This is a genomic window from Flavobacterium sp. (assembly GCF_965277525.1).
GTDB lineage: Bacteria > Bacteroidota > Bacteroidia > Flavobacteriales > Flavobacteriaceae > Flavobacterium.
In genome coordinates, this window is sequence record NZ_CBDIDC010000002.1 from 57,672 (window position 1) to 519,044 (window position 461,373).

Below are 461,373 nucleotides of genomic sequence, written 5' to 3' on the forward strand. Positions count from 1 at the left end.
GCAGCGATAACTTTCATCCCTAAACCAAGAGCCATTTTTGCTGTAGCTTGTCCGATACGGCCAATACCAACAATTCCTAAAGTCTTTCCTCTTAATTCAGTTCCGTTTGCATACGCTTTTTTCAAACCGTCAAAGTTTGAATCTCCTTCAAGAGGCATATTTCTGTTAGAATCATGTAAAAAACGAACACCGGAAAATAAGTGTCCAAATACCAACTCAGCAACAGATTCTGATGATGAAGCAGGCGTGTTAATTACGTGAATTCCTTTGCTTTTTGCATAATCAACATCGATATTATCCATACCAACACCACCACGGCCAATAATTTTTAATCCAGGGCAGGCATCAATAATATCTTTACGAACTTTAGTTGCACTACGCACTAAAACCACGTCTACATTATTTTCGTTTACAAAATTAGCAACTTGTTCCTGAGCTACTTTTGTAGTGATAACTTCAAATCCACCTTTTTCTAAGGCAAGAATTCCACTTTTAGAAATTCCGTCATTCGCTAATACTTTCATTTTAGTTTATGTGTTTATTTGTTTTATCGCTTAATCGTATAGATTAGTCGATAAACATATATTATATTTTTTCTTTTTTTGATTTAAGAGCTAACCCCGCTATCCGTTACAAACGAAGTTCACTGAACTCCGATAAAAATAAATATTTTAGTGAAGTAATCTTTTATTTTTTTAAAGAAAAAAAATAAAAGGATTTCCACTTCTATCGGGGCTGGGAATCCAGTATTCAATTGATATTTTTGTGTAAACAGATAATCGCTTAAACAATTAACCAAATTAACGATTAACCGATAGAACCAATTAAACTTTAGACTCCAAAGCTTTCATTACATCAACTAAAACCTGAACACTTTCGATAGGCATAGCATTGTAAATAGAAGCTCTGTAACCACCAACAGAACGGTGTCCCGGCAATCCTGAAATTCCTGCTTCTTTCCATAAAGCATCAAAAGTTGCCGTATGATCGGCGTTGTTTAGCAAGAAAGTCACATTCATTTTAGAACGATCTTCAACCGCTGCAGCACCTTTGAATAAAGGGTTTCTGTCGATTTCAGTATAAAGTAGATCCGCTTTTGCGTCGTTTAATTTTTCAACAGCAGCAACTCCTCCTTTTTCTTTGATCCATTGTAAAGTCAATAGCGAAACATATACTGCAAAAACAGGTGGAGTATTGTACATACTTTCTGCTTTAATATGTTTAGCATAATCTAACATACTTGGTATAGTTCTTCCGCTTTTCTCCAGGATATCTTCTTTTACCACTACCAAAGTAGTTCCTGCAGGGCCCATATTTTTTTGAGCTCCGGCGTAGATTAAATCAAATTTAGAGAAATCTAAATCGCGTGAAAAAATATCAGAACTCATATCGCAAACAACTGGAATGTTAGTTGCAGGGAATTCTTTCATTTGAGTTCCAAAAATAGTATTGTTACTAGTGCAGTGAAAATAATCTGCATCACTTGGTATGGTGTATCCTTTTGGGATATGGTTGTAATTTTCTTCTTTTGAAGAAGCTACAACAATAGTTTCTCCAAAATTCTTAGCTTCTTTTATAGCAGCAGTTGCCCATGTTCCGGAATCTAAATAAGCAGCTTTACCGCCTTCTTTCAATAAATTATATGGAGCCATTAAGAATGCTGTACTTGCACCACCTTGTAAAAATAGGGCTTGATATCCTTTTCCTGTAAGACCTAATAACTCTAAAGCAAGGGAACGAGCTTCATCCATAACTGCAACGAAATCTTTGCTTCGGTGCGAGATTTCAAGAATAGAAAGTCCTGAATCATTAAAATTTAGTATAGCTTTTGATGCTTTTTCAAAAACTTCTTGAGGTAAGATACTTGGTCCTGCGCTGTAGTTGTGTTTTTTCATGGTTGTTGTTAATAGTCGAAATTTTAAAGACGCAAATTTCGGCAATAGGAGCTGAAAAAGCGATAAATTATTCGAAATAATTAAACATATTTTTACTTTGTTGTTAACAAAAACGTTATAGTATCTACGTTATCTGCATAATCCCACAATTGAGGATTTTGGGTTTGCCCAAACGGAATACTGTTTTTGATTAAATCATTGCTAACGATGCACTGAATTTGTTCAGCATCAGCTTCAAGACGCGTTTGTAAATCTTCGATATTTTCATAAAATTCATAAAAAACACTCGAAATAGGAGAGGCGTAGCTCGCATCTTCTTTTATAGTCAAAAATCCGTTATCCAGTAATTTAAAATTACTCATTAAAAAAACCGCTTTATTATAATCGTAATTATTAGCGTATTTCTCATAATGAATAACATCCTGATACTTAAAGATAGCCTCAAAAAAAGCAACAAAAGAATACTCTTTCGGCACAAAAAGCTTTGATACATTGCGGCATCCTAAGCCAAAATACCTGAAAATATCTTCGCCTAAAGCTTCTAATTCCTGATGTGTCTCTTTTCCGTTTAGAACCGCAACCGAATTTCTGTTTTTTCGAATGATTGAAGGTTTATCTTTAAAGTAATATTCAAAATACCGGGCGGTATTATTGCTTCCGGTGGCAATTACGGCATCAAAGTTTTCCAATTTGCCTTCTACAAAAGTGATTTTGTTTTTTAAACTTTCATCAGCATAGATTAAATACTTAGCCAGAAATGGCAATAAGTGCTGATCGTTTGAAGATGTTTTTATTATTGCTTTATTTCCTGTAATTAAAACCGATAAGAAATCGTGAAAACCAACTAATGGGATATTTCCGGCCAGAATTAAAGCTACGTTTTTCTCGGTTTTGTCATCCGGGAAAGAATAGTTAGAAAGCCATTTGTCAATGTTTTCTTCGGTTAGGGCGTCTGCCCAGGATTTTATTGCAAAATACACTTGTTCAGGAGTATACCAACCATTGTGTGATTGCGAAAGTTGTATTAATTTTATAAAATCATCAAAAAACAAATCATTGCCTAAAACTGACTGGTTTTGCGTATTATCTGTTTCAGAAAACTGATTTAAGAATTTGCCTAATTCAACAAAAACACTTTTTTTTGTTTCTAATGTCATATTGTTTGCTTATGAATTGTTTTGATTGTAATTTTGCACAAAAATAAGCTATATTATGTTATAAGGCAAAGTAGAATAAAATCTTTGAGATTTTAAACTCAAACCCTGTAACTTTTAACATGTAACTACGAACAAAATGGCAATAATTATAACTGATGAATGTATAAACTGTGGGGCTTGTGAACCAGAGTGCCCAAATACAGCAATTTACGAAGGAGCTGATGATTGGAGATATAAAGATGGAACCAGACTTTCTGGAAAAATAATTTTACCGGATGGAACTGAGGTTGATGCAGATGATGCTCAAACGCCAATTTCTGATGAAGTATATTATATTGTTCCGGGAAAATGTACTGAATGTAAAGGTTTTCATGATGAGCCTCAATGTGCTGCCGTATGTCCTGTTGATTGTTGTGTGCCAGACGACAACCACGTAGAAGATGAGGAAACCTTGTTAAACAGACAAGCGTTTTTACATGGTGATGAATAACACTATATGTATTTATACTTGTATATGAGTAAAAAAAACCTGAGCATTTGCTCAGGTTTTTTTTATAAAAGTAACTTTTTTTGTATTGTCTAGGTTTTTAATGATTTATTTGTAGTTTTATAGTGGTTAATTTTGTATTAACAATTATATATGAAGAGATTACTATTTTTACCTATTATATTTTTAAGTGCTGGTGTTTTTGCTCAAAATACAGAATATTCTATCATTGTAAAAGATATAGAGACACAATTGCCTATAGAAAACGCTATGGTGGTTATCTTAAAAACCAAGCAGGTTTTATTAAGCAATGAGGAGGGTAAGGTAACTTTTATATTAAATGGAGCGTCGAATGTTCAGGTATCTGAAATGAATTATGATAACCTCAACCTGCGTTGGACCACTTTGAAAGAAAATGGATTTGTCGTTTATCTAAAGGATAAGGACAATAAGTTAGATGAAATTGTTTTGTCTAAGGATAATCCGCAAAAAATCCTTCAAAAAGTAGTGGCAAATTCGATACAAAAATTAACGATGCCGTATCGTTTAAAAGTCTACGTTAGAGAGTTCTTTATGCTGGATAACAAATATTCGTATTATAATGACGGGCTTGTGAATTTTCAGTTTTCGGGACGTCAGAAAAATGTAATGACAACATTGTTAGTAGAGCAAAATCGATCTTACGGATTGTTAGAAGCAGATGTAAGTACTGATTTAAGAGGTTATAATCTGAATAATATTATGGAGAATTATTCAAATTTAAATTATTTTGAACGTGTTTTAGATTCAAAGGCAAAAAAAGAATATGATTTTCTTATAAAAGGACATCCTAATAATAAGGACTATTATGTGATGAAAATTACTCCTTTGGATAAATCTAAAAAAGACAATGATACTTTTGAAGTGATCTACGATCCGGAAAAAAAGATAATTATCGAATTTACCTGTGTTTTAACTCCCGGAAATACGGATAAAACCGAAGAAAAACCTGTGGTAGGTTCTAAGAAAATTACCAGATCTTTTATAAAAGTAAATTACAGAATAGATGGAGCTGACTATTATTTATTGAGTTCTAATGAAGAAATAGCTTATAATCTTACCTTAAAAGATCAGGTCAAGAATATTCAGGTCCGAAATCATTTTATCACGACGGCTTTCAATAAGCAAAAGTTTACCTATAGCGAAAGAGATGTTTTTAAAGAGAAAACGCTTTTTAATAAACAAAATAAAATTCTGACCAAATACTGGGACATTTCCGGATTTACAGCCACTGACGAAGAAAAAGCAATAATTAGCGGATTAGAATTTAAGCTTTAACTTTAAAATAAAACATAAAAAATCCTGAGTATTACACTCAGGATTTTTTATGTTTTATTTGATTCTAAACGAATTTAGTACCACGCTGTTTGAAAGCGGAAATCTTATGTTCAATTAATCATTAAAAATTAAATCCAACTCTTGCGTAATAATAAGCTCCGCTGAAACCCATTTGTACTGCGTCCCAATAGCCACCTGCTTCAGTATTGCCTTGCTCATCTTGCTTAGTTGGGTAAACATTGAATAAGTTATTGCTTCCAACACTTAGTTTTAGATTTTTAGTTATTTTGTATCCCAGCGTCAGATCAGTGATTAATCTTGGATTGTAAACATCATCTTCATCAGCATAATCGACTAAAACTACTTTGCTGAAACGGGTGAAAGCCAGACCGGCATCAAATTTATTTTTAGAATAGTTGAAGTTGAGTCCAAATTTATTATTTGGAGCAGAGGCGAGCAAAAATGCCTTTTCACGTTTTCCAAAGAAAGTATCCGCATCTAAAGCGCCATTTTTGACATTGTCAATCTTCATGTCATTGATATTGCCTACCAAAGTTATTCCCAGATGCCCAAAATCAAATGTTTTCTTCCAGGCAAAAACCAAATCTAAACCATGTGTGCTGGTATCTACACCATTAGCAAAAAACTGAGCTTCAGAAACACCAAGATTTAAAGCGCTTGCATCAAAATATCCGGTAAGGACAATACGATCTTTTACTTTAATATAATAGCCATCAACAGTTGCAGTGAAATCCCCAAAATTTGCTGTAAACCCCAAAGAAGCATTTACAGCTTTTTCTTCGTTTAATTTTTGAATTCCAAAAGCTCTTGTTACCGGGCTGTCATTAGGTGCTAACAAAACTTCTGTTGCGCCACTGGCATTAAAATTTGTAAAACGTAAATTGTAATAGATTTGAGCTAAAGACGGCGCGCGGAAACCGGTGCTTATTGAGCCTCTCATATTTATTTTATCTGTAAGTTTAAGTCTTGAAGCCAGTTTACCGTTTACAGTACTTCCAAAATCACTGTAATTTTCAAAACGAACCGCTCCGCTTACCATTAAAGCTTCTGTGATATCCAATTCGGCGTCGGTATATAGCGAAAAGTTAGTGCGACTCTTGTTCACTACGTTGGCCGGACTATATCCGGGGAAGCCCTGAGAACTTCCGGGTCTCGGAATCGTTGGCGAAGAAGTAGGGTCTGAAGGATCGTAATCAGGATTTGGAATCGTTGGAGGACTTTGAGTAGCAGGGTCTGTAATGGGTTTGCCGTTTGTGTCATACGTGGTATAAGAACCTTCTTCACCGGCAAAAATCTCGAATTTTTCTACTCTGAATTCTGTTCCAAAGGCAATATTTAAGCCTTTTAGAATTTCACCATAGTTTTTAGAAACATCAAAATTAGTAGTGTTTTGAAGTAAGCTATGCCCGCCGGCATCAAATTGTGTTGGGGATTTGTCTTCAAGAGAAGCATTTAATGTTCCTTTTATTTTGTAGTGAAATTTATTTTTTCCAAAAGTATTGCTTAGATCCATTTTCCAGCCACCGGAGGTTTCAGTTCTAATTCCTGCAGCGATCGAATTGTCATTGATTTTAGAAGTAATTCTTGGGGTATATCCACCAGGGTAAATAGATTCTACGACTCTTTCACCATCATTTCTGGTAAAAGCATAAGCATCGGTATCTCTAAAGTTGCTTCCGCCAAAGGCATAAAATTCTGTTTTATCAGCAATGGGAATGGCAAGATTTCCAAAGAAATTTAAACCTTTTATTTGGGCATCACCAAAACCTTTTCTAAAATCATAAGCAGGTCTGAGGGTTTTATCTTTATTGATAAACTCACCTGTAAAATTAGCGTACCCGCCTTTTGTTCCAAGGGCAATTCCGTAATTGGCAGCGACTTTTACTGATTGACCGTCTAAAGATTTGTCTTTTCCATAAGAGTTTCCATATCCTTTTTGATCTAATCTAAAACCTTTGGTATTGGGTGTTCCGGGTAAAAAATCTCCTTTCGCATCTGTGTTAAAAGCGCCGTAAGTTACAGCTCCGGTCAATTCATTTACATTGTCATTGGTTACAATATTAATAACCCCTGCAATGGCATCAGAACCATATTGGGCGGCGGCACCATCTCTTAAAATTTCGATTCTTTTAATAGACGCAGCCGGAATAGCATTCAAATCAGTTCCGGTATTTCCGCGTCCGCGCGTTCCGAATAAATTAATAAGTGACGATTGGTGCCTTCTTTTGCCATTGATCAAAACCAAAGTCTGATCAGGTCCTAAGCCTCTAAGTGATGCAGGATCTACGTGGTCAGCGCCGTCAGAACCAGATTGTTTGTTAGCATTAAAGGAAGGAGCTACATATTGTAGCAACTCATTAATTTCCAGCTTTCCACTTTGCGTGGTAACGTCTTTCACATTAATTACGTCAATAGGGACAGCTGAATTTACGACAGTTCTTTTTGAATTTCTGGAACCTACCACAACGACATCGTTTAAAATCTGACCACCGTTTTCGTCCAGAATAACTTCTATTTTGTCGCCTGTAGCCTTTTTTTCGATTGAAGAATATCCAATATAACTAAAGATTACTATTGCCCCATCTTGGACTTTTATGCGGTAACTACCTTCAAAATCAGTAGATGCGCCATTTGTAGTTCCTTTTTCCAGAACATTCACTCCGGGTAGAGGTGCGCCTGATTTGTCTCTGACAACTCCTGAAATTTCTTTTTGGGCAAAAAGAAACAGTGTATTTAATAGAAATAAAAATAATGCAATCTTTTTCATTTTTCTGTGAGTTTGGTTTGTTATTTTGTTTTGATCGTTGATAAAATTAATGTTTTTTAACAAAAGCTTAATGAAAAGTTTTATTATTTTACAGAATTTACTTTAAAAAACATTAATCGTCATTTTTACTTCACTTACCAGCTATTAAATCTTATATTTGCAAAATTTTAAAGCCAAAAAATATCATTTTGGCAGAAACAAAAAATCAATACATAAATTATATATCATTAAGTAACGATCTATATATTAAGGTAAAAGCATTAATGATAAAGACCTGATAGAATCAGGATCTAATAAAAAATAAACAGAAACAACAGATGAAAGCAGGAATTGTAGGATTACCAAATGTTGGAAAATCAACATTATTTAATTGTTTATCTAATGCAAAAGCGCAAAGTGCAAACTTTCCGTTTTGTACAATCGAACCTAATATTGGTGTTGTAAACGTTCCGGATCCAAGAATCAACAAATTAGAAGAGTTGGTGAAACCAGAGCGCGTGCAAATGGCAACCGTTGATATTGTTGATATTGCAGGTTTGGTAAAAGGAGCAAGTAAAGGGGAAGGTCTGGGAAACCAATTTTTAGGAAACATTAGAGAATGTAATGCTATTATTCACGTTTTGCGTTGTTTTGATAACGATAATATCGTTCACGTTGACGGAAATGTAAACCCAATTCGTGACAAAGAAACGATAGATATCGAGCTACAGTTAAAAGACTTAGAAACTGTTGAAAAACGTCTGGAAAAAGTAAATCGTGCCGCTAAAACCGGAAATAAGGAAGCACAAACTGAAAAAGCACTTTTAGACAGAATAAGAGAGTCACTATTGCAGGCGAAATCAGCTCGTACTATTATCCCTCAGGGGAATGATGAAGAAGTTTTAATGGAATCTTTTCAGTTGATTACTGCAAAACCAGTTTTATATGTTTGTAATGTCGATGAGAACTCAGCAGTAAACGGAAACAAATATGTAGATCAGGTTCGTGAATTGGTAAAAGACGAAGATGCCGAAGTGATTATTCTTTCAGTAGGAGCAGAGGCAGATATTACAGAGTTGGAAAGCTACGAAGAGCGTCAGGTTTTTCTTGAAGATATGGGATTAACTGAGCCTGGAGCATCTGTTTTAATTCGTGCAGCTTACAAATTGTTAAAACAACAAACGTATTTTACAGCAGGAGTAAAAGAAGTTCGTGCCTGGACCATCAACATTGGTTCTACAGCGCCACAAGCAGCCGGAGTGATTCACACTGATTTCGAAAAAGGATTCATTCGTGCAGAAGTAATTTCATACGAAGATTACGTTCAATACGGATCTGAAGCAAAAGCAAAAGAAGCAGGAAAATTCAAAGTTGAAGGAAAAGAATATATTGTAAAAGATGGAGATGTAATGCATTTCCGTTTTAACGTGTAATTTTTCTGGAGATAATAGAATAAAAGAATAAAGAATAAAGAATAAAGAATAAAGAATAAAGAATAAAGAATAAAGAGAATAGATTAAACTGCTGGAGAGATTCAGCAGTTTTTTTATGTTTAAAAACTATTACTGTCTGGCTAAGGGGAGTCGAAGTTCTTCAATGTATGGCAAGTCTTTGGCGTCGTTCAGGATGATAATAGTTTTCAAAAATAAATCTGTGTTATCTGCGAAATCTGCGCGAAAAATAAAAAAAATAAAGTATAAAAAAATCCGTCCTAATCTGCGTCTTCGCTTTAGCGACTCCGTGTCATCCGCGTGCCATTTTTAGAACTTAGTTTTTTTTAATCATGAACATGGAAAAAATATAAAATTCCTCTAAAATACAAGAATTCAAAATTTTCAATAAATCCTTAAATTTGAGAGAATATCTAAAAAACCGAATATCGTGAAAGTAAAAAATATATTCTCCAAGTCATGGTTTCTGCTTAAGAATACCTTTTTAGAATTTAATGACGATAATGCTATTAAATTGAGTGCTGCATTATCTTATTATACCATTTTTGCATTACCACCTTTGTTAATTATCATTATTACCGTATGCGGATTTTTCTTTGGTGAAGATGCTGTTACAGGTCAGCTTTACGGGCAAATCAATGGTTTGGTTGGTAATGGTGCCGCAATTCAGATTCAGGAAGCGATAAAAAACGTACAGTTATCCGGTGAGAATGTTTTTGCTACTATATTTGGAATTGCAATGTTATTAATTGGGGCATCCGGGGTTTTTGCAGAAATACAGAGTTCTATAAATTTTATTTGGGGCTTACGGGCAAAACCCGATAAAGGAATTAAGAAATTCATTCAAAATCGATTGATGTCATTTTCAATGATTGCTTCGGTTGGTTTTCTAATGCTGGTAAGTCTTTTTATAAGTACTACATTGGATTTAATGAGTGCACGTTTAAAAGTATATTTTCCTGAAAGTACAGTGTATTTATTTTATATCGTGAATATCGTCATCGTACTCGCAAGTATTACACTTCTTTTTGCAATTATTTTCAGAACATTGCCTGATGGGAAAATAAGATGGAAAGATGCTTTTATAGGTTCAGGAGTTACCGCTGTACTTTTTATGATAGGTAAATTTGCTATTGGTTTTTATTTAGGAAGCTCAACAGTTGCCTCAGTATACGGTGCGGCAGGTTCTGTAATAATTATTCTGGTTTGGGTGTATTATTCGGCAATTATTCTTTATTTTGGAGCAGAATTTACCAAAGTGTATGCAAAGTCTTACGGAGGTAAAATTTACCCGAATGAATACTCGGTAGAAATTCAAAAAGAGATTTTTGAAATCGAAAAACCGGTATAAAAAGAACAATTTATGAAAATTATAGCCTTTGGAGGAAGTAACAGTCAGCATTCTATCAACAAACATTTTGCAACTTACGCTGCAAGTTTATTTGAAAATGCCGAAGTTGAAGTTTTAGATTTGAATGATTTTGCTATGCCCTTATTTAGCGTTGATCTTGAAAAAGAAATTGGTCAGCATGAAATTGCAAAAGCATTTCTGGCAAAAATTGAAACAGCAGATCTTCTTGTTGTTTCTTTGGCAGAGAACAACGGTAATTATTCGGCTGCTTTTAAAAATCTTTTTGATTGGAGTTCCCGAATTGTCAAAGATGTTTTTCAGCAAAAAACAATGTTATTACTGGCAACTTCACCGGGGCCAAGAGGAGGAGCATCAGTGTTGGAAATAGCAAATAATGCTTTACCAAGATATGGTGCACAAATTAAAGCTACTTTTTCGTTACCCACTTTTAATGCTAATTTTGATTTAGAACAAAATAAAATATCAAACGCGGAGTTAGATAAAGAATTAAAAGACATTATTAAGTCTAGTTTTTAATCGATGAGCATAAAAAAGATTACCCTTATATTTCTTTTCCTGAATTTTATCTTTTTGCATTCTTCTTACTCACAAAAGTATAGTGATGTGGATAAAATAGTGGCAAAATACCCTGAACATTTTAGTACTACCGAAGATTTGGCAGAAAAAATTCAAAAAGATTTTACTTCAGAACAGGATAAAGCAAGAGCTATTTTCAGCTGGATTGCCTTTAACATAAAATACGATTATGCTTCTTATTTAAACCCGCAACGAGCACAAGGTTTTAGTTATTCTACGGAGGCTGAAAAACAAAGAAAGATTAAGCAGCTGAATGATAAGTTAATTCAGAAGACCTTTAATTCTGAAAAGGCAGTCTGTGAAGGTTTTACTGCTTTGTATCAGCATTTAGCCGGATTGGTGGGATTAAAATCTGAAATAATTCGTGGAGATTCAAAAATACGATTGGCCGATATAGGTAGAAAAACGACTTCTTCAAATCATGCGTGGAATATTGTTTTGATAAATAAAAAATGGATATTGGTTGATGTTACCTGGGGTCAGGGATATTATGACAGTAGTAAAGGAAGAATGGTCAATGATTTTGCACCTATTTATTTTGATACAGATCCTGATTATTTTTTTGCAAAGCATTTTCCTGATTCAGGTTCTTATTTAGGAAATAAATTGAATAAAGAAGAATTTCTGAACGGACCTTTAATTTATAATAAAACAATTGAAGGCGATTATAAAATTAAATCACCGGACTCTGGAATAATTGAAGCGAAATATGGTGATAAAATAAGGATTGAAATCAAAAATGTTTCGAAGACTGATGTTCTTTTTTATTTAAATAAAAGAAATCAACCTGTTCAAATTAAGAATTTTAAAGAAAAACGTGGCAGTTTAGAGTTTCAAATAGCTTATGATAAAACTATAGGCGATTATATTACTATTTATCTGGATACGTTTAGTATCGTTTCTTTTAAAATAATTCGAAAATAAGCAGGATTGAGATGTTTGTTTAAAGAATTTTCTTCTTCTGTTGAATTGCCGTATCTTAGCAATACAGAGATGAATTTAATGATAACAGTCTATTGAACTGTTAAAATGCAATAAAGGCCATGGAAACAACTTTCCTGAAATCAATTTTTGATAATGATTTCTATAAATTTACAATGCAACATGCTGTAATAAAACTTTTTCCGAAGGCAAAAGTGCGTTACGGTTTTATAAACAGGGGCAAACATATTTTTCCTCCCGGATTTGCTGATGTACTTCGACGTGCCGTTGATGCCATGGCTGATTTACGATTGACAAAAAGCGAAAAGCATTATCTGGCTAAGTTTTGTCCGTATCTGGATCCTACCTATTTAGATTTTTTACAAGGCTATACTTTTGATCCTTCAGAAGTTCAGATCACTCAGGATGGTTCAGACATAAAAGTTACGATTGAAGGCTTTTGGTACCGTACTATTTTATGGGAAGTTCCTTTGATGGCTTTAATTTCGGAGCTTTTTTATAAATCAAATCATCTTATTCGCCTGAATGATGATGCTATAAAAAAATTGACAAAAGACAAAATTGATAATTATAATACATTAGGCGTTTCAATTTTAGAGTTTGGTACAAGACGCCGTCATTCTTATGATGTACATGTTTTAATTAACGAAACGCTACAGGCTTTTGGTTCACAAAGTTTTATAGGGACCAGTAATGTACACTTTGCAATGGTCAATAATATCCGGCCTTTAGGCACACACGCACACGAATGGTTTATGTTTCATGCGGCTCAATATGGTTTTAAAATGGCGAATTTGATTAGTCTTGAACACTGGACGCAAGTGTACGGAGGAGATCTCGGAATTGCCTTAACAGATACCTACACTACAGATGTTTTTTTCGGGCAATTTGACAAAAAATACTCCAAACTTTTTGATGGAGTTCGTCATGATAGTGGCGATCCGATAGAATTTGCACAAAAAGTAATTTTGCATTACACCAAAATGGGAATTGATCCAAAATCGAAAGTGATTGTTTTTTCGGATTCGTTACATTATGATAAAGTAAAAAGCATTACTGATTTTTGTAAAGATAAAATCAAAATGTCATTTGGTATCGGAACCAATTTTACTAATGATGTAGGTTTGCCCCCAATGAATATGGTTATAAAACTGACAGAAGTCAAATTGGATAACACGCATTGGCAGGGCGTTGTGAAACTTTCTGATGAAAAGAACAAAAATACCGGAACGCCCGAAATGATTGCTTTGGCGAAACAAGTACTGGGAATTAAATAGTGTTTTTTTGCTGAAAAGCTGATTTTTTATATTTTTACTGCCCGTATTATTTTAAAATCAATTTAAATAGAATTCAAAGCTGTTATTAATCATAACAAAAAAAGAATACGCTTTCATTTTTTGACTATAAATGGTACATTAGCAAAAAATCCAATTCACTTTATGCTAGAGCAAAATCAATATACCGAAGATAATATTCGATCACTCGATTGGAAAGAACATATCCGTATGCGTCCCGGAATGTATATCGGAAAATTGGGAGATGGATCTTCTCCGGATGATGGTATTTATATTCTTCTAAAAGAGGTTTTAGACAACTGTATCGATGAGTTCGTTATGGGCTCAGGAAAAACTATTGAAGTGACTATCAGGGACAAAACGGTTTCGGTTCGTGATTATGGCCGTGGAATTCCGTTAGGAAAAGTAGTCGATGTAGTTTCGAAAATGAATACCGGAGGAAAGTACGATTCTAAAGCTTTCCAGAAATCAGTAGGTTTAAATGGTGTCGGAACAAAAGCAGTAAATGCTTTGTCCAATTATTTCCGTGTAGAATCAGTTCGTGATGATAAACAAAAAGGAGCTGAGTTTTCTGCAGGAAATTTAGTTTTAGAAGAAGATATTATAGATACAACCAAGCGAAAAGGAACAAAAGTAACCTTTACGCCGGATGAAACGATCTTTAAAAATTACAAATTCCGTATGGAATATGTCATTAAAATGGTGAAGAACTATTGTTACTTAAACAATGGTTTGACAATTATTTTCAATGGCGAAAAATACATTTCTGAAAATGGTCTTAGAGATTTATTAGAAGAAACAATTAGTGCAGAAGATCTTGAATATCCAATTATTCACCTGAAAGATCACGATATTGAGATTGCTTTAACACACAGTAAAACACAATATAGCGAAGAATATCACTCTTTTGTCAACGGACAAAATACAACACAGGGAGGAACGCATTTAGCGGCTTACAGAGAAGCAATAGTAAAAACCATTCGTGAGTTTTACAATAAAAACTTTGAAGCATCTGATGTTCGTAAATCAATTGTGAGTGCGATTAGCATCAAGGTGATGGAACCTGTCTTTGAGTCTCAGACCAAAACCAAATTAGGTTCGACAGATATGGGGTCTGATGACGGAACTCCGCCAGTATCAGTTCGTACTTTTGTAAACGATTTTGTGAAGAACAAATTAGACAATTATTTACATAAAAACCCTCCAACTGCAGAAGCTTTATTGCGTAAAATTTTGCAGGCTGAAAGAGAACGTAAAGAGTTATCCGGAATTAGAAAACTGGCTACAGATCGTGCGAAGAAAGCCAATCTTCACAATAAAAAACTAAGAGACTGCCGTGCGCATCTTCCGGATACTAAAAACCCGAGAAACCTAGAAAGTACGCTTTTCATTACCGAGGGAGATTCGGCTTCCGGATCTATTACAAAGTCACGTGACGTAAATACGCAGGCGGTTTTTAGTTTACGTGGTAAGCCTTTGAACTCCTACGGAATGACTAAGAAAATTGTATATGAAAACGAAGAATTCAATTTATTGCAAGCGGCGCTGGATATCGAAGACGGACTGGAAAAATTGCGTTACAACAACATCGTAATCGCCACCGATGCCGATGTCGATGGTATGCACATTCGTTTGTTGTTAATTACATTTTTCTTGCAGTTTTTCCCGGAATTAATAAAAGAAGGACATTTGTACATTTTGCAAACACCACTTTTCAGGGTTCGAAACAAGAAAGAAACCATCTATTGTTATTCAGACGAAGAAAGAAAAGATGCGATCGAAAAATTAAAACCAAAACCGGAAATCACCCGATTTAAAGGTTTGGGAGAGATTTCGCCAGATGAGTTCAAAAACTTCATTGGAGAAACCATTCGCCTTGACCCAATTATGATGGACAAAAACACCTCGATTGAGCAATTATTGTCTTTCTATATGGGAAAAAATACTCCGGACAGACAAGAATTTATCATCAAGAATTTGAAGGTGGAGTTGGATGCGGTTGAGGCTGAGGTTTAGAAGTTAAATAAAAATATAGTGTCAGACGGTCTTCAAAATAAAATCATTTTTCAGCAAGTTGCCGAGTTATTGCAAAATGCCCGACAACAGGTTTTACGTACCGTAAATTCAACAATGACAATTACTTATTTTGAAATAGGAAGAATCATTATTGAAGAAGAACAAAATGGAAAAGATAGGGCTGAGTATGGAAAACAACTATTAAAAGATCTTTCAAAGCAATTGACGAAAGAATTTGGGAGAGGCTTTTCTATTGATAATTTAGAAAATATGAGGAAGCTCTTTTTGACTTTCTCAAAATCCGAGACACTGTCTCGGATTTTGCAAATTCAAAAAAACCAGTCAGTGACTGAGGAATTCAATAAAGTAGATTATCAAACATTGGCTTCTTTTTTTAAATTGACTTTTAGCCATTATATTTTTTTAATGCGAATTGAAGATGAAAAAGAAAGGCGGTTTTACAAAATTGAATCTGAAAAACACAATTGGAGTGTACGGGAATTAAAACGTCAATATGATACTGCGCTTTATACAAGATTAGCTTTAAGCAGAGATAAAGAAGGAATTTTAAAACTCTCTGAAAAAGGTCAGATTATCGAAAAACCGAAAGATCTTATTAAAGATCCTTATATTCTTGAATTTTTAGGATTGCCAGAATTGCACCAATATTCTGAATCTCAATTAGAACAAGAAATCATTAATAAATTAGAGCATTTTTTACTAGAATTAGGTCATGGTTTTACTTTTGTAGCGAGACAGGAAAGAATTAGCTTTGATGATAAACATTTTAGGATTGATCTGGTTTTTTATAATAGAATTTTAAGATGTTTTGTGCTTATTGATTTAAAAATAGGCGAATTAAAACATCAGGATTTAGGTCAGATGCAAATGTATGTCAATTACTATGACAGAGAAATGCGACTGGAAGATGAAAATAAAACTATCGGAATTGTACTTTGCCAAAATAAAAGTGAATCTGTAGTAAAATATACTTTACCAGAAAATAATGAGCAAATTTTTGCTAGTAAATATAAGACCGTTTTACCAAGCGTTGAAGTTTTAAAACAACTCATCGAAAACAACTAATAAAATTATAATTTCGAATATAATTAAATGAAAGACGAAGAAGACGATAACATAATTCCAAACGACGACGAGAATAATGCTGAAGAAAACCATCTTGATGAAAATCAGGAAGGAGACGATGGTGAAGTTGTCAGCGTAGACGCTAAGAATTTTGAAGGACAGCATTTTTACGAAAATCAGGAAGAAGAAGGAGAAGACGTTATTACCAAAGTAACGGGCATGTACAAAGACTGGTTTCTGGATTATGCTTCATACGTAATTCTGGAACGTGCAGTTCCGGCAATTGAAGACGGTTTTAAACCGGTTCAGCGTCGTATCATGCACTCTTTGAAAGAACTGGATGATGGTCGTTATAATAAAGTTGCCAATGTTGTAGGTCACACCATGCAGTATCACCCACACGGAGATGCGAGTATTGGTGATGCCATGGTACAAATTGGTCAGAAAGATTTATTGATTGACTGCCAGGGAAACTGGGGAAATATCTTAACAGGCGATGGAGCGGCAGCTTCCCGTTATATCGAGGCACGTTTATCTAAATTTGCTTTGGAGGTTTTGTATTCGCCAAAAATTACCGATTGGGGCGTTTCATACGATGGTCGTCGTGCAGAACCCAACAATCTTCCGGTAAAGTTTCCGTTGCTTTTGGCACAAGGAGCAGAAGGAATTGCGGTTGGTCTTTCGACTAAAGTTCTGCCTCATAACTTCAATGAATTAATTGATGCTTCGATCAAAATTTTAAAAGGAAAAGCGTTTACATTATATCCTGATTTCATGACACAGGGTATTGCCGATGTGTCCAATTATCATGACGGACTTCGTGGCGGACGTGTACGTGTGCGTGCAAAAATTGCACAACTAGACAAGAATACATTGGTGATTACACAAATTCCGTTTTCGACCAATACCACGACTTTGATTGATAGTATCTTGAAAGCCAATGATAAGGGTAAAATCAAAATCAAAAAAATCGAAGACAATACAGCGGCTGATGTTGAGATTTTGATTCATCTTTTCCCTGGTGTTTCTCCGGACAAAACTATTGATGCTTTGTTTGCTTTTACCGCTTGTGAAACGTCTGTAGCGCCATTAGGATGTGTTATTGAAGATAATAAACCGTTGTTTATCGGGGTTTCTGAAATGTTGAAAATTTCGACCCACAGAACCGTTGATTTATTGCGTCAGGAACTAGAAATTCAATTAGAGGAATTAAAAAATAAATGGCATTTTTCTACTTTAGAAAAAATCTTCATTCGTGAAGAAATGTACATTGATTTCAAATTGTATTCAGATAGAGAGTCACTTTATAAATACTTGTATGATCGATTTGAGCCTTTCAAAAAATCATTCGTTAGGGAAATTGTTGATGAAGATTTACAAAGACTGACTCAGATTCCGATGATTCGTATTACTCGTTTTGACTCTGATAAAGCAGATGATTTTATCTCTAAGTTAGAAGACGAGATGAAAGAGGTAGAGCATCATTTAGCAAATCTGACTGATTTTGCCATTGCTTACTTTACGAAATTAAAAGAGAAATACGGAAAAGGTCGCGAACGTCAGACAGAACTTCGTGTTTTTGATAATGTTGAGGCTACAAAAGTAGTTTTACGTAACACAAAACTGTACGTAAATCGAGAAGAAGGTTTTGTTGGTACCAGCTTGAAAAAAGACGAATATCTTACGGATTGTTCTGATATTGATGATGTAATTGTGTTTTTACGTGACGGAAAAATGCTCGTAACAAAAGTAGATGCCAAAACGTTTGTGGGTAAAGATATTATACATGTCGCTATTTTCGATAAGAGCGATAAACGTACGATTTACAATATGATGTATCGTGACGGAAAATCAGGTCCATCATATATTAAACGTTTCAACGTTTCTGGTGTAACACGTGATAAGCCTTATGATTTAACCAATGAAACGAATGGTTCTCAGGTTGTTTATTTTTCACATAATCCAAATGGAGAAGCTGAGGTAATTACGATTTTATTACGCCAGGTAGGAACAATCAAAAAATTGAAATTTGATATTGATTTTGCCAAATTAGCGATTAAAGGTCGTGCTTCAAAAGGAAATTTGGTTACCAAATATCCAATCAAGAAAATCGAATTAAAAGAGAAAGGAATTTCGACTTTGCTACCAAGAAAAGTTTGGTTTGATGATACAGTAAAACGCCTAAATGTGGATGCAAGAGGAGAATTATTAGGTGAGTTTAAACCAAGTGATAAAATCTTAATCATCAACCAAAGTGGTAAATTGAAAGTAATTATTCCGGAATTATCCACTCATTTTGAGGAAGATATGATTGTCCTGGAGAAATTTAATCCTAAAAAACCAATCTCTGCGATTTATTATGATGGAGAAAAAGAGCGTTATTATCTGAAACGTTTCCTTGTAGAAAATGAAGGAAAAGAAGAAAGTTTTATTACGGACCATCCAAATTCACAATTAGAAATTGTATCAACAGATTATCGTCCGGTGGCACAATTGATTTTTGCAAAAGTAAAAGGAGTCCAAAAAGAAGATTTACATATCGATGTCGAAGACTTTATCGCTGTAAAAGGCTTTAAAGCATTAGGAAACCAATTGACAACTGATAAATTAAAACAAGTTAATTTACTAGACCCGTTACCTTATGAGGAACCCGTTGAAGAAGTTCCTGAAAAACCGGAAATAGACGAAGATGACCCGGTTGAAACAGAATTAGACGACGACGGCCAGATAGGTTTGGTTTTAGATTAATATAAAAATGAAAAACGCTAAGATTGATTTCTTAGCGTTTTTTTATAATAGGTTGTTTTAATTCTATTTCTCCAAAACATTTACCATTTCTTCTTTAATCCATTTTACTTCATCATTTTCAATAATAACAGTCATGGTATCACCGTCTTTTACTTCTCCTGAGATTATTTTTTTAGCCAAAGGTCGTCGCAAATGACTTCTGATAATACTTTTTATAGGTCTTGCTCCGTATTTGGCATTATAGCCATTTTCAGCAAGATAAAGTTTCGCTTCCATCGGAATTTCGACTTTGATATTAATATTCTTTAGTAAATCCATAAACTCTTTTTTAAGATGGATTTCGAATATTTTTAAGGCATTTTCTTTACTGATAGGAGCAAAAGGTACTATTTCAGTTAAACGACCTAGAAATTCAGGCCTAAAGTAATTCCCCATAATCTCCATTAAAGAAGTTGAAGTTGGAATTTTACCGCTATTGAATGTTTTAACAATATGATCTGCACCAATATTCGAAGTAAATAAGATAATCGCATTCGAGAAATCACCTTCTTTTCCTAATCGGTCGTGCAATTTTCCTTCATCCATAATTTGAAGAAAAACATCATATACAGAGCTATGGGCTTTTTCGATTTCATCAAATAAAACAATAGAGTAGGGCTTTTGCCTAATTTTATTCACCAATAATCCACCTTCTTCGTAACCAACATATCCCGGAGGTGCACCATAGAATGGGGCTATTTATGTGAGAGCTTCATGAAACATTTAAAAAACAGATCATCGAATGTATTTCCGTACCGACTTTTTATAGAAGATTAATTTGTGCTAAAAGCCTGATTTAAAATCAGGCTTTTATTTAAACAACGAATTAAGATTAACGTGTTTCTTTTCTTTTAGTTTCTTTACAATTTTCAAAAAGGCTATTGCAGTGATGTACGCATCACCCAAAGCAGTATGGCGGTCTTTTTTAGAAATATCAAATTTGTCGGCAAGATCATCTAAGGTGTAATGATCTTTTCGCTCAAACAAATGCGATTGTATTAAAGTCTTTTTATATAGATGAGCCGTGTCTAAAGTTTTATTGGTTAATAGAGGTAAGCCATTTCTTTCTAATGCCCTATTGATCATCGTAACATCAAAAACAGTATGATGTGCGATAATAATCGAATCGCCCAAAAAAGCTAAAAATTGTTCTAAAGCTTCTTGCTCACTTGGGCGTTGAATAACGAAAGCTTTTAAAATACCGTGAATCTGAGCCGTCGATTTGTCGTAATGATCCTGTTCAATATAAATTTCAAAACTGTCCTGAATTGATATAATACCATTTTGAAGAACAAGGGCACCAATGCATAATATCCGGTCGTTATCGTAATCAAAACCGGTTGTTTCGGTATCCAGAACTACGAAACGGGTTGCTTCAATAGTGATATTTTCATCAAAGAAATTGTCTTCTTTTTTCCAAAAATTCAATAAACTCATAGTTACACCAGATTTGAAATATTAAAACGTACCGAAATGAGTTCCTGAAGCTCTTTGATGGTTTTAAAAGTTCTTTTTAACTTGATTTTTTCCATTTTAGATAAAGATTCCAATGCAATAAACTGACCGGAATCATGATGTAAAAGCCCTTGTTTGGTTCTGAATTTCAATAAGGCTTTAAAAGAGTAAGAACATGACAAATACAATTCCATATTGTTAGGTTCCAGCTCAGCCAGTTTTTCAAAACGTTCTGCCGTATTACTTATGCCTTTTACAGAATGCGATAATATCAAAACACGTGCAGCATCTGTTAATGGCATTAAAGCGCGTCTTTTAATATCAAAATGATCTTTATTTGCTCCGTCCTGTTCGACCAAAAATTGCCTGAAAAAGCCTGTTGGAGATGGACTTTGCAGAGCACCGCTAACCAAATGAACATAAAAAACAGGGTTTGCTTTCACATTTTCAAAAATAAAATCAGAAAGTTCATTTGTGATTCCGGCGTCGCCATAGGTTAAACTATAATCGAAGAAAATAAAGGATAATAAAACCTCATTTTTACCCGGATTCGTGATCCAGTGATGTACCTGATTTTTCCATTCGCCAAGACTCATGCACCATTTTGGGTTCGACGCCATCATTTCGGCGGGACAATAATCGTAGCCAATTTCAAAAAGACCTTTATTAACAAGAGCAGCAAATTTTAAGAAATATACTTTTGTTTCGTCTTTAAAAACTTCGGACACATTTTCATAAACAATAGCATTATCCTGATCCGTATGCAGCATTTGCTCGCCTCTTCCCTGGCTTCCAAGTGCAAGCCATGCAAATTTTACCGGAGGCGGACTGCTCATTTTTTCTAAACAAATTTCAATAACACGAGTTGTGCAGGCTTCATTTAATTCTGTTATAATTTTTGAAATCAAAGTCATTGGAATATTTTGATCCAGATAACCCTGAAGCAGTTCCATAATACTGTTTCGGATCGGTTTTATTTCCTTTGTTTTTTTTGCCCTTTTTAAAGCTTTTATTAAAACAGCGGGATTGTTTCCTAACGCCACCATTACATCGTGTTTTGATAAAATGCCGACAGCTTTAGTATTTGTAGTTCCGTCTTTTGTGAGACACAGATGACTAATGTTGCTTTTCATCATTGCCATTTGTGCTTCTGTAACCGTCATTTTTTTAGGATAGGTAATTACAGGTTGTGTCATGATGCTTTCTGCCGTTGTCATGATCGAATAATCTCCTGTAACAATTTTATTGCGAAGATCTTTGTCTGTTAAAATACCAATTGGAAGCATTTCATCAACAATTAATATTGCCCCGACTTTTTTCTCATTCATAATTTTGGCAATATCCCGAGCGGTTGTTGAGGGGCTACAGGTCACAATTTTTTTTGAATATTTAATAGGAGCCAGGTCAAAAGAATGTTTGCTGGATTGAAGATTTCCATGCAATAAATCATCGCCATATAATTTATCTTTATGAATATCTGAATATGGATTTCGGGTATTAGAGGCATAACTTTCGATCAAAAAATTACCAACAGTTCTATTCTCCAGTGCATAAGGTTTAAAAACAGCAATCGGAATTGCATATAAAATTGTTTCTTCGTAGGCTACAGCTTCCATAATATAATTTTCCTGAGCCAGAAGCGGACGCAATCCAAAAATATCGCCTTCATCACACATATCCAAAACAGTATTTTTTGGACTTTTTTTAAGCGCAACAGCACCTTTATGTACCACATAAAAAGAATCATGAGTTTTCTCGTTTTCAGCAAAGATTACTGAATCTTTATCCTTGTAAACGATAGAAATTTGTTCTGATAGTTTTTCTAAATCCTTCTGGTGCAAAAAGCTAAAAGGAGGGAAGTTCTTTAAAAAATCAGCAACTCTTTGCGAAATAGTATTTTTCATGCGTAAGATTTAGGTTCTAATGTAAGACTTAAAATAGAAATGTAAAAGAAACACCTTTAAACTTTTTTGATTTTGCCACAAAGTCACAAAGGCACAAAATTTTGTTTATTCTTTGTGTTTTTGTGAGAGTTTTGCGAGTGAGATACTATAAAAAAAAGTCCCAAAAATAGGAACTTTTAGATTTAAGATTGTTTCTTTCGAATCCGCATGTTGATAAACTCAACAGCCAAAGAAAACGAAATGGCAAAATACAAATATCCTTTGGGCACCGCACCAATGTGTTCGCCGGCAAGTGCAGCATTCGATAAATGCATACTTTCTGTAATCAACATGAAGCCAATGAGGATTAAAAACGAAAGCCCCAATATTTGGATTGAAGGGTTTTTATTGACGAAATTTCCAACCGGAACGGCAAATAACATCATCACCAAAACTGAAATAATCACAGCTGTAATCATAATTGTCAAAGCACCATGAACCCCATTTGTCATACCAACCGCGGTTAAGATAGAATCGACAGAGAAGATCAGATCAATCAATAAAATCTGTACGATAACATTCGAAAATGATTTTTTAGCGGCTGTACCAATGCTCTTTTCTTCATCGCCTTTATGATCAACTTTTTCGCTGATTTCCTTGGTGCTTTTATAAATTAAAAATAAACCTCCAAAAAACAAAATCAAAGCCTGACCTGTAAAATCGCCCTCGAACCAACCCCAGTGAATGCTAAATATAGTGGCTTTCATGGCAATCAGATACGAAATCCCCATCAATAAAGCGATACGCATAAACATGGCTAAAAACAGACCAATTCGGGTTGCTTTTTTGCGATCTTCTTCAGGTAATTTACCTGTTACAATCGATATAAATATAATATTATCAATTCCTAAAACAATTTCAAGAAAAGTCAGTGTTAATAAGGCAATCCATGCATCGGGATTTAAAAATACTTCCATTCTAAAAAGAGTTTAATTGTCTTTATTATTTAAATGATTTACTCCACTTTTACAACTGTTCCGCGTTGTTTCTGATCAGAACCCACCATTCCAAATTCAAATGTATACGAATCTTTCGACGTGGTTAAAATCTTCATACTAATGGCTTTTTCTTCGGCCATATTCTTGGGATGTTTTTTTTGTAAAATATATTCACAGTCACTAACCCAACGCACAGTTGAGGTATCTGTTTTTCCGTCAAAGGTTTCAATTTCGATACCATCTTTACGTTCAAAAATTGTTGTTTTTTTTACGCCATTTACATCAAACTCAAATTTGAATTTTCCGTTTTTAAAATTTTTACAATTGTGTTCAGCGTCGTAACAAGATACTAATGCAAGTAACGGAAGAAAGAATATAATTTTTTTCATTTTAAATATTTTGTTTTTTTTAGGACCCAATCCTGCTTTTTGTTACAATCTTTTTATCCGCTATGGCAAAATAAAAAGGATTCTCTCCCGAGACTTCGAGACAATCAGGGATAGTATTTATAGTTCTCATGAACCAGTTGTATTATATTGATGTTCTAAATTTTTTGGATGTAAAACTCTTTTAATTTTTTAGATTCTTTTACTTCTGCTCTAATTTCTTCTTTAGATTCGCCTTTTGATGCTTTTGGCCAGATATGAAATCCACCATATGTCATATCTTTAATTTTTTGTAAAAAGGCTTGTCCATATTCTTCAAATCCACTTATATCTTCAGGATTATCCCAAACGCCCCAAATACCATTTTCGTCAACATCTCCCTGATAGTTTATGATATGAGTCGCATATTTTTTTATCATTTTAATTTTAAAATGCTCCAAATTATAAGTTCCGTTCCACCTAAAAGAGTTTACATCATCAATTCCAGAGCCGGAAACAATAGAATTTTTAAAAATCAGTTCAATAGACATTTTATGTTGTGCTGGAGAATTAGAATAACAATAAAATCCTTCCCATTCGCCACTTGGCAAAAAATGATGTGTTTCGTTGTTTTTTTGTCTCATATTTATAGTTCCAAATAAAAAGAATGTTATAGACTTTGACTTCGCTCAGTCTTGCAATATTGTTATTTCAATCTCTTTAACTCGTCATCGGTAAAGTTCCTGATTTCTTTTTCTTTGGCAAACTTTTCGGCATTGTAATTTCCGGATTTATTTCTGGGGATCGATAAACTATTCCATTCGCTATTTTTTAGTTGTTTGGCATAAAAAACAATCTGACCCACATGATACGGATAATGCGCCAGTTGGCGGTTTATAGCTTCAATAACGGTGTGCCCTTCATTACGAATATAGATAATGTCTGAAAGTTGTTCGGGGTTTAAACTGTTTAAGGTATTTAAAAAACAATCCCAGCCTTTATTCCAAACCTGTAAGACCTCCTCTTTAGAATATAAATTATTTTCAAATTCAGCATCGCGGTTTCGCCATTCTTTTTCACCATCAGAAGTCAGGAAATCTGTCCATCTCGAAAGCATATTACCGGAAATATGATTGATAATAGTAGCAATACTATTGGTATCTTCGTTTATGGCAACAAAAAGCTGATGAGGTTCTAATTGATCCATCGCTTTTTCGCCCAAAGTTTTATAATATAAAAACTGCTTTTTAACGCTTTCTAAATAGGACTCGGTTGCTTTCATAATTAGAATTGAATTATTGTTCTTTTGCCACGAATTCACGAATTATAATTAATTGCTTTTATAATAAAAAAAATTAGCGAGTTCGTAGCTTTCTAAAACGTATTGTTAGACAATTTTGATATCGTATTTATCTAAAAGCCCCACAATTCCATCATTCGAAAATTGCGCTTTTTTCATCGGGTTAAATTCGGGATCGATTTTGTAATTGTAAGCCGTTTTAAAATTTACTGCAGCCAATTGTGTATCATTAAAAATGGCTCCTTCTAAATTACAATTATCAAAAACCGAACTCGTTAAGTTAGTTCCTATAAAAGTAACTTCCCTAACAGAGCAATTAATGAATTTGGTTTTAGGCATTTTTTTATTTGAAAAGACGGCATAATCTAAAGTGCTTTCTTCAAAATAAACCTGAAATAAAAAATCGTCACATTCATTAAAAGCGATTCCTAAAAGTTTGCAGTTTTTAAAAGAAACGTTTTTTAAGCTTGTTCCTGATAAACTCGTCATCGACAAATTGCAATCGATAAATTCGCAATCTAAAAATGTATTATAGGCAAAATTGCTATTAGAAAAGTCACAGTTTTTAAAGACACAATCTTCAAACTCACGATTGTTTATTTTTTTATCAATATAAGCGACTTTCTCGAACGTTTTTTGAATGTGAATTATACCTTCCATGAATGTTTTTTTTGTTTCTGAGTATTGTGACGCACGCGAAGAATGTAAATGATCTCTTCCTGTTATTTGATATGATAGAGCATAATTATACACGGCATAAACTCTAAAAGAGCCATCATTATTGGTCTTTTGTTTATCTAGTTTATATATTTCGGGTTGTGTTTTATTTCTGTACTGTCAAAAATAGTGTTCACTACTTTGTCTGCAATTGTAATCGATTTACTTTCAAAGAAAATTTAAAAATGAATGTCTTCTAATTGGTCTAAAGCATTTTTAGATCAAATTATTTTCTTCCCCATTTTTTTGCAATTTCTTTTGCTTGATCTTCGGTATAAAAATCACCTTTTTTAATACTTTCTAAGGCATTTTCGATATCCAAATTATAAGCCGCATCTGAGTCAACTGTAGAATTATTAATGGATTGCAAAAGATGTTTTAATTTTTCTACAAAAGAAGGATCTTTTACTTTGTCGATTTCTTGATGAATCCAGTTTATTTCTACTTGTATATCCATGATAGTGAATTTTAGTAAAGATACAAATTAGTCATTAAAGATACCCCTCATAATAATTTTCAATCCGTAAAAAATCGGGAACATTGCGCTTAAACAAGCCACAATTCCAATTCCTAAAACCAAATAATGCCAGTTGGTATGCTGATTCATAAAAGCATTATAAATTAACGAAGGACCAATAAATAATAACGGCAATGAACCTGACATATATTTAATTCCTTTCCCTAGTAATTCTTTATTTGTTGCCATAGTTTTTTTGTTTCAGGTTTCAAACTTTTCGGTTAAATATTCAGGCAGTTTCCCATCTCACATTTCACAAAAAACTTTTTACTTTATATAATTATCAACAGCATTTCTAACGCTGCCATATTTTTTTAATAGTTCAGCACCTTCTTCATAAGAAACCGGAATTTCGTCCATGATCATTTTTACGCCACGGTCTACCAATTTAATATTACTTAGTTGCATATCGACCATTTTGTTTCCTCTTACTTTTCCAATCTGAATCATAGCGGCAGTCGAAATCATGTTGAGGACTAATTTTTGAGCTGTTCCTGCTTTCATTCTGGAACTTCCTGTAATAAATTCAGGACCTACCACTACTTCAACAGGAAATTGGGCGGTTAGTGCCAACGGACTTCCGGCATTGTTGGTAATACAACCCGTAACAATATTGTTTTGATTGCAGGTTTCTAAACCACCAATAACATAAGGAGTAGTTCCGGAAGCTGCGATACCAATAACGACATCATTTTCCCCAATATTATGGTTTTGCAAATCGATCCAAGCTTGTGTAGCGTTGTCTTCTGCATTTTCTACGGCACGACGAATAGCAGTGTCTCCACCGGCAATAATTCCGTTTACCAAATCAAAAGGAACACCAAAAGTAGGAGGGCATTCTGAGGCATCAACAACACCTAATCGGCCGGATGTTCCGGCTCCGATATAAAAAAGGCGGCCACCTAATTTTAGTTTAGCAACTACTTGTGCTACTAAAGCTTCAATTTGCGGAATTGCTTTTGCGACTGCATCCGGAACAGTTTGATCTTCCTGATTGATGTTGGTAAGCAATTCCTGTAGAGACATTATTTCTAAATGTTCGTATTTTGAAGATTGTTCTGTAGTTTTGGTAAATGCCATTTTTTCGTGTTAATTAAACCGGCTCAAAATTAATCTTTTTTATTGCAATCCCGAAATTTAGAACGTAAAGTAGCAAAGATTAAAAAACTTTTTTTCTTTTAATTGTTACATAACGATCGCTTGCTGGAATCCCCATAAGAGGTTTTTTAACCTGTTAGCTATTTTTGAATGAGAGTAAGTCTTTTTTTGCGTGAGGGATAGGATAGGAGTAAGCTACCAAAGTATTGCGGATAGCCCGACCGTATTTGCGAAAGGCGCACATAAGCAGTTTGTTTGATAGCACCTTTTGTAAATGTGGTCACGCCCAAATTATAACAAAAACGCCAATAAAATCCCCAGAACGATCATAGAAACTTTGGCAATATTAAATTTATGTCCTTCGCTGCTTTCGAAAATAATAGTTGATGAAATGTGAAATAAAATACCAATTACGATCGCGGTAATTTCAGTATAATATTCGTTTAAAAAAGGTAAATATTCAGATGCAATTGTACCAAGAGGTGTCATAATGGCAAAAGTAAGCATGAAAGCGAAAATGGCTTTTTTGTTCAGGTTGGCATTAATGAAAAATGTAGTTAGAATAACGGCAATTGGCAAATGATGAATGGCTATGCCAAGTGCTAAATCATGGTGATGGCTTACCGGAAAACCTTCTAAAAAAGCATGAATACAAAGGCTTATAAAAAGCAGCCACGGAATCTGGCTCATTTGTGCATGTCCGTGAACGTGCCCGTGTTCAGCTCCTTTAGAGAAAAACTCTAATATGATCTGGAATAAAATTCCGACCATGATAAACACACCAATATTATGATTATGGGTTTCGTAAACTTCCGGAAGCAAATGCATTACCGTTAATGACAATAAAAATGAACCGCTAAAAGCAAGCAATAATTTCAGATTGGTTTTGCTTTTTGGTTTTAAAAACAAAGCCACAATATAACCTAAAAGTACAGAAAATAAGGGTAATAGATAATTCATTTTTTATTGTTTAATCGTTGATTTGTTTAATCGGTTAATTGTTTTGTTTGTTTATTCGGTTAAACAATTAAACGATTCACCAATTTTACTTAAAAATCATGATTAATCGTTCACTTTCGGTTTTGTGAAATTTTTTGAGTTTATAGTCTCCAAAAATATCTAACAGAAAAATTCCGGCTTCTTCCATTAATTCTTCAAAGTCTTTTAATGTTAAAGCTTTTACTTTTTCGGTAAAATGATAGTGATGTCCTTTGTCTTCAAAATCTATTTCTTTAAAAATATGCCCGTCCTCAACATATCTTTTGATTTTAAAGTCGATATCGTCAACTGTTTTTACTTCTTCAGGAACCAGAGTTTCGATTACATTTGCCACGTTCATAAAATCAATTACTGCAAAACCATATTCAGACAAACTTTCTTTGATGGCTTTTAGTGTTGTTAGATTATCCTCGTCGTTTTCGAAGTAGCCAAAGCTTGTAAACAAATTAAAAATAGCATCAAACTTTTCATCAAAAGGTTCACGCATATCGTGTACTTTAAAATGCAGGGTTTCGTTGCTGTTTTTGCTGGCTTCGGCAATGCTGTTCTCAGACAAGTCAGCACCTAATACATTAAATCCTAATTGATTCAGGTAAATAGAGTGGCGTCCTTTTCCGCATGCTAAATCGAGGACTTTTGCTTTTTCAGGCAGGTTAAGATAATGCGTCAGATTATCCATAAAAATTTGCGCCTCGCGATAGTTTCTATCTTTATAAAGAATGTGGTAATAAGGAGTATCAAACCATGAAGTAAACCAATTTTCGGTGTTACGTTCCTGATTTGGTGTTGATGAGTTTGGAGCTTCAGACATTTATTCTATTTCAATTAATTCAAAGTACCGCAAATTTAGTGTATTTTTGCCGAAAAATAACTATTTCGTGACGATACCTGAATAATCAGATGTGGGTTTGCGATCGGAGTTTTTTTTAATACAAAAATAAAGATGGAAGAAAATTTTAGAATGATAGCCAAATGTTTTTTTGGTTTTGAAGAAATATTAGAAAAAGAATTGCGTGATCTTGGTGCTCAGGATGTTGAAAAAGGAGTGCGAATGGTAAGTTTTAAAGGTGATAAGGGTTTTATGTACAAAGCCAATTTATCACTGCGTACTGCGCTTAAAGTCTTAAAACCAATTTATTCTTTTAGAGCGAATAATGAGCAGGCATTATACAAAGGGATTTCTGGTGTAAACTGGTCTAAACTGTTAAATGCCAATCAGACTTTTGTGATTGATGCCACAGTGCATTCGACTTATTTTAATCACTCTGAGTTTGTTTCTCAAAAATGTAAGGATGCTATTGTAGATCAGTTTAGAGAAAGAACTGGTCAGCGACCAAGTATTGATAAAGCTTTTCCTGATTTGCGAATTAATGTGCATATCGATAAAGATCAGGTTTCGGTTGCTTTAGATACTTCAGGGAATTCATTGCACCAGCGTGGCTACAGAACGGCTACGAATATTGCGCCAATCAATGAGGTTTTGGCAGCAGGAATTCTGTTATTATCAGGCTGGGAAGGTCAAAGTCATTTTCTGGACCCTATGTGCGGTTCAGGAACTTTTTTGGCTGAAGCTGCTATGATCGCTTGTAATATTCCGGCGAATATTAACCGTAAGGAATTTGCTTTTGAAAAATGGAAAGACTGGGATAATGATTTGTTTGAGCAAATTGTAAACAGTCTGATGAAAAAAACAAAAGAATTTCATTATACAATTAAAGGTTTTGATAAAGCACCAAGTGCTGTAAACAAAGCTAAGGACAATATCAAAAATGCCAATTTAGAAGATTATATTACCATTCAGGAAGAAAACTTTTTTGATACTGAAAAAGAGGTTGAAGGTAAGCTGCATATGGTTTTTAATCCGCCTTATGATGAGCGTTTAGACATTCATATGGAAGAATTCTACAAGAACATTGGTGATACTCTAAAGAAAAGCTATCCGGGAACAAATGCCTGGTTTATTACTGCAAATCTTGAAGCACTAAAATTTGTGGGATTAAAACCTTCCAGAAAAATCAAACTCTTCAATGCAAGTCTTGAAGCACGTTTGGTAAAATACGAAATGTACGAAGGAAGTAAGAGAACGAAGTTTCAAGTCTAAGCTTCTAAGGTTCTGAGATATTAAGTTTCTAAGTTTTTAACTTGGCTATTCAGGATTTTAGTAATTTAAACAAAAAATAATTAAGGTTTCTTGAGAACTAAATTGCAAGATTTTAGCCTGGCAACTTAGAGTCTCAGAACTTTAGTAACTCAAAAAGAAATGACAAAATTACAAGTAAGAGCTTTTTTATACCAATTAGGGTGTTTCGCAATTTTATTTATTGCAGGAAGATATGTAGTAGCGATGTATACTGGATTAACAGGACTTTGGATTCCGATGACTGCTTTTATTGCGGCCACTTTGATTTCGCCTAAATTTCAGGCGGTAAAAACCAAAGATGGTGAAAAGCTTTTCATGAAATGGATTTTCATAAAAGGAATTAGAGAAATTGGATAATTAATTTTGATTTTATATGAAGAAAATTGGACTTATAGGCGGGATTAGCTGGGTTTCTACCGGTGATTATTACAAACTTATAAATCAGGGGATAAATGACAGATTGGGAGGATTGAACTTCTCTGAATGTTTGATTTATTCTTTTAATTATGCTGATATAAAAAAGAATAACGAGACTAACGATTGGGAGTCTACTTTTAAGATGCTTTTAAAAGCTTCTCAATTTTTAAAGCAAGGAGGGGCAGAAGCAATTGTTTTGTGTGCCAATACCATGCATTTTATTGCCGATCGACTTGAGGCAGCAATAGGTTTGCCTGTAATTCATATTGCAACGGCAACAGCGATTGAAATTCAGAAACAAGAACTGAAAAGAGTAGGTTTATTGGGAACGAAGTTTACAATGGAACTGGATTTCTTTAAAAATAAACTTAGTGAAAAAGGCATTGAAGTTCTGATTCCTAAAAATGATGCGGACAGGGATTTTCTTCATGCTACCATTTTCGAAGAATTAGGAAAAGGAATTGTAACTGACGCAACTAAAAAGCGTTATCTGGAAATTGCCGGTCAATTAATAAAAGAAGGAGCAGAGGGAATTATTTTGGGTTGTACTGAAATTCCATTAGTAATAAAACCAGAAGATCTTGCTGTGCCGGTTTTTGATACTGCTTTATTACATTCAGAAGCAGCGGTAGATTTTCAGTTGTCTTAAAAAACAGAATATAACAGAAAAGCCATGAACTTAATTATTTAAATTCATGGCTTTTGTTATTTTTGATATTCTTTAACCTTTACTGATTTATTGTTTTTGATTTGGTATTCCGTATAAAGTGTTTTGTCGTTATCTTCAAAACTCTGCACTTTCCGAATCAGATAAAAATTAGAATTGAACCATTTGTAATAATAGTCAGATTCATTTCCGCTTCCGTCAGCTTCATACTTAACAAACTCCTTGTTTTTTTGATCAAATAATAAGTATTCTAATGCTTCAAGTTTCATATTTCTAATGAATTGTTTCTTTGTTTTGTCATAAACAAAATAAAGAAAGCTTCCGTCATACTTAATTCGATCCGGAAAGTAAATAGGGATTTTAATGTCTAAAAGTCCATCAAAATTGATGTCTTCTAATTCAACTTCTCCATCTTTTCCGTAAATAACGGTATTGAAGCCAGAAAGAGTTTGTGCTTTTTCTTTTTTAGAATTATAAATATCCAGTTTGCTAATCAGAAAGTTGTCTGCTAATTCACCATTCGTATTTTCGGCTTTGCCTTTGTACGGGTTTAATTTGTAGCTGTAACTTTTGGGATTAAATTCAGAGAGATTTTCTAAACAAGTCAGCTTCACCTCTAATTGTTTGTCCTTTTTTTCGTTTTGCCAAACACCACTTACTTCGTAATTACTATTTAAATGTAATGAAAACGATCCTGTTTTTTTAGGAACATTTCCATTTTTGCCAGGAATATAAGTAGTTTCAGTCAGCGTTATTTCTTTGTTTTTAAAAATACCTTCTGTAGAAATAGCCCTGTCTTTTCCATTTTTTAGATAGTAATAACTTCCGGAAACAGAATCTTTTCCCTGATGAAATTCAATTGTCATTTCTATTGGGTACTTGTCTATTTTTCCGGAGAAATGTAGAAAAGTTTTGACAATTGTTTTTTGCGCAAAAGTGATTTGGCTAAAAATAAAAAGAACAATTATTTTTTTCATTTTAGCGAAAATTACTTCTTAGGAGTTTCTTTTTTTACAATTTCAGGAATTATTGTTTTTTTCTTATAAAGAGGAATGAAATAAGATACTGTATAGTTGAATCCTACTCCAAAACTTCCGTCATAAGTTCTGTTGAAGCCGGGGATGTATAAATTATCAAAACCGGAAGGCTTTGTGTTGGATACCAACATTTTTAGCTGGACCCCAAAACCTACAAACACATTATTAAAAACTTTAGCTTTTAAGCCCATAGCTACTTCCAGCCATCCTGCTGTAAGACCATTGTATTTTTGACCATCAATGATTGGAGGCTGTTCTCCCCAATACGGATTTGCATTATAAATTTTATAACTGTTTAATTGTTGGCTAAACGTACTAAAACCACCTCTTAAACCTATTGTAATTAAGTTTTCCATGTCAAGCCAGTTTTGATACAGATTGTAATCAAAACCTGCTTTTACATAAGTTCCGGTAGCTGTTGAGTTTAATCTGGTGTCATCTGTAGTTTTGTCTTCAAAACCAAGTTCAGCAGCCAGATAGTATTTTTTCGTTAAACGAAAATCACCTACAATTTCGATTCCTTTATAGTCTTTGTCATAAAAACCGCGGGTTAATTTGTACAAATCAACTCCTACGCGAAGACCGTAGCGATCGGTTTTGATGCTGTCTTTTTTTACTTCCTGAACGACAGGTTTTGCAGCTCCGGTTTTTGTTTTTTCCTGAGTGCTCCCTTTTGTTATTGTTTTAGTCGACGTTTCCTGGGCTTGCCCCAAAAACATTGAAAACAATAGGCAAAAACTAAAATAATACTTTAATATGTGTTTCATTTTCAGATTCGACGTTAGATTGTAGAACGATAACTCTCTGCATCCAAAGTCCATCATTGTTTGGATCTGTTTGCTCGAAAGGGGTTGATATTGGAGTAGTAGTCGATAGTGGATTCAATACAAAGGTAGTTTTGAAACCACAAGCCCTTGATACATAAACATTCTGACGCGTATAATTGAATTTTATTACATCTGTGTTGATTGCAGCAGGATTTGGATTGTTTGCATCAAAGATAAAACTATAGGTTACGGTATCTTCATCTGTTTTTAAAGGAACAGAAATAGTACTAGCACTAGTAAGATACTTTGTAATGCTGTCGCCACTTTTATTAAAAACAATTCCCTGAGGCTGATCTTTACCTATTACTTTTACATTAGTCACATTTTTAAGGGTGCTTGGCGCTGTAATGTCGTAAAAAGAAATCACTAATCGGGGAGTAGTGGGGGTATTTGCATCACAAATATCATCTTTCTCGCAGCTGGATAAGCCAAAACTAAAGACTAATAAAAGAGAGATTATTTTTTTCATTTAAAATTTTTTGTTATCGAAGTTCTAAAAGTACAACATTTTCGACATGATGCGTTTGTGGAAACATATCAACCGGTCTTACGCGCGTTACTTTGTATTTTTCATCCATTAAAGCTAAATCACGTGCTTGTGTAGCAGAATTACAACTTACATATACTACCTTTTTAGGAGCAATTTTCAGGATTTGATCAATAACTGCAGCGTGCATACCATCTCGTGGCGGATCTGTAATAATGACATCCGGTTTTCCGTGTTGTGCGATGAAGCTTTCGTTGAATACGACTTTCATATCACCTACAAAAAACTCACAATTCGTTATATTATTGCGTTCTGCGTTGGCTTTAGCATCTAAAATAGCTTCGGGAACACTTTCTACACCAATTACTTTTTTTGCTTTTTTAGAAACAAATTGCGCAATAGTTCCGGTTCCTGTATATAAATCATAAACGGTTTCGTCTCCTGAAAGGCCAGCGAAATCACGTGTTATTTTGTATAATTCATAAGCCTGGTCAGAGTTGGTTTGATAAAATGATTTAGCGTTGATGCTAAATTTTAAACCTTCCATTTCTTCCAGAATATAATCCCTGCCTTTATAAAGCTTAATGTTCTGATCGTAAATAGTATCGTTTTGTTTTGCGTTGATCACATACTGCAATGAAGTAATTTGTGGGAACTTTTCGTAAAGATGATCTAAAAGAAGCTCACGATTTTTTTTGTCATTTTCATAAAATTGAATCAAAACCATGATTTCCCCAGTCGAAGCTGTACGAATCATAAAAGTTCTTAATAAACCGGATTGCTCTCTGGGATTAAAGAAAGCTAAGTTATGTTCGTTAGCAAAATCTCTGATTTCATTTCTAATTGCATTAGAAGGGTCTTCCTGCAGGTAGCATTTTTGAATATCAAGAATTTTGTCCCACATTTTTGGGATATGAAAACCTAATGCATTTCTATTTCCTAAATCTTCAGTACTTTCAATTTCTTTCTCTGTTAACCAACGACTGTTAGAAAACGAAAATTCCATTTTATTTCTGTAGAAAAACTGTTTTTCTGAACCCAAAATAGTTTCAAATTCAGGTAGTTCAACTTTTCCAATACGTTGCAAATGATTTTTTACTTCGTTTTGTTTGTAATACAGCTGTTGGCTGTATTTCATATTTTGCCATTTACATCCTCCGCAAACTCCAAAATGATCGCAAATTGGTTCTATGCGATGTTCTGATAATTCATGAAATTTTACGGCTTTACCTTCATAATAGGCCTTTCTTTTTTTGAAAGTTTGTACGTCAACTACATCACCCGGAACCACGTTCGGGATAAAGATTACTTTTCCGTCAGGAGCTTTTGCTACTGATACTCCTTTTGCTCCGGCATCCAGAACCTGAATTTGATGAAAGACAACTTTGTCTGTATTTTTTCTTCCCATAGCGCAAAAATAAGTGTTTGTAAACTTTTACAAATTTAATTTTCAAAATATTTTACCAAATTGTTTAATTTATTACTTTAGTTAAGTTTAAAAGTTAACTTTGTTTTTAACAATTAGCCCAAATCCACCATTTTTAATCTAGATTATTGTTGTTTTTTATGAAGTTGTATCATAATCTTTCACAAATTAGCTTTTTGAAAAAAAGTTATGCCTTCAAATTTTTATTTGTAGCTTTTATTGGAATACATATTCCGTTGATCGGAATTTTGTTTTTTGTTCTTTATTATAATCATAGTATTTCGCCTACTTCAATATTAGTTTTTTCCCTGATTATGACTTTGTTGGCTACTGCAATAACACTCATAGTTTTAAATCAATTGATCAAACCAATTTCGATAGCGTCAAAAGCATTGGATAACTACAGGAATAACAGGCGACTTTCTGTTTTACCAACTGAATATATTGATGAAGCGGGTTTGTTAATGTGTAATATTCAGGAATCTATTTATGAGGCTGAAAGTTTTATAAATGAAAAACAGGATTTGATTTATATGCTTTCACATGATTTAAAAAATTTCGCTGGAAATCCTCAAGGACTGGCCAATTTGATTATTAATGAGAATCCCTCAGACTCTGTCCGTCAATTGGCAGAATTGATTCGTGAATCGACTAATCTGCAATTTCGATACATCGAAAACTTTATTAAATTATTACAAGAGCAAGACCGTGTTGTAAAAGGAAATCAGGAAATAAGAACGATTTTGTTTCCGGGTATTTTGCCTTTTATAAATGAGCAGGTCGAACAGCGCCTGATAGATAAAAATATAAAATTAAATTTGAGTCTGGAAATTGAGGAAGCTAAGCTTAGAATGGATGAAGGTTTGTTAATTCAGGTCATTGTCAATTTGATTAGTAATGCAATTAAATTCTCTTATTTTGACAGCGAAATTAAGGTTAGAATTTATAGTGACAATTCAAAATTAATAATAACAGTTGCAGATAAAGGAATTGGGTTTGATAAAAATCAGATTGATGAATTGTTTAAGAAATTTACTAAAATGAGCCGACTTGGAACCGCAAATGAATCTTCGACAGGTATTGGATTGTATTTGTGCAAAAAAATCATAGAAAAGAATAAAGGGACTTTACGCGCAACCAGTGAAGGAAAAAATAAAGGGGCAGAATTTAGAATTGAGTTTGACTCCTGAATAAAAAATCCGTCTTGATTAAAACTAAAATCAAAACGGATTCTTAAATAGTTTATTTGTTTTTCTAAAAGTTGGCTATGCTATAAGCCAGTTCAGGTTTTCCATTATTGCATTGCACTCCAACAGGAGCGATTGAACCTTCACAAGGAAAGGTTGTATTCCATTTTTTATCAAATTTTTCCTGAGCATCAAGATACTTCTGAACTTTATCAAGAAATTGAATGGTATTAATTTTTTTTGAATAAACAATAAAATTAATGTTTCCGCTACACTTGCTGTTGCTCACTTTCGTAAAACTCCATTCTTCACTATTGGTACAAGATTGCGAAGTAGATAATGAAAGTTTAACGATTTCATTATACATATGGTCTAATTTCTTAGATTCATTTTCCTTCGGATTATCATCGTTGGAGTTGGAACATGATGCAAATATCAGGTAAATTGCAAATAATATAAAACCCGGTTTTTTCATGGTTAGTGATTTTAAGGTTAGTTTTATTATTAGATGACCTGATTCGTAATTGGTTGCGTTAAAAACAGAATAGGAGTTTAGAAATTGTTATTCTAAACTAAAAAGCTACCAAAGATGATGAACATAAGGTTTGATGTATTCTTCGTAAATGGCATTCATTGCTGAAATTTTCTCCGGAGTTAATTCAGGTAAATCATAAACAGATAAATTAGAGAGTACATGATTTGCTGTAGAAGCTCCCGGAATAATGCAGCTTATTTCTTTAAAACTCAAGATCCATTGCAAGGCAATAGGAGCAAGGTTTGTCGTTTCAGGAAATAATGCTTTTAGTTTTTCAACAGCTTTTAATCCTAAGTTGTAATCGATTCCTGAAAAAGTTTCTCCTTTGTCGAAAGCATCTCCATTACGATTGAAATTACGATGATCCTGAGCGTCAAAAGTAGTGTTTGCATCAAATTTACCGGTCAAAAGTCCGCTGGCTAAAGGAACCCTCGCGATGATTCCGATATCTTTTTTCTGGGCTTCAGAGAAAAATAATTGAGAAGGGCGTTGACGAAATAAATTAAAAATAATCTGAACTGTGGTTACATTAGAATATTCAATAGCTTTTAAAGCTTCTTCGACTTTTTCGACACTTACGCCCAGATTCAGGATTTTTCCCTGATCTTTTAAGCGATCAAAAAGTTCAAAAATTTCAGGTCGGTAAAAAACTTCAGTAGGTGGACAGTGCAACTGAATTAAATCAATAGTTTCCAATCCCATTCTTTTCAAGCTGTTTTCCACAAATTTCTGAAGTACTTTTGGCTGATAGCCTTCACTAACATGTGGGTTAATATGCCGGCCGCATTTTGTAGCCACATAAATTCGTTCTGATCTGGAACGAACAACTCTTCCAACAGCAGTTTCGCTTAATCCGTTTTCGTAGACATCAGCAGTATCAATAAAATTTACACCATTGTCAATTGCAGTATTCAAAAGTTCATCTGCGGTTTTATTGTCAAAAGCAGATCCCCATTTTCCGCCAACCTGCCAGGTGCCAAGTGAGATTTCAGAGATGTTAAAATTCGTTTTTCCTAGTTTTCTGTAGTTCATTTTTTCTAAGGTTCAAGGGTTCAGAGTTGCAAAGGTTCAAAGGTTTTTTGTAGGGACGTACGGTAGGTCTTTTTATATTCGCAGATTTTTTAAAGAAGAGAAGATTCAGAGGTAGAAAGACGCAAAGAGTTTAGGATTAGCTTATAAAAACTTTGTCCCGATGAACCTTTGCGCCTTTGAACCTTTCTTCTCAATCAAATAAATCAGATGATAAATATCGATCGCCGCGATCACAGATAATGGCAACAATTACTCCTGATTCTAATTTTTCGGCAATTTTTAAGGCAACGGCAACAGAACCTCCGCTACTCATTCCTGCAAAAACACCTTCTTCGAGTGCCAAACGTTTGGTCATCTCTCTTGCTTCTTCTTCGCTAACGTCGACAACAGTATCGACTTTTGAAGCATCAAAAATTTTAGGCAAATATTCCTTAGGCCATTTGCGGATTCCCGGAATTTGAGATCCGTCACTTGGTTGCGCACCAATGATCTGAATTGCCGGATTTTTTTCTTTTAAATAAGTCGAAGTTCCAATGATAGTTCCTGTTGTTCCCATTGCCGAAACAAAATGAGTTACGGTTCCGTCAGTGTCATTCCAGATTTCAGGACCAGTGGTTTTATAATGTGCTTTCCAGTTGTCATCGTTTGTAAACTGATTTAGCATGACATAACCGCCTTCTGCCACTTTTTTGTCGGCATAGTCCCTTGAGCCAATAATTCCTTCGCTAGCAGGTGTTAAAATGACTGTAGCGCCATAAGCACGCATTGTTTGAGTTCTTTCTTTTGTAGAATCTTCCGGCAACACCAATTCGATCTCTATTTGAAACAATTGTGCAATCATGGCCAGCGCAATTCCGGTATTACCACTTGTCGCTTCAATCAGCTTGTCCCCTTTTTTGATATCACCTCGCTCCAGGGCAGCGGCAATCATGTTATAGGCCGCTCTGTCTTTTACGCTTCCGCCCGGATTATTGCCTTCTAACTTCAGTAAAAGTTTTACATTTTTATTTTTAACCAGATTGACAGTTTCCATCAAAGGAGTATTTCCAATTAGGTTTAGCAATTTCTGTGCATTCATTTTATTTTTTTTCTTTTATTTTGACTTCAGTTGTGGTGGTGTTCGTTACAATAGAATCTGCAGGAATTGATTTGGTTACCCAGGCATTTCCTCCAACAATGCTGTTTTTTCCAATAATGGTTTCGCCTCCCAAAATGGTAGCATTCGCATAAATGCAAACATTAGCTTCTACAGTTGGATGTCTTTTGGCATTTTTCATTTCTTTGCTCACACTTAAAGCGCCCAATGTAACACCCTGATAAATTTTTACATGTTTTTTAATCACGGTCGTTTCGCCAATAACAATTCCGGTGGCGTGATCAATAAAAAACGGAGAATCAATATTAGCACCGGCATGAATATCTGTTCCGGTAATTCGGTGTGCATATTCACTCATTAATCTTGAGAATAATAATAAATCCAGTTGATACAATTCATGGCTTAAGCGATAAATTGCAATTGCATAAAAACCGGGATAGCCCAGGTAAACTTCATCGATACTATTGGATGCCGGATCGTTTTCTAAAATATATTCAGCATCCTGATTTAGTTTTTCCAGAACACCTGGTAATTTTTCCAGAAACCGATCCCAAATCGATTCGCATGAGTTTTCAGGTTTTTTGCAGGCTAAAACAGCAATTTCCTTAAAGCATATTTCAAGTTCATCAATACTTGTATCTAAATCTGCATTCGAATCAAAAAGAGTATAAAAAAGCTTTTCGGTAAAATCTTCAGTTTTGGTTTTGATTCCGTAATTTATATTGGAATGGCTTTTTAAAGCTTTTATATTCTGTATGATAGTGTCTTTTGTCACAATTGTAAAATTGAGTGGATGATTTTAAAACGTTAAAAGTAATGCGTTTTTTGTAAATAAGGTTACGAATCAGGTAAAGAAATTTTGCTTTGAGAATTGTATTTGTGATAAATAAAAGAAATATGAAGGCACATTTTTTATAGCATTCTAAAGAAGTTAAATGCGTAAATTAGCCCGTAAAAATTATATAAATGAAAAATAATTCGACTTTTAAAAGTGCTGTTTCTAATCTTTCTTTTCCTGAAAGTGAGAAAATATTAGGAAAATCTATTCATGATCCAATTTTAGGGCTTATCATTGAAGATTATCCCTCTTTTAATGATGAAGATTGTATTGCGGTTAAAGAATTGAATTTGTACCGCCAAAAATATATTTCGAGATATTTATCGACAGAAATAGGAACGCTTTCTGATCTTGAACAAAGTGTTATTAATTCTCTGAAAGAAGATAAATCAATCGTGAGTATTGTTGAAGATGAAGGGGAGATCAGAAGTTTTGGTCAAAAAATAGCAGATAAGGTGGCAGACTTTGGCGGAAGCTGGACTTTTATTATTTCTTTTTTACTTTTTATTGTGGTCTGGATTAGTGCCAATGTGTATATTTTGGTGAATAAAGGTTTTGATCCGTATCCGTTTATTTTGCTGAATTTGATTTTATCCTGTATTGCTGCATTGCAGGCTCCGGTAATTATGATGAGCCAAAATCGTCAGGAAGAAAAAGATAGAAATCGTGCTAAAAAAGATTACATGATTAACCTGAAATCAGAATTAGAAATCAGAATGATTCACGATAAAATTGATCACTTGATTATGCACCAACAACAAGAATTAATCGAAATTCAAAAAGTACAAATAGAGATGATGAATGATATTTTGAATCAGATAAAAAAATAATTTCAGAAGGGCTTTTAGTTCAAAAAGAAATCAAATTTGAAGTGCATCAACGATATTTTTCAAATGAAAAAAAAGATGTTTTTCCGGATATAAAGCCAAAGGTGTTTTTGATTTTTGAATCGGACTGATGAACATGAGATAAGAAAAGTTAAAAAGTGACAGAGTAGAATTGAGGTGAAAGTAACTCTTGAAACTGGAGGAAAATCAGCCTAAAAAAAAGTAAGAATAAAACATGCTATAAAGAAGGGATGAAACATTGGTGTTTGAACGATGTTTCGCCTGGCATTTTGGGGCTGTTTTATTGTAGATTTAGAAGGAATGTTTTTGACGATTTTGTAAAAAAAATGTCAGGGGTAGTTTTAGGAGTAACGAATTCCTGTTTGAAAGTTTCATACTTTTGAACTCTTAATACTTAAAAATATGAAAGTTTTTAAAATTTTAATAATGATTCTTGCGATTTCGGTTGCATTATACGAGCAGGTTTCAGCAGAAAAAAACATCTATATTGTGATAATCGCAATCGCAGTTTTCATGTACGGAATGATGCAGTTGAGCGCAAAAACACCTAGTAAAAATCAAGATAAAGAAGAGCAGGATGTTGACTAAAGGAGATAAGGTTTCCGTCTTGGACGAAGCCATAAACGGAACAGTAGTTTCTGTGAAAAACAACGAGGTTTTGATCGAAACTGAAGATGGATTCATGATGACATTTTTTGTCAATGAATTAATTAAAAATCAGGAAACCAGTAATTTAATGAATTCAATTAAAAGGATTGATTTAGATGAAGTTTCAAAAGAGAAAACAGAGCCAAAACCAAGAAGTTTTGTCAAAGAAAAGAAGGATAAACGTGAAATTTCGGTTCCTGAATTTGATTTGCATATCGAAAAACTGGTTCCTAATAAACGCGGAATGTCAAATTATGATATCCTGACTTTACAAACCGAAACAGCAAAAAGACATATTGAATTTGCGATTCGAAATCGCATTCCAAAAATTGTTTTTATACATGGTGTTGGCGAAGGAATTCTAAAAGCCGAACTTGATTTTTTATTAGGTCGTTACGACGGAATAGATTTTCAGGACGCCAATTATCAAAAATATGGCTTAGGTGCCACGGAAGTTTATTTTAGACAAAACAATAAATAAAGTATTTTTCTGCGTCTGAACGTATTGAATTTACAGCATAAAAAAACGTCTGTTTTTCATCGTAATTTCCTATTGAAATTAGTTCGAAAAAACAGACGTTTTTTGTAAGAAAAAAAACAAGTATTTTTTTGGGTGTTAAATGAGTTTTTAAACTACGGTGCAGTGGTTATTACAGTTCCTATGACGAAAGTAGTTCCCAGTTTAAAAGTACTATTCCCTTTTTGAAGTTTAGCATTTTTAAGAACAACTGTATGTCTGAATGTCTTACCTCCACCTTCGTTCGTGGTTGTAACTTCTATTATACCGCTTACATTTGCAACTCCGTCCTGACCAAACCAGTTATCGATTACAGCCGGTGTCGCAGGTGTTTTTTCTGTACAAAAATAAACAGATGTATCAAGAGGTAATGCTCCGCTATATGCTCTGTAATAAACTTTATTCGTGGTAGAATTTAAGTTGATTAAACTGGTTCTTGGTGTACTGGTTGGAGTGATTTCATTTTTAATTAAGTTATCAGCTATATTCTCAATAGCAAGAGAAGATGTAGTATTTTCATTGTAAATTTTCTTCGTATCAGCGCAATATTTTGCGTTGGTATCAGTAAAAACTACTACGACAGGAGTAACGGTGGTCTGGAAATTTCCAAAGTCAAATTCAGGTTCAACCTGAAGTCCTGCAGGTTTCATAAAGGAGATATTGTTAAAAATAATATTATGGGTATAACCTGTAATTTTACTACTTCCGGTAGTTTCATCTGTTACCTCAATTTGCGCTGTGTTTATTACGATTTTCCCACCCTTAGCCTGCCATTCTTCTGTTACAGTTGGTGAGGTTGGCGGTATTGTACCGCAAATATTTGCTGTGGCAACGGTACCATTATAAGCTCTGTAAACAACACGGTAACTTGTGTTGTCGATATCATAAGTTACAGGGGCTCCGGCTAGTGTAACATCATTGATGATTTTGTTGTCAGGTAACTGAATAAGTAATGATTCCTGACTTTTAAGTCTGTATATTAAACTATTGGTTAGCGGGTTACAGGTTTGAGATGTAATGGAAGGATCATCAAAATCAATAGTGTCAACTGTTAAATCACCATCATCGCAACCGTTTAATAATAGTGCGAATAATAGAAGGCTTGCATATTTTTTCATCGTAATTTTATTTGACGTCAAAAATAGTGAAAAATTTGGCAAATGATATTTAAGATTAGACAATTGATATTTCATAACTTTGCAATAATGAAAAAAGTATACCTTGATAACGCCTCTACAACTGCTATGCGTCCTGAAGTTATTCAGGAAATGACCAAAGTAATGGCAGAAGATTTTGGTAATCCGTCTTCTACGCACAGTTTTGGAAGAAACGGAAAGACTATTTTGGAACTTTCCAGAAAAAGCATTGCCAAACATTTAAACTGCTCTGCACAAGAAATTATTTTTACTTCAGGAGGAACTGAGGCAGATAACTGGATCCTGCGTTCTGCGATTGAAGATCTTAAAATAGAACGTATCATTACCACTAAAATTGAGCATCACGCTGTTTTGCATACCGTTTTGGTGCTGGAATCTGAGTATAATATTCAGGTTGATTACGTCAATATAAATCCTGACGGAAGTATTGACTTAACGCATTTGTCTAATTTACTGGCTCAGGATAAAAAGACCTTAGTGAGTTTGATGCATGTAAACAATGAAACAGGTACTATTTTAGATTTAGACAGAGTTGGTGTTATCTGTAAACAATATAGTGTTTTATTTCACTCAGACACAGTTCAGTCTGTTGGTAAAACGGAAATTGATTTGCAACAAACTGCTGTCGACTTTATTGTGGCCAGTGCTCATAAATTTCATGGACCAAAAGGGGTTGGTTTTGCTTTTATTCGAAAAAACTCAGGTTTGCAACCTTTGATTTTTGGAGGAGAACAAGAAAAAGGACTTCGTGCCGGAACTGAAGCCGTACACCAAATTGCCGGTATGGCTAAAGCTTTGTCTCTTTCTTATGAGAATTTAGATCATGAAAGAGCTTATATAGCTGAACTGAAAACGTATCTGATTGAACAACTTGAGCGTCATTTTCCAGGTTTTCGCATCAATGGAAAAGCAGAAGACTTTTATAATATTATCAATATTATTTTACCTTTTTCAGCAGATAAAACATCAATGCTTTTGTTTAGTTTAGATATGAAAGGAATTGCCGTTTCAAGAGGAAGTGCATGCCAATCCGGAAGTATAAAACCCTCACATGTTTTAAAAGAAATGCTTTCAGAAACAGATTTAAAATTACCAAACCTGAGAATTTCGTTCAGTCATTATAATACTAAAGAAGATATAGATTGGCTAATTGAAAGCTTGAAAAGTATTTAAAACAAGGTGTAAAGGTCTATACTTGCAAAAACTTCAATGTTTTTTGCTAAATATTCTTCGACTTCGTTTAGAAAGACAATCGTATTTATTGTCAGGCTGAGGCGAAGTCGAAGCTGTTTTAATTACTTACGAATCACTCTCACCTGTGCGTCCTTTGTCAATTTTATGATTGTTGAAGGCTTTCCGGCAACTTTATCCTGATTTAGTTTTACTACATAATCAACCCCTTTGATGATTTCAGGATTAATATCTTTAAAAGCAATAGGAGTGGGTTGTCCTGAAATATTTGCCGATGTGGATACTAAAGGTTTTTTCATTCGCTCTAATAATTTAAAGCAAAAAGGTTCTTTTACTATACGAATTCCCAGGGAGTTATCTGCTGCAATAATATTGGGTGCCACATTTCTTGGCTCATCCAAAATCAAAGTAGTTGGTTTTTCAGATAAGTCTAAAATTTGCCAGGCTACTTCAGGGATGTTTTTAAATACATTATACATCATTTTCTCGCCATTCATCAATACAATCATGCTTTGCGTTTCAGCACGCTGCTTGAGTTTGTATATTTTGGCAACAGCTTCAGGATTTGTCGCATCACAACCAATACCCCAAACAGTGTCTGTAGGGTAGAGTATGATTCCGCCGTCTTTGATCACTTCGTATGCTTTTAAAATTTCTTCGTTCATTCTATAAATTATATACTTGTTTTTGTATGCTTGCTTAAGCTGCAAAGGTATAAATAAAAAGAAGATGAATTATTTGTCCGGCATGATCAAATTATCAGCTGCTACAGCTTTTTTGTTTGGTTTCTCTTAGCCATTGACATCAAGGGTAATTCGATATACTTAAAAGTGAGCTGGCAAATAAGTAGCAGAGGAAAAATAGAAGCTATAATAACAAGCCAAAACTCTGTATTCGTTAACATTTTTGCTCTTTCAAATCCAATTATAAAGTAGAAGACAATGAATAGCAATATACCGTGTAACAGATACAAACTATAAGTTATTTGCCCAAATTTACGGGAAAATGTACTGGATAGAATTCCAAAAAAGTTGTTGCCTGATGCAATGATCAAAAATACAATTGATGCTATTACGATCTGAACCGGTTTTCTGCCACCGTTGAAAAAATATACTGAAAGAGCCAGTAATACTATGGCCAAAATGGTGTATTTCCTCTGTTTCAAAATCCCTTCAAACTTTTTTGTATTGATTAAAAAGGCAACAATAATACCTCCCACAAATGGCATAAAATGACGTAAAGATGATTTGTTTATGACCATAATTATTGCTGCAATGGCTGTAAAGCTAAGTACAGCTTTTAAATTTACTTTTATTTTAAACCATAAGGCTATAAGTGGTAATAAAAAGTAAAAGGTCCATTCGTAAGGTAATGTCCAGGTGATTCCGGAATTCAGTATAAACGTATCTTCTAATCCGTTTAGGTTTGAATTTTTTTTGCTTACGTTAAAAAACAACCAGGAAAGTATACTTTTTAAATTTTCGATAAACGGAACTCTAATTGTAAATTGGGTTAAACAGGCAACTAGAAAAAAGATGATAATGACCGATAAAAAATACATTGGAAAAAGCCTGAAAAACCTTGATTTAAGGTAATCCGACCAATCAACTACTCCAGTTTTATTATGGATTAATTTAGTAGTAAATAAAAAGGCTGTAATTATAAAAAAAAAGACAACAGTTGTTTCTCCAAACTGATTAAACAAATTAGATTTAGGGTCTTCCCAGTTTTCAGTTTTCAAGTATACCTGCCAGATATAGCTATGGTGCAAAAAAACAAAAAAAGCTAAGTAACCTCTTAGTCCGTCAATTTCAGGATATCTAATTTCACTTATTTCAGTTTTTACAAGTCTGTTTACAAGTAAAACAGATAGGATTAGTACAATTAATACAGGAAACAGAAAGGCGTAAATGGTGAAATTCATTTTATATGTGGTTGAATAGTAGTGTCTACGTTGTTTTTAGAGTAGTTTAGTGATGTTTGAATTTTTTGCAAACATACTGAATGATACATTATAATTGAACGAATAAGATTGTAAAAATGCTTTTTTTATAATCAATAACTTATTCTTAAAATCTTCCGGTGTTATCCATCATTGGGTTGAAATAATTTACATTACCTGAAATAAAAAAAGGAATTCAATTCAATGATAATTAGTTGTAAAAATAAATGTTTTGGGAAAAATTATTTTTTGAAAATTACATTATCAACCCAACCATTTAAAGTGTATTTATTTAAAATTGCATCAGGTATTTTTTCGTAGTCATTTTTGAAAAAATCTACCGGTATAACAGGATTTTTTTCGTCTATGATAAGAATGTTGTTCGGATTGTAAAAATCATAATTTTTAATATCAGCGTTTGTAGTTATAAGTTTTTTTTCTAAACCCAAACTTTCAAAAACTCTAAAAGTTAAACCAATCTGACCAATTCTGTTGATGTCTAATAATACTTTTGAACGGTTTATATAATCATTGACTTCTGATAAAGGCATATGTTTATTGATATAAGTAATAGTATCATCCGTTTGTTTGTGTTTTTTATCATAAATAATAAATTTGAAATTTATTTCTTTAGATTTTAATTCACTGGCAATTCGCTCTAATATGGGTAATCTTTTGTCAATTGAGCTGATGTTGAAAACATCATAGTCAAAAGTCTTTTCAGTATTTACAGATGCATTTTTATTGTAGATCCAGTTAGGGGCAAATTTTAGATCGAATTTAGAACAATCCTCTTTTTCGAACGAATAGACTTCATCAAAACAATGTAAAACCCTTTTGATTTTAGGACAGCGATACGTGTTGTCATTAAAGAAACCTATTGATTTTTTAGTATATTTCTTAAATTCAAGAATACTTTCAGGATCTATAAAGTCACCTTTTATAGTCAGGATAACATCCTGAACTTCGTTGTTTTTTTGTAATTGCTTTATGATTTCTTTTCCATAATGCAAGTGCTTTAAGTTTGTTTTAAAGAATGCTTTTAAAATAAAATTATAAGCTTTATGTACTACAGATGGATATTTGTATTTAAAAACATTAAAATCGATATGCTTTACCGTATGACCTTGTTTTTCGAGAGTTGAAGCAATGTGGGTATTGAGTCCCCAATTATCGAGACTTACTAAGGTGATATTCATATCGTATTTTGTTAAAAAGTTGTGGCGAAATTAATAAATAAATGGCAATTATATTTGCTTTCATTATCTTATACCAAGACACAGACAGAAATAATAAATTTGTACCTCCCATTGTCAATGAGTACGGTTTTGAATTATCCAATTTATACCGTATAATTTTTATTATTACGAGTAAATGACATCATTTAATTTTTTTTTCTTTTTAGATTAAACCTTTTTTCTTTTTTGACATCTAAAGCTAAAACTTACAGGTTTAGATTTACTTTATTTTTTAAATTAAAATAAAGTAATAAGCTTCTCTTTCATTTAAAAGACATGCTTTTTTTCAAATCATTTGTATGTTTTGATCTGTTAAAATTAATAAAACCCAATTACGGTAAATTAGTGTGTTTATTACAATTCAATTTTTATGAAAAGATAATATTAATTTGAAGTGTTATATTCTATGCGTATTTTTGTCGTTTATAAAAAAAACATAAATGAATTTTAAAGTAAATCCCATTTTTATCAAAAGCAGTCCGTCTATTCTGAATATTATCAAATCGTTTAACCATTCAGGTGTTCTTTTTGGTAACGGACAACGTAATATTATAAAGTTATTTGATCTTGATGGTAAAACAATTAATATTAAATCATTTAAAATTCCTAATTTAATCAATAAGATTGCCTATAATTATTTGAGAAAATCAAAAGCAAGACGATCTTTTGAATATGCTACAATTTTACTGGAAAAAGGTATTGGTACACCACAGCCGATAGCGTATCTTGAAAATTTTAACTGGTTGGGTTTACGAGACAGTTATTATGTTAGCGAACATTTAGTTACTGAATTAACGTATAGAGAATTAGTAGAAATTCCGGACTATCCGGATCACGAAAATATCTTAAGACAATTTACCAGATTTAGTTTTGAACTTCATGAAAAAGGAATTGAGTTTTTAGATCATTCGCCTGGAAATACGCTGATTAAAAAGAAAGCTGACGGGAATTATGAATTCTTTTTAGTTGATTTGAATCGAATGGAATTTCATAAGACGATGACTTTTGAAACACGAATGAAAAATTTGTGTCGTCTAACTCCTTTAAAAGAAATGGTAGCAATAATGAGCAATGAATATGCTAAATTATATAAAGAATCGGAGCAAAAAACGTTTGATACTTTGTGGAAATTTACGGCTGACTTTCAAGAACAATTTTTTAGAAAGAGACGTTTAAAAAAGAAACTTAAATTCTGGAAAAAGTAATTTTATTATTTGATAAATTTAGTTATATAAAAAAGGACAAAAAACAGTTGTGAAATGTTTTTTGTCCTTTTTTATTTGCTTTTCAGTGGCTGGTAATCTGAACGCCTTTTTTTAATTTTTATATTCCTGAAAATAAGTCTCTAATTTCTCAAGCATTAGAGACAAAGGATATTCAGCATAATATTCAAAAGTATGTTCTTTAATATATTGCTCTGTATGTTGTTCGTATATTTCAGGTTTTAAGTCTTTTAAGTGAATAGAAGCGTTTTTTGCTTCATTTTCAAATAATTGCCATGTTTCCTTTCTGACTGAAGGAGTAAATATTGAGAAAGTAGGAATGTCAAGTGCTTTTGCCATATTTACAGCTCCGCCTTCGTTGCCTATCAGCATTTCGCATTGTGACAGCAAAGCTAAAAAGGGTCTTAGCTCCGTACAATATAAATCAAATGCAATATGTTTTTTGGTTTCTTCACTACAATAATTATATACCTCGAGAGCTTGTTCTTTTTGATCTGGAATATAATTAAAGATTATCGTAGCGTTAGTTTTGGCTACCGTGAAATCGATAATTTTTGCCATTCCCTCTAACGGATAGGTTTTGTAAACTTCACTGCCAAGAATTCCAAACATAATCAATGGTTTTTCAGGATCTATGTTATGGCTTTTTAAGAGTTGCTTTGCTTCGTTAATTTCAGACTCTTTTAAAAATATTTTAGGTTTTACATCCGTAATTTTTTCTGAAATAAAAGGCTTAAGAAGCAGTAATCTATTTTCGATTGCCAGTCCGTGTTTTGATGCTATAGCGTCAAAACGTTCGTAAGTATAATTGTAGAATATTTTGCTGTACCATTTATAATAGGAAACTTTATATTTAGCACCTGAAAATACGGTAATTAAGTTGGTTTCTAATTTTGAGTATACATCAATAACAGCATCGTATTTTTTTCTGCGAATTTGAAAAATAAATTTAAATAAAGAAGGAATAGATTTTCTGATCTTATTTGATAGCGGAACTATGTTGTCGATATTTGGATTCTCCTGCAGTACGTCAACAGAATTTGGATAGCACATGTAGTCTATCACGGCGTCAGGAAACTTGGTTTTTAGGTTATTACAGATTATTGTACTGGTTAATACGTCTCCAATTCTTTTTTGCTGAATGACTAGTATTCTCATTTATTTTAAGTTCAATTTTAAGTACAAAACTACAAACTATTTTATGAAGAGCGGGATTTTAATGAGATTAAACTAAATAAAAACATTATTTTTGTAGTCAATACATAAAATTTTGCAATGGATATAAGTGGCCTGGTTATTACTTACAACGAAGAAAAAAATATAGGGGAATGCATCGATGCTTTACTGAAAATTTGTAACGAAGTAATTATAGTAGATTCCTTTAGCAGGGATCGTACAGTTGAAATTGCTAAAGAAAAAGGAGCAATAGTTCTTCAGCAGGATTTTTTAGGAGATGGTCCACAACGTACACATGGTATACCGTATTGTAAAAATGACTGGATTTTGAATCTTGATGCCGATGAATTTCTGGATAAAGATGCAGAGCAATTTATTGTCAACAAAAAATACCTGGAAGGAAACTATGATGCTTTTAGTTTTAGAGTAAAAAACTTTTTAGCGGATAAACTAATTGATTTTTCAGGATGGTACCCGGATCATAAAGTTCGTTTTTTTAATAAGCAAACAGCTCACCCTTCAGAGGCAATAGTACATCAGAAAATAGTAGCACAAAATGAGAAAAGAGTACCTGTACATATTTTGCATTATGGGTGGGATTCTTTAGATCAGATTATAGCTAAAAAAAATCAATATTCCGGTTGGCATGCACAACAATTATTTGATCAGAAAAGAAGAGTAAATCCTTTTAAGCCCATTCTAAACGGAACAGTTTCTTTTGTTCGTTGTTATTTCTTTAAAAAAGGCATTTTTAATGGTTTAGACGGATTGTCAATTGCAATGATTCAGGGGTTCTTTTCTTATATGAAATATGCTAAGCTTTTGAAACTTCAAAAAAAGAAATAAATAAGAAAGGCAGTATAGAAACTATTCTGCCTTTCTTATTTTATAATTATAAATATCGCGGTTTAAAATAATTGACTTCACTTGCTTTATTGGTGCTGATTTAAGAAAAAGCTGAGTTTATCTTTGAATAATTCAGGATTGAATTCATTATATAAAGAAGCTATAATTGCTTTTATTTCTTTAGTTGCAAGTCCATTTATTGATTCAGGTCTGTAATCACTTAAATGTACTGAGATGTTTTGTAAGCCATCTTCAAAAGTAGCCCAGTCATTTTTATCAACATGTGGAGAGAAAATTGTAAATGAAGGTTTGCCCAGTGCTTTTGCCATATTTACCGCACCTCCGTCATTTCCGATAATAAAATCACACTGATCCATTATAGCAATAAATGATCTTACGTCATTGCCAAGTAAATCAAATGATACTTTTTCCTGAGTATTTTTTGAGCATAAATCAAGTATCTTTTTTGCCTCTCCAATTTGACTCGGAAAATAATTAAAAAGAATATGAATGTCTCTTTTATCGGCTACATGGTCAATAACTTTTGCCATATATTCAGAAGGATAGGTTTTTGATTTTTCGCTTCCTAAAAGACTTATCATTGCAATTTTCCTGTCTTTGTTTATCTTGTGTTGAGTAAAAAGAGCTATAGCTTCCTGATTTTCTTTTTGACTTACAAATAATTTTGGATGAGGGTCTATTGTTTTATCATCAAGTTTTAGCGGATTTAATAATAAAAGTCGATTGTCTATCGCTTGTCCGTATTTTGTGGCCCCCTCTTTTTGTAATCGCTTTATGTTGTAGTTATAAAGTAAAGTGGAGTACCATTTATGGTAGGATATTTTATTTTTCGAACCTGAAAAAAGCGTAATTAGATTGGTTTCTAATTTTCCGTAAATGTCAATTAAGACATCGTATTTCTGAGATCTGATTTCAAAGAAAAATTTAAATAAGGATAAATATGATTTGCGGGTTTTTTCCGGAAGTATAATGATAGTGTTAATATTGGGATTGCCTATTAAAACATCTTTACAATGAGCATAACACATAAAATCTATAACGGAATCCGGATATTGTTTTTTAAGAGAATTACACAAAATGCTGCTCACGAGAACATCACCAATTCTTTTTTGCTGTATAACTAATATTTTCATTTACAAGTGGATTTTGAGGACGTGATAATGGGGTTCTTAATTTTAGTTTTATAGAAAAATATCCGAAAAAAAAAATCACTCCATATTGCGGTATAACAACCATAGTATAAAATACCGTTTTAAAACAGAAAAAGAACTTATATAAGCTAAAATAAATCCTTCCCGACCATTTAGAAGCCCTAATTTCAGGAAATACTGATTGATAAAAAGAAAAAACGGTTTCATGAAAAAATGATAAATATTTGGTTTTTTATTATTTTGAAATAAAACCAAAGCTTCTTCTTTTCTAATTAAGTTGAGCCTGCTATTAAAGTCTTCAAAATTTTTATATGAAAAAGAATTAATCTTGTTTTTGAAAAGTGTGAGTTTTTTAGGAGGGTAACGATTAAAATCTTCTGAATAGGAGAATCGTGTTTTATCAAAGAGTATCAGTTTCTTTTTATTTAAAAATACACCATATTTTATGGTTTTGCCAAAGAAAAATAAAGTTTGTCCGGCAAAATAAGATGCAGCAGTTTTGGGCTTAAAAATTTCTTTTTTTAATTCATTTATAAGTTCTTCACAAAGATAGTCTGTAGTATTAAGTACAATCACCCAATTGTTTCTGGTAGACTCAATTGTAGATTGTATGATATCAGTCCTTCTGGTGTCATTTTGATAAATTACGGTTGTGCCTAATTCTTCTGCAATCAAAACACTTTTATCAGTGCTGTTATTATCGATTAAAATGATCTCATCTGCAAATGATAAATTATCGATATTTTTTTTTATATAGATCTCATCATTAAAGCAAAGTGAGATAATGCTTATGTTTTTGATTGACACGATTTCTGATTTTTTCATCAAAAATAATCTTAAAATAAATAACTTTGTTGAAAATTAATTAAAATGTCCAAATTACCAATTTTAATGTATCATAACGTATGTCAATCTGAATCAGGTAGTAATAAATTGACAATTTCGGTACATAATTTAGAAAGACAATTTCAATATCTCACAGATAACAACTATACGACATTTCATTTTTCTGAATTGGAAAAAATGAAAACGATTCCTGAAAAAAGTATTATTCTGACATTTGACGATGTTACTGAAAATCAGTTGGTATATGCTTTGCCTTTGTTGGAAAAATTCAAACTAAAAGCCAGTTTTTTTATTCCTTTTAAATACATAGGAAAAACGGATCTATGGAATGAAAGTACAGGAGAATCTGCGCAAAAAATTATGACTATTGAGCAGTTAAAACAATTGCCAGCCAATATAATTGAACTGGGTTATCATTCTTATGAGCACAATAAATATCAAATGTTAAGCCCTGCGCAAATACAAAATGATTTTTTGAAATGCGAAGAAGAAATTAAAAATCACAATCTTAATGTATATCCGGCTCTTGCTTATCCTTACGGAAATTACCCTAAAGAAAGTACTGAAAAAGCAAATTTCAAGATATTGCTTAGTGAAAACAAGATGAAATTTGGATTAAAGATTGGTAATCGTCCTAATTCATTTCCGTTTAAGGATAACTATGAAATTAAGCGTATAGATATCAAAGGCCTGGATAATTTAATCGTGTTTCGATTGAAAATAAAATTTGGTAAATTAAAATTATTCTAATTTCTTTTCTAGTAATATTATCTTGGCATATCTGGAAAAAACACCATAAGCATCGATTGCAGCCGCAGCTAGTCCCGGAACTCCGTCAAGATAAACTCTTTTGATAAAATAAGTATGAAAAAAACGGTAAAAAGGTTTGAACATCAATAAGAAAAGTGTTGCTTTTTTTCCTTTTTCAAATGACATTTGTGCCTGAAACCACGCATATTTATCTTTTTTACTTATAAAATGAATTAAGTTTTTATAAGTATAATGTATCATGTGATTTTTTAATACAGGAGGTTTCGATTTCAGGACTAATTTTTCATGTACCTCATTTTCAAAACGAATATTATCATTTTTTATCAAACGCGTTACTTTATCAGTATAATGAAATAAGAAACGATCCATAAAAAAGTGCGGAAACCAAATCCTGAAAGCATCACAATTATTCAGATTGATACAGTCCAGAATCTCATGCTTAAGTTTGTCAGAAACCCTTTCGTCAGCATCAAGAAACAGTACCCATTCTCCAGTTGCAGATTCAATGGCATAATTTCTTTGATTGCTGTAATTGTCAAATTTTCTAAAAATAAGTGTTGCTCCCAGATTGGAGACAATTTCAGCAGTAGCATCAGTACTATGTGAATCTAAAACAATTATTTCGTCAGCAAACTCAACAGAGCGAATGGCGTCAGCGATGTAGAATTCTTCATTGTAAGTTAATATAATTACAGATAATTTTTTACCTTCTTTAAACATGCGTAGTAGTTTAGAATTCTATTTTTTCTCTTTTTTTCTCTTTCTTTTTTGGATTAAATATTTGGCTTGTAAAAACGTTGCAATAGTATAAATTTTTTTCCTGATTTTGAACAAAAAAAATCCATTCTTCCTAATAATAAGGAAGAATGGATTTTTTAATTTTTTTTATGTAAGATTATATCACATTACACTGCCACATCGTATTCACGAAGTGCATTATTTAATGAAGTTTTAAGATCTGTAGAAGGTTTACGGGTACCAATAATTAAAGCACATGGCACCTGAAATTCACCGGCAGCGAATTTTTTAGTATAACTTCCGGGAATTACAACTGAACGTGCAGGAACAAAACCTTTCATTTCAACAGGTTCGTCACCAGTTACATCAATAATTTTTGTTGAAGCAGTCAAACAAACGTTAGCACCAAGAACAGCTTCCTTACCCACATGAACTCCTTCTACAACGATACAACGAGAACCAATAAAAGCACCATCTTCAATGATTACCGGAGCAGCTTGTAAAGGCTCTAAAACCCCGCCAATACCAACTCCACCACTTAAGTGAACATTTTTACCAATTTGCGCACAGCTCCCTACAGTTGCCCATGTATCCACCATCGTTCCTTCGTCTACATAAGCACCAATATTTACATAACTTGGCATTAAAATAACACCACTTGAAATATAAGCTCCGTAACGCGCTACAGCATTTGGTACTACACGAATTCCTTTTTCAGCATAACCTCTTTTCAGCAACATTTTATCGTGATATTCAAAAATACCAGATTCCCATGTTTCCATTTTTTGAATTGGGAAATACATTACAACAGCTTTCTTAACCCATTCGTTTACTTGCCACTTGTCACCAACTGGTTCAGCACAACGTAATTTTCCTGTATCAACCAATTCGATTACTTCTCTAATGGCATCAGTTGTAGTAGTTTCTTGTAATAAAGCTCTGTTTTCCCAAGCTTGTTCAATTATAGTTTGTAAAGAATTCATAAGTTTTAATTTTTGGCAAAGATAGCGTATTTGTGCAAATGCAAAAAGGTAAAAATCTTTTGAAAATGTTACAGATTTAACTTTTTGTTTTTAATTTGATAAATAAAAATCTTTGTAATATCGCTTAAAAGCTCTTTTAAAAGTTTTTTTGATCTAAGAATATGACAAAAATCAGGTTTTGACTTTTTTCTTCTAATTAATTTCGCACCACAAATTTCTCGAAACAAAAGGAGAAATGAAAAATACTATTCCAAAAACAAATTATACAAGCAGCAAGACATGAATCAGGAAAATCAACTTCAGGGCCAAAGAACTATTATTGATAAAGAAGTCTCATGGGACAAAACTCAGGTTATTATGAGTAAAACAAATGCATTTGGTATTATTGAATATGCCAATGAAATTTTTGTTGATGTTTCAGGATACGAAGATTATGAATTAATGGGACAGCCCCATAATATTATCCGCCATCCCGATATGCCGAGAGTAATTTTTAAAGTGCTTTGGGAAAATCTTAAAAATGGAAAAAACTTTCATGCTATTGTGAAAAATTTAGCGAAGTCAGGAAGATACTACTGGGTGATTACTGATTTTGAAATTTCAAGAGACGAAAATGGCGTTATTGTAAATTATTTTGGAAGAAGACAAGCTGTACCGCAAGAAGTTATTGCAATGCATATTGAACCGTTGTATAAAAAACTATTACAAATTGAAGCAGCAAGCGGAATGGAATACAGTGAAAAATACCTGATTGGATTCTTAGAGGAAAAAAAGAGAAGTTATGTTGAATATATTAAGGAATTGATATATGAGCATGAAAAAGCCCAATCGAAGTTTGCTCAGTATGAAGAACAGGATAATGATGAAGAGGAAGAAAGAGGTTTTTTTAGAAGATTATTTAATAGATAAAGAATTTTTTTAAAGTTTTGAATATTTGGACAGAGTCCGTTTTGAGTTTTCAAAACGGATTTTTTGTGTTAGATGACCAGTTTGTTATTGATAATTCTTTCGTTAAAAGATTGTATATACGCTTTTAGAAATCTTTCGTATTTTTTGACTCTTGATTGGTCTTGTTGCATTAGATTGTTTTTTTGTAAGATGTCTTTTTTCCAATTGTATAAGCCATTAGTATGATTATTTGCGAATACTAAATAATAATCGTCCTGAATATAATGATACGTTCCCTGAAGATAGAATACAACAAAGTTTTCCGGTGCTTTGTAGCTTTTTCCAAAACTAACCATTTCAGTTTTTATATTTAAATAATCTAAGATACTTGGCATAATATCAATTTGCTGAAAGTTTTTTTTATTAACACCAATAAATCCGGAATTTGAAGGATCGAAGAAAAAAATAGGAATTCTAAATTTTCCAATATTTGTTTTATCAATGTCTTTGTCTCCTCCGGACGAAGTATGATCAGCAGAAATTACAAAAAGGGTATTATTGTACCAATCTTGTTTTTTGGCGGTTTTAAAAAATTCTTTTAGAGCAAAATCAGTATAAGCGATACTCTCCTGGATAGTAGTACTGCCTTTTGGGAATTTTCCATTGTATCTTTCGGGTATTGTATAAGGATTATGTGAAGAGATTGTAAATAATGAACTAAAAAATGGCTGTTTGAATGAGTTTAATCTGGTTGCATAAAACTGCAAAAACTCTTCATCAAAAATCCCCCATGTTCCATCAAAAGCTGCTTTACCAGTATATTGATCTTTTCCAAAATAGTGATCAAAACCCGCCACTTTTGCATATTGATCAAAGTTTTGACTGCCATTAAAAGCGCCATGAAAGAAAGAAGTATTATATCCTTCTTTTTTAAATATTTTAGGCAGTCCATTTATCTTGTTTAAAGAGTAACCAGAGCAAATAAAAGAATTGTTCATTAAACTGGGAATACTTGAAAGAATAGAAGGAACCGCATCAATAGATATTTTTCCGTTTGCAAATCCATTTTTAAAATAATAGGATTTAGTAATTAATGAATCTAAAAAAGGAGTTTGTCCTCGTCGGATATTTTCATCACCAAAACTTTCTAAAATCAAAATGACAACGTTTTTTTTAATTGCAGGTTTGTCTGATTGTAATGAAATAACCGGGGTGTAAATGGACTTTAGTTCTTTTGAAGTATAATAATTAACGTTATCAATATCTTCTTTTTTTGCTATCGTTTTTAGAATAGTAAATGGTGTATTCAAAACTAAAGCGGCATTGCTCAAAGCTCCATACTTTATTCCATCAACAATTTTTATGGTTTTTTTTTGAAAGCCACCGCGTCCCAGAATTAATAATGTGCTTACAGAGAGGGTCAGAAAGGTGAATTTTATAAAATAATCACTTTTGGTTAAATGTTTTGGTATGGTGTTTTTTTTCAGATCAGGTAGTAATTTCCAGAATAGAACACTGATAATTAGAAATAGTATTGCAACATACCAAAACTCTTTTAAAAATGAAGGAATTAGCCCAAGTACTTCATGTTCCATTCCTTTAGCTGTAATCATTTTATAGGTACTTCTTCTGCTGGTAAATCGATAATAGATAACATCAATAAAATTGGTTGCAATGAAGATCAGATTGATACAATAAAAACTTATTTTTAATACTAGTTGATAACGGTTGCTGTATTTGAAATTGCCGGGGATGAGATGAGCAATAATAAATGCAATGTTCAAATAACTAATAGCCGAAAAATCAAACAAAAGCCCTCCCAGAAAATTTTGAAAGGTGAAAGGATCAAATAAGTTTGGATTTAGAAAATAAAATAAAAGCCTGCTAAATTGATAAATTAGAACAATTAAAAGAAATCTTTTTAAGAATAAAGTAACACATTTTTTATAATTATTCATCTGAAATTTAAAGTTGTATTAGGCTTTAAATGATCTGGAGGAATTAATTTAAAACTGTAATAAAATTCTCAGGTAAAGAAACTTGTATTTTTTCTGAAAAGAAGACGAGAAAAAATATTATTATGATAAAATAAGACATATTTCTAGATTCTGATTTCAGACTAAAAAAGAATAAATAAGCCATATTCTTTTCTTTGAATATTGAGAAATTAAAATAGTTATCTGTGTATTGTAAATGAAAGCATTATGGAAGGAATCAGGTTAGAATTTCAGCCGGAGATAAAAGAAGGGTACTAAAATTATTAAGTACATTCTCTTCAGATGAATTGAGGATTATTCAGAAAGATTCTGTTTTTACATTTATAAAATACGGAGGTTCTCTTTTAGTTTTATAGCTTTTCCTTTCTATCTTTGACAAAAAAGACAAAATGCCAAGAATTCTCTCTATAGATTACGGACAAAAACGTACCGGAATTGCTGTTACTGATGAAATGCAAATTATAGCGTCAGGTTTAACAACAGTTCCAACCAATACTTTAATCGATTTTTTGAAGGACTATTTTTCAAAAGAAAAAGTAGAGGCGGTTTTAATTGGTGAACCCAAACAAATGAATGGACAACCTTCTGAAAGTGCCTCTCTGGTAAAAGGATTTGTTACTCATTTCTCCAATATTTTTCCCGATATGAAAGTAGTGCGCGTAGATGAACGCTTTACTTCAAAAATGGCCTTTCAAACGATGATCGATAGCGGGTTGAGTAAAAAACAACGTCAGAATAAAGGATTAATTGACGAAATTTCGGCTACCATCATGCTTCAGGATTATCTTTCTTCAAAACGTTTTTAATTTTTTCTTCTTCAAGCTCATAGTCTTTAATTTTTAGTAAAAACATAACTTTTATCATGTAAAATTAGTTTTTTTTTGCAATTATAAAAAGTACCTTTGCACTTTAAAAACAATACTGTTATGCCTGACGAAACAATACGTTCCAATAGTGAAGTAGTACTCATTGGAGCTGGAATTATGAGTGCCACTCTTGGAGTAATTTTGAAAGAATTACAACCTGACATAAAAATTGAAATTTACGAAAGATTAGACGTTGCTGCTGCCGAAAGCTCCGATGCCTGGAATAATGCAGGAACTGGACACTCTGCTTTTTGTGAGCTAAATTACACTCCTGAAAAGGCTGACGGAAGTATTGATCCTAAAAAAGCAATAAGTATAGCCGAGTCTTTTGAGCTCTCCCGCCAATTTTGGTCTTACTTAGTACAACAGAATAAAGTACCATCTCCTGATAATTTTATTAAAAGCGTTCCTCACATGAGTTTTGTTTGGGGAGAAAAAAACGTAGAATACCTTAAAAAGAGATTCGAAGCTTTGCAAAGCAATCCAATTTTTTCTCAAATGGAATTTAGTTCTGATTTTGAAAAATTAAAAGAATGGATGCCACTTGTAATGGAAGGCAGATATGCTAACGAAAAATTAGCTGCAACCCATATGGAAATTGGTACCGATGTAAATTTTGGAGCTTTGACCAGAAGCATGTTTAATTATTTAGAAAAACTGGATGGTGTTTCTTTATACTTTAATCATGAGGTAAAAAAACTAAAACAGCGTGAGGATAAATCATGGCGAATAAAAATTACTGATTTAACAACCGGTAAAATAAGAAAAGCATACACTAAATTTGTATTTATTGGAGCTGGTGGCGGATCGTTACCATTATTAGAAAAAGCGAACGTTCCGGAAGGAAATGGTTATGGTGGTTTCCCGGTAAGCGGACAATGGCTAAAATGTACAAATCCGGAAGTGATTGCCAAACATCAGGCAAAAGTATACGGAAAAGCAAGTGTTGGAGCCCCTCCAATGTCTGTTCCGCATATTGATACCCGTGTAATTGATGGTGAAAAAGCATTACTTTTTGGTCCTTTTGCAGGATTTTCAACCCGTTTCTTAAAAAATGGTTCTTACTTAGATTTACCTTTATCTATAAAAGCAAATAATCTAATTCCGATGCTATCAGCGGGATTTCATAATATTCCATTAACAAAATATCTGATTGAGCAGGTTCGTCAATCTCCAAAAGACAGAATGACGGCTTTACGTGAATATTTGCCAACAGCACGTTCTAAAGATTGGAAACTGGAGAAAGCAGGTCAACGTGTTCAGGTGATTAAAAAAGATGAAAAAGAAGGCGGAGTTTTAGAATTTGGTACAGAAGTAATCAATACTCATGACGGAAGTTTAGCGGTTTTATTAGGAGCTTCTCCGGGAGCATCAACTGCAGTTGCAATTATGGTTGATTTAATTGGAAGATGTTTTACAGATCAAATTAAAACACCGGAATGGGAAGCAAAAATGAAAAACATGATTCCTTCGTACGGACAAACTTTAAATGACAAACCAGAGCTTTTAGCAGAACTTAGAAAACATACTTCTGAAGTTTTAAAACTAAATAATTAAGCTCATTTCTCTATCATATAACACAAATCCAGATGAATTAATCTGGATTTGTTGCTTTAAATTCTTCTGTAATTTTCAAAATCTTTTCGGCCAGATTACTCATCCAGATCAATTGCTCAATGACCATTTGAGCTTCTTGCATTTTAGCCTGACGTGTTTCTTTGTCCAGTTCATCATCTTTAGCTAAACGAGTAAAGTTAACACGTTTGAGTTCTTCAAATTGCAACGTCACATCTTCTTTGTCAAAGAAAGTATCTGTTATAATAACTTCATTTCTTAAAATAGAAATAGAGTGATCTAAATTAGAAAGTATCGTTTTGATGATATAATTAAATGATTCTGATGCTGACGTTGTCTGATGTGATTGAATATATGTGGATAACGATGCCAAAGCTGATAATAACGAGTGATTTAAAACCACCAGTTTATTGACTAACGGCAATGTTTTTTGCTTAGATTTCGGTTCCTGCATCATACGCTGAAAAGAGGTCATTAAATTACCAATTTCAACAAAAGCATTTTTTCTGGCCAATCGGTATGAAGTAGGAATCTCTCCTTTTTTGTTATAAAAATCAGCAATTTCTCTTAGATAATTTCTATTAGCCCGAATCGAATTTTCAATATGAATAGGGGTATTAATAAATTCCCACGCCGGCCATAAAAACTGGTTGGCCAAAAATGCTAAAGCAGCTCCGGCCAATGTGTCTAAAACGCGAAACTGAATAACTTCAACAACATTTGGAGTTAGAATTCCATAAATAAATACAACATACATCGTAACGAAAGTAGCACTTATTTTATAGTTGATCTGAGTAAATGAGATTCCAAGAAGCATACAAACTATAGAGAGTATACTAAGTGCAAAATGGTTCTGAATGATTGAAACAATTCCAAAAGCCAATAATCCGCCCAAAATAGTTCCAAAAATTCTGTTATAAGAACGTTCCTTCGTTAAACCATAACCAGGACGCATGATTACGACGATAGTTAATAAAATCCAGTAAACATTTTCAAAAGGTAAAAGTTGTCCAATAATAAAACCAATCATAATAGTAATGGTCAATCGTACTGAGTGTCTGAAAATAGAAGACGAAAAACTTAGATTTTCGATTAAAGTACGCAACGGATAATACTGAGGTGTTAGGAATTTTTCTAATTCCTTATCTTTATCTTTTAATTTAAAAGATTGCATGGCAAGAGAAAATGCACGTTGAATGATTTTGATTTTTCCAACTTGATTCTTAGCATATTTAAGCATGTTCATCAACATCAGAACGCCTTCTGCAGCTTCTTCCTTGCCTAAACTTTTTTCGTAGTCAAAGATGGCAAATTCAAGAGCGTCAAGTTCATTTTTCAAATCATTCTTATCAACGTATACACTAATATGATGCACATTTTTAGAAAGCTTTTTTAGCGTAGAAGCCAGTTTATAAGCTACATTTTGGTACGTTCTTAATACATCCGGGTGCCTGGCAAATTTTTCATGAAGTTTACTATGATCAAAGGAAGTATACAAAGCAAGTTCCTGAATTTCTACTAATGTGATAAAGACAAGCAGCATTTTTCGGTTTTGACTTGTAGTTGCGGATGCGTTTTGATTGCCAATAAGCATTCTCCTTAAATCTTCATGAATCAGGTTTAAATCTACCTGAACGCTTAATTGTTTTTCGATAATGGCCTCTCTATCCGCTTCAGGGCTCCATAAATCACCTCTTAATTTTAAATATTTTGCAGTCAGTTTAATGCCTTCTGCAATTTGCAGCTCGATATATTTATACGGCTGAACAAAATGAAAAACAAGTGAAACAATTAAATATAAAAGCCCTCCGATAAAAATAAATCCGGAATATTCGAAAGCTTCCCAGCCTTCATGCAAATGACCAAATGATAAGGAAATAGATAATAAAGCAGAGAACGAAACCAAGGTAGCACGTTGTCCGTAAACTGAAATCATTGAGCATAAAAAAAGTAAAAAAACTAAGAAAGGATAAAATAAATAGGGATATGGATAAGCAAGATTAACTAATAAATTGACACCGGCAACAATAAAAGAAGCCACAATAAGTCCTTTTATTTTATGACTTAAAGAACTGGGAACATCACTGGGATAGGTGTAAAATGCTCCCAGGGCAATTGTAAAACCTATTTCAAAATGTCCCAGGAAATTCAAAATTAAAACAGGAACAACAGAAGCAATAGTTACTTTAGAGGCGTTTAAAAAAGAAGTACTGTTAGTAAATTTAGAGATGCGATCAAACATATAATAGGGTTTACAAACAAAAGTACGAATTGTACGAAGTAATTTGGCATAATTATGGATGAGATTTTACGAAGCTGGCAAAAAATGCGATATAATATATCTTTAGAATTATTCATTGACTATTTTTTACTATTTTTGCCAGCTGAATTATGAGAACAAAATTCAGGTGTTTTCAGTAGATAATACATTAAATTAATACAAATGATTTTACCAATTGTAGGATACGGTGATCCTGTTTTAAGAAAAGTGGGTGAGGCAATTACGCCGGAATATCCAAACTTAAAAGAAACAATAGCAAATATGTACGAGACGATGTACAATGCTTACGGAGTAGGACTTGCTGCGCCGCAAGTTGGTATGCCGATTCGTTTATTTATTATTGATACGACTCCTTTTAGTGATGATGATGATTTACCGTCAGACGAGCAAAAAGACTTAAAAGGTTTCAAGAAAACTTTTATCAATGCTAAGATTGTTAAAGAAGAAGGCGAGGAGTGGAGTTTTAACGAAGGTTGCCTGAGTATTCCGGACGTTCGTGAAGATGTTTATAGAAAACCAACCGTTACGATAGAATATTGCGAAGAAGATTTTGTAATGAAAACAGAGGTTTTTGATGGTTTGATCGCAAGAGTTATTCAGCATGAATATGACCATATTGAAGGCGTTTTGTTTACAGATAAAATATCATCTTTGAAAAAACGTCTGATTCAAAAGAAATTAAAAAATATTACCGAAGGCAAAACATTTCAGGAATACAGAATGAAATTTGCTGCGGCTAAAAAAGGGAGATAATTGATCTGAGAAATTAGAATCAATAAAAATATAATAAATCAAATTCTTAATACTAATTTTAATAAACATGAATTTAGAGAAAATTTTAGCCATTTCTGGGAAACCAGGTTTATATGTATTGAAAGTGCAAACTCGTACAGGTTTTGTGGCAGAGTCATTAACAGACGGAAAAAAAATTACTGTTAACTTAAAAAGTAATGTAAGTTTATTGTCAGAAATATCAATTTACACTTACGAAGGAGAAAAACCATTGACTGAGGTAATGCAGCGTATTGCTGTTAAAGAAGACAAAGGTCAGGCTATTTCTCATAAAGAAGATAATGCTAAATTATCAGCTTATTTTAAAGAAATTTTACCTGAATACGACGAAGAAAGAGTATACCCTTCTGATATTAAAAAAGTATTAAACTGGTACAATACACTTCAGGCAAAAGGCTTGGTAACAGATTTAGCTCCGGCTCCTGCTGAAACTACAGAAGAAACTCCGGTTGTTGAAGAAAAACCAAAGAAAGCTCCGGCTGCTAAAAAAGAAAAAGCTAAAAAAGAAGAATAGTAGTTATTTTACTTTCAAATATATTAATCCTGTTAAGATGTTTTCTTAGCAGGATTTTTTACTTTTACAACACTACTCGATTACAATTAAAAAAGATCAAAAATGAGCAAGGAACTTCAACTTAAAGCTTTCGAAAGATTATTAATTATCATGGATGAACTTCGTGAACAATGCCCTTGGGATAAAAAGCAAACTTTGCAAACCCTCAGGCACCTGACCATTGAAGAGACTTACGAATTGGGAGATGCTATTTTAGATAATGATTTGAATGAAGTAAAAAAAGAACTGGGTGATTTGTTATTGCATATTGTTTTTTATGCAAAAATAGGCTCGGAAACAAATAATTTTGACATCGCTGATGTCTGCAACGAAATTTGTGAAAAACTAATTCATCGTCATCCTCATATCTATAGTGATACAGTAGTGAAGGATGAGGAAGAAGTAAAACAAAATTGGGAAAAGCTAAAACTTAAAGAAGGTAAAAAGTCAGTTTTAGAGGGCGTACCAAGAAGTTTACCAGCCTTGGTAAAAGCAAGCCGAATTCAGGATAAAGTAAAAGGCGTTGGTTTTGACTGGGAAGAACGGCACCAGGTTTGGGATAAAGTTCAGGAAGAGTTAGAAGAATTACAAGTAGAAGTCAAATCAGGTGATCAGGATAAAATTGAAGCTGAATTTGGTGATGTCTTATTTTCGATGATAAATTATGCCCGATTTCTAAATGTAAATCCGGAAGATGCTTTAGAACGTACCAATAAAAAATTCATTAAGCGTTTTCAATATCTTGAAGGCAAAGCCGGCGAATTAGGAAAACCATTGATGGATATGACCTTAGCCGAAATGGATGTATTCTGGAACGAAGCTAAAAAATTATAATTTATTCGCCCATTTTTTTCAAAGCTTTAATGTTTTTAAGCACAATTTTTTTACCTGCTAATTCAATTAATTCCAGTTTATTAAAGTCAGATAATAATCTTATGCAACTTTCTGTAGCCGTACCAATTATCCCGGCTAATTCTTCTCTTGTAAGTTGAACTTTCAGGGTTTTATCGTCATTTTCGCCAAAAGCGTGGTGTAATTGCAATAAGGTTTCGGCTAAACGTTGCTTCACCGTTTTTTGAACCAAAGCGATTTTATTGTTTTCAGATTCTTTTAGATCTTCACAAACAGATTGCATCAAATTCATTGAGAACTGATTGTTGTTGTTGAAGAAATGTAAAATTTCTGTTTTAGGAATAAAACAAACCTCCATATCCGCGACAGCTTTTGCAGATAAGTTTGCAGGTTCATTACTAATCATTGAACGTTGTCCTAAAAGTTCCCCTGATTGTACCAGTTTTACAATCTGGTCTTTACCGTTTGCACTTAATTTAGAAAGTTTTCCAACACCATCTTTTATACAAAAAACGCCATTAGTTACTTCACCTTCTTCAAAAATGGATTCCCCCTTTTTAATTTTATAGGTAGTCTTACTATTAGCCAATTGTACAACCTCATCCTTATTAAGTGCTTTAAGGGAAGAAAGTTGTCGAACGATGCATTGATCACATTTACTCATGGCAAAAATTATTTATTTGCAAAATTAACCAATATTCGCATTGAAAGGTGCTATTATTCCTGAAAATACGCAGAAAAAAGCTATTATTTCAATTTGCCGATTTATTTCGCTAAATTTAGGATTCGGTTTTTATTATTACATGATAAATATCATTTTTATAATCTCTCGTTTTTTTAACATTTGTTGTATCAAAAAAAAACAAATTTTATGAGTGAGCAGAGTTGTTTTCATTGTGGGTTAACCATTGTTAAAAATGAAGAAATCAATTTTGATGAAAAAAAGTTTTGTTGTAAAGGATGTAAAACCGTTTACGAAATTTTTAGTCTTCATGATTTGACCTGCTATTATGATTTTGAAAAATCTCCGGGAGCTACTCCACAAGACATTCAGGGTAAATATGACTTTTTAGACAACGAGGTTATTTTGTCAAAAGTTTTAGCGTTTCAAGAAGGAAATACGGCTATTGTATCCTTAAATATTCCTCATATTCATTGTAGTTCTTGTATTTGGATTCTTGAAAATCTAAATAGAATACAGCCCGGTATAAGTATTTCCCAGGTTAATTTTCCTGAGAAAAGTGTTCGCATTACCTTCAGTTCAGATCTTGTTTCCTTGAAGACTATTGTTTACATGTTAAGTTCAATTGGCTATGAACCTTATATTAGTTTAGAAAACTATGAAACAGGCAAGGCAAATGTAGATCGAACACTAACTTATAAATTAGGTGTAGCATTCTTTTGTTTTGGAAATATCATGCTATTGTCTTTTCCTGAATATTTCGAGATCAAAGAATTTTGGCTGGATAATTACAAACCTTTTTTTAGAATTTTAATTTTCCTTTTAGCATTACCCAGTTTTTTATACTCCGCGAGCGATTATTATGTTTCAGCTTATAAGAGTATAAAATCTAAGATGTTAAACATTGATATTCCCATTGCCTTAGGGATAATTGTGATGTTTTTCCGCAGTACTTTTGACATTGTAATGAATTACGGATCAGGTTTTTTTGACAGCTTAACAGGTCTAGTATTCTTTATGTTACTTGGAAAAATGTTCCAGATTAAAACCTATAGTTTCTTAAGCTTCGAAAGAGATTTCAAGTCGTATTTTCCCATTGCAGTTACCAGAATTAATTTGGATTTATCAGAAGAAAGTGTCCCTATTTATGATGTTCAAAAGGGCAATAGGTTATTGATCAGAAATCAGGAGTTAATTCCTGTAGACGGTATTTTGATTAGTGAAAAGGCTGAAATCGATTATAGCTTTGTCACCGGCGAAGCTGTTCCGATTACTAAAAAATCCGGAGATAAAGTTTTTGCGGGCGGCAAACAAATAGGAAAAGTAATTGAGATGGAAGTACTACATTCCGTTTCACAAAGTTATCTGACGCAATTATGGAGTAATGAAATTTTTCAGAAAAAGGTATTTCAAAAACATAAAACAATTACAGATGCGATAAGTCGTTATTTTACTCCTATATTATTACTAATTGCTTTTGCAGGTTTTGGCTACTGGATATTTATTGATGCAAATATTGCTTTTAATGTTTTTACCGCAGTTTTAATTGTAGCGTGTCCTTGTGCGCTGGCCCTGACAGCACCATTTACTTTTGGAAATATTTTAAGAATTATGGGCAAGCAAAAAATGTATCTTAAAAATGCATTGGTAATTGAACAATTAGCTAAAGTAAATACAATAGTTTTTGATAAGACCGGAACAATAACTACCAATAAAAAATCAAATATTTCGTATGAAGGAAATATTCTTTCTGAGGAAGATTATACTCTTATCAAAAATGTCCTTCGGGCTTCCAATCACCCATTGAGTCGTATGTTGTATGATTTTATGTCTGAAACGAAGAAAATTAAAATTGAGGATTTTCAGGAAATAACAGGAAAAGGAATTTTAGCATCTGCTCAAAATAAAACGATCAGGATTGGTTCTGCTGAATTCGTTGGAAGTCCAGGTTTAGATTCATCTGAAATTGAAAAGACTGCGCTTCATATTAAAATTGATGCCATGTATTATGGAAAGTTTACTTTTCAGAATCAATACCGTGAAGGCTTAGAAAAGTTGTTTGTTAATTTGAGTAAAAGCTATCAAATAAAGGTTCTTTCCGGCGATAACGACGGAGAAAGAGCAAGTCTTCAATCTATTTTGCCGTTGGGAACAGAACTGATTTTTAATCAAAAACCAGAACAAAAACTTGATTTTATTAAAAAACTGCAAGATCAGGGACAGAATGTAATGATGGTTGGCGATGGGCTCAATGATGCCGGGGCTCTTGCTCAAAGTAATGTTGGAATTTCCGTCTCTGAAAATGTCAATGTTTTTTCCCCGGCTTGTGATGCTATTTTAGATGCTTCAGAGTTCTCAAGGCTTGATTATTTCTTAAAGTTATCACAAAAATCGATTACAATAATCAAAATGAGTTTCGTTTTATCACTCCTTTACAATGTCATAGGCCTCTCTTTTGCTGTTACAGGCAATTTACTTCCTTTAGTGGCGGCCATCATTATGCCTTTAAGTACGATCACAATCGTTAGTTTTGTTACTTTTATGTCTAACTATTTCATTAATAGTAATTTAAAGTAATTATAAATAAAACAAGATAATTTTTTTATAAATTTAACATAAGTCTTCTCATATGATAATTATCATATTTTAACAGCCAGTAACCTAGTAATTTTGTTAACATAAATTTAAGGGTATGAGTGTCATTTATCTGTTAATTTCAGTAAGTATTTTCGTCGCAATTTGTTTCTTCATTGCTTTTATTGTCGCTGTCAAATCGGGACAATATGATGATGATTATACACCCTCAGTCAGAATGCTTTTTGACGATGAGACTAAAATTACTCCCCAAAACAATAAATCAAAAACAGAAGAAAAACAAGTATAATTATGGAAATGGAACAGTTTTATTACGACAACAAAATTGTAAAAAAATTCATTTACGCCACTATTCTCTTTGGAGTAGTTGGTATGTTAGTAGGGCTAACTTTAGCAGTTATGTACCTTTTTCCCAACATGACAGATGGTATTTCGTGGCTTAGCTATGGCCGATTAAGGCCTTTGCATACCAATGCTGTTATTTTTGCATTCGTTGGAAACGCTTTTTTTGCAGGGATGTATTATTCCCTTCAGCGATTGCTAAAAGCCAGAATGTTTAGTGATTTTTTAAGTAACGTGCATTTTTGGGGCTGGCAGCTTATTATTGTTGCAGCTGCAATTACATTGCCGTTAGGCTATACTTCTTCAAAAGAATATGCTGAATTAGAGTGGCCAATTGACATTGCTATCGCTCTTATTTGGGTCGTAATGGGAATCAATATGATTGGTACAATGTTACGCCGTAGAGAGCGTCACTTATATGTTGCCATTTGGTTTTACCTGGCTACATTTGTTACCGTAGCGGTTTTGCATATTTTTAATAATATCGAAATTCCGGTGTCTGCTTTAAAAAGTTACTCCGTGTATGCAGGTGTTCAGGATGCGCTGGTACAATGGTGGTACGGACATAATGCGGTTGCATTTTTCCTTACAACCCCATTCTTAGGATTGATGTATTACTTTGTTCCAAAAGTAGCTAATCGTCCTATTTACTCTTACAGGTTATCCATTATTCACTTTTGGTCTTTGATCTTTATTTATATCTGGGCGGGTCCTCACCACTTATTATATTCGGCTTTACCCAACTGGGCTCAAAATTTAGGTGTTGCATTTTCTGTAATGCTTATTGCTCCGTCTTGGGGGGGTATGATCAACGGACTTTTAACTTTAAGAGGGGCCTGGGATAAAGTTCGTGAAGAACCTGTTTTGAAATTCTTTGTAGTTGCTATTACCGGTTACGGAATGGCGACTTTTGAAGGACCAATGCTTTCTCTGAAAAATGTAAACGCTATTGCGCATTACACAGACTGGATTATTGCACACGTACACGTAGGGGCTTTGGCCTGGAACGGATTTATGTCTTTTGGTATTATCTATTGGTTGATTCCCCGAATGACCAAAAGTACATTATTTTCTAAAAAATTAGCAAATTTCCATTTCTGGATCGGTACATTAGGAATCATTCTGTATACACTTCCAATGTATGTGGCTGGTTTTCAGCAAGCATCAATGTGGAAACAATTTAATCCGGACGGTACATTAACCTATGGTAATTTCCTTGAAACGGTTACTGCAATTATGCCATTGTACTGGATGAGAGCTATTGGAGGTACTTTGTATTTAATCGGAATGTTTACGTTGGTGTATAACATTATAATGACAGTTAGAGCTGGTGATACAATCGAAGATGAATTAGCTCAGGCTCCGGCTTTACAGCGAATAAGTAACAGTAGGCTTAAAGGCGAAAAATTTCATAGCTGGTTAGAAAGAAAACCAATTCAGTTGACCATTTTAGCAACAATTGCAATTTTAATTGGAGGTATTATTCAAATTGTACCCACAATTATGGTTAAATCGAATATCCCAACCATTTCAAGTGTTAAGCCTTATTCACCCTTAGAACTTGAAGGCCGTGATCTATACATAAGAGAAGGTTGTGTGGGATGTCACTCCCAGTCAGTTCGTCCTTTCAGAAGTGAGGTGGAACGTTATGGACCACAATCAAAAGCGGGTGAGTTTGTTTATGACCATCCATTCCTTTGGGGATCAAAACGTACAGGTCCGGATTTATTAAGAGTAGGAGGAAAGTATAATGACAATTGGCATTTTAACCATTTCTGGAATCCACAAAGTATTTCTGCCGGTTCTATTATGCCAGGTTATAAATGGTTATTTGATAATAAACCAATGGATATATCCCTGACTCAAAAGAAAATGCAGGCGATGGTTACACTGGGTGTTCCTTATACGGAAGCTGAAGTAGCAAATGCTCAAAAAACATTAAGAACTCAGGCTATTGCAATCGAAAAAAGCTTAGAAAATGATCCTGACTTTGTAAAAAGTTATGAGCAAAGCAAGAAAAAAGCAGCGGCAAAAGGCGAAAAATTCATTCCGATGAACGAGAGGGAAATTGTAGCTTTGATTGCTTATATACAAAGACTGGGAACCGATATTAAAGTAAAAGAGACTTCTAAATAACAACATTATGTTTGAACAAATAAAACACAATATGGAGAATATTTCGGGTATAGCCATTTACCCGATACTTTCTCTCTTGATTTTCTTTTTCTTTTTTGTGGGATTAGGCTTTTGGGTATTTTCATATAAAAAAGAAAAAATTCAGGAAATGAGTGAAATACCTTTAGATGAAGGAGTTATTATAATTTCAAAAGATATTTAAAATGAAAAAGTTTTTCCCAGTATATGTAAGAGTACCCGTGATTTTCTTCATCGTTTTTGCTTTGATGGAGTACTTTATAGATTCAGGCGACAGACCGGCTTTTATCAAGTATCCAATGGTTTCGGTCTTTTTGTTTGTATTTCTGTTTATTTTGATTGCCATCGAAATTACATTAAGTGCGGTTAATCACATTATGTACCAATTGATGTCGCCGGAAGAAAAAGCAAAATTAGAGTATGAAAATAGTTTGAGCTTAACAGAAAGTAACTGGTATAAAGATTTAATGCACAAGCTTACCAAAACACAACCTATCGAAAAAGAAGGTGAGTTGTTGATGGATCATGATTATGACGGAATCAAGGAGCTTGATAATAATTTGCCACCTTGGTGGGTGTATTTGTTTTATGTCTGTATTGTTTTTGGAGTAGTTTATTTTGCCCGTTATGAAGTTTTTGGTGGAGATGATCAGGAAATGGAGCTTAAAAAAGAAATGGCCCAGGCAAAAATAGATGTAGATGAATACCTTAAAACAGCGCCGGATTTGATGGATGAAAAAACGGTTGTTTTATTGACAGATCCTGAAAGCTTAGCAGCAGGTAAGGAGATATTTACAACCAATTGTGCTGCTTGTCACCGTGCTGATGCCGGTGGACAAATTGGTCCAAACCTTACTGATAATCGTTGGATCTTAGGCGGAGGAATCAAAAACCTGTTTCATACTATAACCAATGGAGGTCGTGATGGTAAAGGAATGATTGCCTGGAAAGGAACCTTAAAACCTAAAGAAATTCAAAAAGTAGCAAGTTATATTCTATCGCTGCAAGGAAGTAATCCAAAAGATCCAAAAGAGCCGGAAGGTGAAGTTTGGGTTGATGAAACTGCTCCAACTAAAGATACCACAGCAAGTACAACAAAAGATAGTACTGAAGTTAAAAAATAATTACAACAAATCATGTCAAATTTACCAGACGAAGCTTTTAGAGATACCATCGGAACTATTGATGAAGGGGGTAATCGAAAATTTATTTTCCCTAAAAAACCGTCTGGTAAATTCTATGAGTACAGAAAAATAGTCAGCTATATTTTATTGGCTATTTTAATTGCCAATCCGTTTATAAAAGTAAATGGAAATCAGTTTATGATGTTCAATGTTTTAGAACGTCGTTTTAATATTTTTGGATTTCCATTTTGGCCACAGGATTTTTATCTTTTTGTAATCTCAATGCTCGTTGGTATTGTTTTTATTATTTTGTTTACAGTTGTATTTGGAAGAATTTTTTGTGGCTGGATTTGTCCGCAGACGATCTTTTTGGAAATGGTTTTTCGCCGAATCGAATACTGGATTGATGGTGATCGTGGTGCTCAAATACGATTAGCAAGACAAGAATGGAACGCGGAGAAAATTCGGAAGAGAATTGTTAAATGGACGATCTTTTTTCTAATCTCGTTTGGTATAGCCAATGTATTTTTGGCTTATTTAGTAGGTAGTGATCAGCTATTTTTAATGATTGAACAGGGACCGGTAGAACAAGCTAGTAATTTTATTGCGCTTCTTATTTTTACAGGCATTTTCTATTTTGTTTTTGTTTGGTTTCGTGAACAGGTTTGTATTATTGCTTGTCCGTACGGAAGATTGCAAGGAGTGCTTTTAGATAATAAATCGATAAACGTGGCGTATGATTTTGTACGCGGAGAAAAAGAAGCCGGTCGTGCAAAATTCAATAAAAAAGAGGATAGGGCGGCGACAGGAAAAGGAGATTGTATCGATTGTCACCAGTGCGTACATGTTTGTCCAATGGGAATTGATATCAGAAACGGAACGCAGCTAGAATGCACTAATTGTACTGCTTGTATTGGTGAATGCGATACTATTATGGATAGTGTCGGTTTACCAAAGGGACTTATTCGATATGCTTCTGAGGATGAAATTGCTAAAAAAGCACCTTTTAAGTTTACCACAAGAATGAAAGGTTATACAGCTGTTTTATTTATTCTGCTAACTGTTTTTGTTGGAATGTTATTTTTGAGAACGGATGTTCAGGCTGTTATTTTACGTTTGCCGGGGCAGCTATTTCAGCATAAAGGAGATAAAATCAGTAATGTTTATACCTACAAGATTGTCAATAAAACGATGAAGGATTATAACGATATCCATTTTGAATTGATTGATCAAAAAGGCAGTATTAAAAATGTGGGAAAACAACATTTCAAAGTAATAAAAGAGGGTATTTCGCAAGGGACATTATTTATCGAAATTGATGAAGCTCTTCTGGAAAGTGATAAAACCAAAGTAAAAATTGGGGTTTATAATGGCAAGGAATTGCTGGAAACCACCACAACAAATTTTTTAGGGCCAAGAAGTTTTAATTAGTAAAAAAAAATATTATGAAAATCAATTGGGGAACCGGAATTGTCATTGCATTTGCATTGTTTATGACTTTTATATTATATTTTGTTTTTGAAGTACAGTCCAACAGTAAGTATGACAATGATTTAGTTGTTGAAGAGTACTATAAACATGATTCACATTTTCAGGACGAAATGGCCCGAATTCAAAACGCGCATGACTTACAGCACAAGCCTTCTATTTCGTATAGTGAAAATGGTGTGAAAATAGCTTTTCCAACGACTTTTGAAAGTGATAAAGTAAAGGGGAACATATTACTGTACAGACCTTCAAACAAGAAATTTGATTTTGATACCCAAATTGCTTTGACCAATTCATCTTTGCTTATTCCACAAAAAAAGTTAATTAAAGGGCGTTGGGACGTTAATATGGAATGGGAATATAAAGGAACAAAATACCTTTCGAAAGAAGTGATTTATGTGAATTAATTGGTTGAATATATGTTTGCATCGATTTTTTTGGGAGAAAACGATGGTGGACATGTAATCTCTATGGATAATCCGTTAGGATTTAAATATCGGTAAAAAATCAAGCCATATCTGAAAAATGTCCCATTGGGACTACATAATTAAATTGTCACTATCTAATTGAAAACACAAAAGGTTTAATAATCATTTTTAATCAATTAATCTGTAGCAAAAAAACAAAACAAATGTTGTACTCAGCTTTCATATTTGGCTTAATTAGTAGTTTGCACTGTATCGGGATGTGCGGTCCAATCGCTATGATGCTGCCTGTAGATCATCAGAATGAAGCTAAAAAAGTGACTCAGATTATCACCTATCATTTAGGGAGATTGACAGCATATGCAACAATCGGATTAATTTTTGGATTATTGGGAAGAGGTTTTTTTCTGGCAGGGCTACAACAGAAAATGTCTATATTTATTGGTATAGCCATGATTATTGTAGTGTTGGTTCCTGAAAAGGTTTTTTCTAAATATAATTTTTCAAAACCGGTTTATAGAATCATTTCCCGAATAAAATCAAGTCTGGGAAATGAATTTAAGAAGAAAACCTATCAATCGCTTTTTACAATAGGATTATTAAATGGTTTTTTGCCTTGCGGAATGGTGTATGTTGCTTTATTTGGTGCAATAGCCATGCAAAGTGCCGGATTAGGTGTTTTGTATATGATACTGTTCGGATTGGGAACTGTACCTTTGATGACAATAGTGGTTTATGTGCATTCATTATTAAAGTTACCTTTTAGAAATAAAATCCAAAAAGCAATTCCGTATGTAGCGGTTCTAATTGGGGTTTTATTTATCCTTAGAGGACTAGGTTTAGGCATTCCTTATATTTCTCCGTCAAATATAAGTCTGTTTGTTCAGGGAACTCCTAATTGCCATTAAACTGTCATCGAAAATAAATTAGTTTCCGGTGATTTTCTTTTTAAATGCAAATCAAAAGCCATACAGATATTGCGAACAAAGGGTCTTCCTGCATCGGTAATTTTGATTTTATGATCTTCAATTATAATTAACTGATCTTTTTCTATTTCTTTTAGGTCTTCTAAAATAGTTGGGATTTCTTTAAAGTAAAGTGCTTCGTTACTCCAGGAAGTTTCAAATTCACATGTTAGGTTTAAGATGTGTTTTCTAATAATTAAATCTTCATGGTTTAGAATATGACCTTTTACAACTGGTAATTGATTTTGTTCTAATAATTCATAGTACTCTTCTATAATTTTTGTGTTTTGTGCAAAGCTATACCAGCTATCACCAATAGAAGAAACACCCAGACCAATCATAAGTTGTGTTTTTGAGGCACTATACCCCATGAAGTTTCGATGTAATTCTTTGTCTGTTGTTGCTTTGTATAAACTGTCTGATGCTAAAGCAAAATGATCCATACCAATTTCGTGATAACCATTTTTGGAAAGCATTTGCTTTCCGGTTTCATATAATTTTCTTTTTTCAGCGTCTTTTGGCAGGTTTTCATCATTAAATCCACGTTGTCCGTTGCCTTTTATCCATGGCACATGAGCGTAGCTGTAAAAAGCCAGACGATCCGGTTTTAAAGAATTTGTTTTTTCAACAGTATCAATTACATTTTCAATAGTTTGAAAAGGTAACCCAAAAATAATATCGTGACCTATTGATGTATAACCAATTTCTTTTGCCCAAAAAGTTACTTTTGCAACATTATGAAAAGGCTGGATTCTGTGAATTGCTTTTTGAACTTTTTCAGCATAATCCTGAACACCAAAACTGACCCTGCGAAAGCCTAAATCATATAACTTTTTAAGTTGTTCGTAAGTAGTATTGTTAGGATGACCTTCAAAACTAAATTCATAGTTTTTAGCTTTCCCGGCTTTAGAAAGGATACCATTTATAAGGTGTTCTAAATTGCTTGTAGAAAAAAAAGTTGGAGTTCCTCCGCCTAAATGGATTTCTTTTATAAGGGGTTTTGCCGGGAGTAATTTACAATATAAGTCCCATTCTTTTAAAACTGCTTTTATATAAGTTTCCTCTACGGAGTGATTTTTTGTAATACGTTTATTGCAACCACAAAAGGTACACATGCTTTCGCAAAACGGGAGATGAATATATAAACTAATTCCGTTTACTGAATTACTTTCTGAAAATGCTTTCTGAAATGACGCTATCCATTTTTGGTCAGTGAAATCGCTTTCATTCCAATACGGAACTGTTGGATAACTCGTATATCTTGGACCTGGGACATTGTACTTTTGAGTCAGTGAGATTTTCATAAAGTCGGATTTTGTATAATTCAAAATTAGAATTTATGGGCTAGACGGAAAATGACAAATATCATGTATTGACCAAAAAAAAGAGACTCATAATGAGCCTCTTTCCTGAATTAAATAATTAACGTGAAATAGAATCCTGGATGATTTTATGCCATTTTTTTGCAAACTGATGATCTTGATAAACACTTATCTGTTTGATACGGTCATCATCGAAATCATAGAATGGTATTGTGATTTTTTTTTGACTTTCTTTTTCCTGAAATTCAAAGTCAATTTTAACAATGGTGTCTGAAGGCCCTTCGGTTGTTAAAACTAATTTACAGGAAGACACACTTTTTAGATCCAGATAAGTAGATTCTTGTTGATTGGGATTGAAATTCATCAGGATAAATCTTCTGTTTTTCTGATCTATTGTAAGTGTTTTGTTGCTTTGGGATTCGGTTAAATCGAACTCTTCAGGACGTGTTGGATTGAACTTCTTTTTTATGTTCAGAATTTTTGATTTGTTTGCAGCGCTCGATCGTGCTGAAAAATAAATTGGAATGGCTACTATGATCGCAATCACAATACCAATTATGGTTACACTTGTTTCCATTGTGTTTTTTAAATTTGGTAAATTATTATGAAACAGGACACGATTTTCAGAATAGAAAACAGGTCAACGGGTCAGGAAAAAGGATCTCCTGACTGAAAATTCATAAATCGTCTACCAGAAAAAATGGAAGGGATAGAGCATCAGAAGTACTTTTTTGCTCTGTGTTGCAAATTGATTTGCAAAGTTTGATGTTGATTTTACTGCTTTGTGCTGTGGAATCACCATCAATATTGCATCAAACCATTTTGTTAAGACAGAAGGGTTTGATTTTATATTTGCTGCAAATTGATAACTTGCCTGTGGTTGTATAAAAGCTAATGAATCGGCATGATCTATAGAAAAATTAGTATCTGTTTTTTGCGTTTCGCTTATTGGTATAACAGCTTCATTTGCCTGAGCAGCAAAAAAAGCAATTATCAAAAGTGATGCAAAAATGACAGTTTTACGAATCCAATTCATGGTGGCGAATTTAACTCATAAAATACAATTAAAGAAATTTTAAAGAATTAATTAACTTTAAAATTGTGGTTATTATTTATCCTCAATATTTTAATAAAGGAGTATTGAGGATAAACCAGTTTATTTTTGCATTTTGAAATAATAATCAGCTGAATGTTTTCCACTTCCATAAAATAGGAAGAAAATACAAACTAAAAGAACTACTATTGCCAAAAGTAAGCTTTGCGAATGCATATGTCCCATAAAATTAATTAGGATTGCCCCAAATAATATGGGCAACTGAGCGGCAATTGCCCAACGGGTAAGTAGTCCAAAAACGATCATAATACCACCAATCATATGGGCTGGTGCTATGTAATGTATAAGAAACATACCGCCGCCAAACTGATCAATTGGCGAAATTAAATCATGCAAATACTGAATATTGGTAATAAACCAAACTCCTTTCATAAATAAAAAAACACCCAAAACGATGCGTACTAAATCTACTGGTAAATAAGTGTGCGCATTTGCCCATTTATTTAATTTTTTTACATTTTCCATGACACTACGTTATTAAAAATTATACATAAAGTTACTAATTTTTAATGAGATAAGTGTTTTTAACGGCTTGAAAATGAGTTTTCTGCTAATGTTTTAACGTATTATGTGACTTTATGAAAAACTAGACCTGTATAACGCCCAGATTAAATGCTTTTTGAATAGGAGCGTGGTTGGCAGCTTCGATTCCCATTGAGATCCAGGTGCGGGTATCTAAAGGATCAATAATAGCATCTGTCCATAATCTTGAAGCAGCATAATAAGGCGAAGTTTGTTCGTCGTAACGTGCCTTTATTTTATTAAATAATTCAGCTTCCTTGGCTTCGTCTACGATTTCTCCTTTTGCTTTAAGCGAAGAAGCTTCAATTTGTGCCAAAACTTTTGCAGCCTGCGTTCCACCCATAACGGCAAGTTCGGCACTTGGCCAGGCAAAAATTAATCTGGGATCGTATGCTTTTCCGCACATGGCGTAATTTCCTGCCCCGTAAGAATTACCTACAATAACAGTAAATTTTGGAACAACTGAATTACTGACAGCATTCACCATTTTAGCACCATCTTTTATGATTCCGCCATGTTCAGATTTTGATCCCACCATGAAACCGGTAACATCTTGTACGAATACTAATGGAATTTTTTTCTGATTGCAATTGGCTATAAATCGGGTGGCTTTATCAGCGCTATCTGAGTATATCACGCCGCCAAACTGCATTTCACCTTTTTTGGTTTTTACCACTTTTCGTTGGTTGGCAACAATTCCCACAGCCCAGCCATCGATTCTGGCATAACCCGCAATGATAGTTTGACCATAACCATCTTTGTAAGCTTCAAATTCTGAATTATCAACCAAACGATTGATGATTTCCATCATATCATATTGTTCATTTCGGGCTTTTGGTAAAATTCCGTAAATATCTTTTGGCTCTAAGACAGGTTTTTCAGATTTGATTCGGCTAAAGCCAGCTTTGTCATAATCACCTATTTTGTCTACAATATTTTTTATCTTATCCAGGGCATCTTTATCATCTTTGGCTTTGTAATCTGTCACACCTGATATTTCACAATGAGTTGTTGCACCGCCTAAAGTTTCATTGTCGATACTTTCTCCAATAGCTGCTTTTACCAGATAGCTGCCCGCAAGAAAAATACTTCCTGTTTTATCTACAATCAGGGCTTCGTCGCTCATAATAGGTAAGTAAGCACCACCAGCCACACAACTGCCCATTACGGCAGCAATTTGAGTGATTCCCATACTGCTCATTTGTGCATTGTTTCTGAAGATGCGGCCAAAATGTTCTTTATCCGGGAAAATTTCATCCTGTAGCGGTAAATAAACACCTGCGCTATCTACTAAATAAATAATAGGCAGTCTGTTTTCCATGGCAATTTCCTGGGCACGAAGGTTTTTCTTTCCTGTTATAGGAAACCAGGCACCTGCTTTTACAGTAGCATCATTGGCAACAACAATACATTGTTTACCTCTTATATATCCTATTTTGATGACAACACCTCCGGATGGACAACCACCGTGTTCAGCGTACATTCCGTCTCCAACAAATCCTCCAATTTCAATACTTTTTGAACCTTCATCCAGCAAATAAGCAATACGCTCGCGGGCTGTCATTTTACCTTCGGCATGCAATTTCTCGATACGTTTTTCGCCGCCGCCCAATTTTACTTTGGCAAATCTTTGTTTTAAATCAGAAAGTAATAATTTATTGTGATCTTCGTTTTTATTGAAGTTTAAATCCATGATATATTGTTGTTTTTACAAAATAGTGTTGGCTAATTTACAAAATCAATTGAAACCCACATAATAAATATCTTCTTGTGATGAAATAAAAGTAAGTTGATGAAATCTAAATTTAATATATTTCAAAAGAAGAAATAAAGGGACTATTTTGAATTTTTGAAAATTAAATTTGGAATGATTCTAGTCTGGTTATAAGCAAAAAAAAACAGAAGTGAACTTCTGTTTTTGATATATAGATATATGTTAGTATTTTTATTTTTTAGAATCGCAAACCATTCGTTTCAAAATGGCCCATTGTTTTAGGGCATCACGAGCTTCTACAGCAGGATATCCTAACATTGTTTTTCCTGCAGCAACATCTCCAATTACACCTGAACCAGCACCAACGATAGCGCCATCACCAATAGTAGTATGATCTTTTATCGAGGCGCTTCCGCCAATAATTACACCATTTCCTAAGGTTACAGAACCTGCTAAACCGCTATTCCCGGCCATAATACAAAATTTACCTAATTTACTATTATGTCCAATTTGAACTAAATTGTCAATTTTGCACCCGTCTCCAAGAACGGTTGAGCTAAATTTTCCGCGGTCAACGCAGGTATTAGCGCCAATTTCAACTCCATTTCCAATAATTACATTTCCGATTTGCGGAATTTTAACCAAACCTTTTTCGCTACAAGGGCGGAATCCAAATCCATCAGCACCAATTGTTGCATTAGGATGAATGATACAGTCATTACCAATGTGACATCGTTCACGAACGACAGTTCCTGACCATATAATGGTATTTTTTCCAATAGTACATTCGTCCAGAATAGTAACATTAGGGTAGATAGTTGCATTTGCACCAATTTCGACTTTTGGTCCAATATAACAACCCGCCCCAATTCGAGCACCGTTACCAATTATGGCTGTTTCGTCAACCGTTGCAGATTTATGAATGTTATTATGAAATATTGGAGTAGGAGGAGCAAAAAGAGCTAAAATTTGAGACATTGCCAAATCAGCATTTTTTACCTTTATAAAGGCGCGATTGTCTCCGGGCTCAATTGAAATATCTTCGTTAACAACTGCAATAGAGGCTTTTGATAATTTCCAGAATTTCTCATACTTTTTATTTCCTATAAAAGAAATTTCAGAAGTTGTAGCTTTTTCTAATTGTTCTGTCGCTGTTACGCTTTGCGAAGTAGTGCCGTAAATTACACCATTTATAACTTCGTTGATTTCTTGGATTGAATAGGATTTCATCGAATGAATTTAATTGATTTAGGGGTTATTTCGCACCAAATAAAATCAATTAGATTTAAATTACCTAATCTTATTTTGAAGTTTTTTAAATAGTATTTTAAATAATAGTTTAAATATTACAAATTTAACATTAAATCTATTAATTTGTTGATTGTTTTCGCATTCTTCGCCGTTGTTATGGCTCTCAAATCAATTATTTGTAAGTTTTAAAGTGCTTTTTTATGGACTCGTAAATTTGATCCTTTTTATAAATCTATGCTTAGTTATCTCGTTTTAAATCAGTTATTTTAGATCTGTTTTTGACTTAAATTGGCGTTGTAATTGACTGAGGAACTAGTGTGGTATTTTGTAAGTTTCTATTGCTTTCAGGTAGAAATGATTTTTTTTGACTGGTTTTACGAAATTATTTAAAGGAAATAAGTAGGGAGGAGCGTTTAAATTTCCATTTTATTGGATCCGTTTTTAGCTTAATTTTTAATATTATTAAAATTGGTAAGTTAAATCTTAATCAAAAAGAAATTTAACCTTTTTTGCATTCCTTTAGAATTCTTTTTTCAAATTTCTTTTTTTAGAATAGAATGTAAATTAAAAAGCGATTCACTTATATTAGAAGGAATCGCTTTTAGAAAATTTATTCTTTTATTTTAGAAAGAGAAATAGCGTTGATACAATAACGTAAACCGCTTGGTTCAGGGCCATCGGGAAAAACGTGACCTAAATGTGCATCGCAGGTATTGCAAACTACTTCAACACGAATCATTCCGTATGACTTATCGGCATGATAGGCGATAGCATTTTCTTTCAGAGGCTGTGTAAAAGAAGGCCAGCCTGTTCCTGATTCAAATTTTTCGCTGGCATCAAAAAGCAAAGTCCCGCAGCATTTGCATTCATATATTCCGGGATCAAATAAACTGCAAAGTTCGGAACTAAACGATCTTTCTGTTCCTTTTAAACGTGTTACCTGAAATTCTTCAGTGGTTAGAATTTGTTTCCATTCTTCTGCTGTTTTCTCTACTCTTTTGTCCGGAACCGGATTTCCTTTATTCGTAAAACGAATTATGTCTGCCCATTTTATCATAACTTTTTTATTTAGTTTTCAGTTTGCGATTTTCAGTTGCAGTATTCACGGATTTTAAAGCTCCGACTGCGATTGAAAACTGCGACTAAAAAATTATTCTTCCTCTTTTTGTCCCATCATCATTAAAAAGGCTTTTAGAAATGGGTCAATATTTCCGTTCATTACGCCATCGACATCACTGGTTTCATAACCGGTACGAACATCTTTTACCAATTTATAAGGTTGCATTACGTAATTACGGATTTGCGACCCCCATTCGATTTTCATTTTTCCGGCTTCAATATCGGCACGTTGCGCTTGTTGTTTCTTCAACTCAATTTCATACAATTGCGAACGTAACATTTGCATGGCACGTTGTCTGTTGTCTTGTTGGGATCGTGTCTCTGAACATTGAATCTGAATTCCGGTTGGTTTGTGTACCAATTGTACTTTGGTTTCAACCTTATTCACATTTTGTCCTCCGGCACCACTAGAACGTGAAGTTGTAATTTCGATATCAGCAGGATTAATGTCAATTTCGATACTGTCATCAACAAGCGGATAAACATAAACAGATGCAAATGAAGTATGACGTTTGGCATTACTATCAAAAGGAGAGATTCTCACTAAACGATGTACACCGTTTTCTCCTTTTAAATATCCAAAAGAATAATCGCCTTCAAACTCCAGGGTAACCGTTTTGATACCGGCAACCTCACCAGCCTGAAAGTTAAGTTCTTTTATTTTGAAGCCGTAACTTTCTCCCCACATCATGTACATGCGCATCAGCATTCCAGCCCAATCACAACTTTCGGTTCCGCCGGCACCGGCAGTAATTTGTACTACGGCACTTAAGCTGTCTCCCTCATCAGAAAGCATGTTTTTGAACTCGATGTTCTCGATATGAGCTTGTGTGTTTTTATAATGCTCGTCTAATTCTTCTGCAGAAAGTTCTCCTTCTTTATAAAAATCATAGGCAAGCTGCAATTCATCTGTAAGTTCGATGGCCTTGTTGTAATCTTCGATCCATTTTTTCTTGTTTCGAAGGTTTTTTACAATAACCTCAGCTTCTTTTGCATTGTTCCAGAAATCTGGTGCGAAAGTCTTTTCTTCTTCGTTGGCAATTTCAATTAGTTTGGCATCAACGTCAAAGATACCTCCTCAACGCACCAAGGCGCTCCACAATACCTTTTATTTGTTCGGTAGTTGTCATAAATTAATAGTAGTTTTATTTGTTTTTTGAATGTTACGCTGATCTCTAAATTTGTCAAAAAAACTCCTTAGTAAAAACGTAATTTTGTTGTACAAAAATAAGATATAGTTTTTAGATTATTGCATTAATTTTAGCATATAAAAAAGAATACAAAAAGGCTGTAGTATAAAATCACCGTATGGAGCATATAAGTAATTACAACTTGCATAAAGACGATTTTTCGAAGTTACATTTCGAAATAAATGACGCTAAGCCGTATTTGCTTAAAAATTTAACGCACGCCACGATTCCACACAGACATAGTTTTTATCAGATTATTTGGTTTAAAAATGCAGGAAAGCATTATATTGATTATAAAATTATCGAACATCCTGAAAATACGATATTCTTTATCAACACCAATCAAATTCATTATTTCTGTCCTGATTCTTCAAACGAGGGATTTCTTTTTCATTTTAATGATTATTTTATATCTCAATTCAACCCCGAGTTTACCGAGCGTTTTTCGTTATCGGTTTTTAATGAAATAGGAAAACCATATTTGCAACTTTCAGAAAAAAATGCTGAAAGATTTTTGGTTTTAACCAAAGTTATTCAGGATGAAATAGCAATAAATGATATTTTTATGAAAGAACAGGTATATTCGATTTTTGCGAGTTTACTTTTTTTAATAGAAAGATTAAAAACTAAGGAAGCTAAAATTGATTTTACTTTAAATACAGATTTTAAACTGGCCTACTTGTTTAAAGAAGAAGTTTATAAAAGCAAAGAATCGTTTTTTAATATCGAGCATTACAGTAATCTACTTCATACCAATAATAAAAAACTCACCAGTGTTGTGAAACAATATTTAGGCAATACTCCGGCTAATATTATTATTTCGATTAAAATATTAGAAGCAAAAAGAAGATTGGCCAACGGAAAGTTTTCGATTCAGGAAATTGCTTATGATTTAGGATTTGATCAACCTACTTATTTTACTAAATATTTCAAGAAAGCAACCGGAATAACTCCAAAAGAGTTTCAATCGTCTATACTTCCGTAAAGTACCATTTGTAGTCTCTGTTTTGCCATTTTAAAAGAACAAATAGATAGAATTTTGTCGTGTTAATTTAAAAAACACAAAAAATGAAATCACAAGCATTAATAGTAGGCGGCACGACCGGAATGGGAAAAGCTACTGCAGCATTATTGTTGCAAAAAGGTATAGAAGTAATTATTGTAGGCAGAGCTGATAAAAATCTGGAAAGCACCAAGCAAGAATTAGCATTTTTAGGAGATATTAAAACTGTTGCAGTTGATTTATTGAATGAAAGTGAAGTCGAAAACTTTGCGGTTTCGTTACCAGCATTGATTCCTAATTTAAAATATTTGGTAAACGCCGCGGGATATTTTAGTCCGAAACCATTTTTAGAGCATACCAAACAAGATTACGATATCTATCATAACTTTAATAAAAGCTTTTTCTTTATCACGCAGGCTGCGGCTAAGATAATGAAAGAGAATGGCGGAGGATCGATTGTAAACATAGGTTCTATGTGGGCAAAGCAAGCTATAAAAGCAACACCATCGTCTGCTTATTCAATGGCGAAGGCAGGATTGCATAGTTTGACGCAGCATTTAGCAATGGAATTGGCAGATTATAATATTCGTGTAAATGCCGTTTCTCCGGCTGTTGTGGTTACGCCAATTTACGGATCGTTTATCGAAGAGGGAAAAATAGAAGAAACGTTGCAAGGCTTTAATAGTTTTCACCCTATTGGTCGTGTTGGTAAACCGGAAGATATCGCTAAAACGATTGGTTTTTTACTTTCGGATGAAGCTTCATGGGTAACGGGAGCTGTTTGGGATATTGACGGAGGTGTTATGGCAGGAAGAAATTAATTTTTAGAGTAAAATGTTAGATGTAATTTGTAAAAAGGTTGCTTAGTGCAAATAATAAAAGACTCAGGGAGTTTTTCGATTTATCGAAAGACTCTTTGTTGCATATGAAATCTTTGTGTGAAAATTTATTAAACACATAGAAACATAGATTTTATAGGTGTAAAAAGAAGATAAAAAGAAATACATTTCTTCAAATAGAAAAGCTATGTTTATTTAAAATAAGTGAAACGCCTTTTTTTAGTAAACGAAGGCTATGTTTCTATGTGTTAAAAATGTGCACAACGAATTAAAATATCAAATGAAACAAAGAATAACAATTTTAGGAGCCGGATTAGCCGGATTATTAACGGGGTATAGATTAAAGAAATTAGGATTTGAAATCCGGATTCTGGAAGCCAGAAATCGTTTAGGCGGAAGAATCTCAACTGTTGTTAGCGATAATAATACTTTGGTCGAAATGGGAGCAACCTGGTTTGGAGAACAACATACCAATCTTTTAGCATTATTAGAGGAATTGGAGCTTTCATATTTTGAGCAATTTATGAAAGGAACAGCTTATTTTGAAGCTTTTTCTATGTCGCCTCCGCAAATTATTGAAATCCCAACCGATAATCCGAGTTATAGAATAATGGGCGGGACATTTGCATTGATAAATAAACTAGCGGAATTTTTTAATGAAAATGAAATCATATTAAATGAGCAGGTAAAAGAATTGGACTTTAATGACAACATTGTCAAAATTATAACGCAGGATAAAATTTTTGAAGCTAATATTGTGATATCGACTTTACCGCCGGCTTTGTTGGTTAATTCGATTATGTTTAGACCACAAATTTCATCAGAATTATCGAGTATTGCAGAACGAACCCATACCTGGATGCAAGATGCTATTAAAGTGGCTTTGGTTTATGAAACTCCTTTTTGGAAACATAAAAATATCTCTGGAACTTTGTTTAGTAATGTAGGTCCTATAACAGAGTTTTATGATCAGTCTGATGCCGAAAATACTAAATATGCTTTGTGCGGATTTATAAATAGTAGTTATGCTCAATTTTCTGCAACCGAGAGAAAAGAAAAAATTCTAAGTCAGTTAGAACGATTATTAGGTAACGAAGCTCTGAAATATAAAAGTTACGAAGAAGTAATTTGGTCTGAAGAGGTTTTTACTAAAAATAAAATGCAGGAAAACATCTTTGTTTATCCGCACCAAAATAATGGAAATGCTATTTTTTCTCCGGCTTATTTTAATGAAAGGTTTTATATCTCAGGATCAGAGACTTCGCAATATTTTCCGGGTTATATGGAAGGTACAATTTTTTCGTCTAATAAATTGGTTTCTAAAATTATAAGGTAACTTTAGAATATTAATTTTAGATTTATATGTTTTTTGCAAATATTACGTTAATTTGGTTTAATTGTAATTGCTAGTTAAATTTTAGCAAAACTTGTTAAGAATAACTATCAGTAATACGTAATTTTGCTGTTGAAAAAAGATATACTTTTTAGAATATGGAAATAAATTTAATTAGCGATACCATTACCAAACCTACGCACGAAATGTTGCAGTATATGTTTAACGCTAACGTTGGCGATGACGTATACAGACAAGATCCTACAGTTATTGAGTTAGAAACCAGGGTAGCTGAATTTTTTGGGATGGAAGCCGGACTTTTTTTTCCGTCAGGTACTATGGCAAATCAAACTGCTATAAAATTGCATACACAGCCGGGAGAGCAATTAATTGCTGATAAATATGCCCATGTTTATAATTATGAAGGTGGAGGAGTTTCGTTTAATAGTGGAGTTTCGTGCTGCTTATTAGATGGAAACAGGGGAATGATAACTGCAAATCAGGTAGCGGCTGCGATCAACGATCCGGAGTTTTATCATAGTCCGTTGACGAGTTTGGTTTGTGTAGAAAACACTACTAATAAAGGTGGTGGCGCTTGTTATGAATTAGACGATTTAAAAGAAATAAAAAAGGTTTGCGATGCAAATAATTTAAAATTCCATTTGGATGGAGCCAGAATTTGGAACGCATTGGTAGCCAAGAGACAAAATCCAAAAGAATTTGGGGCTATTTTCGATACGATTTCGGTTTGTTTATCGAAAGGATTGGGTGCTCCAATTGGTTCGGTTTTATTAGGTTCTAAAGCCGATATTCACAGGGCGTTGAGAATCAGGAAAATATTAGGTGGCGGAATGCGCCAGGTAGGATATTTGGCGGCAGCCGGATTATATGCTTTGGCAAATAATATCGAAAGACTGGCAGAAGATCACCGAAGAGCTAAAGAAATTGCGGCAATTTTGAGTACAAAACCGTGGGTATCACATATCGAACCTGTAGAAACTAATATTTTGATTTTCTCTTTGGCAGAAGGCTACAGCGATCAGCTTTTGATTGAAAAACTAAAACAAAAAAATATTTTGATCAGCTCGATGGGACACAATAAGCTTAGGGTTGTAACTCATTTAGATTATAAAGAAGTAATGCATACTTATGTGGTTGAAACACTTCAGAAGTTTTAGGAAGAAGGTTCAAAGTAGCAAAGGTTCAGAGGGACAAAGGTTAAAAAAAGAAAGATGCATTATTAGTGCATCTTTCTTTTTTGATTAAAAAGGATTCAAAGTTTACAATGTCAAAAAAACTTTGAACCTTTGTTGCTCTGAACCTTTATACCTTATTTAAACAAATTATCCATTCCCGGAATCATTGGCATATCCATTTTTGCAACAGCATCAAGTTCTTGCTCGTTAACGCTTGTAGCTCTTTCTATTGCTTTGTTTAGCGTTACTACTAAGTAATCTTCTAATTGTTCCTTATCTTCAAGCAAAGAATCATCAATAGAGATTGATTTTACTTTTCTATTTGCAGTCAATGTTACTTTTAATAATCCATCAGCGCTTTGTTCATCAATTAAAACCGTGTCCAAACGCTTTTTAGTATCTTCAATTTTTTGTTGGGTTTCTTTAAGTTTACCCATCATTCCCATTAAATCCATTTTTGTTGATTTTAAATTATTTCATACAAAATTAGTATATTGCTTTATGATATCAATAGAATATTTTATGAAAAAATTAATTTGGTTCTGTTGTCTTTGTAGTATTTTTGCTGCTTCGTATTTAAAAACTAATGCTCAATCAATGCAAAACGATATAAAGGCCCCGCAAGCCAAAGAAATTCCCAAAACATTAAAAAAACATAAAGAAACAAGAGTCGATAATTATTTTTGGCTAAACGATCGCGAAAATCCTGAGGTTATCGATTATTTGAATAAGGAAAACTCTTATTACGAGAGTATGACCTCGCATACAAAAGGTCTTCAGGAAAATTTGTATGAAGAAATGAAAGCCAGGATTAAGGAAGATGATTCGTCAGTTCCTTATTTTTATAATGGCTATTATTATATTACCCGTTTCGAAACAGGTCAGGATTACCCGATATTTTCAAGAAAAAAGGGAAGCCTTTCTGCAGATGAAGAAATCCTGTTCAACTGTAACGAACTGGCAAAAGGACATGCTTATTTTAAACTGGGAGGCCTAAGCATAAGCCCTGATAACAAATTTGCCAGTTTTGGAGTAGACATTGTAGGAAGAAGAATTTACACGATTCAGATCAAAAACTTAGAAACAGGCGAAATCTTATCTGATAAAATCGAAAATGCTACTGGAGGATCAGTTTGGGCAAATGATAATAATACCATTTTCTATACCAAACAAGATGAGGTTACGTTAAGAGCTGATAAAGTTTTTAGACATAAATTAAACACGGAATCTGCTTCAGATGTTTTGGTTTTTAACGAGACTGATGATACTTTTAATGTTTCGATAAGCAAAGAAAAATCCAGAAAATACATCGTAATTGGTTCCGGAAGCACTTTAACCACTGAATACAGAATTTTAAATTCTGATACTCCGGATGGAGAATTTGTGGTGTTTCAACCTCGTGTACGTGGTCTGGAGTATAGTATCTCTCATTTTGAAGACTCTTTTTACATTCTGACGAATAAAGACAAGGCAACTAACTTTAAGTTGATGAAAACGCCTGAAAATAAGACAGGAAAGAAAAATTGGGTAGATCTTATTCCGCATCGCGAAGATGTTTTGTTAGAAGATATCGAAATTTTTAAAAACTACCTTGTTGTTGAAGAGCGCTCAAATGGTTTAAACCATATTCGTATCATGCCATGGAATGATGAACCTGATTATTATCTTCCTTTTGGCAGTGAAACCTACAATGCTTACACGACCACTAATATTGATTTTGATACAGATGTTTTGCGTTATAGTTATCAATCGCTTGCAACACCTTCGTCTGTAATTGATTTTAATATGAAGACTAAAACCAAAGAAATCTTAAAAGAGCAACAGGTTTTAGGCGGTAAATTTGATAAAGAGAATTACATCGAAGAACGTGTTTGGGCCACTGCCAGAGACGGTGTAAAAGTGCCTATTTCGATGATTTATCGTAAAGGACTGCAGAAAAATGGTAAAAATCCGTTATTGCTGTATGCTTATGGTTCATACGGAATTACAATGGATACTTATTTCTCATCGACAAGGCTTTCATTGTTAGACCGTGGTTTTGTATATGCAATCGCCCATATCAGAGGAGGAGAGGACTTGGGAAGACAATGGTATGAAGATGGAAAACTGTTAAAAAAGAAAAATACCTTTACAGATTTCATCGATTGCTCTAAATTTGTAATAAGTGAAAATTATACATCTCCTGAGCATTTATATGCTGAAGGAGGATCTGCAGGAGGACTTTTGATGGGAGTTATCGTAAATGAAGCCCCTGAATTATATAAAGGAGTTATTGCTCAGGTGCCTTTTGTAGATGTTATTACAACTATGCTGGACGACAGTATTCCGTTAACAACCGGAGAATATGACGAATGGGGAAACCCAAATAATAAAAAATATTACGATTATATGTTATCCTACTCACCGTATGATAATGTAAAAGCGCAAAACTATCCTAACATGTACGTTTCTACCGGATTACACGATTCGCAGGTACAGTATTGGGAGCCTGCTAAATGGGTGGCAAAGTTGAGAACTCTAAAAACAAATAAAAATCTTTTATTTTTAGATACCAACATGGATGCCGGACATGGCGGCGCTTCCGGGCGTTTTGAGGCTTTAAAAGACTTAGCAAAGGAATTTAGTTTTTTATTAGATTTAGAAAAAATTAAAAGCTAATTAGAAATTTTTTGTTAAATTTGCAACCTATCAAGGTTATTTGAAAATGCCTTTGATTAACTATTTTTTTATGAAAGAAGAAATAAACGCTTATAATAATGTTTTAGAGTTAATAGGTAATACCCCACTTATTAAGCTAAATAAAATTACCGAAGAGTTAGAAGGTAATTTCTACGCAAAGGTAGAAGCTTTTAATCCAGGACATTCCTCAAAAGATAGAATAGCGTTATATATTATTGAAGAAGCTGAGAAAAAAGGAATCCTAACACCGGGTGATACTATTATCGAAACGACATCCGGAAATACGGGATTTAGTTTGGCGATGGTAAGCATTATAAAAGGTTATAACTGTATTTTAGCAGTAAGCTCAAAATCATCCAAAGATAAGATTGACATGTTGAGAAGTTTAGGAGCAAAGGTTTATGTTTGTCCCGCCCACGTTTCAGCAGATGACGAGCGATCTTACTACAATGTTGCCAAACGTTTACACGAAGAAACAAAAGGCTCCGTTTACATCAATCAGTATTTTAATCAATTAAATATTGATGCGCACTATAACACTACAGGTCCTGAAATTTGGGAACAAACAAAAGGACAGATCACACATCTTGTGGCTTGTAGCGGAACTGGAGGAACAATTTCCGGAACTGCAAAATTCTTAAAAGAGCAAAATCCAAATATTAGAATTCTAGGTGTTGATGCTTTTGGGTCCGTATTAAAGAAATACCACGAAACAAGAGAATTCGACAACAAAGAAATTTATCCGTATCGTATTGAAGGTTTAGGTAAAAACCTGATCCCATCTGCTACAGATTTCGATATTATCGATAAATTCATCAAAGTAACAGATGAAGAGAGTGCGCACTCGGCCAGAGAGATTACGCGTAAAGAAGGTTTGTTCGTAGGATATACTTCCGGAGCTGTAATGCAGGCAATCAAACAATACGCTGAGGAAGGTGAATTTACCAAAGACAGTAATATTATCGCTATTTTCCCGGATCACGGTTCTCGCTATATGAGTAAAGTATTTAGTGATGACTGGATGAACGAACAAGGATTCTTTGACAGTGTCAATGAAGAAGAAGTTCAGAAAATTGAATTTGTAAAGTAAGTTTAAATTACTTTTTAAAGATATAACTCCATTCGTTTAGCGAATGGAGTTTTTTTTTGTAAAAATGGCTTTACAAATATGTTATAGCGATGTTCCTTTTTTGGTAATTTTTATTATTTAAATAAGAATAACGTATTTATATGTAATGAGTGTTTGGTAATATTGAATTAAAATTATAGTTTTAACAAAAAATATGAAAGTATAATTAAATTTAATTAAGAGTTCAAAATGATCAATTTTGGTTATTTGACGATTATTTAGGTTTGTTGTCGAGTAAATTTTTGCTGATATACATTATAATATAGTTTAGTATTATTAAAAGATACACTTTCTTAAAATCCCCTAAAATCTGTGAATATGAAAAAATTATTACTGACATTAATGTTTGTAAGTTTTTTAAATGCTAATGCCCAAAATCCAGTTCAGGAATTCAATTTCAACGGAACTTTAAACAATACTGATAATACAATATCCTTTTTAGGAACCCCAAATTTTGTGAATGACAGAATGGGTGTTGCCAAGGGAGCGCAAAGACTTACTAATAAAGTTTTGCAAGGTGTAGTAGGGGATCTTCCACAGGATAATAAACCACGATCTATATCTATATGGGTAAAATTTAATAGTGTTGCTTCAGCAAATTATATTTTAGGTTATGGCACTCCGTTGAGTACTCAATATTTTGGTTTGCTGCAACAAGCCGCTGCCTCAGGCAATTCGGATCTAAGTTTAGTGGGCTGGGGAGATAATAATAATGTTATAGCTTCAGTTCCACTGGTAAAAGACGTTTGGTACCAATATAGTATTACTTATGATGGTAATGCTTCAAAAATATACCGTAACGGCGAGTTATTAAAGTCTGTTGAAGGGATTTCACGTTTAACGAAAGGTTATATTTTAAGATTAGGAGCATTAAGCACAACCACCGGAATCAATGCTGATGTAGACGATCTCAAAATATATAGTGTCGCTATGACTGCAGAGCAGGTTCTGGAATCGTATAACAGTTCGAAACCTGCTACTGCAGTTGTGGCCGAAAATGTTCCGGCTTCTAACACAGTCAAAAAAGCTGTTGCACCCTCAACAAAAGCTGTAATTGCAACAAAAACGGCAATATCAGTTCCTGCAACTACTACGGAAGCCAATACAGGTTCTAAAAATGTTGAGGTTTTCTCGCAAGGCAGAAAAATAATAGGAAGCAATGCTTCTAATATTGCAGATTTACCGGAGGGAACTTATTTGTTGAAAATTACCAACAATCCGGCAAAAAAATAACTTCCAATTTTATTTATATATTAGACAATTTCTAAATGGTAAAAGCCTTCTGAAAATTATATTTTAGAAGGCTTTTTTTATGGTTTAGTATTTAAATTATATCAAGTAAGAAATATGAATTAATGCATTGGTATTTAGTGTTAAAAATTTTTACATCAATAATTAATGCTATTACAAATTATAAGTAATTTAAATTTACCAATTTCCATTTGTAATGTTTGATATAATTCTAACCTGATTACAAATAAAATATTCTTTTAGATTAATATCTAATTCCTTCGTTTTTTAGGGCAGTTTTGGTTTTCTGTTTTTTTCTAGTATTACTTCCTCTTCACCCATATTTCCTGAAAATTTTTTGTCCTTTAAGCTTTCTTCTCTTTTTCTTAGTTCTTCAATTTGAGAATCTTTTGATAGAGAGTTCCATTTTTTTTCTCTTTCGTCATCTTTGTATTTTTCTACAATATCAAGAATTAAATTTAATTGATTTCTTTCAATTAGTATTTTGGAAATTATTTGCCAATCATCATTTTTTTTAGGAAATTCCATTGCTATTTCTACCAGAATAGTTATAATTTCAGGAGTAAGTATTTCAGGTAATTTATTAGGATCTATTTTTTTCATAAATATAATTATCTTATTGGTTTTACTAATTCTACAAAATCTACATAATACCATGGAGTTTTACCATCAGCATCAAATATTTGATTACCATTATTGTCTAAAACCGGAATTGGATTATCAGTTTGCCTAAAATAACCTTCATTCATTAAACCCGCTCTGCGAAGTCTTCTCAATCACTAAAATAGTAAATGTTTAGGTGCTGTGCGAAGTCTCCCGACTTCGTACCCAATCCAATAATCCAGAAAGAGAATCAAAAAATATTTTGCAACGGAATATAGCTACGGGTACGAAGTCGGGAGACTTCGCACAGCAATTGCGAACACTTCGTAGAGCGGGAAAAGTATTTTTACTATCATCGAGTAAGATCATCAAATTTAACTTGTAAACGTGCTCTTAAATAAACGTGAAATTTCTCGAAAAACAATTTAATATCAGCCTCAGAATAACGCTCTTTAAATGGTGAATCAACTATTGATAAACAGTAATTATCTTGAGTTAAAGCGAAGTCAAGACATTTATATAGCATTTCCCAATATTCCAATGTTCCTGTTTTTAATAAGTGCTCCCAATAATCATCTTCAAACACTTTTTCATTATTCAATTTATGATGATGATAATAAATAAAATGAACCGCCATCCCTAAATATTTTTGAAGAGTTTTTACTTCCATTTTAGTAAATTTATTTATTTTAAGATTATTTATATTCGTCACCCGCTCTGCGAAGTTTTCTCAATCACTAAAATATTTAATGTTTAGGTGCTGTGCGAAGTCTCCCGACTTCGTACCCAATCCAATAATCCAGAAAGAGAATCAAAAAATATTTTGCAACGGAATATAGCTACGGGTACGAAGTTGGGAGACTTCGCACAGCAATTGCGAACACTTCGTAGAGCGGGAGCTAAACCATGATTTTTTCTTACAAAATAATTAAGGGTAAATAAACTAAAAATCATTTATTCTGCTCAGCTTCCCATCTCCCAAGTTTTTTCCTTTTTTCGATTTGATGTAATGCTAATTCTTTTATTTTCTCATCTTCTGATTGTGATATTTTTTCTAATGCTTCAATATTGTATGGCTCAGGCTGTGCGCCAATGGCATAGATGATTTTTCGAATAAAAGGATATTTAAGGTCCTCATCATGTTTGTAAAAATCAGGTAATTCTGAGATTATTTTGATTAAATAATTTATACTATTTTCATCATTATTGTAATATTGCTGTAATGATGTAATAATTTGTTCATGATCATGATGCCAGTATTCTAATAAAAAAAAATGCAATAGTTTTATGAAATCATTTTCCGACATAGAAGTTGGAAATCTCCACAATATTGCGTTAAATCTTCTGTTAAAAACAGAATCATTTTTGGACTCTAATAGCAATTGTTTTAGCTCTTTAAAACTTGCTTTGTAAGGAAATATAGGTAATAATTCCTCTCTACTAATTCGAAAATTTTTATGAAAAATCTCCCAATCTTTATCCGATACTTTTATCATTTTTTTACTCTTGGTATTACTTCAAAAAACAAAATACTTTTATTAAATTCTGCGAATGCTTCTGATTTTCCTAATGCAATATTGACTTGACCTATATTTTCTAACGCGCTTTTATCATGGGATCCCGCTCTGCGAAGTCTTCTCAATCACTAAAATAGTAAATGTTTAGGTGCTGTGTGAAGTCTCCCGACTTCGTACCCAATCCAATAATCCAGAAAGAGAATCAAAAAATATTTTGCAACGGAATATAGCTACGGGTACGAAGTCGGGAGACTTCGCACAGCAATTGCGAACACTTGGTAGAGCGGGGCTTATCATTGTAAATACTTTTGTTTGTGAGACAAAAATAAAAGATATATTTTAGCTATGTATTGCACAACATAAAAAAAAATAAAATGTCTATATTTATTTGCCACAAAAGAAAATCAATTCAAAATATACAAAAAGAATATCCAAATTCTGAAATAGTTGATGTAACATCCAAGGCTGCGAATGATTACGTAAAATTCAGTCCTTTTTATCCTATTGGGAATATTCCAATTCCTTTTACAGATAATCGTTATAGTGAATCTGTTGAAGGTATTTGGCAAGGTCTAAAAGTATTTGAAGATTACGGAATTGATGAATCAAAGTTTTTGGTGAAGAATATGAAAAACTTAAAACGAACTACTAGAAAATATGGTATTGTTTTAGGGCATCAAAAAGGAATAGACAATTCAGAACTTTTAGATTATTATAGTGCGAGATTAAATATATATGTTCCCTCTTATGAATATGTATTAAAGAATCATCTTAATGATTTAGTGGAAGAGTTGAAAATAATTTCTGCCACTAAATCATTGGTATTATTAGATTATGAAACAAATACAGATCTTAAAAATATAACAAAACCTCTTTCTCACGCAAGTCTTATTAAAAACTTTATAGAGAATAACTAATTCATTTAATTATTAAAACTCCAACTGTTTGAGAGGGGTATTAAAATGTGGGGCATCATCTGGATTAGGATTTAAGCACATTTCTATTGCAATACTCAAATTATAAATCAATTCATTATAGATATAATATTTTTCGTCATCATCTTTATATAATCCTAAATCGTAATATAATCCTGGTACTATAGTCATTAAATAATATAGTATATCTTTAGGAACATTTTCTCTATATTTCCAATCGGCTTTTAATTCTTCTAAAATTTCATATAATTTATTTAACAGAATAGGGTCAATTCCATCTCTAATATGATATTTAATCAAAAAGCCATTATCTTTATTAAAAAGAAATTGTTCAATGTTTTCAGCGGTTATTTGTGACATATTAATTAATTTATGATTTTAAAAGCTGTAGTTGGAATTTCGTCAATAATAATTAAAAATTCAAAAGATTTTTTCGCGTAGCCTTGTACTCTTGGCCCTCCTAAAAAGGTTTTTCTTATACCCGCTTTGCGAAGTCTTCTCAATCACTAAAATAGTAAATGTTTAGGTGCTGTGCGAAGTCTTCCGACTTCGTACCCAATCCAATAATCCAGAAAGAGAATCAAAAAATATTTTGCAACGGAATATAGCTACGGGTACGAAGTCGGGAGACTTCGCACAGCAATTTCGAACACTTCGTATAGCGGGTAATTACTTGATTTATAGTGTTCTAAAAAAAACTGCGCAAAGTATAGAAACAATTGCGCAGTTTTTTATGAAGTCATTTCGCAGAGCGATGTAATTTTAAATTATTCATCATCCTCAGCTTCCCATCGACCAAGCTCTTTTCTTTTTTCAATTTGATGCAGTACTAATTTTTTGATCTCTTCATCGTCCGTTTGTAAAAGAGTTTCTAATGCTTCAATGTTATACGGTTCTGGTTGTGCACCAATAGCATAGATAATTTTTCGAATAAAAGGATATTTAAGAGCTTCATCTTCATAAAATTGTGGAGGTGAAGCAAGTAGTTGCATTAAATATTGTATGTTATTTTTATCTTTGTTAAAAAAAAATTGAAATTTTCTAATTATTGTTTCATGATTATGATGCCAATTCTCTACTAAAAAGAATTGCAATAGTTTCATAAAATCACTATCCGGCATAGAAATCGGAAATCTCCACAATATATCAGTAAACCGTGTATCGTATATAGAATCAGTTTTTGACTCTAGTAACAATTGTTTTAATTCCTCATAATTTGCTCTATAGGGAAAGATGAGAAACAATTTGTCTCTACTAATTTCATAATTTTTATCAAAAATCTCCCAGTCTTTCACTAATATTTTCATAATTATTTTACTACTTCAAAAAACAATATATTTTTATTAAACTCCCCGTTCTGCGAAGTCTTCTCAATCACTAAAATAGTAAATGTTTAGGTGCTGTGCGAAGTCTCCCGACTTCGTACCCAATCCAATAATCCAGAAAGAGAATCAAAAAATATTTTGCAACGGAATATAGCTACGGGTACGAAGTCGGGAGACTTCGCACAGCAATTGCGAACACTTCGTAGAGCGGGATCATCTTAATGATTTAGTGGAAGAGTTGGAAAAAATTTCTGCCACTAAATCATTGGTATTATTAGATTATGAAACAAATACAGATCTTAAAAATATAACAAAACCTCTTTTTCACGCAAGTCTTATTAAACGCTTTATCGAGAAAGAATAATTATTGATTTACTTTTTTAAAGCCCCAACTCCTTAAGAGGAGTATTAAAATGCGGGTCATCAATATCGGGATTTAAGCACATTTCAATTGCAGTGTTTAAATTATAAATCAATTCATCATAGGTATCATATTTTTCTTCATCATTTTTATAAATTTCTAAATCTCTATATAAGACAGGTATTATTGATACTAAATAATATAGTATGTCTTTAGGTACATTTTTTTCAAATTTCCAATTCTTTTTTAATTTTTCCAAGATCGCATAGAATTCATCTAATAAAATAGGATCAATTCCATCTTTGGAATGATACTTTATTAAAAAACCGTTTTCTTTATTGTAAAGAAAATTTTCAATTTGTTGTGCAGTTATTATATGCATATTTATTTAATTTATTTGTTTGAAAGCTGTAGTAGGAATTTCATCAATAATAATTAAAAATTCTGAAGAACTTGCTGCAAAATTTCTTGTAGATTTTGCTTTTATAAGACTATTTCTCACTCTCTGCTTTTCATAATGCAATATTGACTTGATCTATATTTTCTAACGCACTTTTATCATGGGACTCAGTTTTAAATAGAAAATAATTTCTTATTTGATTGTCATTATTCTCTGATACTGAAACATAATTTTTTTTCTATTATTTGATCTTTTAACTTGAAAACTTCTTGATTTTTTTCAAATACAATTATATTTTAAGTTGGAATAAATCGCTTGGTATTTGTTGAATTTTTACTTGTTTATGTTTCATTTTATTTAAAAATCAAGTTATAATTTTTGTTAACGAAAGAAGCTTTTATAGAGAATGCTTTTGGAGTGGGGGATATCTATTTTAAATTACCAGTTTTGCTGGTCAACTACTATTGTAGTGTAATTGTTAGATTTCTATTTTTGCTATATATTCATGTATGTTAAATTCGAGATTTGGATTTTCATTATATTCTCTTTTTAATACTTCTTTGGACAAAAAAATATTGTAGCCTTTTTGTAAAGTCCCTCTTTCATGAAATTCGTTAACTAATAAACTTTCGTTTTCCCATTCCAAATTTTCATTTATTTTTTTTAAAACAGCTGGTAATCTACTAAAGTTTAAGTTATATCGCTCTAAATTCCAAACATATGAATAATTCTCTTCATTAAAAGACATCGGCAACCAAACATCAGACTTTGTTGCTAATACGAAACTTTGCTGGAATGTACGAAAACTTTCTAGACAAAATATATCAGAGTGAATTTCCTCACCCTGATCTGTATAAATAACAGTATCACCGTTTATACCAAATTCAAAACAATCCTGCAAATAGTTGTCTTTTTCAATTAAAGCAATCAATTCTTCTACACTACTATAATTCAATATTTCGTTTTTACCTTCTAATGATCTTGGAATAAAAAGTTGAGATTCAATAAGAATAGTTAACAAAGTTTTCAAATCTGATGAAATTTCCGGGTATGGTACTATGTCGTAATTATAATCGTATTTATTACTGTCAAAATGCCAACTCCCTCTTAATTTTCTTGGTAAATAAAGTTTCATATATCTGCGATTGAGTTTTTAGTTAGAGGAGTTTATATTTGTTTTGAATCGAAATGCTTCTGAATATGATGATGAGCCTACAATGCGCATCGTGTGTTCGCTAGCTTGCGGATGGGAAGTTAAATTGACTTTGTAGAATTTTTTTTTTCGCGTTCACGAGCATGATGCTCTCGCCAGCGTGGGGAAGATGAAAAAATTACTCAAGAATATAACTCAAAAACTCATCTCTCTTATCATAAGAAATATCATAATGCAAAGATTTTAATATCATAGTGTTCCAGGGTTTCCATTCATCAGAAAGTTCAGTATTAGTTATCTTATAATGTTCTAAAATTCCTTCTACAAAATAATCCTTTAAGAGTAAATCTAAAATTCTTTCTTTTTCATCTTTTATAAGAACTATTTTGTATTCTAAATTATTCTTTTCACCAATGTGGAAAGTAAATACACCACTGTCCCATGAACTTAAATATTCTAAATCACCATCTGAATCATATTGGGTAGGAACAAGATTATTATCTTTCTCATATTCAAATATCATCGACATCATACGTTCATTTACCCATTGGTAAAAAACGTCCGCTCCTTCTAATAAATCTTGTTTTTCTTTTTCTGAATCCCAAAAGTACTTTTCTGAATATAAGCCTTCAGTATTAATTTCCATTATAACGGAATTGAATTTATCTTTTGTTGAGAATAAAGAATTATAAAGTTCATATATTTCATCCAAAAACTCTCGATACTCTTTAGGCTTAGGTCTGAAATAAACTTCCTCTTTATTCTTAATTTCGTAAAATCTTGTACTTACTTTTTCTTTGTTTAATTTGATAATTATGATAACGTTGTTAGTCTCAACGTAATCTTTCACAACTTCTATTAATTTATTAGTTGACTCCATTTTTTTTCGGATTTTTGAACCAATTATATACTAGTGAATCTGTAGTAGGGATTTGGCAAGGCTTACTTTATAGAGAACAACTAATGATTTCATTTTTAAAGTCCTAACTCTTTAAGATACTTGTTGCTCTGGTCTAATCGTACTCTTTAAGTTTTTGCAACATTTTTATTTTTGCGGTTGCTTTCAGATTGGTATTAAATTCAAGATAATCCAGAGGTAAATTTATTTCAAAACGTTTATCAATCATAAATAAGCTCTTTCTAAATTCTATACTAATGGAGAAGTGTGTTGTTTTGGTTTTGACATTATACCACAAATAAATTCCAGTTCTATCATTTTGAGCATGATTATATAGAAGTACGTCTTTTCCATTTACATTAAGAAAGTAATTATAAAATATTTCAGAAGGGTCTTCGTAATCTCCTGCATATGAATTTTCTATTTCGAAGTTGTATTTAATTACACTTTCTTTCCAAACTGCAAGATCACTTTTGTTTCTGTGAAATTGTAAGTTTTTCTTTTCTAGTTCTTCTGACCATATTAATCTAATGTAATCTAATTCTAGAAAATCATATGAAGATAGAAAAGCAGCTATCAATTTAAATACAGTTTCGTAATTCAATTGATCACCAGCAAAATTCCCTTCAAAAGTTTGAATAAAAAGTTCTCTATTATCAATTGTAGTAACTAATTCGATTGTCTCGTTGTAAAACCAGTTAAGCCATTCTTTAGTTACTTTTAATTTGTTCATTGACTATTTAGGTTTAAGTAGTATTTACGATGAGATTTAATAACAATATTAAATAAAAAAACAATCCTTTTTATTTAGTTTATTTTAAAGTATGTAGTTGTAAATTGATTATTTGCTTTTTGAAGCATTTCCATTTCTACTTGATTTGTATCATAATCCTGGCCTCTGTAAATCCATCTGAAAATATTTGGATAAAGCAGCTCATCAACAATAGTTTTTTTATCTATTACTTTTTCCTCCTCTAAATCATATACAAAACATGAATTAGAAAAGGACTGAATAACTTGAATTTGCTTTGAATTCATTAAATATGCCCATTCTATATCAATATTGCTTTCAAATTTTATTTTTTTAATTTCCAGAGTTAAGAGATCCGTTAAAACCAAACTTCTTTTATTAATTAGTAAGTGTTTTTCAGGATAAAAAAAGCTCCCTACCAAACTATCTATAGTTGTATTTCCGTTTTCTCTAAAATATACTTTTAAGCTTTTTTTTGTATAGTCTAGAGTATTAAGTAAATAAAAATCGGCACACGGAATAAAAGCAAAATTTTTAGAGGGATGTTCTATTTCAATTTTTTCATTCAATAAACATTGAATTTTTTTTGTTAAAAATAATTCCTCCGTTTTATCTTTGCCGTCAATCAACAAATAATAATATACAAGTTGTTGTCCTCTGTTAGGTTCTTCCCAGCCTATATATTTAAGCTCTATTCTTTTATTTATTGTTTTAAATAAACTTAAATTTTCAATTTGCTTTATTTGTATCATATCTATTTGCAAATAGCTTTTTTATTACGGGTAAATATTTGCTTGTGTTAGATTTTATATAGTTAAATTTAGCTTTCGGGGGCATTATATTTTAAATATCCTATCTCCCGTTCTTTATTGTTACTATATATACACTTAAAATTAATATTATTGATTGCATTAATAAATTCATCCATCAATTTGCTTTTTAGTGACTCATCTTGACTCATTCTGGATTTACATTATTAAGACTGTCTTGATACGGAAGCCAAATGTTTTCCATAAATGCGGTAAGCGTATTAATTAAAGTGTTGTTATTATTCGTAATTAAAAATCGCGAAACTATTCTCCTTAATGTAGTGCTCTAAAATTTGCTTCAAAATTAATTTTATCTCCATTTAACAGAAGAAAAATTTCAGGCCTGATCCATTCACTTTTAATTTTACAAATACCCATAGTAAATTTTTCAGAACCATTGCCTTGTATTTCATTTTCAGTACAGTAAAATTCTTCTAGTGATCGCATTCATTTTCTTTAAAGCATTTTTAATATTTATTAAAAATGCTTTACATAATCATCGATTTTTTCTTTTAATCGCTTGGCGAGATAGGTGTTTCCTTCTTTTAAGGCATTATAAATTAGTAAAGACTCTTTATGATATTCTTTTTTCTTTTCTGTTGTCCAATAATAGGGAGGAGCATATAGATTGCATATTCTGTCAGCCATTTTCACGGACCATACTTCTTTAGGTTGTTGTAGTATTCTAAATAAGCTGTCTTCCATTTGCATATGCTTTTCTAAAGTGGTGTTTTTGGTTAAAACACTAACAGCCCTTGCGATTTCTACTCCAAATAAATTTTCGATCTCGTCGTATGTAATTTCGGTATCTTCGATAGTATCATGCAATAATGCACAAGAAATAGCAAAATCAGCATCTATGTTTTCTTCAAAATTAAATGAATTTATGATCTCGAAGGTGACACTTCCGATATGGTTAATGTATTCGATTTGTAAATTCTCTTCATCTCCTCCGTATTTTTGTCCCTGGTGGAGTTTAGAAATTAAATACCATGTTTTTTGAAGATTATCAATTGACCATTTTTTCATAAATTATCTTAAATTAAATTTTTAATATTTGTAAGTTACTCAATTTCTAATATACCATAAAGATAGCCACTACAATATTTACGATATTGAATATTTCCTAAATAATAAATAGAAGGAAAATATAAAGAATAAAAAAATAAAGGTTCCCACAAATATTTTAAATATAAACCTGAAAGGCTACTAGGTTTTAATAAAAACATAGAAAATATATTTAGAATGATAAACCAATATTCGGTTCTGAATTTTTTTCTGAAGGCTACACAGCACAAGCCTTTTGAGCTTTTACTCAAGAAGGCTTTTGGTCTTATTATAACTTGGTTTTTAGTTTATAACACTAAGAACTACAAATAGAATTACCAAAACGATTACAGCGTATCTAGTGTATTTTGATGTTTGCATAATGTGTTTGTTTTTAATTAATTTAGATTAGAGATGCGTAAATATAATAGTTTATTTTAAAACAATAAATTGCTTTATTCTATGTTAAATTAATTATGATGAGAAAACAATACAACTTACGTAAAAGCGAAGCAGGCTTAAAAGCCTGTCCATCGGTTAATTGAATTATCTAAAAATCTGCCAATAAAAAAAGTTTTATTGTCTGATATTAAGGAAGTAAATGAGCCCTATTGGTTTGAACACAATACTAATTTGCCAACTTGTGCTGATCTTCTTGACCACATGAAACTTGTTCAGCAAGTAGATTTAAAATATCCCATTATTTTATGTTCAGATGGACGTTTAATGGATGGAATGCATAGAGTAATTAGAGCTTTGTTAGAAGGTCATCAGGATATTCAGGCAGTTCAGTTTGACACTATTCCTGAACCGGATTTTATTAATATCCCGGCTGATGACTTGCCTTATTGAGATGATATCACAAAAAAAGCCCTGAATAATTCCAGAGCTTTTAAATATTTTTATAAAGAAAATTATGCTTCCTGCATGGTATGATAAACGTTCATTACATCATCATCTTCTTCAATTTTTTCGATTAGTTTCTCAACGTCAGCGATTTGAGCTTCTGTAAGTTCTTTGGTAATTTGCGGAATACGCTCAAAACCTGAAGATAAAATTTCAAGACCTCTGTTTTCTAATTCTTTTTGCAAAGCTCCAAAGCTTCCAAAAGGAGCGTAGATTAAGATTCCGTCTTCGTCTTCAAAAACCTCTTCGGCACCAAAATCAATAAGTTCCAATTCTAATTCTTCAGGATCAAGATTTCCTTTTGCAATTCTAAAGTTACAAGTATGATCAAACATAAACTCAACAGAACCTTGCGTTCCCATTGTTCCATTACATTTATTAAAATAGCTACGAATGTTGGCTACCGTTCTATTATTGTTGTCAGAGGCAGTTTCAATCAAAATGGCAATTCCGTGAGGAGCATATCCTTCAAACAAAATTTCTTTATAGTTGGCAGTATCTTTATTACTTGCATTTTTTATGGCGCGCTCGACATTGTCCTTAGGCATGTTAGCGGCTTTTGCATTTTGTATTACAGCTCTTAATCTAGAATTGGCATCTGGGTTAGGGCCACCTTCTTTAACAGCCATAACGATGTCTTTACCAATTCGGGTAAATGTTTTAGCCATTGCTGACCAACGTTTCATTTTTCTTCCTTTTCTAAATTCGAACGCTCTTCCCATTACTAATTTTTTATTTGAGATGCAAAAATACGGTTATTCCTTATTTTTGCAAAATCAAAGATTAAGTTTTTTTGATTTGTTTCAAGTTTAAGGTTTAAAGTTTTGAAATAAGATAATTTTGTGTGAGTTTAACCGCAAAGTGCGCAAAGTTTTTTTTGTTTTGGATTGTAGTTAGTAAACACAAAGTTCGCAAAGCTTTATCTAGACATAGCTTTGCGAGCTTTGTGTTTGTATACATATTACAGATAAAAAAACTTTGCGCACTTTGCGGTTAAATTTTTTTATTCCCATTTCAAAACCTGAAACTTGAAACGAAAATCACTACTTCATTGCATTAAATTCATTAATAACATTCACCGCTTCATTCAGGTAAGGATTTGTTTTAAGATTATCAATCTGGTATTGATTTATCGTTTTTTCATTTGGATATGCACCTAATAAAAACTGATTTACGGTTGAATTATAAACGTCTAAAGGGTTGTTTTCATCATTAAATGTATTAATTTCTGTCCAGAGAGAGTTTACCATTTTTTTCTGTTGAAAAACAGCATCCAAAGTCATCGGAATTTCTGCTTTTGGCGTATTGACGATTTGATCAATTTTTAGATTGATTTTTTTGATATTATTAAAGAAGTAATTATCAGCCAGCCTTGTACTACTATTTTTTGCCAGTTTATCGATCAGGGCTCTCTTTACGTAAGGCTTAAATTTTAGAAACGGCTCAATACTATCATTTTTGATCGCAGTAGGAAAATCACTTTCTTTTTGATAAACACCTTCATAAAATTCAGGAAGAATAACGTCCGGTTTTACTCCAACATATTGATGGCTTTTGCCGGTAACTCTATAAAATTTATTAATGGTAATTTTTAGAAAGTCAGTGTTCTTACTTTCGTCAAGCGAAAGAATAGTTTGCATAGTTGCTTTTCCAAGTGTGGTGCTCCCCAGTAATAAGGCACGATTATAATCCTGTAATATAGAAGAGAAGAATTCACTTGCAGAGGCTGTATTGCTATTCACCAAAATCACAATCGGACCTTTGTAAATTAAACCTTTATAAGGATCGTTGATAACAGATTGAACTTGCTTATTGTCGACCACAATCGAAAGAGGCCCGTAATCAATAAACATTCCGGCTAATTTTATGGCTTCTTCCATTGATCCGCCACCATTATCGATCAAATCAATTACGAGTCCTTTTATATTATCTCTTTCGAGTTTTATGACCTCGCGAGCCACATCATCGGCACAACCTTTTCTGGTGTTTCCATCTAGATCGGCATAGAAACTAGGAATTTTAATGTATCCAACCTTGCTGTCTTTTCCAATAATAAAACTAAAAACAGAATTCTCTTCATCCTTCATCACTTGCTTTTCGATATAAACATCAAAGCTTTTTCCTGAATTTCGTTTCAGCGTCAGGGTTATACTTTTATTCGATTCAGATAAGATCATAGTCGAAATAGATTCTAATGAAGCGCAGGAAACCTGTAGTATTTCTTTTTGGTTGGATATCGAAACAATCTGATCCCCTTTTTTAATTTGCCCGGTTTCATACGCAGGACCATTCGGATCTAGTTCAGATATAATAATTTCATTTTTTTCATTCAAATTTACTGTCATTCCCAAAGACAAGTGTTCTTTTGATAATGAGGCAACAAAACTTGTTTTAGAATCATCGCTAAAATAAGCAGTATGGGGATCAAAATAAGTACAAAAGTAGTTGTAGAATTTTTCCTCCTGTCTGGTGTTGGTTTCTAAAAGCGTATTGATGCGGCATATTTCATTAGAGACGATTACGTTTTTTGATTTTAATTCAATTGACTTAAAATTAGCTGTAAGAGAGTCTAGATTATCACTTGTTTCAGCCATTTCGTCTAAAATCTGATAACGGATTTTTTTGAGCCAAACCTTTTCTAAATCTTCTTTTTTCAGATAAAAAGGGAATGATTTTTTATAAAACCGAATCGTATCTTTTTTACCATAATCAATAGGTTCTTTTTGGATTTTTTCGAGAACAGCCTTGGTTCTCAAAAGACCATTTTTGTATTTAGAGGTCATGTCGTCCAAGAAACTACAATCATCGCTAAGAATTAAATCGTCTAAATTCGTTCGGTATTTGTCCGACATTTCTTCGTATTCTGACTTGTAAAATATATTTCTGGAAGGATCGAGCTCGTTGATCAGATTATCAAAAACAAAAATAGATAAACTATCATCTACTGGTTTTGGTCTAATATGTTCTGCTTGAATAAGGGCATTTATTTTATTTACTATTTCGCAGGTGTTGGTACTATTTTGACTAAATAGAACACTGGTAGTCAGTAAAAATAACAGGGAAAGCTTTTTCATAAATCAAAAATCATCGTTTAGATTAAAATTACACTTTATTTTTTGATAAAAAGTTACAATTTCTCTAAAATTTCTTACATGAAAAGGAATTATTTTGGTAAAACTTTCGCCACGAATTCACGAATTATTAGATAAGGTTAAATAAAATTCGTGAATTCGTGGCGAAAAAAAAACATGCACCACTTTTAGCGATGCATGTTTGAAAATCTTTATATAGATAAAAAACTATTTCTTATAAAACGGTAATTTAACCACTTTAGCCGGAACATCATTTTTTCTGATTCTGATAAAAATAGCACTGTCAACAGCACTATTATTTACTGTAACATATCCCAAACCAATACCTTTATTCATAGAAGGAGACATCGTTCCAGACGTTACAATACCAATAACTTCGCCTGTTGCATCAACAATTTCATAATCGTGTCTTGGCACCGCACGTTCCTGCATTTCAAAAGCCACTAATTTTTTAGTAACACCAGCTTCTTTTTGTTTTTTCAAACTTTCAGAATTGGTAAAATCTTTATTGAATTTAGTAATCCATCCCAATCCTGCTTCTAGCGGAGAAGTGGTATCGTTAATATCGTTTCCGTACAAACAGAAACCCATTTCAAGACGTAAAGTATCACGGGCAGCAAGACCAATAGGTTTAATACCAAAAGCTGCACCAGCTTCAAAAACTTTATTCCAGATCGCTTCAGCATCAGCATTTTTACAGTAAATTTCAAATCCGCCAGAACCTGTATAACCAGTTGCAGATATAATTACATCATTAAAACCGGCAAAATCTCCCACTTCAAAATGATAATAAGGAATCGCAGCCAAATCTAAAGAAGATAAAGGTTGCATAGCCTCAACCGCTTTTGGTCCCTGAATGGCCAATAAAGAATAATCATCCGAAAGGTTTTTCATTTCAACACCCAAATCATTGTGCGATGAAATCCAGTTCCAGTCTTTTTCAATATTCGAAGCATTTACAACCAGTAAATACTCTTCATCCTTCATTTTATACACAATCAAATCATCCACGATTCCGCCATCATTGTTTGGTAAACAAGAATATTGTGCTCTTCCAATAGTCAAAGTCGAAGCATCGTTAGAAGTCACTTTCTGAATCAAAGCCAAAGCATTTGGACCAGTCAACAAAAATTCCCCCATATGCGAAACGTCAAAAACGCCTACACTATTACGAACCGTCTCGTGTTCAGCATTTACGCCCTCGTATGTAATAGGCATATTATAACCAGCAAACGGTAGCATTTTCGCTCCCAAACTCTCATGTATGTGCGTAAGCGCAGTATTTTTCATTGTGTTGTTTTATAAAATTGAGTCGCAAATTTATTCAAAAAAAATCTAAAAATGATAGTCTAAATTATAAATTTCGCAATGATTAGGAGCAATTCCAGCTTTCCGTTACATCCCGATAGCTATCGGGACATAAAAAAAGCAAAGTTTCTAATGTTCCAAAAAGAGCTTCCGTTGGTCGCTTTTTTAGAACAAGAAACTTTTGCTTTTTTTACTCCGGGCTTTCCACTGCAATCTGGGCTAGGAGATTCAGTAAACAAGAAACACTTTCCCCATCATTTTTTTATGTAACTTTAATAACCTTATTTTTTATTGTTGCTAAAATTAAGGGAGAACATTGCAGCAGCAAATTAAAAAATCTGTTTTTCTCCGCGTTTTTACGAAGTAAATCCGTTAAATCCGCGTCAAAATTAAGTACTAACCTGAATCCAAAAATTGATTAAAAATTACAAGGATTAGATAAATAAACCAAAATGAAAGAGCCACTTTTAATCACCAAAGAAGAAATTCTGAAATTCTACAAACCCGTAAATCCTCATACACACAAAGGACTTCAGGGACATGCTGTGATTATTGCCGGAAGTTATGGCAAAATAGGAGCGGCTGTTCTGGCTTCAAAATCCTGTTTAAAATCAGGTTGCGGACTCGTAACGACTTTTACTCCAAAATGCGGTTATCAAATCCTGCAAATCTCGATTCCGGAAGTTATGGTTGTTACCGATGAAAATACCAATTTTATCACCAATATTCATTTCCCCATACAACCACAAGCAATCGGAATTGGTCCCGGAATAGGGAAGGAGTTAGGCACACAAAAAGCATTATTCGAATTTTTAAGAATCAATAAAGTACCATTAGTTCTGGATGCAGACGCCTTAAATATCTTATCAGAAAACCAATCCTGGCTGGAGTTAGTTCCTGAAAATACCATTCTGACACCTCATCCCAAAGAACTCGAACGCTTAATAGGCAAATGGAATTCAGAATCGGAAAAGTTTCAGAAAACCACTGCTTTTTCTGAAAAATACAAAGTGATTATTGTTATGAAAGGTGCGCCAACCTATATTATTAATAAAAGCGAAATCTACGAAAATACCACCGGAAATGCAGCACTGGCCACAGCAGGAAGTGGCGACACCTTAACCGGAATCATTACAAGTTTCCTGGCACAAGGCTATGAACCCAAATACGCTGCAAAACTAGCTGTCTTCCTCCACGGATTAACCGCTGATATTGCATTGCCAAAAACAGGCTATCAATCGTTTATAGCATCGGATATTATTGAGCATTTAGGAAAGGCGTTTTTGGAGATAGAGAAAGTTTCTTGAGTTTCAGGTTTCAAGTTTCAGGTTTTGTTGGATCATAATTTAACCGCAAAGAGCGCTAAGGTTTTACGCAATTCCGATAGCTATCGGGAGCAAAGTTTTTGTTCTTATTGTCGAAATAAAAATCTTAAACAAAGAATAAAAAATCCGCGTTAATCTGCGTCTTCACTTTAGCGAATCCGTTTCATCCGCGTACTTTTTACAATCCCTTTATACTACTAAACTTCGCGTAATTAAAAAAGCAACTTAAAAATCATTCTTAGCGTCCTTTGCGTAAAACTTTGCGAACTTTGCGGTTAAATAAACAATATCGTAAGTTTGTATTTATGAAAAACAATTTCGATCTCAGAACGGTAAACGTTACACGTTATATAACACCTTTACGGGAAGGCGGATCTTTGCCCGCTTTGGCAGAAGCCGACGACGATTTTAAATACGTCCTAAAATTCAGAGGAGCCGGTCATGGCGTAAAAGCCCTAATAGCTGAATTAGTGGGCGGACAAATAGCCAAAGCTCTAAAATTGCAACTCCCGGAATTGGTTTTTGCCAATCTCGACGAAGCCTTTGGACGAAGCGAAGGCGACGAAGAAATTCAGGATTTACTGCAAGGAAGCCAGGGACTAAATTTAGCGCTTCACTTTTTATCAGGAGCCATTACTTTCGATCCTGTTGTAACCACTGTAGATGCAAAACTGGCCTCTCAGATAGTTTGGCTTGACGCTTACATCACCAATGTAGATCGTACGTTCAGGAACACCAATATGTTGATTTGGCATAAAGAATTATGGCTTATTGATCATGGTGCCTGTTTGTATTTCCATCATTCCTGGAACAATTGGGAACAGCATGCCAAAAGTCCGTTTGCATTGATAAAAGATCACGTTTTATTGCCACAAGCCTCACTTTTAAAAGAAGTCGATGCTGAATATAAAGCGCTTTTAACACCGGAAATTCTCGAAGATATTGTAAACACAATTCCGCAAGAATGGCTGCAATGGGAAGATACTGATGAAACTCCGGAAGCCTTGCGAAATGTATACTTACAGTTCCTGCAAACCCGATTAAAGAATTCCGAAATCTTTGTAAACCAAGCGCAAAATGCAAGATAGTCACTTATATGAATATGCCGTAATTCGCGTGGTACCAAGAGTAGAGCGCGAAGAATTCCTGAATATCGGAATCATTTTGTTTTGCAAAAGAGCCAAGTTTATAAAAGTATTACACCACATAAACGATGCAAAAGTCGAAGCCTTGTCAAACGATTTTGATATCGAACAATTGCATTGCAACATAACCGCATTAGAAAAAATCGTGAATGGAGCCAAAGATGGCGGCCCAATTGGAGCAATGGATATTCCGGAACGTTTTCGCTGGCTTACAGCAATTCGCAGTTCAGCCATTCAAACCTCAAGACCCCATACAGGATTGTCTCAGGATTTAGAAAAAACGATTCAGAGATTGTTTGAGGAATTAGTGCTTTAGAGAAAGGTACAAAGGTGCAAAGTGACAAAGGTTCAAAGGTTTTCTGTAGATGCGTCTAACGTATCGTTTAAAAAAATCTCGCAAAGTCTCGAAGTCGCAAAGAAAATAAAACTTTGCGTCTCTGCGACTTTGAGAGATTAAAAAACTTCGTGTCTTTGTGTCTTCGTGGCAAAAAGAAACGCCAGTTAAAAAACAACAACCATATAAGTAATTTAAGAATTCAAAAGTCAATGACTTCAATCTTCTTATATAACTTATATGGTTATAAAAAAAACTAAAAACTAACTCATTTTACTAAAACGATCCACAAACATTACCCCCTAAAGTTGCACCAGCTCCGGCACCCCCAGTAACATCAGCTTTAACAGCCGAAGCTGCAAGCGTAACAATAGAATACGGAGGAGTAAAAGCTGTATTGCTTCCTGCAGTGTTTCCTGTAGTACTTGTAAATACGTTTCCAACTGCTGTAACAGCTGTATAACCCGTCATCAGGTCAATAGGAGTTTTAACGCCTTCAAAAACGTTATTTTCTACTCTGATATTAGCTTCAAAACCAGCAGCAATACATTTGTTACTTACAGTACTATTGAAATAACTGTTGATAATATGTACTTTTCCAAAACGAACTCTTGGCATTCTTTCTCTGCATCCAGGAGCCCACCAGCAACGGGCAAAAGTAATTCTCAGTGTTCCACGATCAGCAGTTGCCCCATCGCTTGAACCAATTAAGTTCGAATACCTGTGATCATCAGAACCTCCTGAACCTCCTGCTTTTGGTGGTTTCAGGTAATGAAATTTAGAATAAGTAACTGAAATATAATCAGACTTATTTTTGATATCAAAGTTTCCGTCTACACCATCTCTAAATTCGCAATGGTCTACCCAAACATTTTGGCAATCGTCCAAAACAGCATTGTCCCAACCATCAGTGTCATAAGCACCAGGACCTTCGAAAATAAGATTTCTGATGATTAAATTCTTACATCTTTTAATGTTGATAATCCCGGAACCATCTTTAGTCTGGTCAGTCGAAACCAATTTTGCACCGCTGGCGCCATAAATGGTTTTACCGGTTTGGTCCTGTAATGACAATCTTGTAGTAATAGTGATGGTACCACTAACTTTTACCACTTTTACCGCACTGTTTTCAATAGCCGATTTTAATTGAGCGTAAGTTGTAACAACTGTTTCTGCAGAAGTTCCGCCACCGGTTGTACTTCCGTTTTGCGAAGCCCAGCCCGGAACCTGAGCACAATTTCCAACTTTTGCTGTCAAACTACCCGAAGTTGGTGTAGTGGTTTCAATAATAGCATTTTCATTACTTTGGTTAGAAGCAATTTCATCGGAGTTGCAGCTTGCAAATCCTAATACAAGTGTTAAGGCTAACACTGTCCATGTTGATTTTAATTTCATAATAATTTTGATTAAATTAAGTGTGGTTAAATAGTTAATACTGCAAATCTGCTTATAATTAGTATGAAAAAAGTTGAACAAGTTCAATGTTTTGAAAATAATTTACTATTAATTGTATTTTTAACAACTGTTCCATTACAAAAAAGTATATTTTTACGTAATCGATTACATTATTTTTCATTCATTCACCTACTTACGCCCCTGAGTAAGAATAAAAGTAAAAACCACATGTATAAAAACTTACGATTAAGCATTGAACGCAAAATTCCGTTAACAGATGAAGAATGGAATTTTGTTGTTGAAAAAGTCGAGTTTATTAAACTCAAAAAAAATGAATACCTACAAATTCAGAATTCAAACAGTTCTTACGAAGGCTTTATTTTAAAAGGTGCTTTCAAAACCTACATTTTGAATGCCGACGGTACCGAAAGTGTCATTTTCTTCTCCTTCGAAAACGAATGGATGTGTGACTTAGAAAGTTTCTATCATCAAAAGCCTACAACTTACAACATCAAGGCAATCGAAGACAGCGAGATTTTGGTTATTAGCAAGAAGAACAAAACAATCTTATTTGAGCAAGTACCAAAGTTAATTCAGTTTCACATTCTTTTGGTCGAAAAAGCAAACATCGCCATTCAACAAAGACTTATTGATGTATTAAACAAAACCTCGAAACAGCGATATCTGGAGTTTATCGAAAAGTATGCTCACAAAGTAGATAAAATCAATAACAGGAATTTATCATCCTATCTAGGGGTCTCGCATGAGTTTTTATCCAAGATTAAAAAGAGGTGCTAAGATTCTAAGTTAAAAAAATCGCGCAAAGACGCGAAGTCGCAAAGAAAATAAAACTTAGCGACTTCGCGTCTTTGCGCGATTAAAAAAACTTAGCGAACATTGCGTAAAACCTTGCGTTCTTTGCGGTTAAACCTGAAACCTGAAACCTGAAACCTGAAAAATTTCAAATTAAAAATCCAATATTCCAAAGAGGCATTCATTAGAAAAATGAAGCATTATATTTTCTTTTTCTGGATTTTCAATGACTAATAAATCATAAGGTTCTATATTGTATAACTTCTCATTAATTGTAATAACTGTTGTATCTAAAGAAAATAAAATGATTATTTGAGCATTGTAACTCTCATTACTACTGGCTATTTTCAGTTTGTGATGACTTATTTTTTCAGAAACCATCCAATTAAAATCATTGCCTTTTGTATAAGAGATCACTTCATCATCCGAATTAAATTCCATGATTTCATATTTCTCATATCTTTTTTTTTCTTTGTTTACCTCAATATCTAAGCCGTTATCCAGCATAACCAAATAGCGATGATAACCCTTAAATTGGGTAAACACTGAAGGTTCTTGCTCTATTGTAGCACTGCTTATTCTGAATACAAAATCCCGAACAGTATAGTTTGCTGTTTTCGGATAGATCATATATTCATAGGTCAATCCGCCGCTCCAAATAGAAGCCGTACTATCTTTTTTAGGCAAAAAGCGTATGTTCATTTATTGAATATTTTAATAAGATTTCAAGTTTCCAAATACATCTTTAATCCTGTTTGTAAAGGAACTTATATCACTTATACGGTGAAAAAAACTTTGCGGCTTAGCGATTTTGCGAGATTATAAAAGTCAAGTAATAAAAAGCTTAGCTCCCGATAGCTATCGGGATTGCGTAAATCCTTGCGTCCTTAGCGGTTAAACTCTCAAAGCCTTTTCTCTAAAAAGATAAACTCCAAAGGCTTATCAGAAATATTAATATGAATATCACTTGAAGGAAAAGCTTCTCTTTCGCCTGTATCAACATAACCATGACGTTTGTACCAGGCAATAAGTTCTGAACGAACCGAAACAACCGTCATACTAAGCGTAGACAATCCTAAAGATCTAGCATGATTTTCGGCTTCAGCTAACATTTTTTTTCCAATACCGCTATTTTGTAATTCAGGAGAAACGGTTAGCATTCCTACATACAATTGATGTCCTTTTTCTACCAACAAAACCGAACCAATAATTTGTTCGTTCTCGGTATATTTCAGAAATGTATTTTTAGTGTCTGAAATAATTGCGGCTAACTCTTCTTCGGTGGTTCTTTTTCCTTCTAATAAATGAGCTTCGGTTGTCCAGCCTTTTTTAGAAGTTTCTCCTCTGTAGGCGGAGTTGATTAAGGTTGTTAATGCAGGAACGTCTTGTAATGTTGCTTTTGTAATCATGGTATGAGATGCGATATTTTATGTAATGTCATTAAATGGTCTCCCCGCCGCGGCGGGCCGGAGCAACAAAAGTATAAAATAGTTATAAAGGCTTTAGCCAAAATTTTATGGTTTAATTATTTATTTTTTTGGGATTCAAACCAGATTAATTGATTTTTAATTCTTTCAACAATATCTAAATCACTGTCGTTATGAATATCTCTCAAATTATAATTCGGATTTCGCGGATCAGTAGTTTCTTGAAATTGATTGATTCCTAAATTAAAAAGTGCTTGCCCAAATCTCTGGCTTTGATTTTTTTCCAAATAAACTTCTAGTAAATCAAGTATGATTTTATGTTCTTTTTTCATTGGAAATTAATTTTCTTTGTTTTTTAAATTCTCAAAAAAATGTATTGGGTCAGTAATGAATTTCATTGCATTTGAACTTTTCAAACTTTCCGTAATAGATTCTATTTCGGGTTTAAAGATTTGTCCTTTTAAATCAATCAAAACAAAGTGATTTTTTTTGCAGAGATTTAAAATTGATTGGAGAACATTTGTAATATTTGATGCTTTTCTCAAATCAATGCGGAAATGAAATTCCTCAATTCTTGTTTTATCATCATTCAAACAAATGAAAGCATCATTATCTTCTTCAATATTTTCATTTCCTTTCCAACTTATACAAGTTTCATCACCCCAATCAGCTCTCTTTATAATTTGATCGAGTTCAGCAATAATCGAAAGAATGTCACCTTCAAAATTTTTCCAAAAAGATTTTGTTTCAGGTAAAAACTTCGTTTTATTATTTTTAAAAATACATTGATAATTGCTATCAATAGAATTCTCGGGAACTACCATTAAAAAATATTGCCAAACCGCCATAAGTATTTTAATTTTTAAAATTGATTTTTTTTATGCCAATAAGATGCTTCTCCCTGATAAGGTTAGTTTTAAAATATAAAAATACTAAATATTGCAAAGCTTTAATTTGATAATAAAAAAAAGCTACAAGTTTGAGTTGTAGCTTTTAGTTTGATTATTCGTATTGTATTAGCTTTTTTAAAAATTAGAAATTAGATTTAATATTTTGCAGGTTCGCCGGCTTTAGGCAATGATTGCTTTATGAATGTTCTGATGTCTTCATTTGCAGCTTCTAAGTCAGCTTTTCTCAAATACATCATATGACCGCTTCTGTAACCTTTCCATGACATTCGATTGGTTAGTTTTCCGCTTGTATCCATTTGCCATAAATTGTATTTAGAATTAAAATAGTCACAGGCACCGTCATAATATCCGGATTGCACCATTACATGTAAATATGGATTTTGAGCCATGGCTTGTCTCAGGTTTTCCCCTGTTTTATCATTCGATCTGTCCCAAGGAAATACAGAACCAAACATATTGTATTTAAAATCTGTTTTGTAATTAAGATTATTACGAACATACATATTGATGGCAGGTGTAAAAGAATGCAGCCAAGACGTAAGTTCGGCATTAAAATCCGGACTTTCACCAGAATCCTTACGGTCAATTCCTTTGTATCTTGAATCAAGTCTTCCTATTGTATAACCTTGATCTCTTAACAGTTCTTTCCAAAAATAATCATACGGAACATCTAAATTATTTTGCAGGATCACTTTCTCAGAAATACCAGAATAATGTGCCATTTTAGTAGCAATTTCTTTTCTTTTTTGTTCTTCCAAAGATCCCCCTTTACTTAATGCAGGAAGAAGTTCGTTGATGGTAAAATCTTCAACCTCGGGTAACATAGCAGTTAAATCTTTGTTTTGGAGATCAGGACTAAGCATTTTGTGATACCAGGCAGTAGCTGCAAAATAGGGTAGTTTAAGGGCAGCATCAGAAACAACGCCACGGGTTATCCCTAAATCAGTAGGAGATACCAGAATCACTCCGTTGAGATACATCCATTGATTGTTTTGTAATTGAAGCGCTAATCCCGAAACACGGGTTGTGCCATAACTTTCTCCTATCAGGTATTTAGGCGAAGCCCAACGATTAGAGCGGGTTACAAAACCATTGATCCAATCGGCTAAGTATTTAATGTCGGCATTTACGCCGAAGAACTTTGTAGTAGGGATTTCTTTGCTTGTAGGTCTTGAATAAGCTGTGTTGACAGGATTTACAAAAACGATATCAGCAACATCTAAAATAGAATAAGGATTTTCTTTTATTCCGTAAGGCTGTACAGGATATCCTTCATCATCAATATTTAACAAACTTGGTCCTGTATAAGCAATCTGCATCCAAACCGAAGCAGAACCCGGACCACCATTAAATGAAATAACTAAAGGACGTGAATCCCGATCTTTTACATCAGAACGCTCATAATACGTATAGAATAATCCGGCAATTGCTTTTCCGTCTTCGTCCCAGACAGGCATCGTCCCGGTTGTGGCTTTATAAGGAATTTTTTGTCCTTTTATTGTGGTGGTGTGATTTGTGATAACCTGAGAATCCGGATTGAAAGTAAGGTTAGCAGCAGAACTTTCTTCTTTTGCAACCGGCAGTTTATCGGCGGCTTTTGGTTTTGACTCCTGAGCGTATGAAGTAAAAAATCCAACTAAAAGGAATGAAATTAAAGTTTTTTTCATAGAAGTATGGGTATGTTATTATTTGGGATTTTGATGTTCTAAACAGTTGACTGGAATTTGAGTTTTTAAAGATAAAAAAAAATAGTAAGTCCCGATCGTAATAGAACGCTGATAAAACGGATTTGCTTTTGCAATCCCGATAGCTATCGGGAGCAGATTTACGAGGTTTATATATTAAAAATCAGTATTAATCCGCGTTTTCGTGATAACGAATCCGGCGAATTCGCTTTTACTATTTTAGATTTAATATTATAGCAAGCTTTTGTAAACAACAGTTTGTATACATTATGAAATACGTATCTTACAAAAACGACTTGTTTTTTACCTAAATTTATTTTCGTTTAAGATTTTTAAATATCTTTGAATTATGAGTACAGCAATAAAACCAAAACATATCGGCAGAAATATAAGCCGTATCAGAGAGCTTAAAGATATGAAACAGGAAGCACTGGCATATGCTTTAGGATTAAGCCAGCAGACGATTTCGGCTATTGAAAACAGCGAAACTGTAGAAGAACAAAGACTAATTGAGATAGCAAAAGTTCTAGAGGTTTCTGTTGAAGCGATTAAAAATTTTTCTGAAGAAGCGGTTTTTAATATTATTGGAAATACTTTTCAAGATCATAGTTCAATTACTTCGGGTGATTACAATTGCAATTGCACTTTTAATCCTTTAGATAAAGTTGTTGAACTTTACGAACGTTTGGTGCAAGCTGAAAAAGATAAAGTTGAATATTTAGAGAAGTTATTGAACGGGAAATAACGTTATTAAATATATATTAAAGAAAAAGAGGAAGTCTCAAAACTAAAACAAGTCCTTGAGAATAGAATATTTGAGACATGCGCTCCGACAGGAGTCCGAGTAAAAAACAGAAAAAGAGGCTGTTTCACGAGTTGTGAGACAGCTTCTTTTTCTTTATGTTCAATTGCTGGTGTATCGTCGCGCTTTGCTGTGCGAAGTCTCCCGACTTCGTACCCGCTCCTATATTCCGTTTCAATTGCGTATAATTGCTTTGTGTCTGATTGGTACGGGTACGAAGTCGGGAGACTTCGCACAGCGATCGTAATACTTCGTAGAGCAGGGGGTCTCTTTTTTTTGTTAAAGAGAAGTAAGCTCGTATTAGCGAGGGATTTATTTTTTAATTAAAGCTCCTTCACTTTCGGTTTGTTGTAATTGGTTTACATACGTTTTTCGAAATAATAATTTTTTTTCTTTTGAAGTTATTTCAAAAATTGTCGATCCTAGATTTTTATATCCATCAAACACGCCTACAACAACAGAATCACCAGTTTTATCCATTTCTTTAATATCAGTGTCAGTTTTTTTCCAAATTATATCGTTGCAAACAATTAAGATTTTTTCGGAGCTTAACACGAAAGTTTTGAATTTTCCTTTTCCAATTGTTCCACTAACCATTTTTTTAGAATAATTATGACTTTTCATATCAAATGTATAAATGTTTTCATTTATGGAGTCGGTTTGATATTTTCTACCAGTCAAAATTGATTCAGATTTGCAACTATTAATCAAGATTGAAAGTAGTAGAAGTAAAATATATTTATTCATCAATTTGAGAATTTGTTTTATTGCTATATTTTGGAAGCTTGTAACCTCTCTGTTATCGCCTAATGCTGTGCGAAGTCTCCCGACTTCGTACACATTGCTATATTCCGTTTGCATTGCTCATTGTGACGGGTACGAAGTCGGGAGACTTCGCACAGCGATTAAAGATTGTTGACAAGGAAGACTTTGTTGAACAGAGTTTTATTTATCTTTTAAAATTTATTACAATATTATTATTGTCTATAATTTTTAATTCGTCTAGCCAATGAAAACTCATCTCTTGCAGATTTCGTTGAAGAAAATTAATAATATTTCTAAACTCAGGAATTATCGATATAATATCAAATTTTGGAATAACAAAATGTTCGTCAATTTTCAAGTACTCAGAATATTTAATTTCGTACGGAACTTCGTAAATCTCATTGTCTGTTGATATTCTTAGAATTAATGTATCAAAAGACATATGATCATTTTTATAAACTGCAATCTCAATTATTTTACTTAGAAATAGCTTGTGGTTATTTTCATTTATAGAAAACAAAATACCTCCATCCTCTATTTTTATTTTTAGCGAAGATTTATTTATTCTCAGCTCATTCCATAAATCTATTTTGATCATACGATTTACTAAATTACAATGATTATATGTTTGTTATGAAAGTTTTTATGCCGTTTTCAAAATTAAATTTATCATCATATGGTATATTAGCTTGTGTTTCATACTGAATTAGTAAATCAGAATCTTCCAAAATAAAAACTCCAAAACCTGTTATTACGTGATCTTCACTTGTTGAAGGAATTTTTATTACTTCTACTAATTTATCCGTCATAAAATTGTAAAAGTCGCTCCCTTCAAATGGTAATTTGTCTAAATAAAAAGTTATGTTTCGACTACTTCCAATCCAATTAGGACCAATGTCAGAAAGTATTTTCCATTTAACGGTTAAAGTTTTACTTTCTAATTCTTTTTTAAGTTCTTCTATCGAATTCATCACAATGTTACTCTAAATAGGTTTGCGTTAGTAAAAGTTAATTTCGTTTTCTTGTTTTCAAATATATTTATTTTTTCTTGTCAATTTTTTAAGTTTTATGTTGAGTAATTAAATCGAATACAGTAGGGACAACAAAACGACCGAGATTTATTTCAATCGTTTTGTTTATTATGATATAAATTGAACTATCCCAAAAAAGCTTTCAGCTCTTCATAAGTCTTAATCTTGACACTCACTTTCTCCTCATTAATAACACTTTCAATTTGTTCCGGAATAGGAAGTGTAATTCCCAAAGCAGGTTCAACAACATCCAGAAATTTAATAGGATGCGCTGTTTCTAAGAAAACTCCAATTGCGTTTTCATGTTTTTCGAGTTCTTTTTTCAAACCTAAATAACCAACTGCGCCGTGTGGTTCTGCGATATAACCGTCGACTTTGTAGATGTTTTTTAAGGCAACAAGCGTTTCTTCATCAGTATAACTATAAGAAGAGAAATCTTTTTCGAAAGCTTTTAAATCATTGTTGTATAATTCCTGAATTCTGATAAAGTTACTTGGGTTTCCAACATCCATAGCATTAGAGATTGTGGCTTTAGAAGGTTTAGGATCGTATTTTCCGCTTTCTAAGAATCTTGGTACGGTATCGTTTACGTTTGTAGATGCAACAAAATGTTCGATTGGTAAACCTAATTTCTTAGCCATGATTCCGGCACAGATATTTCCGAAGTTTCCGCTAGGGCAAGAGAAGACTAAAGGTTTGTTTTGGCTTTTCAATGCTTTATAAGCAAAGAAAAAATAGAACATTTGTGGCAACCAACGCGCAATATTGATAGAATTTGCCGAAGTCAGGTTTTTGTGCGCTAAAGTCTCGTCTAAAAACGCTTTTTTTACCATATCCTGGCAATCATCAAAAACGCCATCAACTTCTAGCGCTTTAATATTTTTTCCTAAAGTCGTCAATTGTTTTTCCTGAATGTCACTCACTTTTCGTGACGGATATAAAATCACGACATCAACGCCGTCAACACCAAGAAATCCGCTGGCAACGGCTCCGCCAGTATCTCCCGAAGTCGCTACCAAAACGGTATTTTTACTGTCTTTTTTATCTTTATTAAAATACGCCAGACAACGAGACATAAATCGCGCTCCAACATCTTTAAAAGCCATTGTTGGTCCGTGGAATAATTCTAACGAATAGATCCCTTTTTCGACTTCTACCACCGGAAAATCAAAGCTTAGAGTTTCGGCGATAATTTCTCTTAAATTTTCTTCTGGAATTTCATCGCCCACAAATTGCTGAATCACATCAAATGCGATATCGTTATGGCTTAAATTTTCGATTACGTTAAAAAATGCAGGATTTAAGGGCGTAATAGTTTGAGGAAAATACAATCCTTTATCACTCGCTAATCCTTGTATCACAGCTTCTTTAAAAGAAACTTCCGGGGCATTATGGTTTAAACTATAGTATTTCATGGTTTATTTTAGATTTTTAGATTTTAGATTTTAAATTTTAGAAAAAAGAGAATAGAGGATAGAGGATAGACTTTTCTGTAATCAATTTTCAATTTTTTAAATTCTAATGGTTGTTTTTTATTTAACCGCAAAGATCGCAAAGCTTTGTGGTTTTAAAATATTGTTTTCTATTTTACTAGTTAATTAAGCGCATTTTTTGTCATTTCGACGTAAGGAGAAATCTTCGCAAGTAACTCCGCAAACTAAATCGCCAATCTTTGTCGAGCTTCTCGTGAAGATTTCTCCTCCGTCGAAATGACAGACTGTGTGTTATACTTTGTGTGACATACTTTGCGCGAACTTCTCCCGAAACCTCGGGATCGCTCAGCCTGACAAACAGCGGGAATAATTTTTAATTCTAAATTTTTAATTTTTTAATTCTTCCCAGCTTACAAAATCCTAACTCCATCCGGATTAATTTTCGAAACATGAATTTCATACGGTAAATTCATTTTTTCGTAAACATCGCTCATGGCTTTTGCAATTTTATCAGCGGTATTTTTTCCTCTGCTTAAGGCAAAAATCGACGGACCAGAACCTGAAATTCCGGAACCTAAAGCACCGTTTTCAAGAGCCGTTTGTTTGATTAAATCAAAACCCGGAATCAAAACGCTTCTTAAAGGTTCTACGATTTCGTCATGAAGTGATCTTCCAATCAAATCATAATCTTTGGTGTATAAACCTGCGATTAATCCGCCCACATTTCCCCATTGCATAATCGCACTTTTTAAGGAAACGGTTTGTTTTAATACCGAACGGGCATCAGATGTTTTCAACTCAATTTGAGGGTGAACCACCGTTGCAAATAATTCCTCAGGACTATCAATTCTGATAATATCAAGCGGAGCATAACTTCTTACCAAAGTAAAACCTCCCAAAAGAGCAGGGGCAACGTTATCAGCGTGGGCATTTCCGCTGGCTAATTTTTCGCCTTGCATCGCAAATTGAACCAAATCTTTGCGCGAATATGGTATTCCTAATAATTCATTGATCCCGAAAACGGCTCCGGCAGAACTTGCAGCGCTGCTTCCAATTCCGCTTCCGGCTTTGATGTGTTTGTAGATTTCGATTTCAAATCCAAAATTGATCACTTCAAAATCTCTTTCGTAAGCTTCCAACATCGCAATTGCCGCAACTCCCGAAACATTTTTATCAGTTTCTAAAGGTAAATCAGCACCTACGATTTTAGTAATGCGAATTCCTTTTTGTTCTGTTTTTCGAACAATCATTTCATCACCCGCATTGTCTAAGCAAAGTCCCAATACATCAAATCCGCATGAGAGGTTGGCGATTGTGGCCGGGCAAAATAGTTTTATTTCCATCTTTTTAAAGGTTCAGAGCGGCAAAGGTTCAAAGGAACAAAGGCTTTGCTGCTCGCAATTTTTATATTTAGGTTTAAAGGTTCAGAGAGGCAAAGCGACAAAGTGAAAACCTTTGAACCTTTGTGCCTCTGTACCTTTGTACCTTATTAAATGTTTCCTATTCGAATTACATCCGCAAAAATTCCTGATGCTGTTACCGCAGCTCCGGCTCCGGCACCTTTGATTAACAACGGCTGATCTACATAACGATCTGTGTAGAACAATACGATATTGTCTTTTCCTTCTAAGTTATAGAAAGGATGATCTTTTGGGATGAATTGTAATCCAACGCTTGCTTTTCCGTTTTCGAATTTCGCAACATATTTCAATCTTGACTCTTTACTTAATGCTTCTTCATATATTTTTTCAAAATGAGGAGCATGTTTAATTAAAGAAGCAAAAAAGTCTTCGTTGTTTGTTGTCGCTAAACATTCAGCAGGCAGGAATGATTCGTTTACAATGGCGTCAATATCCATTTCATAACCGCTTTCGCGAATAAGAATCAGGATTTTACGTGCCACGTCAATTCCGCTTAAATCAATTTTCGGGTCCGGTTCTGTAAAACCCTGAACTCCGGCTTCTTTTACAACATCATGAAAAGAATTATTCTTATCAAAATTATTGAAAATGAAGTTCAGACTTCCTGATAAAACGGCCTGTATTTTATGCACTTTATCGCCCGAAGCAATTAAGTTTTTTACCGTGTCGATAATGGGTAATCCTGCGCCAACATTAGTCTCAAACAAAAATGGAGCATTGTATTGACGGGATAAACTTTTTAGTTTTTTATAATTGTCGTACGCAGAGGAACAGGCAATTTTATTACAGGTTACAACCGCAATACTTTCTTTTAAGAATTTTTCATAAGTTTCAGAAACGCTTGCATTTGCTGTAATATCCACAAAAATACTGTTACGTAAATTGAGTTCTTTGGCGCGTGCGATAAATTCTGTTGGAATAGCATGATCGCCTTTGTCTAAAGCCGATTGCCAGTCTTTTAAAGAAATTCCGTCTTCGTCAAAAAGCATTTTTCTGGAGTTCGACAAAGCAATTACACGAACATTGATTTTTAGATTTTCTTTTAAAAATTTTCTTTGATTGTGAATTTGTTCGATGAATTTTTCACCCACATTTCCAACTCCCATTACAAATAGATTCAGCTGTTTGGTATTTTCTTCAAAGAAGTTTTCATGTAGCGTATTCAGTGCTTTTTTAACGTCTCTTTCGTTAATTACAGTCGAAATATTACGTTCAGATGCACCTTGCGCAATGGCGCGGATATTTACATTGTTTTTTCCTAAAGTACTAAACATTCTTCCGCTTAAACCCTGGTGATTCTTCATGTTTTCACCCACCAAAGCAATAATGCAAAGGTCTTTTTCTACAATCGCAGGATCAATTTTGTTTTGTAAGATCTCAACTTCAAAAGCTCTGTTAATCGCAGCTTCGGCATTTTCAGCATCAGAATTTAAAATTCCGATACAAATCGAATGCTCCGAAGAAGCCTGAGTGATAAAAATAACGTTGATTTTTTCCTGGGACAATACTTCGAACAAACGTCTTGATGAACCTGCAACTCCAATCATTCCCGGACCTTCAAGAGTTACGAGCGAAATATTATCAATATGGCTGATTCCTTTTACAACCGTATCTTTTGAGGAAACCTGACTGGAAATTAAAGTTCCTTCGGCTTCCGGCTCAAAAGTATTTTTGATAAGAATTGGAATGTTTTTTCTTAAAACAGGCTGAATTGTTGGCGGATACAGCACTTTGGCACCAAAATGAGATAATTCCATCGCTTCCTGGTATGAAATTGTTGCAATTGGCTGTGCTTGTTTTACAATTTTAGGGTTAGCAGTAAACATTCCGTTGACGTCTGTCCAGATTTCTAATTGTTCTGCTTCAAGTGCACCGGCGATTATTGCGGCAGTATAATCAGAACCTCCACGGCCCAAAGTTGTAGTGATTCCGTCAGTAGTCTGAGCGATAAATCCGGGTAAAATATTGATTTTCGATTGATTTTCGGCAAAATATTCCTGAATCAAATTATTTGAAATTTCAAAATTTACAACCGCTTTACCAAAGTTATTGTTGGTTTTAATGAGTTCGCGACTGTCTTTATAAGTAACATTTTTATCAATTTGCTGATAAGCCTGTGCAATGATGTAAGACGAAAGTAATTCTCCAAAACTTAAAATAGTATCTGCAGTTCTTGGTGATAATTCACCTAATAAAAAGCAACCGTCTAATAAAGTTTCCAGATGATTGATGATTCTTTTTACGTGACTTAATAAGCTGCTTTGTTCACTTACAGGAATTAATTCTTTTAAAGTGTCAAGGTGTTTTTTCTCGATTTCAGCAACGATATCCCTGAAAGTTTCATCGTTTGCAGCTGCTTTCGCTGCTGCTGATTGTAATAAATCGGTGACCTTGCTTAAAGCCGAAACAACAACTACTAATTTATCTTGTTTAGAATTCTGGTTTATAATTTCGAGAACGAGTTTTATATTTTGAGCATTGGCAACCGAAGTTCCGCCAAATTTTAATACTTTCATTTTGATGTTTTTTAATAAGGTGCAAAGATTTTAAGTAACAAAGGTTCAAAGGTTATCAACTGTGAACTGAAACTGAAAACTGCGACTATTTTTTTCTTTGTAAATGTTTTTCATGTATCCAATGTCTTTCTTCTTTCACGAAAAAAGTATAGATAACCCAGGTTTATATGTGAAAATGTATACCCCTAAGGGGTAGTAGTTGTTGTAGTAGAAATTGTGGTAGCAGCAATTGCAACTCTGGATTGAGCTGTCATTGTAGATTGATATTTTTCGCTGTTACTTTTCATTTTGGTTTTTCAAAAGTACAGTTTTTTATAAAAGTTAAAAAACGGAATTTCCTTTTTACGAATATTTTAATAATTCAAATCTCATCAATTCAATATTGAGTATTTGTTAAAATTAAAACTCTAAAGATGACGTATTCATATATTTAGGGCTTTTTTGTAAAGGGCTTAAAATAATAAGAGTGCTGTTTTAGCTGTGAGATGCTTTTAAAATATACGATTTTATCCTATATATTAGATAGGAAATGTTTTTTAAGGTTATAAAATAAAATTTCAAATTCAATTCTTACTAAATTAAAGATCTGATTTTTTGCCTGATAAGGATTATGAAATAAATAAAACAGAGGAACCGAAATTGTTCAAATTTTAATTATTATGAACAAATGTTGCTTTTTAATATTGATTTGCTGAATTTTGGTGTCTTAAAATACAAACAATATGAGAGAAATCCATTATATAAGTACTGAAACCTTAAGTTTAGAAGCCCTGCAAGAAATCATAGTGAATCAAAAAACACTTGAATTATCAGAGGAAGCAAAAGTAAATGTTCAGAAATGTCGTGATTATTTAGATAAAAAAATGGCTTCACATTCTGAACCTATCTACGGTATCAATACAGGATTTGGATCTTTATGTAATGTAAAAATCTCTAATGAAAATTTATCCAAACTTCAGGAAAACCTGGTAAAGTCTCACGCGTGCGGAACGGGAGAAGAAGTTCCTGCTGAAATTGTAAAGCTGATGTTGCTGCTTAAAATTCAATCGTTAAGTTACGGACATTCCGGAATTCAGCTGCAAACCGTAAATCGTCTGGTTGATTTTTATAATAATGATATTTTACCTATAATCTATACTCAGGGTTCACTTGGGGCTTCCGGAGATTTAGCACCTTTGGCACACTTGTCTTTACCATTATTAGGAGAAGGAGAAGTTTTGTTTGAAGGAAAAAAAGTGAATTCTGCTGAAGTTCTGAAGCATTTTGGCTGGGAACCAATCGTGTTACAATCAAAAGAAGGGTTGGCATTGTTAAACGGAACGCAATTTATGAGCGCTTATGGGGCACATATTTTAATTAAAGCGTATAAATATTCTTATTTAGCAGATTTAATTGGAACAATTTCGCTTGAAGGTTTCGATGGAAGAAGCGAACCTTTTAACGAATTGATTCATTATATACGTCCTCATAAAGGACAAATTATTACGGCACAGCGCATCAATGAGTTTCTGGAAGGAAGTGAAATTATTGCACAGGATAAAAAACATGTTCAGGATCCGTATTCTTTCCGTTGTATGCCGCAAGTTCACGGTGCTTCAAAAGATGCGATCGATTACGTTAGAAAAGTATTCAAAACCGAAATTAATTCGGTTACGGATAATCCAAATATATTTATAGAAGCCGATCAGATTATATCCGGAGGGAATTTTCATGGGCAACCTTTGGCTTTAGCCTTAGATTTTATGGCAATTGCTCTGGCAGAATTAGGAAGTATTTCTGAAAGAAGAACGTATCAGTTAATTTCAGGATTACGCAATCTTCCGGCATTTTTGGTTGATAATCCGGGATTAAATTCAGGTTTTATGATTCCGCAATATACTGCAGCAAGTATTGCAAGTCAAAATAAGCAGTTGGCAACTCCGTCAAGTGTAGATAGTATTGTATCGAGTAACGGGCAGGAAGATCACGTAAGTATGGGGGCAAACGGAGCGACAAAAGCATTACGTGTTTTAGATAATTTAGAACGTATTTTAGCGATCGAATTAATGAATGCTTCTCAGGCAATTGCGTACAGAGAACCTCTAAAATCAAGCGATTTTATCGAGATGTTTTTGAGCAGTTACAGAGAGGTTGTTCCGCTTGTAAAAGAGGATAGAATCTTACATTATGACATTGAGAAAACCGTTGAGTTCCTTGATAGTTTCCAAATTGAAAACGATTTGTTAACAATGGCTTAACATTGCAAAATATTAATGAAGTAATTTTGCCGTATCAAAAATATAAAAATGTCAATAAACAGTATTTTCCAATTTTTAGTGCCGAAAGACAAAAAATTCTTTCCACTTTTTGAAGAGGCTTCAAGCAATCTAATTGAATTAGCTTCTAATTTACACGAAGCTGTAAATCTTCCATTGAAAGAAAGAGAAGTTCTTTTTCAGAAAATTGACGAGTTAGAGCAAAAAGGAGAAGACATTACACGTCAAACCAATCTGGAATTGAGTAGAAACTTTATTACTCCGTTTGACAGAGAGGATATTCACACATTGATTACTTCTATTGATAACGTTGCCGATTATTTGCACGGAGCAGCAAGCAGAATGAGGTTGTATCAGGTTGATAAGATTACAAAATCAATCAGAAAAATGACCGAAATCAATCTTGAAGCTTGTCAGAACATTGACAGTGCGGTAAAAGAATTGAGAAATTTAAAGAATTTCAAAGTCATAAAAGATGCTTGTGCCAGAATTAATAAACTGGAAAACAAGTCCGATAACGTTTATAACAAAGCAGTTTTTGAAATTTTTGAAAACGAAACAGATGCTAAAAATATTATTAAATATAAAGAAGTGTTATCTGTTTTAGAATCAGCAACAGATAAATGTAAGAGTGTTGCAAACATACTGGAATCTATTTCTGTAAAACATTCTTAAATTCAATTTATTTCATTCTGAAGTTATAATTTATGACGCTACTTATAATTATTATAGTATTAGCTTTAATTTTTGATTACATCAATGGTTTTCATGATGCGGCAAATGCTATTGCAACAGTTGTTGCCACAAAGGTTCTAACGCCTTTTCAGGCGGTTCTTTGGGCAGCATTTTTTAACTTTCTGGCTTATTGGGTTTTCGGATTTGGTGTTGCGGATACTGTTGCAAAAACAGCCCACACAATGGAGATTAACCTTGTAGTTATTCTTGCCGGTGTTATTGCAGCTATTTGTTGGAATTTATTGACCTGGTGGTTAGGAATTCCTTCCAGTTCATCACATACTTTAATTGGTGGTTTTGCAGGAGCAGCAGTTGCTCATGCGATCGCTGTACATGGGTTTTCAGGTTATGTTGATGCAGACGGAACGACACATTATTGGTACCAAATCGTAAGTTGGTATAAGGCAGGAAAAGATGGCGGAATGCCTTCAGGGGTTCTTATTATTATTGCGTTTATTGTTTTAGCCCCTTTATTAGGAGCATTGGCCTCGTATTTAATCTCGATTTGGTTGTTAAATGCTTCACGTAAAATTATTGGACCAAAAATTTTCACAGTTGCTTTAATGATTGGTACTGTTTGGTTGGTTAGTAGTCTAATGGTGCCTTATTCAGCGATTGACAAGCCTAGATTCGATTCGCATTTTTGGAGTGTAGCTTTTGATCCGCACAACATTAAATGGTTTTTAGTAGCCTTTATTATCTTAACAGTAAGTGCATTTTGTTTGATATTTAGTAGTTTAAACCTACATCAGGCTGATGCAGCTTTAAAAAAGATGCAATTATTATCTTCTGCAGCCTTTAGTTTAGGACACGGAGGAAATGATTCGCAAAAAGTAATGGGTATTATCGCTGCTGCTGTAGCGGTTTATATCAATACAAACCCTGGTGTTCATATGGATTCCTGGTTGGATGTTGTGTTGCCTAATGATGATTTAGGGATAAAAGGAGTAATGCCGGGATGGATTCCATTAGCATGTTATTCTGCAATTGCTGCGGGAACTTTAAGTGGTGGTTGGAAAATTGTAAAAACGATGGGTTCTAAAATCACAAAAGTAACTTCGTTTGAAGGTGTTGCTGCTGAAACTGCTGGTGCTTTAACACTTTATTTTACTGAACACTTAAAAATTCCAGTAAGTACAACCCATACGATTACAGGTTCTATCATCGGGGTTGGATTAACTAAACGTGTTTCTGCCGTTCGTTGGGGAGTTACGGTAAGTTTAATTTGGGCCTGGATATTAACGATTCCTATTTCAGCGCTATTAGCAGGTTTGGTTTACTTCATTCTAAGTGTATTTATTGGATAATAAAAAGATTTTGTAAAATGTGAGATATAAAATCATATTTTAAAACAGATAAAAAAAAGCTGGTTTCTTAATTGAAACTGGCTTTTTTGTTTGATATCAGAGGTTGTTTTGAAATTATAATGTGTTTATATTTACTTCATAATACAGAAAGAATTGAGATTGAAAATGGACAAATTGAACCAAATAGAAAGAATAAAAAGCAAGTTGATCCTTGCAAAAGAAGCCGATAAAGATTTAAAAATATTTGGGGCTGATAATCATCAATATACCTTAGGGAAAACGGTGAGTAATGATGATGTTCTAAGTTTTGAAAAAGAGTATAATTTAGAGCTTCCGGAGGATTATAAAGCATTTTTACTTCATATTGGTAATGGAGGAATTTCGTATGCAAATTCTGCTGCAGGGCCGGGTTACGGAATATTTCCTCTTGGAAAAAATGTAGATGAATTTATTCCTGAAAATACAAATCAGTTTTTAAAGGAAGATTGTATACTTTATCCAAAAATGTCAGATGATTTTTGGTCTGACTTGAATAAGAATATCGAAGAAAAAGAGGATATTTCTACAGAAGATTTTGATCTTGAATTGGGTAGAATATTTTCAGGATTATTACCTATCGGAACTCAAGGTTGTACGTATTATTATGCGCTTGTTTTAAATGGTAGATTTAAAGGAAAAGTGGTTAATGTTGATAGTGACAGGCAAAAGCCATACTTTGCGTTTGAGTCTGATTTTTTAGATTGGTACGAAAGATGGTTAGATGAGATTATACCTGAAGGTATGATGTCAGCTGATCCTGACTTATTTAAGTTTACACTTGGCGGATTGTCTAGTTGTATTTTAGAGATCTATTTCTCGACAGGCGGTCATGATATTAAAATAGAATGCCTGAACGGAATCTTAAAAAAGGAAAAATTAGATTCCGGAACTTTAGATATTGTAGAAGAACAATACAAATTGACTTCAGGCGAAATTAAAAAAGCGATTCTTCAAATATTGAGCAAATTTGATTATGAACGTGCAAAACCTTATTTACTTTCTTATTCTGATGAAAGTTTATTAGATGTTTTTCAGTTTATTTTTTGGTACGCAAAAGACAAGAGTATTGATTGGTTAGAACTTATAAAGTCTAAAGTTAGTACGGTAAATGATGAAGAAACATTTCGATTTTGCACGTATTTACTAGGAGAAATGAATATGGATTACGGAGATATTATTGTTCCTTTTACTTCTAGTAAAAATGAAGATATAAGAATCGAGTCTTATTATTCGCTTGGGCAATTAGAAAATAAAAACAATTATATTGATGCTTTTATTACAGGTCTTAATGATAGCTCAAACAGGGTAATTCACGCTACTTTGCAGGCATTAGATGGGTTAGAGGATCAAAAACTTTTAAAGCATTATAAAATAATAGCGAAGAAATTCCCTAAAGAAAAAGATTATATTTTAGTTAATCTGAATCATAGATTAAAACCGTTTGGTTTAAACAATAAAACGATAAAAGATATTGATACAGATACTTACTAGGTTGAAATTACGAGTAATTAGAATGGTATTAGCTTTGTATAATTAAGTTTCGATTTCTTTAAATTTCAAATTCCAACTTTAAACGTTTTTTTAATTTAAATTTGGAATTTTTACTAATAAATTACTTTTGTAAATTCTTGCGATTGTGTTTTCTTTTGTAGTGTGTCTGTTTGAGATTGCTTTTGTCTTGCGAGATAATGCTTATAGTGCCGTCTATTTCAAGCATAGCGAGCTTTACATCCGTCAAATGCTCTAAGCCATGTTCACGTGCCGCTTCTTTTAATTCGTCGTGCGAAATATCTAATTTGCTCAGGGTTTTGAAATCTAATACTCCATTGTGAATCAGGATTTCAGGTTTGTCTAATAATAAGTTATTAAGGCCTTTGTATTTATGAGTCAGCTTTTTGATAACAAAATTAATTATAAATAAAGCCAAAGCCGCAATCAAACCTCCTGAAAGACTTGTGTCCGGACCAACCATTGCATTTTGAACCGAGTTACTGATCAGTAAAATAAGAATAATATCGGCAGTGTTTAATTGCGAAAGTTCCTTTTTTCCAAAGAGTCTAAGTGCAATTGTCATGAAAAAATATACAGCAACACTTCTTAAAATAATATCAAAATAGGGATATAGCGCCATTTTTTAGGGTTTAAATTTAAAAAAGCTTTGCCAAAGTTTCAAACTTTGACAAAGCTGCTAAATTAATGATATGTTATGAAGTTCAAATGAACTTGCTTATGTAAGTTTAAAGTTCTTTTCGATTGCTTTGATCATTTCTCCGGCAATATCTTTGTTGGTAGCGCCTTCGATTCCTTCCAATCCTGGAGAAGAATTTACCTCAAGCAATAACGGCCCTTTTGAAGAACGAATGATATCAACACCGGCTACTTTTAAATCCATAGCTTTTGCTGCTTTTATAGCGATCTTTTTTTCTTCGGGAGTTACTTTTATAACTGATGCGGTTCCGCCAAGGTGAATGTTTGCCCTGAATTCTCCCGGCATTGCTTCACGCTGAATAGCGGCAACCACTTTTCCGTCGATAACAAAACAACGAATGTCTTTTCCGTTGGCTTCTTTAATGAATTCCTGAACCAAAATATTGGCATTTAAGCTTTTGAAAGCATTGATAACGCTTTCTGCGGCTTTTTTTGTTTCTGCCAGAACAACACCTTTTCCTTGTGTTCCCTCCAGTAATTTTACGATTAAAGGCGAACCTCCAACCATCTTAATCAAATTGTCAGTATCCAAAGGAGAATTGGCAAAACCAGTTGTTGGGATATCAATTCCGCTATTCAGAAGCAATTGCAGAGAGTATAATTTATCTCGTGATTGTGTTATGGCTGAAGCTGAATTTAAAACAAAAACCTTCAAAGCCTCAAACTGACGTGTTAATGCACAGCCATAAAAAGTAATGCTTGGTCGAATTCTTGGAATAATAGCGTCAAATTGATTTAATATTTTTCCGCCGCGATAATGAATTTCAGGTGTTTTGGCATCCAGTTTCATATAGCATTCCTTGATATTCAAAAAATGCATTTCATGACCGCGCATTTCGCCCGCTTCCATGATTCTTTTATTGCTGTATAATTCAGGATTACTCGCCAAAAGCCCAATTCGTAAACCAGAAGTTGCTTTTTCAGAGTTTTGATATAATTCTTTTAAAGCTTCAGCAGTTGGTTGTCCTAACATGTATTTTTCCTGAGGATCAACTAATACACGTCCGCTCATAGCTTCACGTCCCAAAAGCATTCTGAATCCCATTGAATCCCGATTGGTCAGAGTCATTTCGATTGGCCATTTTACATCGCCAAGTTTGATACTGGTCTGGATCACATAACGGTGTTCTCTAAAACCGCTTGAACTTTTTACGATTCTTTTGTCTACCAACGGAGCTTCGCAATGGATGATGGTTTTAATATTATTCTGAATTGGATTAATATCAAATTTTACCCAATTGGCATCATTTTTTATAAAAGGTGCTATGTTTATAGCGTGCATTGCCGAAGTCTTGGCACCGGAATCAACACGGGCTTTGATTGTCGGGATTCCTAGTTCTGGAAATGCGCACCATTCTTCGCTACCTAAAATGACTTTATTTTGAAGCATACGTTATTATTTATTTATAGAATATAATAGCCAAAAATAGCTATTTGCTTTTACTAAAGATAGTAATTTATCTAAAAAAAATACCCGTTATGTTATGAAAACGTAACGGGTAAATTAAATTTGTTAGAAAATTAATCTATATTATTGATTTGTTGGTTCTTCGGCTTTGTGTATTTCTACAGAAAGTTCCTGAGAATCATCTTTTAGATCCATTAAGATCTCATCGCCTGAATGTATTTTCGAGGTTATGATTTCTTCTGCTAATAAATCTTCAACATATTTCTGAATCGCTCTTTTTAGAGGTCTTGCTCCAAACTGTCTGTCAAATCCTTTCTCAGCAATAAATGCTTTTGCTTTGTCAGTTAGATTTAGAGTGTATCCTAATTCAGAAACTCGTGAGTATAGTTTTTTAAGCTCGATTTCGATAATCAAATCAATATCGTGTTTTTCTAATGCGTTAAATACGATTACATCATCAATTCTGTTTAAGAACTCAGGAGCAAAGGTTTTTTTCAAGGCATTTTCGATAATGCTTTTTGAGTTTTCATCAGCCTGAGCCACTTTAGCTGCAGTTCCGAATCCTACACCTTGTCCAAAATCTTTTAACTGACGTGCTCCAACGTTAGAAGTCATGATAATGATCGTGTTTTTGAAGTCGATTTTGCGACCTAAACTATCTGTCAAATATCCGTCATCTAAAACCTGAAGCATCATATTAAACACATCCGGATGTGCTTTTTCGATCTCATCTAAAAGTACAACGCAGTATGGTTTTCTGCGAACTTTTTCAGTCAATTGACCACCTTCTTCGTATCCTACGTATCCCGGAGGCGCTCCAACTAAGCGGGAGATTGCAAATTTCTCCATGTATTCACTCATGTCGATACGAACTAACGCATCTTCAGAATCGAATAATTCTTTTGCTAAAACTTTTGCTAATTGGGTTTTACCAACACCAGTCTGACCTAAGAAAATAAACGAACCAATAGGTTTGTTAGGATCTTTTAGTCCGGCTCTGTTACGTTGAATAGAACGCGCAATTTTAAGAACAGCTTCGTTTTGACCAATTACTTTGTTCTGAATCAATTCAGGTAATTTAGCCAGTTTGTTGCTTTCTGTTTGTGCAATTCTGTTTACAGGAATTCCGGTCATCATCGAAACAACATCGGCTACATTATCTTCTGTAACTTCAATTCTGTTGTTTTTGGAATCTTCTTCCCATTGCTCTTGTGCGACGGCCAGATCTTTTTCAATGCGTTTTTCATCATCGCGAAGTTTGGCAGCCTCTTCGTATTTTTGTTTTTTGACTACCATGTTTTTCATTTCGCGAACTTCTTCTAACTGACGTTCTAAATCAAGAATTTGTTTAGGAACATCAATGTTAGTAATGTGTACGCGAGATCCTGCTTCGTCAAGAGCATCGATAGCTTTGTCCGGTAAAAAACGTTCAGACATATATCTGTTTGTTAATTTAACACAAGCCTCAATAGCTTCCTGAGTATAGGTAACATTGTGGTGATCTTCGTATTTATCTTTAATATTGTTTAAGATCGCAATAGTTTCTTCAACAGAAGTTGGTTCCACAATTACTTTCTGGAAACGTCTTTCAAGAGCGCCATCTTTCTCGATATATTGTCTGTATTCATCAAGAGTTGTGGCACCAATACATTGGATTTCGCCTCTTGCCAAAGCAGGTTTGAACATGTTTGACGCATCCAGAGATCCTGTTGCTCCACCGGCACCTACAATAGTGTGAATTTCATCAATAAAAAGAATGATGTCATCGTTTTTCTCCAGCTCGTTCATCACGGCTTTCATTCTTTCTTCAAACTGACCACGGTATTTTGTTCCGGCTACTAAACTAGCCAGGTCAAGAGTAACCACACGTTTGTTGAAAAGAATACGGGAAACTTTCTTTTGGATGATACGTAGCGCAAGTCCTTCTGCAATAGCAGATTTACCAACTCCCGGTTCTCCAATAAGTAACGGGTTGTTCTTTTTTCTACGGCTTAGAATTTGAGAAACGCGTTCAATTTCTTTCTCGCGTCCTACGACCGGATCAAGTTTTCCTTCCTCAGCCATTTCTGTTAAATCTCTCCCAAAATTATCTAAAACCGGAGTTTTGGATTTTTTGTTTGACTTATTGGCGGGATTATTAAAACTACTTTCTTTAAGACTGTCATCTTGTCCTGAATCGTCATTATACGATTCGTTTCTTGGCAAGTTTTCTAAGAATTCTTCTTCGTTTGGAGTCATGTTTAAATATTGTTCTTTAGCTATGTCATAATCTATTTTTAGTTTATTCAATAGCTTGGTTGTTGGATCGTTTTCGTTTCGTAAGATACACAATAGCAAGTGCGCTGTGCTAATAGACGAGCTCTGAAATACTTTAGCTTCAAGAAAGGTCGTCTTCAGGGCTCTTTCCGCCTGACGCGTAAGATGAAGATTTTTCTTTTCTGCATTTACTTCAACGCTTTGATTGGCCGGGCTCAGTATTTCTACCTTCCTGCGTAAATGATCTAAATCGACTGCAAGGTTATTAAGTATATGAATAGCTTTTCCGTTTCCATCCCTTAAAATGCCTAGCATTAGATGTTCAGTACCAATAAAGTCGTGGCCCAAACGTAAGGCTTCCTCTTTACTGTAGGTAATAACATCTTTTACTCTTGGTGAAAAATTATCATCCATAATATATAATTGGTATTGTAAATTTAGTGAATTAGTGTTTGAAAAACAAAAACCATACCCTTCGAGATCTCCTGACAGCTAAGAGACAAAAAAAATAACAATAAAAGCGTTAAAATACGCTTAATTTATTAACCAAAAGCGAAAATAAAGTTGTTAATAAATCATTGAAATAAGTGTAAGGAAATAGCTGAAAAAATTCCAAAAAAACGTATCTTGGCACGCTTTGAAACTAATATAATTATTTAAACATAACAACTTATGTCTGAAGGAGAAAAGTTAATTCCTATTAACATTGAAGATGAAATGAAATCAGCTTACATCGATTATTCGATGTCAGTAATTGTATCGAGAGCACTTCCGGATGTTAGAGATGGCTTGAAACCAGTGCATCGAAGAGTTCTTTACGGAATGTATGATTTAGGTGTAACTTCAAGATCTGCCCACAAAAAATCTGCAAGAATCGTAGGAGAGGTTCTGGGTAAGTATCACCCACACGGAGATACTTCGGTTTATGATGCGATGGTACGTATGGCCCAGGAATGGAGTTTGCGTTATTTATTAGTGGATGGTCAGGGTAACTTTGGATCTGTAGATGGCGACAGCCCGGCAGCAATGCGTTATACTGAGGCGAGAATGCGTAAAATATCAGAAGATATTATGGCAGACATCGAAAAAGAAACAGTTGATTTTCAATTGAACTTTGATGATACTTTATATGAGCCAAAAGTAATGCCAACCAGAGTTCCTACTTTGTTAATTAACGGAGCAACTGGAATCGCGGTAGGTATGGCAACCAATATGCCTCCACACAATTTAACTGAAGTTATCAACGGAACACTTGCGTACCTTGATAATAACGATATTGAAATTGACGAATTAATGACGCATATTAAAGCTCCGGATTTTCCAACCGGAGGTATAATATACGGTTACGAAGGAGTTCGTGAAGCATTTAAAACCGGTAGGGGGCGTATTGTAATGCGTGCTAAAGTTGGTTTTGAAGAGGTTGACGGAAGAGAATGTATTATTGTTACCGAGATTCCGTATCAGGTGAACAAAGCCGAAATGATCAAACGTACGGCTGATTTAGTCAATGATAAAAAAATTGAAGGTATTGCGAATATTCGTGATGAATCAGACAGAAATGGTATGCGTATCGTTTATATCCTGAAACGTGATGCGACGCCAAACGTAGTTTTGAATACCTTATATAAATATACCTCATTACAATCCTCTTTTAGTGTAAACAATATTGCACTGGTAAAAGGTCGCCCGCAAATGCTGAATCTAAAAGACATGATTCATTACTTTATTGAGCACCGCCATGATGTTGTAGTTCGCAGAACACGTTTTGAATTGCGTAAAGCAGAAGAAAGAGCGCATATTTTAGAAGGCTTAATTATTGCTTCTGATAATATTGATGAAGTAATTGCTTTAATAAGAGGTTCGAAAAATACGGAAGAAGCTCGTGAGAAATTGATCGAAAGATTTAAATTATCAGATATTCAGGCTCGTGCCATTGTTGAAATGCGTTTGCGTCAGTTAACAGGTCTGGAACAAGATAAGTTAAGAGCTGAATACGAGGAATTGATGAAGTTAATCGAGCATTTGAAAGCTTTATTAGCAGATGTAGGTTTAAGAACTAACTTAATTAAGGAGGAACTTGAAGAAATTCGTGAAAAATACGGAGATGCGCGTCGTTCTCAAATTGAATATTCCGGTGGAGATGTAAGTATAGAAGATTTAATTGCGGATGAAAATGTGGTTATTACAATTTCGCATGCAGGTTATATCAAACGTACTAATTTAACAGAATATAAAACCCAAAACAGAGGTGGAGTTGGGCAAAAAAGTGCAGGAACAAGAGATCAGGATTTCCTTGAGCATATGTTCGTTGCAACCAATCACCAATATATGATGTTTTTTACGCAAAAAGGAAAATGTTTCTGGATGCGTGTTTACGAAATTCCTGAAGGAAGCAAAACAGCAAAAGGTAGAGCGATTCAGAATTTAGTAAACATTGAAAGTGATGATAAAGTAAAAGCTTTCATTTGTACTCAGGATTTAAAAGATAAAGATTATATCAACAGTCATAATCTTGTAATGGTAACGAAAAAAGGTCAGGTTAAGAAAACTTCTTTAGAGAAATATTCTAAACCAAGGGTAAATGGTGTTGCTGCAATTACGATTAAAGAAGGTGATGAATTGCTTGAAGCGAAATTAACCAACGGAGAAAGTCAAATTATCCTTGCTGTTAAGTCTGGTAAATTGGTTCGTTTTGAGGAAACTAAAACACGTCCAATGGGAAGAACAGCTTCAGGAGTTCGTGGAATTACCCTAAAAGATGATACTGATGAAGTAATTGGTATGGTGACGGTTGATAAAGATAATGTTAACGACTCTCAAATTTTAGTTGTAACTGAAAACGGATACGGTAAACGTACTAAATTAGTTGATGATGATGGAGAGGATGTTTACAGAATTACAAACCGTGGCGGAAAAGGTGTGAAAACACTTAATATCACAGAAAAAACAGGAAAATTAATTTCGATTAGTGCTGTAACTGATGCTGATGACTTGATGATTATCAATAAATCAGGATTAACGATCAGAATGGCTATTGAAGATTTACGTGTAATGGGTCGTGCAACACAAGGTGTTCGATTGATTAACCTAAAAGGTAAAGATTCTATTGCTGCTGTAACAAAAGTAATGAAAGACGATGTTGCGGAAGTAGTTGTTGATGAAGATGGCAATGTTATCGAATCTGTTATTGAAAGAGTAAAACCTGATTTAGAAGTTCTTGAAGACGAAGGTCCTGTAGAAGATGATGATGACGATGATGCTGACGAAGAATTAGAAGATGACGATGATGCTGAAGACGAAGAAGAATCTGAAGAATAAAATTTAACCACTTATAATTAAATATACAAATTGAATACTATGAAAAGTAAATATGTAATACTTGCATCAGCATTATTGATTTCAGTAGCTACTTTTGCTCAGAAAGATCAGATAAAGAATGCTGAGAAAGCGTTAAAAGGAGGAGATGCTCAAGGAGCAGTTGCCATCCTGAAAGATGCTGAAAATTTGGTTGTAAATGCCAAAGATGTTGAACAAGCTCAATACTACTTTGTACAAGGGAATGCTTATTTGGCTTTAGCAGATAAAAAAGTAGAGGAAAGCAAAAACCTTTCTCTTGCTGCTGAAAGCTATAAAAAGTTAATTGATGTTGAAAAAGCTTCCGGAAAATTAAAATATTCTACACAGGCTGCGACTTCAATTAGTGATATAAAAGGAAAGTTAATTAATTCAGCTATTGCAGATTCTCAGGCAAGCAAACATGCTGACGGTGCAAAAAAATTGTATGATGCTTATTTGTTAGATAAAAAAGATACAATCAATTTGTATTATGCAGCTTCAACAGCAGTAAATGCTCAGGATTTTGATCTTGCTTTACCAATGTACGAAGAATTAAAAAAATTAAACTATTCCGGAAAAGGGACCAGCTATTTAGCTGTAAATAAAATTTCTGGTAATGAAGATAATTTTAATAGTGCTAAAGATAGAGATTTAGCTGTAAAATTAGGAACACACGAAAAGCCTAAAACTGAAGCGATTCCTTCTAAAAGAGGTGAGATTTACAAAAACTTAGCTTTGATTTTAGTTCAAAAAGGACGTAGCGAAGATGCTAAAAAAGCAATTGCTGATGCCAGAAAAGCAAATCCAGATGATAGTTCTTTGATTCTTAGTGAGGCTAACTTGTATTTAGAATCTAAAGATTATGATACTTACAAAAAATTAGTGGGTGAAGCTTTAGAAAAAGATCCAAAGAATGCTGACTTAGTTTTTAATTTAGGTGTAATTAGTGCCAATGCTAAAAACAATGCAGATGCTGAGAAATATTACCTAAAAGCGATCGAAATCAATCCAAACTATGCAAATGCTTATCTTAACCTTGCAGCTTTAAAATTAGAAGCTGAAAAGCCAATTATTGATGAGATGAATAAATTGGGTACTTCTGCAAAAGATATGAAACGTTACGATGTGTTGAAAGGACAAAGAGAAAATGTTTTTAAAGGAGTTATTCCTTATCTTAAAAAAGCAAATGAATTAGATCCTAAAAACGAAGATGTATCTAAAACATTATTAGGTGTTTACAAAGCATTAGAAATGACTGCTGAAGCAAAAGCATTAAAAGCTACTATGTAATTTCAGGCATTTAGAAATAAGAAAAAAAACCATCAGTTGAGTCTGATGGTTTTTTTTATACTTAAAATGATCCTGTCTTAGCTAACTAAAGTAGCGGTGAGGGTAATAGTTGTGTTCAGAAGTTTAGAGATCGGGCAGATTTCTTTTGCTTTTGCAGCTGTTTTTTCAAATTCTTCAGCCGAAATTGAAGGAACTTTTCCTTTTAGGTCTAAATGAATCAAGGTAATTGTTCCGTCTTCAAAAGTAACTGTTGCCTCTGTATTTAGATCATCTGCTGTAAAACCACCTTCGTTAAGCAAAAAGCTTAATTGCATCGTAAAACAGCCGGAATGTGCTGCAGCGATCAATTCTTCAGGATTGGTTCCAACTCCGTCTGCAAATCTGGTTTTAAAGGATAATTGTGCGTTATCTAATGTCGTGCTTTGTGTACTGATCGTTCCTTTTCCTTCCATGCCTGTTCCTTTCCAGTTGGCATTCGCTTTTCTTGTAAATTTCATATTCGTTGTTATTAGGATTAATAATTGAATTTGTTGATTATCAATAGATAATGTGGTTTATCAAATATAAACAATATTTTAGATAAGTTTTTTTATCAAATTATAATACATTGTTAAGTTTTTGGGTTTTGTGTTTCAGGTTTGCGTTTGAAATGAGATAAATGTTGGAGTGAATTTTACCGCAAAGCACGCCAAGGTTTTATTTTGCTGCAGTTAGAAAACACAAAGTTCGCAAAGCTTTGTGTTTATTTAGCTTTGCGAACTTTGCGTAAATCTTTGCGCTCTTTGCGGTAAAAAAAAGCTAGTGCATAAAAAAAAGGTGCAATGATTAAATTACACCTTTTTATTTATTGTAGAAACTTAAAACGTTATTCCTGACCTAAATTACGCAATTGTTTCAGTTTATCTTTCCAAAGTTCAAGGCTTTCTTTATGAATAGCGATGTTTTTGCGAACTTCAAGAACAATTGAATTCTCTTTTTTGGCATTTTTAGTATTAGCAAAAAACTGTATATTGTTTTCTAATTGGAAAATTTCATTTTGAACTTCCTCAATTTTGCGCATCAGGAAAATCTTTTCATTATCTAGTTTACGAGTATCGTTACTGTCCGATAAAGAGTCGATTCTATTAGAGAAACGCATCATTTCGGTTTCTTTTTTACTCAAACTTAATTTTTCAAATAGTGCATCCAGGATTTTATTGAATTTTCCTTCGATATGACGTCTTGAGAAAGGTACTTTTCCATAACCTTTCCAGATTTCAATATGAGCTTTTATAGCATCCAGATCAGTTTTGTGATCACCTGTCAATTGGTAAGCGCGTAAAATATCCAAGTATGCTTTTTTATTGTCAAAAGCAGCTACCTCATCTACGTTTTCTTCTGATTTGTGTTCTTTTAGTTTGTCAAAATAATGATTACAGGCGTCTTTGAATTCTTTCCAGATTTTGTCTGAATATTTTTTAGGAACATGGCCAATTTGTTTCCATTCTTCCTGAATTTGTTTCATTACTGGAGTAGTAGCGCCGAAATCGACACTTTCCTGGAGTTCTTTGGCTTTTGCAACAAGAGCCATTTTTTTATTTAAATTGTCGTTTTGATCTTTTTTAATGTCTTTGTAAAATGAATTTTTAAAAGAATTAAAGTTCCTAACGGCAGTTTTAAATGCTGCCCAGGTTTCTTCATTTACGTCTGAAGGTACTTTTCCGGCGGCAAAAAACTCATTTCTAAGCGCTTCTACTTTTTGAATTTGTAACAGCCATTGCGAGTGAGAGTTTACTTTTTCAGTTCCTAAAACCTCAATTTTCGCAATAATTTCTTTTTTAGCTTCAAGATTATTTTGTTCGTTTGCTCGTTGACTTTCAAATAAAATTTCTCTTTTATCATGGATTTTTTTAGTCAGTTCGCTAAATTTATTCCAGATCGTATCGCGGTGTTCCTTAGAAACGGGGCCAATATCTTCTTTCCAGATTCTATGTAAATCCTGCAATTCACGGAACGCTTTACTGATATCGGTTTCATTAGCCAATTCTTCAACACGTGTAATAATTTTTTGCTTTTGCTCCAGATTGTATTTAAAATCTAAATCTCTTGCTTCACGATCTAAGTGTAGATAATCATAAAAATTCTCTACGTGAAAGTGGTAGTTATTCCAAACGTGATTGTATTTGTCTTTTGGAATCGCTCCTGCATTTTTCCATCTTTCTCTTAAATCGTTAAAATGTTTAAGAGTGTCTTTTATATTTTCCTGCGGGTTGATAAGTTCTTTAAGCTCTTCAACTATAGCAAGTCTGTTTTCTAAATTTGATTTTAGATTGGTTTGTAAATGCTTGAAATGATCATTTCTTTTTTCCCTAAAAATAGTATAGTATTCGTCAAATTTAGATTTTAACGGAGAATGATATTCGAATTCCTCATTAGGATCTTGTTTAGAAGCGTTGAATTCTTCTTTTTTCTCCTCTATAAGGTGGTTATATTGTAATAAAAACGACTTTTTAATTTCCTCAATATGATCTTTTACAGACATTACTTTATCTGTATTGATCAATTTTTTAAGCTCATCAACAAGTGCATCCAAAGAGAACGTATCATAATCCTGCATAGGAATTTCATGACGCTCTTTTAATGTTTCATCTTCACTTTCTTCAGCATTGGAATTTGTTATGGCATCTAATGCAGTCTGATGATTGGTTTCTGTTGTTTCAACTCTGTCTTCTGCTTCAGTATTTGTTTCTGAAGTTGAAATTTCAGCAGCAGTTTCAGGCTCCAATGTTTCGATTGTATTATCTGGTGTAGAATCGCTAATTTCGATTTCTAATTTTCCGTCTGCCTCTTGCAGGTTATCATTCTTTTCTTCTAACATCTTAAATGTATAAGGTTTTTATTTTAAACAGAGCGAAAGATAGTAAAGGTGTTTCTAAATACAAAATAAATCGTTTGTTTATACGCTATTTTAAGACGAAATTCCTATTTGTTCAAGGAATTTAGGAATATGATATCGATTTTTTCGAGGATTTTTTGAAATAAATTTAAATTTTGAATTATTATAATTTTTAGAAAAATGGGATGAAAATAATAGTATCAGGTATGGATTTTTAGTTTTATTTCGATTTTAAAAAAAATCAAAAACCTACAATCGAGTCAACGGCGATCCCTTTTTTATTAGTATTATATAATGAGTGGTATATAGCAAAAAAAATACACTAAATTTTAGTGTATTTTTTTGTTTTATTTATTCCAGATTTTCCAGGCTTTTTCTGCCTGAAAAATAAGCATATCATAACCGTTTTTTATTACTGCCCCTTTTTCTTTGGCATTTTTAAGAAATTGAGTTTCTGCCGGATTATAAATTAAATCGTAGGCAATATGTTTGTCTGTGAAAAATTCATAAGGAAGATCAGGACAAGCTTCTATGTCTGGGCTTGTGCCAACTGGTGTACAATTGATTATAATTTGAAAGTTATCAAAAGTAGTTGCGTTTATTAAGTTGTAATCGATAATGTTTTCTTTGGCTTCTCTCGAAACAAAAGTATACAGGATACCAAGCTCATCAAGGGCAAATGCAACACCTTTTGATGCTCCGCCTGTACCTAATATTAGTGCTTTTTTATGATGTGGCTCTAATAAAGGTTCTAATGATTTCTTGAACCCATAATAATCAGTGTTGTATCCTTTTAATTTTCCTTTTTTGGTAAATTTAATGGTGTTTACAGCACCAATTAAAGCTGCTTTTTTTGAAAGTTTATCTAAGAAGGGAATTACTTGTTCTTTATACGGAATCGTAACATTTAAACCTTTCAGGTCAGGGTTGTTTTTAAGTAATCCTGTTAAATGATTTATTTCAGAAATATCAAAGTTTTCGTAGGTGTTGCCGGCAAAAACTTCATCACTAAATTTTTCTGTAAAATATCCTTTTGAAAATGAGTAACTAATATTACGGCCTAACAAGCCAAAACGTCTTCTTAAAATATCAATCATTATTGTTTTCTATGTTTTTCAATGTAATTTTTCACTGTTTTTTTTGACCAGACTACAGGAAATAAATCTTCGATTAAGATGTAGTTATCAAAGTTCAAACGCAGACCATTGCTTAAATGAAATTTTGCTTTGGTAGTATCCTGAATCATGAAATACAATCCTGCCAAACGATATTCGATTTCGTTTTCTTCCGGAAAATATTCTGAAGCTTGCAACAACGTTTGGATTGCACTTTCGAATTCGCCTAAAAACTGAAGAATATCAACCCAGAACAACCAGGTATCCAGTGCATAATCTCCAAATTCTACTGCTTTTCTATAGCCAAATTCAGCTTCTTCAAAAAAGTTCATTTGTTTATTGATCGTCGCATAACGTTTCCAGTACAGACGATTTTGATTGTCGATAGCTAATGCTTTATTGACAAAAAATAAGGCTTTCTGGAAATTTTTCTGGCGAACGTAAAAATCAGTAATGGCAATCCATCCTTTATCTAAAAGAGGGTCTTCGTGTACCGTTTGGTTGTAATATTGAAGTGCTTTAACGGCATTCCCCAGTTTTTCGTAGCATTTCCCGATACGCAATAATGCATAAGAAGTGGCATCGTCTAACTCGATGGTTCTGTTATAGCTTTCAATTGCTTCGCTGTATTTTTTTAGGCGCTCATACGCTTTTGCTTTTTCCATGAAAGCCCCTAAAAACTCATCGTCGATCAGGGTTGCATAATCAAAAGCACGAATGGCATTTTCATATTCTTTTACACCGTAATGCAAACGTCCAAGCTGATGCCAGGCGATTTCGCTATACGGGTTTTTATTGATGTATTCGTTTAGGTACACAATGGCTTCCTGATTTTGATCTAAAAATTCAAAACAATACACCACGTTATACAAGGCAGACTGATCTTCTAGATCTTCTTCTAGACATTTGATAAAACTGTCTTTTGCCATTTCTAGGTTATCCATAAAAAGATATTCCATTCCGATTAAGTTGTACACATCAGCGTAGTCGTCTGTATATTGCAAGGCAATTTTAAGCAATTCTACCGCTTTTTCGTGTTGATCTCTTTTAGAACAGATATTGGCTTTCTGAATGTAAATTTCTTCGTTGTTGGGTTCGATTGCGTATAACTCATTTAAGAGCTTCTCTGCAATTTCTAATTTGTCGTCATAAACCAACATCTCTACTTGTACTAATTTTAAGCCCGTAGATTTTGGGTGTTGGTCTAATGCAAGTTTCAAGGCTTTTTTTGCTAAATTAGCCTTGCCTATGTCTAAATAATGAAGAATAATTTCTTCAAATTCTTCAGAGTCAAAAAAGAGTACTTTGTTCGTTTTTAACATCGACTCAAATTTGGATAGGGATAGGTTATAATCTTCTTCTTCGTTGCTTAATTGCATACTGTCTTTATTTGAAATTAGCCTGTTATAAATTTAGGCAACCATATTATTGTTGTGAGGAATGAAAATTAATTGTTGTGAACAATTTAATTAACAATATGGACAGAATTTCTATTCTGTTTTAAGTTGTAATCTTTTGATATGTAAAAGATTAATTTTGATTACTATTCTGGAATTTATTTTTAACCGGAAGTCCTAGCCCTGATAGTAGCGGTATCCTTTTGTTTTTTTCTTTAAAAAATAAAAGATAAAGCGGATAGCAGGAAATAGCTCCTTATTAAACTTCTTGTCCTTTTTTCATGATTTCATCCATAACTTTTAAAATTATGGCACAACCTTCTTTAATTTCTTCTTCAGAAATAGTTAAAGGCGGTGTTATTCGTATGGCGCATCCTTCAAACAGCAACCAGAATAAAATGAGCCCTTTGTCCTGACAGTTTAAAATAACCTGATTGGTTATTTCGGCAGTTTCGGTCATTGCGGCAAGCATTAATCCTTTTCCTCTAACTTCCTTTATCAAAGGATGTACCAAAAGCGATCTGAAGAGTTTTTCTTTGTCTAAGGCTTCCTGCATTAAATTTGTTTCAGTTAATTCCTGCAAAGTAGCCAGACAAGCTGACGCAATGACAGGATGACCTCCAAAAGTGGTAATATGCCCCAGTTTAGGATTTTCGGTAAGGAGATCCATTTTTTCTGCAGAAGCTGTAAAAGCACCAACGGGCATTCCGCCACCCATTCCTTTTCCCATCACCACGATATCCGGAACGACCTCATAGTTCTGAAAACCAAATAGTTTTCCGGTTCTTCCAAATCCAGGTTGAATCTCGTCTACGATCATCATCGCTCCAACCTCATCGCAACGTTTGCGCACCTTTTGCAGATAGTTATTCTCTGGCTGAATAAATCCGGCACCTCCCTGAATGGTTTCTAAAAGTATTGCGGCTGTTCTGGTGGTTATTTTTTGTAAATCTTCTTCGTTGTTGAAGGTGATAAAATCAACATCCGGAAGCAATGGACGAAAGGCTTGTTTGCGTTCTTCGAATCCCATAACACTCATTGATCCCATCGTATTTCCATGATAAGCGTTATGACAAGAAATCAGCTGACTGCGTCCTGTTGTTCTTTTGGCTAATTTCAGAGCGCCTTCGATAGCTTCTGTACCTGAATTGACTAAATACGTTTTGTTTAGCGATTCGGGTAGGAGCGAAGCCAGTAATTTGCAATATTGAACGGCCGGACTTTGCGAATATTCGCCATAAACCATAACGTGCGAATACTTATCCAGCTGATCTTTGATCGCCTGATTGACTCTCGGGTGTTGATGACCAAGAGTGCATGCTGAAACACCGGCAACAAAATCTAAATATTTTTTATCGTTGGTGTCATAAATATAGGAACCAATGGCATGCGAAACTTCCATCCCTAATGGGTAAGGAGAAGTTTGTGCCTGGTATTTTATAAAATCTGGATTCATTTTTTTTTAAAGGTTCTAAGTTGCAAAGGTACTAAGGTTCTAAGTTTAGTCACGGTCTCAGTTTCAGTTACAAACTGAAAACAGGTGCTGAATTTTATCGCAAAGATCGTAAAGATTTACGCAAAGTTCGCCAGGTTTTAAATCAAGTTTATATTATTAAAATGCAAAGCCCGATAGCTATCGGGACGCAAAGTTTTGCAGACTGAAAAATGTTACTGCGACTAATTTTAATCGCAAAGATATAAAACTGAAAGCTGAGACTGAAAACTTACTTCTTAGTCTTTGTACTGGTTTTTGTTGCAGGTTTTACAGCCGGTTTCTTTTTGTCGTAATCCAGGGTTTCTTTCCTGACTTTCATTGGGGTCTCTTTGTCCTTGGCTTCCTGGTCTTTTCCTTCCTGTACTAATTTGTCGTTGAGTTCATTATCCTCGGCAGAAAAAATATCATCCTTCGATTTTATTCGTTCGTCTCCACGCCAGCGTAAGCCTTTTAGTTTACGTGCGTTTTCAGGTAAGTCGGCTTCGGGATAAATATCACCATCTACTTTATTAAAAAAGGTAATGGTTTCGATGTCATTATTCTCTAAAATAAGATTGATTTTACTGCTTACATTTTTATTGATACCAATGAGTTCATTGTCATCATTTCTCATATAATAAACAACCTCGGTATTCTTGATGACATCGACATCGTGCAATTTGCCCTCTTTAAATTTTCCAAATAAATTAAGCCCCTTGACCTGATTATAACCGGTGCCGAGGGTATCCCGCGAGACTATAAAAGTATTGTTGAGGACTTTTAAGGAATCTAACTTTTTGGTCGTATTATCGCCAATTAAATGCATAATATCTCCGGTGATCTGACTTTCTCCGTTCCAGAGAATTGGATTTCCTATCAATTTTGTCAAAGCAGTTTTAGAGTTTGAATGTATAGAATCACATTTTCCGCTCATATCGATTTTGTAGAAACGAACATTTTTATACGCTCTTAAAATTCTTTCACCTTCTTTTCCGGTAACCATTAGTTTTTGCCCGTGAATGTAAACTGAATCTTTTTCTACAAGATTTATAGCTACCGCTCTTTTGGTCACAAACATGGAGTCTTTTAGCTTGTAGATTTCGGCATAATGTCCTTTTACGATTCCACGATTGATGGAGTCGGTAATTTTTACATTTCGGGTTGCAGAGGCAAATTCGATATTTCGATTATAATATAAACTATCTCCTTCTATGAGACGATCATCGTATTTAATATAAGATCTTCTTAAAAAGTGCGCGAGGTTTTTCTTGGTATCATAGAACCCCTTTTCAGTATAAATATAATTGGCCTGACTTGTAATGGTTGATGGGCCAAATAAATAAGTATGTCCTGAATTACTATAATAATCCAAATGATTTGATTTTATAACATATTTAGGATTGGTGATCGTAACAGCAGTCAGGAATTGAAATTTTTTCTCTTCAACAAAATACCTTCCTGATTTACTTACTAAAGTATTGTCTTTATTAACGATTGTGCCTTTTGTATTGTAAAAGACCTGCTGAATATTTCGATCAAAATTAATCGTATCAGTTCTTAAAGTAGCGTCCGGAGAACTCATAACGGCATCTCCGGTGGCGAAAGCTTTCTTTGAATTTCCGCTATATTCAGCATATTTACTGTTCAGGAACAAAGTATCACCTTGTACTAATTGTACATTTCCAAAGGCTTTAAGGTAGTTTTCTGTCTTAAAAACGTAGGCCTTATTACACGTTAATACAATGCCGTCATGATTTATTTTTACATTTCCAGTCAATAAAACTCCGTCAGGTACTAAGACTTCATTGACTTCTACCAAATCTGCATTTTCAATATTAATTGTTTTTGGCTTGGGTGCTTGTGCAAAAATGAATTGTACGCTTAACAAAAGCAAACAATAAGATATGAAAAATAGTGATTTCTTCAATTGATTAAATTTTTGTCAAATTTATGAAAAAGGTTACAACCTTTATGGATATTAGGATTAAATTATACTTTTTAGGTGCAAAGGTTCAGAGCAGCAAAGATACAAAGGTTTTGTAGCGTTTTGTAAATGAATTTTATACATAATGTATATAGTAGAGAGCACTGCAGTGGATCTAACATTTAAATAACAGATTCAAATTCGGAAAGATAAAGGTTCAAAGTTTATCAGATTCTTCGAATCTTAAAGGTGATTTATATTTTTTATATTCATTTAGAAGGCCTCTGTCTCTCTATCTCTAAGCTTTGAGACTCCAGCTTTGAACCTTATTTTACTTACCAACAAAATCCCGAACTATTTCGTTGTAGTTTTGTTTTTTGGAGTTAAATCAAAGTCAGTTTCTTTTGAGTTTTAAAAATTAGCTTAAATTTAGAAAATGGTTTCTAAATTATTGAATTTATCTTTAATTACGGAAAAGAATTTGTTTATAAAATGAATATGATAAATAAGAAAGTTTTTGTTGCAGGACTGGCTGCAACCATGCTATTTTCTGCATGTAAAACCAAAGATTTGAAAATGAATACAGCAAAAGATGAAGTTACTGCGGATAAGAAAATTGTAGTGTATCAGGTTTTTACCCGTTTGTTTGGAAATAAGATTACGACCAATAAGCCCTGGGGAACAATTGAAGAAAATGGAGTTGGAAAGTTTAATGATTTTACAGATAAAGCACTTCATGAAATTAAAGATTTAGGTGTTACGTATATATGGTATACGGGAGTTCCGCACCATGCTTTGGTAGGGGATTATAAAGCTTACGGAATTTCTGATGATGATCCTGAAGTTGTAAAAGGCCGTGCAGGATCTCCGTATGCTGTAAAGGATTATTATAATGTAAATCCTGATTTGGCAGTAAATCCAGCGAATAGATTGCAGGAATTTGAAGATTTGATTGCACGCACACATAAAGCGGGTTTAAAATTGATTATTGATATTGTACCGAATCATATTGCCAGAAAATATGAAGGGAAGAATAATCCTGAAGGAGTTAAGGATTTTGGTGCTGATGATAATGTAAATGTTGAATACAGCACAAACAATAACTTTTATTATATCCCTAATAACCATTTTGAAATTCCGGACAATGATATTCCGTTAAACGGAGAAAAGAATCCGCTTGTTGACGGTGTTTTTGATGAAAATCCTGCAAAATGGACCGGAAATGGTTCCCGTAAAGTAAAACCGGATCAAAATGACTGGTACGAAACGGTAAAAGTAAATTACGGGATTCGTCCGGACGGTTCTAAAGATTTTCCTGAGCTTCCGGCTGGATTTGATCAGAAATCGTATCAGGAGCATTTTGCTTTTTGGCAGGACAAAGATGTACCGGATTCCTGGAAAAAATTCAAATCGATCGCTTTGTACTGGACTGCAAAAGGAGTTGATGGTTTCCGTTATGATATGGCCGAAATGGTTCCGTATGAATTTTGGAGTTATATGAACTCAGCTATCAAAATGAAAAATCCAAATGCTTTTTTATTGGCAGAAGTATATAACCCTAATGAATATCGCAATTATATTCGCTTAGGAAAAATGGATTACTTGTATGATAAAGTAGAAACTTATGATAAGCTGAAAGATGTGATTCGTGGAAAATCTTCTCCTGACGGATTATCGGATATTCAAAAAGGAATGTCTGATATTGAACATAATATGTTGCATTTTTTAGACAATCATGATGAACAACGTTTGGCAAGTCCTGAGTTTGCAGGAACTCCGGAACGCGGAAAACCTTTAATGGTGGTTTCTACCACGATTAGTACTTCGCCAACAATGGTTTATTTTGGACAAGAGGTAGGAGAAGCCGGAAATGAAAATGCAGGTTTCGGAACACATTCCAGAACTTCAATCTTTGATTATATTGGTGTTCCAAATCACCAACGTTGGATGAATGATGGCAAATTTGATGGCGGACAGCTTTCTGATTCAGAGAAAAACCTGCGTGATTTTTATAAGCGATTATTAAATTTTTCGATTAATAGCCCGGCTTTAATGGGAAATTTTCAGGAGATTCAATCTGTAAACCGTCAGGATAATACAGGTTATGATGAATTGATTTACTCGTATGTACGTTGGTCAGCAAATCAAAAGCTGATTGTTGTTGCCAATTTCTCTTCTGAAAAAACAAGTGAGTTTGAATTGAAAATCCCTGCTGATATTATCTCAAAATGGAATTTGAAAGATGGTGAATATTCGCTTATAGATCAATTGTATTTAAAAAGTAAAAGTAGTTTAATTGTAAAAAATGGGGAAGGGAAAGCTAAAGTAAAAATAGCACCATCTGAATCGTTTATTTATGAAGTGAAATAGTTATCCTAACAGGTTTTTGAAACCTGTTGGGATAATTAAAGATTACCTTATCTTCCAAAATCGTCTTGCACGCGAACAATATCGTCCTCATCAGATGGACTGTCAGGATTGGTATGTTGCCAAATTTCGGCTACAATTCCCCATGTTTCAAGACCGATTAAACGATGACGTTCTCCTTTTTCTAATTTGATAAATGCCCCCGGAGCAAGTTCCTGAATTTCTCCTTCTTCATCCGTTGCACTAGTTTTAACGCCTACAATTCCATCAAGTACCTTCCAGATTTCGGCTCTGCGAAAATGATACTGCCATGATAAACGTTTGTGAGGGGCAACAATTAGAATTTTGGGACTCAATTTATTTGTAATCTTAATATCTGACATTTCAAGATGCGGAAAAAACTTTGCTGCAAATGCTCCGGCTTGTGTTTCATCAATTACGTAAAATCCTCCCCAGGGCCGGGTTTGATCTTGTTGTACAATGGTGAAGTTTTCCTTTTGCAGAACTGCTGCGATTTGTTCAAAAACTTCTGTTTTTGCTGTATTTGGGGATAAATTAATATTCATTTTTTAATGCTATTTTAGTTTCTGTAAATAATAAAGCTATTCGATTTTAGAAATTGATTTCCCATTAATAGGGTTGCGCCTGCCGGAAGTGTTATTTCTGTTTTTGAACCAAAGTTAATGACAAGAGTAATTTTATCTTTTTGAAAAGATCTTGTAAATGATATTTGATCTCCTTGGAGTTCAAGGTTTTCATAATCACCATATTGAAGTGTCTTTTCTTTGTTTCGTAAAGTTATTAATTTTTTATAAGAATTAAGAATAGAATTTTTTTGAGTTTTGTACGCGGCCATATTTACTTTCTTATAATCCGGATTAATTTTAATCCAGGTTTTAGCATTAGAAAATCCTGCAAAAGCATTTCCATTCCATTGCATCGGACTACGTGATTTGTCGCGATTGTGTTTGTTTCCTTCCAGAAGTGCTTCGGTACTATTTTTACCTTCTGTAATTGCTAATTGATAATGCGTTCTTCCTTGTATATCGACCATTTCATCTATATTCTGAGCGATGATATTGTGCATGCCGATTTCTTCTCCATAGTAAATAAACGGAATTCCTTTGGCAGTAAGAATCAAAGCAGTTAATGCTATGGCTCTGTCTGTATCACCGTTGGCTAATCGATCGATCATTCTTGGCATATCGTGGCTGCCAAAAAAGAGCGTGGGATAGTTGCTCATATTTTTCTCCATACTTTGCAGCTCATCAAAAATACGTTGGGTCGAAAATTCTTTAATACTTCCGAAGTTGAAATTAAAAACAACATCTAATAAATCATGTGATTGGTATTGTTTTAAGACTTCGATTTTATCACTTCCTATTTCTCCCACAATAAAGCGGTTGTCATATTCGCTTACTGTCGATTTTATTATACGCATCGCATTTTTTATCCCTTCCTGATCAATATCGTTTATATGTTCCTGTTGTCCGCCTTTTGTCGGGTTATCTTTTGTGATTCCGTTGGTGTTCAAAAAATTGATAACATCCAATCTAAAACCATCTACTCCGGCGTCAAGCCAAAAAGGAGCACATTTTGAACCTCAGCAATTACCTTAGGATTCGACCAGTTAAGATCGGCCATTCTTTTATCAAACTTATGATAATAATATTGATTGGTTAAAGTGTCTTTTTCCCAGGCTGTTCCTCCAAAAAAAGATTCCCAATTGTTCGGTTCATCTTTCCAGATATAATAATCACGATACGGATTATCCTTTGATTTTCTGGATTCCTGAAACCACTTAGAGTCGGTAGAAGTATGATTAAAAACCATGTCTATAATTACTTTAATACCTCTTTTATGGGCTTCGCTTAAAAAAGTATCAAAATCAGCTTTGCTGCCATACGTTGGATCTACCTCATAATAATTCGCAATATCATACCCGTTATCTACTTTTGGTGAAGTCAGAAAAGGGGTAAGCCAAATACCTTTTATCCCCAGTTCTTTTAAATAATCTAACTTTTGAGTCATTCCTTTAAAATCACCATATCCGTCGCTATTACTATCGGCATAGCTGGGCATATAGATTTGATAAAAAACAGATTCCTTCCACCATTTTTTGTTCACCGTTTTTTGGGCAAAAGTTGGGTTTGTGTTTAGCATTAGCAGAACAAAGAAGATACAACTGAATAGATTTAATTTCATGATTTTAGGTTTAGTAAATTCGTTTTGTAGCTTGTGAAAAAAAATATTTGAAGTAAATCGTTCTGATTTATATATGTGGAAATACCTAACAGGTTTTTAAAACCTGTTAGGATACTAATATCAAATTTTGTAAATTGTGTTTACTTTTTCTCTTCCGATTTATAATCTACCACAACACCATCCACTAACATTTTTTCTCCTTCGCGAGTTATTTTTCCTCCGGCAGGAACACAAACAATAACAGCTGAACCTAATGCTTGAATATCTATTTTAGCCGACGAAGTAACATTTCTGGCTACAAAACTTCCTGAAACCGTATTGTATAAATCTACTTTTTTACCTTTTTCGGTTTTTATGATAATGGATTTACTTGTTGTATGTGGATTATAATATAAGTAAGAGGGATAAGCTTTGTCGCTAAAAAAGTCTGTTGCCAATAGATCTAATTGTAATATTCCGGTAACATTGGTTTCACGGATAATGCTGCCAAAAATACCTACGTGTCCGCTTCCGTATACACTAAACTGAGATTCTTTAGGATTTTCACCCAATACCCAAAGCGGACCGTCACCTTGCGCTACAGGACCTTTTAGGTTTTCGTATTCTTTGTAACTTGATTGCTTGATGATTCCTTCGTAACCAATTACTCCTTTGGTAACTTCGGCAAGCTCAGGAATAGTTTGATGTTCTTTTGGCATGTATTGCGGGTAAAAGAAACGAGAAGCATTTGCTGCGTTCAACATCCATTTTCCAATTGCGGTTGCATAAGACTGATTGTATCTCACCATTGGTACCAATGGCCAGGCGGCATCGTAAGTATTCATCAGGAAGCCGTAACCACCGTGATCTACCGTACTACCAAAAGTTCCTGATATGTCAATACCATTCCAGTTGCCTACTAATGCGCCCCAGCCTTCACGACAGATTGGTGTTCCGTCAAAAGACCAATCGAGCATTTTATTGGTATTGTATTTTGTGTTTTGTTCGGCGTTAATTCTTGCAGCCATATAAGCTCCAAAAGGCATTAAAACTTCGTAAGTAGGATTTTTTGATTGAGATTCTAAAGCTGCCAGGGCACTTTTTGCTCCTTTTAAATATTTAGCATCTCCAAATTTTTTGTACGCCATGTATAAAACCCACGCATGTCCTGCCGCTGCATCTGGTTGTGTACAGATGTTATTGGTCATTGGGGTCATTTTACTATAATCAAAATAAGAATAATTATAGTTTCCATTTAAAATTACATCGGCTTCATAAAATTTATCTGCAATCGTTCGGGCAATTTCGGTAAAGCCGGGTTCGTTAGGATATTTGTCATAAACGGCAAAGAACAAAAGGTTAGGGTATACGTCGTACCACCAGTCACGACCATAACCACCGCCCAATAAAGCAACTTCCGGGCAGGTATTATTCATCATAATATTCCAGTTGGTCTCTTTGTTGAAATAGTTCTTTAGCATTCCAACATAATTAAGATTGGGCTGGTTTTTGTCAATACCTACTAATGTTGCTCCTAAAGTAGCGCCCATTGTTGCAAGCGCTTCATGAAACATTCCGTTATTATGATCTGGTCCTTGCCTTACATCGGCCACAGCCGTATACAATCCAACAACTTTTTGAGGAAAGTTTTTTTGGCTGTCATCCATCCAAACCATTGGCCAATATTTGCCTTTAGCATTAAAATCATATACGGTTTTATCAAAATCTAAAGCAAGCTTTTTATAATCGATAATTTTTAAGGGTTGTGGTAGATTCGGCATTTGGTCTACACGGGAAATATTTTGTTGTTTTACTTGCGCTGTCGTGCTTAAACTTAAGGCTAACAGGCAGGAGAGTGTGATCTTTATAAATGTATTCATTTTATGTTTTTATTTTAAAGTAGTTTTACAGCGACTTCCTCCAACACTTTGGCCTCAATATTTTCATCGGGTGAAAGCTCGATTCCTTGTCGGATAATTTTTTTGCTGATAAAAATGGAGCATAGTTGTAATAAAGCGATGATTCCGATGGCATATCGTAAAGCAAAATCTTCAGAAACAGCATAATATAATACTAAGAAGGTTCCTGCGCCCAATAGTCTGCCAATGTATAATCCTGCTTCGTGATTTAGAATATAGGTAAACTCACCTCTTTTTTCTATGCGGGATACAATATCAATGACTTTAAGCTGAATAGGGAAGTAGGCTAAATCCATTAAAGGTTTTGCGATAAGCAATAGCAGTAAAAAGATAATTACTCCTGTTTTGTCGAATAATATTCCGTTGATACAAGCTCCCAAAGCAAATAAAATTAAACCAACTGAAAAGGTTTTGATTCTATCTGATGGTTTTGAGAAACGACCTATAAAATAGATTATAATCGCAGCCAGAATTGCACCAATAGATTGTGCTTGTCCTAATGCACCTTCTTCTCCTAATATTTTAAAAATAAGCATTGCAGGTGCCGTAACCAAAAATCCTTGTGCTAAGCCTTTGAATGTTGCTAATGATAGTAGTTTATACCATAAGGGATGAAACTTGAAAAAGATATACTGTTTTTGTACCGGATTTTCGAATTTACCTCTAAAACAAACTATTGATGCTACGATTGTAATCAGAAAAACGATCCCGGTAATTATTACATACGCCTGATGTTTTTCGATTTCACCTGTTTTTGACTGAATAAACCAACCAATTGTTGCCGGTATTGCAATAGCGATGATCGTATAGATAAAGGTTTCCAGTCCGTAATAGTAATTACGATTTTCATCATTTGTAATAGACAAAGCAAGGTAATCGCGATTGGACCAATACAAGCCAAAGGAAAGTCCCATAGTGATTCCGGCAACACCAATTCCGGTTAAGTCCAGATTTTTTAATGACATCATTATAATCATGGAAACACCGCTAAGCATCATTCCGATTGAATATAGTTTTCGGATATTGAAATATTTCAATAAAAAACCATTTAACAAAAAAGTAAGCGGAATCCCGGTATAAATGGCCAATTGATAAATAACAACTTTAGAGGTATCATTTGAATTTCTCATGATATAGGCAGCGACAAAAATATCGATTACAGGCAATACCAGTGCATAAACCAAATTGGTAAAGATCAGTATACGGAAATTATGGGTTTGGCTTTTAAAATGATCAATTTCTGAGATGAGTTTTTTAAACATTAGTTATTTTTTAGAAGTAAAAGAATCTCTTTAATCGAAAATTGAGCGCCACAAACAAATTCATCAGAAGCTCCGTAATAAATGGTAAGTGTATCTCCGTCAGGTTCCAGGATATGACCGTTGGTAAATACCACGTTTCCAAAAAAACCGCTTAATTCATATTGGGTAGTAGGGACCATGATGGGTGCTTCGGTTCGTGCGATTACTTTCGATGGATCTTTCAGGTCCATTAAAAAAGCACCCAGACAATATTGGTGATTTTCGTTGGCACCATGATAAATTTCTAACCAGCCTTTATCTGTTTTTATCGGGGCTGCTCCCGCGCCAACTCGTTTACTATCCCAAAGCCCTTTTCTGGTTTTTATGATACAATGGTGATTTCCCCAGTGAATACCATCAGGAGAAGATGCCAACCAGATATAATTACCGCCAATATCTACACTACTCGGGCGGTGCAAAGCATAGAATAATCCGTTTATTTTTTCTTCAAAAATGGCACAATCCTTATTGTGTGCCGGTAATATCATACCGTGCTTTTTGAAGTTTTTCCAATCGGTAGTGGTACGCAAACCAACGCCAACACCATTGTCAGATACTGAAGTAAAGGTTAAGTAATAGGTTCCTTCAATCAAGGCAACACGGCAATCTTCTATTCCAAATGTTTCCAACATACCTTCACCCACAAGTGATGGATAATTTTCAGGTTCGTAAAAGTTATGCCCGTCTTCACTGCACAATAGACGAAGATGTGATAGCGTCGTTAAATAATCGACTCCTTTGTAGTTAATTACCCTTGCATCTGTTGCTATTAATTCGGGATCTTCTTTTGGAATCTCGATGATTTTGATAGCTCCGGTTTCTGTTAATATTGGAAAAGAAATGATATTGTCCTTTTGTTTTGGTCTTTCGGCTACCCGTACTACCAGCCAGGTTTTGTTTTCATATTGAAATACTCCCGGATTTAATAGGCAAGTAATTTCTAGTCCTTCTCTGCTGGCAGGAATATCTGTAGGGGATAATAAAGGGTTATCTGTAAAACGTTTTGCTATATCTTTCATGATTATATTATTTTTATTTTTAATCTTTTATTTTTTGAAATCGGGGTCCATGTCCGGCGTTCGTGTGCCTGCAACTTCGTCTGCCATTAATAGAAAAACATTCCAGCTCAATCCTCTTGTAGAGGGCCACCAAGTATCTGTCGTGGTCCATTTGGTAGGAATAAATTCTTTACTGTAAGGCCAATCCGGATTTAAATTGATTTCGGCCCAGGTACGATTTTCCATAAGTTTTTGAGCCTTTTTCCAACCGTGTCTTTGTCCAACTACGTAAGCACTGTATTCAGCACGCATCCAGCTGCCACCATTATAATATATCCCATCTTGTGCACCGCCAACGTAATTATCTTTTCCAAATTCAGCAAAAGGCTGATATTCAGTATTAATATAAGAATATCCTTTTTTGTCCTTGGTCAGGCGTATGCATATTGGTGCTGTTGTACCATATTCCGGATGTGGAGAATTAGACACTTTGTTGAGTATTGGCATCTGATTTAAATGGTTTGTAACCATTTCATCCGTTAGAATAGGCCTGTCGAACAACCATAAAGAAAAGAACTCGGGTTCTAAATCTGTCAATGAGATGATATCCGGATAATCTTTGTCAAACAAAAGGTGTTTTCTTTTTACATCATAAAAATTTTCGATATTCCTTTTCTGCTTTTTCTATATATTCTTCGGTAACAGGATAACCTAATTCTTTTATTGTTCGCAGGGCAATGGCCAACATTCCCTGATTAACGGCCAGTTTGTCGGTTTTTGGTTCATAGATTCTAACATCTACCTGACTCATACTGAAATGAGATTTACAAATTCCATCCTTGTCGTCATCAAATTCATTTAAGATAAAATCTACGGCTTTTTTTATTTTATCTTCCGGCAGCACTGCTCCAAAACGTCTTTTATTAAGCATCGCCCAAATCAGAAATTCGATAGTGGCTTCATTATCCTTGGCTTCTATTGTCCCCATATAAGGAGTGATAATAGTAGCTATAGCACCTTTTTTATTTTGGGTTTTTGCCCATTGATCCCAGATACTCAGGTTTAATTCTTTGTTATAACTTGATACAACAGAGAAAAAAGAATCCCGATTGTACATGTCCGGAGAATAGTTCATATTAGGAACATTGAAAGGAGTAAAGTCATCTATAGACGTAATCCAGGTTAGCATGTTAAAGTTAGCATATAACATTTTATCTATTGCGGTTCCTTCAAATCCTTTAGCTTCGGCAAGGCGTATTTGAGAAGAAATCACAAAATCATGATGATTCTTCCAGGGTTCTACAAAAATAAAAGTTGTTTTTGTAACCGTTTGTCCCATATTCATTTTGTTATAAGGCTCTTTTTGGGGCTGATGCTCTGCAATTTGTAAATTTTTTATCTGCAGATCACAGTATTTGGCATTTTGGGCACCAATAAATAATGATATGCTATCATTTTCGATGTATGGAACCAGTATGCTTCCTTTAAAAAGAGTCCATTCATTTTCTGCGACAGGAAACTTATCAATATATTTTACTCCATTTTCCAGCTCAACTGTTTTTTTTCCATTTTTAATTCTGAAAAGTTTAACTGCAACGGGTGTAGTTCCTTTTGAGAGAAATGAAATCGTATATATCTTTTGATCTTTAAAAGGAGCTATAATTTCAAATCCGGACTGATTGTCTTGTTTGAAGTTGAGAGAAAATAAACTGTCTTTCTTTTCAATTTGAACTGCACCAATTTTTTTGAATTTTTCGTTGATTTTTAAATTAAACTCTTTTCCTGCATCCAGATTGTACATCTCACCAAAGGTTTGTTTGATATAATCCTGATTTTGGATTCTTTCCTCTTTAGTGGCAATAGTAATCAGAGAAGGATCGGGTAATTTTCTCATTCCTACAAAGCCACCGCCATGACCATTAAAACGACGACGGGTTGTTCTGGTGTAATGATTTTTATATCCGGCATCCATTAAAAATCCAACCAACTGGTTGTCCGGAGTTACAAATCCTGCCGAAGGAAACATTTCGTGAGCGAAACCTCCGGGGAAGTTATCGTGTTCGAAAGTGACATATCTTGAAGGTTTTTGTGCGGGTTTGGCCTTTTCTTCAATTGTAAAATATAGGGTTGGCATTCCTGTTTGAAGCAAATCAATGCTTTTTTTAACGATGTTACCTTTCACTACCTGATAGGTTACTGTTATGGAAACATTCAGATCAAAATCAGGGATATAAGTTTCTTTTGTTAATTCGATATGGTTTTTATCCCCTTTCCATTTCTCTCCTTTCCAGGCTTCTATGGTAACATTTTCGCTCAAATCAAAATTTGCTAGTTTAAGGGAAAATTCTTCAGTATTATGAATCAATAATTGAGTACCATTATATATGTCAACGTTAAAGCCATTTTCTAAATCACCTATTACTTTTAGATTGATGTTTTGACCCCGGGAAATTGTTCCTATCAAACAAAACAAGAACACCAAAAGAGTCTTATTGTATTCTTTCATTTATTTATAGAATTGATTATTTTTTTGTTTGCAAGAATTTTTCAACATCTAAAAATAGCCCCACGCATTACGCATGGGGTTTTTAAACTTTTGTTACAGGAATTAAAATCCCGGATTTTGAGTCAAAGTTCCGGCAGATGCATTGATCTCTGACTGTGGAATTGGATATAACATATTTTTATCCTGGAAATTTTTCCCACTTGCATTCAGTACTTGTTTGGCAATTCCCCATCTTTTTAAATCAGCCATTCTTTGATTTTCAAAACCAAGTTCGGCTCTTCTTTCAGAAATTAACCAATTTTTTATTGTTGTTTTATCCGCAGATGCTGGTCTGTCCGCCAATGTTCCCGCTGGTACAGAGCTTCCGTCAGCAGTAATAGTAGTTCTTGCTCTGGTTCTGATTTTATTGATATATTCAATTGCAGTACCATATTCTCCCATTTCATTCAGTGCTTCGGCTTTCCAAAGCAATACATCTGCCAGACGGATAAAAACTTTATTACTAGGAGACTGGTCGTTTCCTTTATTGTCTCCATTGATGGTGCCTAAGATTTTATTTACCCATTGTTGAGAGGCATTCACGGTATATAATTTTCTAGGATCATTTGGTTCAAATGAATTTAAGAAATCAGCAGTAGGAGCAAAGAATCCCCAACCGGCTAGTGCACAATGACCGTTTCCTCTTGCAGGAACAACATTACTTTGATGATCAAAAGAAAAAATAACTTCACTGTCTGTGTATTCAGTTCCTACATTAAAATTATCAAAGTAATTAGCGTCTAAACTATAGAAACCAAGTGCTTCAAGTTCATTTACTAAGGTGATTACTTCTGACCATTTTTGATTATATAAAGCTGACTTTGCCTGAAGTGCGATTACTGCTCCTTTAGAGACTCTCCATTTTTCTGTATCTGAGCTAAATTTTGAGTTGGGCAGTAAATCTTTTGCTAAAGCTAAATCCTTATTGATCTGTTCCCATACCTCGGCTTTTGGAGCTCTTACCGCTTTATCGAAGGCTTCCTGATAAGTTTTTACAGGAGCCAGAATTAAAGAAACATCACCAAAATTATTGACTAGTGTAAAATAGTAGAACGAACGTAAAAAATACGCTTCTCCTAACAACTGTTTTTTTCTCGCAGTCGTAATTCCTGTGATGGATTCGAGTTGCGGATTTATTAGAAAATTAATGGCAATATTGGTTCTTTTTATTCCTTCGTAATTGTATTTCCAGACACCGTTTACACCGCCATTATTAGAGGTAAAGGTATAATTGTCAACTTCATCCATCCAGGCCTGATCGCCATTAGAAATCCATCCTTTTTGCATATCATCAGATGCGATGTCTTGCAGGATAATATCATTATTCGAAACAAGCCCGTCATCCCAATTCCATGTTCCCATTATATTTAAAGTGTTTGAAAACATTAAATAAGAAGAACTAACAGAGGTTTCTACCGCAGTAAGGGTAGGAGTAGCGTTGATTTGGTCATCGGTTATTAAACCAACAGGATCTATGGATAATTCGTTTTCGCAGCTTGTAAAACTGGCAAATCCTATTAGTAATGCTGCTATATGTATATATTTCATGATCGTTTTTTTATAAGTTTAATTTTAACCCAAGAATAAAAGATTTCGATTGTGGGTAAGTACCCATATCAATCAAAGAAGTAGATTCCGGATCGAGACCAGTATATTTTGTAACCGTAAATAAGTTCTGACCGGACATATAAATACGAAGGTTGGCGGCACCCAGCATTTTTGGATCAAAGGTGTATCCGATTTCAATATTTTTTAATCTTAAATAAGAAGCATCTTCAACGAAAGCACTAGACATTTGTTCCGCACCATTTGCGTTAAAAGAAACTCTTGGAATTGTGTTACTGGTTCCTTCTCCATTCCAGGCACCTAATATATCTGTCGTTGAGTTAAGTGGCATTTTGGTACTGTAAGAAGTAACTTGCTTTGAATTGTTATAGCGATCAACACCTTCAACACCCTGAAAAAGCATTGATATATCAAAACTTTTATAACTAGCGTTTAAAGCCAGCCCATAATTGATTTTTGGGATTGGATTTCCAATAAATGTTTTATCAGCATCATTGATCTGACCATCGCCATTTAAATCCTTAAACTTCATGTCTCCGGGTAATTTACCGTTTGTATTGCTATACAATTGTGTATTTATTTCTGCTGAATTTTGATAAATCCCATCAAAAACATAACCGTAATAAGAGTTTATGGGTTGCCCAACAGTTGTTCTGGTGTTCGATTGCAGGTTGTCGATATTTTTTATATACTGCTGTAAAGCCTCAACTCTGTTAGTCAATGTGGTAAAATTTCCGCTGATACCGTACTTAAAGTCATGGTCGTTATTTTGAAAATTAGCTCCAAATTCAAATCCTTTATTGTTAACGATTCCTGCATTGACATAAGTAGGCATAATAACCCCAACTGTAACTGCCGGTAAACCTACTGTCAGCAAGATATCTTTTGTCTTTTTTTCAAAATAATCTGTAGTGATAGACAATTTATTTTTTAAGATACTTAAATCCAGACCAAAATCTGTTTGTGTTGTGGTTTCCCATTTGATATCAGGATTTCCGTAACGAACAATGTTTACATTTCCATTTGTTTGTGAAACAAGTGTTTGATAGGTATTATTCGGAATTTCCTGATTTCCTGATTGTCCCCAGCTTGCTCTTAGTTTCAGGTTTGAAATCCAATCTGCTTTTTCCATGAATTTCTCTTTAGAAATAACCCATCCTCCGGAAACCGATGGAAAATAACCCCATTTATTATTGGGGCCAAAACGAGAAGAACCATCTGCTCTAATAGTTGCCGAAGCATAATATTTATTGTTGTATCCGTAGTTTGCAGAAGCGAAGAAAGAAACTAAAGCCCAACTACTGCCGCTACCGCTGGCATAATTATTTACATTTAAACCTCCGTAATCTAAATAGCGGAAAGGGTCTGTCGTATTATCGTAATTATTTCTTGTTCCGCCTATGTTATCGCTATTATTGATAATATTCTCTGTACCCAATAAAGCATTGATACTATGTTTTTCGTTAATCGTCTTTACATAGTTTAAGGTATTACTAAAAGTAAAAGTCATATCCTGACCCATACTTTCATTAAGGGCAGCAGGTCTGTTTATTCTGCCCATTCCCGGATATAACGGATCTCCACCATCATCATCCCCAAAATTCTGATTGAATTTTTTATCATGGGCAAAAGTAATATCGGCACCAAAACTGCTTCTGAACTTCAATGATTTATCGCTTAACAAAGCATACTCTCCATACACATTTCCAAAAATTCGAAATGCTTTGACTTTATCGTCAATAAGATTTGCGATTGCGATTGGGTTATATGCTGAGTCATAATCATGGCTCCATCCTGTAAGCTTGTCATTATTTACATAAAAAGGTAAATCGGTGTATGGATTTGCTGCAGAATAAGTGGGATCATTTACGTCTTTGTACACACCAAAAATAGCCGGTCTGAACATGGCATAACGTATTACGCCCATTTCATCTCCACTAGAAGCCAATCGGTCTCTCACACTATTTGTAATTTGTATATTCGTTCCTACTTTTAGGCGCTCTGAAAAATTAGAATTAACATTAGCTCTAAAATTAAGACGTTCGTATTGGTTATTATTTCCTACCAAAATTCCTTTTTGGGCAAAATAACCACCAGAAATTAAATACTGTGTAGTTTCGTTTCCTCCACTTGCCGAAAGTTGAAAATTGGTGGTTTGTCCTGTAGTAAACAATTCGTCTAACCAGTTGGTATCAGCCAATGGTATTCCGTTTACAGATCCTGCATTTTTAGCAGCCTGATAAGGGCTTATTGCATTTGCTGCATTACCGGTTGTATTATGCCAGGCACGATCTACGACTGTTAGGTATTGATCTGCATTTAATAAAGAAGGAAGATTTGTAGCATAATTTAAACCTGTAAAGTATTCGACATTGATACTCGATTTTCCTTTCACTCCGTTTTTGGTTGTAATAAGAATTACGCCACCAGCGGCACGCGAACCGTAAATTGCTGTTGCAGCAGCATCTTTTAAAACGGTCATCGACTTAACATCTGACTGATTCAAAAAATTGATATCACGGGTAGGAACCCCATCTACTACATAAAGCACTTCGTTGTTTCCAAGAGTACCTACACCTCTAATGCGTATCTCGAGTCCGTCACCTGGTTGTCCTGAACTTGAACTTACAGATACACCCGCAACCTGGCCTTGCAAGGCCTGACCTAAATCAGCTACTTTTGTTTTAGACAATTCGCTCATATCAACAGTTGTAACAGCACTTGTTATGGCAGATTTTTTTTCACTTGTATATCCTACAATAACAACTTCATTCAAAGCGTTTGAATCTGTTAAAAGGTTGACATTTAAGTCTTTTTTGCCTGCTACAGGGACTTCCTGTGTTTTATATCCTATATAGCTAAAAATCAAAATCGCATTAGCAGCTACATTATCAAGAGTATAATTACCATCAAAATCGGTAGTAGTATAGGTGGTTGTTCCCTTTATATTAATATTAACTTGAGGTATTGGGCCATTACTATCCGAAACGATACCTTTCACGGTTTGGGCATGCATAATGCTACCCAACAGAATTGTTCCAAGTAAGAACAATTTGTAAATATATTTTTTCATCATCATAAAGAAGTGTTAATTGAATTACTATTTTTTTTGATTTTTTTCATGGTTTTTTAAGGTTAGTTAGGTTTTATACTTTTACGATAACGTTTGAATTAATTATCGTTTATAAAATTAGTTAGTGCATAGTAGAAAGCGTGTACACTATTTCGTCAAAAGTGTACACTGCTATTTTGTTGTTGTTATTCAGTGTTTTAGATGAATTTAGCTCTTTGGTTTATATTGGAGCTGATAGTTTTTGGGAGTTGTGTTGTATAACTTTTTAAACTCACGATAAAAATAGGAACGATTATTAAAACCGGATTGATAGCAAATTTCAGAAACTGTTAATTTGTTTTTTCTTAACAATTCTGCAGCATATTTTAATCGAATGGTTCGAATTAAATCTCCTGGTGTAAAACCAAATAATTGTTTGATTTTTCGATACAATTGCGAGTTACTGATACCCAATTCCTTTTCGATAAACAAACTTTGAAGGTTTTCATTATCGATATTGTTGCGAATCAGTTCAATTACTTTTTTGATAAAATCTTTTTCTTCGTTGTCTATAGGAAGAGCAGATAAATTTTCGTTAAGTGTGTCTTGTTTAAAATACCTTGAAATTAGTTCTTTTTCTTCCAGTAACTTTTGTATTCTGATTAGTAAATGATCCGGGTAAAAAGGTTTTGGAATATATGAATTAGCCCCGCTTTCTATTCCTTCAATTCTATGTATAACAGAATCCTTTGCGGTAAGCATAATAAAAGGAATGTGGCAGGTTTTAAGATTCGTTTTTATTTTCTTGCAAAGCTCCACACCATCCATAAAAGGCATCATTACATCACTAATAATGATATCCGGGATTACATCTTCAATGATTTTTATGGCTTCCAGACCATTGTACGCAATAATAAGTTTATATTTTTCGCTAAGCAATTCGTTAAGAAGCATATGAATGTCTTTTTCATCCTCAACGATTAATATTACTTTGCGATGATCGGCAAGTTCTTGCAGAGATGAAATTTTAGTTGGAGTGTTTTCAGGTTTAATCGGATTTTCTTCGAGGATATTTTGTAAATGATGTGAAATTAAAATGGGGCTTACAGCATTATCCAATTCTTTTTCATTAAAAGCTTCTTTATTACAGGGCAATATGATGGTAAAAGTTGTTTCTTTATTAAGGGTACTATAAACCTTTATTTCACCTCTCAACACCGTAACCAATTTTTTTACATACGCGAGACCAATACCGGTTCTAAACATATTGTTATCTGTTTCTTTGGTTGAATCGGCTAAGAAAAATTGATTGAACAAAGAGTCCAGTTCTTCTTTTGGAATTCCCTTTCCGCTATTTGTGATTGTAATATTTAGCTTTTTTGAATCTTTATCCTGAATATAAAGTTTAAGGTCTATTTTTCCATCTACGGGAGTATACTTAAAAGCATTTGACATCAGATTGAATACTATTTTTTCGATTTTATCTTTGTCAAACCATCCTGGCAGAGCAGGAGGGATGTCGAGATTGTATGTAATATTTTTGTCTAAAGCCCATTCATCAAATAATTCGGCAATTTGTTCAATCAGATTTATCAAATCAAATTTTTTCACCGTGACTTCTAGATAATTGTATTCGGCTTTTCTAAACTCAAGTAATTGTTGTGTTAGGAATAACAACCTAGAAGAATTTCGTTGAATCATTTGTATGAACTTCTGATTCTTTTCGCTGAGGTTTGTTGCTTCAGAGAGTTTTTGTATAGGCCCCACAATAAGCGTCAGAGGGGTTTGAAACTCATGTGCGATATCTGTAAAAAAAGTAAGCCTGTTTTCATGGAGTTCTTTCTCTCTTTGTCTAAAAAGAATATTTTGGGTCAGTGATTGGCGTTTTTTATAATAACTAATTACAAACAATGCAAAAGCTAAAGACAACAATGAGTAGATTATAATAGCCAGATTGGACTGCCAGAATATGGGTTTAACCTGAATATCAATGGCATGAACCGGTTTGCTCCAAACCCCATCACTATTAGACCATTTTATCCACAAAGAATAGTTTCCTTTAGGAACATTGGTAAAAGAAATAATGCGACGGTTATTGATCGTATTCCAACTTTTATCAAAATTTGTTAATTGATATGCATATTGGCATTTTTCGGTATTGATATAAGTTAAAGCCGTTAACTCGATATCAAAAAAATTCTGATTATGATTTAAAACAATCGATGGATGCGTATTTGAATCCGGAGTGATCACCAATCCCTGATAATAGGGTATAGGTTGGTTTTGCCCACTAATTTTATCAATAAAAAGATCAGGAATAATCGTAGATTCTTTTATTTTTTGAGGCAGGAAATAATTAAATCCTTTTATTCCTCCCATAAAAATAAATTCAGACTTTGCATCCTGATAAAATGCGCCATCTGCAAATTCGTTATTCTGCAGTCCCTCATTTCTGGTATAATTCGTAAATTTTAATTCGTTAGGATTGAAGTTCGATAAACCAAAATTGGTACTTAACCAAAGGTTGTTTTTCTTATCAGAAACAATTCCGTGAATTGTATTATTAGGAAGCCCGTCTGCGACTGTGAAATTTCTAAATTCTGCCTGACCATTATTTTTTAGCTGTTCTAATAAATTAAGTCCAAAACTAGTACCAATCCAAAGCCTGTTTTTGGCATCAGTTTGTAAACATAGGATATCATTATTGGATAGACTTTTGGGGTCATTTACATTATTTTTATAAATGCTAAAATGTTCTGATTTTTTATCAAATAAATTCAATCCCCCTAATCGCGTACCAATCCAAAGTTGATTTTTATTCTTCTGAATGATAGAAAAAATAATATTACTGCTCAGGGTCTTTTTCTGGCTGCTATTTGCCAGGTATTTTTTGAATCCGGTGATTTTTAAATTTTCTCCAGAGCGTTCAATCTTGCAGCGAATCATTCCGTATCCATTGGTTCCAAGCCAAATAAAACCGTCATCATCCTGATAAATCGAATAGATGGATTTAAAGTAATCAGATTTTGCACTTCCTATAACGTCAGTCCAGTTTATTATTTTTGATTTTTTCAAATCAAAAACGGTAATTCCTTCACCATCGGTGCCAATAAAAATTAAGTCATTTTGTCCTTTACACAGCGAAAAGACTGCATTGTTAATCGCGCTGTTATTTTCATTAAAATTTTTATATTCTAAAGGTTTTTCGGGATGGAGATAGAAGTCTGATGAGAATCGGAATAGACCTTTCCCTTTTGTTCCTGCCAAAAAAGAGTTTTTCTCTACTTCTAAAAACGTTCTTACAATGGCGCCGTCTAATTCCGGAACCTGTGATTTAGAAACGAGATTGAACGATTTCTTAAGCGGATACATTTTAATGATTCCGTCACCATCTGTTCCTGCCCAAAGAATATTCTCATTTCCTCTGATTATTGTTGTGGTTTTTTGGTTATTCAAATATTTTAACCAATCATGATTGATGATATTACCATTTATATCAATAATAAAATGTCCTGATTTGCTTGAAACAACAAGTCCCTCCGGAATATTTCCAATCGTATTTTCAATGTCTTTTTTTAAGACTACTGTACTTTCGTTATTAGCAAAAGAGAACAAACTACTTTCTCCTTTAGTTGTTATCAGGCAAATTTTTTGTTTCGAAACGATTCCAAATGTTCGGACATTCTTTGAAATTAAGGTTGTTTTATATATCGATGGATTTCCGCGTTGCTTGTTTTTAATAGAGAAAGAATAGAGACTATTATCTTCAAATAGCACAAGTAATTCACCATTCGAATTGAACTCCATTTTTTTTACCGCCTTTTTAGAAAGTTTTTCGGTATTTAGTAATTGAAAATTATGACCATCAAAGTAACCGATTCCCCAATCTTTTACAGCGCAAAATACTCTTTTGGAGTAATCAAGCGCCATATTGAATTCGGATTCAGATAAAGGAGGTATATTTTCTCTCGAAAAGTAATAAGGTTTAAAAGCACTGGTTTTTTTATCATAGCGATTAATGCCGTGAATGGTCAGAATCCAGATTTTGCCTGTACTATCCTCATCTATTTTAAGGATAACCTGGTTGGTTAAGCTGTTTTTATTGTTTATTTCCGGCCTGAAAATTTTAAAGCTGTTTGCATCATATCGATTTAAACCATCCCATGTTCCAATCCAAAGCAAGTTTTCCGAATCTTGAAATATGGTGTTGATGGAACTGTTAGATAATCCTTTAGTATTGTCTAATTGCTCCAGTGAATATTTTAAATCTAATGATTGATAAGCCCAAACCGATTTATAATCTTTGTTGTCAATCTTAGGTTGTTCCGTTTTATCAAACTGGCTAATTGTGGCAGTATCAACAGAAGCATTTTCTTCTTTAGAATTACAGGCAAGAAGAATTATAAATATAAAATAGCGAAATATGTTTTTAATTTTCAATGGGATAATTCTTTAATAATTCCAAAATGAGTACAGTCAATGTTACGGTTCTGCAACATCAGTTGTTTCTATACTATGCAATATTCAACTATTTTTCCTGGTGTACAAAAGCTATTTGAATATTTATTAAGGTGTTGTTATACAGTTTGTAAGGTATGTAAAAGGATAGTATTAACAGGTGATTTTTGTAAAGCCTTTTTTGACATAATAAAAATTTTCAACACATTTATTTTGAAATTTACAGCTAATAGCTTTAAAATCAAAATATGTAAGATTTGAGATATAAAGTTTTAATTCCTTTGAATAATGGATAGGAGGGTACGGGATAGGAAAATATAGAGCAAAAAAAAAGCTGATACTCAATGCATCAGCTTTTATCTTTTTATACTTTCTTGACTTTCTTTAAAGCCTCAATGTAGTTTTCATTTACTTTTTCCCAATTGATGTGCTCGTAGAAAGCATCAATATAACTTCCTTTTCTATTTTGGTAATCCAGATAATACGCATGTTCCCATAAATCGATTCCTAAAATTGGAGTTCCCGGTATCAGTGCATTTTTCATTAAAGGATTATCTTGATTATCGGTGGTAGTGACTTGCAGTTTGCCATATCGATCTACAACAAGCCAAACCCAGCCAGAGCCAAATTGTTTTATAGCCTGACCTTTAAATTGATTTGTAAGATTGGCAAAAGAACCAAATTCCTTATTAATAGCACCTGCCAAAGTATCTTTGGGAGTTTGTTCTTTAGGAGTCAGAATATTAAAATACAAGGTGTGGTTGTAATACCCGCCTGCATTTTGACGAAGTTTAGCATTGCTGAGATCCATTTTTTTCAGGATATCTTCAATGGGCATATTTTCATATTCAGTATTTACAATTTCTTTATTAAAATTGTTTGTATACGTTAAATAGTGCTTAGAATAATGTGTTTCTAAAGTAAGCGTTCTTATTGCCGGAGCTAATGCATCATAAGAAAAAGGTAGCTTGGTCATCTCAAAAGAACCTGGATCTGCTTTGACATCATTAGGAGATCCTATGGTTATTTTTTCCTCTTTTGTTGGTAAAGGAACCTCTACCACTTCGGTTAGCTTGTTGTCATTACAAGAAAATAATAGAAAAAATGAAGCTAAAATGCTGAAACGAACAATGTTTTTCTTCATAATGTTAGTTATTTTAATGTTAGTGAATTAATGATTTCAATATAACTTTCTTTAGCTTCATCGACTGATATATGACTAATTTGCATCCAGGCATTGGTTTTGAAAGCATCTCTTAGATCAAAATTTTCAGATTGATTATAGATAGCTGTCCCAAAAGTAGCTTGTTTATAATATGCATAAAGTCTTAACTGCACATCTTGCGGCAGCGAAGCCTGAGTCATTTTTAATGCAGTTTCAACCGCCTCAGAAAAACGAGTATCTAAATCTTTTTCGTTCATTAAGCTTTTGTAGCAATAATTGTTTTACCACCAATTGCTGTTTGGTTCAATACTACATTAATTGGAGTACCTAAAGGTAAAAATAAATCTACTCTTGAACCAAATTTTATAAAACCGGCATCAGTACCTTGTACAACTTGCATACCTTCCTGAGCATAATTTACAATTCTTCTGGCTAAAGCACCTGCAATTTGCCTGTATAATATTTGTCCGAAAGTTTCATTTTCAATCACAACGGTCGTTCTTTCGTTTTCCTCACTTGCTTTTGGATGCCAGGCTACTAAAAATTTTCCAGGATGGTATTTACTGAATTTTATAATTCCATCCATTGCGTAACGTGTTACGTGTACGTTTATTGGAGACATGAAGATAGAAACCTGTAAACGTTTGTCTTTAAAATATTCACCTTCGTAAACTTCTTCAATAACAACAACTTTTCCATCAACCGGAGCAAGAATTTGATCGCTGTTTCTAATAGCAATTCTTTTCGGGTTTCTAAAAAATTGTAAAATAATGATCAAAACCAGCAAGCCAGCAATTTGAACAAGCATTCTTAGCCAGGTAATATCAATGAATTTTTCAGCAATTAAAAGTACAGCTACTGCAAACGCAGTACCTAATAAAATGGATGGGCCTCCCTCTTTATGAAACATAATATAAAATTTGATAAAATAAAAATATAATTGGTGCTACAAATATAACACTATCTAATCGATCTAATACACCTCCGTGGCCAGGCATTATCGCACCACTGTCTTTTACGCCGGCAATTCTTTTAAACTTTGATTCAATCAAATCTCCTATAGTTCCAAAGATGCTTACAATCAAAGCAATTATAGTCCATATCAGGATCGACTTACTACTGAAATCCGGATTAGGCTGAATGTATAGCTTTGAGATTAAAAATCCTGCAAAAGCAGCAAAAACTACTCCTCCCAGAAATCCCTCTATTGTTTTTTTAGGAGAAATGCGTTCAAATAATTTATGTTTTCCAATTGATTTGCCAACCAAATAGGCAAAAGTGTCGTTGGTCCAGATCAGAATAAACAGTCCAATGATGATCTTTGGGTTATAATCTTTTATACCAAAAGAAATTTTAGTAATAAAAAGAAAGGGCAACATGATATATCCAATTAAATAAATGTATTTGGATACTTTGCTTATAGTGTGTGTATCATCAAATAAAAAGACGATGCATTTTATAGAGACAATTAAAGTAATTACCAGTAATATAGTAAACAATCGATCTGTATCAACTGTAATCTGGATGTTCTCTTTTAAAAGTTTATTGATATAATTTTCAGTTTCTACCCTGTAAAAACTGATTAAAGATACAGTTGAATAAAATAGAGAAACAAATAAAATAGAAAATACCTTGTTGAGCCCAACTAAATTGCAAAACTCATAAGTAGCAATAATTAGAAAGATACCAAAAAGAACAATAAAGCTTTCGGTAGAAAACAGAATAGAAGTTAATAGTAAAGCGATATAAACAGCACCAGAAATGGTTCTCTTGAGTGTTTCATTCATCTTAAAGATCTTCTAAGAGCAATAAATATAAGTTTTTAGCAACACTTCCGTATTGCGTAAAATCCTCTTCCTTTGCTTTTTCGAAATATTTTATTGTGGTAATATTTGTAGGGTAGTCCCTTTCGTATTTTCTTTTGATCGCACTTAGGCCATCACTTTTTATTAATTGCAGCTGACTTGTTGTAGCAATAATTACAATATTGGCAGGTAATTCGTTTGGCTTGTCTTGTCTGATTTGTTTGGATGAAAATAAAATAGAACCTTCATCAGCAATTAGATTTTCACAAGTAGCCAATAAAAATTTAGGGTTTTTAGGAGAGGTATAAAGTAATTTATTTTCTGCCAGTAAATGGAAAAGCCCGGGCTCATAACATAATACTTCGCTTTCAAACCAATCGTTTTCTTCCAGGATGTTTTCAAATTGTTCGGCAACCTCTTGTTTGTTTTCACAATACAAGAATTTACCTCCATTTTTTTTGAAATTAAAAATGAATCTTTCATCGATAGATAAATGACTGTCGGGAGCATGATTTCCTCCATACTCGCTTTCATTTTCTTCATCAGAAGCGGAATCGCTAGACCCAAATATTTTTTTGAAAAAATTCATTTTATATGAAATACTTTACATGTTAATTGAAAACGTTCAAAGATAAAAAAATCTTAATTCAAAAGGCTATTTTGAATTAAGATTTTAAAAAATATTACATATTTACTGAATATTTACGAAACCACTTCTTCTAAATTTTTATCAAAAGTACGTTTTCCGAAAATAGTTTCTAAGTCATCTTTAAAAATAACTTCTTTTTCAATTAATATGTCAGCTAATTGATTTAGCTTGTCTTTGTTTTCTTCCAGAATCTGAATGGCTCTTTGGTATTGACCTTCAATTAATTCTGAGATTTCTTTATCAATAACTTTTGCAGTTTCGTCAGAATATGGTTTTGAGAAATTATATTCACTTTGACCTGTTGAGTCATAATAAGTAACATTTCCAATTTTTTCATTCAAACCATAAATCGTAACCATAGCACGAGCCTGACGTGTAACTTTTTCTAAATCGCTCAATGCGCCGGTAGAAATTCTGTCAAAAGTTACCTTTTCAGCAGCTCTTCCGCCCATAGTAGCACACATTTCGTCTAACATTTGGTCAGTTCTCACGATTTGTCTTTCTTCAGGAAGGTACCATGCAGCTCCTAAACTTTGTCCGCGAGGAACAATAGTTACTTTAATAAGCGGTGCAGCATGCTCCAGCATCCAGCTTACAGTTGCGTGTCCAGCTTCGTGAATAGCAATTGCTCTTTTCTCGTCCGGAGTAATAATTTTATTTTTCTTTTCAAGACCACCAATGATTCTGTCAACAGCGTCTAGGAAATCTTGTCTGTCAACTGCAGTTTTGTTATAACGGGCAGCAATTAATGCAGCTTCGTTACACACATTTGCAATATCAGCACCAGAGAATCCCGGAGTTTGTTTGGCCAGGAAGTCAAGATCAAGACCTTCAACTTTTTTGATAGGAGCTAAGTGTACTTTAAAAATTTCAGCTCTTTCGCGAATGTCCGGTAAGTCAACAAAAATTTGTCTGTCGAAACGACCTGCACGCATTAAAGCTTTATCAAGAACGTCAGCTCTGTTTGTTGCAGCCAAAACAATTACGTTAGAGTTTGTACCAAAACCATCCATTTCTGTCAGTAATTGGTTCAAAGTATTTTCTCTTTCGTCATTACCGCCTGACATATTGCTTTTTCCTCTTGCTCTACCAACAGCATCAATTTCGTCGATGAAGATAATGGCAGGAGATTTTTCTTTAGCTTGTTTGAATAAGTCACGAACACGTGAAGCACCAACTCCTACGAACATTTCTACGAAATCAGAACCTGATAACGAAAAGAATGGTACCTGAGCTTCTCCTGCAACGGCTTTCGCAAGCAATGTTTTACCAGTTCCCGGAGGACCTACAAGTAAAGCTCCTTTAGGAATTTTACCACCAAGATTGGTGTATTTTTCAGGGTTCTTAAGGAATTCTACAATTTCTTGTATTTCTTCTTTAGCACCTTCTAATCCCGCAACATCTTTAAAGGTAGTTTTGATATCTGTTTTCTCATCAAACAATTTAGCTTTAGATTTTCCGATATTGAAGATTTGTCCGCCGCCGCCACCAGCGCCACCTGACATTTTACGCATGATGAAAATCCATACACCAATAATAATGATGATAGGAAGTAAGCTGATTAAAATATCGCTCCAGTTATTTTTTTGCAAGAAATTAAAATCTTTCAGTTTGCCTTCGCCAACTGCTTTTTCTAATTTAGTTTGAAAAATCTGATCGTTACCTATTTCTAAAGTATAGTGAGGACCTTTATTTGGTCTTTCAAAAATATCTTTAGCTACTTTTTTATTTGCCGGATCTTTAAGGGCAGCAGCGTTTAAATATACCTCAGCCTCAGCTTTATTGTATACAATGACCTTTTCGATTTGGCCTTTTTCTAATAATACATTGAATTTAGAAGAAGTTAATTGAGCAGGTTCGCTTAAGTTTGATCCTCCGGTTGCAAAACTTATAAATAAAAAAACTAGAAGTATTGCGGTGTATATTAACCAGGGACTTATCTTAAATTTATTCGGATTTGGATTGTTATCTTTAGCCATTAGAGAAAGTTTCTTTTAGTATTTGTTTTCGATTGTAGTTATTTTGGCGTCACCCCAAAGGCTCTCGATATTATAGTATTCACGAATGTGTTTCTGGAACACGTGTACAACAATGTGCACATAATCCATCAGAACCCACTCTGCGTTATCGGTTCCTTCTACGTGCCAAGGTTTGTCTTTTAAGTCTTTAGATACTGTTTTTTGAATAGAGTTAACAATGGCGTTAACTTGGGTGTTTGAATTTCCGTTGCAAATGACAAAATAGTCACAAACTGCCGTGTCTATCTCTCTTAAGTCAAGAATATCGATATCATTTCCTTTTACTTCTTCAATCCCTTTGATTATGTTCGCCAATAGAACATCATTATTAATAGTCTTTTTCGCCATGAATTATTTTATATGATTTTGTAAAGTTACCAAAATTTGTGATTATTTTTGAACCTTAACAAAATATTAAATTAAGTTAATTAAATTCTTTTAATGAAACTAATCAAACTCGATGCCATAGATTCTACAAATGATTTCCTTAAGTCATTAGCCAGTCAGGATGAACTTGATAATTTTACCGTAGTAACTGCTGAAAATCAGACAAAAGGCAAGGGGCAAATGGGTTCTAAATGGCAATCAGAATCAGGTAAAAACTTAATTATGAGTGCCTTGGTCAAGGATTTTTTGTATGATAATGAAAAGGTGTTTAACCTTAGTATTATCATTTCGTTAGCAGTAATCGAAGCCTTAAAAACATTGCATATTCCTCAATTATGTATAAAATGGCCTAACGACATTATGTCATATAATAAAAAGATTGGTGGCATACTTATCGAGAATACCCTAAAAAGCGATGGCAGGATCGTGTCAGTTGTCGGAATAGGACTCAATGTAAATCAGACCAATTTTGACCATTTGCCCCATGCTTCGTCGTTATCGGTGATTTGTAAAACGCAATTTGATAAAAATGTTTTTCCTTTTTTAATAGTCGAAAAAATAAAAGAAAAAATCGAATTCTGGGAAACGCATTCAGTAGATTTCCGAAAAGAGTATTTTAATTCTTTGTTCAGAAAAGGAGTTCCAATGCCGTTTAAAAATCTCAGCCCAAAGACTTCTGGAGATAATTTCATGGGAATTATTCAGGGCGTTTCGTCTGTAGGGAAAATTCAGATTCTGTTAGAAGATGATTCGGTTTCAGAATTTGATATCAAGGAGGTTCAGATGCTTTATTGATGAAGGAGCAAAGGTGCAGAGGTTCAAAGTGACAAAGGTTTAATGTGCCATGCTTATAATTTATTTCAAAAGTATTTTGCCACAGATTCCACAGATTAAAATGATTTTAAATCCAAAAAAAATCTGCTATGATCTGCAGGATCTGCGTGAAAAAAAAATATTTCAAATCCTGTAATCTGCGGCAAAAAAAAAAGCCTGATCGTAAAATCAGGCTTTAAATTTATAGGTAACGATTAACAATTTATTATTGATAATTAAAGTTTGGTCATATTAGTTGCCAAAGTTTCAATGAATTTGCTAATTGGTCCTTTGATCATCATCGCCATCATGGCGTTAAATTCTCCTTCAAATTGCAATTTAACAGCGCTTGAAGCATCTGAAATACTTTCAATATTCGAAACCAAAGTAAACGGAAGTTTATCACTTGCAGCTCCTAAAACAATTTTGTTTGGTGCTACTTTTTCTTTCATTTTAAGTTTTATTTCCGGCATACCTTTCAATCCAAAAATAAAAGCATCTTCGCCAATCACTTCAAATTTAGCGATATTATCCGGCATTAATTTTTCAAAATTCTTAACATCAGTCAATAAATCAAATAAATCTTGAGCTGATTTCTGAACAGTAACTTTTGGACTTTCTAAGTTCATATTTTTTGTCTTTATAATTTAACCGCAAAGGGCGCAAAGTTTTTTTCTCTCTACTTTAGCTTCATAAACGCAAAGTTCGCAAAGCTAGATTCTAAAATCTTTAATCTAAAATTATTCTTCCTCTTTTCCCCAGGTAGACGGACTTTCGTTCCATTCCAGTAAAGTAGATTGTTGTTCTTCGGTAATATATTGTTTCTGAACCGCTAAATCTAATAAGTTTTCATAATTGCTTAACGTATACAAATCGATATTAGCGTTTTTAAAGTTCTCTTCGGCAACATTAAAACCGTAGGTAAAAATCGCTGCCATGCCTTTTATGTTCGCGCCTTCGTTACGTAAAGCCTCTACAGCCATCAAACTGCTGTTTCCTGTGCTGATTAAATCTTCGACAACAACAACATTTTGGCCTTTTTGTAAAAAACCTTCAACCTGGTTTTGTCTTCCGTGTTTTTTCGCTTCCGGACGCACATAAACGAATGGTAATCCAAGGCTCTCAGCAACAAGAATTCCCACTCCAATAGCTCCAGTGGCAACACCAGCAATAACATCTGGTTTCCCAAATTGTTTCTCAATATTCTTCGCAAACTCATCACGAACGTAGTTTCGGATGCTCGGAAATGAAAGAATTAACCTATTATCACAGTAAATAGGAGATTTCCAACCAGAAGCCCATGTAAAAGGATTTTCGGGATTCAATTTAATTGCATTTATTTGCAAAAGCAATTCGGCTGTTTTTTCGGCAGTATCTTTATTAAAAATCATAGTACAAATGTATAAAGTTTTTGTGAACGACAAACCACTTTTTTTGACAAATGAAATCTCAAAGGAGACCGATTTTCAATTATTCTTGTTAGAGAGTATTGATATTGAGCAGATTATCGTCAAAATGTTTCAAAATAAAATTCAAAAGGCTTATTTGTATCATCCTGACGAAAAGGAAATTATGAAGACGCTTAAGGCTAAAATCCCTGTTAATAAAGCGGGTGGAGGTCTTGTGTACAATAAAAAGGGTGAAGTTTTATTCATCTTCCGAAACGGAAAATGGGACTTGCCAAAAGGCGGAATAGAAAAAGGCGAGGAAATCGAAGACACTGCCATGCGCGAAGTCGAAGAAGAAACCGGTGTTGGCAAACTCCGCATCACGAATAAACTCGAAAAAACGTATCACGTTTTCAAACGTAACGGAAAATACAAACTCAAAGTTACCCATTGGTTCGAAATGCAATCCGATTTTGAGGGAATCCCACATGGCCAAGCTGAAGAAGGCATCGAAAAAGTAGAATGGCTGAATCCCGAACAAATAAAAGAAGCCCTAAAAAACTCTTACGAGAATATTAAATTGTTGTTTGAAGAAGAGAATCAGCTGCAATAACAATATCAAAGTTCAATGTCAATGGCCAAAGATCAATCTTAATTTTTAGATCTTATTTTTCATTGCAATTTACATTGCTTTTTGACATTGATCCCGGCGTGCCACCATTTAAGAAAAGACCCAATGAACGCAAAGTTTATTGAGCCTTTTCTTAATTGCTGTCGGGCTATTCGCGCTACTTCGGTAGCCAGCTTCTATCCCAATGTCGTTAAGTTAAGCTTTTAAAAATAAAATTATTGCAAATCAAATCCGTTTTTATCCGCGTTTTTACGAAGTAAATCTTTTTTATCCGCGTCAAAATTAGACACTGATTTTACTGATTCGCTAAAGCGAAAACGCTGATAAAAACGGATTTTTCTAATTACTTTCTTGATTAAACTGTTAAGTAATTTTATAGATCTCCCCTTAACTTAATGACATTGGCTGCTATCCCTAACGCGGAGCAGCACTCTGGAAGTAATTTTTCTAGCAATTTCCTAGCGATCTTCCAGATGTTCATTTTGCTGATTGCTATTTTGAAAATATTGAATTGTTTTGTCTTTATATTCTGGATTTTCTCTAACTGAAATTATTCTCATTTTCTTTTTTAAAATTATCCTGCAAAAGTTTTAACTGTTTACACTTTTTATTCGCTATTCTCATTTTTTATGCCTTTAAGCAATGCATAAATTGCCATTGAATGTCCCTGACCTAAATCAAAATCATTTTTAAGCCAGTTTACAATATCTCCCGCTTTTACTTCGGGTTTGAGTTTTCCGTCTATTGTAAATCCTTTTTGTTCTGCCAGAGTTTTAAATTCAGCCGGACCATTTCCTGTTTTTTCTTTAATGGTTTTTAGATATCCTTGAAATGACATAGAATAAAAGTTAATTGGTTTATAGATGTACGAAAATACAAATTAAAATATAATTAGCTTATTTGACTTTTTATACCTTTGATGTTTCAAAAATCGTACTTTTGTTTAGCAAACAATAAGGAACAATTTATACTGTATCAAATCATTTTGAATGTATCATACCTAACAAAATATGTTTTTTATATATTGCCTGTTATTACCCTTAATATTATCTTTGAATTATGAGCACACTTACAAAACAGAATCATATAGGGCGAAAAATCTGCCGTATTCGTGAACTTAGAGACATGAAACAAGAAGCATTGGCACAAGCTATGGGAACCAACCAACAGGCTATATCTACTCTTGAAAACAGCGAAACTATCAGCGATGAAAAACTTGCAGAAGTAGCAAAAGCTCTGGGAGTAAGTGTTGAAGCCCTTAAAAATTTTTCAGACGAAGCTGCTATTAATTATTTTAATAATTTCTATGATAATAGTGCAAAAGGACAAATACTAAATAATTCTTGTAGTAATCTTACTTTTAATCCTTTAGAAAAGTTAATTGAAGCTTACGAAGAAAATAAAAAATTGTACGAACGTTTAGTTCAGGCAGAAAAAGACAAAGTTGAATTTTTACAAAATGTATTGAAGGATAAATAATTATTATTCCTGATTCGATTTAAATAGGTTAGAATTAACAAAAAAAGGATAACCAGCTCTACAAAGTGTTCATTCATAGGATTTGCTGATCGCTGTGCGAAGTCTCCCGACTTCGTACCCATTCCAATAATCCATAAAGAGAATCAAAAAAAATAATTTGGACCGGAATTTAGAAACGGGTACGAAGTCGGGAGACTTCGCACAGCAAAGCTAGGAAAAGTTTATATACCATTATCATATTTTTATTTAAACCGATTAAGAGTTTGGTCAATTAAATACTCAATTTTTAGAAAGTTACTAGCAAGTTTTAAAACTTCTTCCTGAAAGTTTTCTAAATCAAGTTTTATTGAACCTTCCATCAATGTTAGCGGACCATGATTTACGCTTACATTTTGCCACTCTTGCTCGTATTCTTTAAAATCTTTCCTGAAAATTTCAGCAAATTTTCTGCTTTCAATTCTATACCCTTTTAATTTTCTTAATTTCAAAGCATGAATATTGTACATTATTTTTTGCTTTTGTATCGTTGCATCACTAATCCAAACAGAAAAGAAAATCCTTGACTCGGCTGTTAATGCTTCCTGAGGATTACTTGTCCAGAATTTTTTATACAATTTTATAAAAACAGAATCCAAATAAATCCCAACCGAAACTTCAATTGCTTTTTCATCAAATAATTTCAAATCTAACTGATCGACTATTTTTTGAAAGCTTTCCAGATAAAAAGGAGTATCCATTTTGTTTAAAAATTAATGTTTAAAAATAACCAGATAGTTTGGTTTTTACCTTTGTCAAAGTTTCGAAACTTTGATAAAGGTCTACACGAACAGCTTTGCGATCTTAACGCTTTATTAGCCCATTAAAAGTAAAAAAAATTAGCGAACTTTGCGGTTAATTTCACAAGCTACAAAAACCGATAAACAGGATATTGCAAATGCGCCTTTTCATAATAAACAGAATGCTTATAAATCCAATCCAATTGTGCTTCGGCGTTTTTAGCAAAAGCAGGATCAGTTTGTTTTTTAGATTCTAATTCGGCTTTTAAGGCTGGATTTTCTTTAAGCAATTTTGCTGCCGTATCTTCAAAAATATATTCAGAGTAATGTTCTTTTTGCTGTAAAATAGGATCGAAGAAATTCCAGTTAAAGAAAGAATCGACACCTTCCGGTTCAAAAGCTTCTAAAAGATATTTTACCCCTTTTTGATTTGTCGAAACTAAGTAATCACCTTTGGCGAAAGCCAATTTTACAACTTTAGAATTTATAGTAGTGTTGTAATGCAAATAATGTCCTTCGTAAGCATTTTGAACCGTTTTAAAATCAGCAATTTTATAACTTTCGACTTCTATAATCGTATCGTTTTTAAGTTGCGAATAGGTAATGTTGTTGTTCTTCAGGAGATCAACAATATTCCAATAACCACGCGGAATAATATAAGCAGACGGAATCACCACTTCTTTGACCGATTTGAATTCTTTGATATACGGAACGTCTTTTTTATACGGTTTACTTCGGTCGTAATACAAACGATTTCCGGTTGTAGCATCGCTTTTTTTGTAACTTGCTTCATACCCTAAAAACGAAAATGTGGTTGCTTTTGTACTGTCTAATTCCCATTTTAAAGTATAGGGCTTTTTAGGCTGATATTGCTCGAGGTTTTTTATGCGAAGCGCTTTGATTTTTTGATAATTCGCATCCGTAAAATCCAAAGTCGATTTGGTGTATTCGTAGGTCATTTTTACACGTTCGGCATATTTTTTAAGCATATGGGTTTCGACCACAAAACCAATTGTGTTAAACAACGAAGTATAACCCGTTGTATATCGCGGACTGTCTACAAACTGACCAAAACCTTTGTCCGGCGTATCTTTAAAAGAATCTACATAAGGCGTCGTTTCTATTTTCTTATTTTGTAAATCTTTTACCAGAGCGCGCATCATTTCGTTATTTAAGAAATTCCCTAAAACAGTTCCTAACTTATTGTGCTGTGTCATGATATAGGTTAGTTTGTATTGATAATCAGATCCGTTGCTGACGTGGTTATCGATAAAAACATCGGCATTTATTTTCTGGAAAATTTCGACAAAACTCTTTGTGTTTCGAGTGTCAGATTTCATTAAATCCCGATTCAGATCATAGTTTCTGGCATTCCCTCTGAAACCATAGATTTCCGGACCATCCTGATTGGCTCTTGTGGTTGAATTTCGATTTAAAGCCCCGCCAATATTATAAACCGGAATGGTCACTAAAATGGTATTTTTAGGCGCTTTCAATTTTCCTATGGCTAAATCTCTGTAGAATTGCATTGTAGCATCGATTCCGTCAGGTTCTCCGGCATGGATTCCGTTATTGATAAAAAGAACCGCTTTGTTTTTCTGGATTTTCTCAAAATCAAATTCCTTGTCAGGGTTATAAACTACCATGTGCAAAGGCTCTCCTGAATCTGTTAAACCCATTTCCTTGATTTGGATCGTTGGGAAATCATGGGCTAAAAGTTTAAAATAACGTATTGTTTCTTCATACGAAGCGGATTGATTTCCATTTCCTTTTTCGAAAAAAGTATCGTATTTTTTATTGTTTTGAGCGAAAATGGTAAACGATAAAAGCGAAATAATAATGGTTAAGAGTTTCATAGTTTTGGTTTTAAAGCAATAATCAAATATAGAGAATTTTGTTTGCTTCGCCTGTTCGACTTTCAGTTTCGAGTCAGGTTTTCTTTGTTGATGTTTCAGGTTAATGCTGTGTGTTTTTAAATTTAACCGCGAAGCGTGCGAAGTTTTTTACACTAAAGGTGTTGATAAACGCAAAGCTGTGTACATAAAAACTTCGCGAACTTTGCGTAAATCTTTGCGCACCTTAAGTACAATCAACACAAAGTTTATTCGTATTTCAACCTGAAACCTGAAACAACCAAAACCTGAAACATTTTATAAATATTTAGCAAGCTCGATTATTCCTTTTTCGAGTTGTTTTTCGGTAAGTGAAGCGTAACCCAGTCTGAATCCTGAGATTGGTTTACCAAAACTAAATTTTTCCGGCGTGATAATTTTTATACCTTTTAGCAATAATTTGTCTGCAATTTCTAAGATATTTACATCTGAATTTGGTACGATCCAAAAAGCCAGACCTCCTTCGGGTTTGATAAAGGTAGTTTTGTCTTTGAGGTATTGGTTGCAAATAGTTTCAAAATAATCTCTTTTTGCTTTATAAATAAGTGTCGTTCTTTTGAGGTGTCTTTTTATTTCGCCTTCGTTGATAAGCTGCAAAACGGCTTCTTCCATGATGTTATCACCTTGCACATCAATCATTTTTCGATGTTTGCCTACTTTTAGAATGTTTTCAGGACTACTTACTAAATAACCAATTCGTAAAGCCGGTGCTACAATTTTGCTTAATGTCCCGATATAAATAACGTTTTTTGCATGGCTGTAACTCGAAACAGGTAAAATGGGACGTTGCCCAAAGTGAAATTCATTGTCATAATCATCTTCAATAATCGTAAAGTTGGATTGGTTGGATAATTCGATAAGTTTTAATCTCCTTTTTAAACTCAAAGTTACAGTTGTTGGATATTGATGGTGTGGCGTCACGTAAATTGCCTTTATACTTTTGTGTTTCTTCAAATGTTCCTCGACTTCTTCGATAATCAGGCCATCCTTGTCAATATTTACAGGTAGTAATTGTGCTCCGGCATTTTCAAAGGTTTCCCAGGCAGGCTTATAGCCAGGATTTTCGACCATTACATAGTCACCTTGTGTTAGTAAACAATTAGCTGTTAGATACATTGCCATTTGACTCCCTCGCGTAATGCAAATTTCATGTGGCGTAATGTTCATCCCTCTTTTAAAATTAAGCATCTGAACAATGGCTTTCCTGAATTCCAGATTTCCAAATTCAGTACTGTACCCCATGATTTGCCAGCGCGATTTTCGATTAAAAATCTGTCTGTAAGCTCTTGCCAATTCATTCATTGGTGCAATTCGGCTGTCAGGAATCCCATCATCAAAAATGATAAGAGGGTTTACTTCTTCTTTTATAAAATCTGTTTTTTCTTGCTGAGTTATGTTTTCTTTAGATAGGGGAAGAACATCAGCCACAAAAGTTCCTTTTCTTTCTATTGTAATTAGCCAGCCTTCTGATATAAGCACATCCAGAGCTTCAATAATGGTATTTCTATTGACTTTCAAAAGTGTGGCAAGTTGTCGGCTTCCGGGCAAAGCATTTCCGCTATTAAGCATTCCTGTTTGTATAGCTTCGATAATAGCGTCTGCGATTTGCAGGTATATTGCTTTGTCAGAATTCGTGTTGATCTGAATTTCTAATTGCCAAGGTCTTAACATCTGGACTAGTTATTTATATTAAAACTGTATCACTTTGGTAGTCCAAAGTTAAGATAATTTTGAAAAGCAATAATGCAAAAAATTAAATAGTATAAAATTATGGAAACTAAAAAACAATTTTCATCAAAAGACTTTCACGAAACTTTTGCCAGACCCACTTTTGTGATGCCTGAAAAACTAATTCACAGGAATGTAGAACAAGCCGGAGTACACAATCAGTTTTCTGAAGAGCGTAAACATCCTGTCTTTTTTGTTGATCTTCCGAGCAAAAACGTAAGCATGACAATTGGTGGTTTATTACCCGATCAATTGACAAACAAACACCGCCACACTTATGAAACGGTTATTTATGTGATTGAAGGACATGGGTATACGGAAGTTGAAGATGTAAAAGTTGAGTGGAAAGCCGGTGATGCGGTTTACATCCCGAGCTGGGCATGGCACAGACATAAAAACCTGAGCAGTGTGGAATCTGCCAAATACATTGCCTGTGAAAATGCGCCACAGCTTCAGAATTTAGGTATTGCCTTAAGAGAAGAAGAGGGAAGAGACCTTTAATAAAATATAAAAGTAAATGAAAAACAACCCGTTTAAAGGTATTATTGCCTATCCGATCACTCCTTTTGATAAGGACGAAAAAGTGGATATTGTATTATATAAAAAACTGTTGGAACGATTAATTTTTGCCGGTTCTCATGCTGTCGCTCCGTTAGGAAGCACTGGTGTAATGCCTTATTTGACAGATGAAGAAAAAGAAGCAATTACTGAAGCGACAATAGATCAGGTAAAAGGCAGGGTTCCTGTTTTGGTTGGTGTATCAAATTTAACAACGGAAAGAACGGTTTATCACGCAAAATTTGCGGAGAAAGCCGGAGCAAATGCCGTGATGATTATTCCGATGAGTTACTGGAAACTTACTGATGATGAAATTATAGCGCATTATGATGCCGTTGCCAAACAAATTTCGATCCCCATAATGGCGTACAATAATCCTGCGACCGGTGGAGTAGATATGTCGCCTGCTTTGCTCAAACGACTTCTTGAAATTTCTAATGTAACGATGATTAAAGAAAGCACAGGAGATGTACAGAGAATGCATTATTTGCGAAAAGAACTGGGTGAGGATGTGGCTTTTTACAATGGTTCAAATCCTTTGGCTTTGGCTGCTTTTGCTGCAGGAGCAAATGGCTGGTGTACGGCTGCGCCTAATTTAATCCCAAAACTGAATCTGGATTTATACAATGCAATTCAGCAAAATGATTTACAGGAGGCTCAAAAAGTATTTTACAAGCAACTGAATCTTCTGAAATTTATAGTAAATAAAGGTTTGCCAAGAGCTATTAAGGCAGGTTTAGAGATTCAGGGAATAGAAGGAGGTTTCCTCAGAAGTCCTTTGAAACCACTAACCGAAAGTGAAGTGACTGAATTTAAGTTGATTTTGAAGGAATTAGAATAAGATTTTGAATTTTTTAACCGCAAAACACGTAAGGCTTTGTATTATATCAACTTTGCGGACTTTGCGGTTAATTTTTATCCACATTTCAACCTGAAACCTGAAACAAACAAAACCTGAAACCTTGTATAATGAGTATTTTGACTACTTTTGCAAAATGAATAAAAATCACCATTCCAACAACATACTTTCGAACTTAGGAATTGAGAGCCTAAACGAAATGCAAGAAGTAGCTCAGGATGCTATTTTAAACGATAATAATGTTTTACTGCTTTCTCCAACAGGATCGGGAAAAACACTGGCTTTTTTGTTACCCGTTTTAGAATTATTACAGCCTGAAATTCTTTCGGTTCAATGTTTAATTTTAGTGCCTTCACGCGAATTAGGTTTGCAGATCGAGCAGGTTTGGAAAAAAATGGGAACACCATATAAAGTTAATATTTGCTACGGAGGTCACTCGATTGATACTGAAATCAAGAATTTAAGTAATCCGCCAGCCGTTTTGATAGGAACTCCGGGAAGAATTGCAGACCATATTGACAGAGATACTTTTAGAACAGATAAAATTCAAACGTTAATTCTGGATGAATTTGATAAGTCATTGCAATTGGGTTTCCATGAGCAAATGTCTTATATCATTGGTAAATTAACGAAATTAAACAAACGTGTTTTAGTTTCAGCCACTTCAGATATTGAAATTCCAAGATATACGCGAGTGGTAAATCCAACGGTTTTAGATTTTATCCCTGAGGAAGAAGAAAAAGCGAATCTGTCGATGAAAATAATTGTATCGCCGGCTAAAGACAAATTAGGAAGTTTATTCAATTTGATTTGTTCTTTAAAATCACAATCGGCTATTATATTTTGTAATCATCGTGATGCGGCAGAACGTATAAGCGACACCTTAAACGAAAAAGGAATTTACTCGACCTATTACCATGGAGGGATGGATCAGGAAGAACGTGAGCGTGCTTTGATTCAGTTTAGAAATGGAAGTGTAAGTTATTTAATCACAACTGACCTGGCTGCACGTGGTTTGGATATTCCTGAAATGAAACACGTAATTCATTATCACTTACCATTAAAAGAAGACGAATTTACACATCGTAACGGTCGTACAGCACGTATGCAGGCTTCCGGAACGGCTTATATCCTCATTCACGAAAGTGAAAAGCAATTGGACTACATTGATTACGGAATGGAAGTTCTAAAGGTTGAGAATACAACAACTTTACCAAAACCACCGGAATACCAAACCATTTATATTAGTGGCGGAAAGAAAACAAAACTGAATAAAATTGATATTGTTGGATTCTTTTCTCAAAAAGGGAAACTCGAAAAAGGCGATTTAGGTTTGATAGAGGTAAAAGATTTTATTTCGTTTGCAGCCGTAAAATTCAATAAGGTAAAAGACTTGTTACAGAATATTAAAGACGAGAAAATGAAAGGCAAGAAATTCAAAATTGAAGTTGCCCGCAAAGTGGTTAAAAAAGAAGAAGAAAAGTAAACTTTTTTCAATCCCGGTCGCTTCGGGATTGAGTTTCAGTTTTTTTTGGAGTACATCTTCGTCTATGTCGAAATTTTGACGACGTTAAGAAGAGGTTGTTGTACTAAAATATTTAGTTTTTAACGTGTTTTTACGTTGAATTTTAGATGATTTAGTTCTAAAGTTATAGCCTTGAAACGTTTCTTAATTTGTTGTATTTCAATATTTTAATTGATCATTTAGATAGCTTTAAATTTATTTAACTTACGAATCTTAATTTATTGTTAATAAATTAACGGTTAAGGCTTTAATTTATCATATTTTCTGCGTTTCTTGTGCTCGTAAATAATAAACCCCAAATTAATTATGAAAAGAATTATTACGATTGCCATTTTGATGTTTAGTTTTGTCTCTTTTGCACAAATTAAAGTTCTTGAGACTGTTCCGGTTGAGAGATTAGGAAAAGTAAATAACAACTACATTCAAAAAATTGGAGATGAATATACTGTTTATTACACAAGTATTCAGAACGACGATGAATCTTCAAGTTTGAGAAAATTTACATTTAAAAACGTAAATAATGATTATAATAGCCTTTACAGTATTATTGTAAATGGTTTTACCGCAAGTCCTTTATATGATATAAAATTAGAATTGCCTAATAATTATATTTGGTTGCATTATACAGGAAGTGTTATTCCTGAGAAAGCTACAGTTCAGTTTATGGTTTCTTCTAAAGATGCTTCTTCTGCTACAAGTAGTGTTTCTGAGCCACTTTTAAAAGATCAGATCAATAAATTATTTCAAAAATAATTTACTCCTTATACGAAACTAAAAAAGGCTATTCAAAATATGAATAGCCTTTTTGTTTTGTTTCAAGTTTGTTTTGTTTCAGGTTTCAGTTTTTTTTAAGACTTAGAACCTTAGCAACTTAGAACCTCAAAAAAAACTATATTTTCTTCACGTATTGCGTGATAATAACAATTTGCTGACCGTCTACTTTTCCTTCGATGTATTCGGCGTTTTCGTGGTCTAAACGAATGTTACGAACGGCTGTTCCTTGTTTGGCCACCATGCTTGATCCTTTTACTTTTAGATCTTTGATTAAAACTACAGAATCTCCGTGTTCTAAAATTACGCCATTACTATCACGGTGAATGATTTTGTTTTCATCATCTTCGCCTTCTCCCGTTGCTTGTGCCCATGCCAGAGTATCTTCGTCCAGATACATCATATCTAGTAATTCCTGAGGCCATCCGGAAGCGCGCAAACGACTTAACATTCTCCAGGCAACAACTTGTACCGCAACATTCTCGTTCCACATGCTGTCATTAAGACATCTCCAGTGATTTAAATCTACATTATCAGGGTTTTCAATTTGGTCAATACAAGTACTACATGCTAAAATGCTTTCGTCAAGACCACCTTTTTTAGTTGGTAATACTTCATATACTTTTAGGTTTTCTTCTGCTCCACAAAGTTCACATTTTGATCCGCTACGTTTGTTTAATTCTCTTTCGATGCTCATTATTTGGTGTTTTATTTAAAAATGCGAAATTACTTATAATTTACTTCGCTTGCAAGTTTATGATTTGGGTTTAAAATTCTAGTTTTTGAATATTATTTCGTCAAGATTAATAATTGAAGTAGGATATGGCGAATATTCGTGATATTTAACTTCAATGCTGTTTTCAGAAATAAATCTTATTTTTTTATCACAGCCGGTTGCACAAGTTTCAGTATAAATTGGAAAATACATTTTTTTATTTTTATCAAATGCGATAATGTTGCTTCGAAAATAAGATACAATTTTAAAATCATTGTTTTCTATACTTTCTTCTTCATCATACTTTCCGGTGTAATTGAACAAATTATCTTTATAATAAGTGCTGTAAATAACATCTGCAATTCCTGAAGAACCATTAGCTAAATGATTAGAAACATCATTGTCAGTTTCCCATTTTTGTACATAATTGGTGTAATGATTTTCATCTTCTAAATTATGAAAGACCCATTTACTTTTATGAGCAAACTGATATAGAATTTTTTTAATTTCTGGGTTTGAATTCAGACTTTCATTTTCAATAAACTCTCCATCTATTGCTTCATTGCTGCGAAGGGTTGGTTCGCCTGTATAGTCTAATTTATAAAAATGAAGTGTTTTTATATCTAACATTATAAAAGTTACGTTTTCATCTGTAACAGCATTTCCCATCACAGTTTCATTAACGGATAAAAGAATATATTCTTTATTTGCAATGATTATTTTTTGAAAACTTTTCTCATCAATTCTAGTATAGGTAAACTCATTAGAAACTAAAGTATCTTTTTTTATGAGTTTAAAGTCATTTCCTTTTTTTAAATATTTTGAAACTAAAATGAAATTTTTATTTCCGACTAAAAAATATTTATCATTTTCGCTTGGCTCGTACGACGTAATTCGTATTTCTTCGGTATTATCTTTATTGGTTGTTTTGTAGAGAAGGCTTACGCTATCTAACTTCTTTACTAAATAAGTTTTATTATTATCTTTTTTGACTTCATTTACTGTCTTTTCTTCTTTTTTACAGGAAACAATAATAGAACAAATTATAAGAATGGCAATAGCTTTTCTTTTCATATGGATTAACCTTAACTTTAAAAAGTTTACTTCTTCACCCTAACCGCATCCGGAACCAGCATCTCGTATTCACCACCATGACGCAATACATCACGAACAATGCTTGAACTAATAAATGAAGTACTTGCTGCTGTTAATAAAAATACCGTTTCGATTTTAGACAGTTTTCTGTTAGTGTGGGCAATGGCTTTTTCGAATTCGAAATCGGCGGGATTGCGCAAACCTCTTAAAATAAAATGTGCTTTTTGTTTTTTTGCCAAATCTATGGTTAATCCTTCATAAGTAATAACCGAAATTTTAGGTTCGTCTTTGAATGTTTCTTCTATAAAACGTTTTCTTTCTTCGAGTGAAAACATATATTTTTTTTCGGCATTGACACCAATAGCGATTACAATTTCATCAAATAAAGGAATTCCTCTTTTGATAATGTCTTCGTGACCTAACGTAATAGGATCAAATGATCCGGGGAATATGGCTTTTCGCATTTTTTTTTCTTTTTAAGTTTTTTCTTTTTAGTCTCTAAAGTTCTGAGTAACTAAGTTTCTAAGATTTTTATTTTAGGAATTAAAAGATTTTGAAGCTTTTGGAATTTGGAATTTAAAAATTGGAATTTAATATTACGTTATTCTAAGTGTTTTTAAAGCCGGAACCCATTCGTCTTTTTTACAGACTTTGCATTTTGCCGTTCCTATTTTGTGTTCTTCAACATGACCGCAAAAAGTGCAGGCGTGAATACCATCACTTTCAATGATTTTACTTTTTTTATTGAATGCAGCAGGCAAAATAGGTAATCCGTATTGTACATCTTCATCATTATAATAAAATACACTTATTTCTCCGCTGGTTTCTATAAAAGCATGTTTTACCTGTCCCAGATGTTCAATCGATTTTATGCGAAGCTCAGAGAAAAATTCGTCTTGAGCCAGGCTTTCTTTTTTGAAAGTGGCGATAGAAAATTTCCCATTATTGATCAGACATTCGGTTTTGCCTTCTATAAATTCTTCAAAATGTTTACTTTTTCCGGTAAGCCAGGTGACAGAGCGATATAAAATAATGATTACAATAAAAACAATTGCAGCGGGAACAATACCAACATCTTCATAAAACATAGGGTCGCCTGCGGCAGAACCCAGGGCAATAATGATTACAGTTTCGAAAATAGACAGTTGTTTTACACCTCGTTTTCCCGCCAATTTTAATGTCAACAATAAGATGATGAACATAACAGTCGAACGAAATACAACTTCGAGGGCGAAATTCGTGGGAAGATCGTTGTAAAATACTCTATTCCATTCAAAGATTTCTTTCATTTTTTTTGAGTTTCTAAGTTGCTGAGGCGCTGAGTTACTAAGTTTTTTTTTCTTTGGGCTAAACCGATTTGCTGGACTTCGATTTCGCTCAGCCTGATAGTATAGTGTTTAAAAAAGGTTCTGAGATCTTAGCATCTCAGAACCTTAGTGTCTTAGCAACTATTTTAAAGCTAACTCAATCGCATTGGTAAACAAATCTTGAAGAGAAATTCCGGCGGCTTGTGCTTGTTGCGGGATCAAACTTTCTGTTGTTAAACCAGGAATGGTGTTCATTTCGAGCATGTATGGTTCGTTGTCTACGATGATGAATTCGCTTCTTGAAAAACCTTTCATTTTTAAGACTTCGTAAGCACGTTTTGCTACTTCGCTAACTTTTTGAGTTAACTCATCTGAGATTCTGGCTGGTGTGATTTCTTGTGATTTTCCTTCGTATTTAGCTTCATAATCAAAGAAATCATTATCAGAAACAATTTCGGTAATGGGTAAAACCTTGATTTCGCCCTGGTAATTAATTACTCCAACAGAAACTTCGGTTCCGTCAAGGAAACTTTCGATGATGATTTCGTTATCTTCTTTATATGCAACCTCAATTGCAATTGGAAGTTCTGCTTCTGATTTTACTTTTGAGATTCCAAAACTTGAACCTGCTTTGTTTGGTTTTACGAAACAAGGTAAACCTACTTTTTTAACGATTTCGGCAGTATTGATAACATCACCTTTGTTTAGATAGTAAGAGATGGCGGTTTTGATTCCGTATGGTTTTAAAACCGATAATAAATCACGTTTGTTGAAAGTCAATGCAGCCTGGTAATAATCGCAAGACGATTGCGGAATACCCAATAACTCAAAATAAGCCTGCATCAATCCATCTTCGCCAGGAGTTCCATGAATGGCATTGAAAACACAGTCGAAAGTAATTTTCTGATCGTTTACTGTTACTGAGAAATCGTTTTTATCGATTGTAAATTCAGCATTATTTTCGTCTACATAAACCCATTTTTCTTTGAAAATATGAATACGGAATCCGTTGTATTTTGTTTTGTCAAGATATTGGTAAACGACGTTTCCGCTGATCAGCGAAATTTTATATTCGCTTGAATATCCGCCCATGATGATGGCTATGTTTTTCATTATTTTATATTTTGTTTCAAGTTTTTATTTGTTTCAGGTTTCAGGTTTTTTGCCACGAATTGCATGAATTTGCGCGAATTGAATTTTAAATCTTTTACATCTGCGGGCTAATTTTTGCTTACTTTGTCATCCCGATTTCTATAATAAAAGCATTTTTTTAGGAGCTAATCCCGCTATCCGTTCCAATCTTTTGTGTCCGCCGTGGCTTACACAAAAGGATTTTTACTTCTATCGGGGCTAGGAGAATCATTTTCATAATAATATTTTCGTCTAGTTTGTCATCCCGAGGAACGAGGGATCTCCGTTAGTAGCTCCACATGCCAGATAAACTTTGCGTGAGTTTCTTGCGGAGATCCCTCGTTCCTCGGGATGACAATAATGTCGTTTAAAAAAGAACGTTCTTATGAAAACTAAAGCTCTAGCCCTGATGGAAGCGGCATCCTTTTGGGCCGGTGTTCGGCACAAAAGATACAGCGGACAGCAGGAAATAGCTCCTGAAAATGATCCTTCGACTTCACTCAGGATAGCAATCGTGTGACTTTCTTGTTTAAAACAAAATTATCATTTTTTTTGAAACGAAATAGCTTTATCTTTGCCTCTAATAAAAATAAATTTATGACTTTACGTAAGTATTTAACGAGCCGAGTGTTTTTTGTGCAAGTATTGATTGCGATTGCTATTATTGCCGTTTTAGGTTATTTGTTTATGCATTGGTTGACTTTTACAACTGATCACGGACATGAAATTGAAGTTCCTAATTTATCTAAGTTGACTGAAGAGCAAGTGGAGGCAAAATTGAATGATCTGGACTTGGATTATGTGCTTTTGGATAGTGTTGATTACAGAAGTGAATTCCCTAAATATAGTGTTGTTGAGCAAGATCCATTGCCGGGAACGAAGGTAAAAGTGGGAAGAAAAATATATATTAAAATTAATGCATCAGGATTTTCATCTGTTAAAATTCCTGATTTAATCGAGAAAACGTATCGTGAAGCAGTGCCTACTTTGAAAGCTTTAGGGCTTGAGCCAGGTACAATAACTTATATTCCGAACCTTGGAAAAGATATGGTTCTGGAGATGCGTTATAAAGGTAGAAACTTAAAAGTAGGAGACCGTGTGCTGAAAGCGTCTAAAATCGACTTGGTTTTAGGTGACGGAAAAGCAAGTTATGTAGATGAAAGTCAGGCGACAGACAGTTTAGCTGCGCCAACTACTGAAACCCCAAAAGATGAACAATAGTACTGAAAATTTAGATCTGGAAGACGAATTATTCGAACATTTTAGATTTGAAGTCCCTAAAGGTCAGGCGTTTTTGCGTATTGACAAATATTTAATGAATTTGATTCAGAATGCGACGCGTAACAAAATTCAGAACGCCGCTACTGAAGGAAATATTTTTGTAAATGATATTCCGGTCAAGTCAAATTATAAAGTAAAACCGCTTGATGTTGTAACGGTTATGTTAACGCATCCGCCATACGAAAATCATATTCTTCCGGAAGATCTTCCGTTGAATATTGTGTATGAAGATGACGCTTTATTACTGATTAACAAAGAGCCGGGAATGGTGGTGCATCCGGGTCACGGAAATTATACCGGGACTTTGGTGAATGCTTTGGCGCATCATTTTGATAATTTGCCAATGAACAGCAGCGAGCGCCCAGGTTTGGTGCACCGAATTGATAAGGATACGTCCGGACTTTTGGTAGTGGCCAAAACAGAAGCGGCGATGACGCATCTGGCGAAACAATTTGAAGCTAAAACTTCTGAACGTGAGTATATCGCTCTTGTTTGGGGTAATGTTGCCGAAGAGGAAGGAACAATTGAAGGTAACCTGGCAAGACACTTAAAAGACCGCATGCAAATGGCTGTTTTTGCTGATCCTGAAATCGGAAAACCTGCAATTACGCATTATGAAGTGTTGGAACGTTTTGGTTATGTGACTTTGATTTCCTGCAGATTAGAAACCGGAAGAACGCACCAGATCCGTGCGCACCTGAAACACATTGGACATCCTTTGTTTAATGACGAACGTTATGGGGGGCATTTGATTTTGAAAGGAACGACGTTTACAAAGTACAAACAGTTTATTGAGAATTGTTTTAAAGCCTTACCACGTCAGGCTTTGCATGCTAAAACGCTTGGTTTTATACATCCTACAACTGGAGAAATGATGCGCTTTGATACTGAATTGCCTCAGGATTTTCAGGATTGTATTGAGAAATGGCGTAATTACGGAAAGACGCATAACATGGAAGAGGAAGAATAAAGAGAATAGAATAAAGAGAATAGAACAAAGAAAATAGAATAAAGAGAATAGAATAAAGAAAATAAAATAAAGATTTTCTTGTATTAAAAAAGCTCTAGTTTAGAGCTTTTTTTGTTTTACCATTAAGAGATTAAGAAAAATTAAGCTTCACATTTAGTCTAACTTAATTTTTTTTAATCTCTTAATGGTTTAAAAATTTTTTATTGAATGTTTTTGATCTTTAAGTCTATAACTTTTGCTTCGCCGTTGGTTAAGAAACCTAATTTTCCTTTTTGGCTTAGATTGCTTTTTTCAAGGGAACATTCTAGGAAAGTTTCGTTATCGACTGAGAAGAACAATTGTTGATTCGAAACTCTGATTTTTACCGAGTACCATTTGTTGTTTTCTAATTTTATTGCTTTTTTAAACAAGGTTGGTCCTCCGCGTTTGCCATATTCATCACTGTTTTTTTTGTAAACACCTTTTCCGATCACGATATTTTGATCGATTTGATAGAGATATGTTCTGATATACTGATCTTTATCAATGTTAAGCATAACTTCAAACAATGATTCTTCGGTCATGTTTAGTTTAAAATCGATTTCATAATTCTCAGGAAGTTTCTTTTTCGATTCTATTACTCCCCAGTGCATTGGCCCTCCCGTTCCTGTTAAAGTGTCTTTTTCGAGAAACCATTCTTTTGAGTTAAAGTTCCAATTGGATTTTAATGGAGTTGTTTCAGTGATTTTGTATTCTTTTTTTGTTGTTGAAATTGTGCTGCAACAGGAAGTAATTATCAGTGATACGACTAACAATAGGCTATATTTGATTTTCATTTGTTTTAGTTTAACTCCGAGTGGTATTTTATTTTTCCGATGGATCCTGTTGGACTTGGCAAGAGTTCAAAAACCGAAGTAGGAGCAAGGCCGGTTTCGATACGATGTGACACATACAAAATACTAACGTTTGTTTCTTGTTTTATGGTGTTGATCAGCTGAATGACCAAATCGACATTTTCATCGTCGAGACCTTCTACAGGTTCATCTAAGATTAATAAGGGCGGATGTTTGAGAACAGCACGAACAATTAATGCCACTCTTTGCTGGCCAATAGAAAGATCAATAAAACGTTTTTTACGTAAATTGCTCATTTCGATTACTTCAAGCCATTGTGCTACGGTTTGTTTTTGTAAAGTAGTGGGCTCAATATACAATCCTATAGAGTCAAAAAATCCGGAAAGGATCATCTCTTCTAAAGTATGTCCTTTTTGAAATAAATCTGTCATAGAAGTAGTGAAAATTCCGATTTGCTTTTTGATGTCCCAAACGCTTTCACCCGTTCCTTTTTTTCTCCCGAATAAATGCAGATTCTGTCCAAAACCTTTTGGATTATCTCCTGTGATTAAGGATAAAATAGTACTTTTTCCGGAACCGTTTGGTCCAATTAACTGCCAGAATTCGCCTTGCTTGATCGTCCATGAGATATTGTCTACAATTTTGCGGTCATCATAGCTCACAGAAACATTTTCCATTTTGATTAATACACTTTCGTGAAAGGAATGTGGTTCAATCGCTTTTGGAATTGCCGATGTATTTAAGGTTTTAAAATGGTTTTCGGTTTTTGAAATAGGGTGCAATTCAAATGTATTGTCTTTGATCTGCGCTTTATTCGGAACAAAATATAATACATCTACCACCCGGTTTACTAATTGAATAATGGCAATGTCTTTTATCAAATCTTTCAGCGATTCAGCTAAAACTACACGCGAGGCCTGATCCAGATGATCAAACGGATTATCAAAAATGATAAAATCAGGTTTTTGACTGATGCAGTATTTTAAGAATTCTTTTTTACGTTCGCCGGATGAAAAAGTCCTTAATTGTCTGTGCGATTCCGGAGAAGCTTCTACCGTATCGTATTGGTATTCTTTTTCAATGAATTTCTCTATGGCGATGTCTGAAAACAGAATACCTTTTTTGTCGTTAAAAACGGCTAATTCTCCTTTTGCTTCGCCGGAAAGCAAAGTATCTATAAAGGCTTTTTTGTTTACCTGATTCGATAAAAGTATGTCCCAATGCTGCATTTTGTATTTGTATTTTAAACTGTTGTCTGTATTCTTAACACATAGAAACATAGCTTTTGTAAATTTAAGAATAGGCGTTTCACTTATATAAACAAACATAGCTATGTGTTAAATATTAAAGCCAATGCTTTATTTAGTTGCTAATTCTCGATCGTTCCTAGACCATTCGCTCCAGGATCCTACATAAAGTTTAGGAATTGGAAGTCCTGCATAATCCATCGCGAGTAATGTATGACAGGCAGTAACTCCAGAACCGCAATGCACGATTATATTTTCAGGCTTTTTATCGCCTATAATTTCAGTATATTTTTTTGCTAAAACATCAGCCGATTTATAAAATCCATCTTCGTCTAAATTTTCGCTAAACGGAACATTTATAGCTCCGGGAATATGTCCTGCAATTAAATCCAGCGGTTCTGTGAGGCCATCAAAACGGTTTTTATCTCTTACATCGATTACAATATTTTCTTTGTTATTTCGGGCTTTTTCGACTTCATCTATATCGGCCTGAGCCAAATTCCATTTAGCAATTGGATAGTTTTCAGTTGGTTCAAATGTTTCTATTTTTGAACTTACAGGAAAGCTCTCTTTTATGGCAGCTTGTAAACCTCCGTTGAGAACCTGAACGTTTTCATGTTGAATGGCGCGTAACATCCACCAAAATCGGGCTGCTGCATTCGATCCGTTTTTATCATCATAAATTATAAGATGACTTTCAGGCAAAATTCCCAGTTTAGAAAGCACTTCAGAAAACTTCTCGAATGATGGTAAAGGATGTCTTCCTCCGTTTGAAGGATTTTCTACCGTTGCCAAATCTTTATTCAAATCGACATAACGAGCGCCTTTTAGATGTTCGTTTTGATAATTTTCTACGGCATTGATTCCGGCTCTGGCATCGATTAAAATAAGTTCAGATGAATCTTTTATGTTTAAAAGTTCGTCCGGATTTATAATGGGAGAAAGTTTATTGGACATCTTTATTTTGTTTTTTTAGAATTACCTAACCAAAGTAATCCGTTTAAGATTAATTGGCTTTCTACTTTATTATCAAAAGTATACGAAAGGGTTTTATTGGTTCCGTGTTCATAATCGATATCATTATGTCCCATGTTGACATAAAGCATTTTGTAGTTTTTATTTGTCCATACTACAGGATAATAACCCTCATGCCAAATTTCGTTTTGTTTTGGACCTGTTCCTAAAGGAAAGCTGCTTTCATCAATAGCGACAAGAATTTTGATATCTGGATTTTTTCTTAAATCATTGCTCCATCTGTACCATTCGTTTGGTGCAGATTTGAATGTTTTAGGAATGTTTTTAGTTATCGGATGCTGGTTTTCAACTTGTAAAACTGCCGATGTTGGTCGCCATGTATTACTTCCATATTCACCTGAACCTAAAAACGTATTGTGGTACCAATTCCAGTTTTGAGGATAATCGGAATCGTTTAAGGCAAAAGCCGAGAAATGAAATCCAATCCAGCCACCGCCATTTTCCATGTATTTTTGAAAAGCTTCCCGCTGACTTGTCGTTTCCGGCCTTGTGTCTAAAAATAAAACAACCTGATATTTCGATAAAAATTTTGCGTTTAGATTATCCCAGTTGCTGGTTGAATCATATTCAAAATGATTTTGCACCGCTACTTTTGGAAACCATTTATTGGCTTCATGTACAAAACTAATATGCGCCTGATCGTTTTTAGCCGTATAAAAGGCGATTACTTTAAATTTAGGATTTGCTTTTTTATTTTGAGAAAAACCTATAAAGCAAATGGATAACAACGCAATCAGGATAATTTTTTTATACATGAAGTTTTGTTTAGATTTTTGATTAACCGGGAATTTTCTCGATTAGTATTTCATTATCAGCTTTGTCGAAATACGTACAGGTCATTTCGATAATATCAACACGCCACTTTGCAATTCCGGATTGCGCAGCATGATTACAGAAAGTTAGATAATCGGTTTGGCCGTCCTGATGCATTACAAGAAATTCAATAAAACGTTCTTTGTTCGCAACGGAAGCAACCTGAATTTCAGGATATTTTTCGTCTGCCGAAACTTTGTAATTATTTACTCCGTAATATTCTACGTTTCCATTACTGACAAAGGTATCATAACCTTTTACGCCCAAAATGATTAAGTCTTGTATATAATTTGGAAAATCTGCACCGCTTTGTACTTTAGCATGCGCTTCTTTTATTTGTTCGATTGTAAACATGTGTTTTAGTTTTTAAGTTAGGGTTTGCCGTGAATTAAACAAATTTACGCGATTTTTTAGGCAGAGTTCTTATTATTAATTCGTGCTAATTTGTGTAATTCGTGGCTAGAAAAATTATTGTTTCAAAAATACGATTAATGGTTTTATAAATTGGTCGAAAGATTCAATATGCGGTAAATGTCCGGTGTTTGGAACTTCGACTAGTTTTGAATTCGGAATTGTTTTTTGTGTTTTTTTACCCAGTTCCAGATAATTGCCCATCGTTTTTCTAATTTCTTCAGATACCAAAGGTTTTCCTATTGCTGTTTTATCTCTCGTTCCGATGATCAAAAGTGTTGGGCTTTTGATATTTTTAAATTCGTATAAAACCGGTTGGGTAAAAATCATATCATACATCAAAGCAGAGTTCCATGCGACTGTTGCATAATCCGGAGCAGATGTCCAGCCTGCGCCAAGTTCAGCCCATTTTTGAAAATCGGCATTCCATTTGCCATCATAATAATTCGCCATTTGATAGCTTTTTATATTCTGATAGTTTTGTTTTAGTTCAGATTCGTACCACCAGTCAACAGGTTTGTAAGGAACAACCAGCTTCCAGCCTTCTAAGCCAATTGGGTTTTCCAGAACCAATTTTTCAGTAGTTTCAGGATACATCAGAGCAAATCTTGTGGCTAGCATTCCGCCCATGGAATGTCCTAAAATTGTTGTTTTTTCGATTCCTAAGTGATCCAGTAATTTTTTGGTATTCTCAGCTAATTGCTGGAAGGTATATTGAAAATTATCCGGTTTGGATGATTTTCCAAAACCTATCTGATCGGGAACAATTACCCTGAAACCTTCTTTTGTTAAGGCTTTTATAGTGGTTTCCCAATAAGCTCCATTAAAGTTTTTACCGTGAAGTAATACAATATTTTTATTGTTGTAATTCTCAGGTTTAATATCCATATAGGCCATTTTTAGATATTGACGCTGATTGCTCAGTTCTAAAAAATGTACCGGAAAAGGATATTCATAATTGGTTAAATTGATATCGAGTGCTTTTATGTTTTCTTGCTGTGAAAAGCAAAAAAAGGGAAGAAGCAATAGGATAAGTTTTATATTTTTCATTTTTTGAATGTATTTCTTTCGGAGTATTTATAAAATTAAAGTTAACCTTTTAAAATTCAAAAAATAAAATCTTAAAATTATCAGAAAATAAACATGAGAAATTACGACTCGGTTTTGTTATTTTTTAAAGTTACAACCTGTTGCGGATACGGAATATCAATATTATTTTCATCAAAACGTTTTTTGATGCTTTGCAATAAATCACAATACATAACAAAACCATCAGTAGAATTTTTTGCCCAGGCCCAGGCTTTTAATGTTACACTTGAATCTGCCAGTGCAACAACGCGAGCGGTAACCAATGGCTTTTTTTGTTTTTTATCTTCTGCTGTTCTGGAGTCTATAAAAAGCGGATGCTTGGCAACTTCCTCTTTCATGATTTCTAATGCTTTTTCGATATCAGATTCATAACCAACACCAATTTCGATTATTTTACAACATTTGGTATCATGCATATTCGTGTTTACAATAATCTGATTGCTAATAACAGAATTTGGTATGATGATTCGGTTATTTTCAGCATCTTTTAGGACGACTTGTCTCAAATTGATATCTTCAACAGTACCTACAAAATTATTGATTGTGATTTTATCATTAATTCTAAAAGGTTTAAAGATTACGAGAAAAATTCCGCTTACAATATTGCTTAAAGCTTGTTGAGAAGCTAAACCTGCCACTAAAGAAATAACTCCGGCTCCGGCCAAAAACGAATGACCAATGATTTTGAATTCAGGAATTTGTATTAAAGCAAAGGCGAATCCTAAAATATAGATTACGGTTATGATTAAATGCTTTAAAAATCTAAAACCAGTGGCATCATATTCTTTGTTGCTTAGTTTTCGATATAAAAAATAGCGTAATACCTTATCCGTAATTGCGCCTAAAATAATCGTGATAATAGCTATTATAGCAATGAAAATGCCTATTCTAAAGTCTTTTATGTAATCAATCATGCTTTTTTGAATTTCAAAATTTATAACAAATGAAGTTTATTAGTTTTACAAACCATGCTTTTTATAAAAATATATTTCCAAAAATAAATTCAGGAGTTAGAGAAGCTAATTTACGAAGTTTTATACGCATCTATGGCTGATAATGGTAATTTATTGTATAAAATGTTATCACACTTTTGTTTGTAATAATATTTTTTTGTTACAATTTTTGAAGTAAATTCTGTAAAATCAATATTATCCTGATTTTAACTTATCAGAATCAGATGTCATTTCTATTTTGTTAATAAAAATGTAACGTGTTGATAGTTAGTTTTATAAATCAGGATAGGACAGGACAGTCTCTTTTGGGCTTATGGCTAAATTGGTTGTAACTAATCTATAACCATTTTTATATGAAAAAAAATACTTTACTATTTAAGCAAGGGCTTAAATGTCTTATTATCTGTGGATTAATTACAATTTTTGGTGATTTAAATGCTCAGACATTAGCATTTCCGGAAGCCACCGGTTTTGGCAGATATACAACAGGAGCAAGAGGTGCTGCAAATCCGCAAATTTATTTAGTGACCAATTTAAATGATAGCGGACCCGGATCATTTCGGGATGCAGTAAGTCAGGAAGGCAGATTTGTAATTTTTAAAGTTGGAGGTGTCGTTAATTTACAAACTCAGGTTGTTGTTTCCAGTAATACTACGATTGCCGGCCAAACTTCAACCGGAGAAGGAATTGTGTTTTTAGGGCCACGTGTTACATTTTCAGGCTCGAGTAACACGATTGCGAGATATTTGCGTATTCGTTACGGAGGAACGGCGCAGAATCAGGATGCATCAGGGTTGTCAAGCGGTGCAAACCTGATTTTTGATCACATGACTTTTACATGGGGAACAGATGAAGTTTTCTCTATTAACTGGGATAATAAAGGTGTAAGTCCGGATAATATCACGATTCAGAATTCGATTATCGGGCAGGGATTGCATCGTCATAATCATTCGGCAGGAGGATTGATGCAGCCTTCAGGCGGAAAGATAAGCTTAATTGGGAATTTATACATCTGCAACAAAACGCGTAACAATAAAATAAAAGGAATTAATGAGTTTGTAAACAACGTGGTCTATAATTGGGGTAATTACGGAAATACCTATGGACATGCTGAATCTGGAGATGCTTATATTATGGGTGGAGATTCTGCAGGAAGGTCAGATGTTAATATCATTAATAATTACTTTATTGGTGGCCCCAATACAAGTACCACAATTTCTACGCCTTTTAACAGAGGTAATGATAACTTCTCTTTGTATGGTTCAGGTAATTATTTTGACAACAACAAAGACGGAGTTTTAAATGGTGCTCTGGTTCCAGCAGATTTAACAGGATATCCAACCGGCGACGCATCAACTATTTTATCGACGCCTTATGATTATCCGATGAAAAATACAACATTAACGGCTCAGAATGCCTATGATAAAATTGTGCAAAGCGTAGGAGCTTCCTATCCAAGACGTGATCAGGTAGACGACTTAATGATTGCTGATTTAATGTCTAAAGGAATAACGGCCACCTATGTTTACGTTCAGACTGATTTAACGCAGAAATTTGGTTTTATAAACGGAGGTGCAGGACATGTTTATGGTGCCCCGGCTCCTTTGGATACTGATAATGACGGTATGCCTGATGTCTGGGAAGATGCTAACGGTCTCAATAAAAATGTTCCCGATGCTTTGCTGGTAAACACAACACATGCACCTTATTTGAATATTGAAGTATATATAAACGGACTAACAAATGAAACTCCTCCTGATTTTATCATTCCGCCATCTGATATTACTTTTTCGAATGTAGTTTCAACCGAAGTTCCTGCGTTCAGTAGTGTAACCCTTAATTGGGGCGATAATGCTGTCAATGAAGATCATTATGTTTTGGAACGTTCTGTTAATGGCACTGATTTTACGGTAATTACCACATTAGGAGCTAATAGTACAAGTTATGATGATACAGACTTAAGTCCGAATACAAAATATTATTATCGCGTTAAGGCAACAAATAGTACCGAATCATCAGTATATAATGCGATAGCAATGATAACTACTCCGCCAATTCCATCAGCACCAACAAAAACAAGTACTCCAACGCCTGCAAACGAATTAAGTACGGTAGAACTGGCAAATGGTAATGTGATTTTGAAATGGAATGGAAGTCCTAATACAACTAATTATGCTGTATTTTTTGGTACAGATGCTTCAAGTTTAACTAAATTGACTGATGTAGCCTACTCTGCCAGTCCATCGTATCAGGTGACGGGTTTAAGTCCGGCAATAAATTATTACTGGAGAATTGATGCTACAAATGCTAAAGGAATTGCAACGGGAGATGTTTGGAGTTTTCGTGCTATTACACCGGCTCTTGTGGGGCATTGGCCATTTAAAGAAGCAGCATCTGAAGGCGAACAAATTGCTGATATCACAAGTTATGCTAATCACGGTATACTAGATGCAGCTTTCGATAATGCTTCAGTCAGGGTTTCGGGGAAGGCAAACAAAGCAATCGATTTTTCGACATCACTGAATAATAAATCTTTGGTAACTATCCCCAATCAGGATTATTTACTGTTTGATAAAAATTCGTTTACGGTTTCTTTTTGGATGAAAGCGGCTCCGGCCTTATTACCAGGCTCTTCGACAACGAGTATTTATATATTGTGTAAAGGCTCCTTTACCAAAAATGCCACAACGGGTGCAACGGGTAAAAGGTACAATATAGAGATCAAGGGTGGTCTTTTGCGTTTTGCCATAGATGATGATATTACAAAGAAAGAAGTGACTACGGCCGCAGCTAAATATTTTACCGGAGATTGGGTAAATGTGGTTATCATGAGGGATATTGTTGCTCATAAAATGAGAATTTATACCAATGGGGTTTTCTCTGCTGAGCTTGATGAAACAGCAGTTACGGGAATTGGTGAAACAACTGATTTAATAATTGGAAATATTGGTGAACTTGAGTTGTCATCTGGTACAGCTCCGGCACCCTATAAAGGCCAATTTGACGAACTTCAGATCTTTAACTACCCATTAAATGCAAATGAGGTATTGGGATTATATACACAGTTATTTTTGAGTACAGATAAATTCAGTCAGGTTAAAAACAACATTTTTGTATATCCTAACCCCATAAAAGATCAGCTTTATATCAATATTCCAAATCATAATTTGTCTTCTGCAACTGCTACTTTAAGCGATATGACAGGAAAAATTATTCTGAAAGAAAAAATCACTTCTGACGGAAACGGAATTTTTGCTTTAAATGTTGCGAATAAAAAAGCATCCGGTATTTATATGCTAAATGTTTCCGGAGAAAATTTAAACAGTAATTTTAAAGTGGTCGCAGAATAAGTACAGGCTAATTAAATTTAAAAAACCGTTACATTAATTTGTAACGGTTTTTATGATTATGAATCAGGTTTTATTTAAAGCCCAACAAAGTCATCACTTTTAGGGAATATACTTAAAGCCTGTATTGCAATTTCAGGAGTTGGAGAAGCTAATTTGCGAAGTTTGGTATCCATCCAGGCGCCATCAACTGTAATAACAGCACAAAGTGTATCATCTTCTCTTCTAAATTCGTGAATGATGGACCAGCGTGATGCATCGGCTTTCATTTTCGATGTTTTGGTATGAAGGAATATCTTGTCAGAAAGTTTTAATTCTTTTCTAAAAATACATTCTTCTCTAAACAAAACAGGACCAAAACTTTGTGTTTGCATCACTTTAAGGGTTAAACCCAGTTCTTCAAGGATTTCGATACGATGTTGTGCACCAAAATCATAATAAGCACTGTGACGCACGTGAAAATTAGGGTCAAGATCAGACCAGCGAAAAGATAATTCTTTAATAAATGAAGCCATTTTTATAGTTGTATTTTAATGAAAATCGAAATTACAAATAAAAAAGGAAACTGTTTGTTAGAAATATATAAACTGCTATTTTATTAAGAGGATAAACTAATATTCTTTTTTAGAATAAATATTAAAGTTTTGAAATGAAATTTCTCCAAAATCTTTAACTGTTTTTAGTTTATCAACATCTGCGATGAGAGCATCTGCATTAGGATCGTTACTTGCATTGAAGACGTAATTGATAAAATGATCTTTGTATAGGTACCAATTGTTTTTGGCTTTATTGAATTTAAAAGTAATAATTTGCTCCCAATGATGTCCGCCTGCGATTTTGTGCTCAATAGAAAAAAAGCCGTTTTTGATGGTAATTCCGTTAAAAGGATCTCCAAACACACCGCCACAATCAATACAGTAAGCAACATTTTCGTTTTTGCAGCTCAATTTATAGCTTCCGTCTTTTTGACCTAATAAGAGTAAAACGGGTCTTTTGTCCGGTTTACTTTCGTTCATATTCGATGTTGTTTCTTCAGTAGCTTTTCGCAAAACTAGAATACAGTCGTCAATTTTATCAAGATTTAAATCGCCTTTTTTTTGTGCGATTGCTTCGTAGCCTTTTGGAATAAAAGATTTTAAATTTTTATCAGTGATATTAATTGTTTTGTTGAAAGTATCATGATTCTTTATTTTTTGCACTTTTTTTTGTTGCGAAAAAGTCAAATTTATATTAAAAAGAAGAAATAATAGTAAGATATGATTTTTCATTTTTGAATATTATTTGGTTGATAATATGATTTTACAAACTTTCTAAATTATCCCATTCATATTCGATTTTGTTTAGTCTCATGTAGTATGGAACAAGGAGTAGAATTTCTAATCGCAACGGAAAATGACCGTCATTGGTACTAAAAGGAAGTACAAACATCGATGCGATACAAATTACGACTCCGCATATGGCATCAATTTTACCAATTGAGATTGCATTAGGTTTTTCAAACCAAAGAGAATAAGCAGCAAACCTTTAAGTACGATTATGGCAATAATAAAGATGCCAATTCCTGAGAATACGGTGTTACTCGAAAATCCATAAATTGATATATTGACGTTGGGTGTAAAGAGGTTCATAATGATGGCACCGACTGCACAAAGGGCTAAAATCATAAAAACCCAACAAAAGATTTTAATCCACCAAGGTAAAAGTTTTCTCCTGATTATTGGTGGTTTGTCAAATTCGTCGAAATGGCTTTCTGATTCCTGATTCATATTTTGATGTGGGACTATTTATAGGATTTCGTTGATTTTAAACTTTTATTAAGGCTGTTCTGTTGATCGATGCGGGTATTCTAATTTTCTGATTCAGAAAGTGACTTTTGTTTTTCTTCTTCTGTACCATTTAATTTTTTTACAATAAAAGGCAATGTAAGTCCCTGACCAATCAGTGTTAATAAAACTACGGCAACAGAGATGAAAATTATAATCGTGCGTTCCGGAAAAGGAGTTCCGTCTTCCAGTTCTTTAGGAATACCAATAGCAATAGCTAACGAAACAATTCCGCGCATTCCGGACCAACTGATAATAATGCTGTTGTTGAAATCTAAAAGCGCATGTTCACTAATTTTTCTTTTTCGTTTTGTGTTTTGAAAAGCTTTTTGAAGATTGATTTTCTGAAGAAATATCCTGGCCATTCTTATTAATAAAGCAACAATGGTTATGATAAGGGCATAACCAATATAAGGCAAAATCATATCGTTGTCGATACCTTTTAGGATATAGCGAAAATTGAGCCCGATTAAGATGAAGATAAGCCCATTGAGGAGAAAAATTATAATATCCCAAAGACTTCTGGATTGGTTTTTTAAGCTTTCCGGAAATATTTTTTTACTAAAACGGGCAATTGTCAATCCTAAAATCACGACGGCAATTACTCCGGAAACATGCAAATGTTCTGCAATAAGATAAGTTACAAAAGGCATTAAAAGCATAAAGCTAATGGTAACTTCAGCATTCTTCTTATGGACTTTGCTTAGTATAAAAGCGAGGATTTTTGCCATTACAAAACCTACCAGAAAACCACCTCCAAGTAATAGTATAAATTGTAAGGTTGCTTTCCAGATTACAAAAGCGGATCCCATTACGGCTGCTATGGCAAAACGATAAGCAACAAGTGCAGAGGCATCGTTGATCAGACTTTCGCCTTCGAGAATCGTTAGGGTTTTATGGGATAGATTTAACCCTTTTGTGATACTTATGGCTGCAACGGCATCAGTAGCAGAAAGGATAGAACCTAATACAAAAGCTAATGGCCAGGTCATTCCGGGAATTATATAACGGGCTACAACGGCAATTCCAATTGTGGTCAGGAAAACTAATGATATGGCTAAGGTACCAATGGTATTAATATTAGTTCTGAAGTCTTTAGGAGAGATGTTAAAGGAAGCATCATATAATAACGGAGGCAGAAAGAGTAAGAAGATAATTTCCGGATTGATTTCTATTTCACCCATTGACGGAATAAAGCCAATTGCAATTCCGGTGATCACCATCAGAATTGGGTAAGGAAGTTTTACCTTATCAGCAAAAGCAGATAGCCCTATAACGATGGCGAGAATAAATATAATAATGCTGTAATTTTCCATTATTGTTTTTTAATAAGTAATGTTATAGTTGATTTTGATTAATCGAAGTCATACCATCTTGGGAGTTCTTCATCTTTAGGGGGATCTGTTGGAAATATTTTACTAAGTCGGTAAATCATTTCTACTTTAATAATAGGATCTTCTGAGTTTTCTGCTAAATCTTTTATCGCATCAATAGCTTCTTTTGTTCCAATACTTTTTAAAGCATGTCCGCACTGATTTATAAATTGTCCTGTTCCGGTGCTGTAAGCTTCTAGAAAAGGAAATTTCTGTTGCATTGCGATTTTAATTGCAGGTACGCTTGATGGGTGCTGTCTCCATTGCAAATTGTGAATAATATCGTGATATTTTTCATGCCAAGGTTCTAATAATATTTCGTGAAGCAGATCTATACAGTCATCATCTTCGTCTATTACCCAAAGTAATAAAAGACAAAACTCCATGTCATCACTATTTTTAGAAGCTATAATATCTTTTATAATTTTTCTGCCTATTTCATTTTTGGATTCTATTGAAAAAGGGAGTTTTTCTATTATTTCTAATTTTGAGCGTCTGCTTTTTTTTAAGTGCTCTGCAAAATCGTTTTTTAATTTTTCTATCATGACGTATAAGTATGAACTTTGTTTGGGCTAAAATAACTATTTAAACATTAATCATGCATAAATCTCTAATGAAAATGACGCCCCTAGCCCCGATAGAAGCGACATCCTTTTATGGCGGTGTTCGCCATAAAAGATATAGCGGATAGCGGGAATAGCTCCTGATAATGACACTTAAAGTGCTGATATGCCACGAATGTCAGGTTTTAAAAATGTCATGTTGTCAGATTGTTTTAAGCGTGCCGACAGTAAAACTGACATTTTTCTTTGGTTTTTTATATTGGCACAAAGATTGACTTATGCCACCTGAGTTATAAAATTAGTATATCAAAATTAAATATATAAAAAATGGGTAAAATAATCGGAATTGACTTAGGTACGACGAACTCTTGTGTTTCTGTAATGGAAGGTAACGAAGCAGTTGTTATTCCTAACGCAGAAGGAAAAAGAACAACGCCATCTATCATCGCTTTTGTTGAAGGTGGAGAAATTAAAGTAGGTGATCCTGCAAAAAGACAAGCTGTAACGAATCCTACAAAAACGATTGCTTCTATTAAACGTTTTATGGGACACACTTTTGCTGAGACTACAAACGAAGCAAAAAGAGTTTCTTACAAAGTAGTAAAAGGGGACAACAATACTCCACGTGTGGATATTGACGGTCGTTTATATACTGCTCAGGAATTGTCAGCAATGACTCTTCAAAAAATGAAAAAAACTGCTGAAGACTATTTAGGTCAAACTGTAACTGAAGCAGTTATTACTGTTCCTGCTTACTTTAACGATGCACAACGTCAGGCTACAAAAGAAGCTGGAGAAATTGCTGGTCTTAAAGTGATGCGTATCATCAATGAGCCTACAGCAGCAGCTTTAGCTTACGGATTAGATAAAAAAGGAACTGATCAAAAAATTGCTGTTTACGATTTAGGTGGAGGTACTTTTGATATCTCTGTTCTTGAATTAGGAGACGGTGTATTTGAAGTATTGTCTACAAATGGTGATACTCACTTAGGTGGAGATGATTTTGACCACGAAATCATTGACTGGTTAGCTAATGAATTTTTGGCTGAAGAAGGTATTGATTTACGTTTGGATCCTATGTCATTGCAACGTTTGAAAGAAGCTGCAGAGAAAGCAAAAATTGAATTGTCTTCTTCTTCAGAAACTGAAATCAACTTGCCATACGTTACAGCTACTGCTTCAGGACCAAAACACTTAGTAAAAAAATTATCAAGAGCTAAATTTGAGCAATTAACTGATTCTTTAGTAAAACGTTCTATGGAGCCAGTTGCTAAAGCATTAAAAGATGCAGGTTTATCTACATCTGATATCGACGAAGTAATCCTTGTTGGAGGTTCTACTCGTATGCCAAGAATCGCTGATGAAGTGGAGAAATTCTTTGGTAAAAAAGCATCTAAAGGAGTTAATCCTGATGAGGTTGTTGCTATTGGAGCAGCTATTCAAGGTGGAGTTTTATCTGGAGATGTAAAAGATGTATTGTTACTTGACGTTACACCTTTATCTTTAGGTATCGAAACTATGGGTGGTGTATTGACTAAATTAATTGAGTCTAACACAACTATTCCAACTAAAAAATCACAAGTTTTCTCTACTGCTGCTGATTCTCAACCATCTGTTGAAATTCACGTATTGCAAGGAGAAAGAGCGATGGCTGCTGATAACAAAACTATCGGTCGTTTTCACTTAGATGGTATTCCACCAGCACCAAGAGGAGTTCCTCAAATCGAGGTTACTTTTGATATTGATGCAAATGGTATCATCAAAGTTTCTGCAACTGACAAAGGAACAGGAAAATCTCACGATATCCGTATCGAAGCTTCTTCTGGATTAACAGCTGAAGAAATCGAAAAAATGAAAAAAGATGCTGAAGCTAACGCTGACGCTGACAAAATAGCTAAAGAAAGAGCTGAGAAATTAAACGAAGCTGACAGCATGATTTTCCAAACAGAAAGTCAATTGAAAGAGTTAGGAAGCAAATTAGCTGACGACCATAAAGTTGCTGTTGAGTACGCTTTAACTGAATTGAGAATGGCTCACCAATCTCAAGACATTCCAGCTATTCAAACGGCTCTTGACAACATCAATGCAGCTTGGAAAACAGCTACAGAAGCTATGTATGCTCAAGGAGATCAAGGTCAACAAGCTGCTGCTCCACAACAAGAGCAATCGCAAGGTGACAATGTTGAAGACGTTGAATTCGAAGAAGTCAAATAAGTACTGATTAATATCAGTTAACAATAAGTGCTAAACCGCTGTAAACGTAAAGTTTACAGCGGTTTTTCTTTTTTATGCATTTTTGTTTCTGCTGTTTTTTAATCGTTTTTTATCATATATTTGTACCATATTTGTACCGGCACTTAAAGGGGGACAAAGTGTCCCTTATGTACCCTTATGGTACCTTAATGGGAGACAAAGACTATGAAAAGATCTGATAAACAATGTCTTAATTGTGGGAAAGAATTCCTGCCTAAAACCGTGACTTCTGTTTACTGCTCGCATGTATGCAGTAAAAAAGCATACAAACAGAAGATGATACGGCTTAAAAAGGAAGTGGGGATCAAAGCGCTGGTAGATAAAATACCCCAGAACAGGGCATTTATTTCTGTCCCTGAAGCTGGCATGCTTTTTGGGATTGCCAAAAAGACACTCTATAGGCTTGTCGAAAAGGGAAAAATTCCTTCAGTTAATTTGGGAACCCGCCTTGTAAGGATCGACCGCAGAGTCATGGAAGGGATGTTCGGCCCTGCCCGAAGCCTGCCGCAGGCTGAGAGCGCACCGAAGAAAAAATTATACAGCCTTGAAAAAGAAGACTGCTATTCGATTGGTGAAATTGCTCAGAGATTTCAGATATCTGAAGGTTCTGTCTACAGCCATATAAGGAAATATTCAATACCTACCAGGCAGATTGGAAAGCATGTATATGCTCCAAAAAGCGAAATTGATAACTTGTATAACGGAAATGATTTTATATGAAACAATTAGCAAAAACCAAGGTGACTGTGCGTCTTCGAAAAGCAGAAGACCGAGAGGAATGGTATGTCTACATAGAAAGCTATCCTGTTGAGGTTTCCGGAAAGAAAACGCCACAGAGAATCCGTGAATACTTAAACAGAACCGTAAAAACCGTGGAGTGGGACAAGCAGAGAACCGCTCGTACGGATGCGCAGGGCATAAAATCCTATAAGCCCAGACGCAGCGATAACGGAATAATAATCACCAGAAGCGAAACCGACCGTGAAATTATGCTCTATGCCGACGGAGTGCGTAAAATCAGGCAGAAAGAATATGATAATACAGATCTGTACAGTGATGCTGAGAACCTATTGGTTCAGCAGAAAGAAAAAGCAAAAGAGGATTTTATCAAATACATTGCCTCTGTGGCAGCAAAAAGGCATGCCCGAAGCTCAAAATCCATTATGATCAATTGGGAGCGGACCAGAGAGTTTTTAAAAAGCTATTCCAAAGGCAGGCTGATGTTTTCCCAGATTGACGGCCGAATGGCGGAAGATTTTAAGCTGTTTCTGCTGGCTGCGCCGCTCGGAGGAGGCAAAAAAGGAATACTTTCCCGTAACACTGCAGCAAGGTATTTTTCCATATTTAAAGCCGCTTTGAAACAGGCTTTTATTGATGGATATCTAACCGTTGATTTATCTTCAAAAGTAAGAGGCATACCTGAGCAGGAATCAAGACGCGAATATCTTACCATTAAAGAATTGAACGGATTGGCCCAAACGCCCTGTGAAAAAGATGTCCTTAAAAGAGCCGCGCTTTTCTCAGCGCTTACCGGCCTGCGGCATTCCGACATTCAGAAGCTCCGCTGGAAAGAGATAAGCATGGAAGACGGCATGGCCAAACTGCATTTTACGCAGAAAAAGACAAGGGGTGTCGAATATATGCCTATTTCTGAGCAGGCTTTAGATCTCTGCGGAGAGCCAAGGCTTCCCGGGCAGCTTGTGTTTGAGGATCTGATGGACCCGTCGTGGATTTCAAGGCCTCTGAAAAAATGGGTTGAATCTGCCGGCATTAAAAAGAACATTACCTTCCACTGCTTCCGCCATACATTTGCAACACTGCAGCTGTCCAGCGGGACAGACATTTATACGGTCAGTAAAATGCTGGGGCATACCAACGTAAAAACTACTCAAATCTACGCTAAAGTAATAGATGAGAAGAAAAACAGAGCTTCGAAGGCAATACAATTGGAATCTTTAAAGAAAAGAGCGCAATGAAAATAAAGTACTTTGAATATATCACAGTTTACCTGTCTGTTTTTTTAGTCTGTGTCTTTGTCGGTGTAATTGGAAGACTGGTGCTGCTGGAAAAAGGCGCCGATGAATATACGGCCGGCGTTTTCTTTTGGATCAGCACTGGATTTGGAGTTTTAATGTTTGCAATTCTAAGTTTATTTCTAAACGATTTGGCTGAGAGATTGGTGAATTGTTTTTTGAAGGCAAAAAAAAATGAATCGCCTGAAAGTCGCATTCCAGTTGAAAACCTTGAAAAAATAGAAGAGGAGCCACAGGATGCTTTAATTAAGCCCGAAATGCCTGAAAATAAAAATGCTGTCATCGATATTCAGCAGTTAAGGGAGCAGCAGCAAAATGCAATTAAAAATCAAAAACAGGCCAGGATTGATACTGCCATCCGTTATGCGCAGCAGGAGTTTGCGCTGTACGTGTCGGATGATGATCTGGAACAATTGGGCAGAAATATAATCATATATGCTGAAGTCCTAAATTTTGAAAAGATTAAACCGATCAAAGTAAAAGATCTGTCCAATCTGGATCTGTATCATTTTGGCTGGAATATCTGGAATTGCTTTAAAGCCAGCAGACAGGACAGAGCCGCACAATTTTTAAAGCTGACTTTTGCCGATGCTTTAAAAGATGTTGAGCAGAACAGCATTAAAACGCATCTCAAAGATGATGAACATAAAGGTCTTATAAAGATAATAGATGATTTTACAGATTTTTAAATGCCAATAGGTATAAAGCACTGTGTTTTTCAAGTGTTTTTGCTGTGAAGAAGGACACAGCAGAAACACTTTTTTCATTTGCATCATAACTGTTAAAAACGATAGCTATGGATACAAATGAAATCTCTTTTGAAAACCTGCCCAAAGCAGTAGCACACTTAGTGAAAGAAATTGCCGAGATTAAACTTCTGATTCAGAATGTGCAGGTGTATGAATCGAAAGAAAAAAGTATTCCTATTGGTATTGAACAAGCAAGCCGGCTAATAGGCAAAGCAAAGCCTACAATTTACGCTCTTGTAAGGCAGAGAAAAATTCCGTGCTATAAATATGGTAAAAAGCTGTATTTTTTTGAAGAAGAACTTTTAGAATGGATTTCTAAAGGGAAAAAGAAAACAATACAGGAAATTGAATCAGAAGTATTGAAGTATAATGATAATCAAAAAAAATAGGGGGAATAACAGACCGCAAAAATACTTATGTCACTCTGGTAGATCATCAAAAAGCATTTAATACAAAGCGATATGTTATCTGTAAATGAATTTGAACAAAAAAATCCTGAAAAATCTAAATTTTTCAGGATTTTACTTTTTATAGTGATCTCTACTGTACAAATTTCTATAAATTTTTACGGAAGATTTGAAAAGATTGGCTATTACTAATTTGGTTTGGATGTCCTGTTGGGATTGAACTTTTATACATCAATAGTTATTTACAGCAAGTTTCAGGATCAAATTTGCTAACTTATTTGGGTATTTCTAATACAGATCGAAAATTGTTTGCAAAACCTAATAACGTCTATGAAAGATTGATCTTATATGTTTTTTCAATTTGAGAAGAAGCGTGTGTTGGCGCGAGCTGTCCAATTTGAAATACTTTTTCAATAAAGTCAATACTTTCATCCACGCAAGTATTTTCATTTTTCAAGTGGCTTGCAAAGTGGTTTGTTATTTTTTGAATGATCCTGGCGCTGATTAAATCAATCTGAGCGACATCAAAATTGCTTGTTTTCTTTCTCTGAATAGCCAATTCGCTTGCCGCAATATCATTTAGTTTAGCTTTTAGCGCATGGATAGTTGGCGCATATTTTCGAGTATTCATCCATGTATTGAATTCTAATTTCATATCCTCAATAATAGCTTCTGCAGCAGGAATATGTTGTTTTCTTCTCTCAAGCGTATCATCTGTAACCTGAGACAAATAATCGAGATGTATTAAAGTTACACCTGGAATTTGCGCTACATCTGGATTTACATTTCGTGGAATGGATAAGTCCAAAATCAGTAATGGTTTCTTTCTGTTAAGTAGTGCTTTGTCTATAGTTGGATTTTGTGCACCTGTTGCAACTATGAGCACATCTGTCTGTTTTATTTCTTCTTGTAAGTTTAGAAAATCCTTTGCAATAACGTTTAGTTTACCAGCTAATTCGATGGCCTTGTTCTTTGTTCTGTTTATAAGGGTGATATGGGTATTCTTTGTATGTTTTACTAAATTTTCACACGTATTTCTGCCAATTTTCCCTGTCCCGAATAGTAAGATATTTTTATTTCTAATATCTTCTACATTTCTGATAATATATTGAACAGCTGCAAATGAAGCAGATGTGGCACCGGATGAAATTTCAGTATCTGTTTTGACTTTTTTGCTAGCCTGTATAACCGCGTTTATTAAACGATCCAGGAATGTATTGATTAAGTCCTCGCGTTTGCTATTATTAAAAGCGATTTTAATTTGACTAATGATTTCAAAATCACCTAAAATCTGGCTATCCAACCCTGTTCCAACTCGAAACATATGGTTCACAGCTTCCTGATTCTTGTATATATAAGCAACTTGCTGAAATTCTTCTACCGAGCCCTTGCTGTTCTCACAAAGTAATTTGATTAATTCATATGGATGATTGGCAAAACCATATATTTCGGTTCTATTACAAGTAGAAGTGACAATTAATGATTCGATCCCTTCTGCCTTTGCCTGCAGCAAAAGATCAGATTGTGCTTTAGTATCCAAACTAAACTTCCCTCTAATTGCTGCATCTGCTTTTTTATAACTTAAGCCTAAAGCATAAAAGGTGGTATTTTTGGACATGTTATATTTTTCCATATTATGCTCTTCTTAAAGTTCAAAAAAATATTAGTAGGTTATTGTAAAACACGATGAAACTTCCTTTAATGCTAAAGAATAATGGATTCACACATAATTGCATTATAAGTTGCCGGCAGGATTTAAATATAAAACGCTACCTGAAAAATAGGTAGCGTTTAAGAGAAATTATTTTTGAACTATTGGAGTTCTAAGTGATTCTAAGACCGCAACAATATCTGTATAAAGCTCTGTATTTGAAGCTACACCATTTGCATTTGCAGCTGCTCCTACATATCCTTCAAATTTTGTATAATCCGCAGTACTTGATTTTGTCCCCATGCGAGGATTTTTCGCAGGATCGTGCGCAGCTACCATATTCAAACCAGAATAGGTATTTACGGCATTTGTACCACCAGTGTTAAACGAAAAGAAATCAGTCAGATTGTCCGATAGTTTAGCAATATTTGTAGACTGGGTAGTTCCTGTTTCGGCTAATACCGGGGCAAAATGCGCTTGTAGATTCCCCGCTGCATTCGACTGAACGTCGGCAACAATTAATCCTATAGTTGAATTTACCACCTTGCGGAAACTCAAACGCCCCTGCTCGATCATTTGGCCGGCGTTATCTGGATCTGAAACCATTTTAGTTCCGCCTAATCTTTCGTAAATAGATGCCTTTACAGGAGGAGTTACCGGGGCGTCATCATCATTACTACTGCACGAAGCCAGGGTTGCAGAAGCTGCGAGTAATACACTAAGTGTAATTTTGGAATAAATTTTCATAATAAAAATATTAAAGGTTAATTAAAAAAACGGTTTAGTTTTTGAGACAATCTGTAGCTCAAACTATTTTGATTCACTGGACAAACTTCTTTGCCAGCCAAATTTTCCGGTAAAATATAACGCTGAGCATCATAATGTCCTATGGCTATCAACTGGTCAAATACTTTTTTAGAATTCGTGATCTTGTTGTTATGGAAGTAAACAACCACATTTCTTTTTACGATTATAGAATCAGAGGTTAATCCTTTGATAGATCTCAAATCTGAACATATTTGTTTGGCTTGCACCGAATCTATGTTTGTTTTAAAATCAATTCGGCTTACCTGCAGATTTGGGCTTTCATAAACAGCAGGCTTAGCGGTAATAATGTGGAATAGAAAAATGGCAAAAAATAGTACCAAAATGATCAATCCCGTCCAAAGGCCTTTTTTAATAAATTTGTTAATTTTCATAAAGCTGATTTTTAAAATGATTTTAGGTTTTCTAGATCATATACGAACCCTTTTTTGGCTTGGTTTTATTTAAATTGATAAAATAGTAGTTTAGATTTATTGTAAATAACAACACGCTGAATTACAGGGTTTTTTAGAAAACTCTTGCCAAATTAAACCCAAAGAAAATATCTCCCTTAGTCCAGTCTCCCGTAGTTCTTCCAAGATATCCGGCTTCATCAATGGCTTGAGAACTGGTAAAATGCATTTGAAAAACGTGTCCGCCGGTTTCCAGGTCAAAACCAATGGATAATGGATTTTTATAAATAGAATTTGACGCCCTGTTTAAGTGTGCCGCATAATCCATATTCAATGACCAGCGTTTTGCAAACTTATATCTACCGCCAAAGCCAATGGCATATTGTGAATTGCTCTGTTCGGGGTCGAGCACAAAATTTTCATGGAAAAATGATGGAACTATTTCTAAAGATAATTTTTCAGAGAATTTTCTGGAAATTAAAAGCTGGGCTACATAGGTGAGCCTATTTTTAAATTCAAGTTTAGGATATAGACTTTCCTTTAGCGTGTTGTTGATAGACAAACTATTAAACCCTGCAATAGTCACCGGAAATCCATCTTTTATTTGCGGCAATAACATATATTTTGTTGCAAAGTCATAAGCAAATTCACTTCTGGCGGCACTTATATTAATCCCCGGGGTCAATCCGTATATGAATTTTATTTGTGTGTTGGCGTTATCCAGTCCATAGAATCCCTCAAAGCCGTCTTTTATAGAACCAAACCGGTGTGCTACAACAAAATACAAATCTCCTTTTGCCGCCAGTTTGGTCGATTCGAGATTGACAATCTTCAGGGCTTTAAATGCAGATGCCACCTTTTCTTTTGTGATTTGCGCTTCAACTCCGGATAATAGGTCATCTTGCGAATAGGTTAGTAATGGAAATAAAAACAATAATAGAATGAGCTTTTTCATGTGGTTAATTTTAATTGTTATTTGTTTTGGTGTACAAGGGAGGATTGATCTATTTTAAATTCTTGTAAGAGCTCATCATATCCTAAAAACCGTCCTTTAATTTTTAGCATTCTGCCAATTGCAATGTCTTTGGGCAAACTGTCTTTGAAGGTTGCAAATATCTTTTCGTCAATAACGATTCCCTTACTCGCGGGTTCAACAGCTGTTACAATTGCAGTTACTTCAATTGTTTTGTCCTGGTATTTGACAGTAGCAAGGCTGTCATTGAAAGTAAATTCTTTTTCGAGTCCTTTAACCGTTACAGTATAATCTGCAGTTTCTGATTCGATATTCCTATGACCTTTGTAACTGTAGAGGTAAATTGAGATCCCGGTTATCAGGAAGAGGGGAATAATAATAAGTATTTTTTTTCTCATGGCTGGTTTTTAGTATTTGGATTATCTACGTTAAAAAATACCTATTGGATTTAAATGATCAAATATGACTGTTATTAAATCTGTATGATCCATTTCACCGTATATGATTTCAAAATGCTTTAAATATTAAAATCATTTAGCCTTTCTAAAACTAAAAACCAATCCCATGAATTTAAAAACTCGTTTGCTTATTCCATCATTTGCTTTACTACTAGTAAGTTGTACAGATGATAATCCCAGTACTTTAATTGACACTCCACCAATTACCGGCGTTGCCACATACAATCAGAATGTGAAATCCATCATTGATAATAATTGTGTTGTCTGCCATGCAGCTGTTCCCAAAAATGGGGCACCTATGTCCCTGGTTACTTATGACCATGTTAAAAATGCGGTCTTAAATCGCGGGCTGCTCAACCGGATTTCTTTAGAAAATGGAAATAGTTCATTAATGCCACAGGGAGGGCCAAGATTGCCTCAAACCACAATTGATGTTATTAAAAAATGGGAACAAGATGGATTATTAGAGCAATAATCCATAGTAAAAAACATGAAAAAAATCATAGTAATGCCAATGATATTGGCTTCGTTCCTTGTTTTTTCGCAGGAAAAAATATTAACTAAATCATCAACAATCACTTTTGAAGCTTCGGTCCCGTCTTTTCAGCCGGTTTTAGGAACCAATACCAATGTAACTTTTGTTTTAAATCCGGCAACAGGTGAAATTGCATCCTTAGCCCTGATAAAAGGATTTCAGTTTGAAATGCCTTTGATGGAAGAACATTTCAATGAAAATTACATGGAGAGCGATAAATATCCAAAAGCTATTTTTAGAGGAAAAATAGAAAAGTTTGATTCGAATAATTTAACTGAAGATTATAAAGATTACCTAATAAAAGGAAATTTAGAACTTCATGGGAAATCAAGAGATATAAATGCGAGCGCAAAGATCACCAGGACAGGTTCCAGAATTACCATCATTTCAGATTTTGCTGTTAATGCCAGTGATTTTGGCATTCCAATTCCATCGCTTATCAAGTATAAACTTGATGATAGAGTAAAGGTTCAAATTATTGCTGTTTTAAAATAAGCAAAAAATTGATTTTTAAACTAACATAATAATATAAAGAAAACCATGAAAAAAATTATACTCGTTTCCATGCTTTATGCTTGCGCTATTGGTCTGGCGCAAGAAAAAATGATCAGTAAAACAGGTAAAATAACTTTTGAAGCATCTGTTGCTTCTTTTGAAGAGGTTAAAGCTACAAATAACAATGTAACCTTTGTATTGAATACTACAACAGGAGAAATTGCAAGTTTAGGATTGATGAAAGGATTTCAATTTAAAGTTGCGTTAATGGAAGAGCATTTCAATGAAAATTATATGGAGAGCGATCAATACCCTAAAGCTATATTTAAAGGGAAAATAGAAGATTTTGATTTAAACAGTCTTACCAATTCTGCTAAAGATTTTACTATAAAAGGGAAGTTAGAGCTTCATGGAAAATCAAAGGATATAATAACCAAAGCAAGGATAATGATGTCCGGATCTGGAATTAGTATTGTATCTAATTTTGCCGTAAATGCCAGTGATTTTAACATCGTCATACCAACTCTCGTGAAAAGCAAAGTTTCTAATAAAATTAATATTCTAGTTGTTGCAGTTTTGAAATGACAGATCAAAAAAGTAAGATTTATAACTTTAAGAGAAGTATACTAAACCATTAAAAAGATTTAATTTTGAAAAACCAATTATTCGCTATTTCAAAAATGGAGGAAGAAATAAAAGTTGAAAACGACTTTGCACTTATCCGTTTTCAGAATGACGGTCCAGAACCTTTTTTTACACACCGTCAACTAACCACTGATTTCATACAGTTTCATTTCGTACTTAAAGGTAACGCCAAACTTTCATTTAATAATGGTAATTATGATTTAGCACTACAAGAAGAAAAATCCTTTCTTTTATACAATCCACAAAAGGAGCTACCATTTCATTTAGAGCTTTCACCAAATTCGTGGATGATTTCTGTTATTATTTCAATTAGGAAATTTCATGCATTGTTTTCTGTTGAAGCAGATTATATTACTTTTTTAAGTCCTGATAAAAAGTATAAAAATTATTATAATGAAGGTTGTATAAGTCCTTCAATGGCAGTTGTTTTAAGCCAGTTGTTCCATTATAACCTTCATCCATCCATAAAAAATCTTTATTGTAAAGGTAAAGGATACGAATTACTTAGTTTATCTTTTAACAGGAGCGAAGATCCAAATGCGCATCATTGTCCGTTTTTAATTGATGAAGGTAATGTATTGAAAATAAAAAAAGCCAAAGAAATTATCATCGCCAATATGGCTGAACCGCCTGGTTTACAAGAATTAGCCGATGAAATTGGTCTGAATCTGAAGAAACTGAAAATGGGTTTCAAACAAATTTATGGCTATACGGTTTACGGTTTTCTTTTTGACTATAAAATGGATTTCGCCAGAAAATTGCTTGACAGCGGTTCTTACAATGTAAACGAAGTGGGGTTGAAAATAGGTTACAGTACAGGAAGCCATTTCATTGCAGGATTCAAGAAAAAGTTTGCAACAACTCCAAAAAAATATCTGATGTCGATTAATACGAATGTTTAAGTTTTGTTGGCTATGAGCCTGGTGATAATGAACGGGCGAAGCAATCCACGAATTTTAATCTACTCAATCTGCAAAATCTGCGCGACAATTTTAACATCTATTCTATAGAACAAAGCAAAAAGTAAATGAAAGGCGTATTATTAGTAAACTTAGGATCTCCGGAAAGTCCAACTACAAAAGATGTAAAACCATATTTAGACGAGTTTTTAATGGACAAACACGTGATCGATGTTCCGTATTTGTTGCGAGCTTTTTTAGTTCGTGGCATTATCCTGAGAAAAAGACCGGAAGAATCTGCACATGCTTATACTAAAATTTGGTGGGAAGAAGGTTCTCCGTTAGTGGTGCTATCTGAAAGAATGCAGAAAAAAGTAGAGTCTTTAGTAAATGTTCCGGTTTCGTTAGCAATGTGCTATGGCAGCATGACAATTGAAAAAGGGCTACAGGAATTACATGATAAAGGAGTCACAGAAGTATTACTTTTTCCTTTATATCCGCAATATGCAATGGCTTCAACATTGACAATTTTGGTTAAAGCGGAAGAAATTCGTAAAAAGAAATTTCCACAAATGACTTTTACCGATGTTCCTGCGTTTTACAACAAACCGGATTACATCAAGAATCTGGCTGATTCTCTCCAGAAACATCTAGTTGGATTCCACTACGATCATCTGTTATTCTCGTATCACGGAATTCCGGAGCGTCACATTCGCAAAACCGATGTAACCAAATCACATTGTAAAATTGACGGCTCTTGCTGTAACACACCTTCGCCGGCACACGATTTCTGCTATCGTCATCAATGTTATGAAACCACAAAACAAGTGGTGAAATTATTAGGACTTCCAGCTGATAAATACAGTTTAACTTTTCAATCGCGTTTAGCGGGAGACAAATGGTTAGAACCTTATACCGATGTTGAAGTTGATAAAATGCCAGCAAAAGGGATCAAGAAATTGGCAGTTGTAACTCCGGCTTTCGTTTCAGATTGTTTAGAAACGCTGGAAGAAATCGCAATGCGAGCCAAAGAAGATTTTGAAGCAAAAGGAGGAGAGAATTTCTTAGCGATTCCGTGTTTGAATGATGATGATGAATGGTGTCAGACTGTGAGTAATTGGATTAATGACTGGGCTAGATAAATCTAAAATAAGAGCATAGAATATTACATTTACTATTTCTAGTTAGATTATCTAATCTTTTGGTTAAATCCCCCAACTTTTGCACCTGATCCGATAGTCGTTGCAGGTTATGGTTCTGTATCAAAAAAGACATCAGCTCCCTATATTTAAAATATTGAGCTGCCAATAAAATGTTAAGCAGTATCTCATATATAATCTACTATTACTATTGTTCAGGATAGTAATTACAGAAAAAGCCCTGAAATTTCAGGGCTTTTTCTGTAATTGTATTTTATTCTCGGAAAATTACATTTTCGGAAGCAGTACTGTATCCACTACATGTATAACACCATTGGATTGATTTACATCTGAGATTGTAACTTTAGCCTTATTGCCGCTCTCGTCACTGATGTACAAATCTTTTCCATCCATCCAGGCAGTTAAAGTTCCGCCGCTCACTGTTTTTAAAGTGGCTTTTCCTTTACCGGCTTTTATTGCTTTTGCAATATCAGAACTATTCATTTTACCGGATACTACATGATAGGTCAATATAGTTTGCAATGTTTTAATATTCTCAGGTTTCAATAATGTTTCAACAGTTCCGGCCGGTAATTTACTAAAAGCTTCATTTGTCGGTGCAAAAACAGTAAATGGACCTTTACCTTGCAGGGTTTCAACTAATCCTGCTGCTTTTACTGCTGCTACCAAGGTGGTATGATCCTTTGAGTTTACCGCATTTTCTATAATATTTTTATTAGGATACATAGCCGCTCCACCAACCATTACTGTTTTTTGTGCAAATGATGTAAATCCAAATCCTAATGCCAGGATTGCTGCTGCTAAAAATTTTCCAGTTTTCATAATTACTTTTTTTAAGTTATAAAGTCATTTACGCTTTAATATTCTTTTTGGTTTTAAAATAAGCCAAGAAATAAACTAAAAGAAAACCGGACTAACTATAAGGTATTGTGGATGAGTATTTTAAGGGGATATTTTTTGATAACTTACTATGGTCAAAATAATTTCGCTGTTATCTTCACAATCAAAGCAGCCTGAAAAGATGAAATGGAAGGCTAAAATTTCTTTTTCTTTAGTTGTGATATGTTTAGATCAGAAAAGCAGTTTAGATACTATACTTTTAATGTAACTTTATTAATCGTAAATTATGCATCAGGCTACTATATACTTATAGGGCTTGAATATGCGATTTAAACATGGAAGCGAATTATTTTTCAAATTGTTTACATTTACCAAATAATGTATCTCTTATGTACGAAGAATTAAAATATTGGTATTTGCGTGATCATAAATTGTTTAGGACTTTGAGTTTTTCTCAAATCAAACAACTTTGCATAATCACAGGTTTTAAAAAAGCCTCAAAAGGGGAAATTATTTATTTTTCATCTTCAGATGTGCCCCGGATTTTTTTACTTAAAAAGGGGAATATCAAGATTGTTGCCCTGGATAGTAATGGCAACGAAACTATAAAGGACATTATCCAGAAAGGAGATTTGTTTGGTGAACTGACTTTGGAAACAGATAATAAAAACGAAGAATATGCAAAAGTCCTTTCAGACGATGTTGCCATCTGCAGCTTTTTAATGTCTGATTTTGAAGATTTATTGCTTCGTAATCCGACTTTAGCACTTTCATACACCAAGTTTGTAGGACTGAAAATGAAACGCATTAAAAACAATTATGCAAATCTAATTTCTAAGGATGCCAAAACCAGATTGTATCAATTCCTGAAAGACTGGGCAGAACAGGAAGGCGTTAGAGAAGGAAATTCAGTAGCCATTGAAAATTATCTAACCCAAAATGATATTGCCCAGATTATCTGTACTTCCAGACAAACCGCTACACAATTGCTCAATGAGATGGAAACCAATCAGCTTTTAAACTACAACAGAAAAGAAATTATCATTCGAGATATTACCAAATTATAATTATTTTGGGCTAAGTGTAAATTAGCCGACATTTTGCTTTTTTATAGTATGATAATTTTACATTATTAAAAAGATGTAAAAACATACACTATGAAAAAATTACTTTTTATTTTTTTAGCGATCCTTACTTGGGCTGCTAACGCGCAGAACATGATTGCTAAATCTGCCACTGATATCGCTCCTTTGCTAATAGGAGAGAAGATTCCAAACCTTACTTTAAAATCATCGGATAATACAGATGTACAAATTTCAGACCTGCTAAAAAAGAAAAAGACAGTTCTTGTTTTTTATCGTGGAGGCTGGTGCCCGTATTGCAATATGCATCTGCAGGCATTGGCTGAAGCCGAAAAGCAAGTTCTGGATTTGGGATATCAAATTATTGCGGTAAGTCCTGATTCTGCTGAAAATTTAAAAATGACAGCAGAAAAAGATAAAGTAAAATATACCTTACTTTCTGACTCAAAAGGAGAATTAATAAAAGCCATGGGAATTGCTTTTGAGGCTCCTGAAAACTATAAAAGTGTAATTAACGTAAATTCTAATGGAATGAATACTAGTTTTTTACCTGTTCCGTCCGTTTTTGTTGTGAATCCCCAGAGTGATATCCTTTTTGAATATGTCTCTGCTGATTTTAAGCATCGTATCACGACCGAATTACTTGTTTCAGTATTAAAAAATTTAAAATAAAAAAAATGAAAAAGTTAGTATTATTTGTATTGATTTTGGTTTTTGGAGTTTCTTCTGCTCAAAATGATGCCAAAAGAGCTAGCCAGTATAATTTAGAAAACAAAACTGCCATTCAGGGTTATGATCCGGTAGGATATTTTAGTCAGGGAAAAGCAGTTAAAGGGAAAAAAGGGATCTCAGCTTCTTACCAGGGTGTGATTTATAATTTTTCGTCAGGTGAAAATAAAAATGCTTTTCTGAAAAATCCATCAAAATACGAACCTCAATACGGTGGCTGGTGTGCTTATGCGATGGGGAGCACTGGCGAAAAAGTCGAAATAAACCCCGAAACGTTTAAAATTACTGATGGCAAACTTTTTCTGTTTTACAATGCCTTTTTCAACAACACCTTAAAAAGCTGGAATAAAGACGAGGGAAATTTAAAAATACAGGCAGATGACAACTGGAAAAAAATCTATAAATAACACGGTCATGAAAAAGGAAATTTTAATATGGATTCTCAGAATTGCCGCCTCGGTAATTTTATTGCAGACCTTATATTTCAAGTTCAGCGGAGCAGAAGAAAGCATCTATATTTTCACTGCCCTAGGAGTAGAACCTTACGGAAGAATTGGTTCAGCAATAGCCGAATTGATAGTTGTAATTTTAATCATGATTCCAAAAACAACCTGGATTGGTGCTTTGGGTGGAATTGGGGTAATGACCGGAGCTATTTTATCACATGTATTTGTTTTGGGACTCGTGGTAAAAGATGACGGCGGATTACTTTTTAGTCTGGCTATTATTACCTTATTATGCTGCCTGGGTTTGCTTTATTTCAACAAAAACAAATTGTCTAATCTTCTAAATTAAAAGATCATGTTACTAGAATCAATACGCCAGAGTTTAGATGAGTTAATTTATCTATTAGATCAATTGTCAGATCAGGATTATTCAAAATCTTGCCAGGCTTTAAGTAATGCCACAATTGGCGAACATACAAGACATATTCTGGAGATGTTTCAATGTCTGGAACAAAGTTATGATTCTGGAATTTTAAATTATGACAACCGCCAGAGAAATAAGCAAATTCAAACCGAAACAGAATTTGCTAAAAAATGCATTATTCAAATTAAAAAAGAATTGAAAAGCGAGAACAAAATAATCTATCTCGAACAGTTTATTGATGGTCTTAGCATGAGGATTCAAAGCAATTATTATAGAGAATTGCTCTATAATTTAGAGCATTGTGTGCATCATCAGGCGCTCATCAAAGTGGCCGTTTTGCAATTCGAAAATATTATCATTGATGAAAATTTTGGTGTAGCGCGCTCGACCATAGCATACAGAAAACAATGTGTACAGTAAGTTTTGTAAATAATAACGGAGTTGTAATGATCACTTCAAACAGGGACGAAAAAGTAATTCGTCCCAGTGCTATTATGCCCAGGAATTATAAGCATAAGGGAAAAAATATGATGTACCCAAAAGATTCAAAAGCGGGAGGAACCTGGTTTGTCATGGATGAAAACGGAACAGTTCTGGTTTTGCTAAATGGCGGAATCGCAAAACACAATGTGATACTGCCTTATCGAAAAAGCCGCGGACTAATTGTTTTGGACATTATTTCGGATGATTCTCCAAAGGACTTTTGGAAACAAATTGATCTGGATAATATTGAGCCTTTTACGCTGGTTTTGTATCAGGAAAAAGAATTGTACGAATTGATTTGGGATGGCATTGAAAAAAAGACCACAATATTAGATGAATCCCGAAACTATATTTGGTCATCAGTTACTTTATATGCAGATCCGGTAAGAAAGAAAAGATCAGACTGGTTTTTTGATTTTTTGAAAGATAAAAATGAAATATCACCATTGGAAATGCTGGATTTTCATCGAAACACAAGCAGCGAAGACACTCAAAATGGTTTAATTATCAATAGAGAAAATAGGATGAAAACCCTGAGCGTAACCCAAAGCGTAATAGAGCAAAATAGGGGGGTAATGAAATATTATGATTTAGTCAAAGCAGAAGATTTTTCAACCTCATTTATTCGAATTTAAAAACATTCAGATGAAACTATTTTTTCATAAAATAACCAATTGGGAATATTGGCCATTTCAGGTTCTGTATAGTTCCTATCTATTTTCTTTGGGCCTATTATGCCATCAGAGCAAGATCGTTTTTTTTCTTTAATGCCTCTAATCCGAAAATTAAAAACGGCGGGTTTATGATGGAAAGCAAAAAACAGATTTATGATCTGCTTCCTGAAAAATGCTATCCGAAAACCATTTTAATTAAAGAGAATACGGATTTAAAAACCATAGCAGATAAGGTATTAGAAAGGGAAATCTATTTCCCGTTAATTGCAAAGCCGGATATTGGCCTGCGTGGTTCGGGCGTGAAAAAAATTAAAACAATATCGGAGCTGAAAGACTATGCCCAAAAAGCAAATTTTGATTTTCTTTTGCAGGATTTAATCCCATTCAAGAATGAAGTGGGTGTTTTTTATGTTCGTCATCCGCTGGAAAAATACGGAAAAATTACCGGAATTGTCTCTAAAGAGTTTTTGATTGTAACAGGTGATGGCAAATCAACAATTGAAAATCTGATCAAACAAACGCCAAGATTTCAGTTGCAGTTTAATGTTTTAAAAGAAGAATATGGTGATCAATTGGACCTGATATTACCCAGAGGCGAAACCATAAATTTAGTTCCATTTGGCAATCACGCCCGGGGCGCAAAATTTTTGGATGGCAGCCATTGGGTTACGCCAAAATTAACCAAGATGATCAATGAGCTCGCTGCTCAAATTCCTGAATTTTATTTCGGGCGTTTCGATATCATGTACAACACTTTTGAAGAATTAGAACAAGGAGAAAACTTCCAGATTGTAGAATTAAACGGTGCGGCAAGCGAACCTACACATATTTATGACCCCAAACATTCGGTTTGGTTTGCATGGAAAGAACTGGCACGACATATTACTTATATGTATGAAATAAGTGTTGAAAACCATAAAAAAGGCGTTCCCTATTTAGATCACAAAGTGGGAATGCGTGAGTACAGATTGCATTTGGCACAAAACAATAAAATAATGAATTTCTAGAAATGAAAAAGGTAAAAAATATCTCCGTTGGATTTCTGGTGAGTTTTCTCGGATCAGTTCCGCTGGGATACTTAAACTTAGTTGGACTGGAAATCTATGCAAAATCAGGACTTCATAATTTGGTTTTCTTTTTGTTTGGAGTCATATTTATAGAAACCTTTGTGATTTATTTTACGCTGCTTTTCGCCAGAGAGCTTATAAAAAACAGAAAACTCATGAGGATCATAGATCTGTTTTCAGTTGGGTTCATGCTTACTCTGGCGTTTGTTTTTTATTTGAATTTCAATCACCCGGCAGAGTCTGATTATTATTTAGAGCGATATTTGATTTATTCTCCATTTATAATTGGCGTAATTTTAAATGGATTTAATTTTTTACAATTGCCTTTTTGGACCAGCTGGAATTTATATTTGCTCAATGAAAAATATATTACCATTCAAAGGAAGCTGAAATATTATTATATCGCAGGAACCTTAATGGGTATTTTTACAGGAATGCTTAGCGTAATAATAATATTGCAGTCTGTTTTACAAGACCCAAATCAATTCTCAAAGGGCATACTGCCTGTTTTTATTCCGCTTTTTTTTATTGCTTTAGCAGGTATTCAATTGTTTAAAGTATATAAGAAATATTTCAGTGTGTATTAGAATTTTAAAAGGGTAAAATTTATTATGATTTGCAGGTGATTTTTAGTGGAGATAGAAGCATTAAATATTGATTTAATGTAACCGCTTATAAAATTAGATGACTTCTTTGACTTTTTAATCAAAATTAATATAAATCATTTTGACTAGATTTTGTAATTCTGATGTTGCAATACATCCACAATAGTCATTATCAAATAACAATTCGTGAATGTGCCATGTTTTTCCTTCGCTTTGTGCTGTATTTTTTTTAATACTTACTTTTTCTAAAGAAGAAAAGAACCCGCAGCCGTCGGCTTTAAGAACAGCTTCTTTTATTGTCCAATATTTATAATATTCCTGTAATGGAGAATTGGCTTTATTAATTATATCCCATTGGGTTTCTGTCATCGTTTCTTTTACCGAATTAAAATTAATAGGAAGTATTTCCTCAATATCAATTCCTAATCCTTTAGAACCAATTGCACAAAATACATACGAGCCCGAGTGTGTAATATTAAAATCGAAATCAGAAGATAAATAAGGCTTTGAAAATTCACTATAATATAAATCATTCAGGGAAATAGTTGTAAATCCAAGAATCTCTAACGCTTTAATGAGCAGGAGTTTTCCGAGTAAATTACGAACCCGATCATTTAAATTATAAAATTTAAGATTTTTATCTCTTAATTTAGGTGATAAAACAGACAGCCATTTACAATAAATGGCTGTACTATTTTGGTCGTTAAATTTAGTGTAAACTACTATAGTTTCCATTTTATTAACCATTGCAGAGAAAAATTTTACTGGTTGTTTTTATTCAATAAGGTCCAAATACTTACAATAAGCCTCCAGTATACTTCTGTTTATAATAGTAGTATCAATATGTGTTCCTTCTAAAAATTTCAGAGTATTACTGATGTCAAAATCAGGTGTGTTCTGATGAATTTCGATAATTGATTTATTATCATAAACCTTGAATTTAAACAAACTCAAAAGTGGATATAGAGGACTTTTTTCATCATTTTCCCATAATTTCATCCACTGCTGATAAGGTAAAGGGGTTAGTTCTGTATCAAACTCTTTTTGCAAGGTTTCAAAAAATTCCATGACGGTCATGTTGTCTTTTGGCGCCGGACTTAGATGAAAAATTTCGCCGATAGCTTTCGGATTTTTAGAGATATGGGCAATAGATTTACTGATGAAATCAACTGAAACCAATTCTTCTTTTTGATCCAGAAGTATTGGGTAATGTTTTAGTTGGACACAGCATTTTACCAGTAAGCTCCACCATTGGTATTTGGCTGTTGCCCCAGTGATACTATGGCAGAACGTATATCCCAATCTAAATATAATAATAGGGATACCTAACTTTATCGCTTGAAGTGCAATTTGTTCCATAACCCATTTACTTTGGATGTAGCCCATGTCCCGGCTCAGATATTTGAATGCCGATAATGTAGAATCGCTTTCCATAATAAGAGCAGGTTTGGTAAAATAATGTTCCCAACTATATACCCCAACAGTAGATAACAAACAGATTTGTTTGAGTCTTGTGTTTGTTGCAAATTTAATTATAGTGTGTAATGCACCAATATTGGCCGCTTTCATGTAGGAATAAGGCTGAATGAAATTAACAGCACTTCCTGCATGATAAACTACATCAATTGTTTTGGTGAGCTTGTCATATTGATCAGGAGATAGTCCTAAAAATGGTTTTGAAAGATCTCCGGTGATTAATTTTACACGTTTTTTATTGTATAAACTAACTGGGAGCAGCTGTTCATTTATGGTTTTTAGCAAACGTTCCCGGGCATGTTTTTCATTATCGGCACGAATAAGCAAATAAATAACTGCCGATGTTGATTCTAAAAGTTCCGACAGCATATTTATCCCCACAAAACCCGTTACACCGGTGAGTAAGGTAAATTTAGGATTTTCAAAATCTCCTTTGTCTTTAAGATTGATATTGAATTCAGAAGGATCAAGATAAGCATCTTGTTTAATTTCATCACTTAGAGAATCGGCTTCAAAATCATTTTGATCTACAATAGTACTTAATTCTCTTTCCTGGATTAATAGTGCCAGTTTTTTTATGGTATTATTGATATACAATTCACTCAAAGAGATTCTGCATGGATAATGTTTGGATATTTTATTATAAAGCCTGGTCAGTAATAAAGAATGGCCTCCTAAATGGAAAAAATCATCACGCAGTGAGGTAATCTTGCGCTCTAAAACCTCACTCCAGATATCTCTGATTGTTTCTTCATAGGAGTTAACGGGTAATTCTTCCTCCTGCTGATCAAATGCCTTGTCTGCCAATAATGAAAGTGCAGTTGTGTCGAGCTTTCCATTTGCAGTCACCGGAACAGCTTCTATTGGTATAATTTGATTGGGAATCATATAAAAAGGTAACTTTTTGCTCAGTTCGTCTTTGATTGTTTTAACATTGATTCCTCCTGTAATAAAAGCTCGTAACGAGAGTATGTCTTGCGAAGCTTTATGAACCTGAACGACCACGTTTTTTATGCCTTTTACTTGCTGCAAGGCAGTTTCTATTTCGGCAACCTCTATACGATACCCTCTTATTTTAACCTGATGATCGGTTCTTCCAACATATTCCAGCATACCATCTGGCAGTATTCTTACCTGATCTCCGGTTTTATACATTCGGATGTAGATTGAATTTTTATCTTTTATAAAAGGATTGGTTATAAATCGTTCAGTAGTTAGTTCTGGCTGATTAAGATAGCCTCTTGATAATTGTATTCCAGAGATATAAAGCTCGCCTGTAACGCCATCAGGAACTTTGCGCATATAGTGGTCTAATACATAAAATTTCATATTATCGATAGGATTTCCTAAAGTATTTGCGGGATGTACATGATCATAAACATAATGATTCACGGCAACTGTAGTCTCGGTAGGTCCATATCCATTGACAAGTTTAAGCTGACGCATCCAGTGTTTACTAATGGCAACCGGACAAGTTTCTCCGCCTGTACCAATAACACGTAAATGAGGGAATTGTACGGAAAGCGAAATAGTCGAAAGTACTGAGGGAGATATATAGGGCACAACAGTAAGATGGTTCGCAGCAATAAAATCAGATAAAGAATCTCCCAATAATTTATTGTTGGGGTAGAGGTAAACCGTAGCACCTTTGGCAAGAGGTATCCAGATATCTATAATCGAGCCATCGAAGTTGTAAGGAGAAAATTGCAAAGTGCGATCATTTGAACCTATTTCTAATATATCACCGTACTGGATAATAAAATTGCTTATTGCTTTGTGTTCAATAAGTACTCCTTTTGGTATCCCTGTAGTTCCCGAGGTATGAATTACATATATTAAATCTGATGGGGAATGTGTATCGGTGTAGCTACTTTTTTGGGATTCTAAGGCAGGTACATAAGAGAGCATATGCTCAATATCTAATACCGGAACAGGTACTTTTTGGCCGATATCGATGAGTTTTGCATCTGTAATTAATAATGCGGGATTAGTATCCCTTAACAGGATATTAACCCTTGCAATCGGGTAATTAGTATCTAAAGGAACATAGGCAGCCCCGGCTTTTATAATCCCCAGTAAAGCTATGATCCGCTCAATAGACTGACTAAGATAACAGGCAACAAATTCGTTGTTTTTGACTCCCATTGCGATAAGCTGATGGGCTACTTTATTAGATTGTAAGTGAAGTTCCTGGTACGAGAGTTGTGCTCCGTTTAAAAGAAGTGCAATTTTTTCCGGGTTTTGTTTTACCTGATCTTCAAACATCCCCACTAATGTTTTTTCAAAAGCATTTTCATTATGGGACAGAAGATTGGATGGCTCTTGGTTATCGTGCTTTTCGAGTAAAATTTCAAAATCTCCAATTCTTTTTTGAGGATTCCCCACAATAGATTTTAGTATTGTGGTAAAATCTTCCGTCATCTGCACTATGGTACTTTCTTTGAATAAAGCATCAGCATACTCTATTATTAGTTGCAGTTCATTGTCTATAGGAGTTACTTCAAATTGAAGATCAAATTTTAATTTTCCGTTATAAATCCATTTAGGATGGTTTGCATCAATAGGTTTGGTATGAAAGTTTTGATCGATAGTGTCCTGTAAGACAAAAATAGTTTGAAATAGGGGATTGTAACCTGCAAACCGATCTTTGATTACATTATTTATAATCGTTTCCAGTGGAACTTCCTGATGCTGAAACACAAGCAGGAGCATTTTTTTTAGCTCTTCCAGATATGATGTGTAAACAGGGTTTCCATCGATCTGAATGCGAATAGGAAGCGTGTTTACAAAATACCCAATGGTTTGATCCACTGTTGAAGGTATTCTGTTGGCGGCTGGACTACCAATACAAATATCGTGTTGCCCGCTGTAATGCTGCATCAATAATCCAAAAGCCGATAGTAATGTCATGTATAATGTAGCATTTTGCTCTCTGGATAGTTCTTGTATTTGAGAGGTCAATTCAGAATCTATTTTAAAATGGTATTGTCGCCCGGTAGTATTATGAAAATGCTCTTTAGGAAAATCCCGGGCTATTTGCAAGACAGGAACATCTTCGAGATAGTTTTTCCAAAAAGGGATATACGAGTTTATCTTGTCTCTTTGAGGCTTACTAAGCTGCCAATTCGCATAATGGCGGTATTGTATGTGGTTATCGTTTATGATACTCTCTTTTTTATCCAGAATTTGATTGTACAACTCGTTTAATTCTGAAATTAATATAGACATTGACCAGCCATCTGTTGCAATATGATGAATAACAATAAATAAGGAAGTCAATTCTTTCGCTTCCTGGATAAGACAGGCTCGCAGCATATAATCTCTTTCAAGATTAAAAGGGACTTCTATTAGTTTTTGTAAAGATTCTAGATTATCTGGTCGCTGTAAGGTCCAGTTCCCGGCGCTAATCAGGGATTGGTCTACACTATTATCATCTTGAAGAATAACAGTTCTTAGGATATTGTGCTTTTGAATCAATAAACGGAATGCTTTTTCGAGTATTGTTATAGAAATGTCCGCAGTGACCGGATATAGTACTCCTATGTGATAAGGCAAACTTCCCTGGAGTTTATCCAAAAACCAAAGGCTTTGTTGCTGGAAAGACAATTTTACCGGTATATCAAGATCATTTACAATAATAGGTTCCTCTGTTTGTGCATCTGCTCCCTTGGTAATAATATAGTTTTCCAGTTCATAAATAGTAGGATACAAAAACAAATCTGCAATCTGAAGTGAGAGATGAAGTTCCTGGCGGATAGATGAAACCAATTTATAGGCTAAAATGGAGTTGCCTCCAAAATGGAAAAAATTATCATTAATTCCTATGGTTTTTATGCCCAGGAAGGATTTCCAGATTTCAGCCAACTGGTTTTGCATCTGGGTGAAAGGTGCTGTAAAAGATTGTCTTTGTTCCTGCTGATCAGCATCATAATTGCTTAAAGCAGTTCTGTCGATTTTTCCATTTGAAGTAAGGGGAAAATTTTCGACCAAAAGAAATCGTGATGGAATCATGTAACTGGGTAAGTTTTCATACAAATAGGTGCGAATATGTTCCGGGAAAGTATCCTTTTGGAAATTCTTTTTATAATAGCATAAAAGGGATTTATTGTCGGGGCTATCTCCCTTGACAATTACACAAGAATTTTCAACTAATCCAGATTTACGGATCGTATTTTCAATCTCTGATAATTCGACCCTGAAACCCCGAATTTTAACCTGCTGATCCGCTCTTCCTGTGAATTCTATATTTCCATCGCTTAGCATTCTAACAAGATCTCCTGTTTTGTATACCCTTTTTCTTTCTCCTGATTCATTTGTATAATAAACGAAGCGTTCGGCGGTAAGTTCGGACTGATTTAAATATCCTCTTGAAGCCTGGACCCCTCCAATATAGAGTTGTCCAATTTCTCCCTTAGCAAGAGGTCTAAGCTGGTCATCAAGTACATAAAAATCAACATTGGTTAATGGTTTTCCAATTGTTGTTATAGGATAATCATCAGAGAATTCAAATGTACATACAACTACCGTAGTTTCGGTAGGGCCATACATATTAATAAGGCTGACCAATTTTCGCCAGGGCTGCACCACATTGGAAGAAGGTGCTTCCCCACCTGTAAAAATTTTTCGCAACTGACCAATATTCTTGTCCGTAGGGAGTGTTGCCAATATAGAAACAGGGAGATAAGGCAAAACCGTAATTTTGTTTTTGCGAATAAAGTCCAGCAATGTATCACCTACAATCCTGTTATCAGGATATAAATAAACCGTGATTCCCAGAGATAAAGGTACCCAAAGATCCAGAACGATGCCATCAAAATTAGAGGAAGAAATATTCAGGGCAATATCATCAGAATTGCAATTGAGTACTTCACCAAAATAGTGTACAAAATTGACTAAACCTTTATGCTCAGCCATAACAGCTTTTGGCAATCCCGTACTGCCCGAGGTATATGCGAAATAGGCTATTGCGTCGTAGATATCATTTTCTGGTAATCGCTGATCAGATGATTTTTTGATACTATTGGCTTCTTGAGTGTCATCAATCAGAATAATTTCTTTATCAAAAAAATCAAATTTTTCCACTAATGCTTTTGTGGTAATTAAAATTGGGCTTTTGCTATCTTCTAGCATATGTTTGAGCCTTAACTGAGGATATAAGGGGTCAAGAGAAACATAGCCGCCGGATGCCTTCCAGATTGCCAGCATAACAATAACTTTATCTAACGATTGTTCTAATGAAAAACAAATCGGCACATCGAGAAAGTTACCTTTTGTTTTTAAATAATTGGCGAGTTGATTAGATTTTAAATCTAATTCTTCATAACTTAAACTTTCATTGTTGAATACAAGTGCCTTTTTTTGAGGTTTTTGATTACATATCTTATTTAATAAAACAAGAATAGTACTAGGTAAATGTTGGGGCTTGTTCATAAAATATTAAATATTAAATTTGTTAATAGAAAAAAAAATATAAGAAATTGATTGCAATTTAAAAATATTTATTTAATTTTAAACTATTATTAATCAAATAAATACAATTATTTAATATGAAAAATCTTCCTAATAATCCTGAGTGTACTTTTAAAATGTATGAATTGATCAGTGGATACTGGATTGCATGCGCCATTTATTCTGTTGCAAAATTGCAAATTGCAGATTTGCTAGCCAATGGTCCAAAAACTTTAGCAGAACTGGCAAAAGAATCGAATTCTCATGAAATATCTTTATATCGTCTTTTACGTGCCACAGCAAGTGTAGGTATCTTTGAGGAATTACCCGATGGTAAATTTCGTATCAATGATTTAGGGGGGACTTTATTGTCAGATGTTCCGGGTTCTATAAAGCCGTGGGCACTGGCCAATTTAGGAGAACATTTTCCGGCTTTTGGGAATCTGACGTATGGTGTACAAACTGGAAAAGTGCCTTTTGATGATGTTCACGAAAAATCGCTTTGGGATTATTATAAAGACAATCCGGCTGCAGGTGCTAATCTTATGAAGGCTATGGCAGGGGTATCGGGCGCAGTATTAAAAGGAATTATTGATGCATATGATTTTTCTCCTTATAAAACGATCGTAGATATTGGAGGGGGGAATGGTGCAATGATGTTTTCCATACTTTATGCATCACCTTTAAGTAAAGGGATTGTTTTTGATGAACCTTATGTTGTAGAGACAAGCTGCAAACAAATTCCCGAAGATCTAAAAGAGCGATGTACAGTTTTTGGCGGTAGTTTCTTTGAGGAAATACCTGCCAATGCAGATCTTTATTTATCAAAATGGGTAATCCACGATTGGAATGATGCCGAAGCAATTATTTTGCTTAAAGTATGTCATAAAGCAATGCCTATTGGAGGTAAATTATTGATTATAGATTCGGTTATTCCAGATGTATTGAATGAACCTCATGCAGGGAAATTACTGGATTTAAATGTGATGGCAATGGCTACGGGAAAAGAACGGACGCTAAAAGAGTTTAAGCACCTTTTGAAAGAATCCGGATTGTCATTCAAAAAACTTATTGCAACCAATACACAGATTTCTAGTGTCATTGAATGTGAAAAATTAGTTTAAATCATCAGAATCAAAGAGCATGATAAAAGTAACTATTTTTTATCCTATTAAAAAAGGCGATTGGTTTGATGTGTCCTATTATCTGGAAAAACATATGCCTTTGTCTAAATCTATTTTTGCAGATGTACTAAAAGGAATTGCCATAGAAGAAAATATAGTCGATTTAGGAGTCAATGAGGAGGTTATCTCATATCAAATAATTGGACACCTTTTTTTTGAAAGGGTTGAGGATTTCTACACCAGCTTTCTCCCTAATAAAGAAATCCTATTTGAAGATGCATTACAATATACTAATGTTTCTGCCATATTGCAAATAAGTAAAGTCTTGATTTGTCAAACGCCTTGGATTTAAAATAAAGGCTATTCAAAAAATTTTTGGAGAGCCTAATTCTGCTTTTTATTAATATAAAAATACTTTGAGCGTATTAGTTAATTATAATTTGGACTTGTAAAGCCGTCAAAAAAGGAAACAGGAACTATTGTAAATGTTGATATTGTTGCCGTTACTATATTGGAAAAAAAGAGATAAAAAAAAATTGGTCAGTCAAAATACATTCTTTTTGTATAATTTGACCAATAATTTCGGAATGCTTTGACCAAATTATTTTATTTAAATTATTCATCAGAATTTGGAATTATTTTAGTTTAAATTGTTAGTGAATATCTAATATTTTATTTGTCAAATTATGAAATTGTATGATATATTAAACAGAATTAAGACGGTAATTTCATTTTGAGATCTGCTGGCCCATTGAAGTAATTTTTCCAGTCTAACCAATTGATTTTTTTTAACATGGTTTTAGTTGAATTTTAATGTTCTCGCAGTGCTTCTTATTTCTCAAATTCTTTGTATACTGAATAATATTTTTGTTTATATCTACCTTATACGGTTGGTAGATATGATTTTAACTTTTTTTTACAGAGTTTATAAATATATCTTTGATTATCTGATTTTGTTTAAATAGGTGAAAGATGGTATAATTGAAATTTCTCTTTTTTTAGTTAGCTTTTCATTGTTAAATAAATATTCGGTCGTTCCCATTCATTTTGCGATTAACTTATTTTTCTTGGCGGAGAGTTATATTTTATTTAAATTATATATCCCAAAAAAGATCTATGAAAAAATTATATCAAAAAACTAAATGGCTCATAAGATTGTGATGATTGATAACTTAAATTTAAACTGTCGACAACACATTATTGAATGTATAATAAAACAATATAGATATAAATCTATTTTTTTTTGTTTTTGAATTTTATTACACGATTTTTGGCTATCGAGCTTTGATCGGTTTTTAGGACTAAAAATAATTAGACCTTCATAATACTTTTGCTTCATATTCCCTATAGCAAGACAAGTCATTTATCAATTCTTATTCTTATTTGTTAACGCTATAAAAAAGCCATGTATCAATTTACCTATTTTTAAAAGTATATCCCACATGTTCCTTACTCCATTCTTCCGGTGCAATTAGCCAGAAAAAATTAAAACCATTGGTATCCTTATATTAATGATAAATCTCTCCGACAATTGGTTCAAAAGAAAATCTGACATTGTATAGCAGTTCATTCCAGTGAAAATCTACGATTAAACTTTGATAATGAGCTTTTAATTCATTGAATTTACTTTCGGATTCTTTGTTTACCTTACTGATGCCCATGCTTTTACAGCCTGCCCAATCACCGGTGCACAAACATTTGTAACATAGGGTAACAGGCTTGCATTATAAACATGCCCTTCAGAAAGTATACTATATTGCCCGGTTTGTCTTTTTCATTAAAGCTTTGATATTGGCTTCAGCCAGGCTAAATTGAAAATGTATTGCATCAAAGAGCGTCCGGTATTCCCATGCCATTTCTATAATTCGGTCGATCTGAACATCATTCAGTGCCTATTATCGATTTTTGCAATAATTAACTACATAATAATTTGTTTAACTACGTTTTGTAGATGGTTAGACAACAAAATATTTTTTTACTGATCAAAAATATTTTGTTGTGTAATAAGCTTATTTATGATAAAATGTAAGGCTTTATGCTGAAGATTGTGTAAAAGATTTATGTATTTTTTAATTTTGGAATTACTTGGCGTAAAATTAAGGCATTCACTAGTAGTGTATAGTGAGGTATTAGAGGAGCTTAAAAAGCAATATTAAAAAAAGATTTCACTAAAACTGATGATGTAGCGTAAAGGATTCTTCTGTATGAAATTCCTGAAAAAACAACCAATAGAGTGAAATATTTTTTATATTTTCAAACTACTTTTCAAAAGCCTTTTGTGTTCATTTGTACAGCTTACTTTATTCATAATATCCATATAAAAAAAACATACTATTACTTCCTGGATGCTAATATGGCATTTTTAATTACATTTTTTGTTGTTTTTTTTGATCTTAAGTTATATACTGAGAAACAAAAAAGAGAATGATATACTAAAAAAACGCAGAAAAAACATGTATTTTAACCGTTAAATTTGATTTTAAACGATCTTTTTATTTTCAGTTGTAATTTTTTACTACATAACTTAAACCCGTGCTACACCTGAGATAAATAGGTTAGACTAGTGTAAAAAAAACTTACCAAAGTATTAAATGTAGGGTTCTACGTGTTTTTTTGTGTAATTTTAACATTTTTTTTAATTGATTAACATAAATTTTTAGTAATTTTATTACAAGAAAAAAAAATATTTTAATATGTAATTAATCACTATCTATTTAATTTTTTTTAGTAATTGTAAAACTTTAAAAGAGTAGTATTTTAAATTTATGAATAATTATAGTATTTTTTTTATAAATAATATTAAAAAGATAACCTTAAGTTTATTTATTATAGAATAAGATTAATAGCCCCCTGTTGATCTGAATTTTATTGAATATTCAAATTGTTTTTTTTATTTTAAAAATATGGTAATTCATGTTTGGAGTCCTATTGTATTAAAACAAACAATTACCGCCTTTGGTTTTTTCTTTTTTGGGTTTGGAATATTTTCTGGCCAACAATAAATCCCATGAATACAGCATAAACATAAGCATTGATAAAAACTAATCACTTTTTATTAATGATCTTTATAGGTTATCATTGTAAAATTCCAAAATCAGGAAAGTTTTTTTTGATTGAAGAATTAACAAAGAATCTATAATTGTTTTAAGGATATAAAAACTAGAAACTAAAATTAAATATCAACCCAAAACCTAAATTTATGGCTAATAACTACACTTCGACAAAAAACATATATGTCATTACAAAATATAAACTATTTTGATCTCGGTTCTAAATTAAGATGATCATGATGATTATTACAATTGAAATTAATCTGGTCTAACTCAACAATCAAACAAATTTTACTCTGTTAAAAAACAAGGATAAATTCCTCAATGGATTGTTTTGTTCTCAAATGTAATAAAAAGTTATTGAATATTTAAGAAAAACATTCTAAAATATCAAAAATGCACTATGGTTTTTTGATGTGAAGAAATGATACTGTAAGATGTAAAAACTAGAAACTAAAATATCAACTAAAAACCTAAATTTATGACTAATAACTACACTTTGGCAAAAAATATATACGTCATTACAAGATATAAACTATTTTAATCTCGCTTCTAATTAAGATGACCATGATGATCAATACAATTGAAATTGATCTGGTCTAACTCAATAATCAAATGCATTTTGCTTTATTTAGAAATAAGGATAAATTCCTCAAGGTTACTCCTTGTCGTAAATTTAAGAAGTAGTTATTTAACTATAAACAAAATAATAAAAAAACACACACTATGAAAACACTATTTTACTTATTAATTTCGGGCCTTTTCTTTGTTAGTACTCTCTCTGCCCAAGTGAAAGTAGGGAACAATCCTACTACTATAAATGCCAACTCCTTATTCGAGCTGGAAGGTATTTCTAAAGGGTTACTTATGCCACGTGTTTCCCTGGTGAGCACAACATCATTTGCGCCATTAACAGCTCATGTTGCAGGAATGACGGTTTATAATATCGCCACAGCTGGAGTTGGAGCTACTGCTGTATCGCCTGGATATTATTACAATAATGGAACTCAATGGTTAAAAACTTTAAGCCAGACAGATATTGCTGCCAATAATGGTTTAACAAGTACTAGTGCAAATATAACGTTAGGAGGAGTATTAATTACACCTACTGTAATAACAACTACGCCTACCAATACATTGGCCATTGCAGGAATTCAGCCTAGTAGCTCAACGACAGATAAAGCACTAGTAGTAGATGCTAATGGAGTTTTAAAAACAACTATTGTTGCAGCACAGGATGACGCAACAAGGTTTTTGGGAGGTACTATTTACGTTAAGTTTAATAATAGTTCTGGAGGTACACTAGCCAGCAGTAGAGTTATTAATGGTAACTATGCAGTTGGGACAAATAATACGAACGTCACACCAAGAGCTGGAGGTATCAATTCTGTAGTAGGTTCAGGATATAGCGTATCTAATCCCGTGGCTGGTATTTTTGATATTAAATTTAATACTCCTTATACTCAAATTTACGGCATCTCTGTAAACATTGTTGATGCCTATACTGGTAGCATAGATGAACCAAATCCGGCAATTGCTGGTAATAGGTTGCTTACTAACGATAATGCCCAGGTGGGATTTCTTAGTAATAGCATCTTGCGTATCAAAACCGGAAATGCTAGTGGTGCTCTTTCCAATCGGCCATTTACATTTTTAGTGACAGGGCAATAGAGGGGTAAATTTGAATATAATATATGTATACATGAAGATAAAGGAATAATTCAATTTTTACTGCTACTTGGAGTGGCATAAACGAGAAGTGGGCAAATATATAGGACTTCCTTTTTTAAGAATAGTAGAAAAATAATTACATGCCAATACCTTAAAAGAATAGTATGAACAAATAAATTACCCTAATTATTTTATAACATTAAAGACAAAGTTATGGTATCAATAATGAATTTTGATAAAAAGCTGATGAGGTATTTACCTCTGTTAGTCTTGCTCCTATGGGGCATGCGGTCTACAGCGCAATCAGGTAGCTTTGGAAATACGTATGTAGCCAACTCGGGCGTAATGGCCATTTTCGGTCAGCATAATTTCCAACCCGGTTACATAGTCACGGCTCGTAACAGTCCACAGGGTTATGTTACCTTTGTGGCCGGCTCAAGCTGGGCAGGAGCAGCAAATACAGCACATGTGAATGGCTATGTTTCCAAACTCGGGAATACGGCATTTACCTTTCCTGTAGGAGATGGCGTAAATTTACGAACCCTCGGAATCTCTGCTCCCACGTCGACAGCGACGCAGTTGGGGGTTGCCTGGTTTACAGGTGATCCAGGTACAGTAACAGACCCTACAGATGGCATCACTCATAATACAGCCACTTTTACGGGTGGAGTTACTGGAGTAAGCAAAGTAGGATTTTGGGATTTGGTTCCTTTCAGTGGTAGCAATACGAACGGTCTTACCATTACAGCATCAATCCCTGATGTAAGTGCGTTTAGTACGACAGCTAATTTAAGGCTGGTAGGATGGAACGGCTCGGCATGGATAGATTTGAGTGGCGGTGCAACAGCTTCAGGCAATACTGCCGGTAGTACCTTAACAGGAACGACACCAGCATCTTCTGCAATTACTGCAATTGGGATTGGAACATTCAACCCACAAACAGATTTGGCAATTACTAAAGTTGCTAGCAATCTGACACCAATAGTAGACTCCAATGTAGTATTTACCTTAGTGGTAAAGAATAATGGTCCTAATAACGCTACTGGTGTTAAGGTAACTGATATGCTTGCTTCGGGCTATACTTATGTGAGTTCTAGCGCAGCTGCAGGAACAAATTATGATTCTGCTACGGGATTATGGACTATTGGTAATCTGGCAAATGCGGCCAGCGTTACGCTTACCGTAACAGCTAAAGTTAATGCCATAGGGGATTATAGCAATACAGCAACGGTTTCAGGAAACGAAAATGATCCTAATCTGACTAATAATTCGGTAACTGTCACTCCAATTCCTAGTGCTTCTACTGATCTCTCGATAGTTAAAACAGTAAGTAATGTCACCCCTACAGTAGGTACTAATGTAGTCTTTACATTGACCGCAACCAATAACGGACCAAGTGAAGGAACCGGAATTAACGTTACTGATTTACTTCCTACAGGTTATACTTTTGTGAGTGCAGCGCCTGCGCTAGGTACAACATATACACCTGGTACAGGCATATGGAGTATAGATAACCTAGCCAATGCAGACAGCAAAACACTGACCATTACTGCAACGGTAAATCCAACAGGAGTTTATGCCAATACGGCAACCATTGCTGGTCTTCAAAATGATCCAACATCGGCTAACAATACTTCTACAGCTATAACAACTCCTGTTCCGGTAACAGATTTGGTGGTTACTAAATTTGTAGACAATGCTACACCTGCTGTAGGCAGTAATGTCACATTTAGCCTGACGGCAACCAATAATGGTCCTAGTCCGGGTACAGGTATCAGAGTACTTGATCAACTCCCAACGGGTTACACCTATGTAAGTTCCGTCCCGTCCGGTACAACAACATATAATGCCATTCTAGGTTCATGGACCATCGGTTCTTTGGCAAGTGGAACTAGTGCTACACTTACAGTTACTGCAAAGGTAAATGCAACAGGAACCTATCTCAATATTGCAACTATAAGCGGTGTAGAAAACGATCCTGTGACTGGTAATAATAGTACTAGTGTTGTCACTACCCCTACCCCTACAACTGATCGTTCGGTAATTAAAACGGTAAACAATGCAACGCCTGCTGTAGGTAGCAACGTGGTATTTACTTTAGTTGCAACCAACAATGGCCCTAGTGCAGGTACAGGAATTGTCGTAACTGATCTCTTACCGTCTGGTTATGCCTATGTAAGCGCAACAGCACCAAATGGCACAAATTACAATCCAACTACTGGTTTATGGACTATAGGAAATTTGGCAAATGGAGGTAGTGCTACTATTAATATCACGGCCACGCTAAATGCAACTGGAGAATATGCAAATACGGCAACTATTACAGGTACAGAAAATGATCCTACTCCAGGTAATGACACTTCTACTTTTGCACCTGTTCCGGTAGCTACCAGTAATTTAAGCATTGTAAAAACAATTGATAATCCAACACCTTATGTTGGTAATAATGTTGTGTTTAACTTAACAGCTACTAATGCAGGACCAAGTGATGCAACTGGTGTTCAAGTTAACGATTTAATAGCTTCTGGTTATACCTTTATTAGCGCTAGTCCATCAATTGGAACTTATAATTCTGGTACAGGTCTATGGACTATTGGTTCGCTTACTAATGGGGAAAATGCAACTTTAGCTATCACAGCTAAGGTAAACTCTACCGGGAATTATAGCAATACAGCCACTATATCGGGTACGCAAAATGATCCAAACTCATCTGATAACGCTTCTAGTGTAACGCCTAAACCAATAGATGTACGACTGGTTAAAACGGGTCCCTCAGATAGTAGTGCAGGTAATACCGTAAATTATACTGTAACAGTAAGTAATAATGGTACAGGAAACGCTTTGGCACAATCTATTATAGATGATGTTCCGGTAGCATTAACTAATGTTAGCTGGACGGCTATAGCACAAGGTGCAGCAGTAATAGCTACAGGTGCAAGTGGCACAGGTAATAATGTTGCTGTAACTGGAGATATTCCTACTGGAGCTGCAAATAGTATTGCAATCAATATTACAGGTACACTTCCTTCTTCCTCTACAGTTACGACACTCGCTAATACCGCTAGTATAAATACACCGGGGAGTCCAGCTATAAACTCTAACACGATAAACACTACTGTTACACAAATAACAAACATTCAAATTCAAAAAAGCGGCCCTCCTGCTTTATTTGCGGGAGAAAGTTATAGTTATACTATTTCAGTAAGTAATTCAGGTCCTTCTGATGCTAATGACGTTGTCATTGTTGATACTATGCCTGTTGGATTTACTGCCACAAACTGGACTGCAACTCCTCAAGGTGCTGCAACAATAAACGGCAATGCATCAGGAACTGGTAACATACAAAACCTTCTTGCAAATATCCCTGCGGGTACTGGAAGTGTTCTGGTAACTGTAGACGGAATTCTTGACGGTGATTATGCAGCAGCTACAATTGCAAATACTGCAACAGCAACCCCACCGGGTGGTACAACAGTGACAAGTACAGCAACCTCAATAGTTTCCAGACAAGCCAATGTAAGAGTAACCAAATCTGGGCCTGCTAATATTGGTGCCGGCGATGCGATTTCTTATACGATCCGTATCGTAAACACTGGGCCTAGTAATGCACCGGGATTGGAAATTAAAGATATCATTCCTGCTGAAATCCTAGGATCTACCTGGACTGCTACAACTACTGGAGGCGCTACCTTAAGCAGTACATCTGGAAGTGGTGATATTAATATAACAGGAAACATTCCTGCTGGAACCGGTGTGGTTAACTTTGTGGTTAACGGAACTGTAGATCCGGCTACTACCGATCCAGAATTCAGTAATACTGCTTCAGCTTTATTCCCTGCTGGTAGTCCTGTAAGTGACCCTAATCCTTCTTCTGCAAGCAGTACAATTAATACTTTGGTAGATAGTACTCAGGATGTTAGGGTGTCTAAAAATGGACCGGCGATCGTAAATATTAACGATCCAATTACATATACCATTGTAGTAACCAATGCAGGTAATCCTGATGTGATTAACGGACTACTTGTTGATAATGTTCCGTCTTCTATAACAGTTACAGGCTGGACAATTACTCCAAATAATGGTGCTGCTATTGATGGCGTTGCAACCCCTCAAACGGGCACATCTCCAAATATTAGTATTTCAGGAATATCTATTCCTGGTCAAAGTACTGTAGCAAATGCCAATTTAACTTTGGTCATAGAAGGTACAGTAAATTCAGGTACACCAACTACATTTACCAACACAGTAAATGTAACTACACCTAATGGTTCACCGGCAAGTTCAGTAACTACTTCGGTTAATCAATCAACAGATTTGTTTGTCCAAAAATCAGGGCCTGCAACTGCAGTTGCAGGTGGACCTATTAATTACACCATTAAAGTGGGGAACAATGGCCCTTTGAATGTAACTGATTTAACAATTCAGGATTTAATCCCTGCCGATGTTCAAAATGTAAACTGGAACGCTGTAGCCAGCGGTTCAGCTTCATTTATTGGTAGCGGTAACGGAACAACAAACTCCATTAATTTAACAGCTGATATTGCATCTGGTACAGCAAATTACATCACTATAAATGTAAGTGGTATAGTAAATGCATCACCAACTGCAAGTGCAATAAATAATAATGTTACAGTAACTTCATCTGCAGCGATTACTGACTATAACCTGACCAATAATGCCAGTTCAGTAACGACTACTATTACAAGTGAGAGCAACTTAACAATTGTAAAAACAGTTGATAATTTGACGCCTGCTGTTGGAAGTACAGTTGTATTTAAACTTACTGCAGCAAACAGCGGACCAAGTAATGGAACAGGTATCAGTGTAACTGATTTACTTCCTGCAGGATATACTTTCCAAAGTTCAACCGCAGGAACAAATTATATACCGGCAACAGGTGTGTGGACAATAAATTCTATATTGGCAAATGCAACTGCATCGATGACAATTACAGCAATAGTTAATGCAAATGGTCCTTATACCAATGCGGCTTCTATAAATGGTACGCAAAATGATCCATCTCCTGCAGATAACAATTCTAGTGTTACACCTCTGCCTTCACCAGTTACAGATCTTTCTCTTGCAAAGACAGTTGATAATTTAACTCCCGCAGTAGGGACAAATGTTGTATTTACTTTGGTAGCAACAAATAATGGTCCTAGCACTGGAACGGGAATATATGTAAATGATATACTGCCTTCCGGGTATACATACATAAGTGCAGTTCCTGCAGCTGGAACTACTTATATCCCATCCACAGGCTTATGGAATATAGGTACACTTTCTAGTGCTGCAAATGCTACCTTGACAATAACTGCTAAAGTCAATGCAAGTGGTAATTATGACAATACAGCAAGTATTAGTGGGAATGAAAATGATCCAACAACTGCCAATAACAGTTCCACAGCTTCCACTTTACCTATAGCAACTACAGATAGATCCGTAGTTAAAACTGTAAATAAATCTAATCCTGCTGTGGGCAGTAATGTAATTTTTACATTGGTAGCAACAAATAATGGTCCAAGTAATGGAACAGCAATTACTGTAACAGATCTTTTACCTGCTGGTTATATCTATGTAAGTTCAACTGAGCCTTCAGCAACAACTTATGATCCTGCTACTGGTATATGGGATATTGGTACAATGGCTAATGGGATAAGTTCAACTATGACAATTACTGCTACTGTAAATGCTACTGGTCCTTATGACAATACAGCAACAATTGCAGGTACAGAAAATGATCCAACACCTGGTAACAACAGTTCTGTATCTACACCAACACCAACTCCTACTACCGATTTGGCCGTACTTAAAACAGTAGATAACTCAAATCCTGCCGTGGGGAGTACTGTTGTATTTACTGTAGCAGCTACCAATAATGGACCAAGTGATGCTACAGGAGTTATAGTAAATGATGCCATACCAACGGGATACACTACGACAGGTGTTACTGTTACAGCAGGTACTGTTGACTTAAATAGTAGTATATGGACTATTGGTAATTTGGCTAACGGCTCTACTGTCTATCTATCTATTACAGCCACAGTGCTTGCGACTGGCAATTATGCCAATACAGCAACCATTAGTGGTAATGAAAATGATCCAAAACCGGATAATGACAGCTCTAGCGCTACGCCAATACCAACACCATCGGCACATTTAAATACGGTTAAAACACTCAAAGATCCAACTCAGAGTACATTTGCTCCTGGACAGGCCGTGGTTTACCTTATTACAGTGACTAACGATGGCCCTAGTGATGCGACTGCTGTAACTATTACAGACAACGCACCTGCTGGAACCACTATAAGCAATTGGACTTCTGTTGCTTCAGCGGGAGTAACGTATCCTAATGCCTCAGGTACTGGGAACTTAAACCAAACGCTGGTAACATTAGTCAACGGGGCAACGGCTACCTATGAGGTAACGGTTCAGACTCCAAGTGACTTCACGGGAGCTTTGGTGAACTCAGTGGCTGCCACAAGTACAACACCGGATCCAGATCCAACGCCTTGTACGACTTGTAGTACGAGTCCATCAACTTCAGCGCCAATGGCACATTTAAATACGGTTAAAACACTAAAAGACCCAACTCAGAGCACATTCGCACCAGGAGAGGCCGTGGTTTACCTTATTACAGTAACCAACGATGGACCTAGTGATGCAGCTGCTGTAAATATAGTAGACAATGCACCTGTAGGAACCACTATAAGCAATTGGACTTCTGTTGCTTCAGCGGGAGTAACGTATCCTAATGCCTCTGGTACGGGAGACTTAAATGAAACCCTTGTTACATTAGCCAACGGAGCAACAGCTAGTTATGAAGTAACGGTTCAAACGCCAAGTGACTTCACGGGAACTTTGGTGAACTCCGTAACTGCCACAAGTACAACCCCGGATCCAGATCCACAGCCTTGTACGACTTGTAGTACCAGTCCATCAACTTCAGCACCATTGGCACATTTAAATACGGTTAAAACACTAAAAGACCCAACCCAGGGCACATTCGCACCAGGACAGGACGTGGTTTACCTTATTACAGTAACCAACGATGGACCTAGTGATGCAGCTGCTGTAAATATAGTAGACAATGCACCTGTAGGAACTACTATAAGCAATTGGACTTCAGTTCCTGCTGCGGGAGTAACGTATCCTAATGCTTCAGGTACAGGAGACTTAAATGAAACCCTTGTTACATTAGCCAACGGGGCAACAGCTACTTATGAAGTAACGGTTCAGACTCCTGGTGACTTTACAGGAACTTTGGTGAACTCAGTGACTGCCACGAGTACAACCTCGGATCCAGATCCACAGCCTTGTACGACTTGTAGTACTAGTCCAACGACTTCAGTACCAATGGCACATTTAAATACGGTTAAAACACTAAAAGACCCAACTCAGAGCACATTTGCTCCTGGACAGGACGTGGTTTACCTTATTAAAGTGACCAATCAGGGACCTAGTGATGCAGCTGCTGTAAATATAGTAGACAATGCACCTGTAGGAACCACTATAAGCAATTGGACTTCTGTTGCTTCAGCGGGAGTAACGTATCCTAATGCTTCAGGTACGGGAGACTTAAATGAAACCCTTGTTACATTAGCCAACGGGGCAACAGCTACCTATGAGGTAACGGTTCAGACTCCTGGTGACTTTACAGGAACTTTGGTGAACTCCGTAACTGCTACAAGTACAACCCCGGATCCAGATCCACAGCCTTGTACGACTTGTAGTGCGAGTCCATCAACTTCAGCGCCATTGGCACATTTAAATACGGTTAAAACACTAAAAGACCCAACTCAGAGCACATTCTCACCAGGACAGGACGTGGTTTACCTTATTAAAGTGACCAATCAGGGACCTAGTGATGCAGCTGCTGTAAATATAGTAGACAATGCACCTGTAGGAACCACTATAAGCAATTGGACTTCAGTTGCTTCTTCGGGAGTAACGTATCCTAATGCTTCAGGTACGGGAGACTTAAATGAAACGCTGGCTACACTAGCCAACGGAGCAACAGCTATTTATGAAGTAACGGTTCAGACTCCTGGTGACTTTACAGGAACTTTGGTGAACTCGGTAACTGCCACCAGTACAACCCCGGATCCAGATCCTCAGCCTTGTACGACTTGTAGCACTAGTCCAACGACTTCAGCGCCAATGGCACATTTAAATACGGTTAAAACACTAAAAGATCCAACTCAGAGCACATTTGCACCAGGAGAGGCCGTGGTTTACCTTATTACAGTAACCAACGATGGACCTAGTGATGCAGATGCTGTAACTATTACAGACAATGCACCTGCTGGAACGACTATAAGCAATTGGACTTCTGTTGCTTCTGCGGGAGTAACGTATCCTAATGCTTCAGGTACGGGAGACTTAAATGAAACCCTTGTTACATTAGCCAACGGGGCAACAGCTACCTATGAGGTAACGGTTCAGACTCCTGGTGACTTTACGGGAACTTTGGTGAACTCCGTAACCGCCGCCAGTACAACCCCGGATCCAGATCCACAGCCTTGTACGACTTGTAGTACGAGTCCAGCCCCTTCAGTACCAATGGCACATTTAAATATAGTTAAAACACTAAAAGATCCAATGCAAACAGCCTTTGCACCAGGAGATGCAGTGGTTTACCTTATAAAAGTGACCAACAACGGTCCTAGTGATGCAGCTGCTGTAAATATAGTAGACAATGCACCTGTAGGAACGACTATAAGTAATTGGACTTCAGTTGCTTCATCGGGAGTAACGTATCCTAATGCTTCAGGTACAGGAGACTTAAATGAAACGCTTGTAACATTAGCCAACGGGGCAACAGCTACTTATGAAGTAACGGTTCAGACTCCTGGTGACTTTACAGGAACTTTGGTGAACTCAGTGACTGCCACGAGTACAACCCCGGATCCAGATCCACAGCCTTGTACGACTTGTAGTACTAGTCCAACGACTTCAGTACCAATGGCACATTTAAATACGGTTAAAACACTAAAAGATCCAACGCAAACATCCTTTGTACCAGGACAGGCCGTGGTTTACCTTATTAAAGTGACCAACAGCGGTCCTAGTGATGCAGCTGCTGTAAGTATTACAGACAATGCACCTGCTGGAACGACTATAAGCAATTGGACTTCTATTGCTTCAGCGGGAGTAACGTATCCTAATGCTTCAGGTACAGGAGACTTAAATGAAACGCTTGTAACATTAGCCAACGGGGCAACAGCTACTTATGAAGTAACGGTTCAGACTCCTGGTGACTTTACAGGAACTTTGGTGAACTCAGTGACTGCCACGAGTACAACCCCGGATCCAGATCCACAGCCTTGTACGACTTGTAGTACTAGTCCAACGACTTCAGTACCAATGGCACATTTAAATACGGTTAAAACACTAAAAGATCCAACGCAAACATCCTTTGTACCAGGACAGGCCGTGGTTTACCTTATTAAAGTGACCAACAGCGGTCCTAGTGATGCAGCTGCTGTAAGTATTACAGACAATGCACCTGCTGGAACGACTATAAGCAATTGGACTTCTATTGCTTCAGCGGGAGTAACGTATCCTAATGCTTCAGGTACAGGAGACTTAAATGAAACCCTTGTTACATTAGCCAACGGGGCAACAGCTACCTATGAAGTAACGGTTCAGACTCCTGGTGACTTTACAGGAACTTTGGTGAACTCGGTAACTGCCACCAGTACAACCCCGGATCCAGATCCTCAGCCTTGTACGACTTGTAGCACTAGTCCAACGACTTCAGCGCCAATGGCACATTTAAATACGGTTAAAACACTAAAAGATCCAACTCAGAGCACATTTGCACCAGGAGAGGCCGTGGTTTACCTTATTACAGTAACCAACGATGGACCTAGTGATGCAGATGCTGTAACTATTACAGACAACGCACCTGTAGGAACGACTATAAGCAATTGGACTTCTGTTGCTTCTGCGGGAGTAACGTATCCTAATGCTTCAGGTACGGGAGACTTAAATGAAACCCTTGTTACATTAGCCAACGGGGCAACAGCTACCTATGAGGTAACGGTTCAGACTCCTGGTGACTTTACGGGAACTTTGGTGAACTCCGTAACCGCCGCCAGTACAACCCCGGATCCAGATCCACAGCCTTGTACGACTTGTAGTACGAGTCCAGCCCCTTCAGTACCAATGGCACATTTAAATATAGTTAAAACACTAAAAGATCCAATGCAAACAGCCTTTGCACCAGGAGATGCAGTGGTTTACCTTATAAAAGTGACCAACAACGGTCCTAGTGATGCAGCTGCTGTAAATATAGTAGACAATGCACCTGTAGGAACGACTATAAGTAATTGGACTTCAGTTGCTTCATCGGGAGTAACGTATCCTAATGCTTCAGGTACAGGAGACTTAAATGAAACGCTTGTAACATTAGCCAACGGGGCAACAGCTACTTATGAAGTAACGGTTCAGACTCCTGGTAACTTTACAGGAACTTTGGTGAACACTGTAACTGCAACAAGTACAACACTGGATCCAAATCCAACGCCTTGTACCACTTGTAGTACTAGTCCAACGACTGCAGCACCATTGGCACATTTAAATACGGTTAAAACACTAAAAGATCCAACGCAAACAGCTTTTGCACCAGGAGATGCCGTGGTTTACCTTATAAAAGTGACCAACAACGGTCCTAGTGATGCAGCTGCTGTAACTATTACAGACAACGCACCTGCTGGAACCACTATAAGCAATTGGACTTCTGTTGCTGCTACGGGAGTAACATATCCTAATGCTTCAGGTACTGGGAACTTAAACCAAACGCTGGCTACATTAGCCAACGGAGCAACGGCTACCTATGAGGTAACGGTTCAGACCCCAGGTGACTTTACAGGAACTTTGGTGAACTCAGTAACTGCCACAAGTACAACACCGGATCCAAATCCAACGCCTTGTACGACTTGTAGCACTAGTCCAGCCCCTTCAGTACCAATGGCACATTTAAATACGGTTAAAACACTAAAAGATCCAACGCAAACAGCTTTTGCACCAGGAGATGCCGTGGTTTACCTTATAAAAGTGACCAACAACGGTCCTAGTGATGCAGCTGCTGTAACTATTACAGATAATGCACCTGCTGGAACCACTATAAGTAATTGGACTTCTGTTGCTTCTACGGGAGTAACATATCCTAATGCTTCAGGTACTGGGAACTTAAATGAAACGCTGGCTACATTAGCCAACGGAGCAACGGCTACCTATGAGGTAACGGTTCAGACTCCAGGTGACTTTACAGGAACTTTGGTGAACACTGTAACTGCCACAAGTACAACACCGGATCCAAATCCAGCGCCTTGTACGACTTGTAGCACTAGTCCAGCCCCTTCAGTACCAATGGCACATTTAAATACGGTTAAAACACTAAAAGATCCAACTCAGAGTACATTTGTTCCTGGACAGGCCGTGGTTTACCTTATTAAAGTGACCAACAACGGTCCTAGTGATGCAGCTGCTGTAACTATTACAGATAATGCACCTGCTGGAACGATTATAAGCAATTGGACTTCTGTTGCTTCTACGGGAGTAGCATATCCTAATGCTTCAGGTACGGGAGACTTAAACGAAACGCTGGCTACATTAGCCAACGGAGCAACAGCTACCTATGAAGTAACGGTTCAGACTCCTGGTGACTTTACAGGAACTTTGGTGAACTCAGTAACTGCAACAAGTACAACACTGGATCCAAATCCAACGCCTTGTACGACTTGTAGTACTAGTCCAACGACTGCAGCACCATTGGCACATTTAAATACGGTTAAAACACTAAAAGATCCAACGCAAACAGCTTTTGCACCAGGAGATGCCGTGGTTTACCTTATTAAAGTGACCAACAACGGTCCTAGTGATGCAGCTGCTGTAACTATTACAGATAATGCACCTGCTGGAACCACTATAAGCAATTGGACTTCTGTTGCTTCTACGGGAGTAACGTATCCTAATGCTTCAGGTACTGGGAACTTAAACGAAACGCTGGCTACATTAGCCAACGGAGCAACGGCTACCTATGAGGTAACAGTTCAGACTCCTGGTAATTTCACAGGAACTTTGGTGAACACTGTAACTGCAACAAGTACAACCCCGGATCCAAATCCAACGCCTTGTACGACTTGTAGCACTAGTCCAGCCCCTTCAGTACCAATGGCACATTTAAATACGGTTAAAACACTAAAAGATCCAACGCAAACAACATTTGCACCAGGAGATGCAGTGGTTTACCTTATTAAAGTGACCAATCAGGGACCTAGTGATGCAGCTGCAGTAAGTATTACAGACAACGCACCTTCAGGAACCACTATAAGCAATTGGACTTCTGTTGCTACTGCGGGAGTAACGTATCCTAATGCCTCAGGTACAGGGAATTTAAATGAAACCCTTGTAACATTAGCCAACGGGGCAACAGCTACCTATGAGGTAACGGTTCAGACTCCTGCTGACTTTACAGGAACTTTGGTGAACTCAGTAACAGCCACAAGTACAACACCGGATCCAAATCCAAGGGCTTGTACCACTTGTTCAAGTAATCCTATTATTGCTGGTCCTAAAGTTGTACCTGGTGCCCACCTTAATACAGTAAAAACACTAAAAGATCCTAGTCAAACAACGTTTGTTCCTGGCGAGGAAGTGATATACCGTATTACAGTAACCAATCAGGGACCTGGAGATGCAGAATCTGTGAACATTATAGACAATGCACCTACTGGAACTACTATAAGCAGCTGGAGTACTGTTGCTTCTTCTGGAGTAACGTATCCTAATGCTTCTGGTATTGGGGACTTAAATGAAACGCTAGCTATACTTGGCAATGGCCTTGTAGCTATCTATGAAGTGACTGTTAAAACACCTATTCTTTTTGCAGGAACAACATTGGTTAATTCGGTTACAACAACTAGTACGACTACAGATCCAAGCCCTGGACCATGTACTACATGTTCAACTAATCCAACTAAAGTAGCGCTTCCGGGTATTTTTATTCCGAATGTTATTACACCTGATGGCGACGGCTTTAATGACAAATTCGTTATTAAAGAATTAGAATATTATCCAGGTTCTCCTCTAATGATTTATAACAGATGGGGTAATCAGGTATATCGTTCTGATAGTTATGACAATAGCTGGAGTGCAACCGGATTAAGCGGAGGAACGTATTACTACATCTTTAAACTCAAAACAACTGAGGGGATTAAAGATTATAACGGATGGATTGAGGTATTGAAATAACATAACAAAAGTGAGCCCCGAAGCACTCGGGGCTCTTATAAAAAAATCATATATTATGACAAAAGACAGTTTAATGCAATTAAAGTTATGTTTACTATTAATATGGTTAACAGCTTCGAGCCAAATGGCTATTGCGCAGCAAGATATACGGTTTAGCCAGTATGTCTTTAATGGTCTAAGTGTAAATCCGGCTTATGCTGGATATAAAGAAGATATTTATGTTAATTCAACCTATAGAAAACAATGGGTTAGTTTTCCTGGGGCTCCCGAAACGGGAACAGTGGCAGTTGATGGTTTGGCTAATTTGCTTGGAAATAAAACAGTAGGGCTAGGTGCACAGATTACCTGGGATAGAGTAGGCCCACAAGACATCGTCTCTTTTTATGCTTCGTATGCGTATCGAATAAGACTAAACTCAGAAGATGATAGACGACTATCACTTGGTTTAGGTGTGGGGTTGAATCAATATTCTATAGACGGGAACCGATTATCTCCTACAGATCAAGGAGATCCAAATCTTCCTGAAGGAAGAGTAAGCACAATAAAACCTAATGCAAATGTTGGAGTTTATTATTATACACCTAAATTTTATGCAGGATTCTCTGCTATGGATATTTTTCCAAGTAATATTTACGATAATGCATTTGCAGGTAAAAACAACTATGACTATCTGGTTACCAAAAAAGTCCCACATTACTATTTAACAGCTGGATATATATTCACATTATCTGAAGATTTTAAGCTTCAGCCTTCGATTATGTTTAAAGATGATCTTAAAGGCCCAACTAATGTTGATAACAATCTTTTATTATTATGGGCTGATCGGTTTTGGGTAGGAGGTTCTTATCGCTCCGCAATAAAATTATGGAATAAAGACAATCTTCAAATTGGGCTTGAGGAAAAAGATGCTGTAAGTATTATGGCAGGTTTTTATGTTACCGAACGCCTTCGAATTGGATATGTCTATGATTTTACAACCAGCCAATTAGACAATTATCAAAAAGGCTCACATGAGATATCAATTGGTTTCTTCTTATTTAATAAGAAAAGAGCAGAACGTAATATCAGTCCGCATTATTTTTAATAATGGTTTAACCTAACAAAAAAGTGATAGGTATAGATTTGTAAAATGCTACATCGCATTATTAATGGTAATACAATGTGAGGGCAAACGCCCAGGATCAAAAAACAGAACTAAAAGTAGACAAAGAACATTTCGATAGTTATCAGTATTATTTGTCAGTGATGGACAACCGATGTACAAAAACTGATTAGTAATAAAACATCTAATTAAATAGTAAGAACTTTTTTTTAATCTATAAGCTATGAAAAAAACATTTGCATTAATTGCAGTTATCTTGGGTACTATAAGCAGTACAACTGCCCAGATTAAAGTGGGCAGCAACCCAACGAGCATAAATTCCAACTCAGTACTGGAGCTCGAAAGCGCTTCGAAAGGGTTGCTTATGCCCAGAGTTTCTCTGACTAGTACATCTTCATTTGCGCCATTAACTGCTCATGTTGCGGGAATGACGGTTTATAATACCGCCACTGCCGGAACTGGTGCAACCGCGGTAGTACCTGGTTATTATTACAATGATGGAGCTCAATGGGTTCAAACATTGAATCAGGCAACTGCATTAAAATTAGAGCCTTGGTACAATGTAGCAACAACTAGTCCTGCAACAAGTAATACTCAAAACATCTATCAACTGGGAAATGTAGGAATTGGCACGCCTGCCCCAGGAGTATTATTGGATGTGGCAAAAAACAATGGTGTATCTGAGGATGCACTACTGAGAATCCGAAATACTTCGCCTGTAGCGACTGGTAATACGGCTTTTATAGGTTTTAATTCGTACAATGGGGGCGGAGCTACATGGGGTATCGGTTCCACACAAAACGGTACCGGTACAGTTGACAGCAACTTCGATATTTTGTACAGTAGTGGAGGTAGTTATTTAAAACGCATGACGATAATACCTAATGGTAATGTTGGGATTGGAACAGTAACGCCTCAAAAAACATTGCATGTAGTAGGTGATTTACAGGTTACCAAAGAACTTAATGTAGGAGGAAATGCTTCTACGGCGGGAAGCGCAGGGACTACAGGACAGATCCTTATGTCTGCTGGATCAGGAGTAGCCCCTTCATGGCAAAATTTTAATACGGTAAGTGGAACTATTGCTTCTACTAATTATGTGCAAGGTACTACCGCAGTAACAGTTAATACAGGTGATACAGCGGATGTGCCCGGAGTTACCATAACGTTAACAGTACCAGCAGGACGTCAACAGACATTTTTATTTAATATTTTAGGATATGCTTTACAATTTAATGGAAGTACAACGCAAGGTGTATTCTCTTTACTGCAAAATGGAGTTAAAATCTCTTCTGCTTATGCTTCTAAAGCTGGATCGTTTCCAGGCTCTGGCTCAGGAACAACTTTAGTGAATATGCCAGTTCCTGTCACTTTCTTAAAGTCTGTGAGTTTGTCTGCTGGCACGTATACATTTAAAGTACAATATACAGCATGGGCTGGTAATGCAACAGTTAATTATGTTCCGTTAACCTATGGTGGTTATAATGGAGATACAGAATCGATGTTGACAAAAATGCAAGTATTGGTTTATAATAATCCGTAACATCTACCAATGAATTCAAAAATGTAAGCAGTATGAATCTTGTTAAATTCTTTTGTAGATGATTTTATTTAATTATGTGCGGTAAAACTAATGAAAATTTTACTTCTAACAAAAAATGAGATTATGGAAATGATGAAATATAAACTTGCAATATTGTTCCTGTAATTTAAATACCCTTCATGTGGAACTCAATACAATGAGAACCGATGCACAAAAACTGATTCGCAGGAAAACATCTAATTAAATATTAAGACTTTTTTTAAATCTGTAATTATGAAAAAAATATTTTGCTCATTAATTTGGAGCCTACTCCTTGTTAGTAGCCTCTCTGCCCAAGTGAAAATAGGCAATAATTCTACGACTTTAAATACCAACTCCTTATTGGAACTAGAAGGCACTTCAAAGGGGTTACTTATGCCACGCATTGCATTGACGAGCACAACATCATTTGCGCCATTAACTGCTCATGTTGCGGGAATGACGGTTTATAATACCGCCACTGCCGGAACTGGTGCAACCGCGGTAGTACCTGGTTATTATTACAATGATGGAGCTCAATGGGTTCAAACATTGAATCAGGCAACTGCATTAAAATTAGAGCCTTGGTACAATGTAGCAACAACTAGTCCTGCAACAACTAATACCCAAAACATCTATCAACTGGGAAATGTAGGAATTGGAACAACAGCACCAACTAAAAAACTCTCTATCAATAGCGGGAATGTAAACGGAGCTATCCAAATAGTTGATGGGACTCAGCAAGATGGTAGAGTACTAACCTCTGATGCTAATGGAGTAGGAACCTGGAAGAGTGTGACAGTAAGCAGTGTTACTGGAGTTACTCCGGCTGCCAGTACTCCTTTTGGAACAGCAGCAACAGGTGGTGACAAGTATATGAATAGTTACATTGATTTACCACAAGGGAAATGGTTTGTATATATGGGATTTCTTGTAAATGGAGCTACGGCAGCTAATACTAAGTACGCAGGAAGACTAACCTTTTCAACTAGTACTACTTCAGGGACGGAAACTACAGGTTTCGATTTTATTAACGGCAATAGATATATCTTTACTCAAACATCAAATGGTTCAGCAGGTGCAACTACTTATGGTCTGTTTTGTTCTGGAATTGTAAGAGTAGATGTTACAAGTACAACAACTAAAAGATTATATGTTTGGGATGCAAACTCTAGAAATTTTGGTACAACAACAGGAGTATCTCTAGGAGCGTATGGAGAAAATTATTTATTTGCCATACGAGCAGATTAAATTATTGTAATAATTTCTATAATTCTTTGCTTGTGTAAAATAGTTAGTTCTAAAAACAACATTTAACAACAAAATGAAATTGAGAGACTAAAAATACAGGTAAACAAAATATCTAAAATAGATGAAGAGCTAAACTCATTAAAGGCAAGCTTAAAGCAATTAACGAGTAACCAAAAAAATATAACTACTGCAAGTAAGTAACGTAAGCATGTTTTTGAAATCAATTAAAAAATAGAAGAACTGAAGTCTTGATCTTATCTTTATTTATTCTTATATAGCAAGTAACTTTGGGAGATGGTTATTTGCTCTGTGTCCTGCAGTTTTAATTAATTGCAGGATACTTTTTCTAATCAACCAGTTTTTTTAGAAAACTAAAAAATTGGTTAAACTAAAAACTAGAGTTGCTTTTATTGTAATTACTATTTGTATATGAGATCAAAATAGAATAGTCTGTTTGAAGAGGGCATAACAACTAATAGAACGGATTTAGGCAATTGAATTATTTTTTTTGAGAGTGGATATATAAGCAACTTTCATTTTAGTAAAATCTTTAAATACTATTGTTTAATGATATAAATTACAGGAAATAGAATAATTTAAAAAATATTGTTGCTTTTACTTTTATGGCAGAATCGTGGCACATGAAAATGAGTTTTTTTGTTCACTTAAACGGGTTAATTAATATAATCTATTTAGTTAGAATTGCTTTATTGGATATGCTCTGTTTTACCTACTTATTGATAAAAAAGTTATCGATGCCTGAATCATATTATCGTTATTTCAAAATCATTTTTTATAGAAAATAACCTCTTATTTTTTACAAATTTTTAAGGAACTAATTTAATTAATAAAGTTATGGTCAAAAAAATATTTTCGACTTCAGAATTATTCAAGTATTTCCTTTTTTTGCTATTTTTATTGATAGCAACTTTAGATACACAAGCTCAAGCAGGAAAGGCCACTACAGGGACGGGTTTATATAAAGACAACATTTTTTGGCTCAATTGGGATTTGGATAATAATGGATCATCTGGAGATGCCATTACAGATGGAACCATTCGGTCTTTTACTTCTCCTTCCGGGGTTATTTATACAGCAACAGTTTCTAATTTAGTAGGATCTCCTATGTCTAATAGTAGCTATAGTTATTTCGGAAATAATTTTCCATATGGATATGGAAATATTGGCGGTAATAACGGCGCAGGTAATATTATAGGTATAAACAATGGAACAAATGGACAAACAGCAAGTTTTCGAATAACGATTGTTGCAAACTATCCCAATGGGACGGCTGGAAATATTGAAGCTTTTGTAATAGCAGGTACGGAAACATTAAGTACAAACGAATACTACCAAATCACTACTCCTTCTGGAGTTGTTAGATATATGGATAAATATATCTACATGGATAATTGGTCCAATATGAGTACACAACTCCAAGTTTCTTCAAATGGATCAGTCGTGAGGGTTGCGAATGCAAGCTCTGGTGATTCTAAGGGGGATGCTTTATTACTAGCAGAAAATGTACCTTATATTGATGTAGCTGTAAAAGGTGGTGGGGGGCAACATTTTGCTATTGGATTTATAGAAAATGTAGATTTCTCCGATGCACCTGATAGTTATGGTATGGCGGTGCATATAGTGAATAGTACTACTACTGGTGGCGCTTTATTAGATGGTAATATGATCCTGTCTACAGCTACGAATACTCTAGATTCGGAAAGAGGAACTATTGTTGATCCCTTACTATTGCTAGGAACACTTATAGACACTGAAGCAAATTATACACCAGCTGCGGCTGGAACAGTTCCTAATGGAGATGATATAACAGGGCTTGCTGATGAAGATGCTATTGAAAGTTTTTCCTGGCCACTTTGTCAGGCTACTATCAAAGTTAAAAATGAAACGAGTAATCCTGCTTATTTAAGTTTATGGATAGATGCCGATCGTAATGGTGTTTTTAATGCAAATGAAATAGCGACTTATACAGTGCCAGCAGGAACAAACGGAAATGTTATGGTATCGCTTTCAGCTATTGAAGGACTCAAGTCAGGCAACAATTATTATACACGAATACGACTCTCTTCGACAGATAATTTACCTCCTGATGGATTTGCTATCGACGGTGAAGTAGAAGATCATTGGGTAAATATAAATCCTATAATTACAACACCAACCCCTTTAATCGTTTGCCAAGGAGGCACTGCGTCTTTTGTTGGAGTTACCGATACAGGAGCTACGCACGGATGGACGGGGCCAAATGGCTTTGTGTCTACTTTGCAAAGTCCATCGATATCCAATGTTCAGCCTAGTGATGCAGGAATATATACATTAACTCTTACCTATGCTTCAGGTTGTGTTATTTCTTCGGATGTAACTCTAACGGTTAATTCAGCTCCAGATATACCAACTTTAGGTTTGGTAACTCAACCTAATTGTATTACTGCAACCGGAAATGTTGTATTGAATAGTTTACCATCAGGTAACTGGGTAATAATTGCAACACCAGCAACTCCAGGTTTAGGAGGATTGATAGGTTCTGGTGCAACTACCACTGTAGAAGGTCTTATTGCGGGTACAACCTACCAGTTTAAAGTTGAAAATGATTTAGGTTGTATTTCGGCATTAAGTGCTCCACTACCAATTAATAATATAATTTGTGCAAACGATGACACAATGCCAGTAATCAACGGAACAACAGGCGGTGTGACTCCAAGTGTTTTTGCTAATGATACTTTGGATGGATTACCATTTTTACCAGCTGATGTTACATTAACAACTGCTGTACCACTTCCAACAGGATTAACATTAAATGCTGACGGAACAATTACAGTTGATGCCAATACACCGGTAGGAAGCTACGATCTTGAGTATACAATTTGTGAAAAATTGAATTCAACAAACTGTGATACAGCTACAGTTACAGTGGTAGTTTCTATAATAGATGCCACAAACGATACACCGATATTGATCAACGGAACAACAGGCGGTGTGACTCCAAGTGTTTTTGCTAATGATACTTTGGATGGATTACCATTTTTACCAGCTGATGTTACATTAACAACTGCTGTACCGCTTCCAACAGGATTAACATTAAATGCTGACGGAACAATTACAGTTGATGCCAATACAGCACCAGGAAGTTATCCTATAACGTATTCAATTTGTCAGACAGCCAATGCATTAATTTGTGATACAGCTACAGTTACAGTGGTAGTCTCTACAATAGATGCCACAAACGATACACCAGTATCGATCAACGGAACAACAGGCGGTGTGACTCCAAGTGTTTTTGCTAATGATACTTTGGATGGATTACCATTTTTACCAGCTGATGTTACATTAACAACTGCTGTACCGCTTCCAACAGGATTAACATTAAATGCTGACGGAACAATTACAGTTGATGCCAATACAGCGTCTGGAAGTTATCCTATAACGTATTCAATTTGTCAGACAGCCAATGCATTAATTTGTGATACAGCTACAGTTACAGTGGTAGTCTCTACAATAGATGCCACAAACGATACACCAGTATTGATCAACGGAACAACAGGCGGTGTGACTCCAAGTGTTTTTGCTAATGATACTTTGGATGGATTACCATTTTCACCAGCTGATGTTACATTAACAACTGCTGTACCGCTTCCAACAGGATTAACATTAAATGCTAACGGAACAATTACAGTTGATGCCAATACAGCGCCAGGAAGTTATCCTATAACGTATTCAATTTGTCAGACAGCCAATGCATTAATTTGTGATACAGCTACAGTTACAGTGGTAGTCTCTACAATAGATGCCACAAACGATACACCAGTATCGATCAACGGAACAACAGGCGGTGTGACTCCAAGTGTTTTTGCTAATGATACTTTGGATGGATTACCATTTTTACCAGCTGATGTTACATTAACAACTGCTGTACCGCTTCCAACAGGATTAACATTAAATGCTGACGGAACAATTACAGTTGATGCCAATACAGCGCCAGGAAGTTATCCTATAACGTATTCAATTTGTCAGACAGCCAATGCATTAATTTGTGATACAGCTACAGTTACAGTGGTAGTCTCTACAATAGATGCCACAAACGATACACCAGTATCGATCAACGGAACAACAGGCGGTGTGACTCCAAGTGTTTTTGCTAATGATACTTTGGATGGATTACCATTTTTACCAGCTGATGTTACATTAACAACTGCTGTACCGCTTCCAACAGGATTAACATTAAATGCTGACGGAACAATTACAGTTGATGCCAATACAGCGCCAGGAAGTTATCCTATAACGTATTCAATTTGTCAGACAGCCAATGCATTAATTTGTGATACAGCTACAGTTACAGTGGTAGTCTCTACAATAGATGCCACAAACGACACACCAGTATCGATCAACGGAACAACAGGCGGTGTGACTCCAAGTGTTTTTGCTAATGATACTTTGGATGGATTACCATTTTTACCAGCTGATGTTACATTAACAACTGCTGTACCGCTTCCAATAGGATTAACATTAAATGCTGACGGAACAATTACAGTTGATGCCAATACAGCACCTGGAAGTTATCCTATAACGTATTCAATTTGTCAGACAGCCAATGCATTAATTTGTGATACAGCTACAGTTACAGTGGTAGTCTCTACAATAGATGCCACAAACGATACACCAGTATCGATCAACGGAACAACAGGCGGTGTGACTCCAAGTGTTTTTGCTAATGATACTTTGGATGGATTACCATTTTTACCAGCTGATGTTACATTAACAACTGCTGTACCGCTTCCAACAGGATTAACATTAAATGCTGACGGAACAATTACAGTTGATGCCAATACAGCGCCAGGAAGTTATCCTATAACGTATTCAATTTGTCAGACAGCCAATGCATTAATTTGTGATACAGCTACAGTTACAGTGGTAGTCTCTACAATAGATGCCACAAACGACACACCAGTATCGATCAACGGAACAACAGGCGGTGTGACTCCAAGTGTTTTTGCTAATGATACTTTGGATGGATTACCATTTTTACCAGCTGATGTTACATTAACAACTGCTGTACCGCTTCCAATAGGATTAACATTAAATGCTGACGGAACAATTACAGTTGATGCCAATACAGCACCTGGAAGTTATCCTATAACGTATTCAATTTGTCAGACAGCCAATGCATTAATTTGTGATACAGCTACAGTAACAGTGGTAGTCTCTACAATAGATGCCACAAACGACACACCAGTATCGATCAACGGAACAACAGGCGGTGTGACTCCAAGTGTTTTTGCTAATGATACTTTGGATGGATTACCATTTTCACCAGCTGATGTTACATTAACAACTGCTGTACCGCTTCCAACAGGATTAACATTAAATGCTGACGGAACAATTACAGTTGATACCAATACAGCGCCAGGAAGTTATCCTATAACGTATTCAATTTGTCAGACAGCCAATGCATTAATTTGTGATACAGCTACAGTAAATGTTATAGTAGAAGTGCCTTCTATAGAAATTATCAAAAAAGCAACTTTTAATGATGTAAATGGGGACGGTTTTACTCAAATAGGAGAAACTATTACCTATAACTTTTCAGTTGTAAATACAGGGACAATGCAATTAACAGATGTTGTTGTAATTGATCCAATGGTTACTGTAACCGGCGGCCCACTTGCGGTATTAAATGTTGGTACAAAAGACGATACAACATTCAACGCAATTTATGTAATTACACAAGCAGATATAGATGCGGGATCTATAAACAATCAGGCATTAGTAACGGCATTTCCAGTTGTTGGAATTCCAATATCTAATTTATCAGATAGCAATGATCCAACATTACCAGGGAAGAACGATCCAACTGTTACGAAGTTATCTCAGAATCCTGGTTTAAAATTATTGAAAAAAGGAATATATGAGGATGCGAATAATGATGGTGTTGTAAGTGTAGGAGACTACATTAATTATGCCTTCAGAGTAATAAATATTGGAAATGTCACGATTAAAGACATTTCAGTATCCGATCCTATGGTTACAGTTTTAGGTGGGCCAATTTCATCACTCGATCCTTTAGCTTTTGATGCAACAACTTTCACGGCAAGGTATACACTTACGCAAGCGGATATTGATCTGGGTGCTGTATATAATTTAGCGCTAGTAACCGGATTTGATCCTGCAGGGTTAAGAATTGATAATGATTCCGAAGATGAATCACCATTAACACCAGGTGATATATTTTATATGCCAAGCTGTCCAAAATGTACAGTTACTCCTTTAACACAAAAATCAGCAATTGCTCTCATTAAAAGAGCTGCGTTTAACGATGAAAATAAAAACGGTAATACTGAAGCAGGCGAAACCATTACTTATAGTTTTATTGTTACAAATACAGGAAATGTTAAGCTTACAAATATTACGATTAAAGATCCGCTTCCTGGAATTGTTATAACCGGAGGTCCAATATCTTTGGCGCCGGGAGAAAGTGACAGTACCACTTTTAAAGGAGTTTATACAATAAAACAAAATGATATCAATGCAGAGAAAGTTTCTAATCAGGCTTTTGTAACTGGAGAGAATTCTTTAGGTATTATTGTAACGGATGCTTCTGATGATACTGACAACCTAGGAGATAATCCAACAGTTTTGACATTATCAGGCTGCACAATAAAAGTTTTCAATGCGATATCTGCAAATGGGGACTTTAAAAATGAAAGATTTTATATTAAGGGTATCGAATGTTATCCAGACAATACCGTTGAGATTTACAATCGTTGGGGAGTTTTGGTATTTCAACGTGAGAATTATAATAATGAAGAGCGCGCTTTTAGAGGATTATCAGAAGGCCGTACTACAGTGAAGAAATCGGAAGGATTACCAGATGGTACCTATTATTATATTCTGAAGTACAAGGACATTGATTCCAACGCGCATCAAGAAGCAGGATACTTATACCTTACTAAGTAATAATTAAAACAAAATGGCTTAGTTGTAAAAAACTAAGCCATTATAAAAGAAAAACAAATGAGAAAATTAGTTTTAGTTTTTATGTTTTTTTCCGCTACGGGATTTGCGCAACAAGACGCGCAGTATACGCAATATATGTACAATACCATTAATATAAACCCTGCATATACAGGTTCAAGAGGAGCCATGAGTATTTTTGGTTTGTATCGTACGCAATGGGTCGGACTCGACGGAGCGCCGGAAACGAGCAGTTTTTCGTTAAATACACCAATAAATAATAGTAATCTGGGATTAGGAGTTTCACTTGTAAACGATAAAATAGGGCCAACTAATGAGAATACTTTTTCTGCCGATTTATCTTATACAGTACCAACATCTGAAACCTTTAAGCTTTCCTTCGGAATCAAGGGAACAGCTAACTTATTCAATCTGGACATCAATAAATTGAATCCCGAACATCAGGGCGATCCGCAGTTTCAGGATTTGGATAATAAATTCTCACCAAATATTGGAGCGGGAGTATATTGGCATTCAGATAAAGCATATATCGGGTTATCAGTACCTAATTTCATCGAAACCACAAGATACAGTGATAATGATTATGTTATTTTTAAGAATAAGATCAATTACTATCTTATAGCTGGTTATGTATTCGATTTAGATCCGTATATTAAATTCAAACCGGCAGTACTTACTAAAATGGTCGAAGGAGCACCATTGCAGGTTGATCTCTCTGCAAACTTCATGTATAATGACAAATTTACATTAGGAGTAGCTTACAGATGGAGCGCAGCATTAAGTGCTATGGCGGGATTTCAGGTGACTGATGGTTTATTCATTGGCTATGCTTATGATCGTGAAACGACAAGATTAAATAATTATAATTCCGGTTCTCATGAGATATTCCTACGATTTGAATTTTTGAATAATTACAACCGAATAACTTCACCAAGATTCTTCTAAATCCTCGAAAAGATGAAAATTAAATATATACTTTCCGCCATTTTAGTACTTGTAGTTCTAAAAGCAGGTGCACAAAAAGCAGGTCAGAATAAAGCAGATAAAGATTATAACCAATATGCTTATATTGATGCAATTGAAACCTACGAAAGAGTTGCCGAAAAAGGATATAAGGATGAAAAAATGTTCCAGAGACTAGGTAACGCTTATTATTTTAATGGAGAATTAATCAAGGCAACTAAATGGTATGATGCCCTTTTTGAAATGAATGCTGAGCAAGAACCAGAATATTATTACCGTTATGCACAAACCTTGAAAGCAACAGGAGATTATATGAAAGCAGATAAAATTCTCGAGACTTTCAACAAAAAAATAAAGACTGATAAAAGAGGTGTATTATTCGAAAATAATAAAAATTACCTGGAACAAATAAAAGCCAATTCGGGAAGATTCGAAATAGCCAATGCCGGAATTAACTCTACACAAACCGATTATGGAAGTGCTTTTTACACCAATAAACTCGTTTTTGCATCAGCGAGAGATACGGGAGGCATAGCTAAGAAAACATTTAAATGGACCAACAAGTCTTTTACCAATCTATATTCAGCCGAATTAAAAGCTGATGGAACATTAGGAAAACCGGAGCGATTTGAAAAGAAAATCAATTCTAAATTCAATGAATCTACGCCTGTTTTTACTAAAGATGGAAATACAATGTATTTTACAAGAAACAACTATCTGGACGGAAAAAGAGGAAAGGACGATCAGAAAATCACATTGCTAAAACTGTACAAAGCAGATTTTTCAAACGGAAAATGGATTAATATTAGTGAATTGCCATTTAATAGCGATCAATATAGTACGGCTCACCCAGCTTTAAGTTTAGATGAAAAAAAACTATATTTTGCATCAGATATGCCAGGAACTCTGGGACAATCAGATTTATATAGTGTAAGTATTAACAGTGACGGAAGCTTTGGCAAACCGGAGAATTTAGGAGCGGCTATAAATACTGAAGGAAGAGAAACTTTTCCATTTGTATCTGCAGACAACGAATTGTATTTTGCCAGTGACGGGCAGCCAGGGCTAGGGGGATTAGATGTATTTGTTGCGACAATTAATAATGATAGTACTTTTTCTGAAGTGCAAAATATCGGAGAGCCAGTAAACAGTAAGCAGGATGATTTTTCTTTTATCATCAACAACGAAACTAGAAACGGATTCTTTTCTTCGAACAGAGAAGGCGGTATAGGAAACGATGATATTTACAAGCTCACAGAAACAAGAAAACTACTATGTGAACAAAAATTGAAAGGAAAAGTTGTTGACCAGGAAACCAATAAAATACTTGATAATGCAAAAGTAATTCTTCTCGATGAAGAATTTAGAATCATAGATGAAGTTATAACAGAAGCAGACGGAAATTATACCTTTAAAGTAAAGTGTAACGCAACCTACCATGTAAGAGCCTCGAGACAGGATTATGAAACTAAAGAAATTCCAATAATAATAAAAGACCAAACAGGTGAAACGAGTATAACAATAGCATTAGAAAAAAGAATCAAAACAGTAGGCATAGGAACTGATCTGGCTAAAACACTCAATATTCCAATTATCTATTTTGATTTGGATAAATCCTATATTCGAAAAGATGCGGCTTTCGAATTGGAGAAAATACTGATGGTAATGAAACAGTATCCAAAGATGAAAATAGATGTTCGTTCGCATACGGACAGTCGACAAACTGCCAAATACAATCTTTCTTTATCAGATAGAAGAGCCAAGTCGACAGTACAATGGTTAATTAAAAATGGGATTGAGGCCAATAGATTAACCGGAAAGGGGTATGGTGAGAGTCAGCTCGTAAATAATTGTTCTGATGGAGTAACTTGTACAGAAGCTGAACATCAGTTAAACAGACGAAGTGAGTTTATAATCATTGGTATGGAATAATATAAATTAAAATATACCTTACTTTCCGACTCATAATGAGAATTAATAAAAGCCAAGGAAATTACTTTTGGAAGCTCCAGAAAACTACAAAAGGAGAGTTAACATACACTATAATGGAATCAATACTAGTTTTTTATTAGTTTTTTCTGTTTTTGTTGTGAATCCCGAGAGCGATATACTTTTTGAATATACTCCTGCTGATTTTAGACAGCACATAACTATAGAATTACTTTTCAACATTAAAAAACTTAAAATTTAAAAAAATGAAAAAGCTATTATTACTTTTATGGATCTTGGTTTCAGGAATTTCATTTGCTCAAAATGATGCCAAAAGAATTAGTCATTATAATTTAGAAAATAAACTTGCCATTCAGGGGTATGATCCGGTAGGATATTTTAATCAGGGAAAAGCAATTAAAGGGAAAAAAGAGATTTCAACTTCTTATCAAGGTGTAATCTATAATTTTTCATCAGGTGAAAATAAAAATTCATTTATAAAAAATCCAACGAAATATGAACCGCAATATGGTGGCTGGTGTGCTTATGCTATGGGAAGTGCAGGTGAAAAAGTCGAAATAAATCCGGAAACTTTTAAAATTGTTGATGGTAAATTATTTTTGTTTTACAATTCTTTTTTTAACAATACGCTGAAAAGCTGGAACAAAGACGAGGGCAATTTAAGAAGAAAGGCAGATAGCAATTGGAAAAAAATCTATAAATAATGAGAGTCATGAAAAAGGAAGTCTTACTATGGATACTCAGAATTGTGGCGTCGGTAATTTTATTGCAAACCTTATATTTTAAATTCAGCGGAGCAGAAGAAAGTATCTATATTTTCACTGCTTTAGGAATAGAACCATATGGAAGAATTGGTTCTGCAATTGCGGAATTGATTGTAGCCATTTTAATTTTGATTCCTAGAACGAGCTGGATTGGTGCCATTGGTGGATGCGGAATTATGAGTGGAGCTATTTTATCACATTTATTTGTTTTGGGACTCGTGGTGAAAGATGACGGCGGATTACTTTTTAGTCTGGCTGTTATTACACTGCTATGCTGTCTGGGTTTACTTTATTACAACAAAAGCAAATTGTTTAATCTTTTAAATTAAAGAATTATGTTACTAAAATCAATATGTCAAAGTTTAGATAAGTTAAACGGTTTATTGAATCAATTGTCTGATAAAGACTATTCAAAGTCTTGCCAGGCGTTAAGCAATGCAACTATCGGCGAACATACAAGACATATTCTCGAGATGTTTCAATGTCTGGAACAAAATTATCATTCGGGAGTTTTAAATTATGATGACCGTGAGCGAAATAATCGAATTCAAACCGAAACTGAGTTTGCCAAACAATGCATTGTTGAAATTAAATCAGGATTGAAAAGTGAGAATAAAATAATTTATTTGGAACAGTTTATAGATCGTCTCACGATCAGAATTCAAAGTAATTATTATAGAGAATTGCTTTATAATTTAGAGCATTGTGTTCATCATCAGGCTCTAATAAAAGTTGCCGTTTTGCAATTCGAAAATATTTTAATAGATGAAAATTTTGGCGTAGCACACTCGACAATTGAATACAGAAAACAATGTGTACAGTAAGTTTTGTAAATAATAACGGAGTTGTAATTATTACTTCGAACCGGGATGAAAAAGTAATTCGTCCCAGGGCTATTGTGCCAAGAAATTATGTGCACAACGGAAAAAATGTTATGTATCCAAAGGATTCAAAAGCAGGAGGAACCTGGTTTGCAATGGATGAAGACGGAACTGTTCTGGTTTTATTAAATGGAGGGACCACCAAACACAATCCAGTATTGCCTTATCGAAAAAGCCGCGGATTAATCGTTTTAGATATTATTGCAAATGAGTCTCCAAAGTATTTTTGGAAACAAATTGATTTGGATAACATCGAACCTTTTACTTTGGTTTTGTATCATGAAAAAATGTTGTATGAATTGATTTGGGATGGTTTTCTAAAAATATCTAAAAAACTGGATGAATCTCAAAACTATATTTGGTCGTCAGTTACTTTATATTTAGACGAAATTAGAAAAGAAAGATTAGATTGGTTTTTTGATTTTTTGAAAGGTAAAAATGAAATCTCGTTCTTGGATATGCTCAATTTTCATAGAAACGCACACAGCGATGATACTCAAAATGGTTTAATTATTAATAGAGATAACATGATGAAGACCCTGAGTGTAACCCAAACGGTAATAGAGCAAAATAAGAATGTAATGAAATATTATGATTTAGTTAAAAGAGAATATTTTTCAACCACTTTAATTCGAATTTAAAAACATGCAAAGATGAAACTATTTTTTCACAAAGTAACTAATTGGGAGTATTGGCCATTTCAGATTTTGTATGTTCCTATCTATTTTATTTGGGTATATTATGCGATCAAAGCAAGATCTATTTTTTTCTTTAATGCCTCTAATCCGAAAATTAAAAACGGAGGCTTTATTATGGAAAGCAAAAAACAAATTTATGATTTGCTTCCTAAAAAATATTATCCAAAAACTATTTTAATTAAGGAGCATGCGGATTTGAAAACGATAGTAGATAAGGTAATTGAAAAGCAAATATATTTCCCATTAATAGCAAAACCGGATATTGGATTGCGTGGTTCAGGCGTAAAAAAAATTAAAACGGTATCGGAACTGAAAGACTATAGCGAAAAAGCAAATTTTGATTTTTTATTGCAGGATTTGATTCCGTTCAAAAATGAAGTTGGTATTTTCTATGTCCGTCATCCACGTCATAAAAACGGAAAAATTACAGGAATTGTTTGTAAAGAATTTCTAATTGTTATAGGAGACGGAAAATCTACAATTGAATATTTAATCAAACAAACCCCAAGATTTCAGTTGCAGCTAGATGTTTTAAGAGAAGAATATGGCAATCAATTGCATCTAATCTTACAGAAAGGCGAAACCAAAAATCTAGTTCCGTTCGGGAATCATGCAAGGGGGGCAAAATTTTTGGATGGTAGCGACTGGGTTACTCCAAGATTAACTAAGATGATCAATGAAGTCGCTGCTCAAATTCCGGAATTCTATTTCGGACGTTTTGATATCATGTACAACACCTTTGAAGAATTAGAACGAGGAGAAAATTTTCAGATTGTAGAGTTAAACGGCGCGGCGAGTGAGCCCACACATATTTATGATCCTAAACATTCGGTATGGTTTGCCTGGAAAGAACTGGCGCGACATATTACCTATATGTATGAAATAAGTGTTGAAAACCATAAAATGGGCGTTCCGTATTTAGACTACAAAGTAGGCATACGGGAATACAGATTGCATTTGGAACAAAACAATAAAATAATGAATTTCTAAAAATGAAAAAAGTAAAAAATATCTCAGTTGGATTTCTGGTAAGTTTTCTCGGATCAGTTCCGCTAGGGTATTTAAACTTAGTTGGACTAGAAATCTATGCAAAATCAGGACTTCATAATTTGATTTTCTTTTTGTTTGGAGTCGTATTTGTAGAGACCTTTGTAATTTATTTTACGTTGCTTTTCGCCAAACAACTTATAAAAAATAGAAAACTTATGAAAATTATTGATCTGTTTTCAGTTGGTTTTATGCTTATCCTAGCTTTTGTTTTTTATTTGAATTTTAATCAGTCAACAAAGTCTAATTATTATTTAGGTAAATATTTGATCTATTCTCCTTTTGTAATTGGCATAATTTTGAATGGCTTTAATTTTTTACAATTGCCTTTTTGGACAAGCTGGAATCTGTATTTGCTAAATGAAAAATATATTACAATTCAAAGGAAGTTAAAATATTATTATATTGTAGGGACTTTAATAGGCGTTTTTTTAGGAATGTTAAGCGTAATAATAATATTGCAATCTGTTATAGAGCCAAATCAATTTTCAAAGGGCATATTGACTGTTTTTATTCCGTTTTTTTTTATTGCTTTAGCAGGTATTCAATTGTTTAAAGTATATAAGAAATATTTCACTGGGTATTTAGATTGAAAAAACTAGAAAATAAATAGTTCACCAATAAATGAAATATTTAAAGCTTAATTTTCTTTAAAGATCATCTTTGCATGGAAGGCAGAAAGGAGCTCTGTATCTTTTAGTTTTTTTGATTTAGATTTTAGTGTATAATTGTTTTATAATATAAAAAACAAATAACAACCAGACAAATATGTAAACTTATGGCTTTCCTATTAAGATGATGATTAATGCTATTGAAATGAATGCAATTTAACCAACAATCAAACACATTTTACTCTATTTAAAAACAAGGATAAATTCCTCAATGCGTAACTCTTGTTTTAATTGTAAGAAATAAAATACGGAAAATTCAAATCTTACTAGGTGATTTCCCAAAAGTTATAATGTACTTATGTAGAAACAACTTACGAGTTCACCTGTAAATGGTTATAAAAAAAATAGTTGTACAGTAAATAATAGCTTGATGATCATTATAGCATTGTAATCAATACCACATGTAAATCGAACTATTTTAATAATTAAATCCTTTAAATATATATATTATGAAAAAATTATTAAGTTTCTCAACATTAGCTTTAGGCTTTATGTTTTTATCATGTTCAAATAATAATGATAAACATTCTTTACCTGAAACAGAAAAACAGAATGAGGCTAGACAATTACTTGCAACATCAGCTCTTGAAGGAGGAAGAGCCATGTATGAACCTGGTAAAGGTGTTAATTTTAGAGTTCAGGATAGTGTTTACGTAAAAAGCGCTTTAGCGATAAAATTATCTAAAAATAATGCAACTGTTACATTGCCTCTTTTTATTGGTATATCTCCTAATGGCAAGAATGTTTATTACATTATTACCGATGCTTCTGATTATAATATTGCAAAGCAAATGGGGGTTAATTATTCGCCCAAACTCGTAAATGCTATTGGTAGTGGGGGGGAGCAATATGTAACTATTGAAAACGGGCATATGAAATTTAAAGGGAACGTAGATTTTTCTCCAAATCTTTCAATTGTTCCGGGTAATGCTCCAGACTACTTTCCTCCACAATCCTATTCACCAGGGGCAATCGCCGATACGGAGTGGTCTTCAATTGTTGTACTTCCTAGCGGGCAAGTATTAAATGCTCAGATGGTAAGCAATGACACAGGGAATCATGATCGTTTAGTAGCAATCGATAAGAATAAAATGAGTGTAATTTTATCTATTTTAGATGGCTTTAGAGGAGGAAAAGAATACTTTTTTCATTTAGTTACAGATGCAACAGATAATTTACCAGCTACTCTTGAAAAAGGAGTCTCGGCTTCGAGATTAGCAAAAATACCAGCTTTTGGGAAGTCGTTACCTACAGACAAATCTGCTTTCTTAGGGTTTTCTCCTAACGCTAACGGGATTACTGATATTTCTACAGGGCAAGGTCAGGGATTTTCTTATTCAATCCATAATGCAGGTGTAGATCCTATTAATGTATTTCCTCTTGCACCAAAAAATGAAGAATCATCTTTGAGTAATAATTATAGTCCACTTTGGGATGCACATGTGTCTAAATGGACTGCTCAAGCTTTTACTGACAACAAAGTAAGAAGAATTACATCTATTCAAGATCAGAAAAACCTAATTGCACAAGGATATTTAACTAGTCTTGCTGAAACCGGAGAAGTAAATAGCTTTACAGGGCTTCGTCCTGTAAATTTAATGATTAACTGTCCTGTTATAGCACATCCGAGTAGCGTTGAATAATCATAAGACTTATTAAAAATATGAAAAACACTTCACAATCAATAAACAAAAAATCACCAACCTATAAAATGGGGTATTATATCTCGTTTTTTGGTACAGCTCTTATTTTACTTTGGATCGGAATTCTCAAATTTACTCCCACCGAAGCTGCAGGAATAAAGAACTTAGTAGAAAACCATTTTCTCACTTTTTTTTTATATGATATTATGAGTGATCAGGCAGTGTCAAATTTAATTGGAATCATAGAAATTGTCATTGCCCTACTTCTTATATTTAGTGTAAAATTTGCATTCTTACGAAAATATGCCGCGATAGGGATGATCGTAACTTTCCTTACAACATTGAGTTATTTATTTACAACTCCAGGAATTTGGAAAGTAGTGGATGGAGTACTCGTAACTGATTTTTTTATTGTAAAAGATCTTATGTTTTTAGGATTCGCATTGATGATATTTCAAAACGATAAAATGACTAGTCCTAAATAATCGATACAGATTATTAGGCAAATATATTTAATTATACACCTGTAAAAGCTTTTTTTTTCAGGTGTTTTTCTTTTATAAGTTCTCATCTCTACTATGTTTTGTTGGTGTATTGCTTAGAAAAAATCACATGATTAGACTAGGGATATCTATGTTTAAATCATTCTGTAAATGGGCAGTTTAACTTTTAAATTACTTAAATCCTTATATTTTATTCTGACAGATGCGACTGAACCATATCATACAGAACCTTGACTCGTATCATAATAAAAATGGGTGCTAGTAATCTTTACAAAATTAGGATCGACTATTCTCGTAGTTAAACTCAGAGTACGCATCGTTTCGGGAAATATATAGTAAATCTCGAGGATAAAATAATTTATTAAATATATTACAAAAATGAATAAATTATTAATTATAGTTTGTTTATTTGTAATATATTTGTTTGCAGTGTGTTAGTTTTTATGTGTGTCTTGTTTTTTTTTAATTTGTAAGATGTTTTTCAGTTAATTTAGTGTGTGTTTTGATGTTTATAACCATTTAATTTTTTGTAATTCTAAGATATAATTCAGCCCCATGAAAAAAGAAACAAATACAAACAGTAAAAAACAAAGAGATGATTTTTTGAAAAACAGGTTTCTGAATAATGCTGTCAACATTGTAAAACAAGTTGAAAAAATAGCAGAACAAAATCCTGATAAAATTGCCATTATTAATGATGTTGAGAAAATCACTTACAAAGATCTCAATGCAAAAGCGAATCAGTTAGCTCGTTATTTGCAATCTCAAGGTATCAGTCAAGAAGGAAAAGTGGGAGTATGTCTACCGCAATCAGCAAATCGTATTATTGTTTTTTTAGCCATTTTAAAAACAGGTGCAGCTTATTTGCCTATTGATAGCGAATTACCCCAAGCCCGAATACACTTAATGATTACAGATTCAAAAATTAATCTTTTACTGACTGTTCAGGATTATTTGGATAAAACGGGTAATAATGAAATTCAAAGCATAGCATTAGACCTTCTATCTCAGGATGATAGTTATAAAAAAATAGGAATCAATAATATTCCTGTTGAAATCTTATCTCAAAATCCAGCTTACATTATATATACTTCCGGAAGTACAGGAATTCCAAAAGGAGTAGTTATTGCACATCACTCCTTTTACAATTTTGTACAAGAACAAGCAGCGGTTTTAGGTTTGTCTGCTCACAGCATAACATTGCAATTTGCTTCGCCTAGTTTTGACGCCGCAATAATAGATATCTGGACGCCTTTGATTAAAGGTGCTACAATATATTTATATCCTAATAATAAGATTGTTGGCGAGCCTCTTTTAGATTTTATTGTCGCTCATCATATTGATACAGTGCCTTTAATGCCTCCAATGGTATTGGCTTCATTACCATTAAATAAACCTATAGGAAATTTAAAGACTATTGCAATTGGTGGCGAGGCTTGTAGCGAAAGCACTGTAAAGTCTTGGTACAAAAAAATACAATTGATAAATAGTTACGGACCTACAGAAGCTACCGTTGCAGTAAGTAATTATGAGTTTAAAGAAGAAGCAAACCCCAGAATTATAGGATCAGCGATGCCTAATGTAAAATTATTTATATTAGATGAAAGCCTTATACCCGTAGTAAAAGGCCATGTTGGAGAGCTCTATATTGGCGGTTCTCAATTAGCATTAGGCTATTTAAACCGACCAGAGGATACAAAAAAAGCTTTTATTAAAGCTCCGGAGTGGCTTTTAAATCAATTAAAAGGGAATAACATCATCTATAAAACAGGGGATATGGTACTTGAAAGACCTGATGGAAATCTGGAATTTTATGGAAGAAAAGACGATCAGGTTAAAATTAGAGGTTACCGAATTGAACTAGCAGAGATTGAATATAATATGGCAAAATTACCGCAAATTTCACATACAGCAGTAAAAGTACAAAAAAAAGAAAATGGTTTGCCCGTACTTACTGCTTTTATTCAGCTTGCTGGTATTCATGACGATGAAACAAAATCGTTACAAGATATTAAAATAAAATTGCAGCAAATCATGCCATTATATATGCTTCCTGATAAAATTGTTGTTGTCAATAAAATGCCTCTGACACACGCAGGGAAAATAGATAAAACACTTTTAGAAATTCCGCAAAGTCAGGTAAAAAACAATACTCTTCCTAAATGGAAAGAAGACAACCTTACCGAAATTGTAAAACATATCTGGAAAGAACTTCTCTCAATAGAAGAGATTAAAGATGAGGATGACTTTTTTGATCTGGGCGGTCATTCTTTATTATTGGCTCAACTTCATGTTCTTCTTCCTGAACCTGTCAGAAACCGAATTAGCTTACCTGAACTTTATATTTTTACCACTATTTCCGCATTTGTAAAAGAAGTTGAAAAACGAATGGTTGAAACAGAAATTTCTCAAAAAACGAAAGCTCAGATAATGATAAATGAGTTAATTAAGGACTCTGAACTGCACATTGATTTTAGCGTAGATAAAGTACCAGATACAGCCGTATTAAGTGATCCTGAAAATATTTTTTTAACGGGAGTAACTGGTTTTGTAGGCTCTCATTTGTTAGAAGAATTACTTCAAAATACAATTGCCAAAATATATTGTTTAGTCCGCGCTTCATCTCCTGAAGAAGGACTGGAACGTATTAAAAGCACTTTTGCAAAATTCAAATTACCTTGGTTGGTAAGTTATGATAATCGAATTATAGCTATCATTGGTGATTTATCATTACCTCATTTTGGGATAGAAAATGAGGCTTATCATTTTCTTACAAAGAAAATAGAAGTTATTTATCATTCCGGAAGTTCAGTAAGTTATGTGCAGCCTTATCCTTTAATTAAAAAATCGAATATTGATGGTTTGCATAATGTTATTGATCTTGCCGTTACTACAAAAATAAAATTTCTGGTACTGTTATCCTCTATGGGTGTTTTTAGTTGGGGAAGATCTTTTACAAAAAAAACATGGATGTATGAAGACGATGCTATAGATCAAAACATGGCTGCAGTTTCCCGTGATTTAGGTTACATAAAAAGCAAATGGGTAATGGAAAGTATTACCGAAAAAGCCAAACAAAAAGGACTTCCTGTTATCAATTTCAGATTGGGTTTTGCAGTATGTCACAGTACTTCGGGCGCAACAGTCATGAATCAGTGGTGGGGAGCACTTATAAGAAGTTGTGTACAGCTTAAGTCATTTCCGCTAGTAATGGGTTTGAAGGATGAACTCACTACGGTAGATTATATGTGTAAAGCCATTATGCACATTAGCAAAAAGAAAGAAGCAGTAGGTTTAAATTTTCATCTTTCTCCTTTGGCAGAAAATGATGTTTCCTTAACAGATTTCTGTGCTAAAATGAATGAGTATTACGATACGAATTTAGAAGGAATGGAATACCACCAATGGCTAAATCAGTGGAAATTTGATAATAATTTGCCAATATATCCTTTGCTAAGTCTGTTTACAGAAGATGTGCACGAAGGAAAATCGTTAGTAGAAGCTTATGAAAACACCTATTATTACGACAGAAGTAATACAAAGCAATTTTTAGAAGATGCCAATTTAGTACCTCCAGTTTTTGATAAAAAACTGATGACGCCGTATTTAGAATTTATGGGTATTTTTTAAGGAATTATAATTTTCTTATTTAAAAGGGATAATGTCTTTTTGTATTGTCCCTTTATATTTTAGTTTTTTTTATTAATTTAATTATAAAAACTACTTTGATTTATATCTACTATTCGTATTTGTCAGAAGAAAATCACGAAAATTTGCTGCAAAATGAGTTGTCAAAATTTCCATTTGATTTTGTAAAAAAGATTAAAAAATACAAAATGTGGCAAGACGTACAATTATCTCTTCTAGGAAGGATTTTACTTTTTAGAGGTATTAAAGAACAATATAATATTGATTTAGAAGAAAAAGATATATGTTATAATGCATACAATAAACTTGACTGCTTAAATCAAAAACTTCTTTTATCAAGTCTGTAAATAGACTATTTTCTATAGATCTATTAGAAGGCCCGCCGCTAAACCATCTATAATAACTGCTTCGGCTTACTTTTAAAACGCTGCACATCTTTTCAATAGGATATAAATGTTTATAGCTCACTATGAATTGGTAGATTTCCCATCGCTCTTGGAAAAGATGTGAACGGCCTTTTTTAATATCTCAAGCTCTAATTCTTTTTCTTTAAGAGCTTTTCGTAATTCTTTTACTTCTAAAGAATCTGTTTCTGTTTTTTTAGAAATAATTGGTTTTGGATTAGTAAATGTTTTTTCAGAGGATCTCCATTTATAAATACGCTGTACCTGGATACCTAGTTCATCTGCTAATTCTTTGATGTTTTCCCGCTCGTAACTTAATCGTACTGCTGATGATTTAAACTCAGCACTGTAAACTCGTTTTTTCATAATTCTAAGATATTTATTTTTATTTAAACAGTCTTAAAATTTATGTCCCAGTAAATGTAGCAACTCCAGAATTGAGGTTGTGCATATGCTGAGAAAGAATCAATTGGTTGGACCGGGGATATCTATGTTTAAATCATTCTGTAAATTGGCGGACTAATTTTTAAATTACTTAAATTTTTATATTTGATTTTGACAGATGCGACAGAACCACATAATATGACATTAGTACAACTTCTTAGATCGTTATGTAATAAGCAACTTTTCTTTAATTTAATGTAAGAAATATCTTTAGTTTAGTTTAGTTGTTTTTTGAAATAGGCATCAAAAATAAAGTTTCGAACGCATCCCTCTGTAGTGCTTATAGATTTTAAATTTTTAATCAAAATTTATATAAATCATTTTGATCAGATTCGGTATTTCTAATGTAGCAAGGCATCCACAATATCCCTTTTCAAAGAATAATTTTCGTATGTACCAGGTTTTATCTTCTATTCTTACTTGATTGTTTTCAATTCGAATTTTATCTAAAGAGATAGAAAACCCACGGCCATCGGCTTTGATAACAGACTCTTTTATGGTCCAGTATTTATAATACTCATGTAAAGGGGATTTGGCATTATTAATTATTCCCCATTCGGTTTTGTTCATACTTTCTTTTACCGAAGTAAAATCTAAAGGGAGTATTTCTTCAATATCAATACCTAATGAAGAAGAACCAATTGCACAAAAAACATAAGAACCGGAATGTGTAATATTAAAATCAAAATCAGAGGATAAGTAAGATTTTCCAAATTCATTATTGTATAAATCGTTTAATGATGTGTAGCCTCTGCCAGATAATTCTAATGCTTTTATAAGTAAAAGTTTTCCAAGAAGATTTCGAATGCGATCGTCCTGATTATGATATTTAAGATTTTTAGCCTTTAATTCAGGAGATAAAACAGGCAGCCATTTATTGTAAATGGCTGCCTTATTTTGGTCGTTAAATTTGGTGTAAACTACTATAGCTTCCATAGGTACAAACCATTTATTATAAAAGAATTTAGTACCAGTTTTTATATCTGAATGCCCAAATAACTGCAATATGTTTCGAGCATATTTCGGTTTACAATTGTGCTGTCGATATCAGACCCTTCTAAAAATTTCATAGTATTGGTGATATCAAAATCCGGGGTATTCTGATGAATTTCGATAATAGATTTGTTGTCATATACTTTGAATTTAAACAAACTTAAGAGCGGATATAAAGGACTTTTTTCGTCATTTTCCCAAAGTTTCATCCATTCTTGATAAGGTAAAGGTTTCAGTTCCAGATTAAATTCTTTTTGAAGTGTTTCAAAAAATTCCATAACCGTCATATTGTCTTTTGGCGCTGGACTTAAATGAAATATTTCGCCGATAGCTTTTGGATTTTTAGAAATATAGGCGATAGATTTACTAATAAAATCAACTGAAACCAATTCTTCTTTTTGATCTATAAGTATTGGATACTGTTTTAGCTTAATACAAGCTTTTATCAGCAGGCTCCACCACTGGTATTTGGCTGTGGCACCAGTTTGGCTGTGGCAAAAAACATATCCCAGTCTAAAAATAATAATAGGAACTCCTTGTTGTATAGCCTGCATTGCAATTTGTTCCATCACCCATTTACTCTGGATATACCCCATATCACGGCTTAAATATTTGAATGCCGGTTCTATCGAATCACTTTCCATAATAAGATCAGGTTTAGTAAAATGATGTTCCCAGCTATATACTCCAACTGTTGATAGAAGACATATTTGCTTTAGTTTGATTGTTGTTGCAAACTTTATCATGATTTTAAGTGCCTCGACATTTGCGGCTTTCATATAAGAGTAGGGCTGAATGAAGTTGACGGCACTTCCGGCATGATATACTACATCAATTATTTGTGTGAGTCCTTCATATACAGCAGGTGACAAGCCGAAAAGCGGTTTAGAAAGATCTCCGGTAAGTAGTTTTACGCGTTCTTTGTTATAAGTGTTTTCAGGAAGCAGCTGCTCTCTAATGGTTTTAAGCAGGCGTTCTTCAGCATGTTTTTCATTGTCGGCACGAATCAGTAAATAAATAACAGCTGTTGTCGTCTGCACTAGATCGGATAACATGTTAACACCTACTAAACCGGTAGCTCCTGTGAGTAAAGTAAATTTAGGGTTCTCGAAATCTCCTTTGTGTTCAAGATCTACCTGAAACTCAGAAGGAGTGACATGAATGTCTCTTTTGATTTCCTGGCTTAAAGGATCTGTTCCGAAACTATAATGATCGATCTGATCAATATTTTCTCTTTCTTCTATCAATAAAGCAAGTTTTCTAATGGTATTGTTGATATACAATTCACTCAGGGAAATCCTGCCGGGATAATGGTGGGATATTTTGTTGTACAGTTTTGTCAGAAGAAGTGAATGACCACCTAGCTGAAAAAAATCATCTTGTAAAGAATTGATCTTACGCTGTAAAACTTCACTCCAGATCACTTTAAGGGTTTCTTCACAGGCATTTAAAGGTGTGTCTTCTTCTTGCTCATCAAAGTTTTGTTCAGCTAATAAAGAGAGTGCTGCCATATCCAGTTTTCCATTAGCAGTAACAGGAATTTTATCTATTGGTATGATCTGATTTGGAATCATATAAGATGGAAGTTTCTTGCTAAGTTCAGTTTTGATGGTAGATACAGTGATTCCTCCTGTAATAAAAGCCCTTAATGATAACATATTTTCTGAAGATGTATGAACCTGTACTGTTACGTTTTTTATTCCTTTTACTTGTTGTAGTGCCGTTTCAATTTCAGTCACTTCTATACGATATCCTCTTATTTTGACCTGATGATCTATTCTTCCAACATATTCAATAAGTCCGCTGGATAATATTCTAACCTGATCTCCGGTTTTATACATTCTATTGTATAGTTTGTCTTCTTTGTTTTTTATAAACGGATTAGTTATAAATCTTTCAGCAGTAAGTTCCGGCTGATTAAGATAACCTCTTGATAATTGTATTCCGGAGATATAAAGTTCACCTATAACTCCAACAGGAACTCTACGCAAGTAATTATCCAGTACATAAAGCCTCATGTTATTAATGGCTGTTCCTAATGTATTTGCGGGGTGTTTATCATCGTAAACATGATGATTAACAGCAACGGTAGTTTCGGTGGGTCCGTAACCGTTTACAAGTTTAAGCTGATGCATCCAGTGTTTGCTAATAGCAACAGGACAGGTTTCTCCTCCTGTACCGATAACGCGCAAATGGGGCAATTGTATGGAAAGCGAAATAGTAGATAAAACTGACGGTGAGATATAAGGAACAACGGTAAGATGGTGTTGAGTAATAAAATCAGAAAGAGAATCTCCTAATAGTTTATTGTTAGGGTATAAGTAAATAGAAGCACCTTTGGCAAGTGGAATCCAGATATCCATAATCGAACCGTCAAAGTTATAAGGAGAGAATTGCAGCGTGCGGTCATCGTTGCTTATTTCTAATATTTTGCCATATTCGATAATAAAATTGCTAATTGCTTTGTGTTCAATCATTACACCTTTGGGAACTCCTGTTGTACCGGAAGTGTGAATAACATAAATTAAATCGTTTGGAGAATGTGTATCAGTATAACTTGATTTTCTAGATTCAATATTAGGTTGGTAAGAGAGCATGTGCTCAATATCTAATACGCAAACATGTACCTTTTCATCTATGTCGCTATTCTTTTTGCTGGTAATAAGTAATGCAGGATCAGTATCTCTTAGCAAAATAGCGATCCTTTCGATAGGGTAGCTGGTATCTAAAGGAATGTATGCGGCTCCTGCTTTAATAATCCCTAATAAAGCAATTATACGTTCGATAGACTGCTCGAGATAACAAGCAACAAATTCATTGTTTTTGACTCCCATCGCTAATAGCTGATCCGCAATTTTACTTGATTGCAGATGGAGTTCTAAATACGATATTGTATCTCCGTTGAAAGTAAGAGCTGTTTTATCAGGATTATGCTTTACCTGATTCTCAAACATTCCCACCAAAGTTTCTTCAAATGTATTTTCTTGAGTCTCAGAGAGATTCTGTGCTTCATCTTTATCCTGAGTTTCCAATAAAATTTCAAAATCCCCAATTCTTTTCTCAGGTTCGCGAACAATGGATTCTAATATGACTTGAAAATCTTTCGCCATTTGTATTATAGTCTCGTCTTTGAATATAGAGTTGCTATATTCTATCACTACTTCAAGTTCATTATTTATTGGCGTAACTTCAAGCTGAAGGTCAAATTTGGATTTTTCATTAAAGATCCAGTTAGGATTATGGCCGTTAACAGGTGTGTGAACAGCGTTTTGCTCTGCAGTATCCTGTAAAACAAAGACCGTTTGAAATAATGGATTATGTCCCGTAAATCGATCTTTGATAACATTGTTGATAATTGTTTCCAGTGGAATTTCCTGATGTTGAAATACTGTCAATAGCATTTTTTTTATTTCGGCCAGATAATCTTCATAGATAGGATTTTCTTTAATTTGTATTCGGACAGGAAGCATGTTTACAAAATAACCAATTGTTTCATCAACAGTAGATGGAATTCTGTTGGCAGCGGGACTTCCTATACAAATGTCATGCTGCCCACTGTAATGTTGCATCAATAATCCAAAAGCAGACAGTAAAGTCATGTACAATGTAACATGCTGCTCTGCTGAAAATTTTCGTAAGACTGAGGCTAATTCCGGCTCTATTTTAAAACGGTATTGTTGTCCGGTATTATTATGAAAATGCTGCTTAGAATAATCATAGGCCAATTGCAATACTGGGATATCTTCGAGATAGTTTTTCCAAAAAGCAATACCGGATTTACATTTTTCGGAATTCAAATAACTAAGCTGCCAGTTGGAATAATCTCTGTATTGTATCGGATAATGTGATATAATTAGTTCCTTTTTATTCTGAATTTGAATATATATGTCATTGAGTTCCTTTGTTAATAATGACATCGACCAGCCATCAGCAGCGATGTGATGAATAATAATAAATAGGGATGTAATTTCGTTAGATTCATAAACCAGATAAGCTCGTAATATATAATCTTTTTCAAGATCAAAAGGAATATTTATTAGTTCTTGCAAGGAATTGGGATCGTATAATTGTTGGAGTGTCCAGTTATTTTCACTTATTACCGTTTGATAAGCAGTATGATCTTCTTCATGAATTAAAGTTCTTAATATACTGTGTTTGTGCATCAATATTCGGAATGCTTTTTCGAGTATTGCTATTGAAATTCCTTTTTCTACAGGATATAATGCTCCTATATGATATGGTAAACTTCCGTGAAGCTTGTCTAAAAACCAGAGGCTTTGTTGCTGTGCCGATAATTTTACAGGTTTATCCGGAGCACTAATAATAAGCTCTTCTGTATGTAACTCAGGTTGTTTGTCTATAATATAGTTTTCCAATTCACTAACAGTAGGATATAAAAACAAGTCAGTAATTTGTAATGTGAATTGAAATTTTTGACGAATGGAAGAAACCAATTTATAGGCTAAAATAGAATTACCTCCAAAATGAAAAAAGTTGTCATTTATTCCTATTGTTTTTATTCTTAAGATTGATTTCCAGCTTTCAGCCAGCTTTTTTTGAAGTTCAGTACTCGGGTGATCTACAAATTGTCTTTCTTCCTCTTGATTTGAATCATAATTGCCTAGTGCTTTTCGATCAATTTTTCCATTTGAGGTAAGCGGAAAATTTTCGACCTGAAGAAATCGGGACGGAATCATATAATTGGGTAGATGTTCGTATAGATAGGAACGAATATGTTCAGGGAAAGTATCCCTTTGCGAATTTTTCTTATAATAACACACCATGTGTTTATTATCAGGGCTGTCTCCTTTTACAATAACACAGGAATTCTCTACTAATCCTGATTTTCGAATTGTATTTTCAATTTCGGATAGTTCGATTCTAAATCCACGAATTTTAAATTGCTGATCGGCTCTGCCTATAAATTCAGTATTTCCATCAGCCAAAATCCGAACAAGATCGCCAGTTTTGTAAACACGTTTTTTTTTACCTAATGGATTTGTGTAATAAACAAATTTTTCGGCTGTAAGTTCAGGTTGATTAAAATAACCTCTTGAAACCTGAACCCCTCCAATGTGTAACTGCCCGATTTCTCCATTGGGTACAGGTTTAAGTTGGTCATCAAGTGCATAAAATTCAACATTTGGCAAAGGCTTTCCAATAGTGGTTAAAGGGTGATTATCAGAGAACTCAAAGCCACATACTACCACGGTAGTTTCAGTAGGGCCGTAGATATTAATAAGTGTGACCAATTTTCTCCAAGGCTGTATTACGTGTTCTGCTGGTGCTTCTCCACCGGTAAAAATTTTTCTTAGCCGTCCAATATGCTGATCTGTAGGCAGTGTTGCTAAAATAGAAACCGGCAGATATGGCAAAACGGTAACCTCGTTTTTACGAATATAATCAAGTAATGCATCACCCAGAATTCTGTTATCGGGATATAAACAAACAGTCATTCCAAGAGACAGGGGAACCCAAAGATCAAGAACAATACCATCAAAGTTCGAAGACGAAATATTCAAAGCTACATCATCAGGACTGCCATTAAGGAACTCGCCAAAATATTTTATAAAGTTTAATAATCCCTTATGTTCTGCCATGACTGCTTTTGGTAAACCGGTGCTTCCTGAGGTATAGGCCAGATAAGCTAATCCTTCAGATATCCCATTCTCTGCTAATGATTGTTCTGAACAATTGGTGATAAAAGCAGCTTCTTGGGGATTATCTATTACAATTACTTCTTTGTTAAAAAAGTTGAATTTTTCAGACAATACCTGCGAAGTAATAAGGATAGGGCTGTTAGTGTCGTTCAGTATATGTTCAAGCCTTAATTGAGGATATAAAGGGTCGAGTGATACATAGGCACCGGCTGCTTTCCAGATGGCCATCATAACAATAACTTTATCTATGGATTGCTCTAAAGAAAAACAAATCGGAACATTGAGAAAATCTCCTTTTGTTCTTAAATAATGAGCAAGCTGATTGGATCTTGCATTTAACTGATCATAATTTATACTCTCATCATTAAAAACAAGTGCAGTTTTTAGGGGGTTTTTAAGAAAAATTTGGTTAAACAACGTAAGAACTGTACTCGTAAAAATTTGGGTTTTTTTCATGGTAATTTGCGATTTTAATTTGTTAACAGAAAAAAAATAAGAATTAACTGCTAAATTAAATATTTTTTTTTAATTTTAATCTGTTATTAATCAAATAAATACAATTATTTAATATGAAAAATCTTCCTAATAATCCTGAGTTGACTTTTAAGATGTATGAAATGATCAGTGGATACTGGGTTGCATGTGCAATTCATACTGTGGCACAATTGGATATTGCAGATTTGCTCGCTAATGGTTCAAAGACATTAACAGAGCTGGCTAAAGAATCTCAAACTGATCAAACATCTTTGTATCGGCTTTTACGAGCTACGGCAAGTGTAGGTATTTTTGAAGAATTGCCAGATGGTAAATTTCGTCTGAACGATTTGGGAAGTACTTTATTATCGGATGTTCCCGGTTCTATAAAACCTTGGGCTTTAGCTAATTTAGGAGAGCATTTTCCGGCTTTTGGCAATTTGACTTATGGTATAAAAACTGGAAAAGTGCCTTTTGATGATGCTCATGGAAAATCAGTTTGGGATTATTATAAAGACAATCCAGATGAAGGTGTCAATCTTATGAAAGCGATGGCAGGTGTATCGGGCGCCGTCTTAAAAGGGATCATAGAAGTTTATGATTTTTCCCCTTATAAAACTATTGTAGATATTGGAGGAGGTAATGGGGCAATGTTGTTTTCGGTACTTTATGCATCGCCATCAAGTAAAGGAATTGTTTTTGATGAGCCTTATGTGGTGGAGAAGACTGTAACGCAAATTCCAGAGGAATTAAAAGACAGATGCACGGTTTATGCAGGAAGTTTCTTTAATAAAATACCTGCAAATGCAGATCTTTATATGACCAAATGGGTGATTCATGACTGGAATGATGCCGAAAGCTTAGCTATACTTAAGGTTTGCCACAAAGCAATGCCTGTTGGAGGGAAGTTACTAATTATAGATTCGGTTATTTCAGATGAATTAAATCAACCTCATGCCGGGAAACTGCTGGATTTAAATATTATGGCAATGACAACCGGAAAAGAGAGAACGCTAAAGGAATTTAAGAATCTTATAAAAGAGGCAGGATTATCATTCAAAAGGCTCATCAATACTAATACCGAAGTTTCAAGTATTATTGAATGTGAAAAGTTATCTTAATTGGAATTTGTAAAGTAGAAATCTATGATTAAAGTTACTGTTTTTTATCCTGTTAAGAAGACAGATTGGTTTGATATATCCTACTATTTAGAAAAACACATGCCTTTGTCTAAATCTCTTTTTGGAGAAGTATTAAAAGGTATTGCTATAGAAGAAAATATGACAGACTCAGCTGCGGCAGATCAAAACGGCATGTATAAAATAATAGGACATCTTTTTTTTGAAAGCATGGAAGATTTCTATGATAAATTCCTTGCCAATAAAGAGATTCTTTATCAGGATGCCTTAAATTATACCAATGTGATACCTGTTTTGCAGATCAGTAAAGTTTTAGTTTGCCAAACTCCATGGATATAGAAAAAACATAAAGGAACTTTACTTGATTGTCTTGTAAAAGAACATGTTTTTACGTAATGGTAATGAAACTCGGTTCTGTCGCATCTGGGAATAACTTTTATCTTTAGAATTTTAAACCGATCAAAAGATGAATACTAAAGGTCATTGTTATCCAAAATGCATAATTCTTCAGGCAGTATATTTCAAACTAAGATTTACACTTAGTTATCGGGGGATGTTGAAGAGATCTGTATAAGTAATTGATAACAGCCATAAAATGGCACCAATGCGACTTTTTTTAGTTGGCTTTGTTGAATATAACCGTAATCATTCAGGTCTCTGATACATCTATGGTAGGTAACAGGGCCGCTTATTTTAGCAATCTTCATAATTTCATGTCTATATGCTTTAATGGGATTAATATAGCCTGCAGCAGTTCTGAATTGTAGTAATGCCGCAAAAATTCCAATATGGGTAATCTTGCCGGGCTGTCCTTTATCAGATGTAAAGCGGATAGGGGCGGTTTTTTTTACAGCATAAGGATCTGTGTTTATAGAACAGCGGTCAGGTGATCAGGGGGTATATTATTTTAGGTTTGATATTATTTTTTAGGAGCTTTCTCCCGCTATGCGTTGCAATCTTTTGCGCCGAACCCCGGCACAAAAGGATTTCCACTTCTATCGGGGCTAAGGGCTCCCAAAGAGCCCTGTTTTGTGTTGGAGAATTGATATTAGCTTTTTGTAACGAAAAAGAGGTGATGATATGATATTTAAATTACAGAGAAAAAAACAGTTTAACAAATGAGCCGTTTATTTGGTTCTGTTTACTTTTCCCTCATTGGGCAGAAGTGATAGTAATACTAGTTTATAAAAAAATAATCAATAAAAAACTCTTTATGTAATTAAATACTATTATATTTTGACACACATCCAGCTTGCTTTTATAATCTTTTTATCTCCTACATATGCAATTCCTGACTGTTTGATTATCTTTTCACTTAAACGAATATTTTTCACAATAAATTTTATTTGATCTCTAAATTTTGCAGCTGCATAAAATTCTGCATCTTCTATAGTGACAAGACCAAAAATTCCTTTTGTTATTCCTAAAAGTTTAACACCTGCACCTCCGCATTGGGCCATTGATTCGATCAAAATTGTTCCGGGAATATACTCGGATTTAGGAACGCTTCCTTTTAACCAAAGGTCTCTTTCATCAAACGTTTTAATTCCAATAACTGTTTCATTTGAAAATGATATTATTTGATCTACGAATAAAAAAGGAGCCCTATGTGGAATTAATTTTTCAACTTCAGACATACTATTTTTTTAGCTATATTTATTTTAAGTTAAGAAATCAGTTTTTTTGAATTATTTGTATATCATTTTTTATTAAATATTAGTTTAAATTTATTATCACTAGGATTAAGCAAGATAAATATCTCTTAATTTGACAATCGAAATCCTAATACGGTTTTATATAAAGTAGGTACAATCAATAAATTATCATTTGCAATGTATTCAATATCTGCAGTAATGATTTTTTCTTTTCCCAGATCAATTAGTAATTTTTTATTTCCGTTTACATCAATATCAAAGAGCTGTCCCTGCCATGCTCCGGAAACTATATATCCATTTTTACCATTACTGACAATACCATCCAGATTATCAATACCGCTAAAAATCTGATGGAATTTTTTGGTCAGTTTGTTTATGGCAAAAGCAGTTTTACTTTCCATATTCAATACTAAGAGATCCTCTTTAGTACATAACAATCCATTTGGTTTAGAAAGAAAACCAGATTCAGTCCATACGTTTATTTTTTCGTCTGATATTTTATAAATCTTGTTCCCAAAGCAGTCAGAAACGTAAATATCTCCATTGGTATCTATTGTTATATCGTTAAGGAATATAGCATTGTCTACATGATACACTTTCTCAATTTTAGCTGTTTGGGTGTTGATGCGGACTACTCTGTTAATATCTGCAACATATAATTTTTTCTTATATAATCCCATTCCCTGAGGGTTATCCAATCCATCAACCCATTTTAAAACTTCTATTTCACCATTTGTTTTAAGCTTGGAAATAAATCCATTGCCGTCTTTTGCAAGGTATTCGCCGTTTATATTTGAGATGTAGAGAATCTTTTTTGAGGAATCGTAAAGTGCTGATTCAGGTTTAAAAAAAAGAGAATCTGACTCCCATACTTTTGTAATGTTCTGACTAAAAGTGATAGCGGAAATTAATGTTGTAAATAAAATGAGAATAGTTTTTTCCATTATTTAATCTTCAAATGGTTACTAAATTTTGGTTTCAGGTTATTTAAAATGAAATCTTAGACATCATACTAAGTTCAGGTATTGCTCTGGAAAAACACACTATTGATTAAGTAAGACAAAAAATGAAGCAGTCTTGTTAATGCTTTGACTACAATATTGGCAAAAGTAATTTCTTATGAAGCAAGCTGCAATAACTAAATATAACCAATTTTCAAATTTAACTGGACAAATAGCAGGATTTTAATATTTTATTGATGTGGTTTTCTATTTTCTGTCTATTGGTCAGGCAATTTTATCCATTCACCAAGAAAGTTTTTTAAGGGGGTATTGAACCGATAGATTTGCCTTAAATAATGTTAAAAATATAAAAATGAAGCTAAAAGAATAATTGTTTACACAGTATTATTTATGATGTCACTGGAATGAGTGGCACATCATGACCGGAATATACATTTGTTATCAAAAGTATTGAAATCTTAAGTTGAAAACGAAGATTAGATAATCGGTTTTGGCATTTTAGAATAGTCTGTCAATCCCAATTTATTTCCGAACGGGTCTTTGAACTCAAAAGAGAGTCCGGTCATAATCTCGAAGGGCTCACTTAAAAAATCAACTCCTTTTTGTTTTAGATCTTCGTAAGCATCTTGAACATTATCAACGGTGAACCAAATTGCGGGTTTCGCATCTTTAATAGTGGTCACAATAATTGCAGGTTCGTTACTGCCAACTTTAAAAGCAGTCATACCTTTATCAGTAAAGTCAAACTTGATGCCAAGCCCAAGCTTGTTTGTATAGAACTCTTTTGCTTGGTCAAGATTGTCGACAGGCAGAAAGAAATTATCGTAATTGTTAATGATACTCATATTTTTCTGATTTTATTTATGAATGGTCTATGGCCAGTTATTTAAATTCTTGCCGCCCCTTTTGTCAGATGTAAAAGTGTTTGTTAATCGGATTATTCTTTACAATCCAGCCTTTATCTGCGAAATGGACTAAAAGAAAGATTCCAATTGTCCCGCCAATATGTTTCAAACAGGTTTAGCCGGTTTTATTTCTGTTAATTCACTGATTGTTTTTGTTTTTTTAAATTGACTCTAATTTAAGATTAAAATTAACTTTATTAGCTTAGACTTAGTAATATATTTCGGTAAAGTACACGTAAGTCCAAATTTAGAGAAAAGTTTTATTGTATTGAATTGATCTCATTTTTTATTGTCAAGATTTTCTTCAAAAAGATATATCTTATTATGCAGATAAGGAATTCCTGCTTTAGTCTTATAAGATGTTGAGTTCTTATTTAAAAATAATTTAAGCTGAAAATTCGATAGAAGAAGTTATTTATATTTGGTTAAGATTAAAATATATTGTCTGAAGACCGAACTCATCTTCTCTTCTGAATTTTTCTAAAAAACCAATTTTCAAAAGTATTTTTTTTGAAACCTTATTAGCAGGATCTATTGATGCAAAAATCGTTTTAAATTTTAATTTTTCAAAACCATATTTGACTACAGCATTTGCAATTTCTGTTGCTAAACCTTTTCCCCAGTATTGCTTGTCCAAAGCATAAATTAATTCATAATCATTGATATCTGAAGATAAAATCAAACCGCAGTATCCAATAAGTGTATCATTATCCTTAGAGAATACTCCATACATGCCAAAACCTTTTAATTTATAATTTAAAATTGAAACGTCGATCCATTTCTGTGTTTGTTCTTTTGACAACGGTTTGCCATCACCTACATACTTCATTAATTCGGCATTGCCGCAAATGGAGTATAGCGCTTCTAAATCAATTTGCTTGATGTGATTTATGTATGTTCTTTCAGTTTCAATAATCGTCATTTTGTATTTTTATAAAAGTTTTAATAGGGGAGTATTTAATCCGCATATTTTTTGAGTGTTGATGAAGTGAAATTGATAAAAACTAAAGTATTAATTAATATTTAAATTTCAGACGAATAAAGATCTCCCTGTTTTTTCACGCATTCTTTGATGAAATATTTTTTACAATCTTTTTACTGGTAGCAAAGTAAAAATCTCATTATTGTTGGTTTGTTCTTAGAGTTTTAAGTGGTGCAAACAAACAATTAATTAATTGTTTTTTTATAAGCCTGAAATCAGTTAAGTTAATGGGAGAGGTTATAGCAATTAATATTTTTTCAGGTATGATGCAACGTTTTAATTAGAATTTGCGTCTATGATTATGAAACATCAATTATTTACTATGACATCAAAATCGCAAAATTCCAGGACACTCTGGCTGGATTATCTAAAATCATTTATTACCGTACTGGTAGTAGCTCATCATGCCTCCTTAGCCTACACCACTTTTGCATGGTTTGACAGTAGTGCTTATATTAATTCTACTGCCCCAATTGTAGATCATAACAGATGGATTGGGATGGATATTTTCGAAAATTATAATGATATTTTCTTTATGTTTCTCATGTTTTTTATCGGTGGGCTTTTTCTGGTGAAAAGTATGGAGAAAAAAGGAGCCATGTATTTTGTACGAGACAGAATTAAAAGGCTCTTTATTCCGTTTGTTTTTTTAGGTACAATCTTAATGCTTTTTTCTTATTTCCCAGCTTATTATCTGGCACATCAAAGTACCAATATTTCAGCTTATGTAATAGACTTTTTCACCATTGAAAACTGGCCTCCAGGTCCGCCTTGGTTTATAGGAGTACTGTTTTTCTTTAATTTAATTCTAGGAGTTATATATCCTTTTATAAAAGAAAAATTCAATAAATGCTCTGATAAAGTTTCATTTTTCACCAATCGGCCAGTAGCTGTTTTTGCGGTTTTATTTTGTATTACTTTTATTTTATATGTACCTGTAGCGTATTGCATTGGAGCAGGAAAGTGGGTTTCTTTTGGGCCACTTGATTTTCAACTAAGCAGAGTACTGGCCTATTTTGGATATTTTTTACTGGGTGCTATTGTAGGTAACAGCGATTTTGATAATCATATTTTTTCATCGAATTCGCGTTTTGTTATTCAATGGAAATATTGGTTTATTGTATCCCTGGTTTTTTATAGTGCGGTAACTTACCATAACAGGACCGACATTCTGGGCCAGTTTGTTGATAATGGCCTTATGCCTGAATTTTTAGCGTGGATGATTTACTACACCTTATATGTTGGTACATGTACGGCTTCTTGTATGGCGTTTATTGGTTTGTTTAAAACTATTGTAAAGCGTAGTCGCAGATTATGGAATTCACTGGCCGAAAATGCTTACCTGATATATCTTCTTCATTACTTTTTTGTATTGTGGGGACAGTTTTTTTTAATGAGTTATGAAATACATGCATTATGGAAATTTGGTATAGTATTTTTGTTTTCTTTGGCAGCCAGTTGGATTACAGCTATTTGTCTTCGAAAAATAAACATTGTAAAAACATACCTATAACAATCAGCGGGTAATTGCCAATTTTTGTTTTGCCAAAAGTAAATTATACAGTACTTCAGTTTTAGAAATCGACTTTTATTGGGATAAAAACAGAATCTTTTTACAAGCAATCTTGAAACGATATACAATTGGTCAAGGATTTTTGTCCATAGGTCAAGAAAGTTTTCGTACTGTCTAATGCACTGATAGTTTTGCCTTCATTAATGTAATTATCAAACAAAATGAAGGTAAAAAAAGCAGGTTTATATCTATTGATATTCATATTATCGGCAGGGCTGCAGGCTCAAATAAAAATTTCGGGAAAAGTAATCGATGGTTTTCAATCCTTAAGTGGAGTGAACGTTACGGTGCTGAAACAGGATTCAGCTTATGTAGCCAGAACTGTAAGTGATTCGGTAGGGAATTATACAATTAAAAACATATCTGCAGGAAGCTATCGGATATCTTTTTCATCGGTTGGTTATCATAAAAAAGAAGTTAGCATAAGAGTTGACTCAGAAAACGTACAGTTGGATGATGTTATCATGGAGATCGAAAGTATCGAAATGGAGGCAGTTTCAGTTACAGCCAAACGCGCGGCATTTAAAATAGAGCCTGGAAAAACTACAGTTGATCTTGCTGCTTTTTCACTAGGATCAGATGGATCGGTTTTAAATACGATTGGAAAAATTCCCGGGATATTAATCATGAATGATGGAACTGTTTTATTAAACGGACAGCCTGGCGCAAATGTGATGATAGATGGTAAGTTAACACATCTCACAGGAGAAAATTTAGTCAACCTGCTTCGTTCTATGCCAAGCAGCGCTGTTGATAAAATTGAAATGGTATCCCATGCTTCTTCAGAGTATGATGCAGCAGGTACAGGAGGATTTATAAACATTAAAAGAAAGCGAAAATCAGCAGAAGCAATACACCTTAACGTTTTGTCAAATGCAGAAGCGGGAAGACGTTTTAGAGAGAATCAAAACTTATCTTTTCAAATTCAAAAAGATAAATACACATTATATACCAATTATTCTTTTTATAGCGGACAAGATTTTATTTGGATTAATTCATCTCGTGAGTATTTAAAAAAGAATTCAGATGATGATGTGAGACTTGATATGCGGGCAGACCGCAATTTTAGTTCTAACTCGCATTATTTTAAAACAGGACTGGATTACGAATTGTCAAAAAAACTAAGTATAAGTGCCGATGTTTATAGTAATTGGTTTAGAAAAAATAAAAATGAAAGCGCTTTATCTGAATTTTTTCAAGGTTTGTCTTCGAAAGATTTTTCACTTCGTACGCAAAATGATCAATATGCTCATCACAGAAAATTGGGAGCAGGGATAGGCATTTTTTATAAATTCAACACAAAGTTAAAATGGGAAAACGAATTTACTATTCTTGCTTTTGAACAAAAAGAAAAGCTGGATCAAAAAAGTAAGATGGATAAGTTTCCGGATCCTTTATCAGAAGATGTTTTAAAGGGAAAAATGGGCGGAAACATCCAGATTGCTAATCTGCAGTCAAGCATTGGTTACAAGATGTCTGATAAATTCTCCTTTCAGTCCGGTATTAAATCTTCTTCTGTTACTATTGATAATACTGCTTCGTATAATTCATTGCAGTCTGGCGTTTGGCATGAGGATAAAAAATTGAGCAGCAGTTTTCTCTACAAAGAAAATGTATGGGCAGTTTATATGCAGTCCGGCCAAAAATGGTCACCGCATTTCTCTACTGAAATGGGAGTTCGATTAGAAATAACAGATACAGAGGCACATTATGCTTTAGCAAGCCATGATTCTGTGTTGATTCGATCTTATGGCCAACTGTTTCCAACTTTTTCCGCCAGTTATAGTTTTTCGCAAGGCCATACGGTTTCTCTTCAGTATGGCAGGCGCATTGTACGTCCTAATTATAGGGACCTTAATCCTTTTACCGAAGTGAATGATCGTTATTTACAAGAAAGGGGAAATACTTCGCTTAATGCTGAACTGGTTCATAATCTGGAAGCCTCATGGCTTGTAAAATCCAAGTATGTGTTTAGTATGTTTTATACCATTCGAAAAAATCCTATTACTAAAAGTTATCTCACTGAGCCAGATAGTGAAGCTACTATTGTAATGCCTCTTAATCTTAAAGACAGTTATGCTTTGGGTCTTAGAGTAAGTCTTAATAGTATCAAACCAATAAACTGGTGGACATTGCACCTTAATGGCTCTATGAGTTACAAGGAGTTTTACTGGTTTGAAGCGGGCAGTTTCTACAATAATAATCTATTGTCTCCAACCATTCAGATTAATAATCAATTTATTCTGCCACATGATTGGGCTCTTGAAGCTACAGGGTATTATAGTGGTACAATGGCAGAGGGCCAGGCCAGGATTGGTTCAATTGGTTCTGTATCTGTAGGGGCAAGAAAAAGTTTTTTTGAAAACAAGCTAGGTCTGTATGTATACATCAATGATGTTTTTTTGACTAACCTTCAGAATATTACTTTACGTAATAGTGTTATCGCCGGAGCTTACACAGAACGCCGTGACACCCGCATGGTTGGAATAACACTTTCCTGGAAGTTTAATTCACAGAATCCTTCAAAGGCGATAAGAAAAACAGAAAATACAGAAGAAAGTAAACGTATCAATTTGTAAATTAGAACCCGTGAAAATAATTAGGAATAAAAAAATAGCAATTGAATGGATCTACCCCGCAGTTTGGGGAATCCTAATGTATAATGTACTTAGGGCAGTTACAGATCTTACACACCATGGTATTTTTTGGGAAGGGGATATTAAGCTGCACTTGGTTGCATTACTACTTTCTATATTGATATGCTATATAAGCAGTCTTGTATGGCATCGCAAACTTTGCAGGATCGTAGAATCTGGTAAAATGGGAAGGGACTATGTATTGGTTCTTGTGCAGCTTATTATTTTATTGAACCTCGTGCTCATTGCAGGACAAGGTGTTGGTCTTTTATTTATGGGGGCAGGCTGGATAGACTACATGCTTATTAATGTCATCTATATACCACTATTGCTCATTTTTTATACATTTATCCGTAATGGCCTAATAGATAAAAATGTGTATAAAAAAATACTGGCACTGGAAATATTAAAAGCAGAAAAAAATGAAGCAGAACTTGATTTTCTAAAATCCCAATACCATCCGCATTTTCTTTTTAATGCTTTAAACACTATTTATTTTCAGGTAGATGAAAGCAATGAAGAAGCAAAGAATAGCATTGAGCATTTATCAGGACTACTGCGTTATCAGCTTTATGATGTAAACCATGAAGTTCCTTTTCATAAAGAAATAGCGTATTTACGTTCTTATATTGCCTTTCAGCAATTGAGAAAAACAGATAAGTTAGCTGTAAATGTTACTATAGATGCTATTTTACAGCAGCAACCTATAGAGCCATTGTTGTTTCAGCCGTTATTGGAAAATGCATTCAAATATGTATCAGGATCATACCAGATAGATCTTGTATTGAAACTAGTAGAAAATAAAATTCACTTTATATTGAAAAATTCCGTTTCAGATACGCCGGTATCTTCAGTAATTAAAGACAGCGGTATAGGACTTAGTAATCTCAAACGCAGACTAGAACTGCTTTATCCCGAAAACCACGAATTATTGACAAAAAAAGAGAATGCCTTTTTTGAGGTCACGCTCATTTTACAAATAAAATAGTATGGAGATAAAATGTATCATTACAGATGACGAACCCCTAGCGCGTAAGGGTATTAGAGGATATATAGAGAAAACAGATTTTCTTTGTCTTACAGGAGAATGTGAAAATGCAATTGAGCTCAATAATCTGCTTAAAAAAGATACTGTTGATGTTATCTTTCTGGATGTTGAAATGCCGGGACTTACCGGTATGGAGTTTCTGGCCTCTGTGGAAAATCTGCCAAAGATCATTATTGTATCTGCTTATGAACAATATGCCTTAAAAGGATATGAACTCAATGTATTTGATTATCTGCTAAAACCAGTTTCTTATCAGCGTTTTCTAAAATCGGTCAATAAACTGCACGGTGCAATAGAAAAAGAAGAAAAAAACAATACGGTTGATTATATCTTTATCAAAGTAAATAAGAAAACAAAAAAAATGATGCTCAAAGACATTCTTTTTATAGAAAGCATGGAGAATTATGTGCAGGTTCATACAGCTGTTTCCAAAGAAATGGTTTACTGCACACTTAAAATGATCTCAGAGGGTCTTCCATCAGAAAAGTTTATTCAGATACATAGACGATACATTGTGAATGTTGAACATATCCAAGCTGTAGAAGGCAGCCGTCTTGAAATAGGAGCACATGTTCTTCCTATGTCCCGCAGTATGAAAGATAGTATATACAGCAAGTTTATAACAGGAAATTTTATTGCAAGAAGCAAAAATGACCAATAAAACAGAGGCTGTTTAAACAGTATATACTTTTGAAGTTCCTGCCAATACTTCGGCAACTTTATTTTTGAAAGGAAAAAACATTGAAAAGCTAAGAGAATCAGGCAATAAAATTAAAAAAGGCCAAAGGAGTGACTTATTTGGGACAAAAAGACTATAAATTAATATTTGGCTTGGAATCGGGAATTTTTTCAATTTACGGTAAAGAATTAAAAAAAGAAACAGATTAGTTTTTTAGTGGTTTAAAAATGTTTGATGACTTGTTATATAAGTCCGAATAAGATTATATCGAAATTTTATTGTTCTGTTGGCGGTATTTTCCAGGAGTAATACCCACTATTCGCCTGAATATTTTTGAAAAGTGAGGCAAGTTCGAGAAACCGGTATCTAAGGCAATTTCGAGAAGACTCTTATTTGTTGTGGCAATGAGATATTGCGCCCTTTCTATCTTTTTTTCGTGAATATAATTTAAAGGCCTCTGTCCGTTATGAAGTAGAAATTGTTTCGAAAAATAATCCTTGTTTTGATTTACTCTTTTGGCTAAATCTACCACAGTTAAATTCTCACCTAAATGAAGTTGGATATAACTCATGGTGTCCAAAATTTTTGAAGGAGTATTTTGAGGCGTGTTTTGTTTGAATTTTTCAGTATTCAGAAATCTGGAAATCAATAAAAGAAGTATCCCTTGATTTTCAAAGATGAGGTGCGGTTTTAGTTGATTGTTAAGGGATTGGTATTCTTTGTAATAAGCTTCTTTTTCATATACTTTTGGATTGTCAGATCTGTTAATTCCTCTTCTGGGGTTTTCCTGCAGCATTTGTTTGATAAGGACAATGTCAGTTTGGGTGGCGGGCAATTTCATTACATTCCTATTTTGGTTAAACAAAGAAATTCCATCGGGAGATTCCTCAAAAAACTGAATAAAATATTGACTTAAATAGTCCTCACAATTCAAATTGCAAATGGTAAAACTTGGAATAAGATACAAGTAACCAGGTTCTAAAATTAACTTATCAGAACTATGAGAGATAAATCCAATTCCTTCATCAATGTAGTAAAGTCGGTAGTAAGGGCTAATTACATTATTAAAATTCCATTTTTTGTTAAGTTTTACATAATCAATGTTTAATAAGGTAAAGGAGTATTTGAAAATGCTTTTTGACATGATGATATTAAAATTAGGATAAAAAGATCGTTTTTGAATAATAAAAAATCGTTTTTGAATAATTAATTTAAAATGTGTATATTTTAAATTTGTCTTTGGCTATTAAAAATAGATCATTAAAAACTTATAATCAAATCCTGATATAAAATAGCTGTAATAAAAAAAACTGGAGGCTCTATTTAATATAAATGGGGACTTTTAAATAAACTGATAAAATCGGAAATCTATAAATTAGTATTCAAATTATGAAAAGAAGAGATGCTTTAAAATTAGGTATTTCAGCCCTGGCAGGGCTTTACTTATCTCCTTTATTGGGACATTCCTATATCCTTAGCGCTCCCGCTTTCAAAGGTGTTTTTGAGCCTACCTGGGATTCTTTAAGCAAATACCAGGTTCCAGATTGGTTTCGTGATGCTAAATTTGGAATGTGGGCACATTGGGGTCCTCAATGCCAACCAGAAGCTGGAGATTGGTATGCTCGTGGAATGTATCAGGAAGATTCCTGGCAGTATAAGATCCATTTGAAAAAATATGGACATCCCTCTAAGTTTGGGTTTAAAGATGTAATTAATGTTTGGAAAGCTGATAAGTGGAATCCCGACGAACTGGTAAATTTATACAAAGATTCAGGAGCCAAATATTTTATGGCAATGGCCAATCATCATGACAATTTAGATCTTTACGATAGTAAATATCAGCCCAATTGGAATTCAACCAAAATGGGGCCTAAAAAAGATATTATTGCTGGTTGGGAAAAAGCAGCCCGCAAAGCAGGACTTCCCTTTGCCGTTAGTGTTCACGCCGCCCATGCCTGGAATTGGTTTGATACTTCTAAGGGCGCTGATAAAAAAGGCACCTTAGTAGGAGTTCCTTATGATGGTGTTTTAACAAAAGCAGATGGTGCGGGGACTTGGTGGGAAGGTTTAGATCCGCAAGAATTGTATGCGCAAAATCATCCCCTGAGTGAGAAAGAGTCAGGCAATTCATCAGTACATAGTCAATGGGATTGGGGAGATGGAGCTTCAATACCAACGGCTGATTACTGTGAAAAATTTCATGACAGAACTATTGATTTAATAGACAAATACAATCCTGATTTGGTTTATTTTGATGATACAGCACTTCCTCTTTGGCCAATTAGTGATGCAGGTTTACGTATTGCGGCACATTTATACAATAAAAGCCTTGAAAAGAATAAAACAGTTCAAACGGTTGTAACGGGTAAAATTTTGGATCAGCAACAGCGCAAAGCTATGGTTTGGGATATTGAAAAAGGACAAAGTAATAGCATAGAACCCTTACCATGGCAAACGGATACTTGCATTGGCGAATGGCACTATAATCGAGATGTTTATAAAGATAAACGTTATAAAACGGCTAAAACCGTTATTCATACATTAATTGATGTGGTAAGTAAGAACGGGAATCTAATGCTGAACATTCCCGTAAGAGGAGATGGAAGTATTGACGAATTAGAACGCGAAATTGTTAATGAAGTTGGGGTTTGGATGAAGCTAAATAGCAAAAGTATTTATGGTACCCGACCATGGAAAATTTTTGGAGAGGGCCCGCAGCAAGAGACTGCGGGAGCACTAACTGCTCAGGGTTTTAACGAAGGAAAAGGAAAGCCTTATACTTCAGAAGATATTCGTTTTGCACAAAAAGATAAGATACTTTATGCAACGGTGATGGCCTGGCCGGAAAGTGGCACTGCCATTATTAAAAGTTTAGGAAAGCAATCGCCGTACCATACCGCTACAGTAAAAGAAATTAAACTCGTTAGTACTGGTCAAAAACTGAAATTCAAACAGCATTCAAGTACTCTTGAAGTCTATTTTCCAAATCAAAAACCAGAAGCTCCTTATGCAAATGCATTAGAAATTATATCATAGTAAAAATTGCTTTCAGATTAGTTCTCAAATGATAAATCATTTCTATTTATTATATTTCTAATTGCGTCTGCACTTCGGACGCAATTAGAAATACTTTTTTATTATTACTGATGTCTATTGGATTAAATCGATTACCTGTTTACCAAAATCTGAAAAGTTATCTTTTTCTTCCTTATGACTTTGATGGCTTATCATTCTAAGGGCAACAATATTATTTATTGGATCAACAATAATGAAATTTCCCAAATATCCGTCGGCACGATAGGTCACCTTGCCGCTAAATTCTCTTTTTCGAAGACGTAATCCCGATGTTAGATTCTTAGCAATATCCTGATAAGGGTTATCACCGAAAACCGATCGCAGTTTTGTCAAATACTCCTCATTAGAGTTGTAAACACCTTTCATTTTAATAGCTTTTTTGATGAACTCCTTTGGTACGTTATTTTTCTTTAATTCGGTGATAATTTGCTCATCAACAATTGAGATTGTGTTTTCATAATCCAGCCACCATAACATTCCGTAGCCTTGATACTGAGCAGATGGTTTTACAACTTCATTGATATACTCCTCAGAAATAATCACATTGTTATTGTATTTTCCTTTGTTTGCCAGTAAGAGCCCCAGTTTAACCATATCTTTGGGTTTAATTTGGCATCCGGACATAACGTGAGGATTTCCTTTCTGGTCCAAAGTCCAGCTATAATCTGTAATCTCCAGCTTTTTAAAAAGTCTCTCCCCAATATATTCATCCATACGTTTACCAGTTATTTTTTGGATTACACCGGCCATAAGATTTAAAGATTTATTATTGTATTCCCAGATTTCTCCCGGTTTTTTTGAAAGTTCGGCGGCAAGGGCCAATTGTACAAAATCTGCACTGGGATAAATTTCTACCGATGCATTGGGATTATTTTGCATACCTGAGGTCATATTAACCAAATGCCGTATGGTAACAAACTGTTTTTGACCTTGCATCCATTCAGGGTAATATTTAGCTATTGGAGTATCGAGGGTTTCAATCAATTGATCGGTAAGGATACAAGCAACTGCCAGGCCTACTATACTTTTGGTGCAGGACATGCCTTCAATTTTCGTGTCTGGCTGTCCAATACCGAAATATTTTTCAGCAACCAATTCATTGTCTTTATAGATGATAACAGCTTCTGAATTTGTCTTATCAGCCTTTGTTAAAAGTGTTTCGAGTTTGTTTTTGTTGATATTTTGTCCATAAGTATGAACTACCAGCATTCCCAGGAATACTATTAAAGCTTTTTTGCGCATTTCTTTTTTTTAAATTAAGATTCCACTTATTTGATTGCATTATAATTTCATTCAATTCAGAATTGGTTTATAAACATCTCAAATATTTCACTGGCAAAGAAAGTAAATGGTTTGCTTTTGAAATTGTAAAAATGGAAACAGCATTAAATAAAAAGCCACACATTTTCTTTTTGTGTATCTACATTTTTGAAGAAAAATTTCGGGTTGTTATGGGTCAGGTCCTGAAAATCTTTAATAAAATGCGATTGATCATAGAATAAGTTATCGAACGATAATTCGGTTAAGTTTTTTGCTTTGTTTTGTTCAATAATTGATCTTCTGAATCGATGTATTTTTCGATATTCAGAGGGAGGTTTCCCGACATTTTTTTGAAATATTTTACTGAGATACTGCCTTGAAATTTTATACTTCTTTGCCATTTCAGTTATTTTGGCATCAGCTTCTATATCCTTGATCAATTCCTCAGTCAGTGAAACATCTTTTTCTCTGAACTTGGATAACCAGTAAAGCTCAAGTGTTTCAATCTGTTTTTGCCTGTCGTTGATATTGAAAATCTTCTCCATTTCTGCTTTAAAATCAGTATATGGATCGAATTCAATTTTTTTCGTATGATCTTTGGAATAAAAAACATCCACATTATCGATAAAAAAGTTCAGTCCCAGTGGCTTAAAATATATGGTAATTTCATTGATGAGTTTCAGATACGATATTTCGATTGGAGTATTATAACGGTAGATGATATTGGCCAAGATATTATTTTCCTTCGAAGGGCTAATTATCATTATCCCTTCACTTTGTGTCAAAGAAATATTCTGTGCAATAGCAATGATGACGTAATTATTAGGGAATGTGCGATAGATTAAAGGATCGGATTTCGAATCTTCTACAATAAAATAAAATCCTTCGATATACTTTTGCAGCAGCGTATTTTTTGGTTTGTAAAATTCTAAATTCATTTTAATGATTTGATTATTAAACTTATCTATAGGCTAAATGATAATGTAAATTTACAATTTTTTATATTTTTCAAAATTAAAGGTGCTATTTTATTCTATAGTATTAAGCGGTTCTCTCGCATCTGGAATAACTTTTATCTTTAGAATTTTAAACCCATCGAAAATGCATACCAAAGGTCATTGTTATCCAAAGTCTATTATTCTGCAGGCCGTATATTTTAAGCTTAGCTTTACATTAAGCTATCGGGATGCTCAAGAGATCATGAGAATGCGAGTAGTTTCTGTTGATCATGGTACTATTCAGCGCCGGGAGTGTAAGTTTACACCTTTGCTTGAGCCAGAGATCAAGATGAGAAAGGTCAAAGTGAGGGCAAGCTGGGAAAGACGCGCTTAAAGCAGGGCTGAAAATTTCGGATTTACTCCGTTTGATTCTCGTTTTTAGTTTCCTTTGAAGCTCGTCTTACAAGTGTATAAAACTCTTTTAAATGCCACCAGGCAGGGCACATCTCAAGGTCTCCTTTATAATGGTATATAGTTAGAAAACAGCTTTTAAGGAAAAGCTGGGAATCTGTGATTTTAGCCCATGGCTTTAACTCCACCTGCTCAGGCGGGGGAGTGGCTTCAAAATAGCGTTTTATCTCTTCTGGGGTCATGGGGCAAAATTAGGTAAAAACTTCAGGCCTGTCAAGGGCGGAGGGGGTATACTTTTAAAGTGTTTTTTTTTGTTTTGGGGTTGTTTTTTTAAATGTGTCTGATCCTCATAGTTTTGGCGCTGAAATTCACCCAATTTATATTTTCGATTATTGGGGAATCTTTGATGTTGTGAAAAATATAGCTTTTCTTTTTTTTGATGTAGTATTGGGCGCGCAGACTTCTGCAAGATTTGTAAGTTAATCGGGTATTAAGAATTGTTACGAGAATCTAATTGAAGTGACAATCATTATCAATTTTATTTAAATGCTTTTTTTTTGGAGCTTTTTCCCGCTATTCGTTGCAATCTTTTGTGCCGAACACCGGCACAAAAGGATTTTCACTGCTATCGGGGCTAATGGGGCAGAGCGATCACTATTGTTTTGCTGTAATCCAAAGTATAAAAGCCTATCAGTTTAATTTTTAATTCAATTAACTTTCCAATAAGACGATTGCCCAAATCTGTTGTAGTTTTTATGGGCAGTTTACTTTATTTTAAATTGTTAATCAAATTATGCATTTCTTCTAAATACACTTTTGTCAATACTTTCTACCGACTTTGTCCAGGAATAAGGAATATTTAAATCATCTGATGACATTACAGACATTCCCCCAACCATTGCACAAATAGTATCCCTGTCACCTAAAATTGATACAGCTTTCCATATTCCTTCTTCAAAATTTTCTAAATTATATGCAGTACACCAAATTGCAAAAGGCACTGTATCTTGCGCGGTCATATTTACACCATTACCCAAAATACTTTTTACAGTTTCAATATGATAATTATAGGGTACACTTTTAGATTTCGATATCTTTGACTTTGTATCGCTATCTGGTAATTCTTTTAAAATTTTATCTATAAATTCAATCGGATTTAATATACACTTGTCAAATTTCGTCCGGGTTGTCAACGCAGTACCAATTGCAATGGCAATAGCGCCTGTAATGGCTTCAATATTTGAATGCGTAATTTCAGCTGATTTTATTGATAATTCTTTCACTTTTTGGAAATTGTCGAAATGGAAAGCACCAATAGGACAAACTCTCATTGCAGCTCCATTTCCCATTGAACCTTGTCCGTCAAATGCTCTTTTTGATACTTTCTGCCAATGCTCACCGTTTTGAACCTCTCTTAGAAGCCTTCTTAAAGTTGCACCATAACCTCTGTTTTGATCTAAATCATGATTTATACCAAACTGCTTTATTAAATTGTCCTGGTCTATACCGCCATTTCTTTCTAATTCCTCAAAAACAGCAATAGACATTACTGTGTCATCTGTAAATTCCCATTTAGTTTCAGGTATCTGTCTTAAATAAATACTTTCTGAAATTTTGTCTAAATCTCCAAAAAAACTATCACCAAACGCATCTCCAATCGACACGCCTAATAGTGATTTCTTAGCATTTTCAATTCTATATGTATTATCAATATGATCCATAATTGTCTTGTTGTTATAATAGTAGGCAACGTTCTGGCGCTACAGCGGGTTTGGGACTAAATTAAGCCCATTCTTCGGATTTGCCAAATCATTCAAATACAAAACCAACTTTCCATTAAGCCGATTGCCCAAATCCGCTGTAGTAGCTGTTGTAAGCTGTACTTTTACCATATTTTGCCATTTGTCTGCTTTAATGCATCAATTAATGGAACTTTATTTCCATCTTCAACATCACAAATTAAATTGTGAATACTCAATAATTCAAGTTTTTTCAGTGAATTTAAAAAACAAAATGAGTCAACTTTTTTGCTGTCAAGTTGTAAAAAAGATAGGTTTGGCAATTCTTTTAAATAATTATTTACTTCTAAAAGTTTTGGAGCTGAATAAATCTCAATTTTTCTTAATTTGGTATGGTCTTTACTTATGCCTTCGAGACTTGTCAAGCTTCTATTGTGAAACAAACCCAATAATTCCAAGTCTTTAAAGTTTTCTAATCCTTTAAGAGATTTAAGTTTACTGCCTCTAATTTGAAGTTGTTTAAGATTTATATTTTTAGATAAAATTGAAAGGTCGATTTCAGCATATTTATTGTATAAACCCAATCTTTCCAATTTTGTAAGTAATGATATTTTTTCTAGTGAATATTTATCGACGATTTCTAATCCAATACTTTTTAGTTTTTTGAATTTTGTATAATCAATTTTACTGTTTTGTGAATTAATACGTATCAAATTTCTTAAAGAATAGAGTGCTTCAAAGTCTTTTACAGAATCACTTAAAATATCAATAGATTCAATGAAATCAAGATTGTAAGATGTTAAAAAATCTAAATTTTCTAATTTGTAATCATCGGTTAATCTGATCGTATTTATATCTTTTTCTTTTATTAATGCTTCTAAATTTTGTTTTAAATTTGCAGAAGTAATGAATGCGACATTCTCTCGCATGATCGCACCTTCGTAATATCGTGACGGTTTCGTAAATCTAGTTCCGTTAATTATATATTCTCCTTCTAGCATATGATTCTGTGCGTTTCGTTTTTTAGTATAGCTTACAACGTCTTGGCACTACAGCGGGTTTGGGACTAAATTAAGCCCTATTTTCGGATTTGCCAAATCATCCCAAATACAAGACCATTTTTCCATTAAGCCAAATACCCAAATCCGTTGTAGTGGCTGTTACCGGAGGTTTTTATTCTCGGAACTTATATTTGTAATTGTCTTCTAAATTTTTTTGTTCAGCTTCAGTTAGTCTCATAAAGGCAATATTTTGACCATATCCATACTCACTTTCGCCAAGACATTCAATAATTCTCGTTTTCTTTGCTTTTATTTTTTCTTTACAAACTTCAAATACTTTTGAGTCCAACCAATCATCTGAATACTTTGGATTAAATTTTATAATTTCATCGTCCAGGTCAAATTCTATTGTAATCGGTCCAGAAGGACTCTGCCATTTTTCAGTAATATTTCGAGGATTGAAGGAGCCGTTTGATAGAGTTGAAAACATTTTAATTACGTCTACATAAACATTGTTTTCAGCGCAGACATCAGATTCTAAATCTAAATAAATCATTTTCCGTTTATCAAGGCAAGCCAAGTCAAATTCGTCTAATTCCATTCCAGGGTCATATTTTTTTTCAAATATTTTGGAATACTCATCAATTCTATTTGAGTGTAATCGTCCAAATACTTCTTTGTCGCTAAGTTTTTCAAATTTTTCAAAGAAACCGCATTTTCTTAAAACCGAAATATTTTGAATAACATTTTCTCTCGAAATTTTTTTTTCAGAATTCATTTTATAATTTTTTCTCGGATTGTCACAAGAGATAAATATCAATAAGAGCAATATTATGTATTTCATTTCTGGTGTTGTTTTTCAAAATCTCTGGTAACTTGTATATATGTCTGACTACGTCCGACTTATCCACCCTAAATCGGGTGGCTATGTCTGACAACTGTCAGTGTTATTTATTTTCAAAAATAGGATTTTTATTCCATAAGTTATTAAACGGACATTTATTTATTGAATACTATCGTAGTAACATGAATGTAAATTTCAGTTGTCTTGCTACTTTGTTGAGCAGGAACAGGATTAGAAACTGTGTGGGCCACGGCGGATATGAGTACTCCAACCTGTCTCGCTTAAAAGAGACTCAGATTTCTCTGATGCTCTTTACTTTGTAGCGAGAACAGCGCTCGAAACTGTTAACCATAAAAAGGCAATTAAAATTAAGTTGCTTTATAATATATTCGAACCTAAACTTCTTAGGCCTTGATTTTATTGGATTTTAGTTTTGTAAATCGCATTGCGCCACGATTCTGCCATAAAAATTAAAGTAGTGAAATATCCTTAAAAAATACCTAAACTTTTTGTGGCAAAAAAAAAATCTACTCGTGAGATAAAGAACTAAAGTTTCTCATAAAAACAGCTTTGCTATCTTTTATTGAGAATTTTAGTAAACTCTTAAACGGTGAAATAAATTATGCTCTTCTGATTTCTATTTCTCTTTGGAAGATAATTTATATAACCGTAATCATTTAGGTCTCCGGTACATCTATGGTAGGTAACAGGGCCGCTTATTTTAGCAATCTTCATAATTTCATGCCTATATGCTTTAATAGGATTAATATAACCTGCAGCTGTTCTGAATTGCAGCAGTGCCGCAAAAATTCCAATAGGGGTAATGCTGATGCGCTGGTCTTTTTCTACTGCTTTGAAGAATTGTGTTAAAGGGTTCAGCTGGTCCATTACTCTTGTTATTTAGATTTTTATTGCACTGTTTTAAAAATGAATTTTAATGATTGGCAGTCATCAAATTACTATGCCGAATTTATTTTTACTTTTTGCAATCAGTGTGAGACCCCTTTGAAGGGTCATTCTCTAGAAGGTCTTTTTCAATGTCCTTCCCGTTTATGTCTTTGGGGTCGCTTTGGGGTTCCCTTTAAGGGTTCTTCGGGTCATAGGGGCTGGGTGTTTTTGGCTGCGTGTTTTGGGTCTTTGATCGGGTTTTGGGAATTACGGTCTTCACGATCGTAATTTTTGGTTGTATGGGAAGTTGTTGTTTTATTTTTTGAATTAGATTATTGCTGTTGTTTTTTGAAAGGAGGGTATGTTGGCGGGTTGGGCGGTATGGGCGTGCTTGTTCGGGGGGCTTTGTGCTTTGTTATCAGACTTATATGTAATATTATTTTTAGGGTTTATATTATTTTTTGGAGCTTTTTCCCGCTATTCGTTGCAATCTTTTGTGCCGAACCCCGGCACAAAAGGATTTCCACTGCTATCGGGGCTAGGGCTGCTGAGGAGCAGGGCTCTTTAGACTAATAAAATAAGTGAGATTATAAAAAAATGGCGCCAATTTTCTTCAATTGGCGCCATGTGGCTTGTTTGTGACGTCTACTTTACAATTAACAAATCATTTTATGAATGATTTAAAGAAATCGGCTTATTTTTCTATTGATTTGTAAGATAATTATTGACGTTATTTATTTGAAAGTGGTTTGTATGTATCGTAGGGGGTTAATGTTGAAATACTGAATTTCTACGAAGATTTTATTAAAAAGTTGTTTTAAAAAGTTTTTAAAACACCTCCATCAGCCCTTACTGAAGTTCCATTCGTTGCGATTGATAGTGGACTCGCTAGATATGTAGCCAATGAAGCGATTTCAGACGGATTTATAAAACGCTGTAATAGAGAATGCGGATTTGTCTGCTGTATAATAATGTTCTTCATTTGTTGAGCTTCTATATTTTGCATTGACGCAATTTGCTCTATTGTCGATGCTACACCATCAGAATAGGTGGGACCGCCAAGAATTGTGTTTACAGTAACCTCAGTTCCAATTGTAAGTTTTGATAAACCATTGCTTACCGCCATCATTGCGGCTTTAGTCATTCCGTAATGAATCATATTTCCTGGAATATTTACTCCAGACTCACTGCTTATAAAAATAATTCGTCCCGATTTTTTCTCAAGCATTTGCGGTAAAAGTCTTTTCGAAAGACGTACAGCGCTCATTACATTAACTTCGAAAATTCTATACCAATCTTCATCTGCAATATCTTCGAAATTTTTTAAATCGAAAACACCAACATTGTTAACCAATATGTCGATATCGGTAAGCTTATCTAATAATATATCTATATCATCTTTTTTTTCGAAATCAGCTTTGATACCAGAAATAGCAGCTGTTGGAAATTCAGTTTTTAATTTGAAAACTGCTTCGTTTATCTTTTCTTTATTTCTTCCATTGATAATCACTTCTACTTTTTCTGATAACAATTGCTGGGCAATTGCAAAACCAATTCCCTGTGTTGATCCGCTGATGAAAGCTCTTTTTCGTTCTAATTTTAAATTCATTTTATATAATATTTATTTTGTAATGATTGATACATAAATAATTAAAAAAATTAGCTGATAACAGCTAATTGCATTTCAATCTGGTTCTTTAAGACATTTTTGTCGGGATACATTCTTCGTAAAGTGTTGAGTCCGCACCAAAATGTTATTAAATATTTCCCCAGTATTTCTGGAGGTGTTTGTGTCTGAAGGTTTCCTTTTATTTGTTCTTGTTTTATTGCTCCAGTAAACATTTGTTCTACATCTTTCAAAATTTGTACAGCGCTCTCTTCAAGATCTTCATCAATATAGGTCATCTCAACTACGGTATTGGCTATAATACATCCTTTAAAATGTTCGTCTTTAGAGGCATCGGCTATGCTTATAAAAAAATCTTTGATCAGTTCTAATGGAGATTCGCTTATTTCTAGTTGACTTTTAAAAGAATCAAATGCCAGTCTGCGCTCTTGAACAGCTTTTTGGAAAACCTCTTTTTTGCCTCCTTTAAAAGTATTATAAAAACTGCCAGCACCTGCACCAGTTGCTTTCTGTAAATCGCTTAAAGAAGTTGCGCTGTAACCTTTCTGCCAAAAGATTTCCTGAGCCTTTTTAATGATATTGGAATCATCATAGATTGTTGGTCTTCCTCGCATTTTATTTTATATTGTAATGATTGATACAAAAATATTAATAATTGCTTTATATCCAAATTTAAAAATCATAAATTTTAATTAAATGATTGTCTGAATTGAATCGGTGTTAATCCCGTTTTCTTTTTAAAAAGCTTGCTAAATGACTGAGAATATTCAAATCCCAACTAAAAAGCAACTTCATTTACAGTCATGTTTGTGGTAGAAAGCAGTTGTTTTGATTTTTCAATAAGATAATTATGAAATATTTAAAAGGCATACTAAAGATGCTTTCAAATTAAATTTTAAATTTACTAGCTGAAACAAAATTAAGAAAGTTAATTACTTATCTCAATATGTTCACATGAAAGTTACTCGCCCATTTTAATGAAGAACTTAAACATATAAATGTACACACAATTAGAAAAATATCTTAAAACAAAGATTGAAATTGACGATAAGACACTTTCGTTTATCTGTTCATATTTCACAATTAACAAGACCAAAAGGAACGAATTTCTGTTGAAAGAAAAGGAAATTTGCAAACATTTCTATTTTGTTAATAAAGGCTGCATACGACTTTTCAATATTAACAAGGACGGAGAAGAAGGCACGAGATATTTTCATTTTGAGGATTCTTTTGGAACCGCATTGCCAAGTCTTATCAATCAAAAACCATCCTATGAATTTATGCAGACTATTGAACCTTCGGAGTTGCTGGTCATCAACCGTGAAGATTACTTTCATTTGGTTGACACAGTTCCGCAGTTCGCTTTCATTTACAGACAAATTTTAGAATTGGCTTATCTGAAATCACAGGAACGTATATACTGTTTTCAAAGTTTAGAAGCTATAGAAAAAGTCCGTTGGGTTATGACAAATCAATCAAGGTGGTTGACAAGACTGTCAAATAAAATGGTTGCCTCTTATTTAGGACTTACCCCTCAAACATTAAGCAGATTAAAATCAAAGCTGTAAAAATGTGAACATAGGACAATTTTTATAAAAAATACTCCGGTCATCTTTGTACTTCAATAAACAATAAAAAAGTTCAAATATGATTTTAGTAACTACGCCGACAGGCAACACAGGCTCAATGATTCTGCGACAATTAGTAGAGCGAGGACAACAGGTCAGAATTTTTGTCAGAGATCCCGAAAAAATATCAGCTGACATTTTAGAAAAAGTAGAAGTTTCGACCGGCTCTCTACTGAATGAATCTGAATTTACAGAAGCATTGCAAGGATGCGATACGCTCTATTTTTGTGTACCTCAGAGCAACACACAAGAAGATGTAAATGCATACTACGAAAGCTTTGCTAACGTAGCTTCAAACGCAATTAAAAATGCAGGCACAGAAAGAGTTGTTTATTTGTCAAGCGGTGGGAAGGAAAGCAATTTCCAGGCAGGTCTTATAACAGCACTCCATAAAGGTGAAGATATCATCAATCAGTCAGGTGCATCAGTCAGGGCATTGCGCTGTCCTGTATTTTACGAAAGCATTTTGTATCAAATTGCATCATTAAAAAAAACGGGAATGTTCTTTTTGCCCATCGACGGAAATTACAAAATGCCACAAGTTGCGGTAAAAGACATTGCGTCGAAAGCTGTAGAACTTCTAATTGATAAAACCTGGGCAGGTGTAGAAGGATATGCGATTCAGGGTCCGGAAGATATCAGCTATAGCGACATTGCAATTCAACTGAGTGAATTGACAGGCAAACCGATCCTTTTTCAGCAGGTTTCAAATGAAGACTATATTAAAACACTATTAGGACAACACCATGCATCGGAAGCATTTGCAGTCTCTTTAACTGAAATGCTGACGGCAATTGGTAATGGCCTGTATGATGCTGAGCCAAGAACAGAAGATACTACGACAACAATTAAGGACTGGATGATTGAAAATGTAGTTGATAAAATAAAATAAGGATGAACAAAGAAGAAACCTGCAAATGGCATTGTTAACTTAACTTTACATTTATCCTCTTTTGAATATTTTATTTATTTTGGTAATGTATCAGATGTGTTGGTAGTTAATTATTGCATCTGACATTTACAGAAAATCAGATATTTATATTAATATCGCTTAAAAATTAAAACAGCCTTTGGGCTGTTTTTTTATTTTATAATGCCTTAAATCGAAAAAAATGGAGTCAAACCAGACTAGGTGTTTCAGATGCGTTGGTGATATTCGAAGGTTCTGTCGCATCTGGGAAAAACTTTTATCTTTAGAATTTTAAACCGATCAAAAGATGAATAATAGTCATTGTTATACAAAATACATAATTCTTCAGACAGTATATTTTAATCTTAGGTTTACTGGTTTTGTCGCATCTGGTAATAACTTTTATCTTTAGAATTTTAAACCGATCAAAAGATGAATACTAAAGGTCATTGTTATCCAAAACACATAATTCTTCAGGCAGTATATTTCAAGCTAAGATTTATGCTTAGTTACCGTGATGTTGAAGAACTAATGAAGATTAGAGAAGTCATTGTGGATCATGCCACGATTCAGCGTCGGGTTTATAAGTTTGCACCTTTGCTTGAGGCAGAGATGAAGAAGAGAAAAGGCAGAGTGGGGGCGAGCTGGAGATTGGATGAAACCTATATCAAAGTAAAAGGTATTTGGTGTTACTTTATGTCGCTTAATTGTCTTTGATTCAAAATTTATTTTTTATCAAATATAAATATTTGTGCCCAGAGGGTAGACTGCTATCGGGGCTAGGGCTGCTGTTAGCACCCCAAGTTTTGTCCACCGGCGATATTTGTCGTGTTGTGCGGATAGTAAACATAAAATTGGAAGATTATGTTTATGGACATGCCCTCCAGAATGTAGTAAAGTGATTAATCATTACTGCTGGAGGGCTTAATTTATCAAATCTAATGACAGACAGATCGCTAGAATTTATCGTTAGAAAACATGTTTTATTTTTCTAATAATATAAAAACTTAAAGTAATTCATAAGTCATATAAAATTATGTTTTATTAACCCCTGCTTAACTATATTGTTATTTTTCATCGGTTATTTTGCTGTTCTAACGAAAATCTAATTTTTATGAAATTTTTTAATTTTACGCTCTGCATGCTCTCAACTGCACTTATTTTATCCTGTGATAATAAAGAAGGGGATAATGCAGAAAAATTTGCACTTCCCACTCTTACCAATGCAGGTGTGGCTTTGCCTTATTCGGTATTGGGCACACAGAATGGCGTAGAAATCCGTAATGGAGGTTTTGGTTCTGCAGCATTTGCACATCCAGCCAATGCGGGTGAATTTTATGCCATGACAGATCGAGGCCCCAATGCTGATGCCACAGGAGGCAAGTATTTCCCTATACCAAATTATACACCTCGTATTGGACATTTTAAGTTAAAGAATGATGGAACAATAGAGAAGCTTGGCGAAATACTTTTCAAAGCACCTTCAGGAACTCCAATTAGCGGCAGACCAAATCCAGTAGGGTATGGTTCGACAGGCGAGATCCCTTATGATCTCTCAAATACAGTACTGGCATATGATCAGTATGGACTTGATCCGGAGGGGTTAGTTGCAATGAAAGACGGTTCGTTTTGGGTTTCAGACGAATACGGTCCGCATATTGTGCATTATAATAATTCAGGATTGGAACTAGAGAGAATTAGTCCTGTTGGGATCAATACCGGTTCTCGTAAACTTCCGGCAGTATTTGCTAAGAGATGGGCAAACCGTGGTATGGAAGGCCTTGCTATAACGCCAGACGAAAAAACACTCGTTGGTATTATGCAGTCACGTTTGTATAACCCATCAAATGCCGGGGCAATAAATAAAACATTAACAAGGATTGTTACTTTCGATATCGCATCGGGCAAAACTAAACAATATTTATACAAACAGGAAATAGACAATAATTCAAATTCAGAGATTTCGGCTTTGAGCGCTACTGAGTTTTTAGTTATAGAAAGGGACGGGAACTTTAGCGGAGACGGTCCTGTAATGAAGCATATCTATAAAATTAATATTACTGGCGCTACTGACGTTTCGGGAAATGACTTTAATGCTGAAAATGGCTATCTTGTCAATGGTAAAGCGTTAGAGGCAAATACATGGGAAGAATTAACCACAGCCAATATAAAGCCAGTTTCAAAGGTACTGGCTGTTGATGTATTTAAAGCTTTGGGGAATTATCCTCATGATAAACTCGAAGGGATCTGGCTGATTAATGCCAATACTATTGGGATTATTAATGATGATGATTTCGGCGTATGGAGTGATGCGGCCAATAAAATAAAGGCAAAAACACTATCACCGACCACCGGGACTCAAAGAGATGGCAATAGATTGTATATTTTGAAGTTTTAAAGGCAGCCTAAAATGTTATTTTTTATTTTAATTTAAAAACAGAAAGGTCCTAATTATTAGAACCTTTCTGTTTCACTTTAGACTTATTTTCGTCTGTCTTTTACAATTTGATGAACATTTACTTCAAAAGCTATGGTGATTTTTGATTAAAAAAGATTGGTAAAACGTCCTGATTTATTTACGTATATCCTCTTCTCCTCACAAATTAAAAGCCTCTGTTTGTATTACTATAGATTATAATTTTGTGAATTACTCAACTATTTACTTAGCTAAATAAGTCATTCCGCCATCAACAAGTAATTCAGCACCAAGCATAAACGAAGAATCATCAGAAGCCAAGAAAACCGCTGTTTTACCAATATCAGATGGTTGCCCAATTCTGCCTATCGGCATTTCACTTGCAAAGTGTGTTTTTATGGCTTCAATTTGTTCTAAGGGAACAAACTTTTCAAATGCCGGAGTATCTGTCGTACCTGGTGTTATTACATTTGTCCTGATTTTTCTGCTTAAAAGGTCGTTTGAGAATGCTTTTGCAAAAAAGATTACCGCAGCTTTTGCAGCACCATAAAGTGTGAAATTTGGATACGCTCGGTGTGCTGCATTCGAACCTATAAGAATAATAGAACCACCATCATTCATATAGGGCAGTGCCTTATGAACTGTAAAGTACACACTTTTCAGGTTTAAATCCATTGTCTTGTCATATTCCGATTCTCCAAGATCTGCTACAGTTCCTACAGCTCCACCGCCTGCATTGGCTACAATTACGTCTATTTTACCAAATTTTTCAGATGCTTCCTTAAAGACTCTTTCCAAATCGGCAAGGTTTGTTACATCAGCATTTATAGCTATGAAATTCTCTCCAAGTTTCGCTACTGAAGTATCTAAAGTTTCCTGATTTCTTCCAACAATCACTCCTTTAGCACCTTCATTTTTAAATTCTTGTGCAATACCAAATCCAATACCACTATTACCACCAGTAATTACTGCTACTTTGTTTATTAATTTACTCATTATTTTATTATTTTTAAATTTGTTTCACAAAGATACTATCAATAGTTTATATTTGTAACTGTTATAGTGTATTCTGGTTACTATTAGGTAACTACTAATTTAAAAATATGAGAGACGAAAATTTTTGTAATTCAAATTGCCCATTTACAAGAGCCATTGGCACTATTGGTAATAAATGGAAACCGATAATAATTAATGTAATTGGAACCCGTACTATCCGTTTTGGTCAATTAGACGCCATAGTACCGCACATTTCAAGAAAAGTATTAACTGAACAGTTAAAAGAGTTGGAAGAAGATGGTTTAGTAGAAAGGTTCGCCTATAAGGAGTTACCGCCACGAGTAGAATATAAGTTATCTGAAAAAGGTTTAGCATTTCTGCCTATATTAGAAGAGATTAAAAAATGGCAAGGTAAGTTTGAGACCCTGTCAACTTAATTTGTAATAAGTTTTAGAAAAACTGCCTTAGTTTGTTATGGCAAAAAAGGTATCCAATCCAAAATTCGCCAGTGTAAATATCTCAATAATATTATAGAGCTGGATCATCGTTTTATCAAATGACGTATACAAAATGGATTAGGCTTTAAAAGTTTTAAAACGGCTAGACGAACGTTGAGCGGAATTGAAGCTGTACATATGCTGAGAAAGAATCAGATAGTTAAACCCGGGATAACTATGTTTAAATCATTATGTAAATTGGCAGCATAACTTTTAAATTACTTAAAAACTTGCATTTGATTCTCTCAGATGCGACAGACCAAAAAAAGACCTTGTAACATCTACAATAGATTTTAGAAATAGAATTAGGGAAAAATAGTTTTGTGTTTGAATTATTTACTTCTCTTTATTGTTTGAGTAAAATAAATAGAAAAAGCTGTCAAAAATTTGACAGCTTTTTTTTGATCAATACTTAACGCATTTAAAATGTTCAATGTTTTAATCTATATTTGGATAAAAGTCTGAGGCTTTAAGTATAAAAATAGACCCTATAAATAAAAATGAACATAAATACAATCCAACATCACAGCTATGAAAAAGGACTTCCTCAAGAAGGAAATTTTATACTTGGACAAAAACACGGAGACAATATATTTGTATATCAGGCATTCAATGATAAAATTGCGGACTATGCGATAGAAAATCAAAAATTTGGAGGACAAGAGTACAGCTTTGACAGAATGACTTGGATAAAACCAAACTTTTTGTGGATGATGCACAGGAGTGATTGGGCGAACAAAGACAGCAACCAAAGTCGAATTTTAGCTATTGAAATGACTTTTGAAGGTTTTCAAGAGCTTCTCGCCGAAGGTATTTTAACAAGCTATAATGAAGCCTACGGCGATGAATCTGCATGGAAAGAAAAACTAAATACTAGCAACGTAAGAATTCAGTGGGATCCTGACCATAATAGTAAAGGAGACAAGTTAAAACGCAGGGCTATTCAAATAGGAATTAAAAATGAAGCTTTAAGAAAGTTTAATAGCAAATTTATAAAATCAATTCAAGACATTACTGCTTTTGTAAAAGAACAAAAAGAAAAAATTGACAGCGGAAAAGGTTGGTATTATGTGATTAACGAATCTATAATTGAAGTTAACAGTGATTTAAAAAAGAAATTTTCTATGCCTGAAGTATTTCGAACATCATTTGTTGAAGAAATAATTTTAGAATTTGAGAATACAAAAGAAATCAGTCAAACAAATTTTGAAAAGCTGCTAGTTGATAACGATCAACCAGAAAGAGATGAATTTGTTGGTTATGTAAAAAATTACATTAATGCAGAATTGTCAAGGTATCTTTTGAAAGCTGCTATTCTTTACAGAAGAGATGAGGAATTGGGTGCGTTTGACTGTATGTGCGAAGACCTTCTGATGCTTAGTTACTTTGCCAGTAAGAATAAGAATATAATTGATCTTCACTTGATTTTGGAAGCTAAATTAGTAGATTTTGACACTTGGTGCGGATTTGATGGTGAAATGATTTTTTATCCTTTGGGACATCAACAAACAAAAGAATACATCGCAAGCTCTAAAGATTTTTTAGTAGAAAATATTCCAGGATTTGCCCCTCAAACGGCTGACTATTTCATTGAATCTTTTGACGAAGAATATTTGTATAAACAAATCCATAGCAGAGCTTTTTGGTATTTTTGATCATATAATACGTAGCTTTAGGCTTATAAAAATAGGAAAGCCATGCAAAAATTACGATTTAAAAAAGAAATAAATGTATCAGCTTCAGCTCAAAAAGTATGTAAAACGATGCTGGGCTTAAAGGATAAAGCCACTTACGAATATTAGGTTGCAACTTTTGACCATACATCTACTTATGAAGGAAGTTGAGAAAAAGGAAGTAAAAATCCTTTTTGTTGGAACAGGTGAAAACGGTAAAAAAGGCGGCATGATTTGGGAAATTACAGAACAATGAAAGAGGCCTCTAAACGTGCTTTATCTCAAGACTCTTCCGCTGGCTTTTCACTTTTCACTTTTGGCTTCCTGCACCATGCGTCTTACTAGCACGTAGAACTCTTTCAGGTGCCACCAGGCAGGGCACATTTCAAGGTCTCCTTTATAATGGTATATGGTTAGGAAACAGCTTTTAAGGAAAAGCTGGGAATCTGAGATTTTAGCCCATGGCTTTAACTCCACTGCCTGTGGAGGGGGAGTGGCTTCAAAATAGCGTTTTATTTCTTCCGGGGTCATGGGGCAAAAATAGGTAAAAAGTTGAGGCCTGTCAAGGGGTGAGGGGTTTTTGTTGGCTTGAAATTTAAGTTGTCTTCTCTGCTTTTGTTCCAACTATACTGGCAGTCATCAAATTATCGTGCCGAATTTTTTTTTAGTTTTTAGAATCGGTTTCAAACCCCCTTTAAAGGGTCATTCTCTAAAAGGTCCTTCTCTATGTCTTTCTCCCTTATGTCTTTGGGGCCGCTTTGGGGTTCCTTATAAGGGTTCTGCGGGTTATAGGGGCTGGGTGTTTTTGGCTGCGTGTTTTGGGGCTTTGATTTGGTTTTGGGAATTGCGGTCTTCATGATCGTAATTTTTTGTTGTATAGGAAGTTGTTATTTTATTTTTTTGATTGAATTATTGCTGTTGTTTTAAAGGGGTGTAACGGGGCAGGCTGGGCGGTATATTTTTTTAGGTTTAATATTATTTTTTAGGAGCTTTTTCCCTCTATCCGTTTCAATCTTTTGTGCCGAACCCCGGCACAAAAGGATTTTCACTGCTATCGGGGCTAGGGCTAGAATTGCAGCATTAGAAAAATTAGCAAAGTAAAATAAAGTGTGTTAATTTTAAAAAAGTCTATCTAACCAGACTGGCTTTTTTATTGAGTTCTTTCATTTTGTTCCAAATTGGAACATTAAATTTTCGCTACGTTGTTACTATCTGTGTTAGTTTTGCAGCTCTAAATTACGATGAAGATGAACACAAATGAAAAAATTGCAGTTGAACAGCACTTACTTAAAGTGTGTGGCTTCCATCGGGCAAGCCGTGAGTACAAATTAATTCAACTCTTATTTAACAATGATGAGTTAGATTTTATTTCTACTAATCGTGATGATGCTCTGGAGCTTAGAAAGGAACTTTGGTTTTTAAAGTTCGAATGCCCAATGCAGTGGAACAAGGTAATTCTAACAGATGATGCCATTGTAAAATACTATGAAAATGTAATGGGTTTAATTACTGAATCTAAAGAACCGCAAAAGAGTTTTTACGATATTAAAAGAGGACTTTAAAATAAATGATGATGATAAGAAGGGAAGAGAAAAAAGAAATTACTAAGCACATTAGCAAGATTGGTGGTTTTAATGAAAAAACCAAAGGCTACCATGCCGTTGAAAATCTATTGATTCTCGGTGAATGGTCTTTTCATTGGTATGAGAAATCCTTCTGCATACAAAATGCAGGCTGGTTGCAACATATCGGTTTAGAGGTGGAGGTTAGAAGTGATGCGGTGAGAGTATCAGATGGGGCTATTGAAGAATATTATATAAATGTGATTATCTCAACAATATTGTAGAACAGAACCATCGTTTTATAAAGTGGAGGATTAAATGGTTTAGGTTTTAAAAATTTTGAATCTGCAAAGTGAACTTTAAGCGGTATTGAGGTTGTTCATATGCTTAGAAAGAACAGTTAATCCCGGGAAAATTATGTTTAAATCCTTTTATAAATTGGCGGGCTAACTTTTAAATTACTTAAATTCTTATATTTGATTCTGATAGATGCGACAGAACCATAACTTACATAGAATGAGCACTAAATTACAGAACACCAAAATCAACTAATTTTAGAATGTTATTACTTTTGTATAAGTTTAAATTTTGGATGTCCCATTTGCCAAAAAGCAAATGCAAATTCATCTGCATAATCGTTATATAGCTGCAAATTTGAGTTATTTATTCCGTGTCCTGCATCATAATTTACTGCAAAAAGGATTTTATTTTTGGATGATGTTAGAGCTTCAAGTTTTGCTACAAATTTTGCTGACATCCAAGGTGCTACTCTTGCATCATTCATACCAACAGAAATGAGACATGCTGGATAGTTTATATCTTTTTGCAAGTGATTAAAAGAATCTATTTCAGCTAATAAATTAAATTCTTCCTTAATGCCGGGATCTCCTAATTCTTTCATATTATTAGGGCCATTAGGAGCTTTATCAATTCTTAGAGGATTGAGATAACCATCATAGCAAATCATTACTTTAAATAAATCCGGACGTTCAGTCATTGCCCTGCCAACAAGAATACCTCCAGCACTTCCACTTAATATTCCAATTCTATCTTTTGTGGTTATATTGTTATTGAGTAAGTATTCGGCGGTAGCAATAAAATCTTTCCATGTATTTGGTTTGTTTTTCTTAAAACCACCCTCATGCCAGGCATCTCCTTTTTCTCCTCCACCTCTTACATGAGGTATTATATATACGCCACCATTCATAACCCATGTTAAAATGATTGGCTGAAATCGTGGTGTTTTTGAAATTCCATAAGAACCGTAACCATCCATCATGATATAATTTTTTTTATCATGTAATAGTTTCTTGTTGTATATTATACTAACAGGAATTAAAATTCCATCATGTGAAGGAATTTCAATTTCTTCGACAGTAAAGTCTTTGAATTCAGGATATTGAACAATGGGGCTCGTGTTATCCTCAATAAACTGATTTGTACCACTTTTATAGCTAAATCTTCTTTTAGGATCTAGCCAACCACTTGTTGTAACCCACAAATCCGTACTATACTTATCATTTGTAGAAAGGGAAATATCACCTGCTTTTACAGGTAAATCAATATGTTTTACTTTTTTATTTTTTACAAAATATAATTTAGCTTCAACACCATTTTTTTTAGTTGTATAAAAAAGGCCTGTATTATTTATGATAAATTCATCTATGGTTTCATTTATATTTTCTTTTACAATTACTTCAGGATTTTTAAAATTAAGATTTGAAAATTTAGTTTTAATAATTTTAAAATTTGAAGCATCATTTGAAGAAATGCAGTATAATTCGTCATTTACAATTATCGGGTCCAATATACCATCTCTCTTTGTATAAAGTGATTTCCAATTTATTTTCTGATTTTGTAAATCGTTAATGTTAGCATAGTAATAATCTAAATATATTGCGGCTCCGGCCAGTGCACCTAAAATATACTTATCCTTTAAATTTATTTTTTTAATTGTTGGAAAATCTGCTCTTGATATGTTTAAATTAGGATTGTTTATTTTTGAGAAAATAACAACATGCCTGGATGAATCATCACCAATTTTATAAATAACAGATTCCGTATCCAAAAGATAATTAGGTTTTTTTGTGTCGACAACAGGGATGTTAACATAGATAATTCCGCTATTGTCTGGTAGCCAGTTAATTCCGCCTATTTCTGATGGCCAGCAATTAGAGATAATTGTTGGTAATAAAGTTTTACTCTTTATGTCAAGAAACCCTATTTCGGCAATTTCTTCTCCATTTTTAGTAAAACTAAGTGCAATTTTACTTTCGTCCCAAGAGGGTTTTAAATAGGAAATTGTAAATATATGTCCGGTTGCTTTTTTATAATTGGCAGAATCAAAAAGTAAAATTTCGTCTTCTCCGGATTTTTTTAAATAAAGTTTATCAGACTTATCTGTTTCAGTTCTTTTTAAATAATAAAAAGAGTTATTTTCTGTAACATTTAATAATGTTACACTAAATGATTTTCTTTTTTCAAATTCAATAAATTTATCTACAAATTCATTTCTGCCAGAAATATTATCTAATAAATTTCTAGCTCGATTATTATGTTGTTTGAACCAGTTTTGTACTGAATCATTCTGTAAATTTTCTAAATATTGAAAATCATCAATAATTTGCGTATTAGAATCTCTAATATCATTAGTTTTCTCTTTTGAAGTTAAATTCTGTGATAAAGCAGAAATGGACAAACAAAATACAAAGATCTGCTGCAATATTATTATCTTTTTCATTTTAATGTAACATTATTTATTTTCTTAAAGTTAACCTTTAAAAAATTAACCTCTAACAGTTGGAGAAGTAGCCGGTGGATCTCCCTCCGCTGTAACATTTCCGCCAAAAATGACTTTTTTGTTTTTAATTTCTCCAATTTTAAATTTTTCTAAAGAAAGTTTTTTTTCTTGATTTTTTTGAATCTTTTTCATGGGTTTTATTTATAAGTATATCGCAAATGTATATCTCTAAAGTGATTTAGAATAGTTTCATTACTCTATATTTATAAATATCGACACTTATTAATGTAAGTAATTTATAGTTAATATTTTACGATTGGCTTATTTTCCTTTTCTTCAATTTTTTTTATAAAATAAGAGGGTTGTAAACCTGTATTATTGTAAAATGCCTTTGCAAACGATTCTGAATTATTGAAACCAACTTCTTCAGAAATAGCTTTAATTGTATACTTTCTGAATTTTTTATCTTTTATTAATTTATTTACGGCATATTCAATACGCATATCATTTATATACTGACTGAAGTTTTTTCCTTTATAAAAATTAATAATTTTAGATAAATAACTACTATTGCTACCCAATTGTTTAGCAAGATCAGTTTGTTTTAAATTTGGCAATAAATATCTTTTATTAGTTTCAAATTCGGATAATTTTTTCAATATTTCGTTTACCATTTCAATGGGTAAATCGATTGCCTTTTCTTTTTCTTCCTGATTCTCTTCTATTTCATTTAACGCTTCGGTGTTGTCTAACTTTTCTATTAATGGAGTTTCCATTAATTCACTAAATCGCTTCTCAAAATTTCTGTTTCTTTTTTTTATTTTTATTACATAAAAAACACAAAATGCTAATCCTAAAATCAAGGAAAATGATATAATGCCAAAAAAAGTATTTTCAGTTTTTATTTGCTTAATTAAATTTTCTTTCTCAACTAACAAATTTGGCGTATCATAATCCTTGCTAATATTTTTTGTTAATATTATATTATTAGCCTTGAAATAATTGTCTATTTCTATTAACCGATTTAAATAGTACAGTTGCTTTTTATCGTTCTTTTTAATTTTGGTGATTTCAATTAAACGAATATAATTATCTCTTACATCACAAGAATATTGTTTTGTTTTAACTAATATAGAATCAACCTTTTCAAAATAAAGCATTGTTTTTTCGGTATTCTTTTCGGTTTTAAAGATATTCTCTCCTTTATAATAATAACAAATAGCCAGATTTAAAGAATCATCTGTCTTCTTAATTAAGTTTATAGCTTTTTCTATATAATCTTTACTGTGAACAAAATCAGCTTTTAGATTCAAACATATTCCTTTATACATTATATAATAAGGATAATATGGATTACTATCAGTAAGCGTTAATAATTCATTGTTTATATATGATAATGCAACATCGACCTTATCTAATCTTATGTAAATATCTGACAGTACCCATTTAATAAAAATAACATCTAATGTTTTATTAGGCTTATTTTTAAAATAATCTAAATTTTCTTTAAATAAAGGCAGAGCTTCTTCAGCTCTTCCTAATTCAATTTTGATTAATCCAATGTATCTTTTAATTAGTAAGTTTTGTTCAAAATTCCCACTGCTTTTAGAAAATGTTTCAGCAATTAGTACATTTTTTAATGCTTGATTTAAATTCAGGTTTATTTGAAAATAATTAGCTTTTAGCATATAGCCTCTTGCAGGATAAATAAAATCAGGCTCGTTTTTGGTTTGTGAAATTATTGAATCTGCATATTGAAGCTGAATTGGTTTACCTGGATAAATCAAAGCTTTGTAATACATAGCATCCGAAATTCTAAAAATGTCACCTTCTTTTTTGGCCCTTTTATAATAAATATTCGTGTACGCTATTTTATCTTTTAAGTTTAATGTCGAATTTTCAATTTTTTCATCTAATTCCTTAAAACTTAAATTTTTAATTAGCTTAGAAGCTTCTAAGTCATTTTGTTGCGAGAAAATTATTCCGTTGACAAAGAGTGACAGGATTAAAATATATTTTTTCATTTTTTGTATCTGATAGATTTATAATATCGGTTCATGAAATCATAACATAATAGTTCATATTCTCTCTGCTTCGATCGAAATATTCTGTTAATATTCATATGAACAAAAGAGTCTATTAATTCTAAAGAATTAATTTTGTTGTCTTTAGAAGTTTTAGTTAATATTGATTTTATAATTTTTATCTCTTCTTTTTTTATTTTAATTATTTCAGTAAGTCCATCCAAATAATCCGGATCTTGTTGCTTACTAATAAATAACAAAATGTCTGGTTTGTTTTTGGTGTATAATTCTGATAATTTTTTTACGTTTTCTCTTTGTACATTATGTTCTAATTGAAATTTTAAATACATATTTTGTACAAATTCCTGACTAACTTCTAAAGGTATTTCGAAATACTTCAATAAATCATCAATCATTTTTAAAGAGCTGAAAATTCTTGCAATTTCATCATATTCAGGAGCTAGGTTCTTTATTAATTCAACTACCTTTTTGCTGTTGTGATAGAATAATTTTTCGGACTCAATGATGGTGTTTTCACCATATCTTTCTATCTCTCTTTTATAAGTTGTAAGTTCAATATCATAAACGATATCGTTTTTAACCAAATTAGATAGATGTAATTTTATTAATTGTATTATTTTCTGTATTGCATCTAATTTGGTTAAGTGAAAACGTATTCTTAAATGATTATTTGGATCTTTATATCTTATAAAAAACCATTGATCAATAAGATTTTGTTTAAATAGTTTAGCTACAATTATTTGAATTTCATTAATTAAAATTTGATCTGAAGAGTGATTACCACAATATATTTTATAGTAGAGCCATTCTTCACCAATGATAAAAGTCCTTTTTACTTTATTCATTTTTAAGTTCTTTTTCCTTCAATTTCAAACCAACTATAAATTGATTTGCATAATAATCATTTTCTGTTGTAACAATTTTTTCTGATGGAAACAAATATTCTTCCAATACAAATTTTGTTTGATTTTTGATGGTAGACAATAGAATTTCTACGCAAGTACTATTTTGCATATTTATAAGTAAAGTATTGTCTCCATCTAGTAATGAGACATATTGAGGTAATGAATTCTCTTTTTCGAAAGGAGAAATATCAGAAATTAAGCTCAAAATATTTTCATCATATAGTTTATGTTTTGAGTTTAATTTTTTAAAAAGTTCAGGGTTTTGCTCTTGGGTATATATCCATCTGGCTTTTGAAATAATACATTTACCAATTGTTATCCTCGGAAAATAACTAAATAATTTTTCCAGATTATCTGTTTTAATTCCTAAATTAGGTCTGCAATTTTCAAATTGCATATCACATAAAAATTGGTAAATTGGTAAAGACTTGTTAGAAAAATTATGAGCATTGGTCAATTTTGGAATAATTTCCTTGTTGTATTTTTTGCTCCATAAAATCAGGCGGTCAGAACTTATCTTTAAAATAATATCACTAATAGCGATTTGCTTAGAAGATTCTAAATTAGATTTGGCTAAATAAGGAATTTCGAAAGATCTAAAAGTTGGTCTTCTTAACACATTCCCGGTTCTTGCTTCTGGCAAATGTATAATTTCGGCAACAATTTTATCCTCAAGGATATCAGATTCATATTTTGTAATTTGATTTGCTAATTCGTTTATATCATTATTACCGTAACAAAATCTTGCAAATAGATTGGCCGCACTTGATCCTCCAATATTCTGAATCACAATCCATTGTTTTTCATTTTCCTTAACAATTTCAAAAAGGCAAGAAAATGTAGTAGACAGATTCTCGTTAGAAAAATCAATACCAGAAAAATCCTTATTACTTAATTGTACATTGTTTTCATTATTTAGTATTGCATTTTTAAGTTTATGGTGAATTATTTTTTCTATTTCATCCAAAATTACCTGACCTTCATTTTTTATTTTACATATATCAATCTTATCCAATAAAGGTGTTACGTCAAAATTTTCATTGTTTGATGCATATCCAATTCCAGTTTCAAGATCCAGGGCTTTAACTAATGGTATGAATTCAGTATCATAGCGTTTTTTAAAATTTTGTTTAAATTTTTCTAAATTAGTTTTTTGGGGTGTTCTGGAAATTTTATTTAAAAGTTCTATGGCGTTTAGTAATTCATTTTTATAATTCTCATCTAGTTGGAAATCATCTGAATTAAGGAATAAATCGGTTTGAAATAGATATTTTTCACTAAATAATAAATTTGTATTTCTTAAGTTTTGAACAATTTTTTTATAATGCAAAATCGTTGCTTCTTGCAGTGTATCGATTTTTAATAGTTCTTCTGATAGTGCATTGAAATCTAATCGTAAATTGTTTTTATCTGGATTATTAGTTATAAGCTGGTTTTGTTCTTTGTTTGAGTTAAGTTCTTGATAACCATTTGTCAAGTCGTTTAATGTATTGAAAAACTCATCGCCTGTAAGTGTTAATTCTAATTCTGAAATTAATATTTGATGACTTATTAACTCTTCAAGATATTCGATAGCTTCAATTTCGCTGATTTCATCTGATATTAAAAGATTGGCTAATTTAATTTTAGAAATTCCTAAAAATGAATTTTCTAATACCAAATCTAAATATGGAGTTCGTTTTACGGCTTCGAGGGAGTATTTTCGGATATTTTGATCTAATGTATATTGGATGTATCTATACCCTTCGCCTAATTTATATAAAGTAGTATTTGGATAAAAAAGAAGTTTGTTTTGGATTATTGAATTTGCTTGCAATTCATTTCCCAAATTAACAATGAACTGCATATCAAAACGAGTTCTTCTATAAAAAGATTTACTATTATCAATATTGATTGTGGTTTTACTGTCAAATTCACCAAAACCGCAACCAGAAAAAAGACCAAAAGGTGTACATCTGGTCGACATTCTAATAAAATATTTTAAGATTGAAATTTTTATTTTACGCGCTTTATCAGCAGCGTAATTCTCTGATGAAATCCATTTTTCTACTTCATTATATAATTCAGGAGATGCTAAAAATAAAGATTCTTTAATCTGATTATCGTTTAATAATTCCTTTATAGAATAATCGTCTATGATTGTTCCATTTGTAAGATTTTGAAAAAAACTAAAAGGGAAAGAAGGAACTCTTATAATAAAGGAAGAAAAAAAATCAAAATTAGTTTCAGGTTGGGTCATAAATAGAGTAAAACATGGAAAATTGTAAAAAAATATTTAGCCAAAAATAGAGAATATTATTGTTTTTTAGTAAAATTTTTAAAGAGAATGCTTATAAAAATTGCATTTTATTAGTGATTGTATATCAATGTGTTAAGAGATATAAAAGAAGTTTTTTATAAATAAAGGCTCGAAATTTATAAATGTAGAGAGTATGTATTTGTATGTAATACATTTCATACGTTAGTTTTGGCATTGTTGATAACCAATTTACTATAGTTTAAATATAATAGAAAACTTTATCCTGAACGCCTTAAATAAGCAGGGAATTAAATTTTAAAAATGTTTAAAAATGGAAAAGCAAAAAATTTAATTTAATGTATGAATACTAACGAAGTATTAAATAATTTTCATTTAGCATCAAAGTATTGGAAGAAGAAAATATTGAATAGAAGTAAAAATATTCAATTTTCAGGACAAAAAGAAAGTGTTTTAAATGCCCGTATTAATGGGAGTGACCTTTTGTATTTTAATCAACTTACTGGTAATAATGACGTAGCGAATTATACTGTTATAATTGCTGTTTATTCTTTTTTACTTAAGAGACTAATAAGTGATTTTGATGGTTATATTGTGTCAAATTTTAAATATCAGGATAAATCATTACTTCTTTCATTCCCTTTAGATATAAACAAATCTTTTAAGGAATATCTACAAAACTGTAAAGATGAAATTTTAGAAAGCTTAAAACATTTTGAGAATGATAATAATAAGGCATTTCAAACTAATGATAGTATTGATTTAAGCGTTTTTTCGAATTTTAGGATTAATGTAAATTCTGAAAAGGACTTTGATTGTAAAGGACTTTTATTTGATATTAAAATCAGTGAGAATAATGATATTGATATTCAAGTTGCTTATCTGGATGGTTTTGTAAAAAAGGAAATCATTGCATATCTGGTTCAGCATTTTACTTATTTTTTAGTCAATTTAAAAAAATATATTGGATTTGATTTATCTGCATATTCGTTATTGACAGAAGAACAAAAGAGCGAACTAATAGTAGATTTTAATGATACAAATATTGCTTATCCGCTGGATAAGACAATTGTGGATTTATTTGAAGAACAAGTAACAAAAACGCCAGATAATATTGCAGTTATATTTAATGAAACGAAATTAACTTATTCTGAATTAAACGAAAAAGCGAATCAGCTTGCCCATTATATTGAGGCTAATTATACCATTAATTCAGGGAGCATTATTGGTGTATTTCTGGCTAAATCAGATTTTGGGATTATTTCTTTATTGGCAATATTAAAGTTAGGTGCGGCTTATATGCCAATCGATACACATTATCCGCAAGAACGAATAGACTATTTAATAAAAGATAGCGGCTTAAAAATATTAATTTGTGATGACGAAGTTGTTATTGATAATTGTGTTACAATAGCGCTTCAATCCATAAATTTAGATAAGAATAGTAAAGAGAATATCAATAAAAATATTTTGTCTAAAGATCTTGCCTATATAATTTACACATCAGGTTCTACTGGAAATCCAAAAGGAGTATTAATTGAGCATAGGGGAAATGTAAACATGTCTCTAGACCAAATTAGATCTTTTGAAATTTTAGAAAATGACAAAGTGGTATGGTTTGCATCTGTTGCTTTTGATGCCTCTATATCTGAGATTATGATGAGCTTGTACAGTGGAGCCACATTATGTATTCCGACAGAAGAAACTATAAAAGATAAAATTGAGTTTGTAAAATTTTTAAAGAAAACAAAAGCTTCAGTAGTCACTTTTCCGCCAAGCTATTTGGGATTATTATCTGAGAATGATATTTCAGGATTGAGATGTATTATTACAGCTGGAGAATCTGCCAATTCTACAAAAGCAATAGAAGTTATAAAATCGGGAATTGATTACTATAATGCATACGGACCTACTGAATGTGCAGTTTGTGTCTCGATTTACAAAGCAACTTCAAAAGATTTTGAAAAGGTAAGCCTTCCTATTGGAAGGCCGATAGCAAATACAAAAATTTATATATTAGATGATGCATTACAACTTGTACCAATTGGTGTTACGGGTAAATTGTATGTATCAGGTACTGGTTTAGCGAGAGGTTATTTAGGGAAGTTAGAATTAACCGATGAAAAATTTATTGTAAATCCTTTTATAGAAGGAGAGCGCATGTATGATACCGGTGATTTAGGATGCTGGTTACCGGAAGGAAATGTTGAGTTTTTAGGAAGGAAGGATCAACAAGTAAAACTTAGAGGATATAGAATTGAATTGGGTGAAATTGAGAATGTAATTTTGCAATATTCGACAGATTTAAAACAAGTTGCTGTTGAGGTAAAAGAAAATAATCAGGAAAAAGTGTTGGTTGCCTATTTTGTTTCGGCTGGCTATATAAACAAATCCGCATTTCGAAGTTTTCTTCAGGAGAAATTGCCGAAATATATGATTCCCAGTTTTTATATATTATTAGAGAAACTGCCCTTAACTCCAAACGGGAAAGTAGATAGAAAAGCTTTGCCAGATATTACTGGTAATGATAGTATAAGAACAGAATATGTGGCCCCGGTAAATGAAACAGAAGAAAGCTTAGTTTTAATTTGGCAAGAGGTTTTAGGTATAGCCAAAATTGGTGTTACAGATAATTTCTTTGAATTAGGAGGACATAGCTTGATAGTATCTCAGATAATTAACAGAACCCAAAAGCAGTTAGGTAAAACGGTATCTTTCAAAGTTTTTTTTGCAAACCCAACGATTAAAGGTTTAAGTGTAAGTTTACACGAGAATCAATATACAGCAATACCAAAAGTATCAGCATCAGAATCTTATCCCTTAACGGCTTCACAAAGTAGATTATGGATATTAAGTCAGTTAGAGGGTGGTTCTTTGGCTTATAATATGCCAGCTGCGGTTAAATTAACAGGGGCTGTAAATGCTGATAAATTTAAAGAATCGTTTCAATTATTAATTGAGCGCCATGAAATTTTAAGAACTTATTTTAAAATAAATCCCGAAGGTGAGGTTCGTCAATATGTTGTATCTGGCGAGCAAGTAGATTTTGGGATAGAAGAAAAGGATTTTTCTTTAGTAGACAATCAAGGAGAAAAAATTGCAGATTATTTACAAGAGAGAAATGTTAAACCTTTCGATTTAGAACAAACACCACTTATAAGAGCTTCTTTAATCAAGTTAAATGAGGACGAATATGTGTTTTTCTTATCACTGCATCATATTATTGGAGATGGATGGTCTATTGAAATTTTAATAGCCGAAGTTGTAAAAACATATAATGCATTACTAACAGGAAAGAGAATAAACTTACCTGAGTTGCGTATTCAATACAAAGACTATGCTGTATGGCTCAATAATGAGTTAAAAGAAGAAAAAAATCAGAGTGCCGAACAATATTGGCTGCAAAAGTTTGAAGGCGAATTTCCAGTATTAAATTTGCCTAGTTTTAAAAAACGACCATTAGTTCAAACCTATAATGGGGATAGCTTAACACATAGTTTTTCAAAAGCATTTTTACATAAATTAAAGACTTTTTCGAAAGAACAGGATGTTACCTTGTTTATGACTTTACTGGCAGGAATAAATTTGCTATTGCATAAATACACAGGTCAGGATGATATTATAATAGGAACTCCGGTTGCAGGAAGAGAACATCCGGATTTAGAGAATCAAATGGGTTTGTATTTAAATACACTTTCGATCAGAACGCAATTACAAAAAGAAAGTAGCTTTATAGATTTTGTAGCCTTGCAAAAGGAGACTTTATTGGGAGCTTATGACCATCAAAGTTATCCCTTTGATGTGTTAGTAGAGAAATTGAATTTAAAAAGAAATACCAGCCGTTCTGCTTTATTTGATGTTTTGGTTGTATTGCAAAATCAAGAGCAGTTAAAAAATCTGAATACTGAAGAATTTTCAAATATTGAAATTAGTGATTATGATTTTAAAAATAAAACATCTCAACTTGATATTAGTTTCACCTTTGTTGAAACAGATGGATTAAACCTTACGATAGAATATAATACAGATATTTATGATGATTATATTGTTGAAAGAATATTTCCCCATTTCGAAAATCTTCTTTCAGAATTATTAGAGCAACCTCAAAAATTAATTCAGGACGCTGAGTACTTGATGCCTGCTGAAAAGCAACAATTATTAGTTGAATTTAATACTACCGAAGCAGCATATTCTAAAGAGAAAACGATCACGAATTTATTTGAAGAGCAAGTAGAAAAGACTCCAAATAATATAGCTATCATATTTAATGAAATAGAATTAACCTACAGAGAACTAAACGAAAAAAGCAATAAATTCGCACATTATTTAAGAGAAAATACGGGTATTCAACCAGATGATTTAGTTGGAATAAAGCTGGATAGAAGCGAGAAAATGATTATTGTTATTCTGGGTATATTAAAATCCGGGGCAGCTTATGTACCAATAGATATTAATTATCCGCAGGAAAGAATAGCATATATTGAGAGAGACAGTAATTGTAAAGTTGTTGTAGACCAAGCGGCATTAGAAAGGTATAATGAAATCGAAAACAGGTATTCGAAACGAAATATAGAAAATAATAATAAGGCACATCATCTGGCTTATGTTATTTATACCTCAGGAACTACCGGAAACCCAAAAGGGGTTATGATTCAGCATAATTCTTTGTTAGATTATGTAATTACTTTTTTAAATTACTTTCAGGTCAATGAATCGGATTCTATTCTTAGTCAATCAACAATATCATTTGATACTTCTATAGAGGAAATTTTTCCGATTTTAAATATAGGAGGAAAATTAATTATAGTTGAAGATAATAAAGATTTTAATTCTGTTTTATCATTATGTGAAAAACATGAAATTACTTTATTGAGTACAAATCCATTTATGATTGATTTTTTGAATTCAAATTCAAATAACAATCTATTTTCTTTGAAAAAAATTATAAGCGGAGGAGATGTCTTAAAACCTGATTATATAAATAAAATCTGGGATAAAGTTTCTATCTATAATTCTTACGGACCAACCGAAACGACTGTTTGTGCAACATATTATGAAATAAATAAATTTTCAGATAGTATTCCAATTGGTTCACCTATTTCGAATACCCAGATTTATATATTGAATGAAGAAAAGCAACTAGTTTCAATAGGTGTATCCGGTAAAATCTTTATTAGCGGAAAAGGAGTTGCAAAGGGCTATTTAAACAAACCAGAGCTTACATCAGAGAAGTTTATCGCAAATCCTTTTCAAACAGGAGAAAGAATGTATGATACAGGTGATCTTGGCTATTGGTTACCAAACGGAAATATTGAATTTTTAGGCAGGAAAGACAATCAGGTAAAAATCAGGGGATACAGAATTGAATTGGGTGAAATAGAAAACACTATATTTCAGTATTCTGATGCTTTAAAACAAGTTGTGGTAGAATTAAAAAATGAGCAAGAGAAAGTTTTGGTTGCTTATCTGGTATCTACAATAATTATTGATAAAGCAGAATTGAAAAGTTTTCTTCAAGAAAGACTGCCGGAGTATATGATTCCGGGTTTTTACATTATTTTGGATGCTTTGCCTTTAACTCTTAATGGAAAAATAGATCGAAAAGCCCTTCCGGAAATAACAGAGGGAGATATTGTAAGAGTAGAATATATTGCTCCTAAAAATAATCAGGAAAAAAAATTAGCAGCAATCTGGCAAGAGGTTTTAGGAGTTGAAAAAATTGGGCTTAAGGATAATTTCTTTGAACTGGGCGGGCATAGTTTGAAAGTAACAAAATTATTAAATTCTATAAATAAAGTATTCGATGTAAAAATGACATTCAATAATTTATTTTTTAATATGATTTTAGAAGATCAAATAAAAATAATTGAAACAGCTAAAAAAGGAACATATAGTTCTATTTCAAAAATAGCAGAGCAATCTAATTATGCCTTATCTTCTTCTCAACGAAGATTGTGGTTATTAAGCCAATTTGATGGAGGAAATAAGGCCTATAATATGCCTAGCGTTTTTGAGTTAAAAGGTAATTTGTCTATTTCTTGTTTACAAAAAGCATTTCAGTTACTTATTGATCGTCATGAATCATTAAGAACTGTGTTTAGAGAAGAAAATGAACAAGTGAGGCAAGTTGTTCTAAAGATTGAGGACGCTAAGTTTGAACTTTATTATGAGGATTTAAGTAGTGAAGAAAATTCGAAAGAAAAAGTAAAATCAATTATTCAAAAAGAAACAGGATATAGTTTTGACCTGTCATCTGATTCTTTGCTTAGAGCCAAAGTATTAAAAACAGGTCAGGATACATACCTATTTATAGCTATGATGCACCACATTATAAGTGATGGATGGTCGGCCGATGTGATGACTAATGACTTATTTACATTATATACTGCTTCCAGACAAGAAATTGGGAATACATTACCAGCATTAAAAATTCAGTATAAGGATTTTGCTGCATGGCAACAAGAGCAATTAAAAAAAGATACTGCAGAGAGTCATAAATCGTATTGGTTACAAAAGTTTGAAGGACCCATTCCAGTTTTGGATTTGCCAACTTTTGAAACAAGACCGGTAATTAAAACCTATAATGGCAAGTCAGTCAAAAAACTTTATAATTCAGTTCTTTTAAAAGATTTCAATACATTATGCAAATCTCAGGGAAGTACATTATTTATGGGATTAGTGGCAACAATAAAACTGCTGTTGTATAAATATACGGATCAAAAAGATATTATAATTGGAACTGCAATAGCAGGAAGAGATCATATAGATTTACAAAATCAAATAGGGTTTTATGTAAATACTTTAGCCTTAAGAACTCAATTTGAATCAAGTGATAGCTTTAGAATGTTATTGGAAAATGTAAAAAATGTTACCCTTGGTGCATACGAACATCAAATTTATCCATTTGACGAGTTAGTAAATCATTTGCCGCTAAAAAGAGATATGAGCCGCAATCCATTATTTGATGTAATGATTACGTTTGTGAATACCGATAATCTTAAAGTTAATATTCAAAAAACAGCCGAAGTTTCTATAAAGGCCTATGAAACCGAAGAAGATGCTATTAGTAAATTTGACATTGAATTTATTTTTGAAGAAACAGCCGAAGGACTAAATCTAAATTTAGTTTACAATACAGATCTTTACGAAAGACAATTTGCTGCAACTATTTTAAACCATCTGGAAATACTGTTACAGAGCATTATATCAAAATCTGAAGTTGCCATAAGTTCATTAAAATACCTGACCGAAGACGAAACAAATCAATTATTAATAACATTTAATGATACAAAATTTGATTATCTGAAGGATAAAACGCTACTAGATGTATTTGAAAAGCAAGTAAATAAAACACCGGAAAAAGAAGCTGTAAAAGATGATTTTAAATCTTATACCTATTTTGAACTTAATAAATTATCAAACCAAATAGCGCAGTATATTAGTGCTGCTTATGGTGACGATGATAAATCACCTATTGGCGTTTTGTTAAACAGGTCTGCTACCATGATACCTGTTCTATTAGGAATATTGAAATCAGGAAGATGTTATATTCCATTAGATCCTACTTTTCCAAAAGAGCGGTTAAACTACATAATTAATAATAGTGAAACTAAAGCTCTCATTAGCGAGAAAGATTTTGAATTAGAAAAAGTTGATGGAATATCGGTAATTATACTAGAAAGTATTCTTGATAAAATTGATGAATTTAGTGGTACTTTTTGTAAATCAATTTCATCTAATGATACCGCTTATATAATTTATACTTCGGGTTCCACAGGAAATCCAAAGGGAGTCGAAATAGGCCATCATTCATTGCTTAATTTTTTGACGAGTATACAGCAAAATCCGGGAGTTACATCGCAAGATACCTTGTTTTCAGTAACAACCTACTCATTTGATATTTCGATACTAGAGTTTTTTGTTCCTTTATTTTCAGGAGCTTCATTATACATTGCAAGTCACGAAGTTTTATCAGAACCTCATTTAATTATTCAAAAAATAGAAGAGATTAAACCTACATTAATTCAGGCAACGCCAAGCTTCTATCAGATGTTGTTTAATGCAGACTGGCAAGGAAATCAAGAACTAAAAGTACTATGCGGGGGAGATTTATTGAGCGAAGCATTAGCAAAGAAACTTATTGCCAATAGCTTAGAAGTGTGGAATATGTATGGGCCTACAGAAACCACAATTTGGTCTAGTGTAAAAAAAATAAAACATCCTAAAGATGCATCAAATATTGGTATGCCAATAAATAATACCCAATTATATATTCTGGATTCATTTCTAAATCCAAAGCCAAAAGGAACAATAGGAGCTTTATATATAGCAGGAGATGGATTGGCAAAAGGATATTATAGAAATGAGAAGTTAACGAAAGAAAAATTCATTAAAAATCCATTTAAGAACGACACTTTATTATATGAAACTGGTGATTTGGGAAAATGGAATGAAAAAGGAGAAATTGAATTTTTAGGAAGAAATGATAATCAGGTTAAAATTAGAGGGTATAGAATAGAGCTTGGAGATATAGAGAATGCTTTATTAAAGAATTCTTTGATTGATTCTGCGATTGCTCTTGTAAAAACGGATGAAAACGGTAATAAGCTATTAGTGTCTTATATAATAAGCAGCCAGGAACTTAATATTTCGAATATTAAATCAAATCTAAAAGATCTTTTACCAGATTATATGATACCTGCCTATTTTATGCAATTGGAAAATTTGCCTTTGACGCCCAATGGAAAGATTGACCGAAAAGCATTGCCAAACCCTGAAAATTCATTATTAATCTCAGATATTGAATATGTTGCCCCAAGAAATGAAGTTGAAGAAAAATTAGCAAAAATCTGGATTGAGGTTTTAAGAATAGAAAGGGTAGGTATAAAAGATAATTTTTTTGAATTAGGAGGAAATAGTTTAACCGCGACAAAATTAATTAGTTTAATACATAAAGAATTTGAAGTGAAAATTTCTATAAACGATTTATTCAAAAATACAATATTAGAGGAACAGGCTGTTTTAATCGAAAATATTTATATAGCATATAGTATTGATAATAAGAAAGATAGTGGTGTTGAGGTTGAGAAATTTACGATATAATTTTTTGATAATTAATTAAAAATAAATGTAATCTGACCATTATCAGATAATAAAATAGAATTACAAGTACAATGAAAAAAAGCCTATTTGCAGTATTAATGTTGTTTAGTATAACACTATCAGCTCAGATGAAAGTTACTGAAAAAATTATCGGAAAAGTTACTACTTCAACAAATAGTCCTGTTGAGTTTGTTGAAATTATACTAATAAACAAAGATTCTGTAGCTGTAAAAAGTGAGCTTACTAACGAAAATGGAGATTTCGCGGTAGAAGTACAAACAGGGTCGTATAAATTGCAAATTCGACAAGCAAAAAAAATCTTATTTTCAAAGAGTATCGAGTTGACCAATCATTTAGATATGGGGATTATAATAGTTGAAAATGTAAATCAATTAGAAACCATTACAGTTGTAAGTAAAAAAAAGCTGGTAGAACGAAAAGTAGACCGATTGGTTTTTAATGTAGAAAATTCAATTAATGCCTCAGGTAGTGACGCACTAGAAGCGCTAAAAGTTACTCCGGGCGTTAAAGTACAAAATGATCAGATAAGTATGATTGGCAAAAGTAACTTGTCTGTTATGATTGATGATAAAATAGTTCAACTTTCTGAGGAAGATCTGGCAAATTATTTAAAATCAATACCATCTGACGCCATTAAAAGTATCGAGGTAATTACAACACCACCAGCTAAATATGAAGCCTCCGGCAATAGTGGATTAGTTAATATAAAATTAAAAAAAGCAAAAAAGGATTCATGGAATGCTCTTGTAGGAGTTACTTATCTTCAAAAGAAATATAGTGATGAAACTGTTATGGGAAATTTTAACTATAACAAGAATAAATTAAGTCTTTCATCATCTGTAAATTATACTAATGGGGCAAAGTATGTTAATCAGGATGATTATGCTTATTTTGCTGATGGTTTATGGTACACAATTTCTCCGTTTAAAGCAAAATATAGCAGAAGGAACGGAAAATTAAGTTTAGATTATCAAATTAATCCTAAATGGACTATTGGAACTCAATTTTTAATTAATAGCAATAGCCGTTTAACGACAGATAGCCCGTATTTACCAGTTTCTGATTATGATAATGGACAAATAATCCGTTATTTAAAGTCTGATGGCAAAATAGAATTAAAACCAAATATTAAATCATTAAATTTTTATAATGAATTCAAAATTGACAGTTTAGGGAGAAAAATTACTTTAAACCTTGATTATTTTAATTTTAATAATGTAGATGTTAAAAGTTATAATGGTATCTCGGTTATAGAGAATCCATATTCGCAAAAATATTTTGCCGGCATAAATACCAACAATCAGGATATTACAAATTTATCAGGGAAATTAGATTTAGATTTCTCTACAAAATGGGCTACATTGAGTTTTGGTACTAAAATATCAAATTCGAAAGCTACTAATGATATTTCAGCTTTTAATAGTGGCATAGTTGACAATCCTGTTCAGGAAGAGCCTCTAAGTCAAAATAAATTTGAATATACCGAAAATGTAGAGGCGTTATATTTTTCAGGCAATAAAAAAATTAATGAGCACTGGGAAACTCAATTCGGACTAAGGATGGAAGCAACTCAAGTTAAAACCTTTGCAGCCAATTTAAACCAATCAACAAAAAACGATTATCTTAAACTTTTTCCAACTGTCTATTTATCGTACGTCCCAAATGATAATTCTACTTATACATTTAGTTATAGTAAAAGAATAGAAAGACCTAGGTTTTATGACTTAAACCCTAATATTTATTTTCTTAATCCTTTTCAAACCATAGAAGGTAATCCTTTTTTGCAACCAGCTTTTATAGATAATACAGAATTAACTTATACGTATAAAAAAATCGAAAGTAAACTCTATTTTAGTTATGAAGATAATTTGTTTTCTCAAATTCCAATAGCAGATCCAGATACAAATTTTATTCGGTTTACAAATGAAAACTATATAAATACAAAGCGATTTGGTTTTTCGGAAAATTATACATTCGATAAATTCAAATGGTGGACAAGTAGTAATGCGTTTGATTTAAGTTACGCAATTTCTCAATCTACTTTACCAATTGTACAGGGGCAAAAAGGATTTAATTCTCGTATCTCAACAAGCAATGATTTAATTCTAAATTCAAATAAAACGATCCTTTTCAATTTAAGTTACTGGTATAGTTTTCCTGTAATTGATGGCATTTATCATAGAAATGCAATGAATTCCTTATCACTTACGATTCAATATTTTTTACTAAATAAAGATTTGAAGATTTCTTTAAAAGGGAACGATATATTCAGAACTGAAAAAGATAATATAAGTTCTACAGTAAACGGTGTTTATCAAGAAGGGAAATACTATTATGACACGCAATCTATCCAGCTTAATGTTTCTTATAAGTTTGGAAATAAAAAAATTAAGATTGAAAAAAGAGCGACAGGTAATGAAGAGGAAAGAATTAGAACAGGAAATTAAAAGATTTCAATAAACCAAAGAAATGCAAGCACTACTTAAAAAGTTAAATGAATCAAATATAAAAATTGATTTAGTTGATGAAAAATTAGACATTCAGGCGCCAAAAGGAGTTATGACTGAGGATTTATTGAATGCAATTAAATTTCATAAAAAGGATTTAATAGATTTTTTGGCTGTATATAAAACTAAAAAAAAGGAGCATATTTTTATACCGCAAGTTTTAGCACAATCTAGTTATGTCTTGTCTTCTTCGCAACGCCGAATGTGGTTAATGAGTCAATTTGAAGCAGGAAATACAGCTTATAACATGCCAAGTGTTTTTGAATTGAAAGGTGATATTGTTATCTCATCTCTGGCAAAAGCTTTTTTTGCTCTTATCGCACGTCATGAATCGTTAAGAACTGTATTTGAAGAAGGTGAAGCTGGAGATGTAAGACAAATTATATTGAATTTGGAAAATTGTAAGTTTCAATTACAATATGAGGATTTAAGTAATGATGAAAAACATGTGGAAAAAACAAAAGCAATAATTCAAAAAGAAATTGAATATTCTTTTAATTTATCTGCAGATTCTCTACTAAGGGCCAGTTTAGTCAAAACATCGCAAGATACTTATGTTTTCATTTGTGTAATGCATCATATTATAAGCGACGGACAATCAGCTCAAGTAATGACAAATGAGTTGTTTACTTTGTATGATCAAGACCTAAAAGAAAATCATAATTCACTACCAGATTTGCAATTGCAATATAAAGACTATGCGGCATGGCAGCAAGACCAGTTAAAAAATGACAAAATAAACAGCCATAAATTATATTGGTTGCAACAATTTGAAACCGAAGTTCCAGTATTGGATTTACCTACTTACAAAACACGATCGGCAATTAAAACATATCATGGAAAGACAGTAAAGAAAATTTATAATGCTGCGCTTTTAAAAGATTTTAGTGATTTATGTCAATCACAAGGAAGTACACTATTTATGGGATTGCTGGCTACTGTAAAAATACTTTTGTATCGCTATACCAATCAAACAGATATAGTAGTTGGAAGTCCGATAGCGGGGCGAGAACATGCAGATTTACAAAGTCAAATAGGTTTATATGTCAATACATTAGCCTTAAGAACACAGTTCGAAGAGCAAGTTAGTTTTAAAGAATTACTAAATACTGTAAAGAAAATTACCCTTGACGCATACGAACATCAAATTTATCCATTTGATGAATTAATTGAACAATTATCTCTAAAAAGAGATAGGAGCCGAAATCCATTATTTGATGTAATGGTAACACTTCAGGATGTGGACAATCTGGGTGCAAACATTGAAAGATTTGGAGCAATTAATATTAAAGAATATGAGACGGAAGAAACTATAAGTAAATTTGATTTAGGATTTACTTTTAGAACGTTAGATAAAGGACTGGGATTAACAATTACCTACAATACAGATCTCTATTCTGAAGAATTTGCTCAACGTATTTTAAATCATTTAGAAGTAATACTAGGTAATGTTATAGCACAACCCAATGTATCAATAAATAAACTAAACTATTTAACAGATACTGAAAAATATCAGTTATTAACAAATTTCAATACTACTAAAATAGATTATCCAAAGGATAAAACTATAGTAGATTTATTTGAAGCTCAAGCTGATAAAATGCCTGAAAACACAGCGATTGTATTTGGGGATATAAAACTTACTTATAGTGCGCTTAATGCAAGAGCCAATCAATTAGCGCATTATTTAAAAGAACAAGGTGTACAGGCTGGTTCAAATGTTATTTTGTGTTTTGATAGTCATTTAGAACAAGCAATTGTTGGTTTACTTGGTATATTAAAATTGGGAGCAGCTTATGTTCCTGTTGATCCTGATTATCCTCAGGAGAGGATTAATTATGTAATTGAAAATTCCGAAGCAAAATTTATTGTAACCAATAGTATAGATATACCTTTATTTCAAAGTCCAACTCTTGAAGTTGTTTTGTTAGATAAGCAAGATTTAGGTTGCAATCCGGATAATATAAAAAACATACAAAAACATAGTAGCAATCAGGATAATGCCTATGTAATATATACTTCGGGTACAACCGGAGTTCCAAAGGGCGTTTTGGTAACCCATCAAAACGTAATGGATTATCTACATGGACTATCTGCAAAGATAAAAATCGAAGACAATCGCTCATTTGCATTAATGTCAACTATTTCAACAGATTTAGGAAATACAGTATTATTTAGCTCTTTAATTTTTGGGGGCCAAATTCATTTGTTTTCCAAGAATGCGTTACGAGACATTTATTACATCCAGGACTATTTTGCTATTAATGAAATTGATTGTATAAAAATAGTGCCTTCTTATTGGAAATCTTTAGAAATCACAGGAAAGCTGGTGTCACCGGGCAAGATGATAATTTTTGGAGGCGAAGAACTGTCTGTCGAAATAGTTAACCAAATAAATTTAGATAATAAGAACTTAAAGATTATAAATCATTACGGACCAACAGAAACCACAATTGGTAAACTGCTGCACGAAGTAACGCCAAATTATAATTATAATCGAATTCCATTAGGAAAAGCTTTTTCGAATACTCAACTGTATGTTGCAGATCAAAACCTTTCTTTATGTGCAATTGGAGTAATAGGAGAGTTGCTGATTGGAGGAGACGGAGTATCTAAAGGTTATTTGAATAACCCAGAATTATCCGAAGAAAAGTTTATTGATAATGTTTTTCATAATAAAGAAAGAAAGCTTTATAAAACGGGTGATTTAGTAGTAATGCACCCTGATGGGAATATTGAATTTAAGGGAAGAATCGATAATCAGGTAAAAATATTAGGACACCGTATTGAATTAAGTGAAATAGAAAAAGCGCTTAATAAATTTGTAGATATTAAATCGAACGTGGTAACCGTTTTTCAAACTGAAAAAGGAAATAAAAGAATAGCAGCTTATGTTATTTATAATAAGGAAGAGTTACCTCATAACGAAATTCTGGATCACTTGCGATTGCTTTTGCCCAGTATCATGATTCCGTCAAAGTTTATAAAAATTGAAGAAATTCCTTTTACTTCAAATGGAAAAATAAATTACAAAGCATTACCCGCTATATCAGATGAAGATGTGCTGATAAGAGAATGTGTGGCACCAACTAATGATACTCAAATAAAGCTGATAGCCATTTGGAAAGAAGTTTTAGGAGTTCATAATATAGGTATTAAAGATAACTTCTTTGAATTAGGAGGTAATAGTTTGATTGTTGCGCAAGTAATTAACAGAGTCCATAAAGTATTAGGCAAAAGTATTTCTTTTAAAGATTTTTTTGAAAATCCAACTGTAGAGGGATTAAGCAATAAGTTAAAAGAAAACCATTATACACCAATAAGCAAAGCAACTACATCAACATCATATCCTTTAACTTCTACTCAAAACAGATTATGGATAGCAAGTCAATTAGAAGGAGGGTCGGTGGCTTATAATATGCCTGTAACTTTAAAAATTAAAGGGGATATTAATTATGATTTATTTCAGAAATCATTTTACAATTTAATAAAAAGACATGAAATTTTAAGAACATATTTTAAGCTAAATGATGACGGTGAGATTAGACAACATATTGTTGCATCAGAAGAAATTAATTTCAAGATAATACATGTTGATTTTAGAAATAAATCAAACATTGAAAAAGAATTAGAAGATTATTTACAAGTAGCAAATAATGAATTTTTTGATTTGGAGAAAGCTCCGCTTTTGCGTTCTTTTCTAATAAAAACAGCAAATCAGGAACATATATTATTTTTATCAAGGCACCATATTATTGGTGACGGATGGTCCTCACAGATTATGTCTTCTGAAATTGTACAAATTTATAATGCATTATTACAAGACAAAAAAGCTCATTTACCAGTGTTAGATATTCAATACAAAGACTATGCAGTATGGATACAAAAGGAGTTCAATATTGAGAAAAATAGACAAGCAGAGTGCTATTGGCTCAATCAATTTTCAGGAGAACTACCGGTATTAGATCTTCCGGGTTTTAAAACACGCCCGTTAGTTCAAACCTATAATGGAGATAGACTTGAACATACTTTTTCAAGAGCTTTTTCAGATAAAATTAAAGCATTTTCAAAAGAGCATGATGTTACTTTATTTATGACTCTGATGGCTGCATTAAAAGCTTTATTGTATAGATATTCAGGTCAGGATGATATAATAGTAGGAACTCCAATTGCAGGTAGAGAACATCCTGATTTAGAAAATCAATTGGGTTTGTATTTAAATACTCTGGCTATACGAACTCAGTTTACTAAAGGAGGTAACTTTTTAGATTTAATTGCATTACAGAAAGAAACATTGTTAGGTGCATATGAGCATCAAAGTTATCCATTTGATGAGTTAGTCGAAAAGTTAGATCTAAAAAGAGATGTAAGCCGTTCTGCCTTATTTGATGTGATGCTGATATTGCAAAATCAGGAGCAATTAAATAGTATAGATAAGCAAACAGAATTTGACGGGCTGCAGGTAGAAGCATACAATTTTAGAAGAAAAACATGTCAATTTGATTTAAGCTTCGTCTTTGTCGAAGAAGAAAAAGGGCTATCACTTTCAATTGAATATAATACAGATATCTATGATGCATTTTTGATAGACAGAATGTTTACGCATTTTGAGAATTTATTTAATGGTTTTTGTAATAATTCTGCTTTGCTTATTGAAGAAGTTGAGTATTTAACAGTTCAGGAAAAAGCACAAAATTTAAAAGAGCATAATGATTTTATGAATAGCATGTTTAATGTTTAACAGATACTTCATTATAGTAAAAATACATGTTTACTAAGTTTCATTAGGATAAAAACCCCGTGTATTATTCTGTATTTCAAATAAGATAAAAAAGACAATTTTCTAAATAAATTTAATTATGTGTGGTATTCTTGGTAGTTGGTCTAGAAAAAAGAATTTCAATATTGAAAAAGAGCATCTCAACAATATGTTATTAGCTATTGAGCATAGAGGTCCTGATGGAAAAAATGTTTTAATAGATGGATTTTTAGGCTTTGGTTTTTGTCGTTTAAGTATAGTTGATTTAGAAAATGGAATGCAGCCGTTTATTTCGGATGATAATAATTATATGTTAATCTGCAATGGAGAGATTTTTAATTATAAAGAATTAAAAAAAGAACTGGAAAAAGAGGGGGTAGTTTTTAAAACTAATTGTGATGTTGAGGTCTTACTGCATTTGTATATTAAGCACGAAATCAATATGCTGGATTTACTAAATGGTCAATTTGCTTTTGCTTTATTTGATAAAAAGAAGCAAAAACTGATTTTAGGAAGAGATCAGTTTGGCATATGTCCACTGTTTTTTACCGTCGTAGATGATAATATTATTTTTGGTTCTGAAGTAAAAGCAATTATTAAACATCCACTTGTTGAAAAAAAAATAGATATTAAAGGTCTTGAGCATGTTTTTAGTTTTCCTGGTTTAATAGGGGATCAAACAATGTTTGCGGGCATTAATAGTTTAAAAGCCGGGCATTTTTTAGAAGTAACCAAAAATGAAATTAGAGAAAAAGAATATTGGGATTTAGTTTATCCAAATGATATATCTCAAGTATTGGTTATTAATGAAAATGAGGCTAAAGAAGAGTTAGACAGGTTACTAACAGAGTCAGTAAAACTTAGATTATCCGGTGATGTTCCTATAGGTGTTTATTTAAGTGGTGGTATTGATTCGTCTATTATTGCAGGATTGATGTCAAAACATGCATCAGAAAGAGTAACATCGTTATCTATGGGCTTTTCCGGGTATAATAATCGTGAAATTGACGAAAGGAAATATCAAAGGATAATGGCAAAATCTATAAACTCGATACATCATGAACTTGATTTTGGATGGGATAGTATGTATGATAGATTGAGATCAGTAATTTATCATTCAGAATCTCCATTAAAAGAAATCTATAACATCTGCAGTATGCAGCTTAGTAATCATGCTAAGAATAATAATTTGAAATCGGTTTTATGCGGAGAAGGTGCTGATGAGATATTTGGAGGTTATCATGGGTATAAATTTGATCAGTTTACAAGTTTTAAAGCAGCGAGTTCAATCGAAGATTTGTTAGATGAAGAGATAAGAGAAAGAATGTGGGGAACCAGAGATCTTGTTTACGAAAAAAATCACTTTGAGTTTATTGAAACAAAAAAGAATTTATATGCAGATACTATCCTTGAAAAATTTGACTCAAATTTAGGTGAAAAAAACATTTTTGTAGATCATTCAAAAATGATTGGAAGAAGCAAGTTTGATCAAAGAAGTTATTTAGATTTTAAATTAAGGTTAGGTGGCCATCTTATAACGGATCATGGAGATAGAATGGGGTATGCAAATTCGATTGAAGCCAGATATCCTTTCTTAGATAAAAAACTTATTGATTTTGTACGATTACTGCCAAGTAATTATAAGCTAAAAAATGGTGAGGAAAAATATTTGCTTAAAGAAATAGCAAAAAAATATGTTCCAAATGACATAATCCAACGACAAAAATTTGGCTTTGTAGCCCCTGGCAGTTCAGATTTACTTAAAAGTAATGTAGAATGGGTTAATGATATTTTGTCATACAATACTATAAAAAGACAAGGATATTTTAATCCGGATTCCATCGAACAGTTAAAGAAGAAATATAGTTCAAATAATTTTCAATTGAACATACCTTATGACTCTGACTTGCTAATGATTGTCATAACCTTTGGGATCTTTTTGAACGAATTTGAATTAAACTAAATATAAATTATGGGAACAGTTATAAGTTTATTTAACGAAGCAGTTAATAAATTTTCAGATAAAATTGCTATCGAATATGAAGGAACAGATATTAAATATGCTGAGCTTAAAGATCGTAGTAATGAATTGAGAGATTTTATATTGGCAAATTTTGTTTCAGATAATTATATTGGAACATTAATGCCTTCCAGTATTCATTTTGTGACTGCATTACTTGCAATATATCAATCTAAAAATATTCATGTACCCTTAGATTATTCGTTTTCTTTTGACAGAATGAATCAAATAGGAGAAGAACTGCAATTAAATATTATTATTACCAGCGAAGAGTATTTAAAACAAACTTTTGATTTCATTAAGGATAATACATTCACTGAGTATATTATATCTATTGGGAATGATTTTTCATTATGTATCTATAAACGTTCAGAACTTATTCATTGGAATAAAATAGCGTCAAAGCAGCATGAGATAGTTGTTCCTGAATTAAATGAAGAAGATTCTGCTTACGTTTATTACACATCAGGATCTACTGGTAAAGGCAAAGCTATATTAGGAAAGCATGGAAGTTTATTACATTTTATTTCATGGGAAATAAAATTATTAAAAAGTACTGGTAACTATAAATTCTCTCAAGTACCTCCAGTTACGTTTGATGCTTCTTTAAAAGATATTTTACCAGCTATTTGTTCGGGAAGCTGCGTTAGTATACCAAGTTTCGACACGAAACAAAATACAGCTTTGCTAGCCAAATGGATAATAGAGAAAGAGATAAATATACTATCTGTAGTACCATCAATTTTTAGAGTTTTAACAAATGAATTCGGATTTGAAAAACAAGTCGAGCGTATAAGTTTGAAATATGTTTTACTGGCCGGAGAAATGCTTTTTGCAAAAGATGTGCAAAGATGGAGAAATTTAATGGGAGAAAGCATACAGCTTATTAATCTCTATGGAGCTACAGAATCAACAATCCTTAAAACATATCATTTTATCAATGAGAAGTCAGAGGATTTAACAGAAAGAATTTTAATTGGAAAACCAATAGACGACACTTTTATAATCATACTAAAAGACAATAAACTGGCTAATATTGGTATGATTGGCGAAATATATATCAAGACAAAACATCTTACAAAAGGATATATTGATAAATCTTTGAATACAAATGCATTTATTCAAAATCCATTAAATTTAGAAACAGATATATTATATAAAACAGGAGATTTAGGAAGGTATACTGCAAATCGTGAAGTAGAATTATTAGGGCGAATAGATAACCAGATAAAGTTAAATGGAGTAAGGATAGAACTTGCCGAGATTGAAATGGCACTTTTAAAGCTTGAAAATATAAATGAATCTGTAGCAACTGTTTATATAGATAATGATAATCAATCTGAACTAATAGCATATTATACAGGAATAAAAACAGATGAAGTTTTAATTAAGGAAAAATTAGGGAGGTATTTGAATAATTATTTAATCCCATCTCGCATCATCAATCTGGACGAATTTCCAAAAAACCTGAACGGTAAAGTTGATCGAAAAAATCTCCCTTCTCATTTTGATTTTATAGAAAGCGAAGAAGATATCGTTTACGATAATGAATACCAGGAAAAACTGGCAAAAATTTGGCAAGAAATCTTAGTTAATAAAAAATACAATAAAAATCAAAACTTTTTTACTTCTGGAGGATCAAGTTTAAAAGCAATATTAATGGTTTCGAGAATTTTTCGAGAATTCAATGTTAACTTAAAGATTTCAGACATTTTTCAACTGCAAACAATTGAAAAAATTGCAGCTAAAATTTGGGAAAGTTCAGAAAACTTAGGAGTTAAAATGGTTAAAGTAGAGGAAAAAGATTATTATGAATTATCATTTGCTCAAAAAAGACTGTGGCTAATATCAAAATTCGAAAATTCATCAAATGCCTATAACATGCATTATGTATTTAAAATTAATGATAGCGTTGATTTTGATGTATTTAAGAAAGTAATCTATCATTGCATTGAAAAATATGAAATTTTTAGATCTCTTTTTTTTGAGATTGATGGCGAACCGAAACAAAAAATAATACCCTTTTCTGAGATTTCATTAGAAAAATTACCAATTAAAAAAGTAAGTATAAATGAAGACTTAAATTTTTATATCGAAAATAAAGTTGATGAATCTTTTGACTTAGCAACGTGGCCATATTTCATGTTTGAGTTAATAGAAAATGATACGCCAGGGGTAAGCTACCTGCATTTTAATTTTCATCATATAATTTTTGACGGATGGTCTTCTAACTTATTGTTTGATGAATTATGGGAAAATTATAAGCAAATAATATCAGGAAATCAACTTGTTGCTCCTGCCGAAATGTTTCAGTATAAAGATTATATAAATTGGCAAAACCAACTTTTTGATTCTTCTATTGGAGAAAACTTACGTTTATACTGGAAGAATAAATTGGAAGATATTATTCCAAGAGTCGAATTTTCATTTCAAAAAAGAAGGCCAAAGAAACGAAGTTTTATAGGAAAAAGTATTGTAAAAGATTTAGACCCCGGAGTGTCTAAATTACTGTCAGACTATTGTGCAGCTAATAATACTACTGATTTTATTGGGTTAACTTCTATGGTAAATGTATTCTTAAATATTTTTTCTGGAAATGAAAAGATAATTTTTGGTACTCCTGTAGCAGGAAGAAATGCAATTGAATTAGAAAAACAAATGGGACTTTTCGTTAATCTTCTTCCGTTGATTAACATTGTTAAAGTCAATAACTCTTTTGATGAATTATTTCAAGAAGTAAATACTAACACAATAAAGGATTTAGAGAACCAGGATTATCCATTGGATAAAATGGCTGAATTGGTTAATTACGCAAGAGATAGTTCCAGACAGTTACTTTTTGATTTTTTAGTTGTATTTCAAAACTTTGAAAATAATACCAGTACAGATACTGATGTAACAGCCCTTAATTTTGATTGGAAACAAAGCAAGTATGATTTTGTAATTATTTTTTCTAAAGATGAAAATGGCTTTGTCATTAATTTTAATTACAGTACAGATTTGTATTCTCATGAATGGATGGACTATCTGATGATTTGCTTTCATAAATTAATTAAATTATTGATAGAGAATCCAAAGAAACCTATAGGACAGATAAAAACATTATTGAGTAGCGATAACAGAATAAATAAAAATCTTAATAGCTATATTTTTAAGGAAACTATCCTGGATTCTTTCTCTAAGGTTTTGAATGTTTATCCAACAAATATTGCTGTTAAGTGTTCTGATAAGTCGTTAACATATAATGACTTGAATGAAGCTAGTGATTCTGTGTCTTATGGGTTATGTAACGATCATAATATTAAAAAAGGAGATAGAATTACTGTTTGTATGGATAATTCATCAGATGCTGTTGTAGTATATATGGCAGTCCTAAAGATTGGAGCTGTATTTATACCAATTGATGTTGAAGCGCCATTAATTAGAAACGAAAATATAATTAAGGATTGTGACTCTAAAATTACAATTGTAGGAAATAACAAAGAATATGGATTTTCTAATGAAATAAGTTTAGATAAAATTAAGTTAACTAAAAATAAATTTCAGCAAGAGAAGCTTAATGGTAGTGATTTAGCTTACATTATATATACTTCTGGTTCTACAGGCAACCCGAAAGGTGTATTGGTTAATCATCAAAATGTATCTTCTTTATTATCTGAAAATTTTAAAGAATACCTAAAAGTTGGTATGAATTGGAGTTTATATCATAAATTAAATTTCGATTTTTCGGTATGGGAAATTTGGGGACCGCTAACTACTGGTGGGACTATTGTAATACCCAATAAAACAGCAAGGATCGATATAAATAAATTTGTCGATTTTCTTATTGATGAAAAGATCAATTTACTTAGTCAGGTTCCTCCATTTTTCTATACTTTGATTCCGCTGTTAATTAGCAAAAAAGAGCAACTTTCAATCAATACGGTCGTATTTGGCGGAGCAGAACTTACTCTGTTTCTTTTAAAAGATATAAAGAAGCAAATGCCGCATGTAAAGATAGTTAATATGTATGGTATTACAGAAACTACGGTTCATGTTACGAGCAAAGAAATACTAGAATCTGATATACGGGATAATTTAAGCAATATTGGTAAACCAATATCTACTCTTGATATATTGATAGTAGATGAACAATTGAATTTAGTCCCTGACGGGACCATTGGCGAAATCTGTGTAAAAGGATTTGGAGTTTCTAAAGGATATTTAAATCAGGCTCTACTTACAAAAGAAAAGTTTATTGAATTAGAAGATGGATTTACCTTGTATAGATCTGGTGATTTTGGTTATCGCTCATTATCTCAGGATATCATTTTTAAAGGAAGAAGAGACGAACAGATTGAAATTAGAGGATATAGAATTGAGAAGGGAGAAATAATTGCAAAAATTTTAGACATACATGATGTAGTAGATGTTGCAATTTTGATTAAAGGAGAGTTAAATAAAGAAGATCAAATTTGGGCTTTCTATAAACTAAGAAATGCCAAATCTAAGACAGCAATTGAAATAAAAGATTTGTTAAAAAAGCAATTGCCTAATTATATGATTCCTAGTGTTTTGATAGAGTTAGATGAGCTTCCGCGTACAAAAAATGACAAAATAAATTATAATCAGCTTAGAGATTTTTTACCATCCAAAAATAATCTGATTGAATATGCAGAAAATGCAGAATCCTTAGAATTTATTAAGTATGTAAGAGATTTGTTAAATAATGATTCAGTAGTTTTTGAAGATAACTTTTTTGAAGTTGGAGGTCATTCTATTTTAGCTATGCGCTTAATTAATTTAATTAAAAGTAGATATAATTCACAATTAGATTTTTACGAGATTTTTGATTTTGATAGTATTAGGGAGATTTTTAATGCTGTTTTATCTCGAATTAACTTAAATAAAGAACAGAATAGTATTGAAAATGAAAACCCATTAATTTTTCCTGTAACAGATCTTCAAAAAGAAATGTGGCTTCATGAAAAATTTAAAAGCGCTGATGAATTATCATTGCCGGCAGTAATTGAATGGGACGAAGAAGTCAACGAGGAAGTTTTTAAAAAAGCAATTGAATTTTTATTAGTTCGACATGAGATGTTAAGAGCTAACTTTTTTACAGATGAAAATAATGAGCTTCAACATCTAATATCTCAAGATGTTAGATTAGACAAGTCTTATGAATTTCAGTGTATTACAGAAGAAGTATACGATATTGAAGATAAAATAAATAGTATTAGAAATAAAGAAGCAAAAATAAAATTTGATTTTAATGACTCTGTTTTATTTAAATGCATTCTTGTTAGAATTGATAAAAAGAAACATTTCGTTTTAATAAAGACTCATCATATCATCTATGATGGATGGTCTCTTGAAATTATTTTGAAAGAAGTCAAAGAAATTTACAATGCATTGCTTTATGGCAAAGCGATTGAATTAGCAAGTTTAAAAGGTAGCTTTAGATCCTATTCAAATCAACAAAATCATAAAGTCAATAGTAATGAAGGACTTATCGCCAAAAGATATTGGCTGGATGTTTTTGATGGTTATCAGGGCAATTTTAATGAAAAGAGGGCAACAATTGGAGCGAAAAGTCTAAAAGAAGATTTTTTTATATCAAAAGAAATAAAAAGTGATTTAGAAAAATTTTGCAAACAAGAAAAGATCACAAAATTTATGGTCATTCATACTGCTTTAAGGTTGTTGATGCTTGAAATATGGGGCATATCAGACAGCTCAATTGGATCTCCATTCTCAAATAGAGAAACTGAAGAAAGTCAGGACGTAGTTGGATGTTTTATGAACGTATTAGCTTTTCGCTCAATCATAAAACACGATGAAACAATTGTAAGTCTTCTTGATAAAATAAAAGAAACAATTACCAAAGGAGTCAAATACGGGTATATCTCTATGAACTCTATTGAGCGTGATCTATCGGCATATGATAAAATTTCATTATTCGACATTGGTTTTACACTTCACAATCATATGGAAGCAGGTTCGTCAAATTTGATGGAAAAATTTTCGGAAGAATCAAAAATGTTTGATGAAAAGTTTGCTTTTGGAATTCACAAGTTAATGTGGTGGAATGTATTTGAAGGTAATGATGTTGATTTGGTAAGTATTTTCTATAAAGAAAATGTATTTGAACAAACTGAAATTGATAAGATTCATAAGAGTTTTATGAAGTCCTTAAAGCATATTCTCTACAACAAAAATTGCCGAATTGATGACCTGATTACATCAAAAGATAAAATAAAATATTCTGAATTAAAATTAAACTTTTAACTAAATAAAACTAAAAATGGAGACATTAGAACATGAACATATAATTCATTATACATCAGACGATCACTTAGTCTGGGCAGAATTATATGAAATAAATAATCAAAATATGATGAAATATGCATGTAAAGATTATATAAAAGGATTTAATGATTTGAAGATACCAACTTTTAAGATACCTACATTTTATGAATTGAATACTATTTTAAGTACCTGTTCTACCTGGACAATTGTACCTGTATCGGGTTATTTGGCATCTGAGGATTTTTTTAAATTAATTAATAGAAGAAAATTTCCAATTACTCAAAGAATTCGTTCTAAAAACGAGATTGAGTTTAGCGAACTACCAGATATATTTCATGATATTATGGGGCATGTTCCAATGTTAAATAGCGATGTTCATAATTTATTCTCAAAAACGATAAGTGATATTGCTTTACAAAATTTAGACAATCCTATAATTTTAGAAAAACTTTCAAACCTATATTGGTATACTTTTGAAACGGGTCTTGTAAAAGAAAATGGCGAAATTAAAATTTTCGGCGGAGCAATTCTTACGTCATCTAATGAAGTTAATAACGTATTTAAAGAAGACACAACAATTTTACCTTTTGATGCTGAATTAATAATGTCTTCTTCATTTGATAATTTAAACGTTCAATCTACTTATTTCATATTAGAATCTTTTGATCAATTAAGTGATGCGTGCAAAAAGTTATCTATTATTTATTCTAATTCTGCTACAAAATGAAAAAGTACTATTTAAAACAAAACGTTCAGGTCGAGCCATTAATTAATTCATGGTATGCATGGATACAGATTTTGCCACCTGGTCCGGCAGCTATGAATATTATAAGACGACATATTCCAACAATGCAATCCTTTGTTGAAAATGCAGAAATTCATGAGATAGCAGTAAATGACCCAAAGATGAAAGGAGGGCCTTTTATTGATTTGCCTGCATCGCGAGTCAATGAAGTGAGTGATTTATTGGTAAACACAATTATGAATACAAGAGAACAAAACTTGTTTGCACAATCTGTTACAGAATTAGATGAACTTTTAAAAAATGAAGGAAATGGTTATTCTCTTGAGCCGCTTTATGATAAAATACCAGAAAGTTTAAAAGGACTTGTAGAGCTTTATTATGATCGCCATCATAGACCTGATTTTAGATTTTATGAACCATTGCTTTATAATTCAATATTTTATAATGAAGGTTTTCAAAGTATATCTATTTCATTAATCGAAAATGATAAAGACAGATCGTTTATTTTTTCTACTCCAAGACTGCCATGTGAGAAAACTGTTGATCTTCCAATTGCCTTCAAAGATACAAGGTTAGATCAATTATTCAGTATGAAGAATGAAGGAGCTTCACTGGATCAAATCATGAATCTTTTCGATTTAAACTCTAAAGATTCTGACTTATTTAAGTCATTTTTTACTGAAGAACAGCCTGATGAGTATGAAAAATACGAAGGTGAAAATCTTCGCATACGATATTTCGGACATGCATGCCTTCTTATAGAATCTAAAGATGTTTCTGTATTAATAGACCCTGTGCTTAGTTATTCTTATGAAACTGCTGTATCCAGATATACCTATGCAGATCTTCCGGATACCATAGATTACGTTTTGATCACCCATAGTCATCACGATCATATCTTAATTGAAACGATGTTGCAAATCAGGCACAAAGTAAAAAATATTGTAGTGGGAAGCAATGTTCCCGGACAGATACAAGATCCTAGTTTAAAATTACTATTAAGGAATTTAGGGTTTAAAAATATAATAGAGCTGGCAGAATTAGAGGTTCTGGAATCTAAAGGGGTAAAAATAACCGGAGTACCATTTATAGGAGAACATCATGATTTAATGGTACATAGTAAGATGTGTTACCATATCGAATTAAATAATCGTTCAGTTCTTTCTCTGGCAGATTCATGTAATATTTCGCCTTTGCTGTATGAACGCATTCAAAAAATAGTAGGCAATATAGATGTCTTATTCTTAGGAATGGAATGTGACGGTGCTCCGGCTTCATGGGTTTATGGCCCGCTTTATTCAAACAAACAAGAAAAGGAAAAAGACAATTCTCGTAGAGGAAGAGGATGTAATAGCACTGAAGGTATGGGACTTGTGCATCTATTTAATCCATCAGAGGTTTACGTATATGCAATGGGAGCCGAGCCTTGGATTGCTTATATTTTAGATGTTCATTATACTCTACAAAGTAATCCTATTATAGAGTCAAACAAGCTTATTGAGCAATGTAAAATAGAGGGCAGGTATGCTGAGCGAATATTTGCGGAACGCGAAATAGTTATTAATAATCAAGTAAAATTAGGCTAATATGAGTTTATTCTGGAAAAATCAAGCAAATGGATTTCCTGTACCCTTTAAAATAAATAATTACCTTTTATCAGAAAAAGAATATGAATCCAGAGAATTAAGGCTTGATCTTGATAAGGATATTTTTGAAATAATTTTAAAAATGTCTGAAGGAGAAGTTTTAGCAGAATGTACATTGGCACTAACATCATTATATCTTATTATTGAGCAACTAACAGGGGCTGAGAAGATAATATTAGAGACAAATATTCCAAATATTCTTAATAAACAGCAACAATCTTTATTACCCTTGTTTTTAAATTTCTGTAAACACGAGAGTACAATAAAAGAGCATATTATAGAAACTAAAAACATTTTAGTTGATGCAATTAATAATCAAATACCCTTTGTACATCAAGTATTAGGATTAGAAAGTGATACACCAAGAGTAAGTGATATTTGTTTTTTTTATGGAAATATAGATGAAATTACAGATAAAATTAAAGCAGAATTTGAAATTATTGCAGGTTTTTCTAAGTTGGCGAATGGTAGTTACAGCCTTTTCATTACTGGGAAACTGAGCAATACGCCAAAATTTTATGAAGAGTTAATTAATGGTTGGAAACATTTTTTAAATTCTTTTACTAATACATCAAAATGTTTACACGAATCTGCTTTTAAAATTTCCAGTATTAGTTCAAATCATAACGATTTTTGGTTTAATGGAGGATTTGTTTACAATGAACAGGGTAATAACGTTATAGAAGTTTTTAAAAATGTTTGCAGTAAAAACTCAAAAAATACGGCTGTTGAAACCCCAACTACCAAAATTACTTATGAAGAACTGGATAATATTTCTGATCAGGTCGCTGAATATCTCTTAAAGAAAATTAATATTAAAAAAGGGGATGTAGTGGCAGTTATTTCAGAGAGAAATGAAAACATCATTTCTGGAATGCTTGGAGTTATGAAGGCAGGAGCAGTGTATCTTAATATTAATCAGGAAAATCCAATAGCAAGAATTAATGAAATTGTACAAGATGCAAATGTAAAAGTAATATTGGTTGAGTCAAAAATATTGAATTTAGTTTCGTCATTAACAAATATTCCACTTGGTATCTTAGATATGCAATTTAAATTAAATATGGATTTTAATTTTGATTGTAATGTAGTTATTAACGAAGAGGATTTGGCTTATTTTGTTTATACAAGTGGTACGACAGGAAAGCCAAAAGGTGTACCTATCAATCATGGTGGAATTTTAAATTCGGCTTATTTTCATACAAAATTATTTGAAGTAAACCCGACAGATGTATATTTGCAGTTTATGTCTACTTCTTTTGACGGTTCAATCCTGGATATTTTAACCACTTTATTAGGAGGAGCTTCTCTCTTGTTACTGGAGTCTACTATCTATAAAGATATTCATATTGTAAATGAATTTATAAGAGAAAAAAAGGTCAACATCACAACAATGATCCCTAGTTATTTAAATCTTATTGATCAAGATAATCTAAATAGATTTAAAATAATTGTTAGTGCGGGTGAATCATTTGGCATGAATTGGATGAAGGACTTAAATAGAGATATTCGTGTTTTTAATGGATATGGCCCTTCAGAAGTTGCTGTAAACAGTACTATTTTTGAGATTGATACAACAGTAGTTTATAAAAATATTCCGATAGGAAAAATAAGTCCCAATAAGGAAGTATTTATTGTTGACAAGAAAAAAAATAGTGTAGCAAAAGGAGTAATAGGAGAAATTTTGATAGGAGGTAAAGGATTAACCTCAGGTTATCATAATGATCAAAAACTTACAGATGAAAAGATAATAACAACGTCTTTATACGCAGATAATCTTTATAGTACCGGAGATATGGGTGCCTGGACAGAATCTGAAGAAATCATTTTTTTAGGGCGTTTTGATAACCAGATAAAAATTAATGGCTTTAGAGTTGAACTTGGTGAAATAAATTATGCAATTGAGTCTTTACCAAGTGTAAAAAGATCTCATGTCATGATGGATAAAACTACCAAAACATTAGTAGCTTTTATAGAAAATATTTCAAACGTATCGGTAGAGGCGCTTCAGATGAGTTTATCAAAAATTTTGCCAAACCATATGGTTCCTGGAAAATTTCTGCTAGTAGATAAATTGCCACTTACTATTAACTTAAAAATAGACGAAAGAGCTTTACAGCAATTAATAACTAATGAGAAAGAAACAGATGTAAAGCTCGAAATGTCTCCTTCTGAATCAAAAATATTTGATTTATTTAGAGAGATATTAAAATCTGATTATGTTCCTGTCGATAAGAGTTTTTTTGCTTTGGGAGGCGATTCAATAAAAGTAATTCAATTAGTTCAAAAAGCAAATCAAAAAGGCCTATTGCTTGATACTTCAACTATAATTGAACACGAAACAGTTAGAGATATTGCAAGGATTATTGACAATAGACTTCTTGATATTGAATTAGATGATAGCAATAAAAAAATTGATATAAAATATCTTGAAAGATGGGATAATCAAATTGATTTTTCACTTTTTGAACGTGGTGTCGAAGAGGTTTTTCCTGTTCTTGATATCCAAAAGGTTATGATTGAGAAATCTGGGAAATCAGTATTTCATAAAAACGGAATATACTATTGTAAATCTTTATGGCGAATTAAAGAGTCTAATAAACAAATTGATGTTGTTAAAAGTGCGATACAGCAACTTTATAAAGAATTCCCTAACCTTAGACAGACCTTTTATAAATCTAGTATAAGCGGTGAATTATTTCAGGTAATCTTATCAAAAAATGATCAATTTTTAATTGAAATCATTGATTTGAAGAATTCGGAAAATAAAGAAGATATAATTGATGAGCTGTGGAATGAAGTATCAAATTTTAAAATTGATGATCATTTAAGACCATTTTCAACTTTTAAGATTTTAGACGTTTGCGAAGATGAATTTATTTTAGAAATGAGTGTTCATCACGTTTGTATCGATGGATGGAGCGCGGTAGAAATTAAAAACAGATTTTTTGAAATTTATAAATGTTTGCTTAATAATATGCCTATTGCAGTTAAGATACAAGAAGTAACAAGTCAAAAAGAAGCCTTTATAATTCAACATCGACTCTTGGATGATATAGAAATAAAAAAGTATTGGGACTGGAAAATTGAACAGTTCAAAGATAAAAAATCTGTATTATGGGATGAAAATAAATTAAGCAATCCCTATACTAAATTATTTTCATTGTCAAATTCAATAGCTGCAAATCTTGTTGATATCGCTAAAAGAGAAGATGTTTCACTAAAGTTGATTTGCTTAGCAGTTCAACGTAAATTTAATTCATTGATTCAATCTGGTGCAAGTGAAATTAATGTTGTCTGCAATGGAAGAAGCGAGTCTCTTTCGGATCCATTAAAGGCAACAGGTCTTTTTTGGAATTTTCAACCCTTAATTTTTGATGATGGAGAAGAGACCAATATTCGCAACATATATGATCAGTTAAATGAATTGGAGCAATATGCTGCATATCCATACTCGAAAATTATGTCCTTTAATGACGGAAATGAGATAAGTTCTTTTTGCTTTAATTTCGTTAGTTTTCATAATCAGGTACTTGTCGACTCATCAGATATTACACTTTTAGAATACAGATCTCGGGATCGTTTTCATTTTCCATTTACTTGTACTTGGTCAGTTGATCCTTCAGACCAATCCAATATTAATCTTCGAATAGAAACCTTTAGTGAATTTATAGAGCCAGATCTTTTAAATCATTTGTTAACAGAATTAAATAATAAAGAATTTTTTAGAAATTTTAAAAATATATTTCATGAAAAAATATGATGTAATTATTGTAGGTGCAGGCCTTGCAGGATTGTCTTTAGCAAGACAATTAAAATTAAAAGATTCTGATTTACGCATTGCTATTTTAGAGTCCAAAACTTTTCCATACGAATTAGGAACACATAAAGTAGGTGAATCAACAGTAGAAATAGCAGGATATTATCTTGGGCAAAAGCTTGAGTTAGACGATTATTTAAAAGAAAATCATTATTTAAAATTTGGACTTAGGTTTTTTTGGTCCCCAGAAAACGAAGATTTTTCTAAACGACCAGAAATAGGATTGTCAAAAAGGACCAGCTTTAATTCTTATCAGATTGATCGCGGAAGATTAGAAAACGATTTGTGTGAAATGATATTAGAAATGGGAGTAGAACTATTCACTAATATAAAACTTAATGATTTGGTCGTAGATAAAGAGTGTAATAAAGTGCTTTTTAGTATAGACGAAGTTGACTATGAGTTTGGTGCTAAATGGGTAATTGATAGTGCCGGGCGTCAAAAATGGCTAATGAAAAAATTCGATTTAGAAATAGACGATAATCAAAAAAGAAGTTCTGCGTGGTTTAGAGTTAAAGGTGATTTCAAAGTTGATGACTTTGTACCGAAATCTAATGTTGAGTGGCATAGTAAAGTTAAACACGAAAGATTTTATGGAACAAATCATATTTTGGGTGAAGGATATTGGATATGGGTTATTCCATTATCATGCGGAATGACAAGTGTTGGAATTTGTATTTCAGAAAAGCATCATAATTTTAATACAATTAGTACACGAAAAAGAGTTGATTCTTTTTTAACGGAATTCGATCCATTTTTACAAAAGAAGTTACAAGGTTTTGAAGTACTTGATTTTAAGGTAATTAGAAATTTTAGTTATTCATCAAAAAAAATATTTTCAACAGATGGATGGGCATGTACTGGAGATGCAGCTGCGTTCCCAGACCCATTTTATTCACCGGGATCAAATCAAATAGGATATACAAATACGATACTTACCCATATAATTACTGAAAATATAACATGCGAAAAACGAATTAGTGAATATAATGAGTTTGTTTTGTCTCAAAATGATTGGTTAAGTTATAATACTTACACAACGTATGATTATTTTGGAAATCCACAAGTCAATAGTCTTGCATATTTATGGGATTTAGTTACAGGTTGGGCACTTGGGGTTCCGTTGATGTTTAATGATTTATATCTGGATCCAGAAACTTTTAAAATCAGTAAAGAGGTAATTGATACATTTTATGCGTTAGCTATAAAAATGAAAAATATATTTCTTAAATGGAATAAATGTTCAAATGGCACTTTTACTTTTGATTTTATAGATTATTATCATATACCATTTATTACAGAAATGTATGATCGAAATGTTAAGAAAGATAAAAAGCTAGAAGACGTTATTGAGGATTTAAAATATTCTATGGTACAGCTTAAAAAGATGTCTTGTGCAATATTTCATTTAATTATAAAAGATATTGATCCTGAAAATGAAAATTTACTTCTTGATTTTCGATTGAATCCTGAAGAATTAAACTTAAATGAGTCAATACGTAATAATTCTGCTTTGTTTGAAAACGAATTAGTTGATTATAAAATTATTTATCAGCAATTATATGATTGTTTTCTTCATAAAGAAGTCGTACAGCAAAATGCGGAAATCAGTTTTAATCTTAATCTATAAAAATGATCCATTTAAGAGAGCATTTACCAGAGGATTTTACAGCATTAAGATCAATTTTTAATGATCCCGATGTAATAAAATATGTAAGTAAAAATTATTGTTTTTCTGATGATCAATTAAAAAAGATGATCAGTCCTGATGAGGAAGTAAAAAACATTAAACAATTTTCAGCCATATACAATGAATGTATGGTTGGAAGTTGTATGTATAAATTTAATAATGAAATGAATTTTTATGAAATTGGGTATGCCGTCTTAAAAGAACATCGCGGAAAAGGTCTTGCACTAAAAATCACTAAGAGTTTAATAGAAAAAATTAAAAGTGATGATTGTGTAAAAGAGTTATATGCAAAAGTAGCACTTGACAATGTAAATTCAGTACGTGTGTTAATTAAATTAGGAGCTAAGAAAGATAGAGAGGTAAATTATGATGGTTCAATTGAGCTGATTTATAGAATATTTTAAGAAAATTAAATGATGAAAACTAAAGTAAAATATATTACCAACGTAGAGAAAGTAGAAGAGTTAAGTGAAGGAGAGAAAAAAATTTACACAGAAATTTCTGAAAAGTATGCTTTCAGAACAAATTCATATTACAACAATCTTATTGACTGGTCTGACGAAAATGACCCATTGCGAAAAATTGTTATACCCGACAAGGATGAAACAATAAATTGGGGAGAACTTGATGCATCTTCAGAATCTGCGTATACAAAAGTTCCGGGGTTAGAACATAAGTATAATACCACTGCCTTATTACTTTGTAATGACGTATGTGCAGCTTATTGTAGATTTTGTTTTAGAAAACGCCTGTTTCAGTCTGATAACGAAGAGGTAGAAAAGGATGTCTGGAAAGGAATAGAATATATTAAAGAGCATTCTGAAATTAATAATGTTCTTCTAACAGGAGGAGATCCGTTAATGTTAAGTACAAAAAGACTGATTCAAATATTTGAAGAATTAAAGCAAATACCTCATGTTAAAATTGTCAGGCTTGGTACAAAAGTATTAGGATTCAATCCGTTTAGAGTTTTGGAAGATGAACTTTTTTTAGAAATGTTAGAAAAATATTCTGAGTCTTTTCAGATTTATTTTATGTTACATTACAATCATCCAACAGAGTTAACAAAAGAAAGTATTGATGCAATTAGGGCTATAAAAAAGAGAGGAGTAACTACTGTAAATCAAACTCCTATTATTAAAGGAGTAAATGATGATCCTGAAGTTCTTGGCAAATTAATGGAAGAGCTATCATTTGTAGGTGTAATACCATATTACATTTTTACTTGTAGACCAACTGAAGGTAACTTTGTCTATGCTGTGCCTATTGAAGAAGGTTTTAGAATTTTTCAGGAATCCAAAAAAACAAGTTCAGGATTGGCTAAAACAGCACGTTTTGTAATGTCTCATTCAACAGGTAAAATTGAAGTACTAAGTATTAATAACGGGAAAGTAATTTTGAAGAAACATAATTTTCCGGATCAAGATGATAATGAAGAGATTATGATTTATGATTCTAATCCAGAGGCCTATTGGTTTGATGATTATACCAATCTTGTCGCTTTACCTGATTTAGAGACTACTTTAATAGTATAATTTTTTAATTATAAGTCAAGATATAATTCATTGAACTTAGGTTAGAAAAATAAGTAAGGATAAAAATAAATAAGTAAAAATTAATTTTAAAAAAAATGGCTGTCAAATATTGTTTTTTGAGCTATTAATTTAATTTTTCAAATAAAATTAAAAATGAAAGTTATAGCATTTCCTTTTGCAGGGGGCAATAAATATTCGTATCAAAAATTTTCTCAAAACAATTCAAATTTTGTTGTTATAGAATATCCAGGGAGAGGTAAAAGAATTAAGGAGGAATTAATAATTGATATTAATTCACTTATAGAGGATCTTCTCCCTCAAATTAAGAATGAAATAAATTCTTGTGACGATTATATTATTTATGGTCATAGTATGGGAGGTTTAATAGGGTATTTAATTTGCCATAAAATCGAACAGCTAGGTATAAAGAAGCCTTTAAAATTTGTTGTAAGCGGCAGAAATCCTCCTTTTTTTAAAAAAGGAAAGATGATTTCATGTTTTTTAAATGAAGAATTTTGGAAGGAAGTTACTAAGATGGGGGGGATTCCTGATGAAGTCAGCAATCACCCTGATCTGATTGATTTTTATTTGCCAATTTTAAAATCAGATTTTACAGCAGTTGAAAACTACAAACATGTATTGGAAGGAAAATTAAATATACCAATAGATGTGTTTTATGGATCAGATGAAGGAATTAAAGCTGAAGACATAATTGGATGGAAAGATATGAATACACACGAAGTTACAATTAATCAAATGATAGGAAATCATTTTTTTATTTTTGACCATATCGACTTTTTTAAAGACTATTTTTTATCCACAATCAAGCAATAAATTTAACTTTTCGTTTAAAGAAAAGAAACGCCATTTTACGACATCAAAGAAGATTTAGTTGTATGGTACCAGGTTTATAATGTCTTATTGTTATTGTAAAATTAACAAGGGATAAATACTATTAGTGAGGTTAAAATTCTTCATGAAATAAAATTAATAATAATAATAATATAAAACAAAAATATGGTTTCATTATCAAATCCTCAGATTACAAATTTAGAATTATTCATACATGTTGCTTGTGCAATTGTTGTAATCATTATTATGGCAAGGGTTGTTGGATCATTAATGGTTTATATAAAGCAGCCTCGTGTAGTTGGAGAAATGATTGCCGGAATTCTATTAGGCCCCACCTTTTTAAGCACCATATTCCCTGATTTTACAAACTATTTGTTTGATGATACAAAATCTACAATTTACATATTAGGAAATATAGGTTTATCAATTTATATGTTCCTTGTTGGTATTGAAATCGATTTTAGAAAAGTTGATAAACTGCTAAAAAAGCAATCCTGGATTCTATGTATAGTTGCCACTGTAATCCCTTTTGGAGTTGGAGGACTGGTGTCCTGGATGTATTTTGACCAATTAGCAATATTTGGCACAACGGAAATGATATTCATGATCTTTATGGGAACGGCATTATCTATTATGGCATTTCCAATGCTTGCCAGAATTCTTGATGAAAAAAAAATTATTAAAACTAAACTGGGAACGCTTGCTTTATTATCAGCTAGTGGACAGGATGTAATAACATGGATTTTATTAGCGTTTATTATCTCCTTAGCAAAAACCGGAAGTTTTAAATCTGGTATAATTACGCTAGTTGGCGCTGTCATTTTTGTGGGTTTTGCGTTTTTTATTGCAAGGCCTCTTTTGAAAAAGATGGCTCGTAATATTAATAAAAAAGGTATAGTTAATCAGACTCATTTTAGTATTGTAATCGTTACTCTATTAATTAGCGCTATTATTACGGATAAAATTGGTCTTTATAGTGTTTTTGGCGGATTTATTATTGGGTTGGCAATGCCTAGAGAAGATTTACTTATCAACGAGGTAAAAGTAAAATTAACGGACCTAACTGTAGTGTTTTTATTACCATTGTTTTTTGCGTTTTCAGGCCTCAAAACAAATTTCTTGAAATTATTTGCCCCTGAGTTTTTGATACCTTCTTTAGTTATTGTCCTATTAGCTTTTGCATGTAAATATATTCCTGTATTACTTAGTATGAAGATCACAGGCTATTCATGGCGTGAATCTTCTGCAATAGGCGGGTTAATGACCGCTAGAGGTTTAATGGAATTGATTGTTGCCAGTATTGGACTGGAGTATGAAATCATTGATCAAAATACGTTCTCAATTTTGGTACTGATTGCTGTTAGTACTACATTGACTGCAATGCCAATCTACAATCTAAGTTTAAAAAAACATAAGACAAATGATAAAATTGCAAAGCAAATCGAGAATAAAAAAGATAAAGTTCTTGAAATAGCAAGTTAAATGGTTTTTTGAGAGCGTTGCCAACGCAAAAAAAAAGTCAAGTAAAACAACAACAATAATTATGTTTAAAATTTCAAAAAAAAACATCCTTTGCCTTTTATTATATGCTTTACCAAATACACTATTAAGTTTTGGTATTTTATACATTATAAATAATGTTATTTCCGGCAATAAAGAGTTTACAGCAAGCTATATAGGAATTGTATTTGTTTCAATTGTTATATATACTTATCTGTTAAATATTTTTTTTCAAAAAAAAATCAACGAACGCTCTTTTGAAATATTATATGAAAACGAAAAAAAAGTATTTGATAAAATATTAAAAACACCATTAATTACTATTGAAAAATTGGGATCTCAACGATTCTACACAGCAATCGAGGATTTAAGGATGTTCTCCTCTTTTCCCGAAGTTATTACCCATTCTATCAATTCTTTATTGATGTTACTGCTTTGTATGATGTATTTATTTACTTTATCTGTATCAGCTGCTTTGGTTGTTATTGCCTTAATAATTTTAATAGCTGTTGTATATTTTTTCGTAATAAGTTCGATGTCTCAAAAAGTAGGCATTCTTAGAAAATATAATGAACATTATTATAAATATGTAGATGATGTAATAAAGGGGTTTAAAGGGTTTAAATTAAGTACTCAAAGAAGAGAAAAGTTAATGTATGAACATTTATCTCCAAACAGAGAAAATGCAAAAGAACTGGATTTTAATATAAACTATGTTTTTTTATCCATCAATTTGATAAGCCAATACGGATTGTATTTACTTATTGGAGTTATACTTTTTTTATTGCCTGAAATTGGGTTATTAAAAAAAGAAGACATCATATCCTACGTAGTTATTTTATTGTTTATCTCAGGACCAATTAACAATTTAATCAATATGCAGAATATTTATACTCGGTTAACTGTTGCCAATACCAGAATCAAGAAATTCATAAAGGATTTTGATACTACTGAAGTAATTAATTTAACTCAAAATTCAACTCCTGAGATGTTTAATTCTTTAGAATTCAACAATGTAAGTTTCAATTATGAAAATGATTCAAAGGAAAAAACTTTTGCTTTAGGGCCTATAAATATTTCGATAGAAAAAGGAGAAACAATATTTATAATTGGAGGAAACGGAAGCGGGAAAAGCACCTTTATTAATATTCTAACAGGTTTGTATAAACCATCAGAAGGTGAAATAGTTTTAAATAATGAAACTATTAATCAGGATGCTTCTGTCCAAAATCTAATTTCCGCAGTTTTTACAGATAACCATATATTTTCTCATAATTATGATGATTATTCATTAGAGCAAAATACTGATTATCAAGAGCTGTTAAAAGTAATGGAATTAGATAAAGTCATTGTCGATGATAAGGAGGAGTCAGCAAGACGAGCTTTTTCTAAAGGACAAGGCAAGAGAATGTCAATGATTTTTGCTCTTTTAGAAAACAAACCGATTTTAGTTTTAGATGAGTGGGCAGCAGATCAGGATCCGCACTTTAGAAAATATTTCTATGAAGTTTTAATTCCTAAATTAAAAAAAGAAGGAAAAACAATTATAGCGGTTACGCACGATGATGCCTATTTTAAGCATGCTGACAGAATAATTAAATTTGATTATGGTCAAATTGTAAAGGACCTTAAAATGCAGAAAGAGCTTTTGACTACAGAAAGCTTGTGGTAAACTTTAACCTTAAAGGGAAACAAAATAAATAAGCAATAGCGAACCCCATTTTTTTAGATATGAAACTTACTTTACCACAGCAGGATATATATTTTGATCAGCTACTGCATCCCAATGAACCTATATACAATATTGGGGCTAAAATTGAAATCAAAGGACATATAAACACTGAAATATTTAATAAAGCATATATTGAACTGATTAACCAGCATGATGCTTATAGAATTGTTCTTGGCCAAGTTCAGGAAAATGTAACAAGCAAAATAGTAGACGAACATGCTTCTAAATTAGGATTTATTGATTTCTCTAAGAGCGAGAATCCGGTTGAAGAAGCTACACTTTATATGCAAAAGGAGTTTATGAAACCTTTTGATTTGTTTGGTGAAAACTTGTTGCATGTTTTTACTTTGGTTAAAGTAACAGATGATTATCATTATCTATTTTCGGTTTATCATCATATAATAACTGATGGTTGGGGAACCTCTTTAATGTTTCAGAGATTGGTTCAAAATTATAATGAGATCTTTGAATTTGGAGATGTTAGAACAGTATATCCTTTTAGTTATAAGGCTTTTATAGAAGATGATGCTGCCTATCAAAATTCTGAGTCATTTTTAGAAGATAAAAAATATTGGGTACAAAAATTTCAGTCTTTACCTGAAAATTTGTTTGATAAAATCGATGATGCTATTCAAATTAATAAAAGCAGTCGCAAAGAATTAATTATTAAAAGAGAGGTATATAATCAATTAAATGGTTTAGCTTCGGACTATAAATGTTCCACTTTTAATTTAATTCTGGCCATTTTGTATACTTATTTTGGTAGAAAACACCAGAATACTGATTTTGCAATAGGTCTGCCCGTTTTAAATAGAAGTAAATCTACCTATAAGAAAACAGTTGGTCTCTTTATGGGAATTTCGCCTTTAAAAATCGCTCTGGATTTTGATGCCTCTATTGCAGATTTAATCATCGATATAAAAAATCAATTGCGACAGGATTATCGCCATCAGAGATTTCCATTAGGTAAACTAATTCAGGAACTTCAGGTTTTTAATGAGAAAGAAAGGTTATTTAATATTACGCTTTCTTACGAAAAGCAGAATTATGCCACTAATTTTCAAAATACACAAACCAGGGTAATTCCATTAAGCCATCAATCAGAGCGAGTAGGATTAGCCATCTATATTAGAGAATTTGATGAAATGGAAGATGTCAAAATAGACTTTGATTATAACCTGAATTATTTTGATGATTCAAGAATAACAGAAGTTGTCTATCATTTTGAAAATTTAATTAACGCTATTCTAACCTGTCCTGATAAAAAACTAAAAGAGTTAATCTATTTAACGAAAGAAGAAGAACATCAGGTACTAGTAGAATTTAACAATACAAAAGCGGATTACCCAAAAGATAAAACAATAATAGATTTATTTGAAGCACAAGTAAGGAAAACTCCGGAAAAAGAGGCAGTAAAAGATGATCATAAATCGTTTTCTTATGCTGAACTTGACCAATTATCAAATCAGATAGCAGAATATCTTGTTGCAAGTTTTGATGAAAAGGATAAATCACCAATTGCAGTTTTATTAGAGAGATCCGCTAATATGATAGCTGTTTTAGTAGGCATATTAAAATCAGGAAGATCTTATATCCCATTAGATCCTGCTTTCCCAAAAGGACGATTGAGTTACATTGTTGATAATAGCCAAAGTAAAGTAGTTATCAGCGAAAAAGAGTATGAATTAGAAGGAGTTGAAAATGTCGCGATAGTATCGTTAGAGAATGTTTTAGCAGGAATTAATGCATTCGAAGGTAAAAAATCCACCGTCATTTCTCCTAAAAATACAGCTTATATCATTTACACATCAGGTTCAACCGGAAACCCGAAAGGAGTTGAAATAGGGCATCAGTCATTGCTTAATTTTTTGACCAGTATTCAGCAAAAGCCAGGAGTTGGTTCAAATGATATATTATTTTCGGTAACAACATCTTCTTTTGATATTTCAATTTTAGAATTTTTTACGCCTTTAATATCAGGAGCCACTTTATATATTGCGAACCACGATATTTTATCAGACCCTAATTTTACTATTCGAAAAATAGAAGAGATACAACCCACTTTAATTCAGGCTACACCAAGTTTTTATCAAATGCTGTTTAATGCCGATTGGCAAGGTAATAAAAAATTAAAAGTACTGTGTGGAGGTGATTTATTAAGTGAAGCATTGGCTGAAAAATTAATCAACAATAGTTTAGAAGTCTGGAACATGTACGGGCCAACAGAAACTACCATTTGGTCAAGTATAAAAAAAATAAACCATCCAAAAGATGCATCCAATATAGGAAAGCCAATAAATAATACACAGTTTTATATTTTAGATTCTTTTTTAAATCCCAAACCAATTGGAACGCCTGGAGCAATTTATATAGCAGGAGATGGTTTAGCGAAAGGATATTATAAAAACGACGTTTTAACAAAGGAAAAAATTATCAAAAATCCATTTAATGAAACTAGTTTGCTTTATGAAACTGGTGATGTAGGGAAATGGACTGATGATGGAGAAATCGAGTTTTTGGGCAGAAATGATAATCAGGTTAAAATTAGAGGATATAGAATTGAACTAGGAGATATAGAGTCGCAATTAAATTTAATAGAAGAAATTCAGAATTCAGTTGTAATTGCTAAAAAAGGAAACCAACAGGAAGCTTTTTTAGTGGCTTATATTTTAAAAAGAGCAGAAGTTGAAACAGAAAAGATTATTACAACATTAAAGATCAATCTTCCTTATTATATGATTCCAACTGCAATCATTTTTGTAGAAGAATTTCCGCTTACACCAAACCAAAAAATAGATAGAAAATCTTTATCTCAAAGAGATATTCAGCAAAGCATAAATAATGATGATTACAAAGCGCCGATTTCCAATTTAGAAAAAAGACTATCCGAATATTGGGCAGCTATCTTAAATACTAAAGAACCTATAAGTATAAATGATAATTTCTTTGCTCTGGGCGGACATTCATTAAATGCCGTTAAATTGATAGGATTAGTTGCCAAAGAGCTTTTGTATGCTATTACCTTAAAAAATATTTTTGAATACCCTACTATTGAGTTGTTGGCTAATTACATAAATGCGTTGACACCAATTCAATCAATTGCTATAACATTATCTAAATCTAAAGATTTCTATAATTTAACCCCAGCTCAATATAATATTTGGCTAGCCTCTCAGCAAAAAAATAGTTCAATAGCTTATAATATGTCTGCAGGTTATAAGATTGAGGGTAATTTAAATTTGAATAAAATCACAAAATCTATAAACACAATAATTAGTAAATATGAAGTTCTAAGAACAAATTTTATTGAAGTAGATGGAATTCCTTATCAAAAGATTAATGCTGCTGAAAGTGTAAAGTTTGAAATTTCTATCGATAAACTAAAAAGTGAAAAAGTAAAAGAAACTATAGACCAATTAATTAATAAGGAGTTTGACTTAGAAAAAGATTTATTAATAAGAGTCCAACTTATTCAATTAGAAATAAATCAATTCATATTACTTTTTTCTACACATCATATAATAATGGATGGTTTATCATTAGAGATTTTTATCAAAGAATTTATTAAAAATTATAATGAAAGTAATTTTTTAAATACGTCAGAAGAAAACATTTTGAAATTTCAATTTAAAGATTATTCAGAATGGTTTACTAAAACATTGGAAGATAATGCCTTTAAAAATCAAAAATTTTGGAAAAATTATCTTCAGGATTATCAACCTAAAGATTCTTTTGACAGGGATTTTAGTGTCGAAGACAATCAGCAAAGAGGAAGTAAATATTTGTTTGAATTAACACCTAATACTACCTTAGCTTTAAAGAAATTAGCCCTTGAGGAACAAGTCACTTTTTACACCATTTTAGCGACGGCATTAAATATTTTGATTTATAAATTCTCAAATCACAATGATATTTGCATAGGAACTGTAAACTCAGGAAGAAATATCCCGGAGTTAAATATTCAAATAGGGATGTTTGTTAATACGCTTATTTTAAGAACTAAAATGGGTTCGAAGCACACTTTTGTTGATTTATTGAAAAGCACGCAAAAAGATTTGTTGCAAATTGATGATTACCAAATTGTTCCTTTCGAAAAAGTATCTCAATCTATTTTTGATGTTATGTTGGTATATCAAAATCCAGAGTTTTCATTTGAAAATATTGATAAATTAAATGATTTCAAATTAACTTCTTATCCTGTTGATGGCAAATTTAGCAGAATGCCAATTGTGTTTAATTTGTTTGAAAGTGATAATAGCCTGAAAGGTAGTATAGACTATAACTCTGATTTATTTGAAGAGAATACAATTCAAATTATTGCTCTAAAATATTGTAAAATTTTAAACGAAATAAAAACTAATCGATTGATGAAATTGGATTTAATTGATGATAAATTAGAGTTTGAAAAGAATACATTATTAGATTTTGATTTTAATTTCTAACACACACTTACAGTTTTGATTTACATCTATTATTCTTATTTGTCTGAAGAAAATCACGAAAATTTATTAAAGATTTATCTCCCAAAATTTTCAGCCGATTATCAAGAGAAAATTAAACGATATAGAAGATGGCAAGATGCACAACTGTCACTTTTAGGAAGAATATTGCTGTTTAATGGGATTGAAGAAATCTACAAGCATAATCCTCATGATAAAGTGATGAAACACACTAAATATAATAAGCCATATTTTGATGATGATTTATTCAAGTTTAATATCTCCCATTCAGGAGAAATAGTAGTTTGTGTATTAAACGATGAGCATGAAATAGGTATTGATATTGAAATAATATCAGAGATTGAAATAGATGATTTTAAATTTCAGATGACGGAAAATGAATTGGACAATATTATTTTTTCAAATAATAAAATAACCTCTTTTTTTGAATATTGGACTCAAAAAGAAGCCGTGATAAAAGCACAAGGCCACGGACTAACAATCCCGCTTAAAACATTTGAAATTTTTAATAGTACAACCAGAATCAATGATGAAAAATACAATTTGAAGGAAATAAAAATTAACGAAAAATATAAATGTTATATCTCTTTAAAAGGAACAATAGGTGAAATTTATTTAAAAGAGAAAAAGATACAATTCCTAATAACTTAATCAAAAAAAATGAAAAATCTAGTTAGACTATTTCTTCTGCTAATTATGTTACCAACTTGTTTGTGTGCCCAAACGAATGTTTTAAAATTAGAAAAAACAACTTCTTTTTTCCCGAAAGAAGAAGTTATTAATCAAGATAATATAGAATGGGGATATTTAAGTGTTCCTGAAAACTGGGATAAACCTTCTGGTAAGACAATTAAAATTGCAGTTGCAATTTTAAAACACACTTCAGGCAGCATGAATTTAAATCCAGTTGTTTTTATAGAAGGTGGGCCAGGAGCCGGTGGAATTGAAGGAATTTGGAGTTGGCTAAAACATCCGTTAAGAGAAAAAAGCGATATTATTTTAATGGATGTTAGGGGTACTGGCAATTCTTTACCTAAATTTTGTCCGGATTTAGGAAAGAAATTTTTAGAGATATTAGCAAAAAACCAGAATAGCACACAAGATGAGCAACAAAAATCCCTTGCTGCTATGTCTTGTAAACAGGATTTATTAAATCGGGACATTGATTTAAATGCCTACAATAGCACATCAATAGCAAAAGATTTAAATGCTTTGAAAAAAGTATTAAAGTATAAGAACTGGAATGTTTATGGGGTTTCTTATGGCACTTATACTGCTCAGGTTTATGCAAATGATTTTCCTCAGGATATTAAGTCATTGATTCTGGATTCTGCGATTTCAGATATTGCTCTGTATTATAATCATAATACAGAGAATTACATGAATAGCCTTAAGAAAGTTTTTAGCGCCTGTGCAAATGATCCTATATGTAATAAGCAATATCCAGATTTAGAAAAGGCCTATTATGAAACAATAGAAAAATTAGATAAAAATCCCATTACGGTTAAGGTAGACAAGAAAATAATTGCTAATGGAAAATTTACATATAATGCAGAAGATTTTAAAATTGCTATTCAACAATCCCTATATCGTAAAAAATTAATAGAAGTATTGCCCTTATTAATAACCGAATTCAATAAAGGAAACAAAAGTACATTGAGTTCACTCGTGGCTGCTTTTTCAGGAGCTTTAGGTTTAGATTATGGGCAGTATTATTGTGTGAGTTGTAATGAGGTTATCCCAAATAATTCAATTTCGGCGTTTAATGCGAATGCTATTAATTACAAAAAACTAAAAGGAGGTTTGTCTTTTTACAAATCAGATTTTCTAGTATGTAATAAATGGAATTTACAAACAAATAAACAATCAATTATAAAAGATTTATCTAATCTATTAAAATTAAGAGTACCGGTATTAGTATTTTCGGGAGCATTTGATCCTATCACTCCGGCATTAAACGGAAAAATTACTGTTGGCAAGTTCAAAAATGGCTTTTTAGTAAATGCTCCAATTTCGGGTCATGCACCTAGTTTTTCAAAAATTGGATTTAAAATTGTTGATGAATTTATAAAAAATCCACTTCAAAGACCTAATACAAAAGAATTGGAATTAGATAATAAAGTGCAATTTGTTACTGATGTAAAAATTAGTAAAGGAGTTTCTAATTTGGCGAATAGTTTAAATGAATTTAATCTATTATTTTTTGCGCCATTTTTTATCGCGATTATTATCATATTAATTTCAATTTTCAATTTTTGTTATTTGTTAATTAGAAAAAGAAAAGATACATTTCAAAATAAACTCATGATGTGCTTACTTGTGATAACTTCTTTATTTGGTCTGTTTGCAGTTATTGGATTTGTTTTAGCTATAAATAATACTGCTCAAAACAATTTTTACATACTTGCTTTTGGAATACCAAAACAATTTGATTACTTATTTGTAATTCAAGGTGCTTTTATAGTATTTTCTATGATTTCAATCCTTTACTTTATTCTTAAAATCAAATCTATTTCAAAGGCAAGTGTTATTGCAACAATCTTATTTTCTTTATCTCTTATCAGTGTTTATTTTCAATATTGGGGATTCTTCTTTTAGAAAAAATTGGATTTGCAAATAAAAGTTAAGATAGATTTTCCTGAATCACTTCCCTCTTTTATTTGTAAACTTTTTTAAGGATTTAAACTTACAATATTTATATTTAGCCAAGAAAGGCTTAATAAAAATTCGACTTTTATGGGGTTATAACATATTCGAACCTAAGCTTGTCAGGCCTTGGTTTTGTTGTGTTTGTGTTTTTCAATATACCCATGTGCCACGATTCTGCCACAAAACTTAAAGTGGTGAAATATCTTTAAAAAAGACCTAAACTTTTTGTGGCAAAAAAAATAGCTGCTTGTGAGATAAAGAACCCAGGTTTCTCATGAAAACAGCTTTGCTATCTTTTACTGAGAATTTTAGCAAACTCTTAAAGGGTGAAATAAATGATGCTCTTCTGATTTCTGTTTCTCTTTGGAAGATAATTTATATAACCGTAATCATTTAGGTCTCCGGTACATCTGTGATAGGTAACAGGGCCGCTTATTTTAGCAGTCTTCATAATTTCATGCCTGTATGCTTTAATAGGATTAATGTAGCCTGCAGCAGTTCTGAATTGTAGTAATGCCGCAAAAATTCCAATATGCGTAATGCTATTGCGCTGGTCTTTTTCTATTGCTTTGAAGAATCGCGTTAAAGGGTTTAGCTGGTCCATTACTCTTGTTATTTACTTGTGTTTTTTTCCTGAAACGGCGCCAATAGGGCTTTTTTTTTGGAGCTTTTCCCGCTATCCGTTCTAATCTTTTGCGCCGAACCCCGGCACAAAAGGATTTCCACTGCTATCGGGGCTAGGGCTGCTGATCAGCCCTGTTTTGTTTTGGAGAACTGCATATTGGAACCCAATTGTTGTACTTGTAATCAATACTCAATTTTTGTTTTAAAAATACCATAAGCCACAATTCTGCTTCTGTCGCATCTAAAGCTAAGTTTTATCTTTGCTTTTTTAATTCTTAAACTCATCAATACTAAAGGTCATTGCTATCCGAAGTCAATTATACTGCAGGCCTTATATTTTAAGCTTAGGTTTACATTAAGCTATCGGGATGTTGAAGAGATCATGAAAATGCGAGGAGTTTCTGTTGATCATGCTAGTATTCAGTGCTGGGTTTATAAGTTTAGACCTTTGCTTGAGTAAGAGATGAAGAAGAGAAAAGGCAGAGTGGGGGCGAGTTGGAGATTGGATGGAACCTATATCAAAGTAAAAGGCATTTGGTGTTATTTATATCAAGCGACAGATAAATTGGGCAATACAGTAGACTTTCTTTTGACCAGAAAAAGACAGAGAATCAGTGCTTGGTCATTTCTAATTAAAGCAATTAATAATAACTACAAGCCAAGAGTAATAAATATTGATAAAAGCGGTTCAAATACTACCGCTATCAAAGTCTATAACAAGCGTTCATTTCAAAGATTAAAATCCGACAGTGTAAATATGGCAACAATATTGTAGAACAGGACCATCTTTTTATCAAGTGGCGCATACAAAACGGATTAGGTTTTAAAAGTTTTGAATCGGCCAGACGAACCTTGAGCGGAATTCAAGTTGTAGATATGCTGAGAAAGAACCAGATGATTGGACCAGGGATAACTATGTTTAAATCATTCTGTAAAGTGGCGGGCTAACTTTTAAATGACTTAAATTTTTATATTTGATTCTGGCAGATGCGACAGAACCCATAGAGCAAAAGTGAAACTTTAGTTTAAAGAAAACATACGTTTATTAAAATGAAGTTTAAATTATGAAATATTTAAAAGGCATACTAAAGATGCTTCCAAATTAAATTTTAAATTTACTGGCTGAAACAAAATTAAGAAAGTTAATTACTTATCTCAATATGTTCACATGCAAGTTACTCGCCCATTTTAATGAAGAACTTAAACATATAAATGTACATACAATTAGAAGAATATTTTAAAACAAGAACTGAAATTGACGATAAGACACTTTCTCATATCTCTTCCTACTTTAAAATTAAAAAGACCAAAAGGAACGAATTTCTGTTGGAAGAAGGCGCAATTTGCAAACATTTCTTCTTTGTAAATAAGGGTTGTATACGACTTTTCAACATTAACAACAATGGAGAAGAAGGAACGAGATATTTTCATTTTGAGGATTCTTTTGGAACCGCGTTACCAAGTCTCATCAATCAAACAGCGTCGTACGAATTTATGCAGACTATTGAACCTTCGGAATTGTTGGTTATAGAACGTGACGACTACTTTCATTTGGTTGAAACTGTTCCACAGTTTGCTTTTATTTACAGAGAAATTCTGGAATCAGCATACCTAAAGTCTCAGGAACGTATTTATTGTTTTCAAAGTTTAGAAGCCATAGAAAAAGTTCGTTGGGTTTTGACAAATCAATCAAAATGGTTGACAAGAATATCAAATAAAATGGTTGCATCTTATTTAGGACTTACCCCTCAAACATTAAGCAGATTAAAATCAAAGCTGTAAAAATGTGAACATAGGACAATGTTTACAAAAAATACTCTGGTCATCTTTGTACTTCAACAAACAATAAAAAAGTTCAAATATGATTTTAGTAACTACGCCGACAGGCAACACAGGCTCAATGATTCTACGACAATTAATAGAGCGAGGACAACAGGTCAGAATTTTTGTCAGAGATCCCGAAAAAATATCAGCTGACATTTTAGAAAAAGTAGAAGTTTCAACCGGCTCTCTACTTAATGAATCTGAATTTACAGAAGCATTGCAAGGATGCGACACGCTCTATTTTTGTGTACCTCAGAGCAACACGCAAGAAGATGTAAATGCCTACTACGAAAGCTTTGCTAACGTAGCTTCAAACGCAATTAAAAATGCAGGCACAGAAAGAGTTGTTTATTTGTCAAGCGGTGGGAAGGAAAGCAATTTGCAGGCAGGTCTTATAACAGCACTCCATAAAGGTGAAGATATCATCAATCAGTCAGGTGCATCAGTCAGGGCATTGCGCTGCCCTGTATTTTACGAAAGCATTTTGTATCAAATTACATCATTAAAAAAAACGGGAATGTTCTTTTTGCCCATCAACGGAAATTACAAAATGCCACAAGTTGCGGTAAAAGACATTGCGTCGAAAGCTGTAGAACTTCTAATTGATAAAACCTGGGCAGGTGTAGAAGGATATGCGATTCAGGGTCCGAAAGATATCAGCTATAGCGACATTGCAATTCAACTGAGTGAATTGACAGGCAAACCGATCCGTTTTCAGCAGGTTTCAAATGAAGACTATATTAAAACACTATTAGGACAACACCATACATCGGAAGCATTTGCATTCTCTTTAACTGAAATGCTGACGGCAATTGGTAATGGCCTGTATGATGCTGAGCCGAGAACAGATGATACTACGACAACAATTAAGGACTGGATGATTGAAAATGTAGTTGATAAAATAAAATAAGGCTGAACAAAGAAGAAACCTGCAAATGGCATTGGTAACTTAACTTTACATTTATCCTCTTTTGAATATTTTATTTATTTTTGATACCTGCCAATCGACAGTTTCACATTATAATTATGGCAGAAATTCTGTTCTGCATCACTTATCAAGTTATTTAAGAAATCAAAAGAGGATAAATACAAACAAAACAAATAGATTATGATCAAAGTATGTATTGCAGGAGGAGCAGGTTGGGCTGGTTCCGAACTGAGCAAAGAAGTTTTAAACCATACAAACATGCAACTTGTTGGAGCACTTTCGAGAAACAACAAGGGCGAAAATTTAGCTGAAATACTTAATTTAGGCTCCAGAAATATTCCAATTTTCGAAGATATGGAAACCACTTTGTCAACAGTAGATTTCGATGTTTTAGTGGATTAAAAAAAACAATAATGTAGACAATTGAGATAATAATTCATATGATTGCCAAATTTTTGGAGCAAAAAGTATCAAGTACATCAAATGTCTGATAGGGTATGTTCTAATTTTTAAGTATTAATTTCTTTTTCTCAGTTTTCTTTTTTGTTAGTTTTTTCTTTTGAAAAAAATCGCTTAAAGCTTTTTCTTCAGCTAATGTTAGAGAACTTAGTCCACCAATACTGTCTATATCTAAATCTAATTTTTTAGTTTTCATAATTATTTATTTTGAAAATATTTATTGATTAATTTCAAAGCTGATTTTGTTTCAATTATCATAATTCTACCACCGAAATGGAATGCTCCAAGTGTTTTTTCATAATGATTAACTAATTGCGATTTTGAAAGAAAAGAAACATTTCCATCGTGACCGCGCTGAAAAGATAATTTACAAGCATAAGCAACTAGATTACCAGCTACACCAGCATAAACCTTTGTTTGTCCTTTATTGAATGGAGCACTTTCAACAAGATGCATATAGACATGATCTGACTTAACTTCTAAGCTTATAAGACCTTGAATTATTTTTGAATTTCCAAAAATTGTAAGTTTATAAACATCTCTAATTGGGTTTTTAAATTCTTCATTCCAATTAAAAAGCCAGCCATTTTTCTTTGTTAAAGACTTTAAATCAGAATTTTGGACAATAGAAATTTCAGTCTGAAAACTATCTCCGGTAATCACGTTTTCTATTGAGTTTGTTAATTTGTCAATTATAAAATCGAGTCCTGATTCTGCTTCTTTATCCATACTGCTAATTTAATGAATATAATTTAATTTTGAAAACATTTGAATATGGAAAATAAATTCTGCCGACCCTCTCGACAGAATTGCTGGACTGTAATAGTTTCGAACCTAAACTTGTTAGAGCCTTATTTTGTTATGGTTTTACTTTTTAAAAATGCAATGTGCCACGATTCTGCCACAAAACTTAATTTAAGGTTTTAAACCTAAATAAAAGTGCTATTAAGTGCGAAGGACTCGAACCAATGTTCTTCGATAATGATCTTGGAGTGCTGCTGTAAAACTTAGTTGATTGGTTGTTTTTTCTTTTTCTGTTATTTCTTTTAGATTTTTTATTTAGATTTTGGTCGATGATAGGGGTGATGGATGGAAAGCAAGAATAAAATATTATCAAATTTTTCAATATTGTCACTTGACTGCAGGTTTTTAAGACATTTGAACAATAAACTATAAGTGTAAATAATTTATACTAAAAGTGTAATTTATTATCTTTGTAAGGATGAATAAAAATCTCTATATAATTGCAGGCTGTAATGGTGCTGGCAAGACTACTGCTTCATTTACAATACTTCCGGAAATACTAAATTGTAAGGAGTTTGTAAATGCGGACGAAATTGCTAAAGGACTTTCGCCTTTCCAGCCTGAAAAGGCTGCCTTTGAATCGGGAAGAATAATGCTCCGCAGAATCAATGAATTATTGGCAAATGATGAAGTTTTCGCCTTTGAAACGACTTTGGCCACAAAAAGCTATAAAGCGAAAGTGATTTCGGCTCAGGAAAAAGGATATAAAGTGGTTCTTTTATTTTTTTGGCTCGATAGTGTTGACCTGGCAATTGAAAGGGTCAAGACGAGGGTTCTGGAAGGAGGACACAATATTGAAACCGATGTTATTAAACGCAGATATAAAAACGGAATAACTAATTTGTTTGCTATATATTTGCCTATAGTTAATGAGGCATTGATCTTTGACAATACAGCTGTAAAAGCTGAATTGATAGCACAAAAAACTTTAGGCAATGATATTGAAGTTATAAATGAAATCAAGTTCGATAAACTCACAAAGAACCAATCATGAGAGAATACAAATCAACAACGACACCGACTCAGAAGAAGATTATAGAGGCAATGGATAAAGTTTCTGAAAAATTAATTGAGTTTAAAAAGAAAAATAACAGCGATCTGGTTGTTATGCAGGATGGCAAGATTGTAAGGATAAAAGCCAGTTCTTTATAAAAAGTATAGCTCTAAGCATCGAGAGCTCTCAGAAATAAGGGCTGTTTTATCTTTCTATCTTTAGTAATTTAGTGTTTTTTCTTTTTCGTATCTAAAGTTTCGAACCTAAATTCGTCAGGCTTTGATATAGCTGATTTTTCATTTTTCCAAATTTCGATGTGCCGCGATTCTGCCGCAAAACTTAGACGGGTGAAATATCTTTAAAAAACATCTAAACTTTTTGTGGCAAAAAAAACAGCTGCTCGTGAGATAAAGAACTCAGGTTTCTCATAAAAACAGCTTTGCTGTCTTTTACTGGGAATTTCAGCAAACTCTTAAAGAGTGAAATAAATGATGCTCTTCTGATTTCTGTTTCTCTTTGGAAGATAATTGATATAACCGTAATTATTTAGGTCTGCGGTACATCTATGGCAGGTGACAGGCCGCTTATTTTAGCTTTATTGCGATTGATGCTCGCTTTTAGTTTCCTTTGTACCTCGTCTTACAAGTGTATAGAACTCTTTTAAATGCCACCAGGCAGGGCACATTTCAAGGTCTCCTTTATAATGGTATATAGTGAGAAAACAGCTTTTAAGGAAAAGTTGGGAATCTGTGATTCTCGCCCATGGCTTTAACTCCACTTCCTGGGGCGGGGGAGTGGCTTCAAAATAGCGTTTTATTTCTTCTGGGGTCATGGCGCAAAAATAGGTAAAAAGTATAGGCCTGTCAAGGGTTGAGGGGTTTTCTTGGCTTAGAAATTAAGTTATCTTCTCTGCTTTTGTTCCAACTATACTGGCAGTCATAGAATTATCGTGCCGAATTTATTTCTAGTTTTTAGAATCGGTTTGAGCCCCCTTTGAAGGGTCATTATCCATTAGGTCTTTTTCTATGTCCTTGCAGGTTATGTCTTTGGGGCCGCTTTGGGGTTCCTTATAAGGGTTCTGCGGGTCATAGGGGCTGGGTGTTTTTGGCTGCGTGTTTTGGGTCTTTGATCGGGTTTTGGGAATTACGGTGGTGCTTGTGGTAATTTTGCTGTGTATAATGGTTTGCATTTATAAAATAACGATCAGGTAATGGGGCGGGTCTTTAGGTTTGATATTATTTTTTTGGAGCTTTTTCCCGCTATCCGTTCCAATCTTTTGTGCCGAACCCCGGCACAAAAGGATTTCCTCTGCTATCGGGGCTAAGGCTGCAGAGGGGCAATTATAATATATGGAAATGTGCAATTATTATCAAATTTACATTTGAATGTCATTTGATTTTCTTTCATAAAAAATCAAGTTAATTTCCCGCTCGCAAATTAAATATCATTTAATAATTTTTATATTTGATATGGAAACCAAAAACATATTATTTTAAATTGCAGGCAATGGAAAAGGGGATGAAACTGAAGGTACGAAAACAGCTCGATGGCAGACAGCAGTCCAATATCATTAAATTAAAAGGCAGTATAATTTCAAGGGGCTATACCCAGATCATACACATTGCGGACCAGGATGAGGAGTTCCATATCAATTTTTTTGATATTGAGACAGGGACAGCCAGCGAAGTGCAGGAATTTATCAATGCCTTTATAGCAAGGGAAGAGCTTGAGGACAGTGTATCGATTTTTAAATAAAGGCTCGGGGATATAATATGGATTTTAAAAAATTAACACAGAGCCAAAAACAGGTTTATATGGCAAAAATAGAAATTACCCTAGTTTCTAAAAAGCTCTTTCTTAAATGTGATTTATCTCTTCCGGACCTGGCAGAAGAAACAGGAATTCAGCTCCACATGCTTTCACACCTGATTAATTCTCAGACCAATCAAAATTTTAAAAATTATATAAATTTAATGAGAATCGGGTATTTCAAGGAAAAAGTAAACGATTCTGGGTGGAAGGATTTAACAGTAGAGCAAATGGTAATGGCCTGCGGGTTTAATTCCAGGGCTACCGCTCACAGGGCCTTTATAAGGCATGTTGGCGCGACGCCTTCGGAGTATTTAAAACTGTACAGGGTCCAATATGATCACAGGACAGTTCCTAAAAAGAGATATAACTTTGGTTGACTTTAAAGGTAAGTTCATCTTCCTGAAGCTCATCATTTCCAAGCTGCCCAAATTCGAATTCCTTCCTTACCGGATTGTCCTTTTCGGGGACTATGGTTTCAAAGGGCGCGTTTTCAGGCTCATCGCTCTTCTCAGTATCCATATCATTTTCAAACCCTTTGAAGGGTCATTCTCTATAAGGTCCTTTTCTATGTCCTTGCCCGTTATGTCTTTGGGGCCGCTTTGGGGTTCCTTATAAGGGTGCTGCGGGTCATAGGGGCTGGGTGTTTTTGGCTGCGGTTTTTGGGGCTTTGATCGGGTTTTGGTAATTACGGTGGTCCTTGTGGTAATTTTTGGTTGTATGGGAAGTTGTTGTTTTATTTTTTGAATTAGATTATTGCTGTTGTTTTTTGAAAGGAGGGTATGGGGCAGGTTGGGCAGTATTGGCGTGGTTGTCCGGGGGTGTCCTTTGTTATGTATTCTTTATTTATTATTATTTTTTGGAGCTTTTTCCCGCTATCCGTTGCAATCTTTTGCGCCGAACCCCGGCACAAAAGGATTTTCACTGCTATCGGGGCTAGGGCTGCGGGGATATTTGTTTGTCGAACTCCACATTGAAACCCAATTGTGGTATCTCTATTCAATTCTCAATTATTATTTTAAACACCATACGCCACAATTCTGTTCACAGAGTATGAAGTAAATTATAATTTTCATAAACTTACTATCTTTGATTAAAATTTAGCCATTAAAGATTATTGAAATTGTGGAAAACATTCCAATCCGCCATATTAGCCAGCAAAGTGAACCTGAATTAACAGGGAGTTTTACTATACGGGAAATAACATCCTTATTTTCCGGCAGGGATATGGTTCAGGAGCTGCACAGGCATGATTTCTATTATATATTAATTATTAAGAATGGAACAGGCCATCACGCGATTGACTTTACAGGCTATGAAATAAAAAATCATACTGTTTTTATGATGCGTCCCGGCCAGGTGCATTCACTTTTTCTAAAAGCAGGCAGCACAGGCTATTTAATACAATTTAAAACAGATTTTCTTTATTCTCATAACAGTGCCTCCCAAAAGCATCTGACCAGGCTAATTCAATACAATGCTTACAACCTCGAGCAGGAAGGATTTGCTAGGATCGAGGCTGTCGTATCAGAGGCATTAAAAGAATATACAAACAAACTCAAAGGCTATCACGAAATTTTGAAAGCAAACCTGAGCATTTTTCTTATTGAACTGCTTCGGCAGCGGCCCGATAAAGCTGTAGCGGCTATGCGGGATAACACCTATGCACAGGAAAAATTGGAGCAATTTCTGGAACTTGTGGAAAAAAACAGTATTCTCCATAAACAGGTTTCACAATATACCGGTTTATTAAATTTATCATCCTACCAGCTAAGCGCCGTTACAAAAACTTTACTTGCTAAAACCCCTTCTGAGATTATAAACCAGCATATTATCCTGGAAGCTAAACGCCAGCTTTTAGCGACCTCAAAGCAGGTGGGCCAGATTGCCTGCGACTTAGGATATGATGACCCTTCGTATTTCACCCGGTTTTTTAAAAGGCATACCGGCCTCTCTCCAGAGTCCTTTAGGCAAAACTCTAAATAAGTCCTAACGATCTTCATTTCTGTCCTATCATATAGGTTTTCCACTGAAGTAATTTTGTCCAATAAAATTAATTCAAACCCAGATCAGTATGAAAACAAAAATGAAACTGATGGCATCCTTAAAGATATGGCTGGCCATTTATCCCTCAATTACACTTTTTTTATTCCTCTTTGGCAATGCATTATCCTTATTGCCTTTATACCAGCGGACTTTTATACTCACCATAGCGTTGGTTCCCTGGATTGTATTTGCCGGGATTCCGTTTTTAGATTTTATCCTGCGCCAGTTTACCTATAAACCCAAAAAATAAAAGCTAAAAATGGATCGTCCAATAAAAACCGGTCTGGTCAGTTCCGGCGCGGCTGCCGGTATGGATTTAACAGAACCAAGACGTAAGTTCATTAAACAAACCGGATTGGCAATAGCAGCTTTAACTTTTCCATTTCCACTTAAAGAATTTTATATGAGTACAGTTAGTAAAAATTTTGATGTCATTATTATCGGGGGAAGCTATTCCGGCCTGGCCGCAGCAATGGCACTGGGAAGGGCATTAAAACAAGTTTTGGTTATCAATAGCGGTGAGCCCTGCAATGCACAAACGCCATATTCCCATAATTTCCTCACCCAGGACGGCAACAGACCTGCAGGAATCTACACTGTGGGAAAACAGCAGGCAGAAAAGTATGAAACGGTACAATTCCTTAACGGTTTTGCTTCCACTGGAAAGAAAACGGGCAAAGGTTTTGAAATAATGATGGAAACCGGTGAAACTTTCCAGGCCTTAAAATTAATTTTCGCTACGGGCATAAAAGATGTAATGCCGCCAATTGAGGGGTTTTCAGAATGCTGGGGGATTTCAGCTATACACTGCCCATATTGTCATGGCTATGAAGTGCGGGGTAGCAGGACAGGGATTCTGGGCAATGATGATCATGCATTTGAACTGGCTAAGATGATTTCAAACTGGACCCCGGATCTGACCCTCTATACCAATGGTGTATCTGCGATAACCGCGGCGCAGACTGCTTTGCTGAAGGAAAATAATATTAGAATTATAGAAAAGCAGATCAGTAAGCTGGAACATCTTGCGGGGCATATCCGGAATATTGTGTTTACCGACGGCACAAAATCTTCACTAAATGCTATCTATGCCCCCAGGCCTTTTATACAGCACTGCACAATACCTGAATCGCTGGGATGTCTAATGACCCAGGACGGCTATATTAAGACTGATCCTTTTCAGCAGACATCCATTGAAGGTATTTATGCATCCGGGGACAATGCATCGCGGGTCAGGACTATTGCCAATGCAGTGGCAATGGGAACTGCAGCGGGTATGGCAGCCAGTAAAAAGCTGATAATGGAACAATTTTAATGTTGAAGCCATAATGGCACATAAGGATGCATTATCTGAGTTCTTTCGTGTTCAACTCAATTATGTCCAAAAAAATTGAAAACGGAATGAGATATCTTTTTCAAAGAAAAATAAACCAAAAAAAATTAAAATTCACAATTATGAAAATTATTATAGTAGGTGCAAGCGGCACTATGGGAACTCATTTAGTAAAAGCTCTCAGAGAAGAGCATGAAGTGATCACAGTGGCATCCAAAGGATGTGACATCGATGCCGATATTACTTCAACAGAATCAATTGAAAACCTCTTCAGGCAGACGGGTTCATTTGATGCCTTAATTTCAACGGCAGGTCCAACATTTGTAGGTCCATGGAGCAAATTAAATGACACAACATTCAGAAATGGGGTGGAAGGAAAAATGATGGGGCAGATAAATCTGGTGTTGATAGGTCAGAATTATATTAACCCAAAAGGCTCATTTACTTTAATTACCGGTGCTTTAACATATGAGCCACAGGTAAACTTTGCCAACGCTTCAGCTGCTAACGGTGCTGTAGAAGGCTTTGTTCGGGCAGCGGCAATTGAACTGGAAAACGGGATTCGTATTAATGCAGTGAGCCCAACAGTTATTGAAGATTCACCACAGTATTTCCCATACTTTCCTGGAGAGATCCCTACAACAATGAGACAGTTGGAATTTATGTTTCGTAAAAGCTTGTTTGGTAAGATAACAGGGCATATCATTAGACCTTAAAGCAAGTCCAACAGCTGCCTTCGGGTCATTATATTCAAGTATAATGACCTAGGCTGAAAGGCAGGTCTCAATCTTCAAAATCAGAAATAGTCCCATTAAAAAATAATCATCTGTTTTATCTAAAAAGGCTAAGTGAAAAATAGAGTTAAATGTGAGGGGAAGCTGCAGATTCAAACCCTAATCCGATAGCACATCTATTTACTGTGTTTTTAGTTTTAAAAAATACCATGTGCCCCGACGTTGCCACAAAACTAAAAAAATACTGGAAATTGAGAAAATAAGTAGCTTGACGGCCTTAACTTTTGTGGCAAAAAAGGTACCCACTCTAATACCCATGTGCCACAATTCTGCCACAAAACTTAAAGTGGTGAAATATCTTTAAAAAATACCTAAGCTTTTTGCGGCAAAAAAAATCTGCTCGTGAGATAAAGAACCCAAGGTTTCTCAGTAAAAAACAGCTCTGCTGTCTTTTACTGAGAATTTTAGTAAACTCTTAAAGGGTGAAATAAATGATGCTCTTTTGATTTCTATTTCTCTTTGGAAGATAATGTATATAACCGTAATCATTCAGGTCTCCGGTACATCTATGGTAGGTAACAGGGCCGCTTATTTTAGCAATCTTCATAATTTCATGTCTATATGCTTTAATAGGATTAATATAGCCTGCAGCAGTTCTGAATTGTAGTAATGCCGCAAAAATTCCAATATGCGTAATGCTATTGCGCTGGTCTTTTTCTATTGCTTTGAAGAATTGCGTTAAAGGATTCAGCCGGTCCATTACTCTTGTTATTTACTTGTGTTTTTTTTCTGAAACGGCGCCAATAGGGCTTTTTTTTTGGAGCTTTTCCCGCTATCCGTTCTAATCTTTTGCGCCGAACCCCGGCACAAAAGGATTTCCACTGCTATCGGGGCTAGGGCTGCTGATCAGCCCTGTTTTGTTTTGGAGAACTGCATATTGGAACCCAATTGTTGTACTTGTAATCAATACTCAATTTTTGTTTTAAAAATACCATAAGCCACAATTCTGCTTCTGTCGCATCTAAAGCTAAGTTTTATCTTTGCTTTTTTAATTCTTAAACTCATCAATACTAAAGGTCATTGCTATCCGAAGTCAATTATACTGCAGGCCGTATATTTTAAGCTTAGGTTTACATTAAGCTATCGGGATGTTGAAGAGATCATGAAAATGCGAGGAGTTTCTGTTGATCATGCTAGTATTCAGTGCTGGGTTTATAAGTTTAGACCTTTGCTTGAGTAAGAGATGAAGAAGAGAAAAGGCAGAGTGGGGGCGAGTTGGAGATTGGATGGAACCTATATCAAAGTAAAAGGCATTTGGTGTTATTTATATCAAGCGACAGATAAATTGGGCAATACAGTAGACTTTCTTTTGACCAGAAAAAGACAGAGAATCAGTGCTTGGTCATTTCTAATTAAAGCAATTAATAATAACTACAAGCCAAGAGTAATAAATATTGATAAAAGCGGTTCAAATACTACCGCTATCAAAGTCTATAACAAGCGTTCATTTCAAAGATTAAAATCCGACAGTGTAAATATGGCAACAATATTGTAGAACAGGACCATCTTTTTATCAAGTGGCGCATACAAAACGGATTAGGTTTTAAAAGTTTTGAATCGGCCAGACGAACCTTGAGCGGAATTCAAGTTGTAGATATGCTGAGAAAGAACCAGATGATTGGACCAGGGATAACTATGTTTAAATCATTCTGTAAAGTGGCGGGCTAACTTTTAAATGACTTAAATTTTTATATTTGATTCTGGCAGATGCGACAGAACCCATAGAGCAAAAGTGAAACTTTAGTTTAAAGAAAACATACGTTTATTAAAATGAAGTTTAAATTATGAAATATTTAAAAGGCATACTAAAGATGCTTCCAAATTAAATTTTAAATTTACTGGCTGAAACAAAATTAAGAAAGTTAATTACTTATCTCAATATGTTCACATGCAAGTTACTCGCCCATTTTAATGAAGAACTTAAACATATAAATGTACATACAATTAGAAGAATATTTTAAAACAAGAACTGAAATTGACGATAAGACACTTTCTCATATCTCTTCCTACTTTAAAATTAAAAAGACCAAAAGGAACGAATTTCTGTTGGAAGAAGACGCAATTTGCAAACATTTCTTCTTTGTAAATAAGGGTTGTATACGACTTTTCAACATTAACAACAATGGAGAAGAAGGAACGAGATATTTTCATTTTGAGGATTCTTTTGGAACCGCGTTACCAAGTCTCATCAATCAAACAGCGTCGTACGAATTTATGCAGACTATTGAACCTTCGGAATTGTTGGTTATAGAACGTGACGACTACTTTCATTTTGTTGAAACTGTTCCACAGTTTGCTTTTATTTACAGAGAAATTCTGGAATCAGCATACCTAAAGTCTCAGGAACGTATTTATTGTTTTCAAAGTTTAGAAGCCATAGAAAAAGTTCGTTGGGTTTTGACAAATCAATCAAAATGGTTGACAAGAATATCAAATAAAATGGTTGCATCTTATTTAGGACTTACCCCTCAAACATTAAGCAGATTAAAATCAAAGCTGTAAAAATGTGAACATAGGACAATGTTTACAAAAAATACTCTGGTCATCTTTGTACTTCAACAAACAATAAAAAAGTTCAAATATGATTTTAGTAACTACGCCGACAGGCAACACAGGCTCAATGATTCTACGACAATTAATAGAGCGAGGACAACAGGTCAGAATTTTTGTCAGAGATCCCGAAAAAATATCAGCTGACATTTTAGAAAAAGTAGAAGTTTCAACCGGCTCTCTACTTAATGAATCTGAATTTACAGAAGCATTGCAAGGATGCGACACGCTCTATTTTTGTGTACCTCAGAGCAACACGCAAGAAGATGTAAATGCCTACTACGAAAGCTTTGCTAACGTAGCTTCAAACGCAATTAAAAATGCAGGCACAGAAAGAGTTGTTTATTTGTCAAGCGGTGGGAAGGAAAGCAATTTGCAGGCAGGTCTTATAACAGCACTCCATAAAGGTGAAGATATCATCAATCAGTCAGGTGCATCAGTCAGGGCATTGCGCTGCCCTGTATTTTACGAAAGCATTTTGTATCAAATTACATCATTAAAAAAAACGGGAATGTTCTTTTTGCCCATCAACGGAAATTACAAAATGCCACAAGTTGCGGTAAAAGACATTGCGTCGAAAGCTGTAGAACTTCTAATTGATAAAACCTGGGCAGGTGTAGAAGGATATGCGATTCAGGGTCCGAAAGATATCAGCTATAGCGACATTGCAATTCAACTGAGTGAATTGACAGGCAAACCGATCCGTTTTCAGCAGGTTTCAAATGAAGACTATATTAAAACACTATTAGGACAACACCATACATCGGAAGCATTTGCATTCTCTTTAACTGAAATGCTGACGGCAATTGGTAATGGCCTGTATGATGCTGAGCCGAGAACAGATGATACTACGACAACAATTAAGGACTGGATGATTGAAAATGTAGTTGATAAAATAAAATAAGGCTGAACAAAGAAGAAACCTGCAAATGGCATTGGTAACTTAACTTTACATTTATCCTCTTTTGAATATTTTATTTATTTTTGATACCTGCCAATCGACAGTTTCACATTATAATTATGGCAGAAATTCTGTTCTGCATCACTTATCAAGTTATTTAAGAAATCAAAAGAGGATAAATACAAACAAAACAAATAGATTATGATCAAAGTATGTATTGCAGGAGGAGCAGGTTGGGCTGGTTCCGAACTGAGCAAAGAAGTTTTAAACCATACAAACATGCAACTTGTTGGAGCACTTTCGAGAAACAACAAGGGCGAAAATTTAGCTGAAATACTTAATTTAGGCTCCAGAAATATTCCAATTTTCGAAGATATGGAAACCACTTTGTCAACAGTAGATTTCGATGTTTTAGTGGATTAAAAAAAACAATAATGTAGACAATTGAGATAATAATTCATATGATTGCCAAATTTTTGGAGCAAAAAGTATCAAGTACATCAAATGTCTGATATGGTATGTTCTAATTTTTAAGTATTAATTTCTTTTTCTCAGTTTTCTTTTTTGTTAGTTTTTTCTTTTGAAAAAAATCGCTTAAAGCTTTTTCTTCAGCTAATGTTAGAGAACTTAGTCCACCAATACTGTCTATATCTAAATCTAATTTTTTAGTTTTCATAATTATTTATTTTGAAAATATTTATTGATTAATTTCAAAGCTGATTTTGTTTCAATTATCATAATTCTACCACCGAAATGGAATGCTCCAAGTGTTTTTTCATAATGATCAGCTAATTGCGATTTTGAAAGAAAAGAAACATTTCCATCGTGACCGCGCTGAAAAGATAATTTACAAGCATAAGCAGCCAGATTACCAGCTGCACCAGCATAAACCTTTGTTTGTCCTTTATTGAATGGAGCACTTTCAACAAGATGCATATAGACATGATCTGACTTAACTTCTAAGCTTGAAGACCTTGAATTATTTTTGAATTTCCAAAAATTGTAAGTTTATAAACATCTCTAATTGGATTTTTAAATTCTTCATTCCAATTAAAAAGCCAGCCATTTTTCTTTGTTAAAGACTTTAAATCAGAATTTTGGAGAATAGAAATTTCAGTCTGAAAACTATCTCCGGTAATCACGTTTTCTATTGAGTTTGTTAATTTGTCAATTATAAAATCGAGTCCTGATTCTGCTTCTTTATCCATAGTGCTAATTTAATGAATATAATCTAATTTTGAAAACATTTGAATATGGAAAATAAATTCTGCCGACCCTCTCGAGAGAATTGCTGGACTGTAATAGTTTCGAACCTAAGCTTCCTACAGCTTTATTTTTCTGGGTTTCTATTTTTTAAAACATTTCCTTGCCGCGATTCTGGCACAAAACTTTGATTAGTGAAATATCTTTAAAACCGCCTTAATTTTTTGTGGCAAAAAAGGTATCCCTTCCAAAGAACACGTGCCATGATATTGCCAAAAACTTAAATTGGTGAAATATCTTTAAAAAACACCTAAACTTTTTGTGGAAAAAAAATAGCTGCTCGTGAGATAAAGAACCCAGGTTTCTAATAAAAACAGCTTTGCTGTCTTTTACTGGGAATTTTAGAAAACTCTTAAACGGTGAAATAAATGATGCTCTTCTGATTTCTGTTTCTCTTTGGAAGATAATTTATATAACCGTAATCATTCAGGTCTCCGGTGCATCTATGGCAGGTGACAGGGCCGCTTATTTCAGCAGTCTTCATAATTTCATGCCTGTATGCTTTAATAGGATTCGTATAACCTGCAGTAGTTCTTAATTGTAGTAATGCTGCAAAAGTTCCAATAGGGGTAATCTTGGCGGGCTGTCCTTTATCAGATGTAAAGCGGACAGGGGCGGTTTTTTTTTTTACAGCATAAGGATCTGTGTTTATAGAACAGCGGTCAGGTTATCGGGGGGGGGGGAGGTGCAGTATTATATACAATGACCATGCTGATCAGTGGGTTTTTAGGTTTGATTTGTTATTTTTTTAGGAGCTTTTCCCGCTATGCGTTCTAATCTTTTGCGCCGAACCCCGGCACAAAAGGATTTCCACTTCTATCGGGGCTAAAAAAATGCTAACGGCTGTTAGGAATACACCAATTTTTTGCTTCAGTTGAGCAATAATTATATTTAAAAAAACAAGAGCAGGAAATTCAAATTTTCTCCTAAATCAAGTCATATTCTTGCGGATGGTGATGATTCAATAATTAATTTGGGATGCGGACCGCTTGCAGTGATAGTTTCATAGAGATGTTTTTCTTAACCCTCTACATTTTATTATTTCGATAATTTCGATCTTTAAGTTTAATTTTAAAACTATGTCAGAACCTGCCTTTTAAACCAGAAAATAAATAACACTTTTTTGATTTCTATTTTTTTTGGGGACATAGTTTATATAGCCGTATTCATTTAAGTCTTTTATGCACCTGTGATACGTGACAGGGCCGGTTATTTTGGCTATTTTCATAATTTCATGCCTGAAGGCTTTGATAGGATTGATATTGCCTTGATTTGTTCTGAATTGAAGCAGTGCCGCAAAAATTCCAATATGGGTAATGCTGATGCGCTGGTCTTTTTCTATCGATCTAAAGAATTCCGTTAAAGGATTTAATTGTTCCATCACTGCTGTATTTTAGATTTTATTCCTTTTTGGACAGATTGTTTAGGGAATGTTGCTGCCTGGTTTTTTGATGAAGCTGTCTGGATTTTACGAAAATGCCGGTCATAGATATTCAATGATCTAAACTGCGGATTGGCCTCTATATAAATCTGATTTTCTCGTCCATTTTTAATCAGCAAAGCAGATACTCTGTCACCCTGTCTTAAAGCATGTTTTAGTTTCTCCATTTCATATGTATTAGATATCTCTTTTAAAGGAATGGACTTTAAAGTCTTTTCTAAATCATAAGCATATTCATTTCGAAATTCTTTTAAGTGATAATTGCCCGAAGCGTCTCTATCATTAAAGTCGAGCTGAAACCATGATTGGTTATGCTCTACAGAACGACCGGACAATAAATTATAAACTTCATTAAGTTTAAAATTGCGTTCCTGCCCATTTTTAAAGTAATAATCCCTGCTGTCTTCTGGTGCAGAATTATTCTGCATGCTGCTTTTAAATCCATCGAGTTCAAAATGCCTTTCAGCATTTTTTGAAAACGAAAGAGTATGAGTAATCTTTTCTTTTTCATTAATGTAGTAGGATAGAGGAATGCTGAAATTTTCCTGTTCTTTGTCAATAAGATTTTTTAATTTTTCGGATAAATCAGGAAAGCCGATACGCTGCACTTCCTCGTTAAGCGAATTGAAGTTTCTTTCGTCTTTTTTTGCCTCACTGCGAAGTGAAAGCTGATTTTGCGTGCTGGTGATTATTTTCCTCAGGATACGTGAAATGAGACTTGGATATAATTGTTTTGACATCCTATGGATTTCCATTTTAAGGATTTGAAGCGTATGCTGTTCCTCAATATTTTTTGAAGATTTGTATTTCGTTCTGATTCTCTCGAACTGCCGCAGTTTCTCAGCCAATAAAGATCTGTTTTCTGCCGGAGTAATTGAAAAGAGCGTATTGAAACGCTCCTCTCTTGCTTTCCATTGGCTGAATTCCATTTCTACTCTATTTACGGGAAACTGCGGGTTCATCATTTAAGCTTTAATTATTTTTAAATCTCTAAACCGAATTAGACTGCTGTCTTCTTTTTTTTGGTTTGTTCGCCGAAGGAGTTTCACTGTTCTCATCAGCATTCTCAGACTGTTTTTTGTCAGATTGTTTTTCAGACGTTTTTTCTCCTTCAGATTTTTTCTCTTCTTTGCTTTCTCGATGATTGATGCGCTGAAGGTTTCCATCATATACATTAAGAGTCTTAAACTGCGGATTTGCTTCCACGAACATTTTGCTTTCAACGCCGCTGACAACAAAAGTCACAGACTGCAGATTTCCTTTTTTAAGGGAGTTCATAAGGTCTTCCTTATATTGCGGCGTACTGAGTTCTTTTATGGAATGTTTCTCAAGACTGGCTTCCAGATCATAGCCGTAATTCTGATGGTAATGGTTAATCTTAAAATTTCCGGAATTGTCTGTCTGTTTAAAATCGAATTTTAACCAGGAATTGTAACTTTCTCCTTCTTTAGTTTTAAGATCCTTATTTACCGAACGGCCTTCCATTAAATTATAGGCTTCTTTGAGCGTAATGCTGGTTGCATCATTATTGATGTAAAAGGTCTGCTGCAGTCCCGGCTTGTTTTCTTCTTTCTGAAGATTCACCTGATAAGAATTAAAAAAGTACATATCAGTCTGATCTGACTTCTTGAAGTTCAGCTCAACCGTTACGGTATCTCTGTTTGGAACGCCATTGTTCATAATGCCGGTGTGCATGATTTTAAAATCCTTATCTCCTTTCAGCATGTTTTCTCTCAATTCAGTATCGAAAGTTTCTCCAAATCCAGTATATTTCAGCTGGTCTTTCAGGTATTTTAAATTAGTCTCATTCATAATGTTTGTATTTAAGTTATTTTCTGGTAATTCCTTGTTTTCTCTTGCCAGACGGACAAACTCCGTAAGATCCAGTTTCTGATTGCTGTACAGATCAATTCCGCTCTGCGTGACTATCTTTAAGTCATTTATAAGCGAATCGATCGGCACGCTCTTAAAATAGTCGATATCATTACTCCCCACCAGACAATGGTCCTCTGCGCCCATTGATGTCCTGAAAAAAGCAATGTTGTCGCTGTCAGCTGATAGATTAACAGGGTGTGCAGCATAGCGATAGCCTAGTGAAGCCATTTCCTCTGCAAAGCTTAACAGCGTTTCGGTCTCATTGATATTTATATTCATGATCTGCTTTTTTAGTTCTTTAGGATGGTGCCAGGATTATGGCAGCGGGATTACTTTATCGGCCAGATTTTTTTTAACGTTGACTTCCAAATGCCTTCCGCCATTCTTTTCCAGCAGCTGGAGCGTTAAATACTTATTCTCGGGAATGGTAAATTTCTCCAGTGCAAAAACTTTTACTACTTCAGACTTATCAGGAATCACTGCAGATGATGAAGTTGAATACAGTGGCTGAATCTCTATTTCCTGCGAGGCAGTTCGTTTTGATTTTCGCTGGTCTCTTATGAAAAAACGCAGCTGGTCGATATCGTAGCTGATTTTGGATTTATTTTCAAATACAGCACGCAGATACAGCACATCCTCATGTATAAAAATGCCGCTGACCTCCAGTTTTATCTGAAACTTAGCTTTTTTTAAACCGCTGGTCTTTATTTTTTTTGATAATGCCAGTGAAGCAGACTGTTCTATTTTTTTCTGATTTTCGTTTACTAGGCTAAACAGCACTTCCTTACTTGCAGCTAAAGCATTTTCTGCATTTATATTCAGGTCCGGGCAGTCTTCATTGTAGTTCAGTACAAATACATATAATTTTGCGTCAGATGTGACTATTGTCAGGTTAGTCTGGAAAAAGTATTGTCTAGCAGCCTTTACAAGGAGAATGTTCTCGACTCCTTTGGCTTTCTGCACCAGCACATCAGCACTCCCTTTATCGATGCTTTTAATCGGGTAGGGAAAAACTATGCTGGTAGTCTTCGAATAGCCGATCTGAAGATTTTTATAGTGGTCTTCATAAAAAACAGTTTCCCTGCTCTTTAGCTGCGGATAAGCCCAAACAGAAACCAGCAGCAAACTCATTAAAAACAGATAATTAATTCTTTTCATCTTTCTCTATTTTATGGTTTTAAATTCTTTTGTTTTTCATCATACAACAGCACCTTGTATCCTGCTTTTACCAGTACCTTTATGAGTTTAACCTTTTTGCTCATAAGACTTTTGGCTGCCTCAATGCCCATTCCAGCAGCCTGTGCTCCCCATGAATCAGTAATGCCGGTAAGTCCGAGTGTCTGAATCGAGCGGTCGGCAGATGCTTTGGCAGCATCCCTGCTAATGGCACCAGGAATATATATGCCCTCAATTCCGTCCATATCATATACCGAGAGCTGCACCGGGAAAATGGAACCATGATGCTGGAGGTTTTCTATCTTTACTTCAAGTCTTTCGCCTTTCAGGAATGCCATGCCGTATACAAAGGTGTTTTTGGGTATTGTTGTTCCCTGAAGGGTAATATCAGCGGTGAGCCTTAGTTTAATCAACGATCCATTTACAATTGTCTGAGTTTCGTGCACGGCAGCTCCAACTGCATTTTTTTGATAATCTGGATTTAAATCTTCATCTGCGGTGAAAAAGGCATTCAATTTAAAAGTGTTTGCAGGTGCTGTATTCTCTTGTAAAGAGGTAATAATTTCTGCGTTATTTTTGAGGTTTACGGAATATACTTTTCCTTTTTTATCTTCCGAATTCTGTTTTAAACGTTCCTGTACTCTTGAAGGATGCTGGATATCCAGTATATTTTCCAGCATGCCTCCGAGCTGTTGCAGTTCCGGGTCCGGCTGAGTTTCACCTATTGCAGACATCATCTGTTCCAAGTTCTTAATCTGGGCAGATGCTTCATTTGATGAGCCATAGTTTTCGAACTCCCTCATATCCTGGCCGTAATTTTTAACCGGTGCAGGCTGGCTGATGGTTTTCTGGAGCAGCTGCAGTTTTTCATAGATTTTCTGCTCGTTTCTGTCCTGCGGAGTCACTGCATTCAAGCCGGTTCTTTTTTTTGAAAAACTCTGGGATGCAAAATCCAGTTCCGGGAACTCCTTCAAAGATTCTTCAAGAACTTTTTGATTGGAATAGTTGGGATCTTTTTTAATCTGCTCCTGCAGTTTGACTGAATCTACAGCTGCCTGGTCATAGTAGCTCATTTTATCCAAAGAAGAATCTTCTTTAAAATTTGGAAGCGGCAGTTTAAAATTAAATCCTTTCTTTATTTCATTTTCAGCCGCTGCGGCTTCCATTCTTCCTCCTCCCAAGGTGTAAAAAAGAATGGTGATAAAAGGAAGTGTTATGATTGGCAGAGCCAGAAGCATTTTTCGTTTTTTTGCTTCTTTAATTGATATCGTCTTCTGTTCCATGTGTTTATTTTTTAATCGATTATTTTAATTTTTACAGTTTGCTCTGAAATTTTTACCTGTTGTGTTTCCTTTTCTGAAAAGGTATTATAGACGTTATAAAGAAGGTAGCCTGCTGATAGGATAACAAATAAGCTGAGAAGAAAAATGAGCTTCCTCTTTGAACACCCTTCCGCCAGACTGCTCATTTTTTCAGACCATTTTTTTTGTGCAGAGAGATAGTGCCTATGGTATGTAAATGCAGTTTCCCGTTTTTTAAGCAGTGATTTCATAACCTGTCATTTTCGGTTTTCAACAGTTAAATCTCGGTTTTCAATCGTATTGAAACGTTCAATTAAAAAACCGTGCGGATTGTTGTCGCTTCTTGATACATTGCGCAGGCTCCCTTGCGTAATCAGGTTTCTTTTCAAAATGCTGGTGGTTCTGATGATGTTCTGCCGCGAGAAACATTTAAAGCGGTAGGGATAGTCACGTGTATCGACAGTTACACTGTCAATCTGGATGGTCTGACTTATATTGCCTGAGATGATTCCGGAATAAAAGCCGTTTTCTTTCAGGTCATCATAAATTCTTTTAGCGCTTTCGTCCGCCAGATAAAGGGCTTTGGTAACATTGGACTTGATTACTTTATCATCCGGGTCAAGGGTAAAGAAAAATTGGTGAAAAGTTTTAATATGATCTCTTGCTTCAACAGGCACATTATCCTTCCTGTCTGACGCATATGCTTCCAGAGCTTTTCCTGCCGCAAGGATATATACCTTATCCTGCATTCGGCTGACAGTCTGAAAACTTTTGTAAAGCGTATAGCAGCAGATTGTGACGCATCCAACGATAATAAGCATTGTAAATCCTCTGACATACTTAAAAGCAGTGTCTATATTTTTCATTTTAGTAAACATGAGCTGACTATTTTAAGTTTGTTTTGAATTTCCTTTGAGCCTGTCGCTCATATAATTTCCTTTCTCCTCAAAATAAGGAGCAGAGGAGGAGGAGGCAGACATGCTCTGCGACATCCTTCCTGCGGCATTTCCCATTGAATCCATAACCATTGCTGTCCCCTGCGATGTCTTGGAAACCACAGAGCCCGTTGAGGTGCTGAAAAGGGTAGTGCTTTTCTGGGCAAGGGCTCCGCCGCCGCCTGCATGAACGATGTAGTTAGCCACTGAAGGCACAGTGAAGTAGCCAATAATGCCGATAATCATAAATATCAGATAAGACATATCAGTAGTACTGAAAAACGTATCACCAGTGGACTGCACCTGGGACAGATCCAGCTTGAGCATCAGTTCCTGTATCTTGCCGATTATGCTTCCAAAAATATTAGCTACAGGAAGCCAGAGGTATATGTTAATGTACCTGGCCAACCAGACCGTCAGTGTATGCTGGAACCCGTCAAAGACCGCTATTCCGAAAACGAGCGGTCCGAGAATAGAGAGTACCACCAGTTGAAAGGTCCTGAGTGTATCAATGCAGAGGGCCGCCGATTCAAATAAAATCCTAAGCACCTCGCTCATCCACTGCTTAACGGAATTCCTAAAACTATAGGACGCTTTTTCCATGGCAAATTTCACATCGTTTCCGATGCCCGCCAGCATGCCTTCATCGGATGGGTCTGCACCTTCATGGGTATACTTGTACCATTTATCGCGGTCTCCCGTGCCTGCGACGCCTACATACATTTTCCAGGGATCGGTCTGTCTCACTGCCTTTTCTTTTTCTTTTAAAAGAACCGCGACCGCGTTATTGGATCCCGTTACCATAGCAGCCGTTGCGGTTACTGTGGGTTTCATAACGCCGTTGATAAGGGCCAGCACCGATGGGAAAATCATGATACAGAATCCGATTACAAAAGGGCGGAAGAGCGGATAGAAATCAATCGGTTCGGCGCTTGCGATATGTCTCCATACTCTGGAGGCGATATACCAGATGGTTCCAAATCCTGCAATTCCCTGTCCTACGGCCAGCAGGTTGCCGCACAGGGGCATCATCTCATCATAAAGCTGGTCCAGTACCAAGTGCAGGCTCTGCATGTTATCGCCCAGACCCTGAGCCCGGCTTAAAAAGGGCAGCAGCAAGGTTGCGAGAACAATTTTGTTTTTTATTGGCCGTTTCATCTTTTTAGTTTTTAAGTTCATGGAGCTCTTTGGAATCGTAAACATCATTTTTCTCTTTTGCCCTCTGCAGTGCCAGGATATTTGACGATGCATTAAAATCTCGAAGAAAAAGAAGTTTATCCTGCATCTGCAGATAGATCATATCCACCGCCTGGAGTCTTTCATCATCGGACATCCTGAGTTTATCAGCGGTAACGATCATAGTGAGTTCATCAAGATTCCGCAGGCTCTGGCTGAGAAGATTTGCGTAAACCTTTTCAAAATATCCAATTTCCTGCGGGCTAAAACTGCCGTTTTGCGCAAACCGCTTCAGCCCGTTTCTGCTTTCCTTTACCAGCAGTATTTGAAAATTTACTATTTCACCCACTCTTTTGTAATTCTTTACCGCCGGGCTTACCTGCATAAGGGCATCTAAAAAAGTTTTATGAAGGCTGAAATTGCCCTGCGACATATCCTTCACCGCTTTATAACCTCCCGAGAGCAGTTCATAACCCTTTTTCATATCACTGAGGATCTTTTTAAACTGGGAGAGTTTTTCAATGTTCAGGATCAGTTGCTTTATTTCTGCTGACTGGGCGCGGGCTTTGCCTGGCATCATAAACAGGCAGATAAGCAGTCCTATAATCAATATCTTTTTCATCACTTATAAATTTATAGCCCGTATTGAGTATTACTATTTTTAGCCTCTTTTTGATCTGCCGCCTTTGACAGTGCAAGCAGTTTGACATCACCGCTGAAAGAAATGCAGAAATTGTAATCCTCCAGCATAGTTTTATGCAGCTCATCAATCCTCTGAATTCTCTGGTCATCCTTAAGCTCCAGTTTCGAGTCAGTAGTGAGAACAAAAAGCTGGTCCAGGGTATCGCTGCAATTCTCAAGCAGCCTTTTAAAAGAACGTTCTATATAATCCATTTCACTGCCGTGAAACAGGTCGCCTGCCTTAAGATCGGCATAGGTCTTTTTATAGAGTTTCATTATTTTAATCTGCATGGCAATAATTTCTGCAGCCTTGTAATAGTTCCTGACGCTGGGATTAATCTTCAACAGCGAGGTAAAATAAGCACCGTGCAGATTCACTTCACCTCTTTTTGCATCGCCGATAAAATTGAGTCCCTTGGACACGGCTGAATATCCCTTTTTTGCATAGTCGATATACACCTGAAGTGCCGCAATCTGCAGCAGGAGTTCCTTTCGCTGCTTTGCCTGCGAGTGGATCCCCTGATAGGTTAATAGTACTGCCCAGAGCAGTACAAACAGTTTTTTCATGATTTTTTTCTTTGCATTACGGAATTCCGTAAAATTGTTTCACACGGGCTGCATCTGCTTCAGTTTTGGCCCTCTGAAGGCTGAGCAGTATATTCTGCTGATTAAACATCCTAAGATCATCATAGCTGGCGTCAATCTGGTCAGCTGCGGTATTGATGATTTCAAGTCTTTTGAGATCACTCATCTGTGTGGTAAAGGAATCCAGTATTAAAAAGATCTGGTCAATGTTTTTGATGCTTTGCTCCAAAATGCCCGAGTAAACATGTTCCATATACTGTATCTCGCTGTCTTTGAAATGGGTATCCTGTCTGAGCAGGTTCCACGCCCTTTCGTATTCCTGCACAAGTTTTGTCTGCTTTTTGGTAATATCTTTGATCCTCTGGTAATAAGTAATAATAGATTTTACTTTCCCCAGTTCTTCATAGTAGCCTTTATAAAGGTCTTTCTGTTTCTGTGTCCAGTCCGAGATTTCATCAAGCTTTAGTTTGGAGAGCACATTTTCAACCTGTTTCTGGGCATTTTGAAGCCATATGGTTTTGTTCTGCAGTTTCTGGATCCTCAGGTCAATGGCTTTGATGACCTTTTTGGTTACTGCCTTTACGATTTCCAGTATCGGCAGTGCCGCAGTCTTTTCAGCAGGTATTGCCGGAGTGCTGATTAGCAGCAGCAAAATCAGGTAGGTAATTAGTCTTTTTTTCATTATTCATTTTCATTTAAATTCCGTTTCTCATCTCCCCGGCCAGTGCAGCAATGCCTTTCTTTATGTCACCGCCGAACTTTGCCGCGTAAGCATTCATTTTCACCTTCTCGCTTTCCTCGGTGGTGTAAGCGAGATACTCTTCTAAAGAAACTTCGGTTCTGTATACTTTTGATAACATTCCGCCTAGGGAAATAAAGACTTCCTTGTATTTCTTCCCCGGATCATTGGCCTTATTGACCGAAAGCACGAGCGCCTTTTCTTTTTCCGTGAGCCCCAGCAGTTCCTGTATCTGGTCAAATTTATTCTGGTATTTGCTCTGGTCCAGCAAGATCTTGCAGTCGCTGTTATTGATAATGGCCTGCTTGACCACAGGGGAAGAAATAATATCTTCCACCTCCTGAGTGACCACTATGGCCTCCCCGAAGAATTTACGAACAGTCTTAAATAAATACCGTAAATATTCCGCCATTCCTTCCTTGGCTATGGCTTTCCAGGCCTCTTCAATCAATATCATTTTACGGATGCCTTTAAGCTTTCTCATCTTGCTGATAAAAACCTCCATAATGATTATGGTCACCACAGGAAATAAAATAGGGTGGTCTTTGATATTATCAAGCTCAAATACAATAAACCGCTCTTTTAAAAGATTAAGATTTTTTGTGGCATTCAGAAGATAATCAAACTCGCCTCCCTGATAGTACGGACGCAGTACGTAGAGAAAATTATTGATGTCAAAGTCTTTCTCTTTCACCTTGTCGCCATCCAAAATGGATACAAAATCTTCTTTCAAAAACTCGTAGAAACTGTTGAAACAGGGAAAGAGATTGGAATTGATCTCCAGCTTTTCATAATACAGCTGCAGGGCATTTGATAAGGCTACATATTCACTTCGGTTAAAAGTCTCATCGTCTTTTTTCCACAGCGCCAGCAGCAGGGTTTTAATGCTTTCTTTTTTTTCTGTATCCAGATTGTCTCCCTCTGAAATATAAAAGGGATTAAAACGGATTGGGTTCTTTTCATCATACGTGAAATAATAACCCTTTACCATATCGCAGAGCCCTTTATAACTGTGGCCGACATCTACCAGCACAATATGCGTCCCCTGCTCATAATAGCTTCGGACCATATGATTGGTGAAAAATGATTTACCGCTCCCTGAAGGACCCAGAATAAATTTGTTCCGGTTGGTGCAGATTCCCATTTTCACAGGCTCATCGCTGATGTCGACATGGACAGGTTTTCCCGTTAGGCGGTCTCCCAGACGGATACCCACAGGACTCAGAGAGGACCGGTAGCCCGTTTCCATATTCAAAAAACAAACGGCCTGCTCAGTGAAAGTGTCAAAGGTGTCATTCATAGGGAAATCCGCGGCATTTCCCGGGATTCCCGCCCAGTAAATCTGGGGAGCCCCGGTTGTTTCCTGTTTCGCCGCCGCATCCATCTGGGCCAGTGCTGAGGATACTTTGTTCTTAATTTCCTTCCCCTCTTCGGTATCGGTACTCCACGCCAGCACATTAAAATGCGCTTTAACCGGCAGCCGCTGCTGGGAAACCGCCTCATTGAGAAAATCATTAGTGGCATCGCGGGCAATCATATTCTCCCTGCTGTAGGCCGATAATGACTGCAGGCGTAATCTTTTGCTTTCCAGTTTCTGGATGGTTTTCTGCGCATCTTCAATAAATAAATATTGATTATAGATATGATTACAGGATAAAAGCTGCCCCAGTGTGGAGGCAAAACCGATACTGAACTTGGTTTTATCAGTGGAATACCGGTCAAAATTAATCCTTGAACCGCACAGCGCCGGAAGATCAGCAGCATCGCCCAGGGTAAAAAGCTGGCAGTGTTTATCACCCACCTCGAGGCCCTTATCAAAGGTAATGTCATTAAAGATAAAGGAATTTTCGCTCTCAGAGAGGAAACAGTACTGCTCAATAAGTCCTTTTTTTCTGCTGTCGCTTTTAAGGGCGTTATTCTTCAGACGGGTTAGTTTTACAAAACCGCTGTCCTCCATAATTCTTTTGAACTGTCCCGCGGAGTCAATAAAATCCTGCAACAGCTGCGTATTTAAAGTTTCTTCCGGGACGATGGAACTTCTCAAAAGATTAGAAAAAAGCGAGCTTGAACTTTTTCTGCCGCTGGGTTTCTTGGTCAGCATGATATAGCAGGAATGATCCAGAAAAGGTCTTTCATTGAAAAACCGCTCGCTGCTTCGGGTTAGAAAACTGCTATCTTCACTTGTAAAATCAGCCTTATATTTTTTTTCTAAAAACCAGTCCTGTTTGTGAAAAACAGAGAACTTTGGAAGTATCTTGACAGCTTTGATCCACGACTGGTGGAAAGCTTCATATTCCTGATCCGATAAAGTAAAAATCTCAGGAAGCTCTGCCTTGAATACTACCGTGATATCACCCTGTTTTGATAAAATACAGTCATGTTCCACTGCCATAACAGGCAGTACGTTTTCGATCCTTTTCTCCATTTCTCCTTCATTTTTATTTCTAACGTTCTATAACTATATCTTAATGAAAACAGACCTGCTGTAAACCTTAATACATTTTGGAATCTGCTTTTTCGCCAGTGCCTTCATCATGCCGTGCTCTCCGTACTTATTACTCATTCTGTAAATTTTCAGTACAAGAAATGCTCCTGCTGCTGCTATCAAACCAACACATAGGAGGGAAGGAAGGCCGATAATGTACAGAATGGCAAAAAGGATCATAAGGGCGACCACCCCGCCTCCTAAATACCAGATGTACTGCGCTTTTAATCCCTTGAATTCTATGCTTTGGTTGATTCCCTTGTTGATCTGGTAAACGCTGCTGTGCATTGCCTCTTTGCCTTTAAACCCCGAAAAAGGATTTAATTACCGTTGCCACAACAACCAGAAAAACACAGCTGCCGAACCAGGCTGCCGCCACTTTTCCCGTATCAGGATCCCCGGCATTCCATTTCTGGTAGACTTTTACCGCGCCGATAAGCCCCAGTATGGCCCCAACGGCATACATCAGTTCTGTCCCCGCATCAAAATAGCTTCTGACTTTCTGGTTTGCCTCATTAATCCCGGCAACACCGTCCTGTGCATATGCACTTCCATTAATTAGTACTAACAAAAGACATGAAGTGGCCAGCACTTTATTCTTTTTCCAAATACGCTTTAAATCTCTTTTACATTTTCTCATCATACATCATTTTAAAGTTTTGATTATTATAAAAAGCAGAGGAACACCGCCGTTGCAGCTCTATTTTCTTGTCACATAAAGCCATACCGCACCAGAGAGAACAGGGATGATTCCTCCGCTGAATTTTAGAAAACTCCTCCGTCCCACAGACTGTCAGCCTCGCTTAAAGTTAAAAGCAGTGACGGGTGTTTTTCAGATTCGGAAACTATCAGTTTATTGATGCTTTCACGCAGGGAAGAAATCTTTACATATGGATACTCTTCGAGCACCATTGACAGGTAATTTTGAAACTGCTCTTTTGATAATTTTTTTTCAGCACTTTCCTGCGCAGCCTGGATAATTCTTGTGGCAAGCTCTTCAGCATCATCAAGGGTATCGAATGATTCCGAAAAAGAATTTGAGATAGATGTTGGCTCTTTTGAATTTTGGCTGTTGTTTTTTAAAGAGGGAATTTTAAGCTTTTTTTCCCCTGATACCATTTTCTTTAAATCGGTACTGTAAAATTTAAGTATTATGACCAGATACCAGATTATGACCAGTATGCCTATGACAGTCAGATAACTGCTCCATGGAATATTCGTAAACATAGTTTTTCATTTTATCGTTCAACATTTATCTTCCTGTAAAAACCATGACCACTTAATGGGGTTATGATTTATTTACGAGTCAAAGGAACAATAGTAATCACTGCGTTACAAGTCCAGCTTTTGGCTGTACCCCGGCTGGACTTCACTGGACCTCCAGTAAAATCGGGAAAAAGTAATCTAAAAAAAAACAAAATTTTTCAGCCGTTGATCTTTTTGCCGGAAAAATGGAAGACTTGGAATTACTGCATAAAGGTTATAATGCTGTTTTGAATATGCTGCTGAGAGCTGTAATTTGAGATGCGCAGTAAAAAAAAAAGGAGCCGTCTCAAAACAAAAATTTGAGACGGCTTTTTATTTGTTGCCCATTTTGGCTTTTAATGTTTTGATTTTAAGGGAAGGAAAAAATTGCCCTTATGCTGCAATTTTCTTTCTTAAGTTGTGTCCTAAAGCCATTAATCCGAACTCTAATTCTACTTTTTGAATCCTTTTAAAGAAAAACGTCTAAATCCGTTATTATCCTTAAGTTGGGCAAATACAGGTTGCACATCGGCAGAGCGTTGTTTTCTTCTTTGTATTCCTATTTCACTAATGATTAATTCCCTTGTTCTTTCTTTATACATTTCAACAAAACGCTTTTAATCAGACAATATATAGAAGCCACCAAACAGAAGGCTATTGACACTAATAGTTTAACTTTTAAAAACAAGAATGGATCAATTGGACAACTGATAAAGCGGATTGGCTTGATCCATTAATTAATAGAAGAGATGTAATACTGGATGCTAAATAAAGATACTCCTAATAAGAACTTTTTCGAAAATGAAATGTGTGCATATGCTGAGGAACAATAAGATGGTTAGACTAGGGATAACTATGTTTAAATCATTATGTAAATTGGCGGCCTAAATTTTAAATTACTTAAATTCTTATATTTAATTATGACAGATGCGACAGGACAGTAAAAAGACATAAAAGGAATCCCATTATAGATGGAATTTTTTTTATGTCTTTTGGCATATACTTTGCGGGTACGGATTACAAATCCGTAGGATCGGGTTTTATTCTATAAAATTCAATTGTCTTTTGCTTTAAAGGATTTGTGCTCCATTCAGACCATTTATTAGTATACGGATTATATCCACATTTTAAAGGTTTAGAATAAATATCTTCGGGATCCTCAATATAGGCTCGACAATCTGTACAAATATGACGGAATTCACAATCTTTACAAGTTTCTATTTGGTCTTTTGAAACATTCCAATATTTTTTAAAATCATCTTTTTTTAAGGCATCAAGCAACGTTGTATTTTGAATATTTCCATAACTATCAGGTATTGAAGGACAGTTTTTTATATTCCCATATTTATCAATTGATATTTTTCTATTTAAACAAGTATTATGCTGTTGTGACTCGCTTAATAGTTTAATATTAGAATAAAAATACTCATCATTTATTATTCCGCAATGTTTTTCATTAGTAACATTTTTCTCTGACAGTGTTATATAGCCCATTTTTTGGTGTAAAGGCTCATGACTTTTGGCAAAAGGTGAATTGAATATTGTAAATGAATGAATTCGGCTATTTTCTTTTATCATTTCATACAATTCCTCTAAATTGAAGTTTTTGTAGTATGGAAGGATAAAATCAACTGAAACAATTCTGGATTTTTCTATTTTTAATATACTGAGAACATTTTTTAGGTAATCAATATTAATTTCTTTATAAAACCGCAATTGAATGTGTGAACATTTCAAAACTTCAAATTGAGGAACTAAGGCATTAAAATCATGAATAATTTCTTCGTAATCTATGATAATATTCGTTATCAGAGAGGAACAGTGCCATTCGGTATTTATTTTTGGAAATAATTCTGGATTTGAGTGAAAAAAAATGAGTCTATTTCTGATTAGAAAATCAAAATATTCATCAATTATTTCATCGTATTTGTATTCAAAATCATCTTTAATTTTTTCAATGGTTTTTCCATTATATTTTTCCAAAATATCAAATAATCCATTGGGTATAAAGTAATAATTGTTATTTCTTGTATCGCAGATAATACTTCTACTGCTCCCTTTAACAGGAATGCAATCTGCAAATAGAATAAAATTAGACTGTTTCAAATTAGATTATTTTAGAGATAGGTTTGACAAAAGGTTTTGAAATGTTTTTAGAGTTTTGATAAATCTGAATTGTAATAAGACTACTTTGCGGTTCAATGTGAGTTTGAAATTCTACATTAACTTTAGTTTTTAAACCGTTGAATACATTGATTGGTTTTTTACTTCTCATTTTTTAAAATTTCAGCTACTTTACTTTCGATATTATAATTGCATACGTTGTTAATAAAGCTTATTTGGCCTGTAGGATTTATTTCAAGAAAATAATAATCACCTTTACTATACATCAAATCAGCAGAACCATAATTTAATTTAAATTTTTTATAAACTTTTTCAAGCTTTTCTTCAATTTCTATTGGTAATTTAAACGGTACCATTCTTATATTATTCATTTCTCTAAATGTTGTTCTGTAATCTACTACAGGATCGAAAATGTACATGGCGGTAGAATAAAAAGTGCCGTCAATATAAATAACCCTTATTTCAAAATCAGCAGTAATTCTTTCCTGAAAAAATGAAATGGCAAATTCTTCTGGAGTTTTATCAAGGATCTCATCACTGATTTGAAACGTTAAATTGAAATTATATCTAAATTCATCATCCTGGTAATAAAGAGTGTCTAGTATTCTTTTAGATACTATGCCATTTTTACTAGCAAAACAATCATAAAAGGATTTTAATTTTTCTTTACTGCCAGTAATTAAAGTATGAGGAATTTTTAGCCCCTGTTTCCTTGCTTCAAGCATTATATCAAGTCGGTTGGTTTCAAAATCTGCTATTCTTCTTCCTATTTTTTTTATTGATTTTTGTAGAACATAAGCATCAGTAAGAACTTCGTAACATTTATCTTCGTAGCTGCTGCTTTGAGAACTTATGCAACCTCCATTAAACCAGATACTTTGAATTTTTTCTAATTCTATATTACGCAAATAATCCGTTTTTAATATATAAGAGCTCTCATCATTACTAAAATCCATTGATTCGATCGTTACTTTGTCAGATTCTCCTATTCTAACAAAACTAACATCTAAACAATCTATTACATTATTTACAAAATCATCCAGATCTTTGCTATAAATCAAAATCATAATGCTAATATTTTTCATAAAACTCCCAGTCATCGGTAAGTTTCATAATTAAATTATAATTTTCTTTATAGTAGTTGTCCACCGCTTTTGGATCTTTAGAGTCATTGGCCTCAATCACATAATTACCATAATCCATAATAAAACCATTAGGATTATTAAATTTGAAACTTATTTTTCTGACCTCCAAGCTGTTATTTTGTGAACATGCTTTTGAGTTGTATAAATTGCCTTTATAAATACGAAAACAGGAACCATATCCTATAGTATTATTAAAATTCCTCTTTTGATCATACTCTAAATTTTTACTGCTTTTATCCAGAAGTTCGTTTAAAGCTTTTAGATTTTTTTGTGATTTTTGTAGCGCATGCAGAATTAAAACATTAAAATCAGGAAACGAAATTAATACAGTATCTTTAATTATATGACTGCCTATTTTTTCTTCAGAAGGAAAACCTTCTTTTTTTAGTAAATCAATCAATCTATCAGTTATCTTTTCTGTAGTTTCATATAGAATTTTTGGACTCTTTCTGTTTTCCAGTCCATACTCGGCCTGATCTTCATTGAGCAGGTTATCTAATTCTTTTTTTAATGGAAGATTCCATTTTAATTTTGTGGCTTTAGAAATCGAGTCATATTTAATACTAAAGTTTTTCCATTCAGGATTTTTTCGCAGACCGTTAAAAATCTTCGCATTGAAATAGGGAAGCTCAATACCTTTATAAGCCAGTTTCTCACTCCAACAGAAAGCTGCTTTTATATCTCTTGATAAAATAGCACAACGTATTGCATTATTAATATCTCTTGCAAAAAGAACAGGGTAATTTTGGGCTAAAAGATTGTATTCATCTTTTGCCTTACCAAACTGTCTGCCCAGAATATAATTTTCAGCATTTTTTGTATAAGTGTAATAGGTTATTTCCTTTTTTTTTGCTTCTTCTTTTTCAATATCAACAATTAATTTATTATTACTAATCAGAGCTCTACAATCAAATTCTTCTTTTTTGATTGTTTTTTGCTCTGTATTCTTCAGATTATGAATCATTGATCCCAAATCGAAAATCTCAGAGTAAAATTGACCTGAGCCAAACGCAAGCAACGTATTGTTTGCAACTTTTCCCCTTATTTTAAAAGGCTGTCTGTTTCCTAAGAGCATTCTGTTATGAATATAATTTTTAAAATAAAAAGCAGGAAATTTGTCAATAACAGTAAACTCGTCTGCCTTCTTGTTATTCAATTTTATATCTACGGAATCTTTGTTCATTGTTCTCCCTAAATAACAGTTTTTTATAGTGTCTGTTTTTTCACCTAGAAATAAATCAATATAAGTTTTTATCTTTTTGCTTTTAATGAATTCATTCGATCCCCAATTATTATTTCCACTTACAAAGCCTTCTATATCAATTGTTTTGTCTATTGGATTATAAACACATTTACTTATCTCTACCTTTAAAAAGCACATAGATAAATGTTCAACAAAATTAAAAGTTCTATAACTCTTGCTGTGAAATGTTACACCATAATTCACAATACCTTTATAATTTCGGTCATCAACAAAATATGATATACTGTCGCTATCCATTGAGTTTGAAAACCAATTTCCCTTAGAACTCCATAAATTATATACTTCTTTAAATACTTTGTTTTTTTCAAAATCAATTTGAGTATATTTAGATTGCTTCTGTCCGAAAGAGGTATTGACAAAAATCATATTGATTAAAATAATAAGATATGTTTTGTGAAATTTTTGCAAAATATTAATATTTAGTTAATTGAATTGATAGAGAAAAAGTCTGAATTGTATTTTTACAATTCAGACTTAATCATTTTAAAGGAATGGTATTAATAAAGTGCCTGAATCTAAATCGTCGGCAGTAATGAAGCCATTATCACAAATATCTTTTACATCACTTCGATCATGAAAGGTTGTTACTCCATCTCGTTGACTATCATACCCATAGTTAAAATTCATTAACTTTTGAGATGCTCCGTGTGGAGCGCAAATATTTCCTGGATCCGATTTAATACCATCGCCATTTAACATAAACAATTGTTCTCTTTTTAAAGAAACATCTTTAAACTTGTTTAATTTTAAGCTTTCTAATTCCATAGTTTTAAAAAATTAATTGATTATAAAAATCAATATTAAATCAAATAAGTTTAAAATACAATTTTTCTTATAAGAAAAGAATAAAAAAAGTTATTCTTTTAAGCTTAAATCTCATTCTATTAATAGATTGTCTATATTTTGATTGGAGATAGAATGTTTCAAAGTCTTTTTATTATATCCCCGCTCGCCAAAGGGCTGGAATTGTTTCAGATTAGGTGTTTTTTACAAAATAACAGCGTAACGAACTCAAAAGAATATAAATTATTAATTATTGAGTATAAAAAATAGCTGCCTCAGTTTTGAGACAGCTACTTTTATTAATATTCGCGTATTTGTTTAATGATCCTTTGAAGGGTTTCCACGGCGATCTCCTTATCCCTTTCTTCTGCTACATACGCTTTGCTGCGCATAGAATCAAAGGAGAGGTTCTTTTTAAAAGGTGTTGATAGAAACGGAACAATGGTTTTAAAAACCTGGTTCATTGATTTTGAAACAAGGATTTCAAGTTCCTGGCAGGCCCGAAGTATCAGTGCGGTCTGGTCGGTTGATAACTGGCATAGGATCTTTTCTTCTGGGCTGACTGGATTTTGCTGTGAAAGTTTTTTATTTTCAGAAGGAATGTAGAGAGCAGTTTTAAGATTCTCCTTTTTTTCAAGAAAATTAATTTCCTGTTTGAACCAGTCCAGCAGTATTTTCTTTACATTTTGATGGTCAGGATTAAGGGCTGCGGCCGCGTTAGCTGCAATTTGGTTAAGCTCTTTTGAATACAGCAGCAGCCATCCAATTCTATCGGAGCCTTGCTCAAATTCGCTGATTTTCATAGATACGGCCTGTGTGTAAAAGTTGATAAAAAGTTTGCTGTTGAAATTCATATATATAAGCGCCTGCATTAAATCGGTATGAATCAGGTCTTCTCTTTTATTTATTTTCAGCGATTCAAGCTCCCGAAGCAGCTCTTTATAGTAGAGCATTTCTCTAAAGGTGACTTTTTTATTTTCTTTAGCATTAGCAAAGCAGTACAGCGTATTAAAAACAATCTCTGCAAGCATCTTTTCATCCGGATTAAAATGCAGACTGGTTCTGAGTTTATCGATTCTGAGTTTCATTTTCTTATAGGAAATACTAAGATAGGAAACAGGTATCTTGGAATCTAAACTTATAAAGCGGGAAAATCTCGACTCCAGAAAATTTAAGAGTTCATCCAAAGCCCTAAGCAGGGCAGTAGTGACTTCCTGCAAATCCTTTCTTTCTGTAGTAATGCTTTTATTGATAACAATCAGCTGATCCCAAAGACTGATCAGCGCTGCATGATAATTTTTTACCAGTACTTTAATATGCTTTTCTTTGCTGAGTGAAAAAACGCGGATAGTAAACTGCGTCTGGATGAATTGTGTTTCCACTGCAGCTTTATTGATTATGGCTTTAGACTCAAGGGGAGTAAGTTCGCGTATGGCGCTTTTTTTCGGATTTAAATTCAGCGTCACTACTGAGTCCAGCCATTCCAAAAGATAGGTTTGATTCATGTTGCTTCATTTTTAAGTAAATATTATTTCAATATTGTATTGAAAATACTCCAAATCAATGTCTGTACACATTTCAAACCCAAATGGAATTATTTAATGCTGGTTCAGCCTTATTCGGTATTCAGATGGAGATAGGGAAGTATGCTTTTTAAAAAAATTACTAAAGAAAGAAGTGTTTGCAAATTTTAATTCTTCAGAGATTTTAAGAATGGTTAAATCACTCTTTTGAAGCAGAACCTTAGCTTCCAGGATTAATGCATTTTCAATACACTGCTTGGCCGTTATCTCTGTAATTTGTTTGATTGTTTTAGTGAGATGCCCTGAGGATATATTCAGGGCATCCGCGTAAAACTTGACACTATGCTGTCCTCTGCAGTGGATTTCCAGTAATCTGAAAAAATGGACTGCTGTTTTTTCCGTGCTGGAATATTTTACCCTTTCATGCCAGGTAGCTTTATAATAATGGCTGGCAAGTTCATAGAGAAACAGATTAAAACTCAGCAGGATCAGCTCTTTTTTAAAAAACCTTGAATCAGGCATTAGCAGTCTGGAGTTCACTATTTCCAGTAAATCCATCAGGCTGTTCATCTGCTTTTTCTTTAAGAAAATTTTAGAGGCATACTGGGCAGTGAAGAAATTAAAATATCCGATATGAGGCCATCTGATACTGTTCTCCAATGCAAATTCTGATGTAAAAGATACAATCGAAATGCATAATTCCCTGCTCATCAGCAAAATTTCGCAGTTTGCTTTTTTAGGGATAACTGCTGATTCGTTAATGAATAAGTGTACTTTCCTGCTGTTGATGCTCATCGCTGCAGCGCCTTTATTTACAAGCAGCACAGTAGAATGATCTTCCGGAATCAAATTCTTTAATGCGAGCTTGGAGGTTAAACTTTCAAAAATGCACAATTGAATTCCCTTAGTTTTATAGTTTGATTTTCTAAATTCCAAAGTATTTTTTTTAAGATTAAAGACCTATTTTCTAACTGTATAGTTTTGCGATCAACGAAACACAGATAAACAGCATATTTGACATCCCATTTATAAATAAGAGATATACCAATTTCCTGAGGGAATCCATTTTAAGGGTCTCTGCAAGAGAGATGCAGATGAAATGATCATCAAACAGTATGGATAGGATGAGGTATATTGTTGCCAAATTAAATAGTATCAGAAAAACGTAATAACTGTATACTATCTGTTTTTCAAAAAGTAAAATCCAGTCCATGATTTTTATTCTGTAGTGTTTCCGCTGAGAATCCCCGCGAGTAGTGATCTGGTAACTGCAGTGGCAGAATTGCTTAAGGCTCCCTGAACGGCACCGACTCTGTTTCCCACAGAGGTTTCCCAGTCTTTGTCTTTTCTCTCTGATGCGTAATAAAGGGAATATCTTGTGATGGCTGATGAAGTAAGGATTATTCTTTTTTCTTCAGCTGTAAACTGGGGGTTATTGGTAACAGCTGCCTCAAAAGAGATGATGGATGGATGAATAGCCTCATAGTCACTGTTCTGCCAGAGTGCAGCCGAGGACATAAAATCTGACAGGCAGTTTTTTGAAGCCGTGGACATCGAAGAATTTGCAATAATCTGCTCAAGCTGCACTTCAGGGGAATCGACCATTTCCTGTATCTCCTGGAAATTGGCGGGATAATGAGAAGGCAGGTTTTGAAGATCGCTGTTCAGAAATGAAATAGAATCAATTTTACTGCTGACAGCACTTATGGTGTTATCCGAAAAATTACCCGAAAGATAGGCATCCAGTAAGTCATTGTGAATTTTCCCGGTAATGTCATAGGCATTGGCCGCATTTTCAGGATTCAGCCCTGCATTCTTTTTTGAAAGGTCATCTCTAGTTTTGAAATTGGAAATTGAATCTTCACGATCATAGTCGTTGGTGCATGAAAGGGCCAGTACCGCCAGCATGCTGATTAAAAAGTTTTTCATGATTAAAGTGTGTTAAATGGAATGACTTTTCAGTCAGCTCATTTCACCCGGGTAAGCAGAACTTTAAACAGCACGATGCCGTTTTTTTTGCTTTTGAATTCACCGCAAATCTATCATCATCAATTAACCTCTGCAACCTTTCATCTGTGGATTTTCGGAATTTCAAGTATGGATTTTCCGAAAATCCGTACCCTGTTTTTTAAAAGTTAAGCCTTTGTTATCAATATATTACGTTATATTTGAAGCTCTTTTTTACAGAATGCTTTACTTATGATCTGCAGATCTGAAAATTGTATTAAGGAAAAGCATTTTTTGATAAATATTGTTCCATTTTTTAATTATCAATCTATGCTTAAAATACAATTCGGTCTTCTTTTTTTGTGTCTGGCCCAGCAGGTTTGTGCCGGCTGGAACCCGCTGAAATCACCTGACACTCTTCAGGGTAAATCTTATGATTATTTATTTGACAGGATTGAAGAATCAGAGGACAGCAACGGCCAGTCCGTTTATCTTGCGTATTTCCTTGGAAAAGCCAAAAGGGAAAAAAATGAGCAGGAAATCATAAACGGATATAAAAACTACCTTCATTATTCCGCTGATAAATTGAAGCTTGTTTATGCCGACAGTATGATCTATACCGCCAGAAAGTCTGGTAATGATGCGCTAATCGGGTCGGCTTATCTCTCAAAAGGAATTGTCTTTTATTCCTTTAAAAAATATAAGCAGGCTTTAGACCATTATCTTATAGCGGATAATTTTATTTCCAAAACAAAAGATGATTACCTAATTTATAAAGTCAAATACAATATAGCGCAGATTAAGTATTACCTGGGTTTTTATGATGAAGCTGTTCCTTTATTTAAACAGTGCATTGAGTATTTCCACGCACATAACGTCAGGGGGTATCTCAATTCATTACACTGCCTTGGCTTATGTTACAACAGGATGGGAAATTACGGCTTGTGCTCTGAAATAAATAAAAAAGGGATCGAGGAGGGAAGAAGACTCTCCAATGAGGATATGAAAGTTTACTTTATGCACTCCGAAGGGATCAATCAGTACTTTAAAAACAACTATGCTGATGCCTTAAAAAACATCAATGCGTCAATTCCTGGGATAATTAAAAACAAAGATTTTGCAAATGAATCTGTGGGCTATTTCTACATGGGAAAAAGTTACTGGGATCTTCACAAACCCGAAAAGGCACTCCCTTACTTTATGAAAGTAGACAGGATTTTTGAGAGTAAAAATTATATTCGTCCGGATCTTAGGCAGAATTATGAACTTCTTATAAAATACTACAAAGGCCGGCAGGATATGAGTAAAGAACTTTTTTACATCAAAAAACTACTCAAAGCCGACAGTGTGCTCAGTAACCGGTATGTTTATCTCTCGGGCAGAATACGTAAAGTCTATGATACAAAAGTGCTGATAGCCGATAAAAATAAAATTGAGCATTTATTGAATAAAAGAAAGCACAATGACCTTATCTTCAGCGGGATTACCATGGTGCTGTTTTCAGGGCTGCTTTTTTTTGCCGTAATGCATTTCAGGAGTAAAAAAATCTACAAATTAAAATTTGAACAGGCAATGAATGAAAAGGCTTCTTTGCCCCCTAAAGTGCAGAGCAGGAACGGCGGAAAAGTCATTGATGATATCAGTAAAGAGACCGTGGCGCAGATACTCAGAAAACTCGATAAATTTGAAAGCGATAAAAAATTTCTTTTAAAAGACTTAAATGCCGCCAGACTTGCGGCAATTACGAGTTCTAATCCGAAATATTTATCCAGTGTGATAAGGAACCATAAAGGGAAGAAGTTTGTAAGGTATATCAGTGATCTTAAAATTGATCATATTATTACTTTACTCAAGGAAGATAAAAAAACAAGGAAATATTCAAATAAGGCGCTGGCTGATGAAGCGGGATTCAGCACTACGCAGAAATTCGCGCAGGCTTTTCAAGCCAAAACCGGATGCCCGCCCTCCTTTTTTATTAAGGAAATCAATAAGATCTAAGGATAGAAAATATTGTTTTTGAGCATTTAGTTTTCATTCGTTTTTTACACGATTTTTGTCATTATGCTCGCTAACGTCAGTTTGTCTCAAAACCTCCATTTTTTATTATTTTGAACGTAAATATAGCTGATTTAAACTACAAAAATAACTTCCTGTAAAAACTCAATCTGTTGATTGTTTTGAAGGAGTACCCTTTTACTTGTATAAACTAAATCAAAGCGTTTGCAATGTGGCTTTTTAGATACTTATTACTTAATAAAACGTATTAAGAACCTTTTTTTATTAGCCCGCGTTACAAACGCTACAATTATCTTTTAAATATTATGTAGGCACTCGTTGCATACGAGCACCAGAGGGAATTAAAAAAATCACTAACCGAATATTCCGTTGATCTGCGATAACACCCAACTGAAACCTCCGCCTGCCAAATTCACATAACAGGTTTGTCCACTGAATGCAATAATAGTTCTACCCGCCGGAGCAGTCACCTGAAAATTTTGTGTATCAACTACATTGGGATTAATGGAGGCGGGATAACTTGTGCCGTTGACGGTGATTTGAACTACCACATTTTGTCCGTACCAGTAGCCTGTTACGTAACTGAAAGCGGTGAGGCCGTTTGGGAGATTGATCGGATTATTCCCATTGCCGCCATCACCACCGTGTTGTAATAGTTGTACTACATACGAGCCGTCGCTGCTGGCATTGGTACATTGGATGGCATCCACAACATCTCCGCTACGGATAACGATACTTTGGATAATAGTAGGAGTAGTTTGCGCATTCAAGATGGCTCCATCGTCGAACACAACCACATCCGGTTGGCCGGTCAGGTATGGCCGCATCAATAGTTGCTGACTTTGCTCGAAAGGCCAGTTGGAAGAATCAAGCCGCCAACTCATCATAGTTTGGTAGGGGTATTGCTTACTCTGGTACTGAATCCCAGCAGCGTATTGCTGAGAAGCATAAAGCGCAGTGACACCACTTTCTAAATAAGCACCGAATCCCAATAAATCGGCATTGATGCCGTGTGCAATAAATACGCTAGGCTCGCTAACCCAGTAACTTTGCAAATTGAACACATCCACATTGGCATTTACAGCATCCGCATTCAGGTTGTTGACATTACCGGACTGGTTAGAACTCGCCGAAATGGCCAGATAATAGGTATCCCCGAAAGCCTTACCCAATGCGTTGAGCCATTGGCCACATTGCTTATTAGAGAGTTGGCTCGTGGGCTGTTCCCAATCAATGTCGAAACCATTGAGGTCATTGGTAGCCAGAAAGTTGGCAACATTGGTCGCAAAAGTGGTCAGCAGGGCGGGGTTGTTGATGATCGTTTGCAGATCGTTGGTGATTTCTTGGGTATAGGCCAGTAAAGCAAATAGGGTGATGTCCGGGTTTTGTGCACGGGCATCTAAAACCTGTTGTGCAAGATATGTGTTACTGGTTTGCAGGGTGGGGCTGCTGGGGTTACTCATATCCACGCCAAACCAGCCGATGCTCAGGTAATCAAGGGTGCTGTATATCCCGTTGAGCTTAATAGAACTAAAATTGCTGTTGGGTGAGCCGTAGGTCGCGTTTGCTGGATGCAGCTCATTAGTCAGCCACGCACCGATGGCGCCGGTAAAGTTTTTTTTGCTTTTCATGTGATTAGAATTTTAGAGTTTTCTACCTAATTTTTTAATTTCTTTATTAAAAATACCAACTAATAGACTTTTATAATGCAAAAAATGTCATGAGTACGATTTTCTAATGTATGAGTAAGCATAATCTTGGTATAGATGCAGTCAATTATTGTAAACGATTTGGAAGAAGAATTAAAGGTTAAGAATCAAAACACAAAATTAGATGATAAAATAAACACAAATTTGTCTTATGGATTTTAAAAAACCAATTTTAGAATTGCTGTTTAAAGAAGCTCCTTTAGAAGAAGTATTCAAGGAGTTAGAAAATTTATTTCTTCAAAATACAATTCCAATTCGATTAAACCGTAATAATAAATGCAATATAGAAATTCCTTAACTTAATGACATTGCACACGCGCAAGCCTGGGTAAGTCAACGCTGGAAATTGAAAAATTGTTGAAAGAGTTTAGAAAAGTTTCTATCGAGGAATCAAAGAAATAAGAAATGTTATCACTTAAAAATCCCATAAGTATACTTATGGAATTTTTATTTAAATTGGTACTATTAAATATAATAAGATATTCATAGAGGAGCTCCCATTATACTAAAATCTGAAACATATTCATTATTAATAGCATTGTTAACGTAATCATAAAATTCATAATTTTTTTTAAATAAATCCCGAACTAATTCCCTTTTAAATTTGTTAATGTGCTATCTAACATCGTTACTCTTTTATCTATAGGTAAATAACATTCACTAGGAATTACTACATCAGAATATATACTTTTTAATATTTGGGGTAAAGATCTACCCGCATAATCTTCAAAAAATGTTTCTGTTAGTATATCAGAATTATTAAATTTAGAGTACTGTAATAGTCCATATAAATCAGCATCCATTTCAATTTTTTTATTCAAATCATCACAGTTTATACAGTTTGTATTTAAGTGATAAAACTCATGTGAAATCAAGAAAATCAAGATTTTAATTAATTCGTTGTCCGCAAATGAAATGGTTTGTTGCAAATCAGTAAAAACTCTCATACTATCAAACCCTTCGTCATCCAAATCAAGAGATAATAGCTTTACTTTTTTCAATTTACCATTATATAATATATTTAAAAAAGAAAATAAATCATTATTTGGATTATTATTTGCATTTTTTTTTGTCAATGAAGAAAAGCTTAACATTTTTTCTCGTGAAAAATTTATTTGAAAAGCTTTACTAAATATAATTCTTATCAATCCTGTTGTAATTTTAACCTTTTTCTCTGAGCATATGGCCCACATATTGGGAAACTCATTATTTTCAACAACAACAGTTAACCCGTCAAGTGGCTGCTTATTAAAATTTTCTACTAATACTTTTTCATTTTTTCTAATTTGAGTTACAATAAAGTTCATGTCTTTTTGCAACAATTTCAACTCATGATTTGTAGGGTTTTTGAAACTAACACAATCAGGTTTTGTTGCATTAACTGAGTAAAACATTGTTGCGAATCTGCCTGTCCAAGTGTCTTGTCTCAGACTTTTGAGATTCCTATTCATGGAAACACAAGATGTAAATAATACGATACAAAAACATAAAAGATACTTATTAATATTTTTCATAATCTAATAATAGTTGGACGAGTTGTAACTACGTATATTCCTGTTACAAATGAAAGATAAAAAATGTTTGAAGGACCCGAATATTGCTTTATATTATTTACAGGATCTGAGTAATTATTATTAAAAAAATTTGTTATATAATAACTAGCTTTTAGTCGCATACCTTTTGTAAGTAAAATTTCCGCTGTTATTCCTGGTTGAAAAGGATTAATTTTTTTACTTAAAAAATCAGTTTCTTTTTGTTTATCTGCATTGTTTATTATTTTATTTTTAAAAAAAAGCGCATAATCCAGTTCAGCACCTACAAAAATAGTTGGTTTTTTGAATGGTAAATGGAACTTTATAGGAACTCCCAATGAAATGGTCCGATTTTTATAAGTAATTGAATCTTTGTAGATAATTCCCTTGTTTCTTATATTTATTCCTGTTTCTATCCAATATGGATTATTTCTGCCAATTAGAAGATTAATAGGAAAATTTATATTCGGAAAAGCACTGAATCTTAATATGCCATTTTCATAATTAGAATGTGAAAAAATAAATTCGGCATTTAATAACGAAGTACCTTCTTGCTCATTTTGAGAATAAACAGAGGTAGAAAAAAAATATACTAGCATTAATGTAAAAAAACTTTTCATAATAATTTTACTTTAATATAAATTTAATTTGTACTAAGTTTTGATGTGTAAATCAACTCTGAATCTTTAACAAGTACACCTCTCTTTAAATCCATGCCCGCTGCACCAGGAAGCACTTCGATTTTGAAAATCTTGTAAAAAACTGTTAAGTCTTTTTTCAAATCATAGCTTAAAGAACCAGAACCTGAATTATTCCATTTAAATGAATCTTCAGTTGAGGCAATATTTTGAAATACTGCATCAAGTGATGCCTTGCCTATTTTTGATTTACTAAAATCGTATGTTACTTTACTTGTCTTAATAGTTTCTAAAATAACATATACATCTGCATTTTGTAGATTTTGACTAATTAAAACTGTTTTTATACTTTCTTTTTTTTCAGTTATTTCTGAATCAAGCTTAGTTAAAAATGCTCTTGAAACTTTCGGATTTTCTAGAGCGAATGTAGTTGTTACTTTTGTTGTGTTATTTAAGTCTGCATTTGCTGTTATATTTACATTAGGTACACCTAAAAACTTGATCAAGGCTCCTAAACTCATTTCTCTTGTACTAGAGTTTGTAGGAACAACAATTGTACCTTCTATAGGATCCAAATTAAGCATCGTAATAGGTATTTGCATTTTATCCCTATTGACTGCGAACACATAACCAACGTTATCTAAATTATTTGGTGTCGTTTCAAATGTATAATCAGTTAACTTAACTGTTGGCGGTGTTACTACCGTATTACTTTTACAACTTGAAATTAAAAACGACAATACTAATAGTGGTAAAATATAAATTTTCATAATTTTGGTTTTATTAATAATTAAAGTATATTTTTTTTATTATATGTCAACCCCTAAAATAAAGATGCGATAACTTACTTGTATCTATAACAAATAAGTTTTTTTGTCCAATTTGGATTGAACCTTATCTTCTCCTTACCAGAATTACAAATGATAAAGTAATAAATCATTAATTCTGACTGCAATTTAAATATTTAATAAATATTCTATACGAGTATAACTACCTGTTTTTCAATTATTTTAATTCATAATGACTAAGGCGAAAAAAGATTATTCTAATGGATGTTATTTTTTTTGTACTAATTACTTTTTTGTTAATTAAAGATAAATCTTCTACAAAAACAGACGCTGAAATCGAAAAAAAATAAATCTAAGATTTTAAAAGTTGTTAAAGCAGCAGGGGATAAGAGACCCCAAATCAACACTGGAAATTGAAAAATTGTTGAAAGAGTTTAGAAAAGTTTCTATTGAGGAGTCTAAGAAATAATTTTCAGCAGTCTTACTTACTTTTAAAAGAAGAGAATGGGGTTTTTAAGCCCCATTTTTTTATGCTTTTGTTTAAGCGGTTTTTTAAGCTGATTCTGTCGGTTGATCTTGATATTGTTTTTTTAAGAGGAACTATATTTTTAATTTTATAGTAGGGAGGAGTATAAGGTGTTTTTCATCTGGCAGCCTATCCCGCTTTGCGCTCTAATCTTTTATGCCGAACCCCGGCAGAAAAGGATTTCCGCTTCAATCGGGGCTGGAGAGAATATTCTGCTTTTTTTATAAACATTTAAAAACAGGTATAATTGGACTGGGGTTTTATTAAAATATATAAAAGAGATTATTGCTTTTCCCAAATACAAAACCAACTTTCCATTAAGCCAAAAACCCAAATCCGTTGTAATGGCTGTTAGCTGGTATTTATTTATTTATTTATTTCAAGTGTGTTTAAAATTAAAACCTTTGTACTCTTTCATTAACTTTGTTTCCATGTTGGTAATATTCAAAAGTACAAGTTCTTTGCGCGAGATTCAATATCATATAAACTCCAAGTAAATATCCGCAAACATGTTCTGGATGTGTTGTTCCATCATATGAATAAATATCATCATTACGATCTTTTGTCATTGCTCGTAATCTTTTTCTATCATCTACTTTTTCAGATTCTGGTCTTGTTGATTTTTTCATTTCAATTGCGATTAAATTATCTTGTTCAACACTTCTTCCACGGCTATGAATTATTAGGTCGCATTGAATAGTTATCACGTTCATTTCATCATCTAAAATTGTCTTCACTTGACCACCTTGTTTACGATTGTATTCTGGGTCAGCATAATAACCTGTTATATTGTATTCGGCTAGTTTTGGTGTCATATGAATTGCAAGACGTCCACAAAGATTTCGTTCAGCTATATCATCTAAAATGTTTTCGACTTCATCTTCTAAAAAAATATCAGAGCATTCATTAAATAAGTCTATTAATAATTCTTCCATTAAGATTTTTTATTTTAGGTTTTAATATTTTTAGTGGTATTATGCGGATAAATGGCAGCTGACGTTCTGTTAATACAGCTGGTTTGGGTTTAGATTAAACCCTGTTTTCGGATTTTCCACCCGAGCGTAGCGAATAGACGAAGTAAATCATCCCAAATACATAACCAACTTTCCGTTAAGCCAAATGTACAAATCCGTTGTAGTAGCTATTAGCGGTAGTCTATATTTACATTTCTTAATTTGTCAAATAAGTATTCTATTCTATCATTAAGTACTGCTCTTTCATGTTCTTGAATATCTTTTTCATTAGTTTTTGTCATTAAGAAATCTATTTCTTCTTTTATTTTTTGGCTTTCTAACTCGAAAATTTCATAATGTCTTTTATTTAAAATTCTTTTTCTTCTTCTTAACCTTATGTAATATAAATACACCAATGTTGCAGTTAAATAAAGAGTCAATATTATTAGAATCCTTGATGGAGATTTGAATAAATAGTCTAAAATATTATCTTTCTTTATTTTATTTTCTTGCAAATCTGAAATTTCAGCTTCATATTTATTTATTAAATGTATTAACATTTCTTTTCCGCTTTCTGAATTTACGCTGTTTAAATTAGCATTCAATTTATTAATTTCTTCTGGGAAACGAACTTTATCAACATTCAAGATTGTATCGATTTTGATATTTCTGAATTGTTTTGATAATATTTTTGAATATTCTACTTTTTTTTCAAAACTTAGATGTCTACTGTTTTGAATATTATATTCGGCTAATGATAGCAAATCTATAATTTCTGGCTTTTTGTATAGATTTTCTTCTTTGATTCTATTATTTATTATTCGATTAAGACTTATAAAATCAATAGAATCTTTATTTACGATATGCTCTTCAATTATTGAAACTAAATTTTCTTTTACTTTGTTGTAACGTTCTAATTCTGAACGTTCAGCTTCTTCTTTATTGATGTATATTGTATACCAAGTGGTACCTATAGTAAAGATGACACCAATTAAAACTGATATTGTAGTTTGTAACCAAGAGCTTTTTTTGCCTATTTGTTCCGGTTCTATTGATTCTAAATTTTTTGTCATATTTTTGTTTCTTTTCTATATTTTGAACATAACACAATTTCAAATCATTTTTTGATTAAAATTGCGTTAAATCCCTGATTCGGGGGCTAGATTACCGCTAACGTTCTCGCGCTTGTGGATGTTGCGGACTTCGAAGACGAGTATTTTCGGCTAAATGAAAATACGAATTGAAAACGATAATTCTACTAAATTCCGCAATAGCCACAAACGTGTGTTACCAACAGTGGCTTTTCTACACTTTGATTGTCGTTTCTCTTATTATTTTAAAAAACTCTTCTCTTGCTTTCATTTCTGTGTCTATGTTAGCACAACAATTGTTTTTTAGTTTTCGTCCGTTACGTTTAAAGTCAATAAAATAGCCTGTTCGTTTAGAGTATAAATTTAACTCGTATATTTCATTTTTATAATTTCCTTTCCAGTTGTCGTTGTCAATAGGAAACCATTCAACAGCTAATGTGATTTTTTGTAATGATTGTCTAAATTGTAAACAATTTTGATATCTATTTCCTCTGTTTGCTTTGATTGATTTTTTTACAACCTTAATAATCTGTTCAGGTATATGATTTTCATATATTCTTTCAGGAAACTGTTCTTTTTGTAATGCTTTTAGCCATTGTGCATCGTCAGCAAATGTTAGAGGTAGTGAAGCCATATTGTTTAAAAGTCTATGAAATGTAACACCCATAGAATATAAATCACTGATAGCATCTTGAGCAACACCTTGCAATACTTCAGGAGGTAAATGTGCGCTATAACCTGCAAAGTTGAAAGATTGATGAGCTAAACCATAAGCTAGTCCAAAGTCAGATAGTTTTGCCTGCCAGTTGTCGGAAAAAAGTATGTTTCCAGGTTTTATATCTCTATGAAAGACTCCTTGATTGTGTGCGTGTTCTAATCCAAAAAGCGCATCAGAAATTATTTGTATAGACCTTTTAACAGTAACAAAGTTTTTTTCAAGATATCCTTGAACACTTCCATTTTTTAAGTATTCTGTTGTTATACAAGGAAAGGGATTTCCTTTTATTTCGTGAATATCAATTTCTTTAATATCAACAATATGGTTATGTCTACATTTTTCAAGAATTTGAGCTTCGTTTATGGCGTCTATAAATTCTGTTGGATTCTTAACTTGAATGATTTTTATTGCTCTTTCTACATTTAATAATGTATCTTGAACTCTAAAAACATTTCCGAAATTACCGCCGCCAATAAAGCCTATTGATTTGAATTTGCCTACATCCATTGTTATAAATTTAGTAATGAAATTAAAGCAGTGTCTTTAATGCCTTTGTCCCACGGAGGAGATTGTTTACCTAATAAACTTTCAATGTAAACACTTAAATTAGTCCCTTTGGGCTGATTAAACTTATTTGCAGTAATTGATGCTGGTGAGGTGTGAGAAATTTGTATATTCTTTTTGTAGCATAACAAATTTAAAATTGCCTGTCCATAAAACACATTGCTGACATAGTTGTTTGTTACTTTCATAACTGTTAATCTGTAACTTACTTTGTTAGGTTGAATACTGTTGAGTAATAATTCAAGTTCAGTTTCGAACCAAGCAACAGTTTGAGGAATATCGTGGTTAGCAGGCAATAAGATTTTTCCTTTTGAATGTAAAGTTGGATTTGTTTTTGTTCCTGTCAACACTACGAATTCAAAGTCGTTTGTTGAAAATGTAAATGCAATTGTCGTCATATGGTGTGTTTTTGGATGTTGTGAGCTGCTAATGCTGCTAACTTACTTATTTAGGCGATAAAATTGCTTAAATAAGTACTATTTTGGATGCGTTTATGCCATTATCTAAATTTCAAAATCAAACATACAAAACCGATTTTGTTTTAGTTTATGGTTTTCCGTAATATATCTTAATTAATAAGTAGCAAAATAATTCTTTTAAAAATGATATTACTACAGTATAAATACCTGTTTTAATTTCTATTGGACATAAAAAAAGATGCCTTAAGCATCTGTTTATTATTTTGATTTTAAACTATTTTCTATTTCTTCTACTCTTTTCATAAAATCAGAAAGAGAAATTTCAAAGTATTCACATAACAATTGTAGTGTGCTAATAGAAACATTATTCTTAGCAGTTTCAATTCTACCAATATGGAAAGCTACTTTTTTATTTTCTTTTATATCGTTATTAACTTCTAGTTGATTAACATTTTTAATTGCTCGATACTCTTTTGAGGCGAGTGAGATTGCTTTTAATAACCTGTAGTTTTTATATTGTATCATATCAAATCAAAGAGAATGAGAAAAAAAACTTATAACAATGACAAGTATGTCATTATGTTTTGTATCTTTATAGCCTAATTATTAGAATTAGTATTAATTTTGCGATTCTTCATATAAAAATATTTGAAGCACTCGCTTTGAATCTCGCGCCGTAAAACTGGTAATTTTAGCAACGAGATGATAAGTAAGATGCTCACGTCTTATATAGGCGTGGGCTCACTTATTGTTGCTTGGTATACCAGTACCTTCGGCGCATTAAGCTGAGTTCCATGCCTTTTTTATGTCATAAACTTTTCTGGGATTCTTAGTGATTTTACTTCTTTTTTATTTTAAAGTTTCGCTCTTATCAAAGTCGAACCCTTTAAATTATTACTGCCTGTGTCTTAAAAATTCTTTCATTATGACCATTAAGCCGTTTACTTAATGCATAAAAAATGGCCCTCTACTGCAGCGACCAAACTAGAGCAGAGGACCGTAGCTAATCAAATACCATTTAACTAACCAATTCCAATATTATGAATTATTTTTCATTTTACAAGGGTGGGAAAGCTCTTTATTGCCTATTTTTTATAGGGCTTATATTGTCTTTCTCATCTTCTTCAGCCCGAAATTCTAATCGGAGTTTCAATTCATTTTTTCAACAGAATCAAGTTCAGGGTGTTATTACTGACGGCAATGCTCCGCTGCCTGGTGTAACTATTTCAGTTAAGGGCAGAGCAGATGTCAACTCCATAACTGATTATACGGGGCATTATTCAATTTCCGCCGGTATTAATGATACTCTTGCCGTTTCTTTTATAGGTTTTAAAACAAAAATTTTCCCTGTTTCAGGGCGCACTAAGATAGATATTGTACTTCAATATGATACGACAACGCTTCAGGAGGTTAAGGTAAATGCAGGTTATTATTCTGTTAAAGAAAGCGAGCGTACCGGAAGTATAGCAAGAATAACATCCAAAGATATTGAGACCCAGCCTGTGACAAATGTACTTGCAGCAATGCAGGGACGTATGGCTGGAGTAAATATTACGCAGAATACGGGAGTGTCTGGAGGAGGCTTTGATATCCAGATCAGAGGACAGAACAGTATCAGGGCTGAGGGAAATGCACCGCTGTATATTATTGATGGTGTACCTTATGCTTCCGATGCTGTCGGTTACAGCCAGACTTCAACAGTGCTGCCTTCCGCGACAAGTCCGCTTAACAGCATCAACCCCGATGCCATTGAAAGCATTGAAGTGCTTAAGGATGCCGATGCCACGGCAATATACGGTTCCAGAGGAGCAAACGGTGTTGTACTGATCACAACTAAAAAAGGAAGAGAAGGGAAAACAAAATTTACAATAAATGCTTCGACCGGTGCCGGAAGGGTTGCGCGCTTTATTGATATGATGGATACGCAGCAGTATCTTTTCATGCGCCGTCAGGCATTCAGCAATGATAAAATAACAGCGTATCCTGCAAATGCTTATGATGTCAATGGAACATGGGACCAGAATCGCTATACAGACTGGCAGCAAGAGCTGATTGGAGGAACATCTGCTGTAACCGATCTTCAGGGAAGTCTCAGCGGAGGCTCAAAACACACTCAGTTTTTGCTCAGTGGAAGCCATCATACTGAATCTTCTGTGTTTCCAGGAAATTTTATGTATAAAAAAGCAGGAGCACAGGTTAATATTAATCACAGCTCCGAAGACAATAAGTTTCGGATGGTATTTTCAGCCGGATACACCGTACAGAATAATGACCAGCCTGCAGCTGACCTTACTTATGAGGCGAGAAGCCTTTCGCCAAATGCTCCTGCATTATATGATTCTCAGGGCAATATTAACTGGGAAAAGGGAACTTGGAATAATCCTCTGGCTGCGCTTTTGGCGAAAAATATTTTTAAAACTAAAGACCTTATAGCCAATACAGTACTTTCTTATGAAATAACTGCTGATTTATGGTTAAAAAGCAGTTTTGGATATACTGACTTACAGCATTCGGAAAGCCGGACAAGTCCTTCTACAATTTACAATCCTTCTAGCGGTGTTACAAGTGCAGTGTCTAGTTTATACCTAACCAGCACCAAACGCAGTTCCTGGATAATCGAACCGCAGATAAATTGGGAAAAAGAATTATTCGGTGGCAGGCTGAGCCTTCTGGCAGGAGGTACCTTTCAACAGCAGGATGCATCTCAGATTGTTCAGCTCGGAACGGGTTTTACTTCTAACAGCCTTATTAATGACCTTGCTTCGGCAGCCAGTAAACAGGTGCTGGTTAGCGGAGAGACTCTTTACAGATATCAGGCTTTTTTTGGAAGAGTTAATTACAATTGGGAACAGAAATATATTGTAAACCTTACTGCAAGACGTGACGGTTCAAGCCGTTTTGGACCGGGGAAACAATTTGCCACTTTTGGAGCAGTGGGTGCCGCGTGGCTTTTCTCCAATGAAAATTTCTTAAAAAACAGCTCGTGGATCAGTTTTGGAAAACTGCGGGCAAGCTACGGAACAGCCGGAAGCGACCAGATAGGGGATTATCAGTTCTTTGATACATATCAATCTACAGGCACTAATTATCAAAATATAATAGGACTTCAGCCTTCTCGTTTATTCAATCCCGATTTTGCATGGGAGATAAATAAAAAATTAGAAGCAGCCTTCGAGACAGGTTTTTTTGCAGACAGGATTTTCCTCACATCAGCATGGTTTCAGAACCGTTCTTCAAATCAGCTTGTGGGTATACCGCTGCCGGGATCCACGGGTTTCAGCCAGCTGCAGGCAAATCTTGCAGCTACGGTGCAAAACAGGGGTTGGGAATTTACTTTGAGGACAGTGAATTTCAAAACTAAAAATTTTGATTGGACGAGCAGCTTTAACGTGAGTTTTCTCCGAAATGAACTGATTGACTTTCCAGACCTAAACAGTTCAACTTATAAAAACAGATTCAGGATTGGAGAGCCTCTCAATATTCTGCTGCGCTATCAATATACCGGTCTTGATCCGCTAACAGGAACATATCGTTTTAGAGATGAAAACAATGATGGGAAAATCTCATCTCCTGATGACAGACAGACTATTGCCAATCTTAACCCTGATTATTTTGGAGGGCTGCAGAACCAGTTTCGTTTTAAAAACATTAGACTTGATTTTCTCTTTCAGTTTGTCAAACAGCGTAATCTTAATTATGCCGGTGGAATGGCAGGTTTGATGGCCAACCAGCCTGTAAAGATGGTAAACAGCTGGCAGCAGCCCGATGATATGCAACCATATCAGATTTACAGTGCCGGTTATAATTCAGCAGCCCTGAGCGCACAGTCCTTTTATTCAAACAGTGATGCAGTTGTTGTAGACGCTTCTTATATAAGACTCAAGACAATTGCACTGAGTTATGATGTTCCTTTAAAATTAAAAGATATGCAATGCACTCTTATGATGCAGGGACAGAATCTTTTAACATTCACCAATTATAAAGACGGAGATCCTGAATTTAAAACGAGAGGTTATCTGCCTCCACTGAAAGTTTTGACTGCGGGACTGCAATTAACCTTTTAAAAATAAAAAGATGAAAATTTCTATAAGATATACAATAATTTATGTCCGCTTGCTAAAAAAAGCAGCTCTGATTTCTTCTGTTTTGCTGATGATATCATGTGATTCCTTTGTTGAGGTAGATCTTCCAAAATCGCAGCTTACCCGCGACGCTGTTTTCAGCGATTATACGACGGCCAACGCTGCAATGGCTGATATTTATTCAAAGATGAGAGATACTGGAATGCTCACTGGAAACCTTTACGGACTCTCTGTGCAGCTGGGGAATTATGCAGATGAACTGGTATTCTATGGAACTCCCAGTAATGCTACAGTATCTTTTTATACCAATGTGGTGCTGCCGGCCAATAGTACTACAGCCCTGCTGTGGAACAGCTCTTATAATCAGATTTATGCCGCGAATGCCGTTTTGGAAGGAACAGAAGGTGCAAATTTCAGTGCTGCGCAGAAAGCAAAGCTACAAGGTGAAGCACTTTTTATACGTGCGCTGCTTCATTTTTATCTACTGCAGGTCTTTGGTGATATTCCCTACATTAAGACCACCGACTATAAGGTCAATAGCAATGTGCAAAGAATGCAGAGCAGTATGGTGTATTTAAATATAACAGCAGATTTGACAGCAGCGGAAGGTCTGCTGCCCGTTGTATATGATTCAGCTGATCGTGTCCGGGTGAATTCTTATGTAGCAAAGGCCCTTCTGGCCAGGATTTATTTATATCAAGGCCAATGGCAGGAGGCAGAAAAAAGAGCCACGGAAGTTATAAATAATAACGCCCTTTACATTTTTGAAAACAATCTCAATAAAGTATTTGTAAAAACGTCCACTGAAGCGATATGGCAGTTCATGCCTTCTCTTACAGGAAAGAATACAGATGAAGCCGCAGTATTTGTATTTACCGCGGGACCTCCGCCTCTTACAGCTTTGAGCCAGTCTCTGGTAAATTCATTTGATAATAATGATCTTAGGAAAACAAATTGGATAAGCGCGATAACCAATCCTTTTGGCACCTGGTTTTACGCGAGTAAATATAAAGAGGCTAAACCAACAGCAGCCTCTGCGGAGTATTCAATGATTTTCAGGCTGACCGAACAGTATTTAATTCGGGCCGAAGCAAGGGCAGAACTTTCAGATCTGCAGGGTGCAGCTGAGGATATCAATAAAATTAGAAAACGTGCAGGGCTTGATGTTGTAAATGCCAGTTCTAAAGATCAATTGGTTCAAGCAGTACTTGAAGAAAGAAAAAAAGAACTGTTTACAGAATATGGACATCGCTTTTTAGATCTTAAGCGTCGAGGCCAACTAGATTTGGTACTTGGAATAAAATCCGGTTGGAACAGCACCGATGAACTCCTTCCTCTGCCTGAAGCAGAATTAAATGCAAACCCGAATCTAAAACCGCAGAATCCCGGATATTAAAATGTATTAAAATGAGACAGTTTACCTCAATCTTTATAATTCCTGCCTGTAGGGCAACCCTTTTTTTAGTTTTAATTTTGCAATTAGTAACCTGTCCCCTATGGGGGCAGGTCTTGCAGAAAAAAGTGCTAACTGCTGCTGATTATTCTAAATGGGGTGAATTAAGACTTAAAAAAATGAGCCCTGATGGGAATTGGATCAGCTATACCATGAATTATCGTTCAGGTTTAGACACATTATTTGTAAAAAACACTAAAACTTTAGAAACTTTCCCTTTTCCTTTAGGAAATAATGGAGATTTTATAGAAAAAGACTGGTTTATATCCCGGACATCAAAATCAGTTGAGATTCTTAATTTAAAAAACGGACGCAGGGAAACTCTTCCTAATATACAGCAGTTCATTTATGCTGCTGGATCAAAGCTTCTACTGTTGCTAAACAGGCAGGATACAAAAAGTGAACTGATCATCCGTACACTCGATGGAATAGTGAAAGATAGAATTTTAACAGTAGGTGAGTTTGCAGTGTCTCCATCAGGTAAGCTGCTGCTTTATACTGCCGTTTCAGATGATCAAAATACAATTAATATTTTGGAACTTTCAGCAGTCTTCCTTCTTCATCGGGAACTTGCCCGCGGAGAAGGAAAATTCGATAATTTAGTTTGGAATAAAGCTGGTAAGGCGACATGTGCCTTCCTGCAGCATGCAGGCAGTAAACCTGGTTCACACAGCTCTATTTTCTATTTTGATTCAAGTAAAAAGAAGCTGTTAACCTCCAGTGCTGAAGCCCTTAAAAATTCTGTGGGAGATACCCTAAATATTACCAACAGGAGCTTTAAGCTGTTGATTTCCGATAATGCGGAGAAGGTTTTTTTCATGCTAAAAAAGAAAGAAAATCCGAATGATGTTAGTGAAAGTTCCCAGGTACAGCTATGGAACGGAAATGCACAATGGATTTATCCAATGCGGCAGAAACAAAAAGCATTTGAAGGAAATTATCTCGCATCGTGGATGCCGTTTCAAGAAAAATATAACCTGATTTCCAATGATATTTTGCCACAGTTTATGTTGAACGGTGATCAGCAGTATGCCATACTTTTCAATAAGAAAAAGTATGAACCCCAATATACTGTAGATGGACTGACGGATTATTATCTATACAATCTCTCTACAGGTAAAACTACATTGTTTTTAAAGAAATATTCGTCTCACGCCCTGAGTGCTGTCCCGTCACCGGCCGGGAAATATGTTGCCTACTTCAAGGACCGTAACTGGTGGGTATACGATATCAAAAAAAATATCCATACAGAGATTACTAAAGCACAAGATGATTCTTTCTACCAAAATATGAAAGAACATCCTCACGTTAAAGAAGCCTATCCTCAATTAGGATGGACAGCTGGAGACAAACAAATACTTTTATACGATACTTATGATTTATGGGCTTTTACTCCGGATGGGATTTCTGCACGCAGACTGACAAACGGCAGAGAAACTAAAACAGAGTTTAGAAATCAGGATTATTCAAGAACAACTAGAGGCAGATCAAATTACAATGGATGGATGCAGGATCCTGTTACCCTTAACGATGGATTATTGCTGCAGATTGATAATTACGCGAGACATTCGGGATATTACAGATGGTCTTCCAAAATGAATGAAAAACTCGTGCTTTCAGATTCCTCACGTGTCGATCAGCTTGTTGATTCTAAATCTTCATTTGCCTATGTAGAACAGCGTTATGATATGCCGCCTAGAATAATGGCAAGAGAACTCAATAGCAATTATTCAAAACTGATTTTTCAAAGTAATCCGCATCATAAATCATTTCACTGGGGAAAATCCGAATTGATTTCTTATAAGAATTCTAAGGGCAAGATTTTAAATGCGGTTCTATACTATCCTGCCGAGTTTTCTAAAGAAAAAAAATTTCCAATGATCGTATACATCTATGAAAAGTTATCTAACCGTATTCATAATTATATAAACCCGTCGGAGTACACAGGCGACGGATCTTTCAATATATCAACTTTCACCTCTCAGGGCTACTTTGTATTGGCTCCGAATATATCATACGAAACGGGTGCTCCTGGATTTTCTGCTAAAGATTGTGTCACTTCTGCGGTGAAAGAAGTGATTGGTAATAAATCAGTGAACCCTGATAAAATAGGATTAATCGGACACTCTTTCGGCGGGTATCAGGTCGACTTTATAATCACCCAGACCACTATTTTTGCGGCAGCTGTAGCAGGCTCGGCTGTTACAGACCTAACAAGTGCATATCTTTCAGTATGGGAGTCCACTGGAAGGCATGATGCATGGCGGTTGGAGAATCAGCAGCTGCGGATGGGAAAGCCTTTTTTTGAAGATAGGATAGGGTATGCTTTGAACTCTCCTGTGCAGTATGCTGAAAATGTAACTACTCCATTATTTTCGTGGACAGGGGATAGTGATAAGGATGTAAACTGGAAACAGAGCGTGGAGTTTTATTTGGCTCTGCATCGTCTGAAAAAGAAACAGATCATGGTTGTATATCCTAATGAAAATCATGTACTGAATAGTGAGGCAAACCTGAAAGATCTATCAGTAAGACTGCATGATTGGTTTGATTATTTTCTGAAGGACCAGACTCCTGCTAAATGGATAAAAGAGGGAATTAAATAATAAACAATGCAGTTCTTTACGAACTGCATTGTTCTTAGATTGAATATCAATCAGGTCTGTAAACTTGCTGTGCACAAGTTGTAGGACTGTCCATAGCTTTTGCCTGTGGACCCGAATCATCAAACTGGCGGCATAAATCACCAATTTGAGTGTCACAATTTACAGCAATATCACAAGGGCTTCCGCCATCCAGATTATCTACATAACCTAAAATTGGAGCACTGGTTTTAGAGATGCTCTGCATGGAGGCAGTAAAAAATGCACCTGAGATGCCCAAAACAAAAACTGCAACGGGCGTCATTTTTTTCAAGATTATTGATTTCATAATATTTAATTTTATGGTTAATGATCTACTTTTTTTTACAGGTTTTCGATCTAATTCCTGATACCGGCGCCGGTATATTTTTAAGTATATCAGTTGTGATCCTCTGATACACGATTAATTTCCTTTTTAAGGTTTTCGTTCAGCTTGTAGACCAGAAGTTTGTTCTCTATTAGTGCATACACATATTCTGGGGTAACCATGAAGCTGCGAACCTTTTTTTCATTAATTCCATAAAGATGGAAGCTGGACAAATATGTTTTTTTAGTTAGATCATAAACATCAATTACGGATGCCTGTTTCCATACTTCTTTTTGCTCATAGCGACCTGGCACATTTGAATTTACAAAAAGTAGATGGCCACATACGTTGCTACTTTTATTGACATTTACAGCTGGTGACGCCATTGCCCGCTCAGTCTTTCCTTTTAGATAAGCTACTTTTATTTTCGCATGTGAAAACGTATCAATTGTATGGGCACGAAAGTCTAAAACTCCATTTGTATCTGCTGCGATATACTCGTTGCGATAGCTATATAGATATATTATGCGTTTCATCTCCGGACTATAATGCAGCATCCCATCAGTATCAAATACTCCGTCAGTCTGCTTCTGAAGCAGCTGGGGAAGCATTTTTGTATTTGATTTTTCCCCGAAGCTGAATAAGCCCATGATATTATTATTTGTTTTGGAACTAATTCCCCGAAATACAATAGTGGTGCTGTCAATTGGAAATCCAATATTAAAATATGGAGGGTTAGGAGTTAATAAATTCGCTTTCCAATCCGTAGTTTTTCCTCTGAAAATTGTAGGAGTACTGCCGTCAATAATGAAAAAGTAGGGCGGGTTTACCGTAATTTTAATAGATTTAAATAGGAAGCGTTCTCGGTCTAAGGAGACTTTAATTGTCTGCGGGATCATTCTATTATCAATCACTAAAACACTCAAAGGCGCAGTCAGATTTCCAAGGTATAATTTTTCATTTCCGTATCCGGCTAAATAATATGAGTTGTATTTTAAATCAATAGTTTTGATTAATGATACAGGATGATGCGGATATCTCCTTATAAAGGGATTTTTATGCTGCATAATTTCTTCTGAACAGGCAAACAAAATAATAACAGCAGAAATGCAGACTGCAAAAGTTAAGAGTAATTTTAGAGGACTTGCCAGAGTTACTTTAAGTGTGTCTGACTCTCTTTGTTGATTAAAATGTATTGAAAGAGCCGCTGCCCCAAGTACAACAAAAAGCAGGTTGAATATTAAATGCTGTTCCCAGCTCATCTTTTCTAAAATACCCCCGCATGAACATGGAAGATAGGAACTATAATTGAGCATTATAAAAATGTACGCCGTAAACATAGTCATTAAACAAAATCCGGCATAAAGGGCCTTTATTCGTGTTTTGGGGAAAAGCAGAAAAACTGCAATGCCAAATTCTATAATAACGACCGTCCATGATATCCAATCAGCAAAAGCGCTGAGAAGAGGCGACTGTGCCAATTCCACTTTAAAATTTTCGAAATCTAGCCCTTTATTCATAGCAGCATAAACTAGCAGCAGAATATATAGCAGGCATACAATTTCTATAAATAACTTACCTGTTTTGACGTTTGTTTTCATAGTTTTTTATCAATTAACTTCTATCTTTCCAATAAGTAAATCTCTTTTTTTTTTGAGTTTTTTTGCTTTTATTTTTATATTCAAAATATAGGTTTGAATTATCTTCTAAAATTATTATTACAAAGTTATATGTATCTGATAGAATGGTTGTTACCAAAAACAGGCTGGGATTTTTTAATAACATGCAATCATAGTTAAAAAACTAAATATTGAATTTAAAATGATAGTGAAGAAATAAAAAAGACACCCATAAATAAAATTTAAAAGGTGTCTTTTGATTTTAATCGGATAAAATTTTACTTGCCTGACTGGTTGAAGATTTGTAATTTTTCATGTAATTCATTAAGACCTGCTTTTTGAAGACACTCGTCTGCAAATAATTTCAATTCATGAAGATTTTCAGCAGCAATACTGTTTAAAAGCACTGATGATTTATAATCATCCTGTGTAGCTGATCCGCGTTCAATTACATGGTTTAAAAGCAGTACATTTTTGCGTGAAATTTTAAGGTCAATTTTCACTGTTTCATTCATGCCTGGTATACTTAAAATAGTATCAAAGACTTTGGCTACATCATTTTCTGTCATCATCATTTTCACGTTTTAGATTAATAATTAATTCTTGTAAAGGTATAAAGCACCTTTGAAAATGTCATGGACATAATATGTCCATGATAGGAGAGATTCAGATGTCTTGCTTACTTTCGTTGTACTGAAATAAAACACTGCTCTAAGTTTGAAAAAGGAAGCGATGACCGAATATATTGTAAAGCCTGATTTTAAAAGGCTGAAATAATGAATAATATTCAAAAAGCAGTAAGATTGCCACGTTCCTGCAATCGGCCAGATGTCCGGTTGTTTAACAACCGAATCTGGCTGCTCTTTACTCGGAACTCGTGAGCAGTGAAACTGAAAGAAGAAAAAGAGTTTGAAATTAATGAAAATGAGAGAAGATGGAAAAGGAAAATTCAAAAAGAACGCGTATTGTAGGCTTGCGTTTTACGCCTGCAGAATATGCAAGAATTGAACGTAAATGGAAGGCTACAACCTGTCGCAAATTAAGTGAATATATTCGTAAATATTTGTTTAATAAACCCATCACAACCAATTACCGCAATCAGTCCCTGGATGAATTTATGTTCGAGATTATCAGACTCAGAGCTGAACTTAAAGCCTTGGGAAACAACTTTAATCAGGCCGTAAAAAAGCTGCATACACTGCAGCAGATTCCGGAATTTAAAACCTGGATCATCAATCATGAACTGGAGCGAAGGTTACTTTTTAATAAGGTAGAAGAGATAAATAAATATATTGAGAAAATCTCCCGAAAATGGTTGCAGTAATTAAGACTGGAAATTCACTGCACAACATTTTCAACTATAATGAAAATAAGGTAAAACAAGGTGTAGCGCAGTGCATAGGCGAGGGGAATTATCCTCTTGAAGCCGATAAAATGAGCATCACAATGAAGCTCAGCAGACTGCTTAATCAAAATACTTTAAATGAGAATGTAAAGCGCAATAGCGTGCATATTTCGCTAAATTTTGATCCCTCTGAAAACTCATTAACCAACGAAAAATTGATGCAGATCGCAGATACTTATATGCAGAAAATTGGTTTTGGCGAGCAGCCTTATCTGGTATACCGCCACCGTGATGCTGGACATCCGCATATTCATCTGGTGTCTATAAAGGTAAAGCAGGACGGAAGCAGGATCGACATGCACAATATTGGCAGGAACCAGTCTGAAACAGCCCGCAAAGAAATAGAGAAGATGTTCTCTTTAGTGGTCGCACAGGGGCGTAAAAATAATATTGATAAAGTACTTAAGCCTATCAATGTTCAGAAGGTTTCATACGGAAAGATGCAGTCAAAAAAAGCGATTGCAGCAGTGCTTAACGGAGTGCTTTCAACCTATAAATATTCAAGTCTTTACGAACTTAATGCAGTGCTGCAACTTTACAATGTTTTTGCTGAAAGGGGATCTGAAAACTCAAGGATTTTTAAGGCAGAAGGATTAGTGTACCGCATACTTGATAGTAATGGAAAACCTATCGGGGTTCCTATTAAAGCCAGTGACTTTTATAATAAGCCGACTCTTAAATTTTTAGAACAAAAATTTATGTCCACCGGCAGTGGAAGTGTATCGATGAAAAACAGGATAAAGAATGCCGTTGACCTGGCCCTTCTTAATAAAAACATTTCATTTTCCGAGCTGGGAAAACTGCTCGAAAAAGAAGGGATTAATATTATTTCAAGAAAAAGTGCTGCCGGATTAATTTACGGCATCACCTATGTGGATCATACTACAAAATGTGTATTTAATGGAAGCGTTTTAGGTAGGCAGTACAGCGCAAAGGCAGTCCAGGAACGCTGTAATTTAATGGGTAAAATTCTGCAGGGTTCCGATAAGGACATAAACATAAAATCCAAACCTGAATTAATGGGAAGTATAACGAATAAAGATTTATTTGAAATTAGTAAAACTGATAATTTTGATACTGCTCTGGCTAAAGTTTTGGATTTATTGACCCAGATGGAATCCGCGCAGGCTTACCTGCCCAATCAACTTAAAGCAAAACGCAGGAAGAAAAAACGAAAAGGACAGTCGGATAATCAATAAAAAATTAATATCATGGGAATGCAGACAGGAGAAAATGAACAGGCACTGAGAAAGATATTGGATATGACAAGGCTCATAGGGATTATTATTCTGATACTTCACTTTTACTATTATTGTTATTCAGCCTTTAAGCAGTGGCAGCTGGTAAGTGAGTTTACCGATAAAATTTTAGGAGGTATTTATCGTGCGGGGCTATTTGATAATTTTCATAAATCGAAATTTTTTGCCCTCGGATTTCTCGTGATTTCGCTCATTGGCGTTAAAGGAAGAAAGAATGAAAAGCTCAGTTACAAAACTGCTTTTGCTTATTGCATTTCTGGACTGCTTATTTATTTCATAAGTTATTTTGCGCTTTTGTTATCTTCATTGCAGACACATAAAGCAATAGTTTATATTGTAATTACTTCGACTGGATTTCTTATGATGCTATCAGGCGGGACACTGCTTTCTCGGATTATAAAAAACAAGCTGAATAGCAAGGATATTTTCAACAAGCTCAATGAGACTTTTCCGCAGGAAGAAAGACTGCTAGAGAATGAATATTCTATTAACCTTCCCGCCAGATATTATCTAAAAGATAAACTGCGAAACAGCTGGATAAATATTATAAATCCATTCAGGGCGCTGATGGTTCTGGGCACTCCGGGATCGGGTAAATCTTATTTTGTGATCCGCCACGTTATTACCCAGCATATAAAAAAAGGCTTCAGCATGTTTGTTTATGATTTTAAATATGATGACCTCTCAAAAATTGTCTATAATACTTTTGAAAATAATAAACAGGCTTATAAAATCCTGCCCAAATGTTACTTCATAAATTTTGATAATATTATGCACAGGTGTAATCCGCTGGACCCGCAGAGCATGGAAGATATAACCGATGCTTCGGAATCAGCCAGGACTATTCTGATGGGGCTTAACAGGGAGTGGATAAAAAGACAGGGAGACTTTTTTGTAGAGTCGCCAATCAATTTTTTATCGGCCGTAATCTGGTATCTCAGAAAATATAAAGACGGTGAATTCTGTACCCTGCCTCATGTAATTGAACTCATGCAGATGGATTATGACAGTCTCTTTACACTGCTTCGGACAGAGAAAGAAATCGAGGTTCTGATAAACCCGTTTATAAATGCCTACCTAAACGAGGCGACTGACCAGCTTGAGGGTCAGATTGCGACTGCGAAAATCGCCATGGCACGGCTTTCCTCCCCGCAGTTATACTATGTTTTGTCAGGAAATGATTTCACTTTGGACATCAATAATCCCCAGGAACCTAAGATTGTCTGCATGGGAAACAACCCCCAGAAAATACAAATATACGGGGCCGTATTGTCCCTTTATGTGAACAGGCTTGTAAAACTAGTAAACAAAAAAGGGAAGTTAAAATCCAGTCTGATTTTTGATGAGTTTCCAACAATCTATCTCAATAATATGGACAGTTTAATTGCTACTGCAAGAAGCAATAAAGTGGCAACCTGTCTGGGTATTCAAGACTTTACCCAGCTCCGCAAGGACTATGGGCGGGAACAGGCAGATGTTATTATGAATATTGTTGGAAATATAATAAGCGGACAGGTTACAGGAGATACTTCCAAACAATTATCAGAGCGATTCGGAAAAATTATGCAGGACAGGGAAAGCCTGTCGATCAATAGCGCCGACACTTCAATCAGCCGTTCAAAACAATTGGAATATGCAGTCCCGCCCTCGAAAATCTCAGGACTAAGTTCTGGCGAATTTGTGGGCATGGTGGCTGATGATCCGGATTGTAAAATTGAACTCAAAGCCTTTCATAACGAAATTATAAATGACCATGAAGCGCTGAGAAAAGAGACGGAAAATTATAAGGAAATACCTCCAGTTCGAAAACTTGACAATGCAATGATCCAGCGCAATTACCTTCAGATAAAACAGGATGTGCAGGATATAATTCATTCCGAAATGGAACGCCTGCTGAATGATCCCGCGCTGACTTATTTAGTGTTAAAAAAATAATATTGAGCCATGCTGTTTCGCTCTGGAGCTTCAAAAAAAAGATTTGTTTACCAATGCCACTAGTGCAAGGAGATTTTGGGATTACTGGCGAACATGCTTTCTAAAGGAACGGACAATTTCAAATGCGCCTATACTTACAAATATTCTGGCCAGAAAATCATAAAATGAGGCCCAGTTTCCCGGTTCGCTTACTTCAGACATGAAGTCTGTCCTATGCAGAGGATTGATAAAGTGAGGAAAGTAAGTCAGCAGTGAATCAAAGAAGAATCGGATTCCATTCCGACTTAGGTCAACATTTATATGCTTCAGGCTGTTTATAAACAGAGAGAAAAAAATGAAAGCAATTGATATTGTAACCAGGCAGGCCCTAATCCAGTCAGTTCCATGTGAGCTGAATAATCTTGAAGCATAAATTGCAATCCTTGATCCGGCATTATTGCCCGTTGAGTCATACTTTAGATATTTGTTTAAGTAAGACTGTGATATTTTATAATAGTCAGCTTTGTCTTTTGTATTGTTCTGCTTTGCCGCTGTAGTATACAAGTCATTGTAAACATTATAATAATTGAGAAAATTATCAGCGGAATTTACATCAGGTATTTTGGTATGCACGAGCTTTACTGCCGTAAGATCTGAATTTTTTATTGCAATCGTATATCGTTCAAACATAATTGACCTTAACTCCAAAATTCCAACGGATGAGTCTTGGATCTGAAATTTGAATTCCGGTTTCTCCTCATATGAAACAAAATCATCATAGTAATTTTTTTCGATAAAATTCCTGAATACGAACACAGGAAAGTTTCCCGTTAGCAGCTCGTTTGCTGTTATCCTCTTATCTAGCTTTGAAATAATCCTCAGCTCACTCTCGTTTGCTTCTTCTGAATCATGATAAGCCTTAACATATTCCTGACAATCTTTATCAATAAAAGAATTGACTCCTGCCGTTACGAGATTTGAAAGGTAGATCTTTCCATCGTTATTGAGCCCATTAATGTCAATGGATTTATTTATGATTCCATTGAAATCGAGACGGGAGGCAATATTGAAATAGCCTGTTAAACTTATATTGCTGATAATTGCCTTTTTGGCTGTAATTGTAAGTCCTGACTGTGAAGTTATATAAAGCTCCTTTATAAGCAGAAATGCGCCGGTAATTGAAAAAAAAGTCTTCTCATTGACAGGTTTGATTTCCATAATCTGGATTTTTCCCGCCTCCAACATTATTCCATTCAAAGCCTCAGTCCTGTCGAAGGATAGATAGAGAAGATCACAGCTCGCAATTCTGAAGCTTTTTTCAAGCCGGCAGTTTTCCAGCAAGAGACTATGGGCATTAATAGAAAATATAAGGAAATCATTAGAAAATGTACAGTTTCTGAATTCGAACGATCCAGGACATTCTGAGTTTTCTATGTAAATATCTTCAAAACTGCAATTTGAAAATGTGATCGTTTCTTTTATCGTTTTGTCACGGATAATTAATTTGCCCGTAATATTTCTATCTGCAATTACTTTGGTTCTAAAAACAGAAAGAGTAGTAATTCGCTCTGGGTTGTCAAGCAGCTGTAAAATATCTTCAGGACTAATATCTTCCATGGTATTTTTAATTTATAATATAAATATATTAAATCAAATGATTTCTTATTATTAGCTGCTTAAAAAAAGTATAACCTTCGTTTATTACGTACGCTTACTGTCGGAATTGCTGTTTTTGCGAAAAAAAATAGTAGGATGATCATGGTGAAAAAAGCACAAAATATTGAAAAAAGTAAGGAATGACATTTTCATATCAATAAAAAAAATGCCTATATTTAAATATAACTTTAAAAGGTTTTAAGCGGAAAATCGATTATCAGGACGCTAATGTTTTTTGAAGTAGATTATATATAGGATCCAGACCTTCAAAAAATATCTGACCGATCCAATAGCTTCGCAGGAGCACTTTACACCGCAACAACGTTGTGTGAATCAACTTGAGATAGTAAAATTGTTAAAGAGCAACGCCAATAGCACTACCAAAATTTCGTACCGCAATATTGCCAAGATAACTAAAAGAAATGTTAGTACTGTTCAAAGAGTTGCGCAAGCATTTAAAGAGCTGGGTGATAAGTTGTATTATAATGGCCTTACAGACCCGTTCGCAATGAAGTAATACCTATATTTATTAAAAAAAAATAAGCCACGTACAGGGCTTATTTTAATTAGGGTTGAAATTTCGGTGTTTTTGGTCGAAATGGAACACACATATAACTTTTTCCCGTCATTGACCAAAAACGAAAAAATCTCTTAGATTTAATTCTCAATATCAAAACTTGCAATTAAATCTTTTATTTCTTGCAGAAAATCACAATAATCGCTTATAAAATCGTTTACTACGACGTTATAAAACTGCGGATTATTATTTGAATTATTTCGGTTCAACGATAATGCAAAAGCGATTGGTTCGTTCCTCCCGTGGTAAGAGTGGACTTCTGAATTAGTAATTGAATGTTTGTGAGCATTTGTTACGTCATTCAAGGTTGTCAAAAGGTCGTTGTATTTTAGTAAAAATTCACTGTGAAAATCTGAACTATTTAAAAATGTTCCAATGCTATCAATTTTAATTTTTGTTGGAAATTCGTCACTAGAAAAACGATAATCTATTAAATATAATAGTGATATTAATTCGTCAGCAGTTTTACGCAACCAATAGAAAATCTGTTCAATTGCAAACTTTTCCTTTCCTAATAATTTAGACTTTAAGATTTCTTCTACGGGCGTTGTTGCTGATGTAGAAACAATTGTATGTGTTTTATCTAATTCTATTATGTAATCGTTTAGACTATCGAATCTTGTTACGATATCGTACCATTTTAAAACCATATTTCCAAATGAAGTATCGGAAGGTAAAGGAATTGAATGTTCAAGATGGTTGTAAATTACGTTGTGAAGTTTGTATACTTCAATAAGTTTGGTACTCATATTTTAATGGTTGGTTTGGTATTGTAAATTAGTGAGCGGCAAAGGTACAATAAAGTGAATAATTTAAATTTATTGTAAATAAAAAATCCTGCAAAAATCAGCTTACAGGATTTTGAAAATGATTGAGATAATAATTTTATGACAGGAATTAAAGTATATTAAACTGATTTCCATACTTCAATATAGTCAATATAGATTTTGCTTTTATTAAGCTCTAAGTTTACTTTCAATTTATTTAAGTGCTATACCAAAAGAAAATAAAGCGGATGATTTATCAGAAAATGTCCCGCTTAAAAAGAATCCGATTTTCTTTTGTATTGGTATGATTAACGTTGCCTCGTATGTAACTAAATAATCTTTTTTTTCTTCAAAAATTAATTCATATTTGTTGGGGTCGAATAGCATCAATGACGAACATAAAGTCAAAGTTAATTGACCACCCTCTTTAAAACCATCTAAAGCAAATTCAGTGCCTACCGTATTTACATTTTGAACAAAATTTTCTGTGTGATTATCAGTACCAATATTTTTATAAGTTGTGAATCTTGCTAGAGATGATACAAAGACTTTTGAATAAAATTTTTCTAGTCCGATATCACAACCAAAAAAGCCATTTCTATTATATTCATAACCGAGACCTATTGATATACCATTAAGTGATTGTGCTAATTTTCCAATTTTGGCTACTTCTGCAGTATCCTTTGTGAATTTAAAGTCTCCAATATTGCCGATAACTGAAAAACTTCTACGTTTTGATTCACTTTCTAGCATATTTAATGAAACAATTGCTGAGCCAATAAAATTATCCTCATCAGTATCAGAAACAAAATTGTAACCAACTTTTGCGCCCACCCAATAATTACTCGGTGCTAAAGTGCCATATGAAGCTACTACAAGTTCGGCCATATGTGCATCGTCGGCTTCTAACACAATTTCTTTATTTTCTAAAAAATACTTAACAGAAACTTCTTTAGTTATAAAGCCTATGAATTGAATTCGCAATAATTCAGAATCTTTTGTGTAAGTCATAGTAAATATACCTTCAAAATCTGTCGAAACTTTTTTGTTGGTCGTCAGATTGGTAATATCGGCACCAGGCATAACAATACCTGTTTCATCAACAACTTTGCCCGTTAATTTAAGCTCCTGAGAGAATAAATGATGGCAAAAAATAAACACGACTGCAATAAGTAATTTCTTTTTCATAATTATAGTTTTTAAATTTTTGGTAAATCAAAACTATAAAATAAAAATACGTTAATTTTAAGTATAAATACGTGTTTTTCAGTACAATACGTATAATTTACGCAATTGAAATAGTACTATGAAAATTTAAAATATCATTAGGAGATTTAACGAAAAAAATTAAAACACAAAATAATGACTTTGAGAACTGGCGCGCTGATAAAGCTAAACAGACAATAATTTATATTATTTTTTATAAAAATTGGAAAAGCGTGTTTTTTCGAAATTCAATATCCTTAGCCCATGACGACAAAAGCTCCCAAGTATAATCTGTAGTGATTAAATGTGGAGTTGAATTAAGGATGATTGGAATGTTCGGTTGGTAGAATCCATTTATGAAATCTGATTGAAGGTACGTTTCTTCGTTGTCCACTTCTGCATTAAAACGCCGTCGGGGATTCTCAATGGACGCCGATTGTTGAGTATAATAGCACATACTATTCCAGTTGTTAAGGTTAAAAAGCTCCTTATTCTAATATTCTTAAATCTTTATATGGCAGTTTAGCCTTAAGTGCCGCCTCAAAATTGGTATAAAACACTACACTTGTCAGCCGGTACCAGTTTGATGTAAGATAAATAGAAAAACTTCTCTGTGAAAACCAGCAGAGAAAAGATAAACTTCGCCGTTCAGAATTAGTCAGTCTTTCGCAGGAGACGAAAAACGTGTTCATATCGATGTGTACAATTGCTCAGCTCATAATCTGTCCATTTTTATACAGATCAAAATTAGCACAGATTGGAACAATGTTTTAGTTTTTTTAATGTTACAAATAGCAACAAAAATTAAAAAGCCTTATTTTTCAGGTGTTTTAAAATGAACTTTTTTTAAGCTTGAAACCATTATTCAGTATTTACGCAAAGTAATTTTCAAGAGATTGCCTTGATATCTATCAGAGATTATATTCTTGTTTTTCCATTAGTTAAGCAATATCTATACTATTTCTAAAATATATTTTCTTCTATCTCCACTTATCCACATCCTGGATTTTAGCTAGCAATTTACTGCTTTTACAATTTTTCGTGAAATCAAACATAATCAAGTTTTTAGAGAATGCAGTTTTCATTCGAAACGGATAAAAAGGCAGCCAAGTTAGCGTGCACCGGATCCTGCAGGCGCATAACGGCGCTGCCGCCCTTCGGGACTTATAGCCCTCCGTTTCCTTGATGCCCGCTTTATTCCTGCTTTCTTTTTTTCCGTTTTTTCTTTTGAAAACATTTTGTGGGAAAGGCAGGGGAAAAGAATTTTAAAAAATAAGTAATCATTTAAAATTTAGAAATCATGGAAATCACAGGACGTTTGACAAGAGATGCAGTTGTTGCCAAAACAGCAAAAGACAGGGAGGTGGTAAACTTCTCTATAGCAGTTAACGATACTTACAAAGCCAAAGGAAGTACGAAAACAACAAAAATAGTCACCTATATCGACTGCTCATATTGGCTCAGTGCGGGTGTTGCGCAATGGCTCAAAAAAGGCGCTATGGTGGAACTATACGGAAGAGTAGGAGTGAATGCCTATCTCAATTCGGAGGGCAAGGCGGTGGCAAGCCTCACTTTTCACACGAGCAACATCAAAATATTGGTGTTTGTCTCAGATGCTCAGCCTGTGCAGGCAACTGCCGTTCCCGCCAAAAACAGCAAAAAGGAACAGCCTGACGACCTGCCTTTTTAATGTGAATCAAATGTATAAGCCTAAAGAAATGAGTTATGAAAGCCTTGAAAAAATCAATATACGCCGAGTATGAAGTTCACGATGCATTCCAAAAGATAGTCCTTTTCGAAATGCAGTCTTATGACGGAATAAAAAAAGAACAGCTCAAAGCATTCCTTGAAGACATGCAGAGAAGCGGATGCATCAGCGGTATGATATCCCAGTTTATTTATCATGCCGACTGTAAAAAGTTCTACATCGAACACCTTGACGATTTGGAAGACATCAGAAAAGAAATGGAAGATTCCCTTGGAGAAGCAGTTAAAGACCGCTACGGTCTACCTCATTACACCTTTATGTGCTGGCTCTGTTTTGAAGAATATTGTTATGACATCTACAGAACCTCTTTTGAATAATCTTTTTGTTTCATCTTAAACCATGCCTTATGAAAGCTTCAGAAAACTTTAAGACCGCTATAGAAAATTACCTCAATCAGACCGCCCTTACCGATATTGTCTTTGCAAAGGACTTCGCCAAGGAATCGAAAAACTTGGAAAACTGTTGCAATTACATTTTTGGCGAGGTAAAAAAAACAGGACTGTGCGCCTTTGACAATCAGGAAATATTTGACATGGCGGTCAGATATTATGCAGATGACAGTATCGGACAGCCTCAGCCCGTTAATTGCAGGGTAGTGGCTAGTCCGCCTGCAAAGGCTGATTTGTTTACTACTATGCCTGAACTTCCGCAGAATACAGTTGTTGCAAAAACGGCAGTCATTGCTCCCAAAGCCGAATCAAAAACCTTGACACTCTTTGACCTATGATACCGAAAACCACCATCGAAAAACAGATTGTGTCCCTTAATGAGACCCTTTCGCCTGTATCGCAAAAGATGCAGGTTTGGGCAGAAAAAAACATTTTCATCAAATGGGGCGTGCTTTCAAGGGGGAAATTCCACTGCCTTGACTGTGCACATTCCTGGAAGCCCGATGCACAGAAAGCATCCTGTCAAAAATATATCAACTGTACGGCATGCAGTGGTAAGTTGAAAATGCAGCAATATAATCAGGTGCATTTCAAAGAAATAGAGTATTTCGCTGTTTTGGATGTGTGCGGAGGATTTCAGGTGGTGCGCATTATCTGTTCGCACAAGGACATGAAAAAGAACTGCATGCCGACTTATTTTCATAAGGAAGTGATGCAACATTGGATAAACGTGAAAGGGGAGGTGAGAACGCTCTCGCTCGGCACCAACGTTTTTTCACAAGCCTATGATGCATGGAAATATTATACTTCCCTTGAAATCCGCCCGAAGAGTTTTGAGGATTCTCCTAAATACCGCATCAATCCTTATAAGGTTTATTCATCTTCAAAGGCGATTTCCATCGTGAAAAGAAACGGCTTCAAAGGCGGTTTCTACGGTATCGCCCCGCAGGTTCTTCTTACGGCTCTTTTGAAAGATTCCTTTGCAGAGACTCTCCTCAAGAGAGGGCAGACCGATTTTCTTTCTCATTATCTGGTCTCGCACTCACAGCACATCAGGGAGAACTGGCAGGCAGTCAAAACCTGTGCTAAGAACAATTACAAGGTAAAGGACTTTGGACTTTGGGAAGATTACATCTCCCTGCTTAAATGGTTCAAAAAGGATTTGAATAATGCCGATTTGGTATGCCCTGAGAATCTGGAAGAAGTGCATGACAGGCTTGTGGAGAGAAAACGCATAATCCAAAGACGTCTCCATAAAAAGGAACTAAGAGCCCAAATACAGCAGGCGCAGATTAGCTATGAAGAACAGAAAAAACAGTTTTTCGGGCTTGAGTTCACAAAAGAGAATCTTTCAATCTGCGTTATGGAAAGCGTGCATGATTTTCTTGAACAGGGCGATATGCTCCGCCACTGCGTATTTACCAATGAATACTACAAAAAGAGAAACTCCCTCATCCTGTCGGCTAAATTTGAAAACAAACCCGTAGAGACCATAGAGGTGGCGCTTCCATCATTAGAAGTTGTGCAGTGCAGGGGAGATAAAAACAAGGTTTCCCCGCATCATAAGCAGATTTTGAAGCTTCTGCATCAGAATCTCTATCAGATTAAAAAGCGCATGAAAAACAAAAAAGAAGAAAGAGCCGAAAATTAGATTTCGGCTTTTTTTTTTAAAATTCGCCTGCGCAGACACTCAAAGGCGGGGACATCATCGTAGGGATATTAATGTTGTACTAAATTGTATGATTTTGTAATTAGTCTGGATGTCTCTAACTTATTATATTATATTTGTAGGTATATATAGCAAAACTGTCTTTAAATATTAATTTAATAATGTGTATTAATTTGGAAATAGAAAAATCATTTGAAGAAGTCAGGGAATTAATTCCACAAATCAATTTACTCTTAATAACTGCAAATGAAATTGAAACGTTTCATGTTAGACAAGCTTTACTACCTTTAAATGACGAAACGGATGTAATAAAGGTACCTCATGGGATGCATACTTATTTCATCGGTGTTTTTGGGGAGTATTTGGCTGTTCATGTTCAACTGGGAAAGATGGGATCGCTAAGTTATGCTGGAGCAATATTAACTGCTTTTGAATCTATTAATAAATGGAATCCTAAAGCAGTATTAATGATTGGTGTAGCTATGGGGGTTAATGAAGAAAAACAAAGAATAGGAGATGTTTTAATTTCTGATACAATCATATCATATGAAATTCAAAGGTTATCAAAAGGAGGAATTACACAACGGGGATCAATTGTAGATGCAGGTGGATTACTTTTGGATAGATTTAAAAATATATCTTGGACTAATCCTATTGATGACGGTTTGTTTTCCAAAATTTTACCAAGCCAAATACTTTCCGGCGAAAAGCTTATAGACAATTTAAGAGAAAGAAATAAAATATTGAAGGTTTTCCCGCAAGCATCCGGAGCAGAAATGGAAGGCTCGGGTATTTACGCTGCTTGTAAAAAGGCCAATATTAATGAATGGCTTTTAGTTAAAGGAATTTGTGACTATGGTGATGGAAATAAAGATGCGGATAAGGAGCAAAGACAAAATTTGGCTGCACAAAGTGCAACATCTTTATCTTTAAAAGTTTTTGGCTCGAAAGTAGGATTCACAGATATTGGCTTAGAGCCAATAAAAAGTGTCAATAAATCAAATAATGATGGGATTAAAAGAAATTCCGAAAAATTCGAAAATGAAATTGTAGCCATTGTTGAAGTAAATCAAAAACCAGAAATTATGCATTCCGCAGTTCAAATAACCGTAGCAGCATTTCTAGAATTAAGTTCTTATCAAAAAGCCAAGGTGATTGACACCCTTGATCTTCCCTTGAATACTTTGATAAATTTAAGTGCTCACGAGATGGATAAAGAAGTTTTTCGTCAAGTTCGAGAGAGAAATCTTTTACCAGCTTTATGGCAAGCTATAAACACTATAAAACCTTTTGAAAACAATATTAATCCATTTGTATGAGTAAAAATTACACCTGCGAAGATCTCTTTCCAACATGGTACAGAACAATAGAATTATCGTTAACTCAAGAAACTCTTCAAAAAAGAATTAGTGCAATTAATAAAATAATTGATGAAGAAAATGTAGAATTGTGGTTGGATATTGTGAAAATGGCACATGGTATAACAATTGGGAGTCCACAACATAAAGAATTGTTTGTAAGTATATTTAAAGAGTTTGACCTTTCGTTTCCAATTCAATCGAATGACAACATTGTTAAAACATTGTCAGAAATTTCTCTGTGCTTTTTATTTGAATCAACAACTGATTTACGACATATTGTTAGTCTTGCAGTTATAAATCTTAACTTTTTTGAGCAATATTCTGGATCGGATATCCCATTTTATAAATTAGCGCACCAAATGGATGCTATTAATAAAACAGGACCTATTTTTAATATTAGCGAAGCTGTAGAAAATTTAAGGGATAAAGCTTCGGCGATTGAAGAAGACGAGGAAGGGGAGGAAACATTAGAAATTGAAGACTCTTTAAATTTAATAAATTTAGTTATTCATATTAATGATGAAAATAATAAATTAAAGGAAGAGTCAAATGTTCTATGGTGGTTATTCACGCAATATAGCACATCTAATAAAGCTTATTTTTCTGAAGCTGGGTTGGCTAAAATGACAGTTTCTAGTCCTCATGAATTATTTGAAATAACTACGTATAGTGGTTTTTTAATTTCAGCTAAACATATTTTGCATAAAGCTCTAATTGTAAGCAATGGAAATAAAGTAAAACTAAAAGAATTATCACTAGCAGAGGTTATTATTGAAACATCGGAAAAAATTAAGGAGGAAATTTTATTAATTGGGCAACTTAATGAATTTACACCTTTTTTACATGCTATTAGTTTAGAAAAGTCTTTAGAAGATGTAAATTTATGGAAAGGTGCTTTTAATAAAAAGTTTGGCGCAGGAACTTGTGAAAGAAAGTTTAAACCAGAAGATTTAGCGTTCCAATTTTATACAGAAATGACATTTATAAAATCCTATCAATCGCTATAAATATGAGTGAGGTAAAAGCATGCTCACAAGCTGGTTGTGATATTCGAAATGATGGTAAGTGTTTGGAAGGACTTGATCAGGAATGTCCTCACTTCTACTGGGACGAAGAGTTGGTAGACGAAGAAATCGTTGAAGATGAAAGTCAATCTGTTGTCAAAAAGTTATCAAAGAAAATAGAAGTTTTTAAAGGTTCAGAATTGAATCTTAAAGAAATGTTATTGGTAACACAGAAGTATCCGTGCGATTTTGTAACAATTTTAGGTGACTTAGATTGTGGAAAAACTACTCTTTTAGCAACGATTTTTGATCTCTTTCAAATTGGACAATTTAAAAAGTATTTATTTGCAGGGTCATTAACTCAAAAAGCATTTGAGATAAGAAGTCATCTTTCCAGAATGTCATCAGGCTCAATTAAAGCTGATACTGAGCGAACTAAAACTCTTGATTTTAGAATTTTGCATATCGTGATTTCGAATTCCGAAATGTCTTTAAAAAAGCATTTTTTACTATCTGATATTTCTGGGGAAACTATTCAGTTAGCAAGAAGTTCAGGTTCAGCAATGAAAGAGCATCTTGGACTGGTAAAATTAGCTGATCACATAATTTATATAATTGATGGGGAGAAACTTGCAGGTTCCGAAAAGACTGCAGCAATGCATGATGCGGAATTATTCATTCAATCAGCAATAGATAATGAAATATTTTGTAGTGAGACAGTTCTGAATATACTGATATCCAAATGGGATCTTTTAGAAAGCTCGCAAAGTTTTAATTTAGACCAAGTGGTTATAAATAGAATTAATCGACGCTTTTCAGCAAAGTTAAAGGAAATCAATTTTAAAAAAATAGCTTCTAGACCAGATGAAGAAAATTCCACAGCTGTTGATCTAGGATTTGGATTACAAGATTTAATTGATGATTTGATGGATTTTCCTTTGCTTCAAAAAAGATTAACTTTGCAATCAAAAGTTTCACCACGATTTATTGATAATTATAAATTAAATGGAAATGAAGGATAAAGGAATATTGTTTTCTGGCCTGCCTGAATCAGGTAAAACTACATTTTTAGCTGCTTTATGGTATTATGTTTTCCATGCATTTGATGAAGGAGAATTTGAGTGCGATAGTCTTGAAAATACTGAATTAGAATATTTGAATCTAATAAGTCGGAATTGGGCAGGTTGTAATAACGTTATTAGAACTAATCAAGGTAAAATTGAACATGTTAATATTAAACTTATTAATAAAGTTAGCGGAAATTCACTGATCTTAAATATTCCAGACATCTCAGGAGAAACTTTTAAAACCCAGTTTACAGACAGAGAATGGGACGAGGAGTTTAATAATATACTGCAAAATGTTGATGGAATTTTACTTTTTATTGATCCACGAGATTTAAAAAACAAGCCAAGGCTAATATATCACGAAAATCAAAATTTTAGATATTTTGGAGCTGAAATGATTAATGCAACCTCGGAACAGCCATGGACAGAAGATTTAGTACCAAGTCAAGTGAAATTAGTTGATTTTTTGCAAATGATTGATTATAATATGCCTGGTGTTTTACGAAAGATTTCGGTTATTATTTCTTGTTGGGACTTAACTGATGGACAACGTGATCCTGAAATTTGGTGTAAAAGTGAGTTACCGCTTTTACATCAATATTTAATATCTAACGAGGATATTTTCAAAGTTAAATTCTTTGGAGTAAGTTCCCAGGGGGGAGACTATGATGATTCAGCTATTAAAGACTCGCTGCTTTCTATTGATGCATTGGAACGAATTAAAATTGTTCAGGGTTCGGAAATTTCAAATAATATTTTAAGTCCAATACTTTGGATAACGAATGAAGATAAAAATTGATCAAACGCTACATGGTTACCAAAATGGCCATCAGTTACTAATGTCATCTTCGCCACTTTCTAGTGAAGCGAAGAAAACTCTATTGGTCCAGTCTGATTTATCTGGTTCAAATATTGATGACGGATTTAAAGTATATATTAGTGGATATCCATTAGCGACTCACTACGCGTTTAGCAAAACGTGGTATGCAGATGAAATGAAAAGACCTGGATGCGTCTGGACGCACACTTTATTAATTCAGTTTTCGGATTTAGGAAAAATACCAGATTTAGATCAACTGTTGGGATATTTTGTTCGGCCATTGAAGGATTACTATGAAGAATATTCACAGCCTATTTTGTTTGAAAAGGATGAATTTAAAAACTCAATTACGTTCTTTGATGACTATTTAGCTGTTAAATCATTATTAGCAGCTATCTACAATCATCCTGAAAAAACTATAATTTGTCCAGCCTACAATTCTACGGATTTTGAAAAAGACATAGTTCAAATATGGAGTAATCAATGGCCACGCTTAAGAAGAAATTTTTCATTTTGCACTGGATCATTAAATTTAAAAATTATTAATGGCGCTGAATTTGATTTTCAAGTTGTACCTGCAAGAAATATAGTTTCAATCGAAAAGCAAAGTTTTGATTGCTATGTTATAGGCAATAAAACTGAATTTATAGAGGATAATTGGTCCAATCTTCTTAGTAACGGTCATAAAAATAGGCTACGTAAATTTCTTTGGCTTTATGGTTCTGATGTAAAGGGTTTAAGGAGAAATTATAAACCTTTACTTGAATTGTATAACTTTTCTATTACTGATGAACCTCCATTCTTTTTGATTAATGAGTTAGTCTCAGAAATATTTGAGGATAATGAAGGCATATTAATCAAGAAAGAAGTATATAATGATGGACAACTTTTTAATTTTAATGAGAAAGATCTTTTAAATTATTACGCTTCACATGTAAATACGGAAAACAGAAATATAAATGAAAGACTACTAAATGCAGTTAAATCTGGGAAGATAACTACTGAGGAGTTTATTAATTTTTATTTTAGTATGGGGCCTGATTCAATAAGCCACGATATTTGGAATAGCGTATCAATTGAACCATCGGAAATTATTAATCTATTAATGAGGGATTCTCGCTTAATTTCAGTGTTTTCAAAGAAAATACCTGAAATCGCGACTGATGTAAAAACATGGAAGTTGCCGACTTCTATTCAATTACAATTAATAGAAGTACTGGAAAATTCAAATAATATTAACTGGGAAAGAATTATTGATGTAATATTGGAATCCAAAAGTCAGATTCTTTTTCATTTATTAAGAAACAATGATCCAAGATTATATTATTTAATAAAAATATGTAACAAGAATCAATTTACTAATTGTTCGTCGGATGTCCTATCTTTAATTTTTAATAATAAAACAGTTTTAAAGGAATACATCCGGAAAAATGTTGAGACATTGTGTGCGGAATTTTGCTGCAAAATTTTTCTAAATCTTAACTATCATCATCTACATTCTATAGACTTGGATTCAAGGCAATGGATAATAATTTACAAAAAAATTAATGACGAGCGTGCGAGAATTTTTGCGTCATGTGCATTACTATCATTTGCGTTTTATCGAAAAATTTCAAATCCCGCGCCACTAATTACCGAATGTTTTAATGACGTTTATAATTTCGCTAAAAATTCGAAAATTAATTACAATGAATGGCGAATGATTCCTATTGACGCATTGGAGGAAGATGATGAAGACACTTTGTCTTCATTTTTTAGCTATTTGTTTGGGCCTAAGAAATCTGATGTTCCAAGTTGGGATTATTGTGAATTATTGATTAGAACACTTGTAAATAAATTTATAAAATTTCGTTGGCCATTACAGGGTTTTATTGGTAGCTTGGGAACTTTTGAAACAACCAAAAGTGCATTTAGCTATGCGCTTGGATTCAAAAAAGGACGAAAATTTCTTAAAGATATTTTGGCTAATGTCGATAAAGGAAAAATAACTGTGAGACAAGATCAGATTCAATTAATTAATCATTTGCGAAGAGAATTGTAGTTATTATTAGCAATTTGCTGTTTCACAACTGCTTTTTAAAGTTATTTTTTAATCTATTTTTCAAAAGCCGGTTATATGATAATCCCATTAGGATTTCAAAAGTAAGTAAATATCTTAAGATGAATTGATCTGCGGTCCTTCAGAGGTCAGATGAGCGGAAAAATATTTCATTTAATAATTTTGTTTTTTTCTCGCCACATATTTCTTAAAGATAAATTTTATTTGTTTTGTACCTTATTTGTACCATTACCTTGTGAGATACTGATTTATATAGGATGTTAATTTTGAAGAAGTAAAATAATTCTTCTTTCACAATAAGAAAAAGCCGAATCAGAAATGATTCGGCTTTTTTTATGGGGTTATGTTACCGTTATGAATTAAACCCGACAGGTTTTTAAAACCTGTCGGGTTTATCTTTAAAAAATAATAAAAAGATTACATTTTAAAGATGTGATAATTAGTTAATCTTTCCCATCAAAATGATAAATGTCATTTCCCATTCAGATTCTTTTTCGTAATATTACTATGTAAATATTTTTGAATGAGAAAGATCAAATACAAGAAAGGGCGGAAGCTTCAACATGTAACTTTAGAATATACAGGCTCGCAAAAAGAACATAAAACTGAAATGCAACTTTTTGTATATGATGATGCAGATGTTGTTGAATATGAGAAATTTACTGTTTTAGCATTAAACACCTGTATTGATTATACGAAAAATAACTGGCTGAACATTCACGGATTAAATGATATTAATTTAATCAAAACAATTGGTGCACATTTTAAACTTGATGATTTTTTATTAGCAGATATTTTAAATACGACCAAAAGAACCAAGCTTGAGGAACAAAAGGATATTTTATTTTTTAATATAAAATCACTTTTGCCTTCTGAATATTCAGATAATATAAGCGTTGAGCAAATTAGTTTTATTTTGAAAGACGGAATTTTGATTTCGTTTCAGGAAAAACGAAGTGATTTTTTTACACATATACGAGAGCGTTTACGAACGCATGCCGGAATTGTAAGAACTAAAAAGGTCGATTATTTGCTCTATTTATTATTAGATGCTGTAATGGAAAACTTTTACATTACGATTGAAGACGAAGAAGATAAAATTGAAGAACTGATCAATTTAACGAAGAAAGGTGCTGATCCTGTTATTTTAGAAAAAATTGAAAATCATCGTGATAATTTTAATTTTTTAAAGCGTTCTATTATCCCTCTTAGGGATTCGTTATATTATTTAAAAACGATCAAAGATGATGATACTTATAACGGAATAGAAAAAGAAACCTTTAGTTTTTTCATCCGGTTGCACCAAAAAAGTTTAGAGCTTTTAGAACAAATTGAGTCGGATATGAGTTCATTAGAAAGTGCTTCTAATTTTTATTTTTCGGAACAAAGCCGAAAAATGAATGAGATTATGAAAACCCTTACGATTATTTCAGCCATATTCATTCCGCTCACTTTTATTGTTGGGGTGTATGGAATGAACTTCGAGAATATGCCCGAACTTCGATATAAATATGGATATCACAGTGTGATGATTGCGATGTTCTTTTTAGTAATCGCTTTGATTATTTATTTCAAAAAGAGACGTTGGTTTTGACGTTTATTATACAACTAAAAATTTGTTAAGTTTCAATATATAAATTATGAGTAAAGCAATATATATAGCCACAAGTGATCATAATAGCGGAAAATCGATAATTACACTAGGTTTGATGAGTATTTTGATTGGTAAAACGGCTAAAGTAGGGTATTTTAGACCAATTGTAGAGGATTTTGTTGATGGAGAACCAGACAATCATATCGAAACTGTTCTGTCGTATTTTAATCTTGATATTAAGTTTGAAGATGCTTATGCAATCACAAAAAGCAAATTGATCAAAAAGAAAAACAAAGGAAAAATAGGCGAGGTTTTAGATTTGATTATCGAAAAGTATAAAAAGCTTGAAGAGCGTTTTGATTTTGTTTTGGTAGAAGGAACGAGCTTTACCGGTGAAGGAACTTCAATAGAATTAGATTTGAATGTTTTAATTGCAAAGAATCTCGGAATTCCAACCATCATTATAGGTTCTGGAGTTGGAAAAACATTAGAAGAACTAGTGGACAGCCTTTATTTGGTTTATGACTCTTTTAAAATAAAAGAAGTTGAAGTTTTATCGGTAATTGCAAACAAAGTGCAGTTTGAAAATATAGAATTGGTTACACAGGGACTGCAGAAAAGTTTGCCGGGCAATGTTCTGATTAATACAATTCCGTTGATTTCAAGTTTGAACAACCCAACGATGCAGGAAATTGTTAATCAGCTTGATGCAAAAGTATTGTTTGGTAGTGCTTATCTAAACAATGAAATTGGTCATTTTAGCGTAGGTGCGATGCAATTGCATAATTACTTAGTGCACTTAAATGATAATGCTTTGGTGATTACACCGGGAGACCGTTCAGATATTATTTTAGGTGCTTTACAAGCCAATGAATCGGCTAATTATCCTACTATATCAGGAATCATTCTAACGGGGAATATTGTTCCGGAAGACAGTATTTTAAAGCTTATTGAAGGGCTTTCAGCCATTGTGCCCATTATTGCTGTTGACGGAGGAACATACAGTATTACCAATAAAATTGGTTCAATCAAATCAGAAATTTATGCGAATAACACACATAAGATTGAAACATCGATTAGTACTTTCGAAAAATATGTAGAAGTAGATACGCTATCGGAAAGGTTAATCACTTTTATACCGGAAGGAATGACACCAAAAATGTTCCAGTACAATATGGTAAAAAGAGCCAAACAGCATCGTAAACATATTGTTTTGCCTGAAGGAAATGATGACCGTATTATCATTGCTGCTTCAAGATTGTTAGACATGGATGTCGTTGATATTTCGATAATAGGAGAAAGAAAACAAATCGAAAATAAAATTGCAGAATTAGGGCTTACCTTTGATTTTTCGAAAGTTACCATTATCAATCCAAAAGAATCTGAGCTTTATGAGGATTATGCCAATACGTATTATGAGCTTAGAAAGGCTAAGAATGTAAGTATTACAATGGCACGGGATTTAATGGAAGATGTCTCTTATTTTGGCACTATGATGGTGTATAAAGGTCATGCTGACGGAATGGTTTCGGGAGCCGCGCATACCACGCAACATACCATTTTACCTGCTTTACAATTCATTAAAACCAAACCAAATTCATCAGTAGTTTCATCCGTATTTTTTATGTGTCTGGAGGATCGCGTTTCAGTTTTTGGAGATTGTGCCATTAATCCAAATCCAACAGCAGAACAATTGGCTGAAATTGCGATTTCATCAGCTGAATCAAGTTTAGCATTTGGGATAGAGCCTAAAATTGCCATGCTTTCTTACTCATCAGGATCATCAGGAAAAGGAGATGAAGTGGATAAAGTGAGAACGGCAACCGAAATTGTAAAACAAAAACGACCGGATCTGAAAATTGAAGGACCAATTCAGTATGATGCTGCTGTTGATAAAGTGGTTGGTAAAAGCAAGATGCCGGATTCTGAAGTAGCAGGCCAGGCGAGTGTACTTATTTTTCCGGATTTAAATACCGGGAATAATACATATAAAGCAGTACAAAGAGAAACCGGAGCTTTGGCTATTGGACCAATGTTACAAGGTTTAAATAAGCCTGTAAACGATCTGAGCCGTGGTTGTACGGTAGACGATATTATAAACACAGTAGTAATTACAGCAATTCAGGCGCAAGGATTGTAATCAATTATTATAAATTATAAATTATGAGTTTGTGTTATGATTAGTACGTGAAAAATCCCTTGTTATCCGTGTCTTCGGGATAGCGAATCGATTTCATCCGCGTTCAATTTAGTTCTATATAAAATAAATTTAAAAAAGCTTTGAGCCTCCTACTAAAAAAAACTTAGCAACTTAGAGACTCAGCATCTTAGCAACTTAAAAAAAAATGAAAATATTAATTATAAACTCAGGAAGTTCATCAATAAAATACCAATTAATGATCATGCCAACAAACGAAGTAATTTGTTCTGGTATGATCGACAGGATTGGATTGGAAACTTCCAATGTAACATTTAAGACTCCTTCAGATTCAATAGAAGAAATATTACCAATTGCTACGCATAAAGTAGGTTTACAGAAAGTAGCCAAAATGCTTTTGGACCCGGAAAAAGGCGTTATAAAATCTACTTCAGAAATTGGTGCAGTGGGTCATCGCGTAGTACATGGAGGAAGTTATTTCTCAGATACGACTATTATAACTGATGAGGTTAAAGAAAAAATAAAAGAGCTTTCTGAATTAGCTCCGTTGCATAATCCTGCACATTTAGTAGGAATAAATGTTGCTGAGGAAATTTTTTCGACAGCACAACAAGTAGCCGTCTTTGATACTGCTTTCCATCAGACTATTCCTGTTGAAGCCTATAAGTATGCGATTCCAAATTATCTTTTAACGGAGAATAAAGTGAGAGTTTACGGTTTTCACGGAACAAGTCACAAATACGTTTCAGAAAAAGCAATTGAGCATTTAGAAAAGAATTCTAAAATTATTACCATTCATTTAGGAAATGGATGTAGTATGACGGCAATAAAAGACGGAAAAAGTATTGATCATACAATGGGCTTTTCTCCTGCTAATGGTTTGATAATGGGAACCCGTGCCGGCGATATCGATCAGTCAGTCATTTTTTATATGATTAAAAATCTGGGCTATTCGGCAGATGATGTAAATTCAATTTTGCTGAAACAAAGCGGAATGCTTGGACTTACCGGATATAGCGATTTACGTGATATAGAAGCAGAAGCTGCAAAAGGAAACAAAGAATGTGAATTGGCTTTGTTGATGAATGCCTATCGCATTAGAAAATTTATTGGTTCTTATACAGCTGCTTTAAATGGTTTAGATGTTATTGTTTTTACAGCAGGAATTGGCGAAAATTCATCATATATGCGTCAATTGGTTTGTACTGATATGGAATATTTCGGAATTGAATTAGATGAAGAAAAAAATAAAATTCGTTCTAAGGAAATTAGAGAAATTAATGCACTAAATTCAAAAACAAAAGTTTTGGTTGTGCCAACAGATGAAGAATATGAAATTGCCAGTCAGGTCTATCAATTGCTACAGAATTAATTGATTTTACTACTTTAAATTGCTTCAAATGATTATTTTAACTATACTGCTGTTCTTAATTTTTACGGTGATTTCAGCGCTTCATTTTTATTGGGGTTTTGGAGGTAAATGGGGAAGCCAGGCAGTTGTACCCACAAATGATGAAGGAGTATTAGTTTTTGTTCCCAGGACAATTTCAACCTTTATTGTCGCTATTGGCTTGCTGTGTTTTGGTGTCTTTTATTTGATAAAATATGGTTGTATAACCATGAGTTTACCAATATGGCTTGATAAATACGGATTTTGGATCATAATTTTTATATTTACTTTGAGAGCTATTGGAGATTTTAACTATGTGGGCTTCTTTAAAAAACACAAAAGTTCTGAATTTGCCTTAAATGATACAAAATATTATTCACCCTTATGTTTGGTGATTAGTATTCTGACTTTAATTTTAGAATTCAATAACTAAAGGATTTGAATTAAAATTTTTAAAAAAGCTCTTGATTCCAGGAGCTTTTTTTATGCTTTCAGATTAAATATTTGTCAGTATCTTTGAATATAAAATACCATATTTTGAAATCGATACTTTTAAAACTACTTTTTTTCTTTTTCATTGCTTCACACATACAAGCACAAGAATTACTTCCCTTTGTAGAAAATTATAATAAATCAGATTACCAGGGCGACAATCAAATTTGGAATGTAGCTCAGGGGAAAGATAATGCCATGTATTTTGCGAATAATCATTATTTATTGCGTTATGATGGTGTGATGTGGGAAAAGTATACATTACCAAATAAAACGATTATCCGCTCGATTATGATAGAAGGCGATAAGATCTATTCCGGTTCTTATAAGGAATTTGGTTATTGGTACAGAAAAGAAGGTAAAATGCACTATGTTTCTATTACCAAAAATTTGCGCTTATTTGACGAGAAAGATAATGAAGAAATCTGGAAAATTTTCAGGTTCAATGGATCCATATATTTTCAATCTTTTAATGATGTTTTTATTTATAACGGAAAACACATTCAAAAGATTAAATTTCCTTTTTTAATTTCCTATTGTTTTGTAGTGGATAATAGTGTTTACGTAGCTTCAGTCGAAAAAGGCCTTTTTAAGATGGATTGCTCAAAAATCACAAATCCGAAAGGCTGGAATGTTTTGAAGAAAACAGTTGTTCACGCGATAGAAAAATACCAAAACAAAACGTATATTTTTACTCAGAAAAAGGGCATTTTTATAGTTGAAAAAGAAGGCTTAAGAACGTGGAATCATCCTTTAAATGAAACCTTAAAAGATGCTACTATAAACGTGGCTAAATTTATTAAAAACAATAAATTGGTCATAGGAACAGGTAATAGGGGACTTTTTATTTATGATTTCAACACAGATAGTTATAAGAATATCGATCGAAACAATGTACTGAAAAATAATTCAGTGTTGAGTATTGGTTTCGATAAAGAAAATGATTTATGGCTTGGTTTGGATAATGGTATTACTCATGTAGAAGTAAATTCGCCAATATCTTTTTTTTATGATAATTCAGGAATTTTAGGGTCTGTTTATTCAGTTGCGGCAATCGATAAAGGATATTTAATTGCTTCTAACCATGGTGTTTTTGAATTTGTTTCAGGTAAGTTTAAAATGCTTCCCAACACTCAGGGTCAGGCATGGAATATTACTAAAATTAATAATAAATATATCATTGGGCACAACGATGGTACCTTTTGCTATGAGAATGGGACTTTAGTTAAGATTAATAATATAAGTGGAGGATGGAACCTGTCTAAAAGTATTATCAATAATACTTATTTTCAATCTACTTACAGCGGGGTTCTGGTGTATGATGATATTTCGAAACTAACGCAGTATAAAATTATTAAAGATCTTTCGAAACCCATTAAATATGTTGCTCAGAATAAAAAGAATGAAATTTGGGCTGCTGATAATTATCGCGGATTATACCGTGTTCAGTTTGATGATCATTTTAATACCAAAAAGGTTGAGAATATTACGCAGCAAAGTAAAATAAAAAATGACTTTGGGATTAAGATTTTTGAATTTAGGAAAGAAATTCTTTTTCTGATAAATAATTTATGGTACACTTATAATTCTATTACCAATAATCTTGAAGAAAACGAGCTGTTTAATTCTAATTTCAAGAATATAACAGATGTTGTTGCAATTGATAATGATCATTTTGTTGTACTTCAGAATGGGATTTTATATCATATTTATGCTACGGGAAATAAGTTTATCTGGAATATCATTCAGGAGAAATATTATAAAGGAACCTTAATCAATGATAATTTACGAATTTTTAAAACTCAAAACCATTATCTGTTAAATCTGGATGACGGGTTTATTTCTCTTCAGTTGAAATATGAAAACAAGCAAAATTCAAATGTCAAAATAGAAGCTTTTAATGGTGGTGACCTGATTATTGATGATTCTAAGATTAAATACAATACAGAGTTAAGAATAAATGTTATTTCGGGAATTTATGGCGCCAGCAAACCCAATTTGTTCTATAAACTGAATAAAAGCAAAGAGTATATTCAGATTTCTAATGGTCAGGTGGTGTTGAATAATCTAAATAGTGGAAATCATTCGATCGTTATTTACAAGCACGATGGGGCGAGTTATGAAAAAGTTTCGGGTTTTGAATTTAAAGTAGCTGAACCCTGGTATTTTTCTATCTGGATGGTGATGCTTTATATGCTGATAATAGGCGCGGTACTCTTTTTCTATTATAAATGGAATAAACTTCGCTACATGCAGAAATTAAAATTGCAGGCAGAAGAATTAAAACATCAGCGCGAAATTTTGGAAATGGAATTAAAAGCTGAAAATGAATTGAATGTACAGGAATATCAAAAACATATTTTAGAACTGGAATTGCAAACTAAATCTTCTGAGGTAGCCGGTAAATCATTATCTATTGCAAAACAAAGTGAAATGATTGAAAATATTCAGAGTATTTTAGATTCAGAAAAAGATTTTAATAAGCTTAAAAGTGAAATCAGAAAAGCAATTAAAATAAATGAAGTCAATAAACACGAATGGGAAATATTTGAAACTAACTTGAATCAAATTCACAATGAGTTCATCATTAACCTTTCTAAAAAGTTTCCTAGTCTTACTCCAAAGGATATAAAACTATGTGTTTATCTTAAAATGAATCTTTCTTCTAAGGAAATTGCTCCCATGATGAATATCTCTTTCAGGGGTGTAGAACTACATAGATATCGCTTAAGAAAGAAATTAAACCTCTCTCAGGAGGAAAATCTCTCAAAGTTTTTATTAAGTGTGTAAGATTTGCATTTAATTTTTGAAGATATTATATTTTTACATATCTTTTTTTATATAATTCCAATACATCATTACTACATCATAAGGTAATGTTAATGAAATAAAATTAACATTTATGGTCTTGATAATCATACGTATATGATTATATTTTAACATAATGATGTAGTTATGTAGTAGTGCATTGTGATATACTACAACGTTGTAATTGTTTAATTTGGCTCTACTAACTTAAACGATTACGAACTGTATGAAAAATTTTATTTTTAGCTTTTTAGCACTCTTGCTACTTCCGGCTTACATGTCTGGACAAGCAATTAAAGGAAAAGTAGTAGACAGTAGTGGGATGGGAGTTCCGGGAGCAGTTATTAGCGCTCCTAATTCCAGAACTTCTACTGATGCTGATTTCGACGGAAATTTTACAATTAATGCCAAAGAGGGGGAGATTTTAAAAATCTCAATGCTGGGTTTTGATGCTGTGTCTATTGCAGCAACAGCCGCTCCTATGACAATTACATTAAAAGAAGCAGGGGATACTGCATTAAAAGAAGTAGTGGTTATTGGGTACGGTACCAGAAAGAAAATTGATAATACATCTGCTATTACTTCTTTAAAAGCAGAGGAAATTACAAAAACAAAAGTCTTAAACGCATCTCAGGCAATTCAGGGTAAGGCAGCCGGTGTTCAGGTTATTTCATCTGATTTACCGGGAAGCACACCTTCTGTTGTTATTAGAGGTTTAGGAACTGCATTAGGAGGAAGATCTCCATTGTATATTGTAGACGGAATGCCAACGGAGAATATTAACAATATCAATACAAATGATATTACTTCGTATGAAATTTTGAAAGATGCTTCATCTTTAGCAATTTACGGTACAAGAGCAGCGAACGGGGTTATCATTATTACAACCAAAAAAGGTAAAGGTGATAAGGTATCTGTAGAAATTGAAAGTTTTGCAGGTTTCAGAGAGCCTCTTAAAAAGGTTAAAATGGCAAATTCAAACCAATATGCAGCTTATTCTAATGCTGCTTTAGGTACCAATACATTTGCTGCAAATCAACCAGTTAATACAAATTGGTTTGATGAAATTACAAGAACAGGTTCTTACACTCAGAACAATATCTCCATTTCCGGAGCTTCAGAAAATATCAAGTATTTTTTTAGTGCAGGAAATTATGAGGAACAAGCTATTTTAAACGGTTTAAACTACAGTCGTACTACTTTTAGAAATAACAACGAATTTAAAATTTCTAAAAAAATAACTTTAACTCAAAATTTAAGTTTTACTTCAGCTAATTCTGCACCAAAACCTTTAGGAGCTTTTACAAATGCTTACAAACAATCTCCTTTAGTTCCGGTACGTTTTTCTGATGGTCAGTATGGTGTATCACGTGTTAATGCAAGTGGTGTTGCCAGCCAAATTGGTTCTTCATTTAACAATGTTGGTAATCCGGTAGCGCAATTAGATTTCTATAATGAACAACAAAGAAGCGTAACACTTCAAGGTGGTTTAAGATTGGATTTTGAAATTATAAAAGGATTAAAATTTACTTCTCAATTTAATGGAGAATACTATTCATGGAAACAATACAATTACGAGGATAAGCAGGGGATCTGGATGGCAGCAAACCCAAATACAACAGCTGCTGATTATGTAGATAGTCATAAAAGCGATCCTGTTAATTTATTGACAAGAGGAAGAGAGCAGTATTTTAACTGGAATTTATCGAACTATTTTACTTATAATAAAGTTTTTGGCGGTATTCATGATCTTGAATTAACTGCAGGTATGGAAGCTTCTGTAAAAGGACCAAGAGAAACTTTATCTATTGCCAGAAAAAATGTAAGTACAAATTCTAACTACTGGTCTTTGTATAATGCTAAAGATGCTCACGGAGTAGAATACGTAGGAGATATTACAAGCTTATATGATATAACCTATAATGAAAGCAGATTAGCATCTTATTTTGGAAGGTTCCAATATAAATTAATGGACAGGTATTTATTAACCGGAACTATCAGACGTGACGGATCTTCAAACTTTGCAAAAGATTACCGTTGGGGAACTTTTCCATCTTTTGGTTTAGGATGGATCATGACAAAAGAAAGTTTCTTATCTGATATTAAAGGTGTTGATTTAATTAAATTAAGAGGTAGCTGGGGTAAATTAGGAAACCAAAACGTTCCATTAAACAGCCAGGCTTATGCTTCAGGATTAGACGGTTACTTAGGAGGTTCAATCTTGTATCCCGGAACCACAATTAACTCACAAATTGATCCAAGTTTATCTTGGGAAATTACAGAAGAAGCTTCTGTAGGTCTTGATTTTGAATTATTAAACAGCAGATTAAAAGGATCGGTTGATTACTATGATAAAAACACAAGCAACGTAATTTTAAACACAAAGCCTTATATGTCTTCAGGATTGACAATAGCAACTCCTGCACATGTTGGTGAAGTATCAAACAAAGGTTATGAGCTTTCATTACGTTGGGATGATAAAATTTCAGATAATTTAAGTTACTGGGTTGGTGGGAATTTTTCTCAAAATACAAACAAACTTTCTGCTTTAAAAGATTTCGATATTTCGCCGGTAATTGGAGGGAATTTAGGAAATGGACAGGACACAAAAATGCTTAACAAAACATCTGTTGGTCAGCCATTAGGTAGTTTTTATGTGTACGAATATGCGGGAATAGACCCTGCAAATGGTAAAATGTTATACTACAATGCAGCTGGTAATAAAGTAGTTCAAAGCGCTTTAGATGCTACAAAAGATAAAAAGTATGTTGGTTCAATTTTACCAAAAAGCAATTATGGTGTATCATTAGGAGTTAACTATAAAAACTTTGACTTTTCTGTTGACGGATATGGTACAGGCGGAGCTAAAGTGTACAACGGTAAAAAAGCACAGCGTTTTACAGGTGAAAATATTGAGGCTTCATTAACAAACGATTACTGGACTCCGTCGAATACAACTGCATCAAATCCAAAACCATTTAATGAAGTACCTGTTGCCTCTACCTATTACGTAGAATCAGGTGATTTCTTTAGAGTAAACAATATTACTTTAGGATATAAACTTCCACTTACCGATGGTTTTATTGAGTATTGCAGAATTTATGTAAATGCGATTAATCCATTTATTACTC

378 protein-coding genes and 8 pseudogenes (2 of these 386 running past the window's edge) are annotated in these 461,373 nt (G+C 33.9%); 181 read left to right on the top strand and 205 right to left on the bottom strand.

Translation table 11 applies throughout. The features are described from left to right. The 3 genes from ACQY44_RS02410 to ACQY44_RS02420 all read right to left on the bottom strand — a co-directional run. Positions 1 to 524 carry the 5' portion of a D-2-hydroxyacid dehydrogenase gene (locus ACQY44_RS02410; RefSeq protein WP_194615445.1) on the bottom strand. It extends 427 nt beyond the left edge of the window, so 524 of the gene's 951 nt are visible here — the first part of the coding sequence; its start codon is at positions 522 to 524; the stop codon falls past the left edge of the window. 300 nt (positions 525 to 824) lie between these two features. Then, positions 825 to 1,895, bottom strand: coding sequence for a 3-phosphoserine/phosphohydroxythreonine transaminase (serC, locus tag ACQY44_RS02415; protein WP_428228834.1), 1,071 nt, complete (start codon positions 1,893 to 1,895; stop codon positions 825 to 827). A 92-nt stretch (positions 1,896 to 1,987) separates the two neighbouring features. Continuing rightward, positions 1,988 to 3,052, bottom strand: coding sequence for an acyl-CoA reductase (locus ACQY44_RS02420; protein WP_428228835.1), 1,065 nt, complete (start codon positions 3,050 to 3,052; stop codon positions 1,988 to 1,990). A 136-nt stretch (positions 3,053 to 3,188) separates the two neighbouring features. On the opposite strand from ACQY44_RS02420, the gene ACQY44_RS02425 reads away from it, so the two are divergent. Further along, complete coding sequence (locus ACQY44_RS02425; protein WP_065447848.1) at positions 3,189 to 3,542, top strand: 4Fe-4S dicluster domain-containing protein; 354 nt, start codon at positions 3,189 to 3,191, stop codon at positions 3,540 to 3,542. 150 nt (positions 3,543 to 3,692) lie between these two features. Continuing rightward, on the top strand, positions 3,693 to 4,856 hold the full coding sequence (locus tag ACQY44_RS02430; protein ID WP_428228836.1) for a hypothetical protein: 1,164 nt from the start codon (positions 3,693 to 3,695) through the stop codon (positions 4,854 to 4,856). 121 nt (positions 4,857 to 4,977) lie between these two features. Here ACQY44_RS02430 and ACQY44_RS02435 read toward each other — a convergent pair whose 3' ends face one another. Further along, entirely contained in the window at positions 4,978 to 7,644 is a 2,667-nt protein-coding gene (locus ACQY44_RS02435) for a TonB-dependent receptor (protein ID WP_428228837.1), read from the bottom strand. Positions 7,645 to 7,961: 317 nt separating this feature from the next. Between ACQY44_RS02435 and ychF the strand changes: the two genes are divergently transcribed. The 8 genes from ychF to ACQY44_RS02475 all read left to right on the top strand — a co-directional run bounded on the left by ychF (position 7,962) and on the right by ACQY44_RS02475 (position 19,109). Beyond that, a complete protein-coding gene (gene ychF / locus ACQY44_RS02440; RefSeq protein WP_074656996.1) occupies positions 7,962 to 9,056 on the top strand; it encodes a redox-regulated ATPase YchF in 1,095 nt (364 codons plus the stop codon). A gap of 448 nt (positions 9,057 to 9,504) precedes the next feature. Continuing rightward, positions 9,505 to 10,425 carry a YihY/virulence factor BrkB family protein gene (locus ACQY44_RS02445; RefSeq protein ID WP_428228838.1) on the top strand — a complete coding sequence of 307 codons (921 nt, stop codon included), beginning with the start codon at positions 9,505 to 9,507 and terminating at the stop codon, positions 10,423 to 10,425. 12 nt (positions 10,426 to 10,437) lie between these two features. Further along, positions 10,438 to 10,962, top strand: coding sequence for an NADPH-dependent FMN reductase (locus ACQY44_RS02450; protein WP_428228839.1), 525 nt, complete (start codon positions 10,438 to 10,440; stop codon positions 10,960 to 10,962). A 3-nt stretch (positions 10,963 to 10,965) separates the two neighbouring features. Beyond that, positions 10,966 to 11,946, top strand: a complete 981-nt coding sequence (locus tag ACQY44_RS02455; RefSeq protein ID WP_428228840.1) for a transglutaminase domain-containing protein — start codon at positions 10,966 to 10,968, stop codon at positions 11,944 to 11,946. Between the two features lie 119 nt (positions 11,947 to 12,065). After that, on the top strand, positions 12,066 to 13,241 hold the full coding sequence (gene pncB / locus ACQY44_RS02460) for a nicotinate phosphoribosyltransferase (RefSeq protein WP_428228841.1): 1,176 nt from the start codon (positions 12,066 to 12,068) through the stop codon (positions 13,239 to 13,241). A 162-nt stretch (positions 13,242 to 13,403) separates the two neighbouring features. Continuing rightward, positions 13,404 to 15,275, top strand: a complete 1,872-nt coding sequence (locus ACQY44_RS02465) for a DNA topoisomerase IV subunit B (protein WP_428228842.1) — start codon at positions 13,404 to 13,406, stop codon at positions 15,273 to 15,275. 18 nt (positions 15,276 to 15,293) lie between these two features. Beyond that, the gene (locus ACQY44_RS02470) at positions 15,294 to 16,361 is read left to right on the top strand and encodes a PDDEXK nuclease domain-containing protein (protein WP_428228843.1); all 1,068 of its coding nucleotides are present in this window, start codon (positions 15,294 to 15,296) and stop codon (positions 16,359 to 16,361) included. A 27-nt stretch (positions 16,362 to 16,388) separates the two neighbouring features. Further along, positions 16,389 to 19,109 carry a DNA gyrase/topoisomerase IV subunit A gene (locus ACQY44_RS02475; protein ID WP_428228844.1) on the top strand — a complete coding sequence of 907 codons (2,721 nt, stop codon included), beginning with the start codon at positions 16,389 to 16,391 and terminating at the stop codon, positions 19,107 to 19,109. Between the two features lie 63 nt (positions 19,110 to 19,172). Here ACQY44_RS02475 and ACQY44_RS02480 read toward each other — a convergent pair. The 13 genes and pseudogenes from ACQY44_RS02480 to ACQY44_RS02540 form a co-directional block, all read right to left on the bottom strand. Then, positions 19,173 to 19,844 (bottom strand): annotated as a pseudogene (locus tag ACQY44_RS02480) (AAA family ATPase); the annotation flags it as partial. Positions 19,845 to 19,958: 114 nt separating this feature from the next. After that, positions 19,959 to 20,585, bottom strand: coding sequence for a 3'-5' exonuclease (locus tag ACQY44_RS02485; RefSeq protein WP_428228845.1), 627 nt, complete (start codon positions 20,583 to 20,585; stop codon positions 19,959 to 19,961). 2 nt (positions 20,586 to 20,587) lie between these two features. Beyond that, complete coding sequence (locus ACQY44_RS02490; RefSeq protein ID WP_428228846.1) at positions 20,588 to 22,507, bottom strand: DUF294 nucleotidyltransferase-like domain-containing protein; 1,920 nt, start codon at positions 22,505 to 22,507, stop codon at positions 20,588 to 20,590. Positions 22,508 to 22,689: 182 nt separating this feature from the next. Further along, positions 22,690 to 23,463, bottom strand: coding sequence for a TerC family protein (locus tag ACQY44_RS02495; protein ID WP_428228847.1), 774 nt, complete (start codon positions 23,461 to 23,463; stop codon positions 22,690 to 22,692). Positions 23,464 to 23,501: 38 nt separating this feature from the next. Beyond that, positions 23,502 to 23,873: a DNA topoisomerase IV gene (locus ACQY44_RS02500; RefSeq protein ID WP_428228848.1), complete on the bottom strand. Its 372-nt coding sequence runs from the start codon at positions 23,871 to 23,873 to the stop codon at positions 23,502 to 23,504. 155 nt (positions 23,874 to 24,028) lie between these two features. After that, positions 24,029 to 24,493 carry a hypothetical protein gene (locus ACQY44_RS02505; RefSeq protein WP_428228849.1) on the bottom strand — a complete coding sequence of 155 codons (465 nt, stop codon included), beginning with the start codon at positions 24,491 to 24,493 and terminating at the stop codon, positions 24,029 to 24,031. A gap of 62 nt (positions 24,494 to 24,555) precedes the next feature. Further along, the gene (locus ACQY44_RS02510) at positions 24,556 to 25,131 is read right to left on the bottom strand and encodes a DUF1572 family protein (protein ID WP_428228850.1); all 576 of its coding nucleotides are present in this window, start codon (positions 25,129 to 25,131) and stop codon (positions 24,556 to 24,558) included. Between the two features lie 105 nt (positions 25,132 to 25,236). Next, positions 25,237 to 25,809 carry a pentapeptide repeat-containing protein gene (locus ACQY44_RS02515; RefSeq protein WP_428228851.1) on the bottom strand — a complete coding sequence of 191 codons (573 nt, stop codon included), beginning with the start codon at positions 25,807 to 25,809 and terminating at the stop codon, positions 25,237 to 25,239. A gap of 283 nt (positions 25,810 to 26,092) precedes the next feature. Next, entirely contained in the window at positions 26,093 to 26,323 is a 231-nt protein-coding gene (locus ACQY44_RS02520; protein WP_428228852.1) for a hypothetical protein, read from the bottom strand. Between the two features lie 27 nt (positions 26,324 to 26,350). Further along, on the bottom strand, positions 26,351 to 26,572 hold the full coding sequence (locus ACQY44_RS02525; RefSeq protein ID WP_428228853.1) for a DUF6095 family protein: 222 nt from the start codon (positions 26,570 to 26,572) through the stop codon (positions 26,351 to 26,353). Between the two features lie 78 nt (positions 26,573 to 26,650). Continuing rightward, positions 26,651 to 27,463: an N-acetylmuramic acid 6-phosphate etherase gene (gene murQ, locus ACQY44_RS02530; protein ID WP_428228854.1), complete on the bottom strand. Its 813-nt coding sequence runs from the start codon at positions 27,461 to 27,463 to the stop codon at positions 26,651 to 26,653. 309 nt (positions 27,464 to 27,772) lie between these two features. Then, positions 27,773 to 28,441: a ZIP family metal transporter gene (locus ACQY44_RS02535; RefSeq protein WP_428228855.1), complete on the bottom strand. Its 669-nt coding sequence runs from the start codon at positions 28,439 to 28,441 to the stop codon at positions 27,773 to 27,775. Positions 28,442 to 28,526: 85 nt separating this feature from the next. After that, on the bottom strand, positions 28,527 to 29,291 hold the full coding sequence (locus ACQY44_RS02540) for a class I SAM-dependent methyltransferase (RefSeq protein ID WP_428228856.1): 765 nt from the start codon (positions 29,289 to 29,291) through the stop codon (positions 28,527 to 28,529). Between the two features lie 132 nt (positions 29,292 to 29,423). On the opposite strand from ACQY44_RS02540, the gene ACQY44_RS02545 reads away from it, so the two are divergent. The 3 genes from ACQY44_RS02545 to ACQY44_RS02555 all read left to right on the top strand — a co-directional run bounded on the left by ACQY44_RS02545 (position 29,424) and on the right by ACQY44_RS02555 (position 31,686). Beyond that, entirely contained in the window at positions 29,424 to 30,581 is a 1,158-nt protein-coding gene (locus tag ACQY44_RS02545) for a THUMP domain-containing class I SAM-dependent RNA methyltransferase (RefSeq protein WP_428228857.1), read from the top strand. Between the two features lie 159 nt (positions 30,582 to 30,740). After that, a complete protein-coding gene (locus ACQY44_RS02550) occupies positions 30,741 to 30,977 on the top strand; it encodes a hypothetical protein (RefSeq protein WP_428228858.1) in 237 nt (78 codons plus the stop codon). Positions 30,978 to 30,993: 16 nt separating this feature from the next. Next, on the top strand, positions 30,994 to 31,686 hold the full coding sequence (locus ACQY44_RS02555) for an aspartate/glutamate racemase family protein (protein WP_428228859.1): 693 nt from the start codon (positions 30,994 to 30,996) through the stop codon (positions 31,684 to 31,686). Positions 31,687 to 31,742: 56 nt separating this feature from the next. Here the strand turns inward: ACQY44_RS02555 and ACQY44_RS02560 are convergent, their stop codons facing one another. From ACQY44_RS02560 to rlmD, 4 genes are read right to left on the bottom strand one after another with little or no spacing between them, the layout of a single operon-like run. Further along, positions 31,743 to 32,681 (bottom strand): XAC2610-related protein, encoded by a 939-nt coding sequence (locus ACQY44_RS02560; RefSeq protein ID WP_428228860.1) that lies wholly within the window; start codon positions 32,679 to 32,681, stop codon positions 31,743 to 31,745. Positions 32,682 to 32,692: 11 nt separating this feature from the next. Next, positions 32,693 to 33,508, bottom strand: coding sequence for a DUF6048 family protein (locus ACQY44_RS02565; protein WP_428228861.1), 816 nt, complete (start codon positions 33,506 to 33,508; stop codon positions 32,693 to 32,695). Further along, entirely contained in the window at positions 33,480 to 34,037 is a 558-nt protein-coding gene (locus tag ACQY44_RS02570; protein WP_428228862.1) for a DUF6452 family protein, read from the bottom strand. Before ACQY44_RS02570 ends, ACQY44_RS02565 begins: the two co-directional genes overlap by 29 nt. A 13-nt stretch (positions 34,038 to 34,050) precedes the next feature. Further along, on the bottom strand, positions 34,051 to 35,463 hold the full coding sequence (gene rlmD, locus ACQY44_RS02575; RefSeq protein ID WP_428228863.1) for a 23S rRNA (uracil(1939)-C(5))-methyltransferase RlmD: 1,413 nt from the start codon (positions 35,461 to 35,463) through the stop codon (positions 34,051 to 34,053). Between the two features lie 194 nt (positions 35,464 to 35,657). Between rlmD and ACQY44_RS02580 the strand changes: the two genes are divergently transcribed. Next, complete coding sequence (locus ACQY44_RS02580; protein WP_428228864.1) at positions 35,658 to 36,671, top strand: sensor histidine kinase; 1,014 nt, start codon at positions 35,658 to 35,660, stop codon at positions 36,669 to 36,671. A gap of 64 nt (positions 36,672 to 36,735) precedes the next feature. On the opposite strand, the gene ACQY44_RS02585 is transcribed toward ACQY44_RS02580, so the two are convergent. The 4 genes from ACQY44_RS02585 to epsC all read right to left on the bottom strand — a co-directional run bounded on the left by ACQY44_RS02585 (position 36,736) and on the right by epsC (position 40,106). Then, positions 36,736 to 37,143 (bottom strand): hypothetical protein, encoded by a 408-nt coding sequence (locus ACQY44_RS02585; protein WP_428228865.1) that lies wholly within the window; start codon positions 37,141 to 37,143, stop codon positions 36,736 to 36,738. Between the two features lie 105 nt (positions 37,144 to 37,248). Next, positions 37,249 to 38,235, bottom strand: a complete 987-nt coding sequence (locus ACQY44_RS02590) for an aldo/keto reductase (RefSeq protein ID WP_428228866.1) — start codon at positions 38,233 to 38,235, stop codon at positions 37,249 to 37,251. A 190-nt stretch (positions 38,236 to 38,425) separates the two neighbouring features. Further along, on the bottom strand, positions 38,426 to 39,313 hold the full coding sequence (gene cysM / locus ACQY44_RS02595; protein WP_428228867.1) for a cysteine synthase CysM: 888 nt from the start codon (positions 39,311 to 39,313) through the stop codon (positions 38,426 to 38,428). Between the two features lies 1 nt (position 39,314). Further along, entirely contained in the window at positions 39,315 to 40,106 is a 792-nt protein-coding gene (epsC, locus tag ACQY44_RS02600) for a serine O-acetyltransferase EpsC (protein WP_428228868.1), read from the bottom strand. A 191-nt stretch (positions 40,107 to 40,297) separates the two neighbouring features. Here epsC and ACQY44_RS02605 point away from each other — a divergent pair, with 191 nt between their 5' ends. From ACQY44_RS02605 to ACQY44_RS02615, 3 genes are all read left to right on the top strand, one after another. Further along, positions 40,298 to 40,999 (top strand): DUF1003 domain-containing protein, encoded by a 702-nt coding sequence (locus ACQY44_RS02605; protein ID WP_428228869.1) that lies wholly within the window; start codon positions 40,298 to 40,300, stop codon positions 40,997 to 40,999. A 420-nt stretch (positions 41,000 to 41,419) separates the two neighbouring features. Beyond that, positions 41,420 to 41,605: a hypothetical protein gene (locus ACQY44_RS02610; RefSeq protein WP_428228870.1), complete on the top strand. Its 186-nt coding sequence runs from the start codon at positions 41,420 to 41,422 to the stop codon at positions 41,603 to 41,605. After that, positions 41,595 to 42,146: a Smr/MutS family protein gene (locus ACQY44_RS02615; protein ID WP_428228871.1), complete on the top strand. Its 552-nt coding sequence runs from the start codon at positions 41,595 to 41,597 to the stop codon at positions 42,144 to 42,146. The genes ACQY44_RS02610 and ACQY44_RS02615 overlap by 11 nt, the downstream gene beginning before the upstream one ends. A gap of 152 nt (positions 42,147 to 42,298) precedes the next feature. Here ACQY44_RS02615 and ACQY44_RS02620 read toward each other — a convergent pair whose 3' ends face one another. Further along, complete coding sequence (locus tag ACQY44_RS02620) at positions 42,299 to 43,300, bottom strand: hypothetical protein (protein WP_428228872.1); 1,002 nt, start codon at positions 43,298 to 43,300, stop codon at positions 42,299 to 42,301. Positions 43,301 to 43,387: 87 nt separating this feature from the next. Between ACQY44_RS02620 and ACQY44_RS02625 the strand changes: the two genes are divergently transcribed. Further along, positions 43,388 to 44,512 (top strand): cysteine desulfurase family protein, encoded by a 1,125-nt coding sequence (locus tag ACQY44_RS02625; RefSeq protein ID WP_428228873.1) that lies wholly within the window; start codon positions 43,388 to 43,390, stop codon positions 44,510 to 44,512. Between the two features lie 122 nt (positions 44,513 to 44,634). Here the strand turns inward: ACQY44_RS02625 and ACQY44_RS02630 are convergent, their stop codons facing one another. The 3 genes from ACQY44_RS02630 to ACQY44_RS02640 all read right to left on the bottom strand — a co-directional run bounded on the left by ACQY44_RS02630 (position 44,635) and on the right by ACQY44_RS02640 (position 47,671). Beyond that, on the bottom strand, positions 44,635 to 45,195 hold the full coding sequence (locus ACQY44_RS02630) for an L-threonylcarbamoyladenylate synthase (protein ID WP_428228874.1): 561 nt from the start codon (positions 45,193 to 45,195) through the stop codon (positions 44,635 to 44,637). 101 nt (positions 45,196 to 45,296) lie between these two features. After that, a complete protein-coding gene (locus tag ACQY44_RS02635) occupies positions 45,297 to 46,454 on the bottom strand; it encodes an acyltransferase family protein (RefSeq protein ID WP_428228875.1) in 1,158 nt (385 codons plus the stop codon). Between the two features lie 260 nt (positions 46,455 to 46,714). After that, complete coding sequence (locus ACQY44_RS02640; protein ID WP_428228876.1) at positions 46,715 to 47,671, bottom strand: hypothetical protein; 957 nt, start codon at positions 47,669 to 47,671, stop codon at positions 46,715 to 46,717. 479 nt (positions 47,672 to 48,150) lie between these two features. On the opposite strand from ACQY44_RS02640, the gene ACQY44_RS02645 reads away from it, so the two are divergent. Continuing rightward, positions 48,151 to 48,915 (top strand): lipopolysaccharide kinase InaA family protein, encoded by a 765-nt coding sequence (locus ACQY44_RS02645; RefSeq protein WP_428228877.1) that lies wholly within the window; start codon positions 48,151 to 48,153, stop codon positions 48,913 to 48,915. 111 nt (positions 48,916 to 49,026) lie between these two features. Here the strand turns inward: ACQY44_RS02645 and ACQY44_RS02650 are convergent, their stop codons facing one another. After that, positions 49,027 to 50,091 carry a glycosyltransferase family 9 protein gene (locus ACQY44_RS02650; RefSeq protein ID WP_428228878.1) on the bottom strand — a complete coding sequence of 355 codons (1,065 nt, stop codon included), beginning with the start codon at positions 50,089 to 50,091 and terminating at the stop codon, positions 49,027 to 49,029. A gap of 117 nt (positions 50,092 to 50,208) precedes the next feature. Here ACQY44_RS02650 and ACQY44_RS02655 point away from each other — a divergent pair, with 117 nt between their 5' ends. Next, positions 50,209 to 50,955: a glycosyltransferase family 2 protein gene (locus tag ACQY44_RS02655; protein ID WP_428228879.1), complete on the top strand. Its 747-nt coding sequence runs from the start codon at positions 50,209 to 50,211 to the stop codon at positions 50,953 to 50,955. 86 nt (positions 50,956 to 51,041) lie between these two features. Here the strand turns inward: ACQY44_RS02655 and ACQY44_RS02660 are convergent, their stop codons facing one another. Continuing rightward, positions 51,042 to 52,109, bottom strand: a complete 1,068-nt coding sequence (locus ACQY44_RS02660) for a glycosyltransferase family 9 protein (RefSeq protein ID WP_428228880.1) — start codon at positions 52,107 to 52,109, stop codon at positions 51,042 to 51,044. A 75-nt stretch (positions 52,110 to 52,184) separates the two neighbouring features. After that, positions 52,185 to 52,952, bottom strand: a complete 768-nt coding sequence (locus ACQY44_RS02665) for a glycosyltransferase (protein ID WP_428228881.1) — start codon at positions 52,950 to 52,952, stop codon at positions 52,185 to 52,187. 45 nt (positions 52,953 to 52,997) lie between these two features. On the opposite strand from ACQY44_RS02665, the gene ACQY44_RS02670 reads away from it, so the two are divergent. Continuing rightward, positions 52,998 to 53,723 carry a polysaccharide deacetylase family protein gene (locus tag ACQY44_RS02670; protein ID WP_428228882.1) on the top strand — a complete coding sequence of 242 codons (726 nt, stop codon included), beginning with the start codon at positions 52,998 to 53,000 and terminating at the stop codon, positions 53,721 to 53,723. Here the strand turns inward: ACQY44_RS02670 and ACQY44_RS02675 are convergent. Both ACQY44_RS02675 and ACQY44_RS02680 read right to left on the bottom strand, forming a co-directional pair. Beyond that, complete coding sequence (locus tag ACQY44_RS02675) at positions 53,715 to 54,464, bottom strand: glycosyltransferase family 2 protein (protein ID WP_428228883.1); 750 nt, start codon at positions 54,462 to 54,464, stop codon at positions 53,715 to 53,717. The genes ACQY44_RS02670 and ACQY44_RS02675 overlap by 9 nt on opposite strands. Positions 54,465 to 54,649: 185 nt before the next feature. Further along, positions 54,650 to 55,465, bottom strand: coding sequence for a 2,3,4,5-tetrahydropyridine-2,6-dicarboxylate N-succinyltransferase (locus tag ACQY44_RS02680; RefSeq protein ID WP_428228884.1), 816 nt, complete (start codon positions 55,463 to 55,465; stop codon positions 54,650 to 54,652). Positions 55,466 to 55,744: 279 nt separating this feature from the next. On the opposite strand from ACQY44_RS02680, the gene ACQY44_RS02685 reads away from it, so the two are divergent. Further along, positions 55,745 to 56,374 (top strand): PAS domain-containing protein, encoded by a 630-nt coding sequence (locus tag ACQY44_RS02685; RefSeq protein WP_428228885.1) that lies wholly within the window; start codon positions 55,745 to 55,747, stop codon positions 56,372 to 56,374. Positions 56,375 to 56,442: 68 nt separating this feature from the next. Here the strand turns inward: ACQY44_RS02685 and ACQY44_RS02690 are convergent, their stop codons facing one another. Further along, on the bottom strand, positions 56,443 to 58,311 hold the full coding sequence (locus tag ACQY44_RS02690; protein ID WP_428228886.1) for an LTA synthase family protein: 1,869 nt from the start codon (positions 58,309 to 58,311) through the stop codon (positions 56,443 to 56,445). 428 nt (positions 58,312 to 58,739) lie between these two features. Between ACQY44_RS02690 and ruvX the strand changes: the two genes are divergently transcribed. Then, positions 58,740 to 59,156, top strand: coding sequence for a Holliday junction resolvase RuvX (gene ruvX, locus ACQY44_RS02695; RefSeq protein WP_428228887.1), 417 nt, complete (start codon positions 58,740 to 58,742; stop codon positions 59,154 to 59,156). A 120-nt stretch (positions 59,157 to 59,276) separates the two neighbouring features. After that, entirely contained in the window at positions 59,277 to 60,773 is a 1,497-nt protein-coding gene (locus ACQY44_RS02700) for a malate:quinone oxidoreductase (RefSeq protein ID WP_428228888.1), read from the top strand. Positions 60,774 to 60,810: 37 nt separating this feature from the next. Here the strand turns inward: ACQY44_RS02700 and ACQY44_RS02705 are convergent, their stop codons facing one another. Beyond that, positions 60,811 to 63,033 carry an FUSC family membrane protein gene (locus tag ACQY44_RS02705; RefSeq protein ID WP_428228889.1) on the bottom strand — a complete coding sequence of 741 codons (2,223 nt, stop codon included), beginning with the start codon at positions 63,031 to 63,033 and terminating at the stop codon, positions 60,811 to 60,813. A 201-nt stretch (positions 63,034 to 63,234) separates the two neighbouring features. On the opposite strand from ACQY44_RS02705, the gene def reads away from it, so the two are divergent. The 3 genes from def to mazG all read left to right on the top strand — a co-directional run bounded on the left by def (position 63,235) and on the right by mazG (position 65,251). Then, complete coding sequence (gene def, locus ACQY44_RS02710; protein WP_428228890.1) at positions 63,235 to 63,825, top strand: peptide deformylase; 591 nt, start codon at positions 63,235 to 63,237, stop codon at positions 63,823 to 63,825. 67 nt (positions 63,826 to 63,892) lie between these two features. Beyond that, positions 63,893 to 64,378, top strand: a complete 486-nt coding sequence (locus tag ACQY44_RS02715; protein WP_428228891.1) for a DUF5606 domain-containing protein — start codon at positions 63,893 to 63,895, stop codon at positions 64,376 to 64,378. 102 nt (positions 64,379 to 64,480) lie between these two features. Beyond that, positions 64,481 to 65,251, top strand: a complete 771-nt coding sequence (gene mazG, locus ACQY44_RS02720) for a nucleoside triphosphate pyrophosphohydrolase (RefSeq protein WP_428228892.1) — start codon at positions 64,481 to 64,483, stop codon at positions 65,249 to 65,251. A gap of 1 nt (position 65,252) precedes the next feature. Here mazG and ACQY44_RS02725 read toward each other — a convergent pair whose 3' ends face one another. Beyond that, entirely contained in the window at positions 65,253 to 65,933 is a 681-nt protein-coding gene (locus ACQY44_RS02725; RefSeq protein WP_428228893.1) for a Crp/Fnr family transcriptional regulator, read from the bottom strand. Positions 65,934 to 66,140: 207 nt separating this feature from the next. Here ACQY44_RS02725 and ACQY44_RS02730 point away from each other — a divergent pair, with 207 nt between their 5' ends. The 8 genes from ACQY44_RS02730 to ACQY44_RS02765 all read left to right on the top strand — a co-directional run bounded on the left by ACQY44_RS02730 (position 66,141) and on the right by ACQY44_RS02765 (position 74,987). Next, a complete protein-coding gene (locus ACQY44_RS02730) occupies positions 66,141 to 68,528 on the top strand; it encodes a heavy metal translocating P-type ATPase (RefSeq protein ID WP_428228894.1) in 2,388 nt (795 codons plus the stop codon). 115 nt (positions 68,529 to 68,643) lie between these two features. Further along, positions 68,644 to 68,835, top strand: a complete 192-nt coding sequence (gene ccoS / locus ACQY44_RS02735; protein ID WP_428228895.1) for a cbb3-type cytochrome oxidase assembly protein CcoS — start codon at positions 68,644 to 68,646, stop codon at positions 68,833 to 68,835. Between the two features lie 2 nt (positions 68,836 to 68,837). Further along, entirely contained in the window at positions 68,838 to 71,024 is a 2,187-nt protein-coding gene (gene ccoN / locus ACQY44_RS02740; RefSeq protein ID WP_428228896.1) for a cytochrome-c oxidase, cbb3-type subunit I, read from the top strand. A 7-nt stretch (positions 71,025 to 71,031) separates the two neighbouring features. Continuing rightward, positions 71,032 to 71,226 (top strand): CcoQ/FixQ family Cbb3-type cytochrome c oxidase assembly chaperone, encoded by a 195-nt coding sequence (locus ACQY44_RS02745; RefSeq protein WP_428228897.1) that lies wholly within the window; start codon positions 71,032 to 71,034, stop codon positions 71,224 to 71,226. Between the two features lies 1 nt (position 71,227). Next, positions 71,228 to 72,166: a cbb3-type cytochrome c oxidase N-terminal domain-containing protein gene (locus tag ACQY44_RS02750; protein ID WP_428228898.1), complete on the top strand. Its 939-nt coding sequence runs from the start codon at positions 71,228 to 71,230 to the stop codon at positions 72,164 to 72,166. 12 nt (positions 72,167 to 72,178) lie between these two features. Beyond that, the gene (gene ccoG / locus ACQY44_RS02755; protein ID WP_428228899.1) at positions 72,179 to 73,597 is read left to right on the top strand and encodes a cytochrome c oxidase accessory protein CcoG; all 1,419 of its coding nucleotides are present in this window, start codon (positions 72,179 to 72,181) and stop codon (positions 73,595 to 73,597) included. Positions 73,598 to 73,611: 14 nt separating this feature from the next. Then, positions 73,612 to 74,061 (top strand): FixH family protein, encoded by a 450-nt coding sequence (locus tag ACQY44_RS02760; protein ID WP_428228900.1) that lies wholly within the window; start codon positions 73,612 to 73,614, stop codon positions 74,059 to 74,061. Between the two features lie 224 nt (positions 74,062 to 74,285). Next, complete coding sequence (locus ACQY44_RS02765; RefSeq protein WP_428228901.1) at positions 74,286 to 74,987, top strand: sulfite exporter TauE/SafE family protein; 702 nt, start codon at positions 74,286 to 74,288, stop codon at positions 74,985 to 74,987. Here the strand turns inward: ACQY44_RS02765 and hemN are convergent. The 8 genes from hemN to prfB form a co-directional block, all read right to left on the bottom strand. Further along, positions 74,984 to 76,348, bottom strand: a complete 1,365-nt coding sequence (gene hemN, locus ACQY44_RS02770) for an oxygen-independent coproporphyrinogen III oxidase (protein WP_428228902.1) — start codon at positions 76,346 to 76,348, stop codon at positions 74,984 to 74,986. The genes ACQY44_RS02765 and hemN overlap by 4 nt on opposite strands. A gap of 118 nt (positions 76,349 to 76,466) precedes the next feature. Continuing rightward, positions 76,467 to 76,943, bottom strand: a complete 477-nt coding sequence (locus tag ACQY44_RS02775; RefSeq protein WP_428228903.1) for a hypothetical protein — start codon at positions 76,941 to 76,943, stop codon at positions 76,467 to 76,469. A 111-nt stretch (positions 76,944 to 77,054) separates the two neighbouring features. After that, positions 77,055 to 77,402 carry a hypothetical protein gene (locus ACQY44_RS02780; RefSeq protein ID WP_428228904.1) on the bottom strand — a complete coding sequence of 116 codons (348 nt, stop codon included), beginning with the start codon at positions 77,400 to 77,402 and terminating at the stop codon, positions 77,055 to 77,057. A 120-nt stretch (positions 77,403 to 77,522) separates the two neighbouring features. Then, entirely contained in the window at positions 77,523 to 77,945 is a 423-nt protein-coding gene (locus ACQY44_RS02785) for a DoxX family protein (RefSeq protein WP_428228905.1), read from the bottom strand. Positions 77,946 to 78,066: 121 nt separating this feature from the next. Next, on the bottom strand, positions 78,067 to 79,695 hold the full coding sequence (locus tag ACQY44_RS02790; RefSeq protein ID WP_428228906.1) for an acyl-CoA carboxylase subunit beta: 1,629 nt from the start codon (positions 79,693 to 79,695) through the stop codon (positions 78,067 to 78,069). A gap of 252 nt (positions 79,696 to 79,947) precedes the next feature. Then, positions 79,948 to 80,946 (bottom strand): UDP-3-O-(3-hydroxymyristoyl)glucosamine N-acyltransferase, encoded by a 999-nt coding sequence (lpxD, locus tag ACQY44_RS02795; protein WP_428228907.1) that lies wholly within the window; start codon positions 80,944 to 80,946, stop codon positions 79,948 to 79,950. 631 nt (positions 80,947 to 81,577) lie between these two features. After that, on the bottom strand, positions 81,578 to 82,024 hold the full coding sequence (gene msrB / locus ACQY44_RS02800) for a peptide-methionine (R)-S-oxide reductase MsrB (protein ID WP_428228908.1): 447 nt from the start codon (positions 82,022 to 82,024) through the stop codon (positions 81,578 to 81,580). Between the two features lie 93 nt (positions 82,025 to 82,117). Continuing rightward, a protein-coding gene (prfB, locus tag ACQY44_RS02805; protein ID WP_428228909.1) for a peptide chain release factor 2 occupies positions 82,118 to 83,216 on the bottom strand; the annotation gives its coding sequence in 2 pieces (ribosomal slippage) (positions 82,118 to 83,152 and positions 83,154 to 83,216; 1,098 coding nt in all). Positions 83,217 to 83,394: 178 nt separating this feature from the next. Here prfB and ACQY44_RS02810 point away from each other — a divergent pair. The 4 genes from ACQY44_RS02810 (at position 83,395) to ACQY44_RS02825 (ending at position 87,629) form a co-directional block, all read left to right on the top strand. Continuing rightward, positions 83,395 to 84,261, top strand: coding sequence for a helix-turn-helix domain-containing protein (locus ACQY44_RS02810; protein WP_428228910.1), 867 nt, complete (start codon positions 83,395 to 83,397; stop codon positions 84,259 to 84,261). Between the two features lie 83 nt (positions 84,262 to 84,344). Beyond that, a complete protein-coding gene (locus ACQY44_RS02815; protein WP_428228911.1) occupies positions 84,345 to 85,100 on the top strand; it encodes an SDR family NAD(P)-dependent oxidoreductase in 756 nt (251 codons plus the stop codon). 298 nt (positions 85,101 to 85,398) lie between these two features. Further along, entirely contained in the window at positions 85,399 to 86,454 is a 1,056-nt protein-coding gene (locus ACQY44_RS02820) for a flavin monoamine oxidase family protein (protein WP_428228912.1), read from the top strand. Positions 86,455 to 86,609: 155 nt separating this feature from the next. Next, positions 86,610 to 87,629, top strand: a complete 1,020-nt coding sequence (locus ACQY44_RS02825; RefSeq protein ID WP_428228913.1) for a threonine aldolase family protein — start codon at positions 86,610 to 86,612, stop codon at positions 87,627 to 87,629. A 152-nt stretch (positions 87,630 to 87,781) separates the two neighbouring features. Here ACQY44_RS02825 and ACQY44_RS02830 read toward each other — a convergent pair whose 3' ends face one another. After that, on the bottom strand, positions 87,782 to 88,102 hold the full coding sequence (locus ACQY44_RS02830; protein WP_065447922.1) for a YbaB/EbfC family nucleoid-associated protein: 321 nt from the start codon (positions 88,100 to 88,102) through the stop codon (positions 87,782 to 87,784). A gap of 67 nt (positions 88,103 to 88,169) precedes the next feature. Between ACQY44_RS02830 and ACQY44_RS02835 the strand changes: the two genes are divergently transcribed. From ACQY44_RS02835 to ACQY44_RS02845, 3 genes are all read left to right on the top strand, one after another. After that, positions 88,170 to 90,305, top strand: coding sequence for a S9 family peptidase (locus ACQY44_RS02835; RefSeq protein WP_428228914.1), 2,136 nt, complete (start codon positions 88,170 to 88,172; stop codon positions 90,303 to 90,305). Between the two features lie 70 nt (positions 90,306 to 90,375). Next, positions 90,376 to 91,416 carry a PLP-dependent cysteine synthase family protein gene (locus tag ACQY44_RS02840; RefSeq protein ID WP_065447924.1) on the top strand — a complete coding sequence of 347 codons (1,041 nt, stop codon included), beginning with the start codon at positions 90,376 to 90,378 and terminating at the stop codon, positions 91,414 to 91,416. Positions 91,417 to 91,773: 357 nt separating this feature from the next. Then, on the top strand, positions 91,774 to 92,688 hold the full coding sequence (locus tag ACQY44_RS02845) for a LamG domain-containing protein (RefSeq protein WP_428228915.1): 915 nt from the start codon (positions 91,774 to 91,776) through the stop codon (positions 92,686 to 92,688). Positions 92,689 to 92,973: 285 nt separating this feature from the next. Here ACQY44_RS02845 and ACQY44_RS02850 read toward each other — a convergent pair whose 3' ends face one another. The 4 genes from ACQY44_RS02850 to ACQY44_RS02865 all read right to left on the bottom strand — a co-directional run bounded on the left by ACQY44_RS02850 (position 92,974) and on the right by ACQY44_RS02865 (position 94,805). Continuing rightward, the gene (locus ACQY44_RS02850) at positions 92,974 to 93,309 is read right to left on the bottom strand and encodes a hypothetical protein (RefSeq protein ID WP_428228916.1); all 336 of its coding nucleotides are present in this window, start codon (positions 93,307 to 93,309) and stop codon (positions 92,974 to 92,976) included. Positions 93,310 to 93,317: 8 nt separating this feature from the next. Further along, positions 93,318 to 93,482, bottom strand: coding sequence for a hypothetical protein (locus ACQY44_RS02855; RefSeq protein ID WP_428228917.1), 165 nt, complete (start codon positions 93,480 to 93,482; stop codon positions 93,318 to 93,320). A 179-nt stretch (positions 93,483 to 93,661) separates the two neighbouring features. After that, entirely contained in the window at positions 93,662 to 93,979 is a 318-nt protein-coding gene (locus ACQY44_RS02860; RefSeq protein ID WP_428228918.1) for a hypothetical protein, read from the bottom strand. Positions 93,980 to 94,259: 280 nt separating this feature from the next. Then, positions 94,260 to 94,805, bottom strand: a complete 546-nt coding sequence (locus ACQY44_RS02865) for a hypothetical protein (protein ID WP_428228919.1) — start codon at positions 94,803 to 94,805, stop codon at positions 94,260 to 94,262. Positions 94,806 to 95,200: 395 nt separating this feature from the next. Here ACQY44_RS02865 and ACQY44_RS02870 point away from each other — a divergent pair, with 395 nt between their 5' ends. After that, entirely contained in the window at positions 95,201 to 95,743 is a 543-nt protein-coding gene (locus tag ACQY44_RS02870; RefSeq protein WP_428228920.1) for a DUF6939 family protein, read from the top strand. A 12-nt stretch (positions 95,744 to 95,755) separates the two neighbouring features. On the opposite strand, the gene ACQY44_RS02875 is transcribed toward ACQY44_RS02870, so the two are convergent. Further along, positions 95,756 to 96,121 (bottom strand): hypothetical protein, encoded by a 366-nt coding sequence (locus ACQY44_RS02875; RefSeq protein ID WP_428228921.1) that lies wholly within the window; start codon positions 96,119 to 96,121, stop codon positions 95,756 to 95,758. A 407-nt stretch (positions 96,122 to 96,528) separates the two neighbouring features. Further along, complete coding sequence (locus ACQY44_RS02880) at positions 96,529 to 97,068, bottom strand: hypothetical protein (RefSeq protein ID WP_428228922.1); 540 nt, start codon at positions 97,066 to 97,068, stop codon at positions 96,529 to 96,531. 226 nt (positions 97,069 to 97,294) lie between these two features. Between ACQY44_RS02880 and ACQY44_RS02885 the strand changes: the two are divergent. Continuing rightward, a pseudogene (locus ACQY44_RS02885) lies at positions 97,295 to 97,450 on the top strand (DUF6939 family protein); the annotation flags it as partial. Between the two features lie 16 nt (positions 97,451 to 97,466). Here the strand turns inward: ACQY44_RS02885 and ACQY44_RS02890 are convergent. From ACQY44_RS02890 to ACQY44_RS02915, 6 genes are all read right to left on the bottom strand, one after another. Beyond that, positions 97,467 to 97,829 carry a hypothetical protein gene (locus ACQY44_RS02890; protein ID WP_428228923.1) on the bottom strand — a complete coding sequence of 121 codons (363 nt, stop codon included), beginning with the start codon at positions 97,827 to 97,829 and terminating at the stop codon, positions 97,467 to 97,469. A gap of 496 nt (positions 97,830 to 98,325) precedes the next feature. Beyond that, positions 98,326 to 98,982: a hypothetical protein gene (locus ACQY44_RS02895; RefSeq protein ID WP_428228924.1), complete on the bottom strand. Its 657-nt coding sequence runs from the start codon at positions 98,980 to 98,982 to the stop codon at positions 98,326 to 98,328. 196 nt (positions 98,983 to 99,178) lie between these two features. Further along, positions 99,179 to 99,880, bottom strand: a complete 702-nt coding sequence (locus ACQY44_RS02900; protein WP_428228925.1) for a hypothetical protein — start codon at positions 99,878 to 99,880, stop codon at positions 99,179 to 99,181. A 133-nt stretch (positions 99,881 to 100,013) separates the two neighbouring features. Continuing rightward, the gene (locus ACQY44_RS02905) at positions 100,014 to 100,631 is read right to left on the bottom strand and encodes a hypothetical protein (RefSeq protein ID WP_428228926.1); all 618 of its coding nucleotides are present in this window, start codon (positions 100,629 to 100,631) and stop codon (positions 100,014 to 100,016) included. A gap of 74 nt (positions 100,632 to 100,705) precedes the next feature. Next, positions 100,706 to 101,401 (bottom strand): hypothetical protein, encoded by a 696-nt coding sequence (locus ACQY44_RS02910; RefSeq protein WP_428228927.1) that lies wholly within the window; start codon positions 101,399 to 101,401, stop codon positions 100,706 to 100,708. Positions 101,402 to 101,935: 534 nt separating this feature from the next. After that, positions 101,936 to 102,487, bottom strand: a complete 552-nt coding sequence (locus ACQY44_RS02915; RefSeq protein WP_428228928.1) for an HD domain-containing protein — start codon at positions 102,485 to 102,487, stop codon at positions 101,936 to 101,938. A 597-nt stretch (positions 102,488 to 103,084) separates the two neighbouring features. Here ACQY44_RS02915 and ACQY44_RS02920 point away from each other — a divergent pair. Beyond that, on the top strand, positions 103,085 to 103,357 hold the full coding sequence (locus ACQY44_RS02920; protein ID WP_428228929.1) for a hypothetical protein: 273 nt from the start codon (positions 103,085 to 103,087) through the stop codon (positions 103,355 to 103,357). 62 nt (positions 103,358 to 103,419) lie between these two features. Here the strand turns inward: ACQY44_RS02920 and ACQY44_RS02925 are convergent, their stop codons facing one another. From ACQY44_RS02925 to gcvT, 3 genes are all read right to left on the bottom strand, one after another. Beyond that, positions 103,420 to 104,133, bottom strand: coding sequence for a YebC/PmpR family DNA-binding transcriptional regulator (locus ACQY44_RS02925; RefSeq protein ID WP_059118580.1), 714 nt, complete (start codon positions 104,131 to 104,133; stop codon positions 103,420 to 103,422). Positions 104,134 to 104,454: 321 nt separating this feature from the next. Further along, positions 104,455 to 106,485: a S41 family peptidase gene (locus tag ACQY44_RS02930; protein WP_428228930.1), complete on the bottom strand. Its 2,031-nt coding sequence runs from the start codon at positions 106,483 to 106,485 to the stop codon at positions 104,455 to 104,457. A 225-nt stretch (positions 106,486 to 106,710) separates the two neighbouring features. Then, the gene (gcvT, locus tag ACQY44_RS02935) at positions 106,711 to 107,793 is read right to left on the bottom strand and encodes a glycine cleavage system aminomethyltransferase GcvT (protein WP_428228931.1); all 1,083 of its coding nucleotides are present in this window, start codon (positions 107,791 to 107,793) and stop codon (positions 106,711 to 106,713) included. A gap of 470 nt (positions 107,794 to 108,263) precedes the next feature. On the opposite strand from gcvT, the gene ACQY44_RS02940 reads away from it, so the two are divergent. The 3 genes from ACQY44_RS02940 to ACQY44_RS02950 all read left to right on the top strand — a co-directional run bounded on the left by ACQY44_RS02940 (position 108,264) and on the right by ACQY44_RS02950 (position 110,597). After that, positions 108,264 to 109,118, top strand: coding sequence for an NAD(P)H-hydrate dehydratase (locus tag ACQY44_RS02940; RefSeq protein ID WP_428228932.1), 855 nt, complete (start codon positions 108,264 to 108,266; stop codon positions 109,116 to 109,118). Positions 109,119 to 109,441: 323 nt separating this feature from the next. Then, on the top strand, positions 109,442 to 110,224 hold the full coding sequence (locus ACQY44_RS02945) for a HipA family kinase (protein ID WP_428228933.1): 783 nt from the start codon (positions 109,442 to 109,444) through the stop codon (positions 110,222 to 110,224). After that, on the top strand, positions 110,214 to 110,597 hold the full coding sequence (locus ACQY44_RS02950) for a DUF3037 domain-containing protein (protein ID WP_428228934.1): 384 nt from the start codon (positions 110,214 to 110,216) through the stop codon (positions 110,595 to 110,597). The genes ACQY44_RS02945 and ACQY44_RS02950 overlap by 11 nt, the downstream gene beginning before the upstream one ends. Before the next feature lie 294 nt (positions 110,598 to 110,891). On the opposite strand, the gene ACQY44_RS02955 is transcribed toward ACQY44_RS02950, so the two are convergent. Then, the gene (locus tag ACQY44_RS02955) at positions 110,892 to 112,010 is read right to left on the bottom strand and encodes a pectate lyase family protein (RefSeq protein WP_428228935.1); all 1,119 of its coding nucleotides are present in this window, start codon (positions 112,008 to 112,010) and stop codon (positions 110,892 to 110,894) included. A gap of 228 nt (positions 112,011 to 112,238) precedes the next feature. Here ACQY44_RS02955 and ACQY44_RS02960 point away from each other — a divergent pair, with 228 nt between their 5' ends. Then, positions 112,239 to 112,808 carry a Crp/Fnr family transcriptional regulator gene (locus ACQY44_RS02960; RefSeq protein WP_428228936.1) on the top strand — a complete coding sequence of 190 codons (570 nt, stop codon included), beginning with the start codon at positions 112,239 to 112,241 and terminating at the stop codon, positions 112,806 to 112,808. Positions 112,809 to 112,976: 168 nt separating this feature from the next. Here the strand turns inward: ACQY44_RS02960 and ACQY44_RS02965 are convergent, their stop codons facing one another. The 5 genes from ACQY44_RS02965 to ACQY44_RS02985 form a co-directional block, all read right to left on the bottom strand. Continuing rightward, the gene (locus ACQY44_RS02965; protein WP_428228937.1) at positions 112,977 to 113,525 is read right to left on the bottom strand and encodes a HutD family protein; all 549 of its coding nucleotides are present in this window, start codon (positions 113,523 to 113,525) and stop codon (positions 112,977 to 112,979) included. Positions 113,526 to 113,725: 200 nt separating this feature from the next. Beyond that, complete coding sequence (locus ACQY44_RS02970; protein ID WP_428228938.1) at positions 113,726 to 114,232, bottom strand: GNAT family N-acetyltransferase; 507 nt, start codon at positions 114,230 to 114,232, stop codon at positions 113,726 to 113,728. A 116-nt stretch (positions 114,233 to 114,348) separates the two neighbouring features. Then, positions 114,349 to 114,582 carry a hypothetical protein gene (locus ACQY44_RS02975; protein WP_428228939.1) on the bottom strand — a complete coding sequence of 78 codons (234 nt, stop codon included), beginning with the start codon at positions 114,580 to 114,582 and terminating at the stop codon, positions 114,349 to 114,351. A gap of 6 nt (positions 114,583 to 114,588) precedes the next feature. Then, positions 114,589 to 115,098: a hypothetical protein gene (locus ACQY44_RS02980; RefSeq protein WP_428228940.1), complete on the bottom strand. Its 510-nt coding sequence runs from the start codon at positions 115,096 to 115,098 to the stop codon at positions 114,589 to 114,591. Between the two features lie 197 nt (positions 115,099 to 115,295). Next, positions 115,296 to 116,828 carry a S10 family peptidase gene (locus ACQY44_RS02985; RefSeq protein ID WP_428228941.1) on the bottom strand — a complete coding sequence of 511 codons (1,533 nt, stop codon included), beginning with the start codon at positions 116,826 to 116,828 and terminating at the stop codon, positions 115,296 to 115,298. A gap of 367 nt (positions 116,829 to 117,195) precedes the next feature. On the opposite strand from ACQY44_RS02985, the gene ACQY44_RS02990 reads away from it, so the two are divergent. Beyond that, on the top strand, positions 117,196 to 117,591 hold the full coding sequence (locus tag ACQY44_RS02990) for a helix-turn-helix domain-containing protein (RefSeq protein ID WP_131425484.1): 396 nt from the start codon (positions 117,196 to 117,198) through the stop codon (positions 117,589 to 117,591). Positions 117,592 to 117,960: 369 nt separating this feature from the next. Here ACQY44_RS02990 and ACQY44_RS02995 read toward each other — a convergent pair whose 3' ends face one another. The 6 genes from ACQY44_RS02995 to thrA form a co-directional block, all read right to left on the bottom strand. After that, positions 117,961 to 118,509 carry a hypothetical protein gene (locus ACQY44_RS02995; RefSeq protein WP_428228942.1) on the bottom strand — a complete coding sequence of 183 codons (549 nt, stop codon included), beginning with the start codon at positions 118,507 to 118,509 and terminating at the stop codon, positions 117,961 to 117,963. A gap of 88 nt (positions 118,510 to 118,597) precedes the next feature. Continuing rightward, positions 118,598 to 119,011 carry a hypothetical protein gene (locus ACQY44_RS03000; protein ID WP_428228943.1) on the bottom strand — a complete coding sequence of 138 codons (414 nt, stop codon included), beginning with the start codon at positions 119,009 to 119,011 and terminating at the stop codon, positions 118,598 to 118,600. Positions 119,012 to 119,033: 22 nt separating this feature from the next. Next, positions 119,034 to 119,384, bottom strand: a complete 351-nt coding sequence (locus ACQY44_RS03005; protein WP_428228944.1) for a hypothetical protein — start codon at positions 119,382 to 119,384, stop codon at positions 119,034 to 119,036. A gap of 185 nt (positions 119,385 to 119,569) precedes the next feature. Next, complete coding sequence (gene thrC, locus ACQY44_RS03010; RefSeq protein ID WP_428228945.1) at positions 119,570 to 120,859, bottom strand: threonine synthase; 1,290 nt, start codon at positions 120,857 to 120,859, stop codon at positions 119,570 to 119,572. A gap of 428 nt (positions 120,860 to 121,287) precedes the next feature. Further along, a complete protein-coding gene (locus tag ACQY44_RS03015; RefSeq protein ID WP_428228946.1) occupies positions 121,288 to 122,220 on the bottom strand; it encodes a homoserine kinase in 933 nt (310 codons plus the stop codon). Positions 122,221 to 122,366: 146 nt separating this feature from the next. After that, positions 122,367 to 124,814: a bifunctional aspartate kinase/homoserine dehydrogenase I gene (gene thrA, locus ACQY44_RS03020; protein WP_428228947.1), complete on the bottom strand. Its 2,448-nt coding sequence runs from the start codon at positions 124,812 to 124,814 to the stop codon at positions 122,367 to 122,369. Positions 124,815 to 125,536: 722 nt separating this feature from the next. On the opposite strand from thrA, the gene hutH reads away from it, so the two are divergent. From hutH to ACQY44_RS03040, 4 genes are all read left to right on the top strand, one after another. Beyond that, positions 125,537 to 127,051, top strand: a complete 1,515-nt coding sequence (hutH, locus tag ACQY44_RS03025) for a histidine ammonia-lyase (RefSeq protein WP_428228948.1) — start codon at positions 125,537 to 125,539, stop codon at positions 127,049 to 127,051. A gap of 48 nt (positions 127,052 to 127,099) precedes the next feature. After that, positions 127,100 to 127,744, top strand: coding sequence for a DUF47 domain-containing protein (locus ACQY44_RS03030; RefSeq protein ID WP_007810732.1), 645 nt, complete (start codon positions 127,100 to 127,102; stop codon positions 127,742 to 127,744). A 32-nt stretch (positions 127,745 to 127,776) separates the two neighbouring features. Then, on the top strand, positions 127,777 to 129,111 hold the full coding sequence (locus ACQY44_RS03035) for an anion permease (protein WP_428228949.1): 1,335 nt from the start codon (positions 127,777 to 127,779) through the stop codon (positions 129,109 to 129,111). A 165-nt stretch (positions 129,112 to 129,276) separates the two neighbouring features. Beyond that, positions 129,277 to 130,641, top strand: coding sequence for an SMI1/KNR4 family protein (locus tag ACQY44_RS03040; RefSeq protein WP_428228950.1), 1,365 nt, complete (start codon positions 129,277 to 129,279; stop codon positions 130,639 to 130,641). A gap of 121 nt (positions 130,642 to 130,762) precedes the next feature. Here the strand turns inward: ACQY44_RS03040 and ACQY44_RS03045 are convergent, their stop codons facing one another. The 3 genes from ACQY44_RS03045 to ACQY44_RS03055 form a co-directional block, all read right to left on the bottom strand. Next, the gene (locus tag ACQY44_RS03045) at positions 130,763 to 131,281 is read right to left on the bottom strand and encodes a DUF421 domain-containing protein (protein WP_428228951.1); all 519 of its coding nucleotides are present in this window, start codon (positions 131,279 to 131,281) and stop codon (positions 130,763 to 130,765) included. A 96-nt stretch (positions 131,282 to 131,377) separates the two neighbouring features. Beyond that, positions 131,378 to 132,748, bottom strand: coding sequence for a 30S ribosomal protein S6--L-glutamate ligase (gene rimK, locus ACQY44_RS03050; protein ID WP_428228952.1), 1,371 nt, complete (start codon positions 132,746 to 132,748; stop codon positions 131,378 to 131,380). A gap of 141 nt (positions 132,749 to 132,889) precedes the next feature. Beyond that, positions 132,890 to 135,436 (bottom strand): ATP-dependent Clp protease ATP-binding subunit, encoded by a 2,547-nt coding sequence (locus tag ACQY44_RS03055; RefSeq protein WP_428228953.1) that lies wholly within the window; start codon positions 135,434 to 135,436, stop codon positions 132,890 to 132,892. 258 nt (positions 135,437 to 135,694) lie between these two features. On the opposite strand from ACQY44_RS03055, the gene gyrA reads away from it, so the two are divergent. Both gyrA and ACQY44_RS03065 read left to right on the top strand, forming a co-directional pair. Continuing rightward, the gene (gene gyrA / locus ACQY44_RS03060) at positions 135,695 to 138,340 is read left to right on the top strand and encodes a DNA gyrase subunit A (protein ID WP_428228954.1); all 2,646 of its coding nucleotides are present in this window, start codon (positions 135,695 to 135,697) and stop codon (positions 138,338 to 138,340) included. 39 nt (positions 138,341 to 138,379) lie between these two features. Next, the gene (locus ACQY44_RS03065) at positions 138,380 to 139,648 is read left to right on the top strand and encodes a tetratricopeptide repeat protein (protein WP_428228955.1); all 1,269 of its coding nucleotides are present in this window, start codon (positions 138,380 to 138,382) and stop codon (positions 139,646 to 139,648) included. Positions 139,649 to 139,725: 77 nt separating this feature from the next. Here the strand turns inward: ACQY44_RS03065 and ACQY44_RS03070 are convergent, their stop codons facing one another. The 6 genes from ACQY44_RS03070 to ACQY44_RS03095 all read right to left on the bottom strand — a co-directional run bounded on the left by ACQY44_RS03070 (position 139,726) and on the right by ACQY44_RS03095 (position 148,436). Beyond that, entirely contained in the window at positions 139,726 to 140,145 is a 420-nt protein-coding gene (locus ACQY44_RS03070) for an OsmC family protein (RefSeq protein WP_428228956.1), read from the bottom strand. A 368-nt stretch (positions 140,146 to 140,513) separates the two neighbouring features. Then, the gene (locus tag ACQY44_RS03075; RefSeq protein WP_428228957.1) at positions 140,514 to 142,505 is read right to left on the bottom strand and encodes a DUF349 domain-containing protein; all 1,992 of its coding nucleotides are present in this window, start codon (positions 142,503 to 142,505) and stop codon (positions 140,514 to 140,516) included. Between the two features lie 365 nt (positions 142,506 to 142,870). Then, positions 142,871 to 143,620 carry a shikimate dehydrogenase family protein gene (locus tag ACQY44_RS03080; RefSeq protein WP_428228958.1) on the bottom strand — a complete coding sequence of 250 codons (750 nt, stop codon included), beginning with the start codon at positions 143,618 to 143,620 and terminating at the stop codon, positions 142,871 to 142,873. Then, a complete protein-coding gene (locus tag ACQY44_RS03085) occupies positions 143,620 to 145,017 on the bottom strand; it encodes a tetratricopeptide repeat protein (RefSeq protein WP_428228959.1) in 1,398 nt (465 codons plus the stop codon). Before ACQY44_RS03085 ends, ACQY44_RS03080 begins: the two co-directional genes overlap by 1 nt. Before the next feature lie 277 nt (positions 145,018 to 145,294). After that, positions 145,295 to 146,491, bottom strand: coding sequence for an aspartate aminotransferase family protein (locus ACQY44_RS03090; protein WP_428228960.1), 1,197 nt, complete (start codon positions 146,489 to 146,491; stop codon positions 145,295 to 145,297). A 268-nt stretch (positions 146,492 to 146,759) separates the two neighbouring features. Next, positions 146,760 to 148,436, bottom strand: coding sequence for an OstA-like protein (locus ACQY44_RS03095; RefSeq protein WP_428228961.1), 1,677 nt, complete (start codon positions 148,434 to 148,436; stop codon positions 146,760 to 146,762). A gap of 495 nt (positions 148,437 to 148,931) precedes the next feature. On the opposite strand from ACQY44_RS03095, the gene ACQY44_RS03100 reads away from it, so the two are divergent. Then, positions 148,932 to 150,803, top strand: a complete 1,872-nt coding sequence (locus ACQY44_RS03100) for an alpha-amylase family glycosyl hydrolase (RefSeq protein WP_428228962.1) — start codon at positions 148,932 to 148,934, stop codon at positions 150,801 to 150,803. A 47-nt stretch (positions 150,804 to 150,850) separates the two neighbouring features. On the opposite strand, the gene ACQY44_RS03105 is transcribed toward ACQY44_RS03100, so the two are convergent. From ACQY44_RS03105 to rsfS, 18 genes and pseudogenes are all read right to left on the bottom strand, one after another. After that, positions 150,851 to 151,366 (bottom strand): phosphoheptose isomerase, encoded by a 516-nt coding sequence (locus ACQY44_RS03105; protein WP_428228963.1) that lies wholly within the window; start codon positions 151,364 to 151,366, stop codon positions 150,851 to 150,853. Between the two features lie 14 nt (positions 151,367 to 151,380). Next, positions 151,381 to 151,887, bottom strand: coding sequence for a DUF2396 family protein (locus ACQY44_RS03110; RefSeq protein ID WP_428229609.1), 507 nt, complete (start codon positions 151,885 to 151,887; stop codon positions 151,381 to 151,383). A 51-nt stretch (positions 151,888 to 151,938) separates the two neighbouring features. Then, positions 151,939 to 153,005, bottom strand: a pseudogene (locus ACQY44_RS03115) (alpha-amylase family glycosyl hydrolase); the annotation flags it as partial. Positions 153,006 to 153,145: 140 nt separating this feature from the next. Continuing rightward, complete coding sequence (locus ACQY44_RS03120; protein WP_428228964.1) at positions 153,146 to 154,864, bottom strand: hypothetical protein; 1,719 nt, start codon at positions 154,862 to 154,864, stop codon at positions 153,146 to 153,148. Positions 154,865 to 154,878: 14 nt separating this feature from the next. After that, the gene (locus ACQY44_RS03125; protein ID WP_428228965.1) at positions 154,879 to 156,165 is read right to left on the bottom strand and encodes an MFS transporter; all 1,287 of its coding nucleotides are present in this window, start codon (positions 156,163 to 156,165) and stop codon (positions 154,879 to 154,881) included. Further along, complete coding sequence (locus ACQY44_RS03130; RefSeq protein ID WP_428228966.1) at positions 156,165 to 157,223, bottom strand: glycoside hydrolase family 130 protein; 1,059 nt, start codon at positions 157,221 to 157,223, stop codon at positions 156,165 to 156,167. The genes ACQY44_RS03125 and ACQY44_RS03130 overlap by 1 nt, the downstream gene beginning before the upstream one ends. 27 nt (positions 157,224 to 157,250) lie before the next feature. Next, complete coding sequence (locus ACQY44_RS03135) at positions 157,251 to 157,832, bottom strand: hypothetical protein (protein ID WP_428228967.1); 582 nt, start codon at positions 157,830 to 157,832, stop codon at positions 157,251 to 157,253. Positions 157,833 to 157,851: 19 nt separating this feature from the next. Then, a complete protein-coding gene (locus ACQY44_RS03140) occupies positions 157,852 to 159,708 on the bottom strand; it encodes a hypothetical protein (protein ID WP_428228968.1) in 1,857 nt (618 codons plus the stop codon). Between the two features lie 102 nt (positions 159,709 to 159,810). Further along, positions 159,811 to 161,295 carry a RagB/SusD family nutrient uptake outer membrane protein gene (locus ACQY44_RS03145; protein ID WP_428228969.1) on the bottom strand — a complete coding sequence of 495 codons (1,485 nt, stop codon included), beginning with the start codon at positions 161,293 to 161,295 and terminating at the stop codon, positions 159,811 to 159,813. Positions 161,296 to 161,305: 10 nt separating this feature from the next. Continuing rightward, on the bottom strand, positions 161,306 to 164,386 hold the full coding sequence (locus ACQY44_RS03150; protein ID WP_428228970.1) for a SusC/RagA family TonB-linked outer membrane protein: 3,081 nt from the start codon (positions 164,384 to 164,386) through the stop codon (positions 161,306 to 161,308). Positions 164,387 to 164,593: 207 nt separating this feature from the next. Then, positions 164,594 to 168,805 (bottom strand): hybrid sensor histidine kinase/response regulator transcription factor, encoded by a 4,212-nt coding sequence (locus ACQY44_RS03155; RefSeq protein ID WP_428228971.1) that lies wholly within the window; start codon positions 168,803 to 168,805, stop codon positions 164,594 to 164,596. A gap of 382 nt (positions 168,806 to 169,187) precedes the next feature. Continuing rightward, positions 169,188 to 169,967, bottom strand: a complete 780-nt coding sequence (locus ACQY44_RS03160; protein WP_428228972.1) for a superoxide dismutase — start codon at positions 169,965 to 169,967, stop codon at positions 169,188 to 169,190. Between the two features lie 8 nt (positions 169,968 to 169,975). After that, positions 169,976 to 170,245 carry an acyl-CoA-binding protein gene (locus tag ACQY44_RS03165; RefSeq protein WP_428228973.1) on the bottom strand — a complete coding sequence of 90 codons (270 nt, stop codon included), beginning with the start codon at positions 170,243 to 170,245 and terminating at the stop codon, positions 169,976 to 169,978. Further along, positions 170,245 to 170,898 carry a phosphatidylserine decarboxylase family protein gene (locus ACQY44_RS03170; protein WP_428228974.1) on the bottom strand — a complete coding sequence of 218 codons (654 nt, stop codon included), beginning with the start codon at positions 170,896 to 170,898 and terminating at the stop codon, positions 170,245 to 170,247. The genes ACQY44_RS03165 and ACQY44_RS03170 overlap by 1 nt, the downstream gene beginning before the upstream one ends. Further along, complete coding sequence (locus tag ACQY44_RS03175) at positions 170,888 to 171,775, bottom strand: phosphatidate cytidylyltransferase (RefSeq protein ID WP_428228975.1); 888 nt, start codon at positions 171,773 to 171,775, stop codon at positions 170,888 to 170,890. The genes ACQY44_RS03170 and ACQY44_RS03175 overlap by 11 nt, the downstream gene beginning before the upstream one ends. A 1-nt stretch (position 171,776) precedes the next feature. After that, entirely contained in the window at positions 171,777 to 172,382 is a 606-nt protein-coding gene (locus ACQY44_RS03180) for a lactate utilization protein B/C (RefSeq protein WP_428228976.1), read from the bottom strand. A gap of 113 nt (positions 172,383 to 172,495) precedes the next feature. Then, positions 172,496 to 174,421 carry an ATP-dependent zinc metalloprotease FtsH gene (gene ftsH / locus ACQY44_RS03185; protein WP_428228977.1) on the bottom strand — a complete coding sequence of 642 codons (1,926 nt, stop codon included), beginning with the start codon at positions 174,419 to 174,421 and terminating at the stop codon, positions 172,496 to 172,498. 15 nt (positions 174,422 to 174,436) lie between these two features. Then, positions 174,437 to 174,808, bottom strand: a complete 372-nt coding sequence (rsfS, locus tag ACQY44_RS03190) for a ribosome silencing factor (protein WP_042564267.1) — start codon at positions 174,806 to 174,808, stop codon at positions 174,437 to 174,439. A 93-nt stretch (positions 174,809 to 174,901) separates the two neighbouring features. Between rsfS and ACQY44_RS03195 the strand changes: the two genes are divergently transcribed. Then, positions 174,902 to 175,642, top strand: coding sequence for a biotin--[acetyl-CoA-carboxylase] ligase (locus ACQY44_RS03195; protein ID WP_428228978.1), 741 nt, complete (start codon positions 174,902 to 174,904; stop codon positions 175,640 to 175,642). Positions 175,643 to 175,896: 254 nt separating this feature from the next. On the opposite strand, the gene ACQY44_RS03200 is transcribed toward ACQY44_RS03195, so the two are convergent. After that, complete coding sequence (locus ACQY44_RS03200; RefSeq protein ID WP_428228979.1) at positions 175,897 to 176,289, bottom strand: SRPBCC family protein; 393 nt, start codon at positions 176,287 to 176,289, stop codon at positions 175,897 to 175,899. Between the two features lie 111 nt (positions 176,290 to 176,400). Further along, entirely contained in the window at positions 176,401 to 177,051 is a 651-nt protein-coding gene (gene pyrE, locus ACQY44_RS03205) for an orotate phosphoribosyltransferase (protein WP_173972482.1), read from the bottom strand. Positions 177,052 to 177,058: 7 nt separating this feature from the next. On the opposite strand from pyrE, the gene ACQY44_RS03210 reads away from it, so the two are divergent. Further along, positions 177,059 to 177,661 (top strand): NUDIX hydrolase, encoded by a 603-nt coding sequence (locus ACQY44_RS03210; RefSeq protein WP_428228980.1) that lies wholly within the window; start codon positions 177,059 to 177,061, stop codon positions 177,659 to 177,661. Between the two features lie 625 nt (positions 177,662 to 178,286). Here the strand turns inward: ACQY44_RS03210 and ACQY44_RS03215 are convergent. Then, complete coding sequence (locus ACQY44_RS03215) at positions 178,287 to 178,517, bottom strand: DUF4287 domain-containing protein (protein WP_428228981.1); 231 nt, start codon at positions 178,515 to 178,517, stop codon at positions 178,287 to 178,289. A 221-nt stretch (positions 178,518 to 178,738) separates the two neighbouring features. Between ACQY44_RS03215 and ACQY44_RS03220 the strand changes: the two genes are divergently transcribed. Further along, a complete protein-coding gene (locus ACQY44_RS03220; protein ID WP_428228982.1) occupies positions 178,739 to 179,158 on the top strand; it encodes a helix-turn-helix domain-containing protein in 420 nt (139 codons plus the stop codon). 242 nt (positions 179,159 to 179,400) lie between these two features. On the opposite strand, the gene ACQY44_RS03225 is transcribed toward ACQY44_RS03220, so the two are convergent. The 3 genes from ACQY44_RS03225 to ACQY44_RS03235 all read right to left on the bottom strand — a co-directional run bounded on the left by ACQY44_RS03225 (position 179,401) and on the right by ACQY44_RS03235 (position 183,497). Next, the gene (locus ACQY44_RS03225; RefSeq protein WP_428228983.1) at positions 179,401 to 179,895 is read right to left on the bottom strand and encodes a hypothetical protein; all 495 of its coding nucleotides are present in this window, start codon (positions 179,893 to 179,895) and stop codon (positions 179,401 to 179,403) included. Positions 179,896 to 180,062: 167 nt separating this feature from the next. Further along, a complete protein-coding gene (locus tag ACQY44_RS03230; RefSeq protein ID WP_428228984.1) occupies positions 180,063 to 181,790 on the bottom strand; it encodes a M14 family metallopeptidase in 1,728 nt (575 codons plus the stop codon). A 294-nt stretch (positions 181,791 to 182,084) separates the two neighbouring features. Further along, complete coding sequence (locus ACQY44_RS03235) at positions 182,085 to 183,497, bottom strand: PLP-dependent aminotransferase family protein (RefSeq protein ID WP_428228985.1); 1,413 nt, start codon at positions 183,495 to 183,497, stop codon at positions 182,085 to 182,087. 99 nt (positions 183,498 to 183,596) lie between these two features. Here ACQY44_RS03235 and ACQY44_RS03240 point away from each other — a divergent pair, with 99 nt between their 5' ends. The 4 genes from ACQY44_RS03240 (at position 183,597) to ACQY44_RS03255 (ending at position 187,249) form a co-directional block, all read left to right on the top strand. Beyond that, positions 183,597 to 184,055: a cupin domain-containing protein gene (locus tag ACQY44_RS03240; protein ID WP_428228986.1), complete on the top strand. Its 459-nt coding sequence runs from the start codon at positions 183,597 to 183,599 to the stop codon at positions 184,053 to 184,055. Between the two features lie 16 nt (positions 184,056 to 184,071). After that, positions 184,072 to 184,953: a dihydrodipicolinate synthase family protein gene (locus ACQY44_RS03245; protein ID WP_428228987.1), complete on the top strand. Its 882-nt coding sequence runs from the start codon at positions 184,072 to 184,074 to the stop codon at positions 184,951 to 184,953. A gap of 154 nt (positions 184,954 to 185,107) precedes the next feature. Further along, positions 185,108 to 186,457 (top strand): DEAD/DEAH box helicase, encoded by a 1,350-nt coding sequence (locus tag ACQY44_RS03250; protein WP_428228988.1) that lies wholly within the window; start codon positions 185,108 to 185,110, stop codon positions 186,455 to 186,457. A 345-nt stretch (positions 186,458 to 186,802) separates the two neighbouring features. Beyond that, complete coding sequence (locus ACQY44_RS03255; RefSeq protein WP_428228989.1) at positions 186,803 to 187,249, top strand: hypothetical protein; 447 nt, start codon at positions 186,803 to 186,805, stop codon at positions 187,247 to 187,249. A 136-nt stretch (positions 187,250 to 187,385) separates the two neighbouring features. On the opposite strand, the gene ACQY44_RS03260 is transcribed toward ACQY44_RS03255, so the two are convergent. The 5 genes from ACQY44_RS03260 to ACQY44_RS03280 form a co-directional block, all read right to left on the bottom strand. Further along, positions 187,386 to 187,964: a PhnA domain-containing protein gene (locus ACQY44_RS03260; RefSeq protein WP_428228990.1), complete on the bottom strand. Its 579-nt coding sequence runs from the start codon at positions 187,962 to 187,964 to the stop codon at positions 187,386 to 187,388. A 78-nt stretch (positions 187,965 to 188,042) separates the two neighbouring features. Further along, positions 188,043 to 189,056, bottom strand: coding sequence for a hypothetical protein (locus ACQY44_RS03265; protein ID WP_428228991.1), 1,014 nt, complete (start codon positions 189,054 to 189,056; stop codon positions 188,043 to 188,045). 26 nt (positions 189,057 to 189,082) lie between these two features. Beyond that, on the bottom strand, positions 189,083 to 189,541 hold the full coding sequence (gene coaD, locus ACQY44_RS03270) for a pantetheine-phosphate adenylyltransferase (RefSeq protein ID WP_173972493.1): 459 nt from the start codon (positions 189,539 to 189,541) through the stop codon (positions 189,083 to 189,085). 132 nt (positions 189,542 to 189,673) lie between these two features. Beyond that, positions 189,674 to 190,366, bottom strand: a complete 693-nt coding sequence (locus ACQY44_RS03275) for a DUF421 domain-containing protein (RefSeq protein WP_428228992.1) — start codon at positions 190,364 to 190,366, stop codon at positions 189,674 to 189,676. Positions 190,367 to 190,525: 159 nt separating this feature from the next. Continuing rightward, positions 190,526 to 191,497 (bottom strand): D-alanine--D-alanine ligase, encoded by a 972-nt coding sequence (locus ACQY44_RS03280; RefSeq protein WP_428228993.1) that lies wholly within the window; start codon positions 191,495 to 191,497, stop codon positions 190,526 to 190,528. A 615-nt stretch (positions 191,498 to 192,112) separates the two neighbouring features. On the opposite strand from ACQY44_RS03280, the gene ACQY44_RS03285 reads away from it, so the two are divergent. Continuing rightward, complete coding sequence (locus tag ACQY44_RS03285; protein WP_428228994.1) at positions 192,113 to 192,736, top strand: PASTA domain-containing protein; 624 nt, start codon at positions 192,113 to 192,115, stop codon at positions 192,734 to 192,736. Then, a complete protein-coding gene (locus tag ACQY44_RS03290) occupies positions 192,726 to 193,766 on the top strand; it encodes an RluA family pseudouridine synthase (protein WP_428228995.1) in 1,041 nt (346 codons plus the stop codon). Before ACQY44_RS03285 ends, ACQY44_RS03290 begins: the two co-directional genes overlap by 11 nt. Before the next feature lie 200 nt (positions 193,767 to 193,966). Here the strand turns inward: ACQY44_RS03290 and ACQY44_RS03295 are convergent, their stop codons facing one another. The 7 genes from ACQY44_RS03295 to ACQY44_RS03325 all read right to left on the bottom strand — a co-directional run bounded on the left by ACQY44_RS03295 (position 193,967) and on the right by ACQY44_RS03325 (position 200,108). Further along, the gene (locus ACQY44_RS03295) at positions 193,967 to 194,581 is read right to left on the bottom strand and encodes a hypothetical protein (protein WP_428228996.1); all 615 of its coding nucleotides are present in this window, start codon (positions 194,579 to 194,581) and stop codon (positions 193,967 to 193,969) included. A gap of 5 nt (positions 194,582 to 194,586) precedes the next feature. Next, positions 194,587 to 195,879, bottom strand: a complete 1,293-nt coding sequence (locus ACQY44_RS03300) for an ATP-binding cassette domain-containing protein (RefSeq protein WP_428228997.1) — start codon at positions 195,877 to 195,879, stop codon at positions 194,587 to 194,589. A 78-nt stretch (positions 195,880 to 195,957) separates the two neighbouring features. After that, positions 195,958 to 196,803 carry a sulfurtransferase gene (locus ACQY44_RS03305; protein WP_428228998.1) on the bottom strand — a complete coding sequence of 282 codons (846 nt, stop codon included), beginning with the start codon at positions 196,801 to 196,803 and terminating at the stop codon, positions 195,958 to 195,960. A 2-nt stretch (positions 196,804 to 196,805) separates the two neighbouring features. Further along, positions 196,806 to 197,636 (bottom strand): ThuA domain-containing protein, encoded by an 831-nt coding sequence (locus ACQY44_RS03310; protein ID WP_428228999.1) that lies wholly within the window; start codon positions 197,634 to 197,636, stop codon positions 196,806 to 196,808. Positions 197,637 to 197,658: 22 nt separating this feature from the next. Further along, entirely contained in the window at positions 197,659 to 198,048 is a 390-nt protein-coding gene (locus ACQY44_RS03315; protein ID WP_428229000.1) for a DUF1398 domain-containing protein, read from the bottom strand. A gap of 114 nt (positions 198,049 to 198,162) precedes the next feature. Further along, entirely contained in the window at positions 198,163 to 199,155 is a 993-nt protein-coding gene (locus ACQY44_RS03320) for an alpha/beta fold hydrolase (RefSeq protein WP_428229001.1), read from the bottom strand. A 101-nt stretch (positions 199,156 to 199,256) separates the two neighbouring features. After that, a complete protein-coding gene (locus ACQY44_RS03325; protein WP_428229002.1) occupies positions 199,257 to 200,108 on the bottom strand; it encodes a mechanosensitive ion channel family protein in 852 nt (283 codons plus the stop codon). A gap of 392 nt (positions 200,109 to 200,500) precedes the next feature. On the opposite strand from ACQY44_RS03325, the gene ACQY44_RS03330 reads away from it, so the two are divergent. After that, positions 200,501 to 203,497 (top strand): LamG-like jellyroll fold domain-containing protein, encoded by a 2,997-nt coding sequence (locus ACQY44_RS03330; RefSeq protein WP_428229003.1) that lies wholly within the window; start codon positions 200,501 to 200,503, stop codon positions 203,495 to 203,497. Positions 203,498 to 203,571: 74 nt separating this feature from the next. Here the strand turns inward: ACQY44_RS03330 and ACQY44_RS03335 are convergent, their stop codons facing one another. The 5 genes from ACQY44_RS03335 to ACQY44_RS03355 form a co-directional block, all read right to left on the bottom strand. After that, positions 203,572 to 204,009, bottom strand: a complete 438-nt coding sequence (locus tag ACQY44_RS03335) for an acyl-CoA thioesterase (RefSeq protein WP_428229004.1) — start codon at positions 204,007 to 204,009, stop codon at positions 203,572 to 203,574. A gap of 96 nt (positions 204,010 to 204,105) precedes the next feature. After that, the gene (locus ACQY44_RS03340; protein ID WP_428229005.1) at positions 204,106 to 204,762 is read right to left on the bottom strand and encodes a hypothetical protein; all 657 of its coding nucleotides are present in this window, start codon (positions 204,760 to 204,762) and stop codon (positions 204,106 to 204,108) included. Positions 204,763 to 204,936: 174 nt separating this feature from the next. Next, positions 204,937 to 205,260: a hypothetical protein gene (locus tag ACQY44_RS03345; RefSeq protein ID WP_428229006.1), complete on the bottom strand. Its 324-nt coding sequence runs from the start codon at positions 205,258 to 205,260 to the stop codon at positions 204,937 to 204,939. A gap of 80 nt (positions 205,261 to 205,340) precedes the next feature. Next, positions 205,341 to 206,633 (bottom strand): Na+/H+ antiporter, encoded by a 1,293-nt coding sequence (locus ACQY44_RS03350; RefSeq protein WP_428229007.1) that lies wholly within the window; start codon positions 206,631 to 206,633, stop codon positions 205,341 to 205,343. A 38-nt stretch (positions 206,634 to 206,671) separates the two neighbouring features. After that, complete coding sequence (locus ACQY44_RS03355; RefSeq protein WP_428229008.1) at positions 206,672 to 207,235, bottom strand: hypothetical protein; 564 nt, start codon at positions 207,233 to 207,235, stop codon at positions 206,672 to 206,674. 345 nt (positions 207,236 to 207,580) lie between these two features. Here ACQY44_RS03355 and dnaK point away from each other — a divergent pair, with 345 nt between their 5' ends. From dnaK to ACQY44_RS03380, 5 genes are all read left to right on the top strand, one after another. Next, entirely contained in the window at positions 207,581 to 209,467 is a 1,887-nt protein-coding gene (gene dnaK / locus ACQY44_RS03360) for a molecular chaperone DnaK (protein WP_428229009.1), read from the top strand. Positions 209,468 to 209,671: 204 nt separating this feature from the next. Beyond that, positions 209,672 to 210,226, top strand: a complete 555-nt coding sequence (locus tag ACQY44_RS03365; protein WP_428229010.1) for a helix-turn-helix domain-containing protein — start codon at positions 209,672 to 209,674, stop codon at positions 210,224 to 210,226. Beyond that, positions 210,223 to 211,482 (top strand): tyrosine-type recombinase/integrase, encoded by a 1,260-nt coding sequence (locus ACQY44_RS03370; RefSeq protein ID WP_428229011.1) that lies wholly within the window; start codon positions 210,223 to 210,225, stop codon positions 211,480 to 211,482. The genes ACQY44_RS03365 and ACQY44_RS03370 overlap by 4 nt, the downstream gene beginning before the upstream one ends. After that, complete coding sequence (locus ACQY44_RS03375; protein WP_428229012.1) at positions 211,479 to 212,228, top strand: hypothetical protein; 750 nt, start codon at positions 211,479 to 211,481, stop codon at positions 212,226 to 212,228. The genes ACQY44_RS03370 and ACQY44_RS03375 overlap by 4 nt, the downstream gene beginning before the upstream one ends. Before the next feature lie 107 nt (positions 212,229 to 212,335). Continuing rightward, positions 212,336 to 212,677 (top strand): helix-turn-helix domain-containing protein, encoded by a 342-nt coding sequence (locus tag ACQY44_RS03380; protein WP_035688596.1) that lies wholly within the window; start codon positions 212,336 to 212,338, stop codon positions 212,675 to 212,677. 346 nt (positions 212,678 to 213,023) lie between these two features. Here the strand turns inward: ACQY44_RS03380 and hemA are convergent, their stop codons facing one another. The 5 genes from hemA to ACQY44_RS03405 form a co-directional block, all read right to left on the bottom strand. Further along, positions 213,024 to 214,328, bottom strand: coding sequence for a glutamyl-tRNA reductase (gene hemA, locus ACQY44_RS03385; protein ID WP_428229013.1), 1,305 nt, complete (start codon positions 214,326 to 214,328; stop codon positions 213,024 to 213,026). Positions 214,329 to 214,496: 168 nt separating this feature from the next. Next, positions 214,497 to 215,093: a hypothetical protein gene (locus ACQY44_RS03390; protein WP_035688600.1), complete on the bottom strand. Its 597-nt coding sequence runs from the start codon at positions 215,091 to 215,093 to the stop codon at positions 214,497 to 214,499. Positions 215,094 to 215,110: 17 nt separating this feature from the next. Then, a complete protein-coding gene (locus ACQY44_RS03395) occupies positions 215,111 to 215,545 on the bottom strand; it encodes a hypothetical protein (protein ID WP_035688602.1) in 435 nt (144 codons plus the stop codon). A 133-nt stretch (positions 215,546 to 215,678) separates the two neighbouring features. Further along, positions 215,679 to 216,518 carry a DUF5777 family beta-barrel protein gene (locus ACQY44_RS03400; protein ID WP_428229014.1) on the bottom strand — a complete coding sequence of 280 codons (840 nt, stop codon included), beginning with the start codon at positions 216,516 to 216,518 and terminating at the stop codon, positions 215,679 to 215,681. 17 nt (positions 216,519 to 216,535) lie between these two features. Then, the gene (locus ACQY44_RS03405; RefSeq protein WP_056251076.1) at positions 216,536 to 216,934 is read right to left on the bottom strand and encodes an OB-fold protein; all 399 of its coding nucleotides are present in this window, start codon (positions 216,932 to 216,934) and stop codon (positions 216,536 to 216,538) included. A 166-nt stretch (positions 216,935 to 217,100) separates the two neighbouring features. On the opposite strand from ACQY44_RS03405, the gene ACQY44_RS03410 reads away from it, so the two are divergent. The 5 genes from ACQY44_RS03410 (at position 217,101) to hemH (ending at position 220,710) form a co-directional block, all read left to right on the top strand. Next, the gene (locus ACQY44_RS03410) at positions 217,101 to 217,469 is read left to right on the top strand and encodes a hypothetical protein (protein ID WP_428229015.1); all 369 of its coding nucleotides are present in this window, start codon (positions 217,101 to 217,103) and stop codon (positions 217,467 to 217,469) included. 15 nt (positions 217,470 to 217,484) lie between these two features. After that, positions 217,485 to 218,024: a YceI family protein gene (locus tag ACQY44_RS03415; protein WP_056191597.1), complete on the top strand. Its 540-nt coding sequence runs from the start codon at positions 217,485 to 217,487 to the stop codon at positions 218,022 to 218,024. A gap of 45 nt (positions 218,025 to 218,069) precedes the next feature. Continuing rightward, a complete protein-coding gene (locus ACQY44_RS03420; protein WP_428229016.1) occupies positions 218,070 to 218,609 on the top strand; it encodes a YceI family protein in 540 nt (179 codons plus the stop codon). Positions 218,610 to 218,704: 95 nt separating this feature from the next. Continuing rightward, positions 218,705 to 219,571: a helix-turn-helix transcriptional regulator gene (locus ACQY44_RS03425; protein WP_428229610.1), complete on the top strand. Its 867-nt coding sequence runs from the start codon at positions 218,705 to 218,707 to the stop codon at positions 219,569 to 219,571. A gap of 125 nt (positions 219,572 to 219,696) precedes the next feature. Continuing rightward, positions 219,697 to 220,710 (top strand): ferrochelatase, encoded by a 1,014-nt coding sequence (gene hemH, locus ACQY44_RS03430; protein WP_428229017.1) that lies wholly within the window; start codon positions 219,697 to 219,699, stop codon positions 220,708 to 220,710. A 285-nt stretch (positions 220,711 to 220,995) separates the two neighbouring features. Here hemH and ACQY44_RS03435 read toward each other — a convergent pair whose 3' ends face one another. Then, positions 220,996 to 221,550 carry a fasciclin domain-containing protein gene (locus ACQY44_RS03435; RefSeq protein ID WP_035688618.1) on the bottom strand — a complete coding sequence of 185 codons (555 nt, stop codon included), beginning with the start codon at positions 221,548 to 221,550 and terminating at the stop codon, positions 220,996 to 220,998. Between the two features lie 407 nt (positions 221,551 to 221,957). Between ACQY44_RS03435 and ACQY44_RS03440 the strand changes: the two genes are divergently transcribed. The 8 genes from ACQY44_RS03440 to ACQY44_RS03475 all read left to right on the top strand — a co-directional run bounded on the left by ACQY44_RS03440 (position 221,958) and on the right by ACQY44_RS03475 (position 227,060). Then, a complete protein-coding gene (locus tag ACQY44_RS03440) occupies positions 221,958 to 222,635 on the top strand; it encodes a Crp/Fnr family transcriptional regulator (protein ID WP_184164861.1) in 678 nt (225 codons plus the stop codon). A gap of 90 nt (positions 222,636 to 222,725) precedes the next feature. Next, on the top strand, positions 222,726 to 223,322 hold the full coding sequence (locus tag ACQY44_RS03445) for a peroxiredoxin-like family protein (protein ID WP_428229018.1): 597 nt from the start codon (positions 222,726 to 222,728) through the stop codon (positions 223,320 to 223,322). Between the two features lie 5 nt (positions 223,323 to 223,327). Beyond that, positions 223,328 to 223,786 carry a YHS domain-containing (seleno)protein gene (locus ACQY44_RS03450; protein WP_428229019.1) on the top strand — a complete coding sequence of 153 codons (459 nt, stop codon included), beginning with the start codon at positions 223,328 to 223,330 and terminating at the stop codon, positions 223,784 to 223,786. A 7-nt stretch (positions 223,787 to 223,793) separates the two neighbouring features. Further along, the gene (locus ACQY44_RS03455) at positions 223,794 to 224,174 is read left to right on the top strand and encodes a DoxX family protein (protein ID WP_428229020.1); all 381 of its coding nucleotides are present in this window, start codon (positions 223,794 to 223,796) and stop codon (positions 224,172 to 224,174) included. Positions 224,175 to 224,180: 6 nt separating this feature from the next. Further along, positions 224,181 to 224,669: a hypothetical protein gene (locus tag ACQY44_RS03460; protein WP_035688624.1), complete on the top strand. Its 489-nt coding sequence runs from the start codon at positions 224,181 to 224,183 to the stop codon at positions 224,667 to 224,669. Then, positions 224,657 to 225,367, top strand: a complete 711-nt coding sequence (locus ACQY44_RS03465) for an NRDE family protein (protein ID WP_428229021.1) — start codon at positions 224,657 to 224,659, stop codon at positions 225,365 to 225,367. The genes ACQY44_RS03460 and ACQY44_RS03465 overlap by 13 nt, the downstream gene beginning before the upstream one ends. 167 nt (positions 225,368 to 225,534) lie before the next feature. Beyond that, positions 225,535 to 226,413 (top strand): D-alanine--D-alanine ligase, encoded by an 879-nt coding sequence (locus ACQY44_RS03470; protein ID WP_428229022.1) that lies wholly within the window; start codon positions 225,535 to 225,537, stop codon positions 226,411 to 226,413. A 2-nt stretch (positions 226,414 to 226,415) separates the two neighbouring features. Next, on the top strand, positions 226,416 to 227,060 hold the full coding sequence (locus ACQY44_RS03475; RefSeq protein ID WP_428229023.1) for a hypothetical protein: 645 nt from the start codon (positions 226,416 to 226,418) through the stop codon (positions 227,058 to 227,060). A gap of 114 nt (positions 227,061 to 227,174) precedes the next feature. Here ACQY44_RS03475 and ACQY44_RS03480 read toward each other — a convergent pair whose 3' ends face one another. Together ACQY44_RS03480 and ACQY44_RS03485 are read right to left on the bottom strand one after the other, a co-directional pair. Next, complete coding sequence (locus ACQY44_RS03480) at positions 227,175 to 227,813, bottom strand: 4'-phosphopantetheinyl transferase family protein (RefSeq protein ID WP_428229024.1); 639 nt, start codon at positions 227,811 to 227,813, stop codon at positions 227,175 to 227,177. Positions 227,814 to 227,852: 39 nt separating this feature from the next. Further along, complete coding sequence (locus tag ACQY44_RS03485) at positions 227,853 to 233,984, bottom strand: amino acid adenylation domain-containing protein (RefSeq protein ID WP_428229025.1); 6,132 nt, start codon at positions 233,982 to 233,984, stop codon at positions 227,853 to 227,855. Between the two features lie 116 nt (positions 233,985 to 234,100). On the opposite strand from ACQY44_RS03485, the gene ACQY44_RS03490 reads away from it, so the two are divergent. Both ACQY44_RS03490 and ACQY44_RS03495 read left to right on the top strand, forming a co-directional pair. Then, positions 234,101 to 235,126 carry a methyltransferase gene (locus ACQY44_RS03490; protein WP_428229026.1) on the top strand — a complete coding sequence of 342 codons (1,026 nt, stop codon included), beginning with the start codon at positions 234,101 to 234,103 and terminating at the stop codon, positions 235,124 to 235,126. Between the two features lie 19 nt (positions 235,127 to 235,145). Next, the gene (locus tag ACQY44_RS03495; protein WP_428229027.1) at positions 235,146 to 235,478 is read left to right on the top strand and encodes an EthD family reductase; all 333 of its coding nucleotides are present in this window, start codon (positions 235,146 to 235,148) and stop codon (positions 235,476 to 235,478) included. Between the two features lie 1,417 nt (positions 235,479 to 236,895). On the opposite strand, the pseudogene ACQY44_RS03500 reads toward ACQY44_RS03495, so the two are convergent. Next, positions 236,896 to 236,982, bottom strand: a pseudogene (locus ACQY44_RS03500) (DUF2805 domain-containing protein); the annotation flags it as partial. A 1,983-nt stretch (positions 236,983 to 238,965) separates the two neighbouring features. Here ACQY44_RS03500 and ACQY44_RS03505 point away from each other — a divergent pair. From ACQY44_RS03505 to ACQY44_RS03590, 18 genes are all read left to right on the top strand, one after another. Then, positions 238,966 to 239,847: a hypothetical protein gene (locus tag ACQY44_RS03505; protein WP_428229028.1), complete on the top strand. Its 882-nt coding sequence runs from the start codon at positions 238,966 to 238,968 to the stop codon at positions 239,845 to 239,847. Positions 239,848 to 240,060: 213 nt separating this feature from the next. After that, on the top strand, positions 240,061 to 253,107 hold the full coding sequence (locus ACQY44_RS03510; RefSeq protein ID WP_428229029.1) for a gliding motility-associated C-terminal domain-containing protein: 13,047 nt from the start codon (positions 240,061 to 240,063) through the stop codon (positions 253,105 to 253,107). Between the two features lie 55 nt (positions 253,108 to 253,162). After that, entirely contained in the window at positions 253,163 to 254,191 is a 1,029-nt protein-coding gene (locus tag ACQY44_RS03515; protein ID WP_428229030.1) for a PorP/SprF family type IX secretion system membrane protein, read from the top strand. Between the two features lie 241 nt (positions 254,192 to 254,432). Next, complete coding sequence (locus tag ACQY44_RS03520; RefSeq protein ID WP_428229031.1) at positions 254,433 to 255,752, top strand: hypothetical protein; 1,320 nt, start codon at positions 254,433 to 254,435, stop codon at positions 255,750 to 255,752. A 414-nt stretch (positions 255,753 to 256,166) separates the two neighbouring features. Further along, positions 256,167 to 257,021, top strand: a complete 855-nt coding sequence (locus ACQY44_RS03525; RefSeq protein ID WP_428229032.1) for a hypothetical protein — start codon at positions 256,167 to 256,169, stop codon at positions 257,019 to 257,021. Between the two features lie 855 nt (positions 257,022 to 257,876). Further along, positions 257,877 to 263,987: a DUF7507 domain-containing protein gene (locus tag ACQY44_RS03530; protein ID WP_428229033.1), complete on the top strand. Its 6,111-nt coding sequence runs from the start codon at positions 257,877 to 257,879 to the stop codon at positions 263,985 to 263,987. Between the two features lie 57 nt (positions 263,988 to 264,044). Next, the gene (locus ACQY44_RS03535; RefSeq protein WP_428229034.1) at positions 264,045 to 264,950 is read left to right on the top strand and encodes a PorP/SprF family type IX secretion system membrane protein; all 906 of its coding nucleotides are present in this window, start codon (positions 264,045 to 264,047) and stop codon (positions 264,948 to 264,950) included. Positions 264,951 to 264,962: 12 nt separating this feature from the next. After that, on the top strand, positions 264,963 to 266,900 hold the full coding sequence (locus ACQY44_RS03540) for an OmpA family protein (RefSeq protein WP_428229035.1): 1,938 nt from the start codon (positions 264,963 to 264,965) through the stop codon (positions 266,898 to 266,900). 263 nt (positions 266,901 to 267,163) lie between these two features. Further along, positions 267,164 to 267,622 carry a YHS domain-containing (seleno)protein gene (locus ACQY44_RS03545; RefSeq protein ID WP_428229036.1) on the top strand — a complete coding sequence of 153 codons (459 nt, stop codon included), beginning with the start codon at positions 267,164 to 267,166 and terminating at the stop codon, positions 267,620 to 267,622. Between the two features lie 8 nt (positions 267,623 to 267,630). Then, positions 267,631 to 268,011 carry a DoxX family membrane protein gene (locus tag ACQY44_RS03550; RefSeq protein ID WP_428229037.1) on the top strand — a complete coding sequence of 127 codons (381 nt, stop codon included), beginning with the start codon at positions 267,631 to 267,633 and terminating at the stop codon, positions 268,009 to 268,011. A gap of 6 nt (positions 268,012 to 268,017) precedes the next feature. Then, entirely contained in the window at positions 268,018 to 268,506 is a 489-nt protein-coding gene (locus ACQY44_RS03555) for a DinB family protein (protein ID WP_428229038.1), read from the top strand. Continuing rightward, entirely contained in the window at positions 268,494 to 269,204 is a 711-nt protein-coding gene (locus ACQY44_RS03560; RefSeq protein ID WP_428229039.1) for an NRDE family protein, read from the top strand. The genes ACQY44_RS03555 and ACQY44_RS03560 overlap by 13 nt, the downstream gene beginning before the upstream one ends. Before the next feature lie 12 nt (positions 269,205 to 269,216). Further along, on the top strand, positions 269,217 to 270,251 hold the full coding sequence (locus tag ACQY44_RS03565; protein ID WP_428229040.1) for a D-alanine--D-alanine ligase: 1,035 nt from the start codon (positions 269,217 to 269,219) through the stop codon (positions 270,249 to 270,251). Between the two features lie 2 nt (positions 270,252 to 270,253). Then, positions 270,254 to 270,901 (top strand): hypothetical protein, encoded by a 648-nt coding sequence (locus ACQY44_RS03570; protein ID WP_428229041.1) that lies wholly within the window; start codon positions 270,254 to 270,256, stop codon positions 270,899 to 270,901. Between the two features lie 527 nt (positions 270,902 to 271,428). Then, positions 271,429 to 272,622, top strand: coding sequence for a DUF7482 domain-containing protein (locus tag ACQY44_RS03575; RefSeq protein ID WP_428229042.1), 1,194 nt, complete (start codon positions 271,429 to 271,431; stop codon positions 272,620 to 272,622). Positions 272,623 to 272,642: 20 nt separating this feature from the next. Beyond that, the gene (locus ACQY44_RS03580) at positions 272,643 to 273,107 is read left to right on the top strand and encodes a DUF417 family protein (RefSeq protein ID WP_428229043.1); all 465 of its coding nucleotides are present in this window, start codon (positions 272,643 to 272,645) and stop codon (positions 273,105 to 273,107) included. A 573-nt stretch (positions 273,108 to 273,680) separates the two neighbouring features. Continuing rightward, on the top strand, positions 273,681 to 276,755 hold the full coding sequence (locus ACQY44_RS03585; RefSeq protein WP_428229044.1) for an amino acid adenylation domain-containing protein: 3,075 nt from the start codon (positions 273,681 to 273,683) through the stop codon (positions 276,753 to 276,755). Positions 276,756 to 276,874: 119 nt separating this feature from the next. Then, positions 276,875 to 277,120 (top strand): hypothetical protein, encoded by a 246-nt coding sequence (locus ACQY44_RS03590; protein WP_428229045.1) that lies wholly within the window; start codon positions 276,875 to 276,877, stop codon positions 277,118 to 277,120. Positions 277,121 to 277,240: 120 nt separating this feature from the next. Here the strand turns inward: ACQY44_RS03590 and ACQY44_RS03595 are convergent, their stop codons facing one another. The 3 genes from ACQY44_RS03595 to ACQY44_RS03605 all read right to left on the bottom strand — a co-directional run bounded on the left by ACQY44_RS03595 (position 277,241) and on the right by ACQY44_RS03605 (position 284,730). Beyond that, on the bottom strand, positions 277,241 to 277,543 hold the full coding sequence (locus ACQY44_RS03595; protein ID WP_428229046.1) for a transposase: 303 nt from the start codon (positions 277,541 to 277,543) through the stop codon (positions 277,241 to 277,243). Between the two features lie 375 nt (positions 277,544 to 277,918). Beyond that, entirely contained in the window at positions 277,919 to 278,557 is a 639-nt protein-coding gene (locus ACQY44_RS03600; protein WP_428229047.1) for a 4'-phosphopantetheinyl transferase family protein, read from the bottom strand. 41 nt (positions 278,558 to 278,598) lie between these two features. Beyond that, the gene (locus ACQY44_RS03605; RefSeq protein ID WP_428229048.1) at positions 278,599 to 284,730 is read right to left on the bottom strand and encodes an amino acid adenylation domain-containing protein; all 6,132 of its coding nucleotides are present in this window, start codon (positions 284,728 to 284,730) and stop codon (positions 278,599 to 278,601) included. A 113-nt stretch (positions 284,731 to 284,843) separates the two neighbouring features. On the opposite strand from ACQY44_RS03605, the gene ACQY44_RS03610 reads away from it, so the two are divergent. Together ACQY44_RS03610 and ACQY44_RS03615 are read left to right on the top strand one after the other, a co-directional pair. Next, on the top strand, positions 284,844 to 285,869 hold the full coding sequence (locus ACQY44_RS03610) for a methyltransferase (protein WP_428229049.1): 1,026 nt from the start codon (positions 284,844 to 284,846) through the stop codon (positions 285,867 to 285,869). 24 nt (positions 285,870 to 285,893) lie between these two features. Further along, complete coding sequence (locus ACQY44_RS03615) at positions 285,894 to 286,226, top strand: EthD family reductase (protein WP_428229050.1); 333 nt, start codon at positions 285,894 to 285,896, stop codon at positions 286,224 to 286,226. Between the two features lie 890 nt (positions 286,227 to 287,116). Here ACQY44_RS03615 and ACQY44_RS03620 read toward each other — a convergent pair. From ACQY44_RS03620 to ACQY44_RS03635, 4 genes are all read right to left on the bottom strand, one after another. Then, on the bottom strand, positions 287,117 to 287,524 hold the full coding sequence (locus ACQY44_RS03620; protein ID WP_428229051.1) for a 3-hydroxyacyl-ACP dehydratase FabZ family protein: 408 nt from the start codon (positions 287,522 to 287,524) through the stop codon (positions 287,117 to 287,119). Between the two features lie 125 nt (positions 287,525 to 287,649). Beyond that, entirely contained in the window at positions 287,650 to 288,486 is an 837-nt protein-coding gene (locus ACQY44_RS03625) for a hypothetical protein (RefSeq protein WP_428229052.1), read from the bottom strand. A gap of 494 nt (positions 288,487 to 288,980) precedes the next feature. Then, positions 288,981 to 289,349 carry a VOC family protein gene (locus ACQY44_RS03630; RefSeq protein WP_428229053.1) on the bottom strand — a complete coding sequence of 123 codons (369 nt, stop codon included), beginning with the start codon at positions 289,347 to 289,349 and terminating at the stop codon, positions 288,981 to 288,983. Positions 289,350 to 289,824: 475 nt separating this feature from the next. Next, positions 289,825 to 290,331 carry a GNAT family N-acetyltransferase gene (locus ACQY44_RS03635; protein WP_428229054.1) on the bottom strand — a complete coding sequence of 169 codons (507 nt, stop codon included), beginning with the start codon at positions 290,329 to 290,331 and terminating at the stop codon, positions 289,825 to 289,827. A gap of 361 nt (positions 290,332 to 290,692) precedes the next feature. On the opposite strand from ACQY44_RS03635, the gene ACQY44_RS03640 reads away from it, so the two are divergent. The 4 genes from ACQY44_RS03640 to ACQY44_RS03655 all read left to right on the top strand — a co-directional run bounded on the left by ACQY44_RS03640 (position 290,693) and on the right by ACQY44_RS03655 (position 296,309). After that, the gene (locus ACQY44_RS03640) at positions 290,693 to 291,904 is read left to right on the top strand and encodes an acyltransferase family protein (protein WP_428229055.1); all 1,212 of its coding nucleotides are present in this window, start codon (positions 290,693 to 290,695) and stop codon (positions 291,902 to 291,904) included. A 221-nt stretch (positions 291,905 to 292,125) separates the two neighbouring features. Next, positions 292,126 to 294,543, top strand: coding sequence for a TonB-dependent receptor domain-containing protein (locus ACQY44_RS03645; protein WP_428229056.1), 2,418 nt, complete (start codon positions 292,126 to 292,128; stop codon positions 294,541 to 294,543). Positions 294,544 to 294,553: 10 nt separating this feature from the next. Then, positions 294,554 to 295,588, top strand: a complete 1,035-nt coding sequence (locus tag ACQY44_RS03650; protein ID WP_428229057.1) for a sensor histidine kinase — start codon at positions 294,554 to 294,556, stop codon at positions 295,586 to 295,588. Between the two features lies 1 nt (position 295,589). Next, the gene (locus ACQY44_RS03655) at positions 295,590 to 296,309 is read left to right on the top strand and encodes a LytR/AlgR family response regulator transcription factor (protein ID WP_428229058.1); all 720 of its coding nucleotides are present in this window, start codon (positions 295,590 to 295,592) and stop codon (positions 296,307 to 296,309) included. A gap of 280 nt (positions 296,310 to 296,589) precedes the next feature. Here ACQY44_RS03655 and ACQY44_RS03660 read toward each other — a convergent pair whose 3' ends face one another. Continuing rightward, positions 296,590 to 297,471 (bottom strand): helix-turn-helix domain-containing protein, encoded by an 882-nt coding sequence (locus ACQY44_RS03660; RefSeq protein ID WP_428229059.1) that lies wholly within the window; start codon positions 297,469 to 297,471, stop codon positions 296,590 to 296,592. Positions 297,472 to 297,716: 245 nt separating this feature from the next. On the opposite strand from ACQY44_RS03660, the gene ACQY44_RS03665 reads away from it, so the two are divergent. Then, positions 297,717 to 299,363, top strand: coding sequence for an alpha-L-fucosidase (locus ACQY44_RS03665; RefSeq protein WP_428229060.1), 1,647 nt, complete (start codon positions 297,717 to 297,719; stop codon positions 299,361 to 299,363). A gap of 114 nt (positions 299,364 to 299,477) precedes the next feature. On the opposite strand, the gene ACQY44_RS03670 is transcribed toward ACQY44_RS03665, so the two are convergent. From ACQY44_RS03670 to ACQY44_RS03715, 10 genes and pseudogenes are all read right to left on the bottom strand, one after another. Then, on the bottom strand, positions 299,478 to 300,644 hold the full coding sequence (locus ACQY44_RS03670; RefSeq protein ID WP_428229061.1) for a serine hydrolase domain-containing protein: 1,167 nt from the start codon (positions 300,642 to 300,644) through the stop codon (positions 299,478 to 299,480). 143 nt (positions 300,645 to 300,787) lie between these two features. Further along, complete coding sequence (locus ACQY44_RS03675) at positions 300,788 to 301,600, bottom strand: helix-turn-helix domain-containing protein (RefSeq protein WP_428229062.1); 813 nt, start codon at positions 301,598 to 301,600, stop codon at positions 300,788 to 300,790. Between the two features lie 416 nt (positions 301,601 to 302,016). Next, positions 302,017 to 302,253 carry a DUF6965 family protein gene (locus tag ACQY44_RS03680; RefSeq protein WP_428229063.1) on the bottom strand — a complete coding sequence of 79 codons (237 nt, stop codon included), beginning with the start codon at positions 302,251 to 302,253 and terminating at the stop codon, positions 302,017 to 302,019. Between the two features lie 549 nt (positions 302,254 to 302,802). After that, positions 302,803 to 303,732 (bottom strand): ADP-ribosylglycohydrolase family protein, encoded by a 930-nt coding sequence (locus ACQY44_RS03685; protein WP_428229064.1) that lies wholly within the window; start codon positions 303,730 to 303,732, stop codon positions 302,803 to 302,805. A gap of 164 nt (positions 303,733 to 303,896) precedes the next feature. Then, positions 303,897 to 304,751 carry a hypothetical protein gene (locus tag ACQY44_RS03690; RefSeq protein ID WP_428229065.1) on the bottom strand — a complete coding sequence of 285 codons (855 nt, stop codon included), beginning with the start codon at positions 304,749 to 304,751 and terminating at the stop codon, positions 303,897 to 303,899. A gap of 172 nt (positions 304,752 to 304,923) precedes the next feature. Continuing rightward, positions 304,924 to 305,595, bottom strand: coding sequence for a hypothetical protein (locus ACQY44_RS03695; RefSeq protein WP_428229066.1), 672 nt, complete (start codon positions 305,593 to 305,595; stop codon positions 304,924 to 304,926). A gap of 603 nt (positions 305,596 to 306,198) precedes the next feature. Further along, positions 306,199 to 306,483, bottom strand: a complete 285-nt coding sequence (locus ACQY44_RS03700) for a hypothetical protein (protein ID WP_428229067.1) — start codon at positions 306,481 to 306,483, stop codon at positions 306,199 to 306,201. Positions 306,484 to 307,300: 817 nt separating this feature from the next. After that, positions 307,301 to 308,092 (bottom strand): SDR family NAD(P)-dependent oxidoreductase, encoded by a 792-nt coding sequence (locus tag ACQY44_RS03705; protein ID WP_428229068.1) that lies wholly within the window; start codon positions 308,090 to 308,092, stop codon positions 307,301 to 307,303. A 50-nt stretch (positions 308,093 to 308,142) separates the two neighbouring features. Beyond that, positions 308,143 to 308,724, bottom strand: a complete 582-nt coding sequence (locus ACQY44_RS03710) for a TetR/AcrR family transcriptional regulator (protein WP_428229069.1) — start codon at positions 308,722 to 308,724, stop codon at positions 308,143 to 308,145. A 74-nt stretch (positions 308,725 to 308,798) separates the two neighbouring features. Beyond that, positions 308,799 to 308,963 (bottom strand): annotated as a pseudogene (locus ACQY44_RS03715) (helix-turn-helix domain-containing protein); the annotation flags it as partial. Positions 308,964 to 309,108: 145 nt separating this feature from the next. Here ACQY44_RS03715 and ACQY44_RS03720 point away from each other — a divergent pair. The 4 genes from ACQY44_RS03720 (at position 309,109) to ACQY44_RS03735 (ending at position 313,046) form a co-directional block, all read left to right on the top strand. Then, the gene (locus ACQY44_RS03720; RefSeq protein WP_428229070.1) at positions 309,109 to 309,678 is read left to right on the top strand and encodes a Crp/Fnr family transcriptional regulator; all 570 of its coding nucleotides are present in this window, start codon (positions 309,109 to 309,111) and stop codon (positions 309,676 to 309,678) included. Positions 309,679 to 309,757: 79 nt separating this feature from the next. Next, positions 309,758 to 310,630, top strand: a complete 873-nt coding sequence (locus ACQY44_RS03725) for an NAD(P)H-binding protein (RefSeq protein WP_428229071.1) — start codon at positions 309,758 to 309,760, stop codon at positions 310,628 to 310,630. Positions 310,631 to 311,080: 450 nt separating this feature from the next. Beyond that, positions 311,081 to 311,365, top strand: coding sequence for a hypothetical protein (locus tag ACQY44_RS03730; protein WP_428229072.1), 285 nt, complete (start codon positions 311,081 to 311,083; stop codon positions 311,363 to 311,365). Between the two features lie 397 nt (positions 311,366 to 311,762). Further along, entirely contained in the window at positions 311,763 to 313,046 is a 1,284-nt protein-coding gene (locus ACQY44_RS03735; protein ID WP_428229073.1) for an esterase-like activity of phytase family protein, read from the top strand. A 261-nt stretch (positions 313,047 to 313,307) separates the two neighbouring features. Here the strand turns inward: ACQY44_RS03735 and ACQY44_RS03740 are convergent, their stop codons facing one another. Then, positions 313,308 to 314,060 carry an SDR family NAD(P)-dependent oxidoreductase gene (locus ACQY44_RS03740; protein WP_428229074.1) on the bottom strand — a complete coding sequence of 251 codons (753 nt, stop codon included), beginning with the start codon at positions 314,058 to 314,060 and terminating at the stop codon, positions 313,308 to 313,310. A gap of 107 nt (positions 314,061 to 314,167) precedes the next feature. Between ACQY44_RS03740 and ACQY44_RS03745 the strand changes: the two genes are divergently transcribed. The 3 genes and pseudogenes from ACQY44_RS03745 to ACQY44_RS03755 all read left to right on the top strand — a co-directional run bounded on the left by ACQY44_RS03745 (position 314,168) and on the right by ACQY44_RS03755 (position 316,212). Beyond that, positions 314,168 to 314,497 carry a winged helix-turn-helix transcriptional regulator gene (locus ACQY44_RS03745; RefSeq protein ID WP_428229075.1) on the top strand — a complete coding sequence of 110 codons (330 nt, stop codon included), beginning with the start codon at positions 314,168 to 314,170 and terminating at the stop codon, positions 314,495 to 314,497. A gap of 60 nt (positions 314,498 to 314,557) precedes the next feature. Then, positions 314,558 to 314,716, top strand: a pseudogene (locus tag ACQY44_RS03750) (DDE-type integrase/transposase/recombinase); the annotation flags it as partial. 341 nt (positions 314,717 to 315,057) lie between these two features. Continuing rightward, entirely contained in the window at positions 315,058 to 316,212 is a 1,155-nt protein-coding gene (locus ACQY44_RS03755; protein ID WP_428229076.1) for a DUF4291 domain-containing protein, read from the top strand. A 321-nt stretch (positions 316,213 to 316,533) separates the two neighbouring features. On the opposite strand, the gene ACQY44_RS03760 is transcribed toward ACQY44_RS03755, so the two are convergent. Both ACQY44_RS03760 and ACQY44_RS03765 read right to left on the bottom strand, forming a co-directional pair. Continuing rightward, on the bottom strand, positions 316,534 to 316,761 hold the full coding sequence (locus ACQY44_RS03760) for a DUF6965 family protein (RefSeq protein ID WP_428229077.1): 228 nt from the start codon (positions 316,759 to 316,761) through the stop codon (positions 316,534 to 316,536). 152 nt (positions 316,762 to 316,913) lie between these two features. Continuing rightward, positions 316,914 to 317,087: a hypothetical protein gene (locus ACQY44_RS03765; protein ID WP_428229078.1), complete on the bottom strand. Its 174-nt coding sequence runs from the start codon at positions 317,085 to 317,087 to the stop codon at positions 316,914 to 316,916. A 390-nt stretch (positions 317,088 to 317,477) separates the two neighbouring features. Between ACQY44_RS03765 and ACQY44_RS03770 the strand changes: the two genes are divergently transcribed. Together ACQY44_RS03770 and ACQY44_RS03775 are read left to right on the top strand one after the other, a co-directional pair. Then, on the top strand, positions 317,478 to 317,792 hold the full coding sequence (locus ACQY44_RS03770; protein WP_428229079.1) for a hypothetical protein: 315 nt from the start codon (positions 317,478 to 317,480) through the stop codon (positions 317,790 to 317,792). A gap of 5 nt (positions 317,793 to 317,797) precedes the next feature. Further along, complete coding sequence (locus ACQY44_RS03775) at positions 317,798 to 318,076, top strand: hypothetical protein (RefSeq protein WP_428229080.1); 279 nt, start codon at positions 317,798 to 317,800, stop codon at positions 318,074 to 318,076. A 281-nt stretch (positions 318,077 to 318,357) separates the two neighbouring features. On the opposite strand, the gene ACQY44_RS03780 is transcribed toward ACQY44_RS03775, so the two are convergent. From ACQY44_RS03780 to ACQY44_RS03800, 5 genes are all read right to left on the bottom strand, one after another. Next, the gene (locus tag ACQY44_RS03780) at positions 318,358 to 320,532 is read right to left on the bottom strand and encodes a prolyl oligopeptidase family serine peptidase (protein ID WP_428229081.1); all 2,175 of its coding nucleotides are present in this window, start codon (positions 320,530 to 320,532) and stop codon (positions 318,358 to 318,360) included. Between the two features lie 45 nt (positions 320,533 to 320,577). Continuing rightward, the gene (locus tag ACQY44_RS03785) at positions 320,578 to 320,724 is read right to left on the bottom strand and encodes a hypothetical protein (RefSeq protein ID WP_428229082.1); all 147 of its coding nucleotides are present in this window, start codon (positions 320,722 to 320,724) and stop codon (positions 320,578 to 320,580) included. A 110-nt stretch (positions 320,725 to 320,834) separates the two neighbouring features. Then, complete coding sequence (locus ACQY44_RS03790; protein ID WP_428229083.1) at positions 320,835 to 322,556, bottom strand: helix-turn-helix domain-containing protein; 1,722 nt, start codon at positions 322,554 to 322,556, stop codon at positions 320,835 to 320,837. Continuing rightward, the gene (locus tag ACQY44_RS03795) at positions 322,553 to 323,422 is read right to left on the bottom strand and encodes a thiopeptide-type bacteriocin biosynthesis protein (RefSeq protein ID WP_428229084.1); all 870 of its coding nucleotides are present in this window, start codon (positions 323,420 to 323,422) and stop codon (positions 322,553 to 322,555) included. Before ACQY44_RS03795 ends, ACQY44_RS03790 begins: the two co-directional genes overlap by 4 nt. After that, positions 323,415 to 325,721 carry a lantibiotic dehydratase family protein gene (locus ACQY44_RS03800; RefSeq protein WP_428229085.1) on the bottom strand — a complete coding sequence of 769 codons (2,307 nt, stop codon included), beginning with the start codon at positions 325,719 to 325,721 and terminating at the stop codon, positions 323,415 to 323,417. Before ACQY44_RS03800 ends, ACQY44_RS03795 begins: the two co-directional genes overlap by 8 nt. Before the next feature lie 360 nt (positions 325,722 to 326,081). Between ACQY44_RS03800 and ACQY44_RS03805 the strand changes: the two genes are divergently transcribed. The 17 genes from ACQY44_RS03805 to ACQY44_RS03885 all read left to right on the top strand — a co-directional run bounded on the left by ACQY44_RS03805 (position 326,082) and on the right by ACQY44_RS03885 (position 371,017). Beyond that, positions 326,082 to 334,841 carry an amino acid adenylation domain-containing protein gene (locus ACQY44_RS03805; protein ID WP_428229086.1) on the top strand — a complete coding sequence of 2,920 codons (8,760 nt, stop codon included), beginning with the start codon at positions 326,082 to 326,084 and terminating at the stop codon, positions 334,839 to 334,841. A 71-nt stretch (positions 334,842 to 334,912) separates the two neighbouring features. After that, positions 334,913 to 337,309, top strand: a complete 2,397-nt coding sequence (locus tag ACQY44_RS03810; protein WP_428229087.1) for an outer membrane beta-barrel protein — start codon at positions 334,913 to 334,915, stop codon at positions 337,307 to 337,309. Positions 337,310 to 337,331: 22 nt separating this feature from the next. Next, positions 337,332 to 342,110 (top strand): amino acid adenylation domain-containing protein, encoded by a 4,779-nt coding sequence (locus tag ACQY44_RS03815; RefSeq protein ID WP_428229088.1) that lies wholly within the window; start codon positions 337,332 to 337,334, stop codon positions 342,108 to 342,110. A 118-nt stretch (positions 342,111 to 342,228) separates the two neighbouring features. Continuing rightward, entirely contained in the window at positions 342,229 to 344,091 is a 1,863-nt protein-coding gene (gene asnB, locus ACQY44_RS03820) for an asparagine synthase (glutamine-hydrolyzing) (protein ID WP_428229089.1), read from the top strand. Positions 344,092 to 344,100: 9 nt separating this feature from the next. After that, positions 344,101 to 350,418: an amino acid adenylation domain-containing protein gene (locus tag ACQY44_RS03825; protein WP_428229090.1), complete on the top strand. Its 6,318-nt coding sequence runs from the start codon at positions 344,101 to 344,103 to the stop codon at positions 350,416 to 350,418. 16 nt (positions 350,419 to 350,434) lie between these two features. After that, entirely contained in the window at positions 350,435 to 351,166 is a 732-nt protein-coding gene (locus ACQY44_RS03830; RefSeq protein ID WP_428229091.1) for a hypothetical protein, read from the top strand. Further along, positions 351,163 to 352,770, top strand: coding sequence for an MBL fold metallo-hydrolase (locus ACQY44_RS03835; protein WP_428229092.1), 1,608 nt, complete (start codon positions 351,163 to 351,165; stop codon positions 352,768 to 352,770). Before ACQY44_RS03830 ends, ACQY44_RS03835 begins: the two co-directional genes overlap by 4 nt. A gap of 1 nt (position 352,771) precedes the next feature. Beyond that, positions 352,772 to 356,593 (top strand): amino acid adenylation domain-containing protein, encoded by a 3,822-nt coding sequence (locus tag ACQY44_RS03840; protein ID WP_428229093.1) that lies wholly within the window; start codon positions 352,772 to 352,774, stop codon positions 356,591 to 356,593. After that, a complete protein-coding gene (locus ACQY44_RS03845; protein WP_428229094.1) occupies positions 356,580 to 358,280 on the top strand; it encodes an NAD(P)/FAD-dependent oxidoreductase in 1,701 nt (566 codons plus the stop codon). The genes ACQY44_RS03840 and ACQY44_RS03845 overlap by 14 nt, the downstream gene beginning before the upstream one ends. 2 nt (positions 358,281 to 358,282) lie before the next feature. Beyond that, the gene (locus ACQY44_RS03850) at positions 358,283 to 358,744 is read left to right on the top strand and encodes a GNAT family N-acetyltransferase (protein WP_428229095.1); all 462 of its coding nucleotides are present in this window, start codon (positions 358,283 to 358,285) and stop codon (positions 358,742 to 358,744) included. A 12-nt stretch (positions 358,745 to 358,756) separates the two neighbouring features. Continuing rightward, on the top strand, positions 358,757 to 359,875 hold the full coding sequence (locus ACQY44_RS03855) for a KamA family radical SAM protein (protein WP_428229096.1): 1,119 nt from the start codon (positions 358,757 to 358,759) through the stop codon (positions 359,873 to 359,875). A gap of 153 nt (positions 359,876 to 360,028) precedes the next feature. Further along, complete coding sequence (locus ACQY44_RS03860; RefSeq protein WP_428229097.1) at positions 360,029 to 360,709, top strand: thioesterase II family protein; 681 nt, start codon at positions 360,029 to 360,031, stop codon at positions 360,707 to 360,709. Positions 360,710 to 360,892: 183 nt separating this feature from the next. Further along, on the top strand, positions 360,893 to 362,209 hold the full coding sequence (locus ACQY44_RS03865) for a cation:proton antiporter (RefSeq protein ID WP_428229098.1): 1,317 nt from the start codon (positions 360,893 to 360,895) through the stop codon (positions 362,207 to 362,209). A gap of 61 nt (positions 362,210 to 362,270) precedes the next feature. Further along, positions 362,271 to 363,899 (top strand): cyclic peptide export ABC transporter, encoded by a 1,629-nt coding sequence (locus ACQY44_RS03870; RefSeq protein ID WP_428229099.1) that lies wholly within the window; start codon positions 362,271 to 362,273, stop codon positions 363,897 to 363,899. A gap of 59 nt (positions 363,900 to 363,958) precedes the next feature. Continuing rightward, the gene (locus ACQY44_RS03875; RefSeq protein WP_428229100.1) at positions 363,959 to 368,401 is read left to right on the top strand and encodes an amino acid adenylation domain-containing protein; all 4,443 of its coding nucleotides are present in this window, start codon (positions 363,959 to 363,961) and stop codon (positions 368,399 to 368,401) included. A gap of 39 nt (positions 368,402 to 368,440) precedes the next feature. Next, positions 368,441 to 369,070 (top strand): 4'-phosphopantetheinyl transferase family protein, encoded by a 630-nt coding sequence (locus ACQY44_RS03880; RefSeq protein WP_428229101.1) that lies wholly within the window; start codon positions 368,441 to 368,443, stop codon positions 369,068 to 369,070. 9 nt (positions 369,071 to 369,079) lie between these two features. Then, positions 369,080 to 371,017, top strand: coding sequence for an alpha/beta fold hydrolase (locus tag ACQY44_RS03885; protein WP_428229102.1), 1,938 nt, complete (start codon positions 369,080 to 369,082; stop codon positions 371,015 to 371,017). A gap of 370 nt (positions 371,018 to 371,387) precedes the next feature. Here the strand turns inward: ACQY44_RS03885 and ACQY44_RS03890 are convergent, their stop codons facing one another. Beyond that, complete coding sequence (locus ACQY44_RS03890) at positions 371,388 to 371,672, bottom strand: hypothetical protein (RefSeq protein WP_428229103.1); 285 nt, start codon at positions 371,670 to 371,672, stop codon at positions 371,388 to 371,390. A 483-nt stretch (positions 371,673 to 372,155) separates the two neighbouring features. Here ACQY44_RS03890 and ACQY44_RS03895 point away from each other — a divergent pair, with 483 nt between their 5' ends. The 5 genes from ACQY44_RS03895 to ACQY44_RS03915 all read left to right on the top strand — a co-directional run bounded on the left by ACQY44_RS03895 (position 372,156) and on the right by ACQY44_RS03915 (position 374,846). Beyond that, complete coding sequence (locus ACQY44_RS03895) at positions 372,156 to 372,467, top strand: DDE-type integrase/transposase/recombinase (RefSeq protein ID WP_428229104.1); 312 nt, start codon at positions 372,156 to 372,158, stop codon at positions 372,465 to 372,467. A 17-nt stretch (positions 372,468 to 372,484) separates the two neighbouring features. Continuing rightward, positions 372,485 to 372,640, top strand: a complete 156-nt coding sequence (locus tag ACQY44_RS03900; protein WP_428229611.1) for a hypothetical protein — start codon at positions 372,485 to 372,487, stop codon at positions 372,638 to 372,640. A gap of 264 nt (positions 372,641 to 372,904) precedes the next feature. Continuing rightward, the gene (locus tag ACQY44_RS03905) at positions 372,905 to 373,474 is read left to right on the top strand and encodes a Crp/Fnr family transcriptional regulator (protein ID WP_052483674.1); all 570 of its coding nucleotides are present in this window, start codon (positions 372,905 to 372,907) and stop codon (positions 373,472 to 373,474) included. A 79-nt stretch (positions 373,475 to 373,553) separates the two neighbouring features. Beyond that, a complete protein-coding gene (locus ACQY44_RS03910; RefSeq protein WP_428229105.1) occupies positions 373,554 to 374,426 on the top strand; it encodes an NAD(P)H-binding protein in 873 nt (290 codons plus the stop codon). 198 nt (positions 374,427 to 374,624) lie between these two features. Next, a complete protein-coding gene (locus tag ACQY44_RS03915; RefSeq protein ID WP_428229106.1) occupies positions 374,625 to 374,846 on the top strand; it encodes a hypothetical protein in 222 nt (73 codons plus the stop codon). 100 nt (positions 374,847 to 374,946) lie between these two features. On the opposite strand, the gene ACQY44_RS03920 is transcribed toward ACQY44_RS03915, so the two are convergent. Both ACQY44_RS03920 and ACQY44_RS03925 read right to left on the bottom strand, forming a co-directional pair. Next, on the bottom strand, positions 374,947 to 375,099 hold the full coding sequence (locus tag ACQY44_RS03920; protein ID WP_165571361.1) for a hypothetical protein: 153 nt from the start codon (positions 375,097 to 375,099) through the stop codon (positions 374,947 to 374,949). Between the two features lie 2 nt (positions 375,100 to 375,101). Beyond that, positions 375,102 to 375,632, bottom strand: a complete 531-nt coding sequence (locus ACQY44_RS03925; RefSeq protein WP_428229107.1) for a hypothetical protein — start codon at positions 375,630 to 375,632, stop codon at positions 375,102 to 375,104. 493 nt (positions 375,633 to 376,125) lie between these two features. Between ACQY44_RS03925 and ACQY44_RS03930 the strand changes: the two genes are divergently transcribed. Then, a complete protein-coding gene (locus tag ACQY44_RS03930; protein ID WP_428229108.1) occupies positions 376,126 to 376,701 on the top strand; it encodes a zeta toxin in 576 nt (191 codons plus the stop codon). Further along, complete coding sequence (locus ACQY44_RS03935; RefSeq protein ID WP_165571362.1) at positions 376,698 to 376,859, top strand: hypothetical protein; 162 nt, start codon at positions 376,698 to 376,700, stop codon at positions 376,857 to 376,859. Before ACQY44_RS03930 ends, ACQY44_RS03935 begins: the two co-directional genes overlap by 4 nt. 437 nt (positions 376,860 to 377,296) lie before the next feature. Here the strand turns inward: ACQY44_RS03935 and ACQY44_RS03940 are convergent, their stop codons facing one another. Beyond that, a complete protein-coding gene (locus tag ACQY44_RS03940) occupies positions 377,297 to 377,533 on the bottom strand; it encodes a DUF6965 family protein (protein ID WP_428229109.1) in 237 nt (78 codons plus the stop codon). Between the two features lie 674 nt (positions 377,534 to 378,207). Between ACQY44_RS03940 and ACQY44_RS03945 the strand changes: the two genes are divergently transcribed. Then, the gene (locus ACQY44_RS03945) at positions 378,208 to 378,456 is read left to right on the top strand and encodes a hypothetical protein (RefSeq protein WP_428229110.1); all 249 of its coding nucleotides are present in this window, start codon (positions 378,208 to 378,210) and stop codon (positions 378,454 to 378,456) included. Positions 378,457 to 378,515: 59 nt separating this feature from the next. Next, entirely contained in the window at positions 378,516 to 378,890 is a 375-nt protein-coding gene (locus ACQY44_RS03950) for a helix-turn-helix domain-containing protein (protein WP_428229111.1), read from the top strand. Here the strand turns inward: ACQY44_RS03950 and ACQY44_RS03955 are convergent. After that, positions 378,865 to 379,032 carry a hypothetical protein gene (locus tag ACQY44_RS03955; RefSeq protein WP_428229112.1) on the bottom strand — a complete coding sequence of 56 codons (168 nt, stop codon included), beginning with the start codon at positions 379,030 to 379,032 and terminating at the stop codon, positions 378,865 to 378,867. The genes ACQY44_RS03950 and ACQY44_RS03955 overlap by 26 nt on opposite strands. A gap of 603 nt (positions 379,033 to 379,635) precedes the next feature. Between ACQY44_RS03955 and ACQY44_RS03960 the strand changes: the two genes are divergently transcribed. The 4 genes from ACQY44_RS03960 (at position 379,636) to ACQY44_RS03975 (ending at position 382,605) form a co-directional block, all read left to right on the top strand. Beyond that, positions 379,636 to 380,496, top strand: a complete 861-nt coding sequence (locus ACQY44_RS03960; RefSeq protein WP_428229113.1) for an AraC family transcriptional regulator — start codon at positions 379,636 to 379,638, stop codon at positions 380,494 to 380,496. A gap of 88 nt (positions 380,497 to 380,584) precedes the next feature. After that, on the top strand, positions 380,585 to 380,806 hold the full coding sequence (locus ACQY44_RS03965; RefSeq protein WP_428229114.1) for a hypothetical protein: 222 nt from the start codon (positions 380,585 to 380,587) through the stop codon (positions 380,804 to 380,806). Positions 380,807 to 380,815: 9 nt separating this feature from the next. Further along, positions 380,816 to 381,871, top strand: coding sequence for an NAD(P)/FAD-dependent oxidoreductase (locus ACQY44_RS03970; RefSeq protein ID WP_428229115.1), 1,056 nt, complete (start codon positions 380,816 to 380,818; stop codon positions 381,869 to 381,871). A 62-nt stretch (positions 381,872 to 381,933) separates the two neighbouring features. Beyond that, entirely contained in the window at positions 381,934 to 382,605 is a 672-nt protein-coding gene (locus ACQY44_RS03975; RefSeq protein ID WP_428229116.1) for a short chain dehydrogenase, read from the top strand. Between the two features lie 493 nt (positions 382,606 to 383,098). On the opposite strand, the gene ACQY44_RS03980 is transcribed toward ACQY44_RS03975, so the two are convergent. Next, entirely contained in the window at positions 383,099 to 383,383 is a 285-nt protein-coding gene (locus ACQY44_RS03980) for a hypothetical protein (RefSeq protein WP_428229117.1), read from the bottom strand. Positions 383,384 to 383,866: 483 nt separating this feature from the next. Here ACQY44_RS03980 and ACQY44_RS03985 point away from each other — a divergent pair, with 483 nt between their 5' ends. From ACQY44_RS03985 to ACQY44_RS04005, 5 genes are all read left to right on the top strand, one after another. Further along, complete coding sequence (locus ACQY44_RS03985) at positions 383,867 to 384,178, top strand: DDE-type integrase/transposase/recombinase (RefSeq protein ID WP_428229104.1); 312 nt, start codon at positions 383,867 to 383,869, stop codon at positions 384,176 to 384,178. Positions 384,179 to 384,195: 17 nt separating this feature from the next. Then, a complete protein-coding gene (locus ACQY44_RS03990) occupies positions 384,196 to 384,351 on the top strand; it encodes a hypothetical protein (protein WP_428229611.1) in 156 nt (51 codons plus the stop codon). 264 nt (positions 384,352 to 384,615) lie between these two features. Further along, the gene (locus ACQY44_RS03995) at positions 384,616 to 385,185 is read left to right on the top strand and encodes a Crp/Fnr family transcriptional regulator (protein ID WP_428229118.1); all 570 of its coding nucleotides are present in this window, start codon (positions 384,616 to 384,618) and stop codon (positions 385,183 to 385,185) included. A 79-nt stretch (positions 385,186 to 385,264) separates the two neighbouring features. Further along, positions 385,265 to 386,137, top strand: coding sequence for an NAD(P)H-binding protein (locus tag ACQY44_RS04000; protein ID WP_428229105.1), 873 nt, complete (start codon positions 385,265 to 385,267; stop codon positions 386,135 to 386,137). Positions 386,138 to 386,335: 198 nt separating this feature from the next. Then, complete coding sequence (locus tag ACQY44_RS04005; RefSeq protein WP_428229106.1) at positions 386,336 to 386,557, top strand: hypothetical protein; 222 nt, start codon at positions 386,336 to 386,338, stop codon at positions 386,555 to 386,557. Between the two features lie 100 nt (positions 386,558 to 386,657). Here ACQY44_RS04005 and ACQY44_RS04010 read toward each other — a convergent pair whose 3' ends face one another. The 26 genes from ACQY44_RS04010 to ACQY44_RS04135 all read right to left on the bottom strand — a co-directional run bounded on the left by ACQY44_RS04010 (position 386,658) and on the right by ACQY44_RS04135 (position 409,804). Then, positions 386,658 to 386,810, bottom strand: coding sequence for a hypothetical protein (locus tag ACQY44_RS04010; protein ID WP_165571361.1), 153 nt, complete (start codon positions 386,808 to 386,810; stop codon positions 386,658 to 386,660). 2 nt (positions 386,811 to 386,812) lie between these two features. Beyond that, positions 386,813 to 387,070 (bottom strand): hypothetical protein, encoded by a 258-nt coding sequence (locus ACQY44_RS04015; protein WP_428229119.1) that lies wholly within the window; start codon positions 387,068 to 387,070, stop codon positions 386,813 to 386,815. A 23-nt stretch (positions 387,071 to 387,093) separates the two neighbouring features. Beyond that, a complete protein-coding gene (locus tag ACQY44_RS04020; RefSeq protein ID WP_428229120.1) occupies positions 387,094 to 387,342 on the bottom strand; it encodes a hypothetical protein in 249 nt (82 codons plus the stop codon). 1,151 nt (positions 387,343 to 388,493) lie between these two features. After that, the gene (locus ACQY44_RS04025; protein WP_428229121.1) at positions 388,494 to 388,778 is read right to left on the bottom strand and encodes a hypothetical protein; all 285 of its coding nucleotides are present in this window, start codon (positions 388,776 to 388,778) and stop codon (positions 388,494 to 388,496) included. Further along, a complete protein-coding gene (locus ACQY44_RS04030; protein ID WP_428229122.1) occupies positions 388,778 to 389,803 on the bottom strand; it encodes a hypothetical protein in 1,026 nt (341 codons plus the stop codon). The genes ACQY44_RS04025 and ACQY44_RS04030 overlap by 1 nt, the downstream gene beginning before the upstream one ends. 25 nt (positions 389,804 to 389,828) lie before the next feature. Beyond that, positions 389,829 to 390,992: a hypothetical protein gene (locus tag ACQY44_RS04035; RefSeq protein WP_428229123.1), complete on the bottom strand. Its 1,164-nt coding sequence runs from the start codon at positions 390,990 to 390,992 to the stop codon at positions 389,829 to 389,831. A 36-nt stretch (positions 390,993 to 391,028) separates the two neighbouring features. Further along, positions 391,029 to 391,871: a conjugative transposon protein TraN gene (gene traN / locus ACQY44_RS04040; RefSeq protein ID WP_428229124.1), complete on the bottom strand. Its 843-nt coding sequence runs from the start codon at positions 391,869 to 391,871 to the stop codon at positions 391,029 to 391,031. 11 nt (positions 391,872 to 391,882) lie between these two features. After that, a complete protein-coding gene (gene traM, locus ACQY44_RS04045; protein ID WP_428229125.1) occupies positions 391,883 to 393,172 on the bottom strand; it encodes a conjugative transposon protein TraM in 1,290 nt (429 codons plus the stop codon). 11 nt (positions 393,173 to 393,183) lie between these two features. Next, positions 393,184 to 393,441 (bottom strand): hypothetical protein, encoded by a 258-nt coding sequence (locus ACQY44_RS04050; protein WP_428229126.1) that lies wholly within the window; start codon positions 393,439 to 393,441, stop codon positions 393,184 to 393,186. A 6-nt stretch (positions 393,442 to 393,447) separates the two neighbouring features. Then, positions 393,448 to 394,068: a conjugative transposon protein TraK gene (traK, locus tag ACQY44_RS04055; RefSeq protein WP_428229127.1), complete on the bottom strand. Its 621-nt coding sequence runs from the start codon at positions 394,066 to 394,068 to the stop codon at positions 393,448 to 393,450. 12 nt (positions 394,069 to 394,080) lie between these two features. Continuing rightward, on the bottom strand, positions 394,081 to 395,283 hold the full coding sequence (gene traJ / locus ACQY44_RS04060; RefSeq protein ID WP_428229128.1) for a conjugative transposon protein TraJ: 1,203 nt from the start codon (positions 395,281 to 395,283) through the stop codon (positions 394,081 to 394,083). Positions 395,284 to 395,287: 4 nt separating this feature from the next. Further along, on the bottom strand, positions 395,288 to 395,923 hold the full coding sequence (locus ACQY44_RS04065; protein WP_428229129.1) for a TerB family tellurite resistance protein: 636 nt from the start codon (positions 395,921 to 395,923) through the stop codon (positions 395,288 to 395,290). A gap of 11 nt (positions 395,924 to 395,934) precedes the next feature. Further along, positions 395,935 to 396,549: a hypothetical protein gene (locus tag ACQY44_RS04070; RefSeq protein WP_428229130.1), complete on the bottom strand. Its 615-nt coding sequence runs from the start codon at positions 396,547 to 396,549 to the stop codon at positions 395,935 to 395,937. 16 nt (positions 396,550 to 396,565) lie between these two features. Beyond that, positions 396,566 to 397,249 carry a conjugal transfer protein TraI gene (locus tag ACQY44_RS04075; protein ID WP_428229131.1) on the bottom strand — a complete coding sequence of 228 codons (684 nt, stop codon included), beginning with the start codon at positions 397,247 to 397,249 and terminating at the stop codon, positions 396,566 to 396,568. A 13-nt stretch (positions 397,250 to 397,262) separates the two neighbouring features. After that, positions 397,263 to 399,731 (bottom strand): TraG family conjugative transposon ATPase, encoded by a 2,469-nt coding sequence (locus ACQY44_RS04080; RefSeq protein WP_428229132.1) that lies wholly within the window; start codon positions 399,729 to 399,731, stop codon positions 397,263 to 397,265. A gap of 33 nt (positions 399,732 to 399,764) precedes the next feature. Continuing rightward, a complete protein-coding gene (locus tag ACQY44_RS04085; protein ID WP_213255898.1) occupies positions 399,765 to 400,079 on the bottom strand; it encodes a DUF4133 domain-containing protein in 315 nt (104 codons plus the stop codon). Between the two features lie 13 nt (positions 400,080 to 400,092). After that, positions 400,093 to 400,431: a DUF4134 domain-containing protein gene (locus tag ACQY44_RS04090; RefSeq protein ID WP_428229133.1), complete on the bottom strand. Its 339-nt coding sequence runs from the start codon at positions 400,429 to 400,431 to the stop codon at positions 400,093 to 400,095. A 125-nt stretch (positions 400,432 to 400,556) separates the two neighbouring features. Then, positions 400,557 to 401,018 carry a hypothetical protein gene (locus tag ACQY44_RS04095; RefSeq protein ID WP_428229134.1) on the bottom strand — a complete coding sequence of 154 codons (462 nt, stop codon included), beginning with the start codon at positions 401,016 to 401,018 and terminating at the stop codon, positions 400,557 to 400,559. A gap of 470 nt (positions 401,019 to 401,488) precedes the next feature. Continuing rightward, on the bottom strand, positions 401,489 to 401,638 hold the full coding sequence (locus ACQY44_RS04100; RefSeq protein WP_428229135.1) for a transposase: 150 nt from the start codon (positions 401,636 to 401,638) through the stop codon (positions 401,489 to 401,491). 415 nt (positions 401,639 to 402,053) lie between these two features. After that, the gene (gwsS, locus tag ACQY44_RS04105) at positions 402,054 to 403,142 is read right to left on the bottom strand and encodes a grasp-with-spasm system SPASM domain peptide maturase (protein ID WP_428229136.1); all 1,089 of its coding nucleotides are present in this window, start codon (positions 403,140 to 403,142) and stop codon (positions 402,054 to 402,056) included. A gap of 158 nt (positions 403,143 to 403,300) precedes the next feature. After that, positions 403,301 to 404,245 carry a hypothetical protein gene (locus ACQY44_RS04110; protein WP_428229137.1) on the bottom strand — a complete coding sequence of 315 codons (945 nt, stop codon included), beginning with the start codon at positions 404,243 to 404,245 and terminating at the stop codon, positions 403,301 to 403,303. After that, positions 404,232 to 405,977: a hypothetical protein gene (locus ACQY44_RS04115; RefSeq protein WP_428229138.1), complete on the bottom strand. Its 1,746-nt coding sequence runs from the start codon at positions 405,975 to 405,977 to the stop codon at positions 404,232 to 404,234. The genes ACQY44_RS04110 and ACQY44_RS04115 overlap by 14 nt, the downstream gene beginning before the upstream one ends. Positions 405,978 to 406,052: 75 nt before the next feature. Beyond that, positions 406,053 to 406,334 carry a hypothetical protein gene (locus ACQY44_RS04120; RefSeq protein ID WP_428229139.1) on the bottom strand — a complete coding sequence of 94 codons (282 nt, stop codon included), beginning with the start codon at positions 406,332 to 406,334 and terminating at the stop codon, positions 406,053 to 406,055. Between the two features lie 317 nt (positions 406,335 to 406,651). Further along, positions 406,652 to 407,857, bottom strand: coding sequence for a hypothetical protein (locus tag ACQY44_RS04125; protein WP_428229140.1), 1,206 nt, complete (start codon positions 407,855 to 407,857; stop codon positions 406,652 to 406,654). 93 nt (positions 407,858 to 407,950) lie between these two features. After that, on the bottom strand, positions 407,951 to 408,811 hold the full coding sequence (locus tag ACQY44_RS04130; RefSeq protein ID WP_428229141.1) for a helix-turn-helix domain-containing protein: 861 nt from the start codon (positions 408,809 to 408,811) through the stop codon (positions 407,951 to 407,953). 282 nt (positions 408,812 to 409,093) lie between these two features. Next, positions 409,094 to 409,804 carry a hypothetical protein gene (locus tag ACQY44_RS04135; protein ID WP_428229142.1) on the bottom strand — a complete coding sequence of 237 codons (711 nt, stop codon included), beginning with the start codon at positions 409,802 to 409,804 and terminating at the stop codon, positions 409,094 to 409,096. 348 nt (positions 409,805 to 410,152) lie between these two features. Here ACQY44_RS04135 and ACQY44_RS04140 point away from each other — a divergent pair, with 348 nt between their 5' ends. After that, positions 410,153 to 411,820, top strand: coding sequence for a helix-turn-helix domain-containing protein (locus ACQY44_RS04140; protein WP_428229143.1), 1,668 nt, complete (start codon positions 410,153 to 410,155; stop codon positions 411,818 to 411,820). Positions 411,821 to 412,191: 371 nt separating this feature from the next. On the opposite strand, the gene ACQY44_RS04145 is transcribed toward ACQY44_RS04140, so the two are convergent. Continuing rightward, positions 412,192 to 413,469 carry a glycosyl hydrolase family 18 protein gene (locus ACQY44_RS04145; RefSeq protein ID WP_428229144.1) on the bottom strand — a complete coding sequence of 426 codons (1,278 nt, stop codon included), beginning with the start codon at positions 413,467 to 413,469 and terminating at the stop codon, positions 412,192 to 412,194. Between the two features lie 229 nt (positions 413,470 to 413,698). On the opposite strand from ACQY44_RS04145, the gene ACQY44_RS04150 reads away from it, so the two are divergent. Both ACQY44_RS04150 and ACQY44_RS04155 read left to right on the top strand, forming a co-directional pair. Continuing rightward, complete coding sequence (locus tag ACQY44_RS04150) at positions 413,699 to 413,845, top strand: hypothetical protein (RefSeq protein WP_428229145.1); 147 nt, start codon at positions 413,699 to 413,701, stop codon at positions 413,843 to 413,845. A 32-nt stretch (positions 413,846 to 413,877) separates the two neighbouring features. Then, positions 413,878 to 413,949 (top strand): annotated as a pseudogene (locus ACQY44_RS04155) (histone H1); the annotation flags it as partial. Positions 413,950 to 414,134: 185 nt separating this feature from the next. Here ACQY44_RS04155 and ACQY44_RS04160 read toward each other — a convergent pair. From ACQY44_RS04160 to ACQY44_RS04170, 3 genes are all read right to left on the bottom strand, one after another. Further along, complete coding sequence (locus ACQY44_RS04160; protein WP_428229146.1) at positions 414,135 to 414,854, bottom strand: hypothetical protein; 720 nt, start codon at positions 414,852 to 414,854, stop codon at positions 414,135 to 414,137. Between the two features lie 203 nt (positions 414,855 to 415,057). After that, positions 415,058 to 415,699 (bottom strand): hypothetical protein, encoded by a 642-nt coding sequence (locus ACQY44_RS04165; RefSeq protein WP_428229147.1) that lies wholly within the window; start codon positions 415,697 to 415,699, stop codon positions 415,058 to 415,060. A gap of 23 nt (positions 415,700 to 415,722) precedes the next feature. After that, the gene (locus ACQY44_RS04170; RefSeq protein ID WP_428229148.1) at positions 415,723 to 416,487 is read right to left on the bottom strand and encodes a hypothetical protein; all 765 of its coding nucleotides are present in this window, start codon (positions 416,485 to 416,487) and stop codon (positions 415,723 to 415,725) included. Between the two features lie 406 nt (positions 416,488 to 416,893). Between ACQY44_RS04170 and ACQY44_RS04175 the strand changes: the two are divergent. After that, positions 416,894 to 416,974 (top strand): annotated as a pseudogene (locus ACQY44_RS04175) (histone H1); the annotation flags it as partial. A gap of 452 nt (positions 416,975 to 417,426) precedes the next feature. Here ACQY44_RS04175 and ACQY44_RS04180 read toward each other — a convergent pair. From ACQY44_RS04180 to ACQY44_RS04200, 5 genes are all read right to left on the bottom strand, one after another. After that, positions 417,427 to 417,966, bottom strand: a complete 540-nt coding sequence (locus tag ACQY44_RS04180) for a hypothetical protein (RefSeq protein WP_428229149.1) — start codon at positions 417,964 to 417,966, stop codon at positions 417,427 to 417,429. Positions 417,967 to 418,175: 209 nt separating this feature from the next. Beyond that, complete coding sequence (locus ACQY44_RS04185) at positions 418,176 to 419,057, bottom strand: hypothetical protein (protein WP_428229150.1); 882 nt, start codon at positions 419,055 to 419,057, stop codon at positions 418,176 to 418,178. A gap of 232 nt (positions 419,058 to 419,289) precedes the next feature. Then, the gene (locus ACQY44_RS04190; protein ID WP_428229151.1) at positions 419,290 to 420,300 is read right to left on the bottom strand and encodes a serine/threonine-protein kinase; all 1,011 of its coding nucleotides are present in this window, start codon (positions 420,298 to 420,300) and stop codon (positions 419,290 to 419,292) included. A gap of 2 nt (positions 420,301 to 420,302) precedes the next feature. Continuing rightward, entirely contained in the window at positions 420,303 to 420,755 is a 453-nt protein-coding gene (locus tag ACQY44_RS04195) for a hypothetical protein (protein WP_428229152.1), read from the bottom strand. Between the two features lie 279 nt (positions 420,756 to 421,034). Beyond that, entirely contained in the window at positions 421,035 to 421,301 is a 267-nt protein-coding gene (locus tag ACQY44_RS04200) for a hypothetical protein (RefSeq protein ID WP_428229153.1), read from the bottom strand. Between the two features lie 515 nt (positions 421,302 to 421,816). Between ACQY44_RS04200 and ACQY44_RS04205 the strand changes: the two genes are divergently transcribed. Genes ACQY44_RS04205 through ACQY44_RS04215 form a run of 3 tightly spaced genes read left to right on the top strand, consistent with a single transcriptional unit; the run spans position 421,817 to position 428,917 of the window. Continuing rightward, positions 421,817 to 424,840 (top strand): SusC/RagA family TonB-linked outer membrane protein, encoded by a 3,024-nt coding sequence (locus ACQY44_RS04205; RefSeq protein WP_428229154.1) that lies wholly within the window; start codon positions 421,817 to 421,819, stop codon positions 424,838 to 424,840. Between the two features lie 10 nt (positions 424,841 to 424,850). Further along, positions 424,851 to 426,254, top strand: coding sequence for a RagB/SusD family nutrient uptake outer membrane protein (locus ACQY44_RS04210; protein ID WP_428229155.1), 1,404 nt, complete (start codon positions 424,851 to 424,853; stop codon positions 426,252 to 426,254). Between the two features lie 11 nt (positions 426,255 to 426,265). Then, positions 426,266 to 428,917, top strand: a complete 2,652-nt coding sequence (locus ACQY44_RS04215) for a prolyl oligopeptidase family serine peptidase (RefSeq protein ID WP_428229156.1) — start codon at positions 426,266 to 426,268, stop codon at positions 428,915 to 428,917. 46 nt (positions 428,918 to 428,963) lie between these two features. Here ACQY44_RS04215 and ACQY44_RS04220 read toward each other — a convergent pair whose 3' ends face one another. The 3 genes from ACQY44_RS04220 to ACQY44_RS04230 all read right to left on the bottom strand — a co-directional run bounded on the left by ACQY44_RS04220 (position 428,964) and on the right by ACQY44_RS04230 (position 431,454). Then, on the bottom strand, positions 428,964 to 429,242 hold the full coding sequence (locus ACQY44_RS04220) for a DUF6520 family protein (protein ID WP_428229157.1): 279 nt from the start codon (positions 429,240 to 429,242) through the stop codon (positions 428,964 to 428,966). A gap of 89 nt (positions 429,243 to 429,331) precedes the next feature. Continuing rightward, positions 429,332 to 430,861, bottom strand: coding sequence for a MauE/DoxX family redox-associated membrane protein (locus ACQY44_RS04225; RefSeq protein ID WP_428229158.1), 1,530 nt, complete (start codon positions 430,859 to 430,861; stop codon positions 429,332 to 429,334). Between the two features lie 296 nt (positions 430,862 to 431,157). Beyond that, positions 431,158 to 431,454 (bottom strand): hypothetical protein, encoded by a 297-nt coding sequence (locus ACQY44_RS04230; protein WP_428229159.1) that lies wholly within the window; start codon positions 431,452 to 431,454, stop codon positions 431,158 to 431,160. Between the two features lie 359 nt (positions 431,455 to 431,813). Between ACQY44_RS04230 and ACQY44_RS04235 the strand changes: the two genes are divergently transcribed. From ACQY44_RS04235 to mobC, 3 genes are read left to right on the top strand one after another with little or no spacing between them, the layout of a single operon-like run. Further along, the gene (locus ACQY44_RS04235) at positions 431,814 to 432,203 is read left to right on the top strand and encodes a plasmid mobilization protein (RefSeq protein ID WP_428229160.1); all 390 of its coding nucleotides are present in this window, start codon (positions 431,814 to 431,816) and stop codon (positions 432,201 to 432,203) included. Continuing rightward, the gene (locus ACQY44_RS04240; protein ID WP_428229161.1) at positions 432,191 to 433,483 is read left to right on the top strand and encodes a relaxase/mobilization nuclease domain-containing protein; all 1,293 of its coding nucleotides are present in this window, start codon (positions 432,191 to 432,193) and stop codon (positions 433,481 to 433,483) included. The genes ACQY44_RS04235 and ACQY44_RS04240 overlap by 13 nt, the downstream gene beginning before the upstream one ends. 18 nt (positions 433,484 to 433,501) lie before the next feature. Further along, positions 433,502 to 435,478 carry a conjugal transfer protein MobC gene (gene mobC, locus ACQY44_RS04245; RefSeq protein WP_428229612.1) on the top strand — a complete coding sequence of 659 codons (1,977 nt, stop codon included), beginning with the start codon at positions 433,502 to 433,504 and terminating at the stop codon, positions 435,476 to 435,478. 81 nt (positions 435,479 to 435,559) lie between these two features. On the opposite strand, the gene ACQY44_RS04250 is transcribed toward mobC, so the two are convergent. The 3 genes from ACQY44_RS04250 to ACQY44_RS04260 all read right to left on the bottom strand — a co-directional run bounded on the left by ACQY44_RS04250 (position 435,560) and on the right by ACQY44_RS04260 (position 439,645). Then, positions 435,560 to 437,074 (bottom strand): hypothetical protein, encoded by a 1,515-nt coding sequence (locus tag ACQY44_RS04250; RefSeq protein ID WP_428229162.1) that lies wholly within the window; start codon positions 437,072 to 437,074, stop codon positions 435,560 to 435,562. 696 nt (positions 437,075 to 437,770) lie between these two features. Continuing rightward, positions 437,771 to 438,439, bottom strand: coding sequence for a hypothetical protein (locus ACQY44_RS04255; RefSeq protein ID WP_428229163.1), 669 nt, complete (start codon positions 438,437 to 438,439; stop codon positions 437,771 to 437,773). 231 nt (positions 438,440 to 438,670) lie between these two features. Then, a complete protein-coding gene (locus tag ACQY44_RS04260; RefSeq protein WP_428229164.1) occupies positions 438,671 to 439,645 on the bottom strand; it encodes a carboxypeptidase-like regulatory domain-containing protein in 975 nt (324 codons plus the stop codon). Positions 439,646 to 440,963: 1,318 nt separating this feature from the next. On the opposite strand from ACQY44_RS04260, the gene ACQY44_RS04265 reads away from it, so the two are divergent. From ACQY44_RS04265 to ACQY44_RS04335, 15 genes are all read left to right on the top strand, one after another. Continuing rightward, entirely contained in the window at positions 440,964 to 441,353 is a 390-nt protein-coding gene (locus ACQY44_RS04265) for a single-stranded DNA-binding protein (protein WP_428229165.1), read from the top strand. Between the two features lie 35 nt (positions 441,354 to 441,388). Continuing rightward, positions 441,389 to 441,748 carry a DUF7222 domain-containing protein gene (locus ACQY44_RS04270; RefSeq protein WP_428229166.1) on the top strand — a complete coding sequence of 120 codons (360 nt, stop codon included), beginning with the start codon at positions 441,389 to 441,391 and terminating at the stop codon, positions 441,746 to 441,748. A gap of 29 nt (positions 441,749 to 441,777) precedes the next feature. After that, entirely contained in the window at positions 441,778 to 442,158 is a 381-nt protein-coding gene (locus ACQY44_RS04275; RefSeq protein ID WP_428229167.1) for a PcfK-like family protein, read from the top strand. Next, positions 442,155 to 443,471, top strand: a complete 1,317-nt coding sequence (locus ACQY44_RS04280) for a PcfJ domain-containing protein (RefSeq protein ID WP_428229168.1) — start codon at positions 442,155 to 442,157, stop codon at positions 443,469 to 443,471. The genes ACQY44_RS04275 and ACQY44_RS04280 overlap by 4 nt, the downstream gene beginning before the upstream one ends. 191 nt (positions 443,472 to 443,662) lie before the next feature. Continuing rightward, entirely contained in the window at positions 443,663 to 444,808 is a 1,146-nt protein-coding gene (locus tag ACQY44_RS04285; protein ID WP_428229169.1) for a hypothetical protein, read from the top strand. Then, entirely contained in the window at positions 444,805 to 445,857 is a 1,053-nt protein-coding gene (locus tag ACQY44_RS04290; RefSeq protein WP_428229170.1) for a GTPase-associated system all-helical protein GASH, read from the top strand. The genes ACQY44_RS04285 and ACQY44_RS04290 overlap by 4 nt, the downstream gene beginning before the upstream one ends. 2 nt (positions 445,858 to 445,859) lie before the next feature. Continuing rightward, the gene (locus ACQY44_RS04295; RefSeq protein WP_428229171.1) at positions 445,860 to 446,876 is read left to right on the top strand and encodes a TRAFAC clade GTPase domain-containing protein; all 1,017 of its coding nucleotides are present in this window, start codon (positions 445,860 to 445,862) and stop codon (positions 446,874 to 446,876) included. Further along, positions 446,866 to 447,720, top strand: coding sequence for a TRAFAC clade GTPase domain-containing protein (locus tag ACQY44_RS04300; protein ID WP_428229172.1), 855 nt, complete (start codon positions 446,866 to 446,868; stop codon positions 447,718 to 447,720). The genes ACQY44_RS04295 and ACQY44_RS04300 overlap by 11 nt, the downstream gene beginning before the upstream one ends. Further along, the gene (locus ACQY44_RS04305; RefSeq protein ID WP_428229173.1) at positions 447,704 to 449,782 is read left to right on the top strand and encodes a hypothetical protein; all 2,079 of its coding nucleotides are present in this window, start codon (positions 447,704 to 447,706) and stop codon (positions 449,780 to 449,782) included. Before ACQY44_RS04300 ends, ACQY44_RS04305 begins: the two co-directional genes overlap by 17 nt. 541 nt (positions 449,783 to 450,323) lie before the next feature. Next, positions 450,324 to 451,394: a magnesium/cobalt transporter CorA gene (gene corA, locus ACQY44_RS04310; protein WP_428229174.1), complete on the top strand. Its 1,071-nt coding sequence runs from the start codon at positions 450,324 to 450,326 to the stop codon at positions 451,392 to 451,394. Positions 451,395 to 451,440: 46 nt separating this feature from the next. Continuing rightward, positions 451,441 to 453,534, top strand: a complete 2,094-nt coding sequence (gene pta, locus ACQY44_RS04315) for a phosphate acetyltransferase (protein WP_428229175.1) — start codon at positions 451,441 to 451,443, stop codon at positions 453,532 to 453,534. A 205-nt stretch (positions 453,535 to 453,739) separates the two neighbouring features. Continuing rightward, complete coding sequence (locus tag ACQY44_RS04320) at positions 453,740 to 454,924, top strand: acetate/propionate family kinase (protein WP_428229176.1); 1,185 nt, start codon at positions 453,740 to 453,742, stop codon at positions 454,922 to 454,924. A 28-nt stretch (positions 454,925 to 454,952) separates the two neighbouring features. Continuing rightward, the gene (locus ACQY44_RS04325; protein ID WP_428229177.1) at positions 454,953 to 455,375 is read left to right on the top strand and encodes a DUF3995 domain-containing protein; all 423 of its coding nucleotides are present in this window, start codon (positions 454,953 to 454,955) and stop codon (positions 455,373 to 455,375) included. A 104-nt stretch (positions 455,376 to 455,479) separates the two neighbouring features. Beyond that, complete coding sequence (locus tag ACQY44_RS04330; protein WP_428229178.1) at positions 455,480 to 458,224, top strand: LuxR C-terminal-related transcriptional regulator; 2,745 nt, start codon at positions 455,480 to 455,482, stop codon at positions 458,222 to 458,224. 244 nt (positions 458,225 to 458,468) lie between these two features. Next, positions 458,469 to 461,373 carry the 5' portion of a SusC/RagA family TonB-linked outer membrane protein gene (locus ACQY44_RS04335; RefSeq protein ID WP_428229179.1) on the top strand. The gene runs 125 nt beyond the window's last position, so 2,905 of the gene's 3,030 nt are visible here — the first part of the coding sequence; its start codon is at positions 458,469 to 458,471; its stop codon lies beyond the right edge, outside the window.

Excerpts from the sequence above, each read along its gene's own strand:
- serC (WP_428228834.1), bottom strand. The coding sequence starts at position 1,895 with ATGAAAAAACACAACTACAGCGCAGGACCAAGTATCTTACCTCAAGAA.
- ACQY44_RS02420 (WP_428228835.1), bottom strand. The coding sequence starts at position 3,052 with ATGACATTAGAAACAAAAAAAAGTGTTTTTGTTGAATTAGGCAAATTC.
- ACQY44_RS02425 (WP_065447848.1), top strand. The coding sequence starts at position 3,189 with ATGGCAATAATTATAACTGATGAATGTATAAACTGTGGGGCTTGTGAA.
- ACQY44_RS02430 (WP_428228836.1), top strand. The coding sequence starts at position 3,693 with ATGAAGAGATTACTATTTTTACCTATTATATTTTTAAGTGCTGGTGTT.
- ACQY44_RS02435 (WP_428228837.1), bottom strand. The coding sequence starts at position 7,644 with ATGAAAAAGATTGCATTATTTTTATTTCTATTAAATACACTGTTTCTT.
- ychF (WP_074656996.1), top strand. The coding sequence starts at position 7,962 with ATGAAAGCAGGAATTGTAGGATTACCAAATGTTGGAAAATCAACATTA.
- ACQY44_RS02450 (WP_428228839.1), top strand. The coding sequence starts at position 10,438 with ATGAAAATTATAGCCTTTGGAGGAAGTAACAGTCAGCATTCTATCAAC.
- ACQY44_RS02455 (WP_428228840.1), top strand. The coding sequence starts at position 10,966 with ATGAGCATAAAAAAGATTACCCTTATATTTCTTTTCCTGAATTTTATC.
- pncB (WP_428228841.1), top strand. The coding sequence starts at position 12,066 with ATGGAAACAACTTTCCTGAAATCAATTTTTGATAATGATTTCTATAAA.
- ACQY44_RS02465 (WP_428228842.1), top strand. The coding sequence starts at position 13,404 with ATGCTAGAGCAAAATCAATATACCGAAGATAATATTCGATCACTCGAT.
- ACQY44_RS02475 (WP_428228844.1), top strand. The coding sequence starts at position 16,389 with ATGAAAGACGAAGAAGACGATAACATAATTCCAAACGACGACGAGAAT.
- ACQY44_RS02485 (WP_428228845.1), bottom strand. The coding sequence starts at position 20,585 with ATGAGTTTATTGAATTTTTGGAAAAAAGAAGACAATTTCTTTGATGAA.
- ACQY44_RS02490 (WP_428228846.1), bottom strand. The coding sequence starts at position 22,507 with ATGAAAAATACTATTTCGCAAAGAGTTGCTGATTTTTTAAAGAACTTC.
- ACQY44_RS02495 (WP_428228847.1), bottom strand. The coding sequence starts at position 23,463 with ATGGAAGTATTTTTAAATCCCGATGCATGGATTGCCTTATTAACACTG.
- ACQY44_RS02500 (WP_428228848.1), bottom strand. The coding sequence starts at position 23,873 with ATGAAAAAAATTATATTCTTTCTTCCGTTACTTGCATTAGTATCTTGT.
- ACQY44_RS02505 (WP_428228849.1), bottom strand. The coding sequence starts at position 24,493 with ATGAGACAAAAAAACAACGAAACACATCATTTTTTGCCAAGTGGCGAA.
- ACQY44_RS02510 (WP_428228850.1), bottom strand. The coding sequence starts at position 25,131 with ATGAAAGCAACCGAGTCCTATTTAGAAAGCGTTAAAAAGCAGTTTTTA.
- ACQY44_RS02515 (WP_428228851.1), bottom strand. The coding sequence starts at position 25,809 with ATGGAAGGTATAATTCACATTCAAAAAACGTTCGAGAAAGTCGCTTAT.
- ACQY44_RS02520 (WP_428228852.1), bottom strand. The coding sequence starts at position 26,323 with ATGGATATACAAGTAGAAATAAACTGGATTCATCAAGAAATCGACAAA.
- ACQY44_RS02525 (WP_428228853.1), bottom strand. The coding sequence starts at position 26,572 with ATGGCAACAAATAAAGAATTACTAGGGAAAGGAATTAAATATATGTCA.
- murQ (WP_428228854.1), bottom strand. The coding sequence starts at position 27,463 with ATGGCATTTACCAAAACTACAGAACAATCTTCAAAATACGAACATTTA.
- ACQY44_RS02535 (WP_428228855.1), bottom strand. The coding sequence starts at position 28,441 with ATGAATTATCTATTACCCTTATTTTCTGTACTTTTAGGTTATATTGTG.
- ACQY44_RS02540 (WP_428228856.1), bottom strand. The coding sequence starts at position 29,291 with ATGTCTGAAGCTCCAAACTCATCAACACCAAATCAGGAACGTAACACC.
- ACQY44_RS02545 (WP_428228857.1), top strand. The coding sequence starts at position 29,424 with ATGGAAGAAAATTTTAGAATGATAGCCAAATGTTTTTTTGGTTTTGAA.
- ACQY44_RS02550 (WP_428228858.1), top strand. The coding sequence starts at position 30,741 with ATGACAAAATTACAAGTAAGAGCTTTTTTATACCAATTAGGGTGTTTC.
- ACQY44_RS02555 (WP_428228859.1), top strand. The coding sequence starts at position 30,994 with ATGAAGAAAATTGGACTTATAGGCGGGATTAGCTGGGTTTCTACCGGT.
- ACQY44_RS02560 (WP_428228860.1), bottom strand. The coding sequence starts at position 32,681 with ATGAAAAAAATAATTGTTCTTTTTATTTTTAGCCAAATCACTTTTGCG.
- ACQY44_RS02565 (WP_428228861.1), bottom strand. The coding sequence starts at position 33,508 with ATGAAACACATATTAAAGTATTATTTTAGTTTTTGCCTATTGTTTTCA.
- ACQY44_RS02570 (WP_428228862.1), bottom strand. The coding sequence starts at position 34,037 with ATGAAAAAAATAATCTCTCTTTTATTAGTCTTTAGTTTTGGCTTATCC.
- rlmD (WP_428228863.1), bottom strand. The coding sequence starts at position 35,463 with ATGGGAAGAAAAAATACAGACAAAGTTGTCTTTCATCAAATTCAGGTT.
- ACQY44_RS02585 (WP_428228865.1), bottom strand. The coding sequence starts at position 37,143 with ATGAAAAAACCGGGTTTTATATTATTTGCAATTTACCTGATATTTGCA.
- ACQY44_RS02590 (WP_428228866.1), bottom strand. The coding sequence starts at position 38,235 with ATGAACTACAGAAAACTAGGAAAAACGAATTTTAACATCTCTGAAATC.
- cysM (WP_428228867.1), bottom strand. The coding sequence starts at position 39,313 with ATGAATGCACAGAAATTGCTAAACCTAATTGGAAATACTCCTTTGATG.
- ACQY44_RS02605 (WP_428228869.1), top strand. The coding sequence starts at position 40,298 with ATGAAAAATAATTCGACTTTTAAAAGTGCTGTTTCTAATCTTTCTTTT.
- ACQY44_RS02610 (WP_428228870.1), top strand. The coding sequence starts at position 41,420 with ATGAAAGTTTTTAAAATTTTAATAATGATTCTTGCGATTTCGGTTGCA.
- ACQY44_RS02615 (WP_428228871.1), top strand. The coding sequence starts at position 41,595 with ATGTTGACTAAAGGAGATAAGGTTTCCGTCTTGGACGAAGCCATAAAC.
- ACQY44_RS02620 (WP_428228872.1), bottom strand. The coding sequence starts at position 43,300 with ATGAAAAAATATGCAAGCCTTCTATTATTCGCACTATTATTAAACGGT.
- ACQY44_RS02625 (WP_428228873.1), top strand. The coding sequence starts at position 43,388 with ATGAAAAAAGTATACCTTGATAACGCCTCTACAACTGCTATGCGTCCT.
- ACQY44_RS02630 (WP_428228874.1), bottom strand. The coding sequence starts at position 45,195 with ATGAACGAAGAAATTTTAAAAGCATACGAAGTGATCAAAGACGGCGGA.
- ACQY44_RS02635 (WP_428228875.1), bottom strand. The coding sequence starts at position 46,454 with ATGAATTTCACCATTTACGCCTTTCTGTTTCCTGTATTAATTGTACTA.
- ACQY44_RS02640 (WP_428228876.1), bottom strand. The coding sequence starts at position 47,671 with ATGAATATCACCTTAGTAAGTCTCGATAATTGGGGACTCAATACCCAC.
- ACQY44_RS02645 (WP_428228877.1), top strand. The coding sequence starts at position 48,151 with ATGAATTTTAAAGTAAATCCCATTTTTATCAAAAGCAGTCCGTCTATT.
- ACQY44_RS02650 (WP_428228878.1), bottom strand. The coding sequence starts at position 50,091 with ATGAGAATACTAGTCATTCAGCAAAAAAGAATTGGAGACGTATTAACC.
- ACQY44_RS02655 (WP_428228879.1), top strand. The coding sequence starts at position 50,209 with ATGGATATAAGTGGCCTGGTTATTACTTACAACGAAGAAAAAAATATA.
- ACQY44_RS02660 (WP_428228880.1), bottom strand. The coding sequence starts at position 52,109 with ATGAAAATATTAGTTATACAGCAAAAAAGAATTGGTGATGTTCTCGTG.
- ACQY44_RS02665 (WP_428228881.1), bottom strand. The coding sequence starts at position 52,952 with ATGAAAAAATCAGAAATCGTGTCAATCAAAAACATAAGCATTATCTCA.
- ACQY44_RS02670 (WP_428228882.1), top strand. The coding sequence starts at position 52,998 with ATGTCCAAATTACCAATTTTAATGTATCATAACGTATGTCAATCTGAA.
- ACQY44_RS02675 (WP_428228883.1), bottom strand. The coding sequence starts at position 54,464 with ATGTTTAAAGAAGGTAAAAAATTATCTGTAATTATATTAACTTACAAT.
- ACQY44_RS02680 (WP_428228884.1), bottom strand. The coding sequence starts at position 55,465 with ATGAATTCTTTACAAACTATAATTGAACAAGCTTGGGAAAACAGAGCT.
- ACQY44_RS02685 (WP_428228885.1), top strand. The coding sequence starts at position 55,745 with ATGAATCAGGAAAATCAACTTCAGGGCCAAAGAACTATTATTGATAAA.
- ACQY44_RS02690 (WP_428228886.1), bottom strand. The coding sequence starts at position 58,311 with ATGAATAATTATAAAAAATGTGTTACTTTATTCTTAAAAAGATTTCTT.
- ruvX (WP_428228887.1), top strand. The coding sequence starts at position 58,740 with ATGCCAAGAATTCTCTCTATAGATTACGGACAAAAACGTACCGGAATT.
- ACQY44_RS02700 (WP_428228888.1), top strand. The coding sequence starts at position 59,277 with ATGCCTGACGAAACAATACGTTCCAATAGTGAAGTAGTACTCATTGGA.
- ACQY44_RS02705 (WP_428228889.1), bottom strand. The coding sequence starts at position 63,033 with ATGTTTGATCGCATCTCTAAATTTACTAACAGTACTTCTTTTTTAAAC.
- def (WP_428228890.1), top strand. The coding sequence starts at position 63,235 with ATGATTTTACCAATTGTAGGATACGGTGATCCTGTTTTAAGAAAAGTG.
- ACQY44_RS02715 (WP_428228891.1), top strand. The coding sequence starts at position 63,893 with ATGAATTTAGAGAAAATTTTAGCCATTTCTGGGAAACCAGGTTTATAT.
- mazG (WP_428228892.1), top strand. The coding sequence starts at position 64,481 with ATGAGCAAGGAACTTCAACTTAAAGCTTTCGAAAGATTATTAATTATC.
- ACQY44_RS02725 (WP_428228893.1), bottom strand. The coding sequence starts at position 65,933 with ATGAGTAAATGTGATCAATGCATCGTTCGACAACTTTCTTCCCTTAAA.
- ACQY44_RS02730 (WP_428228894.1), top strand. The coding sequence starts at position 66,141 with ATGAGTGAGCAGAGTTGTTTTCATTGTGGGTTAACCATTGTTAAAAAT.
- ccoS (WP_428228895.1), top strand. The coding sequence starts at position 68,644 with ATGAGTGTCATTTATCTGTTAATTTCAGTAAGTATTTTCGTCGCAATT.
- ccoN (WP_428228896.1), top strand. The coding sequence starts at position 68,838 with ATGGAAATGGAACAGTTTTATTACGACAACAAAATTGTAAAAAAATTC.
- ACQY44_RS02745 (WP_428228897.1), top strand. The coding sequence starts at position 71,032 with ATGTTTGAACAAATAAAACACAATATGGAGAATATTTCGGGTATAGCC.
- ACQY44_RS02750 (WP_428228898.1), top strand. The coding sequence starts at position 71,228 with ATGAAAAAGTTTTTCCCAGTATATGTAAGAGTACCCGTGATTTTCTTC.
- ccoG (WP_428228899.1), top strand. The coding sequence starts at position 72,179 with ATGTCAAATTTACCAGACGAAGCTTTTAGAGATACCATCGGAACTATT.
- ACQY44_RS02760 (WP_428228900.1), top strand. The coding sequence starts at position 73,612 with ATGAAAATCAATTGGGGAACCGGAATTGTCATTGCATTTGCATTGTTT.
- ACQY44_RS02765 (WP_428228901.1), top strand. The coding sequence starts at position 74,286 with ATGTTGTACTCAGCTTTCATATTTGGCTTAATTAGTAGTTTGCACTGT.
- hemN (WP_428228902.1), bottom strand. The coding sequence starts at position 76,348 with ATGAAAATCTCACTGACTCAAAAGTACAATGTCCCAGGTCCAAGATAT.
- ACQY44_RS02775 (WP_428228903.1), bottom strand. The coding sequence starts at position 76,943 with ATGGAAACAAGTGTAACCATAATTGGTATTGTGATTGCGATCATAGTA.
- ACQY44_RS02780 (WP_428228904.1), bottom strand. The coding sequence starts at position 77,402 with ATGAATTGGATTCGTAAAACTGTCATTTTTGCATCACTTTTGATAATT.
- ACQY44_RS02785 (WP_428228905.1), bottom strand. The coding sequence starts at position 77,945 with ATGGAAAATGTAAAAAAATTAAATAAATGGGCAAATGCGCACACTTAT.
- ACQY44_RS02790 (WP_428228906.1), bottom strand. The coding sequence starts at position 79,695 with ATGGATTTAAACTTCAATAAAAACGAAGATCACAATAAATTATTACTT.
- lpxD (WP_428228907.1), bottom strand. The coding sequence starts at position 80,946 with ATGAAATCCTATTCAATCCAAGAAATCAACGAAGTTATAAATGGTGTA.
- msrB (WP_428228908.1), bottom strand. The coding sequence starts at position 82,024 with ATGATAAAATGGGCAGACATAATTCGTTTTACGAATAAAGGAAATCCG.
- ACQY44_RS02810 (WP_428228910.1), top strand. The coding sequence starts at position 83,395 with ATGGAGCATATAAGTAATTACAACTTGCATAAAGACGATTTTTCGAAG.
- ACQY44_RS02815 (WP_428228911.1), top strand. The coding sequence starts at position 84,345 with ATGAAATCACAAGCATTAATAGTAGGCGGCACGACCGGAATGGGAAAA.
- ACQY44_RS02820 (WP_428228912.1), top strand. The coding sequence starts at position 85,399 with ATGAAACAAAGAATAACAATTTTAGGAGCCGGATTAGCCGGATTATTA.
- ACQY44_RS02825 (WP_428228913.1), top strand. The coding sequence starts at position 86,610 with ATGGAAATAAATTTAATTAGCGATACCATTACCAAACCTACGCACGAA.
- ACQY44_RS02830 (WP_065447922.1), bottom strand. The coding sequence starts at position 88,102 with ATGGATTTAATGGGAATGATGGGTAAACTTAAAGAAACCCAACAAAAA.
- ACQY44_RS02835 (WP_428228914.1), top strand. The coding sequence starts at position 88,170 with ATGAAAAAATTAATTTGGTTCTGTTGTCTTTGTAGTATTTTTGCTGCT.
- ACQY44_RS02840 (WP_065447924.1), top strand. The coding sequence starts at position 90,376 with ATGAAAGAAGAAATAAACGCTTATAATAATGTTTTAGAGTTAATAGGT.
- ACQY44_RS02845 (WP_428228915.1), top strand. The coding sequence starts at position 91,774 with ATGAAAAAATTATTACTGACATTAATGTTTGTAAGTTTTTTAAATGCT.
- ACQY44_RS02850 (WP_428228916.1), bottom strand. The coding sequence starts at position 93,309 with ATGAAAAAAATAGATCCTAATAAATTACCTGAAATACTTACTCCTGAA.
- ACQY44_RS02860 (WP_428228918.1), bottom strand. The coding sequence starts at position 93,979 with ATGGAAGTAAAAACTCTTCAAAAATATTTAGGGATGGCGGTTCATTTT.
- ACQY44_RS02865 (WP_428228919.1), bottom strand. The coding sequence starts at position 94,805 with ATGATAAAAGTATCGGATAAAGATTGGGAGATTTTTCATAAAAATTTT.
- ACQY44_RS02870 (WP_428228920.1), top strand. The coding sequence starts at position 95,201 with ATGTCTATATTTATTTGCCACAAAAGAAAATCAATTCAAAATATACAA.
- ACQY44_RS02875 (WP_428228921.1), bottom strand. The coding sequence starts at position 96,121 with ATGTCACAAATAACCGCTGAAAACATTGAACAATTTCTTTTTAATAAA.
- ACQY44_RS02880 (WP_428228922.1), bottom strand. The coding sequence starts at position 97,068 with ATGAAAATATTAGTGAAAGACTGGGAGATTTTTGATAAAAATTATGAA.
- ACQY44_RS02890 (WP_428228923.1), bottom strand. The coding sequence starts at position 97,829 with ATGCATATAATAACTGCACAACAAATTGAAAATTTTCTTTACAATAAA.
- ACQY44_RS02895 (WP_428228924.1), bottom strand. The coding sequence starts at position 98,982 with ATGAAACTTTATTTACCAAGAAAATTAAGAGGGAGTTGGCATTTTGAC.
- ACQY44_RS02900 (WP_428228925.1), bottom strand. The coding sequence starts at position 99,880 with ATGGAGTCAACTAATAAATTAATAGAAGTTGTGAAAGATTACGTTGAG.
- ACQY44_RS02905 (WP_428228926.1), bottom strand. The coding sequence starts at position 100,631 with ATGAACAAATTAAAAGTAACTAAAGAATGGCTTAACTGGTTTTACAAC.
- ACQY44_RS02910 (WP_428228927.1), bottom strand. The coding sequence starts at position 101,401 with ATGATACAAATAAAGCAAATTGAAAATTTAAGTTTATTTAAAACAATA.
- ACQY44_RS02915 (WP_428228928.1), bottom strand. The coding sequence starts at position 102,487 with ATGAAAAAATGGTCAATTGATAATCTTCAAAAAACATGGTATTTAATT.
- ACQY44_RS02925 (WP_059118580.1), bottom strand. The coding sequence starts at position 104,133 with ATGGGAAGAGCGTTCGAATTTAGAAAAGGAAGAAAAATGAAACGTTGG.
- ACQY44_RS02930 (WP_428228930.1), bottom strand. The coding sequence starts at position 106,485 with ATGAAAAAGCTTTCCCTGTTATTTTTACTGACTACCAGTGTTCTATTT.
- gcvT (WP_428228931.1), bottom strand. The coding sequence starts at position 107,793 with ATGAAAAATACTGCGCTTACGCACATACATGAGAGTTTGGGAGCGAAA.
- ACQY44_RS02940 (WP_428228932.1), top strand. The coding sequence starts at position 108,264 with ATGAAAGAGCCACTTTTAATCACCAAAGAAGAAATTCTGAAATTCTAC.
- ACQY44_RS02945 (WP_428228933.1), top strand. The coding sequence starts at position 109,442 with ATGAAAAACAATTTCGATCTCAGAACGGTAAACGTTACACGTTATATA.
- ACQY44_RS02950 (WP_428228934.1), top strand. The coding sequence starts at position 110,214 with ATGCAAGATAGTCACTTATATGAATATGCCGTAATTCGCGTGGTACCA.
- ACQY44_RS02955 (WP_428228935.1), bottom strand. The coding sequence starts at position 112,010 with ATGAAATTAAAATCAACATGGACAGTGTTAGCCTTAACACTTGTATTA.
- ACQY44_RS02960 (WP_428228936.1), top strand. The coding sequence starts at position 112,239 with ATGTATAAAAACTTACGATTAAGCATTGAACGCAAAATTCCGTTAACA.
- ACQY44_RS02965 (WP_428228937.1), bottom strand. The coding sequence starts at position 113,525 with ATGAACATACGCTTTTTGCCTAAAAAAGATAGTACGGCTTCTATTTGG.
- ACQY44_RS02970 (WP_428228938.1), bottom strand. The coding sequence starts at position 114,232 with ATGATTACAAAAGCAACATTACAAGACGTTCCTGCATTAACAACCTTA.
- ACQY44_RS02975 (WP_428228939.1), bottom strand. The coding sequence starts at position 114,582 with ATGAAAAAAGAACATAAAATCATACTTGATTTACTAGAAGTTTATTTG.
- ACQY44_RS02980 (WP_428228940.1), bottom strand. The coding sequence starts at position 115,098 with ATGGCGGTTTGGCAATATTTTTTAATGGTAGTTCCCGAGAATTCTATT.
- ACQY44_RS02985 (WP_428228941.1), bottom strand. The coding sequence starts at position 116,828 with ATGAAAAAAACTTTAATTTCATTCCTTTTAGTTGGATTTTTTACTTCA.
- ACQY44_RS02990 (WP_131425484.1), top strand. The coding sequence starts at position 117,196 with ATGAGTACAGCAATAAAACCAAAACATATCGGCAGAAATATAAGCCGT.
- ACQY44_RS02995 (WP_428228942.1), bottom strand. The coding sequence starts at position 118,509 with ATGCAAACGGAATATAGCAATGTGTACGAAGTCGGGAGACTTCGCACA.
- ACQY44_RS03000 (WP_428228943.1), bottom strand. The coding sequence starts at position 119,011 with ATGATCAAAATAGATTTATGGAATGAGCTGAGAATAAATAAATCTTCG.
- ACQY44_RS03005 (WP_428228944.1), bottom strand. The coding sequence starts at position 119,384 with ATGAATTCGATAGAAGAACTTAAAAAAGAATTAGAAAGTAAAACTTTA.
- thrC (WP_428228945.1), bottom strand. The coding sequence starts at position 120,859 with ATGAAATACTATAGTTTAAACCATAATGCCCCGGAAGTTTCTTTTAAA.
- ACQY44_RS03015 (WP_428228946.1), bottom strand. The coding sequence starts at position 122,220 with ATGGAAATAAAACTATTTTGCCCGGCCACAATCGCCAACCTCTCATGC.
- thrA (WP_428228947.1), bottom strand. The coding sequence starts at position 124,814 with ATGAAAGTATTAAAATTTGGCGGAACTTCGGTTGCCAATGCTCAAAAT.
- hutH (WP_428228948.1), top strand. The coding sequence starts at position 125,537 with ATGAGAGAAATCCATTATATAAGTACTGAAACCTTAAGTTTAGAAGCC.
- ACQY44_RS03030 (WP_007810732.1), top strand. The coding sequence starts at position 127,100 with ATGTCAATAAACAGTATTTTCCAATTTTTAGTGCCGAAAGACAAAAAA.
- ACQY44_RS03035 (WP_428228949.1), top strand. The coding sequence starts at position 127,777 with ATGACGCTACTTATAATTATTATAGTATTAGCTTTAATTTTTGATTAC.
- ACQY44_RS03040 (WP_428228950.1), top strand. The coding sequence starts at position 129,277 with ATGGACAAATTGAACCAAATAGAAAGAATAAAAAGCAAGTTGATCCTT.
- ACQY44_RS03045 (WP_428228951.1), bottom strand. The coding sequence starts at position 131,281 with ATGGCGCTATATCCCTATTTTGATATTATTTTAAGAAGTGTTGCTGTA.
- rimK (WP_428228952.1), bottom strand. The coding sequence starts at position 132,748 with ATGCTTCAAAATAAAGTCATTTTAGGTAGCGAAGAATGGTGCGCATTT.
- ACQY44_RS03055 (WP_428228953.1), bottom strand. The coding sequence starts at position 135,436 with ATGGATGATAATTTTTCACCAAGAGTAAAAGATGTTATTACCTACAGT.
- gyrA (WP_428228954.1), top strand. The coding sequence starts at position 135,695 with ATGTCTGAAGGAGAAAAGTTAATTCCTATTAACATTGAAGATGAAATG.
- ACQY44_RS03065 (WP_428228955.1), top strand. The coding sequence starts at position 138,380 with ATGAAAAGTAAATATGTAATACTTGCATCAGCATTATTGATTTCAGTA.
- ACQY44_RS03070 (WP_428228956.1), bottom strand. The coding sequence starts at position 140,145 with ATGAAATTTACAAGAAAAGCGAATGCCAACTGGAAAGGAACAGGCATG.
- ACQY44_RS03075 (WP_428228957.1), bottom strand. The coding sequence starts at position 142,505 with ATGTTAGAAGAAAAGAATGATAACCTGCAAGAGGCAGACGGAAAATTA.
- ACQY44_RS03080 (WP_428228958.1), bottom strand. The coding sequence starts at position 143,620 with ATGATTGATATTTTAAGAAGACGTTTTGGCTTGTTAGGCCGTAATATT.
- ACQY44_RS03085 (WP_428228959.1), bottom strand. The coding sequence starts at position 145,017 with ATGCAATTAAGCAACGAAGAAGAAGATTATAACCTATCCCTATCCAAA.
- ACQY44_RS03090 (WP_428228960.1), bottom strand. The coding sequence starts at position 146,491 with ATGAATCCAGATTTTATAAAATACCAGGCACAAACTTCTCCTTACCCA.
- ACQY44_RS03100 (WP_428228962.1), top strand. The coding sequence starts at position 148,932 with ATGATAAATAAGAAAGTTTTTGTTGCAGGACTGGCTGCAACCATGCTA.
- ACQY44_RS03105 (WP_428228963.1), bottom strand. The coding sequence starts at position 151,366 with ATGAATATTAATTTATCCCCAAATACAGCAAAAACAGAAGTTTTTGAA.
- ACQY44_RS03110 (WP_428229609.1), bottom strand. The coding sequence starts at position 151,887 with ATGCACAATATCATCGCTCAGAATATAGATGAAATGGTCGATATACAA.
- ACQY44_RS03120 (WP_428228964.1), bottom strand. The coding sequence starts at position 154,864 with ATGAATACATTTATAAAGATCACACTCTCCTGCCTGTTAGCCTTAAGT.
- ACQY44_RS03125 (WP_428228965.1), bottom strand. The coding sequence starts at position 156,165 with ATGTTTAAAAAACTCATCTCAGAAATTGATCATTTTAAAAGCCAAACC.
- ACQY44_RS03130 (WP_428228966.1), bottom strand. The coding sequence starts at position 157,223 with ATGAAAGATATAGCAAAACGTTTTACAGATAACCCTTTATTATCCCCT.
- ACQY44_RS03140 (WP_428228968.1), bottom strand. The coding sequence starts at position 159,708 with ATGAAAGAATACAATAAGACTCTTTTGGTGTTCTTGTTTTGTTTGATA.
- ACQY44_RS03145 (WP_428228969.1), bottom strand. The coding sequence starts at position 161,295 with ATGAAATATATACATATAGCAGCATTACTAATAGGATTTGCCAGTTTT.
- ACQY44_RS03150 (WP_428228970.1), bottom strand. The coding sequence starts at position 164,386 with ATGAAAAAATATATTTACAAATTGTTCTTACTTGGAACAATTCTGTTG.
- ACQY44_RS03160 (WP_428228972.1), bottom strand. The coding sequence starts at position 169,967 with ATGAAGAAAAACATTGTTCGTTTCAGCATTTTAGCTTCATTTTTTCTA.
- ACQY44_RS03165 (WP_428228973.1), bottom strand. The coding sequence starts at position 170,245 with ATGAACGAAAAAGATTTAGATACTCGTTTTTCTGAGGCGGTTGAAACT.
- ACQY44_RS03170 (WP_428228974.1), bottom strand. The coding sequence starts at position 170,898 with ATGTTTCATAAAGAGGGAGGCCCATCCATTTTATTAGGTACTGCGTTT.
- ACQY44_RS03175 (WP_428228975.1), bottom strand. The coding sequence starts at position 171,775 with ATGAATGAAACACTCAAGAGAACCATTTCTGGTGCTGTTTATATCGCT.
- ACQY44_RS03180 (WP_428228976.1), bottom strand. The coding sequence starts at position 172,382 with ATGAATTTTTTCAAAAAAATATTTGGGTCTAGCGATTCCGCTTCTGAT.
- ftsH (WP_428228977.1), bottom strand. The coding sequence starts at position 174,421 with ATGGCTAAAGATAACAATCCAAATCCGAATAAATTTAAGATAAGTCCC.
- rsfS (WP_042564267.1), bottom strand. The coding sequence starts at position 174,808 with ATGGCGAAAAAGACTATTAATAATGATGTTCTATTGGCGAACATAATC.
- ACQY44_RS03195 (WP_428228978.1), top strand. The coding sequence starts at position 174,902 with ATGAAACTAATCAAACTCGATGCCATAGATTCTACAAATGATTTCCTT.
- ACQY44_RS03200 (WP_428228979.1), bottom strand. The coding sequence starts at position 176,289 with ATGAACTTAGAAAGTCCAAAAGTTACTGTTCAGAAATCAGCTCAAGAT.
- pyrE (WP_173972482.1), bottom strand. The coding sequence starts at position 177,051 with ATGATTTTTAATAAAGATACTGCCGAAAAAACAGCCGAATTGCTTTTG.
- ACQY44_RS03210 (WP_428228980.1), top strand. The coding sequence starts at position 177,059 with ATGTATAAAGTTTTTGTGAACGACAAACCACTTTTTTTGACAAATGAA.
- ACQY44_RS03215 (WP_428228981.1), bottom strand. The coding sequence starts at position 178,517 with ATGTCATTTCAAGGATATCTAAAAACCATTAAAGAAAAAACAGGAAAT.
- ACQY44_RS03220 (WP_428228982.1), top strand. The coding sequence starts at position 178,739 with ATGAGCACACTTACAAAACAGAATCATATAGGGCGAAAAATCTGCCGT.
- ACQY44_RS03225 (WP_428228983.1), bottom strand. The coding sequence starts at position 179,895 with ATGGATACTCCTTTTTATCTGGAAAGCTTTCAAAAAATAGTCGATCAG.
- ACQY44_RS03230 (WP_428228984.1), bottom strand. The coding sequence starts at position 181,790 with ATGAAACTCTTAACCATTATTATTTCGCTTTTATCGTTTACCATTTTC.
- ACQY44_RS03235 (WP_428228985.1), bottom strand. The coding sequence starts at position 183,497 with ATGTTAAGACCTTGGCAATTAGAAATTCAGATCAACACGAATTCTGAC.
- ACQY44_RS03240 (WP_428228986.1), top strand. The coding sequence starts at position 183,597 with ATGGAAACTAAAAAACAATTTTCATCAAAAGACTTTCACGAAACTTTT.
- ACQY44_RS03245 (WP_428228987.1), top strand. The coding sequence starts at position 184,072 with ATGAAAAACAACCCGTTTAAAGGTATTATTGCCTATCCGATCACTCCT.
- ACQY44_RS03250 (WP_428228988.1), top strand. The coding sequence starts at position 185,108 with ATGAATAAAAATCACCATTCCAACAACATACTTTCGAACTTAGGAATT.
- ACQY44_RS03255 (WP_428228989.1), top strand. The coding sequence starts at position 186,803 with ATGAAAAGAATTATTACGATTGCCATTTTGATGTTTAGTTTTGTCTCT.
- ACQY44_RS03260 (WP_428228990.1), bottom strand. The coding sequence starts at position 187,964 with ATGAGCATCGAAAGAGAATTAAACAAACGTAGCGGATCAAAATGTGAA.
- ACQY44_RS03265 (WP_428228991.1), bottom strand. The coding sequence starts at position 189,056 with ATGAAAAGAAAAGCTATTGCCATTCTTATAATTTGTTCTATTATTGTT.
- coaD (WP_173972493.1), bottom strand. The coding sequence starts at position 189,541 with ATGCGAAAAGCCATATTCCCCGGATCATTTGATCCTATTACGTTAGGT.
- ACQY44_RS03275 (WP_428228992.1), bottom strand. The coding sequence starts at position 190,366 with ATGAAAGAAATCTTTGAATGGAATAGAGTATTTTACAACGATCTTCCC.
- ACQY44_RS03280 (WP_428228993.1), bottom strand. The coding sequence starts at position 191,497 with ATGAAAAACATAGCCATCATCATGGGCGGATATTCAAGCGAATATAAA.
- ACQY44_RS03285 (WP_428228994.1), top strand. The coding sequence starts at position 192,113 with ATGACTTTACGTAAGTATTTAACGAGCCGAGTGTTTTTTGTGCAAGTA.
- ACQY44_RS03290 (WP_428228995.1), top strand. The coding sequence starts at position 192,726 with ATGAACAATAGTACTGAAAATTTAGATCTGGAAGACGAATTATTCGAA.
- ACQY44_RS03295 (WP_428228996.1), bottom strand. The coding sequence starts at position 194,581 with ATGAAAATCAAATATAGCCTATTGTTAGTCGTATCACTGATAATTACT.
- ACQY44_RS03300 (WP_428228997.1), bottom strand. The coding sequence starts at position 195,879 with ATGTTTCTATGTGTTAAGAATACAGACAACAGTTTAAAATACAAATAC.
- ACQY44_RS03305 (WP_428228998.1), bottom strand. The coding sequence starts at position 196,803 with ATGTCCAATAAACTTTCTCCCATTATAAATCCGGACGAACTTTTAAAC.
- ACQY44_RS03310 (WP_428228999.1), bottom strand. The coding sequence starts at position 197,636 with ATGTATAAAAAAATTATCCTGATTGCGTTGTTATCCATTTGCTTTATA.
- ACQY44_RS03315 (WP_428229000.1), bottom strand. The coding sequence starts at position 198,048 with ATGTTTACAATCGAACAAATAAAAGAAGCGCATGCTAAAGTACAAAGC.
- ACQY44_RS03320 (WP_428229001.1), bottom strand. The coding sequence starts at position 199,155 with ATGAAAAATATAAAACTTATCCTATTGCTTCTTCCCTTTTTTTGCTTT.
- ACQY44_RS03325 (WP_428229002.1), bottom strand. The coding sequence starts at position 200,108 with ATGATTGATTACATAAAAGACTTTAGAATAGGCATTTTCATTGCTATA.
- ACQY44_RS03330 (WP_428229003.1), top strand. The coding sequence starts at position 200,501 with ATGAAAAAAAATACTTTACTATTTAAGCAAGGGCTTAAATGTCTTATT.
- ACQY44_RS03335 (WP_428229004.1), bottom strand. The coding sequence starts at position 204,009 with ATGGCTTCATTTATTAAAGAATTATCTTTTCGCTGGTCTGATCTTGAC.
- ACQY44_RS03340 (WP_428229005.1), bottom strand. The coding sequence starts at position 204,762 with ATGAAAAATCATATCTTACTATTATTTCTTCTTTTTAATATAAATTTG.
- ACQY44_RS03345 (WP_428229006.1), bottom strand. The coding sequence starts at position 205,260 with ATGAATCAGGAATCAGAAAGCCATTTCGACGAATTTGACAAACCACCA.
- ACQY44_RS03350 (WP_428229007.1), bottom strand. The coding sequence starts at position 206,633 with ATGGAAAATTACAGCATTATTATATTTATTCTCGCCATCGTTATAGGG.
- ACQY44_RS03355 (WP_428229008.1), bottom strand. The coding sequence starts at position 207,235 with ATGATAGAAAAATTAAAAAACGATTTTGCAGAGCACTTAAAAAAAAGC.
- dnaK (WP_428229009.1), top strand. The coding sequence starts at position 207,581 with ATGGGTAAAATAATCGGAATTGACTTAGGTACGACGAACTCTTGTGTT.
- ACQY44_RS03365 (WP_428229010.1), top strand. The coding sequence starts at position 209,672 with ATGAAAAGATCTGATAAACAATGTCTTAATTGTGGGAAAGAATTCCTG.
- ACQY44_RS03370 (WP_428229011.1), top strand. The coding sequence starts at position 210,223 with ATGAAACAATTAGCAAAAACCAAGGTGACTGTGCGTCTTCGAAAAGCA.
- ACQY44_RS03375 (WP_428229012.1), top strand. The coding sequence starts at position 211,479 with ATGAAAATAAAGTACTTTGAATATATCACAGTTTACCTGTCTGTTTTT.
- ACQY44_RS03380 (WP_035688596.1), top strand. The coding sequence starts at position 212,336 with ATGGATACAAATGAAATCTCTTTTGAAAACCTGCCCAAAGCAGTAGCA.
- hemA (WP_428229013.1), bottom strand. The coding sequence starts at position 214,328 with ATGGAAAAATATAACATGTCCAAAAATACCACCTTTTATGCTTTAGGC.
- ACQY44_RS03390 (WP_035688600.1), bottom strand. The coding sequence starts at position 215,093 with ATGAAAATTTATTCCAAAATTACACTTAGTGTATTACTCGCAGCTTCT.
- ACQY44_RS03395 (WP_035688602.1), bottom strand. The coding sequence starts at position 215,545 with ATGAAAATTAACAAATTTATTAAAAAAGGCCTTTGGACGGGATTGATC.
- ACQY44_RS03400 (WP_428229014.1), bottom strand. The coding sequence starts at position 216,518 with ATGAAAAAGCTCATTCTATTATTGTTTTTATTTCCATTACTAACCTAT.
- ACQY44_RS03405 (WP_056251076.1), bottom strand. The coding sequence starts at position 216,934 with ATGAGAAAAAAAATACTTATTATTATTCCCCTCTTCCTGATAACCGGG.
- ACQY44_RS03410 (WP_428229015.1), top strand. The coding sequence starts at position 217,101 with ATGAATTTAAAAACTCGTTTGCTTATTCCATCATTTGCTTTACTACTA.
- ACQY44_RS03415 (WP_056191597.1), top strand. The coding sequence starts at position 217,485 with ATGAAAAAAATCATAGTAATGCCAATGATATTGGCTTCGTTCCTTGTT.
- ACQY44_RS03420 (WP_428229016.1), top strand. The coding sequence starts at position 218,070 with ATGAAAAAAATTATACTCGTTTCCATGCTTTATGCTTGCGCTATTGGT.
- ACQY44_RS03425 (WP_428229610.1), top strand. The coding sequence starts at position 218,705 with ATGGAGGAAGAAATAAAAGTTGAAAACGACTTTGCACTTATCCGTTTT.
- hemH (WP_428229017.1), top strand. The coding sequence starts at position 219,697 with ATGAAAGGCGTATTATTAGTAAACTTAGGATCTCCGGAAAGTCCAACT.
- ACQY44_RS03435 (WP_035688618.1), bottom strand. The coding sequence starts at position 221,550 with ATGAAAACTGGAAAATTTTTAGCAGCAGCAATCCTGGCATTAGGATTT.
- ACQY44_RS03440 (WP_184164861.1), top strand. The coding sequence starts at position 221,958 with ATGTACGAAGAATTAAAATATTGGTATTTGCGTGATCATAAATTGTTT.
- ACQY44_RS03445 (WP_428229018.1), top strand. The coding sequence starts at position 222,726 with ATGAAAAAATTACTTTTTATTTTTTTAGCGATCCTTACTTGGGCTGCT.
- ACQY44_RS03450 (WP_428229019.1), top strand. The coding sequence starts at position 223,328 with ATGAAAAAGTTAGTATTATTTGTATTGATTTTGGTTTTTGGAGTTTCT.
- ACQY44_RS03455 (WP_428229020.1), top strand. The coding sequence starts at position 223,794 with ATGAAAAAGGAAATTTTAATATGGATTCTCAGAATTGCCGCCTCGGTA.
- ACQY44_RS03460 (WP_035688624.1), top strand. The coding sequence starts at position 224,181 with ATGTTACTAGAATCAATACGCCAGAGTTTAGATGAGTTAATTTATCTA.
- ACQY44_RS03465 (WP_428229021.1), top strand. The coding sequence starts at position 224,657 with ATGTGTACAGTAAGTTTTGTAAATAATAACGGAGTTGTAATGATCACT.
- ACQY44_RS03470 (WP_428229022.1), top strand. The coding sequence starts at position 225,535 with ATGATGGAAAGCAAAAAACAGATTTATGATCTGCTTCCTGAAAAATGC.
- ACQY44_RS03475 (WP_428229023.1), top strand. The coding sequence starts at position 226,416 with ATGAAAAAGGTAAAAAATATCTCCGTTGGATTTCTGGTGAGTTTTCTC.
- ACQY44_RS03480 (WP_428229024.1), bottom strand. The coding sequence starts at position 227,813 with ATGGAAACTATAGTAGTTTACACTAAATTTAACGACCAAAATAGTACA.
- ACQY44_RS03485 (WP_428229025.1), bottom strand. The coding sequence starts at position 233,984 with ATGAACAAGCCCCAACATTTACCTAGTACTATTCTTGTTTTATTAAAT.
- ACQY44_RS03490 (WP_428229026.1), top strand. The coding sequence starts at position 234,101 with ATGAAAAATCTTCCTAATAATCCTGAGTGTACTTTTAAAATGTATGAA.
- ACQY44_RS03495 (WP_428229027.1), top strand. The coding sequence starts at position 235,146 with ATGATAAAAGTAACTATTTTTTATCCTATTAAAAAAGGCGATTGGTTT.
- ACQY44_RS03510 (WP_428229029.1), top strand. The coding sequence starts at position 240,061 with ATGGTATCAATAATGAATTTTGATAAAAAGCTGATGAGGTATTTACCT.
- ACQY44_RS03515 (WP_428229030.1), top strand. The coding sequence starts at position 253,163 with ATGACAAAAGACAGTTTAATGCAATTAAAGTTATGTTTACTATTAATA.
- ACQY44_RS03520 (WP_428229031.1), top strand. The coding sequence starts at position 254,433 with ATGAAAAAAACATTTGCATTAATTGCAGTTATCTTGGGTACTATAAGC.
- ACQY44_RS03525 (WP_428229032.1), top strand. The coding sequence starts at position 256,167 with ATGCCACGCATTGCATTGACGAGCACAACATCATTTGCGCCATTAACT.
- ACQY44_RS03530 (WP_428229033.1), top strand. The coding sequence starts at position 257,877 with ATGGTCAAAAAAATATTTTCGACTTCAGAATTATTCAAGTATTTCCTT.
- ACQY44_RS03535 (WP_428229034.1), top strand. The coding sequence starts at position 264,045 with ATGAGAAAATTAGTTTTAGTTTTTATGTTTTTTTCCGCTACGGGATTT.
- ACQY44_RS03540 (WP_428229035.1), top strand. The coding sequence starts at position 264,963 with ATGAAAATTAAATATATACTTTCCGCCATTTTAGTACTTGTAGTTCTA.
- ACQY44_RS03545 (WP_428229036.1), top strand. The coding sequence starts at position 267,164 with ATGAAAAAGCTATTATTACTTTTATGGATCTTGGTTTCAGGAATTTCA.
- ACQY44_RS03550 (WP_428229037.1), top strand. The coding sequence starts at position 267,631 with ATGAAAAAGGAAGTCTTACTATGGATACTCAGAATTGTGGCGTCGGTA.
- ACQY44_RS03555 (WP_428229038.1), top strand. The coding sequence starts at position 268,018 with ATGTTACTAAAATCAATATGTCAAAGTTTAGATAAGTTAAACGGTTTA.
- ACQY44_RS03560 (WP_428229039.1), top strand. The coding sequence starts at position 268,494 with ATGTGTACAGTAAGTTTTGTAAATAATAACGGAGTTGTAATTATTACT.
- ACQY44_RS03565 (WP_428229040.1), top strand. The coding sequence starts at position 269,217 with ATGAAACTATTTTTTCACAAAGTAACTAATTGGGAGTATTGGCCATTT.
- ACQY44_RS03570 (WP_428229041.1), top strand. The coding sequence starts at position 270,254 with ATGAAAAAAGTAAAAAATATCTCAGTTGGATTTCTGGTAAGTTTTCTC.
- ACQY44_RS03575 (WP_428229042.1), top strand. The coding sequence starts at position 271,429 with ATGAAAAAATTATTAAGTTTCTCAACATTAGCTTTAGGCTTTATGTTT.
- ACQY44_RS03580 (WP_428229043.1), top strand. The coding sequence starts at position 272,643 with ATGAAAAACACTTCACAATCAATAAACAAAAAATCACCAACCTATAAA.
- ACQY44_RS03585 (WP_428229044.1), top strand. The coding sequence starts at position 273,681 with ATGAAAAAAGAAACAAATACAAACAGTAAAAAACAAAGAGATGATTTT.
- ACQY44_RS03595 (WP_428229046.1), bottom strand. The coding sequence starts at position 277,543 with ATGAAAAAACGAGTTTACAGTGCTGAGTTTAAATCATCAGCAGTACGA.
- ACQY44_RS03600 (WP_428229047.1), bottom strand. The coding sequence starts at position 278,557 with ATGGAAGCTATAGTAGTTTACACCAAATTTAACGACCAAAATAAGGCA.
- ACQY44_RS03605 (WP_428229048.1), bottom strand. The coding sequence starts at position 284,730 with ATGAAAAAAACCCAAATTTTTACGAGTACAGTTCTTACGTTGTTTAAC.
- ACQY44_RS03610 (WP_428229049.1), top strand. The coding sequence starts at position 284,844 with ATGAAAAATCTTCCTAATAATCCTGAGTTGACTTTTAAGATGTATGAA.
- ACQY44_RS03615 (WP_428229050.1), top strand. The coding sequence starts at position 285,894 with ATGATTAAAGTTACTGTTTTTTATCCTGTTAAGAAGACAGATTGGTTT.
- ACQY44_RS03620 (WP_428229051.1), bottom strand. The coding sequence starts at position 287,524 with ATGTCTGAAGTTGAAAAATTAATTCCACATAGGGCTCCTTTTTTATTC.
- ACQY44_RS03625 (WP_428229052.1), bottom strand. The coding sequence starts at position 288,486 with ATGGAAAAAACTATTCTCATTTTATTTACAACATTAATTTCCGCTATC.
- ACQY44_RS03630 (WP_428229053.1), bottom strand. The coding sequence starts at position 289,349 with ATGAGTATCATTAACAATTACGATAATTTCTTTCTGCCTGTCGACAAT.
- ACQY44_RS03635 (WP_428229054.1), bottom strand. The coding sequence starts at position 290,331 with ATGACGATTATTGAAACTGAAAGAACATACATAAATCACATCAAGCAA.
- ACQY44_RS03640 (WP_428229055.1), top strand. The coding sequence starts at position 290,693 with ATGAAACATCAATTATTTACTATGACATCAAAATCGCAAAATTCCAGG.
- ACQY44_RS03645 (WP_428229056.1), top strand. The coding sequence starts at position 292,126 with ATGAAGGTAAAAAAAGCAGGTTTATATCTATTGATATTCATATTATCG.
- ACQY44_RS03655 (WP_428229058.1), top strand. The coding sequence starts at position 295,590 with ATGGAGATAAAATGTATCATTACAGATGACGAACCCCTAGCGCGTAAG.
- ACQY44_RS03660 (WP_428229059.1), bottom strand. The coding sequence starts at position 297,471 with ATGTCAAAAAGCATTTTCAAATACTCCTTTACCTTATTAAACATTGAT.
- ACQY44_RS03665 (WP_428229060.1), top strand. The coding sequence starts at position 297,717 with ATGAAAAGAAGAGATGCTTTAAAATTAGGTATTTCAGCCCTGGCAGGG.
- ACQY44_RS03670 (WP_428229061.1), bottom strand. The coding sequence starts at position 300,644 with ATGCGCAAAAAAGCTTTAATAGTATTCCTGGGAATGCTGGTAGTTCAT.
- ACQY44_RS03675 (WP_428229062.1), bottom strand. The coding sequence starts at position 301,600 with ATGAATTTAGAATTTTACAAACCAAAAAATACGCTGCTGCAAAAGTAT.
- ACQY44_RS03680 (WP_428229063.1), bottom strand. The coding sequence starts at position 302,253 with ATGACCCCAGAAGAGATAAAACGCTATTTTGAAGCCACTCCCCCGCCT.
- ACQY44_RS03685 (WP_428229064.1), bottom strand. The coding sequence starts at position 303,732 with ATGGATCATATTGATAATACATATAGAATTGAAAATGCTAAGAAATCA.
- ACQY44_RS03690 (WP_428229065.1), bottom strand. The coding sequence starts at position 304,751 with ATGCTAGAAGGAGAATATATAATTAACGGAACTAGATTTACGAAACCG.
- ACQY44_RS03695 (WP_428229066.1), bottom strand. The coding sequence starts at position 305,595 with ATGAAATACATAATATTGCTCTTATTGATATTTATCTCTTGTGACAAT.
- ACQY44_RS03700 (WP_428229067.1), bottom strand. The coding sequence starts at position 306,483 with ATGGACCAGCTGAACCCTTTAACACAATTCTTCAAAGCAGTAGAAAAA.
- ACQY44_RS03705 (WP_428229068.1), bottom strand. The coding sequence starts at position 308,092 with ATGAATTTAAAATTAGAACGAAAAAGAGCTTTCATCAGCGGATCAACA.
- ACQY44_RS03710 (WP_428229069.1), bottom strand. The coding sequence starts at position 308,724 with ATGCGAGGAAGACCAACAATCTATGATGATTCCAATATCATTAAAAAG.
- ACQY44_RS03720 (WP_428229070.1), top strand. The coding sequence starts at position 309,109 with ATGTACACACAATTAGAAAAATATCTTAAAACAAAGATTGAAATTGAC.
- ACQY44_RS03725 (WP_428229071.1), top strand. The coding sequence starts at position 309,758 with ATGATTTTAGTAACTACGCCGACAGGCAACACAGGCTCAATGATTCTG.
- ACQY44_RS03730 (WP_428229072.1), top strand. The coding sequence starts at position 311,081 with ATGAATACTAAAGGTCATTGTTATCCAAAACACATAATTCTTCAGGCA.
- ACQY44_RS03735 (WP_428229073.1), top strand. The coding sequence starts at position 311,763 with ATGAAATTTTTTAATTTTACGCTCTGCATGCTCTCAACTGCACTTATT.
- ACQY44_RS03740 (WP_428229074.1), bottom strand. The coding sequence starts at position 314,060 with ATGAGTAAATTAATAAACAAAGTAGCAGTAATTACTGGTGGTAATAGT.
- ACQY44_RS03745 (WP_428229075.1), top strand. The coding sequence starts at position 314,168 with ATGAGAGACGAAAATTTTTGTAATTCAAATTGCCCATTTACAAGAGCC.
- ACQY44_RS03755 (WP_428229076.1), top strand. The coding sequence starts at position 315,058 with ATGAACATAAATACAATCCAACATCACAGCTATGAAAAAGGACTTCCT.
- ACQY44_RS03760 (WP_428229077.1), bottom strand. The coding sequence starts at position 316,761 with ATGACCCCGGAAGAAATAAAACGCTATTTTGAAGCCACTCCCCCTCCA.
- ACQY44_RS03765 (WP_428229078.1), bottom strand. The coding sequence starts at position 317,087 with ATGAAGACCGCAATTCCCAAAACCAAATCAAAGCCCCAAAACACGCAG.
- ACQY44_RS03770 (WP_428229079.1), top strand. The coding sequence starts at position 317,478 with ATGAACACAAATGAAAAAATTGCAGTTGAACAGCACTTACTTAAAGTG.
- ACQY44_RS03775 (WP_428229080.1), top strand. The coding sequence starts at position 317,798 with ATGATGATGATAAGAAGGGAAGAGAAAAAAGAAATTACTAAGCACATT.
- ACQY44_RS03780 (WP_428229081.1), bottom strand. The coding sequence starts at position 320,532 with ATGAAAAAGATAATAATATTGCAGCAGATCTTTGTATTTTGTTTGTCC.
- ACQY44_RS03785 (WP_428229082.1), bottom strand. The coding sequence starts at position 320,724 with ATGAAAAAGATTCAAAAAAATCAAGAAAAAAAACTTTCTTTAGAAAAA.
- ACQY44_RS03790 (WP_428229083.1), bottom strand. The coding sequence starts at position 322,556 with ATGAAAAAATATATTTTAATCCTGTCACTCTTTGTCAACGGAATAATT.
- ACQY44_RS03795 (WP_428229084.1), bottom strand. The coding sequence starts at position 323,422 with ATGAATAAAGTAAAAAGGACTTTTATCATTGGTGAAGAATGGCTCTAC.
- ACQY44_RS03800 (WP_428229085.1), bottom strand. The coding sequence starts at position 325,721 with ATGACCCAACCTGAAACTAATTTTGATTTTTTTTCTTCCTTTATTATA.
- ACQY44_RS03805 (WP_428229086.1), top strand. The coding sequence starts at position 326,082 with ATGAATACTAACGAAGTATTAAATAATTTTCATTTAGCATCAAAGTAT.
- ACQY44_RS03810 (WP_428229087.1), top strand. The coding sequence starts at position 334,913 with ATGAAAAAAAGCCTATTTGCAGTATTAATGTTGTTTAGTATAACACTA.
- ACQY44_RS03815 (WP_428229088.1), top strand. The coding sequence starts at position 337,332 with ATGCAAGCACTACTTAAAAAGTTAAATGAATCAAATATAAAAATTGAT.
- asnB (WP_428229089.1), top strand. The coding sequence starts at position 342,229 with ATGTGTGGTATTCTTGGTAGTTGGTCTAGAAAAAAGAATTTCAATATT.
- ACQY44_RS03825 (WP_428229090.1), top strand. The coding sequence starts at position 344,101 with ATGGGAACAGTTATAAGTTTATTTAACGAAGCAGTTAATAAATTTTCA.
- ACQY44_RS03830 (WP_428229091.1), top strand. The coding sequence starts at position 350,435 with ATGGAGACATTAGAACATGAACATATAATTCATTATACATCAGACGAT.
- ACQY44_RS03835 (WP_428229092.1), top strand. The coding sequence starts at position 351,163 with ATGAAAAAGTACTATTTAAAACAAAACGTTCAGGTCGAGCCATTAATT.
- ACQY44_RS03840 (WP_428229093.1), top strand. The coding sequence starts at position 352,772 with ATGAGTTTATTCTGGAAAAATCAAGCAAATGGATTTCCTGTACCCTTT.
- ACQY44_RS03845 (WP_428229094.1), top strand. The coding sequence starts at position 356,580 with ATGAAAAAATATGATGTAATTATTGTAGGTGCAGGCCTTGCAGGATTG.
- ACQY44_RS03850 (WP_428229095.1), top strand. The coding sequence starts at position 358,283 with ATGATCCATTTAAGAGAGCATTTACCAGAGGATTTTACAGCATTAAGA.
- ACQY44_RS03855 (WP_428229096.1), top strand. The coding sequence starts at position 358,757 with ATGAAAACTAAAGTAAAATATATTACCAACGTAGAGAAAGTAGAAGAG.
- ACQY44_RS03860 (WP_428229097.1), top strand. The coding sequence starts at position 360,029 with ATGAAAGTTATAGCATTTCCTTTTGCAGGGGGCAATAAATATTCGTAT.
- ACQY44_RS03865 (WP_428229098.1), top strand. The coding sequence starts at position 360,893 with ATGGTTTCATTATCAAATCCTCAGATTACAAATTTAGAATTATTCATA.
- ACQY44_RS03870 (WP_428229099.1), top strand. The coding sequence starts at position 362,271 with ATGTTTAAAATTTCAAAAAAAAACATCCTTTGCCTTTTATTATATGCT.
- ACQY44_RS03875 (WP_428229100.1), top strand. The coding sequence starts at position 363,959 with ATGAAACTTACTTTACCACAGCAGGATATATATTTTGATCAGCTACTG.
- ACQY44_RS03885 (WP_428229102.1), top strand. The coding sequence starts at position 369,080 with ATGAAAAATCTAGTTAGACTATTTCTTCTGCTAATTATGTTACCAACT.
- ACQY44_RS03890 (WP_428229103.1), bottom strand. The coding sequence starts at position 371,672 with ATGGACCAGCTAAACCCTTTAACGCGATTCTTCAAAGCAATAGAAAAA.
- ACQY44_RS03895 (WP_428229104.1), top strand. The coding sequence starts at position 372,156 with ATGAAGAAGAGAAAAGGCAGAGTGGGGGCGAGTTGGAGATTGGATGGA.
- ACQY44_RS03905 (WP_052483674.1), top strand. The coding sequence starts at position 372,905 with ATGTACATACAATTAGAAGAATATTTTAAAACAAGAACTGAAATTGAC.
- ACQY44_RS03910 (WP_428229105.1), top strand. The coding sequence starts at position 373,554 with ATGATTTTAGTAACTACGCCGACAGGCAACACAGGCTCAATGATTCTA.
- ACQY44_RS03915 (WP_428229106.1), top strand. The coding sequence starts at position 374,625 with ATGATCAAAGTATGTATTGCAGGAGGAGCAGGTTGGGCTGGTTCCGAA.
- ACQY44_RS03920 (WP_165571361.1), bottom strand. The coding sequence starts at position 375,099 with ATGAAAACTAAAAAATTAGATTTAGATATAGACAGTATTGGTGGACTA.
- ACQY44_RS03925 (WP_428229107.1), bottom strand. The coding sequence starts at position 375,632 with ATGGATAAAGAAGCAGAATCAGGACTCGATTTTATAATTGACAAATTA.
- ACQY44_RS03930 (WP_428229108.1), top strand. The coding sequence starts at position 376,126 with ATGAATAAAAATCTCTATATAATTGCAGGCTGTAATGGTGCTGGCAAG.
- ACQY44_RS03935 (WP_165571362.1), top strand. The coding sequence starts at position 376,698 with ATGAGAGAATACAAATCAACAACGACACCGACTCAGAAGAAGATTATA.
- ACQY44_RS03940 (WP_428229109.1), bottom strand. The coding sequence starts at position 377,533 with ATGACCCCAGAAGAAATAAAACGCTATTTTGAAGCCACTCCCCCGCCC.
- ACQY44_RS03945 (WP_428229110.1), top strand. The coding sequence starts at position 378,208 with ATGGAAAAGGGGATGAAACTGAAGGTACGAAAACAGCTCGATGGCAGA.
- ACQY44_RS03950 (WP_428229111.1), top strand. The coding sequence starts at position 378,516 with ATGGCAAAAATAGAAATTACCCTAGTTTCTAAAAAGCTCTTTCTTAAA.
- ACQY44_RS03955 (WP_428229112.1), bottom strand. The coding sequence starts at position 379,032 with ATGGATACTGAGAAGAGCGATGAGCCTGAAAACGCGCCCTTTGAAACC.
- ACQY44_RS03965 (WP_428229114.1), top strand. The coding sequence starts at position 380,585 with ATGAAAACAAAAATGAAACTGATGGCATCCTTAAAGATATGGCTGGCC.
- ACQY44_RS03970 (WP_428229115.1), top strand. The coding sequence starts at position 380,816 with ATGGATCGTCCAATAAAAACCGGTCTGGTCAGTTCCGGCGCGGCTGCC.
- ACQY44_RS03975 (WP_428229116.1), top strand. The coding sequence starts at position 381,934 with ATGTCCAAAAAAATTGAAAACGGAATGAGATATCTTTTTCAAAGAAAA.
- ACQY44_RS03980 (WP_428229117.1), bottom strand. The coding sequence starts at position 383,383 with ATGGACCGGCTGAATCCTTTAACGCAATTCTTCAAAGCAATAGAAAAA.
- ACQY44_RS03985 (WP_428229104.1), top strand. The coding sequence starts at position 383,867 with ATGAAGAAGAGAAAAGGCAGAGTGGGGGCGAGTTGGAGATTGGATGGA.
- ACQY44_RS03995 (WP_428229118.1), top strand. The coding sequence starts at position 384,616 with ATGTACATACAATTAGAAGAATATTTTAAAACAAGAACTGAAATTGAC.
- ACQY44_RS04000 (WP_428229105.1), top strand. The coding sequence starts at position 385,265 with ATGATTTTAGTAACTACGCCGACAGGCAACACAGGCTCAATGATTCTA.
- ACQY44_RS04005 (WP_428229106.1), top strand. The coding sequence starts at position 386,336 with ATGATCAAAGTATGTATTGCAGGAGGAGCAGGTTGGGCTGGTTCCGAA.
- ACQY44_RS04010 (WP_165571361.1), bottom strand. The coding sequence starts at position 386,810 with ATGAAAACTAAAAAATTAGATTTAGATATAGACAGTATTGGTGGACTA.
- ACQY44_RS04015 (WP_428229119.1), bottom strand. The coding sequence starts at position 387,070 with ATGCATCTTGTTGAAAGTGCTCCATTCAATAAAGGACAAACAAAGGTT.
- ACQY44_RS04020 (WP_428229120.1), bottom strand. The coding sequence starts at position 387,342 with ATGGATAAAGAAGCAGAATCAGGACTCGATTTTATAATTGACAAATTA.
- ACQY44_RS04025 (WP_428229121.1), bottom strand. The coding sequence starts at position 388,778 with ATGGAACAATTAAATCCTTTAACGGAATTCTTTAGATCGATAGAAAAA.
- ACQY44_RS04030 (WP_428229122.1), bottom strand. The coding sequence starts at position 389,803 with ATGATGAACCCGCAGTTTCCCGTAAATAGAGTAGAAATGGAATTCAGC.
- ACQY44_RS04035 (WP_428229123.1), bottom strand. The coding sequence starts at position 390,992 with ATGAATATAAATATCAATGAGACCGAAACGCTGTTAAGCTTTGCAGAG.
- traN (WP_428229124.1), bottom strand. The coding sequence starts at position 391,871 with ATGAAAAGAATTAATTATCTGTTTTTAATGAGTTTGCTGCTGGTTTCT.
- traM (WP_428229125.1), bottom strand. The coding sequence starts at position 393,172 with ATGGAACAGAAGACGATATCAATTAAAGAAGCAAAAAAACGAAAAATG.
- ACQY44_RS04050 (WP_428229126.1), bottom strand. The coding sequence starts at position 393,441 with ATGAAATCACTGCTTAAAAAACGGGAAACTGCATTTACATACCATAGG.
- traK (WP_428229127.1), bottom strand. The coding sequence starts at position 394,068 with ATGTTTACTAAAATGAAAAATATAGACACTGCTTTTAAGTATGTCAGA.
- traJ (WP_428229128.1), bottom strand. The coding sequence starts at position 395,283 with ATGAAACGGCCAATAAAAAACAAAATTGTTCTCGCAACCTTGCTGCTG.
- ACQY44_RS04065 (WP_428229129.1), bottom strand. The coding sequence starts at position 395,923 with ATGAAAAAGATATTGATTATAGGACTGCTTATCTGCCTGTTTATGATG.
- ACQY44_RS04070 (WP_428229130.1), bottom strand. The coding sequence starts at position 396,549 with ATGAAAAAACTGTTTGTACTGCTCTGGGCAGTACTATTAACCTATCAG.
- ACQY44_RS04075 (WP_428229131.1), bottom strand. The coding sequence starts at position 397,249 with ATGAAAAAAAGACTAATTACCTACCTGATTTTGCTGCTGCTAATCAGC.
- ACQY44_RS04080 (WP_428229132.1), bottom strand. The coding sequence starts at position 399,731 with ATGGAGAAAAGGATCGAAAACGTACTGCCTGTTATGGCAGTGGAACAT.
- ACQY44_RS04085 (WP_213255898.1), bottom strand. The coding sequence starts at position 400,079 with ATGCACAGCAGCGTTTACCAGATCAACAAGGGAATCAACCAAAGCATA.
- ACQY44_RS04090 (WP_428229133.1), bottom strand. The coding sequence starts at position 400,431 with ATGAGAAAATGTAAAAGAGATTTAAAGCGTATTTGGAAAAAGAATAAA.
- ACQY44_RS04095 (WP_428229134.1), bottom strand. The coding sequence starts at position 401,018 with ATGTTTACGAATATTCCATGGAGCAGTTATCTGACTGTCATAGGCATA.
- ACQY44_RS04100 (WP_428229135.1), bottom strand. The coding sequence starts at position 401,638 with ATGTATAAAGAAAGAACAAGGGAATTAATCATTAGTGAAATAGGAATA.
- ACQY44_RS04110 (WP_428229137.1), bottom strand. The coding sequence starts at position 404,245 with ATGAAAAATATTAGCATTATGATTTTGATTTATAGCAAAGATCTGGAT.
- ACQY44_RS04120 (WP_428229139.1), bottom strand. The coding sequence starts at position 406,334 with ATGGAATTAGAAAGCTTAAAATTAAACAAGTTTAAAGATGTTTCTTTA.
- ACQY44_RS04125 (WP_428229140.1), bottom strand. The coding sequence starts at position 407,857 with ATGAATCAAACCTATCTTTTGGAATGGCTGGACTCAGTAGTGACGCTG.
- ACQY44_RS04135 (WP_428229142.1), bottom strand. The coding sequence starts at position 409,804 with ATGAAAAACTTTTTAATCAGCATGCTGGCGGTACTGGCCCTTTCATGC.
- ACQY44_RS04140 (WP_428229143.1), top strand. The coding sequence starts at position 410,153 with ATGCTTAAAATACAATTCGGTCTTCTTTTTTTGTGTCTGGCCCAGCAG.
- ACQY44_RS04145 (WP_428229144.1), bottom strand. The coding sequence starts at position 413,469 with ATGAAAAGCAAAAAAAACTTTACCGGCGCCATCGGTGCGTGGCTGACT.
- ACQY44_RS04150 (WP_428229145.1), top strand. The coding sequence starts at position 413,699 with ATGGATTTTAAAAAACCAATTTTAGAATTGCTGTTTAAAGAAGCTCCT.
- ACQY44_RS04160 (WP_428229146.1), bottom strand. The coding sequence starts at position 414,854 with ATGAACTTTATTGTAACTCAAATTAGAAAAAATGAAAAAGTATTAGTA.
- ACQY44_RS04165 (WP_428229147.1), bottom strand. The coding sequence starts at position 415,699 with ATGAAAAGTTTTTTTACATTAATGCTAGTATATTTTTTTTCTACCTCT.
- ACQY44_RS04170 (WP_428229148.1), bottom strand. The coding sequence starts at position 416,487 with ATGAAAATTTATATTTTACCACTATTAGTATTGTCGTTTTTAATTTCA.
- ACQY44_RS04180 (WP_428229149.1), bottom strand. The coding sequence starts at position 417,966 with ATGGAAGAATTATTAATAGACTTATTTAATGAATGCTCTGATATTTTT.
- ACQY44_RS04185 (WP_428229150.1), bottom strand. The coding sequence starts at position 419,057 with ATGACAAAAAATTTAGAATCAATAGAACCGGAACAAATAGGCAAAAAA.
- ACQY44_RS04190 (WP_428229151.1), bottom strand. The coding sequence starts at position 420,300 with ATGGATGTAGGCAAATTCAAATCAATAGGCTTTATTGGCGGCGGTAAT.
- ACQY44_RS04195 (WP_428229152.1), bottom strand. The coding sequence starts at position 420,755 with ATGACGACAATTGCATTTACATTTTCAACAAACGACTTTGAATTCGTA.
- ACQY44_RS04200 (WP_428229153.1), bottom strand. The coding sequence starts at position 421,301 with ATGATACAATATAAAAACTACAGGTTATTAAAAGCAATCTCACTCGCC.
- ACQY44_RS04205 (WP_428229154.1), top strand. The coding sequence starts at position 421,817 with ATGAATTATTTTTCATTTTACAAGGGTGGGAAAGCTCTTTATTGCCTA.
- ACQY44_RS04210 (WP_428229155.1), top strand. The coding sequence starts at position 424,851 with ATGAAAATTTCTATAAGATATACAATAATTTATGTCCGCTTGCTAAAA.
- ACQY44_RS04215 (WP_428229156.1), top strand. The coding sequence starts at position 426,266 with ATGAGACAGTTTACCTCAATCTTTATAATTCCTGCCTGTAGGGCAACC.
- ACQY44_RS04220 (WP_428229157.1), bottom strand. The coding sequence starts at position 429,242 with ATGAAATCAATAATCTTGAAAAAAATGACGCCCGTTGCAGTTTTTGTT.
- ACQY44_RS04225 (WP_428229158.1), bottom strand. The coding sequence starts at position 430,861 with ATGAAAACAAACGTCAAAACAGGTAAGTTATTTATAGAAATTGTATGC.
- ACQY44_RS04230 (WP_428229159.1), bottom strand. The coding sequence starts at position 431,454 with ATGATGATGACAGAAAATGATGTAGCCAAAGTCTTTGATACTATTTTA.
- ACQY44_RS04235 (WP_428229160.1), top strand. The coding sequence starts at position 431,814 with ATGGAAAAGGAAAATTCAAAAAGAACGCGTATTGTAGGCTTGCGTTTT.
- ACQY44_RS04240 (WP_428229161.1), top strand. The coding sequence starts at position 432,191 with ATGGTTGCAGTAATTAAGACTGGAAATTCACTGCACAACATTTTCAAC.
- mobC (WP_428229612.1), top strand. The coding sequence starts at position 433,502 with ATGCAGACAGGAGAAAATGAACAGGCACTGAGAAAGATATTGGATATG.
- ACQY44_RS04250 (WP_428229162.1), bottom strand. The coding sequence starts at position 437,074 with ATGGAAGATATTAGTCCTGAAGATATTTTACAGCTGCTTGACAACCCA.
- ACQY44_RS04255 (WP_428229163.1), bottom strand. The coding sequence starts at position 438,439 with ATGAGTACCAAACTTATTGAAGTATACAAACTTCACAACGTAATTTAC.
- ACQY44_RS04260 (WP_428229164.1), bottom strand. The coding sequence starts at position 439,645 with ATGAAAAAGAAATTACTTATTGCAGTCGTGTTTATTTTTTGCCATCAT.
- ACQY44_RS04265 (WP_428229165.1), top strand. The coding sequence starts at position 440,964 with ATGGAAATCACAGGACGTTTGACAAGAGATGCAGTTGTTGCCAAAACA.
- ACQY44_RS04270 (WP_428229166.1), top strand. The coding sequence starts at position 441,389 with ATGAAAGCCTTGAAAAAATCAATATACGCCGAGTATGAAGTTCACGAT.
- ACQY44_RS04275 (WP_428229167.1), top strand. The coding sequence starts at position 441,778 with ATGAAAGCTTCAGAAAACTTTAAGACCGCTATAGAAAATTACCTCAAT.
- ACQY44_RS04280 (WP_428229168.1), top strand. The coding sequence starts at position 442,155 with ATGATACCGAAAACCACCATCGAAAAACAGATTGTGTCCCTTAATGAG.
- ACQY44_RS04290 (WP_428229170.1), top strand. The coding sequence starts at position 444,805 with ATGAGTAAAAATTACACCTGCGAAGATCTCTTTCCAACATGGTACAGA.
- ACQY44_RS04295 (WP_428229171.1), top strand. The coding sequence starts at position 445,860 with ATGAGTGAGGTAAAAGCATGCTCACAAGCTGGTTGTGATATTCGAAAT.
- ACQY44_RS04300 (WP_428229172.1), top strand. The coding sequence starts at position 446,866 with ATGAAGGATAAAGGAATATTGTTTTCTGGCCTGCCTGAATCAGGTAAA.
- ACQY44_RS04305 (WP_428229173.1), top strand. The coding sequence starts at position 447,704 with ATGAAGATAAAAATTGATCAAACGCTACATGGTTACCAAAATGGCCAT.
- corA (WP_428229174.1), top strand. The coding sequence starts at position 450,324 with ATGAGAAAGATCAAATACAAGAAAGGGCGGAAGCTTCAACATGTAACT.
- pta (WP_428229175.1), top strand. The coding sequence starts at position 451,441 with ATGAGTAAAGCAATATATATAGCCACAAGTGATCATAATAGCGGAAAA.
- ACQY44_RS04320 (WP_428229176.1), top strand. The coding sequence starts at position 453,740 with ATGAAAATATTAATTATAAACTCAGGAAGTTCATCAATAAAATACCAA.
- ACQY44_RS04325 (WP_428229177.1), top strand. The coding sequence starts at position 454,953 with ATGATTATTTTAACTATACTGCTGTTCTTAATTTTTACGGTGATTTCA.